Below are 461,373 nucleotides of genomic sequence, written 5' to 3'. Positions count from 1 at the left end.
CGTCCGAAAGGCTGCCTGCGGCCGCGCAAGCGGTGGTGCACTTCCTGCCTTCCGGCGCCTTGGGTGAATCGATGCGCGCCGCCTTCCTGGGCGGGGCCGTGAACGGCGGCGCCGCCCTTATCCTGCTGCTCTGGACGGTTATTGCCGGGGCTGCAGCCATCCGTTGGTTCAAGTGGAATTGAGATGATCGTGTCCACGGCTTCACGCCTTCCCCAGCTCGCCGGCCGCCTGGCCTCGCGGCTCCCACGCACCGTGGACGTCCGCATCCGCCGGCTCGCCGTAGCGTCCCTGATCGGCCAGACGCTTTTGGTGGTCACCGGCGGCGCCGTCCGGTTGACCGCATCAGGCCTGGGCTGCCCCACGTGGCCTCGCTGCACCTCCGACTCGATTGTGAACACCCCGGAAATGGGCATCCACGGCTTCATCGAGTTCGGGAACCGGCTCCTGACCTTCGCGCTGGCTGCCGTGGCCGCCCTCATGCTGGTGTACCTGTGGAACCTGCGGAAGGAACGCAAGGACCTTTTCCTGCTGGCCCTCGGACTGCTCGCCAGCATTCCGGCGCAAGCGGTGATTGGCGGCATCACAGTCCTCACCAACCTCAACCCGTGGGTGGTGGGCCTGCACTTCCTCGTGTCGATGGCCCTCGTGGTGTTCGCCACCCTGCTGGTGAACCGCGCGTTCGGACGCACCGGCCGCTTCGTTGCTGCCCGGCCCCCCGCACTGCCTGCCGTGCTGCGTCCGGTGACGGCCGCCGTCGCCCTTTTCTCCGCCGTCGCCGTGATGCTCGGCGTGGTGGTCACCGGGGCCGGTCCGCACGCCGGCGACGCCGATGCCCCCCGCAATAACCTGGACTGGGACCTGTTCTCCCACATCCACGCGGTTCCCGCCTATCTGGTCACCGCCGGTACCGTGGTGGCCCTGGTACTGGTCTTCAGGCGCCGCATCACCGGCCCGTTCCGCACCGCCGTACTGATGCTCCTGGGCGTCACCATCCTCCAGGCCATCATCGGCTTCACGCAGTACTACAACGGCATCCCGGCGCTGCTGGTTGCCGCCCACATGCTTGGCGCGGCGCTGCTGATGGCCGCGTCCACCAACGCCTGGGACATCGCCCACTCCAGCGCGGTGGAGACGCGCAGTTCCGTAAGGTAAACCGCTGCAATACGCTGCCCCCCCGCGACAGATGGCAGGCGCCCCGGACCGTTTGGGCCGGGGCGCCTGCCGTTTAACGGCTGCCGCCTGAGCTACCGGTCGGCCAGGGCCCGACCCTGCACCCCGGCGACGAAGGATCCGTCCAGGTCCTCGATGCCGTCGGCCGTGATGCGCAGGACCTTCGCCGTGGCAATGTCGTAGAAGAGTCCTACGGCCTGCACCTTTCCGGCCGCCAGCGCCGGCCCGGCCACCGGATGCTCCTGCAACTTGGCCAGCTGTACAGCCACGTTGACCATGGCCAGCTGGTCCACGGTACTGTAGCCGTCTTGCGCGGCCTGCCTGCCCACCGGATGTCCGGCCAGGAGTTCCGCGTAGCTGGGGCGGGCGTGGTCCAGCCAGCCTGCGAATGCCGCGCCGAGGGAGCTGTTGTCAGCACCGTCAGCCTCTGCGAGCACCGCCTTCATGGCGCCGCAGTTGGAATGGCCGCAAATGACCAGGGACTGTACGCCAAGGCCGTTGACGGCAAAGGAAAGGGTGGCGTCGATCGAAGCCTCCTGGCCCGCGTCCCTGCATACCACGTTGCCGATGTTGCGCAGGGTGAGCAGGTCCCCCGGGCCGCTGCTGGTGATCAGGTTTGGATTGACGCGGGAATCCACACAGGCCACGAACAGGCTGTCCGGGTTCTGCGCGTCCGTCAGGTCATGGACAAGTGGGCGCACCTGGTGGGCGAACCGGCGGTGGTATTTATTGATACCCACCAGCAGCGGCACCTTGCGGGGCGGAAGGGGCAGTTCGGTGGCGTCCTCGCGCCGGGGAGCCTGGCGCGCAGCGTCCTGAAACACGGTGTTGCCATGCTCTTCAAGGATCACCGTGGCGCCCGTGGCCTGGTGCTGGAGCTGCCAGGCGAGCAGGGCCTCACGGAACGAGTGGTCCACATAGTCGGCGTTCAGCTCCACCACCACGTCGGCGCCGGCGGGAACAGACTGGAGGACTCCGCTCAGCTTCGGCAGCGCGAAGAAGCTGCACGAGCCGGCGATGGTCACACGCCAGGACGACGACGGTGCCGCGGGGCGGTGCGCGCGGATGGGGGTGCGCAGGACGCGCCAGAGGACATGGGCGGCGGCGAGGGCCAGGCCGATCATCACCCCTTCGAGCAGGTTCAGGAACACCACGCACACCAGGGTCACCGCATAGATGGCCAGGTCCCCGGTCCGATGGCTGGTGCGGATGTCCGCCAGCTTGATCAGCCGCGCGCCGATCACCACCAGCAAACCGGCCAGGACCGCCAGCGGGATCAACTGGATCAGTCCGGCAAAGAGGGCCGAAAACGCGAGGACCCACACGCCGTGCAGGATTGCGGACATGCGGGTGGCGGCGCCGGCCTCCACGTTGGTGGCGCTGCGGACAATGACGCCCGTCACGGGCAACCCGCCGAGTGAGCCCGAAACGATGTTCGCGGCGCCCTGGCCAATGAGCTCCCGGTTGAGATTGGTCCGGGGGCCGGTCTGCATCTTGTCTACGGCCACGGCGGACAGGAGGGATTCGATGCTCGCGATCAGGGCCATGGTGAGCACTGCGAAGGCGAAGGCGCGCCAGTTCCCGTCAGGCAGTCGCGGCAGTGCGATGGCGTCAAAGATGGAGCCGTCCAGGGAAATGCGCTCAACACCTGGGGCAAAGGCCACGGCCAGTGCGGTGCCTGCAGTGACCGCGGCAAGGGGGCCGGGCACACGCCGGACAGCGGCCGGCAGGAACTTCCAGCACAGGAGGATGGCCACGACGGCCAGACCCAGCAGGGCGGCATGCAGTTCCAGGTTGGTGATGGCCGCAGGCAAGGCCGTGAGGTTTTCGAATGCAGATCCGGCGGGCTCGGATCCGAGCAGCACGTGCAGCTGCTGCAGGATGATGGTGACGCCGATGCCCGCCAGCATGGCTTTGACCACCACGGGCGAGACGGCAAGGGCGGCGCGCCCCACCCGGCTGATCCCCAGGAGGAGCTGCACGACGCCGGCCGCTGCCGTGATGGCGCAGGTCACCTGTCAGCCGAATTCCTGGACCAGGCCGGCCACGACGACGGTCAGGCCGGCCGCAGGTCCGCTCACCTGCAGCGGAGAACCGCCAAGGCTTCCGGCCACGACTCCGCCAACGGCGGCGGCGATGAGGCCAGCCATGATGGGCGCCCCCGATGCTGCTGCAATGCCCAGGGAGAGCGGGAGGGCCACAAGGAACACCACCAGGGATGCTGGCAGGTCTTTGCTTAGGTGCGCAGTGAACAGGCGGCCGGCGAACGTGAAGCGGCGGCCGCCTCCCTTGCCACCCGGCGGGCTGTGGCTGGGAGCGGGAACGGTGGAGGGACGGGCATCCATGGAATTTCCTTTGCGTCAGGGGAAGGGGCAGCTCCACCGTAAGCAGCAGGTCATCCTCAATGACAGCTAAAGTGACAGATATGACAAAAGTGTCAAATCGTTCGCCGAGGCAACGGAATTAGGGCATCCATGGCTTCGCGCAGGGCCGGGCAGGACGAGCGGCGGCACGCGATGAACCATCGGCCCGACTGAGGGGGCGGGTCCGGTTAAACAGAGCAGCGGCCCCACACGAAGTGTGAAGCCGCTGGTCCAGTGCTGGGATGGCAGGGCTAGCCGATGATGGCATGCCCAATGAAGGGGTCCACCGCCAGGGCGATGAACAGCAGCGTCAGGTAGCTGATGGAGCCATGGAACACCTTCATGGCGCGCTTGTCAGGGATGTCCTCACGCTGGGCACGGCCGTACAGGGCGTGGGACTCATAGAGGAACCAGGCACCTGCAAGGATGGCGGTAAGGGTGTAGACCCAGCCGGCGCCGCCTGCCGGAATCATCAACAGCGAGCAGGCCACCATGGCCCAGGCATACAGGACCACCTGGACAGACACCACCTTGGCGCCGGCGATGGCGCCAAGCATGGGGACGTTGGCATTCCGGTAGTCCTCGCCGTAGCGCATGGACAGGGGCCAGTAGTGCGGCGGTGTCCACAGGAAGATCACCATGAACAGGATGACGGCCGGCCACTCCACGGAATTGGTCACGGCAGCCCACGCAATGAGCACCGGGAAGCAGCCCGCTGCGCCGCCCCACACAATGTTCTGCGCGGTGCGCCGCTTAAGGATCATGGTGTAGATGACCACGTAGAAGAAGATGGCTCCCAAGCCCAGCCAGGCTGACAGCGGATTGGCGCCGAACCAGAGGATGGCGATTGCGGCCGCGCCAAGCAGCCAGGAGAACACCAGTGCCTCGCGCGGGGTGACTTCACCGGTGACCAGGGGCCTGTTTTCCGTACGGTGCATCAGCTTGTCGATGTCACGGTCGATGTAGCAGTTGAAAGCTCCGGCACTGCCGGCGGCGAAGGCTCCACCCACCAGGGTGGCAAGGATCAGCCCGATGGACGGGAAGCCGCGCTCCGCATAGATCATGGTGGGCAGAGTGCTCACCAGGAGCAGCTCGATGACCCTCGGCTTGGTGAGGGCGAGATACGCCTTGGCCTTACGGGCAAACCCGGCGCCGGAGGCCCGGGATGCTTTCAGCGGCGTATCTGTTGTGCTCACGGTGGCAGTCACCCGTTCTGTGTGGCAGTTTGAGGCTGGCAGTGCAGCTCCGGTCTTGCGGCCCGGGCCCGGGCACGGCACTAAGGAAGGAAATGCATCAGGTGCGTGCAACAGTCGGGAAACCCCGGACGGCGTTGGATATGCACACCCGGCGTTGGCCTCCGAATATCATACCGCGCCCGGGGCGCTGTCCCGGCCCTGCCATATGCGCATTTGATCGCTCGCGGGCCCATTCGAGCAGATTAACTCACAACGTCGTGATGGTGATTCACAAAAGGGGAAATTGCGTCCAAAACGTGAGATTTGGCCCGCCCGGAGTATGGATAAGAGCTAAGCTGTCACCAGATCAGCACGCAGCAAGAAAGCGGTGGAAAACGCATTCCCGCTGCTGTCCGTGACTGAATGCAAGGATCAACGTTTCGATGGTGGACGGCTGGTACACACCGCAGCGGGCGCCACACACGCGCCCTCAATCGGATCCGGTGTACCGCCGCCGCCAGCACAGAGAGGGGCCCGGTTTTCGTGCCACATTTGGAAGAGCAAGAACTGTCATGGACCAGCTTGGACCAGAAGGCGGTGGACACCATCCGCGTCCTGGCTGCCGACGCCGTGGAGAAGGTGGGCAATGGACACCCGGGAACCGCCATGAGCCTGGCACCGGCTGCCTACCTCCTCTTCCAGAAGCTGATGCGCCACGATCCGCGCGATCCGCAGTGGCTGGGCCGTGACCGGTTCGTCCTGTCCCCCGGCCACACATCGCTGACCCTTTACATCCAGCTGTTCCTCTCCGGCTACGGGCTGGAACTGAAGGACCTCGAAGCGCTGCGCACCTGGGGCTCGCTGACCCCCGGCCACCCGGAGTACAAGCACACCGCCGGCGTGGAGATCACCACCGGCCCGCTGGGCCAGGGCCTGGCATCATCGGTTGGCTTTGCGTACTCCCAGCGCCGCCAGCGTGGCCTGTTCGACGCCGACGCTCCGGCCGGCCAGTCGCCGTTCGACCACACCATCTGGGTCATCGCCTCCGACGGCGACCTCCAGGAAGGCGTTACCGCCGAAGCCTCGTCGCTGGCCGGGCACCAGGAACTGGGCAACCTTGTGGTCATCTACGACGAGAACCACATCTCCATCGAAGACAACACCGACATCGCCTTCACCGAGGACGTCCTGAAGCGTTACGAAGCCTACGGCTGGCACACCCAGCGCGTGGACTGGACCCGCACCGGCGAATACAAGGAAGACGTCCAGGAGCTCTACAGCGCCCTGCTGGCCGCCAAGGCCGAGACCTCCAAGCCGTCCATCATCTCGCTGCGCACCATTATTGGCTACCCGGCCCCCAAGAAGCAGAACACCGGAAAGATCCACGGCTCGGCCCTGGGCGGCGACGAGGTTGCAGCGCTGAAGGAAGTCCTCGGCTTCGACCCCGCCAAGTCCTTCGAGGTGGACCAGGAGGTCCTGGACCACGCCCGCCAGGTGGTGGAACGCGGCGCCGCAGAGCGCAAGGAATGGGAAGAGTCATTCACCGCGTGGCAGGAAGCCAACCCCGAAGGTGCCGCACTCCTGCAGCGCCTCGAGGCGCAGGAGCTGCCCCAGGGCGTCGACGCAGCCCTCCCGGTCTTCCCGGCCGGCAAGGACGTCTCCACCCGCGCGGCATCGGGCAAGGTCCTGAATGCACTCGGCCCGGTCCTGCCCGAACTGTGGGGCGGTTCGGCCGACCTCGCGGAGTCCAACAACACCACCATCGAGGACTCGCCGTCCTTCGTGCCCGCCTCCAAGCAGACCGATGCATGGTCCGGCAACCCCTACGGCCGCGTCCTGCACTTCGGCATCCGCGAGCATGCTGCCGCCTCGATCGTGAACGGCATCACCCTGGCCGGCAACACCCGCGCGTTCTCCGGCACCTTCCTGATCTTCTCTGATTATCAGCGCCCTGCCATCCGCCTCGGCGCCCTGATGGGTGTGCCGTCCCTTTACGTCTGGACCCACGACTCCATCGGGCTGGGCGAGGACGGTCCCACGCACCAGCCGGTTGAGCAGCTCGCCTCGCTGCGCGCCATCGTGGGCCTGGACGTCGTCCGCCCCGGCGACGCCAACGAAGTGGCAGCGGCATGGAAGACGATGCTGGAAAACCACGCCAACCCCGCAGGCATCGTCCTGACCCGCCAGAACATTCCTACCTGGGAACGCGGCGAGGGCGACGCCGACGGCGACACCTTCGCATCCACCGCGGGTGTGGCAAAGGGCGGCTACGTCCTGGCCGAAGCATCCAAGGACGGCGCCACCGTTCCGGCCGACGTCATCCTGATCGCCACCGGTTCCGAGGTCCAGCTCGCAGTCCAGGCACGCGAAGCACTGCAGGCCGAAGGCATCGCAGCCCGCGTCGTGTCCATGCCGTGCGTTGAATGGTTCAAGAAGCAGGACGCCGCCTACCGCGAATCCGTCCTGCCCGCCGCCGTCAAGGCACGCGTTTCGGTTGAAGCAGGACTGGCCCTGGGCTGGCGCGAATTCGTTGGCGACGCCGGCCGTTCCGTCAGCCTTGAGCACTACGGCGCTTCCGCCGACTACAAGCGGCTCTTCCAGGAGTTCGGCATCACGGCAGAAGCAGTTGCCGCCGCCGCCAAGGACTCCCTCGCCGCCACCCAGGCCTAAACCCAAACTTCAGGAGATACAGCAATGACTACTCCCACCCAGCAGCTCTCCGACGCCGGAGTCTCCATCTGGCTCGACGACCTTTCCCGCGGACGCCTGGAGACCGGCACCCTCCGCAAGCTCATCGAGGAAAAGAACGTGGTTGGTGTGACCACCAACCCGTCGATCTTCCACGCCGCCATCACCGCCGGCACTGATTACGACCAGATCATTGCCGGCAAGGCGGCAGAAGGTGCCAGCGTGGAGGACACGATCTTCGAGATCACCACCACCGACGTCGCTGACGCCTGCGACCTGTTCGCCCCCGTTGCCGCCGCCACCAAGGGCGTGGACGGGCGCGTTTCCATCGAAGTGGACCCGCGCCTCGCCTGGGACACCGCGGGAACCATCGCCGAGGCCAAGCACCTCTCCCAGCGCGTCAATAGGGACAACGTCCACATCAAGATCCCGGCAACCATCGAGGGCCTCGAAGCCATCACGGCAACCCTGGCCGAAGGCATCAGCGTCAACGTGACCCTGATCTTCTCCCTGGAGCGCTACCGCGCGGTGATCAACGCCTTCCAGTCCGGACTGGAGCAGGCCAAGGAAAACGGCCACGACCTGTCCAAGATCCACTCCGTTGCCTCATTCTTCGTCTCCCGCGTGGACACCGAAATCGACAAGCGCCTCGACAAGATCGGCACCGACGAAGCCAAGGCCCTGAAAGGCAAGGCCGGTTTGGCAAACGCCCGCCTGGCCTACCAGGTCTATGAGGAGCTCTTCGCCACCGAGCGCTGGGCCCTGCTGGCCGACGCCGGCGCACTCCCCCAGCGCCCGCTGTGGGCCTCCACCGGCGTCAAGGACCCGGCCTACCCGGACACCCTGTACGTCACTGAACTGGTCGCGCCCGGCGTCGTGAACACCATGCCGGAGAAGACCCTGGACGCCACGTACGACCATGGCGTGGTCACCGGCGACACCGTCAGGGGCACCTACGATGACGCCAATGCCACGCTCGACGCCCTGGAAAAGCTTGGCGTGTCCTACAACGAGGTCGTCGCGCTGCTTGAAACCGAAGGCCTGGACAAGTTCGTGGCCAGCTGGAAAGAACTGCTGGCCGACGTCGAAGGCGCCCTCGCCTCTGCACGGAAGGCTTCCTAACACCCATGAGCACTCTCAGCTACGACGCCACCGGCGCGGCGCAGAAGGCGCTTGAACAGCACCTTCCCGCCCTCGTGGAGGACCGGATTGCCACGCGGATTTTTGCCAAGGACCACACGCTGTGGGGTCCCGACGCGGAGTCCGAGTCGGCAATCCGCCTCGGATGGGTGGAGGCAGCCACAGTCTCCCAGCCCTTGGTCAAGGACATTCTGGAACTCCGTGATGCCCTGCGCGCCGAAGGAGTCAGCCGGGTCGTGCTTTGCGGCATGGGCGGATCCTCCCTGGCCCCCGAGGTCATCGCAGGCACCGCCGGCGTCGAGCTGACCGTGCTGGACAGCACTGACCCGGACCAGGTCAGGGCTGCCCTCGCGGACCGGCTGGCCCAGACCGCCATCGTGGTCTCGTCCAAGTCCGGATCCACCCTGGAGACCGATTCCCAGCGGCGCATCTTCGAACAGGCCTTCACCGAGGCCGGCGTGGACGCCAAGAGCCGGATCATCATTGTCACGGACCCGGGCTCGCCGTTGGACAAGGCCTCCCGGGAGGCCGGCTACCGGGCCGTCTTCAACGCCGACCCCAACGTCGGCGGCCGCTACTCCGCCCTGACCGCCTTCGGCCTGGTCCCCTCCGGCCTGGCCGGCGTGGACATCCAGGCCTTCCTGGACGAAGCCGAGGAAGCTGCGGAAATCCTCAACGATGACGCCCCTGAGAACATCGGGCTGGCCCTGGGCACGGCCTTGGGTGGAACCAGCCCGCTGCGCAACAAGATCGTCATCGCCGAAGACGGCTCCGGCATTGTTGGCTTCGCCGACTGGGCCGAACAGCTCATTGCCGAATCGACCGGCAAGCTGGGCACCGGGATCCTTCCGGTAGTTGCGGGTCCCCAGGCGCCGGAAGTCACCTCCGGCGCGCCCGATGTCCTGGTGGTCCGGCTCGTGGCCGCAGACGCCGACGTCGAACTGGGCGAAAACCAGGTGGCCATCGCCGGTGGCCTGGCCACCCAGATGATGGTGTGGGAGTTCGCCACCGCCGTGGCCGGGCGCCTGCTGGGCATCAACCCCTTCGACCAGCCCGACGTCGAGGCCGCCAAGGTGGCTGCGCGCGGACTGCTGGACGCCCAGCCGGAACCCACACCGGCCGCCTTCGTTGACGGCGCCATTGAGGTGCGCGGAGGCGACTGGCTCGGCGACGCCGCCACAGCAGAAGGTGCCGTCAAGGCCCTGCTGGGTACACTCGCCTCCGACAGCTACCTGAGCGTCCAGGCCTACTTCGACCGGCTCGCCTTCGCCGGGCTTGAGGGCATCCGTGACGAGCTGGCGGCGGCTACGGGCCGCCCGGTAACCTTTGGCTGGGGTCCGCGCTTCCTGCACTCCACCGGCCAGTTCCACAAGGGTGGACCGGCCATCGGCGTGTTTCTCCAGGTCACCGCAGCACCCGCCGAGGATCTGGCGATCCCGGACCGGCCGTTCACCTTCGGCGAGCTCATCGCCGCCCAGGCTGCAGGCGACGCCCAGGTACTGGGCGAACACGGCCGTCCCGTGCTGCGCCTCCACCTCACTGACCGTGCCGCCGGCGTGGCACAGCTGCAGGACATCGTCGCTGCACTGTCCACCCGCGCATCCGCAACCGAAAGCTAAGGCGCAAAAGCAACATGCCAGAAACTGAATACGGCCGGAAGGGCGCGGGCCGCCCGCGTAATCCGTTGCGTGATCCGCGGGACCGCCGTTTGAACCGGATTGCGGGTCCATCGTCGCTTGTGTTGTTTGGGGTGACGGGGGATCTTGCCCGGAAGAAACTGATGCCGGCGGTGTATGACTTGGCTAATCGTGGTTTGTTGCCGCCGAGTTTCGCGCTGGTGGGGTTCGCCCGGCGGGAGTGGGACAAGGAGGATTTCGCCGCTGAGGTGAAGGCCTCGGTCCAGGCCCACGCCCGGACGCCGTTTGATGAGGCGGTGTGGAACCAGCTCTCGGAGGGCATCCGGTTTGTCCAGGGCGAGTTCGACGACGACGCGGCATTCGAGCGGCTCGGCGAGACAATCAAGGAACTCGACGATGTCCGCGGCACCCGCGGGAACCACGCGTTCTACCTCTCGATCCCGCCCAAGGCGTTCGAGCAGGTCTGCCGGCAGCTGTCCAAGCATGGCCTGGCGCAGGCCGAGGGAGACAAGTGGCGGCGGGTGGTGATCGAGAAGCCGTTCGGGCATGACCTGGAATCGGCCCGGCAGCTGAACGACATTGTGGAGTCGGTGTTCCCTCCGGACGCGGTGTTCCGGATCGACCATTACCTGGGCAAGGAAACGGTGCAGAACATCCTGGCGCTGCGCTTCGCAAACCAGTTGTTCGAGCCGTTGTGGAACGCGAACTATGTGGACCACGTCCAGATCACGATGGCCGAGGACATCGGCACCGGCGGCCGGGCCGGGTATTACGACGGGGTCGGCGCGGCCCGGGACGTGATCCAAAACCATCTGCTGCAGTTGCTGGCGCTCACGGCGATGGAGGAGCCGATTTCGTTCAACGCCGATGACCTGCGCGCGGAGAAGGAAAAGGTCCTCGCCGCGGTCAAACTCCCCGAGGATTTGTCCACGCATTCGGCACGTGGGCAGTTCACCGGCGGGTGGCAGGGCGGGGAGCAGGTCCTGGGCTACCTGGAGGAGGAAGGCATCCCGGCCGACTCGACCACGGAAACCTACGCGGCAATCCGGGTGGACATCCACACCAGACGCTGGTCCGGCGTCCCGTTCTACCTGCGCGCCGGCAAGCGGCTGGGTCGGCGGGTGACGGAGATTGCGGTGGTGTTCAAACGCGCCCCCAACCTGCTCTTCCGCGACCACGGGGAAGACGATTTCGGGCAGAACGCCGTGGTCATCAGGGTCCAGCCCGACGAGGGCGTGACCATCCGGTTCGGCTCCAAGGTCCCCGGCACCCAGATGGAAGTCCGCGACGTGACCATGGACTTCGGCTACGGGCACTCCTTCACCGAATCCAGTCCTGAAGCCTATGAACGGTTGATCCTGGACGTGTTGCTGGGTGAGCCGCCGCTTTTCCCGCGGCATGAGGAAGTGGAGCTGTCCTGGAAGATCCTTGACCCGTTCGAGGAGTACTGGGCGTCGCTGGACGAGCAGCCCGAACCCTACGCCCCCGGTTCCTGGGGGCCCGCCAGCGCTGATGAGCTGCTGGCCCGTGACGGACGAACCTGGAGAAGGCCATGATCGTTAACCTGCCCGATACCACCACGTCCAAGGTCTCCAAGAAACTCATGGCCCTGCGCGAGCAGGGCGGGGTGATCGCCCTGGGCCGGGTCCTGACCCTGGTCGTCGTCACGAAATCGGGGCTGGAGGAAGAAGCGATCGAGGCCGCCAACGACGCCTCCCGCGAACACCCCTGCCGGATCATCGTGCTCGCAGACGCCGGGAAGGACGCAGCGGACCGGCTGGACGCACAGATCCGGGTCGGCGGGGACGCCGGGGCCTCCGAGGTTATCGTGCTGCGCGGCTACGGCCAGCTCGCCCACGAAAGTGAGTCCCTGGTCGCCGCGCTGCTGCTCCCCGACGCACCCATTGTGGCCTGGTGGCCGCATGGCGCCCCGGAGAACGCGTGTGAGACCTCCATTGGAGCGATCGCCCACCGCCGGATCACCGACTCCGCGAACGAGCCCGATCCCCAGGCCGCGCTCGAACGGATCCACCGGACCTACAAGGCCGGCGACACCGATCTCGCCTGGACCCGCCTCACCAACTGGCGTATCCAACTCGCCGCGGCCCTGGATGAAGTGGACTCCTCCCCGGTGACGGCCGTTGCCGTCGAGGGCGCCTCGGACTCACCCTCCACCATCCTGCTCGCGGCCTGGCTCACCCTGACCCTGGATGCCCCGGTGACGATCGTGGCGGACCCGGCCGGAACCGGGATCCGGCGCGTCCGGCTCACCCGACCCGGCGGCGACGTCCAGCTCTTCCGTCCGGGACTGTCCGTGGCGGAACTGACCCAGCCGGGCCAGCCGGCACAGCGGATCTCGCTCCCCCGCCGCAGCCTCCGCGACTGCCTCGCCGAAGAACTCCGCCGCCTGGACCCGGATGAAGTGTTTGGTGAAGTGATTACTATTGGACTGCCACGTACCAATCTAAGGAGCGTCCGACCCAGTGAGCGTTGACCCACGAGTAAGCATCCATCCTGATTCGTCCGTCCTCATGGCTGCGATCGCGGCACGCCTGATCACGAAGCTTGTCGATGTGCAGGACAAGTACGGCGAAGCCACCGTGGTGCTCACCGGGGGAACCGTGGGGATCGGCACACTGAAGGCCGTCGCGGACTCACCGGCGGCACCCGCCGTCGACTGGTCCAAGGTGAACTTCTGGTGGGGTGACGAACGCTTTGTTGCTTCCGCCGATCCGGACCGCAACACGAAACAGGCATTTGATGCGTTGCTCTCGCATATTCAGGTGGACCCGGAACGTGTCCACTCCCCTGGTTCGTCTGACGATTTCGGCACTCCCGAGGAGGCCGCGGATGATTACGCCCGGCAACTGAGGGAAGCGGCAGCAGCCGAGCATGCGGCCGACATGTCCGACGACCGGCCAGAGGAACCGTCATCGCTCCCCCGGCTGGACGTGGTATTGCTCGGTGTTGGACCCGACGCCCACATTGCATCGCTCTTCCCGGAGCAGGCCGGGATACGGGAAAAGGACCGCACGGTGGTGGGTGTCCGGAACTCCCCCAAGCCGCCGCCGCTGCGGATCTCCCTGACCCTTCCCGCCATCAACACGGCTTCCGAGGTGTGGATGGTGGTGGCCGGCGAGGACAAGGCCGGAGCAGTGGGGCTTGCCTTGGCTGGGGCCAACCCGGTGCAGGTGCCTGCCTCAGGCCCCCGCGGTACGTCCCGTACCCTGTGGTTGATTGACGAAAACGCAGCCTCACGTGTCCCGCAGCAGCTCGTCCGAAAGGACGCCGCGGGCGCGTAGCTTTTCCAGCGCTCCGGCCAGGACGTCTTCGGCGTCCTGGCCGGAGCGCCGTTCTTTAACGTATTCCAGGTGGCTCTTGTAGCCGTCGTCGAACAGATCGTCCGGAGCCGCCACGTGCCCGTCGCGGGTAGCAGGGCCGCCACAGCGCCGGCAGTCCCACGTGCGGGGAATCTGGTCCTCCGGCATCTTCAGGAACACGGGCTGCGTCTCGTGGCCCTTGGCGCACCAGTACGACACCCTGATCCGGGGCAAGGCGCGCGAGGACGTGTCATTGGATTGAAGGCTGGACCCTGAGCCTGCTGTCACCCCGGCCCGGGTGCCGCGGAAGCCTGATGCTGGATGGACCATGGGAACTCCTGCTTCGAAGGGGACGCCGGCACCCGCAGCTTAATACAAAACTGTGGCTGCCGGTAACCGACAGCCACAGTTTAGATGTCAGGGCCGGGCGGCGGGAGTGCCGCAGGCCTCTATTCAGTTGCAGAGCTCAGGAGTCCCCGCCGCTGAACCGCATGATCAGGCCGAGTGCGATAATCACCAAGCCCCAGGTGACACCCAGGATGATGGTGAAGCGGTTGAGGTTACGTTCTGCCACGCCTGAAGAGCTGAGGCCTGAGCTCATGCCGCCGCCGAACATATCGGACAAGCCGCCGCCGCGTCCCTTGTGCAGGAGGATCAGCAGCGTCAGAAGGAGGCTGGTGATGCCCAGGAGGATCTGCAGAATGACATGAAGAACGTCCACGACGGCCTTTCAGAAGTTGGAATTGCGGGAGTGTGTGCCGGTTGCGGGCTAGTCCGCGACCAGGTGGCTCTCGAACCTGACAATATTAGCAAACTCCGCCGGGTCAAGGCTGGCGCCGCCCACCAGGAGGCCGTCCACGTCGCGCTCCTGCAGGATGGCAGCAGCGTTGTTGGCCTTGACGGAGCCGCCGTACAACAGGCGGGTCTTTGCGGCCACGTCGGCGCCAAAGAGGCTTTCGAGTTCTGCCCGGATGGCGGCACACATCTCCTGCGCGTCTTCCGGGCCTGCCACCTCGCCCGTGCCGATGGCCCAGACCGGCTCATAGGCAACCACCAGTTCGGCGGCCTGTTCGTTGGTCAGCCCGGCCACTCCGGCCCGGAGCTGCTGCAGCGTGTTTTCAACATGGGTTCCGGCCTGGCGGATCTCCAGGCCCTCGCCGACGCAGAGTACGGGGATGATGCCGTGCTTGAACGCGGCCTTGACCTTGGCGTTCACGACGTCGTCGGATTCGTTGTGGATAGTGCGGCGTTCGCTGTGGCCCACCAGGACGTACTTGCAGCCGAGCTTGCTCAGGAACTGGCCCGAGATGTCACCCGTATAGGCTCCGGAATCGAACTGCGAGAGGTCCTGGGCGCCGTAGGCGATCTGCAGGTCATCGCCCTGGACCAGGGTCTGCACGCCGCGGAGGTCGGTGAACGGCGGGAAGACGGCCACCTCAACGCGGCTGTAGTCGTGCTTGGCGTCGGAGAGGGTCCATGCCAGCTTCTGCAGAAGGGTGATGCCCTGCACGTGGTCCATGTTCATTTTCCAGTTGCCCGCGATGAAGGGCTTGCGGTCGAAAGCGCCGTTCGTTGACGTAGTCACGTATTCTCCAAAAGGTTCTTGATATGTGTGCGGCCGGCAGGCTGCCGCGGGCAACCTGCCGGCCGGAGGACTGCGAGGCCCGTACTACCGGTCCAGGACGCTGAGGCCCGGGAGTTCCTTGCCTTCGAGGTATTCCAGGCTGGCACCGCCGCCCGTGGAGATGTGGCCGAACTGGTCGTCGGCGAACCCCAGGGTACGTACCGCTGCAGCGGAATCGCCGCCGCCCACCACGGTGAAGCCGTCGGTTTCGGTGAGGGCCTGGGCAATGGCGCGCGTGCCTGCCGAGAATGCCTCGAACTCGAAGACACCCATGGGGCCGTTCCAGAAGACAGTGCGTGCGCCCTTGATCCGGTCGGCAAAGGCGGCAGCGGTATCGGGTCCGATGTCCAGGCCGATGCCCTGGGCACCGAAGCTGCTGCCTTCAATGGCGTCGGCCGCGACCGTTTCGTGCGCGGCATCGGCGGCAAACTTCTCCGCCACGACGACGTCCGTGGGAACCACGAATTCGGTTCCTGCGTCCGCGGCCCGCTTCAGGTAGTCCTGGACCACCGGGATCTGGTCCTGCTCGAGCAGGCTCGAGGCGACCTTGTGGCCCTGCCCTGCCAGGAACGTGAACAGCATGCCGCCGCCCACCAGGATGGTGTCAGCCTTGCCAATCAGGTTGGCGATGACCGCGAGCTTGTCCGAGACCTTGGAACCGCCGAGCACCACCACGTAAGGGCGCTGGGTGTCGGTGGTGAGCTTCCGGAGGACTTCCACCTCTGTGTGCACCAGGTCGCCCTGGTAGGACGGCAGCCGCGTGGCGACGTCGTAGACACTTGCGTGCTTGCGGTGGACGGCGCCGAAGGCATCGTCCACGTAAGCGCCGTTGCTGCCGGTCAGGGCCACCAGTTCATCGGCGAAGGCGCCGCGTTCGGCGTCGTCCTTGCTGGTTTCGCGGGCGTCGAAGCGGACGTTTTCGAGGACCAGGGCTTCGCCGTCCTGCAGGGATGCCGCGGCAGTCTTGGCGGCATCACCGACGGTGTCGGCCGCAAGGGTCACCTTGAAGCCGGCCAGTTCGGCGAGCCGGTCCACTGCAGGCCGCAGGGAGTACTTGTCCTCCGGAGCGCCCTTGGGGCGTCCAAGGTGGGCTGTTACCAGCACGCGGGCACCGGCGTCCGTGAGCTTTGCCAGCACTGGAAGTGAGGCCTTGATGCGGCCGTCGTCAGTGACTGTAGAGCCGTCGAGCGGCACATTCAGGTCACTTCGAACCAGAATGTACCGCCCGCGGACACCTTCAGCGATCAGTTCGTTGAGGGTGTGAGATGTCATGTGTCTAACCCTAGCCCAGCTTGGATGCCACGAGCTCCGTGAGGTCGACGAGGCGGTTGGAGTAGCCCCACTCGTTGTCATACCAGGAAACAACCTTGACCTGGTTGCCAATCACCTTGGTCAGGCCGGAGTCGAAGATCGAGGAGGCGGGGTCGCCCACGATGTCGGAGGAGACGATGGGCTCGTCCGTGTAGGTCAGGAAGCCCTGGAGCTCTTCGGACTCCGCAGCGCGCTTGAGGGCTGCGTTGACTTCCTCAACGGTGGTCTCGCGGGACACGGTGACGGTGAGGTCGGTGGCAGAGCCAGTGGGCACGGGGACGCGGATGGCGTACCCGTCCAGCTTGCCCTTGAGCTCCGGCAGCACCAGGCCGATGGCCTTGGCGGCACCGGTGGAGGTGGGAACCATGTTGATGGCCGCAGCGCGGGCCCGGCGCAGGTCCTTGTGGGGGCCGTCCTGGAGGTTCTGGTCGGCGGTATAGGCATGCACGGTGGTCATCAGGCCACGCTCGATGCCGAATTCGTCGTTGACCACCTTGGCCAGCGGGCCGAGGCAGTTGGTGGTGCAGGAGGCGTTGGAAATGATGTTGTGCTTGGCGTTGTCGTAGAGGTTGTGGTTGACACCCATCACGATGGTGATGTCCTCGTCCGAGGCCGGAGCGGAGATGAGGACCTTCTTGGCGCCGGCGGCGATGTGCTTCTGCGCGTCTGCAGCCTTGGTGAAGAAACCGGTGGATTCAATAACGATGTCCACGCCCAGTTCGCCCCAGGGGAGGTTGGCGGGATCGCGCTCGGCCAGGACCTTGACCACGTTGCCGTTGACGACGATGTTGCCATCCTTGACCTCGATGGTTTCCTTCAGGCGGCCGCCGACCGAGTCGTACTTGAACAGGTGCGCCAGGGCTTCGGGGCTGGTGAGGTCGTTGACTGCAACGATCTCCAGGTCCGCGCCTTGGGCAAGCGCTGCGCGGAAGTAGTTGCGGCCAATACGGCCAAAGCCGTTGATTCCAATACGGGTCGTCACTTTTACAGTCTCCTTGGTGCTTTGAGAAGCACTACTAGTTGAGCGGGCGTTGAAGCCAACTAACAGATCCCGCACGCCATTGGGCAGAGATGATTTACACGGAGGGCGACCAGCCTCATTGCTGAAGGCTAACCGCCTTCCGTGACCTATCTTACGTTTAACTGGGTCCGCCCCCGCAAGTGCGGGGGCGGACGGTCCACATCCCGGCCGGTTTAAGTCAGAATGTGAAGTTTGTTACATCGATGTATAGCGCCCGTCACTACGGGAGGGTGATGAGTCCCGTTGCGTTGGCGCGTGCTGCCTCGAAGCGCTGGGCAACATCTGCCCAGTTCACGATGTTCCAGAACGCCTTGACGTAGTCGGCCTTTACATTCACGTAGTCCAGGTAGAAGGCGTGCTCCCACATGTCCAGCATCAGCAGCGGGATGGTTCCCAGGGCGGTGTTGCCCTGCTGGTCGTAGAGCTGCTCGATGACCAGGTTTCCGCCGATGGGCTCGTAGGCCAGGAAGCCCCAGCCCGATCCCTGCAGGCCAAGGGCTGCGGCGGAGAACTGGGCGCGGAAGGCGTCGAAGGAGCCGAACGCGTCATCGATTGCGGCAGCCAGCTCACCTTCGGGCTTGTCGCCGCCGTCCGGGGACAGGTTCTTCCAGAACACTGAGTGGTTGATGTGTCCGCCGGTGTGGAACGCCAAGTCCTTGGAGAGCCGGTTGATGTTGGCGAAGTCGCCCTTTTCACGTGCCTCGGCCAGCTGGGCCAGGGCGTTGTTGGCGCCTGCCACGTAGGTGGCGTGGTGCTTGCTGTGGTGCAGCTCCATGATCCGCGCGGAGATGTGCGGTTCAAGGGCGGCGTAGTCGTAGCTGAGTTCCGGCAATACGTACTCGGTCACAAAATCCTCCAATATCGTGGACCCCAAGGTCCGGTTTGGTAACGCTCGGATTGTGCATCCGGGCAGCTGGTGCCCGGAATTCTTTTTGATTCTATGGGGCGCCTACTCGTCCAGCATTTCAGGCGTCACATTGGCATCCGTTCCGGGAACGCCCAGGTCATGCGCCCGCTTGTCCGCCATGGCCAGCAGGCGGCGGATCCGTCCGGCGATGGCGTCCTTGGTCATGACGGGGTCGGCCAGCCGGCCCAGCTCGTCAAGGCTTGCCTGCTTGTGCGCCACCCGCAGTTCGCCGGCGTACTTCAGGTGGTCCGGAACGTCGTCGCCCAGGATCTCCAGCGCCCGCTCCACGCGTGCGCCGGCGGCCACGGCGGCCTGGGCGGAGCGCCGCAGGTTGGCGTCATCGAAGTTGGCCAGCCGGTTGGCGGTGGCCCTGACTTCCTTGCGCATGCGGCGTTCCTCCCACACCATCAGCGCATCGTGGGCTCCCATGCGCGTCAGGAGTGCGGCGATGGTGTCCCCGTCGCGGATGACCACGCGGTCCACTCCCCTGACCTCCCGTGCTTTGGCCTGGATGTCCAGCCGGCGGGCGGCGCCCACCAGGGCAAGGGCGGATTCCGGCCCAGGGCAGGTGACCTCCAGCGACGACGAGCGGCCCGGTTCGGTCAGCGAACCGTGGGCCAGGAACGCGCCGCGCCATACGGCCTCGGCGTCAGCCGCTGAACCATTGACGACGGCGGATGGCAGCCCGCGCACGGGCCGGCCGCGCCCGTCCAGGAGGCCGGTCTGGCGGGCCAGTGCCTCGCCGTCACGGACGACGCGCACCACATAGCGGCTGGCGCGCCGCAGTCCACCGGCGGAGACCACGATGATTTCGCTCTGGTGGCCGTAGACCTCGGCGATGGCGGCACGGAGCCTGCGGGCAGTGGACGCCAGGTCCACTTCCGCTTCGATGACGATCCTGCCGGAGATGATGTGCAGTCCCCCGGCGAACCGGAGCATTGCGGAGACTTCAGCCTTGCGCACTGATGACTTCTTGATGTCCAGACGGGACAGTTCTTCCTTGACTGATGCTGTCAGTGCCATGGCACCTTCCTAACTGTTCCCGAAAATGTCCTGGTACGCCGTGGCCAGCCTGAGCGGCTCGTGGACGGGGCGGCGTCCCGACGCCCCTACTTTACCCAAGACAACTTCCGCCCCGAGCATGCCGGCAGCCTTCTCGAAATCCTGCCGGTCCGGCACCGACGCGGGATCGGCCAGGACCACGTCCACGCTGAACTCCGGAGCGTAGCGCCGAAGGACGTGCAGATGGTCCGCCGCCGTCATGCCAGTGGTTTCCTTGGTATCCATGGCGAGGTTCATGGTCAGGCAGCGCTTGGCCGGGGTACTGCACAGCGCCTGCCGCATCTCCGGCAGGAGCAGGTGCGGCAGGACCGATGTGTACCAGGAGCCCGGGCCCAGGACCACCCAGTCCGCCAGTTCGATGGCTGTCAGGGCGTCCGTGCAGGCCGGGGCTGCCTTGGGCAGGAGCCGGACTTCCTCCAGCGAGCCGGCCACGGCGCAGCGCGCCTGGCCGTGGATGGTCTGCAGGCTGATGGCACCATCCGGCGCGGTCACGCGCACGTCGCCTTCGATGGTGAGCGGGACGGTGGACATGGGCAGGACCTGCCCCCGGGCGCCGAGCAAGGCACCGGCCCACTTGAGCCCTGCGACGGCGTCACCCAGCAGTTCCCACAGTGTCACGATCAGCAGGTTGCCCATGGCATGTTCGTCAAGGGAGCCGCCCGGGCCTTTCCCGGCGCGGAAGCGGTGCTGCATGACATCGCGCCAGGTCCGTCCCCAGTCGGTGTCGTCGCAGAGCGCGGACAGTGCCATCCGAAGGTCCCCCGGCGGAAGGACGCCGTACTCCTCGCGCAGACGCCCGGACGAGCCGCCGTCGTCCGCTACCGTGACCACCGCGGTGAGTTCGGAGGTGAGCAGCCGCAGCGCCGACAGCGAGGCTGCCAGGCCGTGGCCGCCGCCCAAGGCCACCACGTTGGGACCCTTGTCCTGCTGTCCCGAGCCCTTACCAGCGGCCGGCGGCACCAGGGGCAGGGCTCCGGTGAACAGGGCCATTACTCGCGGCCCAGATCCCGGTGCGCGGTGGTCACCGTGACCCGCGGGTACTGTGCGAGTTTCTTGGAGAGCTCGACGGCCACGGCCACCGAGCGGTGCTTGCCGCCGGTGCAGCCGACCGCGATGGTGGCGTAGTGCTTGTTTTCCCTGCGGTACCCCTCCAGGACGGGCTCCAGGGCCAGGACGTAGCGGTCCACGAAGTTCTTGACGCCTTCGGCTTCCAGCACATAGTCGCTGACGTCCTTGTCCAGGCCGGTCTGCGGACGGAGCTGGGGCACCCAGTGCGGGTTGGGGATGAACCGGACATCGGCCACGTAGTTGGCATCCACCGGCAGGCCGTACTTGAAGCCGAAACTCATCACGTTGAGCCGCAGGGCAACGGGACCGGTTTCGCTGAACAGCTCCGTGATGGCGGTGGCCAGGCCGTGGACGTTGTAGTTGGAGGTATCCAGGACGACGTCGGAGCTGTCGCGGAGTTCCTGCAGCAGCTCACGTTCGGCGGCAATACCGTCGAGGATGCGCCCGCCGCCCTGCAGCGGGTGCGGACGGCGCCCCTGTTCAAACCGCCGGACCAGGACGTTGTCGCTGGCGTCGAGGAACAGGACCCGGAAAGTGACCCCGCTGGCGGCGAGTGCGTGCAGGGCAGAACGGATGTCGGCAAAAAGGCCTTTGCTGCGGACGTCGATAACCACTGCCAGCCGGGGAATGGACTGCGGTGCGTGCGAGACCAGTTCCGCGAGCGTGCCCAGCATCTGCGGCGGCAGGTTCTCCACGACGTACCAGCCGTGGTCCTCCAGGGCGTCGGCGGCCGTGCTTCGGCCGGCGCCGGACATTCCGGTGACCACCAGCAGCTCCGCTTCGACCGGTTTGACGGGTTCCATCCCGTCGTGCCCGGCCCCGGATTCCGCCGTCGTGTCTGCCATGAAGCCTGCCCCGTTTCCTCGTTGTCCCCGTGGGCAGCAGCGATGGCGCTGCCCCGTCCTTTACCCTAGCTAAGATTCAATGATTTCGCCGGTGGTCATGTTGATCGCCGGCACTGTGACTGCTTCGGGCCCATCCGCAGCGAAGTGGTTCACGATGGCACTGGCCAGTGCCGGGCCTATGCCTTTTGCCTCCGCGAGCTCTTCCGCGGTGGCAGCCTTGACGCCCTTCACCGAGCCGAAGTGCGCCAGCAAGGCCTTGCGCTTGGAGGCACCCAGGCCCGGAACGGCGTCCAGCGCCGAAACGGTCATGGCCTTGCCGCGCTTCTGGCGGTGGAACGTGATGGCGAAGCGGTGCGCCTCGTCTCGGATCCGCTGCAGCAGGTACAGCCCCTGGGAGGTGCGGGGCAGGATGACCGGGAAGTCGCTGTCCGGGAGCCACACTTCCTCAAGGCGCTTGGCCAGCCCCACCACGTACACATCATCGATGCCCAGGTCCTTCAGGGCGCGGGCCGCGGCGTTGACCTGTGGCTGGCCGCCGTCCACCACCACCAGGTTGGGCGGGTACGCGAATTTCGCCTTGGGCGCCGGGGTGGTGGTGTCCAGGGCGGCAGCTTCGGTTGCGGCCGCCTGGCCGGCCTCATCCTGGCCAGGCACTGCCAGGCCGTCCGCTGCCAACCCGTCCGCTGTAAGGACGGACTCATCCACTTGCGCGGACTTGTCCTGCAGGTAGTGCCGGAACCGGCGGGTGAGGACGTCATGCATGGCCGCGGTGTCATCGGACGCTGCGGGACCCGTGATGGAGAACTTCCGGTAGTCGGACTTCTTGGGCAATCCGTCCTCCACCACCACCATGGAGGCCACCACGTTGGTGCCCTGCACGTGGGAGACGTCGAAGCACTCGATCCGCAGCAGCGGCACGGGCAGGTCCAGGGCTTCCTGCAGCTCCTGGAGGGCCTGGGACCGCACGGTGATGTCCCCCGCACGGCGGGTCTTGTGAAGCCTCAGCGCGTGCTCGGCGTTCTCGCGCACGGTGGACATCAGCGCTGCCTTGTCCCCCCGCTGGGGCACCCGGATGTCCACCTTGGCGCCGCGGATGCCGGCCAGCCACTTCGCCAGGTCCTCCATGTTGCTGGGCGCCACGGGCACCAGGACTTCACGGGGCAGCCGGCCGTGGGTATCGCCGTCCTCGCCGTAAACCTGCTGGAGCAGGTGCTCAACCAAGTCAGGCGTGCTGAAGTCTTCCACCTTCTCCACCACCCAGCCGCGCTGGCCCCGGATCCTGCCGCCGCGGACGTGGAACACCTGGACGGCAGCTTCGAGTTCGTCCTCGTGCAGGGCGAAGACGTCGGCGTCGGTGTCCTCGGACAGGACCACCGCGTTCCGCTCGAAGACCTTGCGCAGCGCGGTGATGTCGTCCCGGAGCCTGGCGGCGTGCTCATAGTCGAGCTTCGCCACGGCGTCGCCCATTTGCTTCTCAAGCTTGTTGATGAACCTTGTGGCCTCGCCACCCATGAAGGCGCAGAAATCGTCGGCCAGTGCCCGGTGGTCCTGTGGCGAGATCCGGCCCACGCAGGGTGCTGAGCACTTGTCGATGTATCCCAGCAGGCACGGCCGCCCGCTGGCCTCGGCCCGCTTGAAGACGCCGGCGCTGCAGCTCCGGACAGGGAAGACGCGGAGCAGGGTGTCCATGGTTTCCCGGATGGCCCCGGCTGTGTAGGGGCCGAAGTAGCGGGTCCCCTTCCGCTTGTCACCGCGCATCACCTGGACCCGCGGGTACTTTTCGCCCATCGTCACGGCAAGGTAGGGATAGGTCTTGTCATCCCTGAACACCACATTGAACCGGGGCTTGAATTCCTTGATCCAGGTGTATTCCAGCTGCAGCGACTCCAGCTCGCTGCCCACCACCGTCCACTCGACGCTGCTGGCCGCATGGACCATCGCATAGGTCTTGGGCAGCAGCCCGGCCGGGTTGGCGAAATAGGAGTTCAGCCGGGACCGGAGGCTCTTGGCTTTGCCTACATAAATGACCCGGCCGTGCGGATCGCGGAACCGGTAGACGCCCGGGTTGGTGGGGATTTCACCGGTTTTGGGGCGGTAACTTGCTGGATTTGCCACCTATCAAGTCTACTGAGTCGCGCCGGGTCTCCTTGCCAGCCGGTTACTCCGCGGACTTGCTCTGGTTGTAGCTGGCAGAGCGTTCCTGGCCGCTGAGCTCGGCGATGGCGTCCATAATCCGGTCCGTGACCTCACGGCGGGCGGGCAGGGAGTGGTCCGGACCCGTCTTGTCGAAGTACAGCGGCTCCCCCACCTTCATGGTGAAGTGCTGCGGCCTGACCCCTTTTTCTCCGGCCCGCTGCAGCTTCTCGGTCCCGATCAGGCCCACGGGAATGACGGGGGCCCCGGTGGTGAGTGCCAGCCAGCCGACACCGGTACGCCCCCGGTAAAGGATGCCGTCGCGGGAGCGCGTGCCTTCCGGGTAGATGCCAATGCCCCGGCCAGCCTCCAGGATGTCCAGCAGGGTCTTGAGGGCCTGCACGCTGGCGGCCTGTTCGCCGCGCTCCACCGGGATGGAGCCCACGGATTCGAAGAACGCCTTCATGACCTTGCCCTTGACGCCGCCGGTGGTGAAGTATTCGGCCTTGGCGAAGAAAGCGACGGGCCGCGGCATCAGCGCCTGGACGATCACGCTGTCGAAAAAGGACAGATGGTTGGGGGCCACGATGAAGGGACCGTCGGAAGGGACGTTTTCGAGTCCGACGACGGTGGGCCGGCAGGTGCCGGCGATCAGGTTGCGGGTTGTCCAGCGGACGGCATCAAACATTTCCATCGTTGCTCACCCCGCTCATGGCCGCGGTGTGGACTGCCTGGAGCCGCTCGATGACCGAAACGAGTTCCTCGCCTGTATTAACGACTGCCACGGAGCCGGCTTCCTCCAGCTCACCGTCCGGAGCGAAGCCCCAGACCACCCCGATGCAGTCCAGTCCGTTGGCGATTGCACCGGAAACGTCCTGGGCGCGGTCCCCCACCATGATGGCGTGCTGCGTGTCCAGGTCCCGCAGGGCGGCGGCGATGATCTGCGTCTTGCCAAGCGGAACGCCTTCCACCCTTGCTTCGTCGTCGGCGGAGCCGTGGATGCCGTGGAAGAATCCGTCGATGCCGTGGTGCGCCAGGACCTTGTGGGCAAGCCGCTGCGGCTTTTGGGTGGCAACGGCCACGGGGCGTCCATCCTCTGCGAACGATTCGAGGATTTCGCGGATGCCCGGGTACAGCCGGCTCTGGGCAATTCCCGTGGCGACGTAGTATTCGCGGTAGCGGCGGACCACCTCTTCCAGGCGGTCCGCCGGCACCTTTGCCACGTTGAGCAGTGAATCGCTCAGCTTGGGGCCGATCATGGAGTCAAGCAGGTCCTGGCCGGGAACGGGGAGCCCCAGCTCCCGGAGGGCCGACGCAATCCCCTCAGTAATTCCACCGGCCGGGTCGACAAGAGTGCCGTCCAGGTCAAAGATCACGGGCACTGTTGTTGAAGTCACCGGGTTAGTTTCTCACGACAGCAGGACTGCCTGAAACTCGCATTCCCTGCGAGGAATACTTCGCTTGTAATTCCCTCGCTCAGCCGAGTATTTCGGCGAGGAATTTCCCGGTATGGCTGGTCCTGGACTTCGCCACCTGCTCCGGCGTTCCCGCAGCCACAATCTGGCCCCCGCCGGAACCGCCGTCAGGCCCCAGGTCCACCAGCCAGTCTGCACTCTTGATGACGTCCAGGTTGTGCTCGATGGTGATCACCGTGTTGCCCTTGTCCACCAGTCCCTGCAGGACCATGAGCAGCTTGCGGATGTCTTCGAAGTGCAGGCCCGTGGTGGGCTCGTCCAGGACATAGATGCTGCGCCCGTTGGAGCGCTTCTGCAGTTCCGCAGCGAGCTTGACCCGTTGCGCTTCGCCGCCGGACAGCGTGGTGGCCGGCTGGCCCAGCCGCACGTAGCCCAGTCCTACGTCCACCAGGGTGTTCAGGTGACGTGCGATGGGTGAGAACGCCGCAAAGAATTCGGCGGCCTCTTCGATGGGCATGTTGAGGACATCCGCGATGGTTTTGCCCTTGTAGTGCACCTCCAGGGTTTCCCGGTTGTAGCGGGCCCCGTGGCACACCTCGCAGGGGACGTAAACGTCAGGCAGGAAGTTCATCTCGATCTTCAGCGTGCCGTCACCCGAGCACGCCTCGCAGCGGCCGCCCTTGACGTTGAAGGAGAAACGGCCGGGCAGGTAGCCGCGCACCTTGGCTTCGGTGGTTTCCGCGAAGAGCTTGCGGATGTTGTCGAAGACGCCGGTGTACGTGGCCGGATTGGACCGGGGGGTACGCCCGATGGGGCTCTGGTCGACGTGCACTACCTTGTCCAGGTGCTCCAGGCCCTGGACCGTCTTGTGCCGCCCGGCCACCTGCTTGGCGCCGTTGAGCTTGTTCGCCAGGACTTTGTAGAGGATTTCGTTCACCAGCGTGGACTTCCCCGAGCCACTCACTCCGGTCACCGCGGTGAAGAGGCCCAGGGGGAAGGCAGCATCGACGTTCACGAGGTTGTTCTCCCGCGCGCCCACTACCTTGATCTCGCGCTTCTTGTCGTACTTGCGGCGCTTCTTGGGCACTTCGATGGCCTTGCGGCCGGACAAATAGTCACCGGTCAGGGATTCCGTATTGGCCAGCAGTTCCTTGTAGGTGCCGGAGTGGACCACCTGGCCGCCGTGCTCGCCGGCACCGGGCCCAATGTCCACGATCCAGTCGGCCACGTGGATGGTATCTTCGTCGTGCTCCACGACAATCAGGGTGTTACCCATGTCGCGGAGCCGGGTGAGGGTTTCGATCAGCCGGCGGTTGTCGCGCTGGTGGAGGCCGATGGAGGGTTCATCGAGGACGTAGAGGACACCCACCAGGCCGGACCCGATCTGGGTGGCCAGCCGGATGCGCTGGGCTTCGCCGCCGGACAGGGTGGCCGAGGGCCGTTCCAGGTTGAGGTACTCCAGCCCGACATCCAGGAGGAAGGTCAGCCGGGCCTGGATCTCCTTGAGGACCTGGTGGGCGATCTGGGCTTCGCGCCCGGTCAGCACCAGGTTGTTCAGGAATTCGGCACATTCCCGCATGGGGAGGGCGGCTACCTCGGCGATGGACTTGCCGTTGATGAGGACGGACAGGGAGGCGGGGTTGAGTCGGGCTCCGTTGCATGCGGGGCACGGAACCTGCCGCATGTACTCCTCGTAGCGGTCGCGCGCCCAGTCGGAATCGGTCTCGCCGTGCTTGCGGTGGACGTACTGGATGGCACCTTCGAACCCGGTGCTGTACTTGCGTTCACGGCCAAAGCGGTTGCGGTACTGCACCACCACTTTGTGGTCCTTGCCGTGCAGGACGGTCTGGCGCACGTCCTTGCCCAGCTTCTCCCACGGCGTGGTCATGGAGAAGCCCACTTCCTTGGCCAGGCCCTCCAGCAGCCGGTTCCAGTACTCGGTGGTGGCCGTTCCCATGGACCACGGCGCGATGGCGCCCTCGGACAGGGACAGTTCCGGGTTGGGAACGATGAGTTCCTCATCCACCTCAAGCCGGGTACCGATGCCGCTGCAGGCCGCGCAGGCGCCGAAGGGGTTGTTGAAGGAGAAGGAGCGGGGCTCGATCTCGTCGATGGCGAGGGGGTGCTCGTTGGGGCACGCCAGGTTTTCCGAGAACGCCCGGATCCGTTCGGGGGCGTCCGCATCAACGTCGACGAACTCCGCCAGGACACGTCCCTCGGCCAGTCCCAGGGCGGTCTCGATGGAGTCGGTCAGCCGCTGGCTGATCCCTTCCTTGACCACCAGGCGGTCCACCACCACCTCAATGGTGTGCTTGAACTGCTTGCCAAGCTTGGGCGGATCGCTCAGCTGGACCAGGTCGCCGTCCACCCGTGCCCGCGAGTAGCCCTTGGCGCTGAGGTCCTTGAAGAGGTCGACGAACTCGCCCTTGCGTCCGCGGACCACGGGGGCCAGGACCTGGAACCGGGTGCCTTCGTCGAGTTCCAGGAGCTGGTCGACAATCTGCTGCGGGGTTTGCTTGGACACCGGTTCACCGCAAACAGGGCAGTGCGGGCGGCCGACGCGTGCCCAAAGGAGGCGCATATAGTCGTAGATCTCGGTGATGGTGCCCACCGTGGAGCGCGGGTTCTTGCTGGTGGATTTCTGGTCAATGGAAACCGCCGGGGAGAGGCCTTCGATGAAATCAACATCGGGCTTGTCCACTTGGCCCAGGAACTGGCGCGCGTAGGCGGAGAGTGATTCGACGTAGCGCCGCTGGCCCTCGGCGAAGATGGTGTCAAACGCCAGGGAAGACTTGCCGGATCCGGAGAGTCCGGTGAAGACGATCATGGCGTCCCGCGGCAGGTCGAGGTCCACGTTGCGCAGGTTGTGCTCCCGCGCACCCTTCACCACGAGGCGGGAGAGGTCCGGGCGCTCCAGGGCCGCAGCGGAGGGGACGGCGAGGGAAGCGGAGGGGGCAGGGGTTTCTTCAGCTAAGGCTTTAGGCACCCCATAATGCTAATCGAAAACTTTTTCGAACACTGACCGTTCCGCCCTCAGGGAACATCGTAAGCGGCGGCCAGCAGCTTCACCGCTTCGGCGAAGCTGGCGCCCTGGGATTTTGCGACGGCGGCATATGCGGCCGCGGCGTCGGAGAGGTCTCCCAGCCGCTCATCGCGCGCACAAACCACGGTCCCGTTGCGTCCCCGGGTGGCAACGACGCCGGCCGCCTCCAGCTCCTTGTAGGCCCTGGCCACGGTGTGCGGGGCGACGTCGAGTTGTTCCGCGAGGGCCCGTACCGCGGGGAGCCTGGTGCCGGGCGCCAGTGCACCACTGTCCGCCAGATGGATGACCTGCAGCCGAAGCTGCTCGAAGAGCGCCACGCTGCTGGCCTGGTTGGGCCGCCAGGACCCCGGGAAGTCGGGAGCGGCCTTCACAGGCCGCCCTCCAGGACGCCGGCCTTGCCGTCCCGTTCTGCAAACTGGGCGTTGTACAGCCTGGCGTAATAGCTGTTCGCTGCAAGGAGGCTTCCATGCGTGCCTTGCTCGACGATGCGTCCGTGGTCCATGACGAGAATTAGATCAGCGTTACGGATGGTGGACAAACGGTGGGCGATCACGAAACTTGTCCGCCCGCGGCGCAGCCGCTGCATCCCCTGTCGGATAAGCAGCTCAGTCCTGGAGTCCACCGAACTGGTTGCTTCATCCAGGACAAGTACGGAGCGCCCGGCGAGCTGGGCCCTGGCGATCGTGAGAAGCTGCCGCTGGCCCTGGCTGAGCGGCTCCCCGCCGTTTTCCAAAACAGTGTCGTAGCCGTGCGGCAGGGACCTGATGAAGTGGTCGGCATGGGTGGCCTCTGCGGCGGCGACAATGGCGGCTTCCGGAGCGTCGGGCCGGCCGTAGGCGATGTTGTCGCGGATGGTGCCCCCGAAAAGCCAGGAATCCTGCAGCACCACGGCAAACCGGGCACGAAGGTGGTCACGGGGGATGTCCGCGATGTCCGTTCCGCCCATGGTGATCCGGCCGGATGTGGGCTCCAGGAACCGCATCAGCAGGTTCACCACAGTGCTCTTGCCCGCACCTGTATGCCCCACGATTGCCACCGACTGCCCCGGCTCCGCGGTGAAGGTGAGGTTACGGACCGCGGGGACGGATCCGGGGTACCCGAACGTGACGTCCTGGAAAACGATGGGGCCCGCGGCCGGGGCGCCGGGCACGAGCCCGTCCCGAGCAGGAGGGTCCTGCTCGTGCAGGTCAGGCTCCGGCAGATCCTCATGTGCGTCCAGGAGCACGAATACCCTGCCCGCGGATGCCGCACAGGACTGCATGACGTTGAGGAGCCCCCCGATCTGGCCCACCGGCTGGGTGAACAAGCGGCTGAACTGGACGAAGGCCTGGACGCCCCCGATGGTCATGGCTCCCGCGATGACCTGCAGGGCTCCCACCACCGCAACTGCTACGTAGTTGAGGTTGGACATCAGCACCATCAACGGCTGGACCACGCCCGCCGAGTACTGCGCTTTGGCAGCCGCCCGTGCCAGGCGGCCGTTGCTCCGGCTGAAGACCTGCACCGCGTGTCCCTGCCGGCCGAAAGCCTTGATGACCTCGTGCCCGCTGATGAATTCCTCCACGTGGGCGTTAAGTTCGCCGGTCTCCTTCCATTGCGTGGCGAAGTGCTCCTGCGACCGCCTGGCCACCAGGAACGTAATCCAGGTGGAAATGGGAACGGTGGCAACGGCAATGGCTGCAAGCAGCGGCGAGATCCACAGCATCATGGCCAGCGAACCGAACAGCATCAGCACCGACACGATCAGCTGGGTCAGGACCTGGTTGAGGGCCTGCGCAATGTTGTCGATGTCGTTGGTGGCCCTGCTCAGGACGTCACCCCGGGAGCGTTCGCGGAAGTAGGTGGAGGGAAGGCGGTGGAGTTTGTCCTCGACCGAGGCACGCAGGCCGTACATGAGCCCTTGCACGGCGTGGGCTGTCAGTGCGCCCTGCACCCAGTTGAACAGGGAGGCGAAAACGTACATCATGGCCACGGCCGCCAGCAGGATTCCCAGGCCCTGGTCCAGGGAGCCTTCGAAGATGCCCTCCACCACCATGTCGGTGGCATCACCCAGGTACTTTGGGGCGGCAACGTTGAGGCCCGCGAACGCGCAGGTAGCCGCGACGGCTCCCAGCATCCGCAGCCGGAAGGGGCGCAGGAGGCCAAGGAGCCTGCCGGCAGTCGGCCAGAACCCCTGCCCCGCTTCCCCGGCTTCCTCCCCGCCCGTCACAGCATGCCGTCCAACGCGAGCTGCGACTCGGCAATTTCCCGGTAGGTGGCTGAGGTTTCCAGCAGCTCCTGGTGCGTCCCCTGCGCAACGAGCCCGCCGTCGTCGAGCACCAAAATGAGGTCCGCGTCCTCCACGGCGGAAATGCGCTCGGCAACCAGGATGGTCGTTGCCGCGGCGAGCTGCTGGTCCAGGGCCTGCCGCAGCCGGGTGTCCGTGTCGTAGTCCAGGGCCGAAAAGCTGTCATCGAAGAGGTAAAGGGGCGCTTTGCGCAACAGGGCCCGGGCAATGCACAGCCTTTGCCGCTGCCCGCCCGACAGGCTGGCGCCGCCCTGGCCGACAGGGGTGGCGAGCCCCAGCGGGAGGTCACGCATGAAGCGCATGGTCTGTGCTGCCTCCAAAGTGGCCCAAAGTTCCTCGTCTGTGGCGTCGGGGGCGCCCATCCTCAGGTTGTCGGCGATGGTGCCGGTGAACAGGTGGGAATGCTGGGGCACGATGGCCATGGCGGCCCGGAGCTGGTCCAGGGGCAGGTTCCGGATGTCGTGGCCGGCCAGCATAATCCGGCCTTCCGTGGGGTCAAGGAAACGCGGAACCAGGTTCAGCAGGGTGGTCTTGCCGCTGCCGGTGGAGCCGACGATCGCGGTGGTGGTACCGGGAGCAGCGGTAAAACTGATGCCGGCCAGCACGGGGGCTTCTGCACCCGGATAGGAAAAGCCCACGTCCTGGAACGTCAGCACCGCCGGCTGGGCCGGGTCGAAACGGGGGTGGTCCAGCCGCGCGTGCGGCTGCGCTTCGCTGCTGACGGACGGCTCGGTGTCGAGGACCGCCTGGATCCGTTCAGCGCAGACGGCGGCGCGGGGCGCCGTCATGAGGACGTACATGGACATCATGATGGCGAGCAGGATCTGCATGATGTAGGCGATGAACGCAGTAAGCGCGCCGAGATTCATCAGTCCTGCCTGGATGCGGTGGCCGCCGAACCAGACGACCGCGACGGAACTGATGTTGACCACCAGCATGATCATCGGCAGCATCCCGGCCACCAGGAGCGCCGACTGCAGGTTGTTGGCCGTCAGGCCCGCATTGGTCTCCGCGAACCGACGCACTTCGTGGCCCTGCCGGACAAAGGCACGGATGACATCCACACCAATGATCTGCTCGCGGAGGATGCCACCGGACCGGTCCAGCAGGTCCTGGCCTTCCCGGTAGAGCGGAATCAACCGGCGGACGATCAGGTACATGATCAGCAGGAGCAGGGGCACGATGCCGATCACCACCACTGACAGCGCCACGTCCTGCTGCACGGCAAGCACGATCCCACCGATGCCCATGGCCGGGCCGGCAAAGAGCATGGTGAAGACCAGCACGGCAAAGGCCTGGACCTGCTGGACATCGTTGGTTGCACGGGTGGTCAGGCTTTGGGTTCCAAACAGGGCCACATCCTGCGTGGACAGCGACTGGATCCTGGTGAAAACCTCCGCCCGCAGGCGGTGCCCGATCCTCATGGCCACCACCGCTCCCAGGTAACCCGCGGCGATGGCGGAGGCGGCCTGCACCACCGCGATCACGGCCATGAGCACCCCGAGCCGCGAGATCACCTCCGGGTTCCCGGCGACGATGCCGTCATCGATGATGGCCGCGTTGACCGTGGGCAGCAGCAGGTTCGCCGCCGCCTGGACCAACTGGAGGAGGACGATCGCTCCGACGTGCGCGTATTGGCCTGCAAGCTGCCGCTTCATGAGTCCGACCAGCAAAATACCCCCTGTATGTGCGTTCGGCCGAAAAGGGGGGCCAGCGGCTTGACCCCTAAACCACAGACGCCATTGTAAGCCACATCACTTTTCATTTTTGTCACGGCATGTGACGGAGGTGAAAACTATCCGTCGACATCCTTGCGGCCCACTGCGAAGATCCGGCGGAACGGGAAGACGGTGCCGTGGACGCCCTGGGGGTAGGCGTCCCGCAGGGCGGCGGCATACTCGGATTCGAAGCGCTTGGCGTCATCTTCGTGAAGGGCGGCCATGACCGGCCGGAGCGCCGTGCCCCTGACCCACTCCAGCACCGGGTCCTGGCCGTGGAGCAACTGCTGGTAGCTGGTTTCCCACGCGTCAGCCGCGAAACCGGCGTCGAGCAGGACGCCCAGGTAGTCTTCGGGCTCCCCCACCGTTTCCCCGCCCCGCAGCACCCCGTCCAGCTTGGACGCCCAGTTGTCCGAGGCTGCGAGTTCCCGCATCAGGGCGTGCGAAGGGGCGTCGAAGTTCCCGGGCACCTGCATGGCAAACCAGGCGCCGGGCCGGAGGGCGTCGAGCCACTTCCGCATCAGGTCTTGGTGCCCCGGGACCCACTGCAAGGCCGCATTGCTCACCACGACGTCCGTCGCGGGGGCCGGCATCCAGTCCACAATGTCCGCCTGCTGAAATGTCAGGGCAGGAATCTTCGCCGCCAGCGGGGCGGCCTTTGCCAGCATCTCCGCGGAAGAGTCCAGGCCCACCACCTGGGCGCCCGGCCAGCGCTCGGCCAGCGTTGCCGTAAGGTTCCCGGGCCCGCAGCCAAGGTCCACCACCTGTGCGGGCCCCTCCGCGTGGATCCTTGCCGTGAGGTCGAAGAACGGCCTGTTCCGGTAGTCGTCAAACTCGACGTACTTTGCGGGGTCCCATTTCATGAATATCTCCAGGTTCTGACGCGCACACGGGCAAGCCGTAGCCTAACCCGGCAGGTACGCCTGGTCCCTCCGCAACGTGGCACTAAGGTTGAACTCAATGAAACTCGTTGACCAGCTGACCGATCTGTCCACTCCCAACCCGGCCGCCGCCGTCGATCCCGACGCCCTTTACACGCGGTTTGTGGAGTGGACGGAAAGCCGGGGCCTGTCGCTGTACCCGGCGCAGGATGAGGCCATCATGGAGCTGGCAACTGGCGCCAACGTCATCCTGGCGACGCCCACAGGCTCGGGTAAATCGCTGGTGGCCATCGCCGCGCACTTCCAAGCCATGGCCCAGGGCCGGCGCAGCTACTACACCGCCCCTATCAAAGCCCTGGTGTCCGAGAAATTCTTCGCACTTTGCGATATTTTCGGCGCCGAGAACGTGGGCATGATCACCGGTGACTCCGGGGTGAACCAGGACGCGCCCATCATCTGCTGCACGGCGGAAATCCTGGCCAACATCGCGCTGCGGGAGGGCCCGGCGGCGGAGCTCGGTGCCGTGATCATGGACGAGTTCCACTTCTACTCCGATCCGCAGCGCGGCTGGGCCTGGCAGGTGCCCCTCCTTGAGCTTCCGCAGGCCCAGTTCCTGCTGATGTCCGCCACGCTTGGCGACGTCACCAGGTTCGAGGAGGGACTGACCGCGCTGACCGGCCGCGCCACCACCACGGTGAGCTCGGCGGAGCGTCCCATTCCGCTGCATTACTACTACCACCAGACTCCCGTCCACGAGACCCTGGAGGAACTGCTGTCCACCCGGCAGGTGCCTGTCTACGTGGTGCACTTTAGCCAGCTCGAAGCGATTGACCGCGCCCAGAACCTGATGAGCATCAACGTGTGCACCCGGGAGGAAAAGGACAAGATCGCGGAGCTGATCGCCAACTTCCGGTTCGCCGCAGGGTTTGGGAAGACGCTGAACAGGCTGGTGCGCCACGGAATCGGCGTGCACCATGCCGGCATGCTGCCAAAGTACCGCCGGCTGGTGGAGCAGCTGGCCCAGGCGGGGCTGCTGAAGGTTATTTGCGGCACGGACACGCTGGGCGTGGGCATCAACGTGCCCATCCGGACGGTGCTGCTCACGGCCCTGAGCAAGTACGACGGCGTCCGCACCCGGCTGCTTAATTCGCGTGAGTTCCACCAGATTGCGGGCCGGGCAGGCCGGGCGGGTTATGACACCGCCGGGACGGTGGTGGTGCAGGCTCCCGAGCACGTGATCGAGAACGTGAAGGCGATGGCCAAGGCCACGGCCAAGTTCGGAGACGACCAAAAGAAGCTGCGCCAGGTGGTGAAAAAGAAACCGCCCGAGGGGTTCGTCTCCTGGGGCGAGCCGACGTTCAAGCGGCTCGTGGAGTCTGTGCCGGATCCGTTGACGTCGAGTTTCACGGTGACGCACGCCATGCTGATGAACCTGATGGAAAGGCCCGGGGATCCGTTCGCGGCGGCCAGGCGGCTGTTGACCGAGAACCATGAGCCACGCCCCTCGCAGCTGCGGCTGATGAAGAAGGCGCTGGGGATCTACCGGGAACTGCTGGCCGCCGAGGTGATCGAGCGGATTCCGCCGGAGGAACAGGGCCCCGATGGCCGCACTGTCCGGCTGACCGTGCACCTGCAGCCAAACTTCGCCCTGAACCAGCCGCTCTCCCCCTTCGCGCTTGCTGCGCTGGACCTCCTTGACCCGGAGTCGCCGTCGTACGCCCTGGATGTGGTGTCCGTGATCGAGGCGACCCTGGAGAAGCCCCGCCAGATTCTCTCCGCGCAGCAGAAGAAGGCCCGCGGCGAAGCGGTGGCCGCCATGAAGGCCGACGGCATCGACTACGACCAGCGGATGGCCATGCTGGATGAGGTGACCTATCCCCAGCCGCTTGCGGAGATCCTGGGTGAAGCGTTCGAGGTGTACCGGAAGGCCGCGCCATGGGTGGGAGACTTTGAGCTCGCGCCCAAGTCGATAGTCCGCGACATGTACGAACGGGCCATGAACTTCGGCGAATTCGTCCAGTTCTACGGCCTGGCCCGGTCCGAAGGGATTGTGCTGCGGTACCTCGCCGACGCCTTCAAGGCGCTGCGCCAGACCGTCCCGCAGGACATGCTCCGGGAGGACCTTGAAGACCTCGTCGCGTGGCTGGGCGAGCTGGTGCGGCAGGTGGACTCCAGCCTCCTGGATGAGTGGGAGGAGCTGGCTTCCGGCGCGGCCCCTACGCCGCACGACGCACCGCCGCCCCCGCCGCCGTCGCTCACGTCCAACATCCGCGCGTTCCGGGTGATGGTGCGCAACGAAATGTTCCGCCGGGTGGAGTTGTTCGCCGATGAGGATTCCGCGGCTTTGGGAGAGCTCGACGGCGGCTCCGGCTGGGGTGCCGAACGCTGGGAGGACGCACTGGACGACTACTTCGACGAACACGACGACATCGGGACGGGTCCCGATGCGCGCGGCCCCGCCCTGCTGATGATCACCGAGGAACCGGGGACCTGGAAGGTCCGCCAGATCTTCGACGATCCGGCGGGCAACCACGACTGGGGGATCTCGGCGGAGGTGGACCTGGCAGAGTCGGATGCGACCGGAACGGCCATGGTCAGGGTCACGGAGGTAAACCGCCTCTGACGCCGGCCGCCTGCGTTCCCGGGCGCTCTCCAGCGGCCTGCCGGGGCCTTGCCGGTGCCGGCGGTAAGCTCGAACCATGAGTGTAATCCGCCCCGCAACCCGGCACGACGTCCCCGCCATCCTCCGGATGATCCATGAACTGGCGCATTACGAGAAGGAACCCGACGCCGTCCGGAACACCCCGGAACTGCTGGCGCAGGCGCTCTTTGGCGACAACCCCCGCGTCTTCGCCGCCATGGCCGAAGATGATGCAGGCGACGTGCAGGGCTTCGCACTGTGGTTCCTGAACTACTCCACCTGGGAGGGCGTGCACGGGATCTACCTGGAGGACCTCTACGTCAGCCCGGAAGCCCGCGGCGACGGGCACGGCAAAGCGCTGCTGCAGCACCTTGCCGCAATCGCCGTCGAGAACGGTTACGCACGGGTGGAATGGAGCGTCCTGGACTGGAACGAACCCTCCATCAATTTCTACCGCCGCCTCGGTGCCCGCCCCATGGACGGCTGGTCCACCTTCCGGCTTACCGGCGAGGCGCTGGACCTGTTTGGCCGGGCAGCTTCCCTTCCGGCTCCCGCCCGTGGTTAACGTGCAGCGCGTCCCGGCCGCGGCGGTCCGGCACGAGGTAAGGGCAAGGCACGAATTCCGCGGCATGCGCACCGTGGAGCACTACTTCACCGTCCCGCTGGACCATTCGGAACCCTCCGGCGAGACCATCACCGTTTTCGCCCGCGAGTACGTCTCCGCGGCACACAGTGAGGAGGCGGCCAGCGGGCTGCCGTGGCTCCTGTTCCTGCAGGGCGGCCCCGGCGGACGCGGGAACAGATGGGGTTCCCTGGGCGGCTGGAGCAAAGCAGCCGCGCAGGACTTCCGGATCCTGATGCTGGACCAGCGCGGCACCGGACTCTCCTCTCCCCTCGACCGCACCACCCTGCCTGGCCGCGGCTCCGCAGCCGCGCAGGCCGCCTACCTGGAGCATTTCAGGGCAGACTCGATCGTGGCGGACGCGGAGCTGATCCGCACGGCCCTTGGCTCCGAACCCTGGACCATCTACGGCCAAAGCTACGGCGGCTTTTGTGCCCTGACGTACCTGTCCTTCGCGCCGGAGGGACTGCGCGAAGTCCTCATCACCGGCGGCCTTGCACCGCTCACCGGCAGCGCGGACGACGTGTACCGGGCCACGTACCAGCGCGTGGCGGCGCGGAACGAGGAATACTTCAGCTGGTATCCGGAGGACCGGAAGACGGTGGAACGGATCGCCCGCCACCTGCGCTCCACAACCGAGTTGATGCCCGACGGCGTGCCGCTGACCGTGGAACGGTTCCAGATGGCGGGGGCATTCCTGGGCGGCAACACCCGGGTGGACAGCCTGCACTACCTGCTGGAGGACGCCTTCGTGGAGACCGCCGGCGGGCCAAGGCTTTCGGACACGTTCCTGGACCAGCTCCAGGGCGTCGTGTCCCGCCGTTCCAACCCGATGTACGCCCTGATGCACGAATCCATCTATGGCCAGGGGCAGGCCACGAATTGGTCCGCCTGGCGGATGCTGGCCGAGAACCCGTGGTTCAGGCCGGACGCCGAGCCGCTGCTGCTGACTGGCGAGATGGTGTACCCGTGGTATTTCGAGCAGGACCCGGCCCTCCAGCCCCTGCGCGAGGTCGCGGAACTGCTGGCTTGCAGGCAGGACTGGCAGCCGCTTTACGACCTGAGCGTGCTTGCCGCCAACACTGTTCCCGTTGCGGCTGCGGTGTACTCCGACGACATCTACGTGGACCGGGACCTCTCCCTGCGCACTGCGGCAGCAGTGCAGGGCCTGCAGGTCTGGGAGACGGCCGATTTCCATCATGACGGGATCGCCGACGACGGCGAAAGGATCTTCGCCCGCCTGCTGGGAATGGCGCGGTCAGGCGGCCGCTGACCGGCGGTGCGACGTCCGGGTGACGACGGCGGCGGCCAGGACTGCCGCGCCAATGGTTCCGCCCAGCAGGTTCAGACCCAAGTAACCGGCGTAGCCCAGGACCAGTCCCGACAACGCGCCGCCCAAAGCTCCCGCAGCGCCCATCAGCATGTCGGAGACGCCCTGCACCGCTACCCTGGCATCCCGCCCGACACTGTCCGCCAGCAGCGTGGACCCCGAGATGGTGGCCGCCGACCACCCCACGCCCAACAGGACGAGCCCGGCAGCCACGGCGGCAGTTGAGGACTGCCCGAATCCTGCAATCGCGACTGCTGCGACCAGCACCGAGAAACCGATCATGATGGTCTCGATCCGGCCTGCCCGGTCCGTCAGCCAGCCCATCACCGGGGAGAGCGCGAACATCCCGGCAATATGCAGTGAAATGGTGAAGCCGATGATGACCAGCACATCACCTTCGGCATGCCCTGCATGCGGACCGGGACCCTCCACCAAGTGCTGAAGGTGCAGCGGCGTCATGGACATCACGCCCACCATCACGGCATGGGCGGCGACGATTCCGGTCACGGCCAGCAGCGCCGTCCGGGAACTCCGGATGGCCTGCAGTCCGCGGCCAAGGGAGCCTGCCACGGTCTGCGGCGCGGCGTGGACATCCTGCCCGGGGACACCAGGCCCGGGAGCGCCCGAGTGCGGCGCATGAACCGCCGGAGCCGGCGGTTCATGGCCCGCGGGCTGATCCTTGTTGCTGTTTGCGGCAGCGAGTTCGCGTGCCAGCAGGAGCGGGTCCGGGCGGAGGCCGGCGAACACGAGCACGGTGGCGATCAGGAGCCCGGCCACGGAGATCACGAAAGGTCCTGCGATAGGCGGCAGGCCCAGTGCCGCTCCAACGGCCGTGCCGGGCTGGATGAGATTCGGCCCGGCAACGGCACCAACGGTCACTGCCCAGACGACGGTGGACAGTGCCCGGCCGCGGTGCCCGGCGGCAGCGAGATCGACTGCGGCGAACCTGGCCTGCAGGCTCGCTGCGGTTCCCACGCCGATCCCTGCTGCTCCCAGGACCAGCACGATGAAGGACCCGGAAATAACGGCCAGCACCATGAGCACCGCACCCGCCAGCGCGGCGGAGAGGCCGGCCACCTGGCCCACGCGGCGGCCGCGCCGTTCGGCCAGTGACGCCAGCGGCAGCGCTGCGGCCGCTGCCCCGAGCGTCATCACGGTGGCAACAGACCCGGCCCACGCACTGGACCCCGAAAGTTCGACGGCCAGGATGGAGCCGATGGACACGGTTGCTCCCGTCCCGAGTCCGCCGAACACTTGGGCCGCGCTCAAAAGCACAACGGTGCGCCGCTGCACTTGGAGCACGCCCTGATCCTTCACGGGTGTGCGGGCCATGTTTCGAGCATAGACCTGTCCCGGGGAGCCCTACAGGGGGTTTGAGCCGTTGCTGCTACCAACGTTTTAAGCGGGTAGTCCCGGCCGCCTGGGCGGCCGGGACTACCCGGATTGCTTCGTGCGGCGCAGCCCTATTCGGCGTCGCTGTGGCTCTTCCGGGCGTCTTCTTCAAGCCGGGGATCAACTTCGGCAACCTTGGCCTTGGAGCTGAGCAGGCTGGCGACCACGGCAATCACGATGGTGCCCACAATGACGGCGAGCGAGACGAAGGTGGGGATCTCCGGCGCCCACTCGATGTGCTGGCCACCGTTGATGAACGGCAGCTCGTTGACGTGCATGGCGTGCAGGACCAGCTTGACGCCAATGAACGCCAGGATGACCGACAGCGCGTGCTTGAGGTAGATCAGCCGGTTCATCAGGCCGCCGAGCAGGAAGTACAGCTGCCGCAGGCCCATCAGGGCGAAGAGGTTGGCGGTGAAGACAATGAAGGGACTCTGGGTCAGCCCGAAGATCGCCGGGATGGAGTCCACGGCGAACAGCAGGTCCGTCAGGCCGATCGTGATGAAGACGATCACCATGGGGGTGAAAACCTTCTTGCCGTTGACCACGGTCCGCAACTTGCCGCCGTCGAACTTCTCCGACATGGGGATGACCTTGCGGATTTTGGCAATCAGCGGATTCTCGCGGTCTTCTTCCTCTTCGCCTTCGTCCTGGGCCTGCTTCCAAGCCGTCCAGAGCAGGAAGGCGCCGAAGATATAGAACACCCAGCTGAACTGGTTGATGACGACGGCGCCCAGCAGGATGAAGATGCCGCGCAGGATGAGCGCGATGATGATGCCCACCATCAGCACTTCCTGCTGGTATTTCCGCGGGACGGAGAACCTGGCCAGGATGATGATGAACACGAACAGGTTGTCAATGCTGAGGCTGTACTCCGTGACCCAGCCGGCAACGAACTGGCTGCCGAATTCAGGGCCGGTGAAAGCGAACATGGCGCCGGCAAAGGCCAGGGCGAGCGTGACGTAGAAGGCCACCCACAGTCCCGCCTCCTTCATGGACGGTTCGTGCGGCCGCCGCACCACCAAGAGGAGATCGATCAGGAGAATCAGGCCGAGGACGGCAAATGAGCCAACCTCGAACCATACGGGCAAGTCGAGCACAGGGCAGCCTTTCGCAGGGTACACAAAATGGTGTAAGTCTCTCCGGCCTGCCTGCGCTCCCCGTGCTGCTGTGGCACTTGGTGCTGATGTGGTGGCCCGCTACGCCCGGCAGGGCAACTGTGCCCTGCGTGTTGACGATCGTAGCGCTTGGGATACTCCCCTACGTGCCTATAACTCTACCCCAGCCCGTCCGGGATGACGTCCCGGCGGACGCACCGGATAACGGTTTCCCAAAAACCATTGACCAGGCCTTATGCCGCTTGAAATAATCACGGGCAGTGAGAAAACGCTTTCTCATGTCGACCTAGTGTTCTTCCAGAAAGTCAAGGTTGGTCAATGAAGACTCCACTTCGCACCAGCATGGTGGCCAAGGCCTTTGCCACCGCCGCCACGGTAGCCCTGCTGGCTACCGGCTGCTCCTCCGCCTCCTCCAGCGACAGCGGCGGCAATGTCACCGTCCGCTTCACATGGTGGGGCAACGACCTGCGGAACAAACAGACGCAGCAGGTCATCGATGCCTTCCAGGCGTCGCATCCCAACATCAAGATCCAGGCCGAGCCGGGGGTGTGGAGCAGCTACTGGGACAAGCTTGCCACCACCACCGCCGCCAACGACTCCCCCGACGTGATCCAGATGGACCAGGCCTACATCGCAGAATACGGTGGCCGCGGGGCACTGCTGGACCTGTCAAAGCAGGGCAACATCGACACTTCCAAAATTGACCAGGACGCCCTGAAGTCCGGGCAGGTGGACGGCAAGCAGTACGGCCTTAGCACCGGCCAAAATGCCAAGGCCGTGATGATCAACACCAAGATGTTCCAGGACTACGGCGTCCCGATCCCGGATGACAAAACCTGGACCTGGGATGACTACACCAAGACCGCTGCCCAGATCGCCGCCGCGGCGGCGAAGGCCGGCCAGACCAACTACGGCAGTTCCTACTCGCTGACGGACTCTGACCTGAACACTTGGGCCATGCAGCACGGCGAGTCGCTGTACTCGGCGGACGGCGGCCTTGGCTTCAAGGAGGCCACGGCGACGTCCTTCTTCGAGAATGTGCTGAACCTGCGGAACAAGGGCGCAGCCGCTCCAGCCAACATCGCCACGGAAGACATCAGCGCGCCGGTTGAACAAACCCTCTTCGCCACGGGCAAGACCGCCATGTCGTGGTGGTGGACCAACCAGGTCAACGCGCTCCAGTCCGCACTGAAGACTGAGGTAAAGATCCTGCGAGCACCCAGCTCCACCGGCAGCGCCAAGGACAACGGCATGTCCTACAAGCCGTCCATGTTCTGGTCGGTTTCCTCACGCAGCAAGCATCCCAAGGAAGCCTCCGAGGTGGTCAACTACCTGCTGAACAACCTGGACGCGGCCAAGACCATCCTGACGGAGCGCGGCTTCCCCACCAACTCGGAAGTCCAGACAGCGATCGACCCGCAGCTGACGCCCGCGGACAAAGCCGCGGCGGCGTTCCTCAAGGACATCAAGCCGGATCTGAAAGGCGTCCCTCCCGTACCCCCCACCGGTTCTTCCGGAGTGCAGGCGCTGATCCAGCGGTACAGCAGCGATGTCCTTTTCGACCGCAGGTCACCTTCGGACGCAGCCAAGGGCCTTATGCAGGAAGCAAAGGACATGATCGACTCCGCCAGGAAGAAGTAGGCGGCCGGACCGGCCCATAGGTGAAAACGGCGGGCACCCCTGAGGGGTGCCCGCCGTTCCTGCTTAGGCAGTTGCCTGTACCCTGCCGGTTGCGGGAAGAGGTGCGGCCTAGGCGTGGCCCGCGGCCTGCATCTGGCGCAGTTCCTTCTTCAGCTCGCTGACCTCGTCGCGGATCCGGGCTGCCACCTCGAACTGCAGTTCGGCGGCCGCTCCGTGCATTTGTTCCGTCAGCTGCTCGATCAGGCCCACCAGGTCCTCGGCAGGGGCCGCCGCCAGCCCATCGGCCCGGACCGTGGCGGCACCCTTCTTGGCTCCCTTGGCACCGGGTTTGGTTGCCCCGGTGATCCCGCGCTTGCCCTTGCCGTAGTCGAAGCTGCCCAACAGCGCATCGGTGTCGGCGTCTTCCTTGGCCAGCTGGTCCGTGATGTCGGCAATCTTCTTCCGCAGCGGCTGCGGATCCACGCCGTGCTCCTTGTTATAGGCCACCTGGATGGCGCGCCGCCGGTTGGTCTCGTCGATGGCGTTGGCCATGGAGTCAGTGATGCGGTCCGCGTACATGTGCACCTCGCCGGACACGTTGCGGGCGGCACGCCCGATGGTCTGGATGAGCGACGTGGACGAGCGCAGGAAGCCTTCCTTGTCCGCATCCAGGATGCTGACCAGGGAGACCTCGGGAAGGTCGAGGCCTTCACGGAGCAGGTTGATGCCCACCAGGACGTCAAAGGACCCCATCCGCAGTTCGCGCAGCAACTCCACCCGCCGCAGGGTATCCACGTCGGAGTGGAGGTACTCCACCTTGACGCCGTGGCCCAGGAGATAGTCGGTCAGGTCCTCGGCCATGCGCTTGGTCAAGGTGGTCACCAGGACCCGTTCATTCCTCTCCACCCTCGTCTTGATTTCACCGAGCAGGTCATCGATCTGGCCCTTGGTGGGCTTGACCACCACCTCCGGATCGACAAGGCCCGTGGGCCGGATGATCTGCTGGACGAAGCCGTCGGCCTTGCCCAGCTCATACTTGCCCGGAGTAGCGGAAAGGTAGACGGTCTGGCCTACCCGTTCCAGGAATTCGTCCCACTTCAGCGGCCGGTTGTCCATGGCGGACGGCAGCCGGAAACCAAAGTCCACCAGGTTCCGCTTCCGCGACATGTCGCCTTCGTACATCGCCCCGATCTGGGGAATCGTGACGTGGGACTCATCCACCACCAGCAGGAAGTCGTCCGGGAAATAGTCCAGGAGGCAATGCGGGGCAGTGCCCGGCCCGCGCCCGTCAATGTGGGACGAATAGTTCTCGATGCCGTTGCAGAAGCCCATCTGCTGCATCATTTCAAGGTCGTACGTGGTGCGCATGCGCAGGCGCTGTGCTTCCACCAGCTTGTTCTGGCTTTCCAGCACCTTCAGCCGGTCTGCCAGTTCATCCTCGATCCGCTTGATGGCCCGCGCCATCCGTTCCGGCCCGGCAACATAGTGCGAGGCCGGGAACACGTACATCTCCTCTTCGTCGCGAATAACCTGGCCGGTAAGCGGGTGAAGGGTCTGGATGTTCTCGATCTCGTCGCCAAAGAACTCGATCCGGATAGCCAGTTCCTCATACATCGGGATGATTTCCACGGTGTCGCCACGCACCCGGAAGGTTCCCCGGTGGAAGTCCATGTCGTTGCGCGAGTATTGCATGGCGACGAACTTCCGCAGGAGGTCGTCCCGGTTCATCTCGGCGCCCTTGCGGAGCGTGACCATTCCGGCGATGTATTCCTCCGGCGTGCCCAGACCGTAAATGCAGGAGACGGTGGCCACCACCACCACATCTCGGCGGGTCAGCAGGGCGTTCGTGGCCGAGTGCCGGAGCCGTTCGACTTCCTCATTGATAGAGGAGTCCTTCTCGATGAAGGTGTCCGTCTGGGCCACGTAGGCTTCGGGCTGGTAGTAGTCGTAGTAGGAGACGAAGTACTCCACCGCGTTGTTGGGCAGGAGTTCGCGGAACTCGTTGGCCAGCTGCGCGGCGAGGGTCTTGTTCTGCACCATCACCAGGGTGGGGCGCTGCACCTGCTCAATGAGCCAGGCGGTGGTGGCGCTTTTACCGGTGCCCGTGGCACCGAGCAGCACCACGTCCTTTTCGCCGTTGTTGATGCGCTCGGTCAGCTCCGCGATGGCTGCGGGCTGGTCCCCTGCGGGCTTGAATTCGCTGATGACTTCGAAGGGCGCTACAACACGTTTGACTTCCTGCGCAAGGCTCATGGATCTAATTTACAACCGGGCAGTGACACTAGACGTCCCCGTCCGTTACAGGCGAACACCATCCCTGCGCCGGGCCGGCGTCAGGACGGGTACGACGGCGGTTCCCACCCGGTTGCCTCAGCCCACGCCGACATCCGCGGCCACGCAACGTCAGTGAACCAAGGTTCCTTGGCGTCGGCGTACGGCTTGGTGGTGGGCGAACCGGCGAAACGGGCTGCGAGGTCCGCCTTGTGGTCGCCGTAAAGCTTCAGCGCGGGGGGCTCGCTCCGCAGCCAGTCCCGGAACATCAGCGCGTAACGCCAGCCCGCCGAGCCGGCGGCACGGACATGCACATTCACGGCACGGCACGGGTCAGCGTTGGCGTGGAACCGCTTCAACCATGCCGACTGGTCGGGATCGCCGGGCTTCGGGGAGTCGGCCTCCACTCCACGGACGGCCGGAAAACCCGCAGCGGCCAGCATCGGGGCAAGCTTTTCAGCGGCTTCCAAATCCCGCACTGCCACCTGCAGGTCGATGACGTCCTTCGCGGCCAGGCCGGGAACGGAAGTGGAGCCGATGTGGTCCACCGCCAGGATGAGGTCCGGCGCGGCTGCAGCAATCCTCGCTGCGATCCTGCCTGCCTCCTCCGCCCACTCCGTACGGTATGGCTCCAAAACCGCTCCGGGTCGCGGTGCGCGTTTCCCTTCCACGAGGTTGTGGGCGAACGGCACCAGGCGTCGGTCCCAAAGCGCGTCCACCTGGTCCAGCAGCTGCTGCACGGTCCCTGAGTTGTCCAGGACGACGTCGGCGGCGGCCAGCCGCTCTTCCCTGGTGGCCTGGGCGGCAATGCGGGAAAGTGCCGCCTCCGCGGTCATCCCCCGCAACTCCTGCATGCGGTGCAGCCGCACATCGTCGGGGGCGTCCACCACTACGACCAGGTGGAAGGCGGCGCCCTGCCCGGTCTCCACCAACAGGGGAATGTCTTGGACAACGACGGCGTCATCGGCGGCGGCAGCCGTGATGGCCGCGGCACGGGCGCGCACCAGGGGATGGACGATGGCATTCAGCGCAGCCAAGCGTTCCGGATTGCCGAACACCGCCTCGCCCAGCCGGGGCCGGTTGAGCCGCCCGTCGCCGTCGAGCATCCCTGCGCCGAACTCCGCGACGATGCGATCCAGCCCCTCGGTCCGGGGCTCAACCACCTCACGGGCCAGGGCATCCGCGTCCACCAATACGGCGCCGCGTTCCACCAGCCGTGCGGCCACCACCGATTTCCCAGAGGCGATCCCGCCCGTCAACCCGATCTTCAGCACCCTCCCACCATACTGAACCGACACGGGCCGGCCCGTACGGCATGCTCTTATTGCACCGGCAACTGCAATCCCTGCTCCTGGGCGAACTTCATGATGTTGGGCATCATGAGCTCTGTTTGCCGCTTTGCTTCTTCTGTGGGCGTGAAGGCCAAATACTCGCTGCCTGCAAACGAAAAGGGTGTGTGTCCGGGCCCGATGACGAACGCATCCCCTGCTTCGAAAATTTCTTCGCTGCCATCGGCCAGCCGGACTCCAAACCTTCCTTTAAGTACGTAGCCCACATGGTGCGCCTGGCACTGGTCGTTCGGGGCACCTTTGAAGAAGAGCGCCTGGTCCATGTCGATGAAGTTGTTCTCCATGCTGACAGTCCAACCTGCAACCTCATGTTCATACGCGTCCACGTATCCCGGCAACACCTGATGTGACGAAGCGGTGGCCCTCGACACCTTCGGCATGGTCTTTCCCTTTCCTGCGGTGAATTGGTCCCGCCCGCCCCAGCCATCGGACACTGGCCATGCTGGTTACCGAGCGCGGCTGCCGGTTAGGGACGAGCGTCCCATGGATCGCCGACCCCGCAGCCTCCCCATAGACTGAAACGGTGTTGAAACCGGGGGAACCATCAGCAGACAACGCAGACAGCCGGGCCACGTCCTACACCACACTGGCAGCTGGGCAGGATTTCCGGCACGAGCTTGAGGTCAAGCGCTCGCGATTCATCACCGTGCTCCGCCGCGCCGGCACCGAGGACGAAGCCCGCGACCTGGTGGCAGGCCTTCGCCGCGAGTGCCATGACGCCCGCCACCACTGCTCGGCGTTTGTTATTGGCCCCGACCGGACCGTCCAGCGGTCGAGCGACGACGGCGAACCTGCGGGGACCGCCGGCATCCCCATGCTCGAAGCCCTCCTGAAGAGGGAAACCGCCCCAGGGGTGACGGACCTCAGCGACGTCAGTGCCGTCGTCGTACGTTACTTTGGCGGGGTCCTGCTTGGTGCAGGAGGGCTGGTCCGGGCGTACTCTGAATCAGTCTCCGCGTCCCTGGACCTCGCACCGCTGGTCCGGCGCAGCAGGCGGCGCGTATGTTCCACCGCCGTGCCCCACGCCGCAGCGGGGCGGCTGGAGAACGACCTGCGTGCGGCCGGCATGGTCATGGCGGAAACCACCTACCAGGACCGGCATACCGTGCTCCGGGTTGCCGTACCCGACGACGCTGACGCTATCGCCGCCGCAACGGAGCGGGTCCTGCAGCTCACGGCAGGGTCCGCCACGCTTACTCCCGACGGAACGGAATGGGTGGATGAACACCACGACTGACGTGACCCTTGTGGACGTTGACCGGGCGGTGGCGGACCAACTGCTGGAGCTGGCCAAGCGTGACGCCTCCCCCGATGAGGTGGCTCCCCCGGTGGGCGGCCCCGGCTGGAACCTCGACCGGACCGCCTGGTTCTTCAGCTACCATCACGCTGCAGCCGACGGGCTGGAGGGCCCCGCCGCGGAAAAGTCCTGGGCAGTCTATAGCGGCGGCCACATTGCCGGTTCCGTACGCCTCAAGCGCAACCCTGGCGCCGGCGTCCCGTCGGCGGAAACCGGCATCTGGCTTGGCCGCAGCTTCCGTTCCCGGGGCGTTGGCAGCGCCGCCTTGGACCTAGTGCTGGCGGAGGCCCGCCGGGCCGGACTGAAGCGCGTCACTGCCCGCACCCTTGTCGGAAACCAGGGCGCCCAAAGGCTGCTGGCGGCCGCGGGCGCGGAACTGACGCAGGATGACGGGAGGGTCCTGGCCGTCTTCGAGCTTTAGCGCCGCCAGGCGGGAACACCGGCAGCACCTTGCGGGATGACAGGCCCATTTCCCGCAGTCGTTCAGCGCCTTAAACAACAGACCCCCTGCCTTGTGGGCAGGGGGTCTGTTGTTGTCACCCCGGGAGTCCGGGCCGGCGGCAATTAGTTGCCGGTCAGCTTCTCACGCAGGGCAGCAAGTGCCTCGTCCGAAGCCAGGGTGCCGGCACCGGAATCGGTGGCAGCAGGCTCCGAGGAGTAGCTGGTGGTGCCGGAATCGCTGTCACCGGACGTTGCAGCTGCAGCGTCGTCGGCAGCGTGCTGGGCAACCTGCTTCTTGTGTGCTTCCCAGCGGGCCTGGGCGTCAGCGTACTGCTGCTCCCAAGCTGCGCGCTGGTTCTCGTAGCCCTCGAGCCATTCGTTGGACTCGGGGTCGAAGCCCTCGGGGTACTTGTAGTTGCCCTCTTCGTCGTACTCTGCGGCCATGCCGTACAGGGCGGGATCGAATTCGGTGCTGTCGGCGTCGACGCCCTCGTTGGCCTGCTTGAGGGACAGCGAGATGCGGCGGCGTTCCAGGTCGATGTCGATGACCTTGACGAACAGTTCGTCGCCAACAGAGACAACCTGCTCGGCCAGTTCGACGTGGCGGACAGCCAGCTCGGAGATGTGGACCAGGCCTTCGATGCCGTCTTCGACGCGGACGAACGCACCGAACGGAACCAGCTTGGTGACCTTACCCGGAACAACCTGGCCCAGGGCGTGGGTGCGGGCGAAGGTCTGCCACGGATCTTCCTGCGTAGCCTTGAGCGACAGGGAGACGCGCTCGCGGTCCAGGTCGACCTCGAGGACCTCGACGGTGACTTCCTGGCCAACTTCGACAACCTCGGACGGGTGGTCGATGTGCTTCCAGGACAGCTCGGAAACGTGAACCAGGCCGTCTACGCCGCCCAGGTCCACGAAGGCACCGAAGTTGACGATGGAGGAAACGACACCGGGACGGACCTGGCCCTTTTCCAGCTTGTTGAGGAAGGTGGAGCGGACCTCGGACTGGGTCTGCTCGAGCCATGCACGGCGGGACAGGACCACGTTGTTGCGGTTCTTGTCCAGCTCGATGATCTTGGCTTCGATCTGCTGGCCGATGTACGGAGCCAGGTCGCGCACACGGCGCATCTCGACCAGGGATGCGGGCAGGAAGCCGCGCAGGCCGATGTCGAGGATAAGACCACCCTTGACAACCTCGATGACGGTACCGGTGACGACACCGTCTTCTTCCTTGACCTTCTCGATGTCGCCCCAGGCACGCTCGTACTGAGCACGCTTCTTGGAGAGGATCAGGCGGCCTTCTTTGTCTTCCTTGGTGAGCACCAGGGCTTCGACCTGATCGCCGACGGAAACAACGTCCCCGGGATCAACGTCGTGCTTGATGGACAGCTCGCGGGAGGGGATGACACCTTCGGTCTTGTAACCGATGTCGAGCAGGACTTCATCGCGGTCGACCTTGACGACGGTACCTTCGACGAGATCTCCGTCGTTGAAGTACTTGATGGTGGCGTCGACAGCTGCGAGGAAGTCCTCAGCGGTACCGATGTCGTTAATCGCGACTACGGGGGTACCGGGCTTCTCGGTGGAGGTGATGGTCATGTAGTAGGGGCTCCGTTGTGGATAGTTAGTCGGTCAGGCAAAACCGGCGCGCCCGCGTCATGGAACGCAGGCGCGATTCGCGGTGGATCCAAACGGATCCTCCGGGTCATCCTGATTTGTGGATTGCTTTTCAATGCCGCCCTCGAGGGGCAGCAAGTGCGTGCACGTGGTACACGCCCGTTTATTCTAGTCGCTGCCGGCAATGCGGGTCAAAGCGGAAGCGGGGCAGGCCGGCAGCTGATTAGAAGTGCGTCAGGCAGTGAGTGGGCCGCTCCACCGCGAACAGCTGCTGCGCTTTGAAGGCCGCGCCCGGAGTTGCCTCGCAGAGGGCACCTGCCGCCTTCAGCGTCACGGGGCTGATCCCGCCCAGGTAGATGGAGGACAGCGCCGAAACGTCCAGTGCCAGGTCTGCTTTCCCCGCTGGAACACGTTCGACGGCGGCCTCGCCGCCCTGGACGTCCAGCGCGAAAGTTCCACCGGTGAGGCCCAGTGGGTCCCCCACTTCGAGGACCAGCCGTCCGTCCGCAGGGTAGCGCCGGGCGGCCAGGGCCTGCGGGATGTCGAGGATCCGGAGCCAGAGCATGTCGCGGCTGTCCGAGGCGTCGATGCACCGCGGGTCCACCAGCGCCCAGGCCAAGGGATCGTCCACCGGGGCCTCGTTCCAGGACACACGTTCCACGAGGTCGATGGCACCAAGGTATTGCCACAGTTCCAGATAGGCATGATCCGTGGCGGCAACAAGGTCCACGACCTCCACGGTGGCGGGTGTAGTCTCCCAGCCGGCGAACTTGTAGGACACGTAGCCGTCCACACCGCCGTCCGGGCCGTAGTGCAGAGCCGCCTTGATGGCGGGGTCCTCCTTGCCGTCACGGCCCATCGACCCCGAAGCGAGCAGCCAGTACCACTCCTGGCGCCCGAGGGAGCCGGGGGTGTGGCGGTGCACGCGGTCGAAGACTTTAGGGGCAACCTCGAGCAGGACCCTCGGGTCCGCCACCTCCACGGTTCCCGTTGCGTGGTGGCGCAGGCTGAACCGGGCCGTGGTGTCCACCTTGACGGTCCGCTCGAGGCTGGCCACGCCGTAACCAAACCGCCCGTAGATGCTCCCTTCGGAGGCGGTAAGGGCGGCCACCGCGATGCCGTCGTCCTTGGCTGCCTGCAGATCCCCGGTCATCATGCGCCGCAGCAGGCCGCGGCGGCGGTGCGAAGTCCGGACGGTGACGGCGGTAACCATCTGGGCTTCCAGCATCCGGCCAAAACCGATGTTGAGGGTTTTCCGGAACGTCCCGAAAGTAGCCACGGGCACCTCGGCCGGGAGCGAGTGCTCTGCCGGTGTTCCGGTCTGGTAGGCGCCGGTGAAGATCCTGCCGTCGACCTCGTAGGTGGCCATGGACCGCGCCACGTGCTCCGGGGTGCGGGTGGAGTCATGGAAGCCGAAGCCCACCGCCCTGCCCCAGGTTTCGGCTTCGGCGTACCCGTCTTTGCCTTTGGACACGGCAGGAAAGCGCCGGATTTCATAGTTTCCGCTCAGATCACCCATTTACCCGAGCCTAGCCAATGGATCCGGCGCCTGACCAGCAAAAACAGCGCCGCATATCGCCGGCGTCCGCGGCGGGGCTAGTGGCCGGCGTCGTACCAGCTGGGTCCGACGCCGATCTGGACTTCCAGGGGGACGCTGAGGTCCGCGGCAGCGGCCATCTGCTCGGTCACCAGTTTCTCCACGGCAGGCCGCTCCCCTGCCGCCACCTCCAGGACCAATTCGTCGTGGACCTGGAGCAGCATGCGGGACTTCAGGCCCTGGGCCTGGAGTTCGGCATGGACTCCCAACATGGCGCGTTTGATGATGTCCGCGGCCGAACCCTGGATGGGGCTGTTCAGCGCGATGCGTTCAGCGTTCTCACGCAACTGCCGGTCGGTGCTGGTGAGGTCCGGCAGGTAGCGGCGGCGTCCCTCGATGGTGGCCGTGTACCCATCAACCCTGGCCTGGTCCACCACGCCCCGGAGGTAGTCGCGCACGGCGCCGAAGCGGTCGAAGTAGTCCTTCATGAGGGTACGGGCCTCATCAACGGAAATTTCCAGCTGCTTGGACAGGCCGAAGGAGGTCAATCCGTAGGCAAGGCCGTAGGACATCGCCTTGACCTTGGAGCGCATGGCGCTGGTGACCTGGTCCGTGGGGACATGGAAGATGTTGGAGCCGACGAACCGGTGCAGGTCCTCGCCGTCCTTGTACGCCTGGATCAGCCCAGCGTCCCCGGAGAGGTGGGCCATGATGCGCATCTCGATCTGGGAGTAGTCGGCGGAGAGAAGGCATTCGTAGCCGTCGCTGACGACGAAGATCCCGCGGACCCGCCGGCCTTCCTCGCTGCGGATGGGGATGTTCTGCAGGTTGGGGTTGTTGGACGAGATCCGGCCCGTGGCGGCAACGTTTTGCGCGTAGGTGGTGTGGATGCGGCCGTCTTCCGCCACGGACTTCTTCAGCGACTCGATCATCTGCCGCAGCTTGGCGGCCTCACGGTGCGCCATGAGCTGGACAAGGAACTCGTGCCCGGTCTTTTCCAGGAGGTTCTTCAACGACGCGGCGTCCGTGGTGTAACCGGACTTGATCTTCTTGGTCTTGGGCAGCTGCAGTTCGTCGAACAGGACGGTCTGCAGCTGTTTGGGCGAGCCCAGGTTGACCTCGTGCCCAATGGCGGCGAAGGCCTGTTCCTGGGCCTGGTCGATCACCCTGGCAAGGTCGGCCAACTGGTCGTCCATCTTGTCCATGTCGACGGCGATGCCCGCGAGTTCCATGTCCGCCAGGACGCGGCTGACCGGCAGCTCAAGGGTGGACAGCAGCTCCTCCGCCTTGCGGCTCTTGAGTTCGTCCTCGAAGTAGCGGCTCAGGGCCAGCACGACGGCGCCGGCCTGGACGAGCGAATCGGCCGCGGCGTTGTCATCGCCGTCGAAGGACAGTTCCAGCTGCCCGGCTTTGGCAGTGGCAGCGGGAATTCCCACGTTGAGGTGGTGCTGGGCGAGCTCGGCGAGTTCATAGGTGCGGCGGTCCGGCTGGATGAGATAGCCGGAGATGGAGGTGTCGTCCACCACGCCCTCCAGTTCCAGGCCGCGGGCCGTCAGCGCCTTGAGCGCGGCCTTGAAACCGTGCATGACCTTGGGCGCTTCAGGATCGCGCAGCCATGCCGCGAGCACGTTCTCGGTCTCCGCGTCCTGGTTTGCGAGGTCGACGTAGACCGCGGCGTCGCCGCGGACGATGGCCAGCGCAGCGGCGTCCTCGCCGATGCGGCCCGGGACGAGGTCGACGGCGAGGGCGGACCGCTGGCTGGCGCCTGCGGCCAGGAAGGCGGCCAGTCCGGCGGCGTCGGCAGGGGCGGTGTATTCCGGGGTGTCGATGCTTTCGCGTTCGGCGGCGGGGGTGTCTGCGTCGCCGTAGAGGGCGAACAGGCGACCACGGATGGCCTTGAACTCAAGCTGGTCGAAGAGGTCCTCCAGGGCAGCCTGGTCCGGGCGCGGCTCGTGGAGGTCCTCCAGTGTGACGGGGAGGTTGAGGTCGGTGTGGAGCTGGTTCAGCCGCCGGTTGCGCTTGACGTTCCCGATGTTCTCCCGGAGTGCGTCGCCCACCTTCCCGCCAATGGCGTCGAGGTGTTCCAGGACGCCTTCCAGGCCGCCGTACTGGTTGATCCACTTGGCCGCCGTCTTGGGGCCAACGCCGGGCACGCCCGGGAGGTTGTCCGCTGTCTCCCCCACCAGCGCTGCGAGATCGGAGTAGCGGGACGGACTGACGAAGTACTTTGCTTCGATGGCCGCGGCGTCCATCCGGGGGATGTCGCTGACACCCTTCCGCGGGTACAGGACGAAGACGTTGTCCGTGATCAGCTGGAAGGCGTCCCGGTCGCCGGAGACGAGCAACACCTCGTAGCCTGCCTTCTCCCCCATGGCGGCAAGGGTGGCCAGGATGTCGTCGGCTTCGTAGCCCGGCATCTTGATGGTCTTGATGCCCCAGGCTTCCATGACCTGGGCAATGAGGTCGATCTGGCCGCTCATCTCGCGCGGTGTTTCGTTCCGGCCACCCTTGTATTCGCTGTACTCGGTCTTCCGGTGCGTGGATTCGTCCGAGACGTCGAAAGCGACCGCGATGTGGGTGGGCTGCTGCTCCTTGATGAGGTTGATCAGCATGGAGGTGAAACCGTGGATGGCGTTGGTGTGCTGGCCGTTGGAGGTGGAGAACTTGTCCGCGGGCAGGGCGAAGAAGGCACGGAACGCCATGGAGTGGCCGTCCAGGACCAGCAGCCGCGGCTGGTCGGTAATGGGAATGACGGGCGCTTCGGTAGCTGAAACAGACCCTCCGGCAGCGGGGGCGGCGCTCTTGGCAGCAGGCTTTGGGGCGGCGGAGCGGGACTGCGGGGCAGCCCCCTCATCGATGGCCTGGGACGGGAAGGGAGCCGGTTTGGTTGTTTCACTCACAGGTGCCAGCCTAGTTGCCATGACAGACAATTTCACGCCGGGCGCTTTCGCCGAAGAGCTGGCAGCTGCCGGTATTCCCGACCACATGCACGGCTGGCTGGGGAGGTTCGGCGTCGGCGCACTGGTGGTGAAGATGGGCATCCATTTCCTGGAGATGAGCCCTGAACGCACCGTTGCCACCATGCCCGTGGAGGGCAACACCCAGGTGGCGGGGATCCTGCATGGCGGCGCGCACGTGGTGCTGGCGGAAACCTTGGGCTCCTTCGCCGCGGGAATGCATGCCGGACCGGACCGCCACGCCGTGGGCATCGAGGTCAGTGCCACGCACCACCGGTCCATCGCCGAGGGCTTGGTGACGGGCACGTGCACCGCCATTCACCTGGGACGCACATTGACCACCCACGAGATCGTCATGACGGACGGGCAGGGACGGCGCCTGTCAACCGCCAGGATCACCAATATGCTCCGGGATAACGTCGCCTGAGTCAGGCCCAGGGCCTTCGGGCTCAGGCCTGCGGGCCGGAAGCCGAGGGCAGCAGGTAGCGCAGCTCGACGATCCCCCTGCCCAGGGTGCGGGAGGCAGCCAACTCAAGTGCCGGCGTCGGGCCCTTCATGGGCAGCAGCCGCTTCCCTGCGCCCAGCACCACCGGAATGACGGAGAGGATGATTTCATCCAGCAGGCCTGCGTCGGCGAACTGGGCCGCGAGGTTGCCGCCGCCAACCACCCAGATGTTCCTGTCCCCGGCGGCACTTCGGAAGTCCGCAATGAATTCCTGGACGTCACCGCGGACAAAGGTGATGTCGGCACCCTCCGGCGCACGGTATTCGTGGTGGGTGAACACGTAGCTGGGCGTACCGTTGTACGGCCACTTGCCCGGCTCGTGCTCCTGCAACCAGGCGAAGGTTTCCCCGCCCATGACGATGCAGCCAACCCCGGACATGAAGTCGTTGTAGCTGTCAGCTCCGCCCTCGAAACCGTCGAACTGCAACAGCCAGCCCAGGTCGTCTGCGGTGGTGGCGATGAAGCCGTCAAGGGATGCGGCAACAAAGTACTGGATGCGTGGCATGGCCCCAGCCTAGCGAGCCGGCGCAACCCCGCCAATCAGGGGGCCCGGCCACCGGCCCGGCAGTGCTGCGTGGAGAAGGGCAGTGCTACTTCGAGAAGTACGGGATGATCAGGTACAGCCCGAAGAGGACTGCCACGCCACACAACCCAAAGCAGATGTAGGCGAAGGAGCGCTTGACGCCGGGGGACGCCTGCTGGGCGTCAGCGGCAATCGCTGTGAACCGGACACCCAGCGAGTAGAGGGTCACCACGATTGCCGCGGACACGAGGGTGGCGCCTGCAACGGTCAGGAGTTCCAACCACTTCATCGTTGAGTCTCCTTGCGGTCGGTTGCTTTTGCTCTTGCTTCTGCCCTGGCTTTTGCGTCGGCCTTGGCTTTCGCTTTGGCTTCGGCCCGGGCCTTCTTCTTTGCGAAGCGGACGGCCTGGCCGGCTTCCTCCACCTCGACGGCGTTCTGGTGGCTCACGGAGGACTTTCGTGAGTAGAAGAACATGAACAGGACAGCCGCGCTGCCCGCGACGGCGGCGATGAGGACGCCCACGGCGCCGGTCTTCACCAGGAGGGCGGTCAGTGCGCCGACAACGCCTGCGGCCGGGAGGGTGAAGAGCCAGCCCAGGGCGATCTTGCCCACCATGTTCCAGCGGACCGTGGTCCCGCGGCGGCCCATTCCCGAGCCGATCACGGAGCCGGAGGCCACCTGCGTAGTGGAAAGGGCGAAGCCCAGGTGCGAGGACGCGAGGATGGCGGACGCTGTACTGGTCTCCGCCGCGAAGCCCTGGGCGGGCTTGACCTCGGTCAGGCCCGAGCCCATGGTGCGGATGATGCGCCAGCCGCCGGCGTAAGTGCCGATGGCGATGGCCAGGGCGCAGGCCGAGATCACCCAGAGCTGGGGGCCGGAGCCGGGGGCCTGGGTTCCGGCGGCGATCAGGACCAGGGTGATGATGCCCATGGTCTTCTGGGCGTCGTTGGTGCCGTGGGCCAGGGCCACCAGGCTGGAGGTGAAGATCTGCCCGGTGCGGAAGCCGCCGCGCTTCTGGGTGAGCTTGGTGCCCGTCTCGGGATCGTGGCGGGAGGTCAGGGCGTAGGCCAGGCGCGTGCAGACGTAGGCGGCAAGGCCGGCAATGACAGGTGCGAAAACAGCGGGAAGGATGACCTTCTGGAGCAGGGTTTCAAGGTTGACGGAGTTGAAACCCGCGCCGACGATGGCTGCGCCGATGAGTCCGCCGAACAGCGCGTGCGACGAACTGGACGGCAGGCCCTTGAGCCAGGTGATCATGTTCCACAGGACGGCACCCATCAGCCCGGCGAAGATGATCTCCGGGGTGATCTGGACGCCGCCGGATCCCTCCCTGATGATGCCGCCGGAGATTGTCTTGGCAACCTCGGTGGAAAGGAATGCGCCCACGAGGTTCAGCACCGCCGCCAGGGCGACGGCCGTCTTGGGCTTGATGGCACCCGTCGCGATGGGCGTTGCCATGGCGTTCGCGGTGTCGTGGAAGCCGTTCGTGAAGTCGAAAAATAGTGCCAGTGCGATGACCAGCGCCACCATGAAGGTGATATCCACCTGTTGCCCAATCTGCAGAGTCGACGTTCAGCAGTTTCACTTACCAGGCTGCCTTGCACAGCATAGTTCACCAGCTGTTTGCGTGGAATGACTTGCGGCGCGGGCACAACCGGCGGGAAACCCTAACGATCGTACGCGTCCCGGGCATGAGGTCAAAACACGGGTTGGAGCAGGAAAGACCGGAGCCGGTCCAGTTCCGGAGGCGTTATTCCGCGCCGGGGATGCGGCGAGACGGTCAGGATGCGGTGGCCAAGGATCCGGGCCCACTGCTGTGCTTCAGCCTCGAAGGCCAGTTGGTCGTCCACCCAGGCCACGGCATCCGGGCCCGTTTTTTCAACATCCGCCTGGATGGCCCGGAGCTTCCACCAGCCGGTCCCGCCGGCGGCCCCGTCCGCAGCGAGGTACGGCCAGTTCCGGCCGGCAAGTCCGACGGCGGGACACAGGTATTGCGGGGCCAGTTCCTCCCAGCTGGTGAGCCAGACGCACCGCAGCCAGGGCGTCCGGGCCAGGGTGTTGAGCCCGGTCACGAGTTTGGCAGCGAAGGCCACCGGCAGCAGCCCGGCGTTGGCGCGCCGCCATTCAGAGCCCCAGCCGGTTACGCCGTCCGGGCCGAACGGACAGACCACCCCGTCGACGTCCAAATAGAGCGTGCGCCACACACTGCACCTGCAGGGACTCAGCCCTGGTGGAACTGGGGCGGCCGTGGCCCGGCATCCAGTTCCGGCGCAATCTTCTCTTCGAGGGCCGCCACCGTGACATCGGGCAGGACGATGAGGCCGTCCAGCTCATGACGCGCCCGCTTGTAGGCGGCTTGACGTTCGGCCGGGGTGGCAGCGTCGTTCTCGGCGATCATCAGCAGTTTGCGTGCCGTGGCCAGCCGTTCGCGTTCGGGCCCGCTGAACTTGCTGTCCCGGACGCGCCGGGCTTCCCGCTCGGCCACGTCAAGCGCCACCGCAAAGTTGTTGACCGCCTGCCGGTACGCGTCAAGGCCGGCCACCGACCGGAGGTTTTCGGCGGAGGCGGGCCGCTGGCCGTCCGCTTCCCGCTTGGCCCGAAGGAAGGCTACCGTGAGCGGTTCGCGGACGTCCGTCATCATCGGGAAATCGATCAGCTTGCCCACGTCCAGCTCATAGTCGAGCCACCGCCGATTGGTCGCGTCGTGGGTCGCCATCAGCGCCTGCACCTCGCCCACGGAGGCCCTTTCGGCTTCCAGCGCCTGGTTCCTGAGCTTGTACAGTTCAACCCGGCGCCGGTGCCGGCGTTCGCCTGCCTGCCGCCAGCCGCTTGCCCAGCGACCGGCGAACGCCATCAGCGGAAATACCATCCACCACTTGTCGGAGAGAAACTCCATGAGGGGGCTCACCCGTTAATCCTCCCAGCCCGCGGGCCCGGCCTCAAGAAGCAAGGGAAGATCCGCCACCCGGCGGCGGGGCAGGGAGCTCAGGAGGCCGGAGTCACCTGCGCGGCGTTGACGTTGACCAGCCAGGACACTCCGAACCGGTCGGTACACATGCCAAAAACATCTCCCCACGGAGCCCTTTCCATGGGAACTGTCACCGCTCCCCCGTCGGCGCTGAGCTTCTGGTAGTAGCCGCGAAGCTCCACCTCATCGTCCCCGCTGAGGGAAATGGATATGGAGGAGCCAGGGTGGTATTGCATGCTGTTGGGGGTGTCCGCGCCCATGAGTACCAGGCCCTGGGTGGTGGCCAGCATGGCATGCATGATCTTTTCCGCTTCCGCAGGGTCTTCGCCGGCCTGGAAGTCGCCGAAGGTGCTGAGCGTCAGTTCGCCGCCGAACACGGACTGGTAGAAGTTCATCGCCTCGCGGGCATTGTCGCGGAAGCTCAGGTAGGGATTGAGGACTGTTGGCATGGGAGGGTCTCCTTCGAAGGGGCCGGAACCGCGTCGGCCGGAACTGGGGCAGACACCATCCTGCCCCATGCTGTGACGGCCCGGAAGGGAAACACTCCCCTGTTCACGGCACGAAGCGGTAGCCGGCGCCGGCTTCGGTCAGCAGGTGCCGGGGATTGCCTGGATCGTCCTCCAGCTTCCTCCGCAACTGGGCCATGTACACACGGAGGTAGTTGGCTTCCTTACCGTAGGACGGTCCCCAGACTTCGGCCAGCAACTGCTGCTGCGAGATGAGCCGCGACGGGTTGCGGACCAGGATTTCCAGGATGTTCCACTCCGTGGGGGTGAGCCGCACGGGCTGCCCGGAACGCAGGACCTGCCGGGCCAGGAGGTCAACGGTAAAGCCGGCGGAGCTGACCAAGGGGTGTGTCTTGGCCTGCGGCACCCTCCGCAGCAGGGCACGCAGCCGCGCCAGCAGCTCATCGAGGCCAAAGGGCTTGGTGATGTAGTCGTCGGCGCCGGCATCAAGGGCGCCCACCTTGTCCGGGGATCCATGGCGGGCGGACAGGACCAGGACGGGCACGGCGCTCCAGCGGCGCAGGTTCCTCAGGACCTCGGTCCCGTCCATGTCCGGCAGGCCCAGGTCCAGGACCAGCACGTCCGGCGCGGACCGGGAGGCCGCCGCGAGCGCGGAAGCACCGTCCACGGCCGTGTCCACCGCGTAGCCGTGCGCGGCGAGCGTGATCCGGAGGGCCTTCAACAGGTGCGGATCGTCATCGATGACCAGAACCCTCGCCCTGGCCTGCCGGGCACTGCCAGGGGTGCCGCCGTCGTTCCCCCTCATGGCTGCACCCCGGCAGCCGTGTGAATGCCGGGGCTGCCGCCGGCGGGGGCGCTGGCCGGTATGCCGGTAGAGAGGGGCAGGCGGATCACCATGGTCAGGCCGCCGCCCGGGGTTTCCCTGGCGGTGAGCGTTCCCCGCATCGACTGGACGAAGCCCTGCGCCACCGAGAGTCCCAGTCCGATCCCGGTGGACGTGGATGTGTCGTCGAGCCGCTGGAACGGACGGAACATCTCCACCACTTTGCGGGCCGGAACGCCGGGGCCGTGGTCAATGATCTGCAACTCTCCACAGGGATGACCGTCCAGGACACTGCCGCCGGCAACGCCTGCCACCACTACAGCCGTGCCCGCGGCATACTTCAGCGCGTTTTCCAGGATGTTGGCCACCGCCCTCTCCAGCAGGCCGGCATCGGCATCCACCGGGGGCATGTTGGCCGGCAGCGCCACCCTCACCGCTCCCCGGGGCAGGCCCCGTAAAGCAGCTTCAACGGCCTCGGACCAGCGGACCGGGCCCAGCAGCGGTTCCACCGATTGCGCGGTGATCCGCGACATGTCCAGGAGGTTGGCCACCAGCAGGTCCAGCCTGTCCGTGCACTCATCGATGGTCTCCAGCAGGTCATGCTGCTCCGCCGGGGTGTAGGCGACGCCGTGCTGCAGGAGCCCGCCGGCAGCCAGCTTGATGCCGGCCAGGGGCGTACGGAGGTCGTGGGACACTGCCCGGAGGATGGCAGTGCGCATGGCGTTTCCCTCCGCGAGGCGGAGCATTTCGGTGCGGGTGGCTGCCAGCTGGCGGCGCTCGAGCTGTGCTTTGACGTGGACCGCGAAAGCGGCCAGCAGCCTGCGCCCGGACGGTGGAACCTCACGCCCCAGCAGCACCAGCGAGGTTTCCTCATCCACCTGCTCAACGGTGGTAGCGGGAGTTCCGGTGGCGGGAACCCCGGCCAGGGGCCCCCGCAGCCGGTCCGCGGCATCCCCGGCTGCGGCAACCACCTGCCAGCCGCCCAGCCCAACGTCCGATCCGGCGTCGTCCTTCACTGCCGTGCCCGGCCCGTCACTGCCCCCGGCGGACGCGTGCCCATCGGTACCGGGTCCGGCGCCGGGCCGGGCCAGGACAGCGGCGCCGGTGGCGCCGAAAACGTTCACCGCTTCAGCCAAAAGCCCCTTCAGGTTGTCCTCGTCCCGGGACGCCGCGAGGGCCAGATCGGCCAGGGTGGCTGCTTCGGCCCGTGCCGTGGCAGCCTCCTTGGACCGCCGGGCAGACCGGTCCACCACCCCTGCCACCGCAACGGCAACCCCGGCGAACACAGCCAGCGACAGGACGTCCTGAGGGTCGTGGATGGCAAGATCCCGCAGCGGCGGCGTGGAAAAGTAGTTGACCAGCACGCTGCTCCATAATGCTCCCGCAATCGCGGGCCAGAGGCCCCCCACCAGGGCGACGGCCACCGCGCCGGCCAGCTGCAGCAGTGCCGCCGTGGCCACGCTGTGGTCAAAGACTGCCAACAGCAGTTGCAGCCCGGCCGGAAGCGCGGCGGCGAGCGCAAACCCGATCATCACCCTGCGCCGCCCCAATGCGGTCCGCTGCCCGGCGCCCCTGGACAGGGATGGCCGGGACACCGCAGGCCGGGGCACCACCTGGACATCGATGTCCCCGGCACCGCGCACCACCTTCGCTTCCACGCTGCCGCCGGACAGGACGGCAAACCTGCGGCGGCTCTGCCCTACCAGGATGTGCGTGGCATCGTGCGCGCGGGCATAGTCGAGCAGGGCCCCGGCGACGTCGCCGGACGAAAGCGCGTGATAGCTGCCGCCGAGCCCTGCGACGAGCTGCCGCTGGGCCTCCAGCGCATGCGGCGACTCGCCCTGCGCGCCGGACGGGGTCCGGACGTGGACGGCAAGGACGTCACCTTCGCCCGCCCGCTCCAGGAGCTTCGCGGCGCGGCGCACCAGGAGGTCTCCCTCGCCGCTGCCGTTAAGGCCGATGACGATGCGTTCCCTAGCCATGAGGCACATTCTCCCACCAATGGGCAGGGCAGGTGCCCTCCTCCGCCGCGCCGGCCGGCGGCGGAGGAGGGGTGCGGTGCGGCCCGCGGGAACGTAGGCTCGGGGCATGGCCCGATTCTTTGATGTCCACCCCCACGACCCCCAGCCCCGCGCCATTGCGCAGGCGGTGAAGATCATCCGCGACGGCGGCCTGATCGCCTACCCCACCGACTCCTGCTACGCGCTGGGCGCTCAGATGGGCAACCGCGAGGCCCTGGACCGGATCAGGAGCATCCGGCACCTGGATGACAAGCACCACTTCACGCTGGTCTGCCGGGACTTCGCCCAGCTGGGGCAGTTCGTGAACATCAGTAATGACGTGTTCCGGAGCATCAAGGCCGTCACCCCCGGCAGCTACACGTTCATCCTGCCCGCCACCAGGGAAGTTCCCAAGCGCCTGCTCCATCCCAAGAAGAAGACCGTGGGCGTGCGTATCCCGGACAACCGCGTGGTGCAGGCGCTGCTGGCCGAACTGGGCGAGCCGCTGCTGTCCAGCACACTGCTTCTGCCGGATGAGGAGGAACCGCTGACCGTGGGCTGGGAGATCAAGGAGCGGCTGGACCACCAGGTGGATGCCGTCATCGACGCCGGGGACTGCGGCGCCGAGCCCACCACCGTGGTGGACTTCTCCAGCGGGGTCGCCGAGATTGTCCGGCGCGGCATGGGCGATCCGTCCAGGTTCGAATAACCCACACAGGAGTATCCGCAGGGAGCCGTCGCGGGGCACTTTGCCGCCGGCCGCCGTCGTAAGTTACGACGGCGGCCGGCGGGTCCGTGTCAACGTGCCCCATTACGGGTGGGCGGCTTAGTCCTGCTTGCGTGCCCTGCTGGGCTGGACCCTCGGCGGTTCCCCCGGCATCTTGGGGTAGTCCGGCGGAAAGGGCAACTCGCCCAGGCCGGCCTTGCAGTCGCGGTCCCACCACTCCAGCAGAGTATCGATGGTGCCGGGGCTTGCACTGAAATCCGCCCAGGGATCGCCCACCGCCTTCAGCCGTCCGGGGACGGTGAGGATGGTGAAGTTTTTCGGATCGGCGTGCTCCAGTTCGTCCCATGTAATGGGGCATGAGACTGGGGCGTGCGGAAGCGCCCGCGGGCTGTATGCGCCGGCGATGGTGCGGTCGCGGTTGGCCTGGTTGAAGTCCAGGAACACGCGCCGGCCCCGTTCTTCCTTCCACCAGGCAGTGGTCACTCTGTCCGGGATGCGCCGCTCCACTTCCCGGGCAGCGGCGATGACTGCATGCCTGACGTCCAGGAACTCGCGGGTGGGTTCGATGGGCGCATAGACGTGGAGTCCGCGGTTTCCGGAAGTCTTGATGAAGCAGGTCAGCCCGGCCTCGGCGAGGACCTCCTTCAGCACCAGGGCGGCGGGGACGGCGTCATCGAAGTCGGTGCCGGGCTGCGGGTCGAGGTCGATGCGCAGCTGGTCCGGGTTGTCGGTGTTTTCTGCGCGCGAAGGCCAGGGGTGGAACACCACCGTGTTCATCTGGACGGCCCAGACGGCGGCCGCGGGCTCATCGAACACCAGCTGCGGGTGGGACCGGGCACTGGGGTAGACCACTTTGACTGAGCGGATGAAGTCCGGCGTGCCCTTGGGCGGGTTCTTGGAGAAGAACTGTTCACCGTCGATGTTGCCGGAAAATCTTTGCAGCGCCACCGGCCGGTCCCCGTTGGCGGCGATGAACGCCTCCCCCACATCGCAGATGTAGTTCACCAGGTCCAGCTTGGTGAGGCCCAGGTCCGGCCACAGGACCCGGCTGGGACTGGAAATCCGCATCTCCCGCGGACCGTGGGGACCCTGCACTGTGATGGTGGTCTGTTCACTCGCCATGGGGACAACGTACACCCCGGCGCAGGCCGGGACCGGCACATCCGGCAGGGCTCCGGCATGATGGACCCATGCCAGCCTCCGAACAGCAGCTCACCATCACCGCAGGTGACGCCACCTTTTCCGCCGTCTATGCCCGCCCCGCGGAGCCCACCGCAACCGTGGTGGTGGCACACGGCGCAGGCGCGGGCATGGAGCACCCGTTCCTCCGCGGCTTCAGTGATGCCCTCAACCGCCTGGGCCTGGCCACCCTGCGCTTCAACTTCCCTTACCGGGAGGCAGGGCGGAAGTTTCCCGACCGCCCTCCCGCGGCGATTGCCGCCTGGCGGGCCGCGATGGCTGCGGCCCGGTCACAGGCTGAAGCGCATGCTGACCGCGGCCCGGTGTGGGCTGCCGGCAAGTCGTTCGGCGGACGAATGGCCTCCATGGCCGTGGCCGAGGGGATGAACGCCGCAGGCCTGGTGTACCTGGGCTACCCCCTGCACGCTCCGGGGAAACCCGACAAGCTCCGGGACGAACACCTGTACGGGCTTACCACGCCCATGCTGTTCCTGCAGGGGACCCGGGACACCTTTGCCACCGCCGACATCCTGTCGGACGTCGTGTCCCGGATCGGGCCCAGTGCCGTCCTGCAGTGGGTTGAAGGCGGTGACCACTCGTTCGCGGTGGCGGGCAAGAAGCGCCCCGCCGACGAGGTGGGGGCGTCCTTGGCCGCCCCGGTCGCCGACTTCATTGCAGCGCACTCCTAAGGGTCCTCGGCCAGCCACTACCTGCGCTGCTTGGTCCGTGCCGTGGCCGGGGCGGACCAGGGGTCTTCCGGCCACGGATGCTTGGGGTAGCGGCCCCGCATTTCCGCACGTACCTGGCTGTACGGTCCCGACCAGAATGAGGTGAGGTCATCGGTGACGGCGAGGGGGCGGCGGGCCGGCGAAAGCAGGTGGAACAGCACCGGCACCCTGCCTCCCAGCAGCCTCGGGGATTCGGCCAGGCCGAAGCACTCCTGCAGTTTCACCGCCACCACCGGGGCAGCCGCGCCGTCACCGGGCTCCGGGTAGTCAATCCGGACTTTGGCGCCGCTGGGCACGTCAAGTCCTTCCGGGGCGAGCTCGTCCAGCCGGGCGGCTTCGGGCCACGGCAGCAGGCGGCGCAGGGGCTGGGCCAGGTCGAGGGAACCCACCGGCTTGCCGGCGGCGAGCTCTTCCAGCTCCGGCCCCAGCCAGTCTTCCAGCCGCGACAGCAGTGCACTGTCCGACATATCGGGCCAGGGCGCTCCCAGCCCGTGATGCAGGAAGGCGAGCCTGCGCCTCAATACGGACGCCGACGCTGACCATGCCAGCGTCGAGAGCCCCCCGGACTGAAGCGCCGCCGCCACGGCCCTCCTGCCCTGCTCTGCCGTGGGGCGGACCGGCGTGGCGGACAGCACGATGGCCCCGAGCCGCCTGGTCCTTCGCGCACTCACCCGGCCGCCACGGAATTCGGTGTCCACCGTCTCGGCCAGCAGGTTCGCCGCGGCCCTTTCGGCCATCGCCGCCGAAAGGGGTGCAGCCGCGCGGATCACGGCGCCGGTTCCGGCAGCGGCCCGGCCCTCCGTCCGGGACACTTCCGCCACGGCCACCCATTCCTCCCCCGACAGGCTGCTGCCAACGGGCAGGCCGGCCCTGGTACCGGATGTAAGTAAGTACTGCCCGGCGCCCCCGCTGGCGGGAACGCGGCGGGCCACCCGGTCCGGAAAGGCGAGGGCGACGACGGCCCCTACAGCTTCGCCGCCGGTGGCAGGTATGGCAGGGCCTGCCACGGCAGCGGTTTTTTGCCGCCGTGCCAGGCCAGCCAGGCGCTTGGCCTCTTCTGCCCAGCGGCGGCCCGCGGGGCCCGGGTCGGCACGGAGCTGGGCGAGGAGGCGGGGCAGGTCGGCTCCGGGGGCACGGTTGTCCCCGGAGAGCGCCGCCACCACCTCGGCGGCGAGCTGCTGGCCATGGGAGGCGCCGCCGTCGAGCAATGCCCGGGCCAACCGGGGATCGGCGGGTATCCCGGCAAGGGCGCGCCCCGCCTTCGTCACCTGGCCGTCGTCGGACACGGCGCCCAGCTCGCGGAGCACCTCGACGGCGTCCTCCATGGCCAGCCGCGGGGGTGCATCCGGAAGGGCGAGCCCCCTTCCGCCCGGGGCACCCCAGCAGGCCAGTGTGAGGGCGGCACTTGTCAGGTCGGCCACGTTGATTTCCGGCGTCACGTGGGCGGGGGCCGCCCCGTATGCCTGCTGCGAGTAGCAGCGGACCACCGTTCCCGGCCCTTGCCGCGCGGCGCGGCCGGCACGCTGGTCGGCGGACGCGCGGGAGCAGGAGACCGTCACCAGCCCGCTCATGCCCCGGCCGGAGTCCCGCCGCGGCTCGCGCGCGAGCCCGGAGTCGATGACCAGCCGGACGCCGGGCACCGTCAGGGAAGACTCGGCAAGATCGGTGGAGACGATGATCCGCGGCGGGTCACCGGGACCGCGTCCCGACACCGCCCTGTCCTGCTCCGCCGCGCCCACCTGGCCGTGGAGTTCGAGGACGTCCACGGTGCGACCAGTGCGGGTACGCAGCGCTGCTGCAACGTGGGAGACCTCCCGGGCGCCAGGGAGGAACACGAGGGCGTCCACTGACTGGCCGGCGGCGATGGCGCGGGCGTGGGCGTCCGCCGCTGCCGCGGCCACATGGTCCAGGAAGGAACGGCTCACCCCCCTGGCGTCCAGCCGCGCCCCTGGCGCCGGGATCCACTGGACCTCCAACGGATGGTTCACGGAAGGACAGTCGACCACGGGTGCCGGCATGCCGCCGTCGGAATCCCCCAGCAGCCCGGCGAACCTTGGCGCGTCCAGCGTTGCAGACATGGCGACGACGGCGAGGTCGCCCCTGAGCGCCCGGACCTCCGCGAGCATGCCCACCAGGAGGTCGGTTTCCAGCCCACGTTCGTGCACCTCGTCCAGGACGACGGCGGCGGTCCCGTCAAGCCCGGGATCGGCCAGCAGGCGGTGGAGCAGGATGCCCGGGGTGACAAATTCGACCCGGGTGCCGGGGCCTGCCTGGCGTTCCCCGCGGACGGTGTAGCCCACGCGGCCTTCCCCCCGCCCCCTTCCGTCCAGGACGGAGAGCCGGCGGGCAGCGGCCCGGGCGGCAACACGGCGCGGCTGGGTGACGACGACGCGCCCGCGCCGGCCGTACAGATTCGCCAGCAGCGGCGGGACGAGCGTGGTCTTTCCTGTTCCGGGCGGCGCCTGCACCACAGCTGCGCCGGGTGAGCTGCCGCTTTCCAGTACGCTGCGCAATGCGGACAGGGAACCCTCGAAGGCAAGCCCGGCGCCGATGGCCGCAAGGTCGAAGGCGTCGGCGGGCAGAGGGCCCTCAAGGGGAGTCATCCGTCCATTCTGCCCTGCCGTGTGGCACCCCGCCGTTGGGGTCAGGGCTTTCCTTGCCCCTTGCCCTTGTTCTTGTCCTTGGCTTCTTTGGCAGTGTCCGACCGCTGGTCGCCGGGAACATCCGCGGCCGGTTCAGGGGCGGGAGCAACGGCAGGCACCGCCGGTTCCACGGGAGCGGGGACGGGTCCACTTTGGTCCGTGTCGGCAAGTGGGGTGCTGTCGGAGGGGGCAGGAGCGGCTGCACCGGGTTCCGGCGCGGGAGGTGCTGCGGCGGCCGCCACTTTCGTGGCGAGGTCCGACTTTACTGCCGAGAGCGCGGTCTCGATGCCGCGGTAGCGTGCGGCGGAGAGGCGCCCCGCTGCCGCCGCGTCACCCAGGTCTTTCTCGAGTGCCTGCAGGGCGGCCAGTGCCCCGTCCATCCTGTTCTCCGCGGCCGCCTGGCTGATGCTCAGGACGCGGATCTGGAAGCCCCGGAGGACGTTTTCGTCGGCGTCCGCAGAGCGAATGCCTGCCGCGCCAACCACCAACGCCGCGGCAACCAGGGTGCAGCACAGGGCGATCAGGCCACGGAGCCTCCGGCGGCGCGCTGGCGCAGGGTTTGCCCCGGCTGCCTCAGCGGTGTGTCCCGGTGCCGTGGCCGGTTCCCCCTCACGCGGCATGCCGGCCCCGCATCGGCATGGGAGCGGTGGAGCGAACAGGCAGCACGGTGACGGTGGCCGGTTCGGCCCCGGCGGCCGCGGCCGTGGTCTTGTCTGCGGGGGCAGTACGCCGGGCCAGGAGAATCCGGACAGCCGTCCGCAGGATGGTGGCGATCAACAGGCCGATGCCCACTCCGAGGAGCACATGGCCCGCAAGATAGTGCTGGGCAGCTCCCGGGCCACCCTCAGCGGCAACCGCCGCCCCGCCAACGGTCAGCATCAGTGACAGGGCCGTACCGAAAATTGCGCCCATGGCTCCTGCTCCCATCCCATTTAATCAGCAAGCTTACTAGTAATGCTCAGTAAGCTTACTACCTGATGGGCCTGAAGCAAGAGTACGGAAGGCCGGCGTTCCCGCGCGCGGAGCGGAAGCCTTACGCCCATCGATGGGCAGGCCCGGTCAGCCCGCCGCTTCGAGCAGGCTCTCCGCCGGCGCAAGGCCGGCGTACCGGCCCTTGTAGAAGAGCAGCGGTTCGGCGTCGTGCCGCGCGTGGAGGTGCCGCACCGCGGCCACCACGATGGTGTGGTCGCCGCCGTCGTACTCTGCGTGGAGCTCGCAGTCGATCCACGCGAGCGCATCATCGAGCACGGGATTTCCCAGCGGCGAGGAGGTGTGGCTGACGCCGGCAAACTTATCTGCTCCCGAGCGGGCGAACTGCCCCGCGAGGTGCTGGTGTTCTGCCGGGAGGATGTTGACGGTGAAGGAACCGGCCTTCCGCAGCACCGGCCACGTGGTTGAGGTGCGCGCCGGGCTGAACGTGATTAGGGCAGGATCCAACGACAGGGATGCGAAGGACTGGCAGGTAAAACCGGCGGGCCCGTCCGGAGTGGAACTGGTAATTACGGTCAGGCCACTGGCGAATGTTCCGAAAATATCGCGCAGGCGGCGCGGGGCAAGATCTGAAGTGACTGTCATGGAAATGGCCTCTCATCTGGATCGTTACCTCACCAAACCACCCCGACCAGGCCTGTTCAAGCGGCCTGAAACGCGCGGACTCGGACCGCAATCCAGCGTCACGCCCGTACATCCGGCGTCATCCGCACTGGTCCACCTGGATCCTGCCGTGTCCCTGGATGACGTAACACATGACGGTTCTCGTCGCGGCCATTCGCGCCCTTCGCGCCTGGCTAGCCGCGCTGGTCCAGCGCGGCCAGCAGCCGCCGGACCGATCCGCCCAGGTTCCAGTCGGCGGCAAGCCGCTCGAGTTCGGCGCGCCGCTCGCCGCTCACGGGGTGCAGGAGGGCGCCGGCTTCGTCAAGGGTGGGAAGTTCCAGGTCCCGCACCAGGCGGACGACGGCGGGGGCTGCTTCAAGGTACGCGGCGGCGGCAGCCAGCTTGGCCTGGACAGGACCGGATACCCCGCCGTCGGGCTCTTCCGCCGCTGCCAGCAGGCGTTCCAGGGTGCCGTGCTTGAGCAGCAGGGACGAAGCCGTCTTCTCCCCGATTCCCGCCACGCCGGGCAGGCCGTCGGAGGCATCCCCGCGCAAGGTTGCATAATCGGCGTACTGCTGCGGCAGCACCTTGTACTTGGCCACCACGCTTTCTTCCGTGATGACTTCGAGGTTCTTCATGCCGCGGGCGGTGTAGATCACCCGGACGCCGCGCTCGTCATCGCAGACCTGGAAAAGGTCACGGTCGCCCGTGACGACGTCCACCGGAAAGGCAGACTGGCTCGCATAAGTCCCAACGACGTCGTCGGCCTCATGGTGGGCCGCGCCGACGATCGCGATGCCGGCCAGCTCCAGCACCCTGCGGATCATGGGCAGCTGCGCTTCGAGCCCCTCCGGGACCACCTCAACGTCCGTGCCATCCGGTACCGCCCGGGCCACCCGGTGGGCCTTGTAGGTGGGAAGCAGGTCCACCCGCCATTGGGGCCGCCAGTCATCGTCCCAGCAAGCCACAAGATGGGTGGCCTGGTAGTCGATGGTGAGCCGGGCGATCATGTCCAGCAGTCCGCGGACGGCGTTGACCGGCGTACCGTCCGGATGGCGGATGGTGTCCGGGAGGCCGTAGAAGGCACGGAAGTAGAGGGAGGCAGTGTCGAGCAGCATGAGGCGCTGGGGCATACCTTGATCCTGACACGGAACGGCTCCGTACGGCAGCAGGCGGGTCCCGTGCCTGAAGCGGCCGCCCAGGGATGACCACCTGGTTCAGAGGCGTTGACCCCCGGGGAGGCATGGGCGAGGATAGCGGAATACGCTTTCCTACTCGAACCAGGAGTGCCATGCCCGCGGACCCGATCACAATCAACGACAACGGCGCATGGTGCTGGTTCCAGGACGAGCGGGCCCTGGTCGATCCCGTTACCAACACCCTGCTGGCGGGTTCCGTGGCTGCCCCCGACGGCCCCGGCGGCGAAAGCCGGGGCGGCAACATCGAAATTGCCGTCCTGGACCTGGCCACCGGCCAGAGCACGGTGCACGTCCTGCACCAGAGGCTGGAGCCCGACGACCACAATGCGCCCGCGCTGCTGATCAGGCCGGACGGCCGGTACCTGGCCATGTACGCGAAGCACAAGACAGACAACTTTTCCCGCTGGCGAATCTCCACGCGACCCCACGACGCCTCTGAATGGGGCCCGGAAGAATGCTTCGACTGGACGGAACTGGCGGCCGGCCGCGGCGCCACCTACTCCAACCTGCACCGCCTGGACGCGGAATCCCGGGTATACAACTTTGTCCGGGCCATCAACGACGACCCCACGATGATGGTCTCGGAGGACGACGGCAGCAGCTGGAGTTACGGTGGCAAGCTCTTTACCCGGCCTAAAATCGGCTACGTCAACGGCTACACCCGCTATGTCGGCAACGGCACCGACCGTATCGACCTCATCACCACGGACCACCACCCCCGCGACTTCAACAACAGCATTTATCACGGCTTCATCCGGGACAACGCGCTGCACGATGGACAGGGCCAGGTGGTTTCCAAGCCCCTGCTCGGCTCCCCGGCATCAACCAGAGCTCCCTCACCACGGTTTTCAAGGCAGGCACCGAACTCGGCGGGGACATCCTCACCCACGGCTGGACCGTCGACGTCCGCGGCCAGGGCTCCCAGCTGGCCGCCATCATCAGCTGCCGGTCTAACGACGTCAACGGCGCCCTCGGGCGGGAGCAGGCGCTCGACGTCGATGACCACCGCCTGCTCTACGCCCGCTTCGACGGGATGCGCTGGCAGTTGCACCATCTCGCAGCGGCCGGCCCGGCCCTGCTCCCCCACGAACAGGACTACACCGGGCTGGGTGCGGTGGACCCCTACGACCTGGACCGGGTGTACGTCTCCGCTCCGGCCGATCCCCGGACCGGCGATGCCACCGCACATTACGAGCTCTACGCCGGCCGGACCCGGGACGGCGGCGCCACGTGGGAGTGGGAGGCAGTGACAGCCAACTCCGGCGTGGACAACCTTCGTCCGATGGTGCCGCCCGGAGACGCCGCCGTGCATGCGGTTTGCTGGTTCCGCGGCAGCATGCGCTCCTCGCAGGCCTACCGGACCGAAGTCGTGGTGCTTCCACGGTGACCTGACGCCGGAGGCTTTACGCCTGCCCAGCCCCTTGCGGCGTGTCGATCACGCGCGGGATGTACTCGAGCAGCTGGAGGCGCCCGTCAAAGGTCCTGCTGTCCACCATCTCCAGGGCAACGTCAGGGTAGCCCTCATAGATCCATTCGCTTCCGGTACGGCCGGTGATCAGGGGGAAGACAACCAGGCGAAACCGGTCCACCAGGCCGGCTGTAACCAGGGACCGGCAAAGGCTGAGGCTGCCCAGGGTACTCAAAGGCCCCGCGGAGGCCTGTTTCATCTGCCTGACGGCCTCAACGGCGTCCCCGGCCACCAGTTGGGAGTTCGGCCACCGGAGGGGTGTTTTTAAACTGGAGGAAAACACCACCTTGGGGACGGCAGCGAGGCCCGTCAGCGAAGTGGCTTCCTCCGCGGAGAACCCTTCACCCCCGGCCGCCGCGTCCTCCGACATGCCGGACATGAGGCGGTAGGTGTTGGCCCCCATCAGATAGGTCCGCTCCTTACGGGCCTCCTGCTTGAGCCAGGCCAGGTATTCCGGCCCTTCCAGGCCCCACCAGCCCGGCCAACCCTCCCCATTGGCACAGCCGTCCAGGGTGACGATCAGGTCCACCATCAACTGGCCCACCGCCGGTCAGAACCAATCGCCGTCGGCGTAGGCGCTGCGGACGTGGGCGCGCAGGTACTCGCCCACCACTGCGGCCCCCAGATCGCCCACCTCGGGGGCCACCACCCGACCATCCACGCGGTGCGCCATCCGCTGGATGAAGCGTTCCAGGCCGGGGTCGTTCCCCAAGCGGAAAAAGGTGGTCTGTGCCCCCATGCGGCCAAGCCGGTCCAGTTCCCCGATGGTAGCCCGGATGGTTTCCGCATCGGGCGGCCAGTTGAACCAGGAGTCCCCGTCGGGCAGCAGATGCGCGGTGGGTTCGCCGTCGGTAACCACCAGCAGGACCGGCTGCATGGACGGGTGCTGGCGGAAGAAGCGGCCCGCCAGCAGCAGGCCGTGGTGCAGGTTGGTGCCCTGTTCGCGCAGGGCCGGCAAAGCCGTCAGTTCCCCGATGTCCATGGACTGCGCGTAGCGGCCGAACGTGATCAGCTGCAGCCGGTCCCCCCGGAAACGGGTGGACACCAGGTGGTGCAGCGCGAGCGCCGTCCGCTTCATGGGAACCCACCGCCCCTCGGCAGCCATGGAGAAGGACACGTCCACCAGCAGGGCAACGGCGGCTTGGGTCCGGGCTTCCGTCTCCGCTACTTCGATGTCGTCCACGGCGAGGCGCAGTCCGCGGGCCGGGTCACCGCCGTCGGCCATGGTCCGCCGGATGGCGTTGGTCATGGTGCGGGTGACGTCCCAGGGCTCGGCGTCGCCGAACTCCCACTGCCGGCTGGACCCGGTCTGTTCGCCCGCAGCCCCTGCCATCCTGGTGTCCCGGCTGCCCTGCCGCCCGGACAGCTGCCTGGCAGCGTCACGCAGCAGCGACTTTCCAAGCCGGCGCATGGCCTGCGGGGACAGCCGAAGGTCGCCGTCCGCCCCGCGCCGCAGATAGCCGCCGTCCTGCATCGCCCGCTCAATCTCCGCAAGCGTCCTGGCGCTTACCGCGGCGCTCTCCCCGAGCTGGCGCGCAAGGGCATCCAGGTCCAGGTCGTCCAGCCGGGAGCCGTTGTAGCTTTGTGACAGCTGTTCGGACAGTTCGTCGAGTTCGGCGATGTCCTGGAGCACCCCGGTGCCATCACCCAGGCCCAGGCCCTCCTGTCCTTCGAAGCGTTCCGATCCGTTCCAGTCCTCCCCGGGCCGCAATTCCTGCAGGGTGGCGTCGAGTTCGCTGAGCTGGGCCATGAGTTCGGGTGAACCGAAGGCCTGGGCGGACAGCCGCATCAGCTGATCACGCTGCTCCGGGGACATTGACTGCAGGAGCCGCTGGGCCGCGGCGGCGCGCTGGGCCAGGGCATCCACCAGTTCCTCAACCGACTGCGGGTTCTCCGGAAAGTACTGGCCGTGCTTGGCCATGAATTCCTGGAAGTCCGAGTCTGTGTCTTCGCCCCGCCGGTGTTTGCCCAGCAGCTCGTTAAGGTCCCGGAGCATGGCGCTTACGGCCTCGCGGTCTTCATCGGTGGCGCTCTCCAGCGCCTGCTTCATCCCGGCGAACCGCTGCTCCAGGACTTCCCGGCCCAGCAGGTCCTTGATCTGTTCGTAAGCCTCGCGGGCTGCACTTGACTGCCAGTCGTAGGATGCGAGCTCGTTGACGGCCGCGGCGGTGGATGGCGGGAGGTTCTGCAGCTGCATTTCCCGGAAGGCACGGTCGGTGTTGTCCATCATGGCGTCCCGGGCGAGTTGCTTGCGTTCTTCCAGCACGGCGGTGTCCAGGAGTTTCTTCACTTCGTCCAGGGTGCCGTCCAGCCGGTGCCGGCCAAGCAGGTCGCGCCGCCGCTGCTGGACGCGCCGGGCAAGGTCGTCCAGCCCGTCGCGGTTCCGGCCGCCCCTGCGCAGGAACTCCTGCAGGGCGTGGCGCGGCGAGTAGCCTGCCATGACGTCCTCGGCGACGGCGTCGAGCGCCTCGGCCAGGTCCACCGGCGGGGCGAGCGGGTCCGGGCCGCCCCTGTACCGGCCGTACCTGGCGGACCGTTTGTGGATAGCCATGGTGCCTCCTGGGCTTAGCCGTAAATGGTTTCCTCGTCGTCGGACTCCTTGGAGATCCGCCGGCCCAGGTACAGGCCTTCCAAGGCGAGTTCGACGGCGGCGGCCCGCTGGCCGTCGTTCACCGCACCGAGGCGCCGGCCAATTTCCTCGTAGAGGCCGGAGCCGTTCAGCGACGGCAGGTTGCCAAGGAACTCCCGGGCTGTGACCTGCTCGCCGGTGCTGACGGTCCGGTGGCCATCGAGGGCGTTCACGAGCGGGCCCATGTCCAGCCCCTGGAAATGGGCCCTGACCGCCTCGGCTGTGGCGGTGCGCAGCAGGTGGTCAAGGACGCCCTGCTCGCGCCCTTCCTCGCCCGATTCGAATTCAATCTTCCCGGTGAGCACCTCCACGGCGGGTTCCAGGTCGATGATCCTGGCGACGGCTTGGTCCTCACCCCGCAGGCTGGCCCGCCGCAGGGCCGCGGCGGCGATGGTCTCTGCCCCGGCAATGGCAAACCGGGCGGAAACACCGGACGTCTGGTTGATCGCCGGCGACTGCCGCAGCGCCCTGGTGTAGCGGGCCAGGATCTCCAGGATGAACGGCGGGACATCCGCCACCAGGCGGCCCTCCTGCCGGATGACCGAGACCTCGTCTTCCAGTTCGATCGGGTAGTGCGTGCGGATCTCCGCGCCGAAGCGGTCCTTCAGCGGCGTGATGATCCGGCCGCGGTTGGTGTAGTCCTCAGGGTTGGCGGAGGCGACCACCAACACGTCCAGCGGCAGCCGCAACACGTAGCCGCGAATCTGGATGTCCCGCTCCTCCATGACGTTGAGCATGGCCACCTGGATGCGTTCGGCAAGGTCCGGCAGCTCGTTGATGGCGATGATGCCGCGGTTCGAGCGCGGAATGAGCCCGTAGTGGATGGTCTCCGGGTCCCCCAGCCGGCGGCCTTCGGCCACGCGCATCGGGTCCACGTCACCGATGAGGTCTGCCACCGAGGTGTCCGGCGTTGCCAGTTTCTCGACATAGCGCTCCGAACGGTGCCGCCATGCAACCCGCAGCCGGTCCCCTTCGGTCACCGCGCGGGTCCGGGACTGTTCGGTGATCGGTTCGAACGGATGCTCGTTAAGCTCCGAATCCTCAATCACGGGCGACCACTCGTCCAGCAGCCCGGCCAGGGTGCGGAGCAGGCGGGTCTTGCCCTGGCCGCGCTCGCCCAGCAGGACAATGTCATGGCCTGCTATCAGTGCCCGCTCCAGCTGGGGAATCACCGTCCTGCTGAAGCCATAGAGGCCTGGCCAGGGGTCGCGTCCTTCCGCCAGGGCGGCGAGGAGATTGTCGCGGATTTCGTGGCGAAGGTCCTTGAGGACGTAGCCTGCCGCACGGAGTTCACCAACGGTGTAGATATCGGGGCGATCAGTCACCTCTCTACCGTAAGCCCCGCCCTGCGGCTAATCGAGAGATTCCTCCAGATTCCCAAACGGCTGCCCGTACCGCTTGCCGCTCCCAGCGCCTAGCAGGCTCGGCACGGGGTCCCCTCGCGGCTACCGCTTGCCGCTCCCCGCGCCTCGCAGGCTCGGCACGGGGTCCCCTCGCGGCTACGCTTAGACGCAATGACACAGAGCACATTGATCCTTTTAGTCCGGCACGGCCAGACGCCCACCACTGGTACCGTCCTGCCCGGCCGGGCCCCGGGGCTGCACCTTTCCGAGCGGGGACGTGCCCAGGCCGACGCCGTGGCTGAGCGCCTTTCCGGCCTGCCCGTGCACGCGGTCTATTCCTCGCCCCTCGAGCGGGCACGGGAGACGGCGGAGCCTACTGCGGTCCGTGCCGGGGTCACCGTCAGCGAGGACGCCGGTCTCCTGGAATGCGATTTCGGCGACTGGACCGGTGCCGCGCTCGCCGGCCTGACGGGTTTGCCGGAGTGGCAAACCGTCCAGCACAACCCGTCCGCTTTCCGTTTCCCCAATGGCGAGGGGTTCTCCGGAATGCAGGCCCGGATTGTCGGCAGCCTGGACGCACTCCGGGCCGCGCACCCGGGTGCCGTCGTCGTCTGTTTTTCCCACGCGGACCCCATTAAAGCGGCCGTGGCGCACGCGCTGGGCACCCACCTGGACCTCTTCCAGCGGATCATGATCAGCCCGGCGTCGGTCTCGGCGATCTCCTACACCGACGGCCAGGCACCCGCCGTGCTCACTGTGAATTCGATGTCCGAACCCCTCAGCGGGCTGAGGGCGCAGTGAATGGACGTGCACTAGCGTGGGGCCTGCGGTGTCCGGGCGGGAACTGACACTCCTCACGGAGGGCCGCGTGGAGTTGCTGGGCCGCATCATGAGCGGCAGCAATGCCACCTTCCTCGTGGAGCTTTCGTGCGGGGACGACTCCAACTGGGCAGTCTATAAACCCGTTGCGGGGGAACGTCCGCTCGCAGATTTCGACGCCGGCCTGCACCGCCGGGAGCGGGCCGCGTACCTGCTCAGTGAGGCACTGGGATGGGGAATCGTCCCGCCGACGGTGGTCCGCACGGATGCACCGCTGGGGGTGGGGTCCCTGCAGTGGTTCATCGAGGGCGACCTCGAGGAGCACTACTTCACACTTTTCGCCGACTCCCCCGAAACTCATCCGGAGCTTGCCCGGATGGCCTTGTTCGATTACGTGGCGAACAATACCGACCGGAAAAGCGGCCACGTGCTGCGCGGCACCGACGGCCACATCTGGGGGATCGACCAGCCTGTGCTTCTCGGCCGCGTTCAAGCTGCGGACGGTGATCTGGGACTTCGCCGGCGACCCCGTTCCTGATGCCCTGCTCGAGGACATCAGCCCCTTGGCCGCCGCGGTGCCGCCCGACCTCGCTGCGTTGCTTGACGAAGCCGAGGTGGCCGCACTCCAGCGCAGGGTCCAACGCATGCTGCAGGAAAAGGTCCTCCCCGTGGACCGCACGGGCATGCGCTACCCCTGGCCCTTGGTCTAGATGCTTTGATCCAGATGGTTCCGGCCAGGCCTCTCCGGTCCTGGCCGTGGGACTAGGCGGCAGGCCTGCGCGGGTCCTGGCGCCCTTCCATGGCGGCCGCTGCCGCCGGGGCTGCCTGCTCAAGGTAGGCGCCGATGTGGTCCAGCAAGTAGTGCTGCCCCTGGACGGTTGGATGGTCGCCGTCGGGACCGATCAGATCGTCGAAGTCATCGCTGATCCAGCCCTCGGCAATCGGGTCCACGAACTCCCCGCCGGCCTGCTGGGCGGCGGCCTTGAGCTGGTCGCTGATGTCCACCAGCCCCGGGTCCGGGGTTGCCGTGTAGGAAGGCGGGCCCACCACGATGATTCTGGCATCAGGGGCCAGGGTCTCCGCCCGGTCCATTGCGGCAAGGGCAGCGCTGCCTATGTCAGCGGGCGCGTACCCCAGGTCGTTCTCGGATCCGAAGAAGACCACAATGCCCGTGTCCGGGGTGACGAAGTCTTCGACCTGGGTGCCGAAGGTTCCGTTGTAGTCACCCAGGCTGAGGTAGCCGCTTCCGTCCTCGGCGGCGTTGACCACTTCCAGGCCGGCCACTTCCGGGTCTTTCCGCATGAGCGCCGGCCATGCCTGCTGTGGAGAGGTACCGTGGCCTGTGCTCAGTGAGTCCCCGACCACCACCACGCGGACAGGAGGCGCCGCCGTGGCGGATGGCTGGGTCTGGGCCGTGCTTCCCGATGTGACGGCCAGGAGGAGGGCAACAGCTCCCGCCGCGAGAACGCGCCCGGGGTGCTCGGAAAGCAAGAAATTGTGCCGCATGGGTGCTGCCTCCTCCCTGGAAATGCGTGGCGGCAGCTGACTCGCTGCCGCCGATCTGTCCTTTGTCCGTGTCCCATCGTAGGCAATTGTGGGAACACTGTAGGGCGAAGGTGACCAGAATCAACAGGATGCACAGCGACTGCACAGGAAGTCTTAGGGCATTAGGTAGCCCCTCGGCCGGGTTTGGGGGCAGGGGTCCACGGCCACCCCGGCTGCGCTTGGGCAGCTACCCTTGACCCGTGCAGCAGCAATCCACGTGGAACCCCGCCGCCAGCCTTTCCGAGCAGGCACCTGGCATCTACTTCGCCGAAGGGCCGGCCGCCAACTGGATCGTGGTCCGGGACGGGACGGGCTTCATCCTCATCGACAGCGGCTACCCCGCCGACCGCCGCCACGTCCTTGCCTCACTCCGCTATCTGGGCCTGGAACCTGCCGACGCCCTTGCGCTGCTGGTCACGCACGGCCATGTGGACCACACCGGCTCCGCGGCGTACTTCGCCGAGGCGTTCGGAACCCCGGTGCTGTGCGCCCCCGAAGAACTGGCCCACGTGCAGGGAACGGAAAAGCACCAGGTCACCCTTGGTCAGGTGCTCAGGCGTGCATGGCGGCCGCGCGTCCTGCGCTGGATGGTTCATGCCATAAAAGCCGGTGCGCTGGCGGCGAAGCCTGCGGCCGGAGCACAGGGGTGGGACGCGGCCACGCTCCGGTCCCTGCCGGGCAACCCCGTCGCCGTCTCACTGCCCGGCCATACCCCGGGCAACGCGGCAATCCTCCTTCCGGAGGCGGGCGTCATCGCAGTTGGTGATTCGTTCGTCACCGGCCACCCGATCAGCCGGACTGCAGGGCCGCAGATGCTGCACCGGATGTATCACACAGACCCTGCAGAGGCGGTGGCCGCCCTGCGGAAACTGGAGGGAACGGATGCCACTGTCATCCTCCCCGGCCACGGGCCCGCGCTGCACCTCCCGTTGGGCGCGGCTCTGGACGCCCTCGGCCGGGGCGCCCGGGAACGCTCATCCTGGCGGGGCCGTCCGGGGCGGGTTCAGAACTTTCCGTAGCGCCCCCGCGCCATGGAGTACACGCCGTAGCAGATGAGCCCGGCCGCGATGGCGGCGAGAAGGAACACGCCGTAAGGCTGTGACCCGAGGGTTTTCAGTCCACCGTCCAAACCTGAGGATTTGGACGGGTCAGCGGTGGCGGCCGCCACGATGATCAGGACGCCGACGACGGCGAGCACCACACCTTTGGCTGTGTAGCCGACAGTTCCGAGCCACTCGACCGCCGTGCGGGCGCTGCCCGGATCCTGCAGGTCCTTCATGAACTTCCGGGAAACACCCCGGTAGGCATAAAAGATGCCGGCGCCGGCGATCGCCAGCCCCACCGCAACCACAAGCACCATCCCGGCCGGTGCCCCCATCAGCTTTGCCGTGAAGTCGCTGGCCGACTGGCTGGAGTTCTTGCTGCCGCCCGAGGCAAAGACGGCAAAGGTGAAGGCCAGGAAACCAAACACGACGGCCTTGCCCACGGCGGTGGCCGCCTCTTTGACCTTCTTTTTGGATTCAGTCCCGCTGCGGGCACCATAGAACGCTTCACTGAGCATCCACAGGGCGAGTGCGCCGCAGGCCACGGCGCCGGCCCAAAGCAGGATGCCGCCGCCGGGCTTGGCTGCCAGCGTTCCGATCGCGCCCGACTGGTCGGCCTCGCCGCCCTGGCCGCGGGCCAGTTGCAGGGCAATGACGCCGATCAGGATATGGACCAGGCCGATGAAGACAAATCCTGCCCGGGCCAACATGCGGACCACCGGGCTGCGGCTGGCGGATGCGGCCTCCGATACTGCCCTGTTAGCTCCCTGCGACGCGTTGCCCATGGCCGGCCCTTCCCAAATATGTAGTTGGTTCTTCTCTTCCCGGTCAGCCTCCCCGCCTGCCAGCGTCGCGGAATGATTCAGTGTAAATCCGCCCGTGCCGGCCCAACAGGTGCAAAGAAATTCCCGGCCATCCACGGATCGGCACTACAGTCGAAGCGGTGCATGCAAAACAGAACCCTGACGAACTGACCGCCCCGACCCTACCGTCCGTTGCGGCCGGCAATGCCGAAGACGGGTTCGTCCGGGTGCGTGGGGCCCGCGAAAACAACCTGCGGAACGTGAGCGTGGACGTGCCACGGGATGCGATCGTGGCGTTCACCGGTGTCTCCGGCTCCGGCAAGTCGTCCCTCGCGTTCGGCACCATCTACGCGGAAGCGCAGCGCAGGTTCTTCGAATCGGTGGCACCCTATGCCCGGCGGCTCATCCAGCAGGGGCACAACCCCAAGGTGGAACAGGTTACCGGGCTGCCGCCCGCCGTCGCCCTCCAGCAGCGCCGGGGCACGGCCACCTCCCGCTCCACCGTTGGGACCGTCACCACCTTGTCCAATTCGCTGCGCATGCTCTTCTCGCGTGCAGGCACCTACCCTGCCGGCGCCCCTTCGCTGGACTCGGACGCCTTCTCCCCCAACACTGCGGCTGGCGCCTGCCCGGAATGCCACGGCCTGGGTACTGCCCACACCGTCAGTGAAGCATCGCTGGTTCCAGACCCGTCCCTGAGCATCCGTGATGGCGCCATCGCGGCCTGGCCCGGCGCCTGGCAGGGCAAGAACCTGCGCGACATCCTGTCCCACCTGGGCTACGACGTCGACACCCCCTGGCATCAGCTTCCCAGGAAGCAGCGCGACTGGATCCTGTTCACCGAAGAACAGCCTGTGGTGGAAGTGACGCCGCAGCGGGACCGCGTGGCCAAGCCCTACAAAGGCCGGTTCTGGAGCGCCAAGAGCTACGTGATGCACACGCTGCTCGACTCCAAGAGCCCTGCAATGCGGGAGAAAGTGCTGCGGTTCATGGAGACGGGACCGTGCCCCCGCTGCGGCGGGACAGGACTCCGGCCCGAGGCTCTGGCGGTCACCTTCGCCGGCCACACCATTTCCGGGCTTAACGCCGTGCCCATGGCCAAACTGGCGGAGCTTATCCGCCCCACCACGGAACTGGCCGCTGCGGGAACCGCCTCCCGAAGGCAGTCCTCCGAGTCCAACGAAGTGGCCGTTGCCATCACCCGGGACCTGCTGCAGCGCATCAACGTGCTGCTGGAGCTTGGCTTGGGCTACCTGGCGCTTGGCCGGCCCACGCCAACGCTTTCGCCCGGCGAAATGCAGCGGCTCCGGATTGCCACGCAGCTGCGCTCCGGGCTTTTCGGCGTGATCTACGTGCTCGATGAACCGTCCGCAGGCCTGCATCCGGCAGACGCCGAACCCCTAGTTGCCGTGCTGGACCAGCTCAAATCGTCCGGGAATTCCGTGTTCGTGGTGGAGCACAACATGGACCTGGTCCGCCGCGCGGACTGGCTGGTGGACGTGGGACCCCGTGCGGGCGAAGACGGCGGAGAGGTGCTGTACAGCGGCCCGGTGCAGGGCCTCAAGGCAGTGCCGGAGTCCGTGACGCGGCCGTTCCTTTTCCAGGAGGGAGAGCTCCGGGGGGAACGGCAAGCGGCAACGGGCGACGGCGGCGCTGACGCCGGCAGGGGTGGGCCCCGGCAGCCCGCGGGCTGGCTTGAGCTGCGCGATGTGAGCCGCCACAACCTGCGGAACCTGGACGCGGCTTTTCCACTCGGCGTCCTGACGGCGGTCACCGGTGTGTCCGGTTCCGGGAAGTCCACCCTGGTCAGCCAGGTCCTGGCCGGCGTGGCCGGCGCGGCACTGCGCACGGTGACCGGGCCTGCCGCCGATGAGCCGGAACCGGACCAGGCCGAAGACAACAATGGGCCCCTGAGCGTCGGCACCGTGAGCGGGCTGGAAGGGATCGACCGCCTGGTCAAGGTGGACCAAAGGCCGATCGGCCGCACTCCGCGCTCCAACCTCGCCACCTACACCGGGCTGTTCGACGCCGTCCGGAAGGAGTTCGCTGCCACTGAGGCTGCCAGGAGCCGGGGGTTCGGGCCCGGCCGTTTCTCGTTCAATGTGCCCGGCGGGCGCTGCGAGACCTGCCAGGGCGAAGGGTTCGTGGCCGTGGAACTGCTCTTCCTGCCCGGCAGCTACGGTCCGTGCCCGGAATGCCACGGCTCGCGCTACAACCCGGAGACCCTGGAGGTCACGTACCACGGCAGGAACATCGCCGAGGTACTGGGCATGACGGTCGACGCCGCCGCCGGTTTCCTGACGGGAGTTCCCACCGCGGCACGTTCCCTGCAGACGCTGCAGGACGTGGGGCTGGGCTACCTCCGGCTGGGCCAGCCCGCCACCGAACTCTCCGGCGGCGAGGCGCAGCGGATCAAGCTGGCCACGGAGCTGCAGCGCGCCCGGCGCGGGCACACGCTGTACCTCCTGGATGAGCCCACCACGGGACTGCACCCCGCGGACGTTCAGCTCCTGATGGCGCAGCTCAACCGGCTGGTGGACTCCGGAAACACCGTGGTCCTGGTGGAACATGCGATGGATGTGGTGGCCGCCGCCGACTGGGTGATGGACCTGGGGCCCGCCGGTGGTGACGCCGGCGGGGAGATCGTCGCCGCCGGTGACCCGGCCGCCGTCGCGCGTTCCGTTGACAGCCGCACCGCGCCCTACCTGGCTGCCGCACTTCAGGCCCGCCACGCAGCCCGGCACGGGTAGCCGCCGGCCCCTTGCCCTCCTCCGCGCCGGGCGCGTATCACTGAGGAATGCGTTTACAACGCGGTGCCCTTCCCCGGGACGTGCTTCAGGGCCGCGTAGCGGTGGTGACCGGATCGTCCCGCGGGCTCGGCTTTGCCATGGCACGGGCTCTGGGCCTGCACGGCGCAACGGTGGTGCTGGCGTCCAGGTCGGACGACGGCGTTGCTGCCGCCGTCGGGCGCCTGCGGGCTGAAGGCATCGCGGCGTCAGGACGGCGGTGCGACACCGGAGAGCCAGGGGACGTGGAGGTGCTCCGGGACGAGGCCACCAGCCGGGGGACGTTGGACATTTGGGTCAATAACCCAGGCGTGTCCGGCGTGTTCGGGCCGACGGCGTCCACGCCCGTGGCTGACTTCACGCAAGTGGTGCGAACCAACATCCTGGGGACTTTCCACGGCGCCCGGGTGGCGTTGCCGGTGTTCCTTGCCCAAGGCCACGGCGACCTGGTCAACCTGTACGGCCAGGGCGACCGCGGGCCCGTCGCGCTCCAGAACGCCTATGCCTCCAGCAAGCGGTGGGTCCGCCAGTTCACGGAGACGCTGCGGCTGGAAACCAAAGGCACCGGCGTCCGGGTGCACGGCATGAATCCCGGCCTGGTGCAGACCGATCTCCTGGGGCGGGTGACCTCCCAGCCCGGGTACCAGCACCGCCTCGGCGCCCTGCCGGTGGTCGTCGGGCTGTGGGGCCAGACGGCGGACGATGCCGCATGGCCCATCGTGGACCTGGTGACCTCGGATAAGGCGGAATTCCGGTTCCTGACCAAGCGGAGGCTGGTGACGTACGGGCTGCGCAACGTCCTGCACGGGCGCCTGCGCGACAGGCACCGGATGGCCCTGGACGTCACCGTCCTGGAACAGCCGCAGCAACCGCTTCCGGGGTGCGCCCCTCGTACCGGGGCAAGTCCTGACGGAAGTGCTACACGTTCTTTCGCTGACGGGCCAGGAAGCCCTTGACGCGGCCCTGGAACTCAACGGGATCCACTGCAGGCCCCGGTGTTGCCCGACGACCGGCGTCCGTCACCAGGCCCAGACCCTCGTTGACGGCTGCCTTTGATGCCCGCAGGGACGCCGCCGAAGCTCCCCGCCAATTATCGAGGATCGCTTCCAGCAGCGCATCCGCGTCATCGTCGGGAGCCAGGGTGGTGACCAGGCCCATGGACCAGGCTTGGTGGGCGGTCAGCATACGGCCGCCAAACAGAAGGTCCTTGGTCCGCGACGGGCCTATGCGCAGTGCCATGCGGTTGGCGAAGGTGGCTGGAACCAGCAGTCCGAGGCGCGCCACAGGCATCCCGATGCGGGCCGACGGGGTGAGCAGCTGCAGGTCGCAGGCGAGAGCCAGCTGGCAGCCCCCGCCGGCCGCTACTCCCTCCACAATGGCCACGGTAGGTACTGGCAGGTCCTCGAGCGCCTGCAGGGCGGACTCGATCACATCGAACGTCCGGCTGACCTCCGTGTCCGTCCGGCCCTCCCATTCGCGCACGTCAAAACCTGAGCAGAACACTCCTCCCCTGCCCCGCACTACCACCGCACGCAGGGACGGGCTGGCTGCCAGCCCATTGACTGCATGCCCCAGCTCCTGCCACTCGGCGTAACCGAGGGCATTGAGCCGTTGCCCGCTGCCAAAGGACAGCGTCGCGACAGCTCCCGCTTCTTCAACACTTACTGACGCCATACGTCGGCTGCCCTTTCCTGCACCCCGGTGGAGACTGATCCGTGGACCACCACCCCGAACACCAGGACGCAGTCGCCGATACGCAGGGTCTGGTGAAGTGAACACTCCAGAACTGCCGGGGACTCCTTGACGCGGGGCGGCCGGACCACGGCGCTGGGCTCGCGGGTGAGGCCCGCGGCATCAAACTCGCTCACGTCGGAACGGAAATTCGTGCCGGTGGCGTTGACCTCCTGGATCAGCGCGGCCGGAGCAAGGTTCACAACGAACTCCCCCGTCGCCTCGATGTTCCGCAAGGAGTCCTTTTCCCCCACGGAGGTGAACTGGATGATCGGAGGGTCCACCGAGGCGACAGTGAAGAACGCGCGAGGTTGTCCACGCCTGCCGGTGACGTGCTCGAAACCCAGGCGATGGGCCGTGGAACAACTACGGAGGTCAGGAACTTGTAGAACTCCCGCGGCCCCAGCTGGCCGGGGTCAAAGTCTGATCGCATTCGTCCTACAGGTTCCTGGGCGTCGCGGCGGCAGCGGCGTCCTTGGCCAGCGCCCCCTTTGCCCTGGGCAGGAAGATCAGGGCAAGCATGGCGATGATGCAGCAGAGGATGATGTAGAGCGAGATCGACGTCGAGTTGCCGTAGTTTGCCAGTAACGCCGCCGCAATCAGGGGCGCGGGACCACCGGCGATCACGCTGGCCAGCTGGTATCCCAGTCCGGCACCGGTGTAACGGATGTCCGTGTCGAAGCTTTCGGCGATCAGGGCAGCCTGCGGGCCGTACTGGATGTCGTGCAGGATCAGGCTGACCACCACCGCAACGCCGACCCACAGTGCGTCCCGGGTGTTCAGCAGCCCAAAGTAGGGAAATGCAAACAGCGCCGTGAGCACGATGCCGGTTCCGTAGACGCGCCGGCGGCCGAAACGGTCTGAAAGGCGCCCGAAGAGGGGCACGCTGATCAGCCCCAAGGCTGCTGCAATCAGCGTGTCATCGAGGATGGAGTTGCTGTCCAGCTTCAGCTGCTTGGTGGCGTACGTGATCACGAAGGTAATGAACAGGTAGAAAGGTGCCTGTTCCGAAGTGCGCACCAGTGCGGAGAGCAGGATCTCCTTGGGCTGCCTCCGGATCACCTCGATGATCGGAGCCCTTACCACCTTGTTGGACTGCCGGACGGCGTCGAACTCGGGGCTTTCAATGACGCGCAGGCGAACGAACAGGCCTACACCGATCAGGATGATGCTCAGAATGAAGGGGATCCGCCAGCCATAGGCGACAAATCCCTCAGCGCCGGTGGCGGCAGTAGTCAGCCGGACGACGCCGGTGGACAGGACCAATCCCAGCGGCACCCCGATCTGCGGCCAGGAAGCGGACAAGCCCCGCCGGGCCTGGTCGCCCCATTCCATGCTCAGCAGGACCGACCCGCCCCACTCGCCGCCAACGCCGATGCCCTGGATGATGCGGAGCAGTACCAGCAGGACCGGCGCGGCGACGCCGATGCTTTGGTACGTCGGGAGGCAGCCAATTAGCACGGTTCCGAAGGCCATGAGGAAAAGCGTGGCCATGAGCGTTGTCTTGCGGCCGATCCGGTCACCGAAGTGGCCGAAGATGGCCGCACCGATGGGCCGGGCCACAAAGCCGACAAACTGTGTGCCGAAAGCTGCAAGCACACCGGCGAAGGCCACTTGGCCCGGGAAGAACAACTGGGGAAACACCAGGGCAGCGGCAGTTCCATAAAGGAAAAAGTCGTACCACTCGATCGTTGTACCCACGACACTTGCCACGGTGGCCCGCCTTACGGCCTGCTCCCGGGTCACTCCTTGAATACTCATCATCACTCCATTGGTCAGATGTAGTAGGGCGCCGGCCTGGCTTCAAAATCGGACAGATGGGGGTTCCGAAATCAGGCCCACTGGACCCGCAATGCGGTTCTCCAACCCATGGTGCGGGTCCTCGTTGCCTATGTCAACAATTAACTTCACCTGGCGCGGCGCCATAGAATAACCACTCACACCCCGGAAGATCGCTGAGATAAGGGACAAAGGCGTTGGCGTCAGAGCGAAGCAGCGGATCCGCGCAGCCCCTCCTGGTGCTGCGCAAAGTCAGCGAGATCCTGAACTGCTTTTCCATTGAGTTCCCGGAACCTACGCTCCAGCAAATCGTCCGGCAGACGGGGCTGCCGTCGAGTACATGCCAGCGGCTGGTGCAGAACATGGTGCGGGAAGGGTTCCTTGACCGCGACGGAGACCGCTACCGGATCGGGTTGCGCCTGGTCCAGTGGGCCACCCCCGGCACCTTCGGCCTGGATGTGGTCCGTTTGGTCCATCCCTTCCTCCAGGAACTGCGCGACAAGACCGGAGAGACGGCCTGCCTGTACATGCGTGACGGCGCCTTCCGCACTGTGGTTGCGGTGGCCGAAACCCGTCACGTGGTGATGCGGCCCTTCCTGGTGGGGCAGGTCATGCCGATGCATGCCGGGGCGCCGGGAAAGATCTTCCTTGCCTTCGATCCCGAAGCCCGTGAGGCAATCCAGGACACGGAGCTGACCAGCTACACCTCGGCGACCCCGGATACGTGGGAGAAACTCGACAGCCAGGTCAGCGAGGCGAAAGCTGCGGGCTTCTACGCAGCCTTTGGGGAGCGGAACTCAGACGTGGGCTCCATCAGCGCCCCGGTCTTCAACCACGCCGGGCGCCTCGCTGCGGTCCTGGGCGTCGGTTTTCCCACCCAGCGCGTAAGTCCGGACGACGTCGGGCGGCTGGGTCCGGCGGTCGCGGACGCCGCGAGGGCGGCCAGCGCTGCCCTCGGCTACCTGGAGAAAAGCCCTCCCTCCTGACCTGGTCCCGCCCCGGTTGCCGGACCCGACAACGGACGCCAGGTGCCGTCGTCGTTAGCCATTTTCCGTTGCCGCAGGCAAATGTCGGCCCAGCTCTGGACTCCTGCGCGGGGCCGAATCAAACTGTCTACAACAGCTGGCCGGAAACGCCTGAATCGAGGGCACTTCAGCGGTGCGGTAAAAGGACGGCTGCACTTATTGGGGCTTGACCGTGATGCCTGTTCACGGCATTGAAAGGATCTGGTTATGCCGGACTTTGCACCGTTCTTCCCGCTTATTGCCATTGTTTTGGGGGTTCTTTTTGCCATCGCCTTTATCTGGGTGGCCACCAAGCTGATGTGGAAAGTAGCTGAACCTAATGAGGCCCTCATCATCTCCGGACTCACGCGCGGAACGCTGGAAACCCGGGAAGGAATGGACTTCAAGATTGTCACCGGCAAAGGCGCCTTGGTCCTGCCCGGCCTCCAGACGGTGCGGCCGCTGTCGCTGACGTTGAATGAAACCGAGCTCAAGGTTTCCTGCGTTACGTCCCAGGGCATCCAGGTCGTCGTGGAGGGCGTGGTTATTTACAAAATCGGTGATGCCCCGCCATTTATCGCCAATGCGGCCCGCCGTTTCCTGGGCCAGCAGCCAAAAATGGAAAGCCAGGTCTATAACGTCTTCGAGGGCCATCTGCGCTCCATCATCGGCAGCATGACGGTGGAGGAGATCATCCGTGAGCGGGACAAGCTCGCTTCCCAAGTCCGCAGCGCCAGTGGCGTGGAGATGGAGAAGCTGGGGCTGGTGGTGGACTCCCTGCAGATCAAGGACCTCCAGGACCCAACGGGCTACATCCAGAACATCGCCAAGCCGCATATCGCCCAGGTGAAGATGGAGGCCCGCATTGCGGAGGCCACCCGCAACCGGGAAGCTGCGGAGAAGGAGGCAGAGGCGGCAGCGTTGATTGCGGACGCGCAGAGTGCTTCCGCAATCAGGCAGTCCGTGGCGCAGGCCAACGCCGAGCGCGCCAGGGCAAACGCTTCCCAGGCCGGCCCGCTGGCCGAAGCGACGGCACGGCAGCAGGTGGTGGTCCAGGAAACGGAGGTGGCCAAGCTCGAGGCCGACCGCGAAGAGCAGAAGCTCCAAACCATTGTCAGGAAGCCGGCGGACGCCAAGGCCTATGCCACAAGGACCGAAGCGGAGGGCAAGAAGGCCGCGGACATCAGCGCCGCGGAGGCATTGGCCCGCCGAACGGAACTGGAAGCCCAGGCCAACGCACGGCGGACGGAGCTGCTGGCCCAGGCCAATGCCACCGCAGCCGCTGCCACTGCCGGTGCCACCAAGGTCACCGGCGAGGCCGAAGCCGCCGCCACCAGGGCCAAGGGAGATGCCGCGGCCTCCGCGATCAAGGCCAAGGCACTGGCCGAGGCAGACGGCATCAAGGCGCGCGCCGAAGCACTGGGCACCAACCAGGACGCAGTCATATCCCAGCAGCTTGCCGAGAACATGCCCGCCATCATTGCTGCGGCGGCGGAACCTTTCTCCCATGTCGGCAACATGACCGTCCTGAACGGCGGAGAGGGCGTCAACCAGATGCTGGGCGGAATCCTGGCCCAGGCCGGCGACTACCTCCCCGCCCTCGCGTCAGCGCTGCGCAAGGGTGAAGACGCCAAGCGCCCCGCGCGGGCACAGGGCTCCTAGCGGGTTTGGGGAACCCTGGATGCGCAAAAACGTTGACCGCAGCCTGACTGGAAAGATTGGCCGGGTGACCGGGCGGGTTGGCCCGGGCACCATCGGCGAAGTCATGCTGCCCTATCTCGGCGGCATCATGGCCTTCCACGCCCACCCATTCGACAAAGCCAGCGACTTTCCGGTGGGTGCTGAAGTGCTGGTGATCTACTTCGACCCTCCGCAAACCGTGTATGTGGATGAACTGCCGGACGTGCTCAAGCACTAAGTTGGGGGCTCCCCCGGACCTGTCGTGGCTCGCTACCGGCCGCCCTCCATCTTGCGGCTGCGCTGCTCCTGGGCCATCGGCCCGTAGGGGTAGACGCCGGTTTCGGGCTGGCTGGCCTGAGTGAGGCGGGAGATTTCCTCCGCGGTGAGTTCCAGTTCGGCGGCGGCCAAGTTGTCCGCCAGCTGCTCCGTGGTGCGGGCGCCCAGGATCACCGAGGTCACTGCAGGCCGGTCCGCCAGCCACGCCAGCGCCACCTGGGAATGGCTGACACCGTGGGCAGAAGCAATGTCCGCAACGGCGTCGAGAACTGCCCACGTCCGCGGGTTCTCGTTGCGCGCCTTCCAGGCCTCCATGCCGCGTTCGGGGTTTTCGCCGAGGCGGGTTGCACCGGACGGGCGCTGGTCCCGCTGGTACTTGCCGGACAGCCAGCCGCCGCCCAGCGGTGACCAGGGCAGCAGGCCGATACCGGCGTCGAGCGCGGCCGGAACGATCTCGAACTCGATGTCCCGGACCAGCAGGCTGTACTGCGGCTGGAGGCTTACGGGCGGGTTCCAGCCTTGGCTGCGGGCCACGTGCACGGCCTTGGTGAGCTGCCAGCCCAGGAAGTTGGAGAAACCGTAGTAGGCGATTTTTCCGCTTGCCACGGCATCGTCCAGGAAGCGGAGGGTTTCCTCCAGCGGGGTGATCGGGTCCCATGCGTGCATCTGGTAAAGATCGACCTGTTCCACGCCAAGGCGGCGGAGGGAATTATCCAGGGCCCGCGCCAGGCGACGGCGGGACGTCCCGACGTCGTTCGGTGCCGTCCCCATGGGGAAGCGCCCCTTGGTGGCGACCACGGCGCTGTCCCTGGCCTCGGGCCGTTTGGCCAGCCACCGTCCGATGATTTCCTCCGACACTCCGGCGCTGTACACGTCCGCGGTGTCAATGAAGTTGCCGCCGGCCTCGAAGTAGCTGTCCAGGATGGCATGGGAGGTTTCCTCTGTCGCCTCTGCGCCGAAGGTCATGGTGCCCAGCGCATAGCTGGTGACGATGGTGCCGCTGTTTCCTAGGGTTCGGTACTGCATGGGTGTCCTCGCGATCAGTTGGTGTCGGGCGGAAAGGTGCGCGCGGCCGCGTCCGTGGTGGTGGTGCGGATCCGGTACAGGCTGGTGGTTGCGGTGAGGTAGAGGTCCTGCCCGTCGGGGCCGCCAAAGCACAGGTTGGATACGGTTTCCGGCACGGCGATGGTCTCCAGGAGATCGGAGGACGGCGAATAGACGCGGACCGAAGGGCCGGCTGAAGTCCAGATCCTGCCTTCGACGTCGATCCTCAAGCCGTCCGCCGGGTACCCGTCTTCCAATTCCAAAGTGCCTGTCCGGGGTCCGCAGGTACCATCGCCAACACTGTAGCTGGCGATTCGCAGGGGGACGCCGTAACGGGGACCGGCGGTGTCGGCGACGTAGAGGACCGTCTCGTCAGGTGAGAAGGCCAGCCCGTTGGGGTGCACCAGGTCCGTGATGACAGCACTGAGTCTCCCCGTGGCCGGATCGAAGCGGAAGACGTTGCAGCCGCCGTATTCCTGCTCACCCTCGTGCCCCTCCTTCGTCCCCGGAAGAATGCCGTACGGCGGGTCGGTGAACCAGATGCTGGAGTCACGGGCCACCACCACATCGTTGGGTGAGTTCAGCCGGCGGCCCTCGAAGGAGTCCACCAGGCCCGTCACGGTCCCTTCACTGTCCCGCTCCACCCGGCGCCGGCCGTGGCTGCACTGCACCACGCTCCCGTCGGCGTCGAGGGTGCGGCCGTTGGTGTATTCGACGCCGACGGCATACTCCCGGGTGGCACCGCTGGCCGGGCTGAATTCCAGGATGCGGTCATTCGGGATGTCACTCCAGCGCACCGTCTGCGACGAAGGAACCCACAGAGGTCCTTCGGCCCAGACCGAGCCCGTGAAAAGGCACTCAAGTGAGCCGGTCGTGAAGTCGCTAACCATTGGAGCTCCTTTGCGGTCCAGGGTTCCGCCGCGGCGTGCCCGGACACGACAGGCCCCGGCGGCGGCACAGGCACCACCCTAGCCGCAAGCATCGTACCGGTGACCTTACCGCGCCGGATCCTGCAGGATATGTTTCGGATACAATCGGCTGTCGGCGAGCCTCACTCGCCTCGATTCCCCCTGCAGGGCGGAGATTGACAGCGTTGTACGGAGGGAAAGCAATGAGGCACGCCGCGGTTAAGCGACGCCGGGGGCACGTCCGGGCCGGCCATGGCCCCAGGCCGGACATCCAGGGCCTCCGGGCGCTGGCCGTGGGGATCGTGGTGATCTACCATCTTCGCCCGGAAGCCCTCCCGGGCGGATTCGTAGGAGTCGACGTGTTCTTCGTCGTCTCGGGTTTCCTCATCATTGGCTCCCTTGCAAGGGAAGCCGCCAGAAACGCGTCCATCTCCGTCCTTGATTTCTACACCCGGCGCATCCGGAGGCTGTTCCCGGCGTCGGCAGTTGTTTTGGTCGCAGTCCTGGCCGGCGCTGTCCTGCTGCTTGCCCCCAGCCGCTGGCAGAACATCTCCTCCGATGTCCTGTTTTCGCTGCTCCAGGTACAAAACTGGCACCAGGCTCTTTCCGCCGTTTCCTATGCGGGTGCCACGCAGGAAGTGTCTCCCCTGCAGCACTTCTGGTCCCTCGCCGTCGAGGAGCAGTTCTACCTCGTCATCCCGTTCTTCTTCCTTGGCCTGGTCGCCGCCGCCCACGCTGCAGGGCAAAAGGCCGGCCGGTTCATTGTCCCGGCCTTATCCGTAACTGCCTTGGCATCGTTCATTTACAGCATCTACCTGAGCGGCCACGAGCACACCATCGCGTACTTTGCCACCACCACCAGGATTTGGGAACTCGCCGTCGGCGGACTCGCTGCCCTACTCCCGACCCTGCTGAAGGGCTCCGCCCGCCTTGCCTCACTCAGCGGCTGGCTGGGCGTCTCCGCCATCGTTGTGCCCGCCTTCCTCTTCAGCACCGATATGGCCTTCCCGGGCAGCATCGCCGCCATTCCGGTGCTGGGCACCGCCATCCTGCTGCGTACGGGCACCCTGTCAATGGCCGTTCCGTGGTCCGCCTCCCGGTTCCTTGGCATCCGGCCCATGACCTTCGTTGGCGACGTGTCATATTCCCTGTACCTGTGGCACTGGCCGGTCATCGTCTTCGCTGTCGCGCTGTTGGGCCGCGCCCCGCGCATCAGCGAAGCACTCCTCCTCGCCGTCGTAAGCCTCGCCCTCGCCGCCGCCTCCTACTACCTGGTGGAGCAGCGCTTCCGGCACCACTCCGGACAGGCTGACTGGCGCACGTACCGCCGGGTATACGCCATGGCCCTTTGCGTGGCGCTGGTGGTGTCTGGGGCAGCGTGGGCGCCTTGGCAGGTCATCGAGTTCAAGCGCGCACAGTTGTCCACCGAACTGTCCGATCACGATTACCCCGGTGCGCAGGCGTGGTCTGCCCGTCCTGCGGCCGTCCCCGCCGGCCTGCCCGTCCGCCCTGACCCCTCAGTGGCCATGCAGGACGTGCCGGCCACGAGCGTCGGGGCCTGCGGCGTGTACGACCCCGCCCTGGTGCCCGACACGGATTGCTGGTTCGGTTCAACGGCAGATCAAGGTGCCCCGGTTGTCGTGGTTGTCGGGGATTCCCATGCGGGTCAGTTTGTTGACCCCCTCATCGCCGTCTCAAAACATATTCCGCTCAGGATCCACGCCATGGTGCGCAATGGCTGCCCGTTTGCGCTGACGCCGCCACGGTCTGCCGCCACCGTCTACACCAACTGCCCGGCCCAAAACGCTGTAACGGCGGAAAAGATCGCGGCAGCAAAACCTGACCTTGTCCTGGTTGCCGGGATGCGCGAAACGGGGTACCGGAAAGCGCTTGGATGGTCCTGGGGGCCGGACGCCCCGCTGCTGGATGGTTATGTCCAATCCCTTTCCGCCCTGCGCGCTGCCGGGCTCCGCGTCGCCGTCATCGCGGACCTGCCATATCCCCACGGGAACCCGGTGGAATGCGTTCAGAAGCATGCCGACGGCGACGCCTGTGCCACGCCCGCTTCGGAAGCCCTGGCGAGCGGTGAGGACGCGCTTGTGTCGGCAGCCGGACGGATTAACGGCGTCGAAGTTGTGGACCTGTCGAGGTTCTTTTGCCGGGAAGGTCTTTGCCCTGCTGTCATTGGCAACGTTCTGGTCTACCGGGACAACCACATGACGAATACCTTCGCGAAGTCACTTGGGCCGGACCTGGCCGTCGCACTGGGCCTGAGCTAAGGGCGCAAGGGAAGCCCCGGCAGCTCAAGGAGCAGGTGGGGCCGTGGTGGTTCGGACAATCAGCCGGGTCGGCATCTTGAGCTGGGTGGTTTCAGGCGCCTCGCCATTCATGAGCGCCACCACCAAGGCGGCTGCCGAGGCGCCCATACGGCTCATGGGCTGGTGCACCGTGGTAAGCGGTAAGGCGTGCCGGGCTGCTTCCGGAATGTCATCGAAGCCGACTACTGAAAGCTCTCCGGGCACCTGTATTCCAAGCTCCCGCGCCACCGCGATGACAACGATGGCAGAGAGGTCGTTTGCGGCGAAAACGGCAGTGGGGCGGTCGTGCCTGGTGAGGAGGCGGTGAGCTGCCCTACGGGCATATTCGGGGTCGTAGTTCCCGATCTCGACCAGGGTCTGGTCAAAGGGAAGGCCGCCTTCGGACAGGGCCCGGCGGTACCCCGCCTCCCTTGCGATAGCGGAACGCAGGTCGGGGCGGCCGGCGACGAAGCCGATCCGCCGGTGGCCGAGGCCCATCAGAAACCTGGTGGCGTCACGTGCGCCGCCCAGGTTGTCTGATTCCACGGTGGGGAGGTCGGCCCGGCCAGTGTGGGGATCCACGGCCACAATCGGCACGTCCGCAGTGACGTTCACAACCGTCGGGGTCACCATGATCGCGCCGTCGATAAGGGTCCCGCTCAGGCGGCTGAGCGATCGCCGTTCCCATCCCTCGGAGGAGAGCTGGTTCGAACCGCTGTAGGCCAGGAGGTCGTAGCGGGAACCGCTGAGGGCGGAGCCCACGCCCTTCAGGATCTCGGCACTGAAGGGCTCAAAGTCGGCCACCAGCACCCCGATGACGCCCGTCTTGCGGGAGCGCATGCTGCTGGCCACGAGGCTTGACTCGTATCCGAGGTCGCGCGCGACCTGTAGGACTCGTTCTACCGTCTCTACCGCAATGCCGTAGCGTCCATTCACTGCTTTGGACACGGTTGAGACTGAGACGCCGGCCGCTTCGGCGACGTCGAGGATGGTTGCACGCCTTCTCACAAGTCACGATTCTAGCCATGGAAAATGTTTTCGAAAACGTTTGACGGCCTCTCCGGCCATTGGCAGGCTTTAGTCGTCCGGGGTGCTCCGGATCACTTCTAGCCCCACTGAGCCGGTCATTCATTTATGCCCTGCCAAGGAACGGGCTTCGCTCCTACGCACGTCCCCACGGACGGCTCAACGACGAGAACAGGATGGAATTAGATGAAAGCCAGGAAATTCTTGAGAGGGGCGGCCATTCTGGCCCTGGGGTCCATAGCCCTTAGCGCTTGCGGCGGTCCTTCCGGCAATTCCTCGGACGGCAAGGTGTCTATGACACTTTGGGAGAATTCGACGACGGGTCCCGGCCTGGAATTCTGGAAGTCGGCTGTCGCTGACTTCGAAAAGGCAAACCCGAACGTCACCATCAATGTCCAGGCCATCCAGAACGAGGACCTGGACGGCAAGCTGCAGACTGCCCTCAACTCCGGCGACGCACCTGATATCTTCATGCAGCGCGGCGGCGGCAAGATGACGGCAATGGTCCAGGCCGGACAGTTGATGGACCTGACCGACAAGATTTCGCCTGACACGAAGAAGGTAGTTTCGGCAGGATCCTTCAAGGCCGAAACCTACCAGGACAAGGTCTGGGCGATGCCCATCGCGGTACTTCCCGGCGGCCTCTTCTACAGCCAGGACCTTCTCAAGGCCGCCAACATCACCGGCGCCCCCGCCACGATCAGCGACCTCGAAGCCGACGTCGAAAAACTGAAGGCAAGCGGTGTCGCCCCGGTTGCACTCGGCGGGAAGGACGCATGGCCGGCAGCAATGTGGTTCTACTGGTTCTCGCTGCGCGAATGTGATGCCGCGACGATGCAGAAGACGGCGGACTCGAAAGACTTTTCCGACCCCTGCTGGCTGAAGGCGGCCCAGGACCTGCAGAGCTTTGCTGACAAGAAGCCGTTCAACGACGGATTCCTGACCACCTCCGCCCAGCAGGGCGCAGGCAGCTCAGCAGGCCTGCTTGCCAACCACAAGGCCGGGATGGAACTCATGGGCGCGTGGGATCCGGGCGTCATTGCCTCGCTCACACCGGACCAGAAGCCGCTGAAAGACCTTTCCTGGTACCCCTTCCCCGCAGTCCCCGGCGGAAAGGGCGACCCCGCTGCCATCATGGGCGGTGTTGACGGATTCTCGTGCTCCGTCAATGCGCCCAAGGAATGCGTTGACTTCCTCAACTTCATCGCAAGCACTCCGCAGCAGGTCGCCTACTACAAGGCCTTCAACGCCCCGCCCGTGAACTCCGAAGCGCAGAAGTCCGTCACCGAACCGTACCTGCAGGAAATCCTGAAGGCATACAACGCAGCTCCCTACGTCTCGCAGTGGCTCGACACCGTGCTCGGCCAGAACATCGGCAACGCCCTGAACGTTGCCGTCGTCGACATGCTGGCCGGCAAGAGCGATCCGCAAAAGCTTATCCAGACGGCGAACGACGCCGCCAAGAAGGGCTAAGAGGAAGATCCGTGAGCAACGCCCCCCAGACAACCTCGACCGAGCGTGTGTCGACGGCGGAGCTTGCGCAGCACGATGGGAGCGTCGCCCGCGCGTCGCTCCCATCGAAGCAGCGCCGCCGCCGTACCGCCTGGTCCGGACCTTTGGAGATTGCAATCCTGGCAGGACCGGCGATTGTCTTCTTCGTGGCCTTCGTTATCCTGCCTGTCGCCATGGCTGCGTATTACGGCTTTTACCGCTGGAACGGATACGGGCCACCCACCAACTTCGTCGGGCTGCAGAACTACGTGGTCATCCTGCAGGACCCGGCATTTTTGCAGGCCTTGTCCCACAACGCATTTATCGTCGTGGCCTCGCTCGTCCTTCAAGGGCCCGCCGCGATCCTGTTGGCGCTGCTGCTAAACCGCAGGATGCGCGGGCAATCCGTCATTCGCGTCCTGATCTTCGTGCCCTACGTCATCTCCGAGGTGGTCGTGGGTACGGGATGGAGCCTGATGCTCCAGAACAATGGCGCGCTCAACGGCTGGCTGCGCAACCTGGGGCTCGGCGCCCTGGCCCACGACTGGCTGGCGGATCCCGGCGTGGCCATGTGGACCCTGATGGGCATCCTGACGTGGAAGTACATCGGGTTCGCCGTCATCCTGTTCCTCGCCGGCCTGCAGGGCATCCCGGAAGAGCTTTATGAGGCTGCCTCGCTCGACGGTGCTTCCTATTGGCAGATCCAGCGGCGAATTACGTTGCCGCTGCTGGGTCCGACGCTGCGCATCTGGGCGTTCCTGTCCGTTATTGGCGCCCTGCAGCTGTTCGACCTCGTCTACATCATTTGGGGCCAGTACGTCGCGTCCACTGCCGGCACGTCCACCATGGCCAGCTACATGGTGACGAACGGCCGAAACGCCGGAAACTACGGTTACGGCAACGCTGTCGCCGTCGTGATCTTCATCATCTCCCTCGTCGTCGCCTTGGTGTACCAGCGGTTCGTGCTGCGCCGTGACACCGCAGGCGCCCTGACAGAAAGGAAGGCGCGATGACCGCCGCCATCACCGCCCGGCGTTCCCGTCGGGCTGACCAGCAAAGCCTGCCATGGGGCTCCCCCGTCGTGTACTTCGTTGCGCTTGTGGTCATTGCGCTCATGTTGGCACCGATCGCCTACATCATTTTCGGCGGTTTCCGTACGAATGCGCAGATCACCACTGACCCGGCAGGCCTGCCAAATCCCTGGAACGTGGGCAACTACCTCACTGTCATAGGCGGGGGCGTCTTCTGGCGGCAGGTGCTGAACTCAACCATTGTGGGGGCCGTAACCACCCTGGGCGCGGTCGGCTTGGGCCTGATGGCCAGCTACGTGCTCGCCCGGTACCAGTTCCGGGGGCGCGGCGCGCTGTACTCGCTTTTCGCGGCCGGGCTGATGTTTCCCATCACCGTTGCCATCACACCGCTGTACATTGTGGTGCGCAACCTCGGCCTTATGAACTCCCTGGCCGGCGTCATCCTCCCGCAAATCGCGTTTGCACTCCCCACCACGATCATCATCCTGGTGCCGTTCCTGCGCGCCATCCCGGATGAAATCCAGGAGTCTGCCTTCATCGACGGCTGCAGCCGCCTGGGCTTCTTCTTCCGGATGGTGCTGCGGCTTTCACTTCCGGGTGTGATCACCACCGGCATCCTGGTCTTCATCGGCAGCTGGAACAGCTACCTGCTGCCGCTGTTCATCCTGAACAAGGAAGCCACCTTTACCCTCCCCCTGGGGGTGCAGGCGTTTTCGTCCCAATATTCCACGGATACAGCGCAGGTCCTGGCCTTCACATCCCTGTCCATGATCCCCGCGCTGGTGTTCTTCAGCCTCTTTGAACGGCGCATCGTGGGTGGACTCACCGGCGCCGTCAAGGGCTGACGGCAGCCCAATTAAGGAAAAGAAGCATGAGTAATCCTGGCAACAGCCCCACCCTCCCTCCCGTGTCGGAACGGGTCAGCCGGCTCCATGCCCGGATGACCCTCCCGGAAAAGCTGGCCCAACTGGTGGGTTACTGGGTGGACAAATCCGAGGACAAGGTGGCACCGCTTGACGGTGAGTTCGCCGAAGTACCGAGTTACGCTGACGCGACGGCCGAGGGCATCGGACATCTCACCCGGGTGTACGGCACCCGTCCGGTTGAGCCGCTTGAACGCGCGCGGTGGCTGTGGTCGGAACAGCGCAGGCTTCGGGAGCAGACCCGCCTCGGCATTCCCGCGCTGGTGCACGAAGAATGCCTGACCGGGCTGGCAGCCTGGAAGGCGGCCACGTTCCCCACTCCCCTTGCCTGGGGTGCCGCGTTCAACCCCGACCTGGTGGAGGAGTTGGGCGCTGCCATCGGCGACTCGATGCGCGCGCTCGGCATCCACCAGGGCCTGGCGCCGGTGCTGGACGTCATCCGTGACCCGAGGTGGGGCCGGGTGGACGAGTGCATTTCGGAGGACCCGTATGTGGTGGGCACCATCGGTACGGCTTACGTACGGGGCCTGCAGTCAGCGGGGGTGCATGCCACGCTCAAGCACTTCGTCGGTTACTCGGCGTCACAGGCAGGCCGCAATCATGCCCCCGTGCACGTCGGTGCCCGCGAACTCCGGGACGTCCTGCTGCAGCCGTTCGAGATGGCGGTACGTGACGGGAACGTACGCTCGGTAATGAATTCGTACTCCGAAATCGACGGCGTGCCCGTCGCGGCGGCCCCTGAGTACCTGACGGGCATCCTGCGCGATGAATGGAATTTCGACGGCACCGTGGTCTCCGATTACTTTTCCGTCGCTTTCCTGCACACGATGCACCGGATCGCCGCCGACCGCGGTGAAGCCGCAGAGCTGGCGCTGCAGGCCGGCATCGACGTCGAGTTGCCCACCGGTGATGCATTTGTGGGCCCGCTCGCCGAACGGATCCGCAGCGGCCTCTCCGACGAGGTGCTGGTGGATCGCGCGGTGCTGCGTGTGTTGAGCCAGAAAGAAGAACTGGGGCTGCTCGACGAGACGTTCGACGCCCCACCCACAGAAATTGACCTGGACAGCCCGCGCCACCGCAACCTGGCGTTGCGGCTGGCCGGGGAATCATTGGTGTTGCTGGCGAATGATGGGGTCCTGCCACTGAAGCGGAACCAGGGAAGCATCGCGGTGCTGGGACCAAATGCCAACGCGGCGGAGGCCCTGATGGGGTGCTACTCGTTCGCCAACCACGTGCTGGCACACCACCCGGAGGTGCCGCTCGGGTTCGACATCGTATCGGTCCTGGAAGCGCTGCGGGACGAATTCCCTGCGGCCGCAGTCGCTTCGGCCCGAGGCTGCGATGTGGACGACGACGACCGCTCGGGCATCCAGGAAGCCGTTGAGACCGCAGCCGGCGCAGACGTTGCCATCGTGGTGGTCGGTGACCGCGCCGGGCTGTTTGGCCGCGGGACTGTAGGAGAGGGTAACGATGTCGAGAGCCTGGAGCTGCCGGGCGTCCAACGTGAACTGGTGGAGGCTGTAGTCCGAACAGGCACACCTACCGTGATGCTCGTACTCTCTGGGCGGCCGTACGCCATCGGATGGGCACTGCAGGGGGCCACTGCCCCGGCCGCAGTGTTGCAGGCCTTCTTTCCAGGAGAAGAAGGCGGACCGGCCGCAGCCGCGGTACTGTCAGGGCGCGCAGCTCCGTCCGGCCACCTGCCGGTCTCGCTGCCGCGCTCAGCGGGGTCGCAGCCGTTCTCGTATCTGCACCCTGTACTCGGAGGTCCGTCAGACGTTACCAGCGCCGACAGCACACCTGTGCTCCCTTTCGGGCACGGCCTGACCTATACGACGTTCGAGCACAGCGGGCTCGAGGTAGCGGACACGGTGTCCGCCGGCGACGCTTTCACGGCAACGGTTACCGTCCGGAACACAGGCGAACGCGCGGGCACCGACCTGGTTCAGCTCTACGCGCACGATACCTACGCCACTGTCACCCGCCCCGTCGCGCAGCTCCTTGCCTACGCTCGAATCTCGCTGGAACCGGGTGAAAGCGGGTTGGTGACATTCGATGTGCCGACTGCCCGGCTGGCCTTCACCGGCCGGCATGGTGCGCGCATCGTGGAGCCCGGTGACATCGAGCTTTGGGTTGGACCGTCCTGCGCGGAACGTGAAACCACAGCGGTGTTCACCATCACGGGCCCCGAGCATGTCGTAACGGCCGACGATGCCCGACTGGCCCGGCACAGTGTCGCCGTGCCGGCCCCCTCCCCAGCCAGATAGCGCCCAGCAAAGAGACCTGGGCCCGACAGGAAGCCCCCAGTTCCACCCGAGAAAGTTCTGCATATGTACAACGACATGCCCGAAACGGAACTCCGAACCTACAAGAGCTCCCAACTCTGCAACGAGGACTTTGACGCATTCTGGGAGCAGACCCTGCAGGAAACCCGCCAGGCCGGCGGCGAAGTGGTGGTCGAACCGGTGCATCCAGGCCTGAAGACAGTTGATGTCTACGACGTGACCTTCCCCGGCTTCGGAGGGGATCCCATCAAGGCCTGGCTGCGGGCCCCGAAGAATCCAAACGGACCACTGCCCGCGGTAGTCCAGTACGTAGGTTACGGCGGAGGCCGGGGACGTCCCTGGGAGAACCTTTTCTGGGCCTCCGCCGGCTTCGCCCACCTGCAGATGGACACCAGGGGGCAGGGATCCGGCTGGTCGGTCGGCGACACCCCCGATCCGGGCCCCTCGGGCCCGCAGGTTCCGGGCGTCATGACAAAAGGAATCACCAGCAAGGAAACCTACTACTACCGCCGCCTCATCGCTGACGGCGTCCGGGCAGTCGATGCGGTCCGCACCCTCCCCTGGATCGATCCTGGCCGGATCGCTGTGACCGGGGGAAGCCAGGGAGGGGCGATTGCGCTTGCGGTGGGCGCGCTGGTGCCGGACATCTCGGCAGTGGCCGTGACTGTCCCCTTTCTCTGCGACTTCCCAAGGGCAACAGTCATCACGGACGCGTATCCCTTCCGGGAGATCGCGGACTATCTTTCCACCCACCGTGACAACACTGAAGCCGTAGCCGACACCCTCAGCTATTTCGACGGTGTCAACTTCGCTGAACGGTCAAGGCACCCCGCCTACTTTTCCGTAGCACTCATGGACCCGATTACCCCTCCGTCGACGGTCTTCGCCGCCTACAACGCATACAGCGGCGAGAAGGAAATTAAAGTCTGGCCCTTTAACGGACATGAAGCCGGCGGGCCGGACGACGACCAATTGGTACGCCAGTTCCTGGCACCACGGCTCGCGGCGCCCTCTCACGGCGACAAGATCTCCGCCTCTGAAAGATGAAGTCAAACCAGAAACCGAAGGAGTACTACGTGCCTTTTCAACGTTCCCTTTTCATCGGTGCGCTCGGCTTGTGCGCCCTGCTCGCCACTCCAGCCGCTGCCATGGCTGCATCAGGACCACTGGAAGCCGGCGGACCGTCGCAGCAGCGCGATTCTCTCCGCGCACTTGGCGCCAATATCGGATTGCGCATCGGCACTGCGGTCAACAGTGACCAACTCGGAAGCAATCCGGCCTACACCGATATCACCGCCGCCCAGTTTTCCACGGTCACACCGGAGAACGTCATGAAATGGGAAGTGGTTGAACCGACCCAAGGCAACTATGACTGGGCTGCCGCTGATCGGCTCGTGGCATTTGCTGAGGCGAACCACCAGTTGGTGCGCGGTCACACCCTGGTTTGGCACAGCCAGCTCCCCAGCTGGCTTACGGCTGCCGCCCCAGGGATGAGTGCGGACCAGCTGAGGCAGGTCCTGCACAAGCATGTCACTGATCAAGTCACGCACTTCAAGGGCAAAATCTGGCAGTGGGATGTCGTCAACGAGGCGTTCAATGAAGACGGCACCCTGCGCAACAGCATCTGGCTGCAGAAGCTGGGGCCGGGCTATATCGCAGATGCCTTCCGTTGGGCGCACGAGGCAGATCCACAGGCCAAGCTCTTTTACAACGACTACAACATCGAATCCACCGGGCCGAAGAGCAACGCCGCCTATGCGCTCGTCAAGGACCTGAAAGCGCAGGGCGTTCCCATCGACGGGGTGGGGTTCCAGACCCACCTGGACACGCAATACCCGCTGCCTGACCTGAAGAACAACCTGCAGAGATTCGCTGACCTTGGCCTGGACGTGGCAGAGACAGAAGTCGACGTGCGGACCACCCTGCCGGTCACACCCGTCGAACAGTCGGCACAAGTGGCCGCATACTCGCAGACGCTCCAGGCCTGCATGGCAGTGAAGGAATGCATCTCCTACACCATATGGGGCTTCGGTGACGCCTACTCGTGGGTGCCCGGAGTCTTCCAGGGCGAAGGCGCAGCGAGCATCTATGACGAGAACCTCCAGCCGAAGCCGCAGTATTACGCCCTTCAGCAGGACTTGCAGCTTGCAGCGGGCGCACCTCACAGGAGCGGCCAAGGAGCGGGCCGGGGCTAAGTCCGGCAGCTGACGGAGCTTTGCCGGGAGGCCGGTGATGCACAGGTAGACATCGCCGGCCTTCCGGTCAACGACGGCGGCATAGCAAGGAGAAAACACAGTGCTACGAATAGGAATCCTGGGTGCAGCAGGAATTGCGCCCGCTGCAGTCATCCGGCCGGCCGTCCGCCGCTCCGACGTCCAAGTCGTGGCCGTGGCGTCCCGCCGGAAGGAGAGTGTCCGGCAGTTCGCCGATAGCCACGGAATCGACCGCTTCTACGGGGACTACTCCGAAATGCTGGCCGACTCCGAGATAGACCTGGTCTATAACGCACTTCCGCCCTCCGGGCACGCCGAGTGGTCTATTGCGGCCCTGGAGGCCGGCAAGCACGTACTTTGCGAGAAACCGTTCGCAATGAACGCTGAAGAGGCCGGCCAAATGATTGAAGCTGCGCGCTCGACAGGCTACCGGCTCATTGAGGCCTTCCACGACCGTTACCACCCGTTGAGCGCTGAAGTCGATGCCGTCAAGGCTTCAGGCGCGCTCGGCGAGATCACGATGTTGCGCGCGGACTTTTCCGCCTCCAATCCGTTTGATCCGGCCTCGCTGCGGCACGATCCGCAGTTGGGGGGTGGGTCGCTGATGGACCTGGGCTGCTACCCCGTCCACTGGGTGCGTGCGCTTATGGGCGAGGAACCAACGGTGCTTGGGGCGAGGGCGACAGTTAATCCTCTCGGCGCGGACCTCAGCGTCAGCGCCGACCTGCAGTTCCCCTCGGGAGCACAAGCGCTCGTCACCTCGGCAATGGTCGAACAGGCACAGCACCTGAACTCTTCACTTGAGGTAACCGGTACCGGAGGACGGCTGCAGGTCAACAACATGGTCTTCCCCTCCCGGGGCCATTCCATCACCCTTACCACCGAGGGGCTGGACCGCACCTGGACTGTAAGGGGGCTCGAGACGTATGACCACCAACTCGAAGCTGTCGTCACTGCTCTTCAAACGGGCAGCGAACTGCCCACGGAGGGGTCCGACTGCCTGGCCAACATGAAAATCATTGACGCAATTTACCGCGCCGCCGGGGTTGCCCGCTGAGGCCCGCCGCAGCTTGGCACGGTCCGCGGGGCACTGTTCAAGCCCGGTTGGGCCCTTCGCCCCTATAGCCGGGGTTTGCCTCGGGAAAGACTTGATACATGCAGTCCGCCGGCGCATGGAGTGGGGTGTCATGTCGGGAACAAACCTGAGTGGAAGGGCCCATGTTCTGCCGCGGTTTGCCTGGCCGGTGTTCCTCGTCGGCGCGATACTGCTGCTGTCCTTGGGGAACCCCGCGGTGTACGGGGTTGGCGTTCCAGTTGCCGCGCTGGTTTTCGCACTCGTTTTGCCCACGTCCCGGCCCCGCTGGGCCGGACATCCGGACTGGCCTGACATCGGTGCCGTTGCCGCACTGTACCTGGGCGTCGTGGCCCTCTTTTGGCTGGCCTTCAGGGTGTTCACCCAGGGAAATACGCTGGGGCTGTTCCTGTCATTCGCGGCCGGCATGCTCCTCGGTGTCCTCGGCCCCATCGGGTACAACACCTGGATCCGGAGGAGGTCCCTGGACGCGCTAGGGATCAGCCGCAAAAACCTGGGCCAGGCATTCGCCCTGGGACTCGCCCTCGCAGCCGTGCAGTTCGTCATCACGCTTTGGGGGTACCCGCTTCCGCGCCCCGTCGACTGGGTGCCTCTGGCAGCCCTTGCCATCACCGTGGGTTTCTTCGAAGCAGTCTTCTTCCGGGGCTTCATCCAGGCGCGCCTGGAAGCCAGCTTCGGCCCGATCGCGGGAGTGGCCGGCGCCGCCGCACTGTACGCGGCCTACCACGTCGGCTATGGCATGACAGGGTCCGAGATGCTCTTTCTTTTCGGCCTCGGTGTGGTCTACGCGGTTGCGTTCAGCGTCGCCCGGAACCTGATCGTCCTCTGGCCCCTGCTGGTCCCCCTCGGTTCCTTTTACAGCAACCTGCGCGGAGGTTCGATCCGGATGCCGTGGGAGGCGATCCTGGGTTTCGCGGACGTACTGGGCCTGATGGTGGCGGCTGTTTGGTTCGCCGCGCGGCATGAGCGCCGGTCCGGCTTGGCTGGAGTGCGGGGGGCCAGGGATGACAAAGCAAAGGGCAAGAACGTACGACGCCGGGAGTAACGACCCAGGGGCAGGCTTTGATTAAGATCGAGGTTCTACGGTTATTCAATTGGGTGCTTGGCACTCTGCGTTCCCGCCAGCAGCGTGAGGCACAGGGGGCCGCCGAGCAGAGAGGCCACCATGGACACCGCTGAGTCCACGCAATACCCGCTGGATCCCTTTTCCCACTATGAACACATGCGCGCAGCCGCCCCCGTTTTCCACGACGAACCATCAGGGAGCTGGCACGTGTTCCGGTACGATGACGTTCAGCGGGTGCTGTCCGAGCACGCTACGTTCTCCTCACGCATGGGCGGCGACGCTCCATCGGGTTCCGGCCAGTTGTTCGCATCAAGCCTGATCACAGCCGATCCCCCGCGGCATCGGCAGCTGCGTTCCCTGGTGACCCAGGCTTTCACGCCGAAAGCAGTCGATGCCTTGGCTCCCCGCATCTCCGCACTCACGGACGAACTGCTGGAGGGACTCGTGGGGCGCGGCGGCAGCGCGGACCTGATCCAGGACTTGGCCTACCCGTTGCCGGTTATTGTGATCTCCGAACTGATGGGCATTCCGGGGCAGGACCGTGAGCGCTTCAAGCACTGGTCGGACACGATTGTCAGCCAAACACGGACCGGGCCGGGCACCGACCGCCAGGACTCCACCACATCGGAAATGGTCGAATACTTCCTGGCCCTGATCGACCAGCGCAGGAGGCATCCGGGTGAGGACCTGATCAGCAGGCTGCTGTCTGCCGAGATCGAAGGCCAAAAACTTTCGGTGCCCGAACTGCTGGGTTTCTGCGCCCTGCTGCTGGTCGCCGGCAACGAGACCACCACCAACCTGATCGGCAACGCCGTTTTATGCCTGGCCGAATCGCCCGGCACCCTTGAGCGCCTACTGAACGAACCGGCCTTGTTGCCCCAGACCCTCGAAGAGGTGCTGCGCTTTCGCTCCCCTGTCCAGTCGATGTACCGGGTGAGCGTAGCGGACACCGATGTGGGCAGCGTACGCATCCCGGCCGGGGCACCGATCGTGGCCTGGATCGGCTCGGCCAACCGCGACGAGCGGCAGTTTGAACACGCGGCGGAGTTCGACGTCGACCGCAACCCGAACCGGCATCTGGCGTTCGGCCACGGCATCCACTTTTGCCTCGGCGCGCCGCTGGCCCGGCTCGAGGCGAAAATCGCACTGGAGGCCCTGCTGGCCCGCCTGCCCGGGCTGTCCGTGCCTCCCGGAGCCCGACTGAAGCGCATGGAAAGCACCATCGTCTACGGCTTGAAAGCACTTCCCATTACCTGGCACCCCGCCTGACCGCCGCCCAGGCAAGCGCCCGGAAAAACCCCCGACTGCCAGTCGTGGCTTAGTCGGGGGTACCCGTTTTCGTGGCGTAGGCAGTGGCTTGGGCACGTACCTTGCGGATATAGGCGTCGGACTGGTTGTAGGCGTAGATGGCATCCGTCCACCCCTGCGCTGTCGTGAGGTCGCGGCCGCGGTCACACAAGTAGGTGGCGGCGCTGAGGGCGGCATCGTCGATATTGAAGGGGTCTGCTGTTCCGTCCCCGTTCCCGTCCCTCCCTGCCAGACGCCAGGTGGAAGGAATGAATTGCATGGGCCCCACCGCGTGGTCCCAGTTGGCGTCGCCATCCAGGGCACCGGCGTCGGTGTCGGGGATAGCGGCGAAACCTGACCCATTGAGGCTTGGGCCCACGATGGGCCCGCTGGCCTGGCCCAAGGCGTCCAGGCTGCCCCCACCATAGGTTCCGTGGCCTGATTCGACGAAGCCGACGGCGGCCAGGGTATTCCAGCCGATTCTGCATTGCGGCATGGAACCATTTGCCGTCACGGCCGCAGCAACATAAGCGCGCAGGGCACGGGCAGGGATTCCAGTTTCGGCGGAAGCCGCGCGAAGCCATTCGGCGTCGGGACTGTGTGTGACGTCCACGGCAGTGGTCATCCCGCCCGTCCCGGTTTCAAGAGTCACCAGCGCCCGCGGCGGCGGCGAAAGTGCCACCCTGGCGTCCGCCCCGGCCTGTCCCATCACCCAAAACGAGAAAACCGCGCTGGCGCAGGCCACAAACAGGCTGAAAACTACAAAGCGTCTTACACGGAGCACTGACTAATCAAACCACTCAATCCGGGAACCGAATGCGTCACCGCGTGGGATCGATCATTGTCATGCCGGCGACGTTCGCAGTATCGAAGCGGGGCAGCATGGCAGCGGCCTCCTCCAACCCGATAATGCGCTCGATGAGTTTCTGTGGTTCCAGTGCTCCCGATGCGATCAGGGCGAGCATTCCGGGGTAATCCACCGCTGCCATGCCGTGGCTGCCGAAGACATCCAGTTCCCACGCAATGACTCGGGCCATGGGCACCCGGGGATGCCCCTCCACTGGCGGGAGGAGTCCGATCTGGACGTGCCGGCCGCGGCGCCGCAGGCTAAGGAGCGCGTCAGCGCAGGTTTGCTCACTACCCACGGCATCAATGGAGACATGGCTTCCACCGGTTAGGGCGTGCACTTGGGACGGGATGTCCGAACTGTCGGCGACCAGGACGTGGTCGGCGCCAAGAGTAGCGGCCACCTTGAGTGCCCCCGGATTGCGGTCCACAACCACCACCTTGCCGCCGAGTGCCTTCGCAATCATGACCGCGCTGAGCCCTACGCCGCCGGCCCCCACGATGGTGACCCATTCGCCGTCGGCGAGGCGTGCCCTGCCGGTAAGCGCGCGGTACGCCGTGGCAAAACGGCACCCCAGGCTTGCCGCTGCCTCGAAACTGACTCCTGCCGGGACGGCGACAAGGTTAGTGTCCGCACCGTGAATGACTACTTGCTCGGCGAAGGAGCCCCAATGGGTGAAGCCGGGTTGCTGCTGTGCGGGACAGACCTGCGCGTTCCCCCCGCGGCACCACTCACAGGCCCCGCAGCCCTCGACGAAGGGGGCCGTCACTCTGTCGCCGACCGCCCACCTGGTCACCCCTGCGCCCACGGCGGCAACGACGCCGGCGAACTCATGGCCCGGAACATGCGGCAACGCTATGTCGTCGTGGCCGGCCCAGGCGTGCCAGTCGCTGCGGCAGAGGCCGGTGGCGGCGACGGTGACCAGGACACCGCCTGCCGGCACCTCAGGTACGGCTACCTGTTGGACAGCCAGCGGGCCGGCGATGCGGTCCATGACGATTGCACGCATAAGACCCACCCTAGAGAACGTTGATGGCAACAACGATGCCTATGATGATGGCTGCTACGAGCCCCAGCATCATGTAAAGGCCGGCCTTCATTGCGCTCGTCCGGACGGGTGCCCCTGTTTGGGAAAGGACCGCCTGCCAGGCCTTGATGGTTTCCAGCCCCTCGTAGTAGGAGAACATCATCAAGGCACTCCCGGCAATGCCGGCCACGCCGCCCACTCCCCCTGCGCCGCTCATGGCAGCGCCCGCGGAACCGGCACGGTTGAGGGCTGTGCGGTCCTTGAAGTCGTCGGAGGCCACCTTCATCTCCGCCTTCTGCTCCGGCGACGGGTCCGGCGACATTGACGCCCCGACGCCCAGCAGGTCAAATTTCCGGCCCTGGGCTGTGACTGCCATTGTTCCCATGCTGGTGAATCGGAATGATGCCTGCTTCACAGGCAGGGAGAGCACACTCATGCCGGCAGCATCCACCATGCGAAACATCCCTGAGGAATCCATGCTGACCACCACGGGCACTGTCTTGGCTCCATTGATCATGCTTTTTCGCCAGTACAACAGGGATTTCATCGGTGTCACGCAAACATGTGGTGGCGTCGTCATGACCACAGCTTAGGCAGCACCCTTCGCAATTGCCCGCAAGGGACACGGGGAGAACTCCCCTGGCCGCGCATCGGTACCATCAGGCATGGGCAGGAAGAACTACCTCATCGAAGGCGGCTCGGGCACCGGCAAGACGGCAGTCTGCAATGAATTGCGCCGCCGTGGCTACCACGCCATCAACGGCGACCGCGAACTCGCCTATCAAGGTGATCCGGAAACCGGAGAACCGGTAGGCGGCATCACCGGAGTCGCCGTACACGGGCACCACCTCTGGAGGGTGGACCAGGTCAGGGCGTTGGCCGCGGACCCGCGGGAAGCGGTGACCTTTTTCTGCGGCGGGTCGCGGAACCTCGCCAAGTTCATCGATCTCTTCGATGGTGTCTTCGTTCTTGAGGTGGACCTGGAAACCTTGAAGCAGCGGCTGGATCAGCGCCCTGAGGACGAATGGGGAGGACGCCAAACAGAACGGGAGCTGATTGAGCACCTGCACCGAACACGGGAGGAGATTCCACCCGGCGGCATCACGATCGACGCCACTGCCCCGCTGGCGCGCGTCGTGGATGACATCCTCCGCCGCGTCCAGCCAGCCGTCCCGGACTAGCCGTCCTTCCAAACGTGCTGCATGAGGGGCCCGGTCAGCGAACCACTGTACGGTGACCGGCATCAATCCGTTTGGTCCAGCCGCGGGAATCAAGGTGCTCCAGCAGCGGGACCGCGATCCGGCGTGTTGTGTCCAGCGCCTGGCGTGCCTGGCTGGTGGTGAAGGGCTGGGCCAGGCCGGCGAGGGTGCGCATCGCAAGCGCGGGTGCCGTGGGCAGCAGCACCACCCCGTCACGCAGACGCAGCAGCCGTCCCGTGCGTTCGGCGGCGGCCAGTTCCCGGGCGCCGAGGCCCATTGACGCCAGCTCGTCGGCTTCCGGGGCATGGAACGCGTCTGTCTTGAGCCTGCGCTCCAACCGGGCGATTGCCGGCTCAATGGGGCCAAGGTTGCCCTGGCTGCCCGGCACCCGGATGTGGCCGCTGTCCTGCTCCAGCTCCGCCCCGCGGATAACGTGGGACAGCAACCTCTCGTCGGGCAACCTGAGCAGGTCCCGCGCCGCGCCCATGGAAAGGCCTGGGGCCAGGGGGTCCCGCTCCTGCAGCGCCTCGACCGCGCCCCGAAGCCGGTGCTGCCACGCCTCAAGGACAGGGGCATGCACCCACCAGTCACCGAAAACCCGCACGCCCTGCGGGGAATCCACAGCGTGCCCGGGCAGCAGCCCAAGCTTGCGGAGATGATCCATTTGGACCGCTCCGCGGGCTGCCACTTCCCCCAGAACGTCCCCTGCGGGATCCATCCCTGCAAGCCGTTCGGCCCAGTGCGCGCCGTCACCGCGCCACCGCAGCTCCGGTGGGTCCGCGTCGAGAATGCGCGCCCCACCCAGGACCGAACGGCTGCCAGGGTCGCGCAGCACCAGCCGGTCCCCGAGAACCAGGGGCAGGTGCCTGTCGAGGACCAGCCGGGCATGGTCGGCCCCGAAGGGACGCAGCCGCGCCGGCACGGACGCCGTGCCCACATGCACCATGATTTGCTCGGGCACGTCGGTATACGCCACCCCGGTGGTGCGGTGGATGCCTACGACGCCGGTGGTGGGCCATGCACCAGGGGTAACCAGCGCGTCCCCGCGCCTGATGTCCGTTGCGGCAACGTCGCGCAGGTTCAACGCCACCCGGCTGACCGGCTCCACCGACTGGTACGAGGTGTCGCGGCTTTGCAGGCCGCGGACCGCCACCGGCCGGGACCCCGAATGGCCCAGCAGTTCCAGCCGGTCACCCTGGGCGAGCGTGCCCGCTGCCAGTGTTCCGGTGACCACCGTTCCGGACCCGTTGATCGTGAACGACCGGTCCACCCACAACCGGACCCGCCCCGTTGTGGTGGGGGCAGGCACCTGGGCCAGGACGCCGTCGAGCGCTGCACGCAACTCAGCCAGGCCGGTCCCGTTGATGGCCGAAACAGCGATGGCTGGGGCATCCCGCAGCCCGGTCCCTGCCAGCTCCGTGCGGGCCCGCGACAGCACGTCGGCGACGCGCTGCCCGGATGCCCGGTCCGCGCGGCTGAGGACTACCACGCCGTGTTCAATGCCAAGCGCAGCTACCGCATCCCGATGATCGCTTGACTGGGCCTGCCAGCCCTCATCCGCGGCTACGACGAAGCAGACCACCGGAGCCGGTCCGATTCCGGCAAGCATGTTGCCGAGGAAGCGTTCGTGGCCGGGCACGTCGACGAAGGCAACGTCCTGCCCGGACGGCAAGGTGGTCCATGCGTAGCCGAGGTCAATGGTCAGCCCGCGGCGCCGCTCTTCCTCCCATCGGTCCGGCTCCATGCCGGTAAGGGCGCGGACCAGGGTGCTTTTACCGGAATCGACATGTCCGGCCGTGGCAACGACGTGCACGGTCAGCCCGCCCTGCCTGCGTCCGCAACGTCGAGGGTTGCCAGTGCCTGCCGAACGGCATCGAGGATCCGGTCATCCTCGGCCGGCGGCACACAGCGCAAGTCGATCAGGCAGGCGCCGTCGTGGACGCGCGGCAACACGGCCGGGTCGCCGGTGCGCAAGCGTCCTGCAATTCCCTCGGGGAGCCGCAGCGCCCATCCCGGCAGCGGAACGCCGGGGGCGCCGCCGCCGCCCACCCGGCCGTCATGGGGTACGACGGGGACGCCCAAGGCGTGGGCGAGCCTGTCAGTACGGCGCCGCAACTGTTCGACGTCGGCGTGCAGCGCCTCGACGACGGGCGTCGGCCCGCCGGCGACGGTTGCTTCCAGGGCGGCCAGGGCAAGCTTGTCCGCCCGGACAGCACGGGCGAGCGGGTGGCGGGCCAGCCGGGTAATGATTTCCTTGCGGCCCAGCAGCAACCCGGCCTGGGGGCCGCCCAGCAGTTTGTCGCCGCTGGCGATGACGACGTCGGCGCCGCCCGCCAGGGCGGAGGCGACATCCGGTTCGTCCGGCAGGTACGGATCGGGCGCCAGCAGCCCACTGCCCAGGTCAGCCACGAGTGGAACGCCGTGTGCCGCGGTCAGCCGGCTCAGTTCGGCAATCGGAACCGCGGACGTGAACCCGTCCACCCGGAAGTTGCTCGGGTGCACCTTGAGGATGCAGCCCGTGTCCGGTCCGACGGCCCCCGCGTAGTCATGCAGGTGTGTCCGGTTGGTGGTACCCACCTCGTGAAGCACCGCGCCTGTCGACTCCATCAGGTCGGTCAGCCTGAAGCCTGCACCGATCTCGACGAGTTCCCCGCGGCTCACCACCACCTCCCGGCCGGCGGCCAGGGCTGTGGTGGCCAGCACCAGCGCTGCAGCTCCGTTGTTGACCACCAAGGCGTCCTCGGCGGCAGGACAGGCAGCGAGGAGGGCGGCCCGGGCACCGGCACCGCGGCGGGAGCGGCCGCCGTCTGCAAGGTCCAGTTCCACGTCAACGTAGCCGCTGGCAGCGACAAGGGCTTCCACCGCCGCTGCAGAAAGGGGGGCGCGGCCAAGGTTCGTGTGCACGATGACGCCGGTTGCGTTCAGCACCGGACGGAGGGTTGTTGCTTTATGTGAAGCGACGGCTGCGAGCAGGGCAGGTTGCACCTGGTTGGGAGGCAGCTCACCGCGGCGGGCCTGTCCCTGGATTTTTCGGACGAGTTCGCGGACGACGCGCTCATTCATCCGTGTCCGGGCCTCGCGGACGGCGGGCAACGCCAGCAGGTCGTTCGTGCGGGGAATCAGCCGCCGGGGATCGACCTGGACCACAGCCCTCCTCTTTTCACGGCATTCACGCCGGTAGTTTGGCGGTGGCGGACGGGAATCGAACCCGCCAGGCCGAGATGCTCAGCCTCACCGGTTTTGAAGACCGGGGGGCCCACCAGGACCCGGACGCCACCGCGCCTCAATATAGCAGGGTTAACTGGAGGGGTACGCTAGGCGGGTGAATGAGGCTCAGACGTCAGTACAGCAACTTGATGATGGTGCCGCCGGCTTGCTCCGGCTCACCGACTATGCCCACGGCGGAGGCTGCGCCTGCAAGATTCCGCCAGGCGAACTCGAGGACGCCGTCCGCGGCCTGATCGGCCAACCGGGCGCAGAGGTGCTGGTTGGCCTGGACAGCGGCGACGACGCCGCGGCGGTCCTGGTCCGCGATGATCTGGCCGTCCTCACCACCGCTGACTTCTTCACTCCCGTGGTTGACGACGCGTTTGACTGGGGCCGGATTGCGGCCGCCAATGCCCTCTCGGACATCTACGCGATGGGCGGCCGCCCGGTCACGGCGATCAACCTCGTCGGCTGGCCCCGCGGAGTCCTGCCGATGGAATTGATGACGGAAGTCCTCCGCGGCGGGCTGAGTGTGGCGTCCCAGGCGGGGTGCCCGGTGCTCGGTGGGCACTCCATCGACGATCCGGAGCCGAAGTACGGCATGGCTGTCACGGGCGTCGCCCACCCCGACCGCCTGCTCCGCAACGACGCCGCCCAGCCCGGGCTGCCGATCACGCTCACCAAGCCACTCGGCGTCGGACTTCTCAACAACCGGCACAAGCAGACCGGGGAGGTGTTCGCTGAAGCGGTGGAGACGATGGCGGCCCTCAACCGGGACGCAGCCGACGCCGCGGTTGCTGCCGGCGTCCGGGCCGCCACTGACGTGACGGGTTTTGGCCTGCTGGGGCACCTTTACAAGATGGTCCGCGCCTCGGAGGTGGGCGCCGTGATCGATCTGAAGGCTGTACCACTGATCGAGGGCGCGCGGGAGGCACTCCGTGACGGTTTCGTCTCCGGCGGAACCCGGCGCAACCTTGATTGGGTGCGGCCGCACCTGCGCTCCGCTGCCGGCGTCACCGAAAACGACCTGCTGCTGCTGGCCGATGCCCAGACCTCAGGCGGGCTGCTGGTGGTCGGCGAGTTGCCGGGCTACCCGGTGATCGGCCACACCACTGCAGGGCGGGGCATCGAGGTCCGCTGACGCGGCTGCCCGCTCAACCGGCGGTGGTGATCGCGTCGCCGGTCACGCCTGCGGCACGGCGGGCAGCGAGCCGGTTCTTCTGCGGTTCGATGGTGTACCGCGGATCCCTGGCCGAGGCGAGGCCCGCTTCGAACACGCCGAAGCGGGTCAGGGCCGAAGCGCCCAGCAGCGCCAATCCCGAAGCTGCCGCCACCACGCGGTTGCGCCCCGCGAGCAGCGTTCCGAGTCCGCCGGCCAACGCCAACCGCTCGCTCCACTTCAGCATGGAGCCCGCCTTACCCTGGTGCAGGGGCTCGGCGGCCACCGGATCCATGCGGCGCTCCATCACCTTCATGGCAGCGACATCCCCCAGCACGCCGAGCACCGCAAGTTTCCGGGCCGGTCCTGTCTCATGGATGGGTGTGGTAACCATGGCGAGGCCGGCAGAAGCGAGGCAGGCCGAACTAACGAAGACGAATGGCAGTTCCTCGTGCGCAGCATTCCATGTCGGGGTGGCGGTATCACCCAGCAGGACAGCCGTGTACGCCGCCAGTGGCCCGGCGAAAACCGCCGCTTCGACGCCGGCCGCACCTTCCACTGCATGCAGGACCTTCCGCAACGGACCCAGCGGAAGCCGGCTGCCGGTCATCCGGTCGATTTCCGCCACCGCGGTCACGGCCGTGCCCGCGCTGAAGGCGCTAAGGATCCACGAGCCCACACTCATCGGCGAGGTCACCTTGAAGGTCCGCAGCATGTGCAGGAAACGTTCCGGCCTGCCCAGGTCCTTCACCAGGGCAACGGCACCGGCGCTTACTGCCGCCAAGGCGCCCAGCCGGGCGTTGCGGCGAAGGATAGGCCGGCCGGTCAGCTGCCCGCCAAGACCGAGGAGGGCTGACCCGCCTGCCACGCCACCCAGGAACAGGTATATGGCCACGTCATCGCCCCAAGGCGCCGGCTTCACGACGGGACGCCCGTAGTACGAGGTGAACTCAGGCTCCGGAACCATGGGCATTTCCCGTGAGCCGTCACCATTGTCCCGGCGTCGACCGGTGCCGCGCTTGCCGCCCTGCCGGCGGCGTCGGGCAGGTTCTGATGGCCGGAAGCTGTCGAACTCTGAGAGGGTCACGCCCGTCCTCCCAGGAAGGCCAACGCAGCGGCCGCAGCCATGCCTGCCACGGCCATGCCGGCGCGGCGGTACATCTTCGGCAAGTCTGCGGTGGGCACCCGGGGGTCCGGCGGAAGCCCGTACACTTCTGGTTCGTCCAGCAGCAGGAAGACAGATCCGGTTCCGCCGACGCCGTCGTTTTCGTTCGCCCCGTAGAGCCTTGCTTCGGTCATCCCCTGCGCATGCAGGGTGGCCACCCGCTCCCGGGCCGTCTCCACCATGTCATCGTGGTCGCCGAACTTGATGGACGTCGTCGGGCATGCCTTGGCGCATGCCGGCGTCTGGTCGTCAAGCAGCCGGTCATAGCACAGCGTGCACTTCTGGGCGATGCCCTCGTTGGGGACGTCGGGATGCTTGGCGTGCTGTTCTTCCCTGCTGCTGGCGACTTTGACCGTGCCGTTGCTGCGGCGCTCGATCACGCCGAAGGGGCACCCGGCCACGCAGGTACCGCAGCCGTTGCAGACGTCATCCTGGACCACGACGGTGCCGAACTCTGTGCGGAACAGCGCGCCGGTGGGGCAGACGTCGAGGCAGCCGGCGTGGGTGCAGTGCTTGCAGACATCAGAGGACATCAGCCACCGGAAGTCTGCGGTGTCCGGCGGGGTAGTATCAGCGTCCGCAAGATCCGTAACAGCCGTTGCCGGGGCCGGCGGCCCGATGCGCGGCATGCCCAGGCTGACCAGGGCACGGCCTGACTCTCGCGCCTCGATAATGCGTTCCTGGCCCTGTTCAATAAAGGCGACGTGCCGCCAGGTGCTGGCACCCAGCGATCCGGTGTTGTCGTAGGAGGACCCAAGCAGTTCCAGGTTTCCGTCCTGCGGGTTGTGGTTCCACTCCTTGCAGGCAACTTCGCAGGCCTTGCAGCCGATGCAGATCGAGGTGTCGGTGAAGAACCCCTTGCGCGGATGGTTGTGCTCCCAGTGGGCATCGGCGGTGGGGTCGGTCGGTCCGGACAGCTGGCCCATCTAGTCCTCCGTCGTCGGGTTGGTGTCCGGAACGCCGCCGGCAGGCAGCGTTCCGGACGGGGCAGTGTTTGCTTGGGCTGACACGGTGGGGAGCAGACTCATCAGTTCTCCCCACCGTCGGCGCTGCCCTTTTCACCCGGGCGGGGTTGGATGCCTTCCGCCGCGGGATTGGTGACGGCGCGGTTGCCGGTCTCGGTGGTCACTCCGGCCCGTTCCTGATATTCAGCAACCAGGGCAAGCAGTTCCGCCCCGCGGGGCCTGCGGCCCGGCCGGATGTCGCACGAGGCCACCTTCGATTCCTGAATCTGGACATTGGGATCAAGGGTCACACCCAGCAAATCGTTTGCAGCGTCGCCGCTGACGACGGCATTGCTGCCGACGCCCCAGTGGTACGGCAGCCCGATCTGGTGCACGGTGTGGCCTCCGACCTTGAGCGGCGCCATGCGGTCAGTAACCAAGACCTTTGCCTCGATGGCGGAGCGCGCCGAAATAATCGTGGCCCACCCGTAAGGTTCGAGACCCCGCTCCGCCGCCAGCTGAGGCGAGACTTCGCAGAACATCTCCGGTTGCAGCTCGGACAGGTACGGAAGCCAGCGGCTCATTCCGCCCGCTGTATGGTGCTCGGTCAGCCGGTACGTGGTGAAGACATACGGGTAGACGTCGGAGCCACTGGTCCCCGCGCTTGGCGCACTCAGGTTGTCCTTGCGGGGGAACACCAGCCGCGCAGGGTTCTGCTGCTGCGGGTACAGCGCATTGGCCACCGGTGATTCCTGCGCCTCGTAGTGCGTGGGCAGGGGTCCGTCCATGAGGCCCTTCGGCGCAAACAGCCAGCCCTTGCCGTCAGCCTGCATGATGAAGGGATCATCACCGCTGAGGGCGGCCGGACCACCGACAGAGGGGTCCGGGTGGCTGCCCGGGGCAAGGTCAACCGGGAAGTCGGGCACGTCGTCTCCGACCCATTTACCCTGCTCCTGGTCCCACCAGATGTACTTCTTCCGCTCGCTCCACGGCTTACCGTCCGGGTCGGCCGAGGCGCGGTTGTAGAGGATCCGGCGGTTGGCAGGCCAAGCCCAGCCCCATTCCGACGCCGTCGGCCCCTGTTCCTGGCCCGGCTTGCGGTTGGCGGCATGGTTGAAGCCGTCAGCGTAAACACCGGTGTAGATCCAGCAGCCGCCAGACGTGGATCCGTCAGCCTGCATCTCCGTGTAGGAGGACAGGGGCTTCCCGGCGTCAGGACCTGCCAGGTGGCGGCCGTTGATCTCGGCAAGGACCGCTTCCGCATCGGGATCGCCGTGCTCGTCCGTGGGGTAGTCCCATGTCAGGTCGAGCAGCGGACGGTCGCGTTCGTCCTTGGAATCGGCCAGCTTCTCGCGGATCCGCTTACCCAGTTCAAAGAAGAACTGCAGTTCGCTTTGGCACTCCCCTGGCGGTGCAACCGCCTGGTGGCGCCACTGCAGCAGCCTTTGGGTCTGGGTGAACGAGCCGGCTTTCTCCACGTGGGTCGCCGCCGGCATGAAGAACACCTCTGTCTCGATGTCTTCGGTGCGCAGCTCCCCCGATTCGATCTCCGGACCGTCTTTCCACCAGGTAGCGGACTCGATGAGATTCAGATCCCGCACCACAAGCCACTTCAAGTGGGACATGCCCATCCGCTGCATCCGGCCGTGGGCTGAACCCACAGCAGGGTTCTGTCCAAGGATGAAGTACCCTTCCACTTCGTCCTCGAGCATGCCCATCACGGTCTCGTATGTTCCGTGGGCTCCGGTCAGCCTCGGAATGTAGTCATATGCCCAGTCGTTGTCCGCTGTGGCGGCGTCGCCCCACCATGCCTTAAGAAGGCTGATGGTGTAGGCATCTGCATTGGCCCAGTAACCTTTTTGCTGCTTCGACCCGATGACGGACAGATAGTCCTCGAGCGTGTCGTGGCGGCCTGCGCTGGGCATCGGCAGGTACCCGGGCAGCAGGTTGAACAGGGTGGGGATGTCCGTGGAGCCCTGGATGCTGGCATGTCCGCGGAGGGCCATGATTCCGCTTCCCGGGCGTCCCACGTTTCCGAGCAGGAGCTGCAGGATGGCGGCAGCCCGGATGAACTGCGTTCCCAGCGAGTGCTGGGTCCAGCCCACAGCATAGGCGAAACAGGTGGTCCGGTCGCGGCCCGAGTTCTCCGTGATGGTGCGTGCCAGGTACTCGAAGTCGGCCACGCTGATTCCGCACATGTCCTGGACCATCTCAGCCGTGTAACGGGCGTAGTGCCGCTTCACGATCTGGAAAACGGTCCGGGGGTTCTGGAGGGTATCGTCACGCTGGACTTCGGCGTGCTCCAAGGGCGGACCACCGCTGCCGAAAGCATGTCCGGCAGCGCGGTCCCTGGCATCGGCACCGTGTTCCGATCCGGGGCCGGGCTCGTCAATGGCGCCGTCCCCGCGTTCCGCGTATGCCCATGAGGACGTGTCGTAAGCACCCTTCTCGGGATCGAAGCCGGAGAACAGCCCGCCCAGATCCTCGGCATCGCGGTAATCGTCGTGGACCAAGGTTGCAGCGTTGGTATACGCGCTGACGTACTCCTTGAACCAGAGATCGTTGCTGATGACGTAGTTGATCAGTGCGCCGAGAAGCACGACGTCCGAGCCGGCCCGAATAGGTATGTGCTTATCCGAGACCGCTGACGTGCGGGTGAAGCGGGGATCGACGTGGATGACCTTCGCACCGCGCGCCTTCGCCTCCGCCACCCACTGATAGCCCACAGGGTGGCACTCGGCCATGTTGGACCCCTGGATGACGATGCAGTCGGCGTTGGCCATGTCCTGCAGTGATTGCGTTGCACCACCGCGTCCAAAAGAGGCTCCCAAACTGGGAACCGTCGCGGAGTGTCATATGCGGGCCTGGTTCTCGGTCTGCACCGCCCCTGCTGCTGTGAAGAGCTTCTTGATGAGGTAGTTCTCTTCGTTGTCCAGGGTTGCGCCACCCAGCGAAGCGATGCCCATGGTGCGGCGCAGCAGCCGGCCTTGATCGTCTTCCTGTTGCCAGGTCCTGCGGCGGGTCTCGATAAACCGGTCCGCCACCATGTCAAGGGCCTTCTCCAGGTCCAGGTGTTCCCACTCGGTGGAACGCGGCGCACGATAAAGCACTTTGGTCTGCCGGCCCGGCGAATTGACCAACTGCTCACTGGCAGAGCCTTTGGGGCACAGCCGGCCGCGTGAAATGGGTGAATCCGGATCGCCTTCGATCTGGACTACCTTTTCGTCCTTAACGTAGACGCGTTGCCCACAGCCAACGGCGCAGTAGGGGCACACGCTCTGCACCACACGGTCGGCAGTGGCCGTGCGGGGAGCTATTGCCTTGGTCTTGGCCGATGTGACCGCTGGGCCACGGCCGAACAGGTCGCCCGTGCTCAGCTGACGGACGACCGGCCATTGAAGAAAACTTCGCGGTGCCATTTCTGGAGCTTACCCCTGACCACGGCCGAAGTAACAGGACACGGCTGGGCGTGTCCCGTGCGAAGCATTTTTGGCAACGTCTAACCTCGGCGATCTTCGGTCAGGCAGCAAGTCCAGGAAAATATTGCTCTTGAGGTGGACTTCAGACGCTCATGATCACCGTGGCGAGATCTGCGGGACGGCTGATGAAAGGTGAGTGGCCCGCCTTAATGGTGACCGATGTGGTGCACCTTTCCGCCATGCGCTCCTGAAGCGCGGGATCCAGTGCTTTGTCACCCTCGCAGAGAACGTAGGTGCTTTCAAGGCTTTGCCACGCCATGCGCTCGGGCATTCCGCGGCCGTGGCCCGGTTGCTGCGGTACCAGCAGCGCCGTTGCCCAGGCGCTGTCGGCGTCAGTGCAGTCGGCATAAAGGGCTTCCCGGGCGAGCCCTGGCTGAATGCTGGTGCTTCCATCGTCGTTGTGCTGCAGTGCGCTGTTGATTGCAGCGCCGGGACCGCCCAGTGAGGCCCCGCTCTCACCCGCCGCGGGCACGAACGCCGCGACGTACACGAGTCGCGAAATTCGTTGCAGGCCGCTGATGACTGATCCCCCGTAGGAGTGACCGACGGCGACGGGCGGGACGTGGCACGCGTCCACCACCTCCTGCACCCCCGCAGTATCCGCGGCCAGCGAGCCCCGATGCAGACGGGGAACATGGACAGTAACAGCCTGCTCCCTTAGGGCCTCCGCGAGCCGGTCAAAGTGGGCGGGCTGGTGCCACAATCCGTGCACAAGTACCACCTCGGCCTGCTGCCCCATGCTCACAGCTTAGGGATACCCCCTGGCTTCCTTGGGCATCTTAACCAGCGTTCCTGGTTTGAAATCGAGCAACTCAACTCCGCCCGGCAGGAAAGGCACTGGACGAAGTGGTTCGCTTCAGAGCTTGGCAGAGCTGGTGGCTATGTTGAGTTGAAGGCCCAAAACCAGCCCCAATCGCAAGCCCGGTCAGTAGTTAGCGAGGGCATCCCGGAGCATGTGGTGACCTTGTTCCTCGAACTCACGGTCACCAACCTGGAACGCCCAGGCAGCGGTGGAGACAGCTTCGCGAAGCTGGGTTATGTTCCAAAGCCTGCTCTCTCGAGGGTCGAAACCGTACCCCTTGAAGAAGGCCTCCTCCAGTTCGGGGCCCGATCGCCATTGCTGCGCGGCCAAGCGGCAGAAATCGCTGAGTGCGGGCCTGAACTCGAACCGTCCGAAGTCGATGATCCTGAGCTCGGTCCCGTTCATGAGCCAGTTACGCGGTTGCCAGTCGCCGTGGGTCGGGACGGCCCTGACCGGTTCCGGCCGGTAGGAGGCGAGGATGTTCCGCGCTTTTTCTGCGGCGGCTTTGTCCATCTGCTGGGGCTTGTCCAGCCAGGCCATGGCTTTGGCGGTGGCTGCATCTTCATACTGCGGGTCCACCCGTACCGCTTGGGCGTGGAAGGCACGCAGTAACTGGCCGGCCTGCAGGTAGGTGTCTGCGTCATATTCAGCGGCTCCTCCTTCGACCGGGGAACCGTCCAGGTATTCCGTCACCAAGAGGTTCAGCCCTCGGCTGGCAGTTACTAAGCTGGGTGCCCTGTCCTTGGAGGCCCAGATGCCGGTGAAGGACCCGTGGGCCGCTATCTCACGGCCGATGTGACGGTTGGCCGGTCCCGCAGCCTTGACCACGTATCTGCGCTCACCGTGCTCCACCTCCAGCACGGTGGTATCTACGAGATTCCACGAAAGATCATTCAGGAGGCGAACGCCGGGAAACCGGCTCTCCACAAAGCCAGCCTGTCCGGCGCTGAGCCGGTTCCGGTGCCAGGATTCCATCCCTGGAGACTACCGGGGCGAGAACAATGCCAGAGCTTTTTCACGCGGGATGCAGTCCCAGCTGATGCCAGGTGAGGTGTTCGTGGTCGGTCAGAGCGACCACTGCGACTCCGATCCAGAGTGCGGCGCTGAGCAGCGAGGCGTGGATCAAGAAGGATGTCCCACTCAGGGACGGCGAGAGGATAGGGAGTGTGCTGGCTGCGTAGCTTGCATGCATCAGAGTTGCCACGAGCAGGCTCCTTGTCCTGTCGTAGACCCATACCATCAGCACCCGGTAGGCCGTCAACGATGCGACGGAGCAGAGGAAGTAGAGCGGCACATAGAGCGCGACCGGAACTTCCCCGTTCGAAGTCCCGGCGGTCCAGAGGATCTGGAACAAATGCCAGGGCCCCCAAAGTGCACCCACGATAAGCCCTGTGGCCAGGACACCGTGGCGTAGCCGCAGCCGCGGGATGGCAAATCCTGTCCAGCCAACTTCTTCGAGCAGGACTGAGACGCCTACTCCAAGGACGGGCAGAAGGAGAGCGATCTTGTCCTCGGCCGTGAGGATCGGCGGCAGGAATATGGGAGAAGCGATCGACAGGACGGAGAGGACCACAGCCGTCAGGACGGGTGCGGTAAGGAGGGCGATGGTGTACCAGCGGCCTGCCACCCGCCACTTAGCCAACCGGGATCCGATCTCACGGAGGCCCGCCTTTCCGGTGAGGAGGCCGGTCAGCAGGAGCCCTGCGATGGCAGGCCCCGTGAGCATGGCCAGGACGGCTGGAAGGAACCGGGGGTCGGTTTGCCAGAAGGCCCGCGCAAAATAGCCGGGCCCTCCCACAATCAGGAAAAGACTCCACGAGATGGCGAACGTAAGAATGTAATAGCTCAGTACTTGATGCCGCCTGACAAAGGCGACGATGACGTTCATTGAAACCTCCTACCCTGAGGACCCTTTGCGGCCTGCCTTCCGCCGAGAAGCCGAAGCCGGGGGGCGCACCGATGCCAGATGCGGCTTGAACCCCTGGTGCTGAAGTTGTTTGCGGGCACATAGCCGGCAGGACCACTGGGACGCGCTCGAGCTCCCGGACACGCTTCCTCTACGCCGAACCAATTTAGCGCTGCACCATAGGCGCCACCAGGGCCGTTCGCCTCCGGGTGGGCCACGCATCTGACCCAGAGGGTAACCAGGCGGAGCAGGTGATGGCATCCTCAGCTGGGGTGCCCGACGGTCGCCCCCGGACGCACAGACCGTTGCGCTAACGCAAATAACGCGGGACACTGGCCAAAGGTATCCATGGCCAAAGGGAGGCATGATGCGCGCGTTGACCGTTACACCTGGAGAAAAGGACTCATTGCACCTGCGGGAGGTTCCAGACCCCGGGACCGGCGAGGGCCAGGTACTGGTGGAGTCCCTGGCCGTGGGCCTGTGCGGAACCGACAGCGAGATCATCGCCGCCGACTACGGGGAAGCACCTCCGGGCCAGGACTACCTGGTGCTGGGCCACGAGAACCTCGGCCGGGTGATCGACGCTTCCCCGGATTCCGGCTTAGCTAAAGGCGACCTGGTGGTGGGAATTGTCCGCAGGCCCGATCCGGAGCCATGCAAGGCCTGCGCCGCCGGGGAATGGGACATGTGCCTCAATGGCAAGTACACCGAGCACGGAATCAAGGGCCTGGATGGTTTCGCGCGGGAACGGTGGCGGGCCGACGCCCAGGCGATGGTGAAACTGGACTCACGTCTGCAGGATGTAGGCGTCCTGCTGGAACCCACCACCATCGTGGCCAAGGCGTGGGAACAAATCAACCGAATCGGGCAGCGGGCATTTTTCGACCCCCACACCGCCGTCGTCACCGGCGCCGGGCCCGTTGGGCTGCTGGCGGCGCTGCTGGGAGTCCAGCAAGGCCTTGACGTGCACGTTTTTGACATCGTCACAGACGGTCCCAAGCCACAGCTCGTCCGCGACCTGGGGGCCACCTACCACAGCGAGCCCCTGCCGGATTCGGGCATCAAACCCAATGTGCTTGTTGAATGCACCGGCGTCACCCCCGTGGTCCTGGACGCACTCAAATGCCGGGCCCAGGACGCCATCACCTGCCTGACGGGCGTTTCCGCAACAGGCAAACAAACAAGGGTGGACGTGGGCGCGCTCAATCGCGAGGAGGTGCTAATGAACGGCGTGGTCTTCGGCAGCGTCAACGCGAACCGACGGCACTACGACGCCGGCGCGGAGGCCCTCGCCAAGGCAGACCTCGAGTGGCTGCGCCGCCTCATCAGCCGCCGGCTACCGTTGGAAAGCTTCGCGGAAGCCTTCAAGCACCAGCCCGACGATGTCAAGGTGGTCCTGGACCTGGAAGCAGGAGCCGACGAGGGGAACGAACGGTCATGAACCGGGAAGGCGGCCCTCAAGGAGCAGGCGCGGACCACCTGTTTCCTTCGGGGCGGCAATACGACATAGCCTTCGATCGCCAAAGCGCCACACTGACCGAAGTGGGCGCTGCATTGCGCATCTACCGCCAGGACGGCCGGGACCTGCTTGACGGATACGGGAAGGAGGACATGTGCACAGGCGCGCGGGGACAGTCGCTCATCCCCTGGCCCAACCGGATCAAAGGTGGCCGCTACGAGTGGGAAGGCAGGCACCTCCAGCTCGACCTCAGCGAGCCGGACAAGGGCGGTGCAATCCACGGGCTGACACGGTGGCGGAACTGGACTGTCCACCGCCATACCGCGGACTCCATTTCGTTCACCTACACCCTGCACGCCTGCCAAGGCTGGCCCTGGGTGCTCGACTGCCACTTGGACTACCAGCTTGGCCATGACGGATTGACTGTCCGCACCACGGCCGTGAACCGCAGTACAGAGCCATGCCCCTTTGGCACAGGAGCGCATCCTTATCTCAGCACCGGAGTGGGCCGCCCCGGTGCTATTGACGCCGGTCTGGTGCAAGTGCCCGGGCGTACCTTCCTGCCAGTGGATCCGCAGGGCATCCCCACCGGGCATGAACGTGTGGACGGCACCGAGTACGACCTGCGGGAACTACAGCAACTGGGAGGGCGGCACATCGATGTTGCCTACACGGATCTACTTCGCGATGCTGACGGGCTGGCTCGGGTGAAACTCCTCCGGCCGGATCGCACCGGAGGGGTTGAGCTGTGGGTGGACGAGACCTATCCGTACCTGGAAATCTTCACCGGCGACACCCTCCCCCAGCCGGACCGCCGACGCAGCGGACTGGGGGTCGAACCCATGACGTGCGCACCCGACGCCTTCAACTCCGGCGAGGGGCTGATCACCCTTGAACCCGGGCAATCCCACACCGCCCAGTGGGGCATCAGGCCGCTCTAAGGAAAGACCGTAAGGAAAAGCCATACGAGCGCAACGTCAACCATTGCGCAAACGCAAGTATTGGAGTTCAATGAAAACATGGCTTCTGCGGCGTCAGGATCCGGTCACTTCAGTTCCCGGGCTCCCAATGTAAATCGGCCATCGGAAGTGCCCTGGCCGCCGGCGGCGGCCGCAAAAGCCTCCAGCGCCGCAGCCAGCGCCGGGCGCCGGCCCGATGGCATCCTCGAAATGACCTCTCCAATCGCCTGCCGCCGATGGTCCAGCACCGAATCAACCAAGGCATGTCCTTTCGCCGTCAGCTCGAGCCGGACGTATCGCCGGTCTGCCGGGTCCTCCCGCCGCTCCAACAGGCCCGCAGCCACCAGTCGGTCGCAGATGCGCGTGGCATTGGAGGCATGCACACCCAGTTCAGCGGCGACTCCGCCCAGGTTTTGCGGGCCGCGGGTGTGGATCAGGACCAGGACCCGCAGCTGCGGAGTATTCACCACGTCCTCCACCTCGGCAACAGAGCGGGCAACGACCCCCAGGAGAGTATCGGCGGCACGCATCACCGCCTCGACTTCCCGGGTCGAAGGTTCCTGGACTGATTCAGGTCCACCAGCTGCATCCATGGGCACCAGTTTCCTCCGATAGTTGCTTTCCCGCAAAGTTTGAAGGTTCTACAGGACCGGTACGGACCTGCAGTCCAGGTTAGGAGAATCGTGAGAACACGACAGGCAAAAGATACCGTGGCCGGCACGGTGCACGGGATCGACCGGCTGATCAGGAATGTGCAGACTGGCCGGTTCGAGCGGTCCCTTTCGGCGCTGACGGCGGCAGGCGCCCTGGTGACCGCTGCGGAGATTTTCCTGGAGCATGACAAGGCAAGCTTCGGCAACAAATGGATGTGGGCTCCGGTTGCCCTTGGTCCGTTGGGAGCTGCCGCCGGGGTGGCAGGGGTCTTCAGCCGCCGCATGGCCAAGACGGCGCTGCCGCTGGCCAGCGCAGCCATTGTCGCCAATGGGCTGCAGGGCACCTGGCTGCATTTGCAGGGTATCCGGCAGAAGCCCGGAGGCCTGTCCAACCTGCGCTACAACCTGGAGATGGGCCCGCCACTCTTCGCACCTCTGCTGGTCACCCTGGTGGGCGGCATGGGGTTGCTGGCCTCGGTCCTGAGGAGGGAACCGTGACCGGGCTCCCCCTGCAGAGGGACGACGGCGGCGGACGCTACCCTGGCTTCAGCACCGTCGCCCAGGCGCGGCACTGGGACCCGGCGACGGCCGCCGTCGTGCAGTCCCGGATGGGCATGGCCCCGGACGTCCGCTTCTTCACCCCGGAGGAGGAGGCGGCGGCGCGGGCCCTGTTTGACCAGTTACTGGACCAGCAGGCGGAACCGCGGGTGCCGGTGGTGAACATGGTGGACGCCCGCCTGGCGGAGGAGGAGACCGACGGCTGGCACTACGACAACATGCCGCGGGACGGCGAGGCCTGGCGGGCCTCCCTGGCTGCACTGGACCAGGATGCCATGTCCCGGGAGAACTGTAGCTTCGCCCTGCTCAGTTTGGACGGCCAAGCGAAGCTGCTGCAGGACATCTGCGACCTGGACCGGGACCTGTGGCGTGGGCTGCCGGCGGACCGAGTGTGGAGCCTCTGGACACGTTATGCCTGCACCGCGTTCTACTCCCATCCTCTGGCCTGGGACGAAATCGGCTTCGGCGGGCCGGCCTACCCGCGTGGCTACAAGAACCTCGGCGTGGACCGGCTGGAACCATTTGAAGTGCGCGATGTACGGCCGGAAGCGGATCCCACGCATGGGGCTGACAGATGAGCAACCTGCGGGAACGCAATGAATCCGCCTGGCTGCTGCCCAAGGGCCCCGGCAGCAACCTGGGGCTCAGGGATAACATGCGCCGGTACCGCGACGACGACGAGGTGGACATCGTCATCGTGGGCTGCGGCGCCGGAGGAGCCACGCTCCTACAGCGCCTCGCGCGGGCCGGCTGGCGGGCCGTGGGCCTGGAGGCCGGCCCGTTCTGGGAGCCCGAGCAGGACTGGGTCAGCGATGAGGCCGGCTCCCACCACCTGTACTGGACCGAACCCCGGGTCATCGGCGGCAGCGACCCCGTCCCCTTGGGCTCCAATAATTCCGGCCGGGGCGTGGGCGGTTCGATGGTCCATTTTGCCGGCTACACACCGCGTTTCCATCCCAGCGATTTCCATACCCTCAGCGCTGACGGAGTGGGCGCCGACTGGCCGCTGGAATACGGTGAACTGCGGCCCTACTACGAGGACATTGAGGCCGAACTTCCCGTTTCGGGGGAATACTGGCCTTGGGGCGATCCGCACGGCTACCCCCATCGGCCGCACCCGGTCTCCGGCAACGGCGAGCTGTTCCTGAGGGGCGCAAACGCCTGCGGCGTCACGGCAAAGGTGGGGCCGGTGGCCATCGCGAATGGCCGGTTCGGCAACCGTCCGCACTGCATTTACCGGGGCTTCTGCCTCCAGGGCTGCAAGGTCAACGCCAAGGCTTCACCGCTGATCACGCACGTCCCCGACGCCCTGGCGCATGGCGCCGAAATCCGGCCCGACGCAATGGCCACCAGGATCGTGCTGGACGAACGCACCGGCCTGGCAACCGGCGTCGAGTACGTCCAGGGCGGCATCCGCAGGTTCCAGCGCGCCCGCCTGGTGGCCGTGGCAGGCTATTCGATCGAAACGCCCCGGCTGCTGCTGAACTCCACGTCGGCGCGCTTCCCGCACGGGATGTGCAACGACTTCGACCAGGTGGGCCGGTACCTGATGGTGCAGGGTGCGCCCCAGACCGCTGGACGGTTCCAGGCGGAGGTGCGGATGTGGAAGGCTCCGCCCCCGGAGGTCAGCACCGAGGACTTCTACGAAACAGACCCCGCTAAGCCGTACAAACGAGGCTTCTCCATCCAGTGCGTGTCCCCGCTTCCGATCACCTGGGCGGAGCATGTCGCCGCCCAGGGACACTGGGGCGCGGCTCTCCGCCGGTACATGAGCGACTATCCGCACTGGGCGTGCCTGGGTGCACTCTGCGAATTCCTTCCCCTTGAAGGGAACAGGGTGACCCTCGCGGATGAAACGGACCGCAACGGCATCCCCATCGCTTCCTTCAGCTACAGCCAGTGCGACAACGACCGGCAGCTGATGTCTGCAGCGCAGCAGGTCATGGAGCGGATCCTCACGGCGGCGGGAGCGGAGGAGGTCATCACCATCAACCGCTATGCGCATTTGGTGGGCGGTGCCCGCATGGCCGCCGTCGAGCAGGAAGGAGTGGTGGACCGGAACCTGCGGAGCTTTGCAGTACCAAACCTGCTGGTGACTGACGGCAGCGTCCTGCCCACGCAGGGAAGCGCGAACCCTGCCCTGACCATCATGGCGCTGGCGGCCCGCGCGGCCGGCGTCCTGGTCCAAGGCGCCCGCAGGGGCGTCACGATGAGCATGAAGGAAGACTGATCATGGCAACTACAGTGGCTGACTACCTGCTCTCCCGCCTGGGCGAGTGGGGCGTGGACAAGGTTTTCGGTTTCCCCGGAGACGGCATCAACGGCATCCTGGCCGCCTTCGGCAAGGCGGGCAACCAGCCAAAATTCATCCAGGCCCGGCACGAAGAGATGGCAGCGTTCGAAGCCGTGGGCTATGCCAAGTTCGGTGGCCGTGCCGCCATCTGCATGGCCACCTCCGGCCCCGGCGCAATCCACCTCCTCAACGGGCTGTACGACGCCAAGCTGGACCATGTTCCCGTGGTGGCCATCGTCGGCCAGACGGCACGCAGCGCCATGGGAGGGTCCTACCAGCAGGAAGTCGACCTGCTGACCCTGTTCAAGGACGTCGCCTCGGACTACGTCCAGATGGTTACGGTTCCAGAGCAGCTGCCCAACGTCATCGACCGCGCCATCCGGATCGCGGAGGCGCAGCGGGCTCCTACTGCCGTCATCATCCCCTCCGACGTCCAGGAGCTCGAATACGCGGCACCCACGCACGAATTCAAGATGGTCCCCTCCAGCGTGGGAATCCGCTGGCCGGATATCCAGCCGGACAGTGAGTCAATCCGCGGTGCCGCCCAGCTCCTGAATGAAGGCTCCAAGGTGGCCATCCTCATTGGCCAGGGTGCGCGGGGCGCAGCGGCCGAGGTCCGGGAAGTGGCAGAGCTGCTGGGCGCGGGAGTGGCGAAGGCGCTCCTGGGCAAGGATTCGCTGCCCGATGACCTCCCGTACGTCACGGGTTCCATCGGTCTCCTGGGCACCCGGCCGAGCTACGAGATGATGCGCGACTGCGACACGCTGCTGACGGTGGGCTCCAGTTTTCCCTATACCCAGTTCCTGCCCGAACCCGGCCAGGCCCGCGGGGTGCAGATCGACGTGGACCCGAAGATGATCGGGCTGCGCTACACGAACGAGTTCAACATCGTGGCCGACGCCGGCACCGCATTGCGGGCCCTGATCCCACACCTGGAGCGCAAGCCGGACCGGTCCTGGCAGGAAAACCTGGAATCGTCCATCAGCCGTTGGTGGGAAACCATGCACGATGAGGCCATGGTCAGCGCCGATCCCGTCAATCCCATGCGGCTGTTCGCCGAGCTCTCCACCCGGCTTCCGGCCAACGCCATGCTCAGCGCCGATTCCGGCTCTTCAGCCAACTGGTACGCCCGGCAGCTGAAGTTCCGGGGAGAGGTCCGGGGCTCCTTGTCGGGCAACCTGGCCACCATGGGGCCCGGGGTTCCCTACGCTATCGGTGCCAAGTTTGCCCACCCCGGCCGGCCGGCGATCGCCTTCGCCGGTGACGGTGCCATGCAAATGAACGGGCTCGCCGAGCTGATCACCATCAAGCACTACTGGCACGAATGGGATGATCCCCGCCTGGTGGTGGCCGTCCTGCACAACAACGACCTCAACCAGGTCACCTGGGAAATGCGGGCCATGGGCGGTGTGCCCGCCTTCCGCGAATCCCAGGCGCTCCCGGACGTGGACTACGCCGGGTTCGCCGAAAGCCTGGGCTTGCAGGGTATCCACGTGGACAATCCCGACGACGTCAGACCGGCCTGGGAGAAAGCCCTCGCCGCGGACAGGCCCACACTCCTGGACGTCCGCACCGACCCCGACATTCCGCCCATTCCACCACACGCCACCCTTGAACAGGCGCGGAAGACTGCCGAGGCCATGGTCAAGGGTGATGACAGTGCCTGGGGCGTGGTCAAGGAGGGCGTCAAGACCAAGATCCAGGAATTCCTGCCGCACAAGGAGGGCTGAAGGGTGGGATCCGGGGAGGCCCCCGTCACGGCCCTCAATGCCGCGGTGTACACAGTTCCCACGGATGCGCCGGAAGCGGATGGCACCTTCAGCTGGGACTCCACCACGATGGTGCTGGTGCAGGCCGCGGCTGGCGGGAAGACGGGCCTGGGATGGACGTACGCACCGGCCGCCACAGCGGACCTGGTGGAAGCGCTCCTCGGCCCAGCCGTGCACGGCGTTGACGCCCTGGACGTGCCGGCCGCTGCGGCGGCGATGGCCCGGACGGTGCGCAACCCCGGCAGCACGGGGCTGGCATCCTACGCCGTCTCCGCCGTCGACTGTGCCCTCTGGGACCTGAAGGCCCGCCTCCTGGACCTGCCGCTGCACAAACTCCTCGGCTCGGTCAGGGACAGCGTGGCGGTCTACGGCAGCGGCGGGTTCACCACCTATTCGGAAAAGCAGCTGCGCACCCAGCTGGAAGGCTGGGCCCACGGCCAACGCATCCCGCGCGTGAAGATCAAGATTGGCCAGGACAACGGAAGCAACGTTCCCCGCGACCTGGAGCGCATCCGCCAGGCGCGTTCCGCCGTCGGCCCTGACGTGGAACTGTTTGTCGATGCCAACGGCGCCTATACCGACAAACAGGCTGTCCGCGTCATGCGCGAGGTTGCAGCGGAGAACGTGACGTGGTTCGAGGAGCCCGTCTCAAGCGACCACCTGGCCGGGCTCCGGGTGGTGCGGGACGCGGTGGACGCCGACGTGGCAGCTGGCGAATACGGGACCGGTCTCCCCTACTTCCAACGCCTGTGCGCCGCGGATGCCATCGACTGCCTGCAAGCGGACGTCAGCAGGTGCGGCGGCGTCACCGAGTGGCTGCGCATCGCCGCCGTCGCTGCTGCCCACGGCCTGGAAGTCTCCGGCCACTGCGCGCCCCACCTGAGCGCCGCCGTCGCCGCCGCCACTCCCAACTTCCGCCACTTGGAATGGTTCCACGACCACGTCCGGATCGAGAACCTCTTGTTTGACGGAACGCTCGACCCCGACGGCGGAGTCCTGCAACCTGGCGACGGGCCCGGCAACGGGCTGTCTCTGCGCACGACTGAGGCCGACGAATACCGGGTCCGCTGACATGTTTGACCAACAGGAAAGGACTCGTCCCCGTGAATAACCCGAACCGTGAACAGCAGCACTGCCTTCTGGCCGGTGCCTCGTAATGCCGGCATGGTTGCTGGCCTGGATGTGGGGCACCATCGCCGGCGGGGCTCTGGTGGTCGGCTGCGCCATGGCATGGAAATGGAAGATTCCGTCCAAAGTAGTGTCCTCCGTGATGTCCTTCGGCGCGGGCGTGCTGATCTCAGCCCTCGCCTTCGAGCTGGTGGAAGAAGCAGTCAACGGCGGTGGTCTCTGGCCCACGATCGGGGGCTTCGCCACCGGCGCCGTCGTTTACGTTGCCGCCAACGCCCTGCTGGCCCGCAAAGGCGCCGAGCACCGCAAACGCTCGGGTGGGAAACAGCCGTCGGAGCAGCAAAAACCAGGTAGCGGGACCGCCATCGCCGTCGGGGCGCTGCTGGACGGTATCCCGGAATCGGTGGTCCTCGGCGTCGGACTGGTGACCGCCGGTGCAGTCAGCCCGGCCATGCTGGCCGCCGTCTTCATCTCCAACGTCCCCGAAGGCCTCTCCAGCACGGCCGGCATGAAGAAAGCCGGCCGCAGCGCCAAATATGTCTTCGGAGTCTGGGTGGGCATCGCCGTGCTCTCAGGGATTGCGGCGCTGGTCGGGTTCCTGGTCCTGCAGGACGCCCCTGCCGAAGTCGTCGCCTTCATCACTGCGGTAGCAGCAGGAGCCATCCTGGCCATGCTCGCCGACACGATGATCCCCGAAGCCTTCGAAGAACACCACCTGCTCACCGGCCTCATCGCCGCCGCCGGATTCCTGGCTGCCTTCACTGTCGACCAGGTAGGCGGCTGAAACACGACCGAAAGGACCCCAATGAGTAGCAATCCCGGCAAGGCTGGCCGCGCCAACCCCGAGCCGCTGAACCCAGACCCTACAGGCCAGGACCCCAGTGCCACCGACCCTGGCGCAGATGCCAAACTGCAGCTCCAGCTGGCCATCTTCGACGTCACCAAGGACGCGCAGGGCAAAAGCCTGGACGAGATTCAGGAAAGCCTGCGCTCTGCCTTCGCAGCCCGTGGCGTCGAGGCACCCCCGGGCACCTGGCTGGAGTCGGTAGCCTCCTCGGCCTTCTACGGCGAGCCTTACATCATCGACTTCCCGGCAGCAATCGCGGCAGACGATGCCATGCCGGCCCCTAACAAGAACGTCCGGAAGCGCCTCGCCTTCCGTCGGCAGTTGCGCCAGGAGAAACTCCCGGCCGGAACCTTCCCTCCCCCGGCTGAATGGGAAGTGCCAGCCAACGAAATCACCCACCCCGGCACCGCCGACCACCGCGTCACCGTATCCCGGACCACAGGTGGGAGCCGTATCGTTCTGCTTGCCATAGGGCTGGCAATGGTGGTGCTCGTGGCAATCCGGGCTGCCCGGCGGCCCAGTCGCCTGCTTGGGCCCCTGCCGGCTCAATCATTTACCGGTACGGCCAAGGAGGGCACCCATGTCGGATATCAGTGATTACGCGCTCCTGGGGGACTTGCACACGGCTGCCCTCATCAGTACCAGCGGCTCGATCGACTGGATGTGCCTGCCGAACTTTGACTCCCCGGCCTGCTTCGCTGCCCTGCTGGATACCCCTGCCGCGGGGCGCTGGCTGCTGGCACCCGCCGGGGAAGGACGGTGCACCCGCCGCTGGTACCGCCCGGGAACGCTCATCCTTGAAACCGAGTGGGAAACTTCCCAAGGAAGCGTCAGGGTCACTGACTTCATGCCTGTCCGCGACGACGGCGCCGACGTGGTGCGTGTTGTCGAGGGCCTTCGCGGCAGCGTGCAGATGTACGGGGAATTATGCCTGCGCTTCGATTACGGCCACATCGTTCCCTGGGTGAGGCGCAAAGACCATCGCCTGACCGCCATCGCGGGCCCGGACGCCGCGTACCTCACCACCCCCGCCCCGCTCAAGGGCCGGGACATGCGCACGGTCAGTGACTTCACAGTGCAGGCGGGTGAAAAAGTGCCTTTCGTGCTGCGGTGGGTTCCCAGCAGCAAGCCTGCCCCGCCGGAAACCGACCCGGACAAGGCGTTGGAAACAACGGAGAACTTCTGGCTGAACTGGATCGGCCGCAGCCGGATGGAGGGAAAGTACAAGGATGCGGTTGAACGTTCGTTGATCACCCTCAAGGGGCTTATCTACTCCCCCACGGGTGGCATCGTCGCAGCTCCCACAACTTCCCTGCCGGAAGACCCCGGTGGATCCAGGAACTGGGATTACCGGTTCTGCTGGCTTCGCGACGCGACCCTGACGCTGCAGTCGCTGCTTGCCGGAGGCTACACCGAGGAAGCGGCGGCGTGGCGGGAATGGCTGCTGCGTGCCGTCGCGGGCGACCCCGCCGACCTGCAGATCATGTACGGCATCGACGGCACCCGCCGCCTCCCGGAAACGGAACTGCCGTGGCTTGCAGGGTTCGAAGGTTCCAAACCGGTCAGGATTGGAAACGCCGCCGCACCCCAACTGCAACTGGATGTATGGGGCGAGGTCCTGGACGGGCTCTCCCTGACCCGCGCCGCCTTTCCGGACACTGTCGATGACTCCTGGGACATCCAGGTGGCCCTCATGGAGTACCTGGAGGGAGCCTGGGACCAGCCCGACAACGGGCTATGGGAAATGCGCGGTCCCCGCCGCCACAATACCCATTCAAAAGTCATGTGCTGGGTGGCGGCGGACCGCATGGTCAAGGGCATCAGGCACTCCGGGTTGCCAGGCCCGGAAGACAGCTGGTCCGCGCTGCGCGACACCATCCATAAAGACGTCATGACGCACGGCTTCAACAGCGAGCGCAATACCTTTGTCCAGTCCTACGGAAACAACGAGCTGGACGCGAGCCTCCTTTTGATCCCCCGCGTGGGGTTCCTGCCCCACGACCATCCCCGCGTGATCGGCACTGTCGAGGCCATCCAGCAGCACCTCACCGAAGACGGTTTTGTCCTCCGCTACCGCCCACAGGCGAGCAATGATGGCCTCCCCGGGACCGAAGGGGTCTTCCTCGCCTGCTCCTTCTGGCTGGTTGACGCCCTGCTGGGGATCAACCGGCGAAGCGAGGCCGAGGAACTCTTCGAACGCCTCCTCAGCCTCCGCAATGACGTGGGCCTGCTCAGCGAGGAGTGGGACCCCAAGAACGAGCGGCAACTGGGCAACACCCCGCAGGCCTTCAGCCACTTCCCCCTCATCCACTGCGCTTTGCAGCTCCAGCACGGGCAATCCAGGCAAAGCAACACTCCCCTGGCCAGCCCGGAAGACCGTCACGGGGACCGGGCAGGGGACGGTGGCTCCGTGAACGAACAGACATCCTGATGCCCGCATAGGCATCGGTGCCCTCATGAACCTAGGGCCGGCCTCATGAAGCTAGGGCCGGCCTGCGATGCAGGCCGGCCCTACGGACCTTCAGAGGGTATTCCGCCTGCGTGTGTCTGCCTTAGCCTTTTCCGGTTGCCCCGCCCGGGATCGGCCGGCGGCCAGCGGCCTGTCACCGCCGCGCCGCAGTGTCAGCATCACCAGGCCAGCGGCCAGCAGGCAACACGCCAGGAAGATGGAGGTTGCCAGGAAACTGCCTTGCGTCACATCCTGCAGGAAGCCGCCCACGTAGGGTCCGACGAATCCACCAAGGTTGCCTACCGCGTTGATCAATCCCATGGCGGCACCGGCAACGGCCACCGGCATCGCACGCGACGCGGAAGCCCAGAAGGGACCGTCATAGGCCAGGGCGCCTGCGACGGCGATGCTGATAAGCGTGACGGCAAGAACGGGCATGTTGTCGCCGGTTGCAACCGAAACCACCAACGCGACAGCTCCCACTGCCATCGACAGCAGCACGTGCGTGGAGTAGCGGCCGGAACGGTCGGCTGCTTTGGCGTTGTACCAGAGGCCGAACATTGCCAACACGTATGGAATTGCCGTAATCAGGCCAACCTCCAGGGAGGACCCGGAGGTGATCGTCTTGATTACGTGGGGAAGCCAGATGTTGATGCCGTAGAAGCCGATCTGTATGAGGAAATACACCAGGGTCAGTCGCCACACGACACTGTTTGACAGAACCTGCCGCAGTCCGAGCTTCTCCTGCTGGGGATGTGCCGCTGCGTCAGCAGCAAGTCCCTTCTCGATGTATTCGCGCTCCTGTACCGAGCACCACTTTGCTTCGCGCGGGTGGTCGGCGATCAGGGCCCACCAAAGGGGGGCCGCGATGATGAACGGGAAAATGCCTTCGATGATGAACAGCCATCGCCAGTCCGAGAATGAGAGGATCCACCCGGACAGGGGCGCCGTGATGATGGAAGCGATCGCGATATTCATCATCCAGAGCGCATAAGCGCGCGCCCGCTCGGCGGCGGGGAACCAGTGGCTGATCAGTACAAGGATCGCAGGCCAGATCCCGGCCTCGGCGACGCCGAGGAAGAAGCGCACCACCAGCAGCTGGGTGAAGTCCTGGATGAATCCGGAAAGGACAGCCAGCACGCCCCCAAATGAGCACCATGATGCCCACGAACTTCTTGGCACTCCAGTGCTCGGCGAGATGCCCGCCTGGTATCTGCAGGACGAGATAGCCGATGAAGAAGATACCTGCCGCCAGGCCCTGCTGGGCGGCGTCGATGCCCAGGTCCTGATGGAGCCCGTTCAGGGCGAAACCGATATTTGTCCTGTCCATGAACGAGATGATGTAGACGATGATAGCGACGGGAATCAGCCGCTTCCACCGGGTATTACCCACTGCCACTGCTGCCGTTACGTTCTGTGCCATAGGAAATGCTCCTTCGCGATATGGCTTATCAGACCGCGCCCCAGTACGCCTGTTGCTCTTACGCAGGCTTGTCGGGCCCCCGTTCCACCATGCAGGCGGAAATGAGCACGATTCCGGGTGGAACTGCATCGAGATGCGATAACTGCTGTGCAGGCTGTTTTCGCCCGAGAATCTAGCTTTTATTTTTTCGCAACTATTGCAAATGCGCAAGAAGTAATGGCCACCTCTTCTGAAAGCCCGGGAAGTCCGGAATCCGCGAGGTGAGCACTGAGCCGGATGCGTACGACGGCGGGTGGGCTCCCGCCGTCGTACGCTTCCCGATCGCCGTTCAAGCCAGGGCGGGGAACCTGGGTAGGTGCGTTGGGCCAGACTGTAAGTATGAAGAAGCTTCTGTGGGTAGCACTTTCGGTGTTCGCCGTCATTTGCGCCGTGGCTGTGATGTTGCTGCTGTCGGGCGGTCTCCGTTGATGATCAAGCCCGCCTGCTTGGTGGATCAGGCCGGCTACAGGGTTGGTCGTTGTCGCCAACACGTTGGTGCCCAACAGGTACGACAGCAACGCGTGGCGCAAGACTTTGCCCTGGATCGCGTCGGTTTTGAGGCCAGTATCTGAGACTTGGAAGGTCATACCCACGGTGAAGGCCTGGTCTGCGAAGTCCAAGTACCGCGGCCGCTTGCTTTCGTTGGCTGCAGGCCCCCGTTCGGTACGTCTAGTTGCTGCAGCCCATTCCACTGCAAGGGCCTCATTTTCCGTTACGGCAGCGGCGAGCTGCCTGGGCCAGAGGTAGGCGCGGCGGCGGGGAGGCAGTTCCGGGGCGCCGCACCGATGAAGGGCGCGGGGTAGCCGCGGCAGCCGGACTTCCGCAGATTCTGCCAAGACTTTCCGCAGCATCACCACAAATCGGCGGTCCGCGCGATGGGGCCGGGGCAGACTTGTTCCGTCTCCCGGTATTACCCCCGGCCCCAATCAAGGTATCCATGAAATTCACTTCTTCGCGCATGTCCGCGGCAACCCTCGGGCTGCTCCTCACTCTGCCCTCCGGCCTTGCCGCCGCCACCGCTTCCGTCGCCGCGCCGGTCCCCGCCGTCGTCCCGGCCACAACCATCGCCGACTCGTTCACCAAGCAAACCTTCGACCTCATCAACGCCGAACGCGCAAAGGTTGGATCGCGGCCCTTCGTATGGAACCAGAAGATCGCCGACGTCTCCCAGGACTGGGCCAAGCAGCTGGGCGTAGCTACGATGGATACCAACTTCGACTTCGCCACCATCCACCGCGCCGACGCCGGCGGCAATGAGATCCCGGCCGGTGCCACCTGGTACCGCGAGAACATCGGGTTCAACTTCAGCCCCGCCCAGCTCGTGAACTGGTGGATGAATTCCCCTGGCCACAAGGCCGCGATGCTCGATCCGCGCGGCACGGACGCAGGCATTGGCTACGTCGTCCCTACCACCGGACCCTACGCAGGCTGGCACCTGATGGTCTCCAACATGGCGGCCTACCCCACCACCCAGATTCCGTCATCCCCGGCTCCGCCCACTGCCCCAACGACGATTTCCTATGAGGGGCATGTTCAAAAAATTGGTTGGCAGTCCAGCGTGTCGAACGGCGAAACCGCTGGCAGTGTAGGACAAGCGCTCAGGCTGGAAGCGCTCCGCTTTTCTACATCAGGACAGACGGTTCGAGCGCATATCCAGGATACTGGCTGGCAAAATTACAGCACTGGAGCGACAACAATTGGTACTACCGGGTTGGCACTTCGCATGGAAGCAATACAAATCAAATCCACAATTGCCGGTGAGACAATCCGATGCCAAGCACATGTTCAAAATATTGGCTGGATGCCCGAGGTTGGTGATGGTGAGGTTTGCGGAACCACCGGCCAGGGACTCCGTCTTGAAGCAGTACGCTTCCGGGTAGTGCGACAGTAGGAATCTCATGTAGCTGAGTGGGCCGCTACGGGTTTCGAGAACGGCGTCCTGGGCTACCCGCCATCAGGCGAGGTTCCCGCCAACCGCGGCGTTTACCAGACCGGCCCCAACGGCAACGTGGCGCAGAACTTCCAGAACGGCGCCATCCGCTGGGGTCCCGCCGGCTCCGGCAACGCCTACTAGGAACATGACACCTAAGCACCCCTTCCTGCCACCGCGGGAGGGGTGCTGTCCTGTCCGGGCGGTTACCGGCCTCTGCGTAAAACTGTCTGTGGCAGGTGGAACTGGCTACTAGGCTGTCCATGGGCGCCCGAAGTGCCTGTTACTTTGACCCGAAAGCAGTGTCCGTTGGAAAACCGCATCACCCTCATGGCCACGCTGGCCGGCCTGGTCCTGAGCGCCTCAGCCTGCGCTCCCTCAAGCACGGCGCCCACGGCCACCGCCCCCGCCGCTTCTGCACCGGCGACCACCTCCACGGCCGTCGCGTCCTCCGCACCTGTGGGCTGGGGACTGAACCCCAAGGGTGCAGCGGACCGGATCAAAGCCGCAGGACTGCAAGTACTCAACGCCGAAGGCGCCGCCGAACACTTCCATGCGCACCTGGACATCTTCACGGACAGCAAACCCGTGACCGTCCCGGCCGACATCGGCTTCAGCTTCAACCCTGCCGGCCAGCCCAATGGAATCTCCGCGCTCCACAGTCACGACGAAACCGGCATCATCCACATTGAGGCACCCACCGCCGGCGCCACCTACACCCTCGGACAGTTCCTCACCGAATGGGGTGTCCTTGACGGCACCGACAAGAACCAAGGAACGCCACATTCGAACATCGACGGGTGGAACGTGGCGGTCAACGGGACCAAGCGGGACGGGAAGATCACCGACGTCGTCCTGAAAGCCCATGACGAAATCGTGCTGTTCCACGGCACAGCCCCGAATCCTCTTCCTGCCTCGTATACATTCACTGGCGGCCTGTAGGCGCCCAACTGACGGCGCCAAAAAGCCCCGGACCAGTGGTGGTCCGGGGCTCCGCAGATCAACTTACCGCTCTATGGTGACGTTGAGATCCAGATGGATGTTCTCGCTGGCGAGTCGGTCTTGCAGGTACTGGGCGAGGCTGGCGTCGGTGGCTGTGTGCGGTCCCTTCGGGACGGCCCCGCGGAAGACGGCCTGGGTGTTCGTTGAGCGGAGCACGTCCAGTGGCGTTGACCGGAGGTGTCCGTCGGTTAGGCGTTCGATGTCGGTGCGGAAGGTGCGTCGGTGGTCCTCGCGCATGGAGGCGCACATGGTGAATGGAATGAAAGCTACGGGCAAGGGGGTCCTTTCGAGCGAGGCAGCCAGCGGTCGGCGCCTCACGATGTACAAGGCAGAAACGGCCCCTTCTATTCCTTCCCAGCCGCAGGGCCGAAACCCCTTGGTCTTTCCCCACTCTCAAGTAGCAGGATCACGTCGAGGTGGGTGGGCACTAAGCCCCTAGCCCGGTTCCAGGAGGAGACCTAGCCTATATACCGCCCTACCACTGTCCATGCTGCGCCCTTGTCGAGGCTCCGCACTTCTGGGCCGAGAACTACTACGCCGCCGCTGATGCGATCGTCCGCGTTGATGGCCGTAAGGTCTACCTCTCGCTTGACCGCCAGGGCCTCGACGCCCAGCAGTGAGCCGTCCTGGAGTTGGTGCATTTCCAGGCGCTTCGCGGCACACTAGGGGCATCCGAACCGGGGTTTCCGTTGATTAGACGAGAGTTACCACCCAATGTAAGGGTGGAAGCATGGATGCCGATGTTAACTTCTATTTCGACCCGGTGTGCCCTTTCGCCTGGATGACCAGCAAATGGGTGCGGCAGGTGCAGGCGCAGCGCGACTATACGGTGGACTGGCGGTTTATCTCGTTGCGTCTGGTCAACTCGAACGTTGACTATGACGCGCATTTCCCGCCTGAGTACGAGGCCGGACATACGGCTGGGTTGCGGCTTTTGCGGGTGGCGGCCCGGGCTCGGGCGGAGCACGGTCGCGAATCGATGGCAGGGTTGTATGCCGCGTTCGGCAGACACATTTTTGAAACTGCGCCGGACCCAACGATTAAGCACAATGAGGCTGAAGTCCGGGAGCGGCGTGGGACACGCGGGTTCGTTGAGCCAATCCTTGCGGAGGCCGGCCTGCCCCGGGCACTGGCGGAAGCTCTCGACGACGAGTCCTGGGACAGCGAGATCCGGCAGGAGACGGATGAAGCACTGGCGTTGACGGGCAAGGATGTGGGCACGCCCATCATTCACTTTGAACCCCCCGCCGGCGTGGCCTTCTTCGGGCCCGTCATCAGCAGGCTGCCGGACGAAGACTCGGCCACCGAGCTCTGGGACCATGTAGTCGGCCTCGCCCGTTTCCCTGGGTTCGCCGAGCTAAAGCGCAGTCTGCGCGAACAGCCACAGCTTCCTGCCCTCGGGTTCACGCCGGGTACGGTCGGCAAGCAAGAGGACTGGCACGGCGGCAGCCGACGGCAGAAGAAATAAGCGTCTGCAAGGATGGATGCATGAATACGGCAAACACGCGCCATCACCAGGAGTCAGTCACGGTCAACGCTTCAGCGGAGATGCTTTACGACCTGGTCTCCGACATCACCCGCACCGGTGAGTGGAGCCCGGTCTGTACTTCGTGCTGGTGGGACAACGAGTCCAGCGCCGGGCAGGTCGGTGCCTGGTTCACCGGGCGCAACGAGCTCCCGCACCGGACCTGGGAGACCCGGTCGCAGGTGGTGGCCGCCGAGCGCGGCCGGGAATTCGCCTGGGTGGTGGGTGGCAGCTATGTCCGCTGGGGCTTCACCCTTACACCGGCAGGAACCAGGACGATCCTGACCGAGTCGTGGCACTTTCTGCCGGCCGGGATCGCCATGTTCGAGGAGAAGTTCGGCGACCGGGCGTCCGCTGAGATCGCGGACCGAACGCAGCAGGCGCTCGACGGGATCCCGAAGACGCTCGCCGTGATCAAGCGAATCGCCGAACCGCTCGCCGCGAGTAACGTGACCTGATCATGTCCAGCTCACTCACGGCCTCCCCGTGGCCGCGGTGACCGGGCGGCAGGTCAAGACAGCAGGCCAAGGGCTATCAGGGGTCGCGTGATTCAGCTTGCGCGGCTCGCCCCTGCGACGAGTCGGGCCGCGTCCGCAAGGCCGTTCGCCCCCGCCCGCGCGTAGCGGTCAATGGTGGCAACATCCTGGCCGCGGCTTGTCATCGCTTCGGTAAAGAGGTCCATGTCAATTACCTGCAGGATTTTGAGGTGTTCGGCGTTGTCGGTCGTGACGGCGCCGGTGAGTGCCTCAAGCGCGAAGCTTCGGCCGGTTCCGGAGAGCAGCAGATCCATCAGGGGCCCCATGTTCAGCTTCAGATTGTTGGCCAGCGCCAGGATGTCTTGGGCGTTTTTCTGGTTCATCATGAGGAGGGCATTATTGAGGAGCTTGCCGGTTTGACCGGACCCGACCGCCCCCATGTGTGTGATCTTCGCAGAAAAGGCCGCAAGAACAGGCCTGACCGTCTCCAAGGCCTGGATGGGCCCGCCGACTATGGTCGTCAACTGCCGGGCTTCGGCCCCGGGCCGCCCACCGCTGACCGGGGCGTCCAGCACCAGCACCCGCGAAGTCGCTGCCCGCTGGGCCATCGACACGGCGTAACCCGGAAGTCCGGTGCCGTGATTGATCAGGATGGCGCCCGGAGCAAGGCTTTCCAGCAGGCCGCCAGTGGTGAGAACCTCTTCGATGTCGGAGTCCTCCCGAAGGCAGAGTCCGACGACGTTAGTGGCGGCCCCCAGCCCGGCAACGGTGTCATGCCGGACGTATGGCAGACCTTGGAGGGCGGCGAGGGAGGCTTCGCGCCGGACCCAGACATGCAGCTGAAATCCTGCGGCCGCGATGGCTCGGGCCATGGGCGCGCCCTGGTCTCCGAGGCCTACCCAGCCCACTTTCGGGTCGTGCAAAAGCATGTTCGGGTCGGTGGGTTCCCAAAGAGTGTCTTGTCCGGTGGTGCGCATGTCTTGCTCCCTTCGTCCTGGAGAGTTGAAGTCGTTCATTTAGCACCCTGTGCCAGGAGTTCCGCAGAGAGGTCCCAGAGGCGCCGGGCGTTAGCCGGGTCGAGGGCGTAGGGAGCCACCCCGGTGTAGTCCGGGCCGCGGTGGTCCACGACGGCGGCCTCGTTGACGTCCTCAAAGTAGCGGCCGCCGATGCCTTCCAGGTCCGGGGAAGTGGCGACATACAGGGTGGTGGCTGCACCCTGCTGAGGCGTCTTCCGGCGCTCGAGCGGGGTCCGGAGGCCTCCGGTGTGGCGTTGAAGATTTGTGGCAATGGCGCCGGGCATAACTGCATTTGAAGTAATGCCGTCTCGTGCCCAGCGCTCAGTTGCCGCGACCGCGAAGAGTGTCGAGGCCGTCTTGGACTGGCCGTAGGCCAGGAACGGGTCGTAGGGGACGAAGTTGAAGTGTGGATCGTCAAACAACACGGGGGCAAACAAGTGGCCGCTGGAACTCAGGGAAACAATCCGGGCATTTCCGGCCTCTGCCAGGGCTGAGTGCAGGGCGTTGGCGAGGGCGAAATGACCGAGGTGGTTGGTGGCAAACTGCATCTCCCAGCCTTCCGGGGTCCGTTCCAGCTCCGGCAGGGCCATGACGCCGGCGTTGTGGACCAGAACGTGGAGTGGACCGCTCCACTGCGCGGCGAATCGGGAGATAGTGGACAGGTCCGAAAGGTTCACCCTGGCCACAAAGATGTTCGGATTGCCGGTTGAACTCCGGAGATCGGCTGCAACCGGTGCCGCTGCGTTGATGTTGCGGACCGCGAGAGTGACCTCGGCTCCGATGTTGGCGAATGCACGGGCGGTCTCAATGCCGATGCCGGAGGCGCCGCCGGTGATTACGACACGTTTACCAGTGAAATCGATGCCTTCCGTGACGTCGGAGGCGGTTGAGCTGAACCCGTACTTGGTGGAGATTCGTGTCATGGTGATGAGCTTTCTTGCGACGGATAGGAGTCGTGGACTTAAGGCAAAGCACGCTCGACAGCAGCAATTTCCAAGGGGAAAGGCTTCGGTGAGGGGGCTATGACTCAGTGTGCGCTCGTCGAGAAGGGGCAGCCAGAACCATGGGTTTCATATGAATGCCAGGGCTACCCTGAGGAATCGTCCTGGTTCCTTGTCGAATTTCAGTCCGCTTGTGGAAGGGTGGCAGCCAACCGTTGCAGGGCCAGCTCGGATCGGCTCCCGGGCTCGGCGTGGTGAACGACAAGAAGGTGCCCGTCCGTGCCGGTAACTGCCAGTTTCTCGTGAAAGAGCTCCATGTCTCCCACCAGTGGATGGTGAAGGAGACGTTTCCCCGCGACTTTCGGGCGCACATCGTGGCGGGCCCACAATTGAAGGAAGTAGGGACTGCTCTTTGCCAGGCCAGAGAGCAGTCCCTCAAGTGCAGGGTCGTTGACCCGCTCCCCCACCGAGGCCCTTAAACCGGCAGTGGCCTCCTCCATGACCTGTTCCCAGTCCTCGTAAAGCTCCCGCTCGGCAGGGTCCAGGAACGCTTCCCGGAGCACGTTCGTCCCCACTTTGTTCCTCGGCGACAGCGCGACTGCCAACGAGTTGGCGGCGAGGACGTTCATGAAGCGGTCCTGCACGAAAGCCGGGACATGGGCCAAGGTCTTCAGTAGATGCGAAAGCCCTGTATCAACGCCTGTTGTCTCTTCCACCCCTGTCACAGCCACGGAGGCCGGCCGCGCCAAACGGTGCAGATGCAGGGTCGACGGCGGATCCAGGCGCAGGGCCCGGGCAAGGGCATCGAGAATCTGCGGGGACGGGTGGTGGTCTTTTCCCTGCTCGAGCCGCACGTAGTAATCAACGCTGATACCCGCCAGCCCTGCGACTTCCTCACGTCGAAGACCCGGGACCCGCCGCCGGCCAAAGCCGCCGAGACCAACATCTTCCGGGCTGACAAGGCCCCGACGGGCCTGCAGGTATTGGCTGAAAGCCTGGTTTTTCGCCACCTTCCCAATCTACGCTCGCCCTGGACAGGTGGCGGACTCTCTCCACTGTCCTTAACGTGGCAGGGCGAGGAACTCCCATACGCTAAAGATTATGAATACCGATAGCGATGTACTTGCTGCTGCCGAGGACTGGTTGGTCGGGCTCTTGCAACCGCCCATCTTCAACCATTGCGCACGGGTGTTTGAATATGCCCGAGCCATCGCTGCGCGCGAGGGCTGGGCTGTTGACATTGCGGCTCTGCGCATCGCTTCCCTTTTCCATGATGCCGGGACCGCTGATGAGTACGACGGCCCGCAGCGGTTTGAAGTCGAAGGTGCGGACGCGGCCGCGGCGTTCCTGACCACCCACGGGTGGGAAGCAGGCCGGGTAGACTCGGTGTGGGAAGCCATTGCGCTGCACACCTCACCTCAGATTGCTGAGCGCCGGGGACCCGTAGCGAGGTACCTCCGCCTCGGCGTTCGGGCCGACTTCGGGGATGACACCCTGCTGCCTCGTGCGGAGAAGCACCGCTCCGAGGTCCAAGCGAAGTATCCGCGGCTGATGATCGAGCAGTGCCTGGGCCAGGCAGTCGTTGAACAGGCATTGCGCAATCCGGAGAAGGCACCTCCATCCTCCTGGCCCGGTGGGCTGCTGCAGGCTCATCTGGGCACAAATCATGTCCAGGGGATCAACCCCGCCTTCTAGCCGCTGCTCAAGCAGTTGCATAGAGTGTGGCCTGTTGTGAACTGATCGGTTCAGGATCCATGATGGGAAAGGCGCCCAAACGAGTGCCTGGAGGCGTGGGCAACGCCGGATGCGAGGACTGCTGAGACAAGTGAGTGAACGAGGCAGGACCATCGGGTTCCTGGTCCACGACAACGTCACGATGATGGACATCGCCGGGCCAGCCGACGTGTTCCATCATGCCAATGCCTTTGGAGCCGACTATAAGACAGTTATGGTTTCAGCGGACGGCCAAGCCAAACGGGCTGCAAACGGGCACTATCTAATGGTGGAAACCACAGCCGGACGGGCAGGTGCGCTCGACACGGTTCTCGTTCCTGGGGCCTACGGCATGGTGGCCAAGCCTTTCGAGCAGGAACTGGTCGATGCCGTTTCCCATCTGACGAACGATGCCAGAAGGATCGCATCTGTTTGCACTGGCGCTTTTCTCCTGGCGCACGCGGGGTTGTTGAACTACCGGAACGCGACAACTCACTGGACCCAGGTCGAGCGGTTCACAAAGTCGTTTCCCTTGGTAAACGTGGTCCCGGATGCCTTGTTTGTGCAGGATGATCCGATCATAACTTCCGCTGGCATCAGTTCCGGCGTGGACTTGGCGTTGTTCATGGTTGAGGACGACTATGGTCCGGACGTAGCCCGCGCCGTCGTCCGGCAAATGGTCATATTCAACCAACGGCCCGGCGGCCAATCACAGCGTTCGGTGGCCGTCGGCGCGAGCTCTTCCCGGGACCACGTCCTAAGGAAACTGTTGGATCAAATCACAGCTGAGCCAGCCGCCGATTACTCGATAGACGCCATGGCCGCAATGACAAATCTCAGCGCCAGCAGCCTTACCCGCAGGTTCCAAGAGGCAACCGGGACCAGTCCGGCCCGGTATGTCGAAAAGGTACGGATCGAAGCCGCGCAGGCAATGCTCCAACGCGGAGCCACTGTTGCCGCAACTGCAGCCGCAACAGGATTCGGAAGTGCAGAGACCTTGAGGCGCGTGTTCACGCAGAAAGTCGGAATGAGTCCCTCCCTGTATCTCGAGCGCCTTATGCCGCGGCACGACGGCGCCGGACACCTCCCCGCGTAACTTCAACAGCCTGACGCTATTTGTGGGTTTCCTGACGGAATCAGCGGGTCCGCTGGCTCTTTCCATGGACGATGCTGGACTCACCGGGGCAATCCGGAGCACCCGCAACCAAAGGAGCAGGCCATGCCCTTCGTAAACGTCAAGCTCGTGGACGGGGTCTTCACCGAAGACGAAAAGCACCGTATGGCGGCAGCGCTGACCGACGTGATGGTGCAGTTCGAAGGATCCGAAGCTTTCCGTGAGGTGCGTCTGGGTCCTCATCGAAGAACTGCACACCGACGGTTGGCACATCGGAGGGCTTCCCTTCCGGGGACCGGCCAGCCTAATGGACGGCCTCGCCCGTTCCAAAAGTCTCTACGAGTCCATCGATGGCCATCCGGTGACCCGGACGGAACTGGCCGAAAAAGCACCCGTTCGGGACCGGTAACCGGTCTGAAGGTTCGGTGACGCATCTGCTCCGGCAGTGCGCCCTCGCCGAACCAGACAGCCAGTCCCTACCAAAGCCACATCCTCAATTCGGTGTGCAGACAACTGGAGAACATCCGTTCTCCCCTCAAGAAAAGAAACAGAACCATGGGTTTCATCAAAGTCGGTACGGAAAACAGCACAGACGTCGAGCTTTACTACGAGGACCACGGCACCGGACAGCCGGTTGTCCTGATCCATGGCTACCCGCTGGATGGTGGGTCATGGGAGAGGCAAAGCGCGGCCCTCCTGAACGCCGGCTACCGCGTCATCACCTACGACCGCCGGGGCTTCGGCAAGTCAAGCAAACCGACCACCGGCTACGACTACGACACCTTCGCAGCCGACCTCAACACCATCCTCGAAACCCTGGACCTGCAGGAGGTCGTCCTGGTGGGCTTCTCGATGGGCACGGGCGAAGTTGGACGGTACATAGGCACCTACGGTGAAGCACGGATAGCCAAGGCAGCCTTCCTTGCGTCCCTCGAACCGTTCCTCCTCCAAACCCAGGACAACGCCACCGGCGTTCCTTCCTCAGTGTTCGACAGCATCCGCAATGCCGCCATCGACGACCGCTACGCCTGGTTCGCCGATTTCTACAAGGATTTCTTCAACACAGACACCTACCTTGGAAGCCGTCTCAGCGAGGAGGCCCTGCACAGCGCATGGAACGTTGCGGTCGGCTCTTCCTGGTACGCCTCCTTCGCCGTCGTCGACTCATGGCTGACGGACTTCCGTGCCGACGTCGAGAAGATCACCGTCCCGGCCCTGATTGTCCACGGAACGGCGGACCACATCCTGCCAATCGACGCAACAGGCCGGGAATTTACCAAGCGGCTTCCATCCGCTGAATATGTGGAGATCGAAGGCGCCCCGCACGGCATGCTCTGGACGCACAGTGGCGAGATCAACGAAATCCTGCTCCGCTTCCTGGACAAGTAGCCAAGCCCTGCCACCCCACAGGAGGGCGTGGAACGGACGCTATACACGCCCTCCTGCGGCTTGCCCCTCAATGAAACGGAACCACCCCTATGACACCTGTACGCCACAGGACGCTGATCCTTCTGGACCATCCCGACCTTTCCACCTCCCGTATCAACAAGGCTCTGGCAACTGCGCTTGAGGATGCACCGGATCTTACTGTGCACGACCTCAGACGCATGTACCCGGACGGCCACATCGACCTCGCTGCGGAGAGGGCCGCGGTGCAAGCGGCTGGGAACATCGTCCTGCAATACCCAACCCACTGGTACGCGCCCCCGGCATTCCTCAAAACCTGGCTCGATGAGGTGCTCGTCCGGGGCTGGGCCTACAGCACCGGGGCACCCGGAGCCCTCGCGGGCAAGACACTCCGGGTTGCCACCAGCACAGGCGGTGCCGGCGAGGCTTACTCTCCGGACGGCTTTCACGGGTGGGATTACAACGACATCCTCATCCCGCTGCAGGCCACAGCCCGCCGACTCGGAATGCAATGGCTGAACCCCTTCATCCTTCACGGCGTACGGGACCTGACGGACGAACAGCTGCAGGACCTGGCGCAGGACTACAGGAACCTGCTGTCATTGCGCGCCGTGCCGGAGCACGTCTAAGTGATGCCCGCGCTAACCAACACCGATAGGACAACCACAATGAAGAGCATGTCGACCACGGCCTATGGCGGCCCCGAAGTCATTCAGGAAGTCCACCTTCCTACGCCCGAGCCGGCCGCGGGGGAAATAACCATTGATGTCCAGTACGCGGCCGTCGGCCTCATCGATGCCATCATCCGCCGAGGAACTTTCGCCGACCTCGACTACGTCCCGAAGCCCTCCTATGTACCGGGACTCGAAGTCACCGGGACGGTCCGCGCCCTCGGAGAAGGGGTTACCGGCCTGTCAATCGGTGAGCAGGTGGCAACGGTGACACTTCCGCACAGCGGAGGATACGCAGAAGTCGTAGCGGCTTCACAGCACCAGTATGTAGGCCGCCGATACGCGGTGGAAGGCCGCACCAGCAGGGGTGGCGCACTCCTGGGTTCCCAATTCCCGCTGCTCGATCGGAACAGCGTTAAGGCAGCTGGTCCAGCCGCAGGAGTGCCCGCGGCGTGTGCCAGAGGGCATTCTTCATCCATCGGCTTCCGAGTCCCCAGCTTTCGAGTACCTGAATCTGGTGGCTGTAGGAATAGGGAATCGAGGGGAAATCCGTCCCGAAGACGACTTTGTGGGATAGCCCGGCAAGGATGTCCACATAGCCGGGCGGGATCGGGGCGACCTGTTCCATATAAGAGGTGCCCACCATAGTGGTGTCGAGGTAGACGTGGGGATTGTTTGCGGCAAGCTCGGCGAACTCCCGGTACTCCGGCAGGCCTGCGTGGGCGATGATGAGCACCAGTGCGGGATATCTCCTGATGAGTTCCCGGATAGGTTCAAGTCCGGTGTATTCCCCGGCGTGCGGACCGTTGCCGCAGTGAATGACGACCGGCGCAGCAGAGTCCTCGATGAGCTTCCAGGCCGGTGCAAGCTGAGGGTCCAGGGGTGAGAAACCACCCACCTGGATGTGGACTTTGAAGATCCGCGCGCCTTGTTTCAGGCTTTGCCTGACGACGTTTTCCACGTCTGGCTCTGGGTAAAACGTCGCGGAGTGGATGGCGTCAGCGTGGCTCAAGGCGAATGCTGCCGAGTAGTCATTGAGCCACTGCGCCATACCGGGGCGGTGCGCATAATTCAGGGTGGTGAAAGCCTTCACCCCCATGTCCCGCAGAATCCGCACCCGTTCCTCTTCGGACGCCCGGTAGGTGATGGGCCAGGCGGGAGCGCCGCTGTCCGCCACACGGTCAAAGAACGCCCACACCTTTTCCAGTACCTGGGAAGGCATGAAATGCACATGCAGGTCAATGATTCCCGGCAAGCCCAGTGAGTCCAGGTACGGACGGATCTCCATGTCTGACCGCGGTGCAAGTGCTACAGCCAAGCCGAACCTCCTGCGTTCCATATCCTGTCGGCGCTTGAGCGTCGTCAACCCCCGATGGAGCTCACCAAAGCAAGAGGACTCCTCCGCAGGCGCGGCAGAATCATTGCCCACCCAAGCATATGTACAGTCCCACTGCTACCGCTTATGGCAGGCGGCGGATAGGGCGTGGCGGTGTCGGCGTCTTTGACGCTCGTCGCGCTGGACGACGGCAGGGTCCGCATCTGCCGCCGGCCGCTCCGGCGACGGCTTAGGCCGCCAGGGGCACCGTGCCGGCCTCGACAACGAGCGACTGCCCGTCGGCCGAGACGGCCACCAGTGCGCCGGACTGGAGGTTCGACGGAGGCCCTGTGCATTTAGTCCGGCGGCCGATCATCAGTTCAGCCCACGGGGTTCGGTGTGCGGATGTGGGTAGTGGATGCAGGTTGGCTTATGGTCGATGCGGTACAGCACCATGTTGCCGCAGTGCTTGCACGTCCAGTCTTCAGGCAGGGTCATTCCGTTGGTCTTTCTCTTGGGTTGTGCTGGCAGCAGCAGATGCAGCAGTACGTCTCATGTGGATGAGCGCGCCCGTGCAAATCAGCGCCGTTGCCCGCGCATTTGATGATGGCATTGCCCTCGCGCGCCGGTCCCGGGGCTTGGTCCGGGATGGCGCGGCGATGATTTCCCGTCAGCTCATGCTTTCCGTTTTTGCGTATGGCAATCGCACCGGCAGACCTGTGTCCACGATGGACGGATTGCAGCTCCTGCCGTCACAGTTACGGTGGTGAGTGGATTAGGACTTAACGCTGGCCAGGTGGCGGCCAAACGACATTTCAGGTCGACGGGGCTCCGTGTTGCCCAGCATCATCCCCGCGTTCCGCACGCTCACAGCGGAGGATCACAGGATGGTGTGACCCCCGGGATGCACGCGCCATAAGTGCAGACGCACACGCACAGCAGGGGCTTTCTCAACCAAGGGGATCGGTCCCATACCTGCTGCATGAGTAGGTCACCGCCAAGCTTTCGCTAGCAGGACTTGGTTTACCGTACGCCCATACCGGAGCTGGCGGGGCGAAATCCGACTCTTACAGCCAAAGTTCGACAGTCGTATTACGACAATCCAAGGCACTGTCCCTTGCCAAATAACCGCTGTGGGAGTGGCGAGCCAGAACGGGAGGAGTCAGTCCATGCTGCTAAACATGGCCTCGAAACTGGCAGTCAGTTTGTGCCCTTGGGAAGGATCCATCAGATGGCCTCCGTCACATGGTCTGGAAGTAAAGGTGGGAGTGGGCGGCGCACCTTTCGTTCAGGCGAGCCGCGCAGTTTGGGCACGATGTGGTTGCCAGATAAGCGTGGATGGACATCTCGCATTTGCAGACGCCGCACAGGACTGCTGACTCTGACCACAGCTCCCTTGGCCATGTTTGGGGCTTGTGACCTGCCTCTTCCTCATGACAGAGGTGGCAGGGATAGTACCGAAGACAGCACTTGAACTTAATGGCTATCACATCCACGTCGGTGCGGTAGTGAATGCAGCGGGTTTGGTCGTCTACGGTTCTGCCGAAAACCTTCATAGCGCCGGCCTCGCGTACTTCACGCGGCGGACAAGGATGTCAGGGAAGGCCCTGTGCACAGCCACGGCCGCAACGGATGCTACGGCGTCCTTCACAATATCGCCCGGGTAGAAGATCAGATCACTGGCGAAGGCAGCCTGCCACGACAGTTTGAGGTTCACCATCATGCCGAGCACGCCTGGCATGTGCGATGCGACAACAGTCACCACGATGCTGGCGAGGAAGAACCATAGGCCGCGCCGCCTGGCTGGGAGGCGCCGGATGACTTGCTCCGCAGCGATGCCAACGAGAAAGGCCGCGAGGAGGAACCCCACTATGTAGCCGGCGGATCCGCCAGCGAGGACCTGCAGGCTCGCTCGGCCGCCCGAGAAGATCGGCAGCCCAACGAATGCAAGAAGGAGGTATAGCGCTACCGCGGCGACGGCACGCGACCCGCCAAGGACGAGGCCGGTCACCATGATAGCCAGAGTCTGCAGCGTGATAGGCACCCCGAAACCTCCCACGGGGATGCCCGGGACGATCGCAGAGGCTGCGATTAAGGCGGCGAACACAGAAATAAGGGCCAGAGACTGAGCGTCCCCCAACCGACGCGGCCTTCCCGGCCCTGCCTCGGCGGGGCGGCTGGCTGCCGAGGTTCGTGTCGTCGGTTGGCTCATGGTTCCTCCTGTGGTCCTTGGCGGCGGCCTTCTCCGAAGAAGGCTACACAGCACCGCCCAAGGCCTTTTTGTAGCAAAGCCACGACAGGGCCGATGAACTTTGGCGCGATGGCTACAAGCGGCCACTACCTTGTCGCGTTGGCTACTTCACTTAAGCAGTAGGGGGTTTCCTATTTGCCACTGGCAGACAGCCAAGGCGCGTGGGCCCATGTGGACGTACCACTGTGGATGAACCACACCAAAAAACCATTGACCGCATTGTGACGTGGGGCATAGTATTCAAACCGCGCCTCCCACTTTCCATTTAGCGGAAACCCTCTTTCATTTTTGTTGCAGACAAAGGAGTCTTTTGTGACAACGTTCCACCAGGTTGTCGATCCTCTGGGATCGCTGGTCCTTGGGGCAGTACTCGCGGCCCTTCCGCTCATCCTTCTGTTCATCCTTCTCGGCGTTTTCAGGACCAAGGCCTGGAAGGCTGCTGTTGCGAGCCTCGCCCTTTCCATCGTGCTGGCTGTCACCGTATGGCGGATGCCCGTCGGCCAAGCCCTCAGCGCGACTGCCGAGGGTGCTTTCTATGGCTTTTTCCCGATCCTGTGGATCCTGATCAACGCCTTGTGGGTCTATAAGCTCACAACTGAAACCCGGTGGTTTGAAGTGCTGGGAGCGACAATCCGGTCCGTTTCAAGCGACCTTCGCATCCTGACAATCCTGATCGCATTCTGCTTCGGCGCGCTTCTGGAGGCCCTGGCAGGGTTCGGCGCGCCCGTGGCGATCACTTCGGGCATGCTGATGGCAGCGGGTATGAGGCCCCTCAAGTCCGCAGCCGTCTCGCTCCTGGCCAACACCGCACCCGTGGCCTTCGGCGCCATGGGCTCTCCCGTGATCGCCCTCAGTGGCGTCACCGGAATCCCGCTTGCAACCGTTTCGTCCATGGCCGGCCGGCAGACTCCGTTCCTGGCGCTCATTGTCCCGCTTCTGCTGGTGTTCATCGTGGACGGTAAACGCGGCGTCCGCCAGACGTGGCCCGCCGCAGTTGTCGGGGGAACAGTATTCGCTATCGCTCAGTTCCTTACCTCGAACTACTTCACTGTCGAACTCACGGACGTCCTCGCCGGTATCTTTGCCATCGCAGCTGTCCTGCTTCTGCTCCGGGTGTGGAAGCCCGCCCAGACAATGACGGCCGATTCTGCGGCCGTGGAGGGGGAACCCGAATTCAGCGCGCTGGGCGCTGGGACGGCGGCCGTGGCCGGGCGGGCAGGAGCGTCAGTGGTCGACGGCGGCACGGCCGGTGGAACGGGACGGCCCGGCCAACTACCTCGAGGGTCAGCGGTGGAACAGGGTGTTTCCACCCGCCCCTTGCCCCGGGAGATCTGGATGGCGGTAGCGCCCTACCTCATCATCATCGCGGTGTTCTCCGTCTCCCAGATACCGGCGGTCAAGTCCTGGCTGACTGCCGCCGGCGGCTTTTCGTTCAGCTGGCCGGGGCTCGACGTCCTCGGCGAGAACGGCAAGCCGGTCTCGTCGCAGACCATGCGTTTCGACCACCTCAAGGCCACCGGGACGCTCCTGCTCATCTCTGGTCTTATCACGCTCGCCCTTTACCGGATTCCATTCGGTGCAGGCGTGAAGATCTACATCAAAACGCTGGCCATGCTCCGGTGGACGATCTTGACCGTATGCTCCGTGCTGGCCCTTTCGTTCGTCATGAACCTCTCGGGTGAAACCGCAACCCTCGGCGTCGCCCTCGCCTCGACCGGCGGGCTCTTCGCAGTGCTCTCTCCAGTGCTGGGCTGGATCGGCGTTGCGCTCACCGGCTCGGACACCTCGTCGAACTCATTGTTCGGACAGCTCCAAGTGACTGCTGCCTCGCATGCCGGCCTCTCGCCGGTGCTGATGGCCGCCACCAACTCCTCCGCCGGCGTCCTGGGCAAGATGCTCTCCCTGCAGAACCTCGCCGTGGCCGCGGCCGCCGTCGGGATCGAAGGGCTCGAAAGCACGCTGTTCCGCCGGCTCCTGGGCTGGAGCATCGGCCTGCTGGCACTCCTTACCGTCCTAGTCCTGCTCCAGACCAACGTCCTCGCATGGATGGTGCCGTGAGCAACCGCACGGCACCAATTCCATCCCCTGCATAACGACCGGAAGGCCCATCATGACCGTTAAGACAGCCTCGACCCCCGCTCCGCACGCAGCGGCCAGCCCCTCGCCCACTGCTGCCGTGCTGGCAGCGCACCCACGGGCGACCACGGATGCCGAGGCGCGCCAAGCTGCGGCCACGGACCGCTCCGGCTACGTCCCCACCACAGTTCCGGACGGGGTGGTTATCGCCCAAAGCGTTGACGACGTCGTCGAATTGCTGCGCCTCGCCCACGCCGCGCAGGTCCCCGTAGTCCCGCGCGGAGCAGGGACCGGCCTGGCCGCAGGGGCCAGCGCGCGTGCGGGCGAGATCGTGCTCGACGTCTCCCGCATGAACCGTATTCTGTCCATCGACCCGGTGGAAATGATTGCCGTCGTCGAACCTGGAGTGCTCAACGCCGAGGTCAATGCCGCGGCCGCCCGGCACGGGCTCTTCTATGCACCCGACCCGGCGAGCACCGCAATATGCTCCATTGGCGGAAACATTGCCACGAACGCGGGGGGCATGTGGTGCGCGAAGTACGGAGTGACCCGTGAATCGGTACTTGGGCTGACCATTGTCCTGGCAGACGGGCGAATCCTGCGCACGGGCAGGAAGACGATCAAGGGCGTCACCGGCTATGACCTCAACGCCCTCTTCATCGGCTCGGAGGGAACCCTGGGCGTGGTGGTAGAGGCCACCCTTCGCCTGCGGCCGAGGCCCGTGCGGACGGAGACCCTCGCCGCCTACTTCGCCGACATCGAGGCAGCCGGCCGCGCTGCCTCCGCCATCACTGCTGCACGCATCCAGCCCTCGATCCTGGAACTGATGGACGGCCCCACCCTTGAAGCCGTCGACCTGGCTGAGGGCACCAGGCACCGCGAGCTCGGCGGTGCCTTCCTCCTCGCCCAGACAGATGGCTACGGTGCCCACCTCGAGCTCGACGAGATCGTCCAGGCGATCAGTCCATTCGCCACGTCGGTCCACCGCGCCGCCGATGCCGCTGAGGCCGCAGCCCTGGTCAAGGCCCGGCGCGACGCCATCCCGGCCCTGGAAAAGCTCGGGCGCGTATCGATCGGTGACATCGCCGTTCCGCGGGACCGGCTCGCCGATGCCTTCGCCGGACTCGAGGACATTGCGTCCCGTACCGGGGTGCGGATCTTCAGCGTCGCCCACGCAGCTGACGGGAACCTGCACCCCATGCTCGTCGTCGACCCTCACGAGCCCATAACCGAGGGCCCTGCAAAGGCCGCGCTCGGGGAAATGTTCCACCTCGCCCAGCGACTGGGCGGAACCCTGACAGGCGAACACGGGGTGGGGCTGCTGAAACGGGAATGGGTCGGGGAGGAAATCGGCGAAACGTCCCGCTCCCTTCAGCAGGCAATCAAGGACGTCATCGATCCGGCAGGGATACTCAACCCCGGCAAAGCCATCTGAAACAGGGCGACGAAGGCCCGTCTTCAAAATTAGAAATTTTCATAACACCGAACCCCTTTATAAGGAGCAAGCAGTATGTCGTCGCATGTGAAGACAAATGGACTCACCGTCGCCGGAGGCCTTTATGCCTTCGTCCGGGATGAGGCACTCCCCGGCACCGGGATCGAGGAGGAGGCGTTCTGGGCTGGGGCAGCATCGGTGATTGAGGAGTTCTCCCCGCAGGTGCGGGAATTGCTGGCAACCCGTGACCGGTTGCAGGAGCAGATCGACGAGTTTCACCGCACCCACGCAGGTCCCGGCGATCCTGAGGCGTACGAGGCCTTCCTCCGTTCGATCGGCTACCTGGCGGAGGAACCAACGGACTTCAGTATCACCACGGAGCGTGTGGACCCGGAGATCGCCACAGTCTCCGGCCCTCAGCTGGTCGTACCGCTGTTGAACGCGCGCTTCGCCACCAACGCCGCCAACGCCCGTTGGGGTTCCCTCTATGACGCGCTCTACGGCACAGACGTGATCGATGAGGCGGAAGGGCGTGAGCGCAGCGGCGCCTATAACCCCGTCCGGGGTGCTGCCGTCGTGGCCATCGGCCGGCAGTTCCTCGACGAACACACTCCTCTAGCGTCCGGCTCCCACGCCGACGTGACGGCGTACCGCGTGGTCGACGGCGCCCTCGTTGCCGAAAATGCCAACGGCACCACCCGTCTCACCGAACCTTCACAGTTCGCGGGTTACGGAGGAACCTCAGCGGAACCGGACGCCGTGCTGCTGGTGCACCACGGTCTGCATGTTGAAATCCAGATCGACCGGAACCATCCCATCGGAGCCGGCGACCAGGCAGGCGTGAAGGACATTGTCCTGGAGTCGGCCGTCACCACGATCATGGACCTCGAGGACTCGGTGGCGGCAGTGGACGCCGAAGACAAGGTGGAAGGCTACCGGAACTGGCTCCGCCTCATGCAGGGAACGTTGACCGCTGACGTCGAGAAGGGCGGCAAGACCTTCGCGCGCCGGCTCAACCCCGACCGCGTTTACACGGCACCGGACGGATCGGAGCTGACGCTGCCCGGCCGCTCCTTGCTGCTTATCCGTCAGGTGGGTCATCTGATGACCAGTGACGCGGTCCTGGACGCAGCCGGCAACCCGGTACCCGAGGAGATCCTTGACGCCCTCTTCACCGGCCTTGGCTCTGTGCACGACCTGCGCGGACCCAACGCGGCAAGCAACTCCCGGACCGGGTCGGCCTACATCGTCAAGCCCAAGATGCACGGGCCCCATGAAGTAGCCGTGGCCTGCGCCCTGCTCACAAAGGTGGAATCCGTCCTGGGCCTGGACCCGCTGACCCTCAAGATCGGCATTATGGACGAAGAGCGCCGCACCTCCGCGAACCTCAAGGCGTGCATCTGGGAGGCCCGGGACCGGGTGGCGTTCATCAACACCGGATTCCTGGACCGGACCGGAGATGAGATCCACACGTCGATGTTCGCCGGACCGATGGTCCGCAAGGCTGACATGCGCTCCACCAGCTGGATCAAAGCCTACGAAGACGCCAACGTGGACATCGGAGTCGAATGCGGTTTTGCCGGCCGGGCGCAGATCGGCAAAGGCATGTGGGCCGCGCCGGACAACCTGGCGGACATGCTGGAGCAAAAGGTTGCCCATCCCCTTGCCGGCGCCGACTGTGCCTGGGTCCCATCCCCGACCGCGGCGACACTGCACGCCATCCACTACCACCAGGTCGACGTAGATGCCCAGCAGGCACAGCTTGGCCAAGCGCGCCGCTCCACCCTGCGGCAACTGCTCACCATCCCGGTGGGAGATCCGGCAAGCTGGGACGAAGATGCCCGGCGCAGCGAACTGGACAACAACATCCAGAGCACCCTGGGCTATGTCGTCCGCTGGGTCAACGCCGGCATCGGCTGCTCCAAGGTCCCGGACATTCACGGCACGGCGTTGATGGAGGACCGCGCCACCTGCCGGATCAGCTCCCAGCACATTTCCAACTGGCTCCTCCACGGCGTTATCACCGCGGAGCAAGTGGAGGATTCGCTGCGGCGCATGGCCGAGGTGGTGGACGAACAGAATGCCGCTGATCCGGATTACCTGCCGCTATCGCCGTCATTCGACACCGAAGCCTTCCTGGCCGCCCGGGAGCTCGTGCTCACGGGCGCTGCCCAGCCCTCCGGGTACACCGAACCAATCCTCCACCGCCGCCGCGAAGCGCAGAAACACACCACCGACCTTGCCGGGAGCGCATCTTGAGCCTTAACCTCGACACCGCCCAATCCATCATCGCCGAGGCACTCGCAACAGGGCAGCAGCACGGCTTCAAGCCGCTGACCGTCGTCGTGCTCGATCCGGGAGGACACGTTATCGCCGCCGCCCGGCAGGACGGCGCTTCGAACAACCGCTTCGAAATTGCCCACGGCAAGGCATATGGAGCCCTCGCCCTCGGCATGGGGTCACGGGCCCTCATGGAACGGGCCGAGCAGCAGGCCTACTTCATTGCGGCCGCAGCTGCTGCCATCGGCGGGCGTCTCATCCCGGTGCCCGGCGGAGTACTCGTCCGCGGCAGCGACGGCGAAATCCACGGTGCCGTCGGAATCAGCGGCGACAGCTCCGACAACGACGAGACCGCAGCATCCAAGGCGATCCAGGCCGCGGGGCTCACAGCACAAGTGTCCTAAGGCAATCCGACTACCCAACGCTTCCAGCCGCCGGAGAGAAAGTGTCCGGCGGCTGGCGCGTGTCCGGGCTTACCGGGCCTGACCGTAGAACCAGTCGATGTGTTCACGGACGAGACGGGCCGCCACCGCCCCGTCCCGTGCCTCAACAGCATCGAAGATACCGTGGTGGTGTGCCCGAAGGACATGAACCACTTCCTCCCATGCCCCCTGCCGCGCCGCTGCCTCGCTGATATAGTCGCGGATCGCCTCGCGCATCGACTCCATCATCGTGCTCACCACGACGTTGCCTGCCAATGCACTGAGGGCGACATGGAACTGGGCGTCCAGGAGGGTGAAGATTTCAGAAGGCAACCCTTCATCGTCCATCGCCTCCAGCAGCAGCCGCGCGTCATCGAGTTGCTCAGGAGTCCACGAAACGGCAGCGGCATGCTCAAGCGCCCACGTCTCAGTCATGATCCGCGCCTCCACGATGTCCTTAAGGGGAAGCTGCTGGCTCGCAACGTGCATGCGCAGGGCTCCGCCCAGGGCATGCGATGGGTTCGAGACCACAACAGTGCCTGAGTTTGGCCCCGACCCCGTCGAGGAACGGACAACGCCCATCACTTCAAGTGACCGGATAGCGTTCCGCACGGACGCGCGTGAAATCCCGAACTGCTCCGCCAGGGCACGTTCGCCAGGCAGTCTGTCACCGATCTTGATCGCCCCTGAGCGCAGGCTCTCCTCTACATGGCGCAGCACAGCGTCGTGCACCCGGACCGCGCCAAATTCAGTCATGGAACAATCATGCCGCAGCAGGTCGCTCCCCGGGGTAACAGTGAGAGCGCAATCAACGGTCAACATAAATGTACAAGAAATTGTTGACAATCCTGAATGTAACTTGGTTCACTTGAGGCGACGGCGCGGTTCCAAGTGCGCCCTCCCGGACCTTCAAAGGACAAACCATGGACAAGGCCATTTCTGCTGCGGCCGCTGCGGACTCCCCCGCGTTGGACTCCAGCCGCCAGGATCCTGCTGGGCCACGCCCCGCCGGCGGCCAGTTTGCAGTGCCGTGCTGGTTGATGCGGGGCGGGACGTCCAAGGGCCCGTTCTTCCGGGCCAGTGACCTGCCCACCGATATCCCAACCAGGGACGCCATTCTGTTGGCTGCCATGGGTTCCCCGGATCCCCGGCAGATTGACGGGCTGGGCGGCGCCCACCCGCTGACCAGCAAGGCCGGGATCGTCTCGGTCAGTGGACGCGACGGCGTGGACCTGGAGTTCCTGTTCGCGCAGCTCCAGCCCACCACCGACACCGTGGACACGACTCCGAACTGCGGAAACATGCTCGCAGCAGCGCTCCCCTTCGCGATCGAGTCTGGACTTTTAACGCCCGACGGCGACACCACCACGGCGCGCGTCCTCACCTTGAACACGAATATGGTCGCCGAGATCACCGTCCAAACGCCCTTGGGCCCGGACGGCCGGTATGTCGGCTATGAAGGGGACGCCAGGATCGACGGCGTCCCCGGCACCGCGGCGCCGGTGACCATCAACTTCCTGGACACCGCCGGTTCCGTCTGCGACTCTCTCCTGCCCACCGGCAACCTCCGCGACACCGTGGACCTCCCCGGCGTCGGACCCGTCGATGTCACCTGCATCGACAACGGGCAACCCCTGGTGATTATCAACGCCGGCGACCTGGGCCGCACGGGCCGCGAGGCCGCCGTCGACCTTAACAAGGACGCCGAACTCAAGGGACGCCTCGAGGACCTGCGCCTGATCTGCGGGAAGCTCATGGGCCTGGGGGACGTGACGGACAGGAACTACCCGAAGATGACGCTCGTTTCCCCGCCCACCGCGGGCGGGGCGATCAACACGCGCAGCTTCATCCCGCACGTCTGCCACGAATCCATCGGGGTACTGGCGGCGGTGACCGCCGCAACCGCCGCGACCCTGAAGGGGACTGTGGCGCACGACGTCGCATTCCTGCCGGACGGGACGGACCTTACGGTGTCGGTGGAACATCCCAGTGGCGAATTCACCGTCCAGCTCGGCCTGGACCCCCGTGACCCCACCCGAGTGGTCAAGTCCGCGCTGATCCGCACCGCGCGGCTGATCATGGCCGGGGATGTCATGGTCCCCCGCGGTCTCTGGAACCCCACCACTACCGAGCCTTCAGCGACTTCCTCCCAGGAGCACCCACTGTGATCATCGACATCCACGGCCACTACACCACGGCCCCCGCGGCCCTTGGCGACTGGCGCGACCGGCAGGTCGCGGCACTGCAGGACCCTGCCTTGGCACCGTCCCCCGCTGAGCTGCAGATTTCCGACGACGACCTGCGCGAAAGCATCGAAGCGAACCAGCTGCGGCTCATGGACGAACGCGGCATCGACCTCACCGTCTTCTCGCCCCGGGCGTCCTTCATGGCCCACCACATCGGCTCCTTCGAAACCTCCGCCGAGTGGGCGGCGATCTGCAACGAGCTCTGCTACCGGGTCAGCCGGCTCTACCCCGAACGCTTCGTCCCTGCCGCGATGCTTCCCCAGTCCCCCGGCGTGGACCCGGCCACCTGCCTCCCCGAGCTCACGCGCTGCGTGGAGGAAAACGGTGCCGTCGCGCTAAACCTGAACCCGGACCCCTCCGGGGGCCACTGGACAGCACCACCGCTCACGGACCGGTACTGGTACCCGATCTACGAGAAAATGGTCGAGTACGACATCCCTGCCATGGTCCACGTGAGCACCAGCATCAACCCCGCCTTCCACACCACCGGCGCGCACTATCTCAACGCTGACACCACCGCAGTCATGCAGCTCATCCAGGGAAACCTGTTCGCGGACTTCCCGACCCTGAAGCTCGTCATCCCCCACGGCGGCGGCGCGGCCCCCTACCACTGGGGCCGCTTCCGCGGCCTGGCCATGGCACTGGGCAAGCCCGCCCTGGAAGAACACCTGCTGGACAATGTCTTCTTCGACACCTGCGTGTACCACCAGCCCGGCATCGACCTGCTCCTGAACGTCATGCCCACCAAGAACATCCTGTTCGCGTCCGAAATGATCGGCGCCGTCCGCGACATCGATCCAGGCACGGGGCACAACTTCGACGACACCCACCGTTACATCGACGCAGCGGGACTGAATAAAGCGGACCAGGCCGCCATCCAGGAACTCAACGCCCGCACCGTCTACCCCCGCCTCAACGCCCTGCTCAAACAGCAGGGCCGCTAAGCCCCAGGAGCCACAAATGCAGGAACTCGGAGTTGTCCACACCACCATCACCCGCGCAGCCGAACAGGATGTCAAAGCCCTCTCAGCGTTTGGCGTCAGCACCATCCACGAAGCCATGGGCCGCCTGGGCCTCATGCGCCCCTACATCCGCCCCGTCTACCCCGGCGCCGCGATGTGCGGCACCGCCGTCACCGTCCTGCTCCAGCCCGGGGACAACTGGATGATGCACGTCGTTGCCGAACAGGTCCAGCCCGGCGACGTCGTCGTCGCAGCCTGCACCACCGAAAGCGAAGACGGCTTCTTCGGCGACCTGCTCGCCACCTCCCTGCAGGCCCGCGGCGCGAAGGGCCTGATCATCGACGGCGGCTGCCGCGACGTCGCCACGCTCCAGGACATGGACTTCCCTGTCTTCAGCCGCGCCATCAATTCCAAAGGCACCGTCAAAGCCACTCTCGGATCCGTCAACATCCCCGTCGTCTGTGCCAACGCCCTGGTCAGCCCGGGGGACGTGGTGATTGCCGACGTCGACGGCGTCGTGGTGGTCCCCGCCGCACGCGCAGCCGAAGTGGCCGAAGCCGCCCGCAGGCGGGAGGACAACGAAGATGCCAAGCGCCAACGCTTCGCCAACGGGGAACTCGGACTCGACATCTACAACATGCGCCGCCCCCTCGAAGCTGCCGGACTCCGGTATGTCGACTGAAGCCACCCAAAGGAACCCCATGGAAACCGCCTTCACCAAGACACCGGGCTGGCTCGACTGGTACAGCATCCCGTCCACGCCCCGCTTCAAACTTCCCGCAGGAGCAGTGGACGCGCACTGCCACGTCTTCGGCCCAGGCGCGGAATTCCCCTTCGCGCCTGAACGGAAATACACCCCGTGCGACGCCGGCAAAGACCAACTGTTCGCACTGCGCGACCACCTGGGAGTGAGCCGCAACGTCATCGTGCAGGCCACCTGCCATGGAGCGGACAACAGCGCCATGGTGGACGCAGTCGAGGCCGCGGGGGGTCGTGCCCGCGGCGTGGCCACGGTACGGCCGGACATCAGCGACGCCGAGTTGCAGCGGCTCGACGCCGCCGGCGTGCGGGGCGTCCGGTTCAACTTCCTGAAGCGCCTGGTGAATGCGGCGCCGCAGGAGGAACTGGCGGAAATTGCCCGCAGGATCGCCCCGCTGGGCTGGCACGTGGTCATCTACTTCGAAGGCCAGGACCTCGAGGGCCTGGAAGGGTTCTTCGGATCCCTGCCCACGCCGCTGGTGGTGGACCACATGGGCCGCCCGGACGTCACCAAGCCCGCCACCGGCCCGGAGTTCGGCCGCTTCCTGCGCTTCGTCGAAAACAACGACGTCTGGGTCAAGGTCAGCTGCCCCGAACGGCTCAGCGTTTCCGGGCCACCGGCCTTGGATGGCGAGACGCACGCATACCGTGACGTGGTGGCCTTCGGCCGGACCGTCGTCGAGGAATTCCCTGACCGGGTGCTCTGGGGATCCGACTGGCCCCACCCGAACCTCACCGGCCACATGCCCGATGACGGGCTGCTGGTGGACTTCATCCCCCATGTGGCCACCACCTCCGAGCTGCAGCACAAGCTGCTGGTCAACAACCCCATGAGCCTGTACTGGCCCGGCGAAAACGCCTAGTCACCGCCCAAGCTTCCCCCAACCTTTGCCCCTAGGATTCCAATGACGCATTCCAACGCCGCCAACCGCCTGGACCGGTTGCCCATCTCCAAGTTCCACAAGATCGCCCTGGTGGCCGTCTCATTCGCCTACTTCTTCGAGTTCGCAGACATCAACAGCTTCGCCACCACGGTTCCCAAGCTGATCAAGCTGTGGGGCGTCACCGTCAACCAGGTGGCATACGTGACCTCGGCGTCCTTTGTCGGTATGTTCTTCGGCTCGCTCATCGCCAGCTGGATGGCCGACCGCTGGGGACGCAAGAACGCCCTGGTGATCACCACGCTCTGGTACGCATCGTTCTCCCTCATCGCGGCCTTCTCCTGGGACATCGTGTCCCTTGGCGTCTTCCGGGTCCTGACATCGGCTGGCCTCTCCGCGATGACGGTGGTGGCCGTCATCTACGTCAACGAACTGTTCCCCGCGGCCAAGCGCGGCAAGTACCAGGCGTACGCGATCGTCATCGGCATCTGCGGCACCCCGGCCACCAACCTCATCGCCAGCCTCGTGGTCCCCCTCTCGGACTGGTCCTGGCGCCTCGTCTACATCTGGGGCGCGCTGGGCATCCTCTTCATCCTGTTCACCCGGCGCCTCAAGGAATCCCCGCGCTGGTACGAAAACAAGGGCGACTACGCCAAAGCCGATGCCATCCTGAACGAGATTGAGGCCACCGTGAGCGCGGAAAAGGGCGCTCTTCCCGAACCGGCCGCAGCTGTTGAAACCCCCACGGCCACCAAGGCACCCCTGACGCTCCTGCTGCAGAAGAAATACCTCGCACCCACCGCCCTGCTGACCATCCTCTGGGTCACCCAGACCATCGGCTTCTTTGGCTACTCCAGCTGGGCTCCCACCCTCCTGGCCAAGGAAGGCTTCAGCGTCGAGAACTCCATCTTTTACGTGGCACTGACCACCATCGGCGCGCCCCTGGGCTCCTACCTCGCATCCCTGGTCACGGACCGGTTCGAGCGAAAATGGTGCCTGGTGGTCTTCGGCAGCATCATCGCCGTCTGTGGCCTGCTCTACGGGCTCACGTTCAACCCCGTCCTCATCGTCCTGTTCGGCTTCCTGGTTAACCTGTTCGAACGCGGCTACACGGCCCTGGCCTACGCCTACTCCCCCGAGCTCTTCGACACAAACGGCCGCTCCATGGGCACCGGAATCTCCTACGGCCTGGGACGCCTCTCCAACGCCGCCGGGCCGCTGATCATCGCCGCCCTCTACAACGGCAGCGGCTACCAGAGCGTCTTCTTTTTCATCGCCGGCACCTGGCTGTTCGGCGCAGTCGCCCTGGCAGTTTTCGGCCCCGCCACCCGGAAGGCCCGCCTCTCCGCCACCACCGGCGCCAACCCCGCCGCCGGCCCCCTGGACGGAACCGCGTCCGTCAGCGCAAGCACCGAAGGAGACGGCACGAAGCACAACATCAGGTAAGGCAAGGAAGAATGTCGGCAGGGCAAGGAAGGTCCACGGCAGAAGCCGGGCCTTCCTTGCCCTGCCTGTCCAGCGACACCACATATTGACGTCCCTGGGTCTTTCCGGTGTACGTTTTGTCGCCCTCCGGGTCGACGCATCCCCTCGGGGCCAGGAGGTGCCTCCGCGGGTGGGCCAGCGGTTTTGCCGCAGTGAGCTTGTCGTAGGTGTAGGCAGAGACCGGCATCGGTGAGGTCTGCCGGGGCTATGCCCGAGGTAGCTTTTCCAACCTCAACGGAATCTCGTCTGCCTGCGACAACGCGACACGCGGGATCGATAGTGTCGCCATACAAACGCCCACAAGGGGTTGTTCGTCGCATAGCGTGGGGGCAGGGGGGTGCAGCTGCGCCCGGGACTGGAAGGCGGAGGAAGAACATGGATTACATAAAGCTCGGCAACACGGGCATGGACATCTCGCCGCTGGCACTGGGGTGTATGACGTACGGGGATCCCGCGCGGGGTCCACATCCGTGGACGCTGCCTGAAAGTGAGAGCCGGCCGCTGATCCGCCAAGCCGTGGATGCCGGCATCAATTTCTTCGACACCGCGAACGTCTACTCCAACGGCAGCAGCGAGGAAATAGTGGGCAAGGCGCTGGCCGACTTCGCCCGCCGGGAGGAAATCGTGATTGCCACAAAGGTCCACGGGGTGATGCGGCCCGGCCCGAACGGCCGCGGGCTCTCACGCAAGGCCATTTTCGCGGAGCTCGACGCCAGCCTGACCCGGTTGGGAACGGACTATGTGGATCTATACCAGATTCACCGTTGGGATCCCGCCACGCCCATTGAGGAAACGCTTGAAGCCCTGCATGACGTCGTCAAGGCCGGCAAAGTCCGCTACATCGGGGCTTCCTCGATAGCCGCATGGCAATTCAGCAAGGCCCTGTATCTGCAGCAGATCAATGGCTGGACCCGCTTTGTGACGATGCAGGACCACTACAACCTCGTGTACCGGGAGGAGGAACGCGAAATGTTCCCCCTCTGCGCCGACCAAAAGATCGGGGTCCTGCCGTGGAGTCCGCTGGCACGCGGCAAACTGACCCGGGACTGGGACGCGAAAACCAACCGTTCGGAGAAGGACGAGTTCGGCAAGACGCTCTACAGTGCCGAGAGCGGCGACCGAGCCGTCGCCGATGTTCATCTCCGAACCCCTCATGCCCAACTCCCGTGAGTCCGCAGCCCGCATCCCCGGCGCCAGCGGCACCGGGCAAGTACTGTCCGACGGCGCCGCCAACACAACCTCTTCGCCAGCATCAGCGAAACCCCGGGCGAGCGAGTTGACCACCCGCTCGATACCCCCGTAGGCCGGGGGTGGCACAGCAAACCATGGGCTTGAAATCAGGCCAATACGCACGACTGCCTCCCGAGCGGTGGACGGACCGTTCAGCTCCGTCCGGATCCATTGATGGATCCCCCTACGCTCTCCGTACCCCCCGCCTGGGTGCACAACCCATTCGCCGGCACTTACATCTGCGTGGGCCCACTTAAGCTGCACCTCGACGCCTAAGCACCGCACTCCTCGCCGCGGGGGTGCCGCATTGGCATCGGCTTTTCCCAATCGTTGGACCCCTCGCCCTGCCCGGCTGCGCGTTGCTCGGAAGGGCGAGGTGGCGTCAGGCAGGGCGAGTGGTTCGTGGTCACGATCGGCCGCTTAGGGGAGCAGTTCAAGTTCCCAGTCTTTAACGTCGGCCACGGGGGCGAACAGGCTCGGGTCCAGTTCGTCGAGTGCCTGGCCGTTCCTGACCCGTTCGGGCCAGTTCCGGTTCCCGAGCGCGGCCTTACCCAGGGCTACGACGTCGGCGGTGCCATCGGTGAGCATTGAAAGGGCCGTTTCGGGGTCATCCAGTTGACCGTTGGCTATGACTGGCAGGCCTGAGTGCCGTTTGGCCAGGGCGGCCAACGATGGCCCCTGGTCACCGAACGCCGGCGCGTAGGCCCGGTATTCCGTGGTGTGGATGAAGTCGACGCCACTGGCGGCCAGAGCTGAGAAGATTACTTCGGCCTCCGCAGCCCCTCCGGTCCAGCGGTGGTCGTGGTCGCTGACCTTGGATTGGGAGACGCGAATGCCCACGGTCATTTCCGGTCCCACGGCTTCGCGGACGGCCTTTGCGATGTCGGCCGGGAAACGGACCCGGTTTTCTGCCGAACCGCCGTATTCGTCCGTTCGCAGGTTCAGGTAATCGGTGAGGAACTGGTCCAGCAAGTATCCGTTGGCGCCGTGGATTTCCACGCCGTCGAATCCTGCTTCCTTGGCGCGCAGTGCGGCAGCTACAAATCCCTGACGAACTTCATCCATCTGTTCCCGGCTGATTTCGGCTGGAACGCGGTACGGGCCCTCTCCGCGGTAAAAGTCCAACTGCTCTCCCCTTGGAGCTACGGCGGACGGGGCGACGCTTCCGTCCTTGAAGCGGTTTCCCTGCGCTTGGCTCCCGGCGTGCATCAGCTGGGCGAATATTTTGGAGCCGGCTGCGTGGACGGCGTCAACGACTCCAGTCCAGGACCTGGCTTGTTCCTCCGTCGCGAGGCCTGGCTGGTAGAGGTAGCCCTGGCTGTAGGACGTGTCCGGGTAGATTCCCTCGGTGATTAGCAAGGCGAAGCCCCCGCGGGCAAACGCCTCGTAGTACGAGATCATCTTCTCGGTAACCAGCCCCTCTTCGGTCGCGCTAATACGCGTCATGGGGGCCAATGCCACACGGTTTGACAGCTGGGTCGAGCCGAGCTGCAGCGGGTTCCAAAGCGGTGTGGAGTCCATCAAATGTCCTTAATCGTGAATACACTTCCGACACCGGCGAGCGGGTCTGGAGCGCGTGTTGAGGTCATGGGAGTTGGGCACGGAGATTGCATCGGCCTGAAAGCCAACTGCGTACTAGGTAGTACGACAACCTTCGTAGTACTACATGTATCGTACAATAAGTAGAGACTCCACCCAGCCAGCAGCAGGAGGTTTACCGTGCGATCGCTTGACCATCCCGAGACGGGCGAGCTGCAGTTGGACGCCATATTGTCCGCCCTGGCGGATCCAATACGGCGGCAGATTGTCGCCCACCTCGCCGCAGACCCCGGCGCACATGCTTGCAGCGCCTTCAATCTGCCGGTTACCAAGTCCACATCAACGCATCACTTCAAAGTCCTGCGCGAAGCAGGTTTGATTCGCCAGAACTACAAGGGGACGTCCATCCTCAATTCATTGCGTACGGAAGACCTCGAAGCACAGTTCCCGGGCCTCCTCCGGGCTGTCCTCCAACCCACCAATCGGACCCCTTTGCCTCCGGTCCTGGACGTTCACGAGCGGGACTGAAGGCACGGGAATCCCCAGCGGCTTTGGGGCTTAGCAGCCCCGGATCCAGATGCCAGCTCTTTTTCGCGTCGTGGGCCTCCGGGCTTGGTATCGTCGCAAGTGAGATCACCGTCAGGCTCTAGACCAGGCGGGGCCACCCCGACGACGAAGGACCACTATGAAACGCAGCCGACTTTCCCTTATCGGTCTCATTGCAGCGGCAGGACTGGCGTTAGCAGGGTGCGGGTCTTCGTCGACAGGTCCTGCCAGCTCGGCACCTGCTGGTGGCCAGGACACCTCCCTGACTGACGTCCAAACTTCGGGCGTACTCAAAGTTGGCACCGAGGGAACCTACAAGCCGTTTTCGTTCCATGCCAGCGGCAACGGGGAACTTACCGGCTATGACGTTGAGATCATCAGTGCCGTCGCCAACAAGCTTGGCGTCAAGCCCAACTTCCAGGAAACCCAGTTCGATGCCATCTTCGCCGGCCTCGAAGCGAAGAGATTCGACGTTATTGCGAACCAGGTTTCAATCACCGACGAACGCAAGGCCAAGTACGAATTCTCGACCCCCTACACGGTCAGCACAGGGGTCATTGTCACCAAGGCGGACGACAACAGCATCACCTCCTTCGACAGCCTTAAGGGCAAGACCACGGCCCAGTCCCTGACCAGCAACTGGTACAAGCTGGCGCAGCAGAGCGGGGCGAACGTGCAGGCAGTGGAAGGGTGGGCGCAGGCCATCACCCTGCTAAAGCAGGGGCGGGTCGATGCGACCATCAACGACAAACTGACCTACCTCGACCAACAAAAAGCCGACCACGACCAAAGCATCAAGATCGCGGCAGAAACCTCCGACAAGTCACTCAGTGCCTTCGCCATCCGCAAGGGCGCAACGAGCCTGACAGACGCGATCAACAAGGCATTGGGCGAGCTTCAGGCCGACGGGACCCTTCAGAAGATCTCGCAGAAATACTTCGATGCTGACGTCACCAAGTAGCAGCATGCTCCTTCTCGACGCCTGCCACACATCATGACGGTCGATTGGCCCCTCGTCTGGGAGTCCTTGGGCCCCATAGTGAGCGGTGCTGTAACCGGCACGATTCCCGTCGCCCTCACGTCGTTTGCCCTCGGACTGGTGCTGGCCCTGCTTGTCGCGCTGATGCGGATCAGCCGCAACCGGATCGTCTCGGCAATCGCACGTGGCTATATCTCGGTCATCCGCGGCACGCCGCTCTTGGTTCAGCTGTTTGTCATCTTCTACGGGCTCCCGTCCGTAGGCTTAACTATCAGCCCGTGGCCGAGTGCGATCATCGCCTTCTCACTGAACGTTGGCGGATACGCCGCGGAGATTATTCGGGCAGCCATCCTCTCTGTCCCCAAGGGCCAGTGGGAGGCCGGCTATACGATCGGCATGTCACGGCGCCAGTCACTGACCCGCATCATCCTCCCCCAGGCAGCCAGGGTCTCTGTTCCACCACTCTCCAACACCTTTATCAGCCTGGTGAAGGACACCTCCTTGGCCTCACTGATCCTCGTGACCGAACTGTTCCGGCAGGCGCAGCAGGTGGCTGCTTTCAGCCAGGAATTCATGCTCCTCTACTTGGAAGCAGCGGTTATTTACTGGATCATCTGCCTCGTCCTTTCCGGCGGCCAGTCAATCCTCGAGAAACGATTGGACCGATATGTCGCACACTGAAGCTGGTACGGTCGGCACTCCACTCTTGGCCGCCCACGGCCTCCGGAAGTCATTCGGCGACCACGAAGTGCTCCGGGCCATCGACGTAAACGTCCGCCGCGGAGAAGTAGTCACGCTGATTGGCCCGTCCGGTTCAGGAAAAACAACCGTCCTGCGGTGCCTGGACGGTCTGGAAATACCGGACAGTGGAGTCGTGGAGTTCCCGGGCGACCTAACCGTGGACTTCTCGGCAGGGGCTTCCAGAAAAGATCTGGCGGCCTTGCGGGACCGAAGCGCGATGGTGTTTCAGCACTACAACCTCTTTCCACACAAGACGGCCCTGCAGAACGTCATCGAAGGCCCCGTCCAGGTGCAGAAGCGGCCGAAAGCCGATGTCGTCGCTGAAGCCCGGGAACTGCTCGCACGGGTCGGCCTCGCGGATAAGGAAAACAGCTATCCCTTCGAGCTTTCCGGCGGCCAGCAGCAGCGTGTGGGCATCGTCAGGGCACTGGCCCTGCGTCCCAAACTTCTCCTCTTCGACGAACCGACCTCCGCGCTCGACCCGGAACTGGTAGGCGATGTCCTGACCGTCATCAAGGAGTTGGCCGACGAGGGCTGGACCATGGTCGTCGTCACCCATGAACTGGCATTCGCACGCGAAGTCGCAAACGAAGTCATTTTCATGGACGGCGGGGTCGTCGTTGAACGCGGCCACCCTGACACCGTGCTGCGCGACCCGCGCGAGGAACGCACCCGGCAATTCATCGACCGACTGCTGCACCCCTTCTAGCGCAGGACTCAAGCCCGCAGCCGTCCTGCGCCCGGTCCTGCCAGCTGAAGACGGGAGGGCAAAAGAACACGCCTGGCCTTCGCGTGCGCTGCTGACCTCCGCGAACGAGGAGGACCGCGCGTCGTACTTGCCGTTTTATCTCACCCGTAGCCGCATAAGCATTAAGAGCCCGATGCATCTCTGGCAGGCTCAACCCGATCGGTCGGCGCGTTACGTTCGGACGCTCGCTAGTGCACCTTTAATAATTCCTGCAAATCCCTCATGAGATATTGGCGGCCATCCGGACGCGGGCTCCTCCAGACTTTGCATGTCCCACTGAATGGGACAACACTTTCCAGTGTGACTTTAACGAAAGCGGCACCACCTGCCAGCATGATTGAGCGGGTTTCGCTGATCCTGGACGTATTCAGCCCTGAGGAACCGATCCTGACGGGAGGGGAAATCGCGCGCAGGGCGGGACTTTCCCGGGCCACCACGGCCCGGATACTCGCCGAACTCGCCAAGCACGATTTCATCGACCGGGTTCAGTCCGGTTACCAGATTGGCATCCGGTGTTTTGAATTAGGACAGATGGCGCAGCAGCCCAAGGACCTTCGGCACTTGGCACTGGCAACCATGTTCGACCTCCGGAGGGCCACCGGCCTGACCGTTCAGTTGGGCGTCCTCGAAGGTAATGATGTGGTTTACATCGAGATTTTGCGTGGCCAGTACCGGGATCTGACCATCCCATCCAGGGTTGGGGGGCGCGTGCCGTGCTATGCCACCGCTGGCGGCAAGGCCCTGCTCGCCCACTCTCCCGACCATCTGGTCGAGGAAGTCCTGAATGGCCCGTTGGAGAAGATCGGGCCCGGCACCATTACCGACTCCCATGAGCTCCGCGCCGAACTGGACCTGGCCCGGCGTGAGGGTATTGCCTACGAGCGGGAAGAGTCACATGCAGGCCTGGCTTGCGCGGCGAGCCCCATTCTGCGGGGGGACGGTACGGCTGTGGCCGCCATTTCCATCACTGCTCCGGTGGGGGTGGTGGAGATGAGGCTGGTTGGTCCCGCTGTCCATGCGGCCACACTGGGACTGAACCGGCAAATGGCGGCAGCGCCTCATTGGGCCCAGTTATAGCCGTCTCACTGAGTGAGAGGATGATTTTGACGACGGCGGCCAGCGCCTGATGCTTATGCCAGTCCCCGTGATCCGAAAGATGGGGGTGTGAGAGCTAAGCAACAAGGAGTGACGGGTGAAGGCCGCAATCATGAACCAGGCAGGCGCACCGCTTGCAGTAGTCGACCTCGATCTTGAGGCACCCGGCCCAGGCGAGGTCCGCGTGCGCATTGATGCGGCGGGGATCTGCCACAGTGACTACCACTACATGGTCCAAGACCTGGCGTGCCGGACCCCTATCGTGCTGGGCCACGAGGGCGCGGGCATCGTCCAGGAAGTCGGAGCCGGCGTCACCCATGTCCGTCCGGGAGACAAGGTCATTCTGACGTGGCGGCCAGGTTGCGGGAGGTGCGAGTACTGCACCAGCGGATCGCCTGCGCTCTGCCGCCTCAGCGCGGTGCACGCTACCCATAACGAGTTGCTGCGCGGCGGGACGCGGCTGTCCCTGGACGGACAGCCCGTCCATCACTTGATGGGTGTGTCCTGCTATGCGGAGGAATGCGTCGTATCCGGCGAGTCCGTAATCAAGATCCCGCAGGAGGTTCCTGCGGCTGTCGCAGCCATCATGGGCTGTGCAGTGATCACGGGCATGGGGGTGGTGCTGAACGGAATGGGCGCTCCAGCCGGGGAATCGGTGCTGATCATCGGAGCCGGCGGGGTGGGGCTATCGGCGGTCATCGGCGCCGCAGCCGTCGGCGCCTACCCGGTAATCGTTGCCGACATTGACGACGAAAAGCTTGCCAAGGCGCGCGAGTTTGGCGCAACCCACACGATCAACACGCGCGAGCACGACCTTACGGCGCGCGTGCACGAGATCACCGGCGGAGGCGCGCACTGGGCTGTCGAGGCCATTGGCCGGCCTGAAACCATCCGCGAGGCAGTCGTGGCACTTCGCCCCCGCGGCACCGCTTTCGTGGTGGGCCTGTCCAACGCCCAGGCCGAGATCAGCGTTCCCCTGAACCAGATTGTTCAGCAGGAAAAGTCTGTGCGGGGAAGCCTGTACGGCTCCTCCAACCTGTCCGTCCAGATCCCCCAGATCCTGGACATGTACCTGGCCGGCCGTTTGCCGCTCGACGCCCTCATCGGCGAGAAGTTCAACTTGACCCAGATCAACGAAGCATTCGAGTCGCTGACAAACGGAAACATCGGTCGTTCAGTGGTCCTGATGGGCAGCAACTAACCCATACCTTCAACGTCGAAGGTCTTCACCAAGGAGAGAAAAATGTCAGCAACTGTCGCAGCGCCACAGATCGTGGTCTCCGACAAGGATCGGAAACGCGCCCTCTGGGGCAGCGCGGTCGGCAGCACCATCGAGTGGTACGACTACTTCCTTTATGGCACCATGTCCGGGCTGGTCTTCGGTCCGTTGTTCTTCCCGTCCAATGATCCGACCGTCAGCCAACTCCTGGCCCTGGCGTCCTTCGCCCTGGCCTTCCTGATCCGTCCGATCGGCGGCATTCTGTTCAGCCATGTCGGAGACCGGATCGGCCGAAAGAAGACACTGGTGGTCACGCTGACCCTGATGGGTGTCTCCACTGTGGCCATGGGTTTGATGCCCACCTATGGGACTATCGGCGTGGCCGCGCCCGTCATTCTGACTGTGCTCCGCCTGCTGCAGGGCCTTGCCTTGGGCGGTGAATGGGGAGGGGGCCTGCTTCTGGCTGTGGAATACTCTCCCAAGAACCGCCGCGGGTTCTATGGCGCAGTCCCGCAGACCGGTGCAATGCTCGGACTCGCGCTGGGCAACATGATCACCCTGGCCGCCGGTGCGGTCTTCTCTGACGAAGCGTTCCTGGCCTACGGGTGGCGGATACCGTTCCTTCTGTCGGTCGTGCTGTTGGCCGTCGGCCTGTGGATCCGCCACAAGGTGGACGAGACACCTTCATTCCGGATGGTGAAAGCCGCGGGCGCCACGAAACAGGTTCCCCTCGTCGACACCTTGAAGCATCATTGGCGTGAAGTCCTCATCGCAACAGGCGCCAAGATCGTTGAGACCTCGACGTTCTTCATGTTCGCGACGTTCACCGTCTCCTACGCCATGACCCTGGGCTACAAGCGCGAAGCCGTACTTGCGGTGCTGCTGGTCTGCGCCGTGATCGGCGTCTACTCGATGGTCAAGTTTGGCGCGCTCTCGGACCGCATCGGCCGGAAAAAGGTCTTCCTCGGGGGCACCGTGGCCTTGATGGTGTTCATTCTCCCGTACCTCTGGATGCTTAACCAGAAGTCTCTGCCGTTCCTGGCAGTCGCGCTCTTCATCGGGTTTGCCGTTATCTGGCCCACTTACGGCTCGCTGATCGGAACGGTGAGCGCAGAGAGCTTCTCCCCGGACATCCGCTACACAGGCGCTTCCCTGGGCTACCAGCTTGGAGCAGCCATCGCGGGCGGGCCGGCTCCACTGATCGCCACCGCACTCCTCGCAGCCTTCGGCGGCAGTTATCTCCCGGTGGGCCTTTTCATCATCATCTGCGGCGCCATTTCACTGGTGGCCGTGCTGTTCGCCAAGGAAAAGAGCAACCAGGAGATCGACTAGGGCCGGGGTATTCGTCGCCTGTCCTGGATACAAACAAGAGAGCCCACACTATGACTACGCAAACTATTGCAACCCTGGGCCTGGACGAGGTCCTGATCGCGGCCGAAACTGCCTTCGAGAGTTGGTCCGCAGTGCCGTCCGCTGGCCGTGCCCGCCATCTTGAGGCGATGGCCGCAGCCATGGAGGTGCACGCAGACGAGCTCATCCAGCTCGCTATAGCGGAGACGCACCTGCCCTTCGCGCGGTTGCGGGGCGAACTGACGCGTACCGTTTTCCAGCTGCGGTTCTTCGCCGAGGAGCTTAGGGGCGGACGCTTCGTCGACGCACGCATCGACCACTCCGATCCCGAATGGCCGATGGGCGCACCACGCCCCGATCTTCGACGGATGCTGCTCCCGCTGGGGCCGGTGCTGGTCTTCGCCGCAAGCAACTTCCCCTTTGCCTTTTCGGTCGGTGGCGGCGACACCGCCTCAGCGCTGGCGGCCGGCTGCCCCGTGATCGTCAAGGCGCACCACGGGCATCCGGAGCTCTCGGCACGCACCGCCGCGATATTCCTCGATGCCCTGGAAGAGTCGGGGGCGCCGGCGGGGGTGCTGGCCTTGATCCACGGAACAGAAACCGGTATCCAGGCCCTGAAAGATCCCAGGATCCAGGCGGGTGCCTTCACCGGAGGAATCCCCGGCGGGCGGGCACTGTTCGACATCGCCCAACAGCGGGATGTGCCGATTCCGTTTTTCGCGGAGATGGGCAGCAACAACCCCGTTTTTGTTACGCCCGGAGCGGCGGCAGAGCGTCCGGCTGCCCTCGCTGAGGGATACCTGGCCGCGGTGACCGGCAGCGCCGGCCAATTGTGCACCAAGCCGGGAACCCTCTTTGTTCCGGCGGGAAGCCAGATCATCGAGCATGTGCGCACCGCGGAACTGCCGTCCGCAACGAGGCTCCTGACTGAACGAATAGAAGCTGGTTACAGCCGGGAAGTTGCCGAGCTGGCAGACCACCGGAAAGTCCGGGTCCTGAGCGGGAACATCCCCAGCGAGTCCGCTGGCCCGACGCCACTCATCCTGGCCACCGACATCGCGGCAGTCCTCGAGAATCCGGACCTATTCCTGGCCGAGCGATTCGGGCCGTTCTCGCTGGTGGTTGAGTACGAGGATATGAACCAGCTCCTAATGGTTGCCCGGAGGCTTGACGGTCAGCTCACAGCGACGGTCCAGGCCACCGACCAATGCGACGTCCATCAGCTGCTCCGTGTTTTGGCAGGTAAAGCGGGACGCGTCCTCTGGAACAGCTGGCCCACCGGGGTCTCTGTGACGCATGCCCAGCAGCACGGCGGGCCCTACCCGGCGAGCACCGCCGTCCAAACCACCTCCGTAGGCACGGCAGCGATTCAGCGGTTCCTGCGCCCGGTGGCGCTGCAGGGGTTCCCTGACCATCTCTTGCCCCCGGAGTTGAAGGACAGCAACCCGTTCGAAGTTCCCCGGCACCTGGGATGATCCCGCGCAGGCTTGAACCTGCGGGCAACCTGGACCGGGTCGAGCGGCAGACAGAATTAACGGATCTCTTAGAAAGATGGTCTCATGCACGATAACCCCGTCAAGGAGGCGCTGCGCTCCGGTGCCACCACGACCGGAACTTGGCTGACGCTGGGATCGCCCGCGGTCGCAGAAGCCCTGGCCCATTGCGGGTTCGATTGGCTCGTGGTCGACCTTGAGCACGCCCCCAACAATCCCGCCAGTGCCGTGGAACAACTAAGGGCGATTGACGCTGCCCGGGTTCGGGGCGCGCGTGCCGGGGCGATCGTGCGCCTCGCGGAGAATGATCCCGTCTTGGCCAAGCGTGCCATGGACATCGGTGCGCAGACCCTGATTTTTCCTAATGTCAACAGCGCCGATGAGGCACAGCGGCAGTCCGGGCGATGCTCTACCCACAAAACGGCAACGGCGGGGTGCGGGGGGTGGCGGGACTGGTCAGGGCCGGCCGATACGGACTGGACCCGCTGTATGTAAAGACTGCCAACGAACACGTTGCCACGATTGTGCAGATAGAATCCCGGTCGGGCGTCGACAACGCTGCGGCCATCTGTGCAGTCGAAGGTGTCGACTGCGTGTTCCTGGGGCCGTCCGACCTTGCCGCCTCCCTGGGCCATTTGGGCGACATCCGACACCCGGACGTCGTCGAAGCCATGCGTTCGGTTGTGGCCCAGGCGCGCGAGGCTGGAAAGGCCGCAGGTGTTTTCGCGAACGGCGCCGACGATGCCGAGCTGTTCATCAGTTGGGGGGCCACTTTCATCGGGCTCCACTCCGACGTTCGCTGGCTATGCCAAGGAGCCACGCAAGAAACCGGGCGACTCGCAGCCAAACTGCGGCCAGAGGAAACAATCAAGGCCCAGGCTTTGTCATAAGCAGATCGCCGTAAAGTCCGTTGTAGTAGCGGCGGACATAACTGAAGGAAGAACCCTGCTACTTCAAACAAGCTCCCGGGACGCCCGTAAGCCTATCCCCTGCCGACAGTTTTGCGGGCGCACGGCACCTTGGACACGACGTGCTCCGGGTTGAGATCTCTTGCCTGGGCGCCAACGGTCTTCATGGGTCGAATCACTGAGCCCCGCGGGTGTGGAGGGCTATCAGTATGTCTATTGATGAGGTGACGTCCTCCAGCTTGCGATACAGGAGTTCTTCGATTTGTCCCGCGCGGTATGCGTAAGCCTCGAATTCCCGGGGCGGAGGTCAAGGGTTTTTGCCACTTCGGCGGCTTCCTTCCCGGCTTCCGCCGCCCTTGGCCGCACCCCCCGGACCTCGCCCAGAATGTCAGCTCTGTTTGAGGGCTCCCAGTAGTGACCTTCCGAGCAAGTGGCTGATCTCGTACGCGCCCAGGCCCTTGGCTGTGTGCAGGTCAACGAAGACCCGCTCATCAAAAATCGTCAGCCACAGCAGCGCCGCATAGTCGGTGTCCTGTGCCGGGATCACGCCGTCGGCTATCAACTCGTCCAGCACCCCGCTCACCATTCGGTGATAAGCCGAGCTGAGCGCTTCCCCGCGCCGGACCCGTTCCAGGATTCCTTCGGCACTGCGGATATAGGTCGCAGCCCGGGCCCACGGAAGTTCCAGTTCCACCCAGGTCTGACAGAGCCGATAGAAAAGGTCCAGGCCGGTGTACTCTCCGGCCAGCTCCTCCATCGCGCGGATGACCCGGTCAAAAATCCTGTTGTAGAACTCGGTGCGGAGCTCGTCGATATCGCTAAAGTGCCGGTACGCCGTCGCCGTGGAAACGCCCGCTTCGCGGGCCAGTTCCGGCAGTGTGACATCCAGCCCCTGATGCTCGAGCAGGCGTCCCAGTGCATCCAGAAGCTTTTGCCGGGAATGCAGGGAGTCTGAACGGGGGGCTTTGGCTGGGGTGGACACGTTTCCAAGATACCTTGGAATCAGCTGAGAAGAACTTCTCTTTTCTAGAAGTTTTGGTTAGGATTTGAGAAGTTCTTCTTATCTGCAACGGCGGGTACAACCTAGTCCGTCTGGCCGCGCTATACGAGGCGACCAGGCGGGCGCACATCGGGATAAGCATTCAGCGGTGAACGCTTAGATCATTTAGGAGTTACATCATGACGGCGGAAGACACGCAGACTGCGTTCTGGCCCTCCGGCTTATCCGGAGCTGAGCAGGCAAGCCTTGAAAAGATTGCCCAACGCGTGCGGTGGACCGCTGCTGCGATCGTTGACCGGGCCAACCGAGGCCGACCCAACACCAGCGGCGTCAAGGTCGGGGGCCACCAGGCCTCAAGTGCCTCCATGGTGGAGATCATGACTTCTCTCTGGTTCTCCGAACTGACGTCGGCGGACAGGGTGTCCGTCAAGCCCCATGCCTCCCCGGTCCTGCATGCGATCAACTACCTGCTGGGTGAACTGGACGAGGCCAAGCTCGGCACCCTGCGGGAAAAGGGCGGCCTACAAAGCTATCCCAGCCGGTCCAAGGACCCCGACACCGTGGACTTCTCCACCGGCAGTGTCGGCATCGGGGCCACGGCCACGATCTGGGCCGCCATGGCCCACCGCTTCGTGCGTGACCGGTACGCAGAATCCCGTCAGTCCGGACGCTTCATCGGACTCCTGGGCGACGCCGAGCTGGACGAAGGCGCCATCTGGGAGGCGGTGGCGGATCCAACCGTGGCAAAGCTGGGCGAGCTGTTGTGGATCGTGGACCTAAACCGGCAGTCCCTGGACCGCGTGGTGCCCGACTCGCAGATCCAACGGCTGCAGGGCATGTTCCAAGCCGCCGGCTGGCAGGTTATTACCCGCAAGTGGGGAACCCGCGCGCAGGAACTCTTCAGCAGGCCGGGTGGCGGTGATCTGCGGACCCGGCTGGAGACCATGCCCAATGAGGAATATCAGCGGATGCTGCGCTCGGACAGCCGAGAGGTTTACGACCGGCTCTGCACCAGTGGCTCGACCCCGGCGATGGAAGGACTCCTGCGCGCACTGACGCCCCAGGAACACGCGGCCGCCATACGGGACCTCGGCGGCCACGACATCGGCCTGCTGCTGGAAACCTACCGGCAAGTGGACCCGACCCGCCCCACCGTCATCTTCGCCTACACCATCAAAGGTCGGGGCCTGGCCACCGAAGGGCATCCGAACAACCACTCAGCCCTGCTGAACCAGGAACAGATGCAGGTACTGGCGGCCAATTCAGACATGATACTGGACGATCCGTGGCACAGGTTCAACCCCGGAACCCCGGAATACGCAACGTGCATGCAGGCAGCCGCCCGTATGGAACGCGCTCCCCTGCCGGAAGCCCCCGCCGTCTCCATCCCGGAGTCGCTGCCATGGGGCTACGGCGACAGAATCTCCAGCCAGGCTGCCCTTGGACGGTTCCTCTCTGACCTGACGCGGGCCTCACCGGAAGTGGCCCGCCGGGTGGTCACCTGCAGCCCCGACGTCGCCGCCTCCACCAATCTGGGCGGTTGGATCAACAAGACCGGCGTCTGGTCGGTCGGCGAACGCCACGACTGGTTCGCCGACGACCGCGACCGGGTCCTGCGCTGGGTGGAGAATCCGGCCGGCCAGCACATCGAGCTAGGCATCGCCGAGACCAACCTCGTCGGCCTGGCCGCCGAACTTGGGACGACCTGGAGCCGTTGGGGCCAGCCACTGATCCCCATCGCCACCATGTATGACCCGTTCGTGGCCCGGGCGCTGGAACCTTGGTCCTTCGGCATGTACGCCGGCGGTCAATCCATCCTGATCGGAACACCCTCCGGAGTCACCCTGGCCCCAGAGGGCGGCGCCCACCAGTCCATCACCACCCCCTCCATTGGTCTGGAACAGCCCGAATGCACCGCTTGGGAACCGGCCTTCGCCCAGGACCTCGAATGGTGCCTGCTCAAAGCCATGAGCCGGATCGGCTGCCCCGCCGGACGCTCGGCCTACTTCCGGCTTTCCACCCGGCCGCTGAACCAAACCCTGGCGAATCTGCCGACCGACGTCGCCCTGCTGGAGCGGCGGCGTAGGCAGGCGGTAGCGGGTGGCTACCGCCTGACCGACCACAACCCGGAAGAGGACAAGGTCACCCTAGTCGGCGTCGGGGCCCTGATGCCCGAGGTCCTTGGAGCCGCCGCGCGGCTGAAGGAACTAGGCATAACCGCCGGCGTCGTCTGCCTGACCAGCCCGGACCTGGTCTTTGAATCCCTGCAACAACGCAACGCGCTCAACAGCGGAGCCGGGCACATCATCGACATCCTCTTTCCGCGGCACGCACCCCGCCCGCTCGTCACGGTACAGGATGGACACCCTCACACACTCTCGTTCCTTGCCGGAGCCCGCGGGGACCGCACCGCATTCCTGGGAGTCAAGGACTTTGGCCAGTCCTCCAGCCTCGAGGACGCCTACCGAATCCACGGCATTGACGAAGAGTCGATTCTCAACGCGGCACTGAACATGGTCCGATAACTTCCATGCCGCGGTTCCTGGCGAGGTGCGTCCCCTTCGGGCCGCTTGCAGCGGTGGCAGGCGCACTGGCGGCCGCTGAGATGCAGCTAGTCCGAGGTGTTTTTCAGATAGGGAAAGGCGACCCCGCCCCAACCTGATGTCATTCTTCGTGTACGCACGTCAGGTTGGGGACGCTTTCCACCTTTTCTGACACTTTCCGCAGTACTTCATCTATGTGTGGTGGACACGGTCCACACCCCCTTTTGGAGGACAATCGCCAGTTCGGGTCGCTGGGTCGCTCTCAAATTGCCTATCTCATATGGCCACAAATCAAGATGTGCCGAAGCGCGTTGGCTGATGCTCACCCAAAGCGCACGCTGCTCCGGCTCATCCGGAGGGCTCGAGCGTGCCGTTCCGCCGGCCCTTGGTGGGCCCGGTTTGGCGGCCGCGTTCTTGCTCCCATACGGAGGTCAGTGCCCGCAGTGGATCGACCAAGCCCTCGACGACCCAGGCCGGGGCTTCGGCGAGCAGGGCATCTTCGAGGGCGAGCTGGGCGGGAATCACCTCGTCCACGAGCGCGGCGCCAGTGTCGGTGAGGATGAGCAGGGACGAGCGGCCGTCGGCTGGGTTCGCCGTCCGGCTCAGCAGTCCCCGAGCCTGTAGGGAGTTCAGCCGCATGGTTATCGCGGAGCGCGGGACCAGCAGCGTCTGGGCGAGTGTCGTTGGGTTCAGAGGTTCGTCCGTACGGCGCAGCGCTGAGAGCACATCCAGCTCGCCGCGGGTGAGCCCGTAGTCTGCGAGGAAGGCGTCGCTGGCTTCGAGGATGAGGCGGGAAGCGCGCAGCAGGCGGTGGATCACCCCGAGGCTTGAGAAGTTCAGGTCCGGGCGCAGCCGGGCCCACTCACGCTGCATCCGGTCCACGGTGTCGTCACGAGCGGGCAGTACCTCTGCGTCCTGATCCATCTGGCTCCTCCCGCCCCTGTCGCCGTCAACCTTTACCAACCACAAGAGTAGTTCAGATGTGTAGTAACCTTGAACTACTTCATTTCTGTAATATCTCGGAAGGTTGAAATGCCCCACGTCACCCCCACACGGTCCTGGTGGGCGGCAGTCTTCGACCTGGGCCCGCATGCCGGCGCGCATTGGACCGCCCTGCGTGCAAGCCTGGCGATCTTCGTGCCGCTGGTGGCTTGCTTGGCGTCCGGTCGCGTCGACTTGCTGCTGTATGCGGCGATCGGTGCCTTCACCGCCCTGTACGGCCGACACGAGCCGGCTCGGGTACGCCTGGCCATGCAGGCGCAGGCGGGCGTGGTGCTGGTAGTCGGCGTCGTCGTCGGCGCCCTGGTGGCGACCGTCCCGTTCCGGCTCTGGCTGCTAGTGCCGGTCGCGGCCGTCTGGGCCGGCGTCGCGGTAGTGCTAGCCGAGCTGGGCCGATGGCATCCGGCCGGAGCCCTCAACCCGGTCTTCGCCCTCACAGCCTCGGCCACGGTCCCGATCGCGCTGAGCACGGTGCCCGCAGCCGCCCTCGCTGCGACTGGGGCGGCCGTCTTCGCGCTGCTCCTCGCCCTCCCGGGTCGCACAGCCCGCGACGGCGGCGACCCGGTGCGGTATCGGCTGTCGTGGCGCGGCCTACGCCCGTCCGACCCTGTTGGCCGCCACGCCGCCCGCTATCTGCTCGGTATCGCCGCCGCCGGCCTCGCCGTCGCGACCAGCGGCATAGGCCACCCCTACTGGTCTTTCGTCACGGCATCCGTCCCCATGTCCGCACCGGACCTGCACGCCCGCCTCACGCGCGCCGCCCAGCGGGTGATAGGCACCGCCGCCGGCCTCGGCGTCGCAGCCCTCGTCCTGGCCGCCCACCCGAGCAGCTATGCCGCGATCATCGTGATCGCCGTGCTCCAGGCGTGCACCGAGCTGACCACCGGGCGCAACTACAGCCTCGGCCTGGTCTTCTTCACCCCGATGGCCCTTCTGCTCGGGGATCTCATGCTGCCAGCCCCGATCGGCACCCTCCTGACTGAGCGCGCCCTCGAGACCGTCATTGGCCTCACCATCGCCCTGGCAGCCACTGTCATAACCCACGAAAGACGCACTGCTACGAGCCGGACCCCACGGCGCGATCATCTGGTTGACCACGCGCAGAGGGGGCAACGATTTAGCACCGACAAGGCGCCCATAATCGGTGCTCAAAATAAGCACGAAAGGTCCGCCTCAGGTGATTGAGGGCGGACCATTCATGGTTCAGCCTGTCGGAGCTGGTTCCGGGTGGGCCTTTTCTCGGCCTCGATGTCGTGCAGGAACCCACGACACTGCCCGTATCAGTCACTTCAGCATCCAGGACAAATCCGTTACGTACCCCGAAGATCAATGTCACCTTCCGGCCACTCGCTGGCACCGTGGTTGGCGGAACAGATAAAGTTTGGCCCGCCCTCAGACACGACGAATTTCTGATCCAGACGAGACAAGCACCGTTCCGTGGCATCGACCTGAACCCACCCCGCCGACTCATAAAAGGGCACAACCTCCCATCGGCACGCGAGAAAGCCAAAGTCCACGCCGCTTTCACCGGCGCCGCCTTTTGGACGTTTCGTATCACACGCCTACCGAGACCTGAACCGCGCGAGCGTCCATCGACCAAGACACCTCCCTTGCAGCCACCAAGACGCTATCTCCCGCCTACTCCGATCTGGCGACGTTGAAGGCCCACATGAGCTCCCAAAACATTTCCGCGGAACGCCAATTCCTGAGTATCTGCAGGTGAATAGCCGTACGGCGCGTCAGGGTTCCACGGGCCGAAATCATTTAGGACTCACTAAAGAAAAGGTTCTGGAGAGCCTCAAGTTCCATAACAACGCGGTCGACGAGCTTCGCACTCGAATCACTTCACGCATAGGTGCAGCATATGCGTCCCCTGTCAGCAGCGATCCGACCCGCGCCTGTAAGCCGGTCGCTCGGTGTGCACTCCAGGCCGCACGATTCGTAAAGGGAAACAGGAATGCTACGGCCAGATAGAAGATGCCGGGGCCCGGACAGTACCACGACAAGAAATACGTGTTTGGCTCCGACAACGTCCGCCCCGCTAAAAAAGATTTCGGCGTGCTGGTATGGACCTCTCACCGGCACTTATCGGCCGCCTGGGGCTCAGCGACATCAACGGTGAGTCCGACAAGGTGGACTGGCAGTTCGTCCGGCGCGACCGAGTGCCGGCCGGGCCATGGCTGGGCACGTAACCACCAGCCAGTTCCGTTGAGCCCACAAAACATAGGGTCGGGACTGCCCCGGCTTTTGTTGACTTGGGGTCTTAGGCCGCTGTGAGCGCGGTCCGGTTGATTGTTTCATATTCGATGGGCGTGAGTTTGCCCAGCCGTCTTTGCCTTCGCCGGCGGTGGTAGGTTCGCTCGATCCAGGTCGTGATGGCGAGCCGGAGTTCCTGCCTGGTGAGCCACCGCTGACGGTCCAGGACGTTCTTCTGCAGCAGCGAGAAGAACGATTCCATCGCAGCGTTGTCCGCGCACGCACCGACCCTGCCCATCGATCCGGTGAGCCCGTGGTGCCGGAGTGATTCGACGAACCGGCGTGACCGGAACTGGGCGTATTCAACCGGTCGAAGCAACACCTGGTCACGGAGGTGTTGGATGTCGGTTCGCAATCGTCAGAAGCAGGTACGGGCGTATAGGGGGCAGATCCCTTCGCCGGGTCGGCCGTCGGTGGCTTGGCGCGAGGACAGGGTGCGGTTCTGGGTCGCGATCGCCTCTGGTGCGAAGACCCGGGACGCCGGCGTTGCGGCAGGCGTGTCAGAACCGGTGGCGCATCGCTGGTTCCTGCACGCTGGCGGTGTGAATCCTCAGCTGGCCCCGACACTGTCCGGGCGGTATCTGTCCTCGAACGACCGTGAGGACATCGCACTGTGGCGTGCGCAAGACTGCGGGGTGCGGGAGATCGCTCGCCGGCTGGGGCGAAGCCCCTCTACGATCTCGCGGGAGCTGCGTCGGAACGCGTCGACGAGAACGTACCGCTTGGACTACAAGGCCTCGACGGCGCAGTGGCATGCCGAACGACGAGCCCGCCGTCCAAAGACCGCGAAGCTGATCACGAACGAGGGCCTCCGCGATTACGTCAACGACAAGCTCAGCGGACACGTCAGAGCCGGCGGAGGAGAACGTTTGGGGCCGGTCGGCCCGGTCTGGGACGGGAAGAACAAACCGCATAGGGAGGACCGCGAATGGGTGAGGGGGTGGAGCCCTCAGCAGATCGCGAAACGTCTGCCGGTCGAGTTCCCGGATGATCCAACGATGCGGATCTCGCACGAAGCGATCTACCAAGCCCTTTACGTTCCGGGCCGGGGCGGACTGACCAGGCAGCAGGCGTGGCACCTGCGCCGGGGGCGCACGAAACGCACACCAAGAGCGCGAACACGTCAGCAAGCCTGGGCGCATGTCACCGACGCCACAACCTTGAAGAAGAGACCCGCCGAAGCCGACGAGCGGAAAGTCGCAGGCCACTGGGAAGGAGATCTCATCATCGGTCTCAACCGGTCAGCGATCGCGACTCTGATCGACCGCACGACGCGTTTCGCCATGCTCGTTCATCTGCCTCGGCAGAAGGGTTACGGCCTGGTCAAGCCGACAAAGAATGGGCCTGCATTGGCTGGCTACGGGGCGGTCACGATGAAGAACGCACTCGTCCGGACCTTCGAGGTGCTGCCGGCGGATCTGCGCCGCTCCCTGACGTGGGACCGTGGGAAGGAGATGTCCGCGCACGCCCTTCTGACGCAGGAAATCGGGTTGCCGGTCTATTTTGCCGATGCGAAGAGCCCGTGGCAGCGCGGGAGCAATGAACATCTCAACGGGCTACTTCGGCAGTACTTCCCGAAAGGCACCGACATCTCTCGCTGGAGCACTCCAGAGATCCAAGCTGTCGCCGACATCATCAACAACCGGCCGCGCGGCGTCTTAGGATGGCGCACTCCAGCGGAAGCCTTCGCGGACCAGCTAAGCTCAGTCCCAATAGCAACTGTTGCTTCGACCGGTTGAATACGCCCTGGGACCCGCGGTCCGAGTGGACCACTGTCCCTGCCGGGCGGCGTGAGCGCACCGCGTTCTCCAGTGCGGCGACGGCCAGCGAGGACTTCATTCGCGAGTCCATCGAGTAGCCGACGATCCTGCCGGAATAAACGTCCTTCACCGCGCAGAGGTAGAGCTTGCCCTCTGCGGTGGGGTGTTCGGTGATGTCCGTCAGCCACAGTTCGTTCGGCGCTGCGGCGGTGAAATCCCGATCGACCAGGTCGTCGTGGACCGGTGGCCCGGGTCTGCGGTTCAGGCCCCGCTTCTTCGAGAACACCGACCAGATGCCGTGGTCCCTGCACAGCCGCTGGACCCTGTTCTCACCCGCCACGATGCCCTTCTCCGGGAGCTCGTCGGCGATGAACCGGTACCCGAATGCAGGGTCGTCGGCGTGGATGTCCAGGGCGGCGTTGACCAGGTGCGCATCGACCCAATCGCGTTCCGTCACCGGACTGGCCCTCCACCGGTAGTAGCCTTGCTTGCTGAATCCCAACACCCTGCAGGTCACCGCCACGGGAACACCATCGGCGGCAAGATCCGTGACCAGCGGGAACATCTGTAATGGTCATGTGCCGGCCGGAGGCTGGCTGGCAGGCTGGTCCCGGAGATCGGTGTGTGACTCAGGGTATATGCGACCCGCACTGGTGTGGTGTCTTGAAAATGACTCGTCCGCGCCGTTCTCCGGGCACCGGTCTGCCCGCCGCGGATGACCTGATCAGAAGACTGTCCACCTTTGGGTGTGACCCGTTACAGATGCGTCTCCGAAGCGATCCCAGGCAGGCTCCTGCCACCTGTCCGGTTCACTAGAAGAGGGAGAACGCATTATGGCGATCATTGCCGAGGAATTTGAGTTCGTCGTCGGAGTCGACACCCATGCCCGCACCCACACTTTCACAGCTGTTCATGCCTCGACCGGTGCAGTGGTCGACACCGCGGCGTTCCCGGCTACCTCCGCGGGGATGGACCGTGCGATCACTTGGATCCGGCGGCGCACAGGCGGGGAGAGGGTTTTCGCGGCCGTCGAGGGCACGTCTTCCTACGGTGCCCGGCTCACCCAGGTCTTGCTTGCCGCTGAGATTGAGGTTGGCGAGGTCAGGCCGCCCGCCCGTGCCTCGCGTGCCCTTACCGGCAAATCGGATCCCATCGACGCCGAAGCCGCGGCCCGATCCGTCCTAGGGCGCCCGCGGGACCAGGTGATGGAGCCACGCGCCGCCGGAACTAGGGCCGCGATCAGGATTCTGCTCGCCTCACGGTCCCTGCTGGATCACCAACGCACCGCAAACCGCAACGCCCTCACAGCCCTGCTCCGCGGCACCGACCTCGGAGTTGACGCCCGGTCATCCCTGCGGGACGCACAGATCACCACCATCGCAGCCTGGCGCACCTCAAACAGCACCGACCCCGTGATCCGGATCGCCCGCGCCGAAGCCAAACGACTGGCCCTGGCCGTCAAAGACCTCACCGGCCGGCTCGCCGAAAACCACAAAACACTGGCGCAGCTCACCGACGAACTGGCGCCAGGTCTCCAATCCATCCCCGGCGTCGGACCCGTGACAGCAGCCATCATCACCTGCGCCTACTCCCACCACGGACGCATCCGCTCAGAGGCAGCCTTCGCCGCACTCGGAGGCGTCGCGCCACGCCCGGCCTCCTCCGGCAACACCACCCGGCACCGACTCAACCGATCCGGAGATCGCCAGCTCAACCGCGCCTTCGACGTCATCGTCCGCACCCGCATGAGCTTCGACACCGCAACCAAGGACTACGTGACACGCAGCCGGGCAACAGGGAAATCAAATCGGGAGATCCGCCGGAACCTCAAACGCTATGTCTGCCGCTCCATCTTCCGCCAACTCCAAACCATCATGGCTTGACAGACCCCATAGAAGAGTCATTTTGGGTTGATGTCCCTGGCCAGATAGGCAGCCGCCCGGCGCAGAATCTCGTTCTCCTGCTCCAACAGGCGGTTCCGCTTCTTCAGTTCCCGCATCTCGGCCGACTCCGCCGCCGCCGGGCCGGCACCGGATTCCTTACGGTCCGCGATGGCAATCCAGCGCTTGAGCGTCGTGACTGAAAGCCCGAAGTCCTTCGCAATCTGCGCCAGCGGCGCCTCGCCCTTCCGGGCCACATCAATAACATCCTGGCGGAACTCCGCCCCATAAGCCGTGGGCATGCTCAACATCCTTCCACGAGCACAAGCTCGCTAGGTCAAGGAGTCAACAAAACCGGGGGCAGTCCCAAATTCGGCGCCCGCTACTACAACCCAACAATCGGTCGCTTCACTCAACCCGACCCCAGTACACATGAAAGCAATCGTTATCTGTATGCACTAGCCTGCCCAACCAATAACCGTGACCCGTTAGGGCTTGACACCATCAATGAGCTGGAGTGTATGGGGTCCTGGACTATGGCAGCGGGAAGCGTAGTGGTGCTCGCGGGCCTCTTCCTGACCACTGCGGGACTGGGCGATATTCTTTGGGGGAGTTTCGTTATGACAGTTTCAGTCCCGCTTATGTTTGCGGCCTGTGATGAATCGAGGTGGGTACCCTAATGCTCTATATATATGCTGTATTTACTGTAATGGCAGCCTTTCTTGCCTTGATTTCTGCTTCCACACTTGGGCATGTTGGCTGGTCAGTCATAGCAGTCGGTAGCGCCCTCGCTTTTGGTTTGACGCTCAGGAAGCGCCAAAGAAACCCAAATTGAGCACATCTTAGAGGTGAGTTTCATCGGGAACTAGACCCGCTTTGTGTAGGGCGGTTTATTTGAGCCATCAGGGATCGGTTGACTTTGTGGGCTGCCTCGAGGTCGGCTGAGAGTGTTTCCACGCTGTGGCGTAGTTGATGCAGTTGTTGAATGGTCTCGCTGGCTTGCCGGGAGAGGATGTCGTTTTGGTCTGTCAGTTCTTGAACTCGGATGGCCTGGGAGTAGGCGTCGGTGCCTTCGATGCGGTCTCCGAGTAGTTCGGAGATGCAGCGTTGTTGCCGCTCTAGTTCGTGGCGGAGCCGTTGGTTCTCCCAGCGCAGAAGTTCGCGTTCGACCTGGAGTGAGTTCGTGGTTGGGTTTGGTGTTCGTTCTGCTGTCGGTTCAGCAGGGGTGCGGCTGGTTTGCGCTTTTCTGACGTGTTCCATGAGGGGTGGTTGGCGGACGAGCCAGGGGCTGACGCCGGCGCGGCTGGGGTTGCCCGCAAATCGTGGACAGTTGATCAGGCGGCTTGTGCCGGCTGAGGTTGTGCTGTGGAGAGCAGTAGCTCGTGCTCCACAGGAGTGTTGAAGCCCAGAGCTGAGTGCAATCGGACGCGGTTGTAGAACTCCTCGATCCAGCGCCCCGTGGCCATGATCGCGTCGTGCCTGGTTGCCCAGCGGCGGCGGTCGTAAAACTCGGTCTTGAGCGTGGACCAGAACGATTCTTGCATCGCGTTATCCCAGCACACACCGGTTCTGCCAACGGATTGGAGAATGCCCAGCTTGTCGCAGACGTCGTTTAGTTGGGCGCAGGTGTACTGGGTGCCGCGGTCGGCATGGAACACGACACCGGCCGGGCCGCCGCCGCGCAGGACGTAAGCCATGCGCAGCGCGCGTTCCACCAGGCTGGCCGTCTGGACCGAGTCCATCGCCCAGCCGATCACCCGCCGGGAGCAGGCGTCCCTGACAGCACACAAATACACCCAGCCCTCGCCGGTGCGAAGGTAAGTGATGTCCGAGATCCAGACCGCGTCCAAGGTCCCGGTATCCCACTTCCTGGCCACCAGATCCGGAATGGAGTGCACCCGGACCTCCCCGACCGGAGGCACCGGACGGAAACGGCGCGGCGAGATACCTTCCAAGCCTTGCCAGCGCATGGACGCCGCAACGGTCTTCCGGTCAACAGCGGTCCCATTCCGGGCCAACTCCGCGCAGATCCGGGGCGCCCCATACGTCCCGCATGACTTCACATGCGCCTTTCGGACCTTCACATCCAGATCCGCCCGCTCCGCGGCGCGAACCGTGGCTTCTGAATAGACTCGTTGGCGCCAGGCATAGAACCCGGACCGGGACACCCCTAAGAGCCGGGCCATCCGCTGGACGGGATAGTTGGCCTTCTCGGCCTCCATCAGTTCGAAGCATTCCGATTCTGCTGCTTGGAGGCGAAGAAGGCTGCGGCTTTTCCCAAGAACTCGTTATCCATCCGCAACTGCGCATTTTCCCGGCGCAAACGCTCCAGCTCCGACTTCTCCGTTTCGGCCGCCGCGAACTCCTCCGGAGCCGCCAAACGCGCCCTCTCCTGAGCCACCCACCGGCCAAGCAACTGCTCACCCAGACCCAGTTCGCGGGCCACCGGCGCGACCGGCCTGCCCGTATCAATCACCAGACGCGCAGCCTCCCGCCGATACTCAGGAGTGAATTTACGTCGTGTCGTGCTCACAAGAACACCTTCCCGCAGAATCCCAGGATCCCGCTACTTCAGGTGTCCACCAACAGAGGCTAACCCCAAAATCTTTATTATCGGCTCTTGATGGGGCGGGCAGAAGTGGTGCGGCCCTGACCCTGAGTCGACTGCAATGCGGGGCGGGGATCAGTTGCCAAGCGCGCGGAGCATAGGGCCGTAGCATGGTGTGCCGGACCGGGACATGGAGCCTAACCTGTACACCTCGCGCACTCAACGGGTACATTCAGCAGTGTGATGGGCGACCTTGGCCCGTCTTCCTGGGCTTGTTACGTGGCCCGAGGAACAGCTGCTGTAGTCCCACGGCGGCGCCCACGCAGAAGCGAAAGGGCCACCATGGCGTCTTCGCAAGTGCAGGATCTGATTGGTCACGCGGGTCCAGCCAACCTGATTCGCCTCGATTGCCGCCGGACCGCCAAGGCGTTGGACTGGGCAGCGTGACCTTCCTGGATTCTTCCGCCTGGGGCCGAAGCTCCTCAAGCCTTCGAGGCCAACAATGACTGGCTACAGTGAAAGCCAACAATCGGGCTCGGCGTTTCAACCGCAGCCGCTCCGGTGCCGGCAAAGTGGGCATCAGGAGGCGCTGCAAGTATCCTCCGTCGACGCCGTACGGACCCTCCCGACGTCCGTGGTTGAAGTCACCTACACCTGCACGGCGAGTGCGCTGCCCTTCACCCCACTTGCCGACCTTGTTGAGGTGGCCTGCGTTCTGCACCGCCCCGGCGGAACACCTGACGTCCTGACATTCGACGGGCATTTCGTGCACTGCGGCAAGCCCCTGAGCACGGGCAGCACAGAAATGCGTACCGTGCGGCACACATGGGTGACGGGAACATGCCAGAAGCACTCGGAATCTACCTCGACACAAGAGTGCTGCGCTGCGACTGCGGCTTCCGGATGGAAATACCCGACCAAGGCAACGACACCTTTGCTTAAGCACTTGGACAAAGGAGAACCCAATGACTATCCGGCTCAATCCCTACCTAAGTTTCAACGGCTACGCCCGTCAGGCGATGGAATTTTACAAAGAGGTATTCGGCGGCGAGCTCACAATCACCACCTTCGCTGAGTTCCAAGCCGACGAGAATCCAGACGAGGACAACCTCGTCATGCATGCTCAACTTGTGGCGCCTTCAGGGATGACCTGTTGGCGTCAGACTCAGCGGATCGAGCCGACTACCCGCCGGGCAACACCGTTAGCCTCTCGCTTGAAGGCGATGATGAAGTAAACCTCGGGAAGCACTGGGCACATATTTGCGGGGGTGGAACCGTGACGATGCCCTTGGAGAGGGCCCCGTGGGGTGATGCCTTTGGTATGTGCATGGATAAATTTGGCATCTCTTGGATGGTGAACATTGAAGGTCCGCGAAAGACGACCGAACAGGTGAGTATGACAGTCTGATCGGAGCCCACTAGGACGGCCCGAACGGTACCCACCAGCCGGACATGCCGAACCTAATGACGGCTTGAATGGTACCCACCTGTGAACGTTGATCCATCCAGTGTTGGATCGACGACGGGAGGGCCGGGATGGGGTCAAGAGTGGAGTTGTTCGCGCAGATTCGGAGGGATGCCCGGGTGGAGGGCGCGTCAATCCGGGAGCTTGCCCGCAGGCACCAGGTGGCGCGGAAAACCGTGCGTAAGGCGTTAAGTTCCCCGGTCCCGCCAGAGCGTAAAACTCCTGTACGGTCCTCGCCGCGGCTTGATCCTTATAAACCGACGATCGACGCCATGCTCGTCGAGGACACGACGGCGCCGAGGAAGCAGCGTCACACTGCCCGGAGGATTCTTGCCCGGCTCATCGAGGAGCATGGAGCGGACGAGTTGTCGTATTCGACGGTGCGTGACTACGTTCGGGTCCGCCGGGCGCAGATCGATGTGGAGGCCGGCCGCCGGGTTGAGGTATTTGTTCCTCAGGAGCACGCCCCGGGCGCGGAAGCGGAAGTGGACTTCGGTGAAGTCTGGATCGTGCTGGACGGGGTAAAGACGAAATGCCACATGTTCATCTTCCGGCTTTCTCACTCCGGCAAAGCCATCCACCGGATTTACCCCACCCAGGCCCAGGAAGCGTTTCTGGAAGGCCACGTCGAGGCGTTCAACGAGATCGGCGGCGTGCCGGTCAAACATATCCGCTATGACAACCTCACCAGTGCCGTCAGGGCCGTGGTGTTCGGTCAGGGGCGGAACCGCCTGGAGAATGACCGGTGGGTGTTGTTTCGCTCGTTCTATGGATTTGATGCCTTTTATTGCCAGCCAGGTCTTGCCGGCGCTCACGAGAAAGGCGGGGTCGAGGGCGAGGTGGGCTGGTTCCGCCGCAACCGGCTGACCCCGATGCCCGTGGCGAGGTCCCTTGATGAGCTCAACGACTGGATCCGGAGCCGGGAGGTTCAAGACGATCAGCGGCGGATTGATGGCAGGATCCGCACTATCGGCCAGGACTTCGCCGCCGAGCGCCCGTTCCTGGCACCGTTGCCGGCCGACGAGTTCGATCCCGGTCTGGTGTTGAACCCGAGAGTGGACCGGTCCTCAATGATCACCGTGCGGATGGTGAAGTACTCGGTGCCAGCACGGTTCATCGGTCGGCGGGTCCGGGTTTCATTGCGGGCATCCGAAGTTGTGGTGTTCGACGGCCGCGCGGTGGCGGCCCGGCACCAGCGGATTATTGCCAAGGGCGGGCAGTCGGTCCAGTTGGACCATTATCTGGAGGTCCTCAAGACCAAGCCCGGCGCTTTGCCTGGTTCCACTGCTTTGGCCAGGGCGCGGGAGTCGGGTGCTTTCACCAGCGCCCATGACGCCTTCTGGTCTGCCTCGCGCAGGGTCAACGGTGATGCCGCGGGGACCCGTGAACTGATTGACGTCCTGCTGCTGCACCGATCGATGGAAGCCGAAGACATCGAGGCAGGGATCACCGCAGCCCTTGGAGTAGGTGCCGTCAGTGCCGACGTCGTGGCGGTTGAAGGCCGCCGACATGCCTCCAGCATCCCTGCTGGTGGGTCCCGTCCTGACCGTCATCGCGGTGCTCATGCTGAAGCGAAAGTGCAACGAGTTGTCAGCCTGACCCAGCGCCGGCTGATGGACCCGGCGGCGGTCATCGCCGGGCTCCCTCCAGACAAGCGGCCGCTCCCGGCGATCAGCGCCTATGACGAGCTGCTGGCCAAACGCACCGAACACTCCGCAGGAACCGCGTCGAAGGAAAACATCTCATGAGCCCCACCGCACCGGCCACCACCATCACCCCAACCCTGCGACGGCGCCGCGGTCTGACTGAGCAGGCCGCGGTCGCGGCCGTGGACCAAGCATGCCGCCGATTGCGCCTGCCCACCATCCGGGCGGTTCTGGACGAAGCTCTGACCGTCGCGGGGAAGGAACAACTCTCTTACCAAGGCTTCCTGGCCGAGCTGCTGCTGGCCGAATGCGATGACCGGGACCGTCGCTCCTCAATCCGACGCGTCAAAGCCGCGAACTTTCCCCGGGATAAATGGCTCGGTGATTTCGATTTCGACGCGAACACGAACATCAACCCCGCTACCATCCATACCCTCGCTACCGGCGAATGGATTCGAAAAGGTGCACCGCTATGCCTGATCGGGGACTCCGGAACCGGCAAATCCCACCTGCTTATCGGGCTGGGCACCGCCGCGGCGGAGAAGGGATACCGGGTCAAATACACTTTGGCCACCCGGCTCGTGAACGAACTCGTCGAAGCCGCCGACGACAAAGTCCTCGCCAAGACCATCGCCAGATACGGCCGAGTGGACCTGCTCTGCATTGACGAGCTCGGCTATATGGAACTGGACCGGCGCGGCGCCGAACTCCTCTTCCAGGTCCTCACCGAACGCGAAGAGAAGAACTCCATCGCCATCGCTTCCAACGAGTCGTTCTCCGGCTGGACCAAGACATTCACCGACCCGCGCCTCTGCGCCGCGATCGTTGACCGGCTGACGTTCAACGGCACCATCATCGAAACCGGCACCGATTCCTATCGCCTCGCCCACAGCCTGACAAGGAACGCGCACTAAAAGGTAGCCGCGGCCGCCCGCCCCACGAACACATAGGTTGTCGTTGACCACTTCATGCCGCGCAACAGGACAGTTTGGAGACGTCAGTAGTGAAGGACTGGGCTGCTATCTTGATGCCTTCGGCCATGGTCAGATAGGGGCTCCAGAGATTCGCGACCTGATCAACGGTCATCCCGGCCTCCAGAATGTAAATCCCTGCGGCGGCGATGTCCCCGGCGTCCTTACCCACGACAGTGATCCCTACAATCCGACCCGTGTCCGCGTCGGCAACGATCTTGATGAAGCCGCGGGTATCACGGTTCACCAGCGCGCGAGGGATAAATTTGAGCGGCAGAACCCGGCACATGCACCGGATCCCTGCCTGGTTCGCTTCCTTGTCCGTCATCCCGACAGCGGCCAGGGCAGGGCTGGTAAACGTGACCCGGGGCAGGTGCCGGTAATCGACCTCACGCCCGGCACCCTCAAAGGCGTTCTCCACCATCAGGGCCCCGTGCGCGGCGGCGACATAAACGAACTCCGGGTGACCCGTCACATCACCCGCGGCCCAGATCCTCGGATTAGTACTGCGAAGGCTCCCGTCGACCAGGACTTCCCCGCGGTCCCCGGTTTCAACGCCGACCATGCAAAGGTTCAAATCCTCCGTGACCGGGCGCCGGCCTGTTGCCATGAGCAGGCGCGCGGCCCTGAATTCCTCGTTTCCTCCTGAGACGGAAGCATCCACGACCACGTCCCCCGACACCTCATCGGTCCGGACCGAGGACGCTGTCGCTCGACGGACGACCCGGATGCCCTCATCGGCGAAGACACCGGCGAGGGCATGCCCGGCTTCAGGCTCTTCGGCCGAGGCGAGCTTGGACCGGACCAGGATGGTCACCTCCGTGCCGAGCCGGGCGAAAAGCTGCGCCTGCTCCAGCGCCACATACCCGCCGCCCACCACCAGCATCGAAGCGGGAACGTCCTGCAGCTCCATCGCACTCGTGGACGTCAGATAATCCACCTCGTCCATTCCCGGCACTTCAGGGATCCAGGGGGTGGAGCCGGTCGCGACCAGGTAGTGTTCCGCGCTGACTGTCTCGGTGGTTCCGCCCGGGGCGGTGATGTTCAAAACCGGTGCGGCTGCGGTTCCGGCGAACACCGCCGTCCCCCGCTGCAGGTTCCATCCATAGCCCGCGGCGAGATCCACATACTTCTCTGACCGCATGGATTCGACCAGTGAGCGCTTCCCGGCGACCAGTTCGGGCATATCCACCGGCTCTGCGGAGGTGCTGATACCGGGGAACCGTCCGGAAGCATCGAGGGCGACATGGCGGGCTTCCGCGGCGGCCAGCAGGGCCTTGGACGGGATGCAGCCCGTGTTCACGCACGTGCCTCCCACAGTGCTGCGCTCCACCATCAACACCCGCTTGCCACGGCTGGTTGCCCGGATGGCCGCAGCGAAAGCAGCCCCGCCGGAACCGATAATGGCCAGGTCATAATCGAAAGATGCTGCCGACACGAGGGACTCCTGAAGATGGAAGGGAAGCAGCCGCCAGCACACCTGTTGCTCAACCGACCGCCATGTGCAGCCTTCAACCGAAGACCAGCTCTGCATCCCATTCTCAACCTTCCCCTACACTCGAATGTCAAGGAATCGCCGTCCTGGCCGCCTGCTAAGAAATGAGTTCATGATGCGTATCGGTGAGGCCGCGGCAGCGGCAGGGATGACAACCAAGACGCTGCGTTTCTACGAGGACAGCGGGCTTCTCCCGGCAGCGAAAAGATCCTCTAACGGCTACCGGGACTACCATGACGACTCCGTGGCCAGGCTCGAATTCATCCGCCGCGGACGGGCCGCAGGCCTCGCCCTGACCCAAATACGCGAAATTCTTAGCCTCCGTGACGCCGGAGAAGCCCCCTGCGCCCACGTCCAAGACCTTCTCTCCAACCAGCTGGCCGAACTGGACCACCAGATTTCTGAACTAATGGCGCTGCGATCCATCGTCGCCGGCCTTCACGCCACTGCCGCGTCCGGGACCGACGCAAGCTGCGATCCCGAACAAATCTGCAGCTACCTCTGACGCACTACTCCGCCAGACGCCAGCTTCCAACAACCGGGACCCCGGGTATCGTCCCAACCCGCGGCAGTGTTTTCACAGACCCAGAAACCACGCCAAGAACCCCTAGACACCCTCACAACATCATCCCCGGACGTCCGACGGGTGGGTACCGTTCGGGCCGTCCTAGTGGGCTCCGATCACGTTGACACAATCAAACAGGATGACACCGATGATGAAGATTAGAGGAAGGTCGGGGCCTACTCGAGGCTGGATGAGGGAGGCGGCCATGCGCTTGGCGGCAACGGCCGGCAGGAAGACTGTCAGCAGTCTTCAGGACGGGCTGCAGGTTTGCCCGTGTTCCAGCGGGACCAGTCGTGAGAATTCAGCGAGGGGCGGCCGAGTAGATAGCCTTGGCCTGCGTGCATTCCCATTTCAGTGACAGTGGCGAGTTCCTCTGCGGTTTCAATTCCCTCTGCTACCAGTTGGGCCCCTATGCCTGCTGCGAAGCCCACCATGGCAGTGCCCAGAGCCTGCCGGGCTGGATCTGTGTCAATTCCTGCAATGACATCCCGGTCAAGTTTGATCATGTCCGGGGCGAGTTCGAGGATGTGGCGCATTGAGGCGAAACCGGCGCCGGCGTCATCCACGGCAATGCGAACCCCGAAGCTACGCAATGGTTCCAGTGCCCGGCTAAGCGACGCGTACTCGGCGACAGCATGCCGTTCCGTGACTTCGACAACGATTCGCCCGGGCGGTATTTGAGAGTGACAAAGGAGCTCGGGCAGCTTGGCATCGAGACACACGTCAGGTGAGAGGTTCACTGCAATATACAGATGCCCGGCAAGCTCTCGGCCTGCATCGAGCGCTGTTCTAAGGGCGACGAGCTCCAGCTCGATACCGAGCCCGACGGAGTCAGCGTCAGCGAAATGCGTGTCCGGCGACTTCCCCGAACCGGGAAAACGCGTCAGTGCTTCGACTCCGATGGGTATGCGCGATGAAAGCGACCAAACCGGCTGGAATGCCGTCGATAAATTCCCTTCCTCAATTAGGGGTTTGCACCTGCCGTCGGTTCTGATCGGCAACAGCGCCGGTAGTGATTCCTGGCCGAAGGGACCTGGTGCGTCCTTCCAGTCCCAGGTACTCCCCTGCTGCCCCTGTGCGGGCCTTGGCTGAGATATCAACCATTACCGGGCCTCCGAGACGGTGCCGGTATATAGTCCTGACTCCCGTCCAGTCCCCGGTTGCATCTGTTTTTCTGCTTCTATCCTGGAGCACGTCTGCGAGGTCTTCTGGGTCGATGATCCGGCTGAAGTGATGACCCACGAGCTCCGACGGTTCATAACCAACCAGGTTCAGGCTCTCGGGCCCGCAGTACGTGAATCTTCCTGCGGCATCTGTCGCCCACTGCCAGGGTATGCTTTCACTGAGGACCTTGTTCAACAGGGCACTGGTTCGTACCACTGCCAGCTTCTCTTTGTACTGGTGGGCCAGGATCAGCCACGCGAGATAGACCTCTACTGGCACGAACAACATCGCGATGAGTACAGGAACCCAGTGTCGCTGCCCTGCAACGTCGAGCCTTGGGTCGCGTCCCAGCAGCGACGGCAGCCGGACGAAACCGAACCACAATGCGTCCAGGCACAGAACCATCAACAGCCACCGAGAAGGCGCGGATGACCGTCGGCGTGTATCCAGTAAAAAACCGATAAGCTGAGCAAATCTTCCTGTTGGCGTTGACTCGATGGGGTTTTGGTCGGTCATCGTTTCTTTCACCGCTGGACCCCGCCGCGAAGGGCGACGGCTGGTAAGAAGGGTGGTCCCGAGCTCGCAGTAAGGCAGGTGCCCATGATCGCCTCGTCTAGGACCTTGCGCATAATCCACTCTCCTGATCCTCATCGAATGGAGCCACGCGTTTTCGGTAGATCAGCTACTACAGACTGCCCGTGCTCTCGAAAGTCTACAATTTCTCTGACAGGGGATTCGTACAGCCTGCGAGCCCCCAACGCTAGGGAGCCTTTCGGGCCCGAAGGTCAACGCAAGCTCGATTATCTGCATTTTAGCGGCGCCTCAATTCTTTTTAGTCCACCCGCCGGTGGGCGTTTTCTCTGCTGGCAATGGTGCTGCCCGATAAACCGCTGCCTCCTGCGGGGGCGGTTGCTCATGGTGCAGTGGCAAGGTTCCCGAGGGTGACATGCAGGGTCTGGGATGCTGAGCCGCGCTGCACCACGACGTCGACCTGCTGTCCGGGATCCTGCTTCCTTAGGGCCACGAGTAGGTCTGTAACGTTTCCAATCTGGGTTTCGGCGAATTTGGTGATGATGTCACCTGTTTTCATGCCGGCCTGGTCCGCGGGGCTGCCTGGGGAAACGTTGACGATCAGCGCTCCAGCTGTTGCGGGCAGGGAGAACCGTTGGGCGAGTTGGGGTGTGATGTCGGTGGGAACCACGCCGAGGGCTGCGTGTTTGACAGATCCGCTGGCCAGGAGTTGGTCGGCAACGTTGGTAACCGTCGATGACGGCGTGACAAACCCGATCGCGACTGCGCCGGAGCTTGGTGGCAGGTACGCCTCTGAAAGTCCGATGACCTGTCCGGTGGAGTCTGCTACTGCGCCGCCGGAGTTACCGGGAGAAATGGGGGCGTCGGTCTGCAGCAGGTCGATGGCGCCGTGAGGTGACTCCTTGGACGGCGGCATGTTCCGGTGCAGACTGGAAACAATTCCTGCAGTGACTGTTTCCTCCAACCCCAGAGGGCTTCCAATCACGACGGTCATCGAACCCACCTCCGGATCCGATGAAGCGAATTTTGCCGCTGGCAGTCCCGTCCGGTCGACTTTGATGATCCCAACGTCCGTGACATCGTCCACTCCCAGGACTGTCCCCTGGGACTGCGACCCGTCCGCGAACTGGACCTGAACATTTTTGAAGGGCTGTTTTTGCTCGTTCTCAACGACGTGTGCGTCCGTGACGATTGATCCGTCGCTGTGGTAGATGACACCGCTGCCGAGGCCAATATCTGTCCGGATTGTGACGACGGACGGTTCAACTTCCTTGACTACGCCAGGCACCGCGGGCAGTCCCCCACCTGCGGCCTGGGTTGCCGCTGGAGCGGAAATCGTGGGCGATGCCGCCGAGGAGTTGGATGTTGGCGCTGGACTCCCGGTGCAGCCGGCCAGGGCCAGTGCTGCTGCCGTGACTGCAGCTGCCGGGTAAATCCTGATGTATTTCATGGTTTACTCCTTCTTGAAAGCCCCAAGGTTGCGGCCCGTTGCGCCTTTGGAACTGTTCCGCCTCGCGCTGTGCTGTTGTGAGAAACTTGTCAACCGGCCTATCGCCCGGCTTGACTCTGACCTGACAGCCGGAGATAACTATCACACCCTGGCTTTATTCAACCGCAGTAATTGCGCAAACGCAACGGAGAGTCGCTTCCTGATGCGTGGGAATGAAGTTTCCCGCTGTCCTGCCTGCTCGTTACAGTTTCTGCCATGTATGAGGTTTTCGGGGTGAAAGTGCTTCCGGTGTCGCTGCCACAACGGGCGCGACTTAGACCCCGCAGGGCTATTTACTTTCCGACCCGAAGCCAAGTCTGGGGGCCGGGGGCTGGCTATCTCTGATTTCATCAATCGTCATTCGAAGCAGTAAGCATTGGAAGTCCGGGAGGGACCGTAACCCGCGGAGCCATTCATCAACTTCGTAGGAACGGCTTTCCCCGCCGAGACCGATGTACCGCAGCCAGAGCTCACCCGTGGAGATCGCGTAGAAGCTCATGGTGATGTTCAGGTAATGGATGACCCGGAGTTCTTCTTCGTGTGTACTCATCTCTCCACCTCAGGTCAGACAACCGGAGGGGAGGCCAGCGAGGGCCCGAGGCTTGGGCCGGGCGGCTTCCGGGTTGGCCCGACGCAGCAGGCAGGAATGCGCTGACGTCAGGCTGAAAAACCCCGTCACTCGCCAGGCGGCGAAAGGTCTGCTTATTGAGGCCCACGCGTTGGTGGACGGGGTTCGGCATGCTGCGCGATCCGTGCCCACCTCCGATAGGTCCTGGATGCGTCGTCAGGTACTGGTCTTTGGAATTAGCTGGATGGGCTCGGAGATGGAATGTAGGGTCGGTACTGGTCAAAGGTTCCGTTCTGGATGGGAACGTTGATTGTGGCCTGCTGCCCTTTCGCTGTTACCTGTAGATCGGTGCGGGCGCCGGGAGGCTCGTGTGTGCTGTTGAAGATCAGGGCTGATTGATCGAACTCGACGTGTCCGAGGGCGGGGATCTTGACTGGGTGTTGTTCGTCTGAGTCTGCCAGGACCATTTGTATGTCCGTGGGGGTGGTGTTGAAGATTGTTCCCAGGACGCGCCCGGGTTCGTTTTGGCCAGACGTCACGATCAGGACGCTCCGCAATTGCAGTCCGGAGAAGTTTAGGTCCGCGCCGAGGGCAATGGGGTCACGGTCTCCGTCCGAGGGGTTGTAGCAGCCGGTCAGCAGACCAGCTGCTATTGCCAGGGCTGGGATCAGCCGGAAGATCTTCGTGGTGCTGTTCGCGGGTTTCATGGGACTTCCTTATCGTGGTGCTCTGAACTGGTTGGCTGATCAAACCTGAAGCCGCAGGCGCAGCTGTAGGTGACGACGTCGTGCACAGCGCTGGTGCGGCTCTCGACAACGGGTCCCTGGCGGGAGGCCGTCATGGGCTCACCGCAGTGGGTGTGTGTGGTGAGCATCCGCAAGAGCTGTGAATCGGTTGCCGGCGAGGTGAGCGCCGGCCGCCGGTGTCGTTTCACGACCCGTCACGGCTTGGTTTGATCCGGGCGCAGGTGGTGAGTTTTGTATTCATGGTGCTCTCTCTTGGTGTTGGATACAGTGGTTTGAGCCTGATCGTCGACGTCGTTCCTTTGACTGGCCGGTCCCTGTAAACCCGAGGGCGTTTTTGTCCACTGACCATGGTGTCTGCCTCAACGAGACCTGCGCAGCAGGGACTGTGACGGGGGTTTTAGTCCTCGAAATGAGTTGTTACCCCGTGTCGGCCGGACACTTGGGTGATGATTTCCTCGGCCAGGTCATGCAATTTCTGGTTGCGCATACTGGACACCCGGCGAAGGATTCCGATCGCTTCTTCCTGCCCGCACCCGTTCTGCTCCATGAGCATGCCGCAGGCAATGTCGATGGCGGTCCTGGTTTCAAGGGCTGCCCGGAGGTTCCGGGCCGCCTCCTCGGCTATGGCAATCCTCAGGACCGAAGACAGTGCCCGCCCTGCCATGTCCGCAAAGACACCTGCATCCTGGATCACTTCGCCGGTGAAGGTCCCGGCTGAGGGGGCGAAGAAATCCAGGACCGCTTCGGCATCAAAACCGGACGGCATCGGCACTCCGAGTACGCTGCGGCACCCCATGGCGGCGAGACTCTCGCTGAACCGGGGCCAACGCTCATCACTGAAGACATCGTCGAGCAGCACGGGCAAGCCGGTTTCCAGCGCCAAAGCGCAGGGCCCCTTCCCGAGGCGTTGTTCCACCCGATCCAGCAGGACGGCATCATCACTGCTCCCGGCGATCGTCGTGCTGCGCTTACGCCGTCGAAGCGTCACCGCGCATTCGATTCGTTCCCCGGTCAGCCGGGTCATCACCGAGGCGCCGACGCCGGTCATGGCATCCAGAAAATCTTTGATGTCTGCCGATTCAGTGACCAGCCCGTACAGCCGCTGAAAGTCGTCCACGTGATCTTCGGCGTTCATGCTCCTACCCCTAAAAGTACGGGTGCGGACGCAGAGCCCGCACGCAGTTCCTGCCCTGTGCCAGGCCGCGGGGTCGAACCGGGCCCGCTGACGCCAGCGGCGTTGATGGTCCCGGCCAGGAAGCAGCTGGTTTCGAACATCGGCGTCGTCTCATCTCAGGCCGAGCCGGTCGTTGAGGCCGGTTCCGTGTCTTTCTGCCAGGGCCACCGGCCGGTGATCTCCAGCTCCAGGGAGAAGCTAAGGAACGTCCGGATGACCACGATCACGGCCAGGACGCCGACACTGGTGAAGGTGGGCGTCACGGCCACGGTGCGAATGATGTCCGCCGCGACGAGGAGTTCAAGACCAAGAAGGATGGAGCGTCCCAGCAACTGCCGGTACTCCTTGTACAGGGACCGGCCCGGTCGCCCGCCGCCTGCCGGGAGGTTTCGGCGCCGCAAGGCCAGCGGCACCGAGACCAGGGCCCCGATGACCATGACGGCCACGCCCGCGAAGTCCAGGTAGCGGCCTGCCGTTTCAATGATGAGTCGAAGATCCACGTCCGTCTCCCTGCAAATCCGTACTGCCCATCGCTAAAACCACGGGCAGCAGCTTTACTGATTGGTCCTGAACCTTCCGTCCCCAGGCCTGGAGGCCTTGACACAAGTTTCACGCATCAGTTGCGCATAAGCAATAAACAGTGGGCTTTCCGATACGAACTGACAGGATCGTTGTGGTCCTGTAACCCACAGCCCCGCCTGACGGAAAGGTGTGCCTTTAGGATTATTTGCATATTTTCAACTATCCCGAAGGCGTTGTCTGCTGGGCCTTGTCTCGATCCTTGTTTCGTGTGGCCCCATTGCGGGCGGCACGGACAAAGGAAGTTCTACATGCTGATCAAAGACACTCTGTGGAAAAAAGCGGTGGCCTTCATCGCGGCCGGCATTATCGGCGGCTTCCTGGTCGCCGGGCTCCTGGCCCCGGCAGCGGCGCTGGGATCGACCCTGACCGGCGCCTCCATCGACTTCTTCGATCAGCTCCCCTCGGACCTGGACCTGCAGCCGCCGGCCAGGCGATCGCAGGTGCTGGCGCAAGACGGCTCCCTCATCGCCACTTTTTACTCCCAGAACCGGACACCCGTGGAGCTGGAGCAGATGTCCGCCTTCATCCGCGACGGGATTGTTGCCATCGAGGACGCCCGATTTTACGACCATGGCGGCATCGACCCGACCGGCATCCTCCGTGCTCTCTATGTGAACGCCCAAGGCGGCCGGCAGGGCGCCTCCACAATTACCCAGCAGTATGTCAAGAACGTGCTCCTCCTCTCACCGGCGGTCGGGGCAAAGAGCGCAGAGAACACCAAGACCACCGCTTCCCGGACCATCGGCGTCAAACTTCGCGAAATGAAACTCGCCATCACGCTTGAGGAAAAATACTCCAAAGACCAAATCCTGCAGGGGTACCTGAACCTGGTCTATTTCGGCAATGGGGCCTACGGTATCCAGGCGGCAGCGAAAACATACTTCGGCGTCCCCGCCGGCGCCCTGACCCTACCGCAGGCCGCTGCACTGGCAGGCGTGGTCAACAGGCCCGCCTATTACGATCCACTCACCGAACCAGGGCATGTCGTCGACCGCCGGAATGAAGTCCTGGACAAAATGCTCCAGCAGGGATACATCTCCCCCGCCCAGCATGCCAAAGCCGCAGCGTCCCCCCTGGCCCTGGACGTCCAGCACACCCCGCAGGGCTGCGCCGAAGCCACCGCCCCCTATTTCTGCAACTACATTCAGCGGCTGATCCTCAACGACCCTACCTTCGGAGCCGACGAAGCATCCCGCCGGAAGCTCCTCTACCAAGGCGGACTGACCATCCACACCACCCTGGACCCGGACCTGCAACAAACCGCCCGGGAACAGGTCAAGGCCTCCCTGCCCGCAACAGACCCCCTGCAACGCGGGGCCGCCCTTGTCAGCATCCAGCCCGGCACCGGCAAAATCCTGACGATGGCACAGAACACCATTTACGACCCGACTCCCGGGCTCGGGCATTACACCGGGAACCTCACCCTTCCCGAGAAGGACAGTAACGGCAATTCGCTTCACGGAGCGGGCGGCTTCCAGATCGGCTCCACGATGAAACCGTTCGTTTTCGCCCAATGGCTGAACTCCGGCCGGTCCATGAACACAGTCTTGGATGGGTCGGTCCGGATCTACAAAGCCGGATACCCCTGGAAAAACAGCTGCGGCACAACAACCGGGTCCTACGATCCGGCCCTCGGCCAGACTCCCCTGCCCAACGATGACCCCAACCACTACTACCCCATGACCGTCCTGCAAGGCCTCTACCACTCCATCAACACCATCACGTTTCAGTCGGCGACCCGGCTGGACTTCTGCAACATCCAGAAAATGGCCACGGCCGCAGGAATTAAGAACGGCCACACCAACAAGCCCTACGACCTTTCCAGCATCGCAAGCCTGATCGGCACCCATGACGTTGCACCACTGGACATGGCCACCGCCTACGCCACCTTCGCCGCACACGGGGTCCGCTGCACCCCGATCGCACTGGAATCCGTCACCGGTCCGGGCGGCCACACCTACGCGGTGCCGGCTGCCGACTGCCGGCAGACCATCGACCCGGACGTCGCCGCCGGCGTCACCTACGCCCTCAAACCCGTGCTGACCAAAGGCTCGGGCTACAACATCCCCGTAAAGAAGGAACAGGACATCTTCGCCAAAACCGGCACCACCGACGGACACACCCAAACATGGACCGTAGGCGCCACCACGGGCATCGCCACCGCCTCCTGGTTCGGCAGCTACAAAGGATTCGGACCGGAATGGGCTAACGAGAACATCACCATCAACGGGAAGTACTACACAGTGCTGGACGGAGCCAACATCGCCGGCACCCAATGGGCCCACCTCATGAACGCCGCCGCCGAGCAATACCCCGGCCACCGGTTTCCCTCCCCGCCGCCGTTCATGCTGCGCTGAAGGTCACGACCGGTGAACGGGGCCCTGCATAACGTCACGCACACGCTGCCCAGGGCCGACCTAAAAGTGGCCTTGGATAGGGTCACCACTCGGACAGCCGGTAACGGTTTGGACACCAGGAATTCGGCCGACAGACCCTAGTCAACGCCTTCGGTGACCTGAGGATAGGGAACCGCGGGATCCACGAGTGCCTGGACCCCGCCGGGGATGAAACGTACATGTACCCCGTGCTCCCGGACAGCTGCGGATTGTTCCAGGACCGGCAGCACTGTCGCAGTGAAGGCGGGATCCTTCCCTGCCAGGTACCTGGCGTATGATTCCGGCAACTGCGCTGGAAGATCAGTGGTGTCTTCATCACCTAAAGGCCTGGACGAGCCGCCAGGTGCAGCAGGGGCGGGATCGGCCCGTGCCGGCTTTGGTCCTTGAAGAACGTTGCCCAGGACGGCGCCGTAGAGCAGATGGGCGGCCAGCATCGTCAGTGCCCTGCCGGTCTGGTCCCGGTGGGCAGGGGGCAGGATTCCCATGGCAGGCAGCCAGCCCTCGTATCCCGCCGCCCACACCAGTGCACCGTAAGCGAGCCCCGCTCCCGGGGTTGACTGCTTCCTGCGGGTCAGAACGTACAGACAGCCGCCGGCCACCCCGTACCCGAAGTGGGCCAGGACTGCCGCGGCGTCCCGCAGCGGCAGCGGAAGCCGGGGGAAGAACTTGTCGATAATCTTCCGGGGCGGCTCGTAGTTCATCACGCCCATGACATCGGCGGCAACGAGCAGTCCGCTCATCGCTCCTGTAGCGAGCAGGCCTGCCAAACCGCCAGCGGCCATTGTTTCCCGACTTGATCTGCTGCTATCCGTTTTCATGACTTCATGGAACCGGGATATTTGTGCTGGCGCAAGTACTAGCATGATTAAGGGGGCTTTGGCCGCCTAAATGCAATCCCTGACCAGTGAAACCTCCTGGCCGGCAGCCGTAGCGGGCGGAGGGTGCGGGTCACCCAGGAAAGCCCACGAGCAGAACTATCCCGTGGCAGCCGAATCGGGGCGGCGAAAGCACTTGCGCGCCGATAACTGTTGCGATACTGTTCATGTGACTTCCGGCTGAAAGCCATAGGGGTGATCCAGATGCAAACAGCATGCAGGCTTGTCGCCGTAACAGGAGCGGCCGGGGGACCGGCCGGGCCTCCGCGGTCGCCTTTGGCCCGCAGCGTGATGATGTCCCCCTCTTCGCCAAGGTTGGTGCAGGACCTTCCGGGGCCGCGGCAAAAGTTGCAGCTGCGGCGGGAAGGGCTGCTAAACCAGATCCATGCGGCAGACCGGCACGAACTTGGCGCTGCCGCTGAGCTCGTCGAGCAGGAGCTTGGCCCCAAACTGGTTGCCTCGCAGCATCACCGCTTCACCGGGGTTGGGCTCGGAGCAAACCTCACCACGATTGCCGGCGTTGTGGCAGTCCTGAGCCGAAAGGATGCGCGGTGAAACCTTTAGACGTGCTGAGGGCAGCGTACGGTAGTGCGGAGCTCTTCGCCCCTGGTGCGGTGGCATGCTTCCTGGTCGGACGCATCCCTGATACTCACGCCCGCACATTCATCCGTGTCCTGGGGGCACGGCACCTGCTGCAGGCCGCAGCAACCAGCACCTTCGGTGGCGGGGCTGCCCTGCGCCGCACCAGCGCCGGGGTCGATGCCCTCCATGCCCTTACGATGCTGGTCCTGGCAGCAGTGGACCGGCGGCGGAGGCACCCCGCCGTAGCCAATGCGGCCATCGCCCTGGCCTTCGCCGCAGGTGAACTCCGGCCAGTGATCCGCCGTGGCCGGCCGTAGCCAGGCAAAGCCCCGGGCAGCCATATCCGACAGTCGGGGGCGCCACCTCAGCAGACGTACTGGTCAGAGAAAATGAGTCATTCAAGGACGGGACCATGACTACCGATAAAAGCACCGCCGACAGGCCCGGTTTCTTCACCAGGTTCACCTCCAGGACGGCAAAGGTCCTGGGCCATGCCTGGGTCTTCGGCGCAGCCGTCGCCGTACTGGTCGTGTGGGCCTGCACCGGGCCGCTGCTGGGTTTTTCCAACACCTGGCAGCTGGTAATCAACACGGGCACGACGATCGTGACGTTCCTGATGGTCTTCATCATCCAGAACACCCAGAACCGGGACTCCGCAGCGTTGCACCTCAAACTCGACGCCATCATGCAAGAGCTTGAGGTCACCAGTTCCAAGCTTTACGAAGCTGAAGACGAGGGCGAGGACGAACTCGAGCGGCAGCGCAAACATATCGAAGCGCAGTCAGAAGAACAGCCCGCCAAAGAAGAGCAGCACGTGAATTAGGAGATCAAGTTCGAGAAGAAATGAGAGGCACCATGGCCAGCGATTACGACGAAGTCCGCCCTGATGTAAAAGAGTCCCAGGAAAGTTCCCTGGAAGCACTGCGGACAGAAAACACCCCCGACGCACGCAGCGTCGTGAAAGAACTCGACGAGGCCGACACCGTCGACGGCGTCGACCTGCCAGGGGATTACATCGCCGAAGAGCTGATCGTCGAAGTCGTCCCCCCAAAGAAGGATGAGTTCGTCTGCTCGTCCTGCTTCCTGGTCCACCACCGGTCCCAACTGGCCAAGGAGAAAGGCGGACATGCCTACTGCCTCGAATGCGAGGGATAAGCCGTGAAGGCCCAGTCAGCACAGGATCCGAACCAACAGTCCTGCAGCGGCCCTCGCCGGCCAGCCCGGACTGCCCGGTCCGTCACATGAAGCAGCCGATGAGCAGCGACCGGCGACCTATTACCGGGCAGAACTTGCAGAAACATTTCCGCTTAGGCGGGGGCTGCAGGGTCTCCACTGGGCGGTTCCTGGTTCTTTATGCCGTGTCCCTATGCCTGGTCCTGGCAGGCATGTCATCGTTTGTGCTGACCCTCGGGGACGTGCTGAAGGGCAGCGGGCTCGCAACCATTGACGGACCCATGACTGACTGGTTCGTCGACCACCGGACCGGTGCAGCCACGGTGGTTCTTGCCGGATTCGCCTTCGTTTTCGGGCCCCTGGCGCTTCCCGTGATCACTCTGGTGGCCGTAGTTGCGTGGGCCCTGGTGACCCGCCGGTTGTGGCGCCCGGTACTGCTGGCCGGGGCGATGCTCACCGGCGTAGTGCTTACGGAGGTCATCGCCCACGCGGTCGGGCGTTCCCGGCCTCCGGCCGACATCATGATGCTTGGCGCCGACGCGACATCCTCTTTTCCCTCCGGTCACGTCGTTGGCGCCTCGAACTTCCTGCTCATCGGCGCTTACCTGGCCTTTTCACGCTCCTCCCGAAAAATCTCCCTGATCACGGCTTTCTGTGCCGCTGCCGTTGGCCTGTGCGTGGAAGCAGCATCCCGTGTCTACCTCGGCTACCACTGGTTTACCGACACGGTGGCCTCCGCGTCGCTCTCGATCGTTCTTCTCGCAGTCGTGATCCTTCTGGACCTCAGCCGCGGTGCGCCGCGGCGCCATGAACATGGGCGGCAAGTTCCGCCGGCTATCCCCCCGCTTTCCGGGCATTGAAACGCCTTCAGATGACCCGGGGCCGCTGGCGTAGTCAGAGCCCGGGGTGGGTACTTGCCGGACAGGGGGGACCGCCTTGCGGCCTTCCGGGGGTTTCCCGGACCCCAGGTGACTGTGGTGGCGAATCCGATCCCGCCTAGGACCTTTCATCTGCTGCAGGCCCATGAGGGGAGTTGTGGTTTTCCCGGAGTTCGCGTCCGCGCCGGATTTCCTCTTCCTCCTGCTCGTGCAGTTTGTCGCTCTTCTTCGTGTCCCTGGGCGGCAATTGAATACTCACCTCCGCTTTGAAGCCGCCCTGCAGTTCCCTGCCCCGCTCTGTCTCGGCATCGAACTCCGCTCCAAAAAGCAGTGAAACATTCAAAATCCACAGCCACAGCAGCATGATGACCACGCCCCCGATGGCACCATAGGTTTTGTTGTAATGGCCGAAGTTGGCGACATAGGCAGTGAAGCCCAGAGATGCCAGCACGAAGGCCACCAGCGCGATGAAAGAGCCAGGACTCAACCATCGGAACCGGGGCTGGCGGACGTTGGGGGTGACGTAGTAAAGCACCGCAACGATGACAATAACCAGCACGATGATCACCGGCCATTTAGCGAAGTCCCACACCGTGACGAACAATCCGCCAAGTCCGAGGAGGCGTCCAGCGGCCGCGGCAACAGGGCCACTGAGCACGAGCAGGGCTGCGAGCATCGCCACGACGACCACGGCAAGAATTGTCACGGCCAGCATTGTTGCCCGGAACCTGATCAAGCCCCGGCCTTCGTCGATGTCGTAGATCCGGTTCATCGCGCGGGCGAAAGCGCTCACGTAGCCCGAGGCGGTCCAGAAGGCGCCTACGATGCCAATAGCGAGGGTGAAGCCTGCGGTCTGTGAGGTCGTTAGTTCCTGAAGGGGGCCGCGGATCACGTCCAATGTGGAGGCGGGGGCGATGCTGCGCAGAATATCCAAAAGCGCCGCCGCGGTTTTACCGGCCTGACCGAAGATCCCCAGCAGGGAAACCATGGCAAGCAGCGCAGGGAAAAGAGACAGCACGGCATAGTAGGTCAGTCCGGCGGCGAGGTCGGGGCATTGATCCTGGCTGAACTCCCGCAAAGTCCTCTTCGCGATGTATTTCCAGAACGGCTTGGTGACATCCGTCGGGCTGTCCGGTTTGCGGCCGTCGTCCGGTGCCGGAGCACGCCGCGCCGTGGTGGCGCGGGATTGGGAAGTGTCATCTAATGCCATGCCCGGACCTCCTTGCTGAGCTTAGCCGGCCCCCTTCGGACCTTTTCGCCTTCCTACATACTGTTGCACAAACGCAACTAGTGCGGGAAGCTAGGCAGTGACGGGTTTTTGATCTGAGGAGAAGAAATAATGCGCGCATTGACGGTAACTCCCGGTGAGAAGAACACGCTTCGCTTGCGGGACATCCCCGAGCCCTCCGCCGGCGAGGGCCAGGTGCTGGTGGAGGCGCTGGCTGTGGGCCTGTGTGGAACTGACAGCGAAATCATCGCCGCGGAGTACGGGGAAGCGCCGCCGGGCCAGGACTACCTGGTGCTGGGGCACGAGAACCTTGGCCGGGTGCTCGACGCCCCCTCCGGATCGGGCCTGGCCGCGGGCGACCTGGTAGTGGGTATTGTCCGCCGGCCGGACCCCGAGCCGTGCAAGGCCTGCGCCGCCGGGGAATGGGACATGTGCCTCAACGGCAAGTACACCGAGCACGGGATCAAGGGCCTGCACGGTTTCGCCCGGGAACGCTGGCGGGCGGATGCCCAGGCGACGGTGAAGCTGGACCCGGGGCTGGAGGATGTGGGTGTCCTGCTGGAGCCCACCACCATCGTGGCCAAGGCCTGGGAACAGATCAACCGGATCGGGCAGCGGGCATTTTTCGACCCCCATACCGCCGTCGTCACCGGCGCGGGCCCGGTTGGCCTGCTGGCGGCGCTGCTGGGCGTCCAGCAGGGACTGGACGTGCATGTCTTCGACATCGTCACGGACGGACCCAAACCGGAGCTTGTCCGTGACCTCGGCGCCACGTACCACAGCGAACCCCTGCCGGAGTCGGGCATCAAGCCCAACATCCTGGTTGAATGCACCGGGGTCACCCCGGTGGTCCTGGATGCATTCAAGTGCCGGGCCCAGGATGCCATCACCTGCCTGACCGGCGTTTCCGGAACAGGGAAACAAACACCTGTGGACGTGGGCGCAATCAACCGCGAGGAGGTACTGATGAACGGCGTGGTGTTCGGCAGCGTCAACGCGAACCGCCGCCACTACGACGCCGGAGCCCAGGCACTCGCTAAAGCCGACGGGGCATGGCTCCGCCGCCTCATCAGTCGCCGGGTGCCGCTGGAGAACTTCGCTGAGGCCTTCGAGCGCCGGACTGACGACGTCAAAGTCGTCCTCGACCTGTCCCGCGGGACCGATGGAGGCAGAAGCCATGCGTGAGGAGGCCCAGTGGGACACCGGGACCGGCCATTGTCTGCCCTCGGGACGTCAATATGAAATCTCTTACGACCGGCAAACGGTCCTGGTGACCGAAGTCGGGGGAGCCCTGCGGGATTACCTGCTGGACGGCCGGCCCCTGCTGGACGGATACGGTCCGGACGAGATGTGCACTGGCGCGCGGGGCCAATCGTTGATTCCCTGGCCCAACCGCATCCAGGGCGGCAGCTACGAGTGGGAAGGCCAGCAGCTGCAGCTTGACTTGAGCGAGCCGGACAAAGGCGGCGCGATCCACGGGCTCACCCGCTGGCGGAACTGGGACGCGCCCGCGGTGGAGTACACCGAAGATTCCATTTCCTTCACCTATACCCTGCACGCCTGCCAAGGCTGGCCCTGGATCCTTGACTGCCGCCTGGACTACCACCTCGGGCCGGGAGGTTTGACCGTACGGACCACGGCAATGAACCGAAGTGCATCGCGGTGCCCTTACGGGACCGGGGCACACCCGTACCTCAACCCAGGTGTCGCCACTCCCGGGGCCATCGATGCCGCGCTGGTTCAGGTGCCGGGGAGGACTTTCCTGCCCGTGGATGAGCGTGGCATCCCCACCGGGCACGAGCGGGTGGAGGGCACCGAGTATGATCTGCGGGAACTGCAGCAGCTGGGCGGCCGGCACATCGACGTTGCCTACACCGACCTTATCCGTGACGCCGACGGGCGCGCCCGGGTGAAACTGGTGCGTCCGGATAACTCCGGGGGCGTGGAACTGTGGGTGGACGGGTCCTATCCGTACCTGGAAATCTTCACCGGCGATACCCTCCCCCAGCCTGACCGGCGGCGGACCGGGCTTGGAGTGGAACCGATGACCTGCGCCCCTGACGCCTTCAACTCCGGTGAGGGGCTCATCACTCTTGAACCCGGGCAATCCCATACCGGCGAGTGGGGCATCACACCGATCTGACGGACTGACGCGAATCAGCCCGCAAGGTGAATCGACACAACTTGCACGCCAACTATTGCGAACGCGCAACTATTGGGGTTCAATGAAGACATGGCTTGCGGCATCACGACCCCGTCACTTCACGTGTTGGCTCCCAAGGTAAAGCGGCCGTCAGTGGTGCCCTGGACGCCCGCGGCGGCCGCGAAAGCCTCCAGCGCCGCAGCCAGTGCCGGCCGGCGGCCAGACGGCATCCGCGAAATGACTTCCGCAATGGCCTGCCGCCGGTGCTCGAGCACGGAATTCACCAGGGCTTTTCCTTTTGCCGTCAGTTCGAGCCGGATATATCGCCGGTCTGCAGAATCCTCCCGCCGCTCCAGCAGCTCAGCAGCGACCAGCCGGTCACAGATGCGCGTGGCGTTGGAGGCGTGCACTCCCAGCTCTGTAGCGACCCCACCCAGGTTCTGTGGTCCGCGGGTGTGGATGAGGACCAGGACCCGCAGTTGCGGGGTGTTTACCACGTCCTCGACCTCGGCAACCGAACGGGAGACCACGCGCAAGAGGGTGTCGGCGGCGCGCATTACCGCTTCAACTTCCCGGCTCGAAGGTTCCGGGACTGATTCAGATCCACCAGCAGTATCCATAAGTACCAGTTTCCTCCGATAGTTGCTTTCCCGCAAAGTTTGAAGCTCCCGCAGCGCGAGGACGGGACCATCCGGAGCAGGAGAAATTGTGAGAACACGACAGGCAGAAGGCGCCGGGGCCGGATCCATCAAGGGGATCGACCGGCTCATCAGGAATGTGCAGACCGGTCGGCCTGAACTGTCCCTTTCGGCGCTGACCGCCGTGAAGATCTTCGTTGACCGACGAGGCACCAGCGCGCGGGCGCCGGTCGCCTTCGGCCCTGTCGGCGTAGTGGCCGGGGTCGTGGAAGCGGGCCGCCGCACGGCTCCAAGATCGCGCTTCCGGCGCAGGTGGATACATGTCGCCCCCGCTAAACGCGGACAACAATCGAAAGGACTCATCCTATGAAAATCCTGATAACAGAGTCGACAACTCGCCTATTGGCAGGGGTTGCGTGATGCCGGCCTGGTTGCTGGCCTGGATGTGGGGCACCATCGCCGGCGGTGCCCTGGTTGTGGGGTGCGGCCTGGCGTGGAAGTGGAAGATTCCGTCCAAGGTGGTCTCTTCCGTGATGTCTTTTGGTGCCGGGGTTTTGATCTCTGCCCTGGCTTTTGAACTCGTGGAAGAAGCAGTGAACGGCGGGGGCCTGTGGCCCACCATCGGCGGCTTCGCCACCGGCGCCGTCGTTTATGTGGCCGCGAACGCATTGTTGGCCCGAAAAGGGGCGAAACACCGTAAACGGTCCGGCGGGAAACAGCCCTCGGAGCAGCAAAAGCCAGGCAGCGGGACCGCCATCGCCATCGGGGCTCTCCTGGACGGTATCCCGGAGTCCGTGGTTCTTGGCGTCGGCCTGGTGACCGCCGGTGCAGTCAGTCCTGCCATGCTGGCCGCCGTCTTCATCTCCAACGTTCCCGAAGGCCTCTCCAGCACCGCCGGCATGAAAAAGGCGGGTCGGAGTGCCAAATATGTATTTGGGGTGTGGGTGGGAATTGCTGTGGTCTCGGGCCTGGCAGCCTTGATCGGATTCCTTGTCCTGCAGGACGCACCCGCGGAAGTTGTCGCGTTCATCACCGCGGTGGCCGCTGGAGCGATCCTGGCCATGCTCGCCGACACGATGATCCCCGAAGCCTTCGAAGAACATCACCTGCTCACCGGCCTCATCGCGGCCGTCGGATTCCTGGCCGCCTTCACGGTTGACCAGGTAGGCGGCTGAAACACGACTGAAAGGATTCCCATGAGCTTTAATCCAGATCAAGCCGGCCGCCCCGACCCTAAGCCGGTGAACCCGGACCCGACGGGGCAGGACCCCAGCGCCACAGACCCGGAAGCGGACGCCAAACTGCAGCTCCAGCTGGCTATCTTCGACGTCACCAGGGACGCCCAGGGCAAAAGCCTCGACGAGATCCTGAAAAGGCTGCGGTCCGCCTTCGCGGAAAACGGCGTCCAAATCCCGCCGGGCACTTGGCTCGAGTCCGTGGCTTCCTCGGCATTCTACGGAGAGCCTTACATTATTGACTTCCCCGCGGCTGTTGCGGCCGACAACGCCCTGTCCGCTCCAAGTGCAGATGTGCGTCGCAGGCTTGCCAATCGACGCCGGCTGCGGCAGGAAAAACTACCGGCTGGAACTTTCCCCGCCCCCGACGCATGGGATGTATCGCCTGGTGAGGTCACTTACCCCGGCAGATCCGGCCATGTCCACCCCGACACTGTCCTCCAGAGACCAAGCGGGACCGGTATGGTCCTGGCCGGCATAGGGGCGGCAATGTCGGTGCTCTTGGCCATCCGTGCAGTGCGGGGGCCCGGCCGCCGCCCCGAACTGCAGGTTCCAGCACTCAACGGTACGGCCAGGAGAGGCAGCCATGTCTGATATCAGTGATTACGCGCTCGTCGGGGACCTGCACACAGCCGCGCTGATCAGTACCAGCGGCTCAATCGACTGGATGTGCCTGCCGAAGTTTGACTCCCCTGCATGCTTCGCCGCGTTGCTGGACACACCGGCAGCGGGGCGATGGCTCCTGGCGCCGGCAGGTGCGCAGAAGTGCACACGCCGCCGCTACCGCCCGGGCAGCCTGATCCTTGAGACCGAATGGGAAACGGCCGACGGGAGCGTCAGGGTCACCGATTTCATGCCAATCCGCGATGACGCTGCTGATCTAGTGCGGATTGTGGAGGGCCTCAGCGGAAGCGTGCAGATGTACGGGGAGCTTTGCTTGCGCTTCGACTACGGTCATATCGTGCCCTGGGTGCGGCGCAGTGACCACGGACTGAGCGCTGTCGCGGGCCCGGATGCCGCTTATCTCACAACGCGGGCCCCGCTCGAAGGCCGGAACATGCGCACGGTCAGTGACTTCACTGTCCGGGCCGGGGCGAAGGTTCCCTTTGTGCTGACCTGGGTTCCCAGCAGCAAACCTGCCCCGCGCCAAACAGACCCTGACAGGGCCCTCAGAGTGACGGAGGACTTCTGGCAGGACTGGATCGGCCGGAGCAAGATGGAAGGAAAGTACAAGGACGCCGTTGAACGTTCCTTGATCACGCTCAAGGGGCTTATCTACTCCCCGACTGGTGGCATCGTGGCCGCCCCAACGACGTCCCTGCCCGAGGACCCGGGCGGGTCCAGGAACTGGGATTACCGGTTCTGCTGGCTCCGCGACGCGACCCTGACGCTGCAGTCACTGCTCGCCGGAGGCTACACCGAAGAAGCGGCGGCATGGCGGGAATGGCTGCTGCGCGCCGTCGCCGGTGACCCAGCGGACCTGCAGATCATGTACGGCATCGACGGCACCCGCCGCCTCCCCGAAATGGAACTGCCCTGGCTCTCCGGGTTCGAAAACTCCAAACCGGTCCGGACTGGAAACGCCGCCGCACCCCAACTGCAACTGGACGTATGGGGGGAAGTCCTGGACGGGCTCTCCCTGACCCGCGCCGCCTTTCCGGACACTGTCGATGACTCCTGGGACATCCAAACAGCACTTATGGAATACCTCGAAGGCAACTGGGACAAACCCGACAACGGACTCTGGGAAATGCGCGGCCCACGCCGCCAGAACACGCACTCAAAAGTTATGTGCTGGGTAGCCGCAGACCGCATGGTGAAAGGAATCCAGCATTCCGGCCTCCCAGGTCCTGAGGACCGCTGGGCCGCACTTCGCGACAGCATCCATGAAGACGTCATGACGCACGGCTTCAACACCGAGCGCAATACCTTTGTCCAGTCCTACGGAAACAACGAGCTGGACGCGAGCCTCCTTTTGATCCCCCGTGTAGGGTTCCTGCCCCACGACCATCCCCGCGTGATCGGCACTGTCGAGGCCATCCAGCAGCACCTCACGCAGGACGGCTTTGTCCTCCGCTACCACCCCCAGGCCAGCAACGACGGCCTGCCTGGGACCGAAGGGGTCTTCCTCGCCTGCTCCTTCTGGCTGGTCGACGCCCTGCTGGGGATCAACCGGCGAAGCGAGGCCGAGGAACTCTTCGAACGACTCCTCAGCCTCCGCAACGACGTGGGCCTGCTCAGCGAAGAATGGGACCCCAAGAACCAGCGGCAACTGGGCAATACCCCACAAGCCTTCAGCCACTTCCCCCTCATCCACTGCGCCCTGCAACTCCACCAAGGCCGTGCCAGGCACAGTGACACGCCCCTGCCCAGTCCCAAGAACGGCGACCACAGCCGGTCCGGCGGGCGCGAGGATTCTGTCAGTGGAAGTGCCACGTGAAGCCGGACGCCGTTGTTGTGGGGGCGGGACCCAACGGTCTGGCCGCTGCCGTAACCTTGGCGCGGGCCGGGTTGAAAGTCCAGTTGATCGAGGGGGCGGCCAAAATCGGGGGTGGAACCCGGACGGCGGAGCTGACGTTACCGGGGTTCCGCCATGACGTGTGTTCAGCTGTCCACCCCATGGCCCTTGCCAGCCCCTTCTTCCAAGCATTTGAACTTGAAAAGCGCATCGAACTGCGCGTGCCAGAAATCTCCTACGCCCACACCGTGGACGCAGCCACCGCCGGGATCGCATTCCGCAGCCTCACCCGGACCGCTGAAGGCCTGGGCCCGGACGGGGACCGGTACCGTCGGCTGTTCCAACCCCTCGTTGAACGGGTCGACGGGATCACTGACCTCACCATGCACCAACTGCTGCGTATCCCCCGTGACCGCCTCGGAGCGCTCCTCTACGCGGCCAGGACCTTGGAACAGGGCGGGCCCTGGTGGAACACACGCTTCAAAGGAGACATCGCCCCAGCCATGGTCACCGGTGTCAGCGCCCACTGCATTGGGTCGCTGCCCGGCCTGGCCACCAGCGGCACAGCAATGCTGTTGGGCGCGCACGCCCATGCCCGCGGTTGGCCGCTCCCCGTCGGTGGATCCCAATCAATCGCCGACGCCATGGCCGAGGACCTGCTGAACCATGGCGGCGAGATCGTCCTTGACTCCCCCATCACCGGCCTGGCCGAAGTCCGTAACGGCTGCCGACCGAAGGCCATCCTCTTGGACCTCTCCGCAGCGGGCCTTGCCCAAGTCGCCGGCGCCGAACTCCCCACGAACTACCTGCGCAAACTTGGATCGTTCCGGTACGGGAACGCGGTCAGCAAAGTCGACTTCGCCCTCTCAGGGCCCATACCCTGGGCCAACCCCGCCCTTGCCGCCGCACCCACCGTGCACCTGGGCGGAACAAGGGCGGAGATGTCCCGGGCCGAGGCCGAAGTCGCCTCTGGAGGACATCCCAGGCAGCCATTTGTCCTTGCCTGCCAACCATCGACCCTGGACAGCACCCGAGCCCCCTCAGGAGACCACATTCTGTGGACCTACACCCACGTCCCTGCAGGCTCCACCCTGGACACGACAGAAACGATCACCCGTCGAGTCGAACAATTCGCGCCGGGCTTCCGGGACGTCATCCTGGCAACACACTCCATCACAGCCCACCAATACAGCCAATACAACCCGAACTACGTCGGAGGCGACTTCTCCGCAGGGGCACTCTCAGCCCGCCAACTGCTCAAACGACCGGTCATCTCATCCAACCCTTGGCGGACACCAGCAGAAGGTATCTATCTATGTTCATCCTCCACCCCACCGGGGCCCTCAGTGCATGGCCTGTGCGGCTGGTACGCCGCCCAATCCGCGCTTAAAGGAGAATTTGGACTGCCCTCACCAGAACTCAGCTACCGGACGTTACCGGCGGGGAACCACGCGCCTGGTGACTGGGGAAGGTAGCGCGCGAAGGAGCTGGACCGGGCACCAGCGGCCGCAGCTCATCAGCGGCGCGTTCTCGTGATTGCCCGCCGACTCCTGCCAAAGCCTCCCCCATCCACTCACCGCACAAATCATGGAGCTGATGCCCTGCAACTCCACTGGCGGAAGACAAAGGCTCAGATGACCTCCGGAGCCCCTCGAAAACGAGCGCCCAACACCGGAGGTCCCATGCATCAGTCATTGGGCCGTTCACCGGTACTGGCGATGAATCAGGAATCAAACGGTAGCCGGCAACGTAACGTCATAAAACACCCCATGGATGCCGGAATTCCTAAAGAACCAGGGTCCAGAATCCCGCGCGGATGCCGCGACTGGCGGTGTCCTTCTTCTCCGGGGACCTGGAAGGAAAATAATCGAGATGCGGAGATACAGGGTAAGGGGCTGCCAGGAAAATATTTTCTTTGCGTAGGCGCAATGGTAGCGTAGTGGTAAGGACGTTTCTGCAACTCGCCCGCACCCTTTTTGAAAGGGAAGATCATGGACCGAGGTTCAACAGCCATCATCCAAGGGCTGTGCGCGGCAACGGTCGCCGGTGCGCTGCCCGCGCTGGTCCCGGCCGGTAGGGCGGCGTCCGCGGGGGGACCGCTTGCCATACGGCAGAACCCCGGAATGATCGTCGGCTCTTGTATAGGGGGCGCCCCTGTTTTCGCCGGTTTTATTCTCGCCTCTGGCCCGGCCCCGGGCGGCAGCTGAATGACACCACGGGGTGCGCGAAGCCGACCTCAAGCGCCCATCTGGTCCACGATGCCTGAATCGTGCCAACACAAAAGCAGGAGGAAGAACCATGGCAACTGTCAGCGATTTTGTGATCCAACGCATCAGGGAATGGGGTGTCAGCCGCATCTTCGCTTTTCCTGGTGACGGGATTGGCGAGTTCGATGGCGCCTTGGAAAAGGCCCAGCGCGATGAAGCAGGTCTGAAGTATGTGCGTCCCACGCATGAGGAGATCTGTTCTCTAATGGCGACCGCCCACGCCAAGTTCACGGGCGAAGTCGGTGTCTGCGTGGCAACCTCCAGCCCCGGGGCCTTCCACATGCTCAACGGCCTCTACGATGCTCAGATGGACAACCAGCCGGTCGTCGCCATCGTGGGCCAGCAGGGACTGAACGCGTTCGGTACCTTTACCCAGCAGGAAAGCAACCTCGAACGCACCATGGCCGATGTCGCGGTCTATGTCCAGACGATCGTCTCACCGGAGCAAGCGCAGGCCGTCGTCGACACCGCCTTCCGTACTGCCAAGGTGAGGCTCGGACCCGCCGTGATCGTCATTCCCCACGATGTGCAGGCAATGACAATGCCCGAACTCACTCCCCAAAACTGGGTATCACGCTCCAGTGCTGTCGCCCCATCCATCTCAATCATCCCCGCGCAAAACGAAATCGAGAAGGCCGCCCGCATCATCAACGCGGGCAGTAAAGTCACATTCATCGTCGGACACGGGGCGAACGGGGCCACCGAGGAGGTCCTGCAGGCCGCCGACATTTGTGGTGCCGGGCTGATAACCGCCTTGCGGGGGAAACAGGTAATCCCCTCCGACGTGCCTCATCATTCACAGCAACTCGGTCTCCTGGGTTCGCTGCCCAGCGCCCACCAAATGAGCGGATGCGACACTTTGGTATTCCTTGGGACCAACTACCCCTACAGCCAGTTCCTACCTAAGAGCGGACAAGCACGAGCCATCCAAATCGATCTCAAGCCCGAGCAAATGGGGCTGCGCTACCCCACCGAACTCAACCTGTGGGGTGACGTGAAGGCAACCCTCAGGGCGCTAATCCCGCACTTGGACCAAAAAACCGAGCTCTCGTGGCAGAACACCGTCGCCAAGGAAATGCTGGAGTGGGAAAGTGAGATGGAAGCACAGGCGATGCTGACCTACAAAGACGGCGTCAATCCCCGACGCGTCTATCACGAACTGAACAAGCGCCTGCCACCGGACGCCATCGTCACGGCCGACGCCGGTTCCACGGCAGACTGGTACGGCCACCACATCAGACTCCGCCGGGGCATGCTCGGTGACCTTTCCGGAAGACTCGCCAGCATGCTCGCCGCCATGCCGTACGCCACAGCCGCAAAATTCGCCTATTCCGACCGACCCGTTATTTGCACCATCGGCGATGGCGCCTTCCAGATGCTCGGCATGAACGAACTGATCACGATCAAAAAATACCTGCAGGAATGGGAAAACCCGCAGCTGATCATCCTGATTCTGCACAATAATGACCTCACACAAGTTTCCTGGGAAATGCGCACCGAGGACGCGAACCCTGTCTGGTCCACCTCGCAGAACGTTCAGTCCGTCGACTACGCCGGGTGGGCGGAGATGCTCGGCTTCACCGGAATCCGCGTCAAAACAGACGATGAGGTCCCCGGCGCCTGGGACACCGCATTCGCCCATCGCGGGGTCACTCTCATCGATGCCTACACGAGCAAAAACGTACCGCCCCTTCCCCCTCACATCACGTTCGAGTTCGCAAAGCACACAGCAGAAGCTCTGCTAAAGAAAGACCCCGACGGAGTCGACGTGATGCGCGACTCGGCCAAGGCCCTCCTCACCGAAGGAATTGAACGCGTAAAAGGAAAACTTCACATCGGCGAGGCCCACGACGAGAAAGAACACTGACGAGAGCGCCGACTCGCAGGACCGCCATAACCCCGCCCCCTCATGATGACCCTGCAAAAGGGCCAATGACCCCGGAGCCGTCGATTTCGCCACCCGGGGAATGCCATCTGGACCACTACTACCTCTATCTGGCTGGAGCAGGCTAAAGCCGTTGACTCTGTTCAACTGCTCGCCAGGGGTCGCGTCATGACCGGTGGGCGCGGATGGCGCCCTCGATGGCAGCGCGCCGGCTTTGTTGCCCGGACGCGAAATGCCCCCAAATCCTACCTGGCGAAGGAATACGGAGGACACTCAAAGCGGCAGGAACTACTTCTTGCGCTGAAGCAACAATTGCATGAGAATAAGAGCAGGGTCCGCCGGTGAAGCCACCCCTCCGTTGACTGTGGGGTGGCTTGGAGCACCGTCTTGGCGGGCTCCACATGTAAGAGTCCTGCTCGTTCCGCCCAGCAAGCGGAAGGCGTGGCCCCCTCCGGGTCGCGGGAGAGCAACGGCGCACTGGGGGCGCAGTTTTATAAGCCATAATGCGAAGGAGCAATTCTGATGGCACGGAATGTGACGTCCGCACCTGCCGTGGGTAATGCCCGGTGGAAGCGGCTGATTCCCGTCGCAATCATTGTCTACATCATCTCGTTTATGGACCGGACAAACATCGGCTTCGCCCTGAACGGGCTGCATCAGGACCTGGGCATCGACGCCGCCCAACAGGGCCTGGCGGCAGGCATCTTCTTCATCGGCTACCTCGTCCTGCAGATACCAGGCGGACATCTCGCCGAGCACTGGAGTGCGAAGAAGTTCGTGGGCATCATGGTGCTCATCTGGGGCGTGCTGGCTGTCCTGTCCGGTTTCATCCAGGACTTCACCCAACTGCTCGTGGTGCGCTTCTTCCTTGGCGTGGCCGAGGCCGGGATCTGGCCGGCGATCCTTGTACTGATCAGCCACTGGTTCCCCGCCGCTGAGCGGGCGCGCGCTTATGCGCTGTGGATGATGAACATCGCGATCGCCTCCATCATCACAGCGCCGCTGTCCGGGTGGATCCTCTCTTTCTCGGACTGGCGGTGGCTGTTCATCATCGAGGGCATTTTCCCGTTCATCATTGCGGCTCCGCTGTGGTGGGCCCTGATCGCCGACCACCCGCGGGAAGCGAAGTGGTGCTCTGTCCAGGAGCGCGAATACATCGAGGAGGGACTCGCTGCTGACGCAGCGGCACATCCCCAGCAGGAGAAGCTCGGACTGCGCCACGTTATGTCTAACAGCGTGGTGTGGCGACTGACCCTGGTGTATTTCCTCATCCAGATCGGCTTCTACGGCATCAACATCTGGCTGCCGCACGTGATCAAGACCATTACATCGGGTTCCTCGATAGAGGTCGGGCTGATCACGGCCATCCCGTACGTGTTGGCAATGTTCGGTCTCTGGTACAACGCCAAGGCAGCCGACCGTTCCGGCCGCTACTCCACCCACGTGCTGCTATCAATGGCGATTGGTGCTGTCGCCCTGGTGATCTCTGTGGCGACCGGCGATAACCTTCCGTTCCTCGCCATCACCTTGATCAGCATCGCGGTCGCCGGCGCCCTGGCCTATGACGGTCCCTTCTGGGCTTCGGCGTCCCGTGCCATGCCCGTCGCCGTCGCTGGCACTGCCATGGGGCTGATCAACGCGGTGGGCAACCTCGGCGGATTCGTCGGACCCTACGTGGGTGGATACCTGCAGGACGTGACGCACGGCAGCTTCCTTGCCACCTCCATATTCCTGGCGGCATGCCTGCTGGCCGCCGGCTTGGTAATGCTGACACTGCGGCGCGGCGGCGACCGGCCGCTGGCACATGCGCGGCTTCCAAAGGATCATTTCCGCAGCACGGACGCGCACAAGCCAGTGAAGAAAACTCCCTGAGAATAAACCCCTCGCGCAGGACTCAGACGAGGTGACACGTTCTTCGACCTCCACATGCACCCAGATCACCGGCCGCAGGGGTGGCCGGTGATCTGGGTGCAGTTCAGGCTGGCCACACGCTCATGAGGAGGGCGCAGCAGACAGTGGGAAACGAACGATGGATGCGATCCTTAGTCCCTAAAGGCCTCGGCTGGACGGAGTGCAACCTGCACCATTCTTCTGGTTGCTTGGCGGTTCTCCGACGTAAACAAGAAGAACCCCGGTTCGAACAATCCGACCAATGGGAAAGATGGAGCCGTCGTTACTTCGGCAATGCCGAACAGGCTAACCTGACCAACCACAAAGCCGGGGCCACTGGAAGGCCCGCCTCCGAACCGAGGGGAGCCTGCACGGAACGTTGCCACCCGTTGGGTACCAGGAACCGAGCACGTCCTTTACGTTAGACGTGGAGTTACCGGCACCAACACAGTCAACATAGGCGCCGCGTTGAGTCAGCACGCCGGGGTGGCGAGTTACTGGCACGCTTGTCTAACTCACCCGGTACTTTTCGACGGCGGCGCCGCGTAAGGTCAGCCCGTTGCCTGGGGAGTCTGCAGCAGGTGAGATCGTGCCGCCACCGGGGTCCAGGGTCCCCTCGAAGAACATCTGTTCGATCCGGACGTGGTCATGGAACCACTCCAAGTGCCGAAAGTTTTCCGTCGCGGCCGCGACATGAGCGCTCAGATGTGGTGCGCAGTGGCCGGAGACCTGAAGCCCATAGGCCGCCACGGCAGCAGCTATGCGCAGCCACTGCGTGATGCCGCCGCAGCGTGAGACGTCCAGCTGGACGCAGTCCACGGCCTGGGCTTGGCATAACCGCTGGAAGTAGAACAGGTCGGTACCGTATTCCCCCGCGGCAACGTCGGCAGTTATTGCCTCTTTGACGCTCCGCAGTCCGAGCAGATGGTCGGAGGACACGGGCTCTTCAAACCACGCGAGCCGGGATTCCTGAGCCGCTTCGAAAACCCTTACGGCTTGTTTTGCCGTATAGGCGCCGTTGGCGTCGACGAACAGTTCCGCGCCGTCCCCGATGATGGTCCGCGCCTCGAAAATGCGCTGCAAGTCCCGTGCGACGTCATTTCCACTGTCCTGGCCGATCTTTATTTTCACCCGAGGGATGTGCTGGCCGTGGACCCAACCGGCAAGCTGGTCCTCCAGTTGTTGCCGGGAGTAGGTGGTGAACCCGCCGCTGCCATAAATGTTGACCTTATCGCGCGCCGCTCCCAAGAGGCGGTACAGGGGAAGGTCAAGCAAGCGTGCCTTCAGATCCCATAAGGCACAGTCCACTGCGGAGATGGCGTAGCCGGCCAGCCCGCTCCGACCAGTATTGCGAACGGCCCTCAGCATCGCCACGGCGGCGCCTGCGGTGTCCCAGACGCAGCATCCGGAGATGGCCGGTTCGAGCAGTTCTGTGATCAGCATCGCGCAGGAGGGCGGTGCATACGTCCAGCCGATCCCCTCGCAGTCGCCAGCCCGGGCACGGACCACCACAATCGTGGTGGAATCCCAGGCGAAAGTGCCGTCTGCTTCCGGGCTGTCGGTGGGAATTGTGTAAGTGCTGACGTCCAGGCCGATGAGAGTCGGATCCGATGTAGTTCGTCTGGGGCGCATGGCCGGCCTTTCTTGTTTAACGCTGTGTGGTTCAGGTGGCTTGGGTGGCACCGCTGGCGATCAGTCGGTCCGCGGCACGGGCCGCGATGGCCATGATGGTTAGGGCCGGGTTGGCACTTCCCTGGGTCGGCAATACGCTTCCGTCCGTGATGTAGAGGTTGGATACGGCGAAGCTGCGGCAATCCAAGTCGACAACGCCGTGCTGTTCGTCGGCAGCCATTCGGGCTCCGCCCACGAGGTGGGCAAAACGCTTGATCGTAATGACCTCGTCAGCTCCTGCGCCTTGCAGGATCTTCTCCATGGCTCCCTGTGCCGCGCGCATCAATTGGCGGTCATTCTCACACTGGGAGTAATGGAAATGTGCCACGGGCATTGAATTCCGGTCTTTTTCGGCAGCAAGCGTTACGCGGTTACCGGCCTGGGGCAGGAACTCGCACAACGCTCCCAGGCAGGCCCAGTGCACGTAGTCGCTCATGTATTCGCGCAGCTGCGCTCCCCAATGGCCTTGGGCAGCGACGTGTTCTGCCCAGGTGATGGGCAGCGGCGACACCGTCTGGATGGAGAATCCGCGCTTGTACGTTTTGGACGGGTCGGTTTCGTAGAAGTCCTCCGAGCTGACTTCCGGTGGTGGGGCTTTCCACATGCGTACTTCTGAGTCGAACCTGCCCGCTGTCTGGGGTGCCCCTTGGACCATCAGGTACCGACCCACCTGGTCGAAGTCATTGCATAGCCCCTCGGGGAAACGCTGACAGGCGGAGTTGAGCAGCAGGCGGGGGGTCTCGATGGAGTACCCCGCGACAGCAACGATCCGGGCGCGCTGGAAGCGGGCGCGTCCGTGCCTGACGTAATGCACGCCGGTGGCCTTGCCCGTTCTGTCGTCTATTTCGATACGGGTGACCATCGAGTCGGCCCGTACTTCGGCGCCGTGGTGCAGGGCGTCGGGGATATGGGTGATCAGCGGGGAGGCTTTTGCATTGACCTTGCAGCCCTGGAGGCAGAAACCGCGGTAAATGCAGTGCGGCCGGTTGCCGAAGCGGCCGTTGGCGATCGCAACCGGGCCGACCTTGGCCGTGACGCCGCATGCCAGCGCCCCGCGGAGGAACAGTTCACCGTTGCCGGAAACGGGGTGGGGACTGTGTGGGTATGAGTGTGGGTCGCCCCACGGCCAATGCTCTCCGGCCACCGGCAGTTCTCCCTCAATGTCCTCGTAATAGGCTTTGAGTTCCTCGTACTCCAGCGGCCAGTCAGCGCCAACGCCGTCCGCGCGGTAGGTGTGAAAGTCACTGGGGTGGAACCTGGGCGTGTACCCGGCATAGTGCACCATGGAACCGCCCACTCCCCTGCCGGAGTTATTCGACCCCAGCGGCACGGGATCATCCCCGGAAATCACCCGGGGTTCGGTCCAGTACAGATGGTGCGAGCCTGCTTCGTCGCTCACCCAGTCGCGTTCAGGGTCCCAAAAAGGACCGGCGTCCAAGGCCACGGCCTTCCAGCCAGCGCGGGCCAAGCGCTGCAGCAGGGTTGAGCCGCCCGCCCCGCAGCCAACGATCACAATGTCGACTTCATCCTCGTCGGAAAACCTGGCCATGTCGGTGCGCAGGGCATGATTTGTTCCCGGCACGGGAGGCAGCAGCCAAGCAGAGGCATTGCGATCTTTTACCGAAGCCATCAGCGTTGCCTTCCTGTTTCGGACGTGCCCTTGGCTGCTGCAGGGTCCTGGCCCGGGCGCGCATCTGCCACCTCGAAGGGTTCCCGGGCGTTGAGCCCGAGATTCTTGTATCCCCGGGGATACGCGGGCCCGGCGAAACCTATCTCGTCCCAGGCCAGGGGGTGTGAGTAGAACGCTGTGCACGCATACCGCGTCCACAAGCTCCACACCCGCGACGCCTGCCGGCCCCGCCACTGGTCGGCTGCGTGGATGTCCGTCAGGAGCGCCGTTTGTTCATCCCAGGACAGCTCAGCGAAAGATTTCTCGTGCCGTTCACGGGCCTCGGAGTCCAGCTCCGCAAGGGTGCTGCGCCAGGCAGCCGGGTCCGGTTCCATGTCCTCGTAATGCCAGCCGTCAGTCTGGCCCTCAGCCAGGCGGGCATCGACCATGTTAACCACTGGAACCCGCGGCTCTTGCCGCTGGTCAAGCAACTGATCAAACAGCGCCCGTGCTGCTGCCTCCTCAGCCACGGTAAAAAACCGCAGGTCTGTCGGCCGGCCCAGGCGGGCAAGCACGACGCCCTGGGTCACCCGGTCCCAGTGGGCGGACTGCCCTTGCGCGTCAAAGCCGGGGAACCGGCCGCCGCCGTCCCTCGGGTCAAGCGGGAGTGCTGTCACCTTTCCCTCCTCAGTACCGCTGCGAGTAAACCCATCCCGCCAACCAGCGTCACCAAAAGCGGTGCCAGTAACGGTGGACCCATCTCCATGTTGTACATGAGGTTGGAGAACCCGCCGGGCTTCTGTGCGATGCCCCGCGCGTGCAGATACGTCCCCTGCAAGCCGTTGGCCACGATCGCCGCGGACGCGAGGGGAAGCGCTGTCTTGGCCATCCGCTTACTGAAGACTCCGGCGATCCCGGCAGCCGCTCCCACCGGACCGAGGGCGACCGGTAGCCACATGAGTTTGTTACCGAAGCTTGCCTTGTCGTGTTCGAAATAAATCTCTACAGCCGTGACCAGGGCGCCGGCTGCAGTCAACCCGGAAAGGGACCGCTCAAAGCGCCCGGTTTCCACATTCCGAATCAACCGGTCTATCCCGTGAATCGTCGTCTTCGTCGGAACTGGTGTCTTCATGCCGCTCCCCTCTCATCACGCTGTGGTTGTATCACTGCGTGAATTTGTCCTTGCGCTACACACTTCGAACTGACCCTGCCCTGTCCAACCAGCACCGCGTCACCACCGCCTGGGGGACGCCACCGGCGGAACCGGCCTGCAACGGCGTGCCACGGCAAATTCCATGCCTGCGAACAGCGCGGCGACGATGGCATCCGAGGCGGCTGCCCTGCGGTGCCGGTGATCGGCAACCGCCAGGGCAACCATGCTGGCCGAGTGCAGTGAATCCACAACACCGCCGCAGCAGTGCAGAGCGGCCGAGGTTGGGGCAGCACCGATGACCACGGCCTGGAAGAGGTGCCTGGCGCCCAGAATCCGCATCACGACGCTGGCACCTGATTCTGGTTGATGTCCGATCGCCAGACGGAACATCACCGCCGGCGAGACCAGCTGGCATAGGCCGTAGGCTGCCCGGACGGCCTCCGGCGCCCTCATGGCCGCCCCCTCTTTCCCAGCAGCAAAGGGAACAATGTCAACAGACCTGCTGCCGCGGCTCCGGCCGCTGCCAGGACGCCGTGGTGATGGGAAGCCCACAATTGTGCGCTCCGTTCTGCTGAACGCCCATCGAATGCTCCATGGGTGCCGAAGTCCTGATCCTCGTCTGCCGGTTTCCAAAGGTTGACAGGCTGGTCGGGGTCGCGCGGTTGCGACCTCTGCTGAGATTTGAATCCCGTCCGTGCCAGGTACTTGTCGAGCAGCCCTGGCGCGACGGCATTGGCCACGAGGGTGCCCATGGTGCTAGCTCCAACCCAGTACTCCCGGCGCTGCGGGTGGGCGGCGGCGTAAAGGACGCCACGGGCTGCGACTTCGGGCTGGTAGATCGGCGGCACCGGCTGGGCCTTATTCGGCAGACGGGAAAGCACCCAACTGAACTGTGGTGTGTTGACGGCCGGCATCTGCACCATTGTTGTCTTGATCGGGCTTCGATCGTGCAGCAGTTCGCACCGAAGGGATTCGTTGAAGCCCTGAATGGCGTGTTTTGCCCCGCAGTAAGCGGACTGGAGCGGGATGCCGCGATAGGCAAGAGCCGAGCCCACCTGGACAATAGTGCCCTGCCCCCGCTTCTTCATCCTGTTCAGTGCGATCATGGTCCCGTAGACGTACCCGAGGTAGCTGACCTCGGTGACGCGCTTGTACTCCTCGGGTTTGATCTCCGTGAAGGGGGCGAAGACGGAAGTGAAAGCCACGTTAACCCAGATGTCGATTGGACCCAGTTCCCGCTCAACTTCGGCAGCTGCCGCGTCGAGGGCATCGTGATCGGAGGTGTCCACCGTGATCGTCAGTGCCCGTCCCCCCGCCGCTTCCACTTCTTTTGCTGCACCAGCCAGTCCTGCTTCTCCCCGTGCCAGCAGAGCGACTGACGCTTCTTGTCGAGCGAAGCCGATGGCCGTAGCCCGACCGATACCGCCGCTGGCGCCCGTAACCACCACTGTCTTGCCTTTAAAGGTGTTCATGCGTGCTCCTCGTCGTGTCTCGGTTGCTTCCCCAAACTTGTGGTTGGTGGTAGTGGCTGTCAGGAACCCAGGCCCCGCCACGGGGGCGGAGGATCCGCCAGCCGACGCGAGGTTTCGAGCATGGCCGCGTGCACAAAGGCCTGCGGGAAATTGCCCCGAAGCTGGCGCTGCTCGACGTCGTACTCCTCCGTGAAGAGGCCGGGAGAGCCACAGGCAGCCCGGTTTCTTTCGAACCACCGAATCGCTTCGGTGGTCTCTCCGCTTTGATGCAGGGCCATGGCCATGTCAAAACCACAGAGCAGGAAAGCCCCCTCGGACTTGGCCAGGGCCCGTCCGTCCTGGCGGAAGCGGTACAGGTACCTGTCCCTGGCCAGGTTGTCCTGTACTGCTTTAAGGGTGGCTACGGAGCGGGGGTCATCCGGGGGAAGGGCACCACGGATCACCGGAAGAAGCAGGGACGCGTCCACGCGGTCATCATCCGGTGCGCGTTGCCACCGCCCGCTGGGGTGCAGGCAGTCGCTGGCAACGTCCGTAATCAGTGTGTCAGCCTGTGAGGTCCACTTCGCGCCCTGTTGCGGTGGAGCGTTTCGTCCAATGGCCCGCAGACCGGCAGCACAGATGAGGCGGGAGTGGGCCCACCTGCGGTTGTCCAGTTCCCACATGCCCGCATCGGGTTCCTGCCACCGCGCCATAATGGCATCGGCACAAATTTCTGCCGCCTTCCACTGCTCAAGGTCCAGCCGGTCATTCTCTGCAGCGGCGGCGAACAACAGCAGTGACTCCCCGAAAGCGTCCAACTGGAACTGATCATTGACCCAGTTCCCGGCCCGGCCCGCGCCACCCGGGTATCCGGGCAACCCGACGTCCCATTCATCCGGGACCTGGCCGCCCTCCGTGGTGTAAGCGGGCCGCATGTCCGGGCCGTCCGCGAGCAATCTGGAGGCAACAAAACCCACCGCGTCGTCCAACAGCGGAAACATCTTGCAGGCCGCGACTGCCTGGCCGACGTAACACTGGTCCCGGATCCACGCATAGCGGTAGTCGTAATTCCTCTTCTGCTCCGCCCGCTCCGGCAAGCCCATGGTGGAGGCCGCCACCATCGCTCCCCCCACCCCTGTCATTCCGCGGAGAACAGCATATGACTGCCGGCAGTCATCGGCGGATATCGTGTTATCGAACCGCGGGACCACCGAATGCCAGGCATTCTCCGTGGCGCTCCACGTGGGCCCTGGCTCCGCTGGCTCTTCGGGCAGTTGGTGGTCGGAGATTTCCAGCACCAGGTCGTGGTATTCGCCTTCCGCCAGATCAAAGACTGCTTCAAGACCGTCGTCACCGGACTTCGCCCCCGGCGCACCCACCAGACGTACCCTCAGGTTCCCCGAACGCGCAGTCCAGACACCGTCGTGGCAGGAAAGTCGGGTCATTTTGTGCTTGCCGAAGTTGGCCCGTGCGTCCATTATCATCCGAACGGACGCGGGGCCCAGGGCAGCAGAAATCCGCCGCAGCAGTACGGCGCGGGTAGGATCCCCCGGATATGCCAGCGCTTCCCGGCACTCTATGATTCCTGTCGCTGTTACCCACCTGCTCACCCAAATCAGCGTGCCGTCCTCGTACTGTCCGCCCCACACATACCGGGAATCAGTCGGACTTACCGCGAAAGTCCCAGGCCCGCCCAACAGCACCGAGAAGACTGCATCATCATGCCAGCGTGGGGCGCACATCCACACCACATCTCCCCGGGGACCTATCAACGCCGCCCGGGCACCGTCCGCAACCATCGCATACTCGCGTAAAACATGCGGGGGGAAGTCGGTTGACGCCTCAGCCATAGAGACGAGTCTAAAGGCAATAGTTGCTCCAACGCAATGGAGAATGGAAAATTCGTTTGGTCGATCCCTAGGGGGTCGACCCGGTAGAACAGCAGCTTCACTGCCCCGTCGCGTAGTTCTTAGTAGTATCCTCCGGGTGCCCTCATCCGAAAGGCCGCGATTGGACCACACAAGTCTTTCTATTGCGCAAACGCAATGGTATGTTGTAGGCAACTACATGGGGGGTCTGCTGTTACCGTCCTGACAGGAAACTGGAGAGCCAGAATCGGGGAATCCACTGCACGGCAGCCGACCTACCCGGCGGGAACGCCCCAGCAAGGCCCACTTTCCATTGATCAGGCGTCAAGAGAAAAAGACAAGATTAAAGGGAGGGACTGGCGATGGCTGGGTTTGTAGGCGAGATGCGCCGGAGCGGCAACGGCCTGCTGCTGCGTGCCTCGGTTATCGCGGCGGTGGGTGGTTTGCTGTTCGGCTACGACACAGGCGTAATTTCAGGCGCGCTGCTGTTCATCAAGAGTGACCTGAACGCGAGTGCAGCCGCCCAGGAATGGATCGTGTCCTCCCTGTTGCTTGGAGCGATGCTTGGTGCCCTGATCTCCGGGTACCTCGCGGACAAGATCAGCCGGAAATGGACCAAGGTGATCTCAGGATCCATTTATGTCGTCGGCGCTCTGGGCTGTGCCCTTTCGATTAGCGTTCCCATGCTGATCGGCTTCAGGTTCCTGCTGGGGGTATCGGTCGGCACGGCCTCCTTTGTAGCCCCGTTATACATTTCCGAAGTAAGTCCGCCACGCGTCCGGGGCGGGCTCGTTTCCTTTAACCAACTCGCCGTCACCGCAGGCATCCTGCTGGCCTATATAGTGAACTTCCTGTTCCAAGGCTTCACTAACAATTGGCGCTGGATGCTGGGCTTCGGTGTCATCCCCGGCGCGGTGCTGGCCATCGGCATGCTGACCGTCCCACACACCCCTCGCTGGCTAGTGCAACAGGGCCGCGGCGAGGAGGCGCACAAGGTGCTCGAGCGCCTGCGCGAAGGCGTTAACGGCGCGCGGGTGGGACAGGAAATCCAGGACATAAAAAAGGCCAACGACGCCGAATCCGCAGCGAAGGTCCGGGATCTTCTTAGGCCCGAGATACGTCCGCTGTTGTGGATCGGTTTAGGTTTGGCCGTTTTCCAGCAATTCGTGGGCATCAACACGGTGATCTACTACGCCCCGACAATCCTCTCCGACACTGGCCTGACCAAGAGCACCTCCATCACACAGACCCTGTTCGTCGGGCTGACCAATCTGGTATTCACTGTCATCGCAGTACTTCTGATCGACCGGCTGGGCAGGCGCAAACTCCTGCTCACCGGAACAGTGGGGCTTACGCTGTCCTTAGTATTGCTCGCCGTCTACTTCAGCTCCGGCGCCCTCCAACAGCACGCAAGCTACCTTGCCCTGGTGGGTCTGCTGCTTTACATCGCTTCATTCGCGATCGGCCTGGGCCCGGTCTTCTGGTTGATGATCTCCGAAATTTACCCGACGGGGATCCGCAGCAAGGCCATGTCCGTGGCCACCCTGGTCAACTGGGGCGCAAACTTCCTGGTTGCCGCCACGTTCCTGAGCCTCGGTCAGATGATCACCCGCCAAGGCACGTTCTACCTCTACGCCGGTCTTGGCATCCTGGCGTTCCTGTTTTTCCTGAAAAAGGTTCCGGAGACAAAGGACCGTTCTCTCGAGAACATCCAGTCCGACCTGATCACGAAGGACTCCAACAGAGACTAACCCCCGCTCCCCCGGTGACGTCCGCCGGAACGTGTGTGTCGATTTTTGCGGCGGACCCGCCCCTGATTTCCCCAACCAGCCAATGCAGAAACCGCAGCAGAAAGAGGACGGAATGCACCGCTTGTTCGATGCCCGGGGCAGCCAGAGATCCTCCGCTCACGAACAGGTGTACGCCAGCATCGAAGTCATCTACACAGTGGTCGATTTCACCGCTGCCGGCCTTTTCATCATCGGAAGCGTCCTGTTCTTTTCTCCCGAAGCCAAGGTCCCGGCGCTATGGTGCTTCCTCGTCGGGTCCATCTGCTTCGCCCTTAAGCCAACGCTGCGCCTCATCCGCCAGTTCCGCTACCTCAAGCTGGACAAGATCGACAAACTGGCCAAAGAAGAAAAAACCCACGGGTGACATCTTATGGGCGCGTCACCATCGGCTTTTTGTCCAGAGACTCAGTCTGGACTGCTCCGGCGCCTCCCCGGGCCCGGGCCACCTGACACTGCGTATTTTTCGAAGCAACCAGGTCGCCAGAAGAGCCACACCGCCGGCCAGAACAATAACGATGGTAATTCCGCCCCAGCGTGCCGGGCTGCTCGATGAACGGAACGACGTCCCGGCTCGTGCACGTTGTGCTTGGTCCGCCACAGATTCCAGTGCTATCGGGGTTGGGAGTTTCCCGAGCCACTTGCGGTCCCTAGTGTGGCGGCTGATTTCGCTGTCGGGCGCGCCGGGGCCGCGGCCGCCCAGAAGTGCGGCGCGCAAGTGGGCGAGTTCATGTTGGACGGTGTCGGTTCCGTAACTGGCCATACCCAACAGTCTGCGCCGAGCCGTTCTTTCCCGCCAGTAGAGCGGAGGCGGCCAGGCGTTCCACACACATTTGTTCGTAGCAGCGAGGCGTCCAATCGTCATCGCCAAGTATTGAGGAGGACGTATGCCTGAATTTTTTCCCGCGTGGGTGGTGATAACCCATTTCCTGAACCTTGCCCTGATGCTGATGCTCTTCCGGTCCGGCATAGAGGTACTCTCAGCCTTCCCCAAGTTGTACTGGCATGATGACTGCCCGCCAGGACGTCAATGGCTGCGGTTGTCGAAGAAGAATTTCGGGCCCGACTCGCGTAAACCATGGTCGTCTCTGGACGAGGAGGAGTCCTGGTCACCGGTGGTTGCCCTACCGGGCAGAAAAAACCTCGGCCTGGGCCGCCACTGGCACTTCATGACCGTCCAGTTCTGGATACTCACCGGCGTCGTGTATGTCGTCACCATGTTCGTCACGGGCTATTGGCAATACATCGTTCCCACCCATTGGTCGATCATCCCCGGTTCGCTGAAGGCAGTCGGCACCTATCTGCAATTTGAGTTGCCGGCCAAGATCCCAGGCGAACCCTTCGAACCGGCGCAAAAACTGGCCTACTTCGTGGTGATCTTCATAATGGCTCCACTGCAGATTCTAACCGGTGCAGCTATGTCACCTTCAGTGCTTGCCCGCTTCCCCCGCTACGGAAAGCTGTTCGGCGGCAAGCAAGGAGCACGCAGCCTGCACTTCCTGATCATGTGCGCGTTCGCGGCGTTCACCGTCGTACACGTGTTCTTGGTCGTCATCCACGGCCTTCCGCAAGAATTCGCTGCCATCGTTCTCGGGAACCCCAACGGGGACCGCCGACTTGCCACTGGCATCGGACTCGCCGGGCTCCTGGCAATCGTAATGCTCCACGTCGTCATCACCTGGTTCTCCCTTCGTTACCGTCGCCGTACCCAACGGATACTGGGCCGGTTGGTGAATCCATTTGAGCGGGTCATATCCCGGGCCAGCACTTCTCGTCAGCATTTCTCCCGAAGCAAGATTTCTCCCTATTTCCGCGTCAACGGTTATCCGCCGCCCACGAAGGCCTATGAGCAGATGGCAGCGAACGGCTTCCGTGACTACCGCCTGACCGTCGGCGGCCTGGTTGCTGAACCAATGAGGTTCTCGCTGCCGGAACTGCGTGATCTCGGCGAGCAACGGCAGATTACCAAGCACAACTGCATCCAAGGCTGGACCGCCATTGCCGAATGGGCAGGAATTCCCCTCTCCGACGTCATGCAACTGGTCAAACCGCACCCGGAAGCCAAGTACGTGGTTTTCTACGGCATGGACGACAAAGGCCTGACCGAAGGAGAAGGGCGGTACGGTTTCTACTACACAACCATCCCCATCTACCTCGCCTGGCAACCTCAAGCTCTCCTCGCCCTCGAAATGAACGGCGCACCACTGCCCATCGAACACGGGGCCCCACTGAGGCTCAGGCTTGAGACCCAACTCGGCTTCAAAATGATCAAATGGGTCCAGGGCATCGAATTCGTCACCGAGGTCAAGGACATCGGAATGGGCATGGGTGGCTGGCGGGAAGACCAACAGTTCTACGCCAACGCCGCAGGGATCTAACACGAGCACCAGAGCCTGCGTATTCCCCTACCTGTAATGACACACCGGGCGGAACCTGCTTCCACTGGGCAACAAGGACGGCCTCAAAAACCGGTCGCTCCTCAGAAGGCGGTCTGCATACGCACACCCGATATGCAGACCTCGCCAGCTCGCAGGCCGCCTCGTCATCCCAGATGCTTACCCACGAGCCACGCATGCAGCGGTCGGGACCAGGAGAGATGTCTTAACGAGCAGTGAGTACTTCGATCACCCAGCCGCGGATAATGTCGTCATAATCGTCCGGCTCCTGCAGCCCATATAAGTAAGCGTCGAAAACCAAAGGCTCGGCAGTACCGCCGTTCGCCCAGTACCACAACCAAAGCTCGTCAACGGTAGTCTCGTTTCGCTGCAGCATCTTCAGTGCAGCCATGCGGGGATCGTCCATAACGGTAACCTCGATACTGCCGCCGCGTAGCGGGAGCCGGGCGGCCATCGTCGTATTCCTGGTTGTCGCCGCCACTGCTGGAGCTATTATTCATGCTGCCAACTCACCCCCAAGGGAAAGGTGTGCTGGCAAATCGCGTCACTGCAGGCCGCAGGCCTAGTCCGGCAGCTCCATTTGGAAACCGCGGGAAGCAGTGTAGGACACGGGCGGTCAGGTAGACGTGTCCAAACCCTCCTTGCTCGATCACTACATGTTGGTCCGCCGAGTCGGTGGAGCTCGAAACCGCCTTCTGGACGGGTTCGCCGCAGTGGATGTTGTGGGGACCAAACAAGCACACCAGTTGGGCTGCTCTGGTTCCGTTCAGGTGCTGGCAACAGCAGCGACGTAAAGTCCGGCTTCGCCCGAAGGCCTGTGAGTCTGCACCAGTGGACTTACAGCCCGTAAAGGCAGCTGGCGGACAGGTGGGAATAACTATCAAATTTAGGAACGGCGGCCTCTTCAAGAAACGCTGTGAAATGTGAGGCATCCATGACGGGGAGCTCTCTTCCGCTGCATGCGTTCGCCCGCCGTCAGGCTACAGCGGTCTCCTCAAGACCTGCATGGAGCCCGAGGAGGACACCTTCACATACGTGATCAGCATCATATCGAATGTATGCAGTCCCGAAGCCGCTGTCCAGCAGTAATGCGCAGGCACCTACCGAAATCGCACAATCCCTCAAGCCAAAATGCCTCGGCCGCGAAGGCATCTCGTAATACAGCTTAGCTCCGGCCGAGGACGCCAACAGTGAGCAGTACGTTTGCAAATCTGCGGTTGTCACCGGTCACCACACAGAGGGCCAGGTCGTGATTGCGGGCAAGTGCGTAAAAGTCGTGTCTGCCCACGTGGGTGACGGGAATGTTTTCGGGTAGAAGCTGCAGGATTTCGCTTTGGACCGCTGAGGGTGAGGCATCCGCACTGGGACTTATCAGCGTGGCCTGCTCCACTGGAATCGTGTCAAGCACAACCTTGAGGACCTCCGGAACTGCAGGAGTGCCAGATGTAAGGTTCAAATGGACAGTCTGGGCATGGACACCTACTGCTGTCTTGGCAGGATAATGACCGTCAGTCAGGAGCACCGTGGAACCGTGCCCAGCAGCGGCGAGAGCTGCAATCATGTCCGGGTGCGTAAGTGTGGATGTGATCATCCCCTTGTCATCTCTACACTCGCTCGGGGCTGTCCGGCGCTACGCAAAATACTGACCTCCATTGACATTGATCGTGGTCCCGGTAACGAATGATGCTTGGGGAGAAGCGAGCCAGGCGACGGTGGCGGCAACATCTGCGGGGTTTCCGGCGCGACCCACGGGGATGGACTCAATAGTCGCCGACTTGGATTCCGGTGATGTGAAGGTGTCATGGAAGTGTGGCCTCGATGAAGCCTGGTGCCACGGCATTGACTGTGATTCCCCGGGGGGCGACTTCCTTGGAGAGGCCTCTGGTGAAACCGAAGATCGCAGCCTTTGACGTGCCGTAAGCCACCGCGCCGGGATGGCCCCCGTTGTGACCGGCCAAGGAAGCGATGTTGATGATCCTGCCCCAGCGTGTCTTCATGTAAGGCAGGACATAGTGGGTTACGAGAAACGTGCTGTCGAGATTGACGGCCATGACTTTGTTCCACAGTGAAAAGTCCATCTCTTCGATGGAGGCCCTCTGAATGAGACCGCCCGCATTGTTGACGCGCACGTCGATGCTACCCAGCGAATTCGCGATGTCGCTCAAGGCTTTCCGAACATCGGCTTCGGAAGTGACGTCGAGATGGACGGCCGTGAGTTCCTGGCCGGACGCCTCCTTGATCTCCTGCTCAAGCTCCTCATCCGGACGGTGAGTGAGGTACGTGATAGCCACCCGGGCGCCGGCACGGGCAAGCTCGAGGGAAACCTCCCGTCCGATACCGACTCCCCCGCCAGTGATCAGGACGTTTTTGTTAGTAAGAAGATGTGCCATCGGATATTCTCCGTATCAGTCGCTTGCGCTATCAGGGAAAGGTGAAGCAGAAGGGTCGTTCAGTCGTTGGCCCCCTGACTGCGGCAACTGGAGGCCCTGACGATGAGCCGGGTGTCCACGGTGACAGTCTCGCCAGCTCCCCAACTGTCGGTGTTAGATAGCCGGCCTATAAGACGCATCGCGCCCATATGTCCTATCTGCTCAACTTGCTGGGCGACTACGGACATGGGCGGCTCAAGGTTTTTTGTCCAGATCAAATCGTCATAGCCGACCAGCGCCACGTCCGTGGGTATTCGGCGGTTGAGCTCCTTTAGGGCTGAGAGGGCGCCGATTGCCATGTATTGGTTCATCGCGAAGATGGCGTCGGGTGGATTCTGCAGATTCATGAGCTTCAGCGTTTCCTGGTAGCCGTGCTGCTCGCTGTCGCCGCTTTCACTAGGAGCGCCTACCCGGATTAGTTCGGGCTCAAGCGTCCGGCCCGCCGCAAGTATCCCGGTACGGAATCCATCCATGCGGTCCTTTTCCGATTCGCTAACCAAGGGAAGGGCGAGAACCGCGATGCGCTGAGCGCCCTGGGCCACCAGATGATTTACAGCATCCAAGCATCCTTTGAAGTTCCCGGACCGTATGACGTCACATCCACTTGCCCCCTTAAGGCCATGAAGAAGCAGGACGACCGGCTTCCCAGCATCGGCAAAGAGCTTGAGCGAGTCCAACGTCTCACCGGCAGGCACCACCAAAAGACCGTCAACCTGGGAATCGAACATCAACTCGATGGCCTGTTCCTCCCAGGTCACCTGCATTTCAGTATTTGAGAACAAGACGGCGAAGCCGTGCTCGTGCAAAACATCTGCAGCCGACTTGAGTAGCAGCGGCGCAATGGGGCTCAGGACTGTCGGCATGACGATTCCGATGGTTTTTGTCTGGCGTTTGCTCAGGCCGCGGGCAAGCCGGTTCGGCCGGTAACCGCTGCGTTGGACCGCCTCGTTTACCCGGCGGGCAGTCTCAGCACTGACAAAGCGGGTCTGGTTGATCACGGCAGAGACAGTGGCAACCGACACCCCAGCTTCCACAGCCACTGCCCGGATCGTGGGAGCAGACTTTTTTTCGTTCACAGTGGTCATCATCCCAGCCCTAAAGCATGAGGCAGTGCCTGAGTGAGCCAGGGAATGAAAATGATCCCGATAAGTACGACGACAATTGCAGCGAGATACTTCAGCATCGGGCGGGCGACCTTTTCCATCGGCACTCCACCAATGGCACATGCTGTGTAAAGGCCAACGCCCAATGGCGGCGAGAATAGTCCAAGACCCATGGCCAGAATAAGCAGGATCCCAAATTGAAGCTCGTTGACGCCCAGCTGTACAGCAATCGGCAGCAGCAAGGGACCAAAGATGATCAAGGCCGGGGCCCCCTCCGAAACCGAGCCCATCACGATCAACATCACCGTGCAGACTAAGAGGAACAACCACGTTCCTTGGGCATGTGCCAGGCCGACGAGGGACTGCGCCATCGCCTGTGGGACCTGCTGGGCCGTCAGTACGTAGGTGACAGCCTGGGCAGCTGCGACGATGAATAAGATCATGCCGGACAACGATGCCGAGCGTACAAGAAACGAGGCTGTCATCCCCAGTTTCATTTCCCGAAAAATGAGGCCACCGACCACGAAGGCGTAAACCACCGCGAATGCTGCGACCTCAGTTGGGGTGGCGATTCCCCCCAAGATGCCACCAAAAATGATAACAATCATCACCAAGGCGGTTGATGCCCCGCCCACCAACTTCAAAACCTGCGAAGCGTTTCGTCGCGGTACAAGCGCCGCGGCGCCGATTTTTGATGCTTGTTGACCCAGGCGCGGTGCCGTGATGACAGCGACAACCAGCAGCGCTATGCCGATGACAGCCGCTGGCAAAATGCCCGCAACAAACAGGCCACCGATCGAAAGGTTTGCTACGTAGCCGGGTACGAGGTCCCCTGCGGTGGTGGCGATTTCCTGGCCGTTGGCCGGTTCGCGGTGGAATTCGCCGTTTTTCATCACGGCGGTGATCTTGTTGATGTCCTGCAGGATGGTGATGTCTTCGAGTGGGTTGCCGTCGACGAGGATCATGTCGGCGTAGAAGCCGGGGAGGACCTTGCCGGGGTCCGGGCAACCATCGGCCTGGGCGTGGACCAGATCAAACTCAGCATCTCCGGCGAGGAAATAACCGGCACCAAGGCAGCCACCGACACCTACATCACCGAAGATGAACTCCAGGTCGCCGTCGATGAAGCGCACCGCCGGCACGTGCGCGTCTGCACCCACGCCCGCAGCCGCGACTCCGTACTCATCTCCCTGAAAACCGGCGTCGACATGATCTACCACGCCTCCTACATCGATGAGGAAGGCATGGACCTCCTCGAGGCCGCCAAAGACCGCGTCTTCGTCGCCCCCGCCATCAACTGGCTGGTCGCAACCCTCAACGACGCCGAAGCCTTCGGCTACTCCCACGAGGCGGCCGAACAGGCCGGCTACGCCCGCGAACTCGACATCGCCGTCAAAGCAATGCAAGAGATGCGCCGCCGCGGAATCCGCGTGCTCCCCGGCGGAGACTACGGCTTCGCCTGGACACCCTGCGGCACCTACGCCCGCGACCTGGACCACTTCGTGAAGCTCTTCGGCTACACCGAAATGGAAGCCATCATCGCCGCCACCGCCCTCGGCGGGGGACTCTTCCAAAAGCCCAACGAACTGGGCCAGGACCCGGAAGCCTATGCCCAGGCCTGCGTGGCCGAAAACACCCCGGCCACCCCCGAAACCGCCGACCTCGCCAACTCCGTCGTGCCTTTGCCCTTGATGTCCACCTTGCCCGAGAAGGACCAAACCGTAATCCGACGGCATCGATGGTGTCGGCTTTGCAAGCTTCCCGCCCAAAGTCTCAGCAGCACAAGCGGAGGCAACCGAGCGGCCCTGCTCAGCCTCAAGCGACGGCAGAGACCGATGTTCCGTTGGCCCCGCGCCCAATCGAGTTCAAGGTTCACCGAGCAGGACGGACTCCGGCAAACCGATATTGGCCGGGTTTCGTCAGTTTCGCCACTTGCGACAAGATGAGGGGGCCGTTACGCGCGAGGCCAGCAATCCTTCACCTTAATCAAGCCGAACACGTGTTAATGTTCAGGCGCAGGGTCGCAGCGGAGGACCAGCAGGTCCTTGCCCTAGTTAGGACTTATATAAGCAAGGGCACGACGGCTGGAGTCGCCCCGCCGTCTGTAGCCCTAGGCAGGTCCTCCATGGCACCTCCGTATGCGACTTACATTAGGCGGCGAGTGGCAGGTCGAACAGTTGCTCCGCAAGCCTGATCAGGTGGCGGGGCGCGTCGGCCTCTTCCCCGTCACTTCCGCGGCCTAGGAACAGGGCTGCGCCGCGGAGGGTTTCCTCCACCTTGATGCCAGCTTCGCGGATGAGTACTTCGGCGCGCAGGTTCGGGGCGGCGACCCGGTTCCCTTCACTGTCCAGGTAGACGTGCCAATCCACGCCCGCGATGATGCCGATGTCCCCATTAGCCACCCGTTGAAGTGCTGCCACGTCCAGCTCAACAGCTTTGACGTGCACCGGGTGGGCGAGGCGGGCCGGGACAACGAGGGCGTTGCAGGGGGTATGCATGGTCAAGTCCTTGAAATCTGGTCCCAGGTGTGGAGCGGGCGGCCGCCGCGGGCTAGAAGTCCCGGAGCTGGCCGCCCGCTGGCGTGTCAGCGCTGGTTTTTGCGCGGTTTTACAAAATTGAGTTCGCTGTTTTCATGTTTGGCTCTTTTTTCAGCCCGTTTTTCCAGAATGGATTTGCCTGCTTTTTTAGCGGCACTGCTCTTGGGAGACTTTCCGGACATCGGAATCACGCCTTCCTTTGATTGCGTTACTCCATACCATACCCATTTATATTTTTTTCGCCAGCCTGCGGGAAAATCTGCTTCCGTGGGACGGGGGCCGCCGACGGCAACGCCTGAAGGGGCTTACGCGCCGCAGCTATTTTCAGAGTTTTACGCGAGTTGCGTGGTTGTCGCATTCTCGCGCGACTATGGCCAGCACCGCCAAATTTGGCTCGATAACGAGGGTTTGAATTACGAGGTGCTGCTTTTTTCGCGAAGTCCGCCAAGCTGTCTTGCCGCGGAAGAGCTCCCGCCCCGCCGCCCCGTGAGTCTCAGTCCTACGCGTCGCGTTTGATGCATCGGGTGAGCTCTTGAACATGCCTGTCCACGCAACGGCACACCCCCTAGAGCAGCGGGCCCGTTCGAGCGCTCTACTTGAGAGCACTTCGGTCGTCCATGCAAGACACTCCAATAGTTGCGCCGAACATGAGGCCAATCTGGACACGTGCTCCAGAGGGCTCTGCCACCTGAGGATTTCCTGTGGTTACCGGCTGAGTTTAGTGGCGAGCACAGTGAGGGTGTTTGCGGGTTATGGAAGGCCTCTGGGGGCCGCCGAAATGAATAAGAACACATCTACATCGATGCTTCCTGCACATTCACCGCCGGCTTGCCAAGGTTGAGCAGCTCACTCAGTGGAGGCCGCGGTTCACGGCGCAACCTTATCTCTTGCGGCAACCCATGAACTTCGACGGATCCTCCGTCGATGTGGATCGAAAGCCGTCCTCTTCCCGAGAATGGCACGTTCTCGATGTGGAAATATGTGCCTGGTGAAGGCAGGGTAGGTGAGAGCCATACTTCGCCCCACGGAAGCCCGGGGTCGAAACGGAGGATTGTCCTGATCAGCTGAATAGGTGCTGCTGATGCCCAGGCCTGCGGGGAACAGGCTGCTGGATACGGGACAGGGGCAGGGTACTTTGAGCGGTCCAGGCCGCAAAAGAGTTCCGGAAGCCGGCCACTGAAGTGGTCAGCGGCCTCAAGTAATGAGTACGCAAGTTTTTGGGCTTCTTTCACGAAACCGTGCCGCATCAGGCCGGCGACGGCGATCGCGTTATCGTGAGGCCACACTGAGCCGTTGTGGTAGCTGGCAGGGTTATAGGCGCCCATGGTTCGCGCGAGCGTCCTTATCCCCCAGCCGGTAAACATGTCAGGGGACATGAGGTGTTCTGCCACTTGGGCTGTTTTGTCATCATCGATAATGCCGGTCCATAGGCAATGGGCCATGTTGGAAGCCAAAGCGTCGACGGGTTTTTTGTCCTTGTCGAGGGCAATCGCGAAGTAGCCGCGGTCCGCTAGCCAGAACTGTTTGTTGAACGCTTGTTTTAGGGCAAGGGCCTTGGCTATGCAGGCATCGGCAGTTTGTGAATCGCCAGCGGCCCTTGCCAGGATTGCGCGGCCAATATAGGCAGCATAGACGTATCCTTGAACTTCGCATAGGGCGATCGGAGGTTCCGCCAGGGTTCCATCAGCGAAATTAATTCCGTCACCGGAGTCTTTCCAACCCTGGTTACGCAGGCCTTTTTCCGTCTTTCGCTGGTATTCGACGAAGCCGTCACCGTCCTGGTCCCCGTATTGCTCGACCCATTGCAGGGCCTTATCTGCGGCGGGAAGTAGTTGACGCATTGCCTCATCGTCGAGACCCCATCGGCTCAGTTCAGCCAGGACGATGACGAAGAGCGGAGTAGCATCTACCGTGCCGTAATAGACACCGCGCCCACCCAAAGCGAGGCCAGTCTCGGCTCCAAGACGGACTTCATGAAGGATTCTGCCGGGCTCTTCTTCCGACTCAGGATCCACCTTCCTCCCCTGATGGTCGGCCAGCGTCAGGAGGGTGCCCTTTGCCAGGGAAGGGTCCAGGAGCAAGGACATGAACGAGGCGAGCAGACTGTCTCTTCCAAACAAGGCCATAAACCATGGAGCGCCTGCGGCCACCACAACACGACCTGGGTCATGGGGATTGAAAATTCTGAGGGATCCTAGATCTTCCTGGCTTCGTCTAATTACCCTTTCTACTGCCTCATTCCGCAGATTCGCTGTGGGCATCGATTTGCGCCATTCCATAACACGACGAAATGCATACGCGGCGGGTTCACCCGATGCGGTCCTTGCCTGCCCCGTTCCACCCGTCAAGAAGGGCGTTGCCGAGATTGTGCCGGACCACTGCCCGTGGGGGCGATGAGAGTTTCCAGGACGAGTCCTTCCCCCTCGACACGAGCTCCGGGAAAGGCGACGGTGACGCGTTGGACGTGGTGTTCCCTCTCTGACTCCAGCACCAAGCCGTCCTCCGTCATCCTTCTCAAACAATGGCCCCGCGGGACTGTCTTGCCTTCCTTCACTTCGAACAAACTGGCAAAGTCGGTATCGACGAGTAACTCCAGATGACATCTAAACGGCCTCTGGGAGTAGTTGTGTACAGTGACGACCTCGGTAAGTCCAGTCCCAACTATTTTTCGTTCCCGATCAATAAGCAGCGAGGTGTCAGATTGTTGTCCGTTCCTTTTGGAACGTCCAACAAAAACGGCGTGGAAGGGCTCAGGCGTGGAGGACGACAAAGCTTCAACCGGCGATCCCTCCACTTTCAGTATCCAGTCACTGATAAAACGTGTGTCCTCGAAGAACACTCCGTGAGGCAGTGTCCTGGAGACGTCTCCACTGGGGGATGATACGCAGAATGATGTCCCCTGAATCACGGTAAGAGCTTCGGGACCTATGGTCCCGAAGCTACTCTCGACCTGCCCGTCGACCACTGTCGGCTTCTTTCCCGGAACTGTCTCTTAACGCACGTGTCGGTATTGGTATTTCAGCTTCTGTTCTCCAGGGTGAAGGATCTTTCCCCGGACCAGTCGCCCGGACAGTGCGACTGTCCGCCAAAGCTCCAAGCCTGGAAGCGCCCCCACGAAACTTCGAGGACCTTTTGTTATCGCAGACGGTCCTCAGCATTAGCCTTGTTGCTGCGCCTGGGATCATAGCTGCGCGCCAGCTGCGCCAGCGCGAGCGCCGCGACAAGGAGCCCAAAGTCGCGGAGGGCAATGTCGTAAAAACCAGAATACGTCAGCAGATTGATGATGATGCCAGCGAGCCAGAGTGCCACCACATAAGCTGCGTATCGTGGCTTGATGGCAACCATGATTCCGGCAACGATCTCGACAATACCTACGATGAGCATTGCCGTGTGCGCGCTGAATGGCAGCAAATTGACAAGCCAGGGAGCCAGGTACCCCTCCCAGTTAGCGAGGACGTTCGTGAACTTGTCCAGACCGAAGACAATGGGCAGGACGACGAATCCGATCAAGAGCGTCACAAATGCTCCATAAGCCGGCTCAACCCGGGAACGCTGCAGAACGCGGTTGATCCAATTATCGCTGGGGGTAGGAATTGAGTGGGCAACCATGATGATCTCCTTCTAGCACTGATATTGATAGAAACTTGAGCCTGGAAACGTGCCGGTCATTTCCGAGGAAAATGTCGCGCCCCAGGCCTGAGCTTCGATGGTGGGGCGATAAGGACTGTTATCGCTGGTACGTTCAGTCATCGCTTTTACGGCCATTCCGCTTGCTTCCCCTTAACCCTGCTGACAGCAGGGTTAAGGGGAAGGCCGCTTTGTTGGCTTGGGTTGGATGAGGAGGCCGGCGTAGCTGTCTCCCAGAAGAAAATAGGAGCCAACTCCCATTAATAGGAAGCCGATGACACCGACCGCCGTGGTTTGGGAGGCGATGCCTGCGATGAGCAGGACCACGCCGATCAGGCACGCCATTGTAGCGAAGTATGACGTGGCCCCGAACCGGCTTTCGATCAGACCGGTGGATAGTTCCTTGGCCAGATGCGGGTCCTTGGTCACCAGGTCCAGTTCCAGCTCGTCCAGGAGTTTCTGCTCTTTATCTGACAACGGCATCTGAAACCTCCCGTGATACCGCTGCTGCCGTTTCAGGGCTTGCAGTTGGAGCCTCCGAGTAGCTCTCCGCTGCCGGAGGATTCTAAATCTAACATTTCAAATGTTAGTAATTTGACCATAGGAGCGTTCCTGGGGGAAGTCAAGGAATACGCTCCAAACAGGGGGCAGGGTAGGCCCGGTCCCTGTCGAGGCTGAGGGTCAGGGCTGCAGGTCTCCGGCGATGAGGGCGCAGAGCACGGCGGCTTCGCTGATGCCGGGTTCCTTTGTCGCCGTCAGCAGGGTTAGCGGGCCGTGGTCGGCCAATCCCTGGAGGTGTTTAAGGGCATCAGCAGCTTCGGATGTTTGGAGTTCGGCCAGGTACCGCTGGCTGAACTCCTCAAAACGCCGAGGGTCATGGCCGTACCACCTGCGCAGCTCATCTGATGGGGCCACCGCGTTGCACCATCGGTCCAGGTGTGCCTCTCCTTTGCTGAGCGCTCTCGGCCGTCGTTCCTGACTACCGCGAAGAGGTGGTCTCTTCATCAGTATTCGGGATGCCAGTCCCGCGTTGGTCACGCTGCCGGGCAGGGTTCAAGCGAGAGAGCGGTTTACACGCTAACAGGGGTGCGCGTCGGTAAAGGGGGGAGGGGTCGGACTAGGGTTGGCTCGTAACTGCCGCAGTGTATCCGGATGGCCGGCAGCCTGTCGATCTTAAAGGGTCTTCGGATTCCTGCATGGAGTATGGCCTGCACGTGTCCGATATAGCTATGTCGCACCGTATTGCCGATTCACTGCGCGACATAGGAAGCGATTGTCGCGACGCGGTGGGCATGGCGTTCCGCGAACAGGAGTGAGGCGGGCTAGGACTCTGCGTATCCCCTGACGGTGTTTAGCCGGGCCTGAAATTCCCACTCCATCGTGCCTCATCCGGTATTGGCAATCCGAACACTTTCACTGTGCGGCGCAGGTCATCTGCAGCAACAGTGCGCAGCCGATCAAGTTCATCGAGCCGCTCCTTCGGGATGTCGCCGCGCTTGAACTGTTCCTGCGCATGCTTGAACTGTTTTTCAGCCTCTTTAAGATTGGCCTGGGCTTGTGAAACGGGGTCCACGGCTACCATCACCCCATCATGGCATTTTTATCGACAAAGGCCTACAGTCCAGCGTTGCCCTTAGGCTCTACGCGAATAGATGGCTGTCGAAGACCGAGCGTGGTTGTTGGGCGGGGTCGGGGTGGGCGATGACGACGCGCAGGCCGTCCGGGTCGCGTCCTTCGACAAACGTAACATCGCCGGCAGTGTGGGTGTTGACGTATCCCCCGGTCTCCTGCAGTGATTGCGTTAACGCTTTCAGGTCTTGGAGGTTGTCCGTTGCCCACATGAGCAGGTGGTATCCCAGGCCGCTGGGGTGGCGCTGAGCACGTTTTCCGCGTTCGATGATGTACAGCTGAAACCCCTCAGCGGCCAGGAGAAGGGCGGCCTCCGCAGAGCGGAGGGTTACTTCGCATCCAAACAGGTCGCGGTAAAAGGCCACTGACCGGTCGAGTTCGGACACGTAGAGAACGGACGAGGCAGGTTTGGCCGGATATCCCATTGAGCCATTGTTGACTCCGAACGCACGTTTGGCCAGAATTTGCGGCAATCATCCAACGGCGGCCTTCCGCGGGTGACCATGCTCAGGCAAAGAGCAGCCGGCCTCGTCATACACGGGGCCTGCGGATGGTCACTTCCCGCCAGCTGTGCGGAGTTAATTATTCCGTCGAGGTTGTGAGCCGGGCGCAGCATGCCGAGCCGTCGGGAGCGGGAGCGACGCGGTGCTTCTGGTCGCCAGAGCCATCGAGTGCACCCTCGAGGAGGGCGGCGCTGAGCCCGCAGACAAGCCGGGTATGGTCACTGGCCAAACGGCGGAACGGGCAATTACACAAGACCAGCCCTTCCCCGTCGCTCTCTGGTTCATACCCGTTGTCGCTGAGAGCCTTTTCAAGATCTCCGGCAGCCATGCCACGCCGAAGGCCTTCAGCGTAGGCGGCGGAAATAACGGACTTCTCCACCGGCTCCCCGGTTTCGACGGAGGTTTCGATTGCCGAGGCCAGCAGGCGGCCGGCCAGTTCGTATTCACGTGCCGGGACCGACAGCTGAACTTCGTCCAGTGCCGGGCTGTAGAGCTTGCTGGGTCGCCCGGAGCCGGGCCCGGTTCTGGATCCGAGCTTCTTGCTTTCCGTTTTGAGGAAACCGTCTTTGACCAGCTTCTCCAGATGGAAGGAAGCGGTACTTGGCGCGAGATTCAACATTTTTACGAGCTGGTCGCGCGTGAGCGGGACCGGGCTGCGTATCAATGCCTGGTACAGATTGCGCCGCACGGGATCGGCCAGAGATCCCACGTCCGGATTCCGGATGTTAATTTGCGAGGTATTCATACGGAAATTCAATCACCTCCGGAAGAGCTTGACGGAAATAATTATACGCTCTAAATTCAAGGTAGCCGACTTTAGAGAGGGTGCCATGTTATCTGAGTACTCCACACGGCAGGATTCGTATTCCGCGGCAGTTGGTGACCTTGACCGGCTGGCCCTCGACCAGCGCGCCCCTGCCGGAGTCGACCTGGAAGGGGTCCGCGCGGCCGTCGCGGATTTGCTGGTCGCCCTGGGCAGAGACCTTTCCGATCCGCATCTCGCGGACACTCCTCGTCGGGTTGCCCAGGCGTTTGACGAGTTGCTCACACCCCGTCCAACCTCGTGGACCACGTTTCCGAACAGCGACGGATACACGGAGCTGGTGATCTTGAGAGACATCCCCTTTCATTCGCTGTGTGAGCACCATTTGTTGCCGTTCCGGGGAGTCGCCCATATCGGGTACCTCCCGGGCAGCCGGTTGATCGGGCTGTCAAAACTTGCCCGTGGGTTGGAGATGTTCGCCAGGGACCTGCAGGTCCAGGAACGCCTGACCGTGCAGACGGCCGAGTGGCTGATGGAAACACTGGACGCCCGGGGCGCGGGGGTTGTCCTGGAAGCGGAGCACCTTTGTATGTCGCTGCGCGGTGTGCAGGCGGCCGGAACAACCACGACCACCACGGCCTTCCGGGGGGAGCTTGCCGTACAAGGACCCCTGATTGACCGCTTCTTTACATAACAGGCCATGCGGCCGGGCGGCCGGTGGCCGGGAGCAGGAGGAGAGAGACATGAAAAGGGACATCGTCATCATTGGCGGCGGCCTCGCCGGGGCCACGGCGGCGCAGACCCTCCGCGCCGAAGGCTTCACAGGAACGATTACACTCCTTTGCCAGGAAAATCACCATCCTTACCTGCGTCCGCCGCTGTCAAAGGATTTTTTGGCAGGCCGCGAGGACGAGTCATCCCTCCTGCCATTTACGCTGGACGACTACACCAAACAGGACATAGAGCTGCTGCTAGGTGCCACGGCGGTAGCCATCGATCGGGATGAGTCGACCGTCACCCTGGCACAGGGCACCGTGATCAAATATGGCCAGCTCCTCCTGGCCACGGGGGCATCCCCCCGCACCCTTGACGTTCCCGGATCCGACCTGCCGGGCGTCCACTACCTCCGCACCCTGGAGGACAGCCGGCACCTCAGAGAGGCACTGCTCCGGCTGCAGCCAGGACAACAGCAATGCAACGTCATCCTGGTCGGCTCGGGCTGGATCGGAATGGAAGTCGCCGCGACAGCCAGAACCATGGGCGCTAACGTCACGGTCGTAGGCAGAAGCAGAGTTCCTCTGGAGGCCGCCATTGGCCCGGAACTGGGAACAGTCTTCATGGAACGGCACAAGGAAGCCGGAGTTGTTTTCACCACCGAAACCACCGTCACGCAGATCGTGGAAGGCAACGGCCGGGCTGCTGGGGTCATCACCGACAGGGGCGAACACTTGCTTGCTGACCTGGTCGTCGTCGCCATTGGCGTTACCCCCAACACGGTACTCGCAGAAGCAGCCGGGCTAACCATCGACAATGGCGTCCTCACAGACCCATCCTTGCGCACTAACGACCCCCGGATCCTTGCAGCAGGTGACGTAGCAAACGCCTTTCACCCCTTTACGGGCGGCAACATTCGCAGCGAACACTGGGCCAACGCCATCAACAGCGGCAAGGTAGCCGCGAGGACGATGATGGGTAAACCGTCTCGGTTGGAGGAAGTCCCCTACTTCTACACAGACCAGTTCGACCTGGGGATGGAGTACTCGGGATACTCCGCTCTGGCCGCCAACGCCAAAATCGTTCTTAGGGGTGACCCGGCCTCAGGCAAATTCATAGCATTCTGGCTCATCCCGGTTTCGTCCACCAAGGGAAGGCTGGTCGCCGGGATGAACGTCAACATCTGGGACGTCCAGGACGACATCAAGTTCCTCATAGCCAGCGGACAAGAAGTCCAGACAGTCCAACTCGAGGACCCCGGCGTTGCGCTCGGCGAGCTGTCATGAGGTCCGCTAAACCCTTGGTTGGAGACAACCCGGAAGCGGCCCTCCATGAGCCGGGACCGAATGTGGCCTACACCCCGACCTTCCTCCATCCCGTGCATCGATTCGGCTCCACGACGCTGGACTTCCGCAGGCAAACAGCCCTCATGGCCATTATCAACCGAACCCCCGATTCCTTCTATGACGCAGGACGGACCTACGATCTGGACGCTGCCGTGCAAGCGTGTGCGGATGCGGTGGCCGCAGGAGCAGACTGGATAGATATCGGCGGCCAGCCCTTCGCTCCCGGTACTCCCCTTACGCCACGGGAGGAAGCAGAGCGTGTCCTTCCTGTCATCGAGGCGGTCCGGCACCAATCAGAGATAATTCTCTCCGCCGACACGTTCAATCCTGAGGTGGCCGCGCTGAGCATCAAAGCAGGTGCGAACGCCATTAATGACACCTCCGGGTTGAGTAATCCCGACATGGCCGCGGTCATCGCCGGCTCAGACGCCCATCTGATCATCACGCACAGCCTCGCCCCACCTAGGACACCGTGGCCTGCCCCTCGGTATCGGGACATCTCACTTGAGGTCGCGGACTTTCTCAAACGAAAGATCGATCAGGCAATTGCCCTTGGTGTCGCCGAGGAACAAATCCTTCTTGATCCGGGGCACGATCTGAATAAAAATACCCTGCATTCGCTGGAGCTCACCCGTCGCCTTGAACACATTACGTCTTTGGGTTTCCCCGTCCTGGCATCGGTGTCGAACAAGGACTTTATCGGCGAGACATTGGGAAAGGACCGCAATGAGCGGGTCGAAGGATCGCTGGCGGCCGCGGTCATTTGCGTGATGAAGGGAGCGCGGATCTTTCGAATGCATAACGTTGCTCCTGCAGTCGCGGCACTGCACCTGACAGAGGCAGTCCTGGGTTGGCGGAAACCCCTTGAACTGCGCCACAACATGACAAGTCCGGAACCCGGCAGCACGGAGGACCTGCCGTGATTGACCGAATAATGCCCGGACTTCTCAAGGGTGCCACTGACACCCAGCTCCTGAACTGGTACACGCACCCGGCCGACGGCAGCCCATGGGTGAGTTTCAACTTTGTTTCCAGTCTTGACGGTGCCGCCACACTCGCCGGCCGCTCGGGCGGGCTGGGTAACGCCGGGGACCGGCGCATCATGGGTCTCATACGCCGTACGGCAGATATCCTTCTCCTCGGCGCCGGGACGGTCAGGACGGAGGGGTACTCCGGGGATCTCATCGGAACGGCCGGTGCGCAGTGGCGCACAAGCCAAGGCAAAAGCGGCCAACCAGCACTTGCCGTCGTCTCCGGAAGCCTGCGGATTGACCCCGGCCTGCCCTTCTTCGCCACAGCACAGGAGCCGCCGCTGGTGATCACTACAGCGGAGGCCAACCGGGTAAGAAGAAAAGCGTTGGAGAAGGTCGCCGACGTGGTCACCTGCGGGCAGCGGCACTTGGATGTCGATCTTCTGATCAAGGAATTAGAGCGGCGCGGTCATTCCCGGATCCACTCCGAGGGAGGACCGCACTTGTTTGGAACCTTCCAGCAAGCAGGTCGGGTCGATGAGCTCTGCCTGTCGGTCAGTCCCCTGCTGACAGCAGGGCCGGGCCAGCGCATCGCTGCCAGTTCACAGGAAAACCTGCCCCCGAGAAGAATGCACCTTCAACACGTGCTCCGCTGTGGTGACATGCTTTTCCTCCGATACCTGATCCGGGAATCACAGGAGTCAGCCGGAACAGCGCCAACCGCTGACAACTGCCCCGAGATCGACACCGACCCCACACGGTAGACGAACTTTAAAAAAGAACCGTCCGAGAGCAGCCACGAAAGGAAGCCGAACATGGGCCCGTGCATAGTCACCGACAGGTTTTGGCATGCCACCGCCCAGGGCAGCCGCCCGGGACCGGGTCTCCTGCCGCCGTCAAGACGGACAAGGCAAGGAACACTTTCGCAGTTCGTTCGTCCCGGATCCGGCGGTCACTGAAATGGACTGGTCCGGCTGGGCCCTCTTCGGGCTGCTTGCCACGGCTGTGCTGACTGTCGTGATGATCTCCGCACAGATGGCCGGCTGGACGAGACTGGACCTGCCCCTCGTGCTGGGCACGTTCCTGACACCTGACCCGGACCGGGCGCGGGTGGCAGGGTTCTTCATCCATCTGGTCGCAGGCCAGGTTTTCGCTTTGGGCTACGCAGCTGCCTTCGCGCTCCTTGGTGCGGCCACCTGGTGGGCAGGGGCCCTGCTGGGACTTCTCCACGTCGCTGTAGCCCTGACGGTAATCCTGCCGCTCTTGCCAGGGGTTCACCCCCGAATGGCTTCCACCAGGGCGGGCCCCGCCAACAGAGCAGTCCTGGAGCCCCCGGGCCTGCTTGGTTTGAATTACGGCATCCAAACACCCGCCATCACGATCATCGCCCATGTAGTGTACGGAGCCGTCCTCGGAATGCTGCTAAGGACCACATGATGACTGGGCGCCACCGGCACGAGACCTTCGAAAAGGAATCAGCAGAGTCCCTGCCCAACGGGACGGGAGCATGGCACGATTCCTGCATTGCGGACTACGGGCTGGTCGGTGACACCCGTACGGCCGCCTTGGTATCCGCCCGCGGCTCCGTGGACTGGCTTTGCGCCCCTGCATTTGACGGGCAGCCAGTCTTTGGTGCCCTCCTGGGCGGCTCCCGAGCCGGCTCCTTTCTGGTCGGACCCTCCGTCCAGACACAGGTGAGCACCCGCAAGTACCGCCACCACAGCGCCACTCTTGAAACCGTCTGGTCAGCCGGTGCGAGCCAGCTCATCCTCCATGACGCCATGATCGCCGAAGTCGCCGGCAAACTTCTGCCCACAACGCTCCTGATCAGACGACTCAGCGCCAGGGGCTCCCCCTTTCCAGCGGTCATAAACTTTGACCCGCGGCTAGGCGAACAGCACCGGCGCCCACATATCCGCCGGGGAGTGGGCCTCGTCTGTGACTGGGGACCCCTGGCCTTGTCGTTGGGATGCAGTGAGGAACTGAACGTCGAACCAGGCCGGCCGACCTACGTGACAGTTCACCCTGGCAGTCCTCTCACTCTTGTCATGGCCATCGCGTACGGAGAACCCCTGATCCACGTGGATCCGTCAACAGCATGGGCCCTCGTCGAAGCTGACGAAGCACGATGGCAGGCGTGGACAGAGGACAGCGATGAGGAGATACCGTTCCGGGAGGCCGTTCTTCGCAGCCTGCTGACCCTGCAACTGCTGACCTATTCCCCTTCCGGCGCCCCGGTAGCTGCCCCCACCACATCACTGCCCGAGGACCCAGGCGGGATACGCAATTGGGACTACCGCTATGCCTGGCCGAGGGACGCCAGCATTGGAGTCGGCGCGTTTCTCAATGTTGGGAAAACGCCTGAAGCAAGAAAATTCTTTGGATGGATGCTGCACGCCAGCCGGCTCGAGCGCCCCCGCCTGCCCGCGCTGCTCACTCTTGCTGGAGGACATGTCCCGGCGGAACGCAGGCTTCCCGACTGGCCGGGATTTGCCGGGAGCACCCCTGTCCGCACCGGCAATGGTGCCGCAGGCCAGCACCAGCTCGACGGCTACGGTTGGGTCCTGGACGCCGCCTGGGTCCTCGTACGAAGCGGCCACCGCCTTTACTCCGAGACATGGCGGGCCATGCGTGGCTTCGCGGACCAGGTGGCAGCGCGGTGGCAGGAACCAGATGCAGGAATCTGGGAAATCCGGGACGACGCAGCCCACCATGTGCACTCCAAGATGATGGGCTGGCTGGCCCTGGACAGGGCCCTGAGGATCGGACGCACCCACCACCTCCGGACGACGCAACGGGACCGCTGGCAACAAGCTCAACGGGATCTCGCAGCAGAGATCAGGTCCAAGGGCTTCAACACGGACAAAAACACCTACACCCGCACCTACGGCTCCTCCGACCTGGACGCTGCGATACTGCTCCTTCCTGTCACCGACTTTGAGGACCCTTGCTCTGACCGAGTGAAAGGAACAGTGGACGCAGTCAGCCAAGAGCTTTCTGCCGGCTTCCCATTCCTCTACCGGTATCCGCCAGGAAAGGACGGGCTACCAGGAACGGAGGGAGCTTTCTTGCCCTGCTCATTCTGGCTCGTCCAAGCCCTCGCCCTCACCGGCAGACGACAGGAAGCGAGCCAACTTTTCGAAGCACTCCTTCAGAACGCCAACCCGTTAGGGCTTTACAGCGAAGAAATCGATCCTGCCACAGGCACCTTCCTCGGAAACTTCCCCCAAGCACTCACTCACGCCTCCCTCGTCCAGGCCGCCCTCGCCCTGCGGGACCCCGACAAGATACCCGGAGACCTCCCCAGCCCTTCCTGAACCAGCAAAAGCATCACGGTCTAAATCTCAGCGGCCAAGCCTGCGCAATGAAGGAGACATACAGATGACCCGACAAGTGAAAGTACGGCGCATCTATGAGGAACCCCTGGACACAGATGGAGCCCGTATCCTCGTAGATCGCCTCTGGCCACGGGGTATGAGCAAGGGAAAGGCGCATCTGGACGAATGGTGCAACGCGGTGGCCCCATCAGATGAGCTGCGCAGGTGGTACGGCCATGACCCTCGGCGTTTTGAGGAGTTCAGCCAGCGGTACCTGGCCGAACTCCAAACATCCGAAGCTGCTGATGCCCTTAAACACCTCCAGGGATTGGCCGACCACGGCCCGCTAACCCTGCTGACGGCGACAAAGGAACCCGGCATCAGCGAAGCCGCCGTGCTCTGCGCCCTCATCGCCGGAGACCTGCAGCCCTGACCCTCAGCCTCGACAGGGACCGGGCCTACCCTGCCCCCCCTGTTTGGAGGGTATTCCTTGACTTCCCCCAGGAACGCTCCTATGGTCAAATTACTAACATTTGAAATGTTAGATTAGAATCCTCCGGCAGCGGAGAGCTACTCGGAGGCTCCAGCTGCAAGCCCTGAAACGGCAGCAGCGGTATCACGGGAGGTTTCAGATGCCGTTGTCAGATAAAGAGCAGAAACTCCTGGACGAGCTGGAACTGGACCTGGTGACCAAGGACCCGCATCTGGCCAAGGAACTATCCACCGGTCTGATCGAAAGCCCGTTCGGGGCCACGTCATACTTCGCCGCGGTGGCCTGCCTGACCGGCGTTGTCCTGCTCATCACGGCCATTGCATGCCAAGCCGTCGAAGTAGGTGTCATGGGCTTGCTGCTGATAGGAACAGCTGCCTATTTCTTCGTGGGGGATGAACCTGATCTGCCTGATCACCTGTTGCCCCTACTCTGATCAACACACCGGGAAAGGCAGTGGACGCTGTTTCCTTAGTGGGACCGTCGGTAGTAGAAGGCAGTACTTAGTGGGACCGTCGGTAGTAGAAGGCAGTACAGAGAAAAGAGGCTCCATAATGGGCACACCAAGCATGGACAACACGCGGATGCACAGTGAGGCTCCGGCTGAAGGAGATAATTCCCGGGATTTTCCCGAGATACGCTCCCACTCCCAGGACCCGGCCGAAGGCGCTGACCAGTTCCCTGAACCATCAGACCTCGAGCCGCATCCAGCCGCTTCTGCCGTGTTATTCGGCCCAGCACTTCCCTCAGCCACGAGGCAAGCCATGGCGGGAATATTCGAGCTCTTGGTAACAGGCCCCGGGGATTTTAGATTCAGGTTGCTCTCCCCCGCCGGGGATGTCCTAGCCGTGTCAGGAGCGTTTTCGGATAAGAATGCAGCAATCGCCGCCATCCATAATGCCCGGCAGTGCGCAGCAACTGCCCTCTTCAGGGACCACACAAGTGCGCGTCCGCTATCAGCAGGTCCGGCCAGACAGACCCAACAGGGCCCCTCCAGATGGTTCGGATGACTCAGTCAGAGGCGAAGCTGAAACACCCAGCATGACGAGCTATCCCTCACGCATCGGCTGCAGGGGTGGCAGCCTGGATATCGGAGACGCGAAAGCGAGGACTAAGAAATGCCTGACATCGGAAGTTCGCACCTCACGGAGAAGTTCACACATTCGATAGAGCGACTGATCATGAACTTGTTTGGGCCGCCCGACAGGGGCGCCATCGACACTCCCGTCATTCACAAAAACGATCATGCTGAAGCAGCGTCGATCCAGGAACTCGTTGATATAGAAATAGAGCGGCAAACCTGATGGTTGTACCGGTGTACTTGTCAGCCAGGACTCCTGCGGCCACCACGCAGTTATTGGTGCCGGCCTTGAACATTTCGCCTACCAGATCGCGGGCGAGGATGTCGTTGCGGGTGTCGCAGCCGTTATGGTCGACGTAGGCCCAGATGGGTCCGAACTCATTCCGCGTATAGCCGGTCTTCGTAGCGCGCCCTTTCACCGGAATATACTCCAGCTGGGCAAGGGCCTTCGCAGCGTCGCCGGCGGACGTCAGACATGGTGCATCTGCTGCGACGCCTGGGGCAGACTCCATGGATTTGATGGAGTCGGCTGCAGAGTTACAACCAGCGAGGGGGCCAGCCATAAGAAGAGTAGCGACGGCCGCCAGTGATTGAGCGATGGAACGAACCATTTCAGTGGTCCTCCCACTTTGCGAGGTCCGAATCACATTTAGCCTGAAAAGCGTGTTGTCAGCACCAGCGTGGGGGGCGGTTGTAACCCTTGCTCAGCTCACAGGCGACAATCTGGCCTTCGACCGTGTCCCGATGAGCCGCTGCTTATTCAGCAGCTGGCTTTCGGGAAGCTGAGAACTAGTCTTGCCGGGAAGAATTTCGCTCAACTTGGCGATCTCCAGGATGTGTTCCGAGGTAAAGATGATCTTTCCCTTCCCCCAGCACGCGTGAGGGAAGCGTCCGCTGGTCGCACCGTCGCGCAGCCAGGACTCCGTGCAGCGCATAAGCGCTGCTGCTTCGGCAGGCTCAAAAAACTCGATGTCCACGGCGTCCTCCAGAGAAAAGTGCAGGTTTCTCAGGTCCATGCGTGCTGCCATACTAACCAACATGACCGAAACCGGCCGCTGAGAGAGCCGACGAAATACGAGCTAAAGACGCTGAAAAGCTGTCACCGAACCCTCAGTTGCGTCAGCGCCCACCTGCAATGCCTCGGGCATCAGGTGACCGTACACCTGCTCAGTCGTCTTCGTGGATGCGTGCCTGAGCCGGCGGGAAATGGTAAACAATGGCACGCCGTCCTGGATGAGCCAGGACGCGTGGGTGTGGCGAAGGTCGTGAATCCTTGGGTTCTTAGTCATGCCAATTGCCTGGGCCGTGCGAACGGCAGGCACCCAGTAGTCAGCCCAGAAGAGTTTATGGACGATCCGGCCGCCCTTGGGCGTCGTGAACACCAGTTCCTTACCTGGCCTGCTTGCCACCAGCGGAATCAGCAGCTCCACCAGAGCCGGGTTCAGCCCGATGGTCCTCTTGCCGGCACCGGTCTTTGTCGCGCCAACGTAAAACTGGTTCTGCCCATCCCGTTTCCACGCTTTGTTGATGCGGGCAGTCGGTGGCTTGGAAAGCAGGTCCACGTCCGCAACAGTCAGTGCAGTGGCTTCTCCAAAACGCGTGCCGGTCATGACCAGGAAGTCAGTGAAGGCCTTGTACCGCTCCCCCATCCCCTCCATGATGAGCCGGTACTCGGCATGGGTCAGGAACATGGCCTCATCCTCGGCCTTCTCGATGTTCGGCAGCTGCACGCCCCGGCAGGGGTTTCGGGTGATGTAGCCGAGCATCTCCGCCGTATTCATCGAGGCCGAAATGAGGCCATGGATGTTATGGATCGTCTTTGGTGCCTTGCCTTTGGCCATCATTGACTTCACCCAGTGCGCAATGACGCGATAGTCGACCTTGTCCACGGGAACGTGACCGATGACCGGCCGGATGTGGAGATCAAGCATGGTTTGATACGTCTTGATGGTTCCGCTCGAAGGGCGGACCAGCAGATCGATGTGTTCTTGGATGACTTCTGCCACGGTAGGCGGACGTTTCTCGTTGGTGAGGATGGCGTGCTGGGCGATCTCAAACGATTGTCCGTTGGCGTCAAGCAGCCGCTTGAGGGTCTCAGCTTCGGTGACTGTAGCAACCGTGAGGCCTTGGGCGGTTTTGGTCTTAGGGTCCCGCCAGCGCACCATGAAGGACTTTGAACCGTCCTTTTTGGTGCGAGTACTGATGCTTGCCACACACAAAACGGTACGCTCGTGTACACACTTTGGCGGTTTTTGTACACACTCAATCGCTCAACAGGCGCTTGACCTGCGGAAACACTGTGCCCGAGGTGGGACTCGAACCCACACACCTTTCGATACCGCATTTTGAGTGCGGCGCGTCTGCCAATTCCGCCACTCGGGCGCGGAATACGAGGAGCGAAAGTACGCCCACAGCTGACTGTGAGCAACGCGATCGCTTCACGTACGCGGAATTACTCTACATGCAGATAGGCTGAATTCCAGAATCGCGCCGCCGTCGCCGCAACCGAACCCCTGCAAGCCAAGTACAGCCGCGGTGGCACCTAAGATAGTGATGTCCCGCCGTACCTTTTCAAGGAGATCCCGTGACTGAACAGACGGAGTCCAAGCCCACGTCCCAGCCGGCGCGCCGCGTCATTGTGGCAGAGGATGAAACCCTCATCCGCCTCGACATCATCGAGATCCTGCGCGGTGAAGGCTACGACGTCGTGGGCGAGGCGGACAACGGCGAGAAGGCCGTCCAGCTCGCCGAGGAACTCAAGCCTGACCTGGTCCTCATGGACGTCAAGATGCCCGTCATGGACGGCATCTCGGCAGCGGAAAAGATCGTCAAGGCCCGCATCGCCCCTGTGGTCCTGCTGACCGCCTTCAGCCAGAAGGAACTGGTGGAGCGGGCCCGTGACGCCGGCGCCATGGCCTACGTGGTCAAGCCGTTCACGCCCGCAGACCTCATCCCGGCGCTGGAGATCGCACTCTCCCGCCACGAGGAAATCAAGGCCCTCGAGGGCGAGGTTTCGGACCTGCAGGAGCAGTTCGCCACCCGCAAGCTCGTGGAGCGCGCCAAGAGCCTGCTGACCACCAAGATGGGCCTGACGGAACCGGAAGCCTTCCGCTGGATCCAGAAGACGTCCATGGACCGCCGCCTCAGCATGCGCGAGGTCGCCGAAACCATCATCAACCAGGTCAACTAGCGCGCAGGCCGGGCCCGGAGGAATTACGACGACGGCCCGGCCACCAACCGGGAACGGTCACCACAGTGGCCGGTCACCAAAGCAAGACAGCGAAAAGGACCCCTGCCAGAAGGCAGGGGTCCTTTTTGCTTTGTCAGAAGGCTAGGCCTCTGCGGCCTGGTTCTTCTTCTTCTTTTCCGGCCAGGGGCCGAGCTTCTCGCGGTTGCTTGCGATCTCTCCCCCGCGGGTGGAGTCGGCGAGGTCGCCCACCTTGTGCACCTTCAGGGAGTTGGTGGAGCCGGCCTTTCCGGGAGGCGAACCGGCGGCGATGACCACCAGGTCACCGTCCTGGACCAGGCCCATCTCTTCGAGGCTGCGGTCAACCTGCGCGGTCATGGCGTCCGTGTGGTCCACCATCTGCACCAGCACCGGCTGGATGCCCCATGTGAGGGCCATCTGGTTCCAGACCTGCTCCACTGGGGTGAAAGCGAAGACCGGCTTGATCGGCCGCAGGCGGGACAGGCGGCGGGCCGAGTCACCGGACTGGGTGAACGCACAAATGTACTTGGCGTCCAACTGGTCGGCGATTTCGACGGCGGCACGCGTAATGGCACCGCCACGGGTCCGCGGCTTGGTGCCCAGCGGGGGGACGCGCTCCAGGCCGTGGACCTCGGTGGACTCGATGATCCGGGCCATGGTCTTCACGGTCTCAATGGGGTACTTCCCCACGCTTGTCTCACCGGAAAGCATGACAGCGTCGGCACCGTCGAGCACGGCGTTGGCGCAGTCCGAAGCTTCTGCACGGGTGGGGCGCGGGTTATCGATCATCGATTCGAGCACCTGCGTGGCCACGATGACCGGCTTGGCCCACCGGCGTGCCAGTTCCACGGCGCGCTTCTGGACGATCGGCACTTCCTCCAGCGGCAGTTCCACACCGAGGTCGCCACGGGCCACCATGATGGCGTCGAACGCGTCGATGATCTCGGGCAGCTGCTCCACGGCCTGCGGCTTTTCGATCTTGGCGATGACCGGTACGCGGCGGCCTTCCTCGTCCATGATCTCGTGCACGCGGCTGATGTCCGATGCGTCGCGGACAAACGACAGAGCCACCAGGTCAACACCGCGGCGGATGGCCCAACGGAGGTCGTCCTCATCCTTTTCGCTCAGCGCGGGAACGTTGACGGCCACGCCGGGGAGGTTGATGCCCTTGTTGTTGGACACCATGCCGCCAACGGTCACCTCGGCAACCACTTTGACGTCGTCGACCTCAATGGCGCGCAAGGCCACCTTGCCGTCGTCGATCAGCAGGGCATCGCCCACCTTGACGTCCTCGGTGAGGCTCTTCAGGGTGGTGGAGGCGATCTCCTGGGTACCGGGAACGTCCTCGGTGGTGATGGTGAAGATGTCACCGACGGCCAGCGCGTGCGGGCCGTCCACGAAACGGCCCAGGCGGATCTTTGGTCCCTGGAGGTCGGCCATGATGGCCACGGCCTTGCCAAGGTCGGACGCTGCCTTGCGGACGTTCTCGTAGGTGTTGTCATGCACGGTGTAGTCACCGTGGCTCATGTTCATGCGGGCGACGTCAACGCCGGCTTCCAGCACCGCGAGGGTGTTTTCGTAGCTGGCAATTGCCGGGCCGAACGTAGCCACAATTTTTGCGCGTCTCATATACCTACCCTATTGGTCACTTGCATTGTTTAAGTTGTCGGCGAGGTGAACCCTCGGTGCAGTCCTAGAGGACGGCGATGGCGCGGTCCGTCGGTGCGACGGGGGCGGGAAGGATGGTGCTTCCCATCAGGTACTTGTCCACTGCGGCAGCGGCGGCACGCCCCTCGGCAATGGCCCACACAATCAGGGACTGCCCGCGGCCGGCGTCACCGGCAACAAACACGCCTTCGGTGTTGGTCATGTAGTAGCCGTCGCGGGCAACGTTGCCGCGGCCGTCGAACTCGGCATGCACCTGGTCGCTGATGCCCGCAGGCTCAGCGCCGGTGAAGCCGAGCGACAGGAACACCAGGTCGGCCGGGATGATCCGTTCGGTGCCGGCCTTCGGGAGCCGCTTGCCGTCGACAAACTCGGTCTCGGCCACCTTCACGCCGGTCAGCTTGCCGTTCTCGCCAACGAACTCGACAGTGGAGGCGAGGTAGGTGCGTTCGCCGCCTTCCTCGTGCGCGCTGGCCATCTCGAACAGGGTGGGGAACGTCGGCCACGGCTGGTGGCTGGCACGCTCCGACGGCGGCTGCTTGCCAATGGCAAGGGTGGTCACTGATGCGGCGCCATGCCGGTGCGCGGTACCCAGGCAGTCGGCACCGGTGTCGCCGCCGCCCAGGATCACCACGTGCTTGCCGTTGGCGTTGATCTGGTTTTCGATGGTTTCACCGGCCACCGCGCGGTTGGCGGGCACCAGGTAGTCCATGGCGAAGTGGATGCCGTCAAGGTCACGGCCCGGGATGGGCAGGTCACGAGGAACGGTGGCACCGGTGCAAATGACGACGGCGTCGTAGCGCCTGCGCAGCTGCTCCCAGGTCACGTCGGTGCCCACAGCGACGCCGGTCCGGAATCGGGTGCCTTCGGCCTTCATCTGCTCGACGCGGCGGTCCACCTGCTCCTTTTCCATCTTGAAGTCGGGGATGCCGTAGCGCAGCAGGCCGCCGATCTTGTCGTCCCGCTCGTAGACGGCGACGGTGTGGCCCACGCGTGTGAGCTGCTGGGCGACGGCGAGGCCGGCGGGGCCGGAACCGACCACCGCAACGGTCTTGCCGGTGAGGCGGGCGGGCGGCAGCGGGTTGACCCAGCCGTTGTCCCATGCCTCGTCGATGATGGAGACTTCCACCTGCTTGATGGTCACTGCGGGCTGGTTGATTCCCAGCACGCAGGACGCCTCGCAGGGGGCGGGGCAGAGCCGGCCGGTGAACTCGGGGAAGTTGTTCGTGGCGTGCAGGCGCTCGATCGCTTCCTCGCCCTTGTCCCGCCACATGAGGTCGTTCCACTCGGGAATGAGGTTCCCCAGGGGGCAGCCCTGGTGGCAGAAAGGGATACCGCAGTCCATGCAGCGCCCGGCCTGGGCTTTCAGCGTGCCCTTTTCCTGTGCCTCGTAGACCTCTTTCCAGTCCATGATGCGGACAGGGACGGGACGGCGCGGCTGGGTTTCACGCTGGCGTACTTTCAGAAATCCGCGTGGATCAGCCACCGGTAACCTCCAGGATTCGGGACCATACTTCTTCGCCGTCGGGGTCAAGGCCCTCTTCAATGGCGTCGAGGCGGGTTTGCAGCACGGCCGCGTAATCGCGCGGCAGCACCTTGGTGATGCGGGCAGCGGTGTCGTCGAAATTCTCGAGGAGGCGCGCAGCCAGCTGGGAGTCAGTTTCTTCCACGTGCTTGACCAGCAGGCCGTGGACAATGTCGCGGTCCTCGGCGTCCAGCTCGCGCAGCTGCAGCTCACCGGATTCCAGTGCCTGCTTGTTGACGCGGGTGGTCCGCAGGTCCAGGACGTACGCGGTTCCGCCGGACATGCCGGCGCCGAAGTTGCGGCCCGTGCGTCCGATGATCAGCGTCTGGCCGCCGGTCATGTATTCGCAGCCGTGGTCACCAATGCCTTCGACGACGGCGGTGGCACCGGAGTTGCGGACCAGGAAGCGTTCGCCCACCTGGCCGCGCAGGAACAGCTCGCCGCTGGTGGCGCCGTAGCCGATCACGTTCCCGGCGATCACGTTGGTCTCCGCCTTGAAAACGTTGGTGCGGTCCGGTCGGACGATGATCCGGCCACCGGACAGGCCCTTGCCCACGTAGTCGTTGGAGTCACCGAACAACCGCAGGGTGATGCCCGCGGGCAGGAAGGCGCCCAGGGACTGGCCGGCGGTGCCGTTCAGCGTGACGTCGATGGTGTCCGTGGCAAGGACGTCGGTACCAAAGGTCTTGGTGACAACGTGGCCCAGCATGGTGCCCACCGAACGGTCGGTGTTGATGACGTCGACGGTGATCTTCACCGGGCTGCGGTCCGTCAGCGCCTCGGTGGCCATGGTGATCAGGCGCTGGTCGAAGTGCTTGTCCAGCTCGTGGTTCTGGCCGGTCATGTTGCGCAGCGGCGCGTCGTCGTCGAACTCCAGGCCGTGCAGGATCGGGTCCAGGTCCAGCCCGTCGGCCTTCCAGTGGTTGACCGCTTCGCGGGTGTCCAGCACCTCGGCGTGGCCGATCGCCTCCTCGAGGCTGCGGAAACCGAGCTCTGCCAGGATCTCCCGGACTTCCTCAGCAAGGAATTCGAAGAAGTTGACCACGAACTCGGGCTTGCCACTGAAGCGTGCACGCAGCTCGGGGTTCTGCGTGGCAACACCTACGGGGCAGGTGTCCAGGTGGCAGACGCGCATCATGATGCAGCCTTCCACCACCAGCGGGGCGGTAGCGAAGCCGAACTCCTCGCCGCCCAGCAGGGCAGCAATGACAACGTCGCGGCCGGTCTTGAGCTGGCCATCCACCTGCACCACCACGCGGTCGCGCAGGCCGTTGAGCATCAGCGTCTGCTGCGTCTCGGCCAGGCCCAGCTCCCAGGGAACACCGGCGTGCTTGAGCGAGTTCAGCGGCGAGGCGCCGGTGCCGCCGTCATGTCCGGAGACAAGTACGACGTCGGCCTTCGCCTTGGTCACGCCGGACGCCACGGTGCCGATCCCGACTTCCGACACCAGCTTCACATGCACCCGCGCCGAGGGGTTGGCGCGCTTGGCATCGTAGATGAGCTGCGCGAGGTCCTCGATGGAGTAGATGTCGTGGTGCGGCGGCGGGGAGATGAGCCCGACGCCGGGGGTCGAGTGCCGCGTCCGGGCCACCCACGGGTAGACCTTCTGGGCCATCAGCTGGCCGCCTTCGCCGGGCTTGGCACCCTGCGCCATCTTGATCTGGATGTCGTCGGCGTTGGTCAGGTAGAGGCTGGTGACACCGAACCGGCCGGACGCGATCTGCTTGACCGCGGAGCGGCGCTTCGGATCCAGCAGGCGCTCAACATCCTCGCCGCCTTCACCGGTGTTGGACTTGCCGCCCAGCTGGTTCATGGCGATGGCCAGCGTCTCGTGTGCCTCCTGCGAGATGGAGCCATAGCTCATCGCACCAGTGGAGAACCGCTTGACGATGCTGGAGACCGGCTCCACTTCCTCAAGGGGAACAGAGGGGCGCTCGTTCTTGAACTTGAGGAGGCCGCGGAGGGTCATCAGGTTGGTGGACTGGTCGTCCACGCCCTTCGTGTACGACTTGAAGATGTCGTAGCGGCGCTCACGCGTCGCGTGCTGCAGCCGGAAGACGGTCTCCGGGTTGAAGAGGTGGGGTTCGCCGTCGCGGCGCCACTGGTACTCGCCGCCACCCAGCAGGGGGCGGTGCGGCTGCTCGATGCCGCCGTCCGGGTAGGCCATCTGGTGGCGCGCGGAAACCTCGGCTGCGATGACGTCCAGGCCGACGCCCCCAAGCTGGGAGTGGGTACCGGCGAAGAATTCGTCCACCAGTTCCTGGCCCAGGCCCAATGCCTCGAAGGTCTGGGCTCCGGTGTATGAGGCCACGGTGGAGATGCCCATCTTGGACATGATCTTCAGGACGCCCTTGCCCAGGCCCTTGATCAGGTTGTAGACGCCGTCCTGCGGGGTCACGCCGGTGACGTCACCGGCGGCGATCAGCTGCTCCACGGATTCCATGGCCAGGTACGGGTTGACGGCGGAGGCGCCGTAGCCGATGAGCACGGCCACGTGGTGCGTTTCGCGGACGTCACCGGCTTCAACCACAAGGGCGGTCTTGGTGCGGTTGGCGCTGCGCAGCAGGTGGTGGTGCACGGCGCTGACCAGCAGCAGCGACGGGATGGGCGCCCACTGGGCGTTGGAGTCACGGTCGGAGAGCACGATGTACTGCACGCCGCGGTTGATGGCGCCGGAAACCTGCTCGCAGATTTCCGTGAGCCGTGCACGCAGCGCGTTTTCGCCGCCTTCGGGCCGGTACAGGCCGCGGACCTTCATGGCCACGCGGTTGCCGTCGGCGTCCTCGATGTTGGCGATCTTGGCAAGCTGGTCGTTGTTGATCACAGGGAACGGCAGCTGGACCTGCGGCTGGCGGACCTGCTTGGTGTCCAGGAGGTTGCCATTGGGTCCGATGGCGCAGGTGAGCGAGGTGACCAGTTCTTCGCGGATGGCGTCCAGCGGCGGGTTGGTGACCTGCGCGAAGGACTGCACGAAGTAGTCGAACAGCAGGCGCGGGCGCTTGGACAGCACGGCCACGGGAGTGTCGGAGCCCATGGCGCCAAGGGGCTCGGCACCGGTGCGGGCCATCGGGCCCAGCAGGATCTTCAGTTCCTCGGTGGTGTAGCCGAAGGTGCGCTGGCGGATGTTCACGGACGCAGCCGTGTGCACCACGTGCTCACGTTCGGGCAGGTCGTTGAGATCGATCAGGTTGTCCTTGACCCACTCGGCCCACGGGTTCGCCGCGGCTACCTCGGCCTTGACCTCTTCGTCGTCGATGATGCGGCCGGCCTCGGTGTCCACCAGGAACATCTTGCCCGGGGACACGCGGCCCTTCTTGACCACCTTGGAGGGTTCGACGTCGATCACGCCCACCTCGGAGGCGAAGACGATCAGGCCGTCCTCGGTGATCCAGAAGCGGCCGGGGCGCAGGCCGTTGCGGTCAAGGGTGGCGCCGACCAGGTTGCCGTCGGTGAAGGAGACTGCGGCGGGGCCGTCCCACGGTTCCATGAGCAGCGAGTGGTACTCGTAGAAAGCGCGCCGGGCCGGATCCATGGTGGCGTGGTTTTCCCAGGCCTCGGGGATCATCATCATGATCGAGTGCGTGATGGGGCGGCCGGAGAGCCAGAGCAGCTCCGCAACTTCGTCAAAGGACGCGGAGTCGGAGGCGCCGGGGGTGCAGATGGGGTACAGCTCTTCCGGCGAGTCACCCAGCAGCGGGTTGGCGAGCTGTGACTGGCGGGCCCGCATCCAGTTCCGGTTGCCCTTGACGGTGTTGATCTCACCGTTGTGGGCGATGGTGCGGAACGGCTGCGCCAGCGGCCACGACGGGAAGGTGTTCGTGGAGAAGCGCGAGTGCACGATCGCCAGCTTGGTCTTGAACCGCTTGTCGGAGAGGTCCGGGTAGAACGGCTCCAGCTGGGCGGTGGTGAGCATGCCCTTGTAGACGATGGTCCGGGAGGACAGCGACGGGAAGTACACGCCGAACTTGTTCTGGGCCCGCTTGCGGATCCGCCACGCACGGGAGTCCAGCTCGTTGCGGTCCAGTTCCTCACCGTTGGCCGATGCCAGGAAGGGCTGGGAGAAGTAGGGCATGCAGGCGCGGGCCATGGCACCGACCAGATCGGCAACGATGGGCACTTCACGCCACCCGAGGACCTTCAGGCCCTCATCGGCAGCCAGGCCCTCGATACCGGCCTTGGCGGCGTCGGCTTCCCGCTGCTCGGCAGGCAGGAAGGCGGTGCCGGCCACGTACTGGCCGGGGGCCGGCAGTTCGAACTCCGTGACGGCCCGGAAGAACTCGTCCGGAATCTGCATGAGCAGGCCTGCGCCGTCGCCGGTGCCCTCGTCGGCACCCACGGCGCCACGGTGCTCGAGGTTGCGAAGCGCAGTCAGCGCGGCGTCGACGATGTCGTACCCGGGTTCGCCGCGCAGCGTCGCGATAATCGCAAGCCCGCAGGCGTCCTTCTCCTGCTCCGGGTTGTACAGCCCGGCGGCTTCCGGCATGGCTGCGAAGCGCTTGAACGGCGACAGTGCAGTCTCAGGCTGGTCCGGTTCGGACCAGCTGGGAGTGTTAAGAGTTTGGGTCATGGGAGACGTCCTTCCTCCTGATCGTGCGTATGGAAGGGACACCGTTGGCCCCACTCGTCGGCGCCGCTGCGATGGGCACAACAAAGTGTTGATTACTGGAAATTGTAGGTCAGCGCGGCCTGCGGAACTAAAGGTTACGCAGGCCCCTGCCCAGGGCAGCACCGGTGGCCATTACTGGCTGTCCGGACTGCCCCATGCCACGACGTTGTGGTTCTTCGGGCCCTTCGAGCGGTGGCTCTGCTGCCCTGCCTGGCCGGCGCCCTACTTGACGGTGCCTGCCTCCGACGCGGGTCCGGTGGCTGTGCTGCCGGAGTGTCCGGCAGCGGTGGCATCCGTTCCGGGCTTTGAGCCTTCCGGTGCCGCCGCGGCGTCTTCCGTGGGGTCGGAAGCATGCCTGGAACCGCTGTGGTTATCAGGGAGATTACCACGCGAATCACTATCTGAGACACCGCGGTCCGTATCACGGACTTCATGACTGGCGCCTGAGTCCGTGGAGGCTTCCACGGACCTCTCCGGTTCATGGCCGGGCAGATAGACGGTGTCCGGATCGGGGCGGCCCTTGAGGCCCAGGAGAATGAAGGCGATCAGTGCCGCGAGGAAGACGAAGATGCTGGTCCACACGTTGAGCCGTGTGGTGATGCCAAAGATGCTGATCTGCTCTGCGTCATCGATGCGCATGGCTTCGATCCAGACACGGCCCAGGGTGTAGTACATGGCGTACAGCCAGAAGAGCCGGCTCCGGCGGAAGTGGAAGCGCCGGTCCAGGGCGAGCAGGATCAGTACGCCGGCCAGGTTCCACAGCGACTCGTAAAGGAAGGTGGGGTGGAACAGGGTGTCTGCAGGCATGCCTGCGGGAAAGTTGGGGTTGTTGGGGTCGATCTGCAGGCCCCACGGCAGGGTGGTGGGTCCGCCGAAGAGTTCCTGGTTGAAGTAGTTGCCCCACCGGCCGATGGCCTGGGCCAGGAGCAGCCCGGGTGCCGCGGCGTCAACGAAGGCACTCAGCTTGACCCCGCTGCGGCGGCAGCCAATCCAGGCGCCGACGGCCCCGAGGACGACGGCGCCCCAGATTCCCAGCCCGCCGCGCTGGATTTGCGGGATCAGGGAGAGGTCACCGGTGCCGTCAAAGCCGGGTCCGAAGTAGGCGTCCGGCGATGAGACCACGTGGTAGAGGCGGCCGCCGATGATGCCAAAGGGGATGGCCCAGATAACGATGTCCCAGACACTGCCTTCAGGGGCGCCGCGCTTGGCCCACCGCACGGAGGTCAACCACAGGCCAACGATGATTCCGGCCAGGATGCACAGCGCGTAGGCGTGGATCCGCAGGCTGCCCCATGGCAGGGGGATGTCGAAACCGGACCAGTCCGGGCTGGGGATGCTCGCCGGAACCAGGGCGGGAGCCAGTGCGGTTGCCTGAAGGAGTGCCTCCATGGACTAGGCCCCGCTTTCCTGCGTGGCCCCGTTGACCTTCGCCAGGCCGGTGCTGAGGTCCTTGGTGAGGGTGGCAACTGCGTCCACGCCGCCGTCGCCCAGGGTCTTCACCAGGGCGGTGCCCACGATGACGCCTTCTGCGTAGGCGGCAATCTCGCGCACCTGGTCGGCATTGGACACACCCAGGCCTACGCAGACACGTTCCGCGCCGGCACCATGTGCTGCGGCGACAACATCCTTGGCGGCACTGCTCACGGACGTACGGGCACCTGTGACGCCCATGATGGAGACGGCGTAAACGAAGCCACGGCTCGCGTCCACGGTGCGCTGCATGCGCTCCGGGGTGGACGACGGGGCAACGAGGAACACACGGTCCAGGCCGTACTTGTCCGAGGCTGCCATCCATTCGGCGGCCTCGTCAGGAATGAGGTCCGGGGTGATGAGCCCCGCTCCCCCGGCTTCGGCCAGCCGGCGCGAGAATTCATCCACACCCATGCGGACCACGGGGTTCCAGTAGGTCATGACCAGGACGGCGGCGTCGGTTTGGCTGGTGATGCCGGCAACCACGTCGAACACCTGGCTGACGTGGAAGCCCTTGGCAAGCGCCTCCGTGGTGGCGGCCTGGATGACCTGGCCGTCCATGACGGGATCCGAGTACGGAATGCCGATCTCGATCAGGTCGGCGCCGTTCCGGGCCGCTGCGATGCCGGCGGTGATGGATTCCTCAACGCTGGGGTAGCCGGCGGGCAGGTAGGCGATGAGGGCGGCGCGGCCCTGGTCGCGTGCCCTGTCGATGGCGGCAGCAGCTTTGCTGGTGCCTGGTGCCGGGTTGGCCGTTCCTGCCGTGCCGTTGATCTCTGCGCTGCTCACAGCTGCTCCCCCTCTTTGCCGATCTCGGATTCGGCGGAATTCTTGTCCAGCAGGTCAAACCATTCGGCGGCGGTGGCCACGTCCTTGTCACCGCGCCCGGACAGGTTGACGATGACGATCTTGTCGCCCGCGGCGGCAGGATCCTCGGCGGCAAGCCGCTGGCCCACCTTGATGGCGCCTGCCAGCGCGTGCGAGGACTCGATGGCGGGGATGATGCCCTCGGTGCGGCACAGGAGGCGGAAGGACTCCATCGCTTCGCTGTCGGTGATGGGCTCGTAGCTGACCCGGCCAATGTCGGCCAGGTACGAGTGCTCCGGGCCGACGCCCGGGTAGTCCAGGCCGGCGGAGATGGAGTGCGACTCGATGGTCTGCCCGTCGTCGTCCTGCATGAGGTAGGAGCGGGCGCCGTGCAGCACGCCGGGCTTGCCCAGCGTGATGGTGGCGGCGTGGCGTCCGGTTTCAACGCCCTCGCCGCCGGCCTCGAAGCCGTAGATCTTCACGGAAGGATCGTCCAGGAAGCCGTGGAAAATGCCGATGGCGTTGGAGCCGCCGCCGATGCAGGCGCAGACGGCGTCCGGAAGGCGCCCCTCCTGTTCCAGGATCTGGGCTCGGGCTTCCTCGCCGATCACCTCGTGGAAGTACCGGACCATGGCCGGGAACGGGTGTGCGCCCGCCGCGGTCCCCAGCAGGTAGTGGGTGTTGGCGACGTTGGCCACCCAGTCACGGAGGGCGTCATTGATGGCGTCCTTGAGGGTCTGCGATCCGCTGGTGACGGGGATGACCTTGGCGCCGAGGAGTTCCATGCGGGCAACGTTCAGCGCCTGCCGGCGGCAGTCCTCGGCACCCATGTACACCACGCATTCCATGCCCATCAGCGCGGCTGCCGTGGCGCTGGCCACACCGTGCTGGCCGGCGCCGGTTTCAGCGATGATGCGCGTCTTGCCCATGCGCTTGGCAAGCAGCGTCTGGCCCAGGACGTTGTTGATCTTGTGCGATCCGGTGTGGTTCAGGTCCTCGCGCTTGAGGAACACACGCACTCCACCGGCGTGCTGGGAGAACCGCTTGGCTTCCGTCAGCAGGGACGGACGGCCGGAGTAGTTCTTGTTCAGGTCCGCGATCTGGGCCCGGAACTCGGGATCGTCCTTGGCCTTGTTGAACGTCTCTTCGAGTTCGTCCAGGGCGGCGATGAGGGACTCCGGCATCCATCGCCCGCCGTAGTTGCCGAAGTACGGCCCCGGGGCGTGGCGGAGGGATCCGCCCTGCAGGAATGCTTCCGCGGTGTTGTTGTCAGCGTTTCCTGAGGGTGCTTGAGCCATCAGTCCTGTCCTCTTCGAAGTTGGCGGTCAAAAGTCTTCTGCTCCGGCGTGGAGCCGGAGTGCGGTCCTGCGCGGCCGGCTGGCGGCCCCACAGGATCAGGTTCGCGTGCCTCAGGCGCGGGCCGCGATGGCGGCGGCGCCCGCGGCAGTGAACTCGGCGATTCGTTCGCGCGGGGTCGCGTGGCTTACCAGCGCCTCGCCCACCAGTATGGCGTTGGCCCCGCTGGCGGCGTAATGCGTGACGTCGTCAGCGTCACGGACGCCGGATTCTGCGACCACGACGGCCTCAGCAGGGATCTTCCCCGCCAGTGAGGCAAAAACTGAACGGTCGACGTCGAGCGTCTTCAGGTTGCGCACGTTGACGCCGATGATGCGCGCCTTGGCCGCGACCGCACGCTCGATCTCTTCTTCCGTGTGCGTCTCCACCAGTACGTTCATGCCAAGTTCGTGGCTGAGGGCGCTGAACTCGGCGAGCTGGGCGTCGGAAAGGGCCGCCACGATCAGGAGGATGAGGTCGGCACCATGGGCTCGGGCTTCCCAAATCTGGTACTCGTCGAGGGTGAAGTCCTTGCGCAGCAAGGGGGTGTCGACGGCGGCACGAACGGCGTCCAGGTCGGCCAGCGACCCGTTGAAGCGGCGCTGCTCGGTGAGCACGCTGATGACGGAGGCACCGCCGTCGGCGTACTGCCGGGCGAGCGACGCCGGATCTCCGATGCTGGCGAGATCGCCCTTGGAGGGGCTGCGGCGCTTGATTTCGGCAATGACCTTCAGCTGTTCCCGGGTTGGGGAGCTTCCGCCGAGAGCCGCCCAAGCGTCGCGGGCAGGTGCCGCGGCCTGGGCCAGGTCCTTCAGCTCAGCCAAGGAAACGAGCCGCTTCCTGGCCTCCATATCCTCCCTGACACCGGCGTTGATGTCATCGAGAACAGTCGCCATCAGTGGCCGGAGTTCTTCAGCTTGCTGCCTTCGACGCCGTAGCCTGCCTTGCGCATGATGTAGCCGAGGATCAGGCCGACGACCATGACGACGGCACCGCCGATGAAGATGGGGGTGCTGGCGATGACGAATGCGATGGCTGCGATGAGTGCGCCTACGAGCATGACGATGACGCAGGTCCAGGCTGCCGGGCTGTTGCCGTGGCCCAGTTCCTGGCTGTGGTCAATGGCGCCGGGGGCAACCGTGCGGGTGCCTGACTTGGAAACGGACGCAGGTGCTTTGCTCATGGAAAATCTCCTCAGGATGGATACTGCTTACATTCTGCCATTTTTTGACTGCCGCCCGCGTACCGCCGGGCTTCAACGCCCGGCCCGGCGCTGGCAAACCCGGCCTTAAGTGGGGTCCTCGCCCCGGGAAAGCCGGTCCCAGCTGTCAATCTCGTCCACCGGGCCGGCCGGTGCAGCGCTGCCGGCGGTGGCCGGGGCGTCGTATTTGGTGCGCGTCTTCCAGTAGCGGGACGCGGGCAGGATCAACAGGGCCGCCAGGGCCAGCAGGCAGCCGGCGACGACGGCGAGCACAGGAAAGGCGGTGACCTCAACGTGGGCCTGGCTGCCTGAGACGCCCGTGGCGCCTGCGATGGTTCCCTGCGCCGCGGCGAGGGGGTCGGCCAGGACCATGGCCGCGGCGGTCACCACGCCGGCTGAAGCAAGAAGGATGATGGCGGTGATGACCCAGCGGGCGATCCTGCCGGCGATGGCCGCGGCGAGGCCGCCGGCCAGCGCCACCAGGGCCAGGGCCGTCACGGTGGTGGCGGCCTTGCTGCCCTGCACCTGGATCGCGTTTTGGGTTGCTGCCGCCTGGCCCAGCTGGTTGGGGTCGAGTGTGGCCGTCATCCAGGTCTGCGTAGTGGTCCCGAAGGCGGCCAGGGCCAGGACGGTGATCAGCAGCACCACGTTGGACTTGCGCGCCCACACGGGCACAGCCCGGGACCTCGAGGACTCGGCCGCCTTCCCTGCCTGGCCTGGCTTACCTGCCTTACCTGGCTGGCCTGCGGCTACTCCGGAACCGGGCATCAGGACTCCGCCCCACCGGGGAGTGATTCCGCGGAGATGTTGTGCAGGGAGCCTGCCGTGTGCACCGCACGCAGCGGCGCGGCTGCCTTGTTGACGGTTTCCAGGGCCTCTGTGGGGTTCACGGAGTCGGCCACGATGCCGCCGCCGGCCTGGACGTACGCGCGCCCCTCCCGGATCAGGGCGGACCGGATGGCGATGGCCATGTCCATGTCACCGGCGAAGTCCAAATAGCCCACCACCCCGCCGTAGATGCCGCGGCGGTGCGGTTCCAGCTCGTCAAGGAGCCGCAGGGCGCGCGGCTTCGGCGCCCCGGAAAGGGTACCGGCCGGGAACGTGGCCTTTAGGACGTCGTACGCCTTGGCCTGCGGGGAGAGCGTGCCCACCACCGTGGACACCAGGTGCATGATGTGGCTGAAGCGCTCCACCTCCATGAACTGGGTGACATCCACGGTACCGGCAACACAGACCTTGGAGAGGTCGTTGCGGGAGAGGTCCACCAGCATCAGGTGCTCCGCGCGTTCCTTCTGGTCCGCCAGGAGTTCCTCGGCCAGGGCCTTGTCCGCTTCCACGGTCTTCCCGCGCGGACGGGAGCCCGCGATGGGGTGGGTGATGACTTCCTCGCCCGTCACCGTCACCAGTGCTTCCGGGGAGGACCCGACGATGGAGTACTCCCGGCCCTCGGCGTCGGCCAGGCTGAAGATGTACATGTACGGGCTGGGGTTGGTGTTGCGCAGCACGCGGTACACGTCCAGTGCGGACGCGTTGCATTCCATCTCGAACCGGCGCGAGATGACCACCTGGAAAACCTCGCCGTCCACGATGGCTTCCTTGCCGCGGTCCAGCGCTGCGAGGTATTCGGCTTCATCCCAGCGTTCCTGCACGCTGGAGGCAAAGTCCAGGGCCGCAGGCTCCAGCACGGAGACCGGCTGCACCACGGGCGCGCTGATCTTGGCCAGGAGTTCCTTGACCCGGGCCACGGCGTCGTGCCAGGCCTCGTCGACCCGCTCGGAGCTGTTGTCGAAGTTTATCGCGTTGGCGATCAACAGCACCGTGCCGTCCACATTGTCATGCACAGCCATGTCGGTGACCAGGTTAAGTGCCATTTCGGGCAGCTGCAGGTCGTCCTCGGGCGGGCTGACCAGCCGTTCCCAGTGCCGGACGGTTTCCCAGCCAAGGAAGCCCACCAGGCCGGAGGTGAAGGGCGGCAGTCCTTCGAAGCGGTCGGTACGCAGGGCGTCGATGGTGTCGCGGATGGCATCCACGGGGCTGCCGCTGACCGGCACACCGGCCGGGGGCTCGCCCAGCCAGTGCGCCTGGCCGTCCTTGGTGGTCAGGGTGGCGCGGGACCTGGCGCCGATGAAGGAGTAGCGGGACCAGGCTCCGCCCACCGCCGCCGATTCCATGAGGAACGTGCCGGGCTGGCCCTGCGCCAGCTTCCGGTACAGGCCGATGGGGGTCTCGGCGTCGGCCAGGACCTTGAGCCTGACGGGGATAACACGGCTGTGGCCGGCGAGTTCCCGGAATTCCTCAAGGCTCGGGCTGATGGTTCCAAGGTCCTGCATGGCTATGCTTGTCCGCCTGTTCTTCGAGAGGGCCGGCCGTGCCGGCACCTTGGGTGTGCTTGCTGGGTGGCTGCAGCCTCGATGGGGCCTGCCCGGGCAGCGGTTCTGCCTAGCCCGCCTGGCCTTCCACCACGGCCAGGTCCCTGCCGTCAAAGCAGGTCCGGGTGCCCGTATGGCAGGCGGCACCCACCTGGTCGACGCGCACCAGCAGTGCGTCGCCGTCGCAGTCCATGGCCACGGATTTGACCCACTGGACGTGCCCCGAGGTGTCGCCCTTGCGCCAGTACTCCTGGCGTGAGCGGGAGTAGAACGTCACCCGGCCGGTGGTCATGGTGCGGTGCAGGGCTTCATCGTCCATCCAGCCGAGCATCAGCACTTCGTTGGTGTCGTACTGCTGCACCACTGCTGCCACCAGGCCTGCGGCGTCGCGCTTGAGTGCCGCGGCGATCCCTTCCGGAAGGGGGCTGGCGGAGGGCGCTTCAACGGACGACGACGGCACGTGAGGCACGTCGGGTCCTGCGGTTTGGACGGGGGTTGGCTGCTCAGACATCGGGTCAAGTCTAGTGCCTTCACGCACCCGCTCTCCTGTTGTGAACAACGGCACGCCACCGGCCGCTCCAGTGCTGCCCAACTCCACAGCTCTCGTGCTAGTTTCACAAGTGATGCATTTCGTCGAACCGTCCCGAGAAGTCCTGGCCGAAACCCTGCTTGCGGCGGGCCCTGATGCTCCAACGCTGTGCAAGGGCTGGCGCACCAGGGACCTTGCCGCGCACCTGTACCTGCGCGAGCGCAAGGCTGCCGTCGGTCTCGGCCTGGTGATCAAGCGGCTGGCCAAGGCATCGGACCAGGCCACGGCCAAGCTGGCTGCCAAGCTCACCGGCAGCGACGACTACGCCCGGCTGGTAAACACCTTCCGCGCGGGCCCGCCCGCGCTCTCTCCGATGAGCATCAAGGCGCTGGACGAAAGCGCCAACCTGATCGAGTACTTCGTGCACACCGAGGACGTCCGGCGCGCCGTGGACCGGTGGGCCCCCAGGGCACTCGATGAGGCCTACTCCGACGCGCTGTGGGACGAACTGGTGAAGCGCGCCGCCATCCTGTACCGCGGCGTGGACCTTGGCATTGTGCTGGTGCGCCCGTCCGGCCCCCGCCACGTCGCCAAGCGCGCGCCTGTTTCCGTGGCCATCGTCGGCGAGCCGGGCGAACTGCTCATGCACGCCCACGGCCGCACCCGCCACGCCCTGGTCACCTTCGAAGGCCAGCCGGACGCCGTCGCCCTCCTCCAGTCAGCCGAAGTAGGGCTCTAGAAAACAAGGCCTACGACCACAGAGGACGAAATGGGCCCACGCCCGCAGGGGTTCCCTGGCCGAGCTTGCGAGGATAGGGGGCGGGCGGGCATTACCTGACTTCGAAGCCGGCTTCGCGGATGGCGTCCTTGACCTGGTGCATCATGTTGTCCGGGCCCCAGTGGAAAATCGAGGCGGCCAGGACTGCGTCCGCGCCGGCCGCTACTGCGGGCGGGAAGTGGGCAGGCTCCCCTGCCCCGCCGGAGGCGATGATGGGGACCTTGACGGCGGCCCGGGCCAGCTTGATGAGCTCGAGGTCGAAGCCGTCCTTGGTGCCGTCGGCGTCAATGGAGTTCAGCAGGATCTCCCCCACCCCCCGGTCCGCAGCTTCCCTGGCCCACTCGATCGCGTCGATCCCGGTGCCGGTGCGCCCGCCGTGGGTGGTCACTTCGAATCCCGACGGCGTGGGCTGGGATCCCGGGCGGGTGCGCCGCGCGTCGACGGACAGGACGAGCACCTGGGAACCGAAGTGCCGAGTGATCTCGTCGATGACGTCGGGCCGGGCCACGGCCGCGGTGTTGATCGAGGCCTTGTCGGCGCCGTAGCGCAGGAGCTTGTCCACTTCGGCCACGCCGCGGACGCCGCCGCCCACGGTCAGGGGGATGAAGACTTCCTCGGCGGTGCGGCGGACCACGTCGAAGGTGGTCTCGCGGTTGCCGGAGGACGCCGTGACGTCGAGGAACGTCAGTTCGTCGGCACCGGCATTGTCGTAGCGGTGGGCGAGCTCCACGGGGTCGCCGGCGTCCCGGAGGCCTTCGAAGTTGACGCCCTTGACCACGCGCCCGGCGTCGACGTCGAGGCAGGGAATGACTCGAACTGCTACTGCCATGGGAACTCCTGGATGTTCTGTGCTGCTGAAGGGTGCCGGTTGTCAGATGCGGCAGGCGTGGATGCTGCTGACCAGGATGGCGCGGGCGCCGAGGTCGTACAGCTCGTCCATGATCCGGTTGGTCTCCTTCTTGGGCACCATGGACCGGACGGCCACCCAGTCGGAGTCGCGCAGCGGCGAGACCGTGGGCGACTCGAGGCCGGGGGTCAGGCTGGCCGCTTTTTCCACCAGTTCCTTGCGGATGTCGTAGTCCATCAGCACGTACTGCCGTGCCACCAGGACGCCCTGGAGGCGGCGGATCAGGACTTCGATCTCCTTGGCCGTGCCGTTGGCGGCCCCGCCGTTGCCGGTGCGCCGGATCAGGACTGCTTCGGATTTGAGGATGGGGTCGCCGAAGATTTCCATTCCGGCGGCCTTCAGGGTGTTGCCGGTTTCCACGACGTCGGCGATGGCGTCGGCGACCCCGAGGCGGACGGAGGATTCGACGGCGCCGTCCAGGCGGACCACCTTGGCGTTGATGCCGCGCTCGGCAAGGTAGTTCCGGAGCAGGCCGTCGTAACTAGTGGCCAGGCGCTTGCCTTCCAGCTCCGCGGCGGAGCTGAAGTCGCCTACCGGGCCGGCGAAGCGGAAGGTGGAGGCGGCGAATCCCAGCGGAAGCAGCTCTTCGGCTTCCACCTCGGCATCCAGCAGCAGGTCGCGGCCGGTGATGCCGACGTCGAGCGTTCCCTGCCCCACGTACACGGCAATGTCGCGGGGGCGGAGGAAGAAGAACTCGATGTCATTGTCGGGGTCCACCATGACCAGCTCGCGGCTGTCGCGCCGCTGGCGGTATCCGGCTTCGGAGAGCATGGCGGAGGCGGCTTCGGACAGGGAGCCTTTGTTGGGGACGGCTACTCGCAGCATGGGAAGTACTTTCTGGATTTAGAGTTGTCTAGGTGTTCAAGCAGTGCAGGCCACGGCAGGAACCGGCGGCAAAAACGCGCCGGACCGGTGGCTACAGATGCTTGTAGACGTCTTCCAGGGTCAGGCCTTTGGCGAGCATCAGAACCTGCAGGTGGTACAGCAGCTGGGAGATTTCCTCGGCCGCGGCTTCATCGGATTCATATTCGGCAGCCATCCAAACCTCGGCTGCTTCCTCAACGACTTTTTTGCCGATGCCGTGAACACCGGACTCCAATTCAGCGACGGTGCGGGAGCCTTCCGGGCGGGCGGCTGCCTTCTCGCTGAGCTCAGCGAACAGCGTCTCGAAATTCTTCACGCCCTCCAGCCTACTTGCTGCGGCCGCACGGGCGCTTCCCGGGCCCTTGCATGACGGGCGCGATGTGAGGGAATACACACCGCACCCGTCCGCTGCAGCGTTTAGCTGCGGTACTGCTTGAGGACGACGGCGGTGGCCAGCGCTGCGGTCACGGCTTCGTGGCCCTTGTCTTCCTTGGAGCCGGGGAGCCCGGCGCGGTCCAGGCCCTGCTGTTCGTTGTCGCAGGTGAGCACACCAAAGCCCACCGGCACTCCGGTGGAGACGCTGACGTCGGTCAGGCCCGACGTCGCGGCCTGGCAGACGTAGTCGAAGTGCGGGGTTCCGCCGCGGATCACGACGCCGAGGGCAACGACGGCGTCAAAGTGCGGTGCCAGCCGCGCGGCAGCCACCGGAAGCTCAAAACTGCCGGGAACGCGCAGGACGGTGGGCTCGGCGATGCCGGCGTCCTTGGCCGCCCGGAGCGCGCCGTCCAGGAGCCCGTCCATGATCTGGGTGTGCCAGCTGGCTGCGATGATCGCCAGCTTCAGCTGTGAGGTTTCGGCCGGGTTGAGGGTGCTCAGGTCAATGTCGGGGGCGCCGTGTCCGCTCATGGGTTCTTCTGTTCCGTTCGTTCTTGAAGACGTCAGTCTTGTTCGTGGTCGTAGGGGGCTTCGGGGGCCGGCACGGAAACGGGGGCCGCCTGCGTGTCCAGCAGCAGGCGGTGTTCCATGCGGTCCTTCTTGGTGCGCAGGTACCGGATGTTCTGTTCGCGGGACGGCACCTCGGTGGGCACCATTTCCACGACCTTCACCCCGGCCTTGGCCAGCCTGTTCTGCTTGTCCGGGTTGTTGCTCAACAGCCGCACCTCATGCAGCCCCATCTCGGCGAGGATCTGGGCCGCGGCCTTGTAGCACCGGGCGTCAACGGGCAGGCCCAGCTGCTCATTGGCTTCCACGGTGTCGAAGCCAGCTTCCTGCAGCGCATAGGCCTTGATCTTGTTGGCCAGCCCGATGCCGCGGCCTTCCTGGCCCCGGAGGTAGAGCAGGGTGCCGCCGTTGTCCCGGATCAGTTCCAGTGCGAAGGCAAGTTGTTCACCGCAGTCGCAGCGGTAGGAACCGAAGACATCGCCGGTCAGGCACTCGGAGTGCAGGCGCACCAGGGGAGCTTTTCCGTCGGTGGGAGGGTTGGGGGAACTGACGGCGAGATGCTCAACGCCGGTCACGAGGTCCGTCCATGCCTGGGCTACGAAGTCGCCAAAGGCGGTGGGGAGTTGGACGATGGGCCCTCCGCTGACGGGATGGGGCGCTTCACCGGACACCGCGTGGGGCTTCCGGTGGCCGTCCTGGTGGCTGTCGTCGCTGGCTGCCGCTGCCGTCATGGCTTCTCCTTCTCTTCGCCCGGGACCGCCCGGGCATCCTCCTGCGGGACTCCCCCGGCCCCGGCTTCAAGATACGCCACCAGGTCCTCGATGGAGATCAGGGGGCATCCATGTTCAGCTGCGAACGAACGGAGCCCGTCCAGGCGCATCATTTCACCGTCGTCGTACACCACTTCCGCGATCACCCCGACAGGCTCCAGGCCTGCCAGGCGGCACAGGTCCACCGCGGCCTCCGTATGGCCCTGGCGTTCCCGCACACCTCCGTCAACTGCCCGGAGCGGGAAAATATGCCCCGGCCGGGTCACGGATGCCGGACCGGCATTCGGGTCCGCGAGGACGCGGGCGGTCAGGGCCCGGTCGGTGGCGGAGATTCCCGTGCTGACACCGGTGGCGGCGTCACAGGACACGGTGTAGGCGGTGCCCTTCGCGTCCTCGTTGACGGCCGTCATGGGCGGCAGGGCCAGGGCATCGGCACGGACTCCCGTCAACGGCACGCAGATGACGCCGGAGCTGTAGCGGATGGTCCAGCCCATCAGTGCCGGCGTGGCGTGTTGGGCGGCGAAGATAATGTCGCCTTCGTTTTCGCGGTCCTCGTTGTCCACCACCAGAACGGGGTGGCCGGCGGCCATGGCGCGCACGGCGTCCTCGATGGTGTCCAGTCCCCTGGCCGGTGCGGCCGGCGCTGCGGCGGACACCAGATCGGCGGCAACCTGGGATTCCAGGTGTACTGCGGCGTTCACCGGGCACCTCCGGCAATTGCGGCTTCGCCGGCGGAGGTTGCTTCGCCTGCGCCGCGGAAGGCAAGCAGGCGTTCGGTGTATTTGGCCAGCACATCCACTTCCAGGTTCACCCGACTGCCGGTGGTCTTGGTTCCCAGACCGGTTTCGGCCAGGGTGGTGGGAATCAGGCCCACTTCGAACCACGGCTCCTGCTCGGCTGCCGGGCTGACTGCCGTCACCGTGAGGGAGACGCCGTCGATGGCGATGGAGCCCTTCTCGGCGATGTAGCGGGCCAGGTTGGCGGGCACGCCAAAGCGCAGCCGCTCCCAGTTGCCCTGGGGTTCGCGTTCCAGCAGGACGCCGACGCCGTCCACGTGTCCCTGCACCACGTGCCCGTCCAGGCGGCCGCCGGCGGGAACGCAGCGCTCCAGGTTCACGGTGTCCCCGGCGGTAAGCTCGCCGATGGTGCTGCGGACCAGGGTTTCGCCCATGACGTCCACGCTGAAGTCCTTGCCGTCAATCGCTGTTGCCGTGAGGCAGACCCCGTTGACGGCGATGGAGCCACCCAGTGCCAGGCCCTCGGTCGAGCCGGGCGCGTGCAAGCGGAGGGTGGCGCTGGTGTCGCCGTCACGCTCCACGGACAGCACCTGCCCCTGCTCGGCAATAATTCCGGTGAACATCAGTAGCCTCCCTGGGCTTGCTCCGCGGTGGCGCGGGTTGGTTGGTGGTCGAGTGCAACTTTGCGCTGCGGTCTCAGGTGCAGTCGAAGGTCCCGGCCCAGCGTACGGACAGCGCCGCCGTCGGACGGGTCCCATTCCCACTGCTGGGCGTCCGGGAGGCTGGTGATGCCGAGCCCGTTCAATGAGGGGGTGCCGGATCCCAGCAGGGTCGGCGCCAGGTACACAATGAGTTCATCCACCAGGCCTGTGGCGAGGAAGGAGCTCAGGATGCTGGAGCCGCCCTCCACCATGACGTGGCGGGTGCCGGCGTCGTAAAGCATGGACAGCGCCTCGCGCGGGTCGCGGGTGGGAAGGTGCACGGCCAGGCCGTCGTCGCCGTGGATGGCGGCGTCCGCCGGAATTCCGCGGAGCCCCATGACGGCCCGGACGGGCTGTTTGGGCGAGGGATTGCCTGAAGCGTCCCTGGCGGTCAGCCGGGGGTTGTCCACCAGCACGGTCTGGGTACCTACCAGGATGGCGTCGATGCGGCTGCGGATCCCGTGGTTGTCCGCAAGGGACTCGGGGCTGGAGATCCATTGGCTGGTGCCGTCTTCCGCGGCGATCCGGGCGTCCAGCGTCTGGGCGATGTGGAGGGTGACGAAGGGGCGCTTGGCGGCCACGGCCTCGAACCACTGGCGGTTCAGGTCCAGCGCTTCCTCGGCGCCAAGGCCGCTCCTGACTCGGATGCCCGCCGCGCGCAGGGTTGCGGCGCCGCCGGCGGCGGGGTCGTGGGGGTCGTCAACCGCGTAGACGACGTCGGTGATCCCCGCGGCGATGATCGCCTCCGTGCACGGGCCAGTGCGGCCTACGTGGTTGCAGGGTTCCAGCGTGACCACCATGGTGCAGCCGGAAAGATCCAGGCCGACGGCGGCAGCCTGGGCAATGGCGTCGGCTTCGGCGTGCGCGGTGCCGGCTCCGCGGTGGTAACCCGTTACGAGGTCCTTCCCGTCAGGACCGACGACGACTGCGCCCACCAGGGGGTTTGCACCGCGCGGTCCCTGGAGGGCTGCCTGGAGGGCATGATCCATGGCCCGGGTTTCGTCTGCGGTGAAGGCGGTGACCACCCCGGCGGCGGGGTGCAGTTCCACGGCGCCCGTCATGCGGCGGCCGTTGTTGGCAGCGCGGACGCGGGATGTGGGCCTGCCATCAAAGCGGCAGGAGTTTCGGCGTTAAAGAGCCATCGCTGGGGGTTCATTCGTGTGTCGTTCCTTCCCTGTCGAACCGCGATGGCTCCGGGGATACGACAGCAGAACGCTGCGCGGCGCAAGGCTGCACAGATACAGCTGTACGTGCTTCTCTCATCCAGACTTTAACTGTCGGTACCGGAATTCCACCGGTTCAACCGTCCGCCGGGATCCCCCTGAAGAGAACACCGGCTCGCGGGTCGCGGACTGTCACCGCCGGTTCGGACTTACACCGACCCCGGAGCACGTATGTGTGTTGTTATTGTGCCACAACCTGCAGGGGCTCCCGGTTATTCCGTCGCCGCACGTAATGTCCGCGCACCCTTGGCGCGCAGCAGGTCGATGGCGGCGGCGGGATCGTCCGCGCCGTAAACGGCGGAGCCTGCCACGAAGACATTGGCGCCGGCCTCAGCGGCGCGCTCAATGGTTTCCTCGGTGATGCCGCCGTCCACCTGGATGGCCACGGCAGCCCCTGATCCGTCCACGGCTGCGCGGGCCCTGCGGATCTTGGGCAGGGTGACGTCCAGGAAGGCCTGGCCGCCGAAGCCTGGCTCCACCGTCATAATGAGCAGCATGTCCAGCTCGGACAGCATGTCCAGGTACTGCTCAACCGGCGTGGCAGGCCGCAGGGCCATCCCCGCCTTGGCTCCCCTGCTGCGCAGCTCCCGGGCCAGCTTGATGGGTGCAATGGAGGCCTCGGCGTGGAACGTCACCGACGCCAGGCCCGCGTCGGCGAACCCGGGTGCCCAGCGGTCGGCATCGGCAATCATGAGGTGGGCGTCGAGCGGAACCGGGCTGACGGCCTGGATCCGCTGGACGACGGGAAGCCCGATGGTCAGGTTGGGGACGAAGTGGTTGTCCATGACGTCTACGTGCACGGCGTCGGCATTGCTGATCCGCTGAAGTTCAGCTTCAAGGTTGACGAAGTCGGCGGAGAGGATGCTCGGGTTGATGCAGCATTGCGTCAAGGGTGTGCCTTTCGCTGAAGGTGCGGTGGTACCACGGACAAATACGTGGGTGGTTTGAAAGCTGCACGGGTTTTCCTCCCGTTCAGGCCTTCTTCTTGATCAGGGCCAGGAACATGGCGTCGGTGTGGTGGATGTGGGGCCAGAGCTGGGCCGTCATGTCGTGCCCGGCCTCAAGGCTTCCGGTCAGGCTGACAGCGTCAAGGGCGGCGCCGGCGTCGAGGAGTTCCAGGTCATCGCGCTTGCGCAGGACGTCCGCCACCACAGCAGTGGTCTCCGCCGGATGCGGTGAACAGGTCACGTAGGCCACCACTCCCCCGGGACGGACTGCCGCAAGGGCGGAGGCCAGCAGTTCGCGCTGCAACGGGCCGAGGTCCGTGATGTCCTTGGGCGAGCGCCGCCACCGGGACTCCGGCCGGCGCCGCAGTGCTCCCAGGCCGGTGCAGGGAACGTCCACCAGCACACGGGTGTACCGTTCCGGCTGCTCGGCCCCCACTTCCCGGCCGTCACCGGTGCGAACCTGCCAGGTGTCGTGCGGAACGGCAGACAACGCCTGGCTGACGAGCTTTGCCCTGTGCGGCGCGGGTTCGTTCGCCAGCAGTGTGGCACCGCGCTGGTGCGCCAGGGCACCAAGGAGCGCAGCTTTTCCACCGGGTCCCGCGCAGAGGTCCAGCCAGGCCTCCTTCGTTGAGTCCGGCGCTGTGCCGTCTGCGCCTGCACGGTCCGACGCCCCGCCGAGGTCCACGGCAGCAAGGGCCCTGGCCACCAACTGGGACCCAACGTCCTGCACCCGCGTGGTGCCGGCCCGCACGGACGCGAGGCGGCCCAGGTCCCCGCCGCTGGAGAGCGCGGAGCCTTCCACCAGTTCGCCGGGGGCGGCACCGTTTTCCAGGGCTTCGTCCAGGCTGCCCAGCCCGGGCAGGGCCACCAGGTTGACCACCGGGGCGGCATTGTCCGCTTCCAGCAGGCCGTCGACTTCGGTGGCGGGCCTGCCGTGTGCCACAAGCGACTGGCGCATGGCCCGCACGATCCACTCGGGGTGGGCGAACCGCAGCGCGGCAATCTTCGTCTGGTCGGTTTCGCCCTCCACCAGCAGGTCCAGCCACTCTTCAAGGGTGCGGGCGGACACCTTGCGCAGGACGGCGTTGATCAAGGCGGAGGGACCGGCGCCAATGACTGCACGGGCCAGCCCCACGGTCTGGTCCAGTGCCGCGTGCGCCGGGACCCGCATGGCCAGCAGCTGGTGCGCGCCGATGCGGAGGGCGTCCAGGACGGCGGGATCGAGTTGGGACAGGGGCCGGTCCACGCAGCGTGCCAGGATGGCGTCGTAGGTGCCCTGGCCGCGCAGGGCCCCGTAGCTCAGCTCGGTGGCAAAGCCGGCGTCCCGCTTGTCCAGGTGGTGGTGCCGGATGCGGGCGGGCAGCACCAGGTTGGCGTAGGCGTCCTCCTGGGCCACGGCGCGAAGGACTTCGAAAGCCACCAGGCGCGCGGGGTCGGCGCGCCTGGTCCGCTGCGACGGCGCCTGCTCGGTGAAGTTTCGTTTGGGCCCGCGGTTGCGTTCCCGTCCCTGGGCATTGCGCCTGCTGGTGTCCGGAGGTCCGCCCCTGCCGCGGCCACCGGCGGGTCCGCCGCTGCTGCCTTGGCCGTTCCTCCCGGCGCCACCCCGCCCTCCGGCGTTGCCTTGTCCGCCTGCGTTGCCGCCGGAGCTGCTCATTCGAACACCACACTTTCCAGAGAAGCCAGGCCGCGCGCCCAGTCGGCTGCGGCCATCATCTTTTTGCCGGCTGGCTGGATCCGGGTGAGTTCCACGGCGTGGGACCCTGTTCCAACCAGCACAGCTTTCCCGTGGAACGCCACTGCGCCAGGGGCCAGGTGGGTCACCTCGGGGCGGAGCCGGACCGGCTCGAGTTTGACCCGTTGTCCGTCCAGCAGGGTCCAGGCGCCGGGCTCCGGGGTAACGCCGCGTGCCTGCCTGCTGATGGCCAGCGCCGGATGGGCCCAGTTGAGATGGCCGTCCTCCAGGGTCAGCTTGGGCGCAAGCGACACCTCGCCGGCCTGCGGCTGGGGGGAGGCCTTTCCGGCATCGATGGCCGACAGTGTCTGTGCCAGCAGCACCGCGCCGCTGTGGGAAAGCCGCTCCAGCAGGTCCCCTGCCGTGTCCTGGGGTTTGACGGCTTCCGTCAGGGTGCCAAAGACGGGGCCTGTGTCCAAGCCTTCCTCGAGTTGGAAGGTAACAGCACCGGTGACGTCGTCACCGGCCATGACGGACCGCTGGACGGGGGCGGCACCGCGCCAGGCGGGCAGCAGGGAGAAATGCAGGTTGACCCAGCCGTGCCGCGGAATGTCCAAGGCTGCAGGTGGGACCAGGCCGCCGTAGGCGACGATGGCAGCAACGTCCGGCTGCACTGCGGAGATTTTGGCGATGGCCTCAGCGTCCAGGCGGGCTGCGTGGATGACGTCGATGCCAAGTTCAGCGGCCCGCTGCGCAACGGGCGACGGCGTCAGCACGCGTTTCCGGCCGATGGGTGCATCGGGGCGGGTCAGGACGGCGACGACTTCGAACCCGGCGTTGACGAGTGCGTCAAGGGATGGGACTGCGACCGCGGGGGTTCCCGCAAAGAGGACCCTCACCCGGCTGCGCCGAAGCTGGCGCCGGGGGCGCTGTTTCCGCCAAAGCTTGACCCGCCGAAACTCGACCCCACGCTCTTGGCGCGCTTGGCCGTGGTGCGTTCGGTCACGGCGTCATAGTTGGCGTTGCGGATGGACCGTAGTGCAGCCTTCCGGTCCTCGCCCTCAAGCCGGTCGGTGTAGAGGATGCCGTCCAGGTGGTCGTTTTCATGCTGGAAGCAGCGTGCCAGCATGCCCTCCCCTTCGATGGAGACGGGGTTGCCATGCATGTCCACGCCGGTGACCCGTGTGGACCGGAAGCGGCGGACCGGGAACCCGAGGCCCGGAATGGAGAGGCAGCCTTCCACATGGTCCGGCTGGTAGTCCTCGCTGTTCTCCAGGACCGGATTGATGATGTGTCCTTCGACGCCGTCGATGCGGTAGGTGAAGACGCGCTTGCTGACGCCGATCTGCGGAGCGGCAAGCCCGGCGCCGTCGACGTCCTCCATGGTCTCGGTCATGTCGGCGACCAGCTTGGCAAGCTCGGGTCCGAATTCCGTCACTGGATCGGCGACTGTGCGCAACACAGGATCGCCGATGATGCGGATATTCAGAATAGCCATGCGCTGTTTGTCCTCACGGTTGGCGGCAATTGGAACCTATCCAGTTTAGGTGCAGTCCTGGTGGCTGCACGGAGCTAAGCCGTGCGCGCCTGGACAGCTCCTGCCTGGGCGAGCGGCGGGGGTGCGATGGGCAGCAGCGCCGTGCCGGCACTGATCGTGTCGGCGTTCAGTTCCCAGACCCGGCGCAGCGCGCAGAATTTCCACCAGTGGTGCTTAAGGACTTCAGGGTTTGCCCGGACGGGCCGGACCTCTGTCTCACCGATGGCGACGGCAAGCAGGACGGGATTTTCCCCATACTTCCAAGGCTCCCAGGTTCCCGCCTCCGCATCCACGAGGCTCTCTTCCGCCTTCATCCCGGCCACCAACTGCATGACCACTTTGTTATCCAGGGGCTTGACCAGCCCGTCCCGGGTGGTGCCCTTGGTCTTGTAGTCAATCAGGCAGACGCGCCCGTTGATACGTGCTACGAGGTCCAGGGTTCCGGCGTAACCGACGGAATCGTTCCACACCGTGATCTCGGGAGCGATGGGCTCCACCCGGAAAAGTTCCCACCATTCATCGAAGCGCACCGCGAAGGCTTCCTCGCCGTTGGCGGCCAGGGCTTCGCGGGCTTCCTTCATGGCATGCGGGCGCCCCAGTGCGCGCAGCGCCACCTGTTCGCAGTAGTTATGGACGCGGTCGCCGCGCCGGGCGGCGTCATCCCGGTAGGTTTCGGCAGCCTTGGCGGCGCGGTTGATGGCCTGCTTGATCTTGGCAGGGCTGCCCAGGCAGTCCGAGAGCAGCGGGTCATTGGCCAGGCTGCTGGCACCCATGTAACCGAACCAGCCGTCGAGGCCGTGTGGCTGCTGGCTGATCACGGTGGTGATGGAAGGGACGGCGAACTGCTCAGACGTTGACCGTGCGTACATCCGACCGTATTCGGTGGCATGGGCGAGAAGCGGATCAGTCATACAAAAGACTCTTTCACAGGGGGCCGACAAAAGCTCCGGGAGCCGGAGCTGCACACGAAAAAAAGGTCCGCTTCCGCTGCTGATGAGCGGAAACGGACCTCTGCGGGTGGGCGATACTGGGTTCGAACCAGTGACCTCTTCGGTGTGAACGAAGCGCGCTACCACTGCGCCAATCGCCCCGATGCATTTGAATGCTAGCCCACCTCTGCCGCATTTCAAAAATCGGCCTCGGCGGCCTCGGCGCCTCCCGGCAAAAGTGCCTCCAGCAGCACCTCCCACCCGCAACCCGGCCGCAGGAGGCCGCCAGGCGCCGTCGTAAAATTACACGCCTGTAAGTCACTAAACCCGCGGAATCACGCGGAAGCGGGGGCATCCCGCATCAGGCGGCCGGAGCGATTTGGAGTTTCCCGGAACCTCCTATATTGTTTTTACTCGTTGGAACGCGAGGAAATGCCGGAAACGGCAGGGAATCAACCTCCAAAGTGCGGACGTAGCTCAGCTGGTAGAGCACCACCTTGCCAAGGTGGATGTCGCGAGTTCGAATCTCGTCGTCCGCTCGCAGGACACTGTCACAGCAAACGTTCCCAGGAACCGGAGCTAACACGGTGGGTTGGCCGAGAGGCGAGGCAGCGGCCTGCAAAGCCGTATACACGGGTTCGAATCCCGTACCCACCTCGGTGAAAACCATGGATTCCGGATCTTTCGGATTCAATGGGCGATTGGCGCAGCGGTAGCGCGCTTCCCTGACACGGAAGAGGTCACTGGTTCGATCCCAGTATCGCCCACTGGCAAGGAAACTTGCCCGCAGTACCACCGGTTTACCGGAACATCCTGCATCCGCGGACGTAGCTCAGCTGGTAGAGCACCACCTTGCCAAGGTGGATGTCGCGAGTTCGAATCTCGTCGTCCGCTCTCTTTTTATCCCACTTACCGGTCTTCCGGTTCGGGGCGATTGGCGCAGCGGTAGCGCGCTTCCCTGACACGGAAGAGGTCACTGGTTCGATCCCAGTATCGCCCACCACGAAAAGCAGCTCTCCGGAGCTGCTTTTGTCGTTTCCGGGTATCCGCTGCTGGCGAACGCGATTCCCTTGGCACCCCTTCTCCGCCCCGATAGGATCGAATGCGCGAGGAGCAACCTGGCTCCGCGATAGAAGGGAGGTGCTCGTGGGTTTGATTGACGATCTAAAGGGCAAGGCTCAGGGTCTCATCCGCGGTAACGAGCAGGCCATCAAGAACGGCATCAGCAAGGCCGGCGATTTCGTCGACACCAAGACCGGCGGCAAGTACGCAGGCCACGTCGACAAGATCCAGGATGGCGCTTCCAAGCTCGTGGACAAGAACGGAACCCCGGGCCAGGCACCTGCCACCGGGCAGGTTCCCCCGGCTGCTCCTGGAAATCCGGTTCCGCCGGTTGACAGGGCTCCGTAAAGGATTTGGCCAGGGCCTTGCCCTAGCACGTCAACGGGGCGCGGGTCCCGCCGCGAGGCGGCGCCCGCGCCTTTGGCGTTTAAGGACTGTCTATACGCGGCACAGTTGAGGCCGGTTGACCGCGATGCCGTTGCAATTCCCGCTTCCCCAAGCCCCACCGGTAACCTGCGGATATGCCCAAGCCCCCCGCACCTTCCACCACTCCACCTGCCGGCCGGACCCGGATCGAGTCCCGTCCGGTGGTGGCCGGAATCGTCACCGCGCTGGTGGGCTTCACCTCGTCGTTTGCCGTCGTCCTGGCCGGGCTCAGGGCAGTGGGCGCCGATCCCGCGCAGGCAGCGTCCGGCCTGCTGGCGCTGACGCTCGCCGTCGGCCTTGGCGTCCTTGTCCTCGCCTGGCGCTCCAAGGTTCCGGTAACGCTGGCCTGGTCCACGCCGGGCGCGGCGCTGCTTGCGGCGTCAGGGATGCCCGACGGCGGGTGGCCGGCTGCCGTCGGGGGCTTCATTGCCGCCGGGGTGTTGCTGGCCCTGACCGGCCTTGTGCCGGCGCTCGGCAGGGTGATGGCGAAGATCCCCTCCTCCCTGGCCCAGGCGATGCTGGCCGGGGTCCTGCTGCAACTCTGCCTGGCCCCCTTCAAGGCGCTGGGCACGGTGCCCGTGTTTGTGGCGCCGGTAATTCTCTGCTGGCTGGTGATGATGAAGTTCGCTCCGCGGTGGGCCGTGCCCGCTGCCTTGCTTGTGGCCCTGGCCGTGATCGGTGTTACGTCGGCCTCTGCCGGCACGTCCGTGGATTCGGGTGCCCTGATGCCTGCACTAACGTGGACCACGCCCGCATTCAGCCTTCAGGCCATGGCAGGGATCGCCCTCCCGTTGTTCGTGGTGACCATGGCCTCGCAGAACGTGCCCGGCGTAGCGGTGCTTCGTTCCTTCGGGTATGAAACACCCTGGCGGCCGGCCATGCTGGTCACGGGAGCGGGAACTGTTGCGGCGGCGCCATTTGGCGGCCACGCCATCAATCTAGCGGCGCTGAGCGCGGCGCTGGCCGCCGGCGATGAGGCCGGCGCCGACCGCAGCAGGCGATGGGTGGCCGGCTTCACGTCCGGACTGACCTACCTGGTGCTGGCCGCCTTCTCCACCGCCCTGGTCTCCGTGGTGAACCAGGCGCCGGCGGGAATGCTCGAAGCCGTGGCGGGTCTGGCCCTGCTGGGCACGCTGGCGTCAGCCGTGTCTGCCGCGCTGGCGGACCCGGAGGACCGCATCGCCCCCGCCGTCACCTTTTTGATGGCAGCTTCGGGCCTGGCCTTTGCGGGCATTGGCTCAGCATTCTGGGCACTCCTGGCCGGCCTGGTGGTCCGGGCAACTCTGGTCAGCCGGCAGAAGCCGGAACGCAGCGGCGGCGAACCGGGAACCCGCTAGGAAGGTTCGTGGTTCTGGCCTTCGCGCGCCAGGGCTGTAAGGCGGGACACGGCGCGGAAGTACTTCTTCATGTACCCGCCGGTCATCATTTCCTCGGTGAACAGCTTGTCGAACGGAACACCGCTGGCCAGGATCGGAACGTCCTTGTCGTAGAGGCGGTCCGCCAGCACCACGAAGCGCAGCGCCACAGCCTGCTCGGTAATGGTTTCCACGTTGCGCCACACCACACCGTCAATGCCGTCGATCAACTGGCGGTAGCGGCTGGGGTGCACGCCGGCGAGGTGGTGGATGAGCGTGGAAAACTCGTCCTGTGCCACGGTCTTGCCGTCGAACTCCGCCTTCATGTGGGCATTCAGCTCGCTGTTCCTCAGCGGGGCCGGTGCCGCGGGGAGGCCGCGGTGCCGGAAGTCCTCGCCGTCGATGCGGATGACCTCGAACTGGTCTGCCAGCACCTGGATTTCGCGCTGGAAGTCCACGGCGGCGAACCGGCCGTCGCCCAGGGAGCCCGGCAGGGTGTTGGAGGTGGCGGCAAGTTTGACGCCGGCGTCGGCCAGTTCCCGCATGAGCCGGGACATCAGGACGGTGTCGCCCGGATCGTCCAGTTCGAATTCGTCGATGCAGACCAGTTGGTAGCTGCTCAGGGCGTCCACGGTCTTGCGGAAGGAGAGGGCGCCCACCAGGTTGGTGTACTCCACAAAGGTGCCGAAAGCCTTGGGGCCCGGGGCTGCGTGCCACAGGGACGCGAGCAGGTGCGTCTTGCCCACGCCAAAGCCGCCGTCCAGGTAGATGCCGGCCCTGGACTCGTCCTTCTTGCCGAACAGCTTCTTGAAAAGCCCGCCCCCGTTGCCCGACCCCACGCCGTCAGCGAATCCCTGCAGTTCACGCACTGCGGCGGCCTGGCTGGGCTGTTTGGGGTCCGGGCGGTAGCTCGAAAAGGAGACCTCGCCAAACCGCGGCGACGGGTAGAAGCCCTTCAGGAGTTCGTCCACCGAAACTGCCGGGGTGCGGGCGGCAAGCTGTTCGATCTGTACCAAGGTGGTCCGTTCTGCTGGTGGTTGGTCCCCAGAAAGGATACCGGCAATGCTGACCGTACCCGGGCGGGAGGCCGTCCTGCCGCCCGGCACGTGATGAAGGCAACATTTCCCCCTGTTAACGGAATACGGACAACCTCCCGGGCGCTGGCTAGGGTGGGAAGAGGTTCCAACGCATGTTCCGCGGTTTCCCGTGCTCTTACTGAAAGGCCAAGCCATGCCCTACCCGGTTGAACAGAATGAGAAGTTCGCAGCCTATGCCCACCCGGAGCGGCTCGTTTCCACCGAGTGGCTCGCAGCTGCCATCGAAGGCGGCGCAGTGGCAAACGGCGAACTCGTCGTGGTGGAGTCCGACGAGGACGTGCTGTTGTACGAGACCGGCCACATTCCGGGCGCGGTCAAGATCGACTGGCACACCGACCTGAACGACGAAGTGTCCCGCGACTACGTTGACGGCGCCGCATTCGCCGAACTGGCCGCATCCAAGGGAATTTCCCGGGACAGCACCGTGGTGATCTACGGCGACAAGTCCAACTGGTGGGCTGCCTACGCCCTCTGGGTGTTCACGCTCTTCGGCCACCAGGACGTCCGGCTGCTCGACGGCGGCCGGGACAAGTGGGTTGCCGAAGGCCGGGAACTGACCAAGGACAAGCCATCGCCTGTCCGCGGCGACTACCCGGTGGTCGAGCGCGATGACGCTCCCATCCGGGCCTTCAAGGACGATGTCCTGGCCCACCTGGGCAAGCCGCTCATCGACGTCCGCTCCCCCGAGGAATACACCGGCCAGCGCACCCACATGCCCGCCTACCCGGAAGAGGGCGCGCTGCGCGGCGGACACATCCCCACCGCTGCGTCCGTCCCGTGGGCCCGCGCCGCTGCCGCCGACGGCACCTTCCGCAGCCGGGAGGAACTTGAGGCGATCTACCTTGGCGAGGCCGGCCTGGCCCAGGGTGACGACGTGGTGGCTTACTGCCGCATCGGCGAACGTTCCAGCCACACCTGGTTCGCGCTCAAGTACCTTCTGGGCTTCGATTCCGTCCGCAACTACGACGGATCCTGGACCGAGTGGGGCAACGCCGTGCGCGTTCCCATCGTCAAAGGCGCTGAGCGCGGGTCCGTACCCGTCGCCGTCGGAGCCTGACCCTCTGCTCCCCCGCGTAGACTTGGACCGATGACTACTCAAGCTTTGCCTTCCGCCCTGGCGGCGATTGTGGACGACTTCCAGGCCCTGTCCGAACCCGAAAGGCTTCAGTTGCTGCTGGAGTTCTCGGAAGGACTGCCGGAGCTCCCCGACCGGCTCAAGGACCACCCTGAGCTCCTTGAGCAGGTGGTGGAGTGCCAGTCGCCGCTGTTCCTCACCATCGAGACAGAGTCCAACGACGCCGGTCCCGCCGGCGAAGTGCGCCTCTACTTCAAGGCTCCCGCCGAGGCTCCCACCACGCGGGGTTTTGCCGGTGTCCTGCACGAGGGGCTGGACGGCCTTTCCGCAGCAGAGATCCTGTCCGTCCCGGATGACATGCCGGAACTGCTGGGGCTCACCCGCGCCATCACGCCGCTGCGCATGCGCGGCATGACCGCCATGCTGGGCAGGATCAAGCGCAAGGTGGCCGCCGCGTCCGGCGCCCAGTCCTGACCGCCCATTCATGGCGCGCAGAAACTCAGCCCAGGGAACCCCGGCTACAGCGGCATTGACCGCGGCCGGGGTTCCCTTTGTGCTGCACCCGTACACCCACGATCCCTCCGCCACGAGCTACGGCGCCGAAGCTGCGCAGGCCCTGGGCATGGATCCGTCCCGCGTCTTCAAGACGTTGATGGTGGACGTTGAGGGCAGGCTCGCGGTGGGCATCGTTCCGGTGAGCGGGACCCTCGACCTGAAGGCCATGGCCGCTGCCATGGGCGCCAAAAAGGCTGCCATGGCCGATCCTGCTGCAGCCCAGCGGCGCACCGGATACGTCCTGGGTGGCATCTCCCCGCTGGGCCAGCGCCAGCCGTCCCCCACGGTGCTGGATTCCAGTGCCCTGGCCCTGGACACCGTGCTGGTGTCCGGCGGCAGGCGGGGCCTGGATATTGAGCTCGCCCCAACTGACCTGGTCCGCCTGACGGGCGCGGTCACCGCGCCCATCAGTTCACTTCCGGCCGGGTAAACCTCCGCCGTTCGCAGACTTTTCAGGACCAGTGTGCCGGCCGGTGAAATTGTCCATGGTCCGGTTGACTCCGAGGACGTCCATGAGCCGGTCAAAAACGCTGACCGGAAGGATACGGAGGACCGGAAGCAGGTTCACCAGGGGCGGCAGGACCAGCTTCCTGTGGCCGGCCTCGATGGCATCGAGGACCTTGGCGGCCACGTCCTCTTCCTGGAGGATCGGCAGGAGCATGGGCCAGCGGGTCTGGACGCCGGCGAACATCCCGGTGTCGATGTAATACGGGCACACCACCAGCGTGTTGACCCCGAGTTGGGCGGCACGGACCTCGGCGCGCAGAGACTCATTGAAGCCGAAGGCGGCGAACTTGCTGGCGGAGTAGTCAGTCTGCCGGGCGACCCCCACCAGTGCGGCGGCGCTGGCAACAGTGACGACGGTTCCGTGGCGCCGGCTTGCCATCCCGGCGAGGAACGCGCGCGTTACCCAATACAGCGCCATGACGTTGACCTTCATGGTCCGTTCGATGGCCTCATCCGTGGCATCAAGGAGCGGTTGGCCGCTGACCACCCCGGCATTGTTGACCAGGACATCCACGGGCCCGGCCGCGGCGGCGGCCGTCGCCACGGCTTCCCTGTCGGTGACGTCGACAATATGGGCCTCGGCCGACCCTCCTGCCGCGCGGATCTCGTCACGAACCGCTGCCCCTGCTTCAGCATCTAAATCCCAGATCACCACCCGGCTTCCGCGCCGCGCCGCTCCCAGCGCCAGGCGGCGGCCCAGCCCGCTTCCACCTCCCGTAATCAACAGTGTTGCCCCGGAAAGTCGGGTTCCTCTGGCCATGTCGGTTCTCCTGGTGTTTGGTGGAACGGGTGTGGGCAGGGCAAGCCCTACCGGCTGCGGGGGAAGCGGCCCATGAGGGTGACTGCGCCCTTCATGATTCGGGCGTAGGCGCGGTTGGACATGCCGGGGGTTGGCGCCACCCTGAGCAGCCGCTGCACGGCAACGGTTTGCGGCTCGGTGTATTTGAGGATGCCTTCCCGGCCGTGGCGGCGTCCGGCGCCGGAGTCCTTCATCCCGCCAATCGGCGCGTCATGGGAAGCCCAGGTTGCGGCATAGCCTTCGTTGACGTTGACGGTTCCCGTCAAAAGCCGGCGGCCCACCTCTTCCCCGTGGCGGGCAGACCAGACGCTGCCGTTCAGCCCAAAGTCGGAATCATTGGCCATTGCCACGGCTTCGTCGTCGTCCGCTGCCCGGTAGACGGCCACCACGGGACCGAACGTCTCCTCCCGGGCCAGGAGCATCTCCGGGGTGACTCCTGCCAGGACGGTGGGTTCGTAGAACAACGGTCCCAGGTCCGGCCGCCGCCGTCCGCCGGCGAGGAGTTGTGCCCCCTTGTCCAGCGCGTCCTGGACGTGGCGGTCCACGCGCTCCACCTGCGCCACGCTGATGAGTGACCCCATGCCGATGTCCCAGTCCGGTCCCGGGCCCATCCGGATCGCCTTCACCTGGTCCGTAAACGCCGCGAGGAAACCGTCATGCACGTCAGCATGGACGTAGATCCGTTCGATGCTCACGCACAGCTGCCCGGAGTTGGAAAAACAGGCGTGGACGGCGCCGCTGGCTGCTTTGGCAACGTCCGCATCGGCCAGCACCAGCATGGGGTTCTTGCCGCCAAGTTCGGCGGAGAAGCCGATCAGACGCTCACCGCATTGCCGGGCCACGGTCTTGCCGGTCTGCGAGGAACCGGTGAACATCAGGAAGTCCACCCGCCCGATCAAGGCGGGGCCAATCTCTGGGCCTGGTCCGGTGACGATCTGGAACAGGTCCGCTGGCAGGCCGGCCTCGCGGAGCAGTTTGAGCATCAGCAGGGCCGTGAAGGGCGTCTGGGAATCCGGCTTCAGGACGATGCCGTTGCCTGCCAGGAGGGCGGGCAGGGCGTCGGAGACCGCGAGGGTAAGCGGATAGTTCCAGGGGCTGATGACCCCCACCACTCCCTTGGGCACACGGTATTCGGTGGTGCGGGTCAGGACAGGGGCGGCCCCCTTCCGGCGCCGCGGCCCCAGGTACCGCTCGGCGCTGCGCTCGTAATAGTTGGCCGTCAGCACGACGTCCGCGAACTCCTCAAAGGCACTCAGCCGGGCCTTGCCGCTTTCGGCCTGCACCAGGTCCAGGATGTCCTGTTCCCGGTCCAGCAGCAGCCTGCGGAAGCTGCGCACCACCGCCCGGCGTTCGGTGACCGGGAGCCCGGCCCAACGCTGCTGGGCGAGGCGTGCGCGGTCAACGGCGGCGCCGACGTCGTCCGTGGTGCACACGGGCACTTCGCCCACCAGGGTCCCGTCGAAGGGGGCGTGGGAAGCCTGGCTTGGCCGGCCTGCTGCGGCCGCCACCAGTTGGGAAAGATCCGCAGCCAGGAGCCGCCCCCGGTCAATCAGCGCCCCGGTCCCCTGTTGTTTCGCCATGTCACGCCCCCGTTGCGGTGTGTTGTGCCGCTGATTCCGGGCCAGGCCTGGAACCGGGATTGAGGCGCGGCGCAAGCTGTTGACGGAGCCACGCCTTCACCAGCCGCTCCCAGCGTTCGGGATCGACGTTCCATTCCTTGGTGTGCCGCGCATGGTTGAACGTTTCGAAGGTCACCATCTCCGGGTTCCGTTCAGCCAGCAGGGCGGAGGGTCCGTACGGTACGTACTCGTCGTCGACGCTGTGGATGATGAGGGTGGGCGTCCGCAGTTCGACGGCCCGGGACACCCAGTCCATGACTTTGAGGTCCACTGGTGCGGACAGGCCGGTGAGCCTGCGTCCCAGTGGATGGCCCAGCATCAGCTGCCCGTACCTGCCCACCAGCGACGGGATCCGGTTCAGCTGCGCATGGTGCGCCAGGACGGTGACCCAGTCGATGACCGGCGCGTCGAGCACCATGGCCCGGATCAGGTGCCGGTGGCGGGAGAGGTCTGCGGTCTGCAGGCAGATGGCTCCGCCCATGGACCAGCCGAACAGGACCACTTCCTCGGCACCGTGGGCCAGGGCGTATTCGATGGCGGCTTCGATGTCCTGCCATTCCGTTGAACCCAGGCCATACCGTCCATCGTCAGCCGAGGGCGCCAGTCCGTCGTTCCGGTAGGACACCAGCAGGCTGGTCAGTCCCAGTTCCAGGGCCGGGCCCACGGCCCGGAGGGCCTCCTGCCGGGTGGCACCGCGGCCGTGCACCATGATGGCCCAGGTGCGGGCCGTTCCCTTGGCGCGCACCAGCCAGGCGGGCGCTTCGCCCCGCTCGACGGGAATCAGCACATCTTCGGCAGGAATCCCGACGGCGGCCGGGTCCGGGTAGGTGGCGCCGCTCCACCATCCCCAGCGCGCGGTCGAGAGGTCCCCGCTGTAGACGGCTTCGACCTCGCGCAGGACCGTCCGTTCCGCCGGTGAGTAGGAAATGATGCGGCCGATGCGCGCGTGGCCCTTGCCGCCGTCGAAAAAGAATCCATAGACCCCATCCACCGTGGTGTCATCGTTGGCAGCCAGGATCACCTGCTGCTTTTGCCCGTCACGGATCACGGCCAGCACTTCCTTGTCCGCCGCCCGTTGCCGGGCCGGGGTGATCACGCGGCGGGCGAAGTACACGGCGAGCGCTGAGGACCCTGCTCCCAGCAGGCTTGCCACCGAGCCGCCGGCAATCGCCCCGCCGATGGCCCACTTCGCCCCCGGCGACATGCCGCCGGAGTCCCGGGTGGGTGCAGTCATTGCAGGGCGCGCTCGCCGGAAAGGTGCCATGGGACTATTCTTACCGGCCCTGCCGCCGATACCTGCATTCCAGGACGGGACCGGCACGTCGCCCGGCGGCGTGCGGCGTGCACCGGAAGTGCAGTGCAGGCCTCCCCGCGCGGCGCTAGGCTAAGGCCATGAGTGATCCCATCGTCATCCTGACCGAAGAACCACTGGGCGCGGAAGACCGCCTGAACATTGAACGGCTGGTGGATGGCGGGGACAGCCGCCTGCTGGTCCTGGTGCCGGCAAACACGGAGCGGCACCTGCTGGTGGACTTCCTCGAAAACCTGTCCCTGCTGGACGTTGCCAAGGCATTCCGTGAGCTCGCGGCACGCAACCCGGACGCCGCCGTCGAACGGGCCCACGCGGACGAAACCCTTGCGGCATCACTTGCTGCGCTGGAGGGGCTGGGTTCCGGGGTGACCGGCCAGGTGGTGGACGGCAAGGCCGTGGACAGCCTGGTGGCCAAGGTCCGGGAAACCGGAGCGTCCCAGGCCGTGGTGATCACCAGGCCGCATGCCGTGGCCGACACCTTCCACACGGACTGGGCCAACAAGGCACAGGACCAGCTGGGCGTCCCTGTGCTCCATCTGTACGCCGGTTCGGGATTTATCGGCGACTCCTGAGCGTTGGAAATGCTATGAGCATCTTTGGAAACAGCATCTTCGGTAACAAGGCAACGGACATGATTGGTGGCGGCCAGGAAAACGCCGCACCGGCAAACGCGGTCCAGAAAACCGACGCCCAGTGGCGGGAGGAGCTGACCCCGGAGGAGTACCACGTCCTCCGCCAGGCCGGGACGGAACGGCCTTACACCGGCGAGTACTGGGACACCCATACCGAGGGCGTGTACCAGTGCCGTGCCTGTGGTGCCGAACTGTTCACCAGCAACGAGAAGTTCGATTCGCACTGCGGCTGGCCCTCCTTCTGGGCTCCGCTGGCTGAGGGGAAGGTCCGCTACATCCACGACCGCACCCTGGGTATGGAACGGATCGAGGTGCGGTGCGGGTCCTGCGACTCCCACCTGGGCCACGTGTTCGAGGGCGAGGGCTATGGCACACCCACCGACCAGCGCTACTGCATCAATTCGGTGTCCCTCCGGCTGGTCAGCAAGGACGACGCCGAAGGCGGTTCGCAAGGCTAAGGCGCACCCCCGGCCCCCGGGCCAGGCGGGCCCAGGCGCACCATCACAGGCCAAGCACCAAGCAAGGCCTCCCCAGCCCCCGCGCTGTTCCAACAGCCGGGGGCTGGTCTCGTACCAGGCCCGCACCCACCGAGCATAAGTATTTCTTACTCATCCCCCCTTCGGGCATAAGCCGTTCTTGCCGCTTGTTACGCTCACCAGAGAGACGCAAGCACCCAGAAAGGCAGCCGACGATGACAGAGACCCTGACCACCGCTGTTACCGGTATTTCCCCCCAGAACCAGGACTGGCTCCGCCTGAAGACGGCAGCCACGGCGCTGCAGGCGCTGCAGGTCAAGGACGGGTCCATCCCGGACCCTGCCGATCACATCGGGGCAGCCGGCCACGTGGAAACCATCGTGACGGCGATCAGGGCCCTGTCCCCCGCCTTCCCGCACGACGCCGCTTACCTCGAGGCTGCCTGCGCCGACTTCGAGGCATGGGCCGCCGGCGGCTTTGCGGTGCCGGACTTCCTGTCCTCCTTGCTGGCGTTCCAGCCGCAGGAACTGCGCCAGGACGGCCTGCAGCACCTGGTGGTCTTTCCCATGTACACCCAGAACGGCAGCAGCAACCGCCTGGTGGAGGCCGTGCTGGTCGAGGTGATCTGGCCGGAGTTCATCAACGGGCTGGAAGCAGGGGAATACTCCAACAAGCTGTTCGTCCCCATCCGGTTCGTCGACTTCACCCCGGGCTACGACACGAACTCTGCCGTCCTGTTCCCCGAGACGGTGGCGGTCAGCCAGACCCCTACCTTTACCTGGGGTGCCATCTTCGCCGACCGCGAGGCCGCCCGGTTCCGCCGCGTCCTGAAGGCCGCCGCCGAGATCACCTCCCTGGAGCTGCCGGAAGGCGCCGCGGAACTCCTGGCGGACCAGGACCTCACCGAGGCCACCTTCGTGATGTGGGACCTGATCCACGACCGGACCCACATGCGCGGCGACCTGCCGTTCGACCCCTTCATGATCAAGCAGCGGATGCCCTACTTCCTGTATTCGCTGGAGGAACTGCGCTGCGACCTCACCGCTTTCCGCGAGTCTGTGCGGATCGAAAAGGACGAGGACGCCGACCCCGAAGCCCGGCGGCACGCGAAGCTGGTGCAGTACGCCATCATCTTCGACCGCATCTTCCGCTTCGCCATCACCGGCAGCCGGATCCGCAACTACGACGGCCTGGGCGGCCAACTCCTGTTCGCGTGGCTGCACCAGCAGCACGTGCTGCACTGGACGGACACGCGGCTTACCATCGACTGGGATGAGGTGGCGGACGCCGTCATCGCTTTGGGAGCCGGCATCGACGAACTGTACTGGCGTTCCATCGACCGGCCCAAGACCGCCCACTGGCTGGCGGCCTATAAGCTGGTGTCCGCCACCGTCACCCCGAACCCGGCCTCCGTGTGGGCCAAGGGCCCCGATGCACTGCCGTTGGCGGGGACACCCCGCGGCCTCACGGACCAGGTCTTGGATGACGAATTCCCGCTGTCCATGTTCTACGAGGCACTGGAGAAGAAGATGCGCCCGGTTATTGAGTCCACCGCCGGCATCACCGGCCGTTCCGCGCTGTGACAAGTACGGCCACAGGCGCCGCGACTGGCTCTGCGCCGGCGCGCGTCCTGGTCACGGGCGGCAGCGGCGCCTCGGGGATCGCCGTGGCCCGCGCCCTCGCCTCGGCCGGCCACCGCGTGGCGACGGTGGGCTCGGATGAGGCCAGGATCAGGGCGGCCGCGGAGAAAGCGGGCGACGGCGTCACCCCCTTCACGTGCGACCTGGCGGATTTGGAAAATGTCAGGAAGCTGCGCGGCGAGGTCGGCGCAGCCTTCGGGCCCGTGGACGCCGTGATCCACCTGGTGGGTGGCTGGCGCGGGGCCAAAGGGATCCCCGACCAGACCGACGACGACTGGGACTTCCTGGAACGCGGCGCCGTCACCACGCTGCGGAACGTGTCGCGGGTCTTCTTCGAAGATATCGCGGCGTCCGCCTCCGGCAGGGTTGCGATAGTGTCGTCCACCGCGCTGGACAAGCCCACCGCGGCAGTAGCCAGCTATGTCGCAGCGAAGGCAGCGGCGGAAGCCTGGACCATGGCCGTAGCCGACGGCTTCCGCCGGGCGTCCGAGGCCGGCGGCGGCAACGCCGCTGCCACCATCCTGGTGGTCAAGGCGCTGGTGGACGACGAACTCCGCCGCGCCCACCCGGAGCGGAAGTTCCCGGGAGCGACGGACGTAGCCGACCTTGCTGCCGCCGTCGTACGGCTTTTCGACACCCCGTCCACCGAACTCAACGGTGCCCGGCTCCGGCTGGCGGACTGACGGCCGTGACTGTCCCTAAACTGAAAGCGTGAGCAACCCTATGACGACAACAGCAGAAACCGGCACGGCGCTGCGGCTGCACGATCCCAACGTGCGCGGCTTCGCTTCGGACAACTATTCCGGCGTCCACCCTGAGGTTTTGGCGGCCCTGGCCGCGGCCAATGAAGGGCACCAGGTCTCCTACGGCGAAGACGACTACACCGCACGGCTGCAGGAACTGATGGTTGAGCACTTTGGGCCCGGCATTGAATGCTTCCCGGTGTTCAACGGCACCGGAGCCAACGTCCTGTCCCTGCAGTCGCTGCTCCCCCGCTGGGGTGCCGTGGTCTGTGCCTCCACCGCCCACATCAACATGGACGAAAACGGTGCTCCGGAACGCATCGGCGGCCTCAAGCTCCTGCACGTTCCCACCCCCGACGGCAAGCTGACCCCCGAACTGATTGACCGGGAGGCCTGGGGCTGGGGCGACGAGCACCGGGCCCAGCCGCTGGCCGTGTCCATTACCCAGACCACGGAACTGGGCACCTGCTACACACCGGAAGAGATACGCGCCATTGCCGACCACGCGCACGCCAAAGGCATGAAGCTGCATATGGACGGCGCGAGGCTGGCCAATGCGGCCGCCCACCTTGGCGTGCCCCTGCGCGCCTTCACCAGGGACGCCGGGGTAGACATCCTGTCCTTCGGCGGCACCAAGAACGGACTGCTCTTTGGCGAAGTGGTCGTGGCGCTGAACCCGGAAGCAGCCCACGGCCTGCTCTACCTGCGCAAGATGGACATGCAGCTCGCCTCCAAGATGCGCTTCATGTCCGCCCAGTTCATCGCTTTGCTGGAAGGCGACCTGTGGCTGCGCTCGGCCGCGCACGCCAACGCCATGGCTGCCCGGCTCCGCGCCGCCGTCGACACCATCGACGGCGTACGGCCCACCCAGAAGACCGAATCCAACGGCGTCTTCGCCGTCCTGCCTCCCGGTGTGGCGGACAGGCTGCGCAACTCCTTCCGGTTCTACGACTGGGACGAAGCCACAGGGGAAGTCCGGTGGATGTGTTCCTTTGACACCACCGAGGAGGACGTTGATGCCTTTGCCGCAGCAATCCGCCATGAGCTCCGGGATTACCGGGACCCGCAGGCCGGCTGAGCGTCCGCTGACGGCGAGCCTTCCTGCCCCGCACCGCCCCGCACCGTAATCTGCCAAGGTGAACGCACTTGACCAGGTTCCCCCGGATTTTCTCCATGCCTTGGGAACCCTCAGGAAAGCCCGGTGCCGCAAGGAACTGCGGCTCGCGGAGATCCCTGCCCCTGCACGCCTGGCACCCTTCGCCGTCGCGCTGGGCGCCGAAGTCATGGCGCCCGGCGTTGCTACGCCTTCCACCCCCGTGCACGGACCGGCGGCGCTGGCCTTCGCCGCCGCCTCCGGAACGGCCGGCCCTGCGGCGGATGAGGACGAAACGGAACTCGCCACCGGGCGCTTCATCCTGCTGCACGACCCCGAGGGCTCCGCGGTGTGGGGCGGGGAATTCCGCATCGTCACCTACATCCGCGCCGAGCTGGAACCGGAGATGGGTAACGACCAGATGCTGGGGACCGTGGCGTGGACCTGGCTGGTGGAGGCACTGGAAAACCACAAGGCCGGCTACCGGGCAGCGGGCGGCACCGCAACCCGGGTCCTCTCCGAAAGCTTCGGCACCCTGGCGGAGCGGCCGGGGTCGATCGACATCGAACTCCGGGCCTCCTGGACCCCCGATTCCTCCGACGTCCAGGCCCACCTTGAGGCCTGGTCCGACATGGTGTGCACGTTCGCCGGCCTCCCACCGCTGCCCGACGGCGTCACCGCGCTCCCGCCCCGGCGCCGAAGCCAACAGAACGGTTATGGCACAGCCCGGTAAACTGGGGGCATCATGACCCTAAACACTCCGGAAAACACCACAGCCGGCGTCCCGGCTGCTGCTGCCGCACCCCACATCACCGTGGAGGGCTTTGACAGCCCCATCCCCGAAATCATCGACCTTGACGCTCCACGGGATGGCGTTCCGCTGGTTATCGAGACCCAGTCCGGCCTGGAGCGCTGCGCCGCTGCCATCGCCGCCGGGACCGGACCCGCGGGCGTGGACGCCGAACGCGCTTCCGGCTTCCGCTACGGGCAACGCGCCTTCCTGGTGCAGATCCGCCGCGAGGGCGCCGGCACATGGTTGATCGATCCGGAGCCGTTCGGAAACCTGGAGATTATCAACGACGCCCTGCGCGGCGTCGAATGGATCCTGCACGCTGCCAGCCAGGACCTGCCCTGCCTGTCCGAGCTGGGCATGTGGCCGGACAAGCTCTTCGACACCGAACTCGCCGCCCGGCTTGCGGGGCTGCCCCGCGTAGGGCTGGCCGCGGTCATCGAACAGCTGCTGGGGTTCGGGCTGGCCAAAGAGCACTCCGCGGCCGACTGGTCCACCCGCCCACTGCCTGAGCCATGGCTGCGCTACGCTGCACTTGACGTCGAAGTCCTGGCCGAACTGCGCGAGGAACTCATCGAACTGCTGCAGGCCAACGGAAAACTGGAGTACGCCGAGCAGGAATTCGCAGCCATCCTGGCAGCCGGCATCGCTCCCCCGCGCGTGGACCCGTGGCGCAAGACCTCCGGCCTGCACCAGATCCGCGACCGCCGCCAGCTCGCCGCGGTCCGCGAGCTGTGGCTGGAACGCGATTCGCTGGCGCAAAAACGCGACGTGGCCCCCGGCAGGCTGCTTCCCGATTCAGCCCTTGTGGCAGCGGCGAAGGCCATGCCGGCCACTGTTCCGCAACTGCTCACCACCAAGGGGTTCCACGGCCGAGCCGCACAGCGCGAAGCTCCCCGCTGGCTGCGCTGCATCTCTGCGGCCCGCGCCTTGGAGGAACTGCCTCCGCTGCACCTGGCCACCAACGCTCCGCCGCCGCCCCGGGTCTGGGCTGACCGGGATCCGGAAGCAGCCGCCCGCCTGGCCACGGCCCGGCCCCTGCTCCAGGCGAAAGCCGAGGAACTGGACCTGCCGCTGGAAAACCTCTTGACGCCGGACTACCTGCGGCGGGTGGCGTGGCGGCCGCCGGCCGAGGTCACGGTGGATTCGATCGCCGCAGAGCTGCTGGCGCTCGGCGCCCGAACGTGGCAGGTTGAACTCACCGCTCCCCTGATCGCCGGTGCGTTCCTTGACCCGCAGCCGCTGCCGCCCAAGGAGGCCAAGGCGCCTGCAACGGCGGGCGGCCAGTAGCCCGCGCGATTCCAGCCCTTGCAGGCTAAGTTACTCACGAGTAACATCGAGGTGACCCACGTCAGGCTGCTGCCGTCCTTCGGCATGCACCGGCGCGTTACGTCTCGATGAGGAGTTACACGTGAGCCAGCACGGAAGCGGCGCATCCCAGCGCACTGTCCGCGACGTCGTCTTTGTGGACGGCATCCGCACACCCTTCGGCAGGGCCGGCGAGAAAGGAATCTACGCCGGAACCCGGGCCGACGACCTGATCGTGAAATGCATCCGCGGCCTGCTGCGCCGCAACCCGTCCCTCCCGCCGGAGCGGATCGATGAGGTGGCCATTGCCGCCACCACCCAGACCGGCGACCAGGGCCTCACGCTGGGCCGGACCGCGGCCCTGTTGGCCGGCCTGCCCCGCTCCGTCCCCGGGTTCGCCATCGACCGCATGTGCGCCGGCGCCATGACTGCTGTCACGACGACGGCCGGCGGCATCGGCTTCGGCGCCTACGATGTGGTGATTGCCGGCGGCGTGGAGCATATGGGCCACCATCCGATGGGCTCCGGGGCGGACCCCAATCCGCGGTTCATGTCCGAACGCCTGGTGGACCCTGCGGCCCTGAACATGGGCAACACTGCAGAGAACCTGCACGACCGCTTCCCCGCCATCACCAAGCAGCGCACCGACGCGTACGCGGTGGCCTCGCAGGACAAGCTGGCAGCCGCCTACCAGGACGGGCAGATCCAGCCCGACTTGGTTCCCGTCGCCGCCCGCAAGCCCGGCGAGGGTTGGACGGTGCACAGCAAGGACGAGCCTCCCCGGCCCGGCACCACCCTGGACGACCTGGCCGGGCTGCGCACGCCGTTCCGCGCACACGGCCGGGTCACCGCCGGAAACGCGGCCGGCCTCAACGACGGTGCAACTGCGGCGGTCCTGGCTTCCTCCGACGCCGCCGCAGAACTGGGCCTGCCGGTGAAGATGCGGCTGGTCAGCTACGCCTACGCCGGCGTGGAGCCCGAAGTCATGGGCATCGGCCCTGTCCCCGCCACCGAAAAGGCGCTGCAGAACGCAGGACTGACCATTGATGACATCGGCCTGTTCGAAATCAACGAGGCATTCGCCGTCCAGGTCCTGAGCTTCCTGGACCATTACGGCATTGCCGACGACGACCCCCGGGTCAACCGGTACGGCGGCGCCATTGCGGTGGGCCACCCGCTCGCTTCCTCCGGCGTGCGGCTGATGATCCAGCTGGCCCGCCAATTCGAGGAAGACCCGTCCGTCCGTTACGGGATCACCACCATGTGCGTCGGCCTGGGCATGGGCGGCACCGTGATCTGGGAAAACCCGCACCACCCCGACTACAGTGGAACCCCCTCCGGCGAGACCGCCGCCGCTACCGTTTCCGAAGGAGCCCTGGCATGAGCGCCGCAGACTTCCGCAAGTTGGCCGACCTCTTCCCCAACGAAACCGTGACCCATTCCTACGTGCAGGACATCACCCTCCCGGCCACGGCAGGAAAACCAAGCCCCGGCACCTTCGCCCTGGTCACCCTGGACAACGACCTGGACCACACCAAGCCCACCACCCTGGGCCCCAACACCCTGGTGGAGCTGGGGACCGTGCTGGAGGGCCTGCGGGACCGCGCGGCCCGCGGCGAAATCGTGGGCGTCGGCGTCACCGGCAAGCCGCATTACCTGGTGGCCGGCGCGGACCTCTCCGCCGTGAAGTCACTGGAAAAACGCGAGCACGGACTGTGGATGGCACAGCTGGGCCATGACGTCTACGCCACACTGGCCAACCTGGGCGTCCCCAGCTTCGCGTTCATCAACGGCGCTGCCCTGGGCGGGGGCCTGGAGATCGCCCTGCAGTCTACTTACCGCACGGTCTCCACGGGGGCCGGCGCCCTGGCGCTGCCGGAGGGATTCCTTGGCCTGGTGCCCGGCTGGGGCGGCGTCTACATCCTGCCCCGCCTGGTGGGTCCGGAGAACGCGGTCAAGGTCATGATCGAGAACCCGCTCAGCAACAACCGGACCCTCACCGGCACCCAGGCCTTCGCCATGGGCATCGCGGACGCCGTCTTCGAGCCCGCCGACTTCCTGGAACAGTCACTGGCCTGGGCAGCCGGCGTCATCTCCGGCGAGGTGGTCCCGGAGCGGCCCAACGCCGTCGACCCTTCCTCCCCCGACGCTGCGGCCCGCTGGACCGCCGCGGTTGAAGGCGGCCGCAGGTTCGTGGAGGGCAAGACCTCCAATGCCTCCCCGGCCCCCGCCAAGGTCCTGGAACTCCTCGAGGCCAACCGGACCATGACGGCCGCGGAATCCGCCGCCCTGGAATGCGAGACGCTGGCCGGACTCATGCAGACGGACGAGTTCCGTTCCACGGTCTACGCGTTCCTGGACCTGGTGCAGAAGCGTGCCAAGCGCCCCGCCGGAGCCCCCGACCGCAAGCTGGCCCGCCCTGTCACCAAGGTGGGCGTGGTGGGCGCCGGGCTGATGGCCGGCCAGCTGGCACTGCTGTTCGCCCGCCAGTTGAAGGTGCCGGTGGTCCTGACCGACATCGACCAGGCGCGGGTGGACAAGGGCGTGGCCTACGTCCATGCCGAGGTGGACAAGCTGCTGGCCAAGCAGCGTGTCAGCCAGGACGCCGCCAACCGCACCAAGGCACTGGTGACGGGATCGGTGTCGAAAGAGGTGTTCGCGGACGCCGACTTCGTGATCGAGGCCGTCTTCGAGGAACTGCACATCAAGAAGCAGGTGTTCGCCGAGCTGGAGGGGATCGTGGGGCCGGAGTGCATCCTGGCCACCAACACGTCCTCCCTGTCCGTGACGGAGATGGCCGCCGACCTGCAGCACCCCGAGCGGCTGGTGGGTTTCCACTTCTTCAACCCGGTCGCCGTCATGCCGCTCCTGGAGATCGTCCGGGCCCCGCGGACCGATGACGCTGTCCTGGCCACCGCCTTCGAACTGGCCAAAGCCCTGAAGAAGACGGGCGTTCTGGTCAAGGACGCCGCGGCGTTCGTGGTCAACCGCATCCTGCTCCGGCTCATGGGCGAAGTGACGGCTGCGTTCGACGAAGGCACTCCGGCGGAGGTGGCAGACACCGCGCTGCGTCCCATGGGCCTGCCTATGACGCCTTTCACGCTGCTGGCCATGGTGGGCCTGCCGGTGGCACAGCACGTCCAGGAATCGCTGCATGCAGCTTTCGGGGAGCGCTTCCCGGTGTCCGACAACCTGAAGAAGCTCATCGACAACAACGTCAAGGCGTTGTGGGAGGCTGCGCCGGACGGCTCGCGGGCCATCCCGGCTTCCACGTTGGAGCTGATGTCCTTCGGTACCAGCCCTTCCACCGGAGAGCAGGTGCTGCACCGCGTCCAGGATGCCCTGGCTGAGGAAATCGGACTCATGCTGGACGAGGGCGTCGTGGCAGGGCCCGAGGACATCGACCTTTGCATGATCCTTGGCGCGGGCTGGCCCATGTTCCTGGGCGGCATCACGCCGTACCTGGACCGCGTGGGCGCCTCGGAACGGGTCAACGGCAAGCGTTTCCTGGCCCCCGGCGTCGCCTCACCGGCGCAAGGCTAGCAGCGGCAGGCTGCCTGGCCCGCAAGGGCCAGGCAGCACACGCGGTCAGGCCGGCACCAGCCGGCCGCCGTCGAGCGCCAGAATGCGGTCCGCCGCCGAGCGTGCATAGGCCAGGTCATGGGTAACCAGCACGACGGCGGCGCCCCCCGCCGCTGCTGACCGTACGGCGGCGTCGAGCAGGGCCAGCCCGTCCGCATCCAGCGCCACGGTGGGCTCGTCCAGCGCCAGGACGGCGGGCTTGCGGGCCAGGACGGTAGCCAGGGCCAGGAGGCGCTGGGCTGACGCCGGCAGCTCGGCCGGATGGTCTTCAGCCGCAGCCGCCAGGCCCACCGCCTGCAGTGCCGAGGCGGCACGGTCCTTCGCCGCTGCCGGGCCCACCAGGCGGTCCAGCCCGAAGCTGACCTCCCGGTGCACGGTCCGCTCAAACAACTGGTCACGCGGCTGCTGGAACAGCAGGCCCACCGCGGCCGCCGTCCTCCCCACCGGGGTTCCGGCGATGTCAGCGCCGCCGACTGCCACGCTGCCCGATGTGGGCCGCAGCAGGCCGTTGAAGTGCCGCAGGAGGGTCGACTTGCCGGCGCCGTTGGGTCCGGTCACGGCCACGATCTCCCCCGGATGGACGACCAGGTTTATGTCCTGCAGCACCGGGGTTGAGGGTTTCCGCCTTAATACTTTCCGCTGTCTCCTGCCCCTGGGCGGTGCCGGGTAGCCGAAAGACACGCCCTGCAACTGCAGCGAAGGGGCACCACGCTTGACTGTCAGTGTCCGCGGAAGGGAGCTTGCCGGAGCCTGCACGGTGCCAGGGCGCCGGATCGATGCCGGCAGCGACCCTGGACTGCTTTCCATGGCCGCCGGCGGACCGCTGGCGGTGACCGTACCGTCCGACAGCACCAGCCAGGAGCCGGCACCCTGCAGCAGGGGATCAATGGTCTGGCTGAGGATCACGACGGCGGTGCCGCGGTTCAGGAGGTCGCGTACCAGGGCTGCAAGCTCCGCAGTCCCTGCCGCGTCCAGGGAGGCCAAAGGCTCGTCCATGACCAGTACCGGCGGCCCGGCGATGATCGCGCAGCCAATGGCCAGGCGGCGCAGTTGGCCACCGGAGAGCCGTGCCGGGTCCTCGTCCAGTTTGCTCCGCAGTCCCAGCAGCCCCACGGTGCGTTCCACCGCCGCCACCATGGCGCCGCGCTCGATCCCGGCGTTTTCCAATCCGAACGCCAGCTCCTCGGCCACCGTCGCCCGGACGGTGGACAGCACAGTGGCGGGGTCCTGCGGGACGAAACCCACCTGGCGGCCCCACTCGGCGGGATTGATCCGCGGATCCCCCGGGCCGCCGTCGAACTCCAACCTGGTGCCTGACAGCTCAAGGAATCCTGACAGGGTCCCATGGCCGCCCGGTGGCAGCCAGCCGGCCAGGAGACGGCCCATGGTGGATTTGCCGCTCCCCGAGGCGCCCAGGACGGCTGTGAAGGACCCGGGCGGAAAGGAAACACCCACCTCCCGCAGTGCCGGGGCTTGCCCGTCATGGAAGGTGAAATGCCGGATCCCGGCCGCGAGCACAGGCGCGGCAGCAGCACTGTCATTGCCCGCACTACTGTCATTGCCCGCCTTGCCTGCGTTCCGTGGGCCTTCCGTGGCCATGCGCTCAGCCACCCGGACCTGCCTGCACCAGGCGGAGCACCACCGCTGCCAGGGCCATCAACACCAGGACCGCGCGTGCGGCCCGCTGCAGCCTGGAATCAGGAACCTCGCGGAAGCTGGTCCGTGGGCCGGGATTGCTCAGTCCCCGCGCCTCCAAAGCCGCCGCCCTGGTTCCGGCATCCTCGATCAGCGACAGCACCAGGGGGACGGCCTGCAGCCGGAACGCGTCAACCCGGGACACCAGGCTGCGGGTGACCACCAGGCCACGTGATTCCTGGGCCTGCCGGATCCGTTGTGCGCGTGCGGTGATGGCAGGCAGCAAGGTCAGGGTGGACGCCAGCACGAATGCGAACCGGCCCTGCACGCCGCGGGCGGACAACGCGGCCACAAGGTCAGGCACCCTAACGCTGAAGGAAAACAGCAGCAGCGCCAGAACGACGGCGGCCAGCTGCAGGATCCGCCGGCCCGCGAAGTCCAGGCCCTCTGCCGTGATGCGGGCAGGTCCCCACTCGGCCAGGACCGTGCGGCCTTCAGGGAAAAACAATCCGTGCAGGACAAGCAGTGACAGGCCAAGCGGAACCAGGACCGCTGCGGCCGCCGGCAGCACGCGGCGGGCTGTGCCACCTGCCAGCGACAGGCCAAGCGACGCGGCAACCACGGCGACTGACAGCTGCCAGCTTGCTGCCGCCGTCGTAATGGCCGCCGTGCTGCCGGCAGCCGCCAGCAGGGTCAGCGGATTAAGCCGCGTCCGCCTGGCGCCCGCCGCGGTCCTGCCTGCCGGGGATGCTGTCACAGGGTCCGGTCAGCCTTTCGCAGCTGTACCCGGGGCCGGGGCGTCCGTGCGGGCCTCGGCAGACGAGGCGTCTCCGGCAAGGACTCGGTGGCGCCGGATGAACGGGAACTGCTGGCGTGCCCGGCGGGGCAGCGCGTAGGCCAGGATGGCGACGATGGTGAACACGATCGCCTTGTCCATGGGATCGGAGATCAAGGCCTGCTTCGTGATGGCACCCAGCAGGCTGTCCCCCATGGCCCGGAAGGCGCTGACGATGGCGCCCGTCGCCACACCGGAGGTTCCGCCGAAAACGAAGGCGGCCACCGGAGCGGAGACCACGCCCGCGACGATCCCGGTGATGAAGCCGGCGATCGGAGCCAGGTAGAAACGGCGGAACAGTCCGTAGCGTGCCGCTAGTCCTGCCAGGCAACCGATGAGCGCGGCGCCGGCAGCGAACGGCAGCACCGTGGGGTTGAAGAAGGACCAGACGATGCTGCTGAGGGCACCGGTGGCTGCGCCGGCTGCCGGTCCGGCCAGGACTGCGATCAGCACCGTGCCGATGGCATCGAGGTAGAAGGGCACCAGGGTGCTGCCGACAAACTGCCCCAGCACGATGTTGAGGACCAGGGCCACGGGGATCAGCACCAGGGTGGACGCGGGCAGGGTGGGCAGGACGGCGACGATCAGCAGGACGGCCCCCGCAAGGAAGCCGGTGAGGGCAATCAGGGCGGACGCGCTGCCCGGGCCGCCGGTGATATCGGCCGGCTGGTTGAGCACAAGGTAGATGTAGGTGGCGGCGATGGCCAGGGCGCCGAGGATCTCCAGCAGGCGGCGGCGCGCCGGTGAGCGTTCCTGTGACGGGAGCGTCAGAGAGGGCGATGACATGGGGAATGTTCCTTTGGGGTGCAGGCAGTGGCCCGGCCAGTACCGGGCCGGAGTGTGGCTGCCTATGTCACCTCGGCAGCAGCCGGCGGCAACTGCGCCGGGCCGGTCCGGTGCCCATTCTACCGGCCATTCCCCGGCAGCGTCCCGTGGAGGACCACCACCCGGTGCAGCCCGTTTTACCCCTGTTCGCCTGCCCTCCGGCTACCCCACGCGGCGGGCCAGTCTCCCGACGGCGGACACCAGCTCACCAAAGGCCTGCCGGGGGTTGTTCCCGGACACCACCCGGGCGTTCGGCGGCGCGCCCCAGAGCCCGCGGAAGTCAGCCACGGTGGTCCCCACCAGGAGCGGTGAGTCCGTTTCCACGTCCACGGTGGCGGGCCGGGCGGTGTACTCGAGCGTGCCGGCGGCGACTCCGGCGGCGAAAAAATCGTGGACGTGGGCCAGGTACCCCTGGTCGTAATGCCGGTGGAATTCGAAGTAGAAGCGGAGCGCATCCGACAGGTGCCTGACCAGGCTGTTGTCGGAGGTGCTGCGCCGGCCCTCCGGGTCTTCGGGGAGAACCAGTTCAGGGACGGTGGCCCCGGCGGCCTCGGCAAGCGCCTGGACGTGGGCAGGGTGCAACTCCATGCGCTCCGTGGTGTCCAAAGAGCAGACTATGGGCAGCTTCTCCTCCGGCCGGCCCCGGTATGCGGCGTACACCTCCTTCGCGGCGTGGGGATCCACGTGGGTGTTCCACTCGGCCGTGGGCGTGGTGTTGCCCTGGTGGTAGAAGGCACCACCCATGATCACCACCTTGGCCAGGAGATCGGGAAGTTCCGGTTCCTTCCGCAGCGCCAGGGCGAAGTTGGTCAGCGGGGCCGTGATCAGCGCAGTGAGTTCCCCCGGCCGGGCCCTGGCGTGTTCGATCCAGAGGTCCACGGCGTTCCGGGTGCTGAGCTGCCCCGATGGTTCAGGCAGCACGGCGTAGCCGATGCCCTGGGGTCCGTGGGTTTCGGGGGTGGTGAGCAGCGGGATGGACAGCGGCTTGCGCGCCCCTACCGCCACCTCTACTCCGGGCCGGCCGCACAGTTCCAGCAGCGCCAGGGTGTTGCGGGCCACCTGGTCCGCGTCCACGTTCCCCGGCGTGGCCGTCACCGCCACGAATTCGGTGTCCGGGAGGGCGGCAAGGTAGGCAAGCGCCAGGGCGTCGTCGATGCCGGTATCGACATCCAGCAGGTAGGCGGGCACGGCTGCCTAGAAGAGCGCCACCTTGGGCACTGCGGGGAAGATCTCATCCAGGGCGGCGAGCTCGTCCGGGGTGGGGACCCAGTTGGCCGCTTCCGCGTTCTGCCTGACCTGCTCCGGCCTGGTGGCGCCGGCGATGACGCTGGCCACCGAGGGCTGGGCGGCGAGCCAGGAGAAAGCCACCTCAATTTCCGTCAGGCCGCGCTCCTTGGCGAAGGCGCTGTACTGGCCCAACTGGTCCCAGTCGGCGTCGTTCACCAGGTTGGTGCGGGTGTGGCTGAGGCGGGACCCCTCTGGCGCGTGGCCCGGCGCGTACTTGCCGGTGAGCAGCCCGTTGGCCAGCGGGAAGTACGGCAGCACGCCCAGGCCGAACTCCTCGGCGGCCGGGGTCACTTCGAGTTCGGCGCGCCGGTCCAGGAGGTTGTAGTGGTTCTGCGAGGAGATGAAGCGTTCAGTGCCCAGTTCCCGGGCCACGTACTCCGCCTGGGCAATCTGCCAGCCGGACCGGTTGGAGTGCCCGATGTAGCGGACCTTGCCGCTGCGGACCAGGGTGTCCAGCGCTGCCAGGGTCTCATCGATGGGAGTCAGCGGGTCCGGGGTGTGGAACTGGTACAGGTCAATCCAGTCGGTGCCCAGCCGGCGCAGCGAGGCTTCCACCGCCTCCATGATGTAACGCCGGGAGCCGCGGGCGCCGAAGTCCGGGCCATTGGCGCCTTTGGCGTCCATCCCAAACTTGGTGGCCAGGACCACGTCGCCACGCCGGGCGCCGAGGGCCTTGCCGAGCATGGTCTCGCTGAGGCCAGGTTCCCGGCCGTAAGTGTCTGCGACGTCGAACAGGGTGATGCCGGCGTCGAGGGCGGCATGGACGACGGCGTCAGTTGCGTCCTGCGACTCCGTGGCGGTGTTCGCCCGGCCCAGGTTGTTGCAGCCAAGTCCCACGGTGGAGACGGTAAGGCCTGATTTTCCGAGGCGGCGGTAACTGGTCAAGGCTGTCTCCTAGAGGCTGAAGCCGCCGGCGGGCTTGGCTGAGTGCTTGAGTTTGAAATGGTCCGGGTCATTGTAGGGAGCGGCACCGATGCTGAGCTTGGTGAAGTCCAGGTCCTCGCCGCGGATGCAGACCTTGATGGCATTGACCGCTTTGTTCACATCCGGGCACAGGCAGAAGATGTTGAGCTTGTAGTCGGTGAACTCGGAGCGTTCCACCGTGCCCAGGCCGCGCCATGCCAGGTGGCTGATCAGCGCGTCCTTGGCCTTCTGCTCCAGGTAGCGGTCCCGCTCCGTGCCTTCCTTGGTCTTGAGGGCGAACTGGGCCACCACCCAGGACTGCTCCTCATTGGGGATTTCGACGTAGCCGTCCTCGGCGCACTGGGCCGCGAAGGCGTCCAGGAGCGCGTCGGCAGCAGCGGCGTCGGGGACGTCGGTCTCCTCCGTCTTGCTCTGGTGCCCCACGGCACCGAAATTCATCACGAACTGGGAGTAGTCCTCGTCGAACCAGGCCTCCCTGAACTGGAGGGCGCCCTCGTCGTCGCGCTTGTAGACCCTGACAATGCCGCTCATATGTTGCGTCCTTTGGTAAACCAGTCGACGTCGGTGCCGTCGAAGGGCGCCTGCTGCGCCTTTACTGCGTGGTAGAGATCGTCCGCTGCGGCCTGGATGTCCTGGATCAGCCGCTCCGGGTAGTGCATGGAGACGCTGTGTTCCGCGAATTCGTCCTGGTCGTCGATGAAGACACCGCGGCTGTCGGTCCGGATAACGTCGAGGTCCATGTCGATCACATGGAACTCGGTCACGGTGGGACGGATGTGCGTCCACTCGTGGCCGACGGCGAGATCAATGTACACGCGGACGCCGCCCGGGTGGGCTGAGTCGTAGAACGTGGCCACCCAGTCACCCTGGCGCGGCACCAGCAGGACCGCGTCGGAGCGCGTGTAGAAGGCAGCGCCGGGGCGGGAGCAGAACTCGTTGGTGCCTTGGAAGATCCACCATCCGTGCTGGTCTTCGCCGATGTACTGCCCGGGCACCACCCAGTGGGCCTTCCCGTTCCACTTGCGGTTCCGGGAAACCACCAGCTGGCCCGGCTGCAGTCCGTTGGGGACCCTGGTCGTGGTGGTGTGCAGAACCGGTCCGGACTCCCCGGCAGGGCCGGGATACTTCAGTTCGTCCTCGTCCCTCACAGGATCGGAAGGCTGCCGGTGGTGGGGTGCTGCTGCCCGGGGAGGGGACGCGCAAACGGAACCTTCGTGCCCAGGACCTGCGCCACGACGTCGTGCGTGATCTGCTGGGCGGTGAGCCCGACACGCTCCAGCACCTGGTTGCGGGTGCCGTGGTCCAGGAACTCGACGGGCAGGCCCACCTCGTTCAGGGCGGTGTCCACTCCTGCCGCCCGCATTTCCTGGCGGATGCGGGAGCCCACGCCGCCGGCCCGGACGCCGTCTTCGATGCAGATCACCAGGCGGTGGTGTGAGGCCAGCGCAATGATGGAGCGGCGGACCGGGAGGACCCAACGGGGGTCCACCACGGTGGTGCTGATGCCTTGGGCGCCGAGCCGGTTGGAGACATCGAGGGCCAGCTCCGACATGGCCCCGACGCTGACGATCAGCACGTCATTTTCGGTGGAGCCGGAGGGACGGCGGGCCAGGACGTCCACGCCGTCGCTGAGCCGTTCCAGGGCCTCCACTGCCGGGCCGACGGATCCTTTGGAGAACCGCACCACGCTGGGAGCGTCACTGATGGCAACGGCCTCGCGGAGTTCCTCGCGGAGCCGGGTGGCGTCACGGGGCGCGGCCAGGTGCAGTCCGGGAACGATCTGGACCATGGCCATGTCCCACATGCCGTGATGGCTGGCACCGTCGGGTCCGGTGACGCCGGCGCGGTCCAGGACGATGGTGACGCCTGCCTTGTGGAGGGCGACATCCATGAGCAGCTGGTCGAAGGCGCGGTTCAGGAACGTGGCGTAGACGGCCACGACGGGGTGCAGCCCGCCGAAGGCCATGCCTGCGGCGGCGGTCAGGGCATGTTGTTCGGCGATGCCGACGTCGATGACCCGTTTGGGGTGCTTGGCTGCAAACTTGTGCAGGCCCACCGGGATCAGCATGGCCCCGGTGATGCCGACGATGTCGTCGCGTTCGTCGGCGATGGCGGCGATCTCGTCCGCGAACACCGAGGTCCAGGACTGTGCGCTGCCCGTGCCGGTGGGCTCGCCGGTTTCGGGGTCGATGATGCCGACGGCGTGGAACTGGTCGGCTTCATGGGCGCGGGCCGGAGCGTAGCCGTGGCCCTTTTCCGTCATCGCGTGAACGATGACCGGGCCGCCGTAGTTCTTCGCAGTGGACAGTGCATTCTCCATCGCCTGGAGGTTGTGGCCGTCCACGGGGCCGATGTATTTCATGCCGAGGTCCTCGAACATGCCCTGCGGTGCCCACCAGTCCTTGATGCCCTTTTTCATGGCATGCAGGCTCTTGTAGGTGAACTGGCCTACGGGGCCGCCGTTCTGCAGCCTCTTCTTCCACCAGTCCAGGGCGCCCTCGTAGGCAGGGGCGGCGCGGAAGGAGTCGATGGTGGGGCGAAGTGAGGCAAGGTAGTCAGCAAATCCGCCCACGGTGGGTGCATAGGAGCGGCCGTTGTCGTTGACCACGATCACCACGCGGCGCTTCTTGTCGGCTGCGATGTTGTTGATGGCCTCCCAGGCCATGCCGCCGGTGAGGGCGCCGTCACCCACGATGGCCACCACGTGCCGGTCACCTTCACCGATGAGCTGGCGGGCGCGGGAGATGCCGTCGGCCCAGGACAGGGACGATGACGCGTGGGAGCTTTCCACGATGTCGTGTTCGGATTCGGCCCGGGCAGGGTAGCCGGAGAGGCCGCCTTCCTGCCGGAGGGTGCTGAAGTCCTGGCGCCCGGTGAGGAGCTTGTGCACGTAGGACTGGTGGCCCGTATCAAAGACGATGCTGTCACGGGGAGATTCGAAGATGCGGTGCACGGCCAGCGTCAGTTCCACGACGCCGAGGTTGGGCCCGAGGTGGCCGCCCGTCTGGGAGACGTTCGTGATCAGGAAGTCCCTGATCTCCGAAGCCAGCTGTTCCAGCTGTTCCTCGGTCAACTCGTTCAGGTCCTGCGGATTCCGGATGGTGTCCAAGATTCCCAATGACCCCTCCTTCGGATGGTAGACGTGCCGTTTAACTCTAACGCCTCGGTTCGCAGGGCCGGACGTGGCTGAAAAGCCGAAGCCCCGGCTGGTCGGTGACCGGCCGGGGCTTCGGGAGGATGCTGCCTGCTGGCAGAGCCCGCTAGTTGGCGGAAATCTGGCGCAGCACGTACTGCAGGATGCCGCCGTTGCGGTAGTAGTCCGCTTCACCCGGGGTGTCGATGCGCAGGACGGCGTCGAACGTCTTCGATGAGCCGTCCTCGGCGGTGGCGGTGACCTTCAGGGTCCTGGGCGTGGTGCCCTCGTTAAGGGCGGTGACGCCCTCAACCGAGAAGGTTTCGGTGCCGGTCAGGCCCAGGCTGGCAGCGTTCTCGCCGGCCGGGAACTGCAGCGGCAGGACGCCCATGCCGATGAGGTTGGAGCGGTGGATACGCTCGTAGCTCTCGGCGATGACGGCCTTGACGCCCAGCAGCGCGGTGCCCTTGGCGGCCCAGTCACGGGATGATCCGGAACCGTACTCCTTGCCTGCCAGGACCACCAGCGGGGTGCCGGCTGCCTGGTAGTTCTGGGCGGCGTCGTAGACGTAGGCCTGGGGGCCGTCTGCCTGCGTGAAGTCGCGGGTAAAGCCGCCCTCAACGCCGTCCAGGAGCTGGTTCTTGATGCGGATGTTCGCGAACGTACCGCGGATCATCACTTCGTGGTTGCCACGACGCGAGCCGTAGGAGTTGAAGTCCTTGCGCTCCACGCCATTGGCCAGCAAGTACTGGCCGGCGGGGGTGTCGGACTTGAACGAACCGGCCGGGGAGATGTGGTCGGTGGTGACGGAGTCGCCGAGCTTCAGGAGCACGCGGGCACCGGTGATGTCCTTGACCGGTTCCGGCTGCGCCTGCATACCCTCGAAGTACGGGGGCTTCCGGACGTAGGTGGACTTCTCGTCCCAGGCGAAGGTGTCACCTGCGGGGGTGTCCAGCGCCTTCCAGCGGTCGTCGCCTTCGAAGACGCCCTCGTAGCCCTTGGCGAACATGTCCTTGTCGATCGAGGAATCGATGACCTGCTGGACCTCAACCGGGTTGGGCCAGATGTCCTTCAGGAAGACGTCGTTGCCTGCTTCGTCCTGGCCCAGGGGGTCGGCTTCGAAGTCGAAGTCCATGGTGCCGGCCAGGGCGTAGGCGATGACCAGCGGCGGGGAGGCCAGGTAGTTCATCTTGACGTCCGGGTTGATGCGGCCTTCGAAGTTTCGGTTGCCCGAGAGGACTGCAGTGACCGAGAGGTCGTTGGCCTGGATGGCCTCGGAGATCTCTGCGTCGAGCGGTCCGGAGTTGCCGATGCAGGTGGCGCAGCCGTAGCCCACGATGAAGAAGCCCAGCTTCTCCAGGTAGGGGGTCAGGCCCGACTTGTTGTAGTAGTCGGTGACCACCTTGGAACCGGGAGCCACGGAGGTCTTGACCCACGGCTTGGCAGTGAGTCCCTTCTCCACGGCGTTGCGTGCCAGCAGTGCGGCGGCCAGCATAACGGAGGGGTTGGACGTGTTGGTGCAGGAGGTGATCGAAGCGATCGACACCGCGCCGTGGTCCAGTTCGAATTCGCGGCCGTCGGCGGTCTTGACCGCTACCTTCTTGGAGGGGCGGCCATTGGACTTCGGTCCGTGGGCGTGCGGGGCTTCCTCGGAGAGGTGGGTGGCCGTGGCGGTGAACGACGGCGAGTCGGAGGCCGGGAAGCTCTCGTCGATCGCTTCGTCCAGGCTGCCGTCAGCGAGGTCCACCTTGACGTAGTTGCGGAGGTCCTCGCGGAACTGGGCCTTGGACTCGGAAAGGATGATGCGGTCCTGCGGGCGCTTGGGGCCGGAGATCGACGGAACAACCGTGGACAGGTCCAGTTCCAGGTACTCGGAGAACTTGATGTCGCGGGAAGGATCGTGCCAGAGGCCCTGTTCCTTGGCGTACGCCTCGACGAGGGCGACGTTCTGGTCCGGGCGGCCGGTGAGGCGCAGGTAGTCCAGGGTGACGTCGTCGATGGGGAACATGGCAGCGGTGGAGCCAAACTCGGGGCTCATGTTGCCGATGGTGGCGCGGTTTGCCAGCGGCACCGCGGCCACGCCTTCGCCGTAGAACTCAACGAACTTGCCCACCACGCCGTGCTTGCGCAGCATCTCGGTGATGGTCAGCACCACGTCGGTGGCGGTGGCGCCGGCGGGGATGCTGCCGCTGAGCTTGAAGCCCACGACGCGCGGGATCAGCATGGAGACGGGCTGGCCGAGCATCGCTGCCTCGGCTTCGATGCCGCCAACGCCCCAGCCCAGCACACCCAGGCCGTTGACCATGGTGGTGTGCGAGTCGGTGCCGACGCAGGTGTCGGGGTAGGCGCGGAGCGCACCGTCCACTTCACGGGTCATCACGGTGCGGGCCAGGTATTCGATGTTGACCTGGTGCACGATGCCGGTTCCCGGGGGAACCACCTTGAAGTCGTCGAATGCGGTCTGGCCCCAGCGCAGGAACTGGTAACGCTCACCGTTGCGCTGGTATTCGATCTCCATGTTGCGCTCCAGCGCCCCGGCGTTGCCGAAAGCGTCGATCTGGACGGAGTGGTCGATGACCATTTCGGCCGGTGCCAGCGGGTTGACCCGCTTGGGGTCGCCGCCCAGGTCCTTGACCGCTTCACGCATGGTGGCAAGGTCGACCACGCAGGGGACGCCAGTGAAGTCCTGCATGATCACGCGTGCCGGCGTGAACTGGATTTCTGTATTGGGCTCCGCATTGGGATCCCAGCCTGCCAAAGCGCGAACGTGATCGGCAGTGATGTTCGCGCCGTCCTCGGTCCTCAACAGGTTTTCAAGCAATACCTTGAGGCTGAACGGAAGGTTTTCTGCACCTTCAACGGAGTTCAACCGGAAAATTTCGTATTCGGTTCCGGCTACATTAAGTTTGCCTTTTGAACCGAAGCTGTCCACAGTGCTCATCGCAGGACTCCTCTCGCAACAGTTTCATCTTTGTCGCGCGGTTGACCGCCTGCTAGTTAGGACGCCCTAAGTAGTTACAGGGCCCGAAAATTGCACACGGCCGGCCGAGAATTCGGGCGCGACGTGGGACTACTACCGCCATCGTAGTCCAAAACCCCGGCCCCATCACCGACCCGGAGTAAGCAGCGCCACCGTCTCAAGGTGGTGGGTGTGGGGGTACAGATCGAAGGCGCGCAGGCCTACCAATTCCCATCCGGAGCGACGGAAGTAACCGAGGTCACGGGCAAACGACGCCGGGTCGCAGGACACGTATGTAATGGCGCGGGGCTGCGATGCGACCAGTTGTCCCACGACAGCCTTCCCGGCACCTGCCCGGGGCGGGTCGAGGACCAGGGCGTCGAAATTCCGCGGCTTTTGGCGCAGGACCCGCTCCACGCGGCCCTGCACCACCTCCACCTGCGCGGCGGAATGCAGGTTTTTCCGTGCGTCACGGCTGGTTCCCGGCGCCCCTTCCACGGAGAGCACGGACCCCGTCTCCCCCACCGCATCGGCCAGGACGGCAGTGAAGAGCCCGGCACCCGCGTAGAGGTCTGCAACCACCGCACCCGGGTGCAGGAAGTCCCCTTGCAGGGGGTCCCCTTGCCGCAGGAATTCCGTGACGGCCCCCACAAGGGCCCCGGGCGCGTCGCGGTGGATCTGCCAGAAGCCTTCGCCGGTTACGCGGTATTCGTGGCCGACGGCGGACTCCTGCACCCAGGTGCGTCCCCGGAGTTGGGTCACCTGCCCGGTCAGCGGATCAAAGGCAGCGACGGAGGCCTCATCCGGCACTTCCGCGGCGATGGCCCGCAACCGTTTTTCCTTGGTTCCGGGAGCCGGGGCGAGGAGCACCAGGGGGCGCGAACCGTTGGCGGGGGCGGCTACCTCAACGCGCTCCACCCCTTGCAGGTCCAGGTTCCACAGGCCCAGGCCATTGATTGCTTCGCTGGCCAAGGGCATCTCCCGCACGGGGATGATGTGGTCGGAGCGGTGGGCGTGCATCCCCAGCCTGCCGCCGGGGGTGACCGAGAAGCTGGCGCGTGTGCGCCACGCAAGGCCCGTGCCGCCGTCGTTCCTGTCCCCTACCGCTTCCACGCCACCCGTCCACACGGACGGCACCTGCTCGAAGCCGGCCAGCCGGGTGAGTTGCTCGGCCAGCACGTCCGCCTTGAGGCTGCGCTGCCGGGCCAGGGCGATGTGGCCGAATTCGGCGCCGCCAACCGGCGGGTGGCCATGGCTCCAGGCGCGCAGGGAATCGGCCGGACGCCAGAAGTGTTCCACCCGGTCCGGGGAGGCTTCCAGCACCCCGATGGCATCTGCGCGCCAGAATTTGGCGCCGTCCTCCGCATCGGTCAGCCGGACCCGGACCTTTTCGCCCGGAATGGCGTGGCGGACAAAGACCACGCGGCCCTCATGCCGGGCCACGCAGTGCCCGCCGTGGGCAACGGGCCCGACGTCGAGCACCGCCTCTTCACCGGTGTGGCCGGCCTCACCAACTTGGTGCTGGGTGGCTGTGGGCGTCCTGCTGGTCACTGCACGTCCTGGAGGTTCTTGGCTTCTTCGGATGATTTGAGCTGCCAGGGCACGCTGGCCACCATGACGCCCGGTTCGAAGTGGAGGCGGGTCTTGATGCGCAGGGCCGTCTGGTTGTGCACCAGCTGCTCCCACCACTTGCCCACGACGTATTCGGGGATGTACACCACGATGAGGTCCCTCGGGGAGTCCAGGCGCATCTGCTTGACGTAGTCCATGATGGGCGTAACCGTTTCCCGGTAGGGGCTGGCCAGGACGGTCAGGGGCACCGGGATTTCGAGCTTGTCCCAGTCGGAAATGGTGTGCGCCGTTTCCTCCGGGTCGATGTCCACCGTGATGGCATCAAGCCGCGACGGCCGGGAAGCACGGGCGTAGGCAAGGGCACGCAGGACGGGCTTGCGGACGTGCGACACCAGCAGGACCGCGTGCACCCGGGTGGGGAGCGCCCGCGGCGAGGAATCCTCATCCACCGCGAGTTCCTTGGCCACGTTGTCGTAGTGCGCCCGAATGCTCCACATGATCAGGAACAGGACGAACATGGCCAGCAGGGCGATCCAGGCACCCTGCTCGAACTTGGTGATGAGGACGATCACCAGCACCAGGCCGGTCATGCCGAAACCGATCGTGTTGATGGTGCGTGACTTCAGCATCCGCCGCCGCACAGCCTTGTCCTTGGCGAGTTTCAGTTCCCTTCCCCAGTGCCGGATCATGCCCAGTTGGCTGAGGGTGAAGGAGATGAAGACACCCACGATGTAGAGCTGGATGAGCTTGGTCACGTCGGCGTCGAACGAAATGATGAGCACCAGGGCGCCGGCGGCGAGGGCCAGCACACCGTTGCTGAAGGCGAGGCGGTCGCCGCGGGTGCGGAGCTGGCGGGGCAGGTAGCCGTCCTGGGCCAGGATGGAGCCCAGCACGGGGAAGCCGTTGAAGGCGGTGTTGGACGCGAACACCAGGATGACGCCGGTGGCGGCAACGACGATATAGAAGGGAATGCTGCCTGCGCCGAAGATGGTCTGGGCGATCTGAGAGATGGCAGGGTTCTGGACGTAGCCCTCCGGCAGCGGCTTCCCGTCCAACAGGAATTCCGTGGCGGGGTCCAGCACAATGTGGACCTTGGTGGCGTTGGCAAGATAGATGATGCCGGCCAGCATGGCTGCGCCGATGACGCCCAGGAGCAGCAGCGTGGTGGCCGCGTTCTTGCTCTTGGGGTGCCGGAAGTTGGGAACGCCGTTGCTGATCGCTTCCACGCCCGTGAGCGCCGCGGCGCCGGAGGAAAAGGCCCGGAGCAGCAGGAAGGCACCGGCCAGGCCCACCAGGCCCTGGTCGAAGCCCTCCGCCGGGACGATGGTGAAGGCCGCCGACGGCGCCTCCCCCAGCTGCCCTGTTGCGGCCTGGAACATGCCCACAGCGGTCATGCCAAGGATGGAGGCCATGAAGATATAGGTGGGGACGGCGAAGACGCTGCCCGCTTCCTTGATGCCGCGCAGGTTCACCAGGGCAAGGATGACGACGCCGATGGTCGCTATCACGGCCTGCTCACCATGCAGCGACGGTACTGCAGTGGTGAGGTAGGCGGCGGCGGACGACATGGACACGGCCACCGTCAGGACGTAGTCCACCAGAAGGGCCGACGCCACCGTCAGGCCGGCGAACTTGCCGAGGTTTTCATTGGCGATCTCGTAGTCGCCGCCGCCCGAAGGGTATGCGTGTACGTTCTGCCGGTAGGAAGCGACCACGGTGAGCAGCACCACCATGACGGCCAGGCCCACCAACGGCGAGATGGCCACGGCACTGACACCGGCCAGGGCCAGGGTCAGCAGGATCTCATCCGGAGCATAGGCCACGGAGGACAAGGCGTCGGATGCAAAGATCGGAAGTGCGATCTTCTTCGGGAGCAGGGTATGGGACAGGCGGTCGTTCCGGAAAGGGCGGCCCACCAGCACGCGTTTGACGGCGTTCAGTATTGTCAACACCCCACAAAGCTAGTCTGATTCGCGGGCGATGTCATGACGGGGCCGGGCCGGGCCGAACGGGGGCCATGCCGGTAGAGTTCTAGCTGCACGATCCTGACATACATAAAGAGGAGATACGGTGGCGCATTTCGTGATCATGGGATGTGGCCGGGTGGGGGCAACGCTGGCGCATACGCTGGAGGATGCCGGGCATTCCGTGGCCATCATCGACCAGGACGACCGCGCTTTCCGCCGGCTCCGCCAGGGCTTCACCGGCCGTAAGGTCACCGGAGTGGGCTTTGACCGCGAAACCCTCAAGCAGGCAGGAGTGGGCGAGGCCTATGCCTTCGCTGCCGTTTCCAGCGGCGACAACTCCAATATCCTTGCAACGCGGGTTGCCCGGGAAACCTTCCACGTGCCGCATGTCGTCGCGCGCATCTACGATCCCGGACGTGCTGAGATCTACCAGCGCCTGGGCATCCCCACGGTGGCCGCCGTCCGCTGGAGCGCGGACCAGGTGCTGCGGCGCATCCTTCCCGAACAGCACCTCGCGGGCGACTTCCGTGAACCGTCCGGACGCCTGGTCCTGGCCGAACTTGACCTCGACGCCGGCTGGATCGGGCACCGGATCAGCAGCATCGAAAAGGCCGCGGATGTCCGCGTCGCCTACCTCACCCGCTTTGGCGAGGGCATCCTTCCCGATGCCGGGACCGCATACCAGGACGGCGACACCGTGCACGCCATGCTGCAAGTGGACCGCAGCGCCCACATCGCCCAGGTCCTCGCCAAAGCCCCCGCCAAGGAGTACCAGTGAAAGTCGTTATCGTCGGCGCAGGCAGCGTCGGTTCATCCATCGCCCGGGAACTGCTGGCGCACAAGCACGAGATCCTGCTGATCGACCTCAAGCCCGAGGTGATCGGCCGCAGCGGCCTGCGTGGCGCCCATTGGCTGGTGGGCGATGCCTGCGAGCTTTCCACCCTGCAGGGCGCCAAGGTGGAGGACGCCGATGTGGTGGTTTCCGCCACAGGCGATGACAAGGTCAACCTGGTGGTGTCCCTGCTGGCGAAAACGGAGTTCGGTGTAGGCCGCACCGTGGGCCGGGTGAACAACCCGAAGAACGACTGGATGTTCAACGACTCCTGGGGCGTGGACGTCGCTGTCAACACTCCGCAGCTCATGACCGCCCTCGTGGAGGAGGCGGTGGAGATCGGCGACCTGGTCCGGCTCCTGACGCTGCAGACCGGGGTTGCGTCGCTGGTGGAATTCACCGTCCCGCACGATTCGCACGTGATCGGCATGACGGTGGGCGATATCCACTGGCCCGAGGACGCCACCCTGGTGGCCATCCTCCGGGACCAGGCACCCATCACCCCCAGCAGGGACGACGTGATCGACGGCGGCGACGAGCTCTTCTTCGTCACCACCATCGCCGCTGAGGACCGGCTCCGGGAGCTGCTCTCCTCTGCCCCCGGCAGCATCGACGCCGGCCACGTGCCGGCGGACAGCAGCACGCCCGCCGGCGCCAGCCACGGGCATGCCACGGACGACGACGGCTTCGACGGCTAGGTTTCCGGCGCCGCCTTTGGTGCCGGGTGCTGGGCGTCAGCCGACATTGGGTGCCGGCGCGGGGCGCGTTCTGGTGCCAGTTTCTTCGGTGGGTCAGCTTTCCTGGTCGGCTTCGGGTTCCGCCGGAGCCGGCCGGGTCACGAGCCAGGCCACCCAGATCCCGAGGATGTACAGGGGTGCACCCATGATCAACCGGGTGGTGGCGAGGGCGGCCAGGCCGTCAGTGCCCATCAGGTACAGGGGCACCTGCACGATGAGCCGGAGTGCCAGGACGGCAACAATGATCCAGGTGCCCAGGCGGTAGGCCTTGACGCGGTCCGGATCCTTGCGCCATTCCACGCCCTCATTCCGGATGAAGCCGAAGAGCAGTCCGGCCACAGGCCACTTGACTGCGATCGAGATAACCATCGCCAGGATGTAGGCTGCGTTGGTGAAGAAGCCCGGCAGGTAGAAGTCTTCGGCTTTGCCGGTGGTGTTGGCCAACCAGGCCGAAATGCCGACGCCTGCCACGCCGGCCAAGGCCTGGGTGAGGGGCCGGCGCTGGACCAGGCGGACAACAGTGAACACGGCCGCCGATGCCAGGGCCGCCACCAGGGACAACGTAAGTTCGCGGGTGACGGTGAAAGCCACCAGGAACACCAGGCCAGGAACAATGCTTTCGGCAATGCCCTGCACTCCCCCGGCGCTGCGCAGGACGTCCACGCGGCCGTCATGGGTGCGGTGGAGTCCGGCCTTGGCTGCATACTCTGCGGCCAGGCCGGCAACTGGGGACTGTCCTGCAACCGGGGACTGTCCTGCAGCCTGCGGCCTTCCCTCCTGCGGCCTCCCGGCGGGGCCTGCAGAGCCGTTCGGCTGCTCGGGCTGGTGCTCGCTCATTCGTTCTCCTGGCGGGACAGTATCTCGTAACGGGGATTGAAGATGGTGGGCACGTCCTTGCCGCGGGCCAGCATTCCCTCTACCCGGATCTCGGCGCCCGCTTGGATGCCCGGCACGCGCCGCCGGCCCAGCCAGACAACCCGGAGCCGTGGGGGCCTTCCGCGGCCCACCCCTGTAGCAGGGCGGCCAGCGTCGTCCTCAGTGACGATGGCGCTGAACTCGGGGGCCCGGTCGGCCGGAACGAAGGTCACTGATTCGATGTGCCCCTGGCAGAGGACACGTCCCCTGTCCGGAAGCTGCCGCAACGGCGTGAGGCCGCCACGTCCCGTGGCCGCCTCGTCGGGGTGGGAATCAGCCGATCTGGGTGATTTCTGGACCACGTTCGGGCTCCTCCAGGGTGGGCGCGGCGGGCGGAGGAGTAGTGGAGGCGTCCTTGGGCAGCCGCAGCTGCAAAAGATCACGCGGCGGCATGGGGCTGTCACCGCGAACCACCACAACCTGCCGGAACAGGGCTTCAAGCGGTTCCGCAGCGGGGCGTTCCAGTGCCGCAGGTCCACCCAGGACGCCGCGCAGGAACCAGCGGGGGCCGTCCACACCGATGAACCGGGCCACACGGTAGCCCTGGCTTCCGTCCGGGAGCCCTGCGGGAAGCTTGGCCACCAGTTCGGTACCGAATGCCCCTTCCACCTCTTCAACCTGGCCGCCCTGCGCACCGACCGACTGGCCGATCTGTTCGCGGATCTCGTCCCAGAGCGTCTCCGTCTTGGGGGCGGCGAAAGCCTGCAGCTGAAGGCTGGAGCCGTTCAGGTCAAGGGTCACTGCCACGACCCGCTGTGTTGCCTCTTCCACTTCGAGCCGGAGTTGAAGGCCCTCGCTCGGCGTGATCAGCAGGGCGCCCAGGTCCACGAAACCGTCGGTGCTGGTGATTTCGGACTCGTCGAACGGGCCGTGCTGGCGGCGGGCGTCGGGGGCGGGGGCGTCTTCGCCGGCCTCCGCGAGCGTCAGCTCTTCCACCGGCTCCGCCGGTTCGTCCTTCTTTGCTTTCCTGCCGAACCCAAAGACCATGGGTGACTCCTTAATTCTTCAAATGTGCCAGTTCTGAAACCTGCCGGCCGGGCCCTGGAGGTCCCGCCGTCGTGCGTGCTGGCGTGGCAGCGGGTGCAGCCGGGGTCAGGCCCCGGGTACGTTGAACCCGCCGGTGGAGCCGAAGCCCCCGGTGCCGCGCACGGATTCGCTCAGGTCACTGACAGGAATGAACTGGGCGTACTCCACCCGCTGGATGACCATTTGGGCAATTCTATCGCCGCGCCGCAGCTCTATCGGCTGGGTCGAATCGGTATTCAGCAGGGTTACCGAAATCTCGCCTCGATATCCCGCGTCCACGGTGCCGGGAGCATTGACGATCGTGAGGCCATGCTTGGTGGCCAGGCCGGACCGGGGGTGGATCAGCGCCACGAAGCCGTCAGGCAGTGCAATGGCCACGCCGGTGGGAACAAGCTTGCGCTCCCCGGGCAAGAGGACCACGTCCTCCCGGGCGCGAAGGTCGGCGCCGGCGTCGCCCGGATGCGCGTAGGAGGGGGCTTCCAGCTCCGGATCCAGCATCTTCAACTGCACCTGCAGGGTGGGGGCAGCAGCAGCGGGCGATGCTGCGTCCGGGACAAGGTCTACCGTTGCGGGATGATCAGTCACAGTCACTCACTCTAGCCCGCGCCCCCAAATCGAGCCTAGGCAGCACTTGGGCGCGGGGCTGTCCAGGGGCCGGCACGGGCGGCCGGGGCAGGGTTGCGGGAGCAGGGTGGCCCAAGGTGAAATACCCAGCCAAAGGTGGAAAGCTTGGGCTATGCCCGAATCAAGCCCGCACGCATCCGTACCAAGCACGCCCTCAGCCGGGGAGCCTGTTGTCTACAGGGAAAAACTGTGGCCCAACGCCTGGATCTGGATCATCGCAGCCGGCGTCTCCGCAGCGGGCATCCTGGTCTTCGCCCCCATCAGCATGGCGGCGGGTTACACGGCGGCGCTGGTGCTCTTCGCCATCATCACTGTCCTCCTGGTTCTCTCTACCCCCGCCATTACGGTGACCGGGGACGCGCTCACCGTTGGAAGGGCCACCATTGAACGCCGGTTTGTGGGCAGCGTGCAGCAGTTCACCGGCGGCGAGGCGACGGCCGAGCGCGGGACCCGGTTGAACGGCCTCGCCTACCTGTGCATCCGCGGCTGGATCGATCCCGTGGTGAAGATCGAGATCACTGACCCTGCCGACCGTACCCCGTACTGGCTCGCCTCCACCCGTCATCCGGATCAACTGACTGCGGCCCTGACGCGGCGCTGACGACCCCGGGATCCCGGCGCCGGGACCTCCGAAGTCCTGTGACCTCCCCCTTTATCCCTGGGGATACAGCGGAAAATGACGGCGCGCCCTGCTCCTTGAGCCAAATCCGCGCCTCCGAGTGGCAGAGTTTCGGTTGATAGTAATGCCAGGGTGGAGGATTTGTATGCAGGATCTACGGCTTGTAGGCGTGCACGACGACGGGACGCATGTCCTGTTGAGCGGGGCCGGCGGCGAGATGTTCCAGCTGCCGATCGATGAAGCACTCAGGACGGCCAGCCGGTCTACGGCAAAACCGCGCGCGGAACGGCCAGCTGTTCCCATGTCTCCCAGGGACATCCAGGCCCGCATCCGTGCCGGTGCCACCGCTGCGGACGTCGCCGAGTTGTCCGGGATGCCGTTGGCCAAGGTGGAGCGCTATGAAGGCCCCGTCCTGGCGGAGCGGGAGTATGTTGCCCAGCAGGCCCGGAAAGTGGAAGTTGCGGCGCCCTCCCCCGGCCACGACGTCTACCGGTCCGCCTTCGGCGACAACCCGGCGACCCTGGATGACATGGTGGCCCACCGCCTGTCAGCCCACGGCATTGACCCCGGAACCGTGGAATGGGATTCGTGGCGGCGCCAGGACGGCACGTGGACGGTCTCGGCAAGCTTCGAGGCCAAGCCCGGCGGGACGTCCGGAATCGGCGAAGAACCTCCGGCCCTGTGGACGTTCAACCCCGCACGGAAGTCGCTGCAGAACACCAACCGCTGGGCGCAGCAGCTGAGTGAACTTGAGCCGTTGGACGGTCCTGTTCCCGCGCGCAGGCTCACTGCAGTTTCAGACCGCCCCTTCGATTTCGAGACTGACGCTGATACGTCCAAGGCCTCTTCCGGTGCCCAGGCCGGCCCTGCCCAGGATGCCGGCAAGGAACCCGATGGCCTGCTGGACATGCTCCGGTCACGGCGCGGGCAGCGGCTGGGTGTGGACGAGGATTCCGACGACGCACTTGCACTGCTCCTCACGCATGGCGTACCGGCCGCGCACCCCCGTCCTTCCGAAGTGGCCGCCGAACCTGAGGCAGAGGAACCAGAGCCACGGGACGACCAGCGGGACGCGCCCGCGGCCCAAGGCGATTCCTTCATCCGGCGCAGGGACACCAGGCCGTCGATGCTTTCGAGGCTCAGCCTGCTTCCGCAGCACCGGGAGGGTCACGACGATGGTCTGCGGCTCCACGACGGCGTGAGCACAGATACCAGGGAAATCACCATTGCGGCGTCCCCGAAGAATCCCTCCGGTTCCGCAGCCGGCTCGGGGTCCGAGAATACTGGCGGAGCCGGGCTGGATGAACTGTTGGGCAGCAACCCGCGCCGCCCTGCCAAAGAGGACGACGCTGCACCTGCCACTGGGCAGCTGCCTGAGACCGAGGCACCGGAGCGCCCTGCCCGGCCGAAGCGGTCCAGCGTGCCGTCCTGGGATGAAATCGTCTTCGGCACCCGGAGCGACTAGGGCTTTTCCTCCCGCCGTAAGGGGTGTTCCTGCTGCGCTGCGTGCTACGATCCCCGCACGCTCTCGGTCAGAAGCTGCAAGTACGGAGGTTCCCTGTGTCGGACACTACCTGCCACATGTCCATGTCGCTGGACGGCTTCGTCGCCGGGCCTGACCAGAGCCGCGAAAACCCCTTGGGTAAGCGCGGGCTGGAACTGCATGGCTGGCACATTGGCGATCCTCGGGCCAACGATGCCGACGAGACCGCAACCGGATGGCTCATGCGCCCCCGGGGAGCGTATGTGATGGGCCGGAACATGTTTGGCCCTATCCGTGGCGAGTGGGATGGTGACTGGACGGGCTGGTGGGGGCCGGAACCGCCGTACCACGCTCCGGTGTTCGTGCTGACCCATTATGCGCATGACCCGATCCAGATGGAGGGCGGGACGCCTTTCCACTTTGTCACCGGGGGCTTCGACGCAGCCTATGCGGCAGCACTCGATGCCGCCGGCAGCAAAGGGGTGGACATCGCGGGCGGCGCCTCCACTGTCCGGCAGGCGTTGAAGGCGGGCGTTATCGACGAGCTCACCCTCGACATCGCGCCGGTTCTGCTCGGCTCGGGCGAGCGGATCTTCGACGGGATTGAGTCCTTCGACTTCGAACCTGTCGAGGTGCTACATTCCCCACTCGCCACCCACGTCCGCTACCGCCGGGTGGCCTAGCGAGAATTTGTGCTGCCGCAGCCCCGAATGCGGCACCACTCCGGAGTGGCACGATTACAAGACGAGATGCTCCTCGAGGGCTTCCTCGAGGATGCTGTGTTCGCCGGGCAGGGTACAACGAGGCCAGTGTGTTGGTTCCCAGTCCTGGTGCTCGCTGGGGTAATGCCGGCCGGTGGGTGAAATCCAGCCGGGCGGCTCGTTCTTCGCGGCCGGGGTGGGTTTCCATCCGGTGGTGTGCCGGAGTTTGTGGTGTTTCGGGCAGGGTTGTCCCAGGTTGCTGATCCCGGTGGTGCCGCCCTTGTGCCAGGCGAGGATGTGGTCGGCGTCGTTGTCCAGGGAGTTGTTGCTGCAGCCCGGAAACGGGCACTTTCCGTCCCGCATCCTCAGCCAGGCCCGCATCGCCCCGGTCACCCGGTAACTCTTCCGGCCGATCTCCAGCGGCGCCCCATCCCGCGGATCCACCAACACCCGGTAAAACGACCCGGCGCCGTTCGCCACCAGGTCCCGGGCCATCGACGGCGGGATCGGCCCGTACCCGTCGAGCATGGCCGGTTCATCGGTCAAGCCCATCAGGGAGAACACAGGAACCGTAACCAGAACCTGGGCCCGGATCGGTGAAGGCAAGTCTTCCCGTCCGGCGCCGGCACCTTCAACGTCAGCACTGCCGCTGTCACGCGCCCCGCCGTGGCCACTGCCGCTGCCGAGGAACACCTCGGCGAAGTTGTCGGCCCGCAACTGGGACATGGTCCGGGACTCCTCCGGACCCTGCATGCTCCGGGACATTGCGGTGAGCCGGTTCCACCCGGCCAACGCCTGCTCCGCCGGCAAACACGCGGACAGCCACGCCATCCCGTCCTGGTCCGGCCGGAACTCAACCCGCCGATCCGCCACCCCCTTGGCATGGCGCACTTCGATGCTCTCGGCGTGGTGGCGTTCCCGCCACGTCCGGGCCTTGACCCTGAACCGATGCGCTGGCATCTCCCCCACCGGGCATCCCCTCGCCGGATCCTGGGCATCCGGGTCCAAGAAATGAGCCTCCAACGCTGCCGCCCCGGCAGCATCCAGGCACACCGCTTCATCGGCCATCACCACCGCGTGCTGCCACGACAACGTCCCCGCCTGCAGCCCCGCAAGGGTCCGCGGCAACGACGACATCAGGGCGTGCGAAGTCGCCAGGAACGACGACGCCGCCCGGGGCCCCAACGCCAGCACACACCCAATCTCAGCAGCGACCGCCATCTCCTGCGCCTGCACCGGCACACCCGGCCCGGCAACAGCGCATGCGCTCTCCGCGTACCTCACCGCGGCCTTCGCCTTCAACCCCGCCAACCCGGCTTCAACCTCCCGGGCACCGGCAAGAATGTCCAGGCACCCATCAGCCAACCCAGCCAACGGATCAGCCACCGAAAACGCGTCAGACCCGCACCCATCCACCTCAGCACCAAGCACAGCAAGGGCAGCCCGGATGTCCGCATAAGCCTTGGCCACCGCCGCCTTTCCCATAAACCCATCATGACAAAGGGGTACGACAATCAGACTTTGGCACTTAAGACCTGCAGTAGCTGCTTCTGCCTGCACAGTTACCGACAATTGAAGCGCACCATGCAGCTATGCCAGCAGGTAGCATCCTCGTTCCCCGACCCTCAACTGAGGCTAAACCCGGGAGCAAAAAAGCCCAGATAGAAAAAGCCTGCTCCCACAACCAGCGCCATTACTCCAAAAACGCGCACAAAAAACATCGAAGCCAGCAAGGACTTGGAGTAATCCACACCAAAGGGGTGGTAATTCTTAATGCCCTCCACTAACCCGCTGGCAGCCCCGTTGATGTTGGCGATCACGCACAGGCCCAACAGGAATAGGACGACGCCCATGCTGCCAGACGTCCAGCGGACGTATTCAACAAGTTTGAAGGCCACGGCAATCATGTTCACGATGAAAACCAGGAAAAACACGAGGTATAGGCTTTTCAGTGGTTGGGGCAGGGCCCCAATGAACTCCCGCATCGCTCCCCCGTTACCTTCGCGCCGGTTTCTCCAAAGAATAGGGGAATTAGCGTCGAGGAAGAAGCATTATGTTGCGCGGCTGTCGCCCAGCCCACCCGAACCCCGCCAGAGGCACGCGTCCACGTCGAACGGCAGCAGCTGATCCTGCTGCGCCATTAGGGACGCACCGTGCGCCGTGACCCGCCGCATGAAGTGGCGCCGGCACAGCGTCTCGTATCCCACCACCGGAAGGTGCCCGGCCTCCGGGGCGGCGGCCTCGACCACCATGTCCACGTCGCCAACCACCACCTGCGCGCCCTCGGTGACCATGACGCCGTCGACCGTCCTGGCATTGTGTGTGGCCCTGCGGCCACACCAGCACAGCGCCTCCACTTGAAGCACCTGCACCCGGTCGGCGAGCTCTATCAGGCGCTGCGAACCCGGGAACAACCGGGTTCGGAAGTCGGCGGTGATGCCGAAAGCGAAGACGTCCACATCGATCTCGTCCACCACCTTGGCCAACTGCTCCACCTGCTCGGGAGTATAGAACTGGGCTTCGTCGCAGATCAGGTAGTCAACCCGCTGGCCTTGCGTGCGCCGGACCATGACTTCCTCCCAGAAGTCCGTGCTGTCCAGCACCTCCACGGCATCCGTCTCCAGGCCGAGGCGGCTTGAGATCCGGGACTCGCCGGCGCGGTCGTTGCGGCTGAACCGTACGCCGCCGCGCCCGCGGGCCCGGTGGTTGTAGTCCATCTGCAGGGCCAGGGTGGATTTGCCGCAATCCATGGTGCCGGAGAAGAAGATCAGCTCAGCCACGACGGTTCCTTCCCTGGGCGGTAAAGCAGAGCAGCGGAACCTCCCGCTCGGCCTTCGTCAGCGAGCCGTGCTGGCCCACCACTTCCATGGCCGTGGGCCGCATGCGCCGACCGTCGTAAAGCGCGACGGCGTCACGCGCCGCGATCATGACGTCACCGATCCTGCCTTCAACAGCAGGCCGCACGTCACCAAAGAGCCCACCGGCAACGGCCTCCTCCTTGGTGAAGGCCCACACCCGGTCACCGAACCGGGCTTTCCACGCGGCCAAGAGCCGGTCGCGGGCACCGGCGGCGGACTCCACGTACCCCTCGTCGAGGTACAGGTGCACCATGCGCGGTTCACCGGCCGTGTGGCGGACTCCGTCCACCAAATCCGGATCCTTGGAGAAATCAATACGCTGCGACTCGGGGACGTCCAGCATCCCGTGGTCCGCAGTCAGCAGGATGGTGGTGCCGGCTGGCAGGGAGGAGCTAAGCCGCTTGACGGTGGCGTCGAGCTCTTCCAGCTGGTGTTCCCACTGTTCGGACTTGCAGCCGTAGCGGTGCCCTGCCTTGTCGAGTTCATTGACGTAAAAATACATCAGGGACCGGCCGGAGCCGGCCATGGCCTCTGCCGCTGCGGCGGTCCGCGCGTGGGAGGTTGTCCCGGAGATGAACCTGCCGCCCCGAAGCGCTGCCCGGGTCATGGGCGAACTGTCGAACTGGGCAAGGCTGACAGTGCTGACATCCACCTCTTCGGCGATCCGTTCAAAAACCGTGGGGAAAGGCTGCCACGTCGACGGATCGACACCCGGATCCCAGTTTCCCAGCAGGTTGACTACCTTGTCCTGGTCCGGGTCCAGCACGTCATAGCCCACCATGCCGTGCTGGCCGGCCGGAAGACCGGTCCCAAAGCTCGACAATGCCGCGGCGGTGGTGGAGGGAAAGGCGGAGTCCAGCCACACCGGAACCTCGCCCTGTCCTTCCTGCACCACCGAGCGCAGGAAGGGTGTGTGCGCGGCCTTTTGCTTCAGGAGGTTCCGGCCCAGGCCGTCCGCGAGCACAACGCAGATTTTGGCGGCGGAGGGGAGGCCGAGGGTGTTGGCGAAGCTGTCCACGCCAAGGCTGGCTGCCGCGCTGGTGAGCACTTCGGCGATGGAGCGGTGCCCATAGGCGGGAGCGGGCGGAAGGTCGGGGGCTTGTACTGAGTGGTTGGGGTCTTCCGGCATCTCAGCGCTGCTGGTGCCCGCGGCTGAGCCGGTTGCCAAACACTCCGGAGCGCGTCCGGGGGCCCATGGACTGCACATGCGGGACCGGCGCGGCGGAGCCGGTATTGACTGCCCGCAAGGCCCGGGCAAATAGCTTGGCGTCCTGCACGGCCCGAAGGCCATCCGCCTCGGCGCTGATGCGGAGCACGATGTCTTCCTGCGCGATGGTTCCTGTGTAGCCGTGGTCCGCTTCGCACTGCGGATCGCCGCAGCTGGCCGGCCCCATGTCCAGCCGTTGGCCGCCGGACCACGCGATGGACAGGGTCAGTTCGCGGACGGGGTCCGACGGCTTGTAGTTCTGCGGCTGGGCGTACATGTAGCTCAGGACCACGGACCGGATTTGGGCCACGGGAACGGACTCGGTGGAGATCTGGGCGACGATCTGCTCCCCCGCCTCGTCCAGTTGCTGGTCGTCCACGTGGGTGATCACCAGCATGTCCGCAGTGAGGACCAGCACGGTGATGTGGCGGCGGACCTCGGCCCGGTCGAAGTGGGTCTCCAGGTGCACCAGGTGGGCCACGCAGTCCCGGCCGTCCAGTGCGTCGTCGACGACGTCCGAGACAAGGCGCGGGTAGAACCCTGCCTTCTGCAGTGCGTCTTCCAGGCTCTGGCCCTGCACTCCGTGGTTGTGTGAGCTGTGGTGGCGGACGGCCTGGTTTTCATTGCCGGGCGTTTCGGGCGCCGACGCGGGAGGCTGGAAGCTCATGCCCCCATTTTCACAGATCGCCCGGTCACTTGCTAACCGCGTCAGCCCAGCATGGCCCGTCGCGCGCTGTCCGTGCGCTGCGCGGCGTTGCCGATCCGCACGTCGGCGGCGAGAATGGTCACCCCGGTGGTGCCGCACAAAACCGGGTTAAACTCCACCAGCGCGATCTCCGGATGGTTGTCCTTCATCCAGGCCAGCCGCCCGGCAAGGTCCTCCAGGGCAGCGACATCAACGGGCGGCAGGCCCTGGTAGCCGAAGAGCTTTCGGGACGCCCGGGGGGAACGGATGAAGTCGTGCACGTCGGCGGCGGAGAGCGGCGGGACGCGGTGCGCCCAGTCGTCGAGCAGGTTGACGGCGTCACCGGCAAGGCCGAACGAGATGACGGGGCCCAGCAGCGGATCCTCGATGGCACGGAAGGTGCACGCCTGCCCCACCGGCGCCATCGCCTGCACTTCGAGCGCAGGGTCTCCGTAGGCTGCGAGCGCCCGCCGCATCTGCACCACGTTTTGGCGCAGCGACTGTTCATCCTCGATGCCCAGGCGCACCCCGCCAAGATCCAGGCGGTGGCGGAGGGCCGGGGCGGTGGTCTTCAGCACCACCGGCCAGCCCAGTGCGTCAGCGGCCGCCACGGCCTCATCAGGGGTGCTGAAGGGCAGGGAGGGCAGGACCGAGATGCCGTAGTGCCCCAGCAGGGAAGCAGTCGCCGCCGGTTCCAGCTGCTTGAGCTGGTCACCGGTGACGTCCCGCAGCAGTTCGTCGAGCTCAGCCTCGGCCTGCCGCGGGTCGCAGCCTGCGGGTTCCACAAACTGCCCCTGGTCGCGGGCGGCCCACTCCGCGTACCGCACCACGGCGGCGAGCGCGGCGACGGCGGCTCCGGGGTTGGAATAGCAGGGGACGGTGCAGCCGTCCGCCCCCAACAGGCCTTCCACATTGATGGCCGGGTCCAGGATGCCGGTGAAAGCGGCCACCACCGGTTTGCGGGCGCTGGCCGAACATTCGGCCAGGACCTGCGCCACGGCATCGGGTGTCAGTCCGCGGGCCGGCAGCAGGGCAGCGACGGCGGCATGCACGGCATCGGAGGCCAGGGCATCGAGGAGGGCCTTCCGCAGTGCGGGAAGTGCCACCGACTGGCCGGCGTCGAGGTCCAGTCCGGAGACCACCTGCGCCACCCCCAGCCCGTGGGCCACAGCACTGTCCGCCACCACATTGCCCAGCGCCTGGGAGTTGCTGAAGATGGCAACATCCGGTCCCGCGGGAAGCGGCCGGCCGGAGACCACCTGCGCCACGTCCACCAGCTGCTCCACGGTTTCCACCCGGATCACGCCCGATTGCCGGAGCATGGCATCCAGCGCCCCGGCCGGTGCCTGGGTGGTCCGGACGGCATGGCCGGGCGGCAGCCGCAGGCCCATGGTGTCCGACTTCGCCACGATCACGGGCTTGGTGCGGGCCAGCCGGCGGGCGATGCGGGAGAACTTGCGGGGGTTGCCGATCGACTCAAGGTACAGGCCCACGGCGGAGGTATCGGCGTCGTCCTCCCAGTACTGCATCATGTCATTGCCCGAAACGTCCGCCCGGTTGCCTGCCGAGAGCAGGCTGGACACTCCCACCCGGCGCCGGCTGGAGGCGGCGTAAAGCGAGACGCCGATGGCCGCGGACTGGCTGAACAGGCCCAGGCCGCCGCGCAGCGGCATGGTGGGGGCCATGGAGGCGTTCAACGCCACGTCGGGGTGGGTGTTGGCGATGCCGAGCGACGCCGGCCCGATCACCCGCATGCCGTTCGCCCTGGCCTGGCGCACCAGGGCGCGCTGCCGCAGCAGGCCGCGTTCGCCGTCGTCCGCGAAGCCTGCCGAGGCGATCACGACGCCCTTAACGCCCGCAGCGGCGCACTCCGCCACAACCCCGGCCACCTCCTCGTAGGGGACGGCGATGATGGCCAGCTGGACGGGTTCGGGGACCTCTGAGAGCTTGCCGTAGGACATCATGCCCGCGAGCTCCAGCGCTTCCGGGTTGATGGCGTAGACGGAGCCGTGGAAGCCGCCCTCGATGATGTGTTCCAGCAGCTGGTACCCCACGGTCCCCCACCTGCGGCTGGCACCGATTACAGCAACGGACGACGGCGCCAGCAGCTCCCGGACGCTTCTCGCCTCTGCGCGGTGCTCGCGGGATTCCATGACGGCCCGCGATTTTTCGGTGGGGTCGATGTTGAACTCGAGGCTCACGACGCCGTCGTCGAAGTGGCGCTTGACGTCGTAGCCGGCGTCGGAGAAGACCATCAGCATCTTCCGGTTTTCCGGCAGCACCTCTGCGGTGAACTTCCGGATCCCGTTTTCGTGCGCAGCGGCGGCCAGGTGTTCGAGCAGGATGGAGCCGATGCCCCTTCCCTGGTGGGCGTCGGCGATGTTGAAGGCCACCTCGGCCTCTGTGGGGTTGGGGAGGCGGTCGTAGCGTCCGATGCCGATGATTTCCCCGTGGATGGTGATGACGAACGCCACGCGGTCCTTGTAGTCCACCTCGGTGAAGCGCTTGAGCTCCTTGGCGGACAGCCTGGCCTTGAAGGCGAAGAAGCGCATGTAGATTGAATTCTGCGACTGCCCGGCATGGAAGGCCTGGACAGCATCCGCGTCCGACGGGTGGATGGGCCGCAAATGCGCTGTTCCGCCGTCCCGCAGGACGACATCGGCTTCCCAATGTTCCGGATATTCGCCGTCCCCGGGCCGATCCACCATAGGCTTAGCCTAGCCAAAAACTCCCGCAGCACACCCCAACGGCTGCGCAGTAACCCCAGAAGGATTCACCACACCCCATGGCCCGCCGCCAAAGTCCAGCCCCCATCGCAGACGAGAACTACACGGAAAACATCGTCGATATCGATGTCACCTCCGAGATGCAGGGCTCGTTCCTGGAGTACGCGTACTCAGTGATCTACTCGCGCGCGCTCCCGGACGCCCGTGACGGGCTCAAGCCGGTGCAGCGGCGCATCCTCTACATGATGAGCGACATGGGCCTGCGCCCCGACCGCGGCCACGTCAAGAGCGCCCGCGTGGTGGGCGAGGTCATGGGAAAGCTGCACCCACACGGCGACGCCGCCATTTACGACGCCATGGTGCGCATGGCGCAGGACTTCTCGCTGCGCCTCCCCCTGATTGACGGGCACGGCAACTTCGGCTCGCTCGACGACGGCCCCGCAGCACCGCGGTACACGGAAGCGAGGCTGGCGGCGGCCGCCCTCACGCTCACCAACCACCTCGACGAAGACGTGGTGGACTTCGTCCCGAACTACGACAACCAGCTCACCCAGCCGGACGTCCTGCCTGCCGCTTTCCCCAACCTGCTGGTCAACGGCGCCACCGGCATCGCCGTCGGCATGGCCACCAACATGGCCCCGCACAACCTGGTGGAAGTCATCTCCGCCGCCCGGCACCTGATCGCCAACCCGGACGCCACCCTGGATGACCTCATGCGGTTCGTTCCGGGCCCGGACCTGCCCAGCGGCGGCCGGATCGTCGGCCTGGACGGCATCCGCGACGCCTACGCCACCGGCCGTGGATCCTTCAAGACCCGCGCCAAGGTGGAGATCGAACAACTTTCCGCGCGCCGCACCGGCCTGGTGGTCACGGAACTGCCGTACATGGTGGGCCCGGAAAAGGTGATCGAAAAGATCAAGGACGCGGTCAACGCCAAGAAGCTGACCGGCATCAGCGACATCGTGGACCTGACCGACCGCAAGCACGGGCTCCGGCTGGTCATCGAGCTCAAGAACGGCTTCAACCCCAACGCCGTGCTGCAGCAGCTTTACCGGTACACGCCGATGGAGGACTCCTTCGGCATCAACAACGTCACCCTGGTGGACGGCCAGCCGCAGACTCTGGGCTTGGTGGACCTCTTGTCCGTCTACGTCAACCACCGCATCAACGTGGTCCGCCGCCGGACCGTGTTCCGCCTGGGGAAGAAGAAGGACCGGCTGCACCTGGTGGAGGGCCTCCTCATCGCCATCGTGGACATCGACGAGGTCATCCAGATCATCCGGTCCTCGGACGAGGCTGCTGCGGCCCGTGAACGGCTGATGTCCATCTACGACCTCACCGAGGTCCAGGCCAACTACATCCTGGAACTGCGCCTGCGCCAGCTCACCAAGTACTCCCGGATCGAGCTGGAAAAGGAACAGGACGAACTGCGCCGCGAGATCGCCGAGCTGCAGGCAATCCTGGACTCCGAGGAACTGCTGCGCACGGTGGTCTCCGACGAACTCGGCGCCATCGCCGAGGAGCACGGTACGCCCCGCAGGACCGTCCTGCTGGAATCCGAGGCCGTCTCCCCCACCGTGGCCGCCGAACTTGCCGGGGCCAACGGGAAGAAGGGCAAGCCCACTCCACTGTCCCTGGAGATTGCGGACGACCCCTGCTGGGCCATCCTCACAGCCTCCGGGCAGGTGGCCCGCACCAGCAACCAGGAACCGCTGGCCGAGGCCGGTCCCCGCAGCAAGCACGACGTCTACACCTCGGTGGTGAAGACGTCGGCCCGGGGCGAGATTGCGGCCGTCACCTCGCTGGGCCGCATGCTCCGGCTGCAGGTCATGGACATGCCCGTGCTCGCGCCCATGGCCGGGCTGCCCAACCTCGCCGGCGGCGTTCCGGCCAAGGAGTTCCTCACCCTGGTGAAGGGCGAGTCCCTGGTGGCGTTCGTGCGCCTGGACGAGGTCCTGGCCATCGGCACCGCCCAGGGCGTGGTGAAACGCGTCCAGCCGGACTATCCGCTGAACCGCGAGGACTGGGAAGTCATCACCCTCAAGGACAAGGACTTCGTGGTGGGCGTGGCTCCGGCCAGCGCAGACGACGTCGACCTGGTGTTCCTCACCCGGGAGGCCCAGCTGCTGAAGTTCCCCGCATCCGCCGTCCGTCCCCAGGGGCGTACCGCCGGCGGCGTGGCGGGAATCAAACTGGCCGCGGGTGACCAGGTGATCTTCTTCGGTGCCGTGCAGCCCAAGGACGAGGCCGCCGTCGTGGTAACCATCGCCGGGACCAACGGCGCCCTCCCTGGCACGGCTCCAGGCACGGCGAAGGTCACCGCCTTCTCCGAATACCCGGCCAAGGGACGCGCCACCGCCGGGGTTCGGTCACACCGTTTCCTGAAAGGCGAGGACATGCTGCTGCTCGCCTGGGCAGGACACGGCCCGGCGAAGGCGTCATCCGCCGCCGGCGTGGCAAGGTCCCTGCCCCAGGAGCACGGCCGCCGTGACGGATCGGGCGTCCCGCTCTCCCAGGCCGTGGAAGCGGTGGGCCCGGCCATGGCCTGGCCGGACGGAGCATCCGAGGACGACTAGTGCGGGCGGGACTGAGGCGCAGCCGCATCCAACAGTGCAGCTGCGCTCAACCCGCCACGTCCCTGCGCCGAAAGCCCGCGACGGCGAGCGCCAACAGCACCGCAATGGTGAGGGCGGACACCAGCACGCTGTCCCACGCGGGCCCCTTCCGCAACGGGTCCTGGCCAACGTACTGGTAGAACGGTGAGGCCTTTTGGATCCGGCGGAAGGCCTCCACCAGCGGTGCAAGCGCGTTGACGATGTAGGCAAGAACCGCCAGCACGGCGGGAATTCCGCGGCTGAGGCCGGTCCGCCCTGTGGACGCCGACAAGCCGAGGGCCAGGGATCCGAAAACCACGCCCAGCAGTGCCAGGTGCAGCATGGCGGCAGCCACCTTGTCCGGCGGCAGGACAAGGTCCGCCATGTTGCCCTCAATCACCAGCGACAGCCCCATCACGGCGGCCAGCAGGAAGGTGCCCAGCACCATGGCGAAGAACTTGTCCACCACCACCCTGCCCCGGCCCACCGGGTTGCCAAGCAGCAGGTCCATGGTGTGCCGGTCCTCTTCCCCGCCAATCGACCCGGCCCCGGCGCTGATGGCGTAGATCAGCACGGCGATCGGCCCCATGAAGGACAGCAGCTCCACCTGGATATAGCCCGTGGGAGTGGACATGTCGGCGCTGGATGTGGCGAACAGCGACCGGAACGCCTCCGGCATTTGGTCGATGAAGTCACTCATGGACGGCTGCGACTTCACGGACGGCCAGATGGCTGCGTACGTGGCCACAATCAGCGCCAGGGAGACGGCCCATGCCAGCAGCACCCTCCCCTGGTCCCGGAGCGTCTTCAGCAGGACGTTAGCCAGCATGGCCCACCGCCGTTCCGGACACGCTTTCCGTCTCGGCGGCGGACGCGTGGCCGGGTTGCTGGTCAATCCCGTAGTAGCTCAGGAACATCTCCTCCAGCGGGGCCTCGGAACATTCGAAGTCCTCCACTTCCCTGGCGCTGACCAGCTTGAGCAGTGCATCCAGGGCGGCCTGCGGGGCGTTGCAGCTCAACGTGCGGCCGTCAACCTGCAGATCCCGCACCCCGGGAACACCGGCAAACTCCGCCGCAGAGACCCCGTCGGTGAAACGGGCCCGCACCCGGTGCAGGGAGCGGGCGGCAAGGTCCTGCAACCGTTCCACCGCCACCAGTTTTCCACCGCGCACCACTCCGATTCGGTCCGCCACACGCTCCACCTCGCCCAGGACGTGGGAGGAGAACAAGGCTGAACCGCCGTCGGCAGTGTGCTCACGCAGGATGGAATGGAAAACCTGCTGCACCAGCGGATCGATTCCGCTCGTTGGTTCGTCCAGCACCAGCAGCCGTGGCCGCGACATCACGGCCAGGACCACGGCGAGCTTCTGGCGGTTCCCGCGCGACAACGTGCGGGCCGGCCGGTCCAGGTCCAGGTCCAGCCGGACCGCGACCTCCGCTGCCCCTTTCCGGTCGTCGCGGTGCCGCAGGTGGGAGCAGTAGGCGACGTGCTGGTTGCCGGTGAGGCGGTCGTACAGCGCCGGCTCGCCGGGCACGTAGCCCACCAGGCGGTGGACGTCCCGCGACTGCCGCCAGGCATCCAGTCCCAGTACGGCCGCTGTTCCCGCCGAAGGCCGCAGCATCCCCATCAGGAGGCGGATGGTGGTGGTTTTGCCTGCCCCGTTCGGGCCCAGGTAGCCAAACACCTCGCCTGGCCCGATGGTGAGGCTGACATCGTCGAGCGCTGTGTTCCGGCCAAACCGCTTGGTCAGGCCGGCCAGCCGCACCATGCTTTCCCCGTCCGTGCTTTGCGCGCCCATGCTCGTTTCCGGGCTCATGCTGCGACGCTAGCCGGGCCGCTGCGTCCATCCCAGAGTCTTTTGGCCCGCACCGCTTAGACTGCTCCCATGCCTATCGTTCCCGATGCCAAGGACTGGACCTGGGTCCTGTCCCGCCCCTGCCCGGAATGCTCCTTCAACGCCTCCTCAGCCACACCGGCAACGGTCCCGGGCAGCATCGAAAGCATGATTCCGCGATGGCTGGCCGTCCTGCGCCGGCCGGACGCGACCCAGCGCCCCAACGACGACACCTGGTCCGCGGTTGAGTACGCCTGCCACGTGCGGGACGTCTTCACCCTGTTCGTCCAGCGGCTGAACCTGATGCTCACGGCGGATGATGCCCGCTTCGCGGACTGGGACCAGGACCGGACAGCGGTCGAAAAGGACTACGCCAACGCCGACCCGTCGGAAGTGGGCCCGGAACTGGCGGCAGAAGGACACGAGGCGGCCGAGTCGTTCGCCGGCGTCCCCGAAGAGGACTGGGGACGCAAAGGGCTGCGCAGCAACGGCTCGGAGTTCACCGTCCTGACGCTCTCCCAATACTTCCTGCACGACGTCTTCCATCACCTGCACGACGTCAACGGCTAGGGATACAGGCTTCCCGGCCCCTTTCCGGCTTTAACGGGAGGGGCGTCAGCGCAAACGCGCCAGCGGTGCCCGCGCCTGTCCCGAGAATTCCGACAGGTCAAGGCGCCCGTCACCGGCCTGGATGTCCGCCGGGTTGTGGGTGACCAGCACCACCGTGCGGTCCCGCAGCCCGGAACGCAGGTCCGCGAGCATGGCGGCGGCGGACTCCGCGTCCAGGTGGGCGGTGGGCTCATCCAGCAGGATCACCTCCGCACCGGTCAGCAGGGTCCGGGCCACAGCCAGGCGCTGGCGCTCGCCGCCGCTCAGGAAAGCACCCCCCGGGCCGATCCGCGTGTCCAGCCCCGCCGGCAGCCGGCCAACCAGCCCGGCCAGTCCGACGGCGGCCAGGACGGCGTCCAGCTCTTCGTCACGTCCCGCAGAGGCGCCGCCGGTGGACGGCCTGCCCAGCAGCAGGTTGCCGCGGATGGTGGAGTCGAACAGGTGTGCATCCTGCGGGCACCACGCCGCCCGGCCGGTCACCCTCACCTGGCCGGAAGCGGGCGGCAGGAAACCCAGCAGCACCGAGAGCAGCGTGGATTTGCCGGAGCCTGAGGGTCCGGTGACCGCCAGCCAGCGCCCGGGTGCTGCCTCCGCATCCACGCCCGAGAAGACCGGGGAGCCACCCGGCCAGGCCGCAGCCAGGTCCACCAGTTCGATGCCTGGCGCACCGCCGGCCCTGGCGGGAACGGGCTGCAACCCGTCGGACGCGTCGCCGCCTTCTTCAAGCGCCCCCGACTCCCCCACCCGGCGCATGACGGCACGGAGCGCCGGGAACTGGCGCACCGCCGTCGTCATTGCTGCGAAGGGTTCCACCAGCGCCAGCAGCAGGAGGACCACCACGGCCGCGATGGCCGGGGCAACCCTGGCTGCAAGGACTTCGGGCCCGGCCAGCCAGGCTGCAGCCAACGCGGCAGCACCGCAGGCGGCCGTGGCGACGGCGTGTCCCAGCCCGTCGGCCCAGGCGGACCGCTGGGAGGCGCGGGTGGCGTCCCGGTCCTCGGCCAGCAATGCGTCAAGGACGCGGGGCGCCACACCGTTGGCGTGCAGTTCGGCCCGTGCGTCCAGGGCTGCCGTGACGCGGCGCAGGACGCCGGAGCGCAGGGCCTGCTCGGCACTGGCGGACTTCCGGTCACCCCACAGGGCGGCTGCGGGCGCCAGCAGCAGGCCACTGACCGCAGCCCCAACCACTGCGGGAAGGGCGGCCGGCACCAAGGTTCCGGTGGCGGCCACGGCAAGGACGGACACCGCAAGCGCCGTGACCGGCGGCAGGACCACGCGCGGCAGGAGGTCGCGGACGGTGTCGACGTCGTCGATCACCGTACCCAGCACGTTGCCGCCCTGCAGGAGCCGGCGCAGCGACAGCGCCCTGCGGCTCAGGGACTCCCACAGCCGTCCGCGCAGGCGGGTCAGGGCGGCGAACACGGCATCGTGCAGCAGCAGCCGCTCCCAATAGCGGAACACGGCGCGGCCGATGCCAAAGAACCGGACGCCGACAATGGCCGTCAGGAGGTAGAGGATGGGCGGCTGCTCGCTGGCCCGGATGATGAGCCAGCCAGACAGGCCGGAAAGCGCGACGGCGAAGACGGCCGCCAGGGTGCCGACGAAGGCCGCCGCCGCGAACTTGCCCCGGACCGGTGCCAGGAGCGCGGCCAGGAGGCGGGCGGCCCGGGGATCGGCACTAGGAGCGGCACTCCGGGCGGGGCGGACGGGCCTGACGCGCCTGGCGTCCGTTCCGCCGTCGACGCCGGTGTCTGTGGCGGGCGTGCCATTCGACCTTGTGCTGCCGGCGGTGCCGGCGTTGTCTGCCAGGAGCGCGGAAATGCCGGCATGCGGTACCTCCGGTGTCGTACCGGCAGGGCCGACCGGCACCAGGACGTCTGCCAGCTGCCGGGTGCGCTGGTTGTGGGCCACCAGGATCACGGTGACCTCGCCGCGGAGCCGCCGGATGGCGTTCTCGACGATGACGGCCGAGGCGTCGTCCAGGTGCGCCGTGGGCTCGTCCAGCAGCAGGAGGGTGGCACCAGCGTCGATCCGGGCCAGGCCTCGGGCCAGTGCCACGCGCCGCAGCTCACCCGGGCTCAGCTCCGCCTGGTGCTTCCCGGCGAGGTGGCCGGCTCCTGCGCGTTCCAGGCAGCCGCGGGCGGCGCTTTCGGCCGTGAACCGGTCCGGGCCGTGCCTGGCGTCCGGTGAGAGGTACAGCAGCACCTCGTCCAGGACCTTTCCGGCGACCATGACCGGATGCTGCGGCACCCAGGCCACGGCGCCACGGTCCAGGCCGTTGATGTACCCGGTAATGCTGGTTCCTGCCGCATCCGGTTCGCCGCCGTTGCCGATGGTGCCGGCCAGTACACCCAGGACAGTGCTCTTGCCGGCGCCGCTGGGCCCGTCCAGGGCGGTGATCCTGTCCTGGGGTGCGGTGAAGGAGAGGGGTCCGACGGCGGCTCCGGACCGCCCGGGATAGGTCACCGTGAGGGCGGTGACCTCCAGCGGCGCGCCCGGCCTGCCGGCCTTGGCGGCCGGCAACGGCGCCGGTTCAGGCGCATCCGTCACGGCGGCTGTTTCCGCGAGCGCCACCCGGCCGTCGTCGCTGGCGTGGTGGGCGGTGCCCAGTTCCCGCAGCGGAAGGTAGCAGTCCGGGGCCAGGAGGAGTGCCAGCAGGCCCGCCTCCAGCGGCATGCCGCCGTGGACCAGCCGGACGCCAATGAAGACCGCCACCACGGCCACCGAGATGGTGGCGATGAGTTCCAGGGCCAGGGCGGACAGGAACGCGGTCCGGAGGGTGCCCATGGTGCGCGAGCGGTATTCCTCGGAGATCTCCTCCAGGGCCTTGCGCTGCGCGGTGGCCCGGCCCAGTCCCACCAGGACCGGCAGGCCCTTGGCGAGCTCCAGCATGTGGCCGGACAGCCGCGCCAGCGAGGCCTGGGCCTGCCGCACGTTGTCTTCGGTGTAGCGGCCGATCAGCACCATGAACACCGGGATCAACGGGACCGTCAGCACGATGACCAGCGCGCTGACCCAGTCTGCGAAGAGGATCCGGGCCCCGAGCAACAGCGGAACGGCGGCGCAGTTGACCAGCGCCGGGAGGAACTGGGTGTAGTAGCTGTCCAGCGCATCCAGGCCGCGGGTGGCCAGGACGGCCAGGCCGCCGTCGCCGGGACCGGTTCCCCGCACCCCGCTTCGCAAGGCCCGCTCCAACAGTTCGGCGCGAAGCTCCTCCTTGACCCCCAGGGCTGCGCGGCGGGCGGCGACGGCCTGCCCCCAGACGGTCAGGGAGCGGAGGACGACGCCGACGGCACCTGGAGTGAGCTGCTGTGCCCAGGCCTCGTTCCCCTCGGCGAGGCCGGCCAGGACGGAGGCCACCGCCTGGCCGATGAGGATCAGGGACAGGGCCTTGAGCGCGGCCAGCAGTCCCAGCCAGTAGATTGCGGACCGGGTGGCCGGGCCTGTGGGGAAGGTTGGCCGCACGTCAGCCCTTGGTGGTGAAGGCTTTGGCGGCGATGGCAGGGAGGAAGCTGTGGGCTTCGGGAATGTGCGCAGCGCTGACGCGGCGGCGGAACACCCAGTAGGTCCAGGCCTGGTAGGCGATCACCAGGGGAAGCCCAAAGGCCGCCACAATGCTCATCAGCCCCAGGGTGTAGTCCGAGGATGAAGCGTTGGAGATGGTGAGGTCAAAGGCGCTGTCCAGCGTGGAGGGCAGCACCACCGGGAACACGGCCCCGAAGATGGATGCGGTGCCCAGGATCAGGAAGGCGCCAAGGGCCAGGAAGGCCCTGCCCTCGGAGCCGTTCCGGGCCAGCAGCCAGGCGGTGGCGGCAGCGCCAACGGCCAGTACGACGGCGGCCCAGGTCCACGGCTTGCCGTCCAGGAACTGGATGGCAAGGGCCCATGCGGCGATGGGCAGGAGCAGGACCGGCAGCAGCCGCACGAACCACCGGCGGGCACGGTGGCGGACGTCGCCGTCGGTCTTGAGGGCCAGGAAGGCCAGGGCATGGAGGAGTGAGAAGCCCACGACGGCAAGGCCGCCCAGCAGGGCGTAGCCGCTGAACCAGGCCATGGGGCCGCCTTCCCGGTCGCCGTTGGCATTCAGCGGAAGCCCGGTGGTGGTGAGGGCCAGGGCGGCGCCCACGCCGAACGCCGCGAAGAAGGAGCCCAGCGCGATGGCCCAGTCCCAGCGGTTCCGCCAGCTGTCCGTGTCCACTTTGCCCCGGTATTCGAATGCGACCGCCCGGAAGATCAGGGCCAGCAGCACCACCAGGAGGGGGAGGTAGAGCGCGGAGAACAGCGAGGCGTACCAGAGGGGAAAGGCGGCGAAGGTGGCGCCGCCGGCGGTCAGCAGCCACACCTCGTTGCCGTCCCACACAGGCCCGATGGTGTTCAGCAGTACCCGGCGCTCGGTGTTGTTGCGGGCGAAGAGCTTCATCAGCATCCCGACCCCCAGGTCGAAGCCTTCCAGGAAGAGGTAGCCGGTCCACAGCACCGCGATGGCGATGAACCATATGGTGGGAAGCAGTTCCATTGTTTGTTTCCTCTGCTAGTAGGCGAAGGCCAGGACGTCGTCGGCAGGTTTGGGCCCGGTGTTGCCGCCGGAACCGGGTGTTTCGTCCTCGTTCTCGTCCGCCGGTGCGTGGCCGAGTTCCGGCATCGCGGACACCACACCCCCGCGGATGTACTTGACCAGCAGCTTGACTTCCACCACCAGCAGGACGGCGTACACGGCGGTCAGTGCCACCAGCGAGGCAATGAGTTCCCCTGCGGAGACACCCGGGGATACGGCGGCGGCGGTGAACATGAACACCTGGTCGATTCCGCTGGGGTCCGGGTTGGGCGCCACGACGAAGGGCTGGCGGCCCATCTCGGTGAAGATCCAGCCGGCGGCATTGGCGCCGAAGGGGGCCAGGATGCCGAAGACTGCCAGACGCATGAGCCACCGGGATTCCGGCACGGTCCCCTTGCGGGTGAGCCAGAGGGCCACCAGTGCTGCCAGGGCGGCGAGGCCGCCAAAGCCGATCATCATCCGGAAGCCCCAGTAGGTGACTTCCATGACAGGGACGTACTGGATTTCCTGGCCTGCGCGCTCGCCGTAGATCGGGTTGTCCGGCAGGTGGGTTCCGTAATTGGCCTGGTACTCCGGCAGCAGGGTGTTGACGCCCTTGACCTCGGTGGTGAAGTCGCCCTTGGCCAGGAAGGACAGGATGCCCGGAACCTCGATTACGGCCACCACGTCGTCGCAGTTCCTGGAGCCGACGTTCCCGACGCTCAGGACGGAGAAGCCGGTACCGTCGTGGCAGGCGGCCTCCGCCGCGGCCATCTTCATGGGCTGCTGCTGGAACATCAGCTTGCCCTGGAGGTCGCCGGTGACGGCGGTGCCGGCGAACGAGATCATGGCGACCACGGCACCGATGCGCAGGGAACGGATCCAGACGTTGTGATCGGCGCGGTCGCGGCCGGGAATGCGGACGTCTTCACCGGGGATCACCCGGCCGTCTGCACCCACGGTGTCAACGCCGTCGTGCCGCCGCCGCCACAGGTGGTACCAGGCGATGCCCAGGAGGAAGCCGCCTGCCACGGCGAGGGCGCCGAACAGGGTGTGCGGAACGGCCACAAGCGCGGTGTTGTTGGTGAAGACGGCCCAGGCGTCGGTCATGACGGGCCGGCCGTTGATCATTTCCACCCCTACCGGGTGCTGCATCCAGCTGTTCGCCACGATGATGAAGTAGGCGGAGAGTGCTGATCCGATGACGGCCACCCAGAGGCAGGCCAGGTGGATGGCCGGCTTGAGCTGCTTCCAGCCGAAGATCCACAGGCCGAGGAAGGTGGACTCCACGAAGAAGGCCAGGAGCGCTTCCAGGGCCAGGGGCGCCCCGAACACATCCCCCACGAAGCGGCTGTACTCGCTCCAGGCCATGCCGAACTGGAACTCCTGCACGATGCCCGTGGCCACGCCCATGATGAAGTTGATGAGGAACAGCTTTCCCCAGAACTTGGTCATGCGCAGGTATTCGGGCTTGCCGGTGCGGTACCAGGCTGTCTGGATGACGGCCACCACGAGGCCCAGGCCGATGGTCAGCGGCACCATCATGAAGTGGTAGACGGTGGTGATTCCGAATTGCCAGCGTGCGATTTCCAAGGCGTCCATGGCGGTCCCTACTGTTAGCCGATGCAGTTTTCTACGCTTCGTAGAACTCCAACTTCTACAAAGTGTAGAACATCCTTGACGGCGGATGAAAACCCTCCCGCCCTCCCCTAGCATCCCGCGTCGGGCCACGCCGCGCCAGATGTTCTACTCCATGTAGAACGTTGGCCGGTTTCGGGGTAAATTAGTTCTGTAGTTGAACAACAGTGGGACGTAACCGTGCACCGAAAGTGCGCGGCGCGGGGAAATAAAGGAAAAGTGAAATGGCTAGTCTTGGTGAACTGGAACGGGCGGTCATGGACCTGCTCTGGGCGGGCCAGGAAGCGGCTACGGCCAATACCCTGAGGGACCAGTTGGCGCGCACGTCGGCGGCACAGGGCGGGCCGGGCCATGAAGGCAAGGAACTGGCCGTCACAACGGTACTGACCGTACTTTCACGCCTGGAGAAGAAGGGGCTGGTGGAACGCGAACGCGGCACCCGTCCCCACCGCTACCAGGCGGTGTCCAGCCGCGCAGACCACACCGCGGAACTCATGCATGAGGTCCTCGGGTCAGCACCGGACCGCGAGGCCGTCCTGGCCCGCTTCATCGGGTCGGTGTCCGAAGGTGAAGCCGAGACGCTGCGCAAACTGCTGGGCCGCGTCTAGCACACCATGTTCTGGGCCTCATACCTGCTGGCGGTCCTTGCGATAATCCTGGCGTGGCCGGTGCCGATCCTCCTGTCCCGGGCCCAGTGGCCGGCCAGGTCGCCGTTCACGGCCATGCTGTTGTGGCAGGCGATCGCGCTTGCAGGTGGGTTGTCAATGATCGGCGCCATGCTGGTCTACGGCCTGGAACCTATTGGAGACAACCTGATTGCAGGCCTCCGCGGCCTCGCCGGCATGGTATTTTTCAACGCGCCCACCACCGCGCTGGGGTTCTGGCACATCTTTGCCCTGTCCGCTGCTGCCCTGCTCTCCGTCCATCTGGTGTTCACCCTGCTGCTGACGTACTACAAAATCCAGCGCCAGCGGCGGCGGCACCGCGAAATGCTGGCCCTGCTGGCGTCACCCTCCGGCCAGGACGCCGGAACCCTGGTCATCAGCCACGACTCACCCGTGGCGTACTGCCTTCCGGGCGGCGCGCGTTCGGTGACGGTGCTATCGGACGGCCTGATGGCGGCGCTCGAACCGGCAGAGCTTCGGGCGGTGCTGATTCACGAGAACGCCCACCTCAACCAGCGGCACCACCTCCTGCTCTGGGCCTTCGCCGCGTGGCGGCAGGCCCTCCCGTGGCTGCCCACCACCCGGCTTGCCCAGGAGTCCGTGAACTCCCTCATCGAGATGCTGGCCGATGACGTGGCCCTGCGGACCGAGAGCAAAGCCACCCTCATCAAGGCCATCGCCATCGTGGCCAGCGGTTCAGCCGCGGAGGCCGGCGCCGGTGTCCGGCCCTCCTCGCCCACGCTGGCCCTGTCCGGGCTTGAGTCAGCATCAGGCGGAGCCGGCTCGGACGCTGTCCGTACCGCAGCTTCCCGGGTCAGCCGCCTGCTGACGCCCCAGCCTCCGCTTCCTTCCGCCGTCCGCAGCGCCGTCATGGCAGGCAGCGTCCTGCTGCTCGCGCTGCCCACCGCACTTCTGCTGGTTCCCGGACTGCTCGGCTGACCAGCCGCCGTCGGGCCCTGTCCAGCGGGCCCCGCGGTACCCTCCGGCGCCTTCCCAGCCAGGTGCCAGCCGCCCTGCCCCCAATTGCGAGGCCGTACGCCGCTGTCAGGCGTCGATGCGCTCCCGGTCCAGGCTGGAGGCGCCGGCGATGATGAAGTCCTTGCGCGGCGACACGTCCGAACCCATCAGCAGGTCGAAGATTTCCTCCGCCTGTTGCGCGTTCTCGATCCCCACCTTGCGCAGCGTGCGGTGCCGCGGGTCCATGGTGGTTTCGGCCAACTGCTCGGCGTCCATCTCCCCCAGGCCCTTGTACCGCTGGATCGGTTCCTTGTACCCCTTGCCTTCCTTGGCCAGGCGGGCCAGCAGCACGTGCAGTTCAGCTTCTGAGTAGGTGTAGATCATCTCGTTGGCCTTCTGGCCTGCGTTGATGACCTCCACGCGGTGCAGCGGAGGCACCGCCGCGAATACCCTTCCCTCAAGGATCATGGGACGCATGTAGCGGAAGAACAGGGTCAGCAGCAGGGTCCGGATATGGGCTCCGTCCACGTCGGCGTCCGTCATGAGGATGACCTTGCCGTACCGGGCCGCGCTGATGTCGAAGCTGCGGCCGGAGCCTGCGCCCACCACCTGGATGAGGGCCGCGCATTCGGCGTTGGAGAGCATGTCCCCCACCGACGCCTTTTGAACGTTCAGGATCTTGCCCCGGATGGGCAGCAACGCCTGGAAGTCGGAGGATCGCGCCAGCTTGGCAGTGCCAAGTGCGGAGTCACCTTCCACGATGAACAGTTCGGAACGTCCGACGTCGTCCGTCCGGCAGTCGGCGAGCTTGGTGGGCATCGAAGAGGTTTCCAGCGCGTTCTTGCGCCGTTGGGTCTCCTTGTGCACCCGGGCCGAGATGCGGGACTTCATCTCGCTGACGATCTTTTCCAGCAGCAGGGCGGACTGGGCCTTGTCATTCTTGCTGGACGACGACAGCTTGGCGGAGATCTCCTTCTCCACCACCCGGGCCACGATGGCCCGGACGGCGCTGGTGCCGAGGATCTCCTTGGTCTGGCCCTCGAACTGCGGTTCCGCCAGCCGCACGGTCAGCACCGCCGTCAGGCCCGCGAAGATGTCGTCCTTTTCGATCTTGTCGTTGCCGGCCTTGAGCTTGCGGGCGTTTGCCTCCACCGCTTTGCGGAAGGTCTTGACCAGCGCCTGCTCGAAGCCGGACTGGTGGGTGCCGCCCTTCGGGGTGGCGATGATGTTCACGAAGCTGCGCACGGTGCTGTCGTAGCCGATGCCCCAGCGCAGCGCCACGTCCACTTCGCAGTCACGCTCAACCTCTGCCAGCTGGCTGTGCCCGCGTTCGTCCAGGACCGGGACCGTCTCCTTGAACTTCCCCGACCCGTGCAGGCGCCACACGTCGGTGACGGCAGGATCGGCGGCGAGGAACTCGACGAACTCGGAGATGCCGCCGTCGTGGTGGAAGACCTCCTCATGGGGGCCGGCCTCACCAGGCGTCCCGGCGACCCTGCGCTCGTCCCGCACCGTGAGCTTGAGTCCGGGCACTAGGAAGGAGGTCTGGCGGGCGCGGGCCACGAGGTCCTCGTAGGAGAACTTGGCATCGGGGGTGAAGATCTGCCGGTCCGCCCAGTAACGGATGCGGGTTCCGGTGACGCCGCGCTTGGCCTTGCCCACGATGTCCAGCACCGAGTCGTCGACGAACGGTGTGAAGGGCGCTGCGGGGTCCAGGCGGGATCCGGCGTCCTTGAACCGCCCGGGTTCGCCCCGGCGGAAGGACATCCGGTAGGTCTTGCCGCCGCGGTCCACTTCCACGTCAAGGCGTGAGGACAGGGCGTTGACCACCGAGGCGCCAACGCCGTGGAGTCCGCCCGAGGCGGTGTAGGAGCCGCCGCCGAACTTGCCGCCCGCGTGCAGCTTGGTGAAGACCACCTCGACGCCGGTGAGCCCCGTCTTGGGCTCCTTGTCGATGGGGATGCCACGGCCGTCGTCGTGGATCTCCACGGAGTTGTCCGCGTGGAGGATGATGCGGATGTCGTGCCCGAACCCGGCCAGGGCCTCGTCCACGGAGTTGTCGATGATTTCCCAGAGGCAGTGCATGAGGCCGCGCGAGTCGGTTGAGCCGATGTACATGCCCGGGCGCTTGCGGACGGCTTCGAGGCCCTCCAGGACGGAAAGGTGCCGGGCGGTGTAATCAGAGCTAGGTGCCACTGGTGATGAACTCCTTCAGGGACGTGTGCGCGGCGCTGGAACCGCATCTTCTAGGGTAATCGGCTGCGGCGGCTGGAGCCGTCTGCCACACCCGCCCGCGGCTGTGCGGCACGCCACCAGCCCCAGTGATGGGCGGAACTTGCCCATTCTTGATTGAACCTTGCGGCTACGCGCACAGCGAACTTGCCCCATCCTTGCGATGGTTTGGATACGAATGCTGGTTATATAGATGTACTGATCTACTAAGGAGGCCGACATGACAACAGCAGTGGCAGACCGCACGCTCAACGCACTCGACCGGTGCGACCGTTGCGGAGCCCAGGCATATGTGCGGGTTGTACTCGAGTCCTCCGGCGGTGAGCTGCTGTTCTGCGGCCACCACGCCCGTGCAGTCGAGGCGACGCTCAAGCCGTTGAGCTCCGACTGGCACGATGAGACGGGAAAGCTTCACGAGAAAGCTGCCGTGGAAATCGACTAGATGAGGCATCGGTAACAACGAACCCTGCGGGGCCCTTCCACTACGGAAGGGCCCCGCAGGCGTTTAACCACATGCCACCGCGAAGTTCGCGGCGCGAAAAAGCAGCGAAAAACAGGGGCCGTGCCGGAGCCACCCGAAGGTGGGTTCGGCACGGCCCCTGCAGGGTCCCGTAAGTGGAGTCCGGTGGACCTAGTCCAGGTAGTCCCGCAGGACCTGCGACCTGGAGGGGTGGCGGAGCTTGGACATGGTCTTTGATTCGATTTGCCGGATCCGCTCGCGGGTGACGCCGTAGACCTTGCCGATTTCGTCTAAAGTCTTCGGCTGTCCGTCGGTCAGGCCGAACCGCATGGCAACCACGCCGGCCTCGCGTTCGGAGAGGGTGTCCAGCACGGAGTGCAGCTGCTCCTGGAGGAGGGTGAAGCTCACGGCGTCGGCCGGAACAACGGCCTCGGAGTCCTCGATCAGGTCACCAAACTCCGAGTCGCCGTCCTCGCCCAGGGGCGTGTGCAGCGAAATGGGTTCGCGGCCGTACTTCTGGACCTCGACCACCTTTTCGGGTGTCATGTCCAGCTCCAGTGCCAGTTCCTCGGGCGTGGGCTCTCGGCCCAGGTCCTGCAGCATCTGGCGCTGGACGCGGGCCAGCTTGTTGATGACTTCAACCATGTGCACCGGGATGCGGATGGTGCGGGCCTGGTCGGCCATGGCGCGGGTGATGGCCTGGCGGATCCACCAGGTGGCGTAGGTGGAGAACTTGAAGCCCTTGGTGTAGTCGAACTTCTCCACTGCGCGGATCAGGCCCAGGTTGCCTTCCTGGATCAGGTCCAGGAACAGCATGCCGCGGCCGGTGTAGCGCTTGGCCAGGGAGACCACCAGGCGGAGGTTGGCCTCCAGCAGGTGGTTCTTGGCGCGCTTGCCGTCGTGGATGATGAATTCGAGTTCACGCTTGTACTTCGGATCCATGGAGCCGTCGTCCGCGGCGATCTTTTCCTCGGCGAACAGCCCGGCCTCGATCCGCAGCGCAAGGTCGACTTCCTGCTCGGCGTTGAGCAGTGCGACCTTACCAATCTGCTTCAGGTAGTCCTTGACGGGGTCAGCCGTGGCGCCGGCAGACATGACCTGCTGCACGGGGGCATCGTCATCATCTGCGTCGGAGTAGACAAAGCCCTTGCCGCTGCCCACTGCGCCCTTGACGGGATCGGCGTCGGTATCGGCATCCTCTACTGCGTCCGGCCCTTCGAGGACGTCGAGGTCTTCCTCAGCGTCCTCAACCTCGTCCGCGTCAACGGCGGACTTTCCTGCAGCCTCTGCTGCAGCCTTGGCGCCAGGCTTGGGCCCACGCTTCTTGGGCTCGCGCTTGCCGTCCGCTGGAGCCGCGCCGGCCGAAGCCTTGTTGGCTGCCCGCGTAGCTGCCCGCTTGGCATTGGTCGCGGCCTGCTTCTCCTCAGGGGACAAGACATCCTGGGCGGCGGAATCCTTCTTCGTGGAAGACGGGGTCACAGAAAACCTTTCTAGCGGTGGTCTGTGGAATCACCATACGGGCAACACCACTATGACCCTGTCAAGTCCGTGATGAAAACCAAGCGCCACCACGGCCGGCAGAGTCACTTAAGACAACTCCCGGAGCGGCTGTAATGTTCCCTTGCGGGCCCATTCCAAGCACTCGATGCACGGACCCAACCGGGTCTCGGCATCTATTGTCTCATGATTTGCCTGGATCCGGCCTCCCCCGCTTCGATCCGGTCCGGCCACCTGCTGAAGGTCTTGCCCATGCCGGGCGGCGCATCCCGCTCCTTACTCCGGCCGGGCGCCCCTCACAGCTCCCACTTTCACCCGGCAGTGTCCTCCCCGAACTTCTGCCAGGCGGCCTCCTTTCTCGCCGCCCAGCCACAGAGCGTGCCCCTGCCAACGAGGTCCAGCAGGAGTTCCGCAAGCCGGTAATCCGGGTCAAGTTCGAGGGCCTGTCCCAGGTGTGCAGCAGCATAGGAACCCCGGCCGCGGCACCATGCCACCCAGCCACGCATGGTCAACGCCGCCGCGGCAGCCTGCCCACCCAGCACAGCCAGATTTCCCAGGATCCGGTCCAGCGCGTCCAGGCCTTCCCAGTCGGGGACGTTCGGCGCCACGCCCATAAGCACCTCGCCGTACCCGGCAGGAACGGGACCGGGGCCGACCGGGGTGCCACTCCCGGCAGGAACGGAGCGTAAAGGGGCCCCGTTCCCCGTCCGGCGCGGCGGCCCCAGGGCAGGAGCCCTTCCTCCCGCCTCTTCCGCCGCTGCCGCCCCCGGTTTGCCCGCCGCCGAGGCCCGGTGTGGGTTCGGCGGCAGCACCGGCAGGGACACGACGGCCTCATCGGCACCGCCCCCGCCATTTCCGTCAGCAAATACCTTGAACTGTTCAGCCCCGGCTTCCGCAGCGTTCCTGCCCGCCGCAGCCATCACCATCACGGCGTCCCGCCACGTGGGAACCAGCAGCGTGGCCCGAAGAAAGGCATCCCGCTCGATATCAGGCAGCCAGGCAACCGGTGGGGTCCGGTCCAGCAGCATCTGCCAGAAGCCGAGCACGGCAGAGAACTGCGCGCGGCTTCGGGACAGCCCGCCCAACTCCTCCTCCCAGCCGGCCTGTGCTTCACGGACCGCTGCCAGGTGCATGGCAGGCACCGGCGCTTCCGGCACGCTGCCTGACCTTGGCGCCGGCCCCACGCTGCTGCCGCGGTAGACCATCTCGGCGTTCAGCATGCTGTCCCTGATCTCCTGCACGGGCCGCCCCGGCAGCGGACAACACGAACCGTCGCTGCACAGGGCATCCCGCCAATAGACATCGCCCACGAACCAGGCAGCACGCACCGGCATCCCGGCCTGCTCGAGGGAACACTGCACGGTGGAAATCAGGAGGTCGTAGGCACTCGGCGGGACCATTCCTGCGTCGCTGGTGAAGACGGCCAGCAGCGCGCCGTCGGCATCCTGGTCCGACTCAAGGTAACGGCGGACGGCGTCGGCGAACCCGAAAGGAGCGGCCTGCCCTGCAGGTGTCGGAAGGTCAAGCCGCAGTGTGGCGCCAAGGGTAGTGCCGTGCAGCGTCATGGCCACCAGGCTGGAAGCCGGCCAGTACCCCAGGCTGTGTGGAATGAAGCCAAGAATGTCTTCCGGCCCGCGGACTGTTAATCGTTCTGGAGCTGTCATGGCTCCAGCTTTCTCCGACCACAGCACGGGCTGGCAGGGCTCAGTTCAGCTATGTGGGCAAACAGTCCGGTGGAGGAACAGTGGCAGAGGAAGGAACAGGCATGCCTCAGTCGTCGCTGCGCACTGGCTGGCGGCGGCGCGCCAGGCTTTCCCGGCGCTGCCGGGCCAGGGCACTGCGCAGCGGCGGCACCACAATCCCCTGGGCGGCCATCTGCCGGCGCACCTTCCGCCGCGAGGCCACGATGGCGGCGGCGCCCAGGGCCAGGAGCAGGAACTGGACGCTCAGGGCCAGCCGGAAGGGATCCAAACCGTACAGCACCCCCTGCGAGAATCCGGTGGCGTAGAGGAGGTCCAGCACCAGGCCGATAAGGAAGATGGACACCAGGGCAGCAATGAAGCCGCCAACGTTCACGATCCCGGTGGCGGTGCCGATCCGGTGTGCCGGATTAAACGTCCGGGCGAAATCGAAGCCGATCATCGAACCGGGGCCGCCGATGGCAAGCACCACCACCAGTCCCGCCAGCAGCCACAGCGGAGCCCGCCCGGGCAGGATCAGTACCGCAGCCCAGGCCACTGCGGTGGCGCCGGCAATCAGCAGCACCATGGTGGAGCGGCGCAGTGGGTGGCGCGAGACGAAACGTCCGATGAAGGGGCCCGCCGCCATGGCCGCGGCGACATAGAGCGCCATCAGGGCGGCAACAGTGCCTGCGTCCAGGCCCTGCCCGGAAATCAGGAACGGGTAGCCCCAGGTCATGGCAAAAACGGTGCCGCTGAACTGGATGGTGAAATGGCTCCACATCCCCAGCCGCGTGCCGGGCTGCCGCCAGGCCCGGGCCAGCGATGCCCCCGTTGCCCGGAGCCCCTGGCGGGCCTGCGGCCGCTCGGTGCCAGGGGGAGCGTCCTGGAGCAGCAGGACCACCAGTACGACGGCGAGCGCGGACATCCCTGCCAGCATCAGGAAAGCGGGGGTCCAGCCGGACAGGTGCAGGACCATGGCGAAGGGCAGGACACTGAACAGCTGTCCCAGCTGGCCGGACATACCGGTGAGCTGGGTCACGAGCGGGACGCGGGCGGGGGCGAACCACAGCGGGATCAGCCGGATGACGGAGATGAACGTCATTGCATCGCCGGCACCCACCAGGACACGGCCCAGGACTCCCCCGGGAATACTGTCCGCAAACGCCAGCTGCAGCTGTCCCAGCCCCATCAGGACCGCACCGCCGGCAATCATCACCCGCGAACCAAGCCGGTCCACCAACAGGCCCACGGGAATCTGGAGCCCGGCGTAGACCAGCAGCTGCAGGACAGTGAAAAAGGAGATGGCGGACGCCGTGGCGTGGAAGCGCTCCGTGGCTTCAAGGCCCACCACGCCGAACGAGGTCCGCTGCGCCACGGCCACCAGGTACCCGAAAATTCCAATGGTCCAGATAAGCCAGGCGCGGGGTGCAGTCACCACTACATTATGCCCGGCGGGACGCCGCTTTCCCGGAAGTTGTGACCAGCGCTACTGCCCCGGGTTCTCCCTGGCCAGGTAGGCCTCCACGGCGGCGCCGAGGTCGTCGGCGTCGGGCAGCTCGTCGTTCTCGTTGGCCAAAAGCGACCGGCGCACGATGCCGTCCGATTTTTCGTCGTACCGGGTTTCGAGGCGGGACACCACCTGCTGGACTTCCTCAGACGTTTCGATCTGCTCGGCGATCTGGCGGCTGACCTCGCGGCCCGATTCGCGGAGCCGGTCGGTGGGCAGCATCAGGGACGTGGCGGCGCCAAGGTACTCCAGACCGGCGACGGCGGCAGTGGGGTACTCGGCCTCGGCAAGGTAGTGGGGCACGTGGATGACGTAACCGGCGACGTTGCGTCCGGCTTCCACCAGCCGCAGCTCCAGGATGTGGCCGACGGCGGCGGGAACTTCAACGGTGGGCTTCCACACTGAGATGCCCTCGATGAGTTCGGGCCGGTTCCCTTGCACCGTCACCCCCACGGGGCGGGTATGTGGCACGGGCATGGGGATGGAGTGGATCCAGGTGACGAGGTTGACGTCCAGCTTCTCCACGATGTTTACGACGGCGCGGGCGAAGCGTTCCCACTGCAGGTCGGGCTCGAAGCCGGCCAGGAGCAGGAACGGCTTTCCCAGTCCGTCAACCAGCCGGTAAAGGGCCAGCCGGGGCTCCTGGTAGTCCTGGATGTGGTCCTCGACGAAGCTCAGGTGCGGGCGCCGTGACCTGTAGTCGATCAGCTGGTCGGCATCGAAGACCGCAACGGGCTGGGCATCGAGGGAGTCCAGCAGCTCTGCATTGATCTGCTTCACCACGTGGCCGGCATCGGCAAATCCGGTGAAACCCATCACCAGGTTCAGCCCCTGGAGTTCCGGGCTGTGGAACAGCTCGATGTTGCTGGCATAAAGCGCGTCGGGGTCCAGCAGGGAGCCGGAAATCCGTTCAAGCACGGCATGTTCCTTTCAGGGGTGCGGGTGGACATCATTCATAACGCGGCAGGGACACCCGGCATTCCATCGGCCGGTGTGGCGCACCTCTCAGGAAATTCTCCCGCGGTGCCGGGGAAGGGCTACGATCGGAACTGGCCTGCCAGGCGGGCTTGCACGCACCCGGGAACCGTCCAGAACGGCCGGATCCGGGCCACCATGGCAGAGCGCCCAACATGCATCCCTGCCCGAACGTTTCGAGAATTGAGGACTCATCCCTGTGGTCAAGAATACTGAAGTCAACCTTAGTACCGTCGCGCGGGACCTTAAGAAGAACCCCAGTGACGCAGTGGTCATCGGAGTGGGCCAGGGAACCGACGGCCCCGTCCTGTTGGAGAACCCCCTGACGGCGAAGTCCGCGGAGGCCCTCGGGGACTCGCTCAAGGCGCTGGGTGTCACCGGCGCCGCGGACCAGCTGGTCCGCCTGCCGGGGCTGCCCGAAACCGGGGCAGGCATCCTGGTCCTGGCCGGCGTCGGCAAGGTTCCCGCCACCGGACCGCTCACGGGCGAGTCGCTCCGCCGGGCAGCAGGATCGGCCGTCCGGCAGCTGGCCGGCCTGCCCACGGTCACTTTGGCATTCCCGACGGCGACGGTGCAGGACGTCACGGCCGTCGCCGAGGGCGCCGCGCTGGGCGCCTACTCCTTCACCGAGTTCCGGTCTTCCTCCGACGGACTTAAGGACCCGGTGCGCAATGCCGTCATCTTCACCGAACTGGCCGGCACCCCGGAGCTGGAGGTGGCGCTGAAGCGGGCCGGCCTAGTGGCCAAGGCTGTTAACGCCACCCGGTCCCTGGTCAACACCCCGCCGAGCCACCTATACCCCGAATCGTTCGCCGAGGCCGCCAAGGACCTGGCCAAGGGACTGCCCGTCAAAGTCACGGTCTGGGACGAGAAGCGCCTCGAGAAGGAAGGTTTCGGCGGCATCATGGGCGTGGGCAAGGGATCCACGCGCCAGCCGCGGCTGGTCAAGGTCGAATACTCCCCCGCCAAGGCCACTGCCAAGGTCGCCCTCGTGGGCAAGGGGATCACCTTCGACACCGGCGGAATCTCCCTTAAGCCGGCCCTCAACATGGGCGACATGAAGAGCGACATGGCCGGTGCCGCCGTCGTACTTAACACTGTCCTGGCCATCGCCGGCCTGGGCCTGCCCGTTAAAGCGACCGCCTGGCTCTGCATCGCAGAGAACATGCCCGGGGGCGGCGCCTCACGTCCTGCCGACGTCCTGACCATGTTCGGTGGCAAGACGGTGGAGGTCCTCAATACCGACGCCGAGGGCCGCCTGGTCATGGCGGACGGCATTGTCGCCGCGAGCCGCGAATACCCGGACGCCATCATCGACGTCGCAACCCTCACCGGCGCGCAGCTGATCGCCCTCGGCAACCGCACCGCCGGCGTCATGGGCTCGGACAGCGTCACGGGCGCGCTCAAGGCGGCGGCGGACCGTGCAGGCGAGCTGGTCTGGCCCATGCCCCTGCCGGAGGAACTGCGACCCACCCTGGACTCCCAGGTGGCCGACCTGGCCAACATCGGCGAACGCCACGGCGGAATGATGACCGCCGCCGTGTTCCTGCGCGAGTTCGTGGGTAAGGACAAGGCAGGCGAACAGATCCCCTGGGCGCACATCGATATTGCAGGACCTTCCTTTAATAATGGCAGCCCGTACGGCTACACGCACAAGCAGGGCACCGGCTGCACCGTCCGTACCCTGGTTGCCTACGTGGAGGACATCCTGGCCGCCTCCTAGGTGCCCCTGGGCAGTTACAGCCACTGCCACGCGGCCCTGCGGCGCAGGTGATTCCTGTGCCACAGGGCCGCGTGACACTGGACACAAGCGCTCCACAAACGCAGTGCCAAGGTGGAGCATGGATAGGTGGTTCGCTAAGGTGAACCACGGTAGTCACAAATGCAAGAGAGTTGCCCTGCTGACATAATCACGGCAGTGCAAGTTCCAAGACCAGATGATGCGCGCTGATCGCGTCATCGTTCACGCGAGGGAGCGTTTAAGTGGCCGATCAGGCAACTGCGCAAGAATTCGACATCCTGGTACTCGGTGGCGGCAGCGGCGGATACGCTGCAGCGCTGCGTGCGGTACAGCTCGGCCTCACCGTCGGCCTCGTGGAGAAGGCCAAGCTGGGCGGCACCTGCCTCCACAACGGCTGCATCCCCACCAAGGCCCTGCTGCACTCCGCAGAGCTGGCCGACCACGCCCGTGACTCCGCCAAGTACGGCGTGAACGTCACCCTCGACGGCATCGATATCAACGCCGTCAACGCGTACAAGGACGGCATCATCGCCGGCAAGTACAAGGGCCTGCAGGGCCTGATCAAGTCCAAGAAGGCCATCACCGTCATCGAGGGTGAAGGCAAGCTGCAGGGCACCGACACCATCGTGGTGAACGGCACCGCCTACAAGGGCAAGAACATCGTCCTGGCCACCGGCTCCTACTCGCGCACCCTTCCCGGCCTGGAAATCGGCGGCAAGGTCATCACCTCCGACCAGGCCCTCACCATGGACTTCATTCCGAAGAGCGCCATCATCCTGGGCGGCGGCGTCATCGGCGTCGAGTTCGCCTCGGTGTGGAAGTCGTTCGGCGTGGACGTGACCATCGTCGAAGGCCTGCCCTCCCTCGTTCCCAACGAGGACGCCACGATCGTCAAGAACTTCGAGCGTGCCTTCAAGAAGCGCGGCATCAAGTTCTCCACCGGCGTCTTCTTCCAGGGCGTCGAGCAGAATGACGACGGCGTCAAAGTCACCCTGGTGGACGGCAAGACCTTCGAAGCGGACCTGCTGCTGGTCGCCGTCGGCCGTGGCCCCGTCACGGCCAACCTGGGCTACGAGGAAGCCGGCGTCACCATCGACCGCGGCTTCGTCATCACCAACGAGCGACTGCACACCGGCGTGGGCAACATCTATGCCGTCGGTGACATCGTCCCCGGCGTGCAGCTGGCCCACCGCGGCTACCAGCAGGGCATCTTCGTGGCCGAGGAGATCGCCGGCCTGAAGCCCGTGGTGGTCGAGGACATCAACATCCCCAAGGTCACCTACTCCGAACCAGAGATCGCCACCGTCGGCTACACCGAGAAGGCTGCCAAGGAAAAGTTCGGCGAGGACCAGGTGCAGACCCAGGAATACAACCTGGCCGGCAACGGCAAGAGCTCCATCCTTGGCACCTCGGGCCTGATCAAGCTGGTCCGCCAGAAGGACGGCCCCGTGGTGGGCGTCCACATGATCGGTGCCCGCATGGGCGAGCAGGTGGGCGAGGCCCAGCTGATCGTGAACTGGGAAGCCTACCCGGAGGATGTGGCACAGCTGGTGCACGCCCACCCCACCCAGAACGAAGCCCTCGGCGAAGCCCACCTGGCGCTGGCCGGCAAGCCGCTCCACGGCTGATTTTCGCCAGCATTACCAGGCCCGGTGCACCCGGTCGCGCAGACCGGGTGCACTAGGCTTCCAACAAGGCAGCAACCATTCGCACTAAAGATCAATAAGGAGAACGGGGACGACATGTCTGAATCCGTTAACTTGCCCGCCCTCGGTGAGAGTGTCACCGAAGGAACCGTCACCCGCTGGCTCAAGCAGGTAGGTGACCGGGTAGAGGTGGACGAGCCGCTGCTCGAAGTCTCCACCGACAAAGTAGACACTGAAATCCCCTCTCCTGTAGCTGGCGTGATTGAAGAAATCCTGGTCGCTGAAGATGAGACCGCCGAGGTAGGTGCGCCGCTGGTGCGCATCGGTGACGGCTCCGGCGGCGGTTCCGCACCCGCTGAAGCTCCCGCGGCTGCCCCCGCCGAAGAGGCACCTGCAGCTGCTCCCGCACAGGAAGCACCCGCCGAAGCAGCCCCCGCGCAGGAGGCACCCGCCCAGGAAGCACCCGCTGCAGGCGGCGGCGAAAGCCACGAGGTCACCCTCCCCGCACTCGGCGAAAGCGTCACCGAAGGCACCGTGACCCGCTGGCTGAAGGCCATTGGCGATTCCGTCGACGTTGACGAGCCGCTGCTCGAAGTCTCCACCGACAAGGTGGACACCGAGATCCCCTCCCCCGTTGCCGGCACCCTGCAGGAAATCCGGGTCAACGAGGACGAAACGGCCGAGGTGGGCTCCGTACTCGCCGTCATCGGCTCGGGCGCTCCCGCTGCCGCGGCTCCGGAGGCTGCACCCGCCGCTCCCCAGCAGGAAGCCCCCAAGCCCGCACCGGCAGAGTCCGCTCCCGCGCAGACCGCTCCCGCCCAGGCTGTTCCTGCCCAGCAGGCCCCTGAGCAGGCTGCACCGCAGGCTGCCCCGGCTCCCGCCGCCCAGGCTCCCGCTGCTCCGCCAGCCCAGGAAGCAGCTCCGGCCGGCGGATCCGAGTCCGGCTACGTCACCCCCCTGGTCCGCAAGCTTGCCAACCAGCACGGCGTGGACATCTCCAGCCTCTCCGGCACCGGTGTTGGCGGCCGCATCCGCAAGCAGGATGTCATCGCCGCCGCCGAGGCCAAGGCTGCCCCCGCTCCCGCCGCTGCTCCGGCAGCAGCCCCCGCCGCGTCCGCCCCGGCTGCAGCCGGTGCAGCCTCGTCGCTGCGCGGCACCACCCAGAAGGCTCCCCGCATCCGCCAGGTCATCGCCCGGCGCATGCGCGAGTCGCTGGAAATCTCCACCCAGCTGACCCAGGTCCACGAAGTGGACATGACCAAGGTCGCCAAGCTTCGTGCCCGCGCCAAGAACTCGTTCCAGGCCCAGAACGGCACCAAGCTGACCTTCCTGCCCTTCATCGCCAAGGCAGTTGCCGAGGCCCTCAAGCAGCACCCCAAGCTCAACGCTGCCTACGACGAGGAAAAGCAGGAGATCACCTACCACAACGCCGAGCACCTGGCGATCGCCGTCGACACGGACAAGGGCCTCCTGGTTCCGGTCATCGCGGACGCCGGTAACCTGAATCTCGCCGGCCTGGCCGGCAAGATCGCCGACGTTGCTTCCCGCACCCGCGACGGCAAGATCGGTCCGGATGAACTGTCCGGCGGCACGTTCAGCATTACCAACATCGGTTCGGTTGGAGCGCTGTTCGATACCCCGATCATCAACCAGCCGCAGGTCGGCATCCTGGGCACCGGCGCCATCGTCAAGCGCCCCGTGGTGGTTGCTGACGAAAACGGCGATGACTCGATCGCCATCCGCTCCATGATGTACCTGTCCCTGACGTACGACCACCGCCTGGTGGACGGCGCCGATGCAGGCCGGTTCCTCCAGACCCTGAAGGCACGCCTGGAGGAAGGCGCGTTCGAAGCGGACCTGGGACTGTAACCAACAAAGGGTCCAACGACGGCGGCGCCGGCGCGGGTGGGAAACCTCCCGCAGCCGGGGCCGTCGTCGTGGTTTAACCCAAACTCCCGCCAGCCCGCCGCGGTCCGGGAACCGCGTGGCTTTGCTACAGGCGGTAGAAATGACTGGCTAAGCTGGAGCCATGAACATTCTCTTCAACATCCTGGTCTTCCTGCACGTCGTCGGGGCCGCCATGATCGTGGGCTACTGGATTGCCACGATGCGGACCCCCACCGTGCATCCGCGCCAGCGTGACGGCGCCTTCCTGCAGCTGCTCACCGGCATCGCCATGATGGGCATCCTCCCGTTCCTGCCGGACTCCAATCCGAACTACGCCAAGCTGGGCATCAAGTTCGTCATCGCCATCGTGGTGGCAGTCCTGGCGGTCATCGGCTCACGCAAGGTCAAGAACGGGCAGCCCGTCTCCACCGGACTCGCGCACGGCGTCGGTGGCCTGGCGCTGCTTAACATCGCCATTGCCACCATCTGGCAGTAAGCCCATGACGGGGAGCCGGTCATAATCCTCTGAGAGCGGACAACCCGTGCACCGGGGGTGGCTGGTCCCTAGGATGGGAAACGGTGGGGCCGGCAGCGGCTGCCGGCCCCGGATCGAACCGACGTTGAGGAGAGACATGGCTACAACACGCAACGCCCACACTGTATGGACCGGAAGCCTGACCGAGGGCTCGGGCAACACCACCCTGGACAGCTCGGGCCTGGGCACCTTCGATGTCACGTGGAAGGCCCGCACCGAAGCTGCCGGCGGCAAGACCAGCCCGGAAGAGCTCATCGCCGCAGCCCATTCAGCCTGCTTCTCCATGGCCTTCAGCCACGAACTGAGCCAGGCCGGCTTCACGCCCGAGGAGGTCAACACCAAGTCGGAGGTTGGTTTCCAGCCGGGCACCGGCATCACCGGCAGCCACCTCACCCTCAACGCCCGCATCCCCGGCATCTCGCAGGACGAGTTCCAGCGCATTGCCGAGGCCGCCAAGAAGGGCTGCCCCGTATCCCAGGCCCTGGCCGGCATCGAGATCACCCTCGACGCCACGCTGCAGTCCTAGCAGTCCCGGGCCCACCGGCCCTGCATAACGCGAAGGCCCTGTCCTTCCGGGAAACCGGAAGGACAGGGCCTTTTTGTTGTTCCTAGCGTCCCTGCGGGCGGGCCGGCAGCGGCGCAGGCAACAGCTTGCGGTAGCCGGAGCGGGCCGGCGGCCGGTCCGTGGGCAGCTCCTGGATCATCTCCTTGAGCGCCCCGATGCCGTATTCCAGCTGGGGATCGCGACCGGCCGCGTAGGCGTGCGGCGGGTAGGTCACTTCGATGTCGGGGTCAACGCCGTAGTTCTCCACGCTCCAGCCAACGCCGCCGCTGAACCAGTTGGCATAGCGGGGCTGGGTGACTCCGGTGCCGTCCGCCAGCGCAAACCGGTTGTCGATGCCCACCACACCGCCCCAGGTGCGCGTGCCGATGACCGGCCCGATGCCCCTGAGCTTTGACACCTGGGTGATGATGTCGCCGTCGGATCCGGCAAACTCGTCAGCCAGGATGATCACCGGCCCCCTCGGCGCGTGGTGCGGGTACGTGCGCGGCTTCTCCCCGCGCGGCATGCTCCACCCGGTCACCTTGCGGCCGATCAGTTCCGCGACGAGCTGCGAGGTGTGACCGCCACGGTTGCGGCGTACGTCCACGATGAGGCCGTCCAATGCTGTTTCCGTGTCGAGGTCACGGTGGAGTTGCGCCCAGCCGTTGGCCATCATGTCCGGGATGTGCAGGTAGCCAAAGGTTCCGTTGGAGGCTTCACGGACGGTCCGCCGGTTGCCGGCGACCCATTCCTGGTAGCGGAGGCGCTCTTCATCCTTGACAGGCACGACGGCGACCCGGCGTTGGGTGCCTTCGGCAGCACCGTGCCCGGAACCGTTGAGGAGGGTCAGCTCCACCGCGCGGCCTGCCGCTCCCACCAGCTGCATGGCCGGGGTGGTGCTTTCGGACAGCGGGACACCGTCAATCGCCAGCAGGATGTCCCCCGCTTTGGCGCCTACACCGGGCCTGGTCAACGGGGAGGTAGCCAGCGGATCGGAGGACTCGCCGGCCAGGATCCGGGTGATTTCCCAGCCATTGGCCGTGTGCGCGAGGTCGGCACCGAGGCGGCCCTGTCCACGGCTGCCGCGTTCGGTGACGGCGGCCGGACGAACGTAGGCGTGGGACGTCCCCAGTTCGCCGTGCAGTTCCCACAGCAGGTCCACCAGGTCGTCATGCGAACCCAGCCGTTCCACGATGGGGCGGTAACGGGCGTGGATGGAATCCCAGTCCTGCCCGGCCATGTCTTCGGTCCAGAAGAAGTCGCGCTGCAGCCGCCAGGCTTCGTCGAATGCCTGGCCCCAGACGCTGAGCGGGTCCAGCAGGACGCGGATCCGGCCCAGGTCAACCTTGACCAGCTTGCCCGATTCCTCGTCCGCCTTGGCGTCCGAAGGCACCACGGTCACCTGCTTGTCGGAAACCAGCACCACCTTGCTGCGGTCACCGGTCAGCCGGTAGCTGTCAACTGCATCGACCAGCGTGGTCTGCTTCCGCCGGACGATGTCGTAGCGGACCAGGCCTGGGCGGGCGTCCTTGTCCTCCTGGCTGGCCTTTCCGTCGCCGGTCACACCTGCCAGGACGGAATCGAGCCAGAGGAGTGCGCCGTCGACGGCCGCCAGCGAGCTGTAGTTGCCCTGCGGAACCGGAACTCCGATGACGCGGTGCGCCAGGCCCTCCGCATCCACTCGGACGCCAGGAGTGTCCTTCTCCCCTGCCTCGCCCTCGTCCGTGCCCTCCGCGTCCGCTTCCGGCTCCCCGCCGGCGGGGTCAACCGATGGACCGAAGGGCGACGGCGTGTCAGCGGCGAGTGCCACCAGGTACGGCTTGATGGGGCTGGGGAAGGAGAGGTCGAACGAATGCCCGTCGTACACGGGGTCGAAGCTGCGGTTGGACAGGAAGGCGAGGAACTTGCCGTCTGGAGTGAAGGCCGGTGAGGCATCGCGGAAGCGGCCGTCGGTGACGTCCACGGGGTCGGCGTCGAGCTGCTCCACAGTGGCCAGCCGAAGCCGGCTGCGCGAGCCAAAGGACGTGACGGGCTCGGACCACGCCAGCCAGCGGGAGTCCGCCGACCATGCCAATTCGGAAATGCTGCCTTCACCGATGCTGGCCACCGGGCTGAGGTGGCCGCTGCGGGTGTCCAGGACGTGCACGTCGCCGAAGGAGGTCCCAAGGGCAATCCACCGGCCATCCGGGCTGGGTTCGAGGGAACTGGCGCGCGAGGGCGTGGGAACAGTGATGCCTGCCTCTACTGCGGGCGGCAGGGCCTCCGCGGCGGTGGCCGTATCCTGTGGCGCAACGTCGGCCTGCTGCTCGTCGTCTGCCGGAGCGTGTGCTGCACTTCCCGCCAGCACCGCAGCCCCGGCTGCAGGAACGGGCTGGGGCAGGCTGACCGTTTCCAGCCCCTGGATGTCCTGCTTTTCCGCGTCCGGGGAATCGGGGGCTACGGCTGGAGCGCCGGACTTGCCGCTCCCTGCCGCCACCTGGGCAGAGTTGTGCGGGACGGGCGCTGCGATGTCCTTGATGTGGATGGCTTCAACACCGCCGTGATCGGCGATGTAGGCGATCCGGCCGTCGCCGAGGGGCCTGGGCAAGCGGCCCCGCACTCCGGGCGTGGCCTCGACGATCCGGGACGGCCCATCCTTGTGCCGCAGCCAGGAAATGGTCCCGTGCGATTCCACCGCGCTGGCGGCCCCTGTTGTGTCCGGGGCAACGGCGCCCAGGTGCTTGACGGCGTCGAGAAGGGCAGGACGCCTGGTCTGCGAGGCCGAGCCGAGGGTGATATCCAGCTTTTCCGCCTCCGAGCCGAGGTCCGGGAGTACCCAGAGTTCACCGGCGGACTCGAAGATGACGCGTTTGCCGTCGGTGGCGGCGTGCCGGACGTAGAAGTCCTGGTGGTCGGTGTGCCGGCGCAGGTCTTTTCCGTCGGGAAGCACCGAGTACAGATTGCCGTAGCCTTCGTGATCGGACAGGAAGGCGATCCGGCCGTCCACCCAGAGGGGGTCGGTGAGGTTGCCGTCAAGGTCGGGAAGGAGGCGCTCGAACTCACCGTTGCCGTCGCGGTCGATCCACAGCTTCCCGGCCGTGCCGCCGCGGTACCGCTTCCACCACGCCGGTTCCCGGGACAGCACGCTCGCCAGCACCACGGGGCGTTCATCGCCTACTTCGGGTCCATACGCCACTGACTCCACCGGGCCATAGGGAAGTTCCTGCGCCCAGCCGCCTTCAAACGGAACGCTGTAGGCGTGGGTGTGCCGGCTTTCAGCCTGGCGGAAGGCGCTGGTGACCACCACGGCGCCCCCGGCGGTGAATCCCTTGACCTTTGTAGTGCTGTGGCCAAAGTACGTGAGCTGCCTGTACCCGCCGCCGTCGACCTCTGCTGACACCACCTCCGGAGCCGTTCCCTGCACCACGGTCCACACCAGCCGCTTGCCGTCGGGGGTAAATCGCGGGTTGCGGGCAGGCAGCTGGAGCGACGAGACGCGCCAGGCACGGCCGCCGTCCAGGGGCGCAATCCACACGTCGTCCTCGGCCACGAAAGTGACCAGATCGCCGTGCAAATGCGGGAAACGGAAGTAGCTCGAAGAGGTCATCGTTCGATCATAGTCAACCCCTCCCCTGCCCCGCGGGAGGTACACAACCCGCGCTGGCGTGGTGTGATGGACCATGCACATTGTCATGGCCGGCGCCTCCGGGCTCATCGGCACCTCCATGTCCGCAGCCTTTCGCGATGCAGGCCACTCCGTAGTGACCCTGGTCCGGCGGCCACCTGCCGGCGCAAGCGAAGTCCGCTGGGATCCGGCGGCGGGCGTCCTCGACCCCTCGTCACTGGCCGGCGCCGACGCCGTGGTCAACCTTTCCGGCGCCGGCATCGGCGACAGGCCCTGGACGCGGAAGCGGGTGGAGGAGCTGTTCAGCTCCCGGTTGGGCCCCACCAGGACCTTGGTGCAGGCCATGGCGCGCATGGATACGCCGCCGAAAACCTTCATCAGCCAGTCGGCGTCTGGTTACTATGGCGACGCCGGCAATACGGTCCTGCGAGAGGACGCACCTGCAGGTTCCGGCACCTTGGCGCAGATCTGCGTCGAGTGGGAGCAGGCGGCGTTGGCGGCGCCGGCAGGTGTGCGCGTGGTGCTGGCACGCACGGGGGTGGTCTTCAGCCGTTCGGGCGGAGCGCTTGGCAAGCTGCTGCCACTGCTGCGGCTGGGCGTTGGCGGGCCCTTTGGCAACGGACGCCAGTTCTGGCCTTGGGTCACCCTTCCGGATGTTTCGGCTGCCTTCCTCTTCCTCCTCGACTCCACGGTCTCCGGTCCGGTCAACGTGACCGCACCTGAGCAGGCTGACGTCAACACGATTGTCGCGGCCCTGGCCCGCGCCCTGCACCGGCCTGCCGTGTTGCGCGTTCCGGCGCCTGTGCTGCGCACAGTGATGCCGGGCCTGGGCGAGGAGCTCCTGCTGTTCAGCCAGCGGATGGAGCCGGCAGCGCTGTCATCCGCCGGTTTCCGGTGGCAGCACGGGAGCCTGGAGGAGGCGGCACGCTGGGTGACGGCCAAGGACGGCCGGGCCTAGCTGAACTGACCCCGGTTGGAGGGTGGCGGCCTTCCGCCGGAAGATGCGCCGTCCGGCAGGAATCACTGCCCGGCAAGAATCACTGCCCGGCAAGGATCCCGCTGACGCGCCACTGGCCGTCCACGGAGACCAGGACCAACCGAAGGGGCTGCGGCCGGCTGGGTTCCCCGGTGGCAAGCACACTGTTCTCCGCGTCAACCGTGCTGTAGCCGGAGGTGGCGGACACCAGCCGGACGACGGCATGGTCCCGGGTGGCACCGCCTTCCGTTGCCACCTCGGCGAGTGTGGTGGTGAAGCCGGCCAGGCGGTGCCCGGTGGGGCGGAGCTGCGCGGCGATGCGCTCATCGGCTGCAGCTGCCGCGGAGTCGGGCGCGTTCACGTCCGCCAGCAGCTCAAGCCGGCCGCTGCTGAATGCGTGGTCCCGCAGCGCCGCCAGGCCCTCCACAGCAACGGCGGGATCAGCCGCAAGGGCCTCCTGCCTGGCGCGATCAACCGGCGCGGCGGCTCCTGTTCCTCCGTCCGAAGCGGTTTCGGTCGGGCGCGCAGCTGCCGGCAGCGAACCCGTTGCGGCAGTTTCTGACCACGGCGGCTGTCCGACGGCTGACAGCCACCACAGTCCGGCAGCCGCTGCGGCGATAGCCGGCAGGAGGGCACGTACCAGAGTCCTGGCCCGGGTTCTCCGCCCGGTTACGTGCCCGTCGGCGTGTTTCCCGTGGGGGACGGCGACGGGTCTTCCAGCATGTTTCCCCTGCGGCACAAGCGCGGCTTTCTTATCGACAGGCGGCAGTTGCTGGCCCATGGACTGGCGTTTGGACCGGCCCGCGGGCGGCATGCCGGATGACAGGGTAAAGGACAAGGCGCTCCAAGGGGACGTCGCGATGCGGCGGCGCAAAGCCTGCAGTTTGGTCCGGATACCGCCGCCCTTTGTACCAGGGGCAATGCGCCGCCGCGTCAGCAGCTCAGGCAGGACTGTGGGGTGTACGGCATCGGAGAGGTCCACCGGCTCCGGTTCTGCACTGCGGTACACAGCCGTAGCCAGTGCCACTGCATTGGGGCGCAGCCGCCGGTCCTCGTTCAGTCCTGCTTCCAGGGCTGCCGCGAGCTCCTTGGGGACGCCGGGAACCAGGAGGGACAGCGGCGGGCGGTCGGCAGTACGGCCGGGTGCAGCACCTGTCAGGCAGAACCAGCCAAGCGCGGCAGCGGAGTAGACGTCGCGTTCAGGCTGCAGTCCGGCGCGGACGGCATCGACCGGGGACGGATCAAGGAAGCCGGCCGTCCCTGCAGTCTCCGGACTGGCAGGATCCCCGAGCATCCGGGCAATGCCCAGGTCCGACAGCATGGGTTTGCCCTGCCCGGTAAACAGTACGTTCCCTGGGGAGACATCGGAGTGGGTAAACCCCTTGCCGTGAAGGTAGCCCAGGGCCTGTGCGATGGGCGTCAGGACGGTGACGGTCTCGCCCACGGTGAGCCTGCCGCGGGCCGCGACCAGCCGCGCCAGGGAGCCTCCGGCAGCGTAGTCCATGGTCAGCGCCGTGCCGCCGCCCGCATCGCCAATGCGCACGGCGTCATGGGCGCTGATCAGGTGCTGGTGGTCCAGGACCGAAAGGATCCGGATCTCCCGCCGCATTTCCTCCTCGGTGATGGCAGCGCTGCCCCTCGTCCTGCTACCGGCGGTCCGGAAGTACTTGAGCGCTACATCCCTGCCGGTCCGCCGTTCCCTGGCCAGCCACACGTCTGCGCTGCCGCCCCGTCCCAGGAGCCGGCCGACGTCGTAACCGGGGACCTCAGGTGCCTGTGCATCGTCCATGGTCCATGTCTAGCCGAATCCCGGCCCGGCTGCAGAAGTTATCCACAGCCTCGATTGCAGCAGTCACAATGGGGACGGCGGTGAGCTTGGACACTAAACCGGGCCAGCCCGGCTGCGGGGTCTAAGCTGGATGCCATGACTCTTGAGTTTTCACAGCTGGGTCTTGCCCCCAACTTTGTTGATTACATGGAAGGCTGGGATGCCCAGCGCGAACTCCATGACAAAGTTGTCGCCGGAGTTGCCCCCAGCACAGTCCTGCTTTTGGAGCACGCCGCCGTCTACACGGCCGGCAAGCTGACAGAGGACCATGAGCGCCCGTTTGACGGCACACCGGTGGTTCCGGTGGACCGCGGCGGCAAGCTCACCTGGCATGGGCCGGGACAACTGATCGCATACCCTATCCTGAAGCTGAAGAACCGCTCCGGCATCCGGGATTATGTGGAGCGCCTGGAAGAAATCATGATCACCGTCCTGGCGGATTACGGCATCAAGGCAGAGCGCATCAAGGGGCGGGCCGGCGTGTGGATTAAGGCAGATGCCAAGGGCCCGGACCGCAAGATCGCGGCCATCGGCATCCGCGTGCTCAACGGCGTCACCATGCACGGCGTGGCGATCAACTGCAGCAACGACCTGGCACCCTACGGTCAGATCATTGCCTGCGGCATCACCGACGCCGGGGTGACCACCATGTCCCTGGAAACGGGGCGGGAGATCACGCCCGCGGACATCGTGGACCGGTTCGTAGCGGAATTCCGCAAACATGAAGAAGCATTGGTTTCGAGCCCTGAAGGAGCTCTACTGTGACATTGGCACCTGAAGGCCGGAAGATGCTGCGGATCGAGCAGCGCAATGCTGCGGTCCCGGTGGAGCGCAAACCGGAATGGATCAAGGCCAAGGTCCAAATGGGCCCGGAGTTCGTCGGGCTGAAGAACCTGGTGAAAAAGGAAGGCCTGCACACCGTCTGCGAGGAAGCCGGCTGCCCCAACATCTTCGAATGCTGGGAAGACAAGGAAGCCACCTTCCTGATCGGCGGTTCCGAATGCACCCGCCGCTGCGACTTCTGCCAGATCGACACCGGAAAACCCTCACCCCTGGACCGGTTCGAACCCACCAAGGTGGCCCGCTCCGTCCAGTCCATGCAGCTCCGGTACGCCACCGTTACCGGCGTCGCCCGCGACGACCTCGAAGACGAAGGCGTGTGGCTCTACGCCGAAACCGTCCGCAAGATCCACGAACTGAACCCCGGCACCGGCGTCGAACTGCTCATCCCCGACTTCTCCGGCAACCCCGAACACATCAAAGCGATCTGCGACTCCAAACCCGAAGTCTTCGCCCACAACGTCGAAACCGTGCCCCGGATCTTCAAAAGGATCCGGCCCGCGTTCCGCTACGACCGCTCCCTGGACGTCATCACCCAGGGCCGGGCCCATGGGATGGTCACCAAATCCAACCTCATCCTGGGCATGGGCGAAACCCGCGAGGAAATCTCCGAAGCCCTCCGCGACCTCCACGCAGCAGGGTGCGACCTGATCACCATCACCCAGTACCTGCGCCCCAGCGAGCGGCACCTGCCCGTGGACCGCTGGGTCAAACCCCAGGAATTCGTCGACCTCCAGCACGAAGCCGAAGAAATCGGCTTCCTCGGCGTCATGTCCGGCCCCCTAGTCCGCTCCTCCTACCGCGCCGGCCGCCTCTGGGCCACCGCCATGCGCAAAAAAGGCCGCGACATCCCCGCCGAACTCGCCCACATCGCCGACGGCATCCAGGACTCCGGCACCACCCGCCAGGAAGCCGCCACCCTCCTGGCCGCCCACTCCTGACCTCGGTTTCTTGAAGTGGCCAAGGGCCGGACGCTGGAAGATTCCAGCGTCCGGCCCTTGCGTTTAAGTCACGTAGAATTGAGGCACTATGGCGAAATCCCCTGACTCCAGCAACTCCTCCTCCGCGGGCTCAAGCGCGGTGAAGCGCAGCATGTTCACGCGCAAGCCGAAGGAAGCAAAGGCCAAGAAGCCCAGCAGGCTCAAGCAGATCGGCGAGGTCTTCACCATGACCCGCCGCCACGACCCCATGGTTCCGTGGCTGATGCTCCTGGTCTTCCTGGGCGTTGTGGCTGTGAGCTTCCTGGTGGGCTTCTGGCTGGACAACTGGATCACCGGCCTGATCATCGGCATTCCGCTCGGCCTGCTGGCCGCAACCTTCATCCTGTCCCGGCGTGCCGAACGTGCCGCGTTCGCGCAGATCGAGAACCAGCCCGGCGCCTCCGGCGCTGCCCTGGGAACGCTCCGGAGGGGCTGGATCACCGAGGAACAGCCGGTGGCTGTCAACCCGCGCACGCAGGATGCCGTGTTCCGTGCGGTTGGCCGTCCCGGCGTCGTCCTTGTCAGCGAAGGCCCCACCCACCGGGTGAAGCCGCTGCTCGATGCTGAGCGCAAGCGCTTGGCGCGTATCCTCCCCAACGTTCCCGTGCACACGATCCAAACCGGGCGCGGCGAGGGGCAAGTGCCGCTGAGCCAGGTGGCCAAGCAGATGGGCAAGATGAAGAACGAACTGACCAAACTGGAAGTCAGCACCGTGTCCAAGCGCATCGCGTCCATGGGCAACAGGCTTCCCATTCCCAAGGGCATCGATCCCTACAAGGCCCGTCCCAACCGCGGGCGCTAGCCACGAGGACGCCCCGGTACCGGCACAGCCGGCCGCCGGGGCGTTTTTTCTTGCGCCCGGGCCTCATCCGAAATCAAGCTACGACAGGACTTAGACCATGCGCCTCAGGACATCCGCGATCCGCATCTTCCGCATCCTCGCCATCGCCGAGGCTTGCAGCTGGGCCGCGCTTCTGGTGGGAATGTACTTCAAGTGGATTGCCGGCACCACGGAGCTTGGTGTCGAAATCGCCGGGCCTGTCCACGGTGCGCTGTTCATCGGCTACGGGGTCGCCGCGCTCACGCTGTGGCGCCTGCAGCGCTGGCCGTTCCTGGTGGCTGCCCTGGCTGGCCTTTCCGCGGTCTTCCCGTTTGCCACCATCCTTTTTGAACGCTGGTCCGGCCGGCGCGGCCACCTCACAGCTTCACCGGCGGAAACGGCCGATGCTGGCCTTGAGCCCAGCCGGGCGTAGCCGAAAAGGACCCCGTAACTTGGAGTCGGTTAAGACAGGAAGGGACCCGGTGAAGGGCAGCCAGGGCCGCCGTCGGGTGGTGGCAGTCCTCTCCCTGCTCGGGGCCACGCTCTTCTGGGCGGGCAACTATGTGGTGGGCGCCGGCGCGGTCAAAAGCATCGATCCCCTGAGCTTGGTGTTCCTGCGGTGGGCCATTGCGCTGGTGCCGCTGCTGGTAATTGCCCAGGTGGTGGAGCGGCCGTCCTGGCGGTCCGTCCTGGCCGCGTGGCCCTGGCTGCTCGCGTTGAGCGTCTGCGGCCTGCTCGGCTACAACCTCCTCCTGTACTTGGCCCTGGAGCATACGGACGCGTTCAACGCATCGCTGATTAACGCGTTCAATCCGGCGCTGATCACGCTGGCCGCCGCGGTCTTCCTGCGCGAACGGCTCACCCCGCTGGCGGTGGCGGGCGTCCTGATGGCTCTGGCGGGCGTCCTGGTGGTCATCAGCGGAGGGAACGTAGGGCGCTTGATGGACACCGGTTTCGGCACCGGTGAGGTACTCATGGTGGGCGCCATCATTGTTTGGACGGCTTATACCATCACCGGCCGCTTGGCGCCGAAGATTCCGCCCATTACCGCGACTGCGGTCCAGGCAGCTGTGGTCGTGGGCATTCTGGGCCCGGTCCGCTTCGCCACGGGCGGCCTGGCGCTTCCCTCGACGGGCAACGGGATGGCATCACTGCTCTTTATCGCCATCTTCCCGTCAGTGCTGTCCTACCTGCTGTGGAACCGGGCCCTGACGGTCCTGCCTGCGGCCGGTGCGGGCGTCTTCCTCAACCTCATCACCGTCTTCACCGCGATCCTGACAACCCTCGCCGGACAGGTCCACACGATCGCCCAACTGGTGGGCGGCGCCGTCGTCATCGCCGGCGTAGTGGTGACCAACGCTCTGGCCTTCCGGCGGCAGGGACGGGCCGGGGAACGGCCGGAGGCGTAAGCGGGACCGGCTAGCGCCGGATCAGGAGCGTGTTCATGGCTTTGTCGTGCAGGCCGCGCTGGTCCGGGTCGAAGATCACGGCAGGGATCACCAGGCACAGAAGCACCGACCTGACCAGGGCCGCGAGTGGGCCAGGGGCACCGCCGCCGGGTTTGATCACAGCAATGCCCATTACGCGGTGGCCGATGCTGTAACCGAGGGTCCCCACCAGCAGGATCTGTTCAATGGCGAACACCGCCAGGGTGGCCCACGAGTCGCCGCCAAAGGCGAAGTTGCTGATGAGCAGTGCGATGCCCCAGTCGATGCAGAGGGCCACGATGCGCCGACCTGCCCGGGCGATGGACCCGGGACCGGACTCCGGGAGACCCAGCCGCTCCCCCGGATATTTCGAGATGCCGGAGGTGTCCGGTCCGCTGAGCCAGGAGCCAATATCTTTGCGATCTACCACCGTCCAAGTTTACCGATCAGGGAAGTATCGACGCGCCCACACTGTGGATGGGAGTCGACCAAAATGTGGACGGACGATAGCGTGGTCATAGCAGGGCATTCTGTAACCTGCCCGAAACAATGCGGACACGGACGGGAAATGCCGTATCCATAGGCTGTTAGCAGTTTCAAGCAATCCCCCGGCAGGTACGCGCAGCAGGGAAAACCCCGCGTTCTCCCTGCTTTTGGATTGCGCTGGATCATATGGCTTGCATGCCAGATATTTACATATGCGTTAGGAGCATAGATGTTCAAGACTGCGGACGAAGTCCTCAAGTTCATCAAGGACGAAGATGTAAAGTTCGTCGATATTCGCTTCACCGACCTCCCGGGCGTCCAGCAGCACTTCAACGTCCCCGCCAAGAGCGTCGACGCGGACTTCTTCGTCAACGGTCAGCTCTTCGACGGTTCCTCCATTCGCGGCTTCCAGGGCATCGCCGAATCTGACATGCAGCTGATCCCGGACGTCACCACCGCGTTCCTGGACACCTTCCGCATGGAGAAGACCCTCGCGCTGAACTTCTCGATCGTCAACCCGCGGACCGGAGACCCCTACCACCGCGACCCCCGAGGCGTGGCTGAGAAGGCTGAGGCCTACCTGGCCTCCACCGGCATCGCCGACACCGCGTTCTTCGCTCCCGAAGCCGAGTTCTTCGTGTTCGACAACGTCCAGTACCAGTCCTCGCCCCAGGGCAGCTTCTACAAGATCGACTCCGAGGAAGCCCACTGGAACACGGGCCGCGAGGAAGAGGGCGGCAACCTGGGCTACAAGACCCCCGTCAAGGGCGGCTACTTCCCGGTCTCCCCCACTGACAAGCAGGCTGACCTGCGCGACGCCATGTGTGTTGCCCTGGACGAAGCCAACCTCGAGGTCGAGCGCAGCCACCACGAAGTTGGATCCGCCGGCCAGGCCGAGATCAACTACAAGTTCACCACCCTGACCCACGCTGCGGATGACCTGCAGAAGTTCAAGTACGTCATCAAGAACACCGCTGACGCCTGGGGCAAGTCCGTCACCTTCATGCCCAAGCCGGTCTTCGGCGACAACGGCTCCGGCATGCACTGCCACCAGTCGCTGTGGAACGGTGGCGAGCCGCTGTTCTACGACGAGAAGGGCTACGCCGGCCTGTCCGACACCGCCCGCTGGTACATCGGTGGCCTGCTCAAGCACGCTTCCGCCGTCCTGGCCTTCACCAACCCGACGGTGAACTCCTACCGCCGCCTGGTCAAGGGCTTCGAAGCTCCGGTCAACATGGTCTACTCGCAGGGCAACCGCTCCGCCGGTATCCGTATCCCCATCACGGGTTCCAACCCGAAGGCCAAGCGCATCGAATTCCGCGCGCCGGACCCCTCCTCCAACCCGTACCTGGCGTTCGCTGCCCAGCTGATGGCCGGCATCGACGGCATCCGCAACCGCATCGAGCCGCCCGCTCCGATCGATAAGGACCTCTACGAGCTGCCCGCCGAGGAAGCCAAGGACATCCCCAAGGCTCCGGGTTCGCTTGAGGAAGCACTCGAGGCACTGCGCGAGGACAACGAGTTCCTGCAGGCCGGCGGCGTCTTCACCCAGGACCTGATCGACACCTGGATCGAGTACAAGTACGAGAACGAGATCCGCCCGCTGTCCCTGCGCCCGAACCCCTACGAGTTCGAGCTCTACTACGGCGTCTAGTCTGCGACCTGCCCCGCAGGACTGCTGAAACCGCGAAGGCGGCCACCGGTGCATCCGGTGGCCGCCTTCGTTGTGTCCGGCCGCCGTCGCGGCGAACAGAGGCGTTAAGGTGGGGGCCCGCCTCCAGACGTGCTGAGACCGGGAGCCGGACCCCCTGACGAATGCCCCCCGAGACGAAGACTTATCCAGCCTTCCCCCCAACAAGGTTGGAGAACACCGCCAATCCACATAATCGGGCAAACGCTTGCTGAGCGCAATGCCGGCACGGCGGGTTACGTCAAACGCGTTACGGCTGCTGGGTGGCGGGGAAGCTGTGGAACATGGTTCGCTGCGGTCCCGCCGTGCCGCCCAGGTACCGTCCTGCGTCGACAAAGCCGGACCGGCGGTAAGCGGAAAGTCCCGCAGGGTTTTCCTCGTTGACGGAGAGTACGACGCCGGTCTCGCGGCTTTGGTCCCGAACGGTGAGTTTGCGGGCTGCCTCCACGGCCGCTGCCGCCGCCAGGGTCCCCAGCCCCTTGCCCTGGTGCCGCCGGTCGATGAGAAAGCCACGCAGCAGCCAGGCCGACTCGTCGTCAGGCCAGCCGGCAAGCCCCGCGGCCCCCGCCTGCAGCGTCAAGAGGCCGACAGCGGCACCCCCGGCCTCCACGACGTAGGGCCGGCGTGATTCTTCTGCCAGTCCTGCCAGGGCCATTCGCAGCGGGTCGCCCACGAAGCGGTCCTGGCCGGGCAGCAAGGACATGTCCGCGATGGCCCCGAGCTGGATGGCGCGGGCATCGGCGTCCAGGTCCCGCAGCGGGATGAGCCAGACCCAGTCAATGCCCATAGAAGGCACGCTCGAAAACAGCCCGCGCCCGCCGGCTCACCCGCAGGTAATCCTCCTCCAGCGCGGCTGCATGCCCGGGCTCATACCCGCACCAGCGTGCCACGGCCTCCAGGTCACGGCGGGAGGAAGGAAGAAGGTCGGAGGCCTTTCCGCTCCAGATGACATTGGCGGAGCGGATGCGGCTGGCAAGCCGCCAGGCATCCCCCAGCAGCCCGGCGTCGGCAGCATCCAGCAGGCCGAGGTCCGCAGCGGCGGCAAGGGCCACCAGGGTGGACGTGGTCCGGAGCTCCGGATGCTTTCCGGCGTGCTGGAGCTGGATCAGCTGGACCAGCCACTCGACGTCGCTGAGGCCGCCGCGTCCCAGTTTGAGGTGCCGTGCGGGGTCGGCACCGCGCGGCAGCCGCTCAGACTCCACCCTTGCCTTGATGCGCCTGATCTCGCGTACGTCCTGCTCCGACACCGATTCCGGGTACCGGATTGGGTCGATGAGGGAGAGGAAGTCGGCGGCCAGGGTGTCGTCGCCTGCCATCGGCCGTGCGCGCAGCAGGGCCTGGGCTTCCCAGATGAGGGACCAGCGGCGGTAGTACTCCGCGAAGGAGTCCAGGGAGCGCACCATGGCCCCGTTCTTGCCCTCGGGCCGTAAGTCGGCGTCCATCTGGAGGACGCGTTCAGCCATGATAGCCGGCTTCAGCGGCTGGGTGAGCAGGCTGGACACCTTCGCCACGATGCGCGCGGCCTGTTCCTGGGCTTCGGCGTCGGAGAAGCCGGGAAGGGCACGGTGGACGTACATGACGTCGGCGTCCGATCCGTACCCGATCTCGCGGCCGCCCTGGCGGCCCATGGCCACCACCAGGACCGTGGTCTTGAGCGGCCCGCCGGCGGAGACGATGCCTTCCGCCACCCGCAGGGCTCCCAGGACAGCCGCCCGGTCCGTGTCCGCCAAAGCCCTGCCTACCTGGTCCTGGTCCAGGAGGCCAGCCGAATCAGCGATGGCGATGCGCAGGATTTCCCGCCGGCGGATCAGCCGGATGAGGCGCATGGCGCTTTCCGGGTCCGAGTGCCGGGACATCTTGGCGGTGATTTCCTGCCACTGCGCTTCGAAGCCCAGCGGCAGCAGGTCCTTGTCCTGTCCCAGCCATGCCACGGACTCCGGCGAGACCTCCAGGAGGTCTGCGATCAGCCGGGAATTTGAGAGCATGTGGCACAGGCGCTCTGCGGCGGCATTGGAATCGCGAAGCAGGCCGAGGTACCAGTGCGTGGTGCCCAGCGCCTCGCTGATGCGGCGGAAGGCAAGCAGCCCCGCATCGGGGTCCACGCCTTCGGCCAGCCAGTCGAGCAGGATGGGCAGGAGCTGGCGCTGCAGGGCGGCGCGGCGGCTCACGCCCGCTGTGAGCGCCTCGATATGCCGCATCGCTCCCTGCGGATCGCGGTATCCCAGGGCGGCAAGCCGGCCCTGCGCCGCCTCGGGGGTCAGCCTGGCGTCCTCGGTGCTGAGCTTGGCCGCCGAGTTCAGCAGTGGCCGGTAAAAGATGCGCTCGTGCAGTTCGCGCACCGAGCGCTTGGTGCGCTGCCACGCGGACAGCAATGAGTCCGGGGTGGGCCGTTCGTTGGAGAACGGCCCCAGCACGGCCTTGGCCAGGGAGCGCAGCGCCGGCTCGGCCACCGGCATGAGGTGGGTGCGGCGCAGCTGGAACAGCTGGATGCGGTGTTCCAGCAGGCGCAGGTAGCGGTAGGCGTTGTCGAAGGCTGCGGCGTCGGAACGGCCGATGTAACCTCCGGCCGACAGCGCGGCGATCGCGGAGGTGGTGTCCCGCCGTCGTAATGACTCGTCTGCCTTGCCGTGCACCAGCTGGAGCAGCTGCACGGTGAATTCGACGTCGCGCAGGCCGCCGCGGCCCAGTTTGATCTGGCGCTGCTCCTCAGCGGCGGGAATGTGCTCGGTCACCCTGCGGCGCATCGCCTGGACGGACTCAACAAATCCCTCCCGCCCCGCGGAATTCCAGATCAGCGGCGCCACGGCATCCTCGTAGGCCCGGCCCAAAGCGGCATCGCCGGCGATGGCGCGGGCCTTGAGGAGCGCCTGGAACTCCCAGCTTTCCGCCCACCTGGCGTAGTACGTTTCGTGGGATGCGAGGGTGCGCACCAGCGGCCCGGATTTTCCCTCGGGCCGAAGGTTGGCGTCCACCTCCCACAGGCCGGGTTCCCTGGCAACAGAGGAGATGGCGCGGGAGATGCCGCTGGCCAGGGCGGTGCCGATGGTGTTGGCGTGTGCGTCCTCCAGGCTGCCCGGGTCCACCACGTAGATGACGTCGACGTCGGAGATGTAGTTCAGTTCCCGGGCTCCGCACTTGCCCATCCCGATCACGGCCAGGCCGACATCGGCGACCTCGGCAGGGCTGTGCTGCTCCGCCGCTTCGGCCCGGGAGACGGCCAGGGCGGCCTCGATGGCGGCCGCAGCCAGGTCCGCCAGCTCACCGCCCACCGACGGCAGGAAGTCCAGCGGGTCCGCGGCGCACAGGTCCTTGACGGCGAGGTCCACCAGACCCCGGCGGTAGGCCGTGCGCAGGGCCGCGTAGGCCTCCACCCCCGTGGTGGCGGCAACGGGCCTGCCGGCGCGGGGATCTGCCCCGACGGACTGCAGGAGCGTGGCGCGCAGCCGGTCCGGGTCGGCCGGCAGCGGCTCTGGACTGGCCCGGACCCGGAAGGCCTCCAGGTGCTCCGGGTGCCGGATGAGGAACTCCCCCAGCGCCTCCGAGGCGCCGAGGACCCGGTACATGGGCTCGCTGGCCTCCGGCTCGGCGGCGGCCAGGTCGCGCAGCTGCGGATGCTTCTCGATCAGCCGGACCAGGGACTGCAGGGCAGTATCCGGGCTGGCCGCCAGCTGCAGCCCGGCAAAGAGCCTGTCCTGGTCCAGTCCCTCGAGTTCGCGCGCGGCCAGGAAGCGCTCGCCCTTTTCCAGGTCGCTGAATCCGGCCGCGATGAGGCGGCGCGCCAGGCTCACGCCCGGCACCTAGAGAATGCCGAGGTTGCGCTGCAGCTCGTAGGGCGTCACCTGCAGCCGGTAGTCCTGCCATTCGGCGCGCTTGTTGCGCAGGAAGTGCTCGTAAACCTGTTCACCCAGGATCTGCGGCATCAGCTCCGAGTCCTCCATGGAGCGGATGGCGTCGTGCAGGCTTGCCGGCAGCGGATCGTGGCCCATGGCGCGGCGTTCGGCCGAGCTCAGCGACCAGACGTCGTCCTCGGCAGCGGCCGGCAGGTCGTAACCTTCCTCGATCCCCTTGAGGCCGGCGCCGAGCAGGACGGCGTAGGCCAGGTAAGGGTTGGCAGCCGAATCGATGCCGCGGTACTCGATCCGGGCCGACTGGCCCTTGCCGGGCTTGTACAGCGGCACGCGGACCAGCGCGGAACGGTTGTTGTGGCCCCAGCTCAGGTAGCTGGGCGCCTCGCCGCCGCCCCACAGCCGCTTGTACGAGTTCACGAACTGGTTGGTGACGGCGGTGAACTCCGGGGCGTGCTTGAGAATGCCCGCGATGAACTGCCGCGCGGTCTTGGAGAGCTGGAACTCGGCGCCGGCCTCGAAGAAGGCGTTGCTGTCACCCTCGAACAGGGAGAAGTGCGTGTGCATGCCGGAACCGGGGTGGTCCGTGAACGGCTTGGGCATGAAGGTGGCGTAGGTGCCCTGCTGCAGCGCCACTTCCTTGATGACGGTGCGGAACGTCATGATGTTATCCGCGGTCTGGAGCGCATCGGCGTAGCGGAGGTCGATCTCGTTCTGGCCGGGGCCGGCCTCGTGGTGGCTGAACTCCACCGAGATGCCCACTGATTCCAGCATGGTCACGGCGGTGCGGCGGAAGTCCTGGGCCACGCCGCCCGGGACGTGGTCGAAGTACCCGCCTTCGTCAACCGGCACCGGAGCGCCGTTGGGGCCCGGCTCGTGCGACTTAAGCAGGTAGAACTCGATTTCCGGGTGGGTGTAGCAGGTGAAGCCCATGTCCGCGGCCTTGGCCAGGGTGCGCTTGAGCACGTTGCGCGGGTCCGCCGCGGAGGGTTCGCCGTCAGGGGTGAGGATGTCGCAGAACATCCGCGATGTCTGTTCGGTCTCGCCGCGCCACGGGAGGATCTGGAAAGTGGCGGGATCGGGCTGGGCCAGCATGTCCGATTCAAACACCCGGGCCAGGCCCTCGATGGAGGAGCCGTCGAAGCCCAACCCTTCCTCGAAGGCTCCTTCGACTTCCGCCGGCGCCAGCGCCACGGACTTCAGCGACCCCACGACGTCGGTGAACCACAGGCGTACGAAACGTACGTCGCGCTCTTCGATTGTGCGCAGGACAAACTCTTGCTGGCGGTCCATGATGGCCTCTTCTCCGGTCAACGTCCATGCTCCGGGCCCATGCAAGGGGAAAGCCGGCAGCAGTTCATCAACACTGTACTAATCATTCTGCGCCGATGCCGAAGCCTGCGCCGTGCGTAACACAGCATTAACCTTGCGGCGCCTTGATCCTGCCTTTAGTCCACCCCGCGTCCCGTTCCCGGCACCAGTGCTGCCGGCAGCCGCCCCGCCCATGACACACATCACTGCTGGCGGGCCGGGGGGCGCGGTAGCTAGGACGGCCGGTATCGCATTACGCTCATCCCATGGCCTCCAACAGCTCCGACTCCAGCGCGTCCGCAGAAGTACCCGCCCCCTACGGCAGCGGCCCCGGCATGCCCGCCCCGGCCGAACGGAAGCCGGCGAAGGTCCGCGTCCACCACCTCCAGCAGGCCAAGCGCGACGGCACCAGGTTCGCCATGCTTACTGCGTACGAGCAGTACACCGCCGAGATTTTTGATTCCGCAGGCATCGAAGTGCTCCTCGTGGGAGACTCGGCCTCCAACAATGTCTTTGGCAACGAGACCAGCCTTCCGGTGACTGTGGACGAGCTGCTGCCCCTGTGCCGCGCCGTGGCACGGTCCGCCAAACGCGCGCTGGTGGTGGCGGACCTGCCCTTTGGCAGCTACGAGGTCAGCGCCGAACAGGCCGTGGCAAGTGGCGTGCGGTTCCTGAAGGAAGGCCTGGCGCACGCGGTCAAGATGGAGGGCGGGAAGTACTACGCACCGACAGTCCGGGCCATGGTGCAGGCGGGCATTCCCGTCATGGCGCACATCGGCTTCACCCCCCAAAGCGAGCACGCCCTGGGCGGGTACCGCGTGCAGGGCCGCGGCGACGACGCCCAGCGGCTCATTGAGGACGCCCGCGCCCTCGCTGACGCCGGAGCGTTCTGCGTGCTGATGGAAATGGTGCCGGCAGAGACGGCCGCAGCGGTCGATGCGGCCGTGGACGTCCCCACGGTGGGGATCGGCGCAGGCAACGCAACCACCGGGCAGGTCCTGGTTTGGCAGGACATGGCCGGGCTTCGGGGCGGCCGGATGGCCAAGTTCGTGAAGCAATACGCGGACCTGCGCAACACACTGTTCGACGCCGCCACCGCCTATGGCGACGACGTCCGGTCAGGCGAGTTCCCCGGCCCGGAACATTCCTTCTAGGCCGGCACTCACCCGTTTAGTCGTCGTCGCCCTTTTCCCAGGCCTCGTTGCGTGCCTTCACCTTCTCCAGCGCGTGTTCGGCTTCTGCCCGGGTCTTGTACGGCCCAATGAGCTGGCTCCAGTCCGACAGCCGGTCCTCTTCCACCTCGTGGGTTTTGATGTTGAACCAGTACTCAGTCATCGTTGCTCCTTGTTCCGGCGACAGGGGAAGCGCGAGGTGATCCACGTAACACAAACACTTACGCGTGCCTCCGCCGCTTGTCGGTTGTTAGGCGTTCTGCAGTGCCTTATATGATCAATCTATGCCTTCCCTTGCCTCGACTGCACCCATTGGCACCCTCACCCCGGGTACCTTGAGTCCGCAGCGTCCCGTCCCGGCGTCCATCCCCCGTCCGGAGTACGTCGGCAAGCCCGCGCCGGCCAAGTTCACCGGCTCCGAGGTCAAGTCGGCCGAGACCATCGAAAAGATCCGGATCGCCGGGAAGATCGCAGCGCAGGCCATCGTGGAAGTGGGCAAGCACATCCAGCCGGGTGTCACCACGGATGAGCTGGACAAAGTGGGCCACGAATTCCTGCTGGACCACCATGCCTACCCGTCCACCCTCGGCTACCGGGGCTTTCCCAAATCCCTGTGCTCCTCGCTGAACGAGGTCATTTGCCACGGCATTCCGGACAGCACGGTGGTCCAGGACGGCGACATCCTCAACATCGACATCACCGCGTTCATCAACGGCGTCCACGGCGACACCAACTACACCTTCCTGGTGGGTGACGTGGATGAGGAATCGCGGCTTCTGGTGGAGCGCACCCAGGAATCGCTGAACCGCGCCATCAAGGCGGTGGCGCCGGGCCGGGAGATCAACGTCATCGGCCGGACCATCCAGTCCTACGCCAAGCGCTTCGGCTACGGCGTGGTGCGTGACTTCACCGGACACGGAGTGGGCGAGGCATTCCACACCGGGCTGATCATCCCCCACTATGACGCCGCCCCCGCCTACAACACGGTGATCGAAACCGGCATGGTGTTCACCATCGAACCGATGCTCACCCTGGGCACCGTGGAGTGGGACATGTGGAGTGACGACTGGACCGTTGTCACCCGGGACCGCAAGCGCACCGCCCAGTTCGAGCACACCCTGCTGGTCACCGAGACCGGTGCCGAGGTCCTCACCCTGCCGTAACCTGTCCCATGCCCCACGGCATGGCTGCCGGTGCAGACCGGACAACTGTTTTGGGCCCAGCCGGCCCCTTTTCCTGCCCGCCCCTGTCAAGAACGGAATCCCATTGGCCAACAAGGACGAGAAGTCGCACAAGAACGCACCGCTGATCGGCATCGACATCGGTGGTACGGGCATCAAGGGCGGCATTGTCGACCTGAAGAAGGGCAAGCTCCTGGGCGAACGCTTCCGCGTGCCCACTCCCCAGCCTGCCACCCCGGAGGCGGTCGCGGAGGCCGTGGCCCTGGTGGTGGCCGAACTCTCGGCACGCCCTGAGGCCCCGGAGGCGGGCTCCCCCGTCGGTGTGACCTTCCCCGGGATCATCCAGCACGGCGTGGTCCACTCCGCTGCCAACGTGGACAAGAGCTGGCTGGATACGGACATCGACGCCCTCCTCACCGCCCGGCTGGGCCGCCCCGTGGAGGTCATCAACGACGCCGACGCAGCCGGCCTGGCCGAAGCCCGTTACGGTGCGGGCGCCGGGGTGTCCGGCACCGTCCTGGTGATCACCCTTGGCACCGGCATCGGTTCCGCGTTCATCTTCGACGGAAAACTCGTGCCCAACGCGGAGCTGGGCCACCTGGAAGTTGACGGCTTCGACGCCGAATCCAAGGCGTCCGCCGTGGCACGTGAACGGGACGGGCTGTCGTGGGACGAGTACAGCGTCCTGCTGCAGCGCTACTTCTCGCACGTGGAGTTCCTGTTCTCGCCGGAACTGTTCATCGTGGGCGGCGGCATCTCCAAGCGTGCCGACGAGTACCTTCCCAACCTCAAGCTGCGCACGCCGATTGTTCCGGCCGTCCTGCGCAACGAGGCAGGGATCGTGGGGGCTGCGCTGGAAATCGCGCTGCAGCACAAACTGGCGAAATAGGAGTGGTGCCGGTGGCGGCTGCGGCTTCCCCTCCGCTGCCGCCACCGGAGTCTAGAGGGGGCTCTTCTCGGAGCTCTTGGCGCTGGCCGCGCCCTTGGCGTCTTCCTCGGCCTCGTGGCGCAGCAGGGCAATAGCCGTTTCAAAATCCTCGAGGGACTCGAACGCCTGGTAGACGCTGGCGAAGCGCAGGTAGGCCACCTTGTCCAGCTTCTGCAGCGGTCCGAGGATCACCAGCCCAACCTCGTGCGCGTCGATCTCGGCGGCACCGGAGGCGCGGATTTGCTCTTCCACTTCCTGCGCCAGCATGGCGAGGTCGTCCTCGCTGACGGGGCGGCCCTGGCAGGCCTTGCGGACACCGTTGATCACCTTGCTGCGGCTGAAGGGTTCGCCCACGCCGGACCGCTTGATGACAGACAGGCTGGTGGTTTCCACGGTGGTGAACCGGCGGCCGCATTCGGGGCACTGGCGGCGCCGGCGGATGGCCGAGCCGTCATCGGCCATGCGGCTGTCCACAACACGGGAATCGGGGTTGCGGCAGAACGGGCAGTACATGGCGTTCCCCCTTTTCGGTTGTGGTGTGCAACGTCAGTGAAAGCCAACAGCACCGCCGGGGGGCGATGCCGTGGCAACTTTCAGTTTACGGGCAGATGTGGGGTAATAACAATCCTGTAATTACTACATGTAGTGGTGTCAGCCGAGGCCGGGAAAACGGGCCGTGACGGCGTCGCCGTGGGCAGGCAGGTCCTCGGCCCGGGACAGGCTCACAATGTGCCCGCTGACCTCGGCGAGGGCTTCCCGGCTGTAGTTGATTACCTGGATGGCGCGCAGGAAAGTGGTGACGTTCAGCCCGGAAGAGAAGGCTGCGGTACCGCTGGTGGGCAGCACGTGGTTGGAGCCCGCACAGTAGTCACCCAGGCTGACAGGGCTGTAATCGCCCACGAAAATAGCCCCGGCATTGCGGATCCGCGCAGCCACGGCAGACGCGTCCCGGGTCATGATTTCCAGGTGCTCGGCGGCGTAGGCGTCACAGGCGGCGATCCCCTGCTCCAGGCCGTCCACCAGCACGACGCCGGACTGCGGGCCGGACAGCGCCTCCTGCACCCTGGCCGAATGCTTGGTGGCGGCGGTCTGGAGCGCCAGTTCCGCCCGCACCGCCGCAGCCAGCTCCTCGGAATCGGTAATGAGGACCGATGCCGCATTGGGGTCATGCTCGGCCTGGCTGAGCAGGTCCGCGGCAACCAGCGCCGGCTGGGCCGAGTCATCGGCCAGGATGGCGATTTCCGTGGTTCCCGCCTCGGAATCGATGCCCACGACCCCCTTGACCAGGCGCTTCGCGGTGGCCACGAAGATGTTGCCGGGCCCGGTCACCACATCCACGGGTTCCAGAGCCGGACCGGCTTCAGTGGCTTCGACGCCGTAAGCGAAGGCGGCGATGGCTTGGGCACCGCCGATGGCATAGACCTCGGTAATGCCCAGCAGCGCCGCCGCCGCCAGGATGGTGGGGTGCGGAAGTCCCCCGGACTCCTTCTGAGGGGGCGAGGCCAGGGCAATGGATTCCACGCCCGCCGCCAGTGCGGGCACGACGTTCATGATCACCGAGGATGGGTATACGGCAAGGCCACCGGGAACGTACAGTCCCACGCGGGCCACGGGCACCCAGTTCTGGCTCACCACGGCGCCGTCGCCCAGTTCAACGTCCACATTGCGCGGACGCTGCCCGTCGGCGAACTTCCGCGCCCGGCTGATGGATTCCTCTAGCGCAGCCCTGACGGCCGGGTCCAGCTGGTCGAGGGCCTGGGCGATGGCCTCGCGGGGTACCAGCGGGTGGTGCTGCGCCACGCCGTCGAACCTCTCGGCAAGCTCGGCCAGGGCAGCAAAACCGCGCTGCCGGACGTCGGAGATGATCTGCAGGACCTTGTCCTCGGCGTCCGCCACGGTCTGGCCCTTGGCGCGGGGAACAGCCGCGCGCAGGGCTGCGAGGGTGAGGTTGCGGCCCCGGAGATCGATGGTGCGGAAGTCGACGGCGGCTGTCACGGGGGCGGGAAAATCCGGGGAAGTGGTCACCCGTCTATTTTACGGGGCTGATGGTGCCGCCGGTTCCGGGACCGCCGGTTTGGGGCTTCCTGCCCGCCGCGCCCACCAGTTCCAGGACGAAGACCGGCACGGCCGTGGCGGCCGGCCACAGCAGCAGCACCGGCCACGCCCGCAGTGAGAAGGCAATGCTCGCGTTGGCGGAGGCATCCACTGCCGGACCCCACAGCCGGGCTGCCAGGATGCCTGTCCCCCAGGCCACCAGGCTCCCCGCCGCCGCTCCGACCAGGCCGGCCAACAGCGCCGCCTGCGGGTCACGGCGCTTGCCATCTGCCAGGAACACGGCCAGCAGGCAGCCTGCCAGCACCAGGATGCCGGCGAGGGTGAGGTCGCGCGGCAGCCAAACCAGGGGTGCGGTGCCGGAAGCCAGCGCAGGATCGCGCGTAATCAGGTTCAACCCGCCCGGGGCCAGGAGCCACCAGAGGAGGCCGGCCGGAATTCCGGCCGCCGCCGGGACCAGGAGCAGGGACCATGGCAGCGGCCGCCCGGCAGGGCCGGCGAAGTTTGTCATGCAACACACCTTAACAAAGGTTCCTGCAACGCCATCCTGCGTGCTGACGGCGCCGCCGGTTTTCCCGCCATGACCGCTGGCCAATACGCTTGGAGGAAGAGTTAAGCCCCCTAGTCCAGGAGTTTCGGTGACAGAGAAAAGCGAGCCGTTCGAGCAGACCTTCAGGGAGATGTTCCGCCGGCACGCTGCGGGCGTCGCGATCATCACGGTGAACTACCAGGACGAGCCCTACGGTTTTACTGCCACCTCCGTGGCATCGCTGTCCGCCAAGCCGCCGCGCTTCACCTTCAACATGGCCCGCAGTTCCAGGTCCTGGCCAGCGGTGGCCAACACGCAGTATCTGGGCGTGCACATGCTCGGGCTGGAGAACCAGGAGCTGGCGGCACGCTTCGCCCGCCCGGGCAACCGGTTCGAAGGCAACCACTGGGAGGCCGGCCCGCACGGGGTGCCCATCCTGAAGGATGTCGCCGGGTGGCTGATCGGCGAGGTGCAGATGCGGCTGTCCTTCGAGAACAACGCCGTGGTGGTGGTCCAGGTGGTGGACGGCCAGGTAGGCGGCGAGGGGTCCCCGCTGCTGTACCACGGCGGCGCCTACGGGCAGCCGGTGCCGCTCGATTACGAAATCTAGCCCCGGCTGGACCGGCCCACAACAAAAGTCGCGGACGACGGCGGGAGGTGCCTCCCGCCGTCGTCCGCGTCTTTTTCAGGCGTTCAGGTCTTTCAGGCGTCCAGTGTCTCAGGCATCCAGGCAGGCCGGGCCCAGCAGGACCTTCAGGTCGCCGAACAGCGACGGGCTGGGGTTGACCCGGAGGTGGACGGGCAGGCCCATGATTTGCGTGCGCGTGTCGCCTTGCAGGTGCAGCCTGACCTCCGAGTTGCCCCGGTGGGTGCGCAGCACGTCGCCCAACTCGGTGACCACGGCTTCCGTGGCCTTGTGGGTGGGCATGGTGATCACCAGGGGCCCGTGCAGCCCCTCACTGAGGTCCGGCACGGACAGCTCCATGCAGTTCAAGGTGATGGCGCCGTCGTCGCGTTTTTGCAGCCGGCCCTTGACCACCACAATCAGGTCCTCGGCAAGCACGGATGCGATCGGTCCGTAGACCTGGCCAAAGAACATGACCTCGATTGAACCGCCCAGGTCCTCCACCTCGGCCCGCGCGTAAGCGTTGCCGCTGGCTTTGGCGATACGCCGGCTCAGGGAGGTGATCATGCCTGCGATGGTGATGATGGCGCCGTCCTGCGGTCCGTCCTCACCCAGGATGGTGGTGATGCTCATTTCGGCATGCTGGCTGAGGAGCCCCTCGAGGCCCTGCAGCGGGTGGTCCGACACGTACAGGCCCAGCATGTCCCGTTCGAAGGAGAGCTTGTCCTTTTTCTCCCACTCGGGCAGGTCCGGGATCTCGATGCTCAGCGAAGCCTCCGATTCGGCCTCCTCGAAACCGGCGAAGAGGTCGAACTGGCCGATGGCCTCGTTGCGCTTCAGGGTGATGACGGAATCGATGGCTTCTTCATGGATCATCGCCAGCGCGCGGCGGTGGTGGCCCAGCGAGTCGAAGGCCCCGGACTTGATCAGGGATTCGATGGTCCTTTTGTTGCAGACCACCGCCGGGACCTTCATCAGGTAGTCCTTGAAGGAGGTGTAGGCGCCTTCGCTCTCGCGTGCGCTGACCATGGCCTCGACGGCGTTCGCACCCACGTTGCGGATGGCGCCCATGCCGAAGCGGATGTCGTTGCCCACCGGGGTGAAGTTCAGGGCGGACTCGTTGACGTCCGGCGGGAGCACCGTGATGCCCATGCGGCGGCACTCGTTCAGGTAGATCGCCGACTTGTCCTTGTCATCGCCCACGGACGTGAGCAGCGCCGCCATGTACTCGGGCGCATAGTGAGCCTTCAGGTACGCCGTCCAGTAGGAGATCACGCCGTACGCTGCCGAGTGGGCCTTGTTGAAGGCGTAGTCGGAGAACGGGAGCAGGATGTCCCACAGGGTCTTGACAGCCTCCATGGAGTAACCGTTGTCCTGCATGCCCTGCGAGAAGCCGGCGAACTGCTTGTCCAGTTCCGACTTCTTCTTCTTGCCCATGGCGCGCCGGAGGATGTCTGCCTGGCCCAGCGAGTAGCCGGCCAGTTTCTGCGCCACGGCCATCACCTGCTCCTGGTACACGATCAGGCCGTACGTTCCGCCGAGGATCTCCTTGAGCGGTTCCTCCAGCTCAGGGTGGATGGGGATGACTTCCTGGATCCCGTTTTTGCGCAGCGCGTAGTCGGTGTGGGCATTGGCTCCCATGGGGCCCGGCCGGTAGAGCGCCAGGACGGCGGAAATGTCTTCGAAGTTGTCAGGCTTCATCAGCTTCAGCAGCGACCGCATGGGCCCGCCGTCGAGCTGGAACACGCCCAAGGTGTCGCCGCGGGCCAGGAGCTCGTACGACGCGGCGTCATCGAGTTCCAGGTTCTCGAGGTCCAGGTCGATCCCCCGGTTCATCTTGATGTTCTCGAGGGCGTCGGAAATGATCGTCAGGTTCCGCAGGCCCAGGAAGTCCATCTTGATCAGGCCAAGGCCCTCGGACGTCGGGTAGTCGAACTGGGTGATCACCTGGCCGTCCTGGAAACGGCGCATGATGGGGATGACGTCGATGATGGGGTCCGAGGACATGATCACGCCGGCGGCGTGCACGCCCCACTGGCGCTTCAGGCCTTCAATGCCCAACGCCGTCTCAAAGACTTTGGCAGCCTCGGGGTCGGTGGCAATCAGTTGCCGGAAGTCCCCCGCTTCGCTGTAGCGCTTGGCCTCCGGGTTCTGGATGTCCGCCAGCGGAATGTCCTTGGCCATGACGGCCGGCGGCAGTGCCTTGGTGAGCTGCTCGCCCATGCTGAAGGGGTAGCCCAGCACGCGGGAGGAGTCCTTGAGGGCCTGCTTGGTCTTGATGGTGCCGTACGTGACGATCATCGCCACACGCTCGTCACCGTATTTGCGGGTCACGTAGTCGATGACCTCCGAGCGGCGCCGGTCATCGAAGTCGACGTCGAAGTCGGGCATGGAGACGCGGTCCGGGTTCAGGAACCGTTCGAAGATCAGGCCGTGGCGCAGGGGGTCCAGGTCGGTAATGCGCATCGCGTACGCCACCATGGAGCCTGCACCGGAGCCACGCCCCGGACCTACGCGGATGCCGTTGTTCTTGGCCCAGTTGATGAAGTCTGCAACCACCAGGAAGTAGCCCGGGAAGCCCATGGAGGTGATGACGCCGAGTTCGTAGTCCGCCTGCTTGCGGACCTCGTCCGGGACACCCCCCGGGTAACGGTACTGCAGGCCCTTGTCCACTTCCTTGACCAGCCAGGAGGTCTCGTCCTCGCCGGGCGGGCAGGGGAACCGCGGCATGAAGTTGGCGTCGGTGTTGAACGACACCTCGCAGCGCTCGGCGATCAGCAGGGTGTTGTCGCAGGCATCGGGGTGGTCGCGGAACAGCTCGCGCATCTCGCGCGGGGACTTGAGGTAGTAGCCGCTGCCGGAGAAGGCGAAGCGGGACCCGCCGTTGTCATAAGTGGGTTCCAGCAGCGTGGAGCCCGACTGAATGGCCAACAGGGCCTCATGGGCCTTGGCGTCGTGCTCGTGCGTGTAGTGGAGGTCGTTCGTGGCCACCAGGGGCAGGTTCAGGTCCTTGGCGAGCCGCAACAGGTCGCCGGTGACCCGCCGTTCAATGTCCAGCCCGTGGTCCATCAGCTCGCAGAAGTAGTTCTCCGCGCCGAAGATGTCCCGGAACTCGGCAGCGGCCTCCAGTGCTTCGCGGTACTGGCCCAACCGGAGCCGGGTCTGGACCTCGCCGGACGGGCAGCCCGTGGTGGCGATGAGGCCCTCGGAGTAGGTGTTCAGCAGTTCCCGGTCCAGCCGCGGCCACTTGCCGAATACTGAGTCCAGGGAGGCGATGGATGAAGCGCGGAAGAGGTTGCGCATTCCCACGTTGTTGTAGCTCAGGAGCGTCATGTGGGTGTAGGAGCCACCGCCGGAGACGTCGTCCTTGCGCTGCGATTCATCGCCCCAGCGCACGCGTTCCTTGTCCGTCCGGGCGGTCCCGGGCGTCACATAGGCTTCGACGCCGATGATCGGCTTGATGCCCTTGGCATTGGCCTTCTGCCAAAAGTCGAAGGCACCGAACAGGTACCCGTGGTCTGTTGTGGCGAGGGCCGGCATGCCGAGCCGCTCGGTTTCGTCGAACAGCTCCCCCAGGCGGGCAGCTCCATCCAGCATGGAATATTCGGTGTGGGTGTGCAGATGGACGAACGAATCATGGCTGGAACTCACCGGACTATTCTAAGCGCTGCCCCGGCCCTGCCAGGGCCAGGCGCGGTGTGTCAGGCGTTGCCGGATTCCAGAACGTCCAGGGCGTAGGCCAGGTCCTGTGGATAGTCGCTGGTGACAGTGACCCGCTCGCCCGTCACCGGGTGCTCGAAGGACAGTTCACGGGCATGCAGCCACTGCCGGGTGAGTCCCAGGTTCGCAGCCAGCCGGGGGTCAGCGCCGTATGTCAGGTCACCGGCGCAGGGGTGGCGGAGCGCGGAAAAGTGGACCCGGATCTGGTGCGTGCGCCCGGTTTCGAGGTGGACTTCCACCAGGCTCGCCTTGCCGAATGCCTCCAGGACCTCGTAATGGGTCACGGAGGCGCGGCCGTCCTCGATGACGGCGAAGCGCCAGTCGTGCCCGGGGTGGCGGCCGATGGGGGCATCGATGGTGCCGGTCAGGGGGTCGGGCAGGCCCTGCACCACCGCGTGGTACACCTTGTCCACGGTGCGCTCCTTGAAGGCCCGTTTGAGGGCGGTGTACGCCCGCTCTGACTTGGCCACCACCATCACACCCGAGGTCCCGACGTCGAGCCGGTGGACGATGCCGGCACGCTCGGGAGCGCCAGAGGTGGAGATACGGTAACCGGCAGCGGCAAGCCCGCCCACGACGGTGGGGCCCACCCAGCCTGGCGAGGGGTGGGCTGCCACGCCGACAGGCTTGTCGACGACGACGAAATCGTCATCGTCGAGCAGTATTTTCAGGCCTTCCACAGCTTCCTCCACGACTTCCAGCGGGTCCCGACGTTCGGGGACGGTGACGTCGAGAACCTCCCCCGCCACGAGTTTTGCCGACTTTGCCAACGCCTTGCCCTTGTTCAGCACGTGGCCTTCCGCCAGCAGGGACGCGGCAACGGAACGGGACACGCCGAGTACGCCGGCCAGTCCGGCGTCGGCCCGTGTTCCGCCAAACTCTTCGGCGACGACGATGCGCTCACTCATGGTCGGGCTTGTCCTTGTGTCCGGTCCCGAGCCGCGTTCCGTCGAGGGCAATCCCCCGCAGGGTGAGGATGCAGATGATGGCTACGGCGGACACCACGGCGGAGTCGGCGATGTTGAAGATGGCGAAGTTGGGAAGCTGGATGAAGTCCACCACGTGTCCCATGCCAAATGACGGCTCACGGAAAAGCCGGTCGGTGAGGTTGCCCAGGGCGCCGCCAAGCAGCAGGCCCAATGCGAGCGACCACCAGGCCGAGCCCAGCCGGCGGACCTGGAACAGGATGGCGATGGCGACACCGGCCATGATGATGGAAAACACCCAGGTGACGTTCTCGCCAATGGAAAACGCCGCACCTGAATTGCGGATGAAATACCAGTGGAGCAGTGGTGGCAGCACCGGGATCCGCTCGCCCTCCACCATGGTGGAGGTTACCCAGAGTTTGGTCAGCTGGTCCAGGACATAGGCGAACACCGCGAAGCCGGCAAACAGGGACAGCAGGAGTGCCCGGCGGGGGCGGGGCGAGGGAGGGACAGGGCGTGCCGCGCCTGCGGCAATTTCGTCAGTCATGGTGCTTTCAAATTTGGGGGGGGAACTGGGCGTCAATGCCAAAAGCCGGCGGCCGAGGAATCCCCAGCCACCGGCTTTCAGAATACGTGCTGCCAGGCTTAGTTCGCTTCGCTGACTTCCGGCGTCGCAACGGAGCCACGGGCATCCAGGTCGCGGAGCTGGCCTTCGATGTAGGCCTTCAGGCGTGAACGGTAATCGCGTTCGAAGCCGCGGAGCTGTTCCACCTTGCGTTCCAGGACCGAGCGCTGCTGCTCGAGTGCGCCGAGGATCTTGCGGGACTTTTCCTGGGCGTCGTTGACGAGGCTGCTTGCTTCGATCTGCGCCTCGGCGATGATCTTGTCCTTCTGCGCCTGTCCGTCGGCGACGTGGCGGTCGTGCATCTGCTGTGCCATGGCAAGCAGGCCGGCTGCGGACTCGGCGGAAGTGGAGACGGCAGCTGCGGGCGCGGCCGGTGCGGCGGCAGCCGGTGCAGCGGGCTGGACGTCCTTCTTCTTGGTTTCGGCGGCCTTGGCTTCTGCTTCTGCCTTCTCGCGGGCCTCGTCCTTGTCGGCCTTGACCGGCGCGGGGACCTTCTCCACCACTGGTGCGGCAGCGGAGCTGGCCGGCACGCTGGAACCGGCTTCGGCGAGCTTCTTGCGGAGCTCGTCGTTTTCCTGGTTCAGGCGGCGGAGTTCGACGACGATTTCGTCCAGGAAGTCGTCAACCTCGTCCTGGTCATAGCCCTCGCGGAACTTGGTGGGCTGAAAGCGCTTGTTGACAACGTCTTCTGGCGTCAAAGCCATCTGGTCACCTCACTGGTCTGGTTAGTCAGTAGGCCTTCCGGCCGTCAAAACTACGGTACCTAAATTTGGTCTGCTTACTCTAATTCAACACTGCAGTGTCAAACCGGAGGTTTCTTCGCTTTACAGTAGCCGCTCAGAAGCGGAACAACCTGCATTGCGGGTCTAATTGCCGGCTCAGGCCAGGCTCCTGGTGACGCTCATCGCAATGCTGACGCCAATGAACAGGATCAGGAAGCCCAGGTCCAGCGAAATACCGCCGAGCCGGAGCGGCGGAATGAGCCGCCGCAGTCCCTTGAGCGGAGGATCCGTGATGGAGTACACGGCGTGGGCCACCACCAGGGCCGCGCCCCGTGGACGCCATTCCCTCGCGAACATCTGCACCCAGTCGAACACCAGGCGGATGATGAGGGCAACAAAGAACAGCAGCAGGGCGAGATAGAGAAGTCCGAAAACAATTCCCATGACTTATTTCATATCTCCATATTCGTGCGGCACGTCCATGATGGGCGCCGCTGTTGTACTGCCGGTGTCTTCTCTATTTCAGCACAGATGCCAGACAGGTGTCCCTGCCTGGCATCTGACGAGGCCTGATGTTCAGCTCTGGTTGAAGAAACTGGCCTGCGTATCGCTGGCCTTCTTGTCGTCACCGATCACTTCGACATACGAGGGTGAGAGCAGGAACACCTTGTTGGTCACCCGCTCGATGCTGCCTCGGAGGCCGAAGACGAGTCCGGCGGAGAAGTCCACCAGGCGCTTGGCGTCAGCCTCACCCATGTCCGTGACATTCATGATCACCGGAATGCCGTCCCGGAAGCTTTCACCGATGAGCTTGGCATCGTTGTAGGAGCGCGGGTGGATGGTCGTGATCTGGCGCAGACCGGTATTCTCTTCGCGGCTTGAGGCCGCACGCTTAATAGGGGTCACAGGGGCGCGGTATTCCTCTTCAGGGGCGTAGGACGCCTCGCGGCTGACTTCGCGGACCGGTGCCGGGGCACGGCGTTCCTCGCGGTCAACTTCCATGGGTTCGTCCTCATCCTTACGTGTGGTCTGTTGCTCGGGCTCGTAATGCTCATCGCCATCGGCGAGCCCAAGATAGATCATTGTCTTGCGCAGAGCGCCGGCCATGGTCGACTCCTAATCCTGTCCCGTAAGCGGGCCGCCCAATGACTTGACAGCACTGAAGTCCCCCGCCCATCACTTCCAATAGCTCCGACGCTACCCCACGGCAGGACGGGAACCGAGAATATCGGAACCGATTCGCAGGTGTGTCGCCCCAAACTTGATGGCTGCTTCGAGATCCTGGCTCATGCCTGCGGAAATGGCGGTTGCAGCGGGGTAAGCCGCCACGAGCCGGGCGGAGATCCCGGCAAGCTTTTCGAACGCCGGCTCCGCCGGGACCCCCAGCGGAGCAACCGCCATCACGCCGGCGAGGTTCAGGCCCGCAGAACGGGTGATTCCTTCTGCCAGGAGCGGCACAGCGGCGGGCGCTGCCCCACCGCGGTGCGTGCCGTCGTCGTCCGCTGGATCTTCGAGGTTGACCTGGATGAAGCAGTCCAGCGGGGCGCGGCCGCTGGACTCGATCTCATTCCGCACGGCTTTTGCCAACGCATCCACGAGCTGCGGCCGGTCCACCGAGTGGACAGCGGAGGCATAGCGTGCCACGGACTTGGCCTTCTTGGTCTGCAGCTGGCCAACGAAATGCCAAGTGAGGGCCAGGTCGGCAAGTTCCAGCGCCTTGGCGGCGGCTTCCTGGTCGCGGTTCTCACCGACATCTTTGATTCCCAAGGCTGCAAGCCGCCGGATGTCCTGCGCAGGGTGGAACTTGGTGACCACGATCAGGGCGGGCAGCCGGTTGCTGCGGCCCGCACTTTCAGCCGCCGTGGCGATCCGGGAGCGTACCGCGGCAAGCCGCTGGGCAAGTTCTTCGGTACGCGCGTCTTCAGTTTGGCCCTGCCCGGGAGCCGACAGATCAGTCATGGCACCAGACCAGTCCGGCAAAACGGCCTGTGTCCCGGTCCCGGCGGTATGAATAGAGCGTTTCAGTCTCAAGGGTGCAGTCCCCTGCGTATTCCACGTCCACGCCAACGGACTCAAGCTGGCTCCTAGCGCCGGCAGGGAGGTCAAGGGCTGGTGTACCCCAGGACGTAGTGCTCCAGGTCGCGGGAACCATGTTTGCCACGCCATCGCGCAGGGCGGCTGGAACTTCGTAGCAGGACCCGCAGATTGACGGCCCCAGCCAAGCGCGGATCCGGGTAGCGCCAAGAGACTCCATGCTCTCCACCGCGGCGGGCAGGATACCGTTCGCGACGCCGGGGCGGCCTGCATGCACTGCGGCAAGGACCGGACCGTTCCCGGACTCCCCCGCCAGCAGCACCGGGATGCAGTCCGCCACCATGACCGCCAGGGGCAGTCCGCGGGACACCATGGCGTCGGCCTCAGGGGCCGGTGACTCCGCGTCCATCAGCACAACCGTGGTGCCGTGCACTTGGTTCATGAAGCGCAGCGACTGCGGTCCCACACCGATGGACTGCTCCAGGCGTGCTCGGCGCCCCTGGACCCTGGCGGGATCGTCCCCCACGTGCAGGGCCAGGTTTCCTGCATCCACATTGGTGAATGCGGCCGACACCCCGGGCAGGATGTCGGCACGCCAATGGAACAAGCCGCCGCCTACTTCAGGAAGTCGGGGACATCCAGGTCATCCGGGTGGTTGCCGGTAAGGTCCGGCTCCACCACGGAAGGCAGGTCGACATCGAAGCCCGAATCGGCAGGGACGGCAGAGGGACGCTGCTGGCCCCAGTTGCTGAGTCCCGCAGCGCCGATACCGGCGTGGAGCGGCTGGACGTTCTGCTGGTGGTTTCCGTTGCCCTGGTGGTTTCCGTTTTGCGGGTGGGCCGAGGCCGGAGCGGCTGCAGGGGCAGCGGGCCGCTGCGGGGCGGCCTGCGGCTGGGACTGGTCCATGGAGGGCGAGGTGGCCTTGACGTCGTCGAACCCGGCCGCGATCACTGTCACGCGCGCTTCATCGCCAAGGGCGTCATCGATGACGGCGCCAAAGATGATGTTGGCTTCGGGGTGGGCCACTTCCTGGACCAGCCGCGCGGCCTCGTTGATTTCGAACAGGCCAAGGTCGGAGCCGCCCTGAATGGACAGCAGCACGCCGTGGGCGCCGTCGATGGATGCCTCCAGCAGCGGCGAGGCGATGGCCAGTTCAGCAGCCTTGACGGCACGGTCTTCGCCCCTGGCGGAGCCAATGCCCATGAGGGCTGAGCCGGCGCCCTGCATGACGGACTTAACGTCCGCGAAGTCGAGGTTGATCAGGCCCGGCGTGGTGATGAGGTCCGTGATGCCCTGGACACCGGAAAGCAGCACCTGGTCAGCGGAGCGGAACGCGTCAAGGACGGACACGTTGCGGTCGCTGATGGAGAGCAGGCGGTCGTTGGGGATCACGATCAGGGTGTCCACTTCGTCGCGCAGGGCATCGATGCCCGCCTCCGCAGAACCGGCACGGCGGCGGCCCTCGAAAGTGAAGGGGCGCGTCACCACACCGATGGTCAGGGCACCAAGCGAGCGGGCGATGCGGGCAACGACAGGCGCGCCGCCGGTGCCCGTGCCGCCACCCTCGCCGGCGGTGACGAAGACCATGTCCGCGCCGCGGAGGACTTCCTCGATTTCGTCCGCGTGATCCTCGGCGGCCTGCTTGCCCACCTCGGGGTTGGCGCCGGCGCCCAGGCCGCGGGTCAGCTCGCGTCCGACGTCGAGCTTCACGTCCGCGTCGCTCATCAGCAGGGCCTGGGCGTCGGTGTTGATGGCAATGAATTCAACACCCCTGAGGCCGACCTCGATCATGCGGTTGACTGCGTTCACGCCACCGCCGCCGATGCCGACGACTTTGATGACGGCCAAGTAATTCTGCGGAGCTGCCACGTTACGTGTCCCTTGTTCGTGTCTTATTGCGAAAACTGATGGAGAGCTTGAAGCCTGCAACCTTAACCTTCGAGTTGAAGGTTATAGTTATGTCAAGTAACTCTTGTCTGTGACGGTATTTCCTCTGGTGCACACATTCAATAACCGGGTCCGCGTGTCGGATTAATACCGGGAAAGAAAGCGCTCAGCGCGTCACGGGGTGCCGGGGCACACTGACATCGTAGACCTTGACGGGGTTCTTCGGATCCGCCGGAGCCTTGAGGAGCGCGGCCAGGACCTTGGCCTTGAGTTCCTTCTCCGAGGCGTTGCCCCACACGATGATCTGGCCGTCCACGAGCTTGAGTTCGACGGCATCCACGGACTGCGCGGACGCATTGGACAGCTTGGCCAGCACATCGGCAGGCAGCGCACCCAGGACTGCCGCGGTGGCGCGGAACAGGTCCTGCCCGATCGCCCCGGCGCCGCCGTCGATCACGGGCAGGGACGCTGACGCCGGATCGTCGGTGGTGCCCAATCGCACGCCGTCGACGTCCACCAACTGGTACTGCTCCCCCTGTTTGACCAGGGCCACCGGTACCCGCTCGTGCACGGCGACGGCAAGGGTGGATGGCGGGCGCGCCTCGACGGAGACGGATTTCACCTGGATCAGGGAGCCGAGCAGCCCGCGCACATCATCGTCGCTGATCTGCGGCAGGGGCTTGCCGCGGAGGGGCTCCAGCGCCGCCTGCACCTGCTCCGGGGTGACCAGGCGGGTGCCGGAGACTGAGACGGTCTTCAGGGCCAGGACAGGTGAGTAGATTGCGGCAGCCAGCAGTGCGGCCACCAGCGCAATCACGGTTCCGACGGCGAGCACGACTTTCTTCCGCCGCCGCCGGCCCTTTGGCTCCGGAAATGCCAGGACGGTTGCCCCGGCAGGTTTCTGCTCCTGCGCCGGCTTCTGCGCGGGTTTCTGCGCGGGTTTCTGCGCCGCCTGGTCCGGTATGCTGCGCGACGCGGTGATCACATCCCCGCCGGCGCCGCCGGGCACCTCTTCCGGCCCGCTGTCCCCCGGCCGGGGCGCGGGGCGGCTGTTCCGTTTAGGCGGGGCGTAGGTGGGGCGGCGGGAGCTAGGCATGGAGTGCCTCCACGATTCGGGGCCCGTAGGCAGTGACGTCTCCTGCGCCGACGGTGAGGACGACGTCCCCTTCACCTGCCGCTGCGGCAAGCGTCTCCACCGCCTCATCGGCGCTGACCAGCCGGCCGCCCTGGGTGAGGTGGTCGGCAATGAGCTGGCTGGTGACCCCGGGAATGGGGTCTTCCCTGGCGGGGTAGATATCCAGGACCAGGGCGGTGTCGGCCAGGTTGAGGGCCGCGGCAAACTCTGCCGCGAATTCGCGGGTGCGTGAAAACAGGTGTGGCTGGAAAAGGACATGGACCTTGTTGCCGCCCGCCACCGAACGGGCTGCGGTCAGGGCCGCACGGACTTCAGTGGGGTGGTGGGCATAGTCGTCAAAGACCCGCACCCCACGCGCCGTGCCCTTGAGCTCGAAGCGCCGGGACGCGCCGGCGAAGTGGGCCAGGCCCTCGGCCGCGGCTGCCGGGTCCACGCCGAGTTCAAGGGCCACGGCAAAGGCGGCCGCGGCGTTCAGGGCGTTGTGGCGGCCCGGAACCTGCAGCGACAGGCCGTAGCGTGCACCGCCTGTTGCCACCGCAACCTGGCCCGGGCCGCCGTCGTCCAACCTGACGTCCGCCGTCTCGCCGGTGCCGTACAGGACCACCCGGGTGTTGCCCCGCTCCCTGGTCCGTTCGGCCAGGGCCAGCGCTCCCGGATCGTCCGCGCAGGCTACCAGCAGGCCGTCCGACGGCAGCAGCTCAGTGAACCGGTCGAACGACTGGTAGACGGCTTCCGCGGTGCCGTAGTAGTCGAGGTGGTCAGGCTCAACGTTGGTGACGACGGCGATGCGGGGCCGGTAGTTCAGGAAGGAGCCGTCCGATTCGTCTGCCTCGGCGACGAAAATTCCTGAGGTCCCGTGGGCTGCGTTGACCCCAAGCGCGGGAATATTGGCTCCCACGGCGAAGCTGGGATCCAGGCCGGCTGCCCGCAGCAGGACGGTGATCATCGACGTCGTGGTGGACTTGCCGTGCGTTCCGGCCACGGTCACCACTACGTCATCGCCCATGGTGGCCGCCAAGGCCTGCGAACGGTGCAGCACCGGCAGCCCTGCGACCCGTGCCGCCGCCAGTTCAGGATTGTCTTCCCGGATTGCCGATCCGGCCACGACGGTCTGCGCGTCGCCCAGGTTTCCGGCTGCGTAACTCACCGCGATGCGTGCCCCGGCCGCAGCGAGGTCTGCCATGACCGGCAGATCCTTGGCATCGGAGCCGCTGACGGGGACACCACGGGCCACCATGATGCGGGCCACGGCGGACATGCCTACTCCCCCGATGCCAATGAAGTGCACCTTTCCAAGGGAGTCCAGGCCGGGCAGGTTGTGGGGGCTCATGCTGATACCGCTTCCAGGACAAGACCAGCCATGCGCTGGTCGGCGTTTCGGATGCCGAGCCGGTAGGACTTGGCTTCCATGGCGGCGAGCCGTGCTTTATCAGTGATCAGCGGGATCAGCTCGCGCTTGACCCATGCAGCCGTGAAATCGCGGTCTGCCACCAGCAGCGCGCCGCCTGCGGCCACCAGGCCCTTTGCGTTCAGCGCCTGTTCCCCGTTGCCGATGGGCAGGGGCACCAGGACTGCCGGGACCCCTACCGCTGCGACCTCGGACACCGTGGCCGCCCCGGACCTTGCCAGCAGCAGGTCGGCGGCAGCATAGGCAAGTTCCATTCCGTCGATGTACTCCACCTGCCGGTACCCCTTGGCCGTGAGGGGCCGGCCGGCCTGGTCCAGGACAGTTTTGCCCCGGCCGGTGATGTGCAGGGTCTGGACGCCCGCTTCGGCAAGCAGGCCGACCGCCGCTGCGATGGTCCGGTTGATGCTTTGCGCGCCTGACGAACCGCCGGTGACGATCAAGGTGGGCTGTTGGGGATCAAGCCCCAGCGCCTCCCGCGCGGCAGTACGGGCGGTCTTCCGGTCAAGGCTGGAAATCTCCCTGCGCATAGGCATGCCAACATGCGCGGCGTTGCGGAGCGGTGTGCCCTCAAAGGCCACTGCCACCCGTCCGCCCAGGAAGGCTCCCACCCTGTTGGCCAGTCCGGGGCGCGCGTTCGCCTCGTGGATCACGATGGGTGTGCCGCGCTTCCGCGCCGCCAGGTACATCGGGGTGCAGACATATCCGCCCACGCCCACCAGTACGTCGGCCTGCGCCCGGTCGAGGATGGCTCCGGCCTGGCGTACGGCGCCGGCCAGCCTGCCGGGCAGCCGGAGCAGGTCCGCGGACGGCTTCCGCGGAAAAGGTACGCGGTCAATTGTGGCGAGGTCCACGCCTGCGGCGGGAACCAGCCGGGTTTCCATGCCCGCGGGCGTCCCCACGGCCAGGATGGCGGCATCGGGAGCATCGCTGCGGATGGCGGCGGCGATGGCGAGCAGCGGGCTGATATGGCCGGCTGTTCCGCCGCCCGCCAGGACGATGGAGGGTTTTGTCGAAGTCATCTGGGGTTAGGCACGCTTTCTGGAATTCTTTGGTTGGCTCTTGTCCCGCGCTGGCCGGATCCGGAACTTCAGCATCCGCTTGGGCCGAATGGCCGGGGCCATCTGTTCCCGGGCCAGCGAGAGGACCACCCCCACGGCACACAGCGACATCAGCAGGGCCGAGCCGCCGTACGAAATAAACGGCAGCGGCACGCCGATGACGGGCATCAGGCCGGTGACTACAGACATGTTCACCGTGGCCTGGCCCAGCAGCCACACCATGATGGTGCCCGCCAGGACCCGGTGGAACATGTCCTCCTGTGCCACCACCACGCGGTAGATCGCAGCGCCGAGGATCGCGAAAAGAACCAGGACGACGACGGTACCCACCAGGCCGAGTTCCTCGCCGATGATGGCGAAAATGAAGTCGTTGTGGGCTTCGGGGATCCAGCTGTACTTTTGCCGGCTCTGTCCAAGGCCAACCCCCAGCCAGCCCCCTGAGGCAAGGCCGTACATGCCGTTGGTGGCCTGGTAGTTGGCGTCGATGCCGTCGGCGCAGGATTGGCCGGTCCACCATGAGGTGATGCGACACATGCGGTTGGAACTGGTCACGGCCATGACGGCGGTGCCGGCAGCAGCGACAAGGCCTGCAATGCCGAAGAGGTAGAGGGGGACGCCTGCGAAGAACAGCGCGGCCGCCATGATCATCATGATGATCATGGCCGTGCCCAGGTCATTGCCCACCAGGATCAGCACGACGATGATGGCCGCCATGGGGACGGCGGGGACCAGCACGTGCTGCCAGCGGCTGAGAAGCCTGCCCTTCCTGGCCAGCACCGTGGCCAACCATAGGGCGAGGGCCAGTTTGGCGGCTTCGGACGGCTGGAATGTGATGCCGCCCAGGTCAACCCAGTTCCGGTTGCCGTTGATCTCCGTGCCCACCACCTGCACCAGGGCAAGGAGCGCCACGGCGAACCCGACGGCGGGCCAGGCCAGCCGCTTCAGCCAGGTGACGTTGATGCGCGAGAGCACGAACATGGTAAATATGCCGATGGCAGCGAAGACACCCTGCTTCAGCGCGTCCCCGTAGGGCGACTTTCCGGCGGCGATGGATTCAACGCTGGAGGCGGAGAGGACCATCATGATCCCGATGGCCGTCAACGCGAGGGTGGCGCCAAGGATCAGGTAGTACGTGGAGCCGTTCCGGGACTTGCCGGTTCCCTCCAGCAGGGCCCAGAACCGCCGGTACGCGGTGCGCAGTTTCGCGCCTGCCGCTGCCGGCTGCCGGGAGGCGGCAGCCGTTGAGCCGGGGCGCGTCCTGCCGGCCTGGGGCCGGGTGGGCGTACTGGCCATCGTTACTCCTCGCCGGTCTGGGCCTGCCCTTCCACCAGCTCGCGGACAGCGTCGATGAAAGTACCACCACGGTGAGCGTAGGAAGAGAACTGATCCATGGAAGCAGCTGCCGGAGCCATCAGCACGGTATCGCCCGATTCGGCGATCCGTGCTGCTGACGCAACGGCCCAGGACATCACCCGTTCTCCCTTGCCGGGGGAACCGCCGGACGTGCCATCGGGCGCCGAAGCAGTCTGCACCCCTTCAGTCTCACCTGCCTCCGGTTCAATCACCGGGACATCGGGCGCGTGTCGCTGGAGGGCTTCCCGGAGGTGGGCGGTGTCCGTACCGATCAGTACCACTGCCTTGAGCCGTGGGGCGTGGTCCCGGACCAGCTCGTCGTAGCTCACGCCTTTGGACAGGCCACCGGCGATCCAGACGACGTTGCTGAAGGCCGACAGGGATGCGGAGGCCGCGTGGGGGTTGGTGGCCTTGGAGTCATTGACCCAGAGCACGCCGTTCATGCGGGCGACCGGCTGGATGCGGTGGTCGCCCGGAACGTAATCGAGGATGCCCTGGCGGACTGCCTTGGCGTCCACGCCGTACGCGCGGACCAGGCCGGCTGCGGCAAGGGCGTTGGCCACCATGTGGCGCGGGGCCAGCGGTCCAAGGTCTGCCATCGAGGCCAGTTCAGCCGCGCTGTTCCTGCGCTCCTCGATGAAGGCGCGGTCCACCAGCAGCCCTTCCACCACGCCAAGCATGCTGATGGCCGGCGTGACAGTGGTGAAGCCCACGGCACGGCAGCCCTCCACGACGTCGGCGTTTTCCACCATGCGCTCGGTTTCGATCTGCTCGGCGTTGTAGATGCAGGCCTTCTGGGTCCGCTCGTACACCTTGGCTTTGTCAGCGAGGTATGAATCATAGGAACCGTGCCAGTCGACGTGGTCTTCGGCCACGTTCAGGCAGACGCTCGCCACGGGCGACACGGATTCGGCCCAGTGGAGCTGGAAGCTCGAGAGTTCGACGGCGAAGACGTCGTACTCGACGGGATCGCGGAGGGCATCCAGGATGGGGGTGCCCACATTGCCGACGGCGATGGCTTTGAGGCCGGCGGCCCGCAGCATGGATTCGGTAAGTCCCACCGTGGTGGTCTTGCCGTTGGTTCCGGTGATTGCCAGCCAGTCGGCCGTCTTCCGGCCTTCCCTTACCCGCACCCGCCAGGCGAGTTCGACGTCGCCCCACACCGGAATGTGTGCCCGTGCCGCTGCTGCGAGCAGCGCCTGGTCCGGGCGCCATCCGGGCGAGGTCACGATCAGTTCCGGAAGCTCGCCGTCGATGCGGGGAATGTGCGTGACCGCGTCGGGACCGAGCAGCACGTCGGCGGCACCCACAATCTTCAAAGTGTCCGCGTGGGCGTGGGCCGTCTCGCTGGTGGCGGCGTCGACTACCACGACGCGTGCACCGAGTTCGATGAGGGTGTCCGCAGCGGCGAAACCCGACACCCCGATGCCCGTGACGACGACACGCAGGCCGGCCCAGTCGGAGTCCCAGGAGACGAGGTTTGCCAGGCGTGGGGAAACGGTCACAGCAGTACAACCCATTCAGCGTAGAAAATGCCCAATCCGACGGCAACGAAGAGTCCGCCCAGGATCCAGAACCGGACCACGACGGTCACTTCGGCCCACCCCTTCAGTTCGAAGTGGTGCTGCAGCGGCGCCATCTTGAACACGCGCTTGCCGCCTGTTGCCTTGAAGTAGCCCACCTGGATGATGACGGACAGGGTGATCAGCACGAAGAGACCGCCCACGATGCCCAGCAGGAGTTCGGTGCGGGACAGGATGGCGAAGCCCGCCACCGCGCCGCCGATGGCCAGCGAACCTGTGTCGCCCATGAAGATCTTTGCCGGCGATGTGTTCCACCAGAGGAACCCCACCAGCGCGGCGCTGAGGATGGCAGCCAGGAGCGCCAGGTCCAGGGGGTCCCTGACCAAGTAGCAGCCGCTGCCGGCCTCCCTGGGGGAACCGCAGGCCTGGTTGCTCTGCCATATGCCCATGAGCGTGTAAGCGCCGAAAACCATGATTGATGCGCCGGCCGCCAGGCCGTCGAGGCCGTCAGTAAGGTTCACGCCGTTGGTGGCCGCGGTGACGATAAGGTTCGACCAAATGACGAAGAGAATGGCGCCAAGGACGGTGCCGCCGAAGGCGAGGTCGAGCCAAGGCAGGTCCCGGACCAGGGAGATCTTCGTGGACGCGGGCGTCAGTCCGGCGCTATTGGGGAAGTTCAGCGCAAGGATGGCGAAGATGATGCCTACGGCGGCCTGGAGGATGAGCTTGGCCTTGGCATTGAGGCCAAGGCTGCGCTGCCGGGAGATCTTGATGAAGTCGTCCAGGAAGCCCACCAGGCCCATGCCCACCATGAGGAAGAGCAGGATCAGGGCCGAGGCTGATGGTCCCGGTGAGTCTGGGTTCATCATCAGCATGATGAGGTGGGTGAGACCGTAGCTCAGCAGTACGGAGGCCACCACCACGGTTCCGCCCATGGTGGGGGTGCCGCGCTTGGTGTGGTGCGATGTGGGGCCGTCGTCACGGATGAACTGGCCATAGCCGCGGTGCACCAGGAGGCGGATGAAAAGCGGGGTGCCCACCAGGGAGCACAGCAGGGCCAGGCCTGCGCCGATCAACAGAGCAATCACAGCAGAGTGCTCCTTTCGTCGGCAGGGGTGGAGGTTGGGGGTAATGCTATCCGATCGCCCAAATGGCGAAGTCCAACGCTGTTGGAGGACTTGAACAACACCAGGTCGCCGGGCTGGAGTTCGGCGTCCAGGACTTCGTAGGCCTCATCCACCGTTTCGGCGAAGAGGCATTCGTCCCCCCACGACCCTTCCTGCACGGCTGAAACGTAGAGTGCCCGGGCCTCGCGGCCCACCACCAGCAGCCTGGAGATGTTGAGGCGCACCACTTGGGTTCCGACGGCGGTGTGCTCGCGGATGGAGTCGTCGCCCAGTTCCAGCATGGCCCCCAGGACGGCCCAGGTGCGGCGGCCGCGGCCAAGGTCGGCAAGGGTTCGAAGGGCCGCCCGCATGGACTCGGGGTTGGCGTTGTATGCATCGTTGATGACGGTCACGCCGTCCTGCCGCTCGGTGCGTTCCATGCGCCAACGGCTGGCGGCGGCCTGGTTGCTCAGCGAAGCCGCGATGTGGTCTCCCGGCACTCCGGCAGCCCATGCGGCTGCAGCGGCTGCGAGCAGGTTTCCCACGTGGTGCGCGCCGATGAGCCGGCTGCTTACGTGCCGGGGAGCAGCGCCATCCGGCAGCTGGAGGTCGAATTCGGGGCCGCCCCCGGCGTTGGTATCCACGTTGAGCGCCTGGACCTGTGCATCCGCGCGTCCGTCTGCGGAAAAGCCGAGGACGGCAGCGGAGGTACGGCTGCGCATGGCTGCCACGCGCTCGTCGTCGAGGTTGATGATCGCGGTGCCCGCGGCGGTCAGGCCTTCGACCATCTCGCCCTTGGCCAGCGCAATGTTCTCCACTCCCCCGAACTCGCCGGCGTGCGCGGTACCTACAGCCAGGACCACCCCGATGTCCGGCTTGACCATCTCTGCGAGGTAGCGGATGTGGCCGATCCCGGTGGCCCCCATCTCGATAACGAGGTAGCGGGTGTCTGTGCCGGCCCGGAAAACCGTGAGCGGGACGCCCACCTCACCGTTGTAGGAGCCTTGCGGTGCCACCGTGTTGCCTTGCGTGGCCAGGATTCCGGCCAGGAGGTCTTTGGTGGTGGTCTTGCCCGCGGAACCGGTGATTCCAACCACCGTCAGCTGCTCTCCTGCTGCCGCACGTGCGGCACGGATCCGGCGGACGGCTTCGGCGGCAAGTGCGCCCATGGCCAGGACGGCGTCGTCCACCACGATCGAAGGGTACGCCTTGCCGTCCGGTGCGGACACCGGGCGCTCGACGAGTGCCAGTACGGCGCCCGCGCCAAAGGCGGCGTCGATGAAGTCATGGCCGTCGGCATATTCGCCCGGCTTCGCGACGTAAAGCGAACCCGGTGTGGCTTCGCGTGAATCCGTCACCACCGAGAGGGGCGTTAGTCCGGGATCGGCGTCCAGGCGCCCGCTGGTGATTTCGGCGATTTCCGCCGCAGTAAATGCAATCATCTCGGTCTAGGACTCTATCCGGTCGTCATGGAGAACGTTGAATCCCCTGGCTGTCAAGGCGCTGCGCAGTTCCACCCTGTCGTCCAGGGCAAGGTTGACGCCCTTCACTTCCTGCCAGACTTCGTGCCCGCGGCCCGCCACCAGGATGGTGTCCTGTGGGCGGGCAAGGGACACGGCGTGGCGGATGGCTTCGTCGCGGGGGAAGACCTCCAACAGCTCTGCCCCCGATGACCCGCCGGCCAGGGCTTCACGTGCCCCGGCCATCACGTCGGCGCGGATCGCAGCCGCGTCCTCGTCGTGGGGGTCGTCGTCGGTGATGATTACGGTGTCGGCAAGCCGGGCCGCAATGGCACCCATCGCGGGTCGCTTGCCCTGGTCACGTTGTCCGGTGGCACCGAACACCACGATCAGCCGGGAGTCCGGTTGGGGCGCCCGGACGGCTTCCAGGGCCCGGGCCAGGGCGTCGGTGTTGTGGGCGAAGTCCACCACGGCGGCGGGCTGCTCGGCGATCAGCTGCATCCGTCCGGGCACGGCCACGGTGAAGGGGTCGGCGGCGTCCAGGGCGGCCTGCAGATCGGCCAGGTCCACGCCGGACGCAAGGACCATTAGCGCAGCCAGGGCCGCGTTGGCAACGTTGAAGCTGCCGGGCAGTCCGGTGTGGATCTGCAGGGTGGCGCCTGAGGGACCCGCAAGGGTGAAGTCGGTACCAAGCCCCCGCGGCGCCGTTGCTGCAACTGTCCAATCCGCCTGGGTGCTGCCGCCCGTGCTGAGCGTGGTGACCGGCACCTGGGTGCTGCCGGCCAGCCGGCGTCCCCACTCGTCGTCGACCGTCACTACCGCCCGGCGGGTGCGCCCGGGCGTGAAGAGTTCCGCCTTGGTGGCAAAGTACTCCTCCATGGTGTTGTGCAGGTCCAAGTGGTCCTGGGTGAGGTTGGTGAAACCCGCGACGTCAAAGAGCAGGCCGTCCACGCGCTGGTAGGAGATGGCGTGGGAGGACACTTCCATGGCGGCAGCGTCGAGCCCGCGTTCGCGCATGAGCGCCAGCAGCCCGTGGACCTCAGGCGATTCGGGCGTGGTCAGGAGGCTGGGGATCGGTTCCCCGCCAGCCAGGATTTCGATGGTTCCGATCAGGCCGGTCTTCTGCCGGAGCGCACGCAGCAGGGAGGTGATGAAGTAGGTAGTGGTGGTCTTCCCGTTGGTTCCTGTCACACCGAACAGCCGCAGTGGCCGGCCGTCAGCGGGCTGGCTGCGGTAGATCATCGCGGAGAGCGGTCCCACCTCGTTGCGGGGATTCCCGACGACGAGCACCGGGACGGGCGTGTCCGCGGACAGGGCGAGCAGCCGGGCACCGGCGTCGTCTGTCAGCACGGCCACTGCCCCAGCACCGATGGCGTCGGAGGCGAAGTCGGCGCCGTGCCTGCTGGCTCCGGGCAGCGCCACGTACAGGTCGCCGGGCTCAACGGTGCGCGAGTTCAGCGATATCCCCGTGATCTCCACGTCAGCGGCGGGTTCGGGCACAGTTACGCCAAGGGACTTCCCGACGGCGGCCAGCGGGACGGCAGCTACGGCTGCGGGCCGGAAGCGGCCTGGACTTTCATCCCGGGCTTCGTCTCGTGCAGCGTCGCTGCCGGGCGTGGTGAACTCTGACAAGGGGATCTCCGATGGTGCTAGTGCGTGCCCGGCATGGTTCGCCCCGGGCACTTTGATGCGCTGGATGCTGCTGGTACTTCCGGCCCCGCGCGGCCGCTATTTGGCGTACTGGGGCATCCTGGCCGGCGTACCGGTTGAAGGCTGGACGTTGTAGGTCCGCAGCGCCTGGCTCATGACGGACCGGAACACCGGCCCGTTGGTGATGCCGTAGATGCTGCCCTTCGGCCGCTGGAGCACCACCTCCACAATAAACCGCGGATCATCCATCGGCGCCATTCCCACGATGGAGGCCGTGTAGCCGCAGTAGCCCGACTTGCCGTCGTCGCACGGTGACTCCGACGTGCCGGTCTTGGCTCCCACCCGGTAGCCGTCGATTCCGGCGTCCTTGATTTCGCCCTCGGTGACGGCGCTTTCCAGGATGTCCTGGACCTGCTGGGCCGTGCTGTCGGAGACAACCTGCCGTGACGGCTGGGCCGGCACCTTCTCCTCCGTGCCGTCAGGCGAGATGTAGGAATCGATCAGCCGTGGCTGCAGCATGACGCCGTTGTTGGCGATGCTCTGGTAGGCACGGACAGTCTGGAGCGTGGACTGGGAAACTCCCTGCCCGAACAATACGGTGTACTGCTGGCGTCCATCCCACTGGTCCGGTGGCGTGAGGATGCCGGCGGCGGTGGCCGGCAGGCCGATATCCGGCGCCTCGCCGATGCCGAACTTCTTCAGCCAGTCATAGCGCTGTTCCTTGCTAAGCCGCTGGCCGGCCATGACGGTTCCGGTGTTCATGGAGTACCCGATGATGCCCGCCAGCGTCCGTTCCTCGGTTCCGTGGGTGAAAGCGTCGCTGAACGTCTGGCCGTCAACCGTGTAGGTGGGCGGGATGGTGAAGGTGTCGAGCGGTTTCGCAAGTCCCTCGTCGATCACAGCTGCTGCCGTCATCATCTTCTCCACGGAACCGGGCTCATAGGCTGCGGTCACGGAGCGGACGCCGCGGTCCTTGGCTGCCACCAGTCCCGGGTTGTTGGGGTCCGGGGAGTTCGTGTCGGCCAGGGCCAGGAGGTTTCCAGTTTTGGCATCCATCACGATGATGACGCCCCACTCGGCGCTGAGCTTGTCCGCCTGGCTTTGAACGGCCTGCTGCGCAAAGTACTGAAGATCGGAGTTCAGCGTGAGCTTGACGTCCTTGCCGTTCTGCGGCGGAGTCAGCTCGTCCAGGCCCACCGGGATGCGCAATCCATCGGCGCCGATCTCGAACAGGCGCTTGCCGTCCTTGCCCTTGAGTTGGTCGTCCTGGGTCTGCTCGATCCCGGCCAGCCCGGTAGTGCCGTCCTGGAGGAAACCCACCACTCCCCCGGCCACAGCGCCGTTCGGGTAGACGCGCTTGCTGACGCCCTCGGCAACGATGCCGGGCACCTGGAGTTTAGAGATGCGGTCCTCGACGTCGGGCTTCACGTCCTTGGCCACGATGTGATACGGCTGCTGGCCGGTGACCGCGTCCCGGACGGCGTTGGTGTCCATGCCGAGGGCGGCGGCAAGCTCGGAAATCGCCTGGTCGCGGCTGACGTCCACCAGTTTTTCGTGGCCGTCGGCCTGGTCCAGCCGCTTGTAGGACTCCGTCTTGGTGTTGACCCGCTGGTCCACCACGATGTTGTAGCGGATCACGCTGTTGGCCAGTACGGTGCCGCGGGAATCAAGGATGCTGCCGCGCTCTGCCGGCAGGATGGCGGAGGTCATCCGGCTGTTCAACGCCGCTTCGGCCATGCCCCCGACGTCGAGCCCCTGGACCAGGAAGAGCTTCCCGCCCACCACCAGCAGGAGCGTGAGCATGACGCCCAGTCCCAGGCGTAAGCGTTTCGTGGCGTTGGGTGCCTTGCTTTGTCCTGCCTTGCCGGTCTTCTCCGCCACCGTGATATTCCTTGCTGCTAGACGCTGCTGCCTGTCCTGCCTTTTGGCCTACTGCCCGGGGACCTTCTGCTGGGGCGCCGGAACGGAGCCGCCGTGAAGCGCGGGTGCCGGAGCCGCTGCAGCCGCCTGGGCAGCAGCGGGGCGCTGGGGAACAGTGGCCTGTGCCGGGTTCGCGGCGGGGGCCGGGCCGGCGGCGGGAGCGGGAGAAGCCTTCCCGGCGTCCGCCGTCGTGGCCTTATCCGCTGCTGCACCCTTGGGAGCCGGCGGGACAATGAGCTGCCCGGCTACGGCCGGTGCCGGGATGACCGCTCCACCCGCTGCACCCTTCACTGCCGGGGTGGCTTTTCCTGTGACTGACAGGGTGGACAGATCGATCTGGCCTTTCACCGTGGACGCCACCATGCCAAGCTCAGTGGCTTTGGCCGCCAGGTTCTGCGGGGCCTCGAAGTTCTGTACCTGCTGGGTCAGGTCCTGGTTGGTCTTGGTCAATGAGCTCTGCTTAGCGCGCAACTCCACCAACTGGTACTGCGCGGTGGAAACTGAGATGTTCAGGACCAGTACCGCAACCAGGGCGACGGCGAGCATGGCAAAGCAGAGCACGACAAAGGGGGCCCGGCGCTTCCGGGGCGCGGTGCGGACGACGGAAAGCGGCGTACGCCCCTTCCGGCCTACGCCCGGTTCACCCGCAGGCCTGGCATCGGCCGCCGAACTGCCGGAAACGATGGGAAAGTTCTTGACGGCGGCGGTGCTCATGCAGCTCTCCTGGCTCTGATTCGTTCTGCCGCGCGAAGCCTGGCGGAGGCAGCGCGTGGGTTTTCAGCAATTTCGACGGCGGTAGGCACCTCAGTGCCTTTGGTCAGGGTCTTGAGTTCAGGCTTGTGCTCTTCCAGCTCCACGGGGAAGCCAAGGGGAGCAGAAGACTTCGAACGGGCCTGGAGGACGCCTTTGACGATCTTGTCCTCGAGGGAGTGGTAGGACATGATCACGATGCGGCCGCCGAGAGCCAGGGAGTCGACGGCGGCGGGCACAGCCCGTTCCAGGACATCAAGTTCCTCGTTGACCTCGATCCGCAGGGCCTGGAAGGTCCGCTTGGCAGGGTGTCCGCCGGACTTCGCGGCGGAGGCAGGCACCACGGAACGAATCTGCTCGACGAGTTCGCCGGTGGTGGTGAACTCCTTCACCGCACGTGCTGCAACGATCCGGTTGGCGATCCGGCCGGCGAACTTTTCCTCGCCCCACTTGCGGATGATCCGGACCAGGTCTGCTTCGCTGTAGGTATTGACCACATCCGCTGCCGTTTGGCCGCGGCTGGTGTCCATCCGCATGTCCAGCGGGGCATCGAACGAGTAGGCGAAGCCGCGCTCCCGCTCGTCCAGCTGCAGTGAAGAGACACCCAGGTCCATCAGGATGCCGTGCACTTCGGCCACGCCGAGGTCTGCCAGCACGTCCTGGATTTCGTCATAGACCGCGTGGACCAGGTCGGTCCTGGCAGCGAAGGGAGCCAGCCGCTCCCCCGCGAGGGCCAGTGCTTCCTCGTCACGGTCAATGCCGATGAGGTGGAGGTCGGGGAACCTCTGGAGCATGGCCTCGGAGTGGCCGCCCATCCCCAGGGTTGCGTCCACGGCGATGGGGGTTTCCCCGCGGAGCCTCGCCGCTTCGAAGCCCGGTGCCAACAAATTGATGCACCGGTCGCGGAGGACCGGCACATGGCGTTCGGACGTGGGCTTGGGTTGATCGGTCATGCCTGGTCCTTTCCCGCCGTCGTTGTCACCTGATGCTTCTGGGATCAGATCCCCATCCGCACCTACCGTTCCGCCCGCCTGGCTCCGGGGAAGGTGAGCCAGGTTGACAGCCGGTGGGCCGGCTGGAGATCTCATCCAAGAAGCCGCCTGCTGCCCCGCTCCGGATTCAGAGAATGCCCGGAATGGGATCGTCAGTTTCGGAAAAGGCTGTCTCCTTCTCCGCGAGGTATTCATTCCAAGCCTGGGCGTCCCAGATCTCGGCGCGGGTACCGGCGCCGATGACGGCAAGTTCCCTTCCGAGTCCTGCGTACTCCCGGAGCGCCGGTGGAATGGTCACGCGCCCCTGCTTGTCAGGTACCTCGTCAGAGGCTCCAGAGAGAAATACGCGGATGTAGTCACGTGCCTGCTTGGAGGAGATTGGCGCCTCCCGCATTTGCTCGTGGACCCGTGCAAATTCCTTCTCACTGAAGACGTAGATGCAACGTTCCTGGCCCCTTGTGAGCACCAAGCCGCTGGCAAGCTCCTCGCGGAACTTGGCCGGGAGAATGATCCGTCCCTTTTCATCCAGACGTGGCGAGTGAGTGCCCAGAAACACTGGCCCACCGCCTGTCCGCTGTCAGGAACTGCACATCCCCTATGTTGCAACCACCCTCTTATGTCCTCCACATTACTCCACTTTCCACCACAGTCAACGCGAAACGGGAGCTACGGCGCTCTAATTATGGGAAGGAAGGCCCGAAATAGCGGGAATTTTGGGCGGTGGTGGAAAGTGGAGGGCTTTTGCCTTGGCGGGTCCCGGTGAATTCCCTCAAGCGGGCACTGACAGGCGGAATGCCCTGGACCGCGTTTCTTAAACGCGAAAAGACCCGCCGTAGCGGGTCTTCACGGGCGATCCCCTGTGGTCAGGGGAGCAAATTGGAGGGATTCGGCATCCGGGTCTCCAAGGGGTTTAGGGCTCCCCCCTGCGGCGCTCGTCCCAGCGTTCTTCCAGGCTGCTCATGAATGAACTCCGTTGCTTGCCTGGCTTTGCCCCGCCACCCTTGGCGGCTGCACCTCCACGGGAACTTCGCATGGTGGCGAAGTACACCCCACCGCCCATGACGACGAAGCCCAGGACCCCGACGAAGATGTTCTGGAGTGTGACACCGAGCAGCAACAGGAACACGCCGGCCAGTGCGCAGAGGACCCCAATAACAACATGCCTCGTGGACCATGAACGCCCGGGGTCCGAACCCAATGAGTTCGCGAACTTCGGGTCGTCCTCGTGAAGCTGCTTCTCAAGCTGCTCAAGCAGCTTCTGTTCGTGCTCCGACAGCGGCATCACGACCTCCTTTTGTAGGCCAACGTCCGGGCTGATCCCAGCCACTACTTCTACTCCGTTGGAACGCCTGCCATTGCTGGAAAGTTCCCGTTTTCCCAGTCGTGGCAAAACGGGAATTCAGCATGCGGTCGCGGGAGCGGGAGCATGTCCAAGAGGGTCCGGCAGTAAGTCCATTCACTCGAAAACTATGTATCTCTAAGGATAGATTGTTGACGCCTGATCTGAAAGACGGCAACGACTTCGGCAAATCCCTTAAGCAGTCCGTTGCGTGCCGTCCCCGGCCGGATTTTCCGGCTCCATTAAACGTGCCGGCAGCACGGACTTGCTGCCGAACCTGCGGGTCACCTCGTCAAGGGCCTGTTCGGCCGCCCTCCAGTTCTCGTCCCGGCGGTCGATGCTGAGCTGGAGCGAGGTACGCGCCGCCTCCTCGAGCTGCTCTGCCCGGACGCCCACGAGCCTTACGGCCATCGCCCTGGTTCCGAGCGACTCCAGGAGCTGCAGTGCCACTGCGTAGATCAGCTGGGCGCTGTCCACCGGAGTCTGCACCGTCCTGCTGCGGGTTACGGTGGAAAAATCCGCGAAGCGCAACTTCAGCGCCACGGTCCTGGCCACCATTCCGGAGCTCCGCAACCGCCCTGCCGTCCGGTGCGAGAGCCGCAGGAGTTCCCGGCGGAGGAGCGCGTCGTCGTCGGTATCCGTGGCGAAGGTTTCTTCGGCTCCAATGCTCTTTTCCAGCCGCACCGGGGTAACCGGGCGGGGATCGATGCCCCAGGCAAGCTGGTGCACATGCTCCCCCGTGGCCCCCAGGACCTTCTTAAGGGAGGAGACCGGGGTTGCGGCAACGTCCGCCACCGTCCTGATTCCCATTTTTGCCAGGACCTCCCCGGTTTTCGCCCCTACACCCCACAGGGCACCTACGGGAAGGCTGTGCAGATACGGCACGGTTTCATCCGGCCCGATGAGCAGCAGCCCGTCCGGCTTGCACCGGGTGGAGGCAATTTTCGCTACGAACTTGGTCTCGGCGATTCCCACGGAGGCGGTGATGCCCAGTTCGGCTGCGACCCGGCGGCGGATCAGCTCACCTATTCCCCTCGGCGGCCCCAGCCGGCGGAGCGCGCCGGTGACGTCCAGGAACGCCTCATCCACACTGAGGGGTTCCACGAGCCCGGTGATGGACTCAAAGATCCCCATCAGCTGCCCCGACACCTCGTAGTAGAGCTTGTGCCGCGGTTCAATGACCACCGCCTGCGGACACATGCGCATGGCCACGGCCATGGGCATCGCGGACTTGACGCCGAAGGCGCGGGCTTCGTACGAGCCGGAGAGGACAACTGACCGCTCTCCCGGGAAGCCCACGATCACGGGCTTGCCGCGAAGTTCGGGGCGCGTCCGGAGCTCCACGGAAACAAAGAAAGCATCCATGTCCACGTGCATGATGCATGTGCGCCGGCGCCCCTGGGGGCGCGCGGCCGATGGTCGGTTCGTACCTGCGGGCCCCACGGCTGCAATCCTATCGGCTTATGGGACTCTGCTGTTTGTCGGGAGCGCAGCGGAGGCTGGCTAAACTGGAGGCTGATTTTGCCAACAACACCAGGAGGAAAGTCTCTGTGACGGCTATTGGAAACTTCAAGCCAGCAGGCTTGGCCGCGCTTGCCGCTGCGGCGGTGCTGGCCCTGGCCGCCTGCAGCCAGACCCCCTCCGGACAGGCAGAGCCTTCCCAGTCCGCACCCCCTGCTGCCACCCAGTCCACCCTCACGGCTTCCCCCAGTCCGTCGGCGTCGCCCAATACTTCCGCGACTGTCGGCGCGGTGGTGGCCGGCTTTCCGCAGCAACTCCTCCCCTTGATGACCGGGGCAACAGTCGTGTCCAGCAGCTTCGACAAGGCCTCCACACCCTCCACCGCTGCCCTGGTCGGGACGGTCACGGCCCCTACCGCTTCGGTCCTTGACTTCTATACGAAGGCCTTGGAAGGCCAGGGTTTCAAGGCCGTTCCCGGCGACAAGGTGGGCGGGGTGGCTTCCAAGGATTTCGTCCGCGGTGACAACGAGACCGTAAACCTCTCGGTGGTCGAAGCCGCGGGCGTTTCCACGTTCACCATCGGCGCCAACGTGGCAGCTGAGTCAGCCAAGTGACGGCAGCGGAGCAGCTACGGAATGAACAAGCCGACTTCGTGGCAGGCGTGGCAGGCGAGCTCACGGGATTCCTGACCGCGCGGCAGTCAGTAATGTCCGGCATCTCCCCGGACATCGAACCAATCATGGGTTCCATCTCCAACCTCGTCACCGGCGGCAAGCGCCTCCGCGCCCTGATGTGCTACTGGGGCTGGCGCGGCGCAGGGGGCGAGGCCGGGGCTAGCCAGGTTGTCACAGCCGGCGCTGCGCTTGAGCTGTTCCAGGCCGCCGCACTGATCCATGACGACATCATCGACCGCTCGGACACCCGCCGCGGCGGTCCCAGCGTCCACCGGCGCTTCAGCGAGTTGCACACGTCCCAGGGCTGGGCACTGGACAGCGAACGGTTCGGCCAGGCGGCCGCCATCCTTGCGGGCGATCTTTGCCTGTCCTTCAGCGAGGAGGCGTTTACCGACATCGGTGAACGGGCCGCCTCCGGAAGCAGGGCGAGGCTGATTTTCAACCTGATGCGAGCAGAGGTCATGGCCGGCCAGTACCTGGACATCCTGGAGGAAGTGGCGGGACCTGTCCGGGACCGGGCGGGAGCGGTCGGCAGGGCGCAGTCCATCATCCGGTTCAAGAGCGCCAAATACTCCACCGAGCACCCACTGGCCCTGGGCGGAGCCCTGGCCGGAGCGTCGAATGAACTGCTCCGCGGCTATTCGGCTTTCGCCCTTCCGCTCGGCGAGGCCTTCCAACTCCGCGATGACGTCCTTGGCGTGTTTGGGGATCCGCTCACCACCGGCAAGCCGGCCGGCGATGATTTGCGCGAAGGAAAACGTACTGTCCTGGTGGCCCTCGCACTGGATCAGGCCACCCCGGAAGAGTCCGCATTCATTGATGCGAGCCTGGGCAGCCCCGACCTGTCGGACGCTGACATCCTGGAAATCCGGCGCATCATCGAGGATTCCGGAGCGTTGCAGGCCACCGAAGTCCTTATTAGTGAGTTCGGCGCTGCAGCATTCGAGGCACTTGATGGGCTTCCGTTGGAGGAGTTGCCCAAAATTGCGCTTCGGAAGCTGGCTGAAGCTGCTGTCAGCCGAGCCTCCTGAAGCTGCGGTTTACCAGGCCAGGGTCTGGGCCCTGCGCCTGATTTCGGTCTTGCGGCCTTCCCGCAGCGCGTCAATGGGGCGGCCGCGCAATGACTCGTCGGCCGTAAACAGCCAGACAATAAGGTCCTCATCCGAGTAGCCGGCGTCGGCCAGCACCACAATGGTGCCCTTAAGGCTGTCCACTACCTGGCCGTCCTGGATGAATTCGGCGGGAACAGACCGGATCTTCCGTTCCCCCACCCGTAGTGCCACCAGGGCACGCTCATCAATGAGGCTATGGACCTTAGTGATGGAAACATCCAATAAACGGGCGACGTCGGGCAGTGGCAACCACTCGCCCACCAGGTTTTCTACATTACTCACGGATCAAGGTTGCCATGCAGCCCGGCCCGGCGCCTAGTCGAGGCAATTCATTCCGCTCCTGGCCTGCGGACACTCCCGAAATGAAGGCATTGCACAGAATCAGGAATTTCTTGTGCTAATCGCAAATTCATGAGAGATTCACATTCATCACAGTTGTAACACGAATAACTTAAGTCACAGTAGTATCAAGATTGACAGCGGCATCCCCGTCCGCGTCCGCACCCGCAGTTGAGAAGAGGATTCTTTCCGATGACGATGTCCCGCTCGCCCAAGCAGCCCCCCAAGCCGAGTCTGCCGATGATTGCCGCCACCACCGCGGCACTGCCAGCGGTCGTCCTGTCATCCCTTGCTCTGGCCCAGCCGGCTGCAGCGCAGCAGCCCGCGCGGAGCATTCCCAGCAGCCTGGCAGCGGCAATGAAGGCCCAGGCCGAGGCGAAGGCCGCGGGCACCGTGATCCCCGCTTCTGTTGTCTCCACCACCATTCCGGCAGCTTTCCAGCCGGCCCAGCCGGCAGCCCCAGCCGAGTACACGATTGTCCGCGGCGACACAGTCAGCGGTATCGCCGGCCGTTTCGGCCTGGAGACGGGTGAGATCCTCAAGCTGAACAACCTGCAGGCCAACACCATCATTTACCCCGGCCAGAAGCTCAAGCTGTCCGGCTCACCCGCTCCCGCCGCACCCGCGCCTGCAGCCGCCGCTGCCCCTGCAGCTCCGGCACCCGGCGCCGGGGCAACCTACACAGTGAAATCCGGCGACACCCTGGGCGCCATCGCTGCCAGGCACAACGTGTCGCTGTCGGATGTCTTCACCTGGAACAACCTGTCCATGCGTTCCATCATCTATCCGGGACAGAAGATCAAGGTGGGCGGCGGCTCGGCGCCGGCAGCTCCCGCGCCGGCGGCACCAGCACCTGCACCCGCCCTGGCCAACACATCGGCACCCGCAACGGGGTCCTACACCATCAAAGCCGGTGACACACTCTCGGCCATCGCATCCCGCCACGGAGTAAAGCTGCCGGACCTGCTGTCTGCCAACAAGCTGGGCATGACCAGCATCATTTACCCGGGCAGCAAACTGGTCATCCCCGGCGGCTCCGGGCAGCAGGCCCAGCAGCCCGCGGCGCCGCAGCCGGCCGCGGCTCCCCTGGTGCCCAGCTCGTTCCTCGGATTCAGCTACCCGGCAGCTGTTGTCAGCTCGGCCAATGAGAACAAGGCCCTGCTGAATGCTTCACCCGTGCCCTCGCGGGAGGAAATGAAGAACATCGTTGCCGACACCGCACGGCGCATGGGTGTGGACACTTCCCTGGCCCTTGCCTTTGCCTTCCAGGAGTCCGGTTTCAACCAGCGCGCGGTGTCGCCGGCGAACGCAATCGGCACTATGCAGGTCATTCCCAGCTCCGGACAGTGGGCATCGGACCTGGTGGGACGGAAGCTGAACCTGCTGGACCCGTACGACAATGCAGCAGCCGGCGTGGCCATCATTCGGCAACTGCTGGCCACCAGCAAGGACCAGGACAGCGCGATCGCGGGTTACTACCAGGGCCAGTACTCGGTGAGCAAGTACGGCATGTACGACGACACCAAGGCGTATGTTGCCGCGATCAAGGCCCACCAGAAGAACTTCAGGTAAGCCACTGACGATTGCAGTAATGCGGGTCCGAACCGTTACCGGTTCGGACCCGCATTCGTTGCGGACGCGTTTTGCTGCGGGATTAGGATCATAAGGTGCAGGAAGACGTGTCGGACCCCGTTGTAGGGACGCTGGTAGACAACCGCTACGCAGTCACCTCCAGGCTTGCCCGCGGCGGCATGTCCACGGTCTATCTGGCCGTGGACCAGAGGCTGGACCGCGAAGTGGCATTGAAAGTGCTGCACCCCCACCTTGCTGCTGACGAAAACTTCCTGGGCAGGCTGGGCAGGGAAGCAAAGGCCGCTGCCCGGCTGTCGCATCCCCACGTGGTGGGCGTGCTGGACCAGGGCAACGACGGCACCACGGCCTACCTTGTCATGGAATACATCAGGGGCCATACGCTCCGGGATGTCATCCGGGACAGGGGCGCCCTGCCGCCCAGGCTTGCGTTGGCACTTATTGATCCCGTCGTGGAGGGACTGGGTGCTGCGCACGCAGCGGGTTTTATCCACCGCGACGTGAAGCCCGAAAATGTCCTGATTGCCGATGACGGCAGGATCAAGATCGGTGACTTTGGCCTGGCCCGAGCCGTCACCAGCTCAACCAGCACCGGAGCGCTGATCGGCACGGTTGCCTACATTTCACCGGAACTGGTTTTGGGCAAGCCGGCGGACGCACGCAGCGATGTCTATTCCGTGGGGATCATGCTGTATGAAATGCTGACGGGCCGGCAGCCGTTCGAGGGCGAGGTGCCCATCCAGGTGGCCTACCAGCACGTCAACGGGACGGTGGGTCCGCCGTCGGACCAGGTACCCGGACTGGCAGGCGAGGTGGACGAACTGGTGCAGTGGTGCACCGCCAATGATCCCGAGAACCGGCCGGTGGACGGCAACGCGTTGCTTCAGGAACTGCGGCACATCCGGACCCACCTCACGGATGCGGAACTTGACCTGCTGCCGCCCGCAGCCGGTGGTCCCGCGTCCCAGCACCACACCGAGGTCCTGGCACGCGCCAGCAATCCGACAACCGTGCTGCCGCCTTCGCGGCCCGCTGCGCCGCCTTACCCGCCCGCTCACTTCGCGCCGGCCCAGGACAAGGTATCCAACGCCCAGGCTCCAACCGCCCAGGTGGCCTACCACCTGCGGCCCGGACTGGCACTGCCCGACGACGACGATTCCGACAGCGGCTGGTCTCCCCCGCCGCCCCGGCTGGGAAAGCGGGCCCAGCGCCGTGCCGACAAGGAAGACGAAAAGCTCCGGGCCGTGGCCGCTGCCACCCCGGTGCGCACCCTGCGGCAGGGCAATCCCCGGCGCCGCGGCGTCCTCTGGGTCCTGGTCCTGCTCATCGCCGCCCTCCTGGCCACTGGTGCCGGATGGTTTTTCGGCATGGGTCCCGGCGCTGCCGCCGCCGTACCTGCAGTAGCTAACAAAACGGTGGCCCAGGCCCAGCAGGTGCTGAGCGGGGTGGGTTTCCGTTCCACCACGAGCGATGTGTTCGACGACGAGGTGCCCACCGGGCTCGTGGTGGGCAGTGAGCCGGCTGCGGGGACCGAGATCCGGAAGTTCCAGCCCATCTCCCTGCTGGTCTCGAAGGGTCCACAGCTGTTTCCCCTGCCGAACCTCACCGGCGGCACGCTGGACGAAGCAAAGAGTTCCCTGAACGCGGCGCAGATGGCGCTGGGCACTGTGTCCGAGAAGTTCGACGAGGATGCGGCGGCCGGGATCGTCTTGTCGCAGGACCCTGCAGCCGGCAGCCCCGCACGCCACGGCACGCCCGTGGCCATTGCGGTTTCCAAGGGCCCTCAGCCGATTGCAGTTCCATCCGTCATCGGAAAGTCCGAGGATGACGCCGTGGCGGCCATCGAGGCCGCAGGCCTTACTGCCCGGGTGGCCCCGGATGAGGTTTTCGACCGGAACGTCCCGGAGGGGGACGTGGCCAGCCAGTCCCCGGCCAACGGGACGCTGACCAGGGGCGGAACGGTCACCTTGACCATCTCCAAGGGCCCCAAAATGGTGAATGTTCCCAGTTTCATTGGCAGACAGGTAGAGGATGCCCGTAAGCAACTGAAGGAGTTGGGCTTCGACGTCAAAGTGAACAACATCCTCGGTGGCTTTTTCGGCACAGTCCGGGACCAGAGCCCGGTGAACAAGGAAGTTCCGGAGGGCTCAACCGTGACCCTGACCGTGGTCTAAAGAGCGCTGGGCCCGCAAAAGGCGCGGCCGGAAGAGTTCCGGCCGCGCCTTTCAGCGCTCTGTTCGAATGCTCTTGCTAGTGCTTGGCGAGGGCGCCAGCCACCAGGAAGGCCATTTCGAGTGACTGCATGTGGTTCAGCCGCGGATCGCAGACAGACTCGTAACGGTCCAGGAACGCATCCTGGTCGATCGGGTCCGCGCCGCCGAGGCATTCCGCCACATCGTCGCCGGTCATCTCCACGTGGAGGCCACCAGGCACCGTGCCCAGGCCGTGGTGCACCTCGAAGAACCCGCGCACCTCGTCGATGACGTCGTCGAAATTGCGTGTCTTGTAGCCGTTGGGCGAGGTGACAGTGTTTCCGTGCATGGGGTCGGTGACCCACAGGACCTGCGCGCCGGAGGCAGTGACCTTCTCGACGACGGCCGGCAGCTTTTCGCGGATGTTGCCGGCGCCCATGCGGGTGATAAATGTGAGGCGGCCGGGCTCGCGGTCCGGGTCCAGCTTGTCGATCAGGCGCAGGGCGTCATCGCCTGTGGTGGACGGGCCAAGCTTGACGCCGATGGGGTTGCGCACGCGCGACAGGAAGTCGACGTGGGCGTGGTCCAGTTCGCGGGTGCGCTCCCCGATCCACAGGAAGTGCGCGGAGGTGTCGTAGGGGAATCCGGTGCGGGAGTCGATGCGGGTCAGGGCCCGTTCGTAATCCAGCAGCAGGGCCTCGTGGCTTGCGAAGAACTCGACGCGCTTGAGGGCCTCGAAGTCGGCGCCGCAGGAGGCCATGAACTTGATGGCACGGTCGATATCCCTGGCCAGCGATTCGTAGCGGGCGTGCGCGGGGTTCTCGGTGAACCCCTTGTTCCACTGGTGTACGGAGCGAAGGTCGGCAAAGCCACCCTGGGTGAAGGCCCGGATGAGGTTCAGCGTGGATGCGGAGGTGTGGTAGGCACGCAGCATCCGGGAGGCGTCGTGGCCGCGGGACTCAGGGGTGAACTCGTACCCGTTGACTATGTCGCCGCGGTAGGCGGGCAGGGTTACGCCGTCGCGGGTTTCGTCATTGGAGGAACGGGGCTTGGCGAATTGGCCTGCCATCCGCCCCATTTTGATGACGGGCATGGCCGCACCGTAGGTGAGGACCACGGCCATCTGGAGGATGGTCTTGACACGGGCGCTGATCTTGTCCGCCGTGGCGGCCTCGAAGGTTTCCGCGCAGTCGCCGCCCTGCAGCAGGAACGCCTTGCCCTGGGCAGCAGCGGCCAGCCGCTCACGAAGCACGTCCACTTCGCCTGCGAATACCAGCGGCGGAAGGACGGACAACTCCTTCACGGACGCATCAAAAACTTCCCGGTCCTGCCAGCTTGGCTGCTGCGAGATGGGAAGGTCCCGCCAGTGGTCCAGTCCGGGATAGTTGGCTGCTCCGCTCTGGGCGGTGCTGGACAGCGAAAATGCGGGTTTTGCAGATAGCTCAGTCACCCTCCAAGACTACCGGCAGGGCGGCGCCGGAGGGCACCGGGCCGTCACGCTGCCGGCTCCCCCCGTCACAACCGGGCTGTGCCCCTGGAAGGTTCCGTTACCCGGCGGCTGTTGTGCCGGCGTCGTCCTCCACGCCATGAGGCCCGGCGGCCGGACTGCCGGCGGCGTTGTCCTGCACGAATTCTCCCTCGGCTGCCACTGGGGCCGCCAAGGGCTCAGCTGCCGCGCGGGGCTCCACAGGCTTGCCGGCGAGCCGAAGCTTCACCACGGCCGCGTATTCGTCCACGTACTCCTGCCCCGAGAGTCGCAGCAGGCTGGACATGATCTCATCGGTGACCTTGCGCTGGACCGTCCTGTCCTCGGCCTGCTCCCGGTACTGGCTGAAGTCCAGGGGTTCGCCGAAGATCATGCCGATCCTGCGGATATTGGGCAGCCGTTTGCCTATGGGCTGGACCTTGTCGGTGCCGATCATGGCAACGGGAATGACGGGGACTCCCGCCTGCAGCGCAAGCCTGGCCACGCCCACCTTGCCGCGGTACAGCCGCCCGTCGGGACTCCGCGTGCCCTCGGGGTAGATACCCAGCAGTCCGCCTGCGCTGAGCACTTCCATTCCCGCGTTCAAGGACGCCGCGGAAGCCGCGCCGCCGGACCTGTCCATGGGCAGCTGATTGGTGAGGCGGAAGAACGCCGCCGTCAGCCTGCCCTTGATTCCCGTCCCCGTGAAGTACTCAGACTTTGCAAGGAAGACCACCGGGCGGCGCACCATGAGCGGCATGAAAATCGAATCGGAGAATGACAGGTGGTTTGAGGCGATGATGGCGGCTCCCTGCGCCGGGATGTTGTCCAGGCCTTTAACCCAGGGCCGAAAAAGCAGCTTGATCACCGGACCGAGGAAGATCCTTTTCATGACCCAATAGAACACGTGGTGAACCTCTCCGGAAGGCAGCTTCCAGTCCCCGCGTCGGGCCTGGCCAGCGATTCAATGCAACCCTACTCTAGTGAGATTTGGGTGGAACAGTGACACGATGGAGTCATGACTGAAAGCAGCATTCCGCCCCGTCCGGCCGCTTTCAGCTATCCAGGCCACGGTGTTAATGCCCGCATCGGGGTGGCCCTGTGCCATGGATTTACGGGCAGCCCGCTGAGCATCATGCCGTGGGCGCAGCACCTTGCGGACTTGGGGTACGCCGTCACCGTCCCCCTTCTCCCGGGGCACGGTACGGACTGGCGCCAGCTCGCCTCGACTGGCTGGAAGGACTGGTACCGCAGCTACGAAAAGGCCTTCCTCGACCTCGCCGGCCGGACGGACGCCTGCTTCACCGCCGGCCTGTCGATGGGCGGGGCCATCGCACTGCTTGCCGCTGCCCGCCATCCAGTGGCCGGGGTCAGCGTGGTGAACCCGGGCTTGAGCTTCTACGACTGGCGGGTGCGGATCATCGGCCTGCTTAAATATGTCCAGCGCACCACCGTTCCCCTCCAGGAGGACCAGACCGGCGCCCCCGCAACCGATGACGGCGACTACTCTCTGACTCCGCTGTCCGCGGTGCACGAGCTGAAGAAACTGTTCCGCGCAGCCGTGCGCGGCCTGCCCAGCGTGAATGCTCCCGTCCAGGTTTTCAAGTCGCGCACCGATGCCGTGGTGCCGCCCACCTCCCTGGCCCTGCTGCGGAAGGGGTTGGGCGCGAACCTCGCGGCGGTGGAAGAGCTTGCCAGCAGCGGACATGTGGCTACTCTGGACGTTGACGCGCCCGCCATCTTCGCGGGGTCGGACGAATTCTTCGCCGCCCATGCCCGCCGCACCACTACTTTGGAGACGCCATGACGTCCGGTCCGGACCACAGCCCGTTCAGCAGCGCCTTCAGCGGAGAAGGGCCGCGAACGGGAGTAGTGCTGTCCCACGGCTTCACGGGAAGCCCGCATGGCCTTCGCGCCTGGGCCCTGGCATTCGCCGCTGCCGGCTTCGCCGTCAGGATGCCTTTGCTGCCCGGGCATGGGACCACGTGGCAGGATCTTGCACGCACCCGGTGGCAGCAATGGCACGGCGCCCTGGATGATGCCTTCCTGGAACTGGATGCTGAATGCGACCAGGTTTTCGCGGCCGGCCTGAGCATGGGCGGCGCCCTCGCCCTGCGCCTTGCCGCCACCCGCCCCGTGGCCGGTGTGCTGCTGGTGAACCCAGGCCTGGTGATTGACGATCCCAGGGCACCGTTGGCCGGACTGCTCAAACTGGTGCTGAAGAGTACCCCGTCCATCGGCAACGACATCCTGAAAGCGGGCATGGATGAAGGCGCCTACGCCCGTACGCCCGTGGCCGCGGCCCATGAACTGAACAAAATGTTCAAGGACACCGTCCGGCTCCTTCCCCGGGTCACGGCGCCCGTCCAGGTTTACCGGTCCACCGTGGACCATGTCGTGTCCGACTCCAGCATGGACGTCCTGCGGCGCGGGCTGGTACACGCTCCCCTGGAGGTGGTCCGGCTCGAGAACAGCTACCACGTGGCCACCCTGGACAACGACGCCGACCGCATCTTCGAGGGTTCGGTGGACTTTATCCGGCGCGTGCTGAAGCAAACGACGGCCAGCCCTGCAGGATCAGGACAGGAGGTGCGCGGTGAACAGGCCTGACTCGGAACAGCCTGACCAGGGGGCCAACCAGGACGACGCCGTATGGCTGGACCTGGTGGCACGGCTTGAGTCAGACACGGTGGCAATACGCCCCGACACCCCGGGCGCCGGGGAAAAGCCGGCCACCGGGACGGAAGCTGGCCCGGAAACACCGGGGGCTCCCTCCTTCCGCGACTTCGATCCGTTGGGTCTGGCGGGGACTGCCCCTGCCGAGCCGTCCCCGGCGGAACGCCAGGCGGGGGCAGGAGGGGAGGACGGCCAGGGTGCAGGCGGGGCCCCGGAGGGTCCCCGGGACTATGAGGTGGACGATGGCGACGAAGAGTTCGTGCCGGAGGAACCGCCCAGCCTGGCCGGCACCGAGCCGCTGACCATGCTGGCCTGGCTCGGTGCCGTGGGCGGCCCCGTGGCGCTGCTGTTGTCGGCGATGTTCTGGCGCACGGCGCCCCTGCTGGCCATCGTCGGCATCGTTGCCGCGTTCGTCCTTGGGACGGTGTACCTGATCATGAAGCTGCCGCAGGAAAAGAACGGGGACGACGACGGCGCCAGGGTGTAGCGCCCCCGGGCCCGCCGTCGTCGTCGACTAAGTCGTGGTCAACGAAGTCGTCGCCCGCCGTGTCAGCAGGCGGTGGTCAGCTGCGGACGCGGCTGCTGACCCGCGAAAGGTCCGCCGCCCCAATGAGCCCCGCGCTAGGGCCCAGTGCAGCAAGCTCGATTCCGGCAGCCGGGCGGAAGCCACGGCCCGTCAGGTTCCGGGCGAAGGCTTTGCGGGCGGGTTCCACCAGCAGGTCGCCAGCTGAGCAGAGGCCGCCGCCGATCACGAAGAGGCCCGGATCCAGGGCTGCCGCCAGATTGGCGAGCCCAAGTCCAAGCCATTCGCCGACTTCCTCGATCAGCTCGCGGGAGGCGCGGTCGCCGGCCAGTGCCAGCTCGGTGACGATGGCGCCGGTAATGGCTTCCGGATGTCCATGCACCGCTGCCAGCAGGTCCTGCGCCACCGGGGAGTTGGACCGGGCCAGCAGCCTCGCTTCGCGGCCCAGGGCATTGCCCGACGCATACTGTTCCCAACATCCGCGGTTGCCGCATTCGCACCGGTGCCCGCCCGGCATGATGATTTGGTGGCCGAACTCCCCTGCCACGCCGAACCGGCCGCGCTCCACCCTGCCGTCCATCACCATTGCACCGCCAATACCGGTGCCCAGCGTGATGCAGACCAGCCGGTCCTCTCCTTGGCCGGCACCGAAGCGCCACTCAGCCCAGGCTGCCGCATCGGCGTCGTTGGTCAGGAGTACCGGCCGGCGGAGGAGCCGCTGGAGGTTCGCACGCAGCGGCTCGTTGCGCCAGGCCAGGTGCGGGCTGAAGAGGACGGTGCCGCCGGCCAGGTCCATCCACCCGGCGGCGCCGATGCCCACCGACCAGATGCGGTGCCCCTGGCTGAGCTCCTCCACCAGTTCCACGATGACCTGTTCCACAGCACGGGGATCCGTCCCGGGGGTGGAGCGGCGTGCCTCATTAAGGATCCGGCCTTCGGCGTCCACCACGCCCGCGGCTACCTTCGTTCCCCCAATATCTATCCCGATGGCCAATCCCTTGCGGCCCAGGCGGAGGTGTCCACCGGTCCCGCCATGGAGCTGTCCGGCACGGTAGCTGGCGGGACGGCGGCGCCAGGGGGCGGGTCTTTTCAGGGGGCCGGCCTGATCGCCGGGCAACGGTCCGTACATAGTCCACCATTCTAAGCGGGCGGCAAGATTGTCTTGACATATGGCCCACACACGACGTGCATTGACGGCTAAGTTACTCGCCAGTAGGTTTATATACTGCACTGTTCCGTCCGGGGTATTAGTCTTTAGGCAACCCCCTGCGCGGGACTTCAGATATCAAAGGAGCTATAGTGCGCGAATTCAGTGTTCCGCCCCTGGTTGTTGTCCCGCCGGAAACCAACATCACCGACCTGGTGTTGCGGCAGGCGGCCAAGCCCAGCAACCCGGCACTGTTTTCCCGCCTCGACCCGGCGGGTTCCTGGCGCAACGTCCCCGCCACGGAGTTCCTCGCTGACGTCAGGGCGCTTGCCAAGGGCCTGATCGCCAGCGGAGTGGGCGCCGGGGACCGGGTGGGCATCATGTCCCGCACCCGCTACGAGTGGTCCCTGGTGGACTTCTCCATCTGGTTCGCCGGTGCGGTTTCTGTTCCCATCTATGAGACCTCCTCCCCCTCCCAGGTCGCCTGGAACCTTGGGGACTCCGGTGCCGTTGCCGCTTTCGGCGAATCCGCCCACCACGAGAACGTCATCCGCCAGGCCGTCACCGCCGAGGGCCTCACAGCGGTGCAGCACGTGTGGCAGCTCGAGGGGACGGGCCTGGACAGCCTCCGCGAAGCAGGCCGCGATGTCAGCGACGAAGAGCTCGAGTCCCGCCGCAGCGGAGCAGGACTCCACGACGTGGCCACCATCATCTACACCTCCGGAACCACGGGACGGCCCAAGGGCTGCGAGCTCACGCACGGCAACTTCGTGGAACTGTCGGACAACGCCTTGGCCATCATCGGCGAAATTGTCCACGAGAACGCCAAAACCATCATGTTCCTGCCCCTGGCCCATGTGTTCGCCCGATTCATCTCGGTCCTGGCCATGGCAGCCGGAACCACGGTGGCCCACACCCCGGATATCAAAAACCTCCTGGCCGACCTGCAGAGCTACGAACCGACATTCATCCTGGCCGTGCCCCGGGTCTTCGAGAAGGTTTACAATTCCGCGCTGACCAAAGCCGAGGACGGCGGCAAGGGCGCCATCTTCCACCGCGCCGCCGAAACCGCCATCGCCTTCTCCAAGGCGCGGCAGGACGGACGGGTGGGGCTGGGCCTGAAGCTGCGGCATGCGCTGTTTGACAAGCTGGTTTACGGCAAGCTGCGTGCCGCCATGGGTGGACACGTGGCACACGCGGTGTCCGGCGGCGGCCCCCTGGGCGAGCGGCTGGGGCACTTCTTCCAGGGCATCGGCCTGCAGGTGCTGGAAGGCTACGGCCTCACCGAAACCACCGCCCCCATCACCGTGAACACCCCATCGCGGATCAAGATCGGCTCGGTGGGCAAGCCGCTGCCGGGTAACGCAGTGAAGATTGCCGACGACGGCGAAATCCTGGCCAAGGGAGTCTGCGTCATGCGGGGCTACTACCAGCGGGATGACCTTACCGCGGAAGCCTTCACTGACGGCTGGTTCCATACCGGCGACATCGGCCGGCTGGATGACGAGGGTTTCGTCTGGATCACCGGCCGCAAGAAGGAAATCATCGTCACGGCCGGCGGCAAGAACGTCATTCCCGCCCTGCTCGAAGACCAGATCCGGGCTGACGCCTTGGTGTCGCAGGTGCTGGTGGTAGGGGATAACAGGCCCTTCATCGGGGCCCTGGTCACCCTGGACCAGGAAGCCCTGCCGGGCTGGCTCCAGCGCCACAGCCTTCCCGCAGACACCACGCTGGAGCAGGCAGCACAAAACCCCGTGGTTAAGGCTGCAGTCCAGGACCTGATCACCGCAGCCAACACGTCAGTTTCCCAGGCTGAGGCCATCAAGTCCTTCCGCATCGTCCCCGCCGACTTCACCGAAGCCTCCGGCCACCTGACCCCATCCATGAAGGTGAAGAGGGCCCAGGTAATGAAGGACTTCGAAACGGTCATCGAAGAGATGTACTCCGCCCCGCGTCCCTGATCACAACAACGAAAGGGTCCTCCCGCCTTGGGAGGACCCTTTCGTTGTGTCTGGAACTTCTTACTGCTCGATGACGAGGAGCAGGTCTCCACCCTGGACCTGCTCGACGGCGGAGATGGCGAGGCGGGAAACCTTGCCGCCTACCGGCGTCGTGATGGATGCTTCCATCTTCATGGCCTCGATGGTCGCCACGGTGTCACCTGCGTTGACCGTGTCCCCGGGCTTGACCGTGACGGTAACGGCGCCGGCGAACGGTGCGGCCACCTGGCCGGGCTGGGCGGGGTCGGCCTTTTCGGCGGCCTTGACGTTGCTCACCACGGACCGGTCACGCACCACCACGGGGCGGGACTGGCCGTTGAGGGTGCACATGACGGTGCGCATCCCCTTTTCGTCCGGCTCCGAGACGGCTTCCAGGGAGGCGATGAGGCGGACACCGCGCTCCAGCTGGATCTCGTGCTCGGTGCCGCGCTGGAGGCCGTACAGGTAGTCACGGGTATCCAGGACGGAGATGTTGCCGTACGTCTCCACGCTCTTCAGGTAGTCCTTGGTGGGGCCGTCGAAGAGCAGCCGGTTCAGCGTGTGCTGGCGGGTCTTCGAATCGGACTTCAACGCGGCGCTGTCCTCGGCGCTCAGCTCGACGTCGCGCACCTTCACGCTCCTGCCCTGCAGGGCCTTGGTGCGGAAGGGCTCGGGCCAGCCTCCGGGAGGATCACCGAGCTCGCCGGAGAGGAAGCCGATGACTGAGTCGGGAATGTCGTAGTTCTGCGGGTTCGCTTCAAAGTCCGCAGGATCGGCGTTGAGGCCCACCAGGTGCAGGGCGAGGTCACCCACCACCTTGGAGGACGGCGTGACCTTCACCAGGTGGCCCAGGATGCGGTCGGCGGCGGTGTACATGTCCTCGATCGCTTCAAACCGCTCCCCCAGGCCCAGGGCCATGGCCTGCTGGCGCAGGTTGGACAGCTGGCCGCCCGGGATCTCGTGCTTGTACACCCGGCCAGTGGGGCCGGGCAGGCCCGACTCGAAGGGGGCATAGACGCGTCGGACCGCTTCCCAGTACGGCTCGAGCGAGCTGACGGCGTCCAGGTTGAGGCCGGTATCGCGCGGCGTGTGGGCCAGGGCAGCAACAAGGGCCGACGCCGACACTTGGCTGGTGGTGCCGGCCAGCGATGCGGAGGCCACGTCCACGGCATCCACGCCGGCGTCGACAGCAGCCAGCAGGGTGGCCAGCTGGCCGCCCGCGGTGTCGTGGGTGTGCAGGTGGACCGGCAGGTCGAAGCGCTCACGGAGCGCCGCAACGAGCTTCGCAGCGGCAGCGGGGCGCAGCAGCCCGGCCATGTCCTTGATGGCCAGGATGTGGGCCCCGGCGTCGACGATCTTCTGCGCCAGCCCAAGGTAGTAGTCCAGATTGTAGAGCTTCTCTTCCGGGTCCAGCAGGTTGCCCGTGTAGCACAGCGCCACTTCCGCCACGGCGGTGCCGGTGGCACGGACTGCGCGGATGGCTGGAGCCATCTGGTTGACGTCGTTCAGGGCGTCGAAGATGCGGAAGATGTCGATGCCGGTGGCGGCGGCCTCGTTGACGAAGGCCTCCGTGACTTCTTCCGGGTACGGCGTGTAGCCCACCGTGTTGCGGCCGCGCAGCAGCATCTGGATGCAGACGTTGGGCATGGCCTGGCGCAGGGCTGCCAGCCGGTCCCAGGGGTCCTCGCCCAGGAAGCGCAGCGCCACATCATAGGTGGCACCGCCCCACGCCTCGACGGACAGCAGCTGCGGCATGAGCGCCGTAACAGCGGGGCCCGCGGCTACGAGGTCGCGGGTGCGGACGCGGGTGGCCAGAAGGGACTGGTGCGCGTCGCGGAAAGTGGTATCGGTGACGGCGACGGCATTCTGCTCACGCAATGCCTTGGCGAAGCCTTCCGGCCCCAGTTCAAGGAGCTTCTGCCGTGAACCGGGTCCTGCCTGCCTGTCCTTGACGTCGGGCAGCTTGTGCGCGGGATCCGAATGCACGGTCAGGTCGCCGTTGGGCTTGTTCACGGTGACGTCGGCCAGCCAGGTGAGGAGCTTGGTGCCGCGGTCGGCGGATACCCGGGCCTTGAGCAGCTCCGGGCGCTGGTCGATGAAGTTGGTGGCCACATCTCCGGCGATGAAGTCGGGATCGTCCAGCACAGCCTGGAGGAAGGGGATGTTCGTGGAGACGCCACGGATGCGGAACTCGGCCAGGGCACGGCGGGCGCGGGCAACGGCAGTGGGGTAATCCCTGCCGCGGCAGGTGAGCTTCACCAGCATGGAGTCGAAGTGCGGGCTGATCTCGGCCCCGGAGTACACCGTGCCGCCGTCAAGCCGGACACCCGCGCCGCCGGCCGAGCGGTACCCGGTGATCTTTCCGACGTCGGGGCGGAAGCCGTTGGCGGGATCCTCCGTGGTGATGCGGCTCTGGAGGGCTGCGCCGCGAAGCCTGACCGTGTCCTGGGAGAGGCCAAGATCGGCGAGGGTCTCGCCGGAGGCGATCCGCATCTGGGCCTGGACCAGGTCCACGTCCGTGACTTCCTCGGTTACCGTATGCTCCACCTGGATGCGCGGGTTCATTTCGATGAAGACGTGCTGGCCGGCCCGCTCACCCTCGGTGTCGACGAGGAACTCGACCGTACCGGCGTTGACATACTTCAATGCCTGGGCGAACTTCACGGCGTCCCGGTAGAGGGCCTGCCGGATGTTGTCGTCCAGGTTGGGGGCGGGAGCGATCTCGATGACCTTCTGGTGCCGCCGCTGGATGGAACAGTCACGCTCGAACAGGTGCATGACGTTGCCTTCGGCGTCCGCCAGGATCTGCACTTCGATGTGCCTCGGCCGGAGGACTGCCTGCTCAAGAAACATGGTGGGGTCACCGAAGGCGGCGTCGGCTTCGCGCATGGCTGACTGCAGGGCTTCGGGCAGGGCCTCGCGGGTATCCACCCGGCGCATGCCCCGGCCACCGCCGCCGGCAACGGCCTTGGCGAAGATTGGGAAGCCGATCTCATCGGCCGCAGCAAGGAGCTCATCCAAGTCCTTGGACGGCTCGCTGGACTTCAGGACCGGCACGCCGGCCTCGCGGGCGGCCTTCAGCGCTGCCACCTTGTTGCCCGCAAGCTCCAGCACTTCGGCGGGCGGCCCCACGAACGTGATGCCGGCCTCCTTTGCCGCGCGTGCCAGCTCCGGGTTTTCCGAGAGGAAGCCGTAGCCCGGGTAGATGGCGTCAGCTCCGGACTCCTTGGCGACCCGTACCACCTCCGCCACGTCAAGGTATGCCCGGACGGGGTGTCCCTCCTGGCCAATCAGGTAGGCCTCGTCCGCTTTCTGGCGGTGAATTGAGTTTCGGTCCTCTTGGGGAAAAACGGCAACGGTCTTGGCGCCCAGCTCGTAGCCGGCGCGGAAGGCCCTGATCGCGATTTCACCGCGGTTGGCCACCAGAACTTTGGAAAACATACTTCTCCTGCATCATTGCTGGGTGGATCGATGAGTGGTCACAGTGTCTAGGACCTACAAGGACAAACACAAATCTTTGTGGTCACGGTCACAGAATTTCCCGTCATGTCCCGAACGCTTTCAGCCTGGCTGGCGGAAACCGCCCCGGCAGCACAGTCGGTGGCATGCCGACGCCCGTTAAAGCAGGATTCGCCGACGCATCAACATATGATGAGTAGGGCGGCAGGACCGCCCGGCTTCGGCTCTGCCGAGGCAAACATTACTCCCAACACGGCATCCGGCGTTAGGTTTTGGTCTCTCAAGTGCAAGTAGTCAGCATCAGCAGCCTCAAGGGTGGAGTCGGTAAGACTTCCGTCACCACAGGATTGGCGTCTGCGGCGCTGGCCGCGGGAGTACGCACGCTGGTGGTGGACCTCGATCCGCATGCCGACGCCACCACCGCCCTGGGCGTCCAGCCGGGCGACCAGTTGGATATTGGCAGGATGCTCAAGAGCCCCCGCAGGGCAAAACTGGCGGAGAACGTGGTCCGCAGCAGCTGGGCTGACCGAACCCCCACGAACGGTTCCGGGCCCGCCGTCCTGGATGTCGCCGTCGGCTCCGCCTACACCGGGATTTACGACCGGCCGGACCTGGGCCGCCGCGACCTCCGCCGGCTTTCCGCCGTGCTTGCCGGCGCCAACGACTACCAGCTGGTGCTGATCGACTGCCCGCCGTCCCTCAACGGCCTGACGCGCATGGCCTGGGCCGCCAGCGACAAGGTTGCCCTGGTTGCCGAACCCGGCCTGTTCTCGGTGGCCGGCACGGAACGCACCATGCGGGCAATCCAGCTCTTCAGGCAGGAGTTCGCCCCGAACCTGTCGCCGGCCGGGATCGTGGCAAACCGCGTCCGGAGCGGCTCGTCGGAGCACACCTACCGGCTTGCCGAAATGGAATCCATGTTTGGCGAACTCCTCCTGAGCCCGCGCATTCCGGAACAGGCCAACTGGCAGCAGATCCAAGGCGCCGCCCATCCCGTCCACCACTGGCCCGGGGATTCGGCCAAGTCCGCCGCCGGCCTGTTTGACGACCTTTTATCCAACCTGATGGCCTCCCGCAGCGGCCTGCGGAGCCGGGCCCGCTGAACCGCAGGCCGGCAGAACCTCCCAGCGCACCCGACGCTTAAACGTCCAGGGGCCGTCCTCCAAATGAAGGACGGCCCCTGGTTCGTTGATCTACGGGTCAGCTGATCTTCCGCGCGGCCCTGCGCTTGCTGAGTTCATCGTCGGGAAAGGATTGCTCCGCGGCGTGTTCGCTGGGCAGCGAAGCCAGGCTGCCCTCCACCTCGCGCCATACGCGCCCAACCGCGATGCCGAAAACGCCCTGGCCGCCCTGGACCAGGTCTATGACCTCATCTGCAGACGTGCATTCGTAGACGCTGGCGCCGTCGCTCATGAGCGTGATCTGCGCAAGGTCCTCCACCCCGCGCTCGCGCAGGTGTTCCACGGCCGTACGGATCTGCTGCAGGGACACGCCGGTGTCGAGGAGCCGCTTGACCACCTTGAGCACCAGGATGTCGCGGAAGCCGTACAGCCGCTGGGATCCGGATCCTGCAGCGCCACGGACGGCCGGCTCCACCAGGCCGGTACGGGCCCAGTAATCGAGCTGGCGGTAGGTGATGCCTGCAGCCTTACAGGCAGTAGGCCCGCGGTAGCCTGCGTCTTCATCCAGTACCGGAAGGTCCTCGGTGAACAGGAGGCCCTGGGCACCACTTACGGGTACAGCAACGCCAGCCTTGGGCTGCTTTAGCCCGCCTGCTTCGCCTTTGGGACTCACCTGGATCCTCCTTGTCGTACGCTCCCTTGGTACTGATACGGCTGCATTGGCATGAAGACCATGCGTGTAATTTTTCCGCGGGGCGCACTTTCCAGTGTGACCTGCGCGGCTGCCGTAAGCAAGGAAACTTGATACTTCGACGTTAGGCCCGGCGGGTCCCGAGGTCAAAGACCTTCGGGGCTTGGAAGAGGCGTGTCGAAAGTTTCAGGCTTAACTTTAACCTTAACGTGACCTTAGCCGTCGAAATCCTCGGGTTCCACGTCGTCCAGGAACTCCCGGAAACGGCGCAGTTCGCGCTCCTCATCGACGGTGGGGCCGGGCTCGGCGTCCTCCCCCTCGTCATGTTCGGTGATGCGGACTCCCGCCTCATCCATCACCGAATCGGCGCACCAGATCCGGCACTTGGCGCGCAGTGCCACCGCAAGCGCGTCCGAAGCGCGCGAGCTGACCGTAGTTCCATTTTCGAACTGCAACTGCCCATAGAAGATGTTGTCCTCCACGGCCACGATGTTGACGCTGACCACCGAGTGGCCCAGAGACTCCACAACGTCCACGAGCAGGTCATGGGTCATGGGCCGGGGCGGGACCACGCCCTGCTGGGCCAGGGCGATGGCGCTGGCTTCCGGGGTGCCGATCCAGATGGGCACGTGGCGTTCGCCGTGCATCTCCTTGAGCAGGACCAGCGGCTGGTTGGAAGGCAGTTCGATGCGAACGCCAACAATCTCGACTTCGATCATCAGATGTCCATGCGTGAGATGTGGTCCTGCACCAGGGCCCTGTGCAGGGTGAGGCAGAGGTCGCTGATTTCGCGGGCAGCCTCCGCTGCCCGTGCCTGGGATGCCGAGTCCTTGCGGGAGGCAAGCGGCGCGACCGCACGTTCCACCAGGCCGAATTCCCGTTCGGCCGCCGCCTGGAACGGCCGCAAGTGCCGGGGTTCCAGGCCGTGGCTTTCCAGCTGGACACAGGCGCGGGCAACCTGGAGGGCGTGCTCGTCGAACTGGCCGTTGCTGTGGCTGATGAGGCCGAAACTCAAGAGTGACTGCAGCAGGGGAACGCTGGCTCCGGATTCGGTGCGGAGCTGCTCCTCACTGAGCTTCCGGCCGCGGTTCTGCAGCTCGGCAGCCAGTTCGTCGGAGACGATGCGTGGCGAAACCACGACGCCGGGCGGCAGGTTCTCCGGGCGCTCTCCCCTGTCGATGGCATCAAGGTAGTCCTTGATGACTTTCAGGGGCAGGTACTGGTCCCGCTGCAGGGCCAGCACAAAGCGCAGCCGCTCCACGTCGCCATCCGAATACTGGCGGTAGCCGGCAGGAGTGCGCCGCGGGTTGATGAGTCCCTTTTCTTCAAGGAACCGGATCTTCGACGCGGTCATGCCCGGGAAGTCGGCGCTCAGCTGGGCGAGGACTTCGCCAATGTTGAGGACCTGGGGGCCCCGGCGTTCCGGTTGTGCCATTGCCACAGGCAGCGGTCCCCGGGTCAGCTGCGGCCTGCAGCCGTGGCAGGGCTCAGGTAGAAGGTGAGGCGGAACTTGCCGATCTGGACTTCGCTGCCGGACTTCAGCTCGACGCGGTCCACACGGTCATGGTTGACGTAGGTGCCGTTGAGGCTGTTCTTGTCCACCACTTCGAAGCTGCGCGCGGTGCGCCGGAATTCGACGTGGCGGCGCGACACCGTGACGTCGTCCAGGAAGATGTCCGCATCCGGGTGGCGTCCTGCGGTGGTCACATCCGAGTCCAGCAGGAACCGGGCACCTGCGTTCGGACCGCTGTGGGCCACGAGCAGCGCCGAACCTGCGGGCAGGGCCTCAACGGAGTTGCGCTCGTCCGAGGACAGCCTGGGAGTGATGGTGGGTTCGTCGGTGACCGGGGTGAGATGGATCGAGGTGGTCTCCGACGCCCTAGCCGCACCCGTGCCGTAATCCCCATCGGCAGGGTTGTGTCTGTGGCCAGCCATGGATTCCTCCTCTTAGACGTTGCGGGCACCAAACCCGCAACCAACGTTTGCTCTGCCGGCCCTGCCAGCAGGTCCGGCACCGGCTCCCGTTCCCGGCTTTGACGTGCGGAGACGCATTGCCTGCGGCGCGGGGCCGGACCGGAATTACCGGTTAGCTTTAGCCTACCTGCTGTTCGTACTCGGATGCACTGAGCAAAGACTCAACGGCGTCAGGTTCGGCGAGTTTGACCTCGATGAGCCAGCCATCACCGTAGGGATCAGTGTTGATCAGTGCAGAATCGCTGTCCAGCGAGTCGTTCCGGGCCACGACTTCCCCGGAAACGGGCGCGTAAATATCGCTCACGCTCTTGGTGGACTCCACTTCGCCCACCACTTCGTTTGCCGTAATCTTTGTGCCCACTTCGGGCATCTGGGCGTAAACGACATCTCCAAGGGCGTCCTGGGCAAAGTCGGTGATTCCCACGCGGACCACGCCGTCGGCATTGGGGGCCGTGACCCACTCATGTTCCGCGGTGTAGGACAGGTCTTCGGGAATGTTGCTCATGGGGGGCCTTTCATCGGGGTACGCGCCAATGTCAAAAGGGGCCCGCAAAACGGGCCGCCGCTGAAAGTATAGGCATAACTGCCGGGGCCGGCACGGGGGCTTTCTGACAAGATGGGGCCATGAATGCAAGCATCGGTGCAGCACCCATGGAACCGGGCGGGTAGGCCATGCCGGAACTGCCTGAAGTCGCCGGCCTCGCCGGGTTCCTGGATGAACAACTGCGGGGCTGCGTGGTCACCAAACTGCAGATCGTCTCCTTTGCCGTGCTTAAGACGGCGGATCCGCCCTTCAACGCGATCGAGGGACGTACCGTGTCAGGCGTGCGGAGGTTCGGCAAGTTCATCAGCATCGACACGGATGGCATATCGCTGGTGTTCCACCTGGCGCGGGCAGGCTGGGTGCGTTTCACGGACTCCCCTGCCGACAGCCAGCTCCGAATGGGCAAGGGCCTCATAGCGGTGCGGTGTGCCTTCTCGGGCCCCGAGGGGCCCCGTGGGCTGGACCTGACCGAGGCGGGCACCAAGAAGAGCCTGGCCGTCTATGTGGTGCGGGATCCGCAGGAGGTGCCCGGCATCGCCACGCTGGGGCCCGATCCTTTTACCGAGGCGTTCGACGCCGACATGCTGGCTGAGATCCTGGCCGGCAGTTCACACCAGATCAAGGGCCTCCTGCGCAGCCAGAGCGTCATTGCCGGCATCGGCAACGCCTACAGCGACGAAATCCTGCATGCCGCACGGATCTCGCCCTTTGCCACCGCAAAGTCCCTGGACCGGGACACCGTGCAAGTGCTGTACGACGCCATCCACAGCGTGTTGGGCGAAGCGCTGGCAGAGGCCCGCGGCAAGCCTCCCAAGGACCTTAAGGACGTCAAGCGCAGCCACATGCGCGTGCACGCCCGTGCCGGCCAGCCCTGCCCTGTCTGCGGGGACACCGTCCGGGAGGTGTCGTTCGCGGACACGGCCCTGCAGTACTGCCCCACGTGCCAGACCAAAGGCAAGATTCTGGCTGACCGCAGGACATCGAAGTTCCTGAAATAGGAAGATCCGGCGCCCGAAGTTGCGATTCGGGACTTCCGGTCCTGCCCGGGTGCGCCCCTGGTGTGTAGCGTCTTGATCAAGGCTCAGAAGTCTCGATCAGCTCAAAGGGGCCACAATGCGCCGGTCTCGATTCGCCGTTCCCGGAATGGCCTTGGCCCTCGCCCTCGGCGGTGGTCTTGGGGGCACCGCATTGGCGCAGCCCGTTGCCGCCACGCCGGCAGTGGCTGCGCACCGGAGCCTTCCGTCTTCGATAGTCGCTGAGCAGGCCGGCGACGACGCGATCGCCCAGCACTATGAGCAGCTCGGCGGCAGCGCATCATTCCTCGGCGCGGCAATCGGCGGCACGTATGACATCGCTGGAGGTCGCGCCCAGGACTACACCGCCGGCACGATCTATTGGAGCCCCGCCACCGGAGCACACGAGGTGCACGGGGCCATCCGCGCACGTTATCTCGCACTGGGCGGCCCCGCCGGGTTCTTTGGCTTTCCCCTGGCGGATGAGACGGCCACCGCGGGCGTGCCGGGCCGATACAACGACTTCGCCCGCGGCACGGTCTACTGGAGCCCCGGCACCGGAGCACACGAGGTGCACGGGGCCATCCGCGGTGAATACCTCGCATTCGGCGGACCGGGCGGCTACCTGGGCTTCCCGCTCACCGACGAGACCGCCACTCCCGGCGGCAGTGGCCAATACAACGACTTCGAGCGCGGCACGGTCTACTGGAGCCCCGGCACCGGAGCACACGAGGTGCACGGGGCCATCCGCGGTGAATACCTCGCATTCGGCGGACCGGGCGGCTACCTGGGCTTCCCGCTCACCGACGAGACCGCCACTCCCGGCGGCAGTGGCCAATACAACGACTTCGAGCGCGGCACGGTCTACTGGAGCCCCGGCACCGGAGCCCACGAGGTGTACGGGGCTATCCGGGCCCAGTGGGCAGTCCTGGGTTGGGAGCGCAGCCGGCTCGGCTACCCGACCAGCGGCGAGTACGGCATCACGGGCGGGCGCCGCAACGACTTCCAGCAGGGATCGATCCTGTGGCACGCAGCCAGTGGCAGGACCGAGGTCGTCTACACCAGCTTCCCGTCAGCGCTCCGGGGCGTGGACCTCGAGCGCATTCCGACCACGCAGAAGATTGCCGCGCTCACGTTCGACGCCGGGGCCAACGACGCCGCCCTCCGATCGATCCTCGCCACCCTCGCAGCCAATGGCGTCCCAGGTACGTTCTTCCTCACCGGAGACTGGGTCAACCAGTTCCCCTCCGACCCGGCGCTGATCTACAACGCGGGACATCGGATTGGAAATCACTCCATGACCCACCCAGACTTCACCACCCTGACCGACGCCCAGATCGCTGCCGAGATCAACAGCGCGCAGAGGACCATCGAGGCTGCCGGAGGCGACCCCCTCCCGTTCTTCCGCTTCCCGTATGGGGCCCGTGATGGCCGCACGATCACGGACGTCGACGCCGCAGGCTACGCGGCGATCCGGTGGACCGTCGATACCCTGGGCTGGCAAGGCAGCATGAATGGAACGCGCGGTCCGGACTTCGTCGTGCAGCGTGTCATGGCATCCGCGCAGCCCGGGGAGATCATCCTGATGCACCTCGGCTCGAACCCCGACGACGGCTCAACACTCGACGCCGCGGCCCTCCCCCAGGTGATCTCCCAGCTCCGGGCGGCAGGCTACGGCTTCGTCACCCTGGATGCCGCCCTCGGCTAGCTGGCCCTGTGCCCGCTACGTCCGGCAAAGAACACCCCCACCCGGACAGATCACCCCCGGGCTCCAGGGTGCTTTGTCCGGTCGAGGGTGCTTTGTCCGGCGGAAGGTGCGCGGCCAAAAATGATTTCGAAGCCAAAAAAGCGGAAAGCGCCGGAGAAATTCTCCGGCGCTTTCCGCTCTTCGGTCGGGCTGACAGGATTTGAACCTGCGACCCCTTGACCCCCAGTCAAGTGCGCTACCAAGCTGCGCTACAGCCCGCTGGTTCCGCCGTTCTCCGCTGATCCCAACCCGAAGGTTTTCATCAGCAGTCCGGCCGAACCACCTAGAAGAGCTTACACGATCCGGAGGGGTGCCTGTGACACTTTCCGGCGATCAGCCCCAAGGTGTGTCGCAATTAACGCTTCCGGCTGCGCTTTTCACGCACGCGCATGCTGACCTCGATGGGCGTGCCTTCGAACCCGAAGGTTTCGCGCAGCCGGCGCGTGATGAACCGGCGGTACCCGGGGTCCAGGAATCCGGTGGTGAACAGCACAAACTTCGGCGGCCGGCTGGAGGCCTGGGTACCGAAGAGGATGCGCGGCTGCTTGCCGCCGCGGACCGGGTGCGGGTGCGCGGCCACCAGCTCGCCGAGGAAGGCATTCAGGCGCCCGGTGGCAATGCGCCGGTCCCAGTTCTCCAGGGCCAGGTCCAGGGCAGGAACCAGTCGGTCCTTGTGCCAGCCGGTCTTTGCCGAGATGTTGACGCGCGGAGCCCAGTCAACGTGCGCCAGGTCCTGCTCGATCTCGCGCTCCAGGTAGCGGCGGCGTTCGTCGTCGAGCAGATCCCACTTATTGAAGGCCAAAACCAGTGCGCGCCCGGACTCGATGGCCAGCTGGAGGATGCGGACGTCCTGTTCGCTGAGGACCTCGTCCACGGCCAGGAGCACGACGGCGACCTCCGCCTTCTCGAGCGCGGACTGCGTCCGGAGGGAGGCGTAGTAGTCCGCGCCCTGGGCCATGTGCTGTCGGCGGCGGATGCCGGCCGTATCCACGAAGCGCCAGGTGCGGCCGCCGAGCTCGATGAATTCGTCCACGGGGTCCCGGGTGGTGCCGGCCGTGTTGTCCACCACCACGCGTTCGGATCCGGCGAGCTTGTTCAGCAGGGAGGACTTGCCCACGTTGGGGCGTCCGATGAGGGCCACGCGGCGGGGGCCGCCGGAGCGCTCCACGCCTTCGATGGTGGAGAACTCGGGCAGCACGTCCATGACGTGGTCCAGGAGGTCGGCAACCCCGCGGCCGTGCAGGGCCGAAACCGGGTAGGGCTCGCCGAAACCCAAGCCCCACAGCGCGGCGCTGTCGGCTTCCTGGGCAAAGTCGTCCACCTTGTTGGCCACCATGATGACCGGCTTCTTGCTCCGGCGGAGCATCTTCATGACGCCTTCGTCCGTGGCGGTGGCACCCACCGCGGAGTCAACCACGAACAGCACGGCGTCGGCGAGTTCCACTGCCATCTCGGCCTGTTCGGCAACCCGGGCGTGGATGCCGCGGGCGTCATGCTCCCACCCGCCGGTGTCCACCAGGGTGAAGTTGCGGCCGTTCCACTGCGCGGAGTACATCACGCGGTCGCGGGTGACGCCGGGGGTGTCCTCCACTACCGCCTCCCGGCGGCCCAGGATGCGGTTCACCAAGGTGGACTTGCCGACGTTCGGCCGGCCGATGATGGCCAGGACGGGATCCAGCTTGAGGGGGCCCTCAAAGTCCTCGTCGCCATACTCGCCGCTCAGCAGGGCGGCGTCGTCCTCGTCAAGCTCGTAGTCCTCCAGGCCGGCCCGGAGGGAAGCGGCACGCAGCTCCGCTTCGTCGTCGTCAATCGCTGCCAGCCGTTCGGCAACTTGGTCGGTGCCCGTGGGCCTGTAGTCGTCGTCGGCGCTGGAAGGCCCGGAAGTCTGGGTGGTGTCGCTCATTGCAAGTCCTTTGTGGTCATCTGCCGGCGTCCCCGGCTACTGCTGTCAAGTCTTTAGGGTCAGCATCGGGCAGTGGCTGCCCGCTGAGTTGGATGGTGTCCTGGACGTGCCCTGCCAGCGCTGCACGGATCTCCTGCGCCGCCCTGTCCATTGAAGCACGCCCGGTTTCGCCGGCCCGGCGGGCCAGGGTGAGGGCGGAGCCGAAGCTGACGTGGAAGCGGCGCCCGGGCCGCGGAACGAAGTCCAGGTGCTCGTTGCCCTGGCGGGTCCCCAGGATGGCGACCGGTACCACTGGCGCCCCGCTGTTCAATGCCAGCCAGGCCACGCCGCCGTTGATGTCCGCGGCTGCCCCGCTCCCCCGCGTCCCTTCAGGAAGGATCCCAACGCATCGCCCGGCGTCGAGCACGTCCTTGCAGCGCTGCAGCGCGGCACGGTCCCCGCGCCGGTCCACCGGAAGCTGCCCGGAGGCGGTGAGCACCCGGCCCAGGAATCCTTTGAACATCTCCTGCTTAACCAGGATGTGCATGGGCCGGGGCGCCGCGCCGAACATCACCGGCCCGTCAAGGAAGCTGATGTGGTTGGCCGCGAAGATCACCGGCCCGCCGGTGGGGACGTTGCTCCTGCCGGTCACGGTGGTCCGGTAGACCAGATGGTCGAGGATCCAGCCCACCGGCCTGCTCCACGCCATGGTCAGGCCGGACGGCACGGCGGCCATTGACTCAGTCACGGTTGAGGACCTTGGTGACGATCACCAGGGCGGCATCCACGGTCTGCTCGAAGTCCAGGTCCGAGGAGTCCAAGGTGACCACACCGTCTGCCGCCTTGGTGAAGTTCACCACCGCTGAGTCCTTGGCGTCCCGGTGGGTCACCTGGGCCGCCAGTTGCTCGGCGTCCTGCGTGCCGCCCAGCTGGATGCCGCGCCGGCGCAGCCGGGCTTCCTCGCTGGCCGTGAGGAGCATGCGCACTTCAGCCCCGGGCGCGACGACGGTGGTAATGTCCCTGCCTTCCACCACCATGCGGCGGTGGTGCTTTTCGATGAGGTCGCGCTGCCGGCGGATCAGTTCAGTCCGGGCACCGAGGGTGGTGGCCACGGCACTGACGGCGGACGAGATGGCCGGCTCCCGGATGGCGTCCGTGACGTCCACGCCGCCCACCCGGACGTACTCCTCCTGCGGGCTGGTGCTCACTTCCAGGACGAAGTCCCTGGATGCCTGCTCTACAGCGGGCGAGTCATCAAGGTCGATGCCTTCGGTCACGCAATACCAGGTCAGGGCCCGGTACATCGCGCCGGTGTCCAGGTATGCCAGTCGGAGCCGACGGGCAACTTCCTTGCTCACGCTCGATTTGCCTGAGCCGGAGGGGCCGTCGATGGCGACCACCAGGGGCCGGCCAATGCGCAGCGCGCGCATGGTTTCGAGGAGTTCCTGTGTCATTACTGAAGTACCCGCCATCCGCGGTCGTTGAGAGCTTCGATCAGGTGGTCGTGCTTGTTCGGCAACACAGACAATTCCACCATGCCCACGTTCTGTCCCGAGGAATGGTCCAGCCGAAGGTCTTCCACGTTCACGCCGATTTCGCCGATTTCGGTGAGCAACTGCGCAATCTGGCCGGGCTTGTCGTCCACCAGGACGGTGAGCCAGGAGTATGCCTGCGGCGGCCCGCCGTGCTTGCCGGGGATCCGGGCCTGGCCTGCGTTGCCCTCGCTGATCAGCTGGGCCAGGTCCAGCCTCGCACCCGGGGCTGCCGGGTCTTCCAAGGTGCCGATCAGGCGGTTCAGGTCGTCGCGGACGCCGTAGAGGATCTCCACTACCTTGGCCGCGTTGCCGCCCAGGATCTGCACCCACAGGGTGGGGTCGCTGGCGGCAATCCTTGTGACATCGCGAAGTCCATTTCCGGCCAGCGACAACGCATGCAGTGGCGTCCCCTGCAGGCGGCTGGCCACCAGGGAGGACATGACCTGCGGCAGGTGCGACACCAGTGCCACGGCTTCATCGTGTTCGTCCGCGCTGAACTGCGACACCACCGCGCCTAAATCGGAGGCGAGTGAGCGGGCCACCTGCAGGGCACTCCCGGACGTCTTCTCCGACGGGCAGAGCACCCACGGCATGGAGGTGAACAGCTCGCCGCGCGCAGCTACCGGACCCGACTTTTCCCGTCCGGCCATGGGGTGGGTGCCCACGTACCGCGAAAGGTCGGCGCCGAGGGTGCGAAGCCGCGACTGGATATCCGCCTTGACGCTGGCAATATCCACCACGACGGATTCGGGGTAGTCAGCCAGTGCCCGGCAGACGACGTCGGCCGTCACGTCCGGCGGGGCAGCGACCACCACCAGCTGGGGCGTGCCACTGCCCAACTCCGCCAAGGGGCGGCCCGCACCGATGTCCACCGCCACGGCCTGGTTGGTGGGCGACGGGTCGGAAAGGAACACGGGCACGCCGCGGCCCCGCAGTCCCAGCCCGATGCTGGTGCCCAGCAGTCCGGTACCAATGACCACCACGGGGCCATCCAGGTGGCCGCGGCCCTGGCTTTTGAAGGCGGACATGCGTCAGAGTCCTACGGATGCCAGCAGGTGGCCGACTTCCTGCTTGCCCAGGTTGCGGATGCTGCCCTGGCGCTGGTCTCCAAGCCCGATCGGGCCCACCTTGACGCGCACCAGCCGCTGGACCGGGAAGCCGACCGCATCGAACATGCGGCGCACGATGCGGTTCTTGCCGGAGTGGAGCACAACTTCGATCAGCACGTGCCCGGGTGTGGAATCCACCAGGCGGAAGGAGTCGACGGCGGCCATGCCGTCCTCCAGCTCCACGCCGGCCTTCAGCTGGGCGCCGACGCCCTGCGGGAACGGTCCGCGAACCTGCACCAGGTAGGTCTTGGGCACCTCGTACGACGGGTGGGTCAGCCGGTTGGCCAGTTCGCCGTCGTTGGTCAGCAGCAGCAGCCCCTCGGTGGCGACGTCGAGCCGGCCTACGTGGAAGAGGCGTTCGCCGGTGTTCTTGTTGTTCTTGAGGAAATCGCTGATGCAGGGCCGGCCTTCGGGGTCCTCCATGGTGGACACCACGCCCTTGGGCTTGTTGAACACCATGTACACCAGGTTCTCGTCCAGCTGGATCCGCAGGCCGTCGACGTGGATCACGGCAGTCTTGGGATCGACGCGGACGCCCAGCTCGGTGACCACCTGGCCGTCCACCTCAACACGGCCCTCGGCAATCATCTCCTCGCAGACGCGCCGGGAAGCGACGCCCGCGGACGCCATGACCTTCTGGAGCCGCACGCCGTCGGCGTCGTGGAGCTCGGACTGGGGAACATTGCCGCGGGGGTGCTTCTTCCGGCCTGGTTTGCGGACCGGGCCCAGGTTCTGGCCGAAGCGTTCGCTGCCGAACGCGCGGGAAGCTGCCGCCCCGGGTGCGCCGGTGCGGGGCTTGGGCTTGAGTGCGCCGGGAGTTCCCGGGGCCTTTTTAGCGCCGGGCTTCCTGGCAGCGGGCTTGCGCGACGACGGCTTGGCTCCCCTTGCGCCTTCCGCACCCCGTTCGGGCTGGTTGCCCGCGAGGTCGGGGTCGACGAAGCGTTCCTCGCGCGGTTTGGGAGCGCGGTGCGGACGATCGCCGCCGAACCCGGCAGCGCGTTTTCCGGTCCCGCCGCGGGAGCCCCCGCTGAAGCTGCCGCCCTGTGAACTGCGCTGCTGGGAATTGTTGCGTTCGTTCCCGCCGCGTCCCGAACCGTTACGTGGTGAACCCTGGCGTCCCGCCTGTGTCATGACCCGTCCTTCAATGTGTTTTGGCCGGCAGCGATGTCCAAGGACAACCCTAGCCAGCCGCGCAGACTTCGTCTGCCCTGATAACTAAACTCGGTAAATATGTGCTGCAGGCACCGTGCGTGCCTACATGGTTTCGGCGTCGTAGAATTCTGCGATCCCGTCAAGCCCAGGAAGGTGCGGCGACAGCTGGGGCAAGTCCTCAACTGAACTGATTCCCATCCGCTCGAGGAAATAGGAGGTAGTCCGGTAGAGGATTGCGCCGGATTCAGGATCCGTTCCCGCGTCCTCGATCAGCCCGCGCTGGGTGAGCGTCCGTACGACGGAATCAACATTGACACCGCGAATCGCAGACACACGGGCGCGGGAAACCGGCTGCCGGTAAGCAATGACTGCCAATGTTTCCAACGCCGCCTGGGTGAGCCTGGCAGTCTGTCCTTCCAGCACATATTTGCCAACAATGTCGGCAAATTCAGTGCGGGAGTAGATCCGCCACCCACCGGCGATGTTCCGCAATTCAAAACCCCGGGGGCTGGAACCGATACCAGCGTGGCTGGCACTGTCCATCTCCGGGGCTTTAACAGTATAGCCGTTATACTCACGCTGCAGTTCGGCCAGCAGGGAACGCACCCGTTGGACCGTCAAGCCCAGCCCTGCGGCCAGCTCCTCCTCGGTGGCAGGTTGGTCCAGGACCATGAGCACCGCCTCAAGGGCGGCCTTGGCGCCGCCGGGGAGATGATCAAAGTCCGTGGCAGGGCCGGCGTCCTCCTGCGGCTGCGTATCCAGCGGCTGGGTTTCCGGAGACTGGGGGGTCACGGTTGCTCCTCATACTCTTCGCTCAGGTTTTCCGCTGACCAGTCCCGGTCTACCGCCGTCCAGTGGATGGCAAGCTCCGCCAGCGGGGAGAGCTGGTCGAATGCAACTGCCCGGTCCCGGAACAGTTCCAGGAGTGCCAGGAACCGGGCAACCACCACCAGGGTGGAGCCGGCGTCGGCAATCAACGAACGGAACGTCAACGGTGACTCCTGCTGGAGCCTAAGCCCCAGCAATTCTGCCTGCTCCTTGACGCTGACGTTGCTGCCGTGCAGATGGGCAAGTCCCACTTGGGGCGGCTGCGTGGGCACCTTGGGCCGGAGCGCGGCTTCTGCCAATGCTGCGAACTGCTGGGGCGTGTGTTTCCAGACCAGCTCGGGCAGCATCGCCGCGAAGTGTTCCTCCAAGGCCACTTGCCGCGGAAAGCGCCGGCCTTCCTGGTCCAGGGTTTCACCGAGGATGCCTGCCACCTGTTTGAAGGCCTTGTACTGGAGCAGCCGGGCGAAAAGGAGGTCCCGGGCCTCCAGCAGGGCAATATCCTCATCGTCCTCGACTTCACCGGCTGGAAGCAGCCGCGCCGCCTTAAGGTCAAGCAAGGTGGCGGCAATCACCAGGAACTCGCTCGCCTCGTCCAGCGCCCATTCTTCGCCAAGCTGCTGCAGCTTGCGGATGTACTTGATGAACTCATCGGTGACGGTGGCGATGGCCACTTCGGTGATGTCCAGCTGGTGCTTGGCGATCAGCCCCAGGAGGAGGTCGAACGGACCGGTGAAGTTGGCCAGCCGCACCTCGAAACCGGGTTTGGGTTCGGCCACGGCGTGGCTAGGGTGCGCCGCCGCGGGAAATCAGCTCCTTGGCGAGCCTGCGGTAGGCGTCAGCACCCACGTGGTTCCCCGCGTAACTGGTGATGGGTTCAGCGGCCACGGTGGCGTCTGCGAACTTGATGGAGCGCTTGATGACGGTTTCGAAGACCTTGTCTCCGAACGCTTCCACCAGCCGGGTGATGACCTCGCGGCTGTGAAGCGTCCGTGCGTCGTACATGGTGGCCAGGACACCGTCCACCTGCAGTCGCGGGTTCAGCCGGTCCTGGACCTTGTCGATGGTTTCGACCAGGAGCGCCACGGCGCGGAGGGCAAAGAATTCACAGATGAGCGGGATGATGACGCCGTGGGCGGCCGTAAGGGCGTTCACCGTCAGGAGACCCAGCGACGGCTGGCAGTCGATCAGGACAACGTCATAATCGTCTTCGACCTTCTTCAGCGCGCGGTCCAGGACCTGTTCACGTGCCACTTCATTAACCAACTGCACTTCGGCGGCGGAGAGGTCGATGTTGGCCGGCAGCAGGTCGACATTTTCAACGCCGGTGTGGTGGATGGCGTCGCGGATGTCCACTTTGCGGTCCATCAGGACGTTGTACACGGTGAGGTCCAGCTCGTGCGGGTTGACGCCCAGGCCGGCGGACAGAGCGCCCTGGGGGTCGAAGTCCACCAGCAGGACGCGGCGGCCGTATTCAGCGAGCGCGGCGGCAAGGTTGATGGTGGAGGTGGTCTTCCCCACGCCGCCCTTTTGGTTGACCATGGCAAGCACCCTGGCCGGACCGTGGGAGGACAGCGGCGCGGGTTCCGGGAACTCACGGTATGGGCGCCCAGTAGGCCCCATCACCGCGTTTTCGAGGTCGAATTCCGTGCCCTCCAGAGTTGCTGAACCCTGTTCGCTGCTCACGTATCTGTCCACACTTTCGATGACGGTGATTTCCTGCCGCCGGCTTCCCGGCGGCGTTCGTTCTGCTCCCTAGGTTACAGCGCCCGACACGGTATTCGAGGGAACTTGACTTTCCGCGGATGTTGAGCCTTGACCCTCTAGCTGAGGTCGAAGGTTGAACCGCCCACCATAGGAAAAACGCCCCCGCAGCCAGGCTGCGGGGGCGTTTCCGTTTCGGTTTTGGGGCGGGAGCTAGGCCTTCGCAGCCTCGAGCGCGCCTTCTTCCTTAGGCGCCATTTCGCCGTGCCCAACCATCATGGTCTGCTCGTCGAAGGGCAGTTCGCCGGAAAGGACGCGGCCGACCTGGCCGCCGTCGATCTCCTTGACCCACGTGCCGATCAGGACCGTGGCGACAGCGTTGCCGGTGAAGTTGGTCAGGGCGCGGGCCTCGGACATGAAGCGGTCGATGCCAACGATGATGCCGACGCCGCCCAGCAGTTCAGGCCGGTGTGCCTGCAGGCCTGCCGCGAGGGTGGCCAGGCCGGCGCCGGTCACGCCGGCGGCGCCCTTGGAGGCGATGATCATGAAGACCAGCAGGGAGATCTGGGCGCCGAGGTCCAGCGGGGTTCCCATGGCGTTGGCCACGAAGAGGGAAGCCATGGTCAGGTAGATCGCCGTGCCGTCAAGGTTGAAGGAGTAGCCGGTGGGAACGGTGACGCCGACAACCGGCTTGGAGACGCCGAGGTGTTCCATCTTGGCGATAAGCCGGGGCAGCGCAGCCTCGGAGGACGAGGTGGAGAAGATGATGAGGTACTCACGGGCCAGGTACTTCATCAGCTTGAAGATGTTTACGCCGGCGACTACCTGGAGCAGGCCACCGAGGATGACCACGATGAACAGTGCGCAGGTGATGTAGAAGGCAACCATCAGGGTGAACATGCTCACGATGGCCTGGACGCCGGTTGCGCCGACGACTGCGGCGATCGCGCCAAAGGCACCGACGGGAGCGAGCCACATGATCATGATGAGGATGCGGAACACGAGCGCCTGGCCATAGCCGACGGCCCTCAGGATAGGAGCGCCCTGGGCGCCCATCTTCTGCAGTGCGAAGCCAACCAGGATGGCTGCCAGCAGTGTGGGCAGGACAGGTACGTCGCCGGGGATGATTCCCAGGAGAAAGTCCACGGTGCTGTCCGTGGCGGCCTTCTTGCTGGGGTCGTAAGGCGTAAGCTTCAGGCCCTCACCCGGGTGGATGAGGTTGCCCACCACCAGGCCAATGGCCAAGGCGAACGTGGACATGACGATGAAGTAGCCCAGCGCCAGCCCACCAACCTTGCCGACGGTCGCAGCCTTCGCAATAGAGCCGATGCCAAGGACGATGGTGCAGAAGATAACCGGCGCGATCATCATCTTGATGAGCTTGACGAAGCCGTCGCCCAGGGGCTTGAGGGACTTGCCAAACTCGGGGAAGATCAGGCCAACAAGCGCGCCGAGAATGACGGCGGCGATAACGGCGATGTAAAGGTAGTGGGACTTGTCCAGTCCCTTGCGCCGCGGCGTCGCGGTCTTGAGCGACTCTCCTCGTTGAGAAGCCATGTGTGTCTCCTTGTGGATATTCTGATAGACGCTGCGGCGCAGTCTCTGGGCTCAACACGTCCTTGCAATGTGATACCCATCATTCGGCACCCCGTGATCCAGCTCACCGTTGCGTTCATATTGGTCGCAGCGACCGCAGGGTCAGATGGAGGTACGGATGATCCACCGCTGGAGCATTGCCCGCCGGCTCTTCCTGGCGAACCTGCTCATTGTCATATCCTTTATCGCCATAGTGGGCACGGCCGCCTACGTGGATGCCCGGGACCGGACGTACGACGAAGCAGGCCGGCGCATGGAAGGAGTGGCCGCTTCCATCGCTGCCAATCCCCTGGTGCTGCAGGCTGCGGCTATGCCGGACCCATCAGTCCTCCTGCAGCCCTATGCCAAGGATGTCACTGCCGCGGCCCGCGTTGACTTCATCACCATCATGGCTCCGGACCGGACCCGCTGGACGCATCCGCGGGACGAGGAGCTGGGCCGGCCCTACATCGGCTCGATCGACGCCGCACTGCGGGGCCAGGCGTTTACGGAAGTCACGGCGGGCACGCTTGGACCGTCCGTCCGGACAATTGTTCCGGTCAAGGACTCCACGGGTGCGGTCAAGGCCCTCGTCGCAGCCGGCGTTACCGTTCGGAGCGTTGATGTTGCCCTCGCCGGGCGCCTGCCCGCCCTGCTTGGCCTTGGGATCGCGCTGCTGGTGGGCGGTTCCCTGGCGTCATGGCTGCTTGGGCGGTACCTGCGCGGCGTAACCCGGGGCTGGGGCCCCGAGCAGTTGGCGCAGCTCTTCGCCTACTACGAATCGGTGCTGCACTCGGTTCGCGAAGGCCTCATCCTGGTAGATCCCAGAAAGCGCGTTGTGATGTACAACGACCACGCTGCCGAACTGCTGGGGCTGCCCGCACCCGGCAGCAATGATCCCACCCGGCCGCCGTCGCTGGCGGAACTCCCCCTGGAAAGTGAACTGCGCAACCTGTTCGATTCCGGACGCACCACCAAGGACGAGATGGTGCTGGCCGGTACGCGCGTGCTGGTGGTTAACCAGGGACCGGCACGTGGGCCCGACTCCGCCGGGACGCGCGGGAAGGTTCCCGTCTATGGAACAGTGGCAACCCTCCGGGACAGGACGGAAATCGAAGCGCTGGGCAACGAACTCCAGACGATGCGGACCCTTTCCGACGCACTGCGGGCCCAGACCCACGAACACGCCAACCGGCTGCACACCATGGTTTCACTCCTGGAACTTGGCCGGACTGGGGAAGCCCTGGACTTCGCCACCCAGGACCTGGCCCTGAGCCAGCAGCTGACGGATGACATGGTCAGCTCAATCGATGAACCCGTGCTGGGCGCACTGGTCATGGGAAAAGTGGCCGAGGCCCACGAACGGGGCGTGCAACTGGATGTAGCCACGCTTGGATCGGGGGCAGCACCTGGGCTGGCCGTGCATGACCTGGTGACAATCCTGGGCAACCTGCTGGACAATGCCATCGATGCCGCCGCAGATGCGCCGCCGCCGCGGCGCGTGATCCTGACCCTGGAGGCGGATGACGAGGGGCTGGACATCGCCGTCAATGATTCCGGGACGCCCATCAGCGCTGGGGATACGGAGAGGATCTTCCGGCACGGATTCAGCACGAAGCCGGCGGGAGCCGGTGGCCGGGGCATTGGCCTTGCACTGGTCCGGCAGGCGGTGCAGCGTTTGGGCGGTACGCTGGCCATCAACGGCCGGCGTGGCGCCAAGTTCGAAGTATTCCTGCCCGCAGCGGTTCCCGCGGAGAAGGAGCATACACAGTGAGCAACATCCGGGTCCTCGTCGTCGAAGACGAGGCCATTGCTTCGGCAGCGCATGCGGCTTATGTGGGACGGCTTGAAGGATTCGAGCTCGCCGGAACGGCCCCGGACGGCCAGTCCGCCCTGCGGCTGCTGAGTGAATTCGTGGCGGCGGGCGAGCCGGTGGAACTGGTCCTGCTGGACATGAACCTGCCCGATCTTCACGGCCTGGACATTGCTCGGCGGATGCGTTCAGCGGGAATCCTGGCGGACATTATCGCCATCACCGCTGTCCGCGAGCTGGCCATCGTTCGCAGCGCCGTGGCCATCGGCGTAGTCCAGTACCTGATCAAGCCCTTCACGTTCGCCGCGTTCTCCGACAAGCTGGAGAACTACCGCCAGTTCCGCCTGCAGCTGGCCGGTTCCAGTGCCGGCCCCGGCAAGGGCGGCGCCTCGCAAGGCGAAGTTGACCGGGCTTTTGCCAGCCTTCGGGCTCCGTCCGAGCTGCCGCTTCCCAAGGGCCTCTCCACCGCGACGCTCGGCTCGGTGCAGGAGTTCCTCCGCCAACAGCCGGAGGCGGTGTCCGCCACCGAAGTCATGGATGCCCTGGGAATGTCCCGCGTAACGGCCCGGCGCTACCTTGAGTACCTGGCCGACGCCGGCACGGTTTCCCGGACCGCCCGCTACGGAACGCCGGGCAGGCCGGAAAACGAATACCGCTGGAACGCCCGCTGACGCGCTTCGCGCCCGGCCGTTCCAGCCATCCCATCAGCCGGCCTGTGCCCTGTCCACCCGGAGCGCTCCCACCAACTGGTCGATGACCCCGGGATCTTCGATGGTGGAGGGCACCGTGTAGTCCTCGCCGTCGGCTATCTGGCGCATGGTCTTGCGCAGGATCTTTCCCGACCGCGTCTTGGGCAGGGCGTCCACCACCGTCACGTGCTTAAAGTCAGCGACGGCGCCAATATCCCTGCGGACCAGTGCCACGAGGTCCTTGGCCAGGACGTCTTCAGGGATGTCGACCCCGGATTTGAGCACCACATAGCCGCTGGGACGCTGTCCTTTGAGGGGGTCCGCGAGGCCGATCACGGCACACTCGGCAACTGCGGGGTGCTGCCCGATGACCTGTTCCATGGCGCCGGTGGAGAGCCGGTGGCCGGCGACGTTGATGATGTCGTCAGTGCGGCCCATGACGAACAGGTAGCCGTCCTCATCCCGGTAGCCGGAGTCGCCGGTGGCGTAGCAGCCCTCAAAGGCCTGCAGGTAGGACGAGATGAAGCGTTCGTCGTTTCCCCACAGCGTGGTGAGCGTGCCCGGTGGCAGCGGCAGCCCCAGCACGATGTTGCCCTCGGTTCCGGGCTCCACTTCCCCGCCCGCGCCGTCGAGGATCCGCAGCTGGAATCCGGGCATCGGAACACTTGGGGAGCCGGCCTTGATGGGCAGCCGCTCCAGCCCGCGCGGGTTGGCGCAGATGGCCCAGCCGGTTTCGGTTTGCCACCAGTGGTCCACCACCGGCACGCCGAGGACCCGGGAAGCCCAGTGGAAGGTGTCCGTGTCCAGCCGCTCACCGGCAGTGAAAAGCGTCCGCAGGCTGGAGACGTCGTAGTCCGCCAGCAGCAATGCTTCCGGATCGGCTTTGCGGATGGCCCTCAGCGCCGTGGGGGCGGTAAAGAGGACGTTGACCTTGTGGTCCTGGACCACCCGCCAGAATGCCCCGGCGTCCGGCGTTCCCACCGGTTTGCCTTCGTACATCACGGTGGTGGCTCCGGCCAGCAGCGGACCGTACACGATGTAGGAGTGCCCCACCACCCAGCCGACGTCCGAGGCGGTCCACATCACGTCGCCGGGTCCGACGTCGTAGATATTTTCCAGTGTCCAGCGGAGGGCGACGGCGTGGCCACCGTTGTCCCGCACCACACCCTTGGGCGTACCCGTGGTGCCGGACGTGTAAAGGATGTAGAGGGGGTCGGTGGCTTTCACGCCCACCGGACCGGCCGGCTGGGCGGACGCCATGGCCTCATCCCAGTCCAGCCAGCCGGCGTGGTCCGCCGCCGTTGCTGCAAATCCGTCCCGCGCTTTGACCAGCACCGGAAGGCCGCCCGCGCCCGCCAGCTCAAGTGCCTCGGCGACGGCAGGGAGGTACTCAATGCGGCGGGAAGGTTCGATCCCGCCCGAGGCGGTAACCACGGCGGCAGGGGCGGCATCCCTGATCCGGGCCGCGAGCTCCTTGGGCGCAAAGCCGCCGAACACCACGGAGTGGACCGCGCCCAGCCTGGCAGTGGCCAGCATGGCAATGGCCGCTTCCGGGATCATCGGCATGTAGATCACCACCCGGTCCCCCTTGCCCACGCCATTGCTGCGCAGCACACCCGCAAAGCGGGCCACGAGGTCTGTGAGTTCTGCATAGGTGTAGCGCTGCTGCGTCCCCAGCATGGCGGAGTCATGGATCAGGGCGTCCTGCCCTCCGCGGCCCTCGGCGACGTGCCGGTCCAGCGCGTTGTAGCACGTGTTTACGATGCCGTCCGGAAACCAGCCGTACAGAGGCGCCCGGCTGCTGTCCAGGGCCTGGGTGGGCGGAGAAGCCCACGAGATCTTTTGCGCTGCCTCCAGCCAGAAATCTTCGGGCTGTTCAACGCTGCGCTTGTAGGTGTCCCGGTAGCTGTTGGTGACCATGAGGTAATCCCATCCACGACATTGTGATGCAGCTCATGCTAAAGGTAAAGCCGGGACGCTGGCAAGGGGTATGTATACATCTAACCCCATATTCGGCTCGAATTCTGCAAAGTGCTGTAATTCCAGCGCGTCTCTGTATACACTGAACGGGTTATCGAGGAAGGAGGACGCCATGCGCGCCAGCGACAAGGCGTATGCCGCCCTGCGCGACGACATCATCGAGTGGCGCCTGGCGCCCGGAACGGTCCTTGCCGAAGTTGAACAGTCTGAACGCCTGGGCGTCTCACGCACACCGCTGAGGGAAGCGCTGGGTCGCCTCACAGCGGAGGGACTGACGACGGCGGGCGGCCGCGGCGTCGTCGTTACCGACATTTCCCTTGAGGACATCGACGAACTCTTCGAACTGCGCGAAACGCTTGAGGGCAGGGCCGCGGCACTGGCCGCCCGGCGCGGTGACGCCGCAACGTTCCAGCGCCTGCAGCACGAGTTGCTCCGGGCTCCCGATCTGATCAGCGGCGGTGAGCCCGGCCTCCATGACTACTACGACCTGGTCGGGCGGCTGGACACCGCCATCGACGCAGCCATTTCCAATTCCTACCTGGCGCAGGCCATGCGCAGCCTGCGCGTCCACCTGGTCCGGATCCGGCGCCTGGCAGCCGACGATGCGCACCGCCTGACCGCCGCGGCCGCCGAACACGCCGCCATCGCGGAGGCGATCGCTGCCGGCAACCCGAAGCTGGCAGAAGCAGCCACCATCGTCCACCTGCACCGAAGCCTCTCCCACGTCAAAGCAACCCACGCATCCCACCCAAAGGAGCATCATGGTTAAGGAACACCACGTCCGCGTCTACAAGAGCGAAGAAAACCTCCCCCGCGAGGACCAGCTCGCGTACAAGATCGCCCAAGTGGCAGCGGACCCCGTCGCCGTCTCCGATGAGGTGACCGACATGGTGATCAACCGCATCATCGACAACGCTTCGGTGGCCATCGCCTCCCTGAACCGGGCGCCCATCGTCGCGGCCCGTGCCCAGGCACTCACCCATGGGCCCACCACCGGCGGCCAGGGCTCCAAGGTGTTCGGCATCGAGGAGCGGGTGGCGCCGGAATGGGCGGCCTGGGCCAACGGCGTGGCCGTGCGCGAACTGGACTACCACGACACCTTCCTCGCGGCCGAGTACTCCCACCCCGGGGACAACATTCCGCCGATCCTGGCCGTCGCCCAGCACGTTGGCTCCAGCGGCCACGACTTGATCCGCGGCATTGCCACCGGCTATGAAATCCAGGTCAACCTGGTCAAGGCCATCTGCCTGCACAAGCACAAGATCGACCACGTGGCGCACCTGGGCCCCTCCGCCGCAGCAGGCATCGGGACCCTGCTGGGCCTCGACGTCGAAACCATCTTCCAGTCGGTGGGGCAGGCGCTGCACACCACCACCGCCACCCGGCAGTCCCGCAAGGGCGAGATCTCCACCTGGAAGGCCCACGCCCCTGCGTTTGCCGGCAAGATGGCCATCGAGTCCGCGGACCGGGCCATGCGCGGCCAGACCTCCCCTGTGCCCATCTACGAGGGCGAAGACGGCGTCATCGCGTGGATGCTGGACGGGCCGGACGCATCCTACATGGTCCCGCTCCCCACCCCCGGGGAAGCCAAGCGCGCCATCATGGACACCTACACCAAGGAACACTCCGCCGAGTACCAGGCCCAGGCCTGGATCGACCTGGCACGCAAGCTCCACCGCGAGAACCCGGAGGTCACCGACCCCACCAACGTGGAGTCCGTCCTGATCAAGACCAGCCACCACACGCACTACGTGATCGGCTCCGGCGCCAACGACCCCCAGAAGTACAGCCCCACCGCGAGCCGGGAAACCCTGGACCACTCCATCCCCTACATCTTCACCGTCGCCCTCCAGGATGGCGCCTGGCACCACGTGGATTCCTACGCGCCGGCACGCGCTGCCCGCCCGGACACCGTGGAGTTGTGGCACAAGGTGACCACCGTGGAAGACCCGGAATGGACCCGCCGCTACCACTCCCTGGACATCTCCGAGAAGGCTTTCGGCGGCTCCGTGGAGATCACGCTCAAGGACGGCACCGTCATCACGGACCAGATAGCCGTCGCGGACGCCCACCCGCTGGGTGCCCGCCCGTTCGCCCGGGAACAGTACGTCAACAAGTTCCGTACCCTCGCCACGGGCCTGGTGGAGGAGGCGGAGATCGAAAGGTTCCTCGCCGCCGTCGAACGCCTCCCCCAACTCGCCGCCGGCGAACTGGACCAGCTCAACATCACCGCCGCCCCGGGCGTCATCGACCTGGCCGCGGCACCGAAGGGACTCTTCTGATGCTGTACTCCAAAACCACCCCGGAACAGAAGCGGATCCGCTTCCGGGAATTGCTCTCTTCCGGCACCATCCAGCAGTTCCCGGGCGCGTTCAACCCGCTCTCCGCCCGCTTGATCGAGGAAAAGGGCTTCGCCGGCGTCTACATTTCCGGTGCCGTCCTGGCCAACGACCTGGGCCTGCCGGACATCGGGCTGACCACCCTCACGGAGGTGGCCACCCGTGCCGGGCAGATTGCGCGCATGACCGACCTGCCCTCGATCGTGGACGCGGACACCGGTTTCGGCGAGCCGATGAACGTGGCCCGCACGGTGCAGGAACTCGAAAACGCCGGCCTGGCCGGCTGCCACATCGAAGACCAGTTCAACCCCAAGCGCTGCGGCCACCTGGACGGCAAGAACGTGGTGGACCTGGACACCGCCACCAAGCGGATCCGGGCCGCCGCGGACGCCCGCCGGGACCCGAACTTCCTGATCATGGCCCGCACCGACATCCGGGCCACCGACGGGCTGGAAGCGGCCCAGCAGCGGGCAAAGGCCCTGGTTGAAGCCGGAGCCGACGCCATCTTCCCGGAAGCCATGAAGGACCTCAGCGAGTTCCAGGCCATCCGGGACGCCGTGGACGTGCCGATCCTGGCCAACATGACCGAGTTCGGCAAGAGCGACCTGTTCACCGTGGACCAGCTGGCCGGCGTCGGGGTCAATATGATCATCTATCCGGTCACCCTGCTCCGTAGTGCCATGGGTGCTGCTGAGCGTACTCTGGAATCGATCAAGTCCGACGGCACCCAGGAGGCACAGGTCCCAAGCATGCTGACCCGTGCCCGGCTCTACGAACTCGTCGACTATGAGGCCTACAACCGCTTTGACACCGGGGTGTTCAACTTCCAGATCCCCGGCATCTGACACCCAGACCTGAACGCCGGAATGCCGGCAGCAGCCGGACAACGGCTCCAGGAAAACAGGCTTTAGGAACAAAGGAGTTTCAGCATGGCTGAAAATGAGATCAAAAAGGGCCTTGCCGGCGTCGTGGTGGACTACACCGCAGTCTCCAAGGTCAACCCGGACACCAACTCCCTGCTGTACCGGGGTTATCCCGTCCAGGAGCTGGCCGCCCGCTGCAGCTTCGAGGAAGTGGCCTACCTGCTCTGGAACGGCGAACTGCCCACCCAGGAGCAGCTGGCGGAATTCACGGCGAAGGAACGCGAGGGCCGCGCCCTGGACCCGGTGGTCAAGCAGGTCATTGATGCTTTGCCCACCAGCTCCCACCCGATGGATGTCTGCCGGACGGCAGCATCGGTCATGGGCGCCCGGCATCCGCTGGCCGAGGACTCCTCCCGGGAAGCCAACATGGCAAAGGCCGTAGACCTGTTCGCGGCCATGCCTGCGGTGGTGGCCTACGACCAGCGCCGCCGCCACGGCCAGGACGTCGTGGAACCCAGGGATGACCTGGGCTACTCCGCGAACTTCTTGTGGATGGCCTTCGGCGAGGAACAGGTCCCCGAAGTGGTGGAGGCCTTCAACGTCTCGATGATCCTGTACGCCGAGCACTCCTTCAACGCATCCACCTTCACGGCCCGGGTCATCACCTCAACGCTCTCCGACCTGCACTCGGCAGTGACTGGAGCGATCGGGGCCCTGAAGGGTCCCCTGCATGGCGGTGCCAACGAGGCCGTGATGCACACCTTTGATGAGATCGGCATCCGGCAGGAGGAGTCGCTCGAGGAGGCTGCGGCCCGGGCGAAGGCCTGGATGGAAGACGCCCTGGCGAAGAAGAAGAAGGTCATGGGCTTCGGCCACCGCGTCTACAAGCACGGCGATTCCCGGGTTCCCACCATGAAGGCGGCCCTGGACAAGATGATTGCCCACTACGGCCGCCCCGAACTGCTGGGCCTGTACAACGGGCTGGAAACGGCGATGGACGAGGCCAAGGCCATCAAGCCGAACCTCGACTACCCGGCGGGACCCACGTACCACCTGATGGGCTTCGACACCCCCACGTTCACTCCCCTGTTCGTGGCCAGCCGGATCACGGGCTGGACCGCGCACATCATGGAGCAGCTGGACGCCAACTCGCTGATCAGGCCGCTGAGCGAATACAACGGCGTGGAGGAACGGCACCTTCCGTAGCTCTTGGCAGGAAGGTTACGACGGCGGGCGGGCAGTTAGGTGGCCACCCGCCGTCGAACGTTAAACGGCGGGGACGCTGCCGGACTTACTCCAGGCGGCTTTCGGACGAGGCAACCGACTCGTTGTCGGTGTGCATGGTGACCACCACGTTGACCCGGCCGCCTTCCAGCACCACGGGCAGCCAATGGTCGGCGTCCTGCCACATGCGCTCCACGGGCAGGGCGGCCACGCTGAACCATTCAGGCAGGATCTCGTCACTGGGGGCCGGCTCCCCCTGCCAGGTGCGCGCCGTGAAGAGCCGGGTGGCCATGTTCCATTCCGGCCGCGCCGGAAAGACAAAGCGGACGGTTCCGGCGTCGGCGAGATCCTCGTGGCGGAGCACTACAGCAGTTTCTTCGAGTACCTCACGGATCACCGCCTGGGCGTCGGTCTCCCCCGGTTCCACGTGGCCGCCGATGCCCACGATCTTGCCCTTGCCGAAGCCTGTCTGCTTCAGCCCGAGCAGGACTTCAGCCCCGGCCGGGCCTTCCCGCAGGAGGAAACAGAGTGTGACCTGGGAGAAGTTCATGTGCACAACCCTATAGATGCCGGGAGGCCCTGACGCTATCGGGCCGCCGGGCCTTGACCAACCAGTTGCGGCCGGAGCTCCACCGGCAGGCCTTTGGCGGCAAAGTCACGGTCCATCGCTTCTTGGGGCGTGAGGCCTTGGTTGTTCAGCGCTTGGAAGTCCCAATTTAAAACGGTGGCCCAGGGTTGGCGGACGTCCCAGAGGAAGCGGTCGTTCTGTAGTTTGGCGATCCGGAACCAGGCGTTGCCGCCGTCGAGCTGCAGGGCCCGCGCCCCCTCATCGGAGATCGTGTAGGAGAGCCAACCGCCCGCGCAGCCGAGCACGGTGTAATAGCGCTGCTCCGCCGCCGGGATCGGCAGGATCGAGCGCTGTTGGTCATTGCGCAGCTGGTCGATGTTCGCCGGCGTGCAGGGCACGCCGCCGGTGCTCAAGCCGCCAGCCGCAGGGTTTCCCGGTTGGGCGGTGGAGGGTGGCGCGGTGGCATGGGCTTGTTCACTGGCCGGCGGCGTGGCCGACTGGGTGGGTGCTGCAGCGCTTCCGGACGGCTCCGAGGGAACCCCGGCGGGGCCGGGCATGGGCCTTTGTGCCATAGTTCCACCCAGGTACACCGCGCCGGCCACAGCTGCAGCCGCGAGCACGGTGGCAGCAGCCGTGCGGACGGCTGACCGTCCGCGCGGGGTGCCGCGTTCCGGTGCCCGCGCGGCCAGGTGGATGACTTCCATGTCCCCGATGGGTCCCAACCCCTGGGCCGCGTCGCCTCCGGCCACCCCATTCGGTGCCGTGGGCCGGGGCTTGGCTGCCTTCATCAACTGCTCGATCCGATCCATGGCTAGTCCTTCCGTTCGGTCATGAGCTGAGCTGGTGCTGCTTTGGCGAATGCCCGGCGTGCACGGTGAAGCCGTACGGCGGCGGTTGAGGCGGAACATTCAAGGGCTTGGCCAAGTTCGGGGATGGTCAGGTCATCCCAGTAACAGAGCATGAGGATCTCCCGGTCCCGTTCCCGGAGGCGGCCGAGTACCTCCGCCACCGCCGCCTGTTCCCCGGTATTCTCCTGCGGGTGATTGCTGCGTGCCTCGTCCTGCAACCGATCAAGAAGTTCCTGGCGGCGGCGACGGCCCTTGTATTCGTTGCCGACCACGTGGCGGGCCGTGGCGAGGAGCCAGCCGATGCCGGGTGGCTCCGGAAGTTGCTTCTGCCAGGCGATCCGGAACACATCGGCCGCCAACTCCTCGGCCCGGCCCGTGTCACTGATGCGGCAGGCGATGTACCGGTAGACCCGACCCGAATGCCGGGAATGCAGATCGATGAATGCCTGCTCGTCCGCTGCCAACATAGTTTCCCCCCGGACACGTCATGACTTCTTCCTGAAGACTAAGTGTCGCGGGCGGCGCTGATTCTTACAGCAGCGGGATAATTATCGTGGGAATCAATCCAAGGCTCGCCTCAGGACCCTGTTCAGCCCAACGCCCGCGGATGCGCCGCGGCATAGACCTCGCGCAGGGTGTCGGCCGTGACCAGCGTATACACCTGGGTGGTGGTCACGGAGGCGTGGCCCAGCAGTTCCTGCACCACTCGCACGTCCGCGCCGCCTTCGAGCAGGTGGGTGGCGAACGAGTGCCTCAGGGTGTGCGGCGAGACATCCCGGGTGATGTTGGCTTTCTCCGCCGCCGCCTTCAGGATGGTCCAGGCGCTTTGCCGGCTGATCCTGCCGCCGCGGGCATTCAGGAACAGTGCCGGGGTGCCCTTTCCCTTCGCTGCGAGCAGGGGCCGGCCACGGACCAGGTAGGCATCCAGTGCCCGGGCGCCGTAGGATCCCAGCGGCACCAGCCGTTCCTTCGATCCCTTGCCGAACAGGCGGACAACAGCCGGCCCGGATCCGGGCTCGGCCAGGGAGATATCGTCCACGTCCAGTCCTACAGCTTCGCTGATCCTGGCGCCGGTGGAGTATAGGAATTCCAGGAGGGCCCGGTCCCGCAGTCCCGTTGCGGTGTCCGTTCCCGCGGCCTCGAGGATGCGGGTCACCTCGTCGACGCTGATGGCTTTGGGCAGCCGCTTGCCGGCCATCGGCGGGTGGACTTCGCTGGCCGGGTCCGCGGGCGTGTAGCCCTCCAGGGCCCAGAACTTGTGCAGCCCCCGGACAGCCACCACCGTGCGGGCTGCCGAGCGCACGCCAAGGGTGGACCCGCCGTCGGATCCGTCGGCGAGGGCGCGGACGTAGCCGGTGACATGGTGTCGGGTGATGTCTTCCGGCCGGGTGCAGCCCGAGGTTGCGAGGTAGCGGGCGTACCGGGCCAGGTCGCGGCGGTAGGCCGCCAGCGTGTTCGCCGCCAGCCCCCGTTCCACGCCCATGTGCTGGAGGTAATCCGTGATTCCCCGGTCGATGGCGGCCGGGATTTCCGTCGGGGCAGCACCGGGAGCTTTTGCATCCGGAGCCGGTTCGAGGGACGGTACTGCTTCAGCCGAGGGACCCGGGACCATCAGCGCTGGCTGGGGTGGGCGGGCCAGGGGGCGTCAGCGGGGCGGAGGTCCTGGTAGTTGCCGGCCCGGGCGGCAGCGGCGGCAAGGATCCCGACGACGGCGGACGGGTTGTGGAGGCGGCCGGCCAGTACGGAGGCCACGGCGTCGTCCAGGCTGATCCAGTGGAATTCGATTTCCGCTTCCTCGTCCGTCCGCTCGTGCCGTTCGTGGTGCGGCACCTCGGTGAGGTCCCGGGCCAGGTAGATGCGGATGGCTTCGCTGGAGGATCCCGGGGAGTTGAAGACGTCGGCCAGGACGTTCCAGGTCCCGGCCGCCAGGTCCGCTTCTTCGGCAAGTTCGCGTGCCGCCCCCACCACGAAGTCTTCGCCTTCGACGTCCAGCAGGCCGGCGGGGACTTCCCAGAGATCCATGCCCACCGGGTGCCGGTACTGCTTCAGGAGGAGGATCTGGCCTTCGTCGTTCATGGGCAGGATCGCGACCGCCCCGGGGTGTTCGATGTAGTCGCGGGTGAGGGCGTCCCCGGACTCGGAGAGCTGGAAGGTGTCGCTGACGACGTCCCAGATCCGGCCCTCATAGACCTTCTCGGACGACAAAAGACGGCGCGGGCTTGGTGCATCCGAAACCTGTTTGGCAGGGGTGGCTTCAGGTGTACCAGGCATCGCGCCGTCCTTTGTGTTCTTTTGACTACTTAGCGGTAACGCTACCCGATGCTGCAGGCTCGCCGTCCGTGGCCGCCGCCGTGTCGGCTGCGGCCTGGCCTGCACCCTGGTGGTTGGCGTTCTGGTGGTCAAGGGCAGCCTTGACCAGGCCGGCGAACAGCGGGTGCGGGCGCGTGGGCCGCGAGCTCAGCTCGGGGTGCGCCTGCGTGGCCACGTAGTACGGGTGGACGTCGGCGGGCAACTCGACGAATTCCACCAGTTTGCCGTCCGGGGAAGTGCCGGAGAAGACCAGGCCCTTATCCGCGATCTGCTGGCGGTACTTGTTGTTCACCTCGTAGCGGTGCCGGTGGCGTTCGCTGACGGTGGTCTTGCCGTACGTTCCGGCGATGACGGAGCCTTCGTCGAGCTTGGCTTCATAGAGGCCCAGGCGCATGGTGCCGCCAAGGTCGCCGCGGCCCTCGACATACTCCAGCTGCTCCTCCATGGTGGCGATGACGGGGTACTTTGAATCCGGCTCGAACTCGCTGGAGGAGGCGCCTTCCAGCCCCACCACATTGCGGGCGTACTCGATCACCATGCACTGCAGGCCAAGGCAGAGGCCCAGGACCGGCAGCTTGGTTTCGCGGGCGAACTTCAGCGCGCCCAGCTTGCCTTCGAGGCCGCGGATGCCGAAACCGCCCGGAACGCAGATGGCGTCCACGCCGTCGAGGGCCTTTATGGCCCCTTCGCGGGTCTCGCACTCATCCGACGGGACCCAGCGGATCTTGACCTTGGCCTCGTTGGCGAAGCCGCCGGCCCGCAGCGCCTCGGTGACCGAAAGGTAGGCGTCCGGCAGGTCGATGTACTTGCCCACCAGGGCGATCTCGACGTGGTGCTTGGGGTTGTGCACGGCCTCGAGGAGGCGGTCCCAGCTGGTCCAGTCGACGTCCTTGAACGGCAGGTCCAGGGCGCGGACGATGTAGGAGTCCAGTCCCTGGCCGTGCAGGGTCTTGGGGATGTCGTAGATGCTGGGGGCATCGGCGGCGTTCACCACGGCGTCGATGTCGACGTCGCACATGCGGCCGATCTTTTCCCGCATGGCCTCAGGCACTTCGCGGTCCGACCGGATCACGATGGCCTCGGGCTGGATGCCGATGGAGCGCAACGCGGCCACGGAGTGCTGCGTGGGCTTGGTCTTCAGTTCCTGGGAAGGCCCGATGTAGGGCACCAAGGAGACGTGGAGGAAGAACACGTTGTTCCGGCCGATGTCCTGGCGGACCTGGCGGGCCGATTCCAGGAAGGGCTGGGACTCGATATCGCCAACGGTGCCGCCGATTTCGGTGATGATCACGTCCGGGGCGTTCTTGCCCTCGGCGGGCAGCCGCATGCGGCGCTTGATCTCATCGGTGATGTGCGGGATGACCTGAACGGTGTCCCCGAGGTATTCGCCCCGGCGTTCCTTGGCGATAACGGTGGAGTACACCTGCCCCGTGGTCACGTTCGCAGAACCTTCGAGGTTCTCGTCGAGGAAGCGTTCGTAGTGCCCGATGTCCAGGTCCGTCTCGGCGCCGTCGTCCGTGACGAAGACCTCACCGTGCTGGAAGGGGTTCATCGTGCCCGGATCCACGTTCAGATAGGGATCGAGCTTCTGCATCGTGACCGACAGGCCGCGTGCCCGCAGTAGATGACCAAGGCTGGAGGCCGTCAGTCCCTTACCGAGCGAGGACGCCACACCGCCAGTGACGAAAATATGCTTGGTCGTCTTGGAGGAGCCCGGGAACCGGGAATTTACACGGGAATTTGATCGCTGCACCACGGAATTCGAGCCTATCATCATTTGCGCCTTCCCGTGGGTGGCCAGAGCCGTCCCGCTCAGGCCCGCTGCGGCAGGAGTTTGGCGTCGTCCAGCAGTTCCTGGGCGTGCGCCTGCGCCGATTCCGAGTCCTCCTGGCCCGCCAGCATGCGCGCAAGCTCACGCACCCGCTCCGGTCCGTCAAGCAGCCGGACGTCACTGGAGGTGAACCCGGTGGCGGTGCCGCCGTCGGCTCCCCTGACCGATGTCTTGGTCACGGTGATGTGCTGGTCCGCGAAGGCGGCCACCTGCGGAAGGTGCGTGACCACCAGCACCTGCACGTGGCGTGCCAACATGGCCAGCCGCCGGCCGATCTCGACGGCGGCGCGCCCACCCACGCCCGCGTCCACTTCGTCGAAGACAAATGTGGGGACGGGATCGACGGCGGCCAGCACCACTTCGATGGCCAGCATCACGCGGGAGAGCTCACCACCGGAGGCACCCTTGCCCAGCGGCCGGGCCGGGGCGCCCGAGTGCGGCTGCAGCAGGAAGCTGATCTCGTCCGCGCCGTAAGGGCCCAGCTGCGCGGCGGGGTCGAGGTTGATCACCAGGGTGGCGTCGGCCATGGCCAGGGCCTTCAATTCGGCGCTGACCCGGGCGGAGAGGTCCTTGGCGGCCTTGGCCCGGATCTTGCTGATGGCCGCCGACTGCTTCTTCAGGTCCGCTTCGGCGCGGACCACTTCCCCGTCCAGGGCCTCGATGCGGGAGGAATCGTCCTGCAGCTCGTCGAACCGGACGCGTGCCTTCTCCGCCCACTCCAGCACCTCATCGATGGTGGGGGCGTATTTGCGGACCAGCTTGGCCAGGGCGGCGCGCCGGTCTTCGATCTCGGCGAGCCGTTCCGGGCCCTCGGAGTCCAGGCCCGCCTGGTAGCTGGCCAGCTCGGTGGCGATGTCGTTGAGCAGAAAGCCCACCTCGGCCAGGCGCGCGGCCGCAGATCCCAGCTCGGCGTCGTGCTCGGCCACGTGTTCAAGGGTCCGTTTGGCCGAGTCCACCAGGGTGGTGGCGTCACCCGCTTCGCCGAAGTCCTCGGCAATGAGGGCTTGGTGCGCTGTGCTGGCGGCAATTCGCAGTTCCTCAACATTGGCAAGCTTCACGGCCTCGGCCTTGAGCAGCTCGTCCTCCCCCGGCTGTGGGTCCACCTCATCGATCTCCGCCAGGGCCGCCTCCAGGGATTCAGCTTCGCGGAGCCTGTCACGGGCGGCGCTGCGCAGGGCATGCAGTTCCGCCTGGCTGGCCTTCCACCGGCTGTACAGGTCCTGGTAGGCGACCAGGGGTTTGGCCAGTGCCTCGCCGGCGAACTTGTCCAGGGCTTCGCGCTGGGCCGTGGCGCCCTTGAGCCGGATCTGGTCCGTCTGGCCGTGCACCACCACCAACGATTCGCCGATCTCGGCCAGGACGCCCACGGGTGCGGCGCGGCCGCCAAGGAACGCGCGGCTCCGTCCGTCCGCACCCAGCCGGCGGGCCAGGATCAGTTCAGTGCCTCCGTCGAACTCCTCAGCGTCGGCGCCGGCTTCGAGGGCACGGGCGACGGCGGGATGTCCGGTCTCAAGCTTGAGCACGGCTTCGGCGGTGGCGCTCTTCGCACCGCTGCGGACGGCCCCTGCGTCCGAGCGGGCGCCCAGCAGCAGTCCGACGGCGGTGACCACCATGGTCTTTCCGGCGCCGGTTTCACCGGTCACCACGCTCAGTCCCGGGCCGAGCGGAAGCGTTGCGTCGGTGATGACGCCCAGATCGCGGATTCTCAGTTCTTCAAGCATGGATTCACTTTGCAGTCGACGGATCGGGATCGCTGTCCGGGTTCTCAACGTGCGGTACGGGCAGCGGCGGCATGGGCCGGGGCGTGCGCACCACGGGGATGGGGCCGGTGTGTACGGCGTCGGACTTGGGCAGTGGCCCGCGCCAGCCGTGGATGGGCAGCTCGAACTTGCGGACCAGGCGTGCCGAGAACGGGGTCTGGTGGGTGCGGGCCAGCCGGACCGGGGTGGCTGACTTGGTCACTTCCACGCGGGCGCCGGGCGGCAGGTCCACCGAGCGCCGCCCGTCGCACCACAGGACCCCCTGGGCGTCGGTCCGGCCCAGCACCTCAACCGCCAGCCTGGACCGGGGCGATACGACGAGCGGCTTGGCGAAGAGCGCATGGGCACTGATGGGCACGATCACCAGCGCCTCCACTTCCGGCCACACGACGGGTCCGCCGGCGGAGAACGCGTACGCCGTGGATCCGGTGGGAGTGGCCAGGACAATGCCGTCGGAGCCAAAGGACGTCAGCGGACGTTCGTCCACCTCGGTCACCACTTCCAGCATCCGTTCACGGTTGGCTTTCTCGATGGCGGCCTCGTTTAAAGCCCAGGTGTGCCAAATCTTTTGGCCACGGACCCAGACCTGAACGTCGATGGTCATGCGCTCTTCCACCGTGTACTCGCGGCTGGCGATCCACTCGACGGTTTGGGCCAGGTCCGCCCGTTCACTTTCGGCCAGGAACCCCACGTGGCCCAGGTTAACGCCCAGCAGCGGGACATCCACCTCGCGGACCAGTTCGGCGGCCCGCAGGATGGTCCCGTCGCCGCCGAGGACCATGACTAGTTCAACATCGGGCAGCTGCACGTGGTCGTGGAGCACTTCCACCGGCTGGGCCAGGTGCCCGAAGAACCGCTCCATGTCCCCCAGCTCGGACTCCTGCATCACGGGGACCATGCCCGAGGCGTGCAGCAGGGCGCAGGCTTCCCAGGCGGCTTTCAGTGACTCCTCGCGGCCGGTGTGGGCAAGGACCAGTACACGCCTGCTCATCAGGTTCCGCTCTCTAGTGGTTCGGCCAGATTTGTCCGAGCAACGCAGCGGCTGCTGCCTCTCGCTCTTCGATCTTAGGCAAGTCTTTGCTGATCCTGCGTTTTATCCACAGGAAGTATTCGACGTTTCCGTCCTGTCCGGGCAACGGACTGGGCGCCAGGCCGCAGAGGTCCAGCCTTGCGTCGAGCGCTGCCTTGGCAACCTTTTCGACCGCCATCCGCCGCTCACGCTCCGAGGTGACCACCCCGGTGCGGGCCAGCCGGTCCTTGCCGATCTCGAACTGCGGCTTGACCATCAGCACCAGGTCACCGCCCGGTTCGGTGCAGTCCGCCAGCGGCTGCACCACCAGGGTGAGGGAGATGAAGGACAGGTCCGCCACGGTCAGGGCGGCGGGGCCGCCAATGTCGGCCGGGGCCATG

General features: G+C 65.3%; 409 protein-coding genes, 9 tRNA genes, 10 pseudogenes and 1 riboswitch (2 of these 429 cut by a window edge). Of the genes and pseudogenes, 181 read left to right on the top strand and 247 right to left on the bottom strand.

Features of this window, described 5'->3' with window-relative positions:
- Positions 1-182 carry the 3' end of an ABC transporter permease gene (locus tag LFT46_RS09940; protein WP_236802636.1) on the top strand. Its footprint begins 586 nt before the window's first position, so only the last 182 of its 768 coding nucleotides appear in the window; its start codon lies off the left edge, out of view; the stop codon is at positions 180-182.
- 7 nt (positions 183-189) lie between these two features.
- Positions 190-1,152 carry a COX15/CtaA family protein gene (locus LFT46_RS09935; RefSeq protein WP_236802856.1) on the top strand — a complete coding sequence of 321 codons (963 nt, stop codon included), beginning with the start codon at positions 190-192 and terminating at the stop codon, positions 1,150-1,152.
- 92 nt (positions 1,153-1,244) lie between these two features.
- On the opposite strand, the pseudogene LFT46_RS09930 reads toward LFT46_RS09935, so the two are convergent.
- Positions 1,245-3,515 (bottom strand): annotated as a pseudogene (locus tag LFT46_RS09930) (SulP family inorganic anion transporter).
- A gap of 269 nt (positions 3,516-3,784) precedes the next feature.
- Entirely contained in the window at positions 3,785-4,741 is a 957-nt protein-coding gene (locus tag LFT46_RS09925) for a heme o synthase (protein WP_236821943.1), read from the bottom strand.
- A gap of 519 nt (positions 4,742-5,260) precedes the next feature.
- Here LFT46_RS09925 and tkt point away from each other — a divergent pair.
- From tkt to pgl, 6 genes are read left to right on the top strand one after another with little or no spacing between them, the layout of a single operon-like run.
- A complete protein-coding gene (gene tkt / locus LFT46_RS09920) occupies positions 5,261-7,378 on the top strand; it encodes a transketolase (protein ID WP_236802855.1) in 2,118 nt (705 codons plus the stop codon).
- A 24-nt stretch (positions 7,379-7,402) separates the two neighbouring features.
- Positions 7,403-8,518, top strand: a complete 1,116-nt coding sequence (gene tal / locus LFT46_RS09915) for a transaldolase (protein ID WP_236802630.1) — start codon at positions 7,403-7,405, stop codon at positions 8,516-8,518.
- Between the two features lie 5 nt (positions 8,519-8,523).
- Positions 8,524-10,155 carry a glucose-6-phosphate isomerase gene (locus LFT46_RS09910; protein ID WP_236821942.1) on the top strand — a complete coding sequence of 544 codons (1,632 nt, stop codon included), beginning with the start codon at positions 8,524-8,526 and terminating at the stop codon, positions 10,153-10,155.
- A gap of 14 nt (positions 10,156-10,169) precedes the next feature.
- Positions 10,170-11,729 carry a glucose-6-phosphate dehydrogenase gene (gene zwf, locus LFT46_RS09905; protein WP_236802626.1) on the top strand — a complete coding sequence of 520 codons (1,560 nt, stop codon included), beginning with the start codon at positions 10,170-10,172 and terminating at the stop codon, positions 11,727-11,729.
- Positions 11,726-12,667 carry a glucose-6-phosphate dehydrogenase assembly protein OpcA gene (locus LFT46_RS09900; RefSeq protein WP_236802624.1) on the top strand — a complete coding sequence of 314 codons (942 nt, stop codon included), beginning with the start codon at positions 11,726-11,728 and terminating at the stop codon, positions 12,665-12,667. The genes zwf and LFT46_RS09900 overlap by 4 nt, the downstream gene beginning before the upstream one ends.
- 37 nt (positions 12,668-12,704) lie before the next feature.
- Positions 12,705-13,475, top strand: a complete 771-nt coding sequence (pgl, locus tag LFT46_RS09895; protein WP_236822023.1) for a 6-phosphogluconolactonase — start codon at positions 12,705-12,707, stop codon at positions 13,473-13,475.
- On the opposite strand, the gene LFT46_RS09890 is transcribed toward pgl, so the two are convergent.
- The 17 genes from LFT46_RS09890 to LFT46_RS09810 all read right to left on the bottom strand — a co-directional run bounded on the left by LFT46_RS09890 (position 13,428) and on the right by LFT46_RS09810 (position 32,790).
- Positions 13,428-13,823 carry an RNA polymerase-binding protein RbpA gene (locus LFT46_RS09890; RefSeq protein ID WP_236821941.1) on the bottom strand — a complete coding sequence of 132 codons (396 nt, stop codon included), beginning with the start codon at positions 13,821-13,823 and terminating at the stop codon, positions 13,428-13,430. The genes pgl and LFT46_RS09890 overlap by 48 nt on opposite strands.
- 136 nt (positions 13,824-13,959) lie before the next feature.
- Entirely contained in the window at positions 13,960-14,214 is a 255-nt protein-coding gene (secG, locus tag LFT46_RS09885; RefSeq protein WP_236802620.1) for a preprotein translocase subunit SecG, read from the bottom strand.
- Positions 14,215-14,262: 48 nt separating this feature from the next.
- Positions 14,263-15,078: a triose-phosphate isomerase gene (gene tpiA, locus LFT46_RS09880; RefSeq protein ID WP_236821940.1), complete on the bottom strand. Its 816-nt coding sequence runs from the start codon at positions 15,076-15,078 to the stop codon at positions 14,263-14,265.
- An 84-nt stretch (positions 15,079-15,162) separates the two neighbouring features.
- A complete protein-coding gene (locus LFT46_RS09875; protein WP_236821939.1) occupies positions 15,163-16,389 on the bottom strand; it encodes a phosphoglycerate kinase in 1,227 nt (408 codons plus the stop codon).
- A gap of 10 nt (positions 16,390-16,399) precedes the next feature.
- On the bottom strand, positions 16,400-17,410 hold the full coding sequence (gap, locus tag LFT46_RS09870) for a type I glyceraldehyde-3-phosphate dehydrogenase (protein ID WP_142133914.1): 1,011 nt from the start codon (positions 17,408-17,410) through the stop codon (positions 16,400-16,402).
- 259 nt (positions 17,411-17,669) lie between these two features.
- Positions 17,670-18,296 carry a superoxide dismutase gene (locus tag LFT46_RS09865; RefSeq protein WP_236802614.1) on the bottom strand — a complete coding sequence of 209 codons (627 nt, stop codon included), beginning with the start codon at positions 18,294-18,296 and terminating at the stop codon, positions 17,670-17,672.
- A 102-nt stretch (positions 18,297-18,398) separates the two neighbouring features.
- Positions 18,399-19,379, bottom strand: coding sequence for a DNA-binding protein WhiA (gene whiA, locus LFT46_RS09860; RefSeq protein WP_236821938.1), 981 nt, complete (start codon positions 19,377-19,379; stop codon positions 18,399-18,401).
- A gap of 9 nt (positions 19,380-19,388) precedes the next feature.
- Positions 19,389-20,408, bottom strand: a complete 1,020-nt coding sequence (locus tag LFT46_RS09855; protein ID WP_236821937.1) for a gluconeogenesis factor YvcK family protein — start codon at positions 20,406-20,408, stop codon at positions 19,389-19,391.
- Entirely contained in the window at positions 20,408-21,331 is a 924-nt protein-coding gene (gene rapZ / locus LFT46_RS09850; RefSeq protein ID WP_142133918.1) for an RNase adapter RapZ, read from the bottom strand. Before rapZ ends, LFT46_RS09855 begins: the two co-directional genes overlap by 1 nt.
- A gap of 69 nt (positions 21,332-21,400) precedes the next feature.
- Positions 21,401-23,446, bottom strand: a complete 2,046-nt coding sequence (gene uvrC / locus LFT46_RS09845) for an excinuclease ABC subunit UvrC (RefSeq protein WP_236821936.1) — start codon at positions 23,444-23,446, stop codon at positions 21,401-21,403.
- A 43-nt stretch (positions 23,447-23,489) separates the two neighbouring features.
- Positions 23,490-24,158, bottom strand: coding sequence for a lysophospholipid acyltransferase family protein (locus LFT46_RS09840; RefSeq protein WP_236802608.1), 669 nt, complete (start codon positions 24,156-24,158; stop codon positions 23,490-23,492).
- Complete coding sequence (locus LFT46_RS09835) at positions 24,145-24,861, bottom strand: HAD hydrolase-like protein (RefSeq protein ID WP_236802606.1); 717 nt, start codon at positions 24,859-24,861, stop codon at positions 24,145-24,147. Before LFT46_RS09835 ends, LFT46_RS09840 begins: the two co-directional genes overlap by 14 nt.
- A gap of 79 nt (positions 24,862-24,940) precedes the next feature.
- Positions 24,941-27,865: an excinuclease ABC subunit UvrA gene (gene uvrA, locus LFT46_RS09830; RefSeq protein WP_236821935.1), complete on the bottom strand. Its 2,925-nt coding sequence runs from the start codon at positions 27,863-27,865 to the stop codon at positions 24,941-24,943.
- 47 nt (positions 27,866-27,912) lie between these two features.
- Positions 27,913-28,293 carry a GntR family transcriptional regulator gene (locus LFT46_RS09825; protein ID WP_236802602.1) on the bottom strand — a complete coding sequence of 127 codons (381 nt, stop codon included), beginning with the start codon at positions 28,291-28,293 and terminating at the stop codon, positions 27,913-27,915.
- The gene (locus tag LFT46_RS09820; protein ID WP_442863684.1) at positions 28,290-30,131 is read right to left on the bottom strand and encodes an ABC transporter ATP-binding protein; all 1,842 of its coding nucleotides are present in this window, start codon (positions 30,129-30,131) and stop codon (positions 28,290-28,292) included. The genes LFT46_RS09825 and LFT46_RS09820 overlap by 4 nt, the downstream gene beginning before the upstream one ends.
- Complete coding sequence (locus LFT46_RS09815; protein ID WP_236821934.1) at positions 30,128-31,867, bottom strand: ABC transporter ATP-binding protein; 1,740 nt, start codon at positions 31,865-31,867, stop codon at positions 30,128-30,130. Before LFT46_RS09815 ends, LFT46_RS09820 begins: the two co-directional genes overlap by 4 nt.
- Positions 31,868-32,004: 137 nt before the next feature.
- Positions 32,005-32,790, bottom strand: coding sequence for a trans-aconitate 2-methyltransferase (locus tag LFT46_RS09810; protein WP_236802598.1), 786 nt, complete (start codon positions 32,788-32,790; stop codon positions 32,005-32,007).
- 97 nt (positions 32,791-32,887) lie between these two features.
- Between LFT46_RS09810 and LFT46_RS09805 the strand changes: the two genes are divergently transcribed.
- The 3 genes from LFT46_RS09805 (at position 32,888) to LFT46_RS09795 (ending at position 37,344) form a co-directional block, all read left to right on the top strand.
- Positions 32,888-35,431, top strand: coding sequence for a DEAD/DEAH box helicase (locus LFT46_RS09805; RefSeq protein ID WP_236821933.1), 2,544 nt, complete (start codon positions 32,888-32,890; stop codon positions 35,429-35,431).
- Positions 35,432-35,507: 76 nt separating this feature from the next.
- Positions 35,508-36,014, top strand: a complete 507-nt coding sequence (locus LFT46_RS09800; RefSeq protein WP_236802594.1) for a GNAT family N-acetyltransferase — start codon at positions 35,508-35,510, stop codon at positions 36,012-36,014.
- 64 nt (positions 36,015-36,078) lie between these two features.
- Positions 36,079-37,344, top strand: coding sequence for an alpha/beta fold hydrolase (locus LFT46_RS09795; protein ID WP_236802852.1), 1,266 nt, complete (start codon positions 36,079-36,081; stop codon positions 37,342-37,344).
- On the opposite strand, the gene LFT46_RS09790 is transcribed toward LFT46_RS09795, so the two are convergent.
- Both LFT46_RS09790 and LFT46_RS09785 read right to left on the bottom strand, forming a co-directional pair.
- Complete coding sequence (locus LFT46_RS09790; RefSeq protein WP_236802592.1) at positions 37,330-38,733, bottom strand: MFS transporter; 1,404 nt, start codon at positions 38,731-38,733, stop codon at positions 37,330-37,332. The two genes, LFT46_RS09795 and LFT46_RS09790, sit on opposite strands and share 15 nt — an antisense overlap.
- A gap of 131 nt (positions 38,734-38,864) precedes the next feature.
- Complete coding sequence (locus LFT46_RS09785) at positions 38,865-39,893, bottom strand: TerC family protein (RefSeq protein ID WP_236821932.1); 1,029 nt, start codon at positions 39,891-39,893, stop codon at positions 38,865-38,867.
- 336 nt (positions 39,894-40,229) lie between these two features.
- Between LFT46_RS09785 and LFT46_RS09780 the strand changes: the two genes are divergently transcribed.
- On the top strand, positions 40,230-41,552 hold the full coding sequence (locus LFT46_RS09780) for an ABC transporter substrate-binding protein (protein WP_236802588.1): 1,323 nt from the start codon (positions 40,230-40,232) through the stop codon (positions 41,550-41,552).
- A 108-nt stretch (positions 41,553-41,660) separates the two neighbouring features.
- Here LFT46_RS09780 and uvrB read toward each other — a convergent pair whose 3' ends face one another.
- The 3 genes from uvrB to LFT46_RS09765 all read right to left on the bottom strand — a co-directional run bounded on the left by uvrB (position 41,661) and on the right by LFT46_RS09765 (position 45,435).
- Entirely contained in the window at positions 41,661-43,784 is a 2,124-nt protein-coding gene (uvrB, locus tag LFT46_RS09775; RefSeq protein ID WP_236802586.1) for an excinuclease ABC subunit UvrB, read from the bottom strand.
- 80 nt (positions 43,785-43,864) lie between these two features.
- Positions 43,865-45,076, bottom strand: a complete 1,212-nt coding sequence (coaE, locus tag LFT46_RS09770; RefSeq protein ID WP_236821931.1) for a dephospho-CoA kinase — start codon at positions 45,074-45,076, stop codon at positions 43,865-43,867.
- 47 nt (positions 45,077-45,123) lie between these two features.
- On the bottom strand, positions 45,124-45,435 hold the full coding sequence (locus tag LFT46_RS09765; RefSeq protein WP_236821930.1) for a hypothetical protein: 312 nt from the start codon (positions 45,433-45,435) through the stop codon (positions 45,124-45,126).
- A 242-nt stretch (positions 45,436-45,677) separates the two neighbouring features.
- Between LFT46_RS09765 and LFT46_RS09760 the strand changes: the two genes are divergently transcribed.
- Both LFT46_RS09760 and LFT46_RS09755 read left to right on the top strand, forming a co-directional pair.
- A complete protein-coding gene (locus tag LFT46_RS09760) occupies positions 45,678-46,388 on the top strand; it encodes an IMPACT family protein (protein ID WP_236822021.1) in 711 nt (236 codons plus the stop codon).
- Entirely contained in the window at positions 46,372-46,869 is a 498-nt protein-coding gene (locus LFT46_RS09755) for a GNAT family N-acetyltransferase (RefSeq protein WP_236821929.1), read from the top strand. Before LFT46_RS09760 ends, LFT46_RS09755 begins: the two co-directional genes overlap by 17 nt.
- 143 nt (positions 46,870-47,012) lie before the next feature.
- Here LFT46_RS09755 and rpsA read toward each other — a convergent pair whose 3' ends face one another.
- The 3 genes from rpsA to polA all read right to left on the bottom strand — a co-directional run bounded on the left by rpsA (position 47,013) and on the right by polA (position 52,745).
- Complete coding sequence (gene rpsA / locus LFT46_RS09750; RefSeq protein ID WP_236802578.1) at positions 47,013-48,488, bottom strand: 30S ribosomal protein S1; 1,476 nt, start codon at positions 48,486-48,488, stop codon at positions 47,013-47,015.
- A 241-nt stretch (positions 48,489-48,729) separates the two neighbouring features.
- Positions 48,730-50,025, bottom strand: coding sequence for a GNAT family N-acetyltransferase (locus LFT46_RS09745; protein ID WP_236821928.1), 1,296 nt, complete (start codon positions 50,023-50,025; stop codon positions 48,730-48,732).
- A gap of 77 nt (positions 50,026-50,102) precedes the next feature.
- Positions 50,103-52,745 carry a DNA polymerase I gene (polA, locus tag LFT46_RS09740; RefSeq protein WP_236822020.1) on the bottom strand — a complete coding sequence of 881 codons (2,643 nt, stop codon included), beginning with the start codon at positions 52,743-52,745 and terminating at the stop codon, positions 50,103-50,105.
- 217 nt (positions 52,746-52,962) lie between these two features.
- Here polA and LFT46_RS09735 point away from each other — a divergent pair, with 217 nt between their 5' ends.
- The gene (locus tag LFT46_RS09735; protein WP_236802575.1) at positions 52,963-53,427 is read left to right on the top strand and encodes a hotdog fold thioesterase; all 465 of its coding nucleotides are present in this window, start codon (positions 52,963-52,965) and stop codon (positions 53,425-53,427) included.
- Positions 53,428-53,449: 22 nt separating this feature from the next.
- Here the strand turns inward: LFT46_RS09735 and LFT46_RS09730 are convergent, their stop codons facing one another.
- From LFT46_RS09730 to LFT46_RS09695, 8 genes are all read right to left on the bottom strand, one after another.
- Positions 53,450-54,010 carry a dihydrofolate reductase family protein gene (locus LFT46_RS09730; RefSeq protein WP_236821927.1) on the bottom strand — a complete coding sequence of 187 codons (561 nt, stop codon included), beginning with the start codon at positions 54,008-54,010 and terminating at the stop codon, positions 53,450-53,452.
- 85 nt (positions 54,011-54,095) lie between these two features.
- A complete protein-coding gene (locus tag LFT46_RS09725; RefSeq protein WP_236802573.1) occupies positions 54,096-54,317 on the bottom strand; it encodes a hypothetical protein in 222 nt (73 codons plus the stop codon).
- A complete protein-coding gene (locus LFT46_RS09720; RefSeq protein ID WP_272910834.1) occupies positions 54,314-55,573 on the bottom strand; it encodes an inorganic phosphate transporter in 1,260 nt (419 codons plus the stop codon). Before LFT46_RS09720 ends, LFT46_RS09725 begins: the two co-directional genes overlap by 4 nt.
- A 152-nt stretch (positions 55,574-55,725) precedes the next feature.
- Positions 55,726-56,232: an HAD domain-containing protein gene (locus tag LFT46_RS09715; RefSeq protein ID WP_236821926.1), complete on the bottom strand. Its 507-nt coding sequence runs from the start codon at positions 56,230-56,232 to the stop codon at positions 55,726-55,728.
- 17 nt (positions 56,233-56,249) lie between these two features.
- Positions 56,250-56,936: a hypothetical protein gene (locus tag LFT46_RS09710; protein ID WP_236821925.1), complete on the bottom strand. Its 687-nt coding sequence runs from the start codon at positions 56,934-56,936 to the stop codon at positions 56,250-56,252.
- 77 nt (positions 56,937-57,013) lie between these two features.
- Complete coding sequence (locus tag LFT46_RS09705; RefSeq protein ID WP_236821924.1) at positions 57,014-57,445, bottom strand: VOC family protein; 432 nt, start codon at positions 57,443-57,445, stop codon at positions 57,014-57,016.
- 103 nt (positions 57,446-57,548) lie between these two features.
- The gene (locus LFT46_RS09700; protein ID WP_236821923.1) at positions 57,549-58,268 is read right to left on the bottom strand and encodes a response regulator; all 720 of its coding nucleotides are present in this window, start codon (positions 58,266-58,268) and stop codon (positions 57,549-57,551) included.
- Positions 58,265-60,268, bottom strand: a complete 2,004-nt coding sequence (locus LFT46_RS09695; protein ID WP_236821922.1) for a DUF4118 domain-containing protein — start codon at positions 60,266-60,268, stop codon at positions 58,265-58,267. Before LFT46_RS09695 ends, LFT46_RS09700 begins: the two co-directional genes overlap by 4 nt.
- A gap of 106 nt (positions 60,269-60,374) precedes the next feature.
- Here LFT46_RS09695 and LFT46_RS09690 point away from each other — a divergent pair, with 106 nt between their 5' ends.
- Positions 60,375-60,995: an L-threonylcarbamoyladenylate synthase gene (locus LFT46_RS09690; RefSeq protein ID WP_236821921.1), complete on the top strand. Its 621-nt coding sequence runs from the start codon at positions 60,375-60,377 to the stop codon at positions 60,993-60,995.
- Positions 60,996-61,112: 117 nt separating this feature from the next.
- Here LFT46_RS09690 and ligD read toward each other — a convergent pair whose 3' ends face one another.
- A complete protein-coding gene (gene ligD, locus LFT46_RS09685) occupies positions 61,113-62,135 on the bottom strand; it encodes a non-homologous end-joining DNA ligase (RefSeq protein WP_236821920.1) in 1,023 nt (340 codons plus the stop codon).
- Positions 62,136-62,203: 68 nt separating this feature from the next.
- Between ligD and LFT46_RS09680 the strand changes: the two genes are divergently transcribed.
- A complete protein-coding gene (locus LFT46_RS09680) occupies positions 62,204-62,881 on the top strand; it encodes an alpha/beta hydrolase family protein (RefSeq protein WP_236802556.1) in 678 nt (225 codons plus the stop codon).
- 17 nt (positions 62,882-62,898) lie between these two features.
- Here LFT46_RS09680 and hrpB read toward each other — a convergent pair whose 3' ends face one another.
- The 5 genes from hrpB to LFT46_RS09655 form a co-directional block, all read right to left on the bottom strand.
- Entirely contained in the window at positions 62,899-65,523 is a 2,625-nt protein-coding gene (gene hrpB / locus LFT46_RS09675) for an ATP-dependent helicase HrpB (RefSeq protein WP_236821919.1), read from the bottom strand.
- Between the two features lie 41 nt (positions 65,524-65,564).
- A complete protein-coding gene (locus LFT46_RS09670) occupies positions 65,565-66,182 on the bottom strand; it encodes a hypothetical protein (protein WP_236802553.1) in 618 nt (205 codons plus the stop codon).
- Positions 66,172-66,474 (bottom strand): hypothetical protein, encoded by a 303-nt coding sequence (locus LFT46_RS09665; protein WP_236802551.1) that lies wholly within the window; start codon positions 66,472-66,474, stop codon positions 66,172-66,174. The genes LFT46_RS09670 and LFT46_RS09665 overlap by 11 nt, the downstream gene beginning before the upstream one ends.
- Positions 66,475-66,621: 147 nt before the next feature.
- On the bottom strand, positions 66,622-67,137 hold the full coding sequence (locus LFT46_RS09660; protein WP_236821918.1) for a flavin reductase family protein: 516 nt from the start codon (positions 67,135-67,137) through the stop codon (positions 66,622-66,624).
- A 212-nt stretch (positions 67,138-67,349) separates the two neighbouring features.
- Positions 67,350-68,288: a 5'-3' exonuclease gene (locus LFT46_RS09655; protein WP_236802548.1), complete on the bottom strand. Its 939-nt coding sequence runs from the start codon at positions 68,286-68,288 to the stop codon at positions 67,350-67,352.
- A gap of 158 nt (positions 68,289-68,446) precedes the next feature.
- Between LFT46_RS09655 and LFT46_RS09650 the strand changes: the two genes are divergently transcribed.
- Positions 68,447-69,604 (top strand): BNR-4 repeat-containing protein, encoded by a 1,158-nt coding sequence (locus LFT46_RS09650; RefSeq protein ID WP_236802547.1) that lies wholly within the window; start codon positions 68,447-68,449, stop codon positions 69,602-69,604.
- Positions 69,601-69,741 carry a hypothetical protein gene (locus tag LFT46_RS09645; RefSeq protein WP_236802546.1) on the top strand — a complete coding sequence of 47 codons (141 nt, stop codon included), beginning with the start codon at positions 69,601-69,603 and terminating at the stop codon, positions 69,739-69,741. The genes LFT46_RS09650 and LFT46_RS09645 overlap by 4 nt, the downstream gene beginning before the upstream one ends.
- 16 nt (positions 69,742-69,757) lie before the next feature.
- On the opposite strand, the gene LFT46_RS09640 is transcribed toward LFT46_RS09645, so the two are convergent.
- From LFT46_RS09640 to LFT46_RS09630, 3 genes are read right to left on the bottom strand one after another with little or no spacing between them, the layout of a single operon-like run.
- On the bottom strand, positions 69,758-70,354 hold the full coding sequence (locus LFT46_RS09640) for a dihydrofolate reductase family protein (protein WP_236802848.1): 597 nt from the start codon (positions 70,352-70,354) through the stop codon (positions 69,758-69,760).
- An 18-nt stretch (positions 70,355-70,372) separates the two neighbouring features.
- Positions 70,373-72,373: a vWA domain-containing protein gene (locus LFT46_RS09635; RefSeq protein WP_236802545.1), complete on the bottom strand. Its 2,001-nt coding sequence runs from the start codon at positions 72,371-72,373 to the stop codon at positions 70,373-70,375.
- A gap of 14 nt (positions 72,374-72,387) precedes the next feature.
- Positions 72,388-73,776: a sigma 54-interacting transcriptional regulator gene (locus LFT46_RS09630; RefSeq protein ID WP_236802544.1), complete on the bottom strand. Its 1,389-nt coding sequence runs from the start codon at positions 73,774-73,776 to the stop codon at positions 72,388-72,390.
- 189 nt (positions 73,777-73,965) lie between these two features.
- On the opposite strand from LFT46_RS09630, the gene LFT46_RS09625 reads away from it, so the two are divergent.
- Positions 73,966-74,595 carry an MSMEG_4193 family putative phosphomutase gene (locus LFT46_RS09625; protein WP_236802543.1) on the top strand — a complete coding sequence of 210 codons (630 nt, stop codon included), beginning with the start codon at positions 73,966-73,968 and terminating at the stop codon, positions 74,593-74,595.
- Between the two features lie 28 nt (positions 74,596-74,623).
- Positions 74,624-75,323 (top strand): annotated as a pseudogene (locus LFT46_RS09620) (SCO1664 family protein).
- Positions 75,324-75,375: 52 nt separating this feature from the next.
- On the opposite strand, the gene LFT46_RS09615 reads toward LFT46_RS09620, so the two are convergent.
- Complete coding sequence (locus LFT46_RS09615) at positions 75,376-76,119, bottom strand: SGNH/GDSL hydrolase family protein (protein WP_236802541.1); 744 nt, start codon at positions 76,117-76,119, stop codon at positions 75,376-75,378.
- Between the two features lie 239 nt (positions 76,120-76,358).
- On the opposite strand from LFT46_RS09615, the gene LFT46_RS09610 reads away from it, so the two are divergent.
- Complete coding sequence (locus LFT46_RS09610; RefSeq protein WP_236802540.1) at positions 76,359-77,177, top strand: MBL fold metallo-hydrolase; 819 nt, start codon at positions 76,359-76,361, stop codon at positions 77,175-77,177.
- Here the strand turns inward: LFT46_RS09610 and LFT46_RS09605 are convergent.
- On the bottom strand, positions 77,162-77,986 hold the full coding sequence (locus tag LFT46_RS09605; protein ID WP_236802539.1) for a DUF1206 domain-containing protein: 825 nt from the start codon (positions 77,984-77,986) through the stop codon (positions 77,162-77,164). The two genes, LFT46_RS09610 and LFT46_RS09605, sit on opposite strands and share 16 nt — an antisense overlap.
- Positions 77,987-78,171: 185 nt before the next feature.
- On the opposite strand from LFT46_RS09605, the gene LFT46_RS09600 reads away from it, so the two are divergent.
- Positions 78,172-80,754 (top strand): excinuclease ABC subunit UvrA, encoded by a 2,583-nt coding sequence (locus LFT46_RS09600; RefSeq protein ID WP_236802847.1) that lies wholly within the window; start codon positions 78,172-78,174, stop codon positions 80,752-80,754.
- Positions 80,755-80,801: 47 nt separating this feature from the next.
- Entirely contained in the window at positions 80,802-81,746 is a 945-nt protein-coding gene (locus LFT46_RS09595) for an SDR family oxidoreductase (RefSeq protein ID WP_236802538.1), read from the top strand.
- Here LFT46_RS09595 and LFT46_RS09590 read toward each other — a convergent pair.
- From LFT46_RS09590 to LFT46_RS09580, 3 genes are all read right to left on the bottom strand, one after another.
- Positions 81,709-82,464, bottom strand: a complete 756-nt coding sequence (locus tag LFT46_RS09590) for an enoyl-CoA hydratase/isomerase family protein (RefSeq protein ID WP_236802537.1) — start codon at positions 82,462-82,464, stop codon at positions 81,709-81,711. The two genes, LFT46_RS09595 and LFT46_RS09590, sit on opposite strands and share 38 nt — an antisense overlap.
- Positions 82,452-82,805: a flavin reductase family protein gene (locus LFT46_RS09585; RefSeq protein WP_236802536.1), complete on the bottom strand. Its 354-nt coding sequence runs from the start codon at positions 82,803-82,805 to the stop codon at positions 82,452-82,454. The genes LFT46_RS09590 and LFT46_RS09585 overlap by 13 nt, the downstream gene beginning before the upstream one ends.
- Positions 82,806-82,959: 154 nt before the next feature.
- Entirely contained in the window at positions 82,960-84,282 is a 1,323-nt protein-coding gene (locus LFT46_RS09580; RefSeq protein ID WP_236802535.1) for an MFS transporter, read from the bottom strand.
- Between the two features lie 215 nt (positions 84,283-84,497).
- Here LFT46_RS09580 and LFT46_RS09575 point away from each other — a divergent pair, with 215 nt between their 5' ends.
- The 3 genes from LFT46_RS09575 (at position 84,498) to LFT46_RS09565 (ending at position 87,222) form a co-directional block, all read left to right on the top strand.
- Positions 84,498-85,286 carry an IclR family transcriptional regulator gene (locus LFT46_RS09575; RefSeq protein WP_236802534.1) on the top strand — a complete coding sequence of 263 codons (789 nt, stop codon included), beginning with the start codon at positions 84,498-84,500 and terminating at the stop codon, positions 85,284-85,286.
- 246 nt (positions 85,287-85,532) lie between these two features.
- Positions 85,533-86,966, top strand: a complete 1,434-nt coding sequence (locus LFT46_RS09570) for a flotillin family protein (RefSeq protein WP_236802533.1) — start codon at positions 85,533-85,535, stop codon at positions 86,964-86,966.
- A 19-nt stretch (positions 86,967-86,985) separates the two neighbouring features.
- Positions 86,986-87,222, top strand: a complete 237-nt coding sequence (locus LFT46_RS09565; RefSeq protein WP_236802532.1) for a hypothetical protein — start codon at positions 86,986-86,988, stop codon at positions 87,220-87,222.
- A gap of 32 nt (positions 87,223-87,254) precedes the next feature.
- Here LFT46_RS09565 and LFT46_RS09560 read toward each other — a convergent pair whose 3' ends face one another.
- Positions 87,255-88,286 carry an aldo/keto reductase gene (locus tag LFT46_RS09560; RefSeq protein ID WP_236821917.1) on the bottom strand — a complete coding sequence of 344 codons (1,032 nt, stop codon included), beginning with the start codon at positions 88,284-88,286 and terminating at the stop codon, positions 87,255-87,257.
- Positions 88,287-88,300: 14 nt separating this feature from the next.
- Entirely contained in the window at positions 88,301-89,194 is an 894-nt protein-coding gene (locus LFT46_RS09555; RefSeq protein ID WP_236802530.1) for an SMP-30/gluconolactonase/LRE family protein, read from the bottom strand.
- A 221-nt stretch (positions 89,195-89,415) separates the two neighbouring features.
- Here LFT46_RS09555 and LFT46_RS09550 point away from each other — a divergent pair, with 221 nt between their 5' ends.
- Positions 89,416-91,491, top strand: coding sequence for an acyltransferase family protein (locus tag LFT46_RS09550; protein ID WP_236821916.1), 2,076 nt, complete (start codon positions 89,416-89,418; stop codon positions 91,489-91,491).
- Positions 91,492-91,515: 24 nt separating this feature from the next.
- On the opposite strand, the gene LFT46_RS09545 is transcribed toward LFT46_RS09550, so the two are convergent.
- On the bottom strand, positions 91,516-92,517 hold the full coding sequence (locus LFT46_RS09545; RefSeq protein WP_236802528.1) for a LacI family DNA-binding transcriptional regulator: 1,002 nt from the start codon (positions 92,515-92,517) through the stop codon (positions 91,516-91,518).
- A 204-nt stretch (positions 92,518-92,721) separates the two neighbouring features.
- On the opposite strand from LFT46_RS09545, the gene LFT46_RS09540 reads away from it, so the two are divergent.
- The 9 genes from LFT46_RS09540 to LFT46_RS09500 all read left to right on the top strand — a co-directional run bounded on the left by LFT46_RS09540 (position 92,722) and on the right by LFT46_RS09500 (position 103,906).
- A complete protein-coding gene (locus LFT46_RS09540; RefSeq protein ID WP_236821915.1) occupies positions 92,722-94,008 on the top strand; it encodes an ABC transporter substrate-binding protein in 1,287 nt (428 codons plus the stop codon).
- A gap of 11 nt (positions 94,009-94,019) precedes the next feature.
- Positions 94,020-95,039 carry a carbohydrate ABC transporter permease gene (locus LFT46_RS09535; protein WP_373462185.1) on the top strand — a complete coding sequence of 340 codons (1,020 nt, stop codon included), beginning with the start codon at positions 94,020-94,022 and terminating at the stop codon, positions 95,037-95,039.
- A complete protein-coding gene (locus tag LFT46_RS09530; protein ID WP_236802526.1) occupies positions 95,036-95,902 on the top strand; it encodes a carbohydrate ABC transporter permease in 867 nt (288 codons plus the stop codon). The genes LFT46_RS09535 and LFT46_RS09530 overlap by 4 nt, the downstream gene beginning before the upstream one ends.
- 26 nt (positions 95,903-95,928) lie before the next feature.
- Positions 95,929-98,247 (top strand): beta-glucosidase, encoded by a 2,319-nt coding sequence (locus LFT46_RS09525; protein WP_236821914.1) that lies wholly within the window; start codon positions 95,929-95,931, stop codon positions 98,245-98,247.
- A 63-nt stretch (positions 98,248-98,310) separates the two neighbouring features.
- On the top strand, positions 98,311-99,312 hold the full coding sequence (locus LFT46_RS09520; protein ID WP_236821913.1) for an acetylxylan esterase: 1,002 nt from the start codon (positions 98,311-98,313) through the stop codon (positions 99,310-99,312).
- Positions 99,313-99,341: 29 nt separating this feature from the next.
- On the top strand, positions 99,342-100,460 hold the full coding sequence (locus LFT46_RS09515) for an endo-1,4-beta-xylanase (protein WP_236802523.1): 1,119 nt from the start codon (positions 99,342-99,344) through the stop codon (positions 100,458-100,460).
- A gap of 100 nt (positions 100,461-100,560) precedes the next feature.
- Entirely contained in the window at positions 100,561-101,535 is a 975-nt protein-coding gene (locus tag LFT46_RS09510) for a Gfo/Idh/MocA family protein (protein ID WP_236802522.1), read from the top strand.
- A gap of 130 nt (positions 101,536-101,665) precedes the next feature.
- Entirely contained in the window at positions 101,666-102,616 is a 951-nt protein-coding gene (locus LFT46_RS09505; protein WP_236802521.1) for a CPBP family intramembrane glutamic endopeptidase, read from the top strand.
- A 120-nt stretch (positions 102,617-102,736) separates the two neighbouring features.
- Positions 102,737-103,906 (top strand): cytochrome P450, encoded by a 1,170-nt coding sequence (locus tag LFT46_RS09500; protein WP_236802520.1) that lies wholly within the window; start codon positions 102,737-102,739, stop codon positions 103,904-103,906.
- A gap of 49 nt (positions 103,907-103,955) precedes the next feature.
- On the opposite strand, the gene LFT46_RS09495 is transcribed toward LFT46_RS09500, so the two are convergent.
- From LFT46_RS09495 to LFT46_RS09485, 3 genes are read right to left on the bottom strand one after another with little or no spacing between them, the layout of a single operon-like run.
- A complete protein-coding gene (locus tag LFT46_RS09495) occupies positions 103,956-104,708 on the bottom strand; it encodes a lytic transglycosylase domain-containing protein (RefSeq protein WP_236821912.1) in 753 nt (250 codons plus the stop codon).
- 37 nt (positions 104,709-104,745) lie between these two features.
- On the bottom strand, positions 104,746-105,780 hold the full coding sequence (locus LFT46_RS09490; RefSeq protein WP_236802518.1) for a zinc-binding dehydrogenase: 1,035 nt from the start codon (positions 105,778-105,780) through the stop codon (positions 104,746-104,748).
- 10 nt (positions 105,781-105,790) lie between these two features.
- A complete protein-coding gene (locus LFT46_RS09485) occupies positions 105,791-106,174 on the bottom strand; it encodes a hypothetical protein (protein WP_236802517.1) in 384 nt (127 codons plus the stop codon).
- Between the two features lie 58 nt (positions 106,175-106,232).
- Between LFT46_RS09485 and LFT46_RS09480 the strand changes: the two genes are divergently transcribed.
- Together LFT46_RS09480 and LFT46_RS09475 are read left to right on the top strand one after the other, a co-directional pair.
- Positions 106,233-106,391 (top strand): hypothetical protein, encoded by a 159-nt coding sequence (locus tag LFT46_RS09480; protein ID WP_236802515.1) that lies wholly within the window; start codon positions 106,233-106,235, stop codon positions 106,389-106,391.
- Positions 106,392-106,463: 72 nt separating this feature from the next.
- The gene (locus LFT46_RS09475) at positions 106,464-106,979 is read left to right on the top strand and encodes a nucleoside kinase (protein WP_236802513.1); all 516 of its coding nucleotides are present in this window, start codon (positions 106,464-106,466) and stop codon (positions 106,977-106,979) included.
- A 34-nt stretch (positions 106,980-107,013) separates the two neighbouring features.
- Here LFT46_RS09475 and selB read toward each other — a convergent pair whose 3' ends face one another.
- The 3 genes from selB to LFT46_RS09460 all read right to left on the bottom strand — a co-directional run bounded on the left by selB (position 107,014) and on the right by LFT46_RS09460 (position 110,275).
- Positions 107,014-108,810, bottom strand: coding sequence for a selenocysteine-specific translation elongation factor (selB, locus tag LFT46_RS09470; protein WP_236802512.1), 1,797 nt, complete (start codon positions 108,808-108,810; stop codon positions 107,014-107,016).
- A 2-nt stretch (positions 108,811-108,812) separates the two neighbouring features.
- Positions 108,813-110,144, bottom strand: coding sequence for an L-seryl-tRNA(Sec) selenium transferase (gene selA / locus LFT46_RS09465; protein WP_236802510.1), 1,332 nt, complete (start codon positions 110,142-110,144; stop codon positions 108,813-108,815).
- 36 nt (positions 110,145-110,180) lie between these two features.
- Positions 110,181-110,275: transfer RNA gene (locus LFT46_RS09460), tRNA-Sec, on the bottom strand.
- A 44-nt stretch (positions 110,276-110,319) separates the two neighbouring features.
- Between LFT46_RS09460 and selD the strand changes: the two genes are divergently transcribed.
- Complete coding sequence (gene selD / locus LFT46_RS09455) at positions 110,320-111,345, top strand: selenide, water dikinase SelD (RefSeq protein WP_236802508.1); 1,026 nt, start codon at positions 110,320-110,322, stop codon at positions 111,343-111,345.
- A 13-nt stretch (positions 111,346-111,358) separates the two neighbouring features.
- Here selD and nrfD read toward each other — a convergent pair whose 3' ends face one another.
- The 6 genes from nrfD to LFT46_RS09425 all read right to left on the bottom strand — a co-directional run bounded on the left by nrfD (position 111,359) and on the right by LFT46_RS09425 (position 119,641).
- Positions 111,359-112,450 carry an NrfD/PsrC family molybdoenzyme membrane anchor subunit gene (gene nrfD / locus LFT46_RS09450; RefSeq protein WP_236802506.1) on the bottom strand — a complete coding sequence of 364 codons (1,092 nt, stop codon included), beginning with the start codon at positions 112,448-112,450 and terminating at the stop codon, positions 111,359-111,361.
- Positions 112,447-113,454, bottom strand: a complete 1,008-nt coding sequence (locus LFT46_RS09445; RefSeq protein ID WP_236802504.1) for a 4Fe-4S dicluster domain-containing protein — start codon at positions 113,452-113,454, stop codon at positions 112,447-112,449. Before LFT46_RS09445 ends, nrfD begins: the two co-directional genes overlap by 4 nt.
- 101 nt (positions 113,455-113,555) lie before the next feature.
- On the bottom strand, positions 113,556-116,891 hold the full coding sequence (gene fdh / locus LFT46_RS09440) for a formate dehydrogenase (RefSeq protein ID WP_236802502.1): 3,336 nt from the start codon (positions 116,889-116,891) through the stop codon (positions 113,556-113,558).
- Between the two features lie 142 nt (positions 116,892-117,033).
- A complete protein-coding gene (locus tag LFT46_RS09435) occupies positions 117,034-117,690 on the bottom strand; it encodes an alpha/beta hydrolase (RefSeq protein ID WP_236802500.1) in 657 nt (218 codons plus the stop codon).
- A gap of 186 nt (positions 117,691-117,876) precedes the next feature.
- Positions 117,877-118,728 carry an aminoglycoside phosphotransferase family protein gene (locus LFT46_RS09430; RefSeq protein ID WP_236802498.1) on the bottom strand — a complete coding sequence of 284 codons (852 nt, stop codon included), beginning with the start codon at positions 118,726-118,728 and terminating at the stop codon, positions 117,877-117,879.
- A 40-nt stretch (positions 118,729-118,768) separates the two neighbouring features.
- Positions 118,769-119,641 (bottom strand): CPBP family intramembrane glutamic endopeptidase, encoded by an 873-nt coding sequence (locus LFT46_RS09425; protein WP_236802496.1) that lies wholly within the window; start codon positions 119,639-119,641, stop codon positions 118,769-118,771.
- Between the two features lie 385 nt (positions 119,642-120,026).
- Between LFT46_RS09425 and LFT46_RS09420 the strand changes: the two genes are divergently transcribed.
- Complete coding sequence (locus LFT46_RS09420) at positions 120,027-121,100, top strand: glucose 1-dehydrogenase (protein WP_236802845.1); 1,074 nt, start codon at positions 120,027-120,029, stop codon at positions 121,098-121,100.
- 101 nt (positions 121,101-121,201) lie between these two features.
- Entirely contained in the window at positions 121,202-122,059 is an 858-nt protein-coding gene (locus LFT46_RS09415; protein ID WP_236802494.1) for an aldose 1-epimerase family protein, read from the top strand.
- A 104-nt stretch (positions 122,060-122,163) separates the two neighbouring features.
- On the opposite strand, the gene LFT46_RS09410 is transcribed toward LFT46_RS09415, so the two are convergent.
- The gene (locus tag LFT46_RS09410) at positions 122,164-122,670 is read right to left on the bottom strand and encodes a MarR family winged helix-turn-helix transcriptional regulator (protein WP_236802492.1); all 507 of its coding nucleotides are present in this window, start codon (positions 122,668-122,670) and stop codon (positions 122,164-122,166) included.
- Between the two features lie 90 nt (positions 122,671-122,760).
- On the opposite strand from LFT46_RS09410, the gene LFT46_RS09405 reads away from it, so the two are divergent.
- The 8 genes from LFT46_RS09405 to LFT46_RS09370 all read left to right on the top strand — a co-directional run bounded on the left by LFT46_RS09405 (position 122,761) and on the right by LFT46_RS09370 (position 131,756).
- Positions 122,761-123,228 (top strand): hypothetical protein, encoded by a 468-nt coding sequence (locus tag LFT46_RS09405; RefSeq protein WP_236802490.1) that lies wholly within the window; start codon positions 122,761-122,763, stop codon positions 123,226-123,228.
- Complete coding sequence (locus LFT46_RS09400) at positions 123,225-123,866, top strand: gluconate 2-dehydrogenase subunit 3 family protein (RefSeq protein ID WP_236821911.1); 642 nt, start codon at positions 123,225-123,227, stop codon at positions 123,864-123,866. Before LFT46_RS09405 ends, LFT46_RS09400 begins: the two co-directional genes overlap by 4 nt.
- On the top strand, positions 123,863-125,518 hold the full coding sequence (locus LFT46_RS09395) for a GMC family oxidoreductase (protein WP_236802486.1): 1,656 nt from the start codon (positions 123,863-123,865) through the stop codon (positions 125,516-125,518). The genes LFT46_RS09400 and LFT46_RS09395 overlap by 4 nt, the downstream gene beginning before the upstream one ends.
- A gap of 2 nt (positions 125,519-125,520) precedes the next feature.
- On the top strand, positions 125,521-127,311 hold the full coding sequence (locus LFT46_RS09390) for a thiamine pyrophosphate-requiring protein (protein ID WP_236802485.1): 1,791 nt from the start codon (positions 125,521-125,523) through the stop codon (positions 127,309-127,311).
- A 3-nt stretch (positions 127,312-127,314) separates the two neighbouring features.
- A complete protein-coding gene (locus tag LFT46_RS09385; protein ID WP_236802483.1) occupies positions 127,315-128,421 on the top strand; it encodes an enolase C-terminal domain-like protein in 1,107 nt (368 codons plus the stop codon).
- An 85-nt stretch (positions 128,422-128,506) separates the two neighbouring features.
- Positions 128,507-129,262 carry a ZIP family metal transporter gene (locus LFT46_RS09380; RefSeq protein ID WP_236802482.1) on the top strand — a complete coding sequence of 252 codons (756 nt, stop codon included), beginning with the start codon at positions 128,507-128,509 and terminating at the stop codon, positions 129,260-129,262.
- A gap of 21 nt (positions 129,263-129,283) precedes the next feature.
- Complete coding sequence (locus tag LFT46_RS09375) at positions 129,284-129,922, top strand: hypothetical protein (RefSeq protein ID WP_236802481.1); 639 nt, start codon at positions 129,284-129,286, stop codon at positions 129,920-129,922.
- On the top strand, positions 129,906-131,756 hold the full coding sequence (locus LFT46_RS09370) for a glycoside hydrolase family 15 protein (RefSeq protein WP_236802478.1): 1,851 nt from the start codon (positions 129,906-129,908) through the stop codon (positions 131,754-131,756). Before LFT46_RS09375 ends, LFT46_RS09370 begins: the two co-directional genes overlap by 17 nt.
- Before the next feature lie 90 nt (positions 131,757-131,846).
- On the opposite strand, the gene LFT46_RS09365 is transcribed toward LFT46_RS09370, so the two are convergent.
- The 3 genes and pseudogenes from LFT46_RS09365 to LFT46_RS21270 form a co-directional block, all read right to left on the bottom strand.
- On the bottom strand, positions 131,847-132,914 hold the full coding sequence (locus LFT46_RS09365; RefSeq protein WP_272910833.1) for an MFS transporter: 1,068 nt from the start codon (positions 132,912-132,914) through the stop codon (positions 131,847-131,849).
- Between the two features lie 91 nt (positions 132,915-133,005).
- Positions 133,006-133,104, bottom strand: a pseudogene (locus LFT46_RS21350) (hypothetical protein); the annotation flags it as partial.
- Positions 133,105-133,376: 272 nt separating this feature from the next.
- Positions 133,377-133,823 (bottom strand): hypothetical protein, encoded by a 447-nt coding sequence (locus tag LFT46_RS21270; protein WP_336885562.1) that lies wholly within the window; start codon positions 133,821-133,823, stop codon positions 133,377-133,379.
- Positions 133,824-134,173: 350 nt separating this feature from the next.
- Here LFT46_RS21270 and LFT46_RS09355 point away from each other — a divergent pair, with 350 nt between their 5' ends.
- Both LFT46_RS09355 and LFT46_RS09350 read left to right on the top strand, forming a co-directional pair.
- Positions 134,174-135,127, top strand: a complete 954-nt coding sequence (locus LFT46_RS09355; RefSeq protein ID WP_236802477.1) for a CAP domain-containing protein — start codon at positions 134,174-134,176, stop codon at positions 135,125-135,127.
- A 348-nt stretch (positions 135,128-135,475) separates the two neighbouring features.
- A complete protein-coding gene (locus tag LFT46_RS09350) occupies positions 135,476-136,108 on the top strand; it encodes a hypothetical protein (RefSeq protein ID WP_236802475.1) in 633 nt (210 codons plus the stop codon).
- 63 nt (positions 136,109-136,171) lie between these two features.
- Here the strand turns inward: LFT46_RS09350 and LFT46_RS09345 are convergent, their stop codons facing one another.
- Positions 136,172-136,444, bottom strand: coding sequence for a hypothetical protein (locus tag LFT46_RS09345; RefSeq protein WP_236802474.1), 273 nt, complete (start codon positions 136,442-136,444; stop codon positions 136,172-136,174).
- A gap of 454 nt (positions 136,445-136,898) precedes the next feature.
- Here LFT46_RS09345 and LFT46_RS09340 point away from each other — a divergent pair, with 454 nt between their 5' ends.
- A complete protein-coding gene (locus tag LFT46_RS09340; protein ID WP_236802472.1) occupies positions 136,899-137,636 on the top strand; it encodes a mycothiol-dependent nitroreductase Rv2466c family protein in 738 nt (245 codons plus the stop codon).
- A 20-nt stretch (positions 137,637-137,656) separates the two neighbouring features.
- On the top strand, positions 137,657-138,151 hold the full coding sequence (locus LFT46_RS09335; protein WP_236802470.1) for an SRPBCC family protein: 495 nt from the start codon (positions 137,657-137,659) through the stop codon (positions 138,149-138,151).
- Positions 138,152-138,243: 92 nt separating this feature from the next.
- Here LFT46_RS09335 and LFT46_RS09330 read toward each other — a convergent pair whose 3' ends face one another.
- From LFT46_RS09330 to LFT46_RS09320, 3 genes are all read right to left on the bottom strand, one after another.
- Entirely contained in the window at positions 138,244-139,146 is a 903-nt protein-coding gene (locus LFT46_RS09330) for an NAD(P)-dependent oxidoreductase (RefSeq protein ID WP_236802469.1), read from the bottom strand.
- A gap of 35 nt (positions 139,147-139,181) precedes the next feature.
- Positions 139,182-140,108, bottom strand: a complete 927-nt coding sequence (locus LFT46_RS09325) for an SDR family NAD(P)-dependent oxidoreductase (protein WP_236802467.1) — start codon at positions 140,106-140,108, stop codon at positions 139,182-139,184.
- A gap of 200 nt (positions 140,109-140,308) precedes the next feature.
- Complete coding sequence (locus LFT46_RS09320) at positions 140,309-141,136, bottom strand: helix-turn-helix domain-containing protein (protein WP_236802465.1); 828 nt, start codon at positions 141,134-141,136, stop codon at positions 140,309-140,311.
- A gap of 91 nt (positions 141,137-141,227) precedes the next feature.
- Between LFT46_RS09320 and LFT46_RS09315 the strand changes: the two genes are divergently transcribed.
- The 6 genes and pseudogenes from LFT46_RS09315 to LFT46_RS21265 all read left to right on the top strand — a co-directional run.
- The gene (locus LFT46_RS09315) at positions 141,228-141,821 is read left to right on the top strand and encodes an HD domain-containing protein (protein WP_236802463.1); all 594 of its coding nucleotides are present in this window, start codon (positions 141,228-141,230) and stop codon (positions 141,819-141,821) included.
- Positions 141,822-141,951: 130 nt separating this feature from the next.
- Complete coding sequence (locus LFT46_RS09310; protein ID WP_236821910.1) at positions 141,952-142,935, top strand: GlxA family transcriptional regulator; 984 nt, start codon at positions 141,952-141,954, stop codon at positions 142,933-142,935.
- Positions 142,936-143,173: 238 nt separating this feature from the next.
- A complete protein-coding gene (locus LFT46_RS09305) occupies positions 143,174-143,362 on the top strand; it encodes a hypothetical protein (RefSeq protein ID WP_236821909.1) in 189 nt (62 codons plus the stop codon).
- 146 nt (positions 143,363-143,508) lie between these two features.
- A complete protein-coding gene (locus tag LFT46_RS09300; RefSeq protein ID WP_236821908.1) occupies positions 143,509-144,342 on the top strand; it encodes an alpha/beta fold hydrolase in 834 nt (277 codons plus the stop codon).
- An 89-nt stretch (positions 144,343-144,431) separates the two neighbouring features.
- Positions 144,432-144,989: an NAD(P)H-dependent oxidoreductase gene (locus LFT46_RS09295; protein ID WP_236821907.1), complete on the top strand. Its 558-nt coding sequence runs from the start codon at positions 144,432-144,434 to the stop codon at positions 144,987-144,989.
- Positions 144,990-144,992: 3 nt separating this feature from the next.
- Positions 144,993-145,295: pseudogene (locus tag LFT46_RS21265) on the top strand (alcohol dehydrogenase catalytic domain-containing protein); the annotation flags it as partial.
- A gap of 151 nt (positions 145,296-145,446) precedes the next feature.
- Here LFT46_RS21265 and LFT46_RS09290 read toward each other — a convergent pair.
- The 4 genes from LFT46_RS09290 to LFT46_RS09280 all read right to left on the bottom strand — a co-directional run bounded on the left by LFT46_RS09290 (position 145,447) and on the right by LFT46_RS09280 (position 148,558).
- A complete protein-coding gene (locus LFT46_RS09290; RefSeq protein WP_236821906.1) occupies positions 145,447-146,349 on the bottom strand; it encodes an amidohydrolase family protein in 903 nt (300 codons plus the stop codon).
- Between the two features lie 247 nt (positions 146,350-146,596).
- Positions 146,597-146,722 (bottom strand): hypothetical protein, encoded by a 126-nt coding sequence (locus LFT46_RS21150; protein WP_272910832.1) that lies wholly within the window; start codon positions 146,720-146,722, stop codon positions 146,597-146,599.
- A gap of 865 nt (positions 146,723-147,587) precedes the next feature.
- Entirely contained in the window at positions 147,588-147,902 is a 315-nt protein-coding gene (locus LFT46_RS09285) for a CHY zinc finger protein (RefSeq protein ID WP_236802439.1), read from the bottom strand.
- Positions 147,899-148,558 (bottom strand): biotin transporter BioY, encoded by a 660-nt coding sequence (locus LFT46_RS09280; RefSeq protein ID WP_236802438.1) that lies wholly within the window; start codon positions 148,556-148,558, stop codon positions 147,899-147,901. Before LFT46_RS09280 ends, LFT46_RS09285 begins: the two co-directional genes overlap by 4 nt.
- A gap of 351 nt (positions 148,559-148,909) precedes the next feature.
- Here LFT46_RS09280 and LFT46_RS09275 point away from each other — a divergent pair, with 351 nt between their 5' ends.
- The 4 genes from LFT46_RS09275 (at position 148,910) to LFT46_RS09260 (ending at position 154,792) form a co-directional block, all read left to right on the top strand.
- Positions 148,910-150,655 carry an L-lactate permease gene (locus tag LFT46_RS09275; protein ID WP_236802436.1) on the top strand — a complete coding sequence of 582 codons (1,746 nt, stop codon included), beginning with the start codon at positions 148,910-148,912 and terminating at the stop codon, positions 150,653-150,655.
- A gap of 52 nt (positions 150,656-150,707) precedes the next feature.
- On the top strand, positions 150,708-152,108 hold the full coding sequence (locus LFT46_RS09270; RefSeq protein WP_236802434.1) for an FAD-binding oxidoreductase: 1,401 nt from the start codon (positions 150,708-150,710) through the stop codon (positions 152,106-152,108).
- A gap of 75 nt (positions 152,109-152,183) precedes the next feature.
- The gene (locus LFT46_RS09265) at positions 152,184-154,367 is read left to right on the top strand and encodes a malate synthase G (RefSeq protein WP_236821905.1); all 2,184 of its coding nucleotides are present in this window, start codon (positions 152,184-152,186) and stop codon (positions 154,365-154,367) included.
- Positions 154,364-154,792 (top strand): GlcG/HbpS family heme-binding protein, encoded by a 429-nt coding sequence (locus LFT46_RS09260; protein ID WP_236802430.1) that lies wholly within the window; start codon positions 154,364-154,366, stop codon positions 154,790-154,792. Before LFT46_RS09265 ends, LFT46_RS09260 begins: the two co-directional genes overlap by 4 nt.
- A gap of 69 nt (positions 154,793-154,861) precedes the next feature.
- On the opposite strand, the gene LFT46_RS09255 is transcribed toward LFT46_RS09260, so the two are convergent.
- The gene (locus tag LFT46_RS09255) at positions 154,862-155,566 is read right to left on the bottom strand and encodes a FadR/GntR family transcriptional regulator (RefSeq protein WP_236802429.1); all 705 of its coding nucleotides are present in this window, start codon (positions 155,564-155,566) and stop codon (positions 154,862-154,864) included.
- A gap of 167 nt (positions 155,567-155,733) precedes the next feature.
- Between LFT46_RS09255 and LFT46_RS09250 the strand changes: the two genes are divergently transcribed.
- From LFT46_RS09250 to LFT46_RS09230, 5 genes are read left to right on the top strand one after another with little or no spacing between them, the layout of a single operon-like run.
- Entirely contained in the window at positions 155,734-156,978 is a 1,245-nt protein-coding gene (locus LFT46_RS09250) for a 4-oxalomesaconate tautomerase (RefSeq protein ID WP_236802427.1), read from the top strand.
- The gene (locus tag LFT46_RS09245; protein WP_236821904.1) at positions 156,975-158,000 is read left to right on the top strand and encodes an amidohydrolase family protein; all 1,026 of its coding nucleotides are present in this window, start codon (positions 156,975-156,977) and stop codon (positions 157,998-158,000) included. Before LFT46_RS09250 ends, LFT46_RS09245 begins: the two co-directional genes overlap by 4 nt.
- Positions 158,001-158,016: 16 nt before the next feature.
- Entirely contained in the window at positions 158,017-158,700 is a 684-nt protein-coding gene (gene ligK / locus LFT46_RS09240) for a 4-carboxy-4-hydroxy-2-oxoadipate aldolase/oxaloacetate decarboxylase (protein WP_236802424.1), read from the top strand.
- A gap of 19 nt (positions 158,701-158,719) precedes the next feature.
- Positions 158,720-159,640, top strand: a complete 921-nt coding sequence (locus LFT46_RS09235; RefSeq protein WP_236802422.1) for an amidohydrolase family protein — start codon at positions 158,720-158,722, stop codon at positions 159,638-159,640.
- Positions 159,641-159,682: 42 nt separating this feature from the next.
- Positions 159,683-161,104 (top strand): MFS transporter, encoded by a 1,422-nt coding sequence (locus tag LFT46_RS09230; protein ID WP_236821903.1) that lies wholly within the window; start codon positions 159,683-159,685, stop codon positions 161,102-161,104.
- Here the strand turns inward: LFT46_RS09230 and LFT46_RS09225 are convergent.
- Positions 161,097-161,330, bottom strand: a complete 234-nt coding sequence (locus LFT46_RS09225; RefSeq protein WP_236821902.1) for a hypothetical protein — start codon at positions 161,328-161,330, stop codon at positions 161,097-161,099. The genes LFT46_RS09230 and LFT46_RS09225 overlap by 8 nt on opposite strands.
- A gap of 188 nt (positions 161,331-161,518) precedes the next feature.
- On the opposite strand from LFT46_RS09225, the pseudogene LFT46_RS09220 reads away from it, so the two are divergent.
- A pseudogene (locus LFT46_RS09220) lies at positions 161,519-162,277 on the top strand (aldo/keto reductase); the annotation flags it as partial.
- 516 nt (positions 162,278-162,793) lie between these two features.
- Here LFT46_RS09220 and LFT46_RS09210 read toward each other — a convergent pair.
- Positions 162,794-163,819: an NADH:flavin oxidoreductase gene (locus tag LFT46_RS09210; protein WP_236821901.1), complete on the bottom strand. Its 1,026-nt coding sequence runs from the start codon at positions 163,817-163,819 to the stop codon at positions 162,794-162,796.
- A gap of 273 nt (positions 163,820-164,092) precedes the next feature.
- Between LFT46_RS09210 and LFT46_RS09205 the strand changes: the two genes are divergently transcribed.
- The 9 genes and pseudogenes from LFT46_RS09205 (at position 164,093) to LFT46_RS21345 (ending at position 172,973) form a co-directional block, all read left to right on the top strand.
- The gene (locus LFT46_RS09205; RefSeq protein ID WP_236821900.1) at positions 164,093-164,440 is read left to right on the top strand and encodes an ArsR/SmtB family transcription factor; all 348 of its coding nucleotides are present in this window, start codon (positions 164,093-164,095) and stop codon (positions 164,438-164,440) included.
- A gap of 157 nt (positions 164,441-164,597) precedes the next feature.
- Complete coding sequence (locus tag LFT46_RS09200) at positions 164,598-165,419, top strand: amino acid ABC transporter substrate-binding protein (protein ID WP_236821899.1); 822 nt, start codon at positions 164,598-164,600, stop codon at positions 165,417-165,419.
- 33 nt (positions 165,420-165,452) lie between these two features.
- Positions 165,453-166,118 (top strand): amino acid ABC transporter permease, encoded by a 666-nt coding sequence (locus tag LFT46_RS09195; protein WP_236802330.1) that lies wholly within the window; start codon positions 165,453-165,455, stop codon positions 166,116-166,118.
- Positions 166,105-166,887: an amino acid ABC transporter ATP-binding protein gene (locus LFT46_RS09190; RefSeq protein ID WP_236821898.1), complete on the top strand. Its 783-nt coding sequence runs from the start codon at positions 166,105-166,107 to the stop codon at positions 166,885-166,887. The genes LFT46_RS09195 and LFT46_RS09190 overlap by 14 nt, the downstream gene beginning before the upstream one ends.
- A 339-nt stretch (positions 166,888-167,226) precedes the next feature.
- The gene (locus LFT46_RS09185) at positions 167,227-168,003 is read left to right on the top strand and encodes an IclR family transcriptional regulator (RefSeq protein ID WP_236802327.1); all 777 of its coding nucleotides are present in this window, start codon (positions 167,227-167,229) and stop codon (positions 168,001-168,003) included.
- Between the two features lie 115 nt (positions 168,004-168,118).
- Positions 168,119-169,222 (top strand): zinc-binding dehydrogenase, encoded by a 1,104-nt coding sequence (locus LFT46_RS09180; RefSeq protein ID WP_236821897.1) that lies wholly within the window; start codon positions 168,119-168,121, stop codon positions 169,220-169,222.
- A gap of 42 nt (positions 169,223-169,264) precedes the next feature.
- The gene (locus LFT46_RS09175; RefSeq protein WP_236821896.1) at positions 169,265-170,572 is read left to right on the top strand and encodes an MFS transporter; all 1,308 of its coding nucleotides are present in this window, start codon (positions 169,265-169,267) and stop codon (positions 170,570-170,572) included.
- Positions 170,573-170,622: 50 nt separating this feature from the next.
- The gene (locus tag LFT46_RS09170; RefSeq protein ID WP_236802322.1) at positions 170,623-172,065 is read left to right on the top strand and encodes an aldehyde dehydrogenase (NADP(+)); all 1,443 of its coding nucleotides are present in this window, start codon (positions 170,623-170,625) and stop codon (positions 172,063-172,065) included.
- An 84-nt stretch (positions 172,066-172,149) separates the two neighbouring features.
- A pseudogene (locus LFT46_RS21345) lies at positions 172,150-172,973 on the top strand (HpcH/HpaI aldolase family protein).
- 406 nt (positions 172,974-173,379) lie between these two features.
- Here the strand turns inward: LFT46_RS21345 and LFT46_RS09155 are convergent.
- On the bottom strand, positions 173,380-173,973 hold the full coding sequence (locus tag LFT46_RS09155; RefSeq protein WP_236802317.1) for a TetR/AcrR family transcriptional regulator: 594 nt from the start codon (positions 173,971-173,973) through the stop codon (positions 173,380-173,382).
- 197 nt (positions 173,974-174,170) lie between these two features.
- Between LFT46_RS09155 and LFT46_RS09150 the strand changes: the two genes are divergently transcribed.
- Positions 174,171-176,516: a transketolase-like TK C-terminal-containing protein gene (locus LFT46_RS09150; RefSeq protein ID WP_236821894.1), complete on the top strand. Its 2,346-nt coding sequence runs from the start codon at positions 174,171-174,173 to the stop codon at positions 176,514-176,516.
- Between the two features lie 366 nt (positions 176,517-176,882).
- Here the strand turns inward: LFT46_RS09150 and LFT46_RS09145 are convergent, their stop codons facing one another.
- On the bottom strand, positions 176,883-177,458 hold the full coding sequence (locus LFT46_RS09145) for a MarR family winged helix-turn-helix transcriptional regulator (protein WP_236802313.1): 576 nt from the start codon (positions 177,456-177,458) through the stop codon (positions 176,883-176,885).
- Between the two features lie 108 nt (positions 177,459-177,566).
- Between LFT46_RS09145 and LFT46_RS09140 the strand changes: the two genes are divergently transcribed.
- Together LFT46_RS09140 and LFT46_RS21145 are read left to right on the top strand one after the other, a co-directional pair.
- Positions 177,567-178,718 (top strand): FUSC family protein, encoded by a 1,152-nt coding sequence (locus LFT46_RS09140; RefSeq protein WP_236821893.1) that lies wholly within the window; start codon positions 177,567-177,569, stop codon positions 178,716-178,718.
- A gap of 881 nt (positions 178,719-179,599) precedes the next feature.
- The gene (locus tag LFT46_RS21145) at positions 179,600-179,725 is read left to right on the top strand and encodes a hypothetical protein (protein ID WP_272910831.1); all 126 of its coding nucleotides are present in this window, start codon (positions 179,600-179,602) and stop codon (positions 179,723-179,725) included.
- Positions 179,726-179,796: 71 nt separating this feature from the next.
- Here the strand turns inward: LFT46_RS21145 and LFT46_RS09135 are convergent.
- Positions 179,797-180,087 (bottom strand): annotated as a pseudogene (locus tag LFT46_RS09135) (integrase core domain-containing protein); the annotation flags it as partial.
- A 43-nt stretch (positions 180,088-180,130) separates the two neighbouring features.
- Here LFT46_RS09135 and LFT46_RS09130 point away from each other — a divergent pair.
- Complete coding sequence (locus tag LFT46_RS09130) at positions 180,131-181,528, top strand: IS30 family transposase (RefSeq protein ID WP_168225705.1); 1,398 nt, start codon at positions 180,131-180,133, stop codon at positions 181,526-181,528.
- Between the two features lie 7 nt (positions 181,529-181,535).
- On the opposite strand, the pseudogene LFT46_RS09125 reads toward LFT46_RS09130, so the two are convergent.
- Positions 181,536-182,123 (bottom strand): annotated as a pseudogene (locus LFT46_RS09125) (IS3 family transposase); the annotation flags it as partial.
- 259 nt (positions 182,124-182,382) lie between these two features.
- On the opposite strand from LFT46_RS09125, the gene LFT46_RS09120 reads away from it, so the two are divergent.
- On the top strand, positions 182,383-183,432 hold the full coding sequence (locus tag LFT46_RS09120) for an IS110 family transposase (protein ID WP_236821892.1): 1,050 nt from the start codon (positions 182,383-182,385) through the stop codon (positions 183,430-183,432).
- A 20-nt stretch (positions 183,433-183,452) separates the two neighbouring features.
- On the opposite strand, the pseudogene LFT46_RS09115 reads toward LFT46_RS09120, so the two are convergent.
- Positions 183,453-183,731, bottom strand: a pseudogene (locus LFT46_RS09115) (transposase); the annotation flags it as partial.
- Here LFT46_RS09115 and LFT46_RS21340 point away from each other — a divergent pair.
- A complete protein-coding gene (locus LFT46_RS21340; RefSeq protein ID WP_442863692.1) occupies positions 183,654-184,109 on the top strand; it encodes an RHS repeat-associated core domain-containing protein in 456 nt (151 codons plus the stop codon). The pseudogene LFT46_RS09115 and the gene LFT46_RS21340 overlap by 78 nt on opposite strands.
- Positions 184,110-184,284: 175 nt before the next feature.
- Here the strand turns inward: LFT46_RS21340 and LFT46_RS09110 are convergent, their stop codons facing one another.
- Together LFT46_RS09110 and LFT46_RS09105 are read right to left on the bottom strand one after the other, a co-directional pair.
- Positions 184,285-184,689, bottom strand: a complete 405-nt coding sequence (locus LFT46_RS09110; protein ID WP_236821891.1) for a hypothetical protein — start codon at positions 184,687-184,689, stop codon at positions 184,285-184,287.
- Positions 184,690-184,763: 74 nt separating this feature from the next.
- A protein-coding gene (locus LFT46_RS09105; protein WP_236821890.1) for an IS3 family transposase occupies positions 184,764-185,962 on the bottom strand; the annotation gives its coding sequence in 2 pieces (ribosomal slippage) (positions 184,764-185,695 and positions 185,695-185,962; 1,200 coding nt in all).
- A 980-nt stretch (positions 185,963-186,942) separates the two neighbouring features.
- On the opposite strand from LFT46_RS09105, the gene LFT46_RS21260 reads away from it, so the two are divergent.
- The 4 genes from LFT46_RS21260 to istB all read left to right on the top strand — a co-directional run bounded on the left by LFT46_RS21260 (position 186,943) and on the right by istB (position 190,002).
- The gene (locus LFT46_RS21260) at positions 186,943-187,212 is read left to right on the top strand and encodes a hypothetical protein (RefSeq protein WP_336885565.1); all 270 of its coding nucleotides are present in this window, start codon (positions 186,943-186,945) and stop codon (positions 187,210-187,212) included.
- Positions 187,131-187,385: a hypothetical protein gene (locus tag LFT46_RS21255; RefSeq protein WP_336885554.1), complete on the top strand. Its 255-nt coding sequence runs from the start codon at positions 187,131-187,133 to the stop codon at positions 187,383-187,385. The genes LFT46_RS21260 and LFT46_RS21255 overlap by 82 nt, the downstream gene beginning before the upstream one ends.
- 128 nt (positions 187,386-187,513) lie before the next feature.
- A complete protein-coding gene (gene istA, locus LFT46_RS09095) occupies positions 187,514-189,190 on the top strand; it encodes an IS21 family transposase (RefSeq protein ID WP_011691636.1) in 1,677 nt (558 codons plus the stop codon).
- Positions 189,187-190,002: an IS21-like element helper ATPase IstB gene (gene istB / locus LFT46_RS09090; RefSeq protein ID WP_011691635.1), complete on the top strand. Its 816-nt coding sequence runs from the start codon at positions 189,187-189,189 to the stop codon at positions 190,000-190,002. The genes istA and istB overlap by 4 nt, the downstream gene beginning before the upstream one ends.
- 52 nt (positions 190,003-190,054) lie before the next feature.
- Here istB and merA read toward each other — a convergent pair whose 3' ends face one another.
- Positions 190,055-191,497 carry a mercury(II) reductase gene (gene merA / locus LFT46_RS09085; protein ID WP_011691634.1) on the bottom strand — a complete coding sequence of 481 codons (1,443 nt, stop codon included), beginning with the start codon at positions 191,495-191,497 and terminating at the stop codon, positions 190,055-190,057.
- A gap of 172 nt (positions 191,498-191,669) precedes the next feature.
- Between merA and LFT46_RS09080 the strand changes: the two genes are divergently transcribed.
- On the top strand, positions 191,670-192,059 hold the full coding sequence (locus LFT46_RS09080) for a heavy metal-responsive transcriptional regulator (RefSeq protein WP_031216440.1): 390 nt from the start codon (positions 191,670-191,672) through the stop codon (positions 192,057-192,059).
- A 299-nt stretch (positions 192,060-192,358) separates the two neighbouring features.
- On the opposite strand, the gene LFT46_RS09075 is transcribed toward LFT46_RS09080, so the two are convergent.
- The 6 genes from LFT46_RS09075 to LFT46_RS09050 all read right to left on the bottom strand — a co-directional run bounded on the left by LFT46_RS09075 (position 192,359) and on the right by LFT46_RS09050 (position 198,291).
- Positions 192,359-193,120: an EAL domain-containing protein gene (locus LFT46_RS09075; RefSeq protein ID WP_236821889.1), complete on the bottom strand. Its 762-nt coding sequence runs from the start codon at positions 193,118-193,120 to the stop codon at positions 192,359-192,361.
- The gene (locus LFT46_RS09070; RefSeq protein ID WP_236821888.1) at positions 193,080-193,799 is read right to left on the bottom strand and encodes a PAS domain-containing protein; all 720 of its coding nucleotides are present in this window, start codon (positions 193,797-193,799) and stop codon (positions 193,080-193,082) included. The genes LFT46_RS09075 and LFT46_RS09070 overlap by 41 nt, the downstream gene beginning before the upstream one ends.
- Positions 193,800-194,196: 397 nt before the next feature.
- Positions 194,197-195,264, bottom strand: a complete 1,068-nt coding sequence (locus tag LFT46_RS09065; protein ID WP_236821887.1) for a S1C family serine protease — start codon at positions 195,262-195,264, stop codon at positions 194,197-194,199.
- 843 nt (positions 195,265-196,107) lie between these two features.
- Positions 196,108-196,578 (bottom strand): hypothetical protein, encoded by a 471-nt coding sequence (locus LFT46_RS09060; RefSeq protein ID WP_236821886.1) that lies wholly within the window; start codon positions 196,576-196,578, stop codon positions 196,108-196,110.
- A 436-nt stretch (positions 196,579-197,014) separates the two neighbouring features.
- Positions 197,015-197,752, bottom strand: coding sequence for a GAF and ANTAR domain-containing protein (locus LFT46_RS09055; protein ID WP_236821885.1), 738 nt, complete (start codon positions 197,750-197,752; stop codon positions 197,015-197,017).
- A 155-nt stretch (positions 197,753-197,907) separates the two neighbouring features.
- Positions 197,908-198,291 (bottom strand): DUF1622 domain-containing protein, encoded by a 384-nt coding sequence (locus tag LFT46_RS09050; RefSeq protein ID WP_236821884.1) that lies wholly within the window; start codon positions 198,289-198,291, stop codon positions 197,908-197,910.
- A 330-nt stretch (positions 198,292-198,621) separates the two neighbouring features.
- Here LFT46_RS09050 and LFT46_RS09045 point away from each other — a divergent pair, with 330 nt between their 5' ends.
- On the top strand, positions 198,622-200,730 hold the full coding sequence (locus LFT46_RS09045; RefSeq protein ID WP_236821883.1) for a transglycosylase domain-containing protein: 2,109 nt from the start codon (positions 198,622-198,624) through the stop codon (positions 200,728-200,730).
- Between the two features lie 137 nt (positions 200,731-200,867).
- On the opposite strand, the gene LFT46_RS09040 is transcribed toward LFT46_RS09045, so the two are convergent.
- The gene (locus LFT46_RS09040) at positions 200,868-201,509 is read right to left on the bottom strand and encodes a DUF1440 domain-containing protein (protein WP_236821882.1); all 642 of its coding nucleotides are present in this window, start codon (positions 201,507-201,509) and stop codon (positions 200,868-200,870) included.
- A gap of 453 nt (positions 201,510-201,962) precedes the next feature.
- Here LFT46_RS09040 and LFT46_RS09035 point away from each other — a divergent pair, with 453 nt between their 5' ends.
- From LFT46_RS09035 to LFT46_RS09015, 5 genes are all read left to right on the top strand, one after another.
- On the top strand, positions 201,963-202,199 hold the full coding sequence (locus tag LFT46_RS09035) for a hypothetical protein (protein WP_236821881.1): 237 nt from the start codon (positions 201,963-201,965) through the stop codon (positions 202,197-202,199).
- Complete coding sequence (locus tag LFT46_RS09030; RefSeq protein ID WP_236821880.1) at positions 202,196-202,543, top strand: hypothetical protein; 348 nt, start codon at positions 202,196-202,198, stop codon at positions 202,541-202,543. Before LFT46_RS09035 ends, LFT46_RS09030 begins: the two co-directional genes overlap by 4 nt.
- A 95-nt stretch (positions 202,544-202,638) precedes the next feature.
- Positions 202,639-203,049, top strand: coding sequence for a low affinity iron permease family protein (locus tag LFT46_RS09025; protein ID WP_236821879.1), 411 nt, complete (start codon positions 202,639-202,641; stop codon positions 203,047-203,049).
- A 32-nt stretch (positions 203,050-203,081) separates the two neighbouring features.
- Positions 203,082-203,381 carry a DUF4193 domain-containing protein gene (locus LFT46_RS09020; RefSeq protein ID WP_236821878.1) on the top strand — a complete coding sequence of 100 codons (300 nt, stop codon included), beginning with the start codon at positions 203,082-203,084 and terminating at the stop codon, positions 203,379-203,381.
- Between the two features lie 230 nt (positions 203,382-203,611).
- Positions 203,612-204,259, top strand: coding sequence for a phosphatase PAP2 family protein (locus tag LFT46_RS09015; protein WP_236821877.1), 648 nt, complete (start codon positions 203,612-203,614; stop codon positions 204,257-204,259).
- A 136-nt stretch (positions 204,260-204,395) separates the two neighbouring features.
- Here LFT46_RS09015 and LFT46_RS09010 read toward each other — a convergent pair whose 3' ends face one another.
- Entirely contained in the window at positions 204,396-205,487 is a 1,092-nt protein-coding gene (locus LFT46_RS09010) for a YihY/virulence factor BrkB family protein (RefSeq protein WP_236821876.1), read from the bottom strand.
- 129 nt (positions 205,488-205,616) lie between these two features.
- Here LFT46_RS09010 and LFT46_RS09005 point away from each other — a divergent pair, with 129 nt between their 5' ends.
- Complete coding sequence (locus LFT46_RS09005) at positions 205,617-206,690, top strand: glucose 1-dehydrogenase (RefSeq protein ID WP_236821875.1); 1,074 nt, start codon at positions 205,617-205,619, stop codon at positions 206,688-206,690.
- A complete protein-coding gene (locus LFT46_RS09000; RefSeq protein WP_236821874.1) occupies positions 206,683-207,648 on the top strand; it encodes an aldose 1-epimerase family protein in 966 nt (321 codons plus the stop codon). The genes LFT46_RS09005 and LFT46_RS09000 overlap by 8 nt, the downstream gene beginning before the upstream one ends.
- A 119-nt stretch (positions 207,649-207,767) precedes the next feature.
- Here the strand turns inward: LFT46_RS09000 and LFT46_RS08995 are convergent, their stop codons facing one another.
- A complete protein-coding gene (locus LFT46_RS08995) occupies positions 207,768-208,205 on the bottom strand; it encodes a MarR family transcriptional regulator (protein WP_236821873.1) in 438 nt (145 codons plus the stop codon).
- A gap of 500 nt (positions 208,206-208,705) precedes the next feature.
- Between LFT46_RS08995 and LFT46_RS08990 the strand changes: the two genes are divergently transcribed.
- The 6 genes from LFT46_RS08990 to LFT46_RS08965 all read left to right on the top strand — a co-directional run bounded on the left by LFT46_RS08990 (position 208,706) and on the right by LFT46_RS08965 (position 218,003).
- Entirely contained in the window at positions 208,706-209,461 is a 756-nt protein-coding gene (locus tag LFT46_RS08990; protein ID WP_236821872.1) for a ZIP family metal transporter, read from the top strand.
- A gap of 21 nt (positions 209,462-209,482) precedes the next feature.
- Positions 209,483-210,115 carry a hypothetical protein gene (locus tag LFT46_RS08985; protein WP_236821871.1) on the top strand — a complete coding sequence of 211 codons (633 nt, stop codon included), beginning with the start codon at positions 209,483-209,485 and terminating at the stop codon, positions 210,113-210,115.
- The gene (locus LFT46_RS08980) at positions 210,108-211,961 is read left to right on the top strand and encodes a glycoside hydrolase family 15 protein (RefSeq protein ID WP_236821870.1); all 1,854 of its coding nucleotides are present in this window, start codon (positions 210,108-210,110) and stop codon (positions 211,959-211,961) included. Before LFT46_RS08985 ends, LFT46_RS08980 begins: the two co-directional genes overlap by 8 nt.
- Positions 211,958-213,454, top strand: coding sequence for a phytoene desaturase family protein (locus LFT46_RS08975; protein ID WP_236821869.1), 1,497 nt, complete (start codon positions 211,958-211,960; stop codon positions 213,452-213,454). Before LFT46_RS08980 ends, LFT46_RS08975 begins: the two co-directional genes overlap by 4 nt.
- 823 nt (positions 213,455-214,277) lie before the next feature.
- A complete protein-coding gene (locus LFT46_RS08970; protein ID WP_236821868.1) occupies positions 214,278-216,113 on the top strand; it encodes a thiamine pyrophosphate-requiring protein in 1,836 nt (611 codons plus the stop codon).
- 540 nt (positions 216,114-216,653) lie between these two features.
- Positions 216,654-218,003: an MFS transporter gene (locus tag LFT46_RS08965; RefSeq protein WP_236821867.1), complete on the top strand. Its 1,350-nt coding sequence runs from the start codon at positions 216,654-216,656 to the stop codon at positions 218,001-218,003.
- 528 nt (positions 218,004-218,531) lie between these two features.
- On the opposite strand, the gene LFT46_RS08960 is transcribed toward LFT46_RS08965, so the two are convergent.
- The 7 genes from LFT46_RS08960 to LFT46_RS08930 form a co-directional block, all read right to left on the bottom strand.
- Positions 218,532-219,653: an enolase C-terminal domain-like protein gene (locus LFT46_RS08960; protein ID WP_236821866.1), complete on the bottom strand. Its 1,122-nt coding sequence runs from the start codon at positions 219,651-219,653 to the stop codon at positions 218,532-218,534.
- 31 nt (positions 219,654-219,684) lie between these two features.
- Positions 219,685-221,322: a GMC family oxidoreductase gene (locus tag LFT46_RS08955; RefSeq protein WP_236821865.1), complete on the bottom strand. Its 1,638-nt coding sequence runs from the start codon at positions 221,320-221,322 to the stop codon at positions 219,685-219,687.
- Positions 221,322-221,978 (bottom strand): gluconate 2-dehydrogenase subunit 3 family protein, encoded by a 657-nt coding sequence (locus LFT46_RS08950; RefSeq protein ID WP_236821864.1) that lies wholly within the window; start codon positions 221,976-221,978, stop codon positions 221,322-221,324. Before LFT46_RS08950 ends, LFT46_RS08955 begins: the two co-directional genes overlap by 1 nt.
- The gene (locus LFT46_RS08945) at positions 221,975-222,433 is read right to left on the bottom strand and encodes a hypothetical protein (RefSeq protein WP_236821863.1); all 459 of its coding nucleotides are present in this window, start codon (positions 222,431-222,433) and stop codon (positions 221,975-221,977) included. The genes LFT46_RS08950 and LFT46_RS08945 overlap by 4 nt, the downstream gene beginning before the upstream one ends.
- 99 nt (positions 222,434-222,532) lie before the next feature.
- A complete protein-coding gene (locus LFT46_RS08940; protein WP_236821862.1) occupies positions 222,533-222,907 on the bottom strand; it encodes a hypothetical protein in 375 nt (124 codons plus the stop codon).
- Positions 222,904-223,926, bottom strand: a complete 1,023-nt coding sequence (locus tag LFT46_RS08935) for an SDR family oxidoreductase (protein ID WP_236821861.1) — start codon at positions 223,924-223,926, stop codon at positions 222,904-222,906. Before LFT46_RS08935 ends, LFT46_RS08940 begins: the two co-directional genes overlap by 4 nt.
- 59 nt (positions 223,927-223,985) lie before the next feature.
- A complete protein-coding gene (locus LFT46_RS08930; RefSeq protein ID WP_236822017.1) occupies positions 223,986-225,704 on the bottom strand; it encodes a glycoside hydrolase family 15 protein in 1,719 nt (572 codons plus the stop codon).
- Between the two features lie 431 nt (positions 225,705-226,135).
- On the opposite strand from LFT46_RS08930, the gene LFT46_RS08925 reads away from it, so the two are divergent.
- From LFT46_RS08925 to LFT46_RS08915, 3 genes are all read left to right on the top strand, one after another.
- Positions 226,136-227,524: a sugar porter family MFS transporter gene (locus LFT46_RS08925; RefSeq protein ID WP_236821860.1), complete on the top strand. Its 1,389-nt coding sequence runs from the start codon at positions 226,136-226,138 to the stop codon at positions 227,522-227,524.
- Positions 227,525-227,636: 112 nt separating this feature from the next.
- Complete coding sequence (locus LFT46_RS08920; protein WP_236821859.1) at positions 227,637-227,927, top strand: YrhK family protein; 291 nt, start codon at positions 227,637-227,639, stop codon at positions 227,925-227,927.
- 520 nt (positions 227,928-228,447) lie between these two features.
- Positions 228,448-229,938 (top strand): molybdopterin-dependent oxidoreductase, encoded by a 1,491-nt coding sequence (locus LFT46_RS08915; RefSeq protein WP_236821858.1) that lies wholly within the window; start codon positions 228,448-228,450, stop codon positions 229,936-229,938.
- A gap of 223 nt (positions 229,939-230,161) precedes the next feature.
- Here LFT46_RS08915 and LFT46_RS08910 read toward each other — a convergent pair whose 3' ends face one another.
- From LFT46_RS08910 to LFT46_RS08890, 6 genes are all read right to left on the bottom strand, one after another.
- Positions 230,162-230,362, bottom strand: coding sequence for a hypothetical protein (locus LFT46_RS08910; RefSeq protein WP_236821857.1), 201 nt, complete (start codon positions 230,360-230,362; stop codon positions 230,162-230,164).
- A gap of 759 nt (positions 230,363-231,121) precedes the next feature.
- Positions 231,122-231,517 carry an RbsD/FucU domain-containing protein gene (locus LFT46_RS08905; protein ID WP_236822016.1) on the bottom strand — a complete coding sequence of 132 codons (396 nt, stop codon included), beginning with the start codon at positions 231,515-231,517 and terminating at the stop codon, positions 231,122-231,124.
- Positions 231,518-231,586: 69 nt separating this feature from the next.
- Positions 231,587-231,796 carry an SDR family oxidoreductase gene (locus tag LFT46_RS21335; RefSeq protein WP_442863683.1) on the bottom strand — a complete coding sequence of 70 codons (210 nt, stop codon included), beginning with the start codon at positions 231,794-231,796 and terminating at the stop codon, positions 231,587-231,589.
- Positions 231,756-232,346 (bottom strand): SDR family NAD(P)-dependent oxidoreductase, encoded by a 591-nt coding sequence (locus tag LFT46_RS08900; RefSeq protein ID WP_272910830.1) that lies wholly within the window; start codon positions 232,344-232,346, stop codon positions 231,756-231,758. Before LFT46_RS08900 ends, LFT46_RS21335 begins: the two co-directional genes overlap by 41 nt.
- A 59-nt stretch (positions 232,347-232,405) precedes the next feature.
- Complete coding sequence (locus tag LFT46_RS08895) at positions 232,406-233,470, bottom strand: LacI family DNA-binding transcriptional regulator (RefSeq protein ID WP_236821856.1); 1,065 nt, start codon at positions 233,468-233,470, stop codon at positions 232,406-232,408.
- Positions 233,470-234,453 (bottom strand): TRAP transporter large permease subunit, encoded by a 984-nt coding sequence (locus LFT46_RS08890; protein ID WP_236821855.1) that lies wholly within the window; start codon positions 234,451-234,453, stop codon positions 233,470-233,472. The genes LFT46_RS08895 and LFT46_RS08890 overlap by 1 nt, the downstream gene beginning before the upstream one ends.
- A gap of 57 nt (positions 234,454-234,510) precedes the next feature.
- Here LFT46_RS08890 and LFT46_RS08885 point away from each other — a divergent pair, with 57 nt between their 5' ends.
- Entirely contained in the window at positions 234,511-235,434 is a 924-nt protein-coding gene (locus tag LFT46_RS08885; protein WP_236821854.1) for a hypothetical protein, read from the top strand.
- A 204-nt stretch (positions 235,435-235,638) separates the two neighbouring features.
- Here LFT46_RS08885 and LFT46_RS08880 read toward each other — a convergent pair whose 3' ends face one another.
- From LFT46_RS08880 to LFT46_RS08840, 10 genes are all read right to left on the bottom strand, one after another.
- Positions 235,639-235,986 (bottom strand): hypothetical protein, encoded by a 348-nt coding sequence (locus LFT46_RS08880; protein ID WP_236821853.1) that lies wholly within the window; start codon positions 235,984-235,986, stop codon positions 235,639-235,641.
- Positions 235,987-236,072: 86 nt separating this feature from the next.
- Positions 236,073-236,216, bottom strand: a complete 144-nt coding sequence (locus LFT46_RS08875; RefSeq protein WP_236822113.1) for a hypothetical protein — start codon at positions 236,214-236,216, stop codon at positions 236,073-236,075.
- A gap of 603 nt (positions 236,217-236,819) precedes the next feature.
- Positions 236,820-238,304, bottom strand: coding sequence for an amylo-alpha-1,6-glucosidase (locus LFT46_RS08870; protein ID WP_336885553.1), 1,485 nt, complete (start codon positions 238,302-238,304; stop codon positions 236,820-236,822).
- A 65-nt stretch (positions 238,305-238,369) separates the two neighbouring features.
- On the bottom strand, positions 238,370-238,990 hold the full coding sequence (locus LFT46_RS21250; protein WP_336885552.1) for a glycogen debranching N-terminal domain-containing protein: 621 nt from the start codon (positions 238,988-238,990) through the stop codon (positions 238,370-238,372).
- Positions 238,991-239,160: 170 nt separating this feature from the next.
- Positions 239,161-239,634 carry a DoxX family protein gene (locus LFT46_RS08865; RefSeq protein WP_236821852.1) on the bottom strand — a complete coding sequence of 158 codons (474 nt, stop codon included), beginning with the start codon at positions 239,632-239,634 and terminating at the stop codon, positions 239,161-239,163.
- A 192-nt stretch (positions 239,635-239,826) separates the two neighbouring features.
- On the bottom strand, positions 239,827-240,135 hold the full coding sequence (locus tag LFT46_RS08860; RefSeq protein WP_236821851.1) for a DUF3040 domain-containing protein: 309 nt from the start codon (positions 240,133-240,135) through the stop codon (positions 239,827-239,829).
- Positions 240,136-240,333: 198 nt separating this feature from the next.
- Entirely contained in the window at positions 240,334-240,657 is a 324-nt protein-coding gene (locus LFT46_RS08855) for a DUF488 domain-containing protein (RefSeq protein WP_442863682.1), read from the bottom strand.
- Between the two features lie 346 nt (positions 240,658-241,003).
- A complete protein-coding gene (locus LFT46_RS08850) occupies positions 241,004-241,234 on the bottom strand; it encodes a hypothetical protein (protein ID WP_236821849.1) in 231 nt (76 codons plus the stop codon).
- 58 nt (positions 241,235-241,292) lie between these two features.
- Positions 241,293-241,706, bottom strand: a complete 414-nt coding sequence (locus LFT46_RS08845) for a VOC family protein (RefSeq protein WP_236821848.1) — start codon at positions 241,704-241,706, stop codon at positions 241,293-241,295.
- A 157-nt stretch (positions 241,707-241,863) separates the two neighbouring features.
- Positions 241,864-242,541: a helix-turn-helix transcriptional regulator gene (locus LFT46_RS08840; protein WP_236821847.1), complete on the bottom strand. Its 678-nt coding sequence runs from the start codon at positions 242,539-242,541 to the stop codon at positions 241,864-241,866.
- Positions 242,542-242,614: 73 nt separating this feature from the next.
- Here LFT46_RS08840 and folE point away from each other — a divergent pair, with 73 nt between their 5' ends.
- The 9 genes from folE (at position 242,615) to LFT46_RS21245 (ending at position 250,395) form a co-directional block, all read left to right on the top strand.
- Entirely contained in the window at positions 242,615-243,241 is a 627-nt protein-coding gene (folE, locus tag LFT46_RS08835; protein ID WP_236821846.1) for a GTP cyclohydrolase I, read from the top strand.
- 49 nt (positions 243,242-243,290) lie between these two features.
- Positions 243,291-244,547, top strand: a complete 1,257-nt coding sequence (locus LFT46_RS08830) for an NAD(P)/FAD-dependent oxidoreductase (RefSeq protein ID WP_236821845.1) — start codon at positions 243,291-243,293, stop codon at positions 244,545-244,547.
- Positions 244,548-244,690: 143 nt separating this feature from the next.
- A complete protein-coding gene (gene folP / locus LFT46_RS08825; RefSeq protein WP_236821844.1) occupies positions 244,691-245,530 on the top strand; it encodes a dihydropteroate synthase in 840 nt (279 codons plus the stop codon).
- Positions 245,527-246,342, top strand: a complete 816-nt coding sequence (locus tag LFT46_RS08820) for a pyrimidine reductase family protein (protein ID WP_236821843.1) — start codon at positions 245,527-245,529, stop codon at positions 246,340-246,342. The genes folP and LFT46_RS08820 overlap by 4 nt, the downstream gene beginning before the upstream one ends.
- Before the next feature lie 85 nt (positions 246,343-246,427).
- Positions 246,428-247,015, top strand: a complete 588-nt coding sequence (locus LFT46_RS08815) for a hypothetical protein (protein ID WP_236821842.1) — start codon at positions 246,428-246,430, stop codon at positions 247,013-247,015.
- Complete coding sequence (locus LFT46_RS08810) at positions 247,015-248,895, top strand: glycoside hydrolase family 15 protein (protein ID WP_236821841.1); 1,881 nt, start codon at positions 247,015-247,017, stop codon at positions 248,893-248,895. The genes LFT46_RS08815 and LFT46_RS08810 overlap by 1 nt, the downstream gene beginning before the upstream one ends.
- Before the next feature lie 64 nt (positions 248,896-248,959).
- The gene (locus LFT46_RS08805) at positions 248,960-249,328 is read left to right on the top strand and encodes a DUF488 domain-containing protein (protein ID WP_236821840.1); all 369 of its coding nucleotides are present in this window, start codon (positions 248,960-248,962) and stop codon (positions 249,326-249,328) included.
- A gap of 199 nt (positions 249,329-249,527) precedes the next feature.
- Positions 249,528-249,821, top strand: a complete 294-nt coding sequence (locus LFT46_RS08800; RefSeq protein WP_236821839.1) for a DUF3040 domain-containing protein — start codon at positions 249,528-249,530, stop codon at positions 249,819-249,821.
- A complete protein-coding gene (locus LFT46_RS21245) occupies positions 249,781-250,395 on the top strand; it encodes a DUF1508 domain-containing protein (RefSeq protein WP_336885551.1) in 615 nt (204 codons plus the stop codon). The genes LFT46_RS08800 and LFT46_RS21245 overlap by 41 nt, the downstream gene beginning before the upstream one ends.
- A 217-nt stretch (positions 250,396-250,612) precedes the next feature.
- On the opposite strand, the gene LFT46_RS08790 is transcribed toward LFT46_RS21245, so the two are convergent.
- From LFT46_RS08790 to LFT46_RS08775, 4 genes are all read right to left on the bottom strand, one after another.
- Positions 250,613-251,077: a hypothetical protein gene (locus tag LFT46_RS08790; protein ID WP_236821838.1), complete on the bottom strand. Its 465-nt coding sequence runs from the start codon at positions 251,075-251,077 to the stop codon at positions 250,613-250,615.
- A gap of 93 nt (positions 251,078-251,170) precedes the next feature.
- The gene (locus LFT46_RS08785) at positions 251,171-251,494 is read right to left on the bottom strand and encodes a hypothetical protein (protein WP_236821837.1); all 324 of its coding nucleotides are present in this window, start codon (positions 251,492-251,494) and stop codon (positions 251,171-251,173) included.
- 51 nt (positions 251,495-251,545) lie between these two features.
- Entirely contained in the window at positions 251,546-252,679 is a 1,134-nt protein-coding gene (locus LFT46_RS08780; protein ID WP_236821836.1) for a tyrosine-type recombinase/integrase, read from the bottom strand.
- A gap of 87 nt (positions 252,680-252,766) precedes the next feature.
- Positions 252,767-252,848, bottom strand: a tRNA-Leu gene (locus tag LFT46_RS08775).
- A gap of 202 nt (positions 252,849-253,050) precedes the next feature.
- Here LFT46_RS08775 and LFT46_RS08770 point away from each other — a divergent pair.
- Complete coding sequence (locus LFT46_RS08770) at positions 253,051-253,656, top strand: ANTAR domain-containing response regulator (RefSeq protein ID WP_141940978.1); 606 nt, start codon at positions 253,051-253,053, stop codon at positions 253,654-253,656.
- Between the two features lie 141 nt (positions 253,657-253,797).
- On the opposite strand, the gene pyk is transcribed toward LFT46_RS08770, so the two are convergent.
- The 11 genes from pyk to hisI all read right to left on the bottom strand — a co-directional run bounded on the left by pyk (position 253,798) and on the right by hisI (position 269,163).
- The gene (gene pyk / locus LFT46_RS08765; protein ID WP_236802125.1) at positions 253,798-255,303 is read right to left on the bottom strand and encodes a pyruvate kinase; all 1,506 of its coding nucleotides are present in this window, start codon (positions 255,301-255,303) and stop codon (positions 253,798-253,800) included.
- Between the two features lie 64 nt (positions 255,304-255,367).
- Positions 255,368-256,825 carry a glutamate synthase subunit beta gene (locus LFT46_RS08760; RefSeq protein WP_236802124.1) on the bottom strand — a complete coding sequence of 486 codons (1,458 nt, stop codon included), beginning with the start codon at positions 256,823-256,825 and terminating at the stop codon, positions 255,368-255,370.
- The gene (gene gltB, locus LFT46_RS08755; RefSeq protein ID WP_236802123.1) at positions 256,818-261,431 is read right to left on the bottom strand and encodes a glutamate synthase large subunit; all 4,614 of its coding nucleotides are present in this window, start codon (positions 261,429-261,431) and stop codon (positions 256,818-256,820) included. The genes LFT46_RS08760 and gltB overlap by 8 nt, the downstream gene beginning before the upstream one ends.
- A 261-nt stretch (positions 261,432-261,692) precedes the next feature.
- Positions 261,693-262,859 carry a prolipoprotein diacylglyceryl transferase gene (gene lgt, locus LFT46_RS08750; protein WP_236821835.1) on the bottom strand — a complete coding sequence of 389 codons (1,167 nt, stop codon included), beginning with the start codon at positions 262,857-262,859 and terminating at the stop codon, positions 261,693-261,695.
- A gap of 3 nt (positions 262,860-262,862) precedes the next feature.
- Positions 262,863-263,729, bottom strand: coding sequence for a tryptophan synthase subunit alpha (gene trpA, locus LFT46_RS08745; RefSeq protein ID WP_236802121.1), 867 nt, complete (start codon positions 263,727-263,729; stop codon positions 262,863-262,865).
- The gene (gene trpB / locus LFT46_RS08740; RefSeq protein ID WP_236802120.1) at positions 263,726-265,045 is read right to left on the bottom strand and encodes a tryptophan synthase subunit beta; all 1,320 of its coding nucleotides are present in this window, start codon (positions 265,043-265,045) and stop codon (positions 263,726-263,728) included. The genes trpA and trpB overlap by 4 nt, the downstream gene beginning before the upstream one ends.
- Positions 265,046-265,156: 111 nt before the next feature.
- A complete protein-coding gene (gene trpC, locus LFT46_RS08735) occupies positions 265,157-265,978 on the bottom strand; it encodes an indole-3-glycerol phosphate synthase TrpC (protein ID WP_236802119.1) in 822 nt (273 codons plus the stop codon).
- Entirely contained in the window at positions 265,978-266,265 is a 288-nt protein-coding gene (locus tag LFT46_RS08730) for an HGxxPAAW family protein (protein ID WP_236802118.1), read from the bottom strand. Before LFT46_RS08730 ends, trpC begins: the two co-directional genes overlap by 1 nt.
- Positions 266,266-266,370: 105 nt before the next feature.
- A complete protein-coding gene (locus tag LFT46_RS08725) occupies positions 266,371-267,051 on the bottom strand; it encodes a Trp biosynthesis-associated membrane protein (protein WP_236821834.1) in 681 nt (226 codons plus the stop codon).
- Positions 267,051-268,613, bottom strand: coding sequence for an anthranilate synthase component I (locus tag LFT46_RS08720; RefSeq protein WP_236802116.1), 1,563 nt, complete (start codon positions 268,611-268,613; stop codon positions 267,051-267,053). The genes LFT46_RS08725 and LFT46_RS08720 overlap by 1 nt, the downstream gene beginning before the upstream one ends.
- Positions 268,614-268,722: 109 nt before the next feature.
- The gene (gene hisI, locus LFT46_RS08715) at positions 268,723-269,163 is read right to left on the bottom strand and encodes a phosphoribosyl-AMP cyclohydrolase (RefSeq protein ID WP_236802115.1); all 441 of its coding nucleotides are present in this window, start codon (positions 269,161-269,163) and stop codon (positions 268,723-268,725) included.
- Positions 269,164-269,275: 112 nt separating this feature from the next.
- Between hisI and LFT46_RS08710 the strand changes: the two genes are divergently transcribed.
- On the top strand, positions 269,276-269,920 hold the full coding sequence (locus LFT46_RS08710; protein ID WP_236802836.1) for a TIGR03085 family metal-binding protein: 645 nt from the start codon (positions 269,276-269,278) through the stop codon (positions 269,918-269,920).
- 91 nt (positions 269,921-270,011) lie between these two features.
- On the opposite strand, the gene hisF is transcribed toward LFT46_RS08710, so the two are convergent.
- From hisF to LFT46_RS08640, 14 genes are all read right to left on the bottom strand, one after another.
- Positions 270,012-270,788, bottom strand: coding sequence for an imidazole glycerol phosphate synthase subunit HisF (hisF, locus tag LFT46_RS08705; protein WP_236821833.1), 777 nt, complete (start codon positions 270,786-270,788; stop codon positions 270,012-270,014).
- 42 nt (positions 270,789-270,830) lie between these two features.
- Positions 270,831-271,691, bottom strand: coding sequence for an ATP phosphoribosyltransferase (hisG, locus tag LFT46_RS08700; protein ID WP_142134150.1), 861 nt, complete (start codon positions 271,689-271,691; stop codon positions 270,831-270,833).
- A 91-nt stretch (positions 271,692-271,782) separates the two neighbouring features.
- Positions 271,783-272,046, bottom strand: a complete 264-nt coding sequence (locus LFT46_RS08695) for a phosphoribosyl-ATP diphosphatase (RefSeq protein WP_236821832.1) — start codon at positions 272,044-272,046, stop codon at positions 271,783-271,785.
- A 101-nt stretch (positions 272,047-272,147) separates the two neighbouring features.
- Complete coding sequence (gene ribH, locus LFT46_RS08690; RefSeq protein ID WP_018770776.1) at positions 272,148-272,636, bottom strand: 6,7-dimethyl-8-ribityllumazine synthase; 489 nt, start codon at positions 272,634-272,636, stop codon at positions 272,148-272,150.
- A 32-nt stretch (positions 272,637-272,668) separates the two neighbouring features.
- On the bottom strand, positions 272,669-273,403 hold the full coding sequence (ribA, locus tag LFT46_RS08685) for a GTP cyclohydrolase II (RefSeq protein ID WP_236802114.1): 735 nt from the start codon (positions 273,401-273,403) through the stop codon (positions 272,669-272,671).
- Complete coding sequence (gene ribB / locus LFT46_RS08680) at positions 273,400-274,143, bottom strand: 3,4-dihydroxy-2-butanone-4-phosphate synthase (RefSeq protein ID WP_373993258.1); 744 nt, start codon at positions 274,141-274,143, stop codon at positions 273,400-273,402. Before ribB ends, ribA begins: the two co-directional genes overlap by 4 nt.
- A complete protein-coding gene (locus LFT46_RS08675) occupies positions 274,140-274,802 on the bottom strand; it encodes a riboflavin synthase (protein WP_236802113.1) in 663 nt (220 codons plus the stop codon). Before LFT46_RS08675 ends, ribB begins: the two co-directional genes overlap by 4 nt.
- On the bottom strand, positions 274,802-275,941 hold the full coding sequence (ribD, locus tag LFT46_RS08670; protein WP_236802112.1) for a bifunctional diaminohydroxyphosphoribosylaminopyrimidine deaminase/5-amino-6-(5-phosphoribosylamino)uracil reductase RibD: 1,140 nt from the start codon (positions 275,939-275,941) through the stop codon (positions 274,802-274,804). The genes LFT46_RS08675 and ribD overlap by 1 nt, the downstream gene beginning before the upstream one ends.
- A gap of 185 nt (positions 275,942-276,126) precedes the next feature.
- Positions 276,127-276,276, bottom strand: a riboswitch (FMN riboswitch).
- A 39-nt stretch (positions 276,277-276,315) separates the two neighbouring features.
- Positions 276,316-276,993 carry a ribulose-phosphate 3-epimerase gene (gene rpe, locus LFT46_RS08665; protein WP_236802111.1) on the bottom strand — a complete coding sequence of 226 codons (678 nt, stop codon included), beginning with the start codon at positions 276,991-276,993 and terminating at the stop codon, positions 276,316-276,318.
- Between the two features lie 82 nt (positions 276,994-277,075).
- Positions 277,076-278,704 carry an RsmB/NOP family class I SAM-dependent RNA methyltransferase gene (locus tag LFT46_RS08660; RefSeq protein WP_236802110.1) on the bottom strand — a complete coding sequence of 543 codons (1,629 nt, stop codon included), beginning with the start codon at positions 278,702-278,704 and terminating at the stop codon, positions 277,076-277,078.
- Positions 278,701-279,621: a methionyl-tRNA formyltransferase gene (gene fmt / locus LFT46_RS08655; protein WP_236802109.1), complete on the bottom strand. Its 921-nt coding sequence runs from the start codon at positions 279,619-279,621 to the stop codon at positions 278,701-278,703. Before fmt ends, LFT46_RS08660 begins: the two co-directional genes overlap by 4 nt.
- A complete protein-coding gene (gene def / locus LFT46_RS08650) occupies positions 279,618-280,220 on the bottom strand; it encodes a peptide deformylase (protein ID WP_236821831.1) in 603 nt (200 codons plus the stop codon). Before def ends, fmt begins: the two co-directional genes overlap by 4 nt.
- Positions 280,221-280,294: 74 nt before the next feature.
- Positions 280,295-281,170: a cytochrome gene (locus LFT46_RS08645; RefSeq protein WP_236802107.1), complete on the bottom strand. Its 876-nt coding sequence runs from the start codon at positions 281,168-281,170 to the stop codon at positions 280,295-280,297.
- A 107-nt stretch (positions 281,171-281,277) separates the two neighbouring features.
- Positions 281,278-281,349 (bottom strand) — tRNA-Val (locus LFT46_RS08640).
- A 305-nt stretch (positions 281,350-281,654) separates the two neighbouring features.
- Here LFT46_RS08640 and LFT46_RS08635 point away from each other — a divergent pair.
- The 7 genes from LFT46_RS08635 to LFT46_RS08605 all read left to right on the top strand — a co-directional run bounded on the left by LFT46_RS08635 (position 281,655) and on the right by LFT46_RS08605 (position 284,013).
- Positions 281,655-281,727 (top strand) — tRNA-Gly (locus LFT46_RS08635).
- Between the two features lie 47 nt (positions 281,728-281,774).
- Positions 281,775-281,845, top strand: a tRNA-Cys gene (locus tag LFT46_RS08630).
- A gap of 38 nt (positions 281,846-281,883) precedes the next feature.
- Positions 281,884-281,955 (top strand) — tRNA-Val (locus LFT46_RS08625).
- Between the two features lie 54 nt (positions 281,956-282,009).
- A tRNA-Gly gene (locus tag LFT46_RS08620) sits at positions 282,010-282,082 on the top strand.
- 34 nt (positions 282,083-282,116) lie between these two features.
- Positions 282,117-282,191, top strand: a tRNA-Val gene (locus LFT46_RS08615).
- Positions 282,192-282,328: 137 nt separating this feature from the next.
- Positions 282,329-282,598: an antitoxin gene (locus LFT46_RS08610; protein WP_442863681.1), complete on the top strand. Its 270-nt coding sequence runs from the start codon at positions 282,329-282,331 to the stop codon at positions 282,596-282,598.
- 173 nt (positions 282,599-282,771) lie between these two features.
- Positions 282,772-284,013: a benzoate/H(+) symporter BenE family transporter gene (locus LFT46_RS08605; RefSeq protein WP_236821830.1), complete on the top strand. Its 1,242-nt coding sequence runs from the start codon at positions 282,772-282,774 to the stop codon at positions 284,011-284,013.
- Here the strand turns inward: LFT46_RS08605 and zapE are convergent.
- Positions 284,010-285,047 carry a cell division protein ZapE gene (zapE, locus tag LFT46_RS08600; RefSeq protein ID WP_236802105.1) on the bottom strand — a complete coding sequence of 346 codons (1,038 nt, stop codon included), beginning with the start codon at positions 285,045-285,047 and terminating at the stop codon, positions 284,010-284,012. The two genes, LFT46_RS08605 and zapE, sit on opposite strands and share 4 nt — an antisense overlap.
- A gap of 214 nt (positions 285,048-285,261) precedes the next feature.
- Between zapE and LFT46_RS08595 the strand changes: the two genes are divergently transcribed.
- From LFT46_RS08595 to ybaK, 3 genes are read left to right on the top strand one after another with little or no spacing between them, the layout of a single operon-like run.
- A complete protein-coding gene (locus LFT46_RS08595) occupies positions 285,262-286,185 on the top strand; it encodes a sulfurtransferase (protein ID WP_236802104.1) in 924 nt (307 codons plus the stop codon).
- 30 nt (positions 286,186-286,215) lie between these two features.
- On the top strand, positions 286,216-286,677 hold the full coding sequence (locus LFT46_RS08590) for a SufE family protein (RefSeq protein WP_236802103.1): 462 nt from the start codon (positions 286,216-286,218) through the stop codon (positions 286,675-286,677).
- 10 nt (positions 286,678-286,687) lie between these two features.
- On the top strand, positions 286,688-287,188 hold the full coding sequence (ybaK, locus tag LFT46_RS08585) for a Cys-tRNA(Pro) deacylase (RefSeq protein ID WP_236802102.1): 501 nt from the start codon (positions 286,688-286,690) through the stop codon (positions 287,186-287,188).
- On the opposite strand, the gene LFT46_RS08580 is transcribed toward ybaK, so the two are convergent.
- The 3 genes from LFT46_RS08580 to LFT46_RS08570 are packed head-to-tail and all read right to left on the bottom strand — an operon-like array spanning position 287,171 to position 290,917.
- Complete coding sequence (locus LFT46_RS08580) at positions 287,171-288,025, bottom strand: SDR family oxidoreductase (RefSeq protein WP_236802101.1); 855 nt, start codon at positions 288,023-288,025, stop codon at positions 287,171-287,173. The genes ybaK and LFT46_RS08580 overlap by 18 nt on opposite strands.
- Positions 288,026-288,072: 47 nt before the next feature.
- A complete protein-coding gene (locus LFT46_RS08575; RefSeq protein WP_236802100.1) occupies positions 288,073-289,644 on the bottom strand; it encodes a succinic semialdehyde dehydrogenase in 1,572 nt (523 codons plus the stop codon).
- 1 nt (position 289,645) lies between these two features.
- Positions 289,646-290,917, bottom strand: coding sequence for an alpha/beta hydrolase family protein (locus tag LFT46_RS08570; protein ID WP_236802099.1), 1,272 nt, complete (start codon positions 290,915-290,917; stop codon positions 289,646-289,648).
- A 158-nt stretch (positions 290,918-291,075) separates the two neighbouring features.
- On the opposite strand from LFT46_RS08570, the gene LFT46_RS08565 reads away from it, so the two are divergent.
- The 9 genes from LFT46_RS08565 (at position 291,076) to LFT46_RS08525 (ending at position 301,220) form a co-directional block, all read left to right on the top strand.
- Positions 291,076-291,567 (top strand): hypothetical protein, encoded by a 492-nt coding sequence (locus tag LFT46_RS08565; RefSeq protein ID WP_236802098.1) that lies wholly within the window; start codon positions 291,076-291,078, stop codon positions 291,565-291,567.
- A gap of 59 nt (positions 291,568-291,626) precedes the next feature.
- On the top strand, positions 291,627-292,085 hold the full coding sequence (gene msrB, locus LFT46_RS08560; RefSeq protein WP_236802834.1) for a peptide-methionine (R)-S-oxide reductase MsrB: 459 nt from the start codon (positions 291,627-291,629) through the stop codon (positions 292,083-292,085).
- Between the two features lie 233 nt (positions 292,086-292,318).
- Positions 292,319-293,686: a DUF6421 family protein gene (locus LFT46_RS08555; protein WP_236821829.1), complete on the top strand. Its 1,368-nt coding sequence runs from the start codon at positions 292,319-292,321 to the stop codon at positions 293,684-293,686.
- Positions 293,683-294,426, top strand: a complete 744-nt coding sequence (locus LFT46_RS08550; protein WP_236802097.1) for an SDR family oxidoreductase — start codon at positions 293,683-293,685, stop codon at positions 294,424-294,426. Before LFT46_RS08555 ends, LFT46_RS08550 begins: the two co-directional genes overlap by 4 nt.
- 40 nt (positions 294,427-294,466) lie before the next feature.
- Positions 294,467-295,564 carry a threonine aldolase family protein gene (locus LFT46_RS08545; protein WP_236802833.1) on the top strand — a complete coding sequence of 366 codons (1,098 nt, stop codon included), beginning with the start codon at positions 294,467-294,469 and terminating at the stop codon, positions 295,562-295,564.
- 58 nt (positions 295,565-295,622) lie between these two features.
- Positions 295,623-296,312, top strand: coding sequence for a DUF3000 domain-containing protein (locus LFT46_RS08540; protein ID WP_236802096.1), 690 nt, complete (start codon positions 295,623-295,625; stop codon positions 296,310-296,312).
- Positions 296,313-296,324: 12 nt separating this feature from the next.
- Positions 296,325-297,659, top strand: coding sequence for an HRDC domain-containing protein (locus LFT46_RS08535; protein ID WP_236821828.1), 1,335 nt, complete (start codon positions 296,325-296,327; stop codon positions 297,657-297,659).
- Between the two features lie 121 nt (positions 297,660-297,780).
- Positions 297,781-299,061, top strand: coding sequence for a thiolase family protein (locus tag LFT46_RS08530; RefSeq protein WP_236821827.1), 1,281 nt, complete (start codon positions 297,781-297,783; stop codon positions 299,059-299,061).
- Positions 299,058-301,220, top strand: coding sequence for a 3-hydroxyacyl-CoA dehydrogenase NAD-binding domain-containing protein (locus tag LFT46_RS08525; protein ID WP_236821826.1), 2,163 nt, complete (start codon positions 299,058-299,060; stop codon positions 301,218-301,220). Before LFT46_RS08530 ends, LFT46_RS08525 begins: the two co-directional genes overlap by 4 nt.
- Positions 301,221-301,265: 45 nt before the next feature.
- On the opposite strand, the gene LFT46_RS08520 is transcribed toward LFT46_RS08525, so the two are convergent.
- The 11 genes from LFT46_RS08520 to LFT46_RS08470 form a co-directional block, all read right to left on the bottom strand.
- Complete coding sequence (locus LFT46_RS08520) at positions 301,266-302,870, bottom strand: ABC transporter ATP-binding protein (protein WP_236821825.1); 1,605 nt, start codon at positions 302,868-302,870, stop codon at positions 301,266-301,268.
- Entirely contained in the window at positions 302,863-303,651 is a 789-nt protein-coding gene (locus LFT46_RS08515) for an energy-coupling factor transporter transmembrane component T family protein (RefSeq protein ID WP_236821824.1), read from the bottom strand. Before LFT46_RS08515 ends, LFT46_RS08520 begins: the two co-directional genes overlap by 8 nt.
- 9 nt (positions 303,652-303,660) lie before the next feature.
- On the bottom strand, positions 303,661-304,515 hold the full coding sequence (locus LFT46_RS08510; protein ID WP_236821823.1) for an ECF transporter S component: 855 nt from the start codon (positions 304,513-304,515) through the stop codon (positions 303,661-303,663).
- 201 nt (positions 304,516-304,716) lie between these two features.
- A complete protein-coding gene (locus tag LFT46_RS08505; protein ID WP_236821822.1) occupies positions 304,717-305,742 on the bottom strand; it encodes a nucleoside hydrolase in 1,026 nt (341 codons plus the stop codon).
- A 6-nt stretch (positions 305,743-305,748) separates the two neighbouring features.
- On the bottom strand, positions 305,749-306,726 hold the full coding sequence (locus tag LFT46_RS08500) for an aldo/keto reductase (RefSeq protein ID WP_236802088.1): 978 nt from the start codon (positions 306,724-306,726) through the stop codon (positions 305,749-305,751).
- A gap of 9 nt (positions 306,727-306,735) precedes the next feature.
- Positions 306,736-307,296 (bottom strand): hypothetical protein, encoded by a 561-nt coding sequence (locus LFT46_RS08495; RefSeq protein WP_236802087.1) that lies wholly within the window; start codon positions 307,294-307,296, stop codon positions 306,736-306,738.
- Positions 307,293-307,913 (bottom strand): DUF402 domain-containing protein, encoded by a 621-nt coding sequence (locus tag LFT46_RS08490; protein WP_236802086.1) that lies wholly within the window; start codon positions 307,911-307,913, stop codon positions 307,293-307,295. The genes LFT46_RS08495 and LFT46_RS08490 overlap by 4 nt, the downstream gene beginning before the upstream one ends.
- On the bottom strand, positions 307,910-309,883 hold the full coding sequence (gene dxs, locus LFT46_RS08485; protein ID WP_236821821.1) for a 1-deoxy-D-xylulose-5-phosphate synthase: 1,974 nt from the start codon (positions 309,881-309,883) through the stop codon (positions 307,910-307,912). Before dxs ends, LFT46_RS08490 begins: the two co-directional genes overlap by 4 nt.
- A 142-nt stretch (positions 309,884-310,025) precedes the next feature.
- Positions 310,026-312,839, bottom strand: coding sequence for an aconitate hydratase (locus LFT46_RS08480; protein ID WP_236802084.1), 2,814 nt, complete (start codon positions 312,837-312,839; stop codon positions 310,026-310,028).
- 165 nt (positions 312,840-313,004) lie between these two features.
- A complete protein-coding gene (locus tag LFT46_RS08475) occupies positions 313,005-314,408 on the bottom strand; it encodes a class I SAM-dependent RNA methyltransferase (protein WP_236821820.1) in 1,404 nt (467 codons plus the stop codon).
- A complete protein-coding gene (locus tag LFT46_RS08470; protein ID WP_236821819.1) occupies positions 314,405-316,381 on the bottom strand; it encodes an APC family permease in 1,977 nt (658 codons plus the stop codon). The genes LFT46_RS08475 and LFT46_RS08470 overlap by 4 nt, the downstream gene beginning before the upstream one ends.
- A 118-nt stretch (positions 316,382-316,499) precedes the next feature.
- Between LFT46_RS08470 and LFT46_RS08465 the strand changes: the two genes are divergently transcribed.
- Together LFT46_RS08465 and LFT46_RS08460 are read left to right on the top strand one after the other, a co-directional pair.
- Positions 316,500-317,174, top strand: a complete 675-nt coding sequence (locus tag LFT46_RS08465; protein ID WP_236802081.1) for a potassium channel family protein — start codon at positions 316,500-316,502, stop codon at positions 317,172-317,174.
- Entirely contained in the window at positions 317,171-317,926 is a 756-nt protein-coding gene (locus tag LFT46_RS08460; protein WP_236802080.1) for a potassium channel family protein, read from the top strand. The genes LFT46_RS08465 and LFT46_RS08460 overlap by 4 nt, the downstream gene beginning before the upstream one ends.
- 93 nt (positions 317,927-318,019) lie before the next feature.
- Here LFT46_RS08460 and LFT46_RS08455 read toward each other — a convergent pair whose 3' ends face one another.
- From LFT46_RS08455 to dut, 4 genes are all read right to left on the bottom strand, one after another.
- The gene (locus tag LFT46_RS08455) at positions 318,020-318,802 is read right to left on the bottom strand and encodes a DUF3159 domain-containing protein (protein WP_236802079.1); all 783 of its coding nucleotides are present in this window, start codon (positions 318,800-318,802) and stop codon (positions 318,020-318,022) included.
- The gene (locus LFT46_RS08450) at positions 318,799-319,107 is read right to left on the bottom strand and encodes a hypothetical protein (protein WP_236802832.1); all 309 of its coding nucleotides are present in this window, start codon (positions 319,105-319,107) and stop codon (positions 318,799-318,801) included. Before LFT46_RS08450 ends, LFT46_RS08455 begins: the two co-directional genes overlap by 4 nt.
- A 46-nt stretch (positions 319,108-319,153) precedes the next feature.
- Positions 319,154-319,867, bottom strand: a complete 714-nt coding sequence (locus LFT46_RS08445; protein WP_236821818.1) for a DUF3710 domain-containing protein — start codon at positions 319,865-319,867, stop codon at positions 319,154-319,156.
- Between the two features lie 105 nt (positions 319,868-319,972).
- Entirely contained in the window at positions 319,973-320,491 is a 519-nt protein-coding gene (gene dut, locus LFT46_RS08440) for a dUTP diphosphatase (RefSeq protein WP_236821817.1), read from the bottom strand.
- A gap of 151 nt (positions 320,492-320,642) precedes the next feature.
- Between dut and LFT46_RS08435 the strand changes: the two genes are divergently transcribed.
- The 3 genes from LFT46_RS08435 to LFT46_RS08425 all read left to right on the top strand — a co-directional run bounded on the left by LFT46_RS08435 (position 320,643) and on the right by LFT46_RS08425 (position 323,315).
- Positions 320,643-321,131: a DUF3093 domain-containing protein gene (locus tag LFT46_RS08435; RefSeq protein ID WP_236821816.1), complete on the top strand. Its 489-nt coding sequence runs from the start codon at positions 320,643-320,645 to the stop codon at positions 321,129-321,131.
- Between the two features lie 163 nt (positions 321,132-321,294).
- Positions 321,295-322,614, top strand: coding sequence for a septation protein SepH (gene sepH / locus LFT46_RS08430; protein WP_236802075.1), 1,320 nt, complete (start codon positions 321,295-321,297; stop codon positions 322,612-322,614).
- Between the two features lie 95 nt (positions 322,615-322,709).
- On the top strand, positions 322,710-323,315 hold the full coding sequence (locus tag LFT46_RS08425; RefSeq protein ID WP_236802074.1) for a dihydrofolate reductase family protein: 606 nt from the start codon (positions 322,710-322,712) through the stop codon (positions 323,313-323,315).
- Positions 323,316-323,369: 54 nt separating this feature from the next.
- Here the strand turns inward: LFT46_RS08425 and LFT46_RS08420 are convergent, their stop codons facing one another.
- From LFT46_RS08420 to LFT46_RS08395, 6 genes are all read right to left on the bottom strand, one after another.
- Positions 323,370-324,818, bottom strand: coding sequence for an HNH endonuclease signature motif containing protein (locus LFT46_RS08420; RefSeq protein WP_236802073.1), 1,449 nt, complete (start codon positions 324,816-324,818; stop codon positions 323,370-323,372).
- A 140-nt stretch (positions 324,819-324,958) separates the two neighbouring features.
- Positions 324,959-325,318 (bottom strand): hypothetical protein, encoded by a 360-nt coding sequence (locus LFT46_RS08415; protein ID WP_236802072.1) that lies wholly within the window; start codon positions 325,316-325,318, stop codon positions 324,959-324,961.
- A gap of 66 nt (positions 325,319-325,384) precedes the next feature.
- Complete coding sequence (locus LFT46_RS08410; RefSeq protein ID WP_236802071.1) at positions 325,385-326,113, bottom strand: thymidine kinase; 729 nt, start codon at positions 326,111-326,113, stop codon at positions 325,385-325,387.
- Positions 326,106-327,320 (bottom strand): alkaline phosphatase family protein, encoded by a 1,215-nt coding sequence (locus LFT46_RS08405; RefSeq protein WP_236821815.1) that lies wholly within the window; start codon positions 327,318-327,320, stop codon positions 326,106-326,108. Before LFT46_RS08405 ends, LFT46_RS08410 begins: the two co-directional genes overlap by 8 nt.
- 1 nt (position 327,321) lies before the next feature.
- Entirely contained in the window at positions 327,322-328,065 is a 744-nt protein-coding gene (locus tag LFT46_RS08400; protein ID WP_236821814.1) for a DUF5998 family protein, read from the bottom strand.
- 41 nt (positions 328,066-328,106) lie between these two features.
- On the bottom strand, positions 328,107-330,791 hold the full coding sequence (locus LFT46_RS08395) for a bifunctional acetate--CoA ligase family protein/GNAT family N-acetyltransferase (RefSeq protein WP_236821813.1): 2,685 nt from the start codon (positions 330,789-330,791) through the stop codon (positions 328,107-328,109).
- 77 nt (positions 330,792-330,868) lie between these two features.
- On the opposite strand from LFT46_RS08395, the gene LFT46_RS08390 reads away from it, so the two are divergent.
- On the top strand, positions 330,869-333,385 hold the full coding sequence (locus LFT46_RS08390) for a DNA gyrase/topoisomerase IV subunit A (RefSeq protein WP_236821812.1): 2,517 nt from the start codon (positions 330,869-330,871) through the stop codon (positions 333,383-333,385).
- A 46-nt stretch (positions 333,386-333,431) separates the two neighbouring features.
- Here LFT46_RS08390 and LFT46_RS08385 read toward each other — a convergent pair whose 3' ends face one another.
- Both LFT46_RS08385 and LFT46_RS08380 read right to left on the bottom strand, forming a co-directional pair.
- Positions 333,432-334,232 carry an ABC transporter permease subunit gene (locus LFT46_RS08385; RefSeq protein WP_236821811.1) on the bottom strand — a complete coding sequence of 267 codons (801 nt, stop codon included), beginning with the start codon at positions 334,230-334,232 and terminating at the stop codon, positions 333,432-333,434.
- Complete coding sequence (locus LFT46_RS08380; protein WP_236821810.1) at positions 334,222-335,220, bottom strand: ABC transporter ATP-binding protein; 999 nt, start codon at positions 335,218-335,220, stop codon at positions 334,222-334,224. Before LFT46_RS08380 ends, LFT46_RS08385 begins: the two co-directional genes overlap by 11 nt.
- Before the next feature lie 69 nt (positions 335,221-335,289).
- On the opposite strand from LFT46_RS08380, the gene LFT46_RS08375 reads away from it, so the two are divergent.
- The gene (locus tag LFT46_RS08375) at positions 335,290-335,808 is read left to right on the top strand and encodes a DinB family protein (RefSeq protein WP_236802064.1); all 519 of its coding nucleotides are present in this window, start codon (positions 335,290-335,292) and stop codon (positions 335,806-335,808) included.
- Positions 335,809-335,853: 45 nt separating this feature from the next.
- Here LFT46_RS08375 and cydD read toward each other — a convergent pair whose 3' ends face one another.
- The 3 genes from cydD to LFT46_RS08360 are packed head-to-tail and all read right to left on the bottom strand — an operon-like array spanning position 335,854 to position 341,983.
- Entirely contained in the window at positions 335,854-339,312 is a 3,459-nt protein-coding gene (cydD, locus tag LFT46_RS08370) for a thiol reductant ABC exporter subunit CydD (protein WP_236821809.1), read from the bottom strand.
- Between the two features lies 1 nt (position 339,313).
- Positions 339,314-340,363: a cytochrome d ubiquinol oxidase subunit II gene (gene cydB, locus LFT46_RS08365; RefSeq protein ID WP_236821808.1), complete on the bottom strand. Its 1,050-nt coding sequence runs from the start codon at positions 340,361-340,363 to the stop codon at positions 339,314-339,316.
- Positions 340,364-340,378: 15 nt separating this feature from the next.
- A complete protein-coding gene (locus LFT46_RS08360; protein WP_236821807.1) occupies positions 340,379-341,983 on the bottom strand; it encodes a cytochrome ubiquinol oxidase subunit I in 1,605 nt (534 codons plus the stop codon).
- Positions 341,984-342,243: 260 nt separating this feature from the next.
- On the opposite strand from LFT46_RS08360, the gene LFT46_RS08355 reads away from it, so the two are divergent.
- On the top strand, positions 342,244-342,627 hold the full coding sequence (locus tag LFT46_RS08355; protein ID WP_142134261.1) for a BlaI/MecI/CopY family transcriptional regulator: 384 nt from the start codon (positions 342,244-342,246) through the stop codon (positions 342,625-342,627).
- Here LFT46_RS08355 and LFT46_RS08350 read toward each other — a convergent pair.
- Positions 342,624-342,797, bottom strand: a complete 174-nt coding sequence (locus LFT46_RS08350) for a hypothetical protein (RefSeq protein WP_236821806.1) — start codon at positions 342,795-342,797, stop codon at positions 342,624-342,626. The two genes, LFT46_RS08355 and LFT46_RS08350, sit on opposite strands and share 4 nt — an antisense overlap.
- Here LFT46_RS08350 and LFT46_RS08345 point away from each other — a divergent pair.
- Positions 342,784-343,623 carry a M56 family metallopeptidase gene (locus tag LFT46_RS08345; protein ID WP_236821805.1) on the top strand — a complete coding sequence of 280 codons (840 nt, stop codon included), beginning with the start codon at positions 342,784-342,786 and terminating at the stop codon, positions 343,621-343,623. The two genes, LFT46_RS08350 and LFT46_RS08345, sit on opposite strands and share 14 nt — an antisense overlap.
- Positions 343,624-343,728: 105 nt before the next feature.
- On the opposite strand, the gene LFT46_RS08340 is transcribed toward LFT46_RS08345, so the two are convergent.
- Positions 343,729-345,837: a DNA gyrase/topoisomerase IV subunit B gene (locus LFT46_RS08340; RefSeq protein ID WP_236821804.1), complete on the bottom strand. Its 2,109-nt coding sequence runs from the start codon at positions 345,835-345,837 to the stop codon at positions 343,729-343,731.
- Between the two features lie 256 nt (positions 345,838-346,093).
- Between LFT46_RS08340 and LFT46_RS08335 the strand changes: the two genes are divergently transcribed.
- Positions 346,094-346,315 carry a DUF7455 domain-containing protein gene (locus LFT46_RS08335; RefSeq protein WP_013600696.1) on the top strand — a complete coding sequence of 74 codons (222 nt, stop codon included), beginning with the start codon at positions 346,094-346,096 and terminating at the stop codon, positions 346,313-346,315.
- A 189-nt stretch (positions 346,316-346,504) separates the two neighbouring features.
- Here the strand turns inward: LFT46_RS08335 and LFT46_RS08330 are convergent, their stop codons facing one another.
- From LFT46_RS08330 to LFT46_RS08315, 4 genes are all read right to left on the bottom strand, one after another.
- Entirely contained in the window at positions 346,505-347,812 is a 1,308-nt protein-coding gene (locus tag LFT46_RS08330) for an RNA polymerase sigma factor (RefSeq protein ID WP_142134267.1), read from the bottom strand.
- 329 nt (positions 347,813-348,141) lie between these two features.
- Positions 348,142-349,494, bottom strand: a complete 1,353-nt coding sequence (locus tag LFT46_RS08325; protein WP_236821803.1) for a DUF4192 family protein — start codon at positions 349,492-349,494, stop codon at positions 348,142-348,144.
- A 106-nt stretch (positions 349,495-349,600) separates the two neighbouring features.
- On the bottom strand, positions 349,601-350,947 hold the full coding sequence (locus LFT46_RS08320; RefSeq protein ID WP_236802057.1) for an MFS transporter: 1,347 nt from the start codon (positions 350,945-350,947) through the stop codon (positions 349,601-349,603).
- Between the two features lie 51 nt (positions 350,948-350,998).
- Positions 350,999-351,937: a proteasome assembly chaperone family protein gene (locus tag LFT46_RS08315; RefSeq protein WP_236821802.1), complete on the bottom strand. Its 939-nt coding sequence runs from the start codon at positions 351,935-351,937 to the stop codon at positions 350,999-351,001.
- A 256-nt stretch (positions 351,938-352,193) separates the two neighbouring features.
- Here LFT46_RS08315 and LFT46_RS08310 point away from each other — a divergent pair, with 256 nt between their 5' ends.
- From LFT46_RS08310 to LFT46_RS08290, 5 genes are all read left to right on the top strand, one after another.
- Entirely contained in the window at positions 352,194-353,717 is a 1,524-nt protein-coding gene (locus LFT46_RS08310; protein ID WP_236821801.1) for a leucyl aminopeptidase, read from the top strand.
- A 260-nt stretch (positions 353,718-353,977) separates the two neighbouring features.
- Positions 353,978-355,363: a dihydrolipoyl dehydrogenase gene (lpdA, locus tag LFT46_RS08305; RefSeq protein ID WP_236802054.1), complete on the top strand. Its 1,386-nt coding sequence runs from the start codon at positions 353,978-353,980 to the stop codon at positions 355,361-355,363.
- A gap of 114 nt (positions 355,364-355,477) precedes the next feature.
- Positions 355,478-357,250: a 2-oxoglutarate dehydrogenase, E2 component, dihydrolipoamide succinyltransferase gene (sucB, locus tag LFT46_RS08300; RefSeq protein WP_236821800.1), complete on the top strand. Its 1,773-nt coding sequence runs from the start codon at positions 355,478-355,480 to the stop codon at positions 357,248-357,250.
- 160 nt (positions 357,251-357,410) lie between these two features.
- Positions 357,411-357,764 carry a hypothetical protein gene (locus LFT46_RS08295; protein WP_236802052.1) on the top strand — a complete coding sequence of 118 codons (354 nt, stop codon included), beginning with the start codon at positions 357,411-357,413 and terminating at the stop codon, positions 357,762-357,764.
- Positions 357,765-357,900: 136 nt separating this feature from the next.
- Positions 357,901-358,329 carry an OsmC family protein gene (locus LFT46_RS08290; protein ID WP_236802051.1) on the top strand — a complete coding sequence of 143 codons (429 nt, stop codon included), beginning with the start codon at positions 357,901-357,903 and terminating at the stop codon, positions 358,327-358,329.
- A gap of 82 nt (positions 358,330-358,411) precedes the next feature.
- On the opposite strand, the gene LFT46_RS08285 is transcribed toward LFT46_RS08290, so the two are convergent.
- Positions 358,412-361,933 (bottom strand): S41 family peptidase, encoded by a 3,522-nt coding sequence (locus LFT46_RS08285; RefSeq protein WP_236821799.1) that lies wholly within the window; start codon positions 361,931-361,933, stop codon positions 358,412-358,414.
- Positions 361,934-362,006: 73 nt separating this feature from the next.
- Here LFT46_RS08285 and LFT46_RS08280 point away from each other — a divergent pair, with 73 nt between their 5' ends.
- Entirely contained in the window at positions 362,007-362,909 is a 903-nt protein-coding gene (locus LFT46_RS08280; protein WP_236821798.1) for a TIGR01777 family oxidoreductase, read from the top strand.
- A gap of 79 nt (positions 362,910-362,988) precedes the next feature.
- Here the strand turns inward: LFT46_RS08280 and LFT46_RS08275 are convergent, their stop codons facing one another.
- Positions 362,989-364,716, bottom strand: coding sequence for a serine/threonine-protein kinase (locus LFT46_RS08275; protein WP_236821797.1), 1,728 nt, complete (start codon positions 364,714-364,716; stop codon positions 362,989-362,991).
- A gap of 135 nt (positions 364,717-364,851) precedes the next feature.
- Between LFT46_RS08275 and lipB the strand changes: the two genes are divergently transcribed.
- From lipB to LFT46_RS08250, 5 genes are all read left to right on the top strand, one after another.
- Entirely contained in the window at positions 364,852-365,520 is a 669-nt protein-coding gene (lipB, locus tag LFT46_RS08270; RefSeq protein ID WP_236802047.1) for a lipoyl(octanoyl) transferase LipB, read from the top strand.
- On the top strand, positions 365,517-366,536 hold the full coding sequence (lipA, locus tag LFT46_RS08265) for a lipoyl synthase (RefSeq protein ID WP_236821796.1): 1,020 nt from the start codon (positions 365,517-365,519) through the stop codon (positions 366,534-366,536). The genes lipB and lipA overlap by 4 nt, the downstream gene beginning before the upstream one ends.
- 88 nt (positions 366,537-366,624) lie before the next feature.
- The gene (locus tag LFT46_RS08260; RefSeq protein WP_236802045.1) at positions 366,625-367,377 is read left to right on the top strand and encodes a DUF4191 domain-containing protein; all 753 of its coding nucleotides are present in this window, start codon (positions 366,625-366,627) and stop codon (positions 367,375-367,377) included.
- 97 nt (positions 367,378-367,474) lie between these two features.
- Positions 367,475-367,828: a DUF3817 domain-containing protein gene (locus LFT46_RS08255; RefSeq protein ID WP_236821795.1), complete on the top strand. Its 354-nt coding sequence runs from the start codon at positions 367,475-367,477 to the stop codon at positions 367,826-367,828.
- 49 nt (positions 367,829-367,877) lie between these two features.
- Positions 367,878-368,804 carry a DMT family transporter gene (locus LFT46_RS08250; RefSeq protein WP_236821794.1) on the top strand — a complete coding sequence of 309 codons (927 nt, stop codon included), beginning with the start codon at positions 367,878-367,880 and terminating at the stop codon, positions 368,802-368,804.
- A 10-nt stretch (positions 368,805-368,814) separates the two neighbouring features.
- On the opposite strand, the gene LFT46_RS08245 is transcribed toward LFT46_RS08250, so the two are convergent.
- Complete coding sequence (locus LFT46_RS08245) at positions 368,815-369,252, bottom strand: RDD family protein (RefSeq protein WP_236802042.1); 438 nt, start codon at positions 369,250-369,252, stop codon at positions 368,815-368,817.
- Positions 369,253-369,537: 285 nt separating this feature from the next.
- On the opposite strand from LFT46_RS08245, the gene glnA (LFT46_RS08240) reads away from it, so the two are divergent.
- A complete protein-coding gene (gene glnA / locus LFT46_RS08240; protein WP_236821793.1) occupies positions 369,538-370,962 on the top strand; it encodes a type I glutamate--ammonia ligase in 1,425 nt (474 codons plus the stop codon).
- Between the two features lie 286 nt (positions 370,963-371,248).
- Here glnA (LFT46_RS08240) and LFT46_RS08235 read toward each other — a convergent pair whose 3' ends face one another.
- Genes LFT46_RS08235 through glnA (LFT46_RS08225) form a run of 3 tightly spaced genes read right to left on the bottom strand, consistent with a single transcriptional unit; the run spans position 371,249 to position 376,136 of the window.
- Positions 371,249-371,785, bottom strand: a complete 537-nt coding sequence (locus LFT46_RS08235) for a GNAT family N-acetyltransferase (protein ID WP_236821792.1) — start codon at positions 371,783-371,785, stop codon at positions 371,249-371,251.
- Positions 371,775-374,786, bottom strand: coding sequence for a bifunctional [glutamine synthetase] adenylyltransferase/[glutamine synthetase]-adenylyl-L-tyrosine phosphorylase (locus LFT46_RS08230; protein ID WP_236821791.1), 3,012 nt, complete (start codon positions 374,784-374,786; stop codon positions 371,775-371,777). The genes LFT46_RS08235 and LFT46_RS08230 overlap by 11 nt, the downstream gene beginning before the upstream one ends.
- A gap of 9 nt (positions 374,787-374,795) precedes the next feature.
- A complete protein-coding gene (gene glnA / locus LFT46_RS08225; protein WP_141160830.1) occupies positions 374,796-376,136 on the bottom strand; it encodes a type I glutamate--ammonia ligase in 1,341 nt (446 codons plus the stop codon).
- A 284-nt stretch (positions 376,137-376,420) separates the two neighbouring features.
- Between glnA (LFT46_RS08225) and panB the strand changes: the two genes are divergently transcribed.
- A complete protein-coding gene (gene panB / locus LFT46_RS08220; RefSeq protein ID WP_236802039.1) occupies positions 376,421-377,308 on the top strand; it encodes a 3-methyl-2-oxobutanoate hydroxymethyltransferase in 888 nt (295 codons plus the stop codon).
- Positions 377,309-377,324: 16 nt separating this feature from the next.
- Here panB and LFT46_RS08215 read toward each other — a convergent pair whose 3' ends face one another.
- On the bottom strand, positions 377,325-377,489 hold the full coding sequence (locus tag LFT46_RS08215) for an SPOR domain-containing protein (protein ID WP_110544584.1): 165 nt from the start codon (positions 377,487-377,489) through the stop codon (positions 377,325-377,327).
- Positions 377,490-377,610: 121 nt separating this feature from the next.
- On the opposite strand from LFT46_RS08215, the gene map reads away from it, so the two are divergent.
- Positions 377,611-378,489: a type I methionyl aminopeptidase gene (map, locus tag LFT46_RS08210; protein ID WP_236821790.1), complete on the top strand. Its 879-nt coding sequence runs from the start codon at positions 377,611-377,613 to the stop codon at positions 378,487-378,489.
- 103 nt (positions 378,490-378,592) lie between these two features.
- Entirely contained in the window at positions 378,593-379,396 is an 804-nt protein-coding gene (gene ppgK / locus LFT46_RS08205; protein ID WP_236802037.1) for a polyphosphate--glucose phosphotransferase, read from the top strand.
- A 51-nt stretch (positions 379,397-379,447) separates the two neighbouring features.
- On the opposite strand, the gene nrdR is transcribed toward ppgK, so the two are convergent.
- From nrdR to LFT46_RS08190, 3 genes are all read right to left on the bottom strand, one after another.
- Complete coding sequence (gene nrdR, locus LFT46_RS08200; protein ID WP_236821789.1) at positions 379,448-379,948, bottom strand: transcriptional regulator NrdR; 501 nt, start codon at positions 379,946-379,948, stop codon at positions 379,448-379,450.
- A 138-nt stretch (positions 379,949-380,086) separates the two neighbouring features.
- A complete protein-coding gene (gene hisD, locus LFT46_RS08195; protein ID WP_236821788.1) occupies positions 380,087-381,460 on the bottom strand; it encodes a histidinol dehydrogenase in 1,374 nt (457 codons plus the stop codon).
- Between the two features lie 4 nt (positions 381,461-381,464).
- Positions 381,465-381,998: a hypothetical protein gene (locus LFT46_RS08190; RefSeq protein ID WP_236821787.1), complete on the bottom strand. Its 534-nt coding sequence runs from the start codon at positions 381,996-381,998 to the stop codon at positions 381,465-381,467.
- 127 nt (positions 381,999-382,125) lie between these two features.
- Here LFT46_RS08190 and LFT46_RS08185 point away from each other — a divergent pair, with 127 nt between their 5' ends.
- On the top strand, positions 382,126-382,626 hold the full coding sequence (locus tag LFT46_RS08185; protein WP_236802033.1) for a flavin reductase family protein: 501 nt from the start codon (positions 382,126-382,128) through the stop codon (positions 382,624-382,626).
- 108 nt (positions 382,627-382,734) lie between these two features.
- Here LFT46_RS08185 and dnaE read toward each other — a convergent pair whose 3' ends face one another.
- From dnaE to dinB, 23 genes are all read right to left on the bottom strand, one after another.
- A complete protein-coding gene (dnaE, locus tag LFT46_RS08180; RefSeq protein ID WP_236821786.1) occupies positions 382,735-386,292 on the bottom strand; it encodes a DNA polymerase III subunit alpha in 3,558 nt (1,185 codons plus the stop codon).
- Between the two features lie 50 nt (positions 386,293-386,342).
- The gene (locus LFT46_RS08175; RefSeq protein WP_236821785.1) at positions 386,343-387,269 is read right to left on the bottom strand and encodes an RluA family pseudouridine synthase; all 927 of its coding nucleotides are present in this window, start codon (positions 387,267-387,269) and stop codon (positions 386,343-386,345) included.
- Positions 387,262-387,834 (bottom strand): signal peptidase II, encoded by a 573-nt coding sequence (gene lspA / locus LFT46_RS08170; protein WP_236821784.1) that lies wholly within the window; start codon positions 387,832-387,834, stop codon positions 387,262-387,264. Before lspA ends, LFT46_RS08175 begins: the two co-directional genes overlap by 8 nt.
- A gap of 98 nt (positions 387,835-387,932) precedes the next feature.
- On the bottom strand, positions 387,933-388,616 hold the full coding sequence (locus tag LFT46_RS08165) for a DivIVA domain-containing protein (RefSeq protein ID WP_236821783.1): 684 nt from the start codon (positions 388,614-388,616) through the stop codon (positions 387,933-387,935).
- Between the two features lie 174 nt (positions 388,617-388,790).
- A complete protein-coding gene (locus LFT46_RS08160) occupies positions 388,791-389,078 on the bottom strand; it encodes a YggT family protein (protein ID WP_142134322.1) in 288 nt (95 codons plus the stop codon).
- Between the two features lie 132 nt (positions 389,079-389,210).
- The gene (locus LFT46_RS08155; RefSeq protein WP_141160844.1) at positions 389,211-389,741 is read right to left on the bottom strand and encodes a cell division protein SepF; all 531 of its coding nucleotides are present in this window, start codon (positions 389,739-389,741) and stop codon (positions 389,211-389,213) included.
- Between the two features lie 90 nt (positions 389,742-389,831).
- Positions 389,832-390,593: a YggS family pyridoxal phosphate-dependent enzyme gene (locus tag LFT46_RS08150; protein ID WP_236821782.1), complete on the bottom strand. Its 762-nt coding sequence runs from the start codon at positions 390,591-390,593 to the stop codon at positions 389,832-389,834.
- Positions 390,586-391,275 (bottom strand): polyphenol oxidase family protein, encoded by a 690-nt coding sequence (locus tag LFT46_RS08145; RefSeq protein ID WP_236821781.1) that lies wholly within the window; start codon positions 391,273-391,275, stop codon positions 390,586-390,588. Before LFT46_RS08145 ends, LFT46_RS08150 begins: the two co-directional genes overlap by 8 nt.
- Positions 391,276-391,283: 8 nt before the next feature.
- Complete coding sequence (gene ftsZ, locus LFT46_RS08140) at positions 391,284-392,537, bottom strand: cell division protein FtsZ (protein ID WP_236821780.1); 1,254 nt, start codon at positions 392,535-392,537, stop codon at positions 391,284-391,286.
- A gap of 184 nt (positions 392,538-392,721) precedes the next feature.
- Positions 392,722-393,651, bottom strand: a complete 930-nt coding sequence (locus tag LFT46_RS08135; RefSeq protein ID WP_236821779.1) for a cell division protein FtsQ/DivIB — start codon at positions 393,649-393,651, stop codon at positions 392,722-392,724.
- Positions 393,644-395,020 (bottom strand): UDP-N-acetylmuramate--L-alanine ligase, encoded by a 1,377-nt coding sequence (gene murC / locus LFT46_RS08130; protein WP_236821778.1) that lies wholly within the window; start codon positions 395,018-395,020, stop codon positions 393,644-393,646. Before murC ends, LFT46_RS08135 begins: the two co-directional genes overlap by 8 nt.
- Positions 395,017-396,117 (bottom strand): undecaprenyldiphospho-muramoylpentapeptide beta-N-acetylglucosaminyltransferase, encoded by a 1,101-nt coding sequence (gene murG, locus LFT46_RS08125; protein WP_236821777.1) that lies wholly within the window; start codon positions 396,115-396,117, stop codon positions 395,017-395,019. Before murG ends, murC begins: the two co-directional genes overlap by 4 nt.
- Before the next feature lie 6 nt (positions 396,118-396,123).
- On the bottom strand, positions 396,124-397,449 hold the full coding sequence (gene ftsW / locus LFT46_RS08120; protein WP_236802022.1) for a putative lipid II flippase FtsW: 1,326 nt from the start codon (positions 397,447-397,449) through the stop codon (positions 396,124-396,126).
- A gap of 2 nt (positions 397,450-397,451) precedes the next feature.
- Positions 397,452-399,029 carry a UDP-N-acetylmuramoyl-L-alanine--D-glutamate ligase gene (gene murD / locus LFT46_RS08115; protein ID WP_236802021.1) on the bottom strand — a complete coding sequence of 526 codons (1,578 nt, stop codon included), beginning with the start codon at positions 399,027-399,029 and terminating at the stop codon, positions 397,452-397,454.
- Entirely contained in the window at positions 399,011-400,120 is a 1,110-nt protein-coding gene (mraY, locus tag LFT46_RS08110) for a phospho-N-acetylmuramoyl-pentapeptide-transferase (RefSeq protein ID WP_236802020.1), read from the bottom strand. The genes murD and mraY overlap by 19 nt, the downstream gene beginning before the upstream one ends.
- Complete coding sequence (locus tag LFT46_RS08105) at positions 400,117-401,580, bottom strand: UDP-N-acetylmuramoyl-tripeptide--D-alanyl-D-alanine ligase (protein ID WP_236821776.1); 1,464 nt, start codon at positions 401,578-401,580, stop codon at positions 400,117-400,119. Before LFT46_RS08105 ends, mraY begins: the two co-directional genes overlap by 4 nt.
- Before the next feature lie 6 nt (positions 401,581-401,586).
- Positions 401,587-403,230 carry a UDP-N-acetylmuramoyl-L-alanyl-D-glutamate--2,6-diaminopimelate ligase gene (locus LFT46_RS08100; RefSeq protein ID WP_236821775.1) on the bottom strand — a complete coding sequence of 548 codons (1,644 nt, stop codon included), beginning with the start codon at positions 403,228-403,230 and terminating at the stop codon, positions 401,587-401,589.
- Positions 403,231-403,326: 96 nt separating this feature from the next.
- On the bottom strand, positions 403,327-405,129 hold the full coding sequence (locus LFT46_RS08095) for a peptidoglycan D,D-transpeptidase FtsI family protein (protein ID WP_236802017.1): 1,803 nt from the start codon (positions 405,127-405,129) through the stop codon (positions 403,327-403,329).
- A gap of 48 nt (positions 405,130-405,177) precedes the next feature.
- Positions 405,178-405,882 (bottom strand): hypothetical protein, encoded by a 705-nt coding sequence (locus tag LFT46_RS08090; RefSeq protein WP_236802016.1) that lies wholly within the window; start codon positions 405,880-405,882, stop codon positions 405,178-405,180.
- The gene (gene rsmH, locus LFT46_RS08085) at positions 405,879-406,871 is read right to left on the bottom strand and encodes a 16S rRNA (cytosine(1402)-N(4))-methyltransferase RsmH (RefSeq protein WP_142134347.1); all 993 of its coding nucleotides are present in this window, start codon (positions 406,869-406,871) and stop codon (positions 405,879-405,881) included. Before rsmH ends, LFT46_RS08090 begins: the two co-directional genes overlap by 4 nt.
- Before the next feature lie 166 nt (positions 406,872-407,037).
- On the bottom strand, positions 407,038-407,466 hold the full coding sequence (gene mraZ, locus LFT46_RS08080; protein ID WP_018763545.1) for a division/cell wall cluster transcriptional repressor MraZ: 429 nt from the start codon (positions 407,464-407,466) through the stop codon (positions 407,038-407,040).
- Between the two features lie 354 nt (positions 407,467-407,820).
- Positions 407,821-408,192, bottom strand: a complete 372-nt coding sequence (locus LFT46_RS08075) for a DUF3040 domain-containing protein (protein WP_236802015.1) — start codon at positions 408,190-408,192, stop codon at positions 407,821-407,823.
- Between the two features lie 252 nt (positions 408,193-408,444).
- Complete coding sequence (gene dinB / locus LFT46_RS08070; RefSeq protein ID WP_236821774.1) at positions 408,445-409,626, bottom strand: DNA polymerase IV; 1,182 nt, start codon at positions 409,624-409,626, stop codon at positions 408,445-408,447.
- 173 nt (positions 409,627-409,799) lie between these two features.
- Here dinB and LFT46_RS08065 point away from each other — a divergent pair, with 173 nt between their 5' ends.
- Together LFT46_RS08065 and LFT46_RS08060 are read left to right on the top strand one after the other, a co-directional pair.
- Positions 409,800-410,324: a hypothetical protein gene (locus LFT46_RS08065; protein WP_236802013.1), complete on the top strand. Its 525-nt coding sequence runs from the start codon at positions 409,800-409,802 to the stop codon at positions 410,322-410,324.
- A complete protein-coding gene (locus LFT46_RS08060; RefSeq protein WP_236821773.1) occupies positions 410,321-411,415 on the top strand; it encodes a polyprenyl synthetase family protein in 1,095 nt (364 codons plus the stop codon). The genes LFT46_RS08065 and LFT46_RS08060 overlap by 4 nt, the downstream gene beginning before the upstream one ends.
- Positions 411,416-411,424: 9 nt before the next feature.
- Here LFT46_RS08060 and LFT46_RS08055 read toward each other — a convergent pair whose 3' ends face one another.
- Positions 411,425-411,778 carry an Rv2175c family DNA-binding protein gene (locus tag LFT46_RS08055; protein ID WP_236802011.1) on the bottom strand — a complete coding sequence of 118 codons (354 nt, stop codon included), beginning with the start codon at positions 411,776-411,778 and terminating at the stop codon, positions 411,425-411,427.
- A gap of 249 nt (positions 411,779-412,027) precedes the next feature.
- On the opposite strand from LFT46_RS08055, the gene LFT46_RS08050 reads away from it, so the two are divergent.
- Both LFT46_RS08050 and pknB read left to right on the top strand, forming a co-directional pair.
- Positions 412,028-413,407 carry a lytic transglycosylase domain-containing protein gene (locus LFT46_RS08050; protein ID WP_236821772.1) on the top strand — a complete coding sequence of 460 codons (1,380 nt, stop codon included), beginning with the start codon at positions 412,028-412,030 and terminating at the stop codon, positions 413,405-413,407.
- A 95-nt stretch (positions 413,408-413,502) separates the two neighbouring features.
- The gene (gene pknB / locus LFT46_RS08045) at positions 413,503-415,599 is read left to right on the top strand and encodes a Stk1 family PASTA domain-containing Ser/Thr kinase (RefSeq protein ID WP_236821771.1); all 2,097 of its coding nucleotides are present in this window, start codon (positions 413,503-413,505) and stop codon (positions 415,597-415,599) included.
- 76 nt (positions 415,600-415,675) lie between these two features.
- Here the strand turns inward: pknB and LFT46_RS08040 are convergent, their stop codons facing one another.
- Both LFT46_RS08040 and LFT46_RS08035 read right to left on the bottom strand, forming a co-directional pair.
- A complete protein-coding gene (locus LFT46_RS08040; protein WP_236802008.1) occupies positions 415,676-417,067 on the bottom strand; it encodes a class II 3-deoxy-7-phosphoheptulonate synthase in 1,392 nt (463 codons plus the stop codon).
- A 97-nt stretch (positions 417,068-417,164) separates the two neighbouring features.
- On the bottom strand, positions 417,165-417,989 hold the full coding sequence (locus tag LFT46_RS08035) for a lysophospholipid acyltransferase family protein (protein ID WP_236802007.1): 825 nt from the start codon (positions 417,987-417,989) through the stop codon (positions 417,165-417,167).
- A gap of 111 nt (positions 417,990-418,100) precedes the next feature.
- On the opposite strand from LFT46_RS08035, the gene LFT46_RS08030 reads away from it, so the two are divergent.
- From LFT46_RS08030 to LFT46_RS08020, 3 genes are read left to right on the top strand one after another with little or no spacing between them, the layout of a single operon-like run.
- The gene (locus tag LFT46_RS08030; RefSeq protein WP_236821770.1) at positions 418,101-418,889 is read left to right on the top strand and encodes an alpha/beta hydrolase; all 789 of its coding nucleotides are present in this window, start codon (positions 418,101-418,103) and stop codon (positions 418,887-418,889) included.
- The gene (locus LFT46_RS08025; protein ID WP_236802006.1) at positions 418,886-419,692 is read left to right on the top strand and encodes an alpha/beta hydrolase; all 807 of its coding nucleotides are present in this window, start codon (positions 418,886-418,888) and stop codon (positions 419,690-419,692) included. The genes LFT46_RS08030 and LFT46_RS08025 overlap by 4 nt, the downstream gene beginning before the upstream one ends.
- Positions 419,679-420,245 (top strand): hypothetical protein, encoded by a 567-nt coding sequence (locus tag LFT46_RS08020; RefSeq protein ID WP_236802005.1) that lies wholly within the window; start codon positions 419,679-419,681, stop codon positions 420,243-420,245. Before LFT46_RS08025 ends, LFT46_RS08020 begins: the two co-directional genes overlap by 14 nt.
- 76 nt (positions 420,246-420,321) lie before the next feature.
- Here the strand turns inward: LFT46_RS08020 and LFT46_RS08015 are convergent, their stop codons facing one another.
- The gene (locus tag LFT46_RS08015; protein WP_236821769.1) at positions 420,322-421,410 is read right to left on the bottom strand and encodes an ROK family glucokinase; all 1,089 of its coding nucleotides are present in this window, start codon (positions 421,408-421,410) and stop codon (positions 420,322-420,324) included.
- 170 nt (positions 421,411-421,580) lie between these two features.
- Here LFT46_RS08015 and LFT46_RS08010 point away from each other — a divergent pair, with 170 nt between their 5' ends.
- Positions 421,581-423,389: an AMP-dependent synthetase/ligase gene (locus LFT46_RS08010; protein WP_236802003.1), complete on the top strand. Its 1,809-nt coding sequence runs from the start codon at positions 421,581-421,583 to the stop codon at positions 423,387-423,389.
- Between the two features lie 60 nt (positions 423,390-423,449).
- Here LFT46_RS08010 and LFT46_RS08005 read toward each other — a convergent pair whose 3' ends face one another.
- Entirely contained in the window at positions 423,450-426,848 is a 3,399-nt protein-coding gene (locus LFT46_RS08005; RefSeq protein WP_236821768.1) for a pyruvate carboxylase, read from the bottom strand.
- Positions 426,849-427,150: 302 nt separating this feature from the next.
- Here LFT46_RS08005 and LFT46_RS08000 point away from each other — a divergent pair, with 302 nt between their 5' ends.
- Positions 427,151-427,969, top strand: a complete 819-nt coding sequence (locus LFT46_RS08000; RefSeq protein WP_236802001.1) for a ParA family protein — start codon at positions 427,151-427,153, stop codon at positions 427,967-427,969.
- Positions 427,970-428,066: 97 nt separating this feature from the next.
- Here the strand turns inward: LFT46_RS08000 and LFT46_RS07995 are convergent, their stop codons facing one another.
- From LFT46_RS07995 to gcvH, 5 genes are all read right to left on the bottom strand, one after another.
- Entirely contained in the window at positions 428,067-428,660 is a 594-nt protein-coding gene (locus tag LFT46_RS07995; RefSeq protein WP_142134380.1) for a MerR family transcriptional regulator, read from the bottom strand.
- Between the two features lie 233 nt (positions 428,661-428,893).
- Positions 428,894-429,397 (bottom strand): bifunctional nuclease family protein, encoded by a 504-nt coding sequence (locus tag LFT46_RS07990; protein ID WP_056331728.1) that lies wholly within the window; start codon positions 429,395-429,397, stop codon positions 428,894-428,896.
- On the bottom strand, positions 429,397-430,113 hold the full coding sequence (ftsR, locus tag LFT46_RS07985; protein ID WP_018763526.1) for a transcriptional regulator FtsR: 717 nt from the start codon (positions 430,111-430,113) through the stop codon (positions 429,397-429,399). The genes LFT46_RS07990 and ftsR overlap by 1 nt, the downstream gene beginning before the upstream one ends.
- Before the next feature lie 23 nt (positions 430,114-430,136).
- On the bottom strand, positions 430,137-430,613 hold the full coding sequence (locus LFT46_RS07980; protein WP_236802000.1) for an FHA domain-containing protein: 477 nt from the start codon (positions 430,611-430,613) through the stop codon (positions 430,137-430,139).
- A 157-nt stretch (positions 430,614-430,770) separates the two neighbouring features.
- Positions 430,771-431,157: a glycine cleavage system protein GcvH gene (gcvH, locus tag LFT46_RS07975; protein ID WP_018763524.1), complete on the bottom strand. Its 387-nt coding sequence runs from the start codon at positions 431,155-431,157 to the stop codon at positions 430,771-430,773.
- 167 nt (positions 431,158-431,324) lie between these two features.
- Here gcvH and LFT46_RS07970 point away from each other — a divergent pair, with 167 nt between their 5' ends.
- Both LFT46_RS07970 and LFT46_RS07965 read left to right on the top strand, forming a co-directional pair.
- A complete protein-coding gene (locus LFT46_RS07970) occupies positions 431,325-432,194 on the top strand; it encodes an Fpg/Nei family DNA glycosylase (protein ID WP_236821767.1) in 870 nt (289 codons plus the stop codon).
- A 115-nt stretch (positions 432,195-432,309) separates the two neighbouring features.
- A complete protein-coding gene (locus LFT46_RS07965) occupies positions 432,310-433,917 on the top strand; it encodes a polysaccharide deacetylase family protein (RefSeq protein WP_236821766.1) in 1,608 nt (535 codons plus the stop codon).
- Positions 433,918-434,101: 184 nt separating this feature from the next.
- On the opposite strand, the gene LFT46_RS07960 is transcribed toward LFT46_RS07965, so the two are convergent.
- The 10 genes and pseudogenes from LFT46_RS07960 to LFT46_RS07915 form a co-directional block, all read right to left on the bottom strand.
- A tRNA-Pro gene (locus LFT46_RS07960) sits at positions 434,102-434,175 on the bottom strand.
- A 136-nt stretch (positions 434,176-434,311) separates the two neighbouring features.
- Complete coding sequence (gene der / locus LFT46_RS07955) at positions 434,312-435,859, bottom strand: ribosome biogenesis GTPase Der (protein WP_236801997.1); 1,548 nt, start codon at positions 435,857-435,859, stop codon at positions 434,312-434,314.
- Positions 435,860-435,871: 12 nt separating this feature from the next.
- Positions 435,872-436,547, bottom strand: a pseudogene (locus LFT46_RS07950) (lysophospholipid acyltransferase family protein); the annotation flags it as partial.
- 31 nt (positions 436,548-436,578) lie between these two features.
- Positions 436,579-437,292: a (d)CMP kinase gene (cmk, locus tag LFT46_RS07945; RefSeq protein WP_236801996.1), complete on the bottom strand. Its 714-nt coding sequence runs from the start codon at positions 437,290-437,292 to the stop codon at positions 436,579-436,581.
- On the bottom strand, positions 437,292-438,401 hold the full coding sequence (locus tag LFT46_RS07940) for a prephenate dehydrogenase (RefSeq protein ID WP_236801995.1): 1,110 nt from the start codon (positions 438,399-438,401) through the stop codon (positions 437,292-437,294). Before LFT46_RS07940 ends, cmk begins: the two co-directional genes overlap by 1 nt.
- Positions 438,402-438,404: 3 nt before the next feature.
- Positions 438,405-439,613 carry a pseudouridine synthase gene (locus LFT46_RS07935; RefSeq protein WP_236801994.1) on the bottom strand — a complete coding sequence of 403 codons (1,209 nt, stop codon included), beginning with the start codon at positions 439,611-439,613 and terminating at the stop codon, positions 438,405-438,407.
- Between the two features lie 123 nt (positions 439,614-439,736).
- Positions 439,737-440,396 carry an SMC-Scp complex subunit ScpB gene (gene scpB / locus LFT46_RS07930; RefSeq protein WP_236802830.1) on the bottom strand — a complete coding sequence of 220 codons (660 nt, stop codon included), beginning with the start codon at positions 440,394-440,396 and terminating at the stop codon, positions 439,737-439,739.
- 26 nt (positions 440,397-440,422) lie between these two features.
- The gene (locus LFT46_RS07925) at positions 440,423-441,238 is read right to left on the bottom strand and encodes a segregation and condensation protein A (protein WP_236801993.1); all 816 of its coding nucleotides are present in this window, start codon (positions 441,236-441,238) and stop codon (positions 440,423-440,425) included.
- A gap of 7 nt (positions 441,239-441,245) precedes the next feature.
- Positions 441,246-442,145, bottom strand: a complete 900-nt coding sequence (locus LFT46_RS07920) for a ParA family protein (protein ID WP_236821765.1) — start codon at positions 442,143-442,145, stop codon at positions 441,246-441,248.
- Positions 442,146-442,376: 231 nt separating this feature from the next.
- A complete protein-coding gene (locus LFT46_RS07915) occupies positions 442,377-443,720 on the bottom strand; it encodes a cation:dicarboxylate symporter family transporter (protein WP_236801992.1) in 1,344 nt (447 codons plus the stop codon).
- A 157-nt stretch (positions 443,721-443,877) separates the two neighbouring features.
- Here LFT46_RS07915 and LFT46_RS07910 point away from each other — a divergent pair, with 157 nt between their 5' ends.
- Positions 443,878-445,512, top strand: a complete 1,635-nt coding sequence (locus tag LFT46_RS07910) for a sensor histidine kinase (protein ID WP_236801991.1) — start codon at positions 443,878-443,880, stop codon at positions 445,510-445,512.
- Positions 445,509-446,222, top strand: a complete 714-nt coding sequence (locus LFT46_RS07905; protein ID WP_236801990.1) for a response regulator — start codon at positions 445,509-445,511, stop codon at positions 446,220-446,222. Before LFT46_RS07910 ends, LFT46_RS07905 begins: the two co-directional genes overlap by 4 nt.
- A 33-nt stretch (positions 446,223-446,255) precedes the next feature.
- Here LFT46_RS07905 and LFT46_RS07900 read toward each other — a convergent pair whose 3' ends face one another.
- Positions 446,256-448,160, bottom strand: coding sequence for a propionyl-CoA synthetase (locus LFT46_RS07900; protein ID WP_236821764.1), 1,905 nt, complete (start codon positions 448,158-448,160; stop codon positions 446,256-446,258).
- A gap of 172 nt (positions 448,161-448,332) precedes the next feature.
- Between LFT46_RS07900 and LFT46_RS07895 the strand changes: the two genes are divergently transcribed.
- From LFT46_RS07895 to LFT46_RS07880, 4 genes are all read left to right on the top strand, one after another.
- Positions 448,333-448,989, top strand: coding sequence for a GntR family transcriptional regulator (locus LFT46_RS07895; protein WP_236801988.1), 657 nt, complete (start codon positions 448,333-448,335; stop codon positions 448,987-448,989).
- Positions 448,982-450,502, top strand: coding sequence for an MmgE/PrpD family protein (locus LFT46_RS07890; protein WP_236801987.1), 1,521 nt, complete (start codon positions 448,982-448,984; stop codon positions 450,500-450,502). Before LFT46_RS07895 ends, LFT46_RS07890 begins: the two co-directional genes overlap by 8 nt.
- Positions 450,502-451,404, top strand: coding sequence for a methylisocitrate lyase (gene prpB / locus LFT46_RS07885; protein ID WP_236801986.1), 903 nt, complete (start codon positions 450,502-450,504; stop codon positions 451,402-451,404). The genes LFT46_RS07890 and prpB overlap by 1 nt, the downstream gene beginning before the upstream one ends.
- A gap of 84 nt (positions 451,405-451,488) precedes the next feature.
- Positions 451,489-452,628 carry a bifunctional 2-methylcitrate synthase/citrate synthase gene (locus LFT46_RS07880; RefSeq protein WP_236801985.1) on the top strand — a complete coding sequence of 380 codons (1,140 nt, stop codon included), beginning with the start codon at positions 451,489-451,491 and terminating at the stop codon, positions 452,626-452,628.
- Between the two features lie 85 nt (positions 452,629-452,713).
- Here LFT46_RS07880 and LFT46_RS07875 read toward each other — a convergent pair whose 3' ends face one another.
- From LFT46_RS07875 to LFT46_RS07835, 9 genes are all read right to left on the bottom strand, one after another.
- Positions 452,714-453,196, bottom strand: coding sequence for an 8-oxo-dGTP diphosphatase (locus LFT46_RS07875; RefSeq protein WP_236821763.1), 483 nt, complete (start codon positions 453,194-453,196; stop codon positions 452,714-452,716).
- A 35-nt stretch (positions 453,197-453,231) separates the two neighbouring features.
- Complete coding sequence (locus LFT46_RS07870; RefSeq protein WP_236821762.1) at positions 453,232-454,023, bottom strand: hypothetical protein; 792 nt, start codon at positions 454,021-454,023, stop codon at positions 453,232-453,234.
- A 2-nt stretch (positions 454,024-454,025) separates the two neighbouring features.
- Positions 454,026-454,529, bottom strand: coding sequence for an RNA polymerase sigma factor (locus tag LFT46_RS07865; RefSeq protein ID WP_236821761.1), 504 nt, complete (start codon positions 454,527-454,529; stop codon positions 454,026-454,028).
- Between the two features lie 122 nt (positions 454,530-454,651).
- Positions 454,652-455,674: a site-specific tyrosine recombinase XerD gene (gene xerD, locus LFT46_RS07860; RefSeq protein WP_236801981.1), complete on the bottom strand. Its 1,023-nt coding sequence runs from the start codon at positions 455,672-455,674 to the stop codon at positions 454,652-454,654.
- Positions 455,674-456,333, bottom strand: a complete 660-nt coding sequence (locus LFT46_RS07855; protein ID WP_236801980.1) for an NUDIX domain-containing protein — start codon at positions 456,331-456,333, stop codon at positions 455,674-455,676. Before LFT46_RS07855 ends, xerD begins: the two co-directional genes overlap by 1 nt.
- Positions 456,334-456,358: 25 nt before the next feature.
- Positions 456,359-458,146, bottom strand: coding sequence for a CTP synthase (locus tag LFT46_RS07850; protein ID WP_236802829.1), 1,788 nt, complete (start codon positions 458,144-458,146; stop codon positions 456,359-456,361).
- 38 nt (positions 458,147-458,184) lie between these two features.
- On the bottom strand, positions 458,185-459,924 hold the full coding sequence (recN, locus tag LFT46_RS07845) for a DNA repair protein RecN (protein ID WP_236801979.1): 1,740 nt from the start codon (positions 459,922-459,924) through the stop codon (positions 458,185-458,187).
- A gap of 4 nt (positions 459,925-459,928) precedes the next feature.
- Positions 459,929-460,954, bottom strand: a complete 1,026-nt coding sequence (locus LFT46_RS07840; RefSeq protein ID WP_236801978.1) for an NAD kinase — start codon at positions 460,952-460,954, stop codon at positions 459,929-459,931.
- Positions 460,955-460,967: 13 nt separating this feature from the next.
- Positions 460,968-461,373 carry the end of a TlyA family RNA methyltransferase gene (locus LFT46_RS07835; RefSeq protein WP_236801977.1) on the bottom strand. Its footprint extends 410 nt past the window's final position, so only the last 406 of its 816 coding nucleotides appear in the window; the start codon falls outside the window, past its right edge — the gene reads right to left on this strand; it ends in the stop codon at positions 460,968-460,970.

Source organism: Arthrobacter sp. FW306-07-I, from assembly GCF_021800405.1.
Taxonomy (GTDB): domain Bacteria; phylum Actinomycetota; class Actinomycetes; order Actinomycetales; family Micrococcaceae; genus Arthrobacter.
The sequence above is the reverse complement of the archived record's forward strand: the minus strand, read 5'-3'. Positions and strand labels throughout refer to the sequence as shown.

Coding starts and splice junctions, on each gene's coding strand:
- tal (WP_236802630.1), top strand. CDS start 7,403: ATGACTACTCCCACCCAGCAGCTCTCCGACGCCGGAGTCTCCATCTGG.
- LFT46_RS09910 (WP_236821942.1), top strand. CDS start 8,524: ATGAGCACTCTCAGCTACGACGCCACCGGCGCGGCGCAGAAGGCGCTT.
- zwf (WP_236802626.1), top strand. CDS start 10,170: ATGCCAGAAACTGAATACGGCCGGAAGGGCGCGGGCCGCCCGCGTAAT.
- LFT46_RS09900 (WP_236802624.1), top strand. CDS start 11,726: ATGATCGTTAACCTGCCCGATACCACCACGTCCAAGGTCTCCAAGAAA.
- pgl (WP_236822023.1), top strand. CDS start 12,705: ATGGCTGCGATCGCGGCACGCCTGATCACGAAGCTTGTCGATGTGCAG.
- LFT46_RS09890 (WP_236821941.1), bottom strand. CDS start 13,823: ATGGTCCATCCAGCATCAGGCTTCCGCGGCACCCGGGCCGGGGTGACA.
- LFT46_RS09875 (WP_236821939.1), bottom strand. CDS start 16,389: ATGACATCTCACACCCTCAACGAACTGATCGCTGAAGGTGTCCGCGGG.
- whiA (WP_236821938.1), bottom strand. CDS start 19,379: ATGGCACTGACAGCATCAGTCAAGGAAGAACTGTCCCGTCTGGACATC.
- LFT46_RS09855 (WP_236821937.1), bottom strand. CDS start 20,408: ATGGCCCTGTTCACCGGAGCCCTGCCCCTGGTGCCGCCGGCCGCTGGT.
- rapZ (WP_142133918.1), bottom strand. CDS start 21,331: ATGGCAGACACGACGGCGGAATCCGGGGCCGGGCACGACGGGATGGAA.
- LFT46_RS09840 (WP_236802608.1), bottom strand. CDS start 24,158: ATGGAAATGTTTGATGCCGTCCGCTGGACAACCCGCAACCTGATCGCC.
- LFT46_RS09815 (WP_236821934.1), bottom strand. CDS start 31,867: ATGAAGCGGCAGCTTGCAGGCCAATACGCGCACGTCGGAGCGATCGTC.
- LFT46_RS09810 (WP_236802598.1), bottom strand. CDS start 32,790: ATGAAATGGGACCCCGCAAAGTACGTCGAGTTTGACGACTACCGGAAC.
- LFT46_RS09805 (WP_236821933.1), top strand. CDS start 32,888: ATGAAACTCGTTGACCAGCTGACCGATCTGTCCACTCCCAACCCGGCC.
- LFT46_RS09800 (WP_236802594.1), top strand. CDS start 35,508: ATGAGTGTAATCCGCCCCGCAACCCGGCACGACGTCCCCGCCATCCTC.
- LFT46_RS09795 (WP_236802852.1), top strand. CDS start 36,079: ATGCGCACCGTGGAGCACTACTTCACCGTCCCGCTGGACCATTCGGAA.
- LFT46_RS09790 (WP_236802592.1), bottom strand. CDS start 38,733: ATGGCCCGCACACCCGTGAAGGATCAGGGCGTGCTCCAAGTGCAGCGG.
- LFT46_RS09780 (WP_236802588.1), top strand. CDS start 40,230: ATGAAGACTCCACTTCGCACCAGCATGGTGGCCAAGGCCTTTGCCACC.
- uvrB (WP_236802586.1), bottom strand. CDS start 43,784: ATGAGCCTTGCGCAGGAAGTCAAACGTGTTGTAGCGCCCTTCGAAGTC.
- LFT46_RS09765 (WP_236821930.1), bottom strand. CDS start 45,435: ATGGAGAACAACTTCATCGACATGGACCAGGCGCTCTTCTTCAAAGGT.
- LFT46_RS09755 (WP_236821929.1), top strand. CDS start 46,372: ATGAACACCACGACTGACGTGACCCTTGTGGACGTTGACCGGGCGGTG.
- rpsA (WP_236802578.1), bottom strand. CDS start 48,488: ATGACCATCACCTCCACCGAGAAGCCCGGTACCCCCGTAGTCGCGATT.
- LFT46_RS09745 (WP_236821928.1), bottom strand. CDS start 50,025: ATGGGTGATCTGAGCGGAAACTATGAAATCCGGCGCTTTCCTGCCGTG.
- polA (WP_236822020.1), bottom strand. CDS start 52,745: ATGGCGTTCCGTGCCTTCTTCGCCCTGCCCGCGGACAAGTTCTCCACC.
- LFT46_RS09735 (WP_236802575.1), top strand. CDS start 52,963: ATGACAGACAATTTCACGCCGGGCGCTTTCGCCGAAGAGCTGGCAGCT.
- LFT46_RS09730 (WP_236821927.1), bottom strand. CDS start 54,010: ATGCCACGCATCCAGTACTTTGTTGCCGCATCCCTTGACGGCTTCATC.
- LFT46_RS09725 (WP_236802573.1), bottom strand. CDS start 54,317: ATGAAGTGGTTGGAACTCCTGACCGTTGCAGGCGCCACCCTCGTGTCC.
- LFT46_RS09705 (WP_236821924.1), bottom strand. CDS start 57,445: ATGCCAACAGTCCTCAATCCCTACCTGAGCTTCCGCGACAATGCCCGC.
- LFT46_RS09700 (WP_236821923.1), bottom strand. CDS start 58,268: ATGAGGGGGAACGACGGCGGCACCCCTGGCAGTGCCCGGCAGGCCAGG.
- LFT46_RS09695 (WP_236821922.1), bottom strand. CDS start 60,268: ATGGCTAGGGAACGCATCGTCATCGGCCTTAACGGCAGCGGCGAGGGA.
- LFT46_RS09690 (WP_236821921.1), top strand. CDS start 60,375: ATGGCCCGATTCTTTGATGTCCACCCCCACGACCCCCAGCCCCGCGCC.
- ligD (WP_236821920.1), bottom strand. CDS start 62,135: ATGGCGAGTGAACAGACCACCATCACAGTGCAGGGTCCCCACGGTCCG.
- LFT46_RS09680 (WP_236802556.1), top strand. CDS start 62,204: ATGCCAGCCTCCGAACAGCAGCTCACCATCACCGCAGGTGACGCCACC.
- hrpB (WP_236821919.1), bottom strand. CDS start 65,523: ATGACTCCCCTTGAGGGCCCTCTGCCCGCCGACGCCTTCGACCTTGCG.
- LFT46_RS09670 (WP_236802553.1), bottom strand. CDS start 66,182: ATGCCGCGTGAGGGGGAACCGGCCACGGCACCGGGACACACCGCTGAG.
- LFT46_RS09665 (WP_236802551.1), bottom strand. CDS start 66,474: ATGGGCGCAATTTTCGGTACGGCCCTGTCACTGATGCTGACCGTTGGC.
- LFT46_RS09660 (WP_236821918.1), bottom strand. CDS start 67,137: ATGACAGTCACTTCAGATCTTGCCCCGCGCCGCCTGCGCGATATTTTC.
- LFT46_RS09655 (WP_236802548.1), bottom strand. CDS start 68,288: ATGCCCCAGCGCCTCATGCTGCTCGACACTGCCTCCCTCTACTTCCGT.
- LFT46_RS09650 (WP_236802547.1), top strand. CDS start 68,447: ATGCCCGCGGACCCGATCACAATCAACGACAACGGCGCATGGTGCTGG.
- LFT46_RS09640 (WP_236802848.1), bottom strand. CDS start 70,354: ATGGTGGACCTGATCGTCACCCTGGACGGCTGTGCCAATGGGGAGGGT.
- LFT46_RS09635 (WP_236802545.1), bottom strand. CDS start 72,373: ATGGCTATCCACAAACGGTCCGCCAGGTACGGCCGGTACAGGGGCGGC.
- LFT46_RS09625 (WP_236802543.1), top strand. CDS start 73,966: ATGACACAGAGCACATTGATCCTTTTAGTCCGGCACGGCCAGACGCCC.
- LFT46_RS09615 (WP_236802541.1), bottom strand. CDS start 76,119: ATGCGGCACAATTTCTTGCTTTCCGAGCACCCCGGGCGCGTTCTCGCG.
- LFT46_RS09605 (WP_236802539.1), bottom strand. CDS start 77,986: ATGGGCAACGCGTCGCAGGGAGCTAACAGGGCAGTATCGGAGGCCGCA.
- LFT46_RS09595 (WP_236802538.1), top strand. CDS start 80,802: ATGCGTTTACAACGCGGTGCCCTTCCCCGGGACGTGCTTCAGGGCCGC.
- LFT46_RS09590 (WP_236802537.1), bottom strand. CDS start 82,464: ATGGCGTCAGTAAGTGTTGAAGAAGCGGGAGCTGTCGCGACGCTGTCC.
- LFT46_RS09580 (WP_236802535.1), bottom strand. CDS start 84,282: ATGAGTATTCAAGGAGTGACCCGGGAGCAGGCCGTAAGGCGGGCCACC.
- LFT46_RS09570 (WP_236802533.1), top strand. CDS start 85,533: ATGCCGGACTTTGCACCGTTCTTCCCGCTTATTGCCATTGTTTTGGGG.
- LFT46_RS09565 (WP_236802532.1), top strand. CDS start 86,986: ATGCGCAAAAACGTTGACCGCAGCCTGACTGGAAAGATTGGCCGGGTG.
- LFT46_RS09560 (WP_236821917.1), bottom strand. CDS start 88,286: ATGCAGTACCGAACCCTAGGAAACAGCGGCACCATCGTCACCAGCTAT.
- LFT46_RS09555 (WP_236802530.1), bottom strand. CDS start 89,194: ATGGTTAGCGACTTCACGACCGGCTCACTTGAGTGCCTTTTCACGGGC.
- LFT46_RS09550 (WP_236821916.1), top strand. CDS start 89,416: ATGAGGCACGCCGCGGTTAAGCGACGCCGGGGGCACGTCCGGGCCGGC.
- LFT46_RS09540 (WP_236821915.1), top strand. CDS start 92,722: ATGAAAGCCAGGAAATTCTTGAGAGGGGCGGCCATTCTGGCCCTGGGG.
- LFT46_RS09530 (WP_236802526.1), top strand. CDS start 95,036: ATGACCGCCGCCATCACCGCCCGGCGTTCCCGTCGGGCTGACCAGCAA.
- LFT46_RS09525 (WP_236821914.1), top strand. CDS start 95,929: ATGAGTAATCCTGGCAACAGCCCCACCCTCCCTCCCGTGTCGGAACGG.
- LFT46_RS09520 (WP_236821913.1), top strand. CDS start 98,311: ATGTACAACGACATGCCCGAAACGGAACTCCGAACCTACAAGAGCTCC.
- LFT46_RS09505 (WP_236802521.1), top strand. CDS start 101,666: ATGTCGGGAACAAACCTGAGTGGAAGGGCCCATGTTCTGCCGCGGTTT.
- LFT46_RS09500 (WP_236802520.1), top strand. CDS start 102,737: ATGGACACCGCTGAGTCCACGCAATACCCGCTGGATCCCTTTTCCCAC.
- LFT46_RS09490 (WP_236802518.1), bottom strand. CDS start 105,780: ATGCGTGCAATCGTCATGGACCGCATCGCCGGCCCGCTGGCTGTCCAA.
- LFT46_RS09485 (WP_236802517.1), bottom strand. CDS start 106,174: ATGGCAGTCACAGCCCAGGGCCGGAAATTTGACCTGCTGGGCGTCGGG.
- LFT46_RS09480 (WP_236802515.1), top strand. CDS start 106,233: ATGCCGGCAGCATCCACCATGCGAAACATCCCTGAGGAATCCATGCTG.
- LFT46_RS09475 (WP_236802513.1), top strand. CDS start 106,464: ATGGGCAGGAAGAACTACCTCATCGAAGGCGGCTCGGGCACCGGCAAG.
- LFT46_RS09445 (WP_236802504.1), bottom strand. CDS start 113,454: ATGGGCCAGCTGTCCGGACCGACCGACCCCACCGCCGATGCCCACTGG.
- LFT46_RS09435 (WP_236802500.1), bottom strand. CDS start 117,690: ATGGGGCAGCAGGCCGAGGTGGTACTTGTGCACGGATTGTGGCACCAG.
- LFT46_RS09430 (WP_236802498.1), bottom strand. CDS start 118,728: ATGGAATCCTGGCACCGGAACCGGCTCAGCGCCGGACAGGCTGGCTTT.
- LFT46_RS09425 (WP_236802496.1), bottom strand. CDS start 119,641: ATGAACGTCATCGTCGCCTTTGTCAGGCGGCATCAAGTACTGAGCTAT.
- LFT46_RS09420 (WP_236802845.1), top strand. CDS start 120,027: ATGCGCGCGTTGACCGTTACACCTGGAGAAAAGGACTCATTGCACCTG.
- LFT46_RS09410 (WP_236802492.1), bottom strand. CDS start 122,670: ATGGATGCAGCTGGTGGACCTGAATCAGTCCAGGAACCTTCGACCCGG.
- LFT46_RS09395 (WP_236802486.1), top strand. CDS start 123,863: ATGAGCAACCTGCGGGAACGCAATGAATCCGCCTGGCTGCTGCCCAAG.
- LFT46_RS09390 (WP_236802485.1), top strand. CDS start 125,521: ATGGCAACTACAGTGGCTGACTACCTGCTCTCCCGCCTGGGCGAGTGG.
- LFT46_RS09380 (WP_236802482.1), top strand. CDS start 128,507: ATGCCGGCATGGTTGCTGGCCTGGATGTGGGGCACCATCGCCGGCGGG.
- LFT46_RS09375 (WP_236802481.1), top strand. CDS start 129,284: ATGAGTAGCAATCCCGGCAAGGCTGGCCGCGCCAACCCCGAGCCGCTG.
- LFT46_RS09370 (WP_236802478.1), top strand. CDS start 129,906: ATGTCGGATATCAGTGATTACGCGCTCCTGGGGGACTTGCACACGGCT.
- LFT46_RS21270 (WP_336885562.1), bottom strand. CDS start 133,823: ATGACCTTCCAAGTCTCAGATACTGGCCTCAAAACCGACGCGATCCAG.
- LFT46_RS09355 (WP_236802477.1), top strand. CDS start 134,174: ATGAAATTCACTTCTTCGCGCATGTCCGCGGCAACCCTCGGGCTGCTC.
- LFT46_RS09340 (WP_236802472.1), top strand. CDS start 136,899: ATGGATGCCGATGTTAACTTCTATTTCGACCCGGTGTGCCCTTTCGCC.
- LFT46_RS09335 (WP_236802470.1), top strand. CDS start 137,657: ATGAATACGGCAAACACGCGCCATCACCAGGAGTCAGTCACGGTCAAC.
- LFT46_RS09330 (WP_236802469.1), bottom strand. CDS start 139,146: ATGCGCACCACCGGACAAGACACTCTTTGGGAACCCACCGACCCGAAC.
- LFT46_RS09325 (WP_236802467.1), bottom strand. CDS start 140,108: ATGACACGAATCTCCACCAAGTACGGGTTCAGCTCAACCGCCTCCGAC.
- LFT46_RS09315 (WP_236802463.1), top strand. CDS start 141,228: ATGAATACCGATAGCGATGTACTTGCTGCTGCCGAGGACTGGTTGGTC.
- LFT46_RS09300 (WP_236821908.1), top strand. CDS start 143,509: ATGGGTTTCATCAAAGTCGGTACGGAAAACAGCACAGACGTCGAGCTT.
- LFT46_RS09295 (WP_236821907.1), top strand. CDS start 144,432: ATGACACCTGTACGCCACAGGACGCTGATCCTTCTGGACCATCCCGAC.
- LFT46_RS21150 (WP_272910832.1), bottom strand. CDS start 146,722: ATGATCGGCCGCCGGACTAAATGCACAGGGCCTCCGTCGAACCTCCAG.
- LFT46_RS09285 (WP_236802439.1), bottom strand. CDS start 147,902: ATGAAGGTTTTCGGCAGAACCGTAGACGACCAAACCCGCTGCATTCAC.
- LFT46_RS09280 (WP_236802438.1), bottom strand. CDS start 148,558: ATGAGCCAACCGACGACACGAACCTCGGCAGCCAGCCGCCCCGCCGAG.
- LFT46_RS09270 (WP_236802434.1), top strand. CDS start 150,708: ATGACCGTTAAGACAGCCTCGACCCCCGCTCCGCACGCAGCGGCCAGC.
- LFT46_RS09265 (WP_236821905.1), top strand. CDS start 152,184: ATGTCGTCGCATGTGAAGACAAATGGACTCACCGTCGCCGGAGGCCTT.
- LFT46_RS09255 (WP_236802429.1), bottom strand. CDS start 155,566: ATGACTGAATTTGGCGCGGTCCGGGTGCACGACGCTGTGCTGCGCCAT.
- LFT46_RS09250 (WP_236802427.1), top strand. CDS start 155,734: ATGGACAAGGCCATTTCTGCTGCGGCCGCTGCGGACTCCCCCGCGTTG.
- ligK (WP_236802424.1), top strand. CDS start 158,017: ATGCAGGAACTCGGAGTTGTCCACACCACCATCACCCGCGCAGCCGAA.
- LFT46_RS09235 (WP_236802422.1), top strand. CDS start 158,720: ATGGAAACCGCCTTCACCAAGACACCGGGCTGGCTCGACTGGTACAGC.
- LFT46_RS09230 (WP_236821903.1), top strand. CDS start 159,683: ATGACGCATTCCAACGCCGCCAACCGCCTGGACCGGTTGCCCATCTCC.
- LFT46_RS09225 (WP_236821902.1), bottom strand. CDS start 161,330: ATGCCGGTCTCTGCCTACACCTACGACAAGCTCACTGCGGCAAAACCG.
- LFT46_RS09210 (WP_236821901.1), bottom strand. CDS start 163,819: ATGACGCGTATTAGCGCGACCGAAGAGGGGCTGGTTACCGAGAAGATG.
- LFT46_RS09200 (WP_236821899.1), top strand. CDS start 164,598: ATGAAACGCAGCCGACTTTCCCTTATCGGTCTCATTGCAGCGGCAGGA.
- LFT46_RS09195 (WP_236802330.1), top strand. CDS start 165,453: ATGACGGTCGATTGGCCCCTCGTCTGGGAGTCCTTGGGCCCCATAGTG.
- LFT46_RS09190 (WP_236821898.1), top strand. CDS start 166,105: ATGTCGCACACTGAAGCTGGTACGGTCGGCACTCCACTCTTGGCCGCC.
- LFT46_RS09175 (WP_236821896.1), top strand. CDS start 169,265: ATGTCAGCAACTGTCGCAGCGCCACAGATCGTGGTCTCCGACAAGGAT.
- LFT46_RS09170 (WP_236802322.1), top strand. CDS start 170,623: ATGACTACGCAAACTATTGCAACCCTGGGCCTGGACGAGGTCCTGATC.
- LFT46_RS09150 (WP_236821894.1), top strand. CDS start 174,171: ATGACGGCGGAAGACACGCAGACTGCGTTCTGGCCCTCCGGCTTATCC.
- LFT46_RS09145 (WP_236802313.1), bottom strand. CDS start 177,458: ATGGATCAGGACGCAGAGGTACTGCCCGCTCGTGACGACACCGTGGAC.
- LFT46_RS09140 (WP_236821893.1), top strand. CDS start 177,567: ATGCCCCACGTCACCCCCACACGGTCCTGGTGGGCGGCAGTCTTCGAC.
- LFT46_RS21145 (WP_272910831.1), top strand. CDS start 179,600: ATGGACCTCTCACCGGCACTTATCGGCCGCCTGGGGCTCAGCGACATC.
- LFT46_RS09130 (WP_168225705.1), top strand. CDS start 180,131: ATGTCGGTTCGCAATCGTCAGAAGCAGGTACGGGCGTATAGGGGGCAG.
- LFT46_RS09120 (WP_236821892.1), top strand. CDS start 182,383: ATGGCGATCATTGCCGAGGAATTTGAGTTCGTCGTCGGAGTCGACACC.
- LFT46_RS09110 (WP_236821891.1), bottom strand. CDS start 184,689: ATGGAACACGTCAGAAAAGCGCAAACCAGCCGCACCCCTGCTGAACCG.
- LFT46_RS21260 (WP_336885565.1), top strand. CDS start 186,943: ATGACTATCCGGCTCAATCCCTACCTAAGTTTCAACGGCTACGCCCGT.
- istA (WP_011691636.1), top strand. CDS start 187,514: ATGGGGTCAAGAGTGGAGTTGTTCGCGCAGATTCGGAGGGATGCCCGG.
- istB (WP_011691635.1), top strand. CDS start 189,187: ATGAGCCCCACCGCACCGGCCACCACCATCACCCCAACCCTGCGACGG.
- LFT46_RS09080 (WP_031216440.1), top strand. CDS start 191,670: ATGCGTATCGGTGAGGCCGCGGCAGCGGCAGGGATGACAACCAAGACG.
- LFT46_RS09070 (WP_236821888.1), bottom strand. CDS start 193,799: ATGACCGACCAAAACCCCATCGAGTCAACGCCAACAGGAAGATTTGCT.
- LFT46_RS09065 (WP_236821887.1), bottom strand. CDS start 195,264: ATGAAATACATCAGGATTTACCCGGCAGCTGCAGTCACGGCAGCAGCA.
- LFT46_RS09060 (WP_236821886.1), bottom strand. CDS start 196,578: ATGAAACCCGCGAACAGCACCACGAAGATCTTCCGGCTGATCCCAGCC.
- LFT46_RS09055 (WP_236821885.1), bottom strand. CDS start 197,752: ATGAACGCCGAAGATCACGTGGACGACTTTCAGCGGCTGTACGGGCTG.
- LFT46_RS09045 (WP_236821883.1), top strand. CDS start 198,622: ATGCTGATCAAAGACACTCTGTGGAAAAAAGCGGTGGCCTTCATCGCG.
- LFT46_RS09040 (WP_236821882.1), bottom strand. CDS start 201,509: ATGAGCGGACTGCTCGTTGCCGCCGATGTCATGGGCGTGATGAACTAC.
- LFT46_RS09025 (WP_236821879.1), top strand. CDS start 202,639: ATGACTACCGATAAAAGCACCGCCGACAGGCCCGGTTTCTTCACCAGG.
- LFT46_RS09020 (WP_236821878.1), top strand. CDS start 203,082: ATGGCCAGCGATTACGACGAAGTCCGCCCTGATGTAAAAGAGTCCCAG.
- LFT46_RS09015 (WP_236821877.1), top strand. CDS start 203,612: ATGTCATCGTTTGTGCTGACCCTCGGGGACGTGCTGAAGGGCAGCGGG.
- LFT46_RS09010 (WP_236821876.1), bottom strand. CDS start 205,487: ATGGCATTAGATGACACTTCCCAATCCCGCGCCACCACGGCGCGGCGT.
- LFT46_RS09005 (WP_236821875.1), top strand. CDS start 205,617: ATGCGCGCATTGACGGTAACTCCCGGTGAGAAGAACACGCTTCGCTTG.
- LFT46_RS09000 (WP_236821874.1), top strand. CDS start 206,683: ATGCGTGAGGAGGCCCAGTGGGACACCGGGACCGGCCATTGTCTGCCC.
- LFT46_RS08995 (WP_236821873.1), bottom strand. CDS start 208,205: ATGCGCGCCGCCGACACCCTCTTGCGCGTGGTCTCCCGTTCGGTTGCC.
- LFT46_RS08990 (WP_236821872.1), top strand. CDS start 208,706: ATGCCGGCCTGGTTGCTGGCCTGGATGTGGGGCACCATCGCCGGCGGT.
- LFT46_RS08985 (WP_236821871.1), top strand. CDS start 209,483: ATGAGCTTTAATCCAGATCAAGCCGGCCGCCCCGACCCTAAGCCGGTG.
- LFT46_RS08980 (WP_236821870.1), top strand. CDS start 210,108: ATGTCTGATATCAGTGATTACGCGCTCGTCGGGGACCTGCACACAGCC.
- LFT46_RS08970 (WP_236821868.1), top strand. CDS start 214,278: ATGGCAACTGTCAGCGATTTTGTGATCCAACGCATCAGGGAATGGGGT.
- LFT46_RS08965 (WP_236821867.1), top strand. CDS start 216,654: ATGGCACGGAATGTGACGTCCGCACCTGCCGTGGGTAATGCCCGGTGG.
- LFT46_RS08960 (WP_236821866.1), bottom strand. CDS start 219,653: ATGCGCCCCAGACGAACTACATCGGATCCGACTCTCATCGGCCTGGAC.
- LFT46_RS08955 (WP_236821865.1), bottom strand. CDS start 221,322: ATGGCTTCGGTAAAAGATCGCAATGCCTCTGCTTGGCTGCTGCCTCCC.
- LFT46_RS08945 (WP_236821863.1), bottom strand. CDS start 222,433: ATGAAGACACCAGTTCCGACGAAGACGACGATTCACGGGATAGACCGG.
- LFT46_RS08940 (WP_236821862.1), bottom strand. CDS start 222,907: ATGAGGGCGCCGGAGGCCGTCCGGGCAGCCTACGGCCTATGCCAGCTG.
- LFT46_RS08935 (WP_236821861.1), bottom strand. CDS start 223,926: ATGAACACCTTTAAAGGCAAGACAGTGGTGGTTACGGGCGCCAGCGGC.
- LFT46_RS08930 (WP_236822017.1), bottom strand. CDS start 225,704: ATGGTTGCGGACGGTGCCCGGGCGGCGTTGATAGGTCCCCGGGGAGAT.
- LFT46_RS08925 (WP_236821860.1), top strand. CDS start 226,136: ATGGCTGGGTTTGTAGGCGAGATGCGCCGGAGCGGCAACGGCCTGCTG.
- LFT46_RS08920 (WP_236821859.1), top strand. CDS start 227,637: ATGCACCGCTTGTTCGATGCCCGGGGCAGCCAGAGATCCTCCGCTCAC.
- LFT46_RS08915 (WP_236821858.1), top strand. CDS start 228,448: ATGCCTGAATTTTTTCCCGCGTGGGTGGTGATAACCCATTTCCTGAAC.
- LFT46_RS08910 (WP_236821857.1), bottom strand. CDS start 230,362: ATGGACGATCCCCGCATGGCTGCACTGAAGATGCTGCAGCGAAACGAG.
- LFT46_RS08905 (WP_236822016.1), bottom strand. CDS start 231,517: ATGATTGCAGCTCTCGCCGCTGCTGGGCACGGTTCCACGGTGCTCCTG.
- LFT46_RS21335 (WP_442863683.1), bottom strand. CDS start 231,796: ATGCCGTGGCACCAGGCTTCATCGAGGCCACACTTCCATGACACCTTC.
- LFT46_RS08900 (WP_272910830.1), bottom strand. CDS start 232,346: ATGGCACATCTTCTTACTAACAAAAACGTCCTGATCACTGGCGGGGGA.
- LFT46_RS08895 (WP_236821856.1), bottom strand. CDS start 233,470: ATGACCACTGTGAACGAAAAAAAGTCTGCTCCCACGATCCGGGCAGTG.
- LFT46_RS08890 (WP_236821855.1), bottom strand. CDS start 234,453: ATGATCCTCGTCGACGGCAACCCACTCGAAGACATCACCATCCTGCAG.
- LFT46_RS08880 (WP_236821853.1), bottom strand. CDS start 235,986: ATGCATACCCCCTGCAACGCCCTCGTTGTCCCGGCCCGCCTCGCCCAC.
- LFT46_RS08870 (WP_336885553.1), bottom strand. CDS start 238,304: ATGGAATGGCGCAAATCGATGCCCACAGCGAATCTGCGGAATGAGGCA.
- LFT46_RS08865 (WP_236821852.1), bottom strand. CDS start 239,634: ATGGTTGCCCACTCAATTCCTACCCCCAGCGATAATTGGATCAACCGC.
- LFT46_RS08860 (WP_236821851.1), bottom strand. CDS start 240,135: ATGCCGTTGTCAGATAAAGAGCAGAAACTCCTGGACGAGCTGGAACTG.
- LFT46_RS08855 (WP_442863682.1), bottom strand. CDS start 240,657: ATGAAGAGACCACCTCTTCGCGGTAGTCAGGAACGACGGCCGAGAGCG.
- LFT46_RS08850 (WP_236821849.1), bottom strand. CDS start 241,234: ATGGTAGCCGTGGACCCCGTTTCACAAGCCCAGGCCAATCTTAAAGAG.
- LFT46_RS08845 (WP_236821848.1), bottom strand. CDS start 241,706: ATGGGATATCCGGCCAAACCTGCCTCGTCCGTTCTCTACGTGTCCGAA.
- folE (WP_236821846.1), top strand. CDS start 242,615: ATGTTATCTGAGTACTCCACACGGCAGGATTCGTATTCCGCGGCAGTT.
- LFT46_RS08830 (WP_236821845.1), top strand. CDS start 243,291: ATGAAAAGGGACATCGTCATCATTGGCGGCGGCCTCGCCGGGGCCACG.
- folP (WP_236821844.1), top strand. CDS start 244,691: ATGGCCATTATCAACCGAACCCCCGATTCCTTCTATGACGCAGGACGG.
- LFT46_RS08815 (WP_236821842.1), top strand. CDS start 246,428: ATGCCACCGCCCAGGGCAGCCGCCCGGGACCGGGTCTCCTGCCGCCGT.
- LFT46_RS08810 (WP_236821841.1), top strand. CDS start 247,015: ATGACTGGGCGCCACCGGCACGAGACCTTCGAAAAGGAATCAGCAGAG.
- LFT46_RS08805 (WP_236821840.1), top strand. CDS start 248,960: ATGACCCGACAAGTGAAAGTACGGCGCATCTATGAGGAACCCCTGGAC.
- LFT46_RS08800 (WP_236821839.1), top strand. CDS start 249,528: ATGCCGTTGTCAGATAAAGAGCAGAAACTCCTGGACGAGCTGGAACTG.
- LFT46_RS21245 (WP_336885551.1), top strand. CDS start 249,781: ATGAACCTGATCTGCCTGATCACCTGTTGCCCCTACTCTGATCAACAC.
- LFT46_RS08790 (WP_236821838.1), bottom strand. CDS start 251,077: ATGGTTCGTTCCATCGCTCAATCACTGGCGGCCGTCGCTACTCTTCTT.
- LFT46_RS08785 (WP_236821837.1), bottom strand. CDS start 251,494: ATGGCAGCACGCATGGACCTGAGAAACCTGCACTTTTCTCTGGAGGAC.
- pyk (WP_236802125.1), bottom strand. CDS start 255,303: ATGAGACGCGCAAAAATTGTGGCTACGTTCGGCCCGGCAATTGCCAGC.
- gltB (WP_236802123.1), bottom strand. CDS start 261,431: ATGACCCAAACTCTTAACACTCCCAGCTGGTCCGAACCGGACCAGCCT.
- lgt (WP_236821835.1), bottom strand. CDS start 262,859: ATGGAGGCACTCCTTCAGGCAACCGCACTGGCTCCCGCCCTGGTTCCG.
- trpB (WP_236802120.1), bottom strand. CDS start 265,045: ATGGCTCAAGCACCCTCAGGAAACGCTGACAACAACACCGCGGAAGCA.
- trpC (WP_236802119.1), bottom strand. CDS start 265,978: ATGGCGACTGTTCTCGATGACATCAACGCCGGTGTCAGGGAGGATATG.
- LFT46_RS08730 (WP_236802118.1), bottom strand. CDS start 266,265: ATGAGCAAAGCACCTGCGTCCGTTTCCAAGTCAGGCACCCGCACGGTT.
- LFT46_RS08725 (WP_236821834.1), bottom strand. CDS start 267,051: ATGCCCGGTTCCGGAGTAGCCGCAGGCCAGCCAGGTAAGGCAGGTAAG.
- LFT46_RS08720 (WP_236802116.1), bottom strand. CDS start 268,613: ATGCAGGACCTTGGAACCATCAGCCCGAGCCTTGAGGAATTCCGGGAA.
- hisI (WP_236802115.1), bottom strand. CDS start 269,163: ATGTCTGAGCAGCCAACCCCCGTCCAAACCGCAGGACCCGACGTGCCT.
- LFT46_RS08710 (WP_236802836.1), top strand. CDS start 269,276: ATGCATTTCGTCGAACCGTCCCGAGAAGTCCTGGCCGAAACCCTGCTT.
- hisF (WP_236821833.1), bottom strand. CDS start 270,788: ATGGCAGTAGCAGTTCGAGTCATTCCCTGCCTCGACGTCGACGCCGGG.
- hisG (WP_142134150.1), bottom strand. CDS start 271,691: ATGCTGCGAGTAGCCGTCCCCAACAAAGGCTCCCTGTCCGAAGCCGCC.
- ribH (WP_018770776.1), bottom strand. CDS start 272,636: ATGAGCGGACACGGCGCCCCCGACATTGACCTGAGCACCCTCAACCCG.
- ribA (WP_236802114.1), bottom strand. CDS start 273,403: ATGACGGCAGCGGCAGCCAGCGACGACAGCCACCAGGACGGCCACCGG.
- LFT46_RS08675 (WP_236802113.1), bottom strand. CDS start 274,802: ATGTTCACCGGAATTATTGCCGAGCAGGGGCAGGTGCTGTCCGTGGAG.
- ribD (WP_236802112.1), bottom strand. CDS start 275,941: ATGACGGGCGCCGTGGAACTGCACCCCGCCGCCGGGGTGGTCACCGCC.
- LFT46_RS08660 (WP_236802110.1), bottom strand. CDS start 278,704: ATGAGCAGCTCCGGCGGCAACGCAGGCGGACAAGGCAACGCCGGAGGG.
- def (WP_236821831.1), bottom strand. CDS start 280,220: ATGGCTATTCTGAATATCCGCATCATCGGCGATCCTGTGTTGCGCACA.
- LFT46_RS08645 (WP_236802107.1), bottom strand. CDS start 281,170: ATGACTGATCCGCTTCTCGCCCATGCCACCGAATACGGTCGGATGTAC.
- LFT46_RS08605 (WP_236821830.1), top strand. CDS start 282,772: ATGCCCAAGCCCCCCGCACCTTCCACCACTCCACCTGCCGGCCGGACC.
- LFT46_RS08595 (WP_236802104.1), top strand. CDS start 285,262: ATGCCCTACCCGGTTGAACAGAATGAGAAGTTCGCAGCCTATGCCCAC.
- LFT46_RS08590 (WP_236802103.1), top strand. CDS start 286,216: ATGACTACTCAAGCTTTGCCTTCCGCCCTGGCGGCGATTGTGGACGAC.
- ybaK (WP_236802102.1), top strand. CDS start 286,688: ATGGCGCGCAGAAACTCAGCCCAGGGAACCCCGGCTACAGCGGCATTG.
- LFT46_RS08580 (WP_236802101.1), bottom strand. CDS start 288,025: ATGGCCAGAGGAACCCGACTTTCCGGGGCAACACTGTTGATTACGGGA.
- LFT46_RS08575 (WP_236802100.1), bottom strand. CDS start 289,644: ATGGCGAAACAACAGGGGACCGGGGCGCTGATTGACCGGGGGCGGCTC.
- LFT46_RS08570 (WP_236802099.1), bottom strand. CDS start 290,917: ATGACTGCACCCACCCGGGACTCCGGCGGCATGTCGCCGGGGGCGAAG.
- LFT46_RS08565 (WP_236802098.1), top strand. CDS start 291,076: ATGAGTGATCCCATCGTCATCCTGACCGAAGAACCACTGGGCGCGGAA.
- msrB (WP_236802834.1), top strand. CDS start 291,627: ATGATTGGTGGCGGCCAGGAAAACGCCGCACCGGCAAACGCGGTCCAG.
- LFT46_RS08555 (WP_236821829.1), top strand. CDS start 292,319: ATGACAGAGACCCTGACCACCGCTGTTACCGGTATTTCCCCCCAGAAC.
- LFT46_RS08545 (WP_236802833.1), top strand. CDS start 294,467: ATGACGACAACAGCAGAAACCGGCACGGCGCTGCGGCTGCACGATCCC.
- LFT46_RS08535 (WP_236821828.1), top strand. CDS start 296,325: ATGACCCTAAACACTCCGGAAAACACCACAGCCGGCGTCCCGGCTGCT.
- LFT46_RS08525 (WP_236821826.1), top strand. CDS start 299,058: ATGAGCGCCGCAGACTTCCGCAAGTTGGCCGACCTCTTCCCCAACGAA.
- LFT46_RS08510 (WP_236821823.1), bottom strand. CDS start 304,515: ATGTCATCGCCCTCTCTGACGCTCCCGTCACAGGAACGCTCACCGGCG.
- LFT46_RS08495 (WP_236802087.1), bottom strand. CDS start 307,296: ATGAGCGGCATTGTCAGGGTCTACAAGCGCGACGACGAGGGCGCCCTC.
- LFT46_RS08480 (WP_236802084.1), bottom strand. CDS start 312,839: ATGAGCACTGTGGACAGCTTCGGTTCAAAAGGCAAACTTAATGTAGCC.
- LFT46_RS08455 (WP_236802079.1), bottom strand. CDS start 318,802: ATGAGCGAGCACCAGCCCGAGCAGCCGAACGGCTCTGCAGGCCCCGCC.
- LFT46_RS08445 (WP_236821818.1), bottom strand. CDS start 319,867: ATGGTCTTTGGGTTCGGCAGGAAAGCAAAGAAGGACGAACCGGCGGAG.
- LFT46_RS08435 (WP_236821816.1), top strand. CDS start 320,643: ATGCCCGAATCAAGCCCGCACGCATCCGTACCAAGCACGCCCTCAGCC.
- sepH (WP_236802075.1), top strand. CDS start 321,295: ATGCAGGATCTACGGCTTGTAGGCGTGCACGACGACGGGACGCATGTC.
- LFT46_RS08420 (WP_236802073.1), bottom strand. CDS start 324,818: ATGGGAAAGGCGGCGGTGGCCAAGGCTTATGCGGACATCCGGGCTGCC.
- LFT46_RS08415 (WP_236802072.1), bottom strand. CDS start 325,318: ATGCGGGAGTTCATTGGGGCCCTGCCCCAACCACTGAAAAGCCTATAC.
- LFT46_RS08405 (WP_236821815.1), bottom strand. CDS start 327,320: ATGCCGGAAGACCCCAACCACTCAGTACAAGCCCCCGACCTTCCGCCC.
- LFT46_RS08400 (WP_236821814.1), bottom strand. CDS start 328,065: ATGAGCTTCCAGCCTCCCGCGTCGGCGCCCGAAACGCCCGGCAATGAA.
- LFT46_RS08395 (WP_236821813.1), bottom strand. CDS start 330,791: ATGGTGGATCGGCCCGGGGACGGCGAATATCCGGAACATTGGGAAGCC.
- LFT46_RS08390 (WP_236821812.1), top strand. CDS start 330,869: ATGGCCCGCCGCCAAAGTCCAGCCCCCATCGCAGACGAGAACTACACG.
- LFT46_RS08385 (WP_236821811.1), bottom strand. CDS start 334,232: ATGCTGGCTAACGTCCTGCTGAAGACGCTCCGGGACCAGGGGAGGGTG.
- LFT46_RS08380 (WP_236821810.1), bottom strand. CDS start 335,220: ATGAGCCCGGAAACGAGCATGGGCGCGCAAAGCACGGACGGGGAAAGC.
- LFT46_RS08375 (WP_236802064.1), top strand. CDS start 335,290: ATGCCTATCGTTCCCGATGCCAAGGACTGGACCTGGGTCCTGTCCCGC.
- cydB (WP_236821808.1), bottom strand. CDS start 340,363: ATGGAACTGCTTCCCACCATATGGTTCATCGCCATCGCGGTGCTGTGG.
- LFT46_RS08360 (WP_236821807.1), bottom strand. CDS start 341,983: ATGGACGCCTTGGAAATCGCACGCTGGCAATTCGGAATCACCACCGTC.
- LFT46_RS08355 (WP_142134261.1), top strand. CDS start 342,244: ATGGCTAGTCTTGGTGAACTGGAACGGGCGGTCATGGACCTGCTCTGG.
- LFT46_RS08345 (WP_236821805.1), top strand. CDS start 342,784: ATGATCGGCGCCATGCTGGTCTACGGCCTGGAACCTATTGGAGACAAC.
- LFT46_RS08350 (WP_236821806.1), bottom strand. CDS start 342,797: ATGGCGCCGATCATTGACAACCCACCTGCAAGCGCGATCGCCTGCCAC.
- LFT46_RS08335 (WP_013600696.1), top strand. CDS start 346,094: ATGACAACAGCAGTGGCAGACCGCACGCTCAACGCACTCGACCGGTGC.
- LFT46_RS08325 (WP_236821803.1), bottom strand. CDS start 349,494: ATGACAGCTCCAGAACGATTAACAGTCCGCGGGCCGGAAGACATTCTT.
- sucB (WP_236821800.1), top strand. CDS start 355,478: ATGTCTGAATCCGTTAACTTGCCCGCCCTCGGTGAGAGTGTCACCGAA.
- LFT46_RS08295 (WP_236802052.1), top strand. CDS start 357,411: ATGAACATTCTCTTCAACATCCTGGTCTTCCTGCACGTCGTCGGGGCC.
- LFT46_RS08290 (WP_236802051.1), top strand. CDS start 357,901: ATGGCTACAACACGCAACGCCCACACTGTATGGACCGGAAGCCTGACC.
- LFT46_RS08285 (WP_236821799.1), bottom strand. CDS start 361,933: ATGACCTCTTCGAGCTACTTCCGTTTCCCGCATTTGCACGGCGATCTG.
- LFT46_RS08280 (WP_236821798.1), top strand. CDS start 362,007: ATGCACATTGTCATGGCCGGCGCCTCCGGGCTCATCGGCACCTCCATG.
- LFT46_RS08275 (WP_236821797.1), bottom strand. CDS start 364,716: ATGGACGATGCACAGGCACCTGAGGTCCCCGGTTACGACGTCGGCCGG.
- lipB (WP_236802047.1), top strand. CDS start 364,852: ATGACTCTTGAGTTTTCACAGCTGGGTCTTGCCCCCAACTTTGTTGAT.
- LFT46_RS08260 (WP_236802045.1), top strand. CDS start 366,625: ATGGCGAAATCCCCTGACTCCAGCAACTCCTCCTCCGCGGGCTCAAGC.
- LFT46_RS08255 (WP_236821795.1), top strand. CDS start 367,475: ATGCGCCTCAGGACATCCGCGATCCGCATCTTCCGCATCCTCGCCATC.
- glnA (WP_236821793.1), top strand. CDS start 369,538: ATGTTCAAGACTGCGGACGAAGTCCTCAAGTTCATCAAGGACGAAGAT.
- LFT46_RS08235 (WP_236821792.1), bottom strand. CDS start 371,785: ATGGGCATTGACTGGGTCTGGCTCATCCCGCTGCGGGACCTGGACGCC.
- glnA (WP_141160830.1), bottom strand. CDS start 376,136: ATGGACCGCCAGCAAGAGTTTGTCCTGCGCACAATCGAAGAGCGCGAC.
- panB (WP_236802039.1), top strand. CDS start 376,421: ATGGCCTCCAACAGCTCCGACTCCAGCGCGTCCGCAGAAGTACCCGCC.
- LFT46_RS08215 (WP_110544584.1), bottom strand. CDS start 377,489: ATGACTGAGTACTGGTTCAACATCAAAACCCACGAGGTGGAAGAGGAC.
- map (WP_236821790.1), top strand. CDS start 377,611: ATGCCTTCCCTTGCCTCGACTGCACCCATTGGCACCCTCACCCCGGGT.
- nrdR (WP_236821789.1), bottom strand. CDS start 379,948: ATGTACTGCCCGTTCTGCCGCAACCCCGATTCCCGTGTTGTGGACAGC.
- LFT46_RS08190 (WP_236821787.1), bottom strand. CDS start 381,998: ATGACAAACTTCGCCGGCCCTGCCGGGCGGCCGCTGCCATGGTCCCTG.
- LFT46_RS08175 (WP_236821785.1), bottom strand. CDS start 387,269: ATGAGTGAGCGCATCGTCGTCGCCGAAGAGTTTGGCGGAACACGGGCC.
- lspA (WP_236821784.1), bottom strand. CDS start 387,834: ATGACTGACGAAATTGCCGCAGGCGCGGCACGCCCTGTCCCTCCCTCG.
- LFT46_RS08165 (WP_236821783.1), bottom strand. CDS start 388,616: ATGGCTTTGACGCCAGAAGACGTTGTCAACAAGCGCTTTCAGCCCACC.
- LFT46_RS08160 (WP_142134322.1), bottom strand. CDS start 389,078: ATGGGAATTGTTTTCGGACTTCTCTATCTCGCCCTGCTGCTGTTCTTT.
- LFT46_RS08155 (WP_141160844.1), bottom strand. CDS start 389,741: ATGGCCGGCGCTCTGCGCAAGACAATGATCTATCTTGGGCTCGCCGAT.
- LFT46_RS08150 (WP_236821782.1), bottom strand. CDS start 390,593: ATGACTGATCTGTCGGCTCCCGGGCAGGGCCAAACTGAAGACGCGCGT.
- LFT46_RS08135 (WP_236821779.1), bottom strand. CDS start 393,651: ATGCCTAGCTCCCGCCGCCCCACCTACGCCCCGCCTAAACGGAACAGC.
- murC (WP_236821778.1), bottom strand. CDS start 395,020: ATGAGCCCCCACAACCTGCCCGGCCTGGACTCCCTTGGAAAGGTGCAC.
- murG (WP_236821777.1), bottom strand. CDS start 396,117: ATGACTTCGACAAAACCCTCCATCGTCCTGGCGGGCGGCGGAACAGCC.
- ftsW (WP_236802022.1), bottom strand. CDS start 397,449: ATGGCCAGTACGCCCACCCGGCCCCAGGCCGGCAGGACGCGCCCCGGC.
- murD (WP_236802021.1), bottom strand. CDS start 399,029: ATGGGTTGTACTGCTGTGACCGTTTCCCCACGCCTGGCAAACCTCGTC.
- LFT46_RS08105 (WP_236821776.1), bottom strand. CDS start 401,580: ATGATTGCATTTACTGCGGCGGAAATCGCCGAAATCACCAGCGGGCGC.
- LFT46_RS08090 (WP_236802016.1), bottom strand. CDS start 405,882: ATGAGCACCGCCGCCGTCAAGAACTTTCCCATCGTTTCCGGCAGTTCG.
- rsmH (WP_142134347.1), bottom strand. CDS start 406,871: ATGACCGATCAACCCAAGCCCACGTCCGAACGCCATGTGCCGGTCCTC.
- LFT46_RS08075 (WP_236802015.1), bottom strand. CDS start 408,192: ATGCCGCTGTCGGAGCACGAACAGAAGCTGCTTGAGCAGCTTGAGAAG.
- dinB (WP_236821774.1), bottom strand. CDS start 409,626: ATGCACGTGGACATGGATGCTTTCTTTGTTTCCGTGGAGCTCCGGACG.
- LFT46_RS08050 (WP_236821772.1), top strand. CDS start 412,028: ATGACGATGTCCCGCTCGCCCAAGCAGCCCCCCAAGCCGAGTCTGCCG.
- LFT46_RS08030 (WP_236821770.1), top strand. CDS start 418,101: ATGACTGAAAGCAGCATTCCGCCCCGTCCGGCCGCTTTCAGCTATCCA.
- LFT46_RS08025 (WP_236802006.1), top strand. CDS start 418,886: ATGACGTCCGGTCCGGACCACAGCCCGTTCAGCAGCGCCTTCAGCGGA.
- LFT46_RS08015 (WP_236821769.1), bottom strand. CDS start 421,410: ATGTACGGACCGTTGCCCGGCGATCAGGCCGGCCCCCTGAAAAGACCC.
- LFT46_RS08005 (WP_236821768.1), bottom strand. CDS start 426,848: ATGTTTTCCAAAGTTCTGGTGGCCAACCGCGGTGAAATCGCGATCAGG.
- LFT46_RS07990 (WP_056331728.1), bottom strand. CDS start 429,397: ATGATCGAAGTCGAGATTGTTGGCGTTCGCATCGAACTGCCTTCCAAC.
- ftsR (WP_018763526.1), bottom strand. CDS start 430,113: ATGGCACAACCGGAACGCCGGGGCCCCCAGGTCCTCAACATTGGCGAA.
- LFT46_RS07980 (WP_236802000.1), bottom strand. CDS start 430,613: ATGGCTGGCCACAGACACAACCCTGCCGATGGGGATTACGGCACGGGT.
- gcvH (WP_018763524.1), bottom strand. CDS start 431,157: ATGAGCAACATTCCCGAAGACCTGTCCTACACCGCGGAACATGAGTGG.
- LFT46_RS07970 (WP_236821767.1), top strand. CDS start 431,325: ATGCCGGAACTGCCTGAAGTCGCCGGCCTCGCCGGGTTCCTGGATGAA.
- LFT46_RS07965 (WP_236821766.1), top strand. CDS start 432,310: ATGCGCCGGTCTCGATTCGCCGTTCCCGGAATGGCCTTGGCCCTCGCC.
- der (WP_236801997.1), bottom strand. CDS start 435,859: ATGAGCGACACCACCCAGACTTCCGGGCCTTCCAGCGCCGACGACGAC.
- cmk (WP_236801996.1), bottom strand. CDS start 437,292: ATGACACAGGAACTCCTCGAAACCATGCGCGCGCTGCGCATTGGCCGG.
- LFT46_RS07940 (WP_236801995.1), bottom strand. CDS start 438,401: ATGTCCGCCTTCAAAAGCCAGGGCCGCGGCCACCTGGATGGCCCCGTG.
- LFT46_RS07935 (WP_236801994.1), bottom strand. CDS start 439,613: ATGACACAGGCGGGACGCCAGGGTTCACCACGTAACGGTTCGGGACGC.
- LFT46_RS07915 (WP_236801992.1), bottom strand. CDS start 443,720: ATGGCTTCTCAACGAGGAGAGTCGCTCAAGACCGCGACGCCGCGGCGC.
- LFT46_RS07910 (WP_236801991.1), top strand. CDS start 443,878: ATGATCCACCGCTGGAGCATTGCCCGCCGGCTCTTCCTGGCGAACCTG.
- LFT46_RS07900 (WP_236821764.1), bottom strand. CDS start 448,160: ATGGTCACCAACAGCTACCGGGACACCTACAAGCGCAGCGTTGAACAG.
- LFT46_RS07895 (WP_236801988.1), top strand. CDS start 448,333: ATGCGCGCCAGCGACAAGGCGTATGCCGCCCTGCGCGACGACATCATC.
- LFT46_RS07890 (WP_236801987.1), top strand. CDS start 448,982: ATGGTTAAGGAACACCACGTCCGCGTCTACAAGAGCGAAGAAAACCTC.
- prpB (WP_236801986.1), top strand. CDS start 450,502: ATGCTGTACTCCAAAACCACCCCGGAACAGAAGCGGATCCGCTTCCGG.
- LFT46_RS07880 (WP_236801985.1), top strand. CDS start 451,489: ATGGCTGAAAATGAGATCAAAAAGGGCCTTGCCGGCGTCGTGGTGGAC.
- LFT46_RS07875 (WP_236821763.1), bottom strand. CDS start 453,196: ATGAACTTCTCCCAGGTCACACTCTGTTTCCTCCTGCGGGAAGGCCCG.
- LFT46_RS07870 (WP_236821762.1), bottom strand. CDS start 454,023: ATGGATCGGATCGAGCAGTTGATGAAGGCAGCCAAGCCCCGGCCCACG.
- LFT46_RS07865 (WP_236821761.1), bottom strand. CDS start 454,529: ATGTTGGCAGCGGACGAGCAGGCATTCATCGATCTGCATTCCCGGCAT.
- xerD (WP_236801981.1), bottom strand. CDS start 455,674: ATGGTCCCGGGTCCCTCGGCTGAAGCAGTACCGTCCCTCGAACCGGCT.
- LFT46_RS07855 (WP_236801980.1), bottom strand. CDS start 456,333: ATGCCTGGTACACCTGAAGCCACCCCTGCCAAACAGGTTTCGGATGCA.
- LFT46_RS07850 (WP_236802829.1), bottom strand. CDS start 458,146: ATGATAGGCTCGAATTCCGTGGTGCAGCGATCAAATTCCCGTGTAAAT.
- recN (WP_236801979.1), bottom strand. CDS start 459,924: ATGCTTGAAGAACTGAGAATCCGCGATCTGGGCGTCATCACCGACGCA.
- LFT46_RS07840 (WP_236801978.1), bottom strand. CDS start 460,954: ATGAGCAGGCGTGTACTGGTCCTTGCCCACACCGGCCGCGAGGAGTCA.